This window comes from Enterobacteriaceae bacterium Kacie_13 (assembly GCA_013457415.1).
Classification (GTDB): Bacteria; Pseudomonadota; Gammaproteobacteria; order Enterobacterales; family Enterobacteriaceae; genus Rahnella.
Genome location: CP045665.1, coordinates 634,387 through 1,095,759, shown reverse-complemented (window position 1 = coordinate 1,095,759; position 461,373 = coordinate 634,387). Strand labels below are relative to the sequence as shown.

The window sequence follows — 461,373 nt, the reverse complement described above, 5'->3', positions numbered from 1 at the left end:
GTATACCAATTAGGGAAGATCCTTGCATGGCGCGGACTACACGCCCCCTCACCCACACCGAAATACAAAAAGCCAAAGCCACCGATAAAGACCTCACCTTGCATGACGGTGACGGCCTCTTTCTCCTGGTCAAAACCACCGGCAAGAAAATTTGGCGTTTCCGCTATCAGATTCCTAACACATCAAAACGCACCATGATCAGCCTTGGCGCTTACCCTGCACTTTCACTGGCTGATGCCAGAGAAGTCCGAGCTGAGAAGCTGGCGATGTTGGCGCGAAAGGTTGATCCACAAGCGAGAGCTGATGAAGAAGCTGAGAAGCTCCAGATCGCTCAGGAAAGCATTTTCATCAATGTTGCACGCAAATGGTTCGAGCTGAAAAAAAGTCACGTTAGCGCTGACCATGCTAAAGATATTTGGCGTTCTATTGAGAAAGACATCTTACCGAGTATTGAAAATGTTCCTGTTCAGGAGCTGAAAGCACGCGCCTTGATCCAGGTGTTAGAACCAATCAAAGCGCGCGGAGCATTAGAAACGGTCAGGCGGTTAGTCCAGCGAATCAATGAAATTATGATTTATGCGGTGAATGTGGGATTGATTGAGGCAAATCCAGCATCAGGTATAGGTAATGCTTTCGAACGCCCGAAGAAGCAGCACATGCCCACAATACGCCCTGAAGAACTGCCCAAGCTAATGCGCACCATTTCGATGAGCAATTTATCGATACCAACGCGCTGCCTGCTTGAATGGCAATTACTGACGCTAATACGCCCTGCAGAAGCATCAGCAACAGCCTGGTCAGAGATCGACATCGAGAATAAGCAGTGGTGTATTCCGGCAGAAAGAATGAAAGCCAAGCGTGATCATATAGTCCCATTGTCAAAACAAGCCTTAGAGTTGCTGGAAATTATGCGGCCGATTAGTGGTAATCGTCAGTACGTTTTTCCTAGCCGCAACAACCCGAATAAGCCCATGAACAGCCAAACGGCAAATGCAGCTCTGAAACGCATTGGATATGGGGGTAAACTTGTTGCCCATGGTTTACGTTCAATTGCCAGTACAGCTATGAATGAAGCAGGCTTCAACGCCGACGTTATCGAAGCGGCATTAGCGCATAGTGACAAAAATGAGGTTAGGCGGGCTTATAACCGTTCTGTATATTTAGAAAAAAGAGTTGATTTAATGCAGTGGTGGGGTAATAACGTAAAATAATAAATATACTTTAACTATGGAGTAATTGTTGAAATGCTCAAATACTTTAACGATGAAATCGACTTATTATTACAACCTGGAGTTTTGGGATTTTATGATAGAATAGAAGTCATAGAGATATTTTCTATAGATGAGGCTGGTGCAGCTGGCAATATCCTTACATTAATGATAGCTGAAGAATCTGGCTCATCAACCTTCCCTGAGGAAACTTATCTAACAGACAAATTAATTAAAGTTAATTCTTTAAAAAAATGGTGTTTCGGGATAAAGAAGTACTACTTAAGCTTAGAACAACTGAGTATGAAAGTTGTTAGTTTGACTCAAAAAAACCCATTGGGAAATAAGCAAAAAGAAATACGTAACCTGATCCGTTTAGATAAGAAATTTTCCCCTCCAAATTCTTACGAAATAGTACCTTTAAATAATATACTAAAGAACAACTTTCATAACGGCTCATATTTAATTGAATGGTTAGATAAAGGCAAAGAGAATCACCTTGACTTATTGTTGGATCCAATTAGTTTAAATACACTATCAGAAGAAATAAGTAAAATACTACCTATATTCATTTCTCCTCTTTCAGATAGAATTGGGAACTTCATTCTTCAAATCCCAGTAGATATTTTGATATCAAGGTTTGGATTAAGTTCTGATTCTGATAATTATTTGCTCAACTGCAAAATAGCTTGGCATATGAAATCCACCCCTCGAGATCTCATCATAAATTGTCGATTAACAGAAGAAGATAAGCTATGTGATGGATATCACACGGTGATATTGAGCAGCGAGGATACCGAAACTATTTTCCCAATAACTAATGCGAGAGGACATATAGGTACTGTGTGGGATCCAGAAAACAACCTTATATTATCTCAAACTAGGCCATCGGCTTTCATAACCCCTAGAGGTAAAATAACCACATCAGTCTCTGTAATGAAAGAGCGGATTTTGCCAAGTAAAAATGGTGAAATAAAGGTGGGAATTTCAGTTCCGGATAACCGAATAAAAAATATGAATAAAATTCAACTTCCGGTTGATTGGACTGAGCAAAGAATTTATGAAAATGATAGCGATTCATTGAAAAAAAGTCGTAAGTTTGTTCAATACAACCCTAAAGGTAAAGACAAAACAGTATCCAAAAAAGATGCTCTGGCAGATTTACTATATTTGATAAGTGAGCATGGCGCTAATTCAGTCTGGTTGTGGGATCCATATTTGAACGATCAAGATATTTTCTCAACTTTATTGTTTAACCGTCATTCACAGTCCTCAATGCGTGCAATCACTTCATTAGAACTTCCTCCAAATCAAGAAGAAGATAACGGCAAGAAAAATGCAAATTCAAAAAACGATATAATTGAATGTTATAAAAATAAATTTAATGAGATTTCTAGCGAATCTAAGAAAACATTCAATTTTGAGTTTAGATGTAAGGTTGGTAACAATGGTTGGTCTTTTCATGATAGATTTATAATTTTCCCTGGTATAGGATATCAACAGAAAACAAAAGCATGGTCTTTAGGAACATCAGTAAATTCATTCGGTACCAGTCATCATATATTGCAGCAGGTAACTGATGCACAACTTATAGCTAATGCGTTTATGGAGTTATGGGATTCATTATCTAAAGATGAATGTTTAATATGGAGAAATATCAATGAATAAAAAACATTCAACCCCTAAAGATATAAATTACATTGATGGTGAAATGAATCATCTTTTTCATAGTTTAAATACAAGAACAATAGATAAAAACTTTTTCAACATAATTGAAGAGTCAGGCATTGGCTCTACCCTAATAAATATCAAATCAGAAATAGCCCAAGGAAATAAAGAAAAGGTAAAGCATCCTGTAATTTTCTGGTTGTCTAATAAGTTGCAAAACGACTCTATAAACAATTCGGAATTACAACCCCTATTGATAGTTATATATTATTTATGCAATGACACATCCCTACTTTTAAAAAATTTTAGCTGTGGAAAAAAAATTTCAAGCACTATAATTTCTTACTGTCAAAAAACCTTAAATTCCTATATCCTTCCAGATGATTTTTTATCTTCATATGCTCGTCGTTTCTATGACAACAGAGAAAGTTTACAAAAACACTTGTGGGATAAAAGAATAGATGACTTTTATAGAGAAATATCAAAATACTATGACATTATAACAATACCCACCTCACTATTGATTAAATCTTCTTTGGTTATACTTTCCATTTACGACATAATGCTGGTTGATGAAGCTATCACTAACTTCGATACCCCCTTAAGTATATATGCAATAATTTCGTCATTAGAAAAATCTTACGCACTGGAACTTAGTATAAAAACTAATTCTTACGTTACAAGAAACATTTCATTATGTTATTTTTTCAATTCATTGGATCGAGTTACGCCGCTATCACAAGATGAAAGCGTACTTTTAACCACTGCTTTTACTAATATTTTTATCAAAAGTGACTTTGATATTTGGATGAAGATACTTAATGAATACCCTTGTCGATATGAGCATATACAATTAGCATTGGGAACAGCTCTTGCTAAAATAAATAGTGATGCAGCCATTGAATTATATATACAATCCATCAGTCTCTATCCTCATGATGTAGATTCAGGAAACGTAAACTCGAGAGAGACAGTAATGAAATGTCTTACTGAATTTTCTTTACATGCACCCACTGCATTGAGTAAAAAAACTTGGCTTGTCGCATTTAATAAATGGGAAAGCTGGAACTTTAGCAATGCTAATAATAATTATATCTTTCAAATATCCAAATCAGAGTTAGATTATCCAGTCATAAAACATTTTATAGAATCAATGAGCGAAAAACAAAGAGAGGAATATAAAAGCAATATTTTAAAAATGATAGAGAAAATAGATTGCGTTTGGTACAAATCACGTTCTGATCTAACCTCTAACTATTATCGCGCAATTTCAAAATTACAAATTTATCATCATGCTACTAATGCAGTGGATAACTCAGGAAATATAAACCTAAATGTTTATTATAAATATACTCTCTCTGACTACGACAAAATGCGCATATTATAAAAAGCTCTAAGATTAATTTATTTTCTTACGATTTGCATCATGCCTGAATTGTTGGTTTTGCAGACAGTGATTTATACAAACATGTCTTCAAAATGTACACCTGTGGCATAAGGCAGAATATGACGTATGAGCCCCGCGCGCGCAATTCTCCCCGCCTGCCCGCTGCTGACTTAGCTCACTGGTTTTAATGCATGAAGTAAAGCCTCTGAAAGCCAGTGTAGCAAGGGTTTTGAGCCATTTTGAGCACTCCCAATCGCATGCAAAACCATGCACCCTATGCATGCAGAGCTTACAAGGACAGGCTAGCCAGAGAAAAGGCTGTCAGGAGGGAGGGTTTTGCACCGTATTAATGAAAAATGCCGCCTTATTCGAAAGCGGCACTTGAGATCATTTTTTGGGGAATTGAAACGAGCTGAAATTTATATTTTACGTTTCAGATTTTCTCTTTTAACGATTTTACTGACACTTTCATTCGTTTTAAATGCGCATGAGCATTCCAGCCTGGTGCACTGATAATAAGATTCCTTAGTCTTTTCGGTGATATAACGGCTTGTGCGAATGTTAGAAACAGAGCTGCAAAGCGGGCAGCGCATCATTTGTTGTTACTCCTTACTTGGAGCAGCACGCTCTGCCAGCTTACGTGCAAGTAATTGCCTTTTTATCGGGCTTCGCAATAGCGCCATATCGACGCCAGGCAACGCAGGAGAATGTGTGCCAATTTTCTCCAGCACGGGTTCAGCATCCATATTTAACTGACCGATACGAGCCGCCACGATAAGCGCCTTGCCAATTTCAGCGCTGATAATTTTGGTGGGCTCAACATAATGACCGGATTGTGTTTCCTGGTAGCTGACGTTTGATAACGCCTGAAGTTTAAGTTTCACAGCGCGTACCAGCGCCGGACTGAGATTGTTGATGGCCAGTCGCCACTGATGGTCAGCATAGGCATTCAGTGCGCTGCGGTGGGCGCTAATCAACGCATCCCCGGCATTAGCACAATGCAACATCGCTGATTCTTTCTCGACAATCAATTCTTCAATGAGATCATCGAACTCTTTGACCAATCCCTGCTGAACAGCTCGCTGACTGTGCGCGTTTTTTAGCTCGTCCGTCATAACACCGCGTGACTTGCGAAAACGTGAACGCCAGCTTTCTTCATTCTCTTTGATTTCGCTGTTCGCCGTTTCTTTTTCCTGGACGCATCGGGCAATCGAACTTTCAATTTCATCCAGTGCCTGCTTTTCCTGAGCAAAAGCCGCTTTGGCCTGCTCAAAGTGTTGGATAGCGCCTTCCGCGTTTCCTGATGATGGCTTTTCGTTGTGACCGGCTTTGACCTTAAGAAAGTCCTGGATAACGGCTTCGACGGTTTTGGTTGAATCGGGTTTCATGGCATACCTCAGCAATGTGTTGTCAATGTGAGGATATTGTGGGGAGGCTGGCACAACTTTTCTATCTGATGGCGTTTGCTCAGTGCTGGTACAACGGACTTGGACGTAAGCCATGAAAGTGGAGAGAGTTTATATTTCTATAAATACTATTCACTACTGTTCACTCTAAAATAAAATAGTATTAAATCATTAAGTTAAGCAGTGAACACCTCATCTAAAGGTATTCACTTACTGTTCACTACTCTTCACTGTCTGTAAATCTTTCTCTGGCTAGCCAAAAATAAATAAATGTTTATTCCTATTAATATATTAATTTCAATCGTTAAAACAGCTTAACCAACTGAGCATTTGGTAACCTACTGAGTAGCATTGAGCATTATTGATTAACATTGGCAATCATTGGCAAATTGGCTCAAATCCCATTAAAAAAAATACAAAGCATTTCAGGCGTTTTGTCGTTCGGAGGCTTGTTGCTAAACGCAAAAATATTCTCACAATAGGGGGCTCCTTAACGAAACAGCCGGTACTGGACGTGTCCAGCCGGATACAAATATGAGGTAGCACCATGCTCTCCGCCGCTCAAAATACGCCCCCTTCTTCTGCCCCTGTGATGCCACCAGTTTACCCACGCGATCGCTTTATGCGACTGCCTGAAGTGATCCACACCACTGGCCTCTCCCGCTCCACCCTCTACGACTTGATCAGCCGTCAGCAATTTCCCGCGCAGATTTCTCTCGGTGGTAAGAACGTGGCCTGGCTGGCCTCCGAGATTGAGAGCTGGATGAATGACCGCATCGCCGCCCGCACTCAGGAGACCATGCAATGATTTCTCTGTCTGTCGGTCATCATAATATCCAGCTCAATACACAAGAGGCGGCCTATCTGGCTGAAGGCCTGATGGCTGCCGCCTGCGGCAGAAAGAACCCTTTGCCTGCGTTTACCAGCAATACCCTGGGCGTGTTATCCGTAACAGCCGAAAGCGTGAGTTCAGAGGATGATTCACACTTCCGATCAAATCCGCAGCAGTCCGATCAAGTCCTGACCGATTGCTAAGGAGAAACGTCCAATGCTTCAAAAAAGGCTTTTCTCTGGCGAGCCCCTGCTCTATAGTTTTTGTGCTGCCGCAAAATCGGCAGCCGGGCGTGAGAACCCGAGCAACTCAATGGCGACACAACACGCGCCTGGCGTGTTTTTTTATGTCGTAGCCTTAGCGCACCTGTTATCTGCTCAGTGGTTTCTTAACCGCTGTGCTTATCAAGCAATGGTAGCTCAGGCGGGGCAGCCTTCGGGCTGGCCGGTATTCGTTGAGGCCGGTATTCTCACCCCCGTCTGGGCTACCACCCAAGAGCGTGAGAACTCTAGTGGTAGCAATAACCATTACTCAATGGAGGCTGCCACCATGGCTACAACCCTCACCACGCCACATCCTAAATTTACGTTCCTGTTCGCCGCCGTGCGCCGTGCTGAACCCAAAGCGCCGGTCTGCATGCTGCGCTCCGCCGCCGACAATGAAGATTCTGCCCGTCGCCTGTTTGCCCGTGACTATGTGCTGTGCTTTGCCGGTCGCCTGCCCGCTCAGGAGGCCGCATGAACAAACTCGCTTCCTTCTATTTCCCCAACACCCATTATCCTATCCCGCATGCTGATTTCCTGCGCCTGCAACACGCGCACAACGTCGGCGTGATGTTCCTCGACATGCTTGATACCCAGGACTCGTTAGGGCATGTGCCCAGCGGCGATCAGTTGAACTCAATGGCATCCATGGTTGCACTGCTCACTGACCAGCTCGGCAAAGTGGTAGACACCTGCGAAACCGCCATAAAAACGCAAATGGAGGATGTCTACGAATGAATATGACTCAACAGTCATGCCTGCCGGTTGAAGTGCTCACTGCCCTTTACCGCCGCGCCCTAGCACAGGCCTATCTCGACGCCTGCAACGCCTACGGCGTTGAAACCGGCTACTCGCTTGATGAACTGCAAATGACCATCGCGAAGGAAGTCGAAAGCTACTACATCCGTCAGCACGGCGCAAAGCTGGGTATGGACATCGCCTGCGCCATGCTCAGGGATATGGTGCAGCCCGATATTTTGGTGGCAAAACCCCGCCTGACACCGCTCGGAGAATCCATGATGGACGAGCTGTTCCGGCCTTGTCTTCACACCACTCCTGAAACCACGCTGCACTGACAGAGGCGCATATGACACAAATGATTGTTCAAAACACCGTGAGCGCCGCGACAGGGCGCTGGCCTCAGCTTCTGCCCGCGCTGGGTATAAACGTTGCCCCTCACGGGCATCATTCCGCCTGCCCTGTTTGCGGGGGCAAAGACCGCTTTCGCTTCGATAATCAGGCAGGAAGAGGCACCTGGATATGTAACCATTGCGGTGCCGGTGACGGGCTAAATCTGGTTGCGAAAACGCTGGATATCACCACGAAAGAGGCCGCCGTGAAGGTGGCTGAGATTCTGGGAGAGGTTCAGCCACTTGTGGTTCATCACGACGAGGCCGCTGTTCAACGGCAAAAAGACGATGCCCGCCAGAAGGCCGCCGTGCAGGCGAAAATGTTGGTAAATGCAGCCCGCAAAGCTTCAGGCAATGCCTATCTGGAGAAAAAAGGCTGGGTGGATAAGGAGGCACTGACCTTACAGGGTAACGGCCTGCGCGTGGGCGGCGTAGATTTCGCGGCGGGTGACCTGGTCATTGCGCTTTATGATTTGTCAGGCAACCTGGTCAACGCCCAGCTCATTAACGAGTCGGGCGAAAAACGCATGCTTGCGGGTGGACAGGTTACCGGCGCCGCTCATCATTTTGAAGGGAACGACAACGCTGTTATCTGGATGGCAGAAGGCTATTCAACCGGCCTGACAATACATGCGCTGACGGGTGAAACCGTGTATGTGGCACTGAGTGCCAATAACTTCCCTCATCTGGCTGAGTGCCTTCGGGAGAAATACCCTGACGCCGTTCTGTTTATGGCGGCAGATAATGATGAGAACGGCACAGGACAGAAGAGAGCGAAAGAAGCCGCAAATCTGGTCAGCGGGAAGGTTGCGATCCCCTTAATCGCCGGTGACTGGAACGATGTATTCATGCAGGAAGGGCGTGACTACACGCTAGAACAGCTCCGCGCTTTTACTCTGCAATCTCCTAAGAGCCCCTTTGAAACGGTCAGTGATGCCGATCTCAAGGCCATGAGCCAGAGTGAGAAGTGTGAACTGCTGATAGTCCATTATGCACACCGTCTGGCTATGCCTCCGGTGGGGGAAGATCTTTGCCGCTATGAGAACGGGGCTTGGCAGGTATTGCCGCACAGGATCCTCAGCCGTGAAATTGCCGCTCTATTTCAGAAAGCACAAGCGCCTTTTTCAGCGCCCCTCATTAGCGGCATGATCGAAACCCTAAAGCTCATGGTGCCTGAAATGAGCAAGCCCGCACGTCACTTAATTGGTTTTCGCAATGGCGTTTTTGACACCCGTACCGGAAGTTTTAGCTCTCACCGCAAAGATAATTGGTTGCGTACCGTCAACAGCGTGGATTACTCGCAGGCCAAGCCAGGGGAAAATCTTGCCGAGCATGCCCCTCACTTCTGGCAATGGCTGACGCGGGCGGCAAACCAGCAAAGCGAAAAGCAAGAGCGTATTCTCGCGGCGCTTTTCATGGTTCTGGCAAACCGGTATGACTGGCAATTGTTCCTTGAAGTGACAGGGCCAGGCGGCAGTGGTAAAAGCGTCATGGCAGCCATAGCGCGCATGCTTGCAGGGAATGACAATACCACCTCAGCCAGCATCGAAACGCTGGAGTCTTCCCGCGAACGGGCTTCCCTGGTGGGATACTCACTGATCATCTTACCCGACCAGGAGAAATGGAGCGGCGACGGTGCAGGGATTAAAGCCATCACCGGCGGCGATGCGGTAGCCATTGACCCGAAATACCGTGACGCTTATTCAGCACACATTCCGGCGGTAATCCTGGCAGTGAACAACAACCCAATGCAGTTCAGTGACCGCAGCGGCGGCGTATCGCGCCGGCGAGTGATCATCACTTTCCCTGAGGTGATACCTGCCAATGAACGAGATCCGCAGCTAATAGAGAAAATAGGTCAGGAACTGGCGATCATTGTTCGCCACTTGATGCAACGTTTTGCCGTTCCCAGTGATGCACGCGAGCTGTTACAGGCACAGCAGAATTCCGATGAAGCACTGGAGATAAAACGCAGTGCAGATCCGTTGGTAGATTTCTGTGGTTACCTGTTGGCAGTCAGCACACCAAACGGCCTTTATATTGGCAACGCCAACATTATTCCGGCTAACCCGCGCAAGTATCTCTATCACGCATACCTGTCGTTTATGGAGGCGCGAGGGCATCAGCGCCCTATGAGCCTGACGGCTTTTGGTCGGGCAGTACCGCAAACGTTAAGAGAGTATGAGATTGAATTCTTGAAGCGAAAAACTAATCAGGGAATGCAGACCAACCTCACCTTAAACGATGACAGTGAGGCGGATTGGTTGCCGAAGTGCGAGACATTATAACTACTCATTTGAACCGGCTTAGGCCGGTTTTTTATGCGTAAAATGGCAACTGGTCACTTTCAAGTGATTAGTTATGGACAGTTAAGAATAAACCAGAAAACACCTAACACCATGAAATTAAACACAAAAAATTCAAAAGTGAACAGTATGACCAGTTTTGTCTTTAAATCTTTTCTACGCTAAATTTTATGACTGTTCATTGCACGTCTGCTTAAGTAATTTCCGCATAATGTGACAGGGAGGGCTATTGCTTCTCAAGAAAACACTATTAGAGATAATATGAATGAAATCCAATTCGAAAGAAGGGTATATGCTAAAAGTGGATATTGCTCATATCACGTAGTGTTAATCCATGAGGAAATAGCCATTTGTGGAAGATCATTGACTTTTTGTTAGTAAGTGGAGATGATAGACACCTTCGATAGAGGTCGACTGGTGTCTATATGTGAGCTTGCTCACTGAGCAGGGTTCGATTCCCTAACCTCGGGCCTACCTTTTGCGAATTTAAAATATGCGTTTTTATCCTTTATTGCATTCGTAATCTCATCCGAACACTTAATATAATCTAAATTTGCAGCTTCTATTATTCTCTCTATGTTTATGTTTTTTGCACCTAAAATATTAGCGCTTAATAAAATCGCATTTTCATATGTGACATCTTTAAAATCGCAGTTTTTCATAATGCAGCTTTTCAAGTTACTTTGATTTAAAAAACCGCCAGAAAAGTTACAATCTTCGAACTCAACATTTTGAAAATTTGCATTGTGCGCTTTAATGTTTTTAAGATTACATCTTATAAATTTTACGTTTTTTACTCTATTCCTATCAATATTTAAGGCTTGAATTTCACAGTCCACGAATGAACAGTCGCGAATGTAAGAGTCGGACATGTTCAAGCTCTTTAAATCAGCATTTTTGAAATTTAGATATTTTATGACGGATAGTTTAGTTAATTCTATTCGTTGAACATTGATATTAAAAACACCTTTACTGTTTAATTGCCTTATAATTTTAATTTTCATTATATTCAATTCTGCAGACGAATGTTTTGCAAGATTCTCGAGGTCTTCGAGGAGTTCTTTGACAGCTTCTTTGTTCTGCCGTTTGTGTTCGAAATAATAAAGAATAACACCCAAAATAAGGAAGTCGAGAATTGAAGAGTTAGCATTAACAAGGAAGTTTTCTAAAAATGTCTTAGAATAGTTATTAGTTGCCAGTGTAATGGCGATGATTGCTATTGCATACGCTAAAAAAATAAAAACTATATTCCTCATATTCATCATAGTTCTATTAAAAGACTCAACCTCCTCGAATAATTTCTTCTTACATTCTTTTTTTAGATGAATTAGAGCATTAAGTGCATATACGATATCTGATTTTAAAACCTCAAAATAATTTCCAATTGAAAGTAATTTTTTTCTGATTAGCGATTTTATTTTTTCTATTTGAATGGATGAAAAAGATGAAGTGTTCATTTGCGTCCTGTTAAATTTTAGGCTACTTCATTGAAAGTTAGATCATACATGATTTAATGTACCGTTGTGTAGTATGCCAGACAAAAGAACACTTTAATTCGGGGTCTTGGAACATTGGCCTGCGCGGCATTTATTAACATATAGAGCTGTTAGTAATGCTCTCGTTGTGTACTGATTGACTTTATATGTCCGCTTCTAGCTCACCTAGACGCTGAGATGCCACTTACGAAATAAACCCACCGCAGCCATTTTGAGCTGCCTACAGATCGGTAAACTTGCATTAGCATAACTGCCGTTGGATCGGGTAGGAGCCACTGCAAGATGGTGAGCTAGGTTCACCTAACTATTGCTGGCCACAAAGCTAAAAAGCCGGTAAATAGAAATTTTTAAAGCTCCCAATATGTGTGCTTAAAATTGTCGAATAAACACTCGATAAATGATCCATTTACGATAAGGTTACTGCTACGACATTAGCTTGTTTAATAAGAGTGAACCCCTATCAAAATCGTGATTGGTATACGCTTAGGTATACACCACAAATTTGAATTAATAATTAAATAGTTAAAACAACAAGTTAGCCGATCACCTCAACTTCCCCCAGCTCGGTTATTACCAGATAAGGCCGTTACCGCAAAGAAAGCCGCAGCCCGCAAGGGTTTGCGGCTTTTTTATTGCTTGTTATTTTGATTTCCAGAATACTTTCCTGTTCTTTTCAAAGCTATACACCACATTTAACGAAAAGTTATATCATGGATTCGCTTTCCCAGTCTGCGTGATAATAGATTTTCGCGATGTTCATCCTATTTGTATTTTTCTTTCAGGTTCGCCGCTTGCCCCTGAGCAACGCCAATCTTCTGGTTGACGTTGCTAAGAGCAATTACCTGGAGGTCTACGCGCAGGGCAAGTGGCAGAAATCCATAAAAATGGCGCATGTATCACTTTGGAAATGAAATACTTCACTTTTGAGGTCTACCTTAAGAAGTCTTGATACCCCCTTTACTGCCACAGGGGCCATCCCCTGCGGCCTCTGCTTTGAATTCATCTCCCAAAATACGCTGTCTGCTACTGCAACGCCTTCACATTGTTTTCGTGATGCCACTCACGCCTTAAAACTGCTTGTTTCCCTTATTTTCCCGACAGCATACAGTCAGCATGCGTTCAAAATACCTTGTTCGATAGGGAGTTACACAAGAATGAGATCGGTCGATGTCTGTTTCAGTGCCTGCTGTGCCTCTTCGCTGATGTCCGTATCGGTGATGATGGCGTCGATTTTATCCATTGGCAGCACAAGATTGTATCCGCGACGCCCAAACTTGGTGGAGTCGGTGACGACAACAACCCGTTGAGCTGCATCCGCCATAATGCTGCTGATACTGTAACCCTCATTAAACGTCGTGATGCCGGATGCCGCATCCAGGCCATCAGCGCCGACGAACATTAGGTTGGCGACAATCCCCTGCAAGGCATATTCGGTAATGTTGCCATGCAATGAACGCGTTTTATGTCTCAGCGTTCCGCCGCACACTACAAGCGTGATATCGGGATTTTCGGAAAGGACAAAGGCAGCAGGTAAATTATTGGTAATGACAGTGATATCGCCGGATTTCACCAGTTCTTCGGCAAGTAACATCGTAGTACTGCCGCTGTCGAGGATCACGGTATTGCCTGGCTTAACCATGCCAGCAGCCGCCAAAGCAATACGTTTTTTAGGATCACTGGCATGAAGATAACGTTCCTCCAGCACCATTTCATGCTGCTGCTTATCCTGCCCGCTGTTCTCATTCTCCTTTCGCCTGGCCGCTCCGCCATGAAAACGGGTCAGTTCACCTTTTTGGTCCAGCAAACTCAGATCAGAGCGAATGGTCACTTCGGAAACACCGAAAGCACTCGAAAGGTCCGCAACCTGAACATTCCCCTTCAGATTGACTAACTCAATAATTCTATTGCGACGATCGTAAGTATTCATTCTGTTTAGCCCAAAACGCCATATAGGCCTTAGTGTAAACAAAAGACTTCGTAATGAGGAGAAAAAAATAGTCTGAATGTGAAACACGTAACCTTGATTTATTGAACTATCCATTTGTGTACAGAATGAAATTACACGGTACAGCACGCCAAATGAAAGAAAACGAATGAAATAACTTACGAAATATTACGATCATCATCACGAAAAACAAAGAACGCTATTGTCTGGATTTCGGAAAGATACGAACATCTTCGAAAACAAACGGAGGCAAAAATGAAAGAATTAATATCCAAACATAAGAAAGGCGAAAGTATCGGTATTTGCTCAGTCTGTTCGGCTCACCCTTTGGTGATCGAGGCGGCACTTCGGGAAGACCTACAAACCAACCGTAAAGTCCTTATCGAGGCCACGTCCAATCAGGTCAATCAGTTCGGTGGCTATACCGGTATGCAGCCCATTGATTTTCGCGATTTCGTTCTCGCGATAGCCGATAAAATCGGCTTCCCTGTTCAGCGCCTGATATTAGGGGGCGATCATCTGGGGCCAAATTGCTGGCAGAGCGAAAATGCTGAAAGCGCAATGAGTAAGGCGGAAGTCTTAATCGCGCGCTACGTGGAAGCAGGTTTCAGTAAAATTCATCTGGATGCCTCAATGTCCTGTGCTGATGATCCTATTACGCTGGATCCTTTTATTGTCGCTCAGCGTGCAGCACGTTTATGTCAAGTCGCTGAAAAAGTAGCAACACTGCAGCAAAAAGCGTCTCTGACATATGTCATTGGTACAGAAGTGCCTGTGCCCGGCGGCGAAGCATCGGCCATTCAGCACGTGCACGTTACCGCAGCCAGAGACGCAAAAGCGACGCTGGATATGCATCATCAGGCATTTCGTGAAGCCGGCCTGGAAGAAGCTATTAATCGGATCATCGCCGTCGTAGTTCAACCTGGTGTAGAGTTCGATCACAGCACAGTGATCCATTATCAGCCCGATCTCGCACAAGATTTATCAGCCTATATAAAAACCACTCCACTGGTTTACGAGGCACATTCCACCGATTACCAGACCCGGGACTCCTACCGCAATCTGGTTAAAGATCATTACGCCATTCTCAAAGTCGGCCCAGCGCTAACTTTTGCGTTACGTGAGGCTGTTTTCGCACTCGCCAGTATCGAACAAGTCCTCGTTGCGCCCGAATCCCGCAGCCAGCTCCTGACGGTAATCGACGGTGTCATGCTTGATGAACCAGGTTACTGGAAAAAGTATTACAGCCCGACATTCAGCCTGTCACTTATCGATCTTCATTTCAGCCTTTCTGATCGTATTCGCTACTACTGGCCACACACCCGTATCAACCGAGCGATGGAAGTACTGATCAGTAATTTACAATCCATCGATATCCCACTGGGACTGCTAAGCCAGTATCTGCCAGCCCAGTTTGAACGTGTGATGGCAGGCGATCTGGCCAGCGATCCTCATGAACTGATTATCGACAAAATTCAAGACGTTTTACGCGCCTATCACTTTGGCTGTACTCCACTGAGAACAACCTGCGGAGAGTGCAGCCATGCATAACTGCGAAGTCTTCGTGAAAACAGGCATCACCTTTGAGGATCACCACTCAGCACTGACCCACATCGGTGAGTACATGGTGCAGGCGGGCGTCGTTGAAACCAGCTATCCACAGGCCTTATTGGTTCGTGAAGCGGAATACCCGACCGGTATCCAGCTCGAGCAACATGCGGTTGCCATTCCGCATTGTGATGCTACTCACGCCCGCACGCCGGCCATTTACCTCATCCGCCCTGATGCACCCGTCGAATTCTTTCAGGCTGATGACGAAGGCACGGTCCCGGCTTCTCTGATTGTGGCGCTAATCGTCACGCATCCGTCTGAGCAACTGACCTTATTGCGCCAGTTATTCAGCCAGTTGCAGGATCCTTCCTTTTTTGAAAGCTTGCTGACGGTCCCCGAAGACCAGCTGGCAACCCTGTTTAAGCAACACGTATTTATCACTACACCCGAGAAAATGGCCGCGGTTCCTGCCTGACGTGGTGTTGAACAAAGAGATTTTTCCGACCCAATCTGTACCCGAAGTCCTACAAAAAATAACATCAAAAACAGACTATTAAGGAGTCTTACCGTGAAACGAAAAGTCATTGTCGCCTGTGGCGGCGCTGTAGCTACCTCAACGCTGGCGGCAGAGGAAATTAAAGAGCTGTGTGAAGCGCACGGTATCCAGGTGGAACTTGTGCAGTGCCGTATCAATGAAATTGAAACCTTCATGGATGGCGTCCACCTGATTTGTACCACAGCCAAAGTCGACCGCACGTTCGGCGATATTCCGCTGGTTCACGGTATGCCGTTTATCTCCGGCATGGGCATGGAAAAGTTGCGCGAAGAAATACTGACCCTGTTACAGGAGTAAGCTATGTTTACCGAAATTATGCGCTACATCCTCGATCTCGGGCCGACAGTCATGCTGCCGGGCGTGATCATCATTTTCTCCCTGATATTAGGGATGAAGCTGGGGGATTCTTTTAAATCTGCCATTCACATTGGGATTGGTTTTGTGGGTATCGGGCTGGTCATCGGCCTGATGCTTGATTCCATCGGGCCTGCCGCGAAAGCGATGGCGGAACATTTTCAAATCAATCTGCAAGTTGTCGATATCGGCTGGCCGGGCTCGTCGCCTATGACCTGGGCATCGCAAATTGCACTGGTCGCTATTCCCATTGCTATCGGTGTAAACATCGTCATGTTACTGACCCGCATGACACGCGTCGTCAATGTGGATATCTGGAATATCTGGCACATGACCTTTACCGGCGCCATGTTGCATCTCGCAACCGGTTCCTATTGGTTGGGGATTATGGGCGTAGTGGTGCATGCGGCGTTTATCTACAAACTGGGTGACTGGTTTGCCAGGGATACGCGAGATTTCTTTAATCTCGAAGGTATCGCTATTCCTCACGGTTCATCGGCTTACCTTGGGCCTATTGCCGTGCTGGTCGATACCCTTATTGAAAAAATCCCTGGCCTGAACAAAATTCACTTCAGCGCAGATGACGTACAAAAACGTTTCGGCCCATTTGGCGAACCGGTCACCGTCGGTTTTGCGATGGGGCTGATCATCGGCTACCTCGCGGGTTATGACATCAAAGGCATATTGCAACTGGCGGTCAAAACGGCTGCGGTTATGCTGCTGATGCCGCGAGTGATCAAACCGATTATGGATGGCTTAACGCCAATTGCACGCCATGCTCGTACCCGTCTGCAAGCCCGCTTCGGAGGGCAGGAATTCCTGATTGGTCTGGATCCGGCGCTGTTACTCGGTCACACCGCCGTTGTCTCCGCCAGCCTGATCTTTATTCCGCTGACGATCCTGATAGCGGTACTGGTTCCGGGAAATCAGGTCTTGCCGTTCGGCGATCTCGCTACCATCGGCTTCTTTGTTGCCATTGCAGTCGCGGTGCATCAGGGCAACCTGTTCCGCACGTTAATCTCCGGATGCATCATCATGAGTATCACCCTGTGGATTGCCACGCAGACCATCGATTTGCATACCCAGCTGGCAGCAAATGCTGGAGCTTTAAGCGCGGGTGGCAGGGTCGCTTCAATGGATCAGGGCGGTTCACCGATCACTTATCTGCTGATTCAACTCTGTACGCTTAAAAATATCGCAGGGTTAAGCATCATTGGTGTGATTTACGCTATTGGTGTCTTCCTCACATGGCGTCGCGCCCGCAATTTCATCAAAACCGAAAAGCTAGCCGCTGAACTGGCCAACGCTTAAATCTTCATTCCGGCGGGGGCCCCCCCGCCAAAAGGAAACTGACTATGAAATCTGTCGTTGTACATACCGGCGGGGAGATGACCGTTGAGGAGAGCCCGATGCCTGCACTTAACGCTCCTGATGACGTGCTGGTGCGTGTTGCCTATTCCGGCCTGTGCGGTTCTGATATTCCGCGCATTTTTTCTAACGGTGCGCATTTTTATCCGATAACGCTCGGCCACGAATTCAGCGGCCACGTGATCAGCACTGGCACAGATTGCGGTGATTTGCAGGAAGGTGATGCTGTGGTTTGCGTACCGTTATTACCTTGTTTTCAATGCGAGGCGTGCAGCAAGGCAGCGTACTCACAGTGTAAGCACTATCAGTTTATTGGCTCACGCCGCGACGGTGGGCACGCCGAATTTGTCGTGGTTTCACGTAAAAACCTCTTCAGGCTGCCGGAAGGCTCTTCGCTGATGCAGGGCGCATTTTTTGAACCCATAACCGTCGGATTACATGCCTTAAAACTGGCGGGTGGATGCGAGGGTAAAGAAGTGATCGTAATTGGTGCGGGCACTATCGGCCAGCTCATCATTCAGGCTGCTGGTGCGTTGGGTGCAAAATCCGTCACCGCGATTGATATCAATCCTCAAAGACTGGATCTGGCCTTAAGCACCGGCGCCACCCATGCCTGTGACAGTGCAATCATGAGTGAGGAGGAAATACGTCAGCATACTCATGAACGCCGCTTTAATCAGCTAATCCTTGAGACTGCAGGTACGCCACAAACCGTGGCGCTGGCTCTGGATATCGCAGGTCCGAAAGCGCAAGTCGCGCTGGTTGGCACCTTACACAAAGATCTGACGCTAAACGTGGCCACCTTCAGCCATATTTTACGCAAAGAGCTGACGATATTGGGCAGTTGGATGAATTACTCCGCGCCGTGGCCGGGCAGCGAGTGGCAACAGGCAACGCAGTTGTTTGCCGAAAATAAGATGAACCTGGAGCCGCTTATTGCAAGCCTCAGCACCCCGGAGGAGTTCGTCACAGATGTGATTTCGCTGGCGGGCAAGCCGATGACCGGCAAAATTTTGCTGGATATGACAGGGAGATGAAACAATGTATCTAATTTCAAACAGGGAAATGCTGTTGGCGGCGCAGCGCGAAGGATATGCCGTGCCGGCCTTTAATGTCCACAATCTGGAAACCGTTCAGGTAGTCGCCGAAACCGCGGCAGCCATGAGTTCTCCGGTGATTCTGGCGGGCACGCCCGGCACGTTCAGTTATGCGGGAACGGATTACCTGATATCCATCTGTCAGGAAGCGGCGCGGAAACACCGTATTCCACTGGCACTGCATCTGGATCATCATGAAGAACAAAGTGATATCGAAACCAAAGTCCACGCGGGGATCCGTTCCGTGATGATCGACGCTTCACATTTTCCGTTGCCGCAGAACATCGAAAAGGTCAGGGAAACCGTGCGTTTATGCCACGCATTCGACGCCAGCGTTGAAGCTGAACTCGGCCGCCTTGGTGGGCAAGAGGACGATCTGGTGGTGGACGACGGAGACAGCTTCTTTACCGATCCAGTCGTAGCGAGACATTTTGTTGATGCCACCAACATCGATTCACTGGCCGTGGCGATCGGTTCCGCTCATGGCTTGTATCAGGGTGAACCTAAACTAGATTTCACCCGACTGGGGCAGATCCGCCAACTGGTCGATATCCCACTGGTGCTGCATGGCGCATCGGGGATCCCGGAGAAAATGATTCATCAGGCGATCGAACTGGGGATCTGCAAAGTTAACGTAGCTACTGAACTTAAGATCGCCTTTGCGGAGGGCGTAAAGCAGTATTTCTCCGAGCATCCGCAAGCAAACGATCCGCGAAAATATATCGTGCCAGGAAAAATCGCCATGCAAAAAATAGTCGAGGAGAAGATCAGGATTTGTGGAAGCGCCGGGCGGTTGTAACCATTTTACCCATTGCTAAATATCAGTGAAACCAGGCGGGGATTTCCCCCGCTTTACTGGCTTTTATAGCTGGTCCGGTTGCAGCCATCCATCTGTTCTGATTTTATGGATGCTCTTTGACAGTGAATGGAAATTGCTATGACAACCCTTAACCACTTTGGTCAACCCGTCGGTGATGCCCTGCCCGACTGGCAACCGCGTGAACGCCCGACGCATGTTCAGCTGGACGGTATCTGGTGTCGTCTCGAGCCACTAAACCGCGAGCGCCACAGTCAGGATTTATTCAACGCCTGGCACAGTATTGATGACAATCGTGACTGGACATATCTCTCGGTCGATCGCCCTGCCACGCAGGCAGAGTGCGATGCATTTATCAGTCAGCAGGAAAAAAGTGAAGATCCGGTGTTTTTCGCCGTGGTGGATCTGGCGACTCAGCGCGCCGTGGGCAGCGTATCTCTGATGCGTATTGATGCCGTCAACGGCGTTGCGGAAATTGGCTGGGTAAACTGGTCGCCGCTGATGAAGCGCACCCGCTTTGGCACCGAAGCCATTTATCTGCTGCAACGCTATCTTTTCGACACCCTGAAATATCGCCGCTGCGAATGGAAATGCCACAGCCTGAACGAACCGTCAAAACTGGCGGCTGAGCGCTTCGGTTTTCAGTATGAAGGAACGTTCCGTCAGGCTATTGTTAATAAAGGTCGGAATCGCGATACGCTCTGGTTCTCAGTGCTGGACCACGAATGGCCAGCGTCAAAAAGCACCTTTAATCGCTGGTTAAGTCCGGAGAATTTCACGGCTGAAGGCCAACAGAAACAACGGTTGGAAGATCTGAGGAAGAACTGAGAACGAAGGAAGAAGATGAACAGTTCCCGCATTTCTCTGGCGCGGGAACTGTAAAAAGTGCAACGCCATTACATTGCTGTCAGCAGCGTAATGTCTGGCCATGCATAAATAATATTGCGAGAACGCCATAGCGGCCCGGCATCGGTATAACGTCCGGCTTCCTTACCGCCCAGCGCGCGATAAAAACGGATGGCCGGTTCATTGCCTTCCACCACACCCAGCCCGGCACTGCAATAACCCTCTCCAGCAAGATGTCGTGCAGCGTCGGTGATTAAACGCTTGCCGATCCCCTGTCGTTTAAAATCGCCAGACACGTACAGGAATTTGATTTCAGCCATTTCCCCATATTCCGGGTTTGTCGAAGACGATGCCAGAGTGAAACCCGCCAGTTGTCCGCCAATCTCAGCCAGTAAAATGCACTGCCCGGCGGCAGGATTTTCAAATTTTTCCTGCCAGAAGACTTTCCGGCGCGGTACGTCCAGAGCAGAAAAAGCCTCTGGGGGCGCAAGATCCCGATAGGTATCGCGCCAGATAGCGACGTGCAAGGCAGCCAGTGCATCAATATCCGCAGGCTTAGCAAAACGCAGTGACAATTCAGGCACAAGATCCCTCGCTCAAAATCATAATTATCGAAAAAACAATCAGTCAGGCCAGTATAGTCAGCTTTTTTCTTCGCGCGCCAGCAAACTGCGTTTGCGCTCGACACCCCAGCGATAGCCGGAAATATTACCGTCGGTTTTCACCACTCGATGGCAGGGGATCGCGACAGCAAGTACGTTTGCAGCGCAGGCTCCGGCCACGGCGCGTACGGATTTCGGTGAGCCGATTTTACGGGCGATATCCGCATAACTGGCGGTAGCGCCCGCGGGAATAGCGCGCAGTGCCTGCCAGACGCGCTGCTGGAAAGCCGTTCCGCGAATATCCAGTGGTAAGTCGAGGCCAATGTGCGGCGCTTCGACAAAGCCGACGATCGACGCAATGCGTTGTTCAAAGTCCGGATCCCCCCCCAGCAGCTCTGCCTGCGGGAAACTATTTTGCAACTCGATGATCAGCGCCTGCGGATCATCACCAAGTAATATCGCGCAAATTCCCCGCTGACTCTCAGCAACTAAAATTGCGCCCAGCTCAGAGTCGGCGATCGCAAACCAGACACGCACATCACGCCCGCCGGAGCGGAAACCCTGCGGTGTCATACCTAATGTTGCGCCTGACGTTTCGTAAAACCGGCTATCAGATGGGTAGCCCGCCGCGTAGATCGCTTCGGTCACTGAGGCGCTTTCGGTCAGTTTTTCGCGAACCCGCCGCGTGCGCTGCGCCTGCTGATAGTCTTTTGGCGTGACCCCGGTTTGCGCTTTGAACAGGCGATGAAAATGATAGGGACTGATACCGACCGCCTCCGCCAGCTTATTCAGCGTCACGCCTTCGGCAGACTCTTCCAGCAACCGGCAGGCTTTTTCCACCCGCTGGGCATGAAATTGTGCCAGTGAGATAAGCCCCTGACGGCAACGCTTACACGGCCGGAAACCGGCCTGCTCAGCCGCTTCGGCGTTTGCGAAAAAAATAACATTTTCCGGGTTCGGCTGACGCGACGGGCAGGAAGGCGCGCAATAAATACCGGTCGTTTTTACGGCGTAAACAAATTGGCCATCGGCACTGGCGTCGCAGTTAACCACCGCAAGCCAGCGCGGATCTTGTGCAGATTTATTTTCGTTCGTTGCTTCCTGATGGAGAGTTTTTGTTTTGCCTGACATAGTGCGCCTCACGTTTCCCGACTGATTGAATCTCAGCTTAAGCGGCTGGCCTTCGGCGCGCCCTCCGGCTCTTGCTATCTTATTCAGTCCGCCATTATCAGCCCCACCGGCTCAGATGGCGTATTAAGGACCCACTGATAAAAGGCCAAATCCAGCCAGCGGTCAAATTTATACGCGGCGTGTTTTATCGTACCGGTATGACTGAAGCCGTTAATGGCGTCGATGGCACCAATCAGCGTATGTACATCCCGCTCACGGGCGGCGTCAATCAATGCCATCAGCAGCATTTTTCCCAGCCCTTTACGGCGCACAGAACTATGCGTTGTCCGCCGGATATGCGCTGACGTTTGGCGTCGATCTGCCGATTACGTTCAACAATCCTGGCGTAAAACCTTGCCGCTATTTGCTGGTAATGAGCGACAAATAGCGGCTGAAACCCGGTAATTGCTGAGTTTACAGGTCTAACGTGCCGTCGATCAGCGTACAAGTATCGCCGCCGATCCAGGGGTCGCCATCGATGAAGGTGACGGTGACGCGGCCATCGCGCTGTAGCCTGGTGCCCTGACGCACAAGGTATTTTTGGTCAGTGTTATTGCCGTCCGGGAAACCGGCTTCTTTCAGTACCCGCGCCAGACAGGCATTAGCACTGCCGGTGACCGGATCCTCTTTCAGCACGCCGTCTTCATCGATCAGCGCCCGCACTTCGTAATTCGCCGGGCCATTTTCATCATGCAAACCATAGACCGCCACGCCGTTGATGCCGAGCTGTGTCTGCAACTGGCTGATGGCTGCTGCATCGGCTTTAATATTCAGGCAGTCCTGCGCGCTCTCCATCCGCACCACCAGCCAAATAATGCCCATGTCTGCCTGAACTGGCATGACGTCAGCCTGTATTTTTCCGCCGCGTAACGCGCTGGCCAGCAATTCATAATACTCAGCCGCCAGGGGTTTCAGCACCGCAGGAGGCGCGGAAAACGCCTGCCCGCCTTCTGCCAGCTGGTTCACCTGAACCAGCCCGACGCCGCATTCCTGCACGAGATAACCCGGATTTTTTGGCGTCAGCCCGTTTTCTAACAGCGCGTACGCTGTACCCAGAGTCGGATGCCCGGCGAAAGGCAGTTCTTTATCGGTGGTGAAAATACGCACGCGGTAATCGGCCTCCGGCGATGTCGGTTTGAGTACAAACGCGGTTTCCGCCAGATTGGTCCAGCGCGCCATGGCGTACATTTCGTCATCGGTCAGCCCTTCGGCATCAAGGATCACGGCCAGCGCGTTACCTTTCAGCGGCACAGCGGTAAATACATCAACTTGTTTGAAACGACGCAGGCGGGTCATAGCAAATCCTTTTTAATCAGGGAGAAAGGGCGAAGTGACTGAGTTTAGGAATAATTCGATAAGTTATCGAGAAAAATGTCAGTCGCCAATGGCTGACCTACGCTTAAGGCACTTTCCATATCATTTCAATGAAAACACAAGGAACAGAAAGATGCCCACGAAGGATTTGATAGGTATTGGCATAGGGCCCTTCAACTTGAGCCTGGCCGCGATGGCAAAGGATACGGGGAAACTCGACGCCGCCTTCTTCGATGCAAACCCGGAATTCAGCTGGCACCCCGGCATGTTATTACCGACCGCCACCATGCAGACCTATGTCTTGCAGGATCTGGTAACGACCGTTGCGCCACGCAGTGAATTCTCTTTTATTAATTATCTGGTCGAACAGAAGAAAATTTACCGTTTTCTGGCCACTGAGCAGCTGATTATCAGCCGTGATGAGTTTTCCGATTATCTGCGCTGGGCTTGTGACCGCATCCCGGATCTGAATTTTTCCGCGCCGGTGGAGAGTATTGATTTCGATGATAAGCGTCAGGAATTCGTAGTCCGGAGCGAAAAAGGGGAACACCGCGCCCGCAATATCTGTCTCGGCACCGGCCACGCGCCGTGGATACCGAAACCGGCAAGGGCGGCACTGGGTGAAAACTGTTTCCATGCTGCCGAAATTGAACTGCGCGAGCCGGATTTCACGGGTAAACGTGTGGCCGTTGTGGGTGGCGGCCAGAGCGGCGCTGACATTATTCTTAATGCACTGAGCGGCCATTGGGGGGAATTCGCTGAACTGAGCTGGCTGTCACGCAGGCCGAACTTCCAGCCGCTGGACGAGTCGATTTTCACCAACGAATATTTCACACCGGAATATGTGAATTACTTCTACACCCTGCCGGAAGATGTGCGCGAACGAGAGATAGCCACCCAGAAATTGCCGTCAGACGGCATCAGTTACCACACGCTGGAAGATATCTATAAGCAGCTTTATCACCGTTTTGACGTGCTGCATCAGCCACGCAATGTACGTTTGCTACCGCACCGTGCACTCGATCATATCTCGCGCAACGACGCCGGAGATTTCAGTTTGCAGGCCAAACACGGGCTGGAAAACTGCGAAGAACATTTCAGAGCCGATATCGTGATTCTGGCGACCGGCTATCGGCCCGGCCTGCCGGAGTATCTCGCGCCGATGCTTGAGCGGATCCCCTATGACCGCGAGCAACATTTACCGCTGCAGCCGAATTTCAATCTGCGCTGGGATGGTCCGGCTCAGAACCGGATTTATGCGGTGAACGCCGGGATCCACAGCCACGGCAGCGCCGAAGGGCAACTGACCCTGACGGCGTGGCGTTCGGCGAAAATCCTCAATCATCTGTTGGGGAAATCGCATTACGATCTGAGCCCGGTGCCTTCGCTGGTGCAGTGGTGGGCCGGGACATAGCAGGCACAAAAAAGCGGAGCATCCGGCTCCGCTTCCGCTTTATACATCACTCAGTAAAGGCTAGACGTAGAAATAAATTGCCAGAAAGTGACAGGCGCTGCCGCCGAGCACAAATCCGTGCCAGATGGCATGACCGAATCGAAAGCGCTTCGAGGCGTAGAATATAACCCCGAGCGTGTACACCACGCCACCGATCGCCAGCAGCCACACGCCGCCGGGCAGCAGTTTCATCGCCAGCTGATAAATCACCACCAGCGACAGCCAGCCCATCGTAAGATAAGTGATAAGCGAAAGCACTTCGAAACGGTGTGCGAACGCCAGTTTAAAAATGACGCCGAACAGCGCCAGTCCCCAGATAACCGCCATCAGCCCTTTTGCCAGCGGGGAATTGAGCCCGACCAGCAGGAACGGTGTGTAAGTGCCCGCAATCAATATGTAGATAGCGCAGTGATCGAGCTTCTTTAACCAGTATTTCGCTTTCTCATGCGCAATGGCGTGATAGAGCGTCGAGGCCAGAAACAACAAAATCATGCTGCCGCCGTAAATACTATAACTGGTGATTGCCATCGCGCTGGCGTTTTCGCCCAACGCCTGGACCAGCAACAACACCAGCCCGACAATCCCAAATATCAGACCAACGCCGTGACTCAGGCTGTTGGCAATTTCTTCAGCCCACGGATATCCCTGTGGGGATGGAGATAACTTACCCATACGATGAGAACCCTCGAGGCAGAAAAATAAAATGACAGGTTATAAACTATCCTGACCAGCAGAGTAGCTGAGAACGATTCCAGTGTACACATGTACGCTTAAATTGAGTATTTCCTCCTGTAACAGTCTCTTAGCTGGATCATCATTTCCTGAGTATCAGACAGCAAAGCCGTTCAATTCATTCACTATGTTTATAATTTAGTCATATGACATTTTTACTGTGCGGGGAGTTTCCGCACCCAAAAACATGATTTTTTGTCACCAAGCGATTATCGTATAGCGGAAATCTCTGTAACGGTGTTCATCATGTCGTCAATTTGACTAAGGTTTGATTATGTCAGTAGCAACTCCCCCGCTGAATTTCGGCGCAATGACCGAAGTTTTTCAATTCCTGATGGAAATCGACAAACTGAAAAGCGTGCAACGCCGCACCAAGGTGTTAGGCACAGATCGTCAGGAGAATTCGGCAGAACATAGCTGGCATTTCGCCGTGGCGGCGATGTCGCTGGCCCCTTTCGCGCCAGAGGGTGTTGATATCAATAAAGTCATCCGTATGGCGTTGATTCACGACATCGTCGAAATCGATGCCGGTGATGTGCTGGTTTACGATCTGGCGGCCCGCGCGGCGGTTCACGATCAGGAAATCATTGCTGCTAAACGCCTGTTCGGCCTTTTACCCGCGCCGCTCAGCGTCCAGTTCCTCGACTTATGGAATGAATACGAAGCTGGTGAAACGCAGGAAGCGAAATTCGCGCTGGTGATCGACCGCATCATGCCGATGATCATGAACCTGAATAATCAGGGGCAGAGCTGGGTGGAAAACAATATCCGTCTGGAACAGGTTCTGGCCCGCAACGCCTTCATCGCCGATATCCACCCCGAACTGTGGCAACACATCCGCGGCCATCTGGATAACGCTCACCAGCAGGGCTGGCTGAAGTAATGTAGTTTCGTGGTGTGTGAAAAACCCCGTGGCAATGAGCCCGGGGCTTTTTTGTTTTTACGCCAGAAGTTTCTCCGTCGCCAGCGCAATCCCCGCCTTTTCTGACAGTTCAAACAACGCAGGCAGCAGATGCGCAGAGGCTTTCAGATACGCGCTTACCTGCGTCACGCCTTCCGGCGGCAATATTTCGCTATTCTCTAGCCCTTCGCTCAGGCACAGCAAACCGTGGCAAAGTCCTTCCGCAGATTCAGATGCGATAGCACCGAGATCGTAAAGCTGGGGATGAGTGAAATGGCTGAGATCCAGATCGGCAATCAGGGTGCGGAAAACGGTGAGGGAGTTTTCTGAGGTGGTTTCAATAATTGAATCAGTCATTTTAAAGCCTCGAGTACAGTATGTTATGCCCCACACGAGACGCTAACCTCGGGTGGTGGCTCAGACAGAGTTAGCGTTACCGGACTCGAAAACCGGCGCTTCCTGCGAAGCCCCTGCCTGAGCCACCATAATTTACAGGTGACTCAAAACCTGCGGCATTATGCCACAGTGCAATCGAGTAAATCTGATTCAGAACGCTAATTCTGACTGCGGTTCTTCCGCAGCGAGAGCACTATATTCCTGCCATTTTGCGAATGAAACGGGCTGGATGGATTTACAGGAAGTTGCTTTGAAATTTGGAAGATGTCTCGCAGGAATGACTCTGGTCGGCTCCTCCCCCTTTTCAGAGAGAGGAGCAAACACGTATCAAACCACCGCCACCTTCATTCTCTCTCTCGCCTCTTCATAGGTTGGCATCGACGCGGCCGCACCGGCTCTTTCGACACAAACTGAGGCATAGGCGGAAGCAAACAGAGCGGCATCCTGTAGCGTGGATCCGGCTGCGAGCTGTGAGGCGAGTGCGCCGTTAAAGGCATCGCCCGCGCCGGTAGTATCGACCGGAGTGGCAGGGCAGGCGGCGATAAGCCGGGTTTCTCCGTTGACCGACAGCAGTGCGCCCTGCGTGCCTAGTGTGATGATTAGCGCCTGTATACCTTTGGCGTGCAGCACGTGGGCGGCGCGTTGTGCCGACGGAATATCGCGCACCTCAATGCCGGTCAGCAGCGTGCATTCCGTGGCGTTCGGCGTGAGCAGATCCACCTGCGCCAGCAGAGGGTCGGAGACCGGCTGGAACGGCGCAGGATTGAGGATAATGTAGGTGCCATTTTCTCTGGCGATGCCGATCAGTTTTTCAATAGCCGGTAAATTATTTTCCAGCTGCGTCAGCAGGATATCCGCCGCCGCGACGGCGGGACGACACTGTTCAACCTCTTCATCAGTGACCGTAAGGTTTGCTCCCGGATCGACCGCGATCATATTTTCAGCGTCGGCACCGGCCACGTAAATCAGCGCGTTGCCGGTCGGGCAATCGCTGGTGGAAAACAGCGTGACGGCGTCGAAACCGGCACTGTCGAGATGGCGACGGGCGAACATGCCGAAGTCATCGCGCCCCACTTTGCCAATGTAATGCACCCGCGCCCCGGCACGCAGCGCGGCGACCGCCTGATTCGCGCCTTTGCCGCCTGCGCCCATCATGCTGTTGCGGGCAATCAGGGATTCCCCCGGCTGCGGAAAGCGCGCCATGCCTGCGACGATGTCGAGGTTGAAAGAACCAAATACGCATACCTTGCCTTTGTTCATGCCTCTCTCCTGAAGGAAAACGGTCGCGCTGCAACAGCAGGCTGCGACTGAAAAACGCGTTGTGCGGCTAAACATGCCCCCCGGCATCCGGTCTCGTCGGTGATGGCGCTAAAGTGAATACTCAGTCCTTTCGCCGGATAAGGGCTACGAAGATGACTGCGTAGTTGCTGCTCCAGCTGCGCGAGCGGGAAGTTCTCCATCGCCAGCACGCCGCCGCCCAGCACCAGGAATTCCGGATCCAGAATGTTCATTTCGCTGGCGACGGTACGTGCCAGGCGGGCAACAAATTCGATTAAATCGCCATGCCCGGCGTGCCGCGTAAAGAGCTCGGCGAAAGGCGTTTGAGGCGTATGTTGCCGCGCCCAGCCGGTCAGCCAGTTGCCGGAAGTCAGCGTCTCGACGCAGCCGGTTTTACCGCATGGGCACAGCAGCGGATTCCCCGCCAGCGGAATGTGCCCGAGCTCGCCAGCGCCGCCGTGTGCGCCGTGATAAAAATCGCCGTTGATCCACAAACTGTTGCCAAGGCCGGTGCCGAGATACAGTCCGACCGCGACGTCCGGCAGCACGCCATGCTGTTGTAAATCCCACCACATCAGATGGTTAACGTCTTTATCCATTGTCACCGGTAGATGCAGGCGTTCTGATAGCAACGCCGCCACCGGCTGGTTATCCAGCGCAGAGATGAACGGCAGCGACAGAACGATGTTGCGATCACGGGAGAGAATGCCCGGCAGACCGAGCATCACCTGCGCCACCTGACATTGCGGATCCTGCGAGTGCAGATACTCCGCGATCACCTCTTCCAGACCGCATAACGGGCTACTCTGTCCCGCCCAGCTCTGGGTCGGGATCTTATGGTAGCCACGAAACTGTCGCTGGCTGTCCATCAGCATTAAACGGGTGTTGGTGCCCCCGACGTCGACTCCGAGAAAGTGCGGCATACGGCTCTCCTGCCCTCAGGCTGCGTGACGCGCCTGACGCATCTGATCGAGCATTTTGTCCCAGGCGATATTCAGATCATCGTCCAGCGTGAACAGGCCGGAGCTGCCGACGATCAGCACTTCCGCACCCGCTGCCAGCAGATCCTGATAGGTGCGCAGGTTGCAGGAACCGTCGATCTCGATCAGATAGCGGTAACCTTTTTGCTGTTTGAGATCGCGCAGCTGAGCAATTTTACCCAGCATCTCAGGGATGAACGGCTGTCCGGCGTAGCCCGGATCGACAGTCATCACGGTGATTTTATCCAACAGATGAATGTAGTGCTGGATGTACTCCACAGGCGTCGCGGGATTGAGCACCACCCCGACCTTTTTCCCTAGTGAACGGATCTGGTTGATGATGCGGAACGCGTCACGGTTGATCGTTTCAGCATGCGGGCAGATGAAATCGGCACCGGCAAGGGCAATCGGCTCGATAAAGTCCGACGGGTTTTCCACCATCATGTGCACATCAAGAACCAGCGGCGTATGCGGGCGGATCTGCTCGATAAAGAATGGCGACAGCGTGATGTTTTTAACGTAATGACCGTCCATGATGTCGATGTGCAGCATGTCGGCGCGGCGATTCAGAACCTCAAGTTGTTGTTTGATGTCGATCAGGCTCATGCACATCAGCGACGGTGAAATTTTGTATTCCATGATGTTGTCCTTGGGTCAGAGGCAAAAGTAATCAGATAACTGAAAGCGTTAAGGTTGAGCAGCGCGCGCTTTGGCGGCACTCATGCGTCCTGCACGTTTTTGCAAATAGCGCGCACGGAGGAATTTCAGCGCCAGTACCACAATCAGTACTGCGCCCCACATCGCCAGGCTGAAATGCGGACTGACGTTCATCAGGTTCAGGCCAGTGGAAATCACTTGTAAGACGATTAGCGAAAGCACCACGCCCGCCACTTTGCCGAATCCACCGTTGGGGTCAGTGCCGCCGAGAATGATCGCCAGCACGGTCAGCAGCAGGTACGAATCGCCGTAGCCCATGCGCGCTGAGTTAAAGCGCGCCATCATGATCAGGCCAGCAATGACGCATAACATGCTGGAAATCACGTAGATGGCGATCAGCACGCGATGCGTATTCACGCCGCTGAAGTGGGTGGCGTTGATGTTGCTGCCGCTCATGTAGATGTATTTACCGAGACGCGTCCGTTCGAGGAACACAGCCACCAGCACCGCCGTGAGCAGGAAGATAATCAGCGGCACCGGCACGCCGAGCAGGGTTTCCGCGCCGATAAAGCGCACGATATCTGGCATTCCGCTGATGGCCGCACCGCGTGAAAGGTAGATGCCGACGCCGTTCACCATGGTCATGGTGGCGAGAGTGACCAGAATCGGATGCGCACCCACGTAGGCCACCAGCGCGCCGGTCAACATGCCGATCACCAGCGCCAGAATCATCGCGCCGATGAGCGCCAGCGTCAGCCAGACCGCCTGCATCGCCATGCTGGCGTCCGGCGGCAGCCAGGTCAGAAACACCCACGCCATCAGCAAGCTGGTCAGATTAGCGGTGGCGATAATGCACAGGTTCAGGCCGCCGCTGAGGATCGGTATAAACATCGCCAGCGTCAGTAAACCGAGTTCAGGTAGCTGGAAGGCGACACTCATAAAGGTGGCGTCACTGAAGAAACGCCCCGGCATCGCCAGGCTGAAACCGATAATGACCACCAGCAACAACAGCGATAATCCCAGGGTGGTGTTGTCTATTTTCAGGGAAGCCATTTTCAGCCGGGGCCGGGCTTTAAGATTCACATTTCTGCTTTTCGCGAACATAGCGGTTTTCCTCACGCAAAGCCGACTTCGGTTTCTTTGCGTTTCTTGTAATGGGTGACAGTGATGGCAGCGACAATTACCACGCCGATAACGATGTTCATGAAATAGCTGGAAACACCGATCAGATTGAGGCCGTTTTTCAGCACACCAATCAGGAACACACCCATCAGTGTGCCGACCACGCTACCTTTACCGCCGTTAAGGCTGGCACCACCGAGGACTGCGGCGGCAAGAACATCCAGTTCGCCGCCGACCAGAGCATTCGGCACCACTTCTCCGACGCGATACACCTGCACCAGCCCGCCAATCGCCGCCATCGCGCCGAGATAGCCGTAGGCAAACAGATGCAATAATCCGACACGGATCCCGATACGACGCGCGGATTCCTGATCGCCGCCGACCGCAAACAACTGCCGCCCGAGATGTGTTTTGTTGAGCAGGATCCAGCTCAGCCCGGCGACGCCCAGCATCACCACCACCGGCAATCCAATCTGATAATGATGCTCGCCAACGCTGAACGGCAGCACGCGAATGGGTGTGGTCAGCCAGTCCGGCAGGTCATACAAACTGGTGCCGTTGGTCAGCCACATCAGCATGCCGAACAACAGCGACTGCATACTGATGGTGACAATGATCGACACAATGCGCAGACAGTAGATCAGGATGGCGTTGATCATCCCGAGCACAGTGCCGATGGCGACAGCCAATAAAATGCTGCCGGTCGGGCTGCTCAGGCCATAGTGGATCGCCAGCGTGGCGATGATGTACTGCACCACCGAGGCCACCGCGGCGAAGGAGATATCGATGCCGCCGGTGACCAGCACCACAAACAGACCAAGTGCGAAAATGCCGCTGACAGCGTAGCTTTCGGTGAGATCCAGCAGGTTCTGTAAGGTCAGAAACTGATTAGTGAGCAGTGAAAAGGTGATGATAACCACCAGCAAGACCCAGGCTAAATAGCCTTCGTTGCTGGACGGGCGTAACCGGCTAAGCTTAAGCATTGACCGCCTCCGCAAGCTGTTGCTGCGTGATACCGCGCGGCAGGTATTCGCCCACCACCGTCCCTTCGCTGAAGTGCAGTACGCGGTCACAGTTGAAATAGACTTCCGGCACTTCGTCAGAAATCAGCAGGATTGAAATCCCCTCTTCCGCCAGCTGGTGAATAAGCTGATAAATGCTGGCTTTGGCGCCGACGTCTACGCCGACGGTCGGAGAATCGAGGATCAGGATTTTCGGCTGAGTCAGCACCCACTTCGCCAGTACGATTTTTTGCTGATTGCCGCCGGAAAGCGTGGAGATCGCCTGATCCGGATTGGCGACTTTGACACCGAGTTTTTCGATCCACTGCTGGATGATCTTGTTTCTGCGATATTCATCGATCAGATGAAAACGGCTACGCAGCTGATCCATAATCGCTAGCACCGTGTTGTCGCCGACCGACTGCTGCTGGATCAAGCCGAGGGTCAGCCGGTCTTCCGAGACATAGCCGATACCGGATTTGATGGCGTCTTCGTGGCTGCGAAAGCGTACCGGTTTGCTGTCGAGGTAAAGTTTGCCGCTGTCCGGTTTGGTCATGCCAAACAGGCTGAGCGCCAGTTCGGTGCGTCCGGATCCCAGCAGACCGCACAGCCCGAGAACTTCTCCGGCGTGCAGTTTGAAACTGACATCGTGGTACTGGCCCTCGCGGGTGAGTTTGTCGGCTTCCAACATGATGCGTTCGTCATTCATGTTGGCGGCTTTCAGGCGGTAATCGAGTTTAAGGCCGGTCATCAGCTCGGTCAGACGTTCGCTGCTAACCTCAGAAGCCGGGAAAGTGCCGACTTTTTTGCCGTCACGGATAACCGTCACGCTGTCAGAAATCTCCAGCACTTCGTCAAGGCGATGGCTGACGAACACCACACTGATGCCTTTGTTTTTCAGGTAATGTACGGTGCGCAGCAGTTGGTTGACTTCGGTACGGGTGAGCGAGGCGGTCGGTTCATCCATGATAACCAGCCGCGCATCGGCCACCAGCGCCCGGCAAATCGCCACCTGCTGACGCTGGGCAATCGGCAGCGCCGAGACTTTACTGTCGAGATTTAAGCTGTAATTAAGTTCGGTGAGAATACGTTGTGCGGTCTCGCGCAAGCGTGACGGGCGATACCAGCCCATCAGCCCGTGCAGGTTGTGGTCGAATGCGATGTTTTCTGCGACGCTCAGGTTGGGGAATAACGACAGATCCTGATAAATCACCTGAACACCAAACTGCCGCGCCTGATCCGGATTGAGTTTACTGAACGTTTGCACGCCATATTTCTGTGAACACAGTGTGATTTGGCAACCGTTATCCGGCTGATAAACCCCCGAGATCACTTTGATCAACGTACTTTTTCCGCAGCCGTTAGTGCCTGCCAGGCAGTGAACTTCCCCCGGCATCAGCCGCAGGGAGATATCGTTGAGCGCACGCTGTCCGCCAAAGGTCACCGACAGATTTTGTACGTCAATCAGCGGTTCGTTGTCTGTTTGAATGATCTCGGAGATTGCCATGATTACAGCCCCATTTTAACCAGTTTCGGCAGGTTGGCTTTGTCCAGACTTTCGGTTTCATTGCCCAGAATGGTGTGCGTGGCATCATCCACTTTCACTTTGCCCATGCCTTCGATGGTCATGCCGTCAGTGATTTTTTCGCCTTTTTCCAGTTTCTCAGCGATGCGCACGAAGACTTCACCAGCGACCATCGGATTCCAGATAAAGCCGCCTTTGATGGCACCGGCTTTCACCAGACTGGCGCCCTGACCCGGACTGAACGGCCCGAAAACGCAGATGTCATCGGTTTTCCCCCGGTTAAGCACCGCGCGGCCTGCGCCGATCGGGCCTTGTGAACCGATCGCCAAAATGCCTTTCAGGTTGGCATCTTTGGACATCAGATCATTGGTGGTACGAATACTGTCATCGAGAGATTCACCCACGCCAAATTTGTCGCCGACCAGATGCATAGCCGGGTAGTGCTCTTTCTGATAATTGATGGCGGCATCGGCCCATTTCTGATGCAACGGCACGGTTAAACTACCGACGTACACCGCGTAATCGCCTTTCTCTTTCATGCACTGCGCGAGGGCAACCATGTGTGTAATACCGTGCTGAGTGGCATCAACCATTTCAAAATCCCAGTCGGCGTATTTCTGGTCCGGCGATTCATGAACGATGACTTTGATCCCGGCATCGTGCGCACGTTTCAGCACCGGTTCGAGCACGCGGGCGTCGTTGGGCACCACACCTATCACATCCACTTTTTGCGCGATAAGATCTTCAATTGCGCGCACTTGCAACGCAGGATCCGCGCTGGTCGGCCCGACCTGCCACGCGTCGATCCCACGTTTGGCCGCTTCACTTTTGATCCCGGCTTCCATCGCGTTAAACCAGGCGTTACCGCCAACTTTCACCACCACTCCCATACGGATTTTGTCGGCGGCGTGGGCAGACAGGGACAACATGGCTGTGGCGAACAGGCAGGCAAGAACGGATTTCTTGATCATGTTTTCTCTCCAAAGAGGTTCAGTTATTTGCCGCAGCGAGAGGGCCGTTGCGGCTGTTTTTAGTTTTTTTCTGTAGGGGTGAAGGAGAAACCTCAATCACGTTGACGTTGCTCCAGGCCAGTTCCTGTCGGAATTCTTCATCCTCGAGATGGTCTGTTATCAGTGTGTCTATTTCCCGGTAGTGGCAGATCCGCGCAAAAGAGCGCCGGCCGAATTTGCTGGCATCGGCCAGCAAAATTTTGTGCTCGGAGGAAAGCAGCATTTGCTGTTTCAGCCGTGCGTGATGCTCATTACTTTCACGGATACCGCCTTCGTGGCTGATGCCGTGACAGGAGAAGAACAGTTTGTTGATCACAAACTCTTTGAGCATTTGTTCGGCCAGAACGCCGACAAAATCCTCATATTTCGCTGAATACTCACCGCCCAGCCCGATGACCCGTACATTGGCTTTTACCGCCAGCGTCTGAATGATGTGCACGGAGTTGGTCAGCACCACCAGCTGGATGTCCGGCAACTGCCGGGCCAAAAACCAGCTGCTTGAACTGCTGTCGAGCAGCAGGCAATCGCCGGGATTAATCAGCTGCAACGCACGCTTGGCGATGCGGGTTTTGCTGTCAGGGGACTGGTTACTGCGATCGCGAAACGATTCTCCCTGCTCAATCTGCGACGGCACCGCCGCTTTTTCAGATGCCGCATGTTGGGCAAATACCGCGCCGCCGTGGCTGCGTTGTAAAATCCCGCGCCTTTCCAGCAACGCCAGATCGCGCCGCGCGGTCTCCAGCGAAATGCGGCATAACTGCGCCACTTCCTGCACCAGAATGCGTCCGCGCTGGCTAAGGATTTCAGTGATAAAACGATGGCGTTCTACAGGCAGCATGTGGTGATTCCTCTTTCCCGATGTCAATTAGGATACGCAGCCGGATGCTCGCGGAATGCGCAGTGCCTCAAAAGCGACCGCGTGCATTTTTCGCCGCCGTCGTCATGTGATAGTTGTCACGAAAAGATGAGAAGAGATGAAATGTTAAAGTTTGGATCTGTGGCGGGAACGGCATTAAATCGTCATTCAGGCTGCAACAAGACAGCAACAGATTTGCAAACGGTCACAATTCCTCGCGGATTGCTATGACCGTAAATGACCGTTTATGTGGATTTGACCGTTTGACAAAAAAAAAGCGCCCTGAGGCGCTTCTGATACTGCTAAAGAGGGTTTTACTTGCCGCCCGCCAGTTCGATAAAACTGCCGGTGACATAGGACGCGGAATCAGACAACAGCCAGCAAATTGCCTGTGCAACCTCTTCCGGCTGACCGCCGCGCTGCATGGGCAGACTGGCTTTCACGCGATCCACTCGCCCCGGCTCACCGCCGCTGGTGTGGATGTCGGTGTAGATCAAACCGGGGCGCACACAGTTGACACGGATACCGCAGGCGGCCACTTCCAGTGCCAGACCGGTAGTCAGGGTATCAACTGCGCCTTTCGATGCCGCGTAATCCACATATTCACCCGGCGCACCGAGACGGGATGCCGCCGAGGAAACATTCACAATCGCCCCGCCCTTTCCACCATGGCGATGCGACATGATTTTCACTGCCTCGCGACAGCACAGGAAATACCCGGTCACATTGGTAGACAGCACACGGTTGATCCGCTCTGCGGTAAGATTTTCGATGGTCGATTGCTGGAACAAAATCCCGGCGTTATTAACCAGCGCTGTGACCGGGCCGATTTCCGCGCTAAGGCGCTGGAACATGGCGACGACCTGCGTTTCGTCGGCGATATCGGCCTGCAATGCGATTGCCCATCCCCCATGGGAAGTGATCTCATCGACGACGGCCTGCGCGGCAGCTTCATTAGTGAGGTAATTGACGCCGACGGCGTAACCTTGTTCTGCGAGTAATATCGCTGTGGCACGGCCAATACCGCGGCTGGCACCGGTCACTAACGCTACGCTTTTCATGGGTAACTCCATAGGGGAAGGTAAGCAAATCATAGAGGGGATGGTTTCAATTACAACTTTGGCTTTGGCTTTAAATTCGAGGTCAAGACCTTGGGTTGCCACCCAAACTGGCCTTAAGAGGCGCCTATCGCCGCGCCTCTTAAGAATCTCCGGCTCTTTAAAACACGCGCTGTCGCCAGGCCGATGGACGTGTTCTGGTACTTCCGCGTGTGGCGCAAAACCCTGCCGCTGCGCGGTACCTTCTCTCGGTCTTCGAGCCTATGGTCTCGAAGCCGCTCCGTTCAGCAGGATTTTTGATAGCGCCATCTCGCCATTTCTAAAAGAAATCTGGATTGAGCAAGTATCTGTTTTTTGAAATGATCAGAGTAGGTGAAGTTGTGACCTAAAAAGCTTTGGCCGCATTCAAAAATCACGCCGGAGGAAGAGGTGTAAAACCGCGCGTGTTTTATGCGCGGGTTGTAACCCGACCGTAGGGAACCGCGTAGCGGCGGGATTTTGCGGCAATAACGAAAGCCGCTGAAACATAGCCGGTTTGCATGGCACATGTTTTAAAGAGCCCGGGATTCTTAAGGGGGGCGGCGATAAGCCCCCCTTAAGGCCGGTTTGGGTGGCAACCCAAGGTCTTGACCTTAAGGCCAGTTTGGGTGGCAACCCAAGGCCTTGACCTTGAAAACAGCTTAGGTGCCAACCCAAGGTCTTGACCTTGAAAACAGCTTAGGTGCCAACCCAAGGTGTGTAATTACTCGTATTCACTCATCGGCACACATGAACAGAACAAGTTTCTGTCTCCGTAGACATCATCCAGACGCTTCACCGCCGGCCAGTATTTATTCTCGCTGCCTGCCGGGAAGACCGCCAGTTCGCGGGTGTACGGATGTGTCCACTCACTGACCAACTCGTCCTGCACGTGCGGGGCATTCACCAGCGGGTTATCAGCCAGCGGCCATTCGCCTTGGGCGACGCTGTCGATTTCACCACGGATAGCCAACAGCGCATCGATAAAGCGATCCAGCTCGACTTTGCTTTCTGATTCGGTCGGTTCCACCATCAGCGTACCCGCTACCGGGAAGGACATGGTCGGAGCATGGAAGCCGTAGTCGATCAGACGCTTGGCGATATCCATTTCACTGATGCCGGTAGCTTCTTTCAAAGGCCGGATGTCCAGAATACATTCGTGCGCCACGCGACCATCGCGTCCGGTGTAGAGCACCGGATAAGCCTCTTTAAGACGGGTAGCAATGTAGTTAGCATTCAGGATCGCCACCTGGCTGGCCTGTTTCAACCCTTCCGCACCCATCATGCGGATGTACATCCAGCTGATTGGCAAAATGGAAGCGCTGCCAAACGGTGCAGCGGAAACCGCGCCATTTTGAGTCAGCACACCGTCAATCTGTACCACGCTGTGACCCGGCACAAACGGCGCCAGATGTGCTTTCACGCCGATAGGGCCCATGCCGGGACCGCCACCGCCGTGTGGAATACAGAAAGTTTTATGCAGGTTGAGGTGCGAAACGTCCGCACCGATGTAGCCCGGCGTAGTGATGCCGACCTGTGCGTTCATGTTCGCGCCGTCAAGGTAAACCTGACCACCATACTGGTGAACAATCTGGCAGACTTCGCGGATGGTTTCTTCGTAAACGCCGTGCGTTGAAGGGTAAGTCACCATGATACAAGACAACGCATCGCCCGCCTGTGCAGCTTTCTCACGCAGATCGCTCAGATCGATGTTGCCCTGTTTGTCACAGGCGACAACCACCACGGTCATGCTCGCCATCTGCGCAGACGCCGGGTTAGTGCCGTGCGCAGAACTTGGGATCAGACAAATATGACGGCTGCTTTCGTTACGGCTTTCATGATAACGGCGGATCGCCAGCAGACCGGCGTATTCGCCCTGCGCGCCGGAGTTCGGCTGCATACAGACGGCGTCGTAACCGGTCAGTTGCACCAGCCACTGTGACAACTGACTAATCATTTGCTGATAACCGGCGGCCTGTTCGGTCGGGCAGAAGGGGTGCAGTTCAGCGAATTCCGGCCATGTGATTGGGATCATCTCGGCGGCTGCGTTGAGTTTCATGGTGCAGGAGCCCAGCGGGATCATCGCCTGATTCAGCGCCAGATCCTTTTTCTCCAGACGGTGCATGTATCGCATCATCTCGGTTTCGCTATGGTACTGATTGAATACCGGATGCGTCAGGATCGGATCCACACGCAACATCGCGTCAGGAATCGAGTTGCTGTCGGTCGATACGGCTTTATCCAGCTTATCGATGTCCAGACCGTTATCGTCTCCCAGCAGAGCGGCAAACAGGATCTGCACGTCTTCGCGGGAGGTGGCTTCATCAAGCGTCACACCGACCGCACCGTGAATATCGGTACGCAGGTTGAGACCGAAGCTCAGCGCGCGTTCCAGCACAGCGGCTTTATCTTTTACTTCCACCGTCAGCGTATCGAACCAGGTATTGTGACGCAGGGTCAGACCGCCCTGTTTCAGGCCAGCGGCCAGAATATCAGTCATGCGGTGGATACGTGAGGCAATACGTTTCAGGCCTTCAGGGCCATGGAATACCGCATACAGGCTGGCGATATTGGCCAGTAAAACCTGCGAGGTACAGATGTTGGAGTTGGCTTTTTCGCGGCGGATATGTTGCTCGCGGGTCTGCATCGCCATGCGCAGGGCGGTTTTGCCCGCCGCATCGCGGGAAACGCCGATGATGCGGCCCGGCATTGAGCGTTTGAAATCATCAATACAGGCGAAGAAGGCTGCGTGCGGCCCGCCGTAGCCCATTGGCACACCGAAACGCTGTGCCGAACCAAAGACCACATCCGCACCCTGCTTGCCCGGCGCAGTCAGCGTAACCAGCGCCATAATGTCGGCGGCAACGCTGGTGATAATTTTGCGGGATTTCAGTTCAGCCAGCAGCACGCTGTAGTCGTGAACTTCACCCGTAGTGCCAACCTGCTGTAACAGCACGCCGAACACGCCTTCCAGATCGAGTACTTTCTCGGCCTTATCTACAATGATGTCGAAGCCGAAGGTTTCAGCACGGGTACGAACCACGTCCAGGGTTTGCGGATGCACATCATCAGCCACAAAGAAACGGTTCGCATTTTTCAGCTTACTGGCACGTTTTGCCAGCGCCATCGCTTCGGCAGCGGCGGTCGCTTCATCAAGCAACGAAGCAGAAGCCAGATCAAGACCAGTCAGATCCAGCGTCAGCTGCTGGAAGTTCAGCAGTGATTCCAGACGCCCTTGCGACACCTCAGGTTGGTACGGCGTGTACGCGGTGTACCAGCCCGGGTTTTCCAGCATGTTACGCAGAATAACCGGTGGCGTCAGCACCGCGCTGTAACCCATACCAATGTAGGATTTGTAGCGCTGATTCTGGCTGGCAATGGCTTTAAGCTCAGCCAGCGCCTGATGTTCGGTTACGGCATCGCCGACGGCCGGTGGCCCTGGCAACTGAATATCGACCGGAACGATCTGCTGGATCAGGGCATTTAACGAACCGGCACCGACCGTATCCAGCATATCTTGCTGCTGCCGGGATGACGGGCCAATGTGACGGCCGATAAACGCTTCGCTGTGTTCGAGTTGGCTGAGAGTCTGAGTCATTTGCTACGCATTCCTGAAATCTGCTGGAGGTGTCTTGGGATACTGACAAAAGCTACGGGTGTTGAATGCACCCCGCAAACGGGTGCGGGGCGGTCGTGCAGTTTTACTTATTCGTCGATCGAAGAACCATAAGCTTCTGCATCAAGCAGGTTAGCGAGTTCAGCTTCGTCAGACGCTTTAATCTGGAACAGGAAACCGGCACCGTATGGTTCGCTGTTAACCAGCTCCGGGGAACCTTCCAGTTCGCCGTTCACTGCGATGATTTCGCCACTTAACGGGGAGTAAATGTCGGAAGCGGCTTTCACGGATTCAGCCACGGCGCAGTCTTCGCCTGCGGCCACTTCACGGCCAACTTCTGGCAGATCGACAAACACCATGTCGCCCAATAATTCCTGCGCGTGTTCGGTGATGCCTACGGTATAAACGCCGTTGCCTTCTGAACGGACCCATTCGTGGGAAGAAGCATATTTCAACTCTGCGGGAACATTGCTCATCAATAATCTCCTGAAAATGTTTTTAAATTTTTGTGTTCAACTCAATCGGGTTCATTACTGCGCCAGCGGTTTACCGTTACGGACAAAGCCCGGTTTGGTGACTTTTACCGGCATTTCACGGTTACGAATTTGCACAATCGCCTGTTCGCCAATGCCTTGCGGAACGCGCGCCAGCGCGATGCTGTAGCCCAGCGTCGGGGAGAATGAACCGCTGGTGATCACGCCTTGTTGGGTATTGCCTGCCGCGTCGGTGAAATGCACCGGCAGCTCGTTTCGTAATACGCCTTTTTCAGTCATTACCAGACCGACCAACTGTTCGGTGCCCTGCTCGCGCTGTCTTTCCAGTGCGTCACGGCCAATAAAACTCCGGTCTTCCGGTGCCCACGCAATGGTCCAGCCCATGTTGGCCGCCAGCGGTGAAACGCCTTCATCCATTTCCTGACCGTAAAGGTTCATACCCGCTTCCAGACGCAGCGTATCACGCGCGCCGAGCCCGGCAGGCTTCACGCCTGCTGCCAGCAATTTCTGCCAGAAATCTGCCACCTGCTCTTGCGGCAGCGCAATTTCATAGCCTGCTTCGCCGGTATAGCCAGTGGTTGCAATAAAGAGATCGCCCGCCTGCACGCCGAAAAACGGCTTCATGCCAGCAACAGCGTTTTTTTGTTCAGCAGTAAATAAGGTTTCGGCTTTTTCTTTCGCCTGCGGCCCCTGAACGGCCACCAGCGCTAAATCATCACGCACGGTCAGTTCGACGCCGTACGGTTCTGCATGCTGCGAAATCCATGCCAGATCTTTCTCGCGCGTTGCGGAGTTCACCACCAGTCGGAAATAATCTTCGGTAAGGAAATAAACAATCAGGTCATCAATGACGCCGCCGGAGGCATTGAGCATGCCGGTGTACAGTGCTTTGCCGGGGACGGTGAGTTTGGCGACATCGTTCGCCAGCAGGTAACGGAGGAATTCACGGGTACGGGCACCGTGGAGATCAACGATGGTCATGTGCGAGACATCAAACATACCGGCATCCTGACGCACAATGTGGTGTTCATCCAGCTGAGAGCCGTAATGCAATGGCATCATCCAGCCGTGGAAATCGACCATACGCGCACCGCACGCGACGTGTTGTTCAAAAAGCTGAGTCTGCTTAACCATCTTATTCCTCATTTGAATACAAATGCATAAACGGCACACCACGTAATAGCCCAAAATCATTCGTGTTAGATCAAGGCGGCAACTGAGTGAATCCCCGGGAGCATACATAAGTATGTGACCGGGGTTCGCGAAGGAAGCCAACGCGGAGATAGCTCGAATGATGACGGGATTTTGCGTGGCGGCGCAAACGATACCCTTTACCCGAAGTTACCACCGAATAAGCTCACTAACCATAAGATAAAATATGCAGTGCAAAGGGAATGTCAGTTAATTAGCAGGGGCATTGTGCAGAGTTTTTGACTGGGAAAATGGGGTTTGTGGCGCAAAATCTACAAATAAACAGCAAAAATATCGACGTTATATAACGACAAGGCCGGATTTCTCACCATTTGCAGAATGAGAAATCCGGCCCCGGATTAGAAAATGTAATGGAAAAACCGAGCTGAAATTAGATTATTTCAATCGAACCGGATCGTCATGCAACCATTCGGGTAAATCGTTCAGCCCCATTGCCTGACGCACTAATTTAGGTTTAACGCCCGGCAGCGTATCTGCCAGCGTCAGGCCGATATCGCGCAGGAGTTTCTTCGCCGGATTATCACCGGCAAACAGTTCGCGGAAACCCTGCATACCGGCCAGCATGAGCGCAGCGCTGTGTTTGCGGCGGCGCTCATAACGACGCAGATACATGTGCTGACCGAAGTCTTTGCCTTCTTTTTGCAGGCGTCTGATCTCAGATGCCAGCTCGGCCGCGTCCATAAAGCCTAAGTTGACGCCCTGCCCGGCCAGCGGATGCACGGTGTGCGCCGCATCCCCTACCAGTGCCAGTCGCTGCCCGGCAAAACTGCGGGCATAACGGCCGGTCAGCGGGAAGGTCTGACGTTCGCTTTCAACGGTACAGATGCCCAGACGCAGATCGAAAGTGCTGGCGAGGATTTTGTTGAATTCTTCCGGTATCAGCGCGCTCAGGCGCTGTGCTTCATCTGGCGAAACGGACCAGACGATCGAAGATAAATGCGCATCTGCCAGCGGCAGAAAGGCCAGAATGCCATCGCCGTGGAAAACCTGGCGTGCAACAGACTGGTGCGGCTCTTCAGTGCGAATGGTCGCGACCAGTGCATGATGACGGTAATCCCAGAACGTCAGCGGGATATCCGCGTGCTGACGCAGCCATGACTGCGCGCCGTCTGCGCCCGCCACTAAACGCGCGCTCAGCTGGCGATCGTCATTGAGGGTAATGAAGGCGTCATTTTCGCCCCACGCGACGTTTTTCAGCGTAGCCGGTGCCAGCAGGGTGATATCAGAAGATTTCTGCGCCTGTTGCCACAGCGCGCGGTGGATCACCTGATTCTCAATGATGTGGCCCAGATGACTAAAACCGTATTCTTCGCCACGAAACGCTATTTTGCCGAAGCTGTCACGATCCCAGACTTCCATCCCCTGATAAGCATTGGCTCGTTGCGCAGTGATGTTGTCCCAGACGCCGATGTATTTCAGTAAACGCTCACTGGCGGCATTGATGGCTGAAACACGCAGACCCGGCTGTTCCGGCAAAGGAGAGTCAAGGTCCGGCTGCTGGCTTTCCAGCACCGCCACGCGCAATCCGCTGCCCTGTAATCCACATGCCAGCGCCAGACCGACCATCCCGCCACCGGCGATAACCACATCAAAAGATTGCATAATTTTTCCTGTAAGGCTTAACGTTCAACCCAACCTAAAGTCCTGCGTGTAAAAGCATCACGCAGCGGCGTAATGCCTTCCATCGCCAGTAAACCCAGATTGCGTCCGACCATTAATGGCAGCCAGCGATTGGCGAATAAGTGGATCAGGCCATCGGTTACCCCGACGGTAGCCTGCTGATCGGGCTGACGGCGCTGCTGGTATTCACTCAGCACCCGATAGCTTCCGACGTCAGTCCCCTTCTTGGCGGCGTTTGCCAGCGTTTCCGCCAGCGTCATCACATCACGCAAACCGAGATTAAAGCCCTGACCGGCGATCGGATGCAGCGTTTGCGCGGCATTGCCGACCAGCGCCATACGGTGGCTGATGTGACTGTTGGCTTTCTGTAATTGCAGAGGATAACTAAAACGCGTGCCGGCCTGTTTCATGGTGCCCAGACGCCAGCCGAAGGCTTTTTGCAGTTCACTGAGAAATTGCGCTTCGCTCCAGCCATCGATTTCAGCTTTGGCCTCACGCGGATGGCACCACACCAGCGAGCTACGCCCGTCGGACATCGGCAATAAGGCCAGCGGGCCGTGTTGTGTGAAGCGTTCAAACGCGCGGCCATGATGCGGCTCAGACGTTGCGACATTGGTGATAACCGCGATCTGACCGTAATCTTCGCGCTGCCAGCCAATATTGCAAGCCTTGGCCAGAGATGAGTGGGAACCGTCGGCGGCGACCAGCAGTTGCGCAGTCAGTGTTTCGCTGGTATCCAACGTGACGCTGGCAGAATCGACAGTCCTTGCGACATCCACAACTTTCGCCGGGCAATGCAGTGTGACACCCGGAGCCGCCTTCAGGAGTGCGAACAGACGTTTGCCGACTTCATGCAGCTCAACCACCTGCCCCAGTGCTTCAACGCCGTAATGCATGGCATTGAGATGAACAAAAGCCGCATGGCCGCGATCGCTGACGTGGATATCACGGATCGGCGTGGCGATTTTTGCCAGTGCCGGCCAGATGCCGACGCGTGCCAGCTGCTGACAAGTACCCTGCGCCAGCGCGATGGAACGGGCATCAAAACCCGGATGCCCGTGATTTTCCGGCGAAGTGGCTTCCACCAGATGCACGGCCAGACGCCCCTGGCTCAGCGAGGAAATCGCCAACGCCAGTGTGGCACCGGTCATTCCGCCGCCAACAATCACTATGCTCATAGACAAACGATGCTCATATTATTTACGTGCCGCCGCCATCAATGCTTCAATGTCGTCAGCTTCTTTCACTACGTCGCCGGTCAGAATTTCAATGCCGGTGGTGGTGATCAGGATGTCGTCTTCGATACGAATACCGATACCGCGATAGGCTTCCGGCACGTCCGCATCCGGCGCAATGTACAAACCCGGTTCAACGGTCAGCACCATCCCCGGTTCCAGCGTACGGCTACGGTCAACCGAACCATAATGGCCGACATCATGCACATCCAGCCCCAACCAGTGGGACAGGCCGTGCATGAAGAACTGGCGATGCGCCTGCTCAGCATAGAGTGTCTCAACGTCGCCTTTCATCACGCCCAATTTGAGCAGACCTTCAATCATCACGCGCACGGCCGCTTCAGTCGCGGCTTGAATGCTGCTGCCCGGCTTAAGCACTTCCAGTGCTTTGTATTCTGACGCCAGCACAATGTCATAAATTTCGCGCTGCGCTTTGCTGAATTTGCCGTTCACGGGGAAGGTTCGGGTAATATCGCCCGCGTAACCTTTGTATTCACAACCGGCATCAATCAACACTAAATCGCCATCGCGCAGCTCACACTCGTTTTCGGTGTAATGCAAAATGCAGGCATTTTCACCACCGCCGACAATCGTGTTATAGGAAGGATAACGCGCGCCGTGACGGGTAAATTCGTGATGAATTTCGCCTTCAAGGTGATATTCGAACATGCCCGGACGGCATTTCTCCATTGCACGGGTATGGGCCAGCGCGGTGATTTGTCCGGCGCGGCGCATGATGCTGATTTCCTCGGCGGATTTGAACAGGCGCATATCGTGCACCCACGGACGCCAGTCAGTGACCGTGGCCGGAGCAGAAAAGTTCTGGCGAAAACCTTTGCGCAGTTTATCCATCGCACAATTAACGATTTCATCGGCATAGGCATATTCGCCCTGCGCGTGGTACACCACATCCAGACCGTTGAGCAGCAGATGCAGTTGCTGGTTGATGTCGCTGAAAGGCAGCGCTTTGGTGACGCCAAGCTTCGCCGGTGCGGCATCCTGGCCGAGACGACGGCCGAACCAAATTTCAGCAGTGAGATCGCGCACGCGGTTGAACAGCACGCTGTGGTTATGGTTCTCATCACTTTTCACCAGAATCAGCACCGCTTGCGGTTCGTTGAAGCCGGTGAAATACCAGAAGTCGCTGTTCTGACGATATGGGTATTCGCTGTCTGCGCTGCGCGGCGCTTCGGGCGCGGCAAAAATAACGGCAGCACTGCCCGGTGCCATCTTGGCTAAAAGTGCCTGACGACGATTCTCAAATTCTTGCTGAGTCATCTCACCTGCTCTCCTGAAATCGTTTTAATTTATCGAGTTAAGAACAATTCATGAAAAACTTAATGCAAAGTTCGCGGATTTTCCGGGGCGGTCGGCAGGCTGTGACCAAATTCGCCAAAGCACAGGATGGCTGCCACACGAACATATTCCACCACTTCTTCTAAAGACTGCGCCAATTGCTCCTGATCTTCATCTTCGTCGTAGCCTAATTGCGCGATACTACGCAAATCGTCAATCGCTTCACCGACTTCACCTTTCACTTTGGCGAGTTTTGGCTGCATCATGCCAAGACCGAGCAGGAAATGGTTGACCCAGCCCGCCAGCGCATCGGCGCGCTCGAAGATACTTTTATCATCATCAGGCATCATTATCTTGAATTCGAAGCTGTCGTCTTCCAGGGTATCTGATGTGACTTTACGCAATTGCTGCAGCAAATCGGCCAGCGTGTGCGGGAAGGCCATGCCTTCATTCGTCAGATCATGCACCAGCGTTAACCAGCTACCGTCGCGGTTGCCACCGCACAGTAAACCACTGATCAACCCGTGCATTTCTGCCGCGGTTAAAGCAACCGATTGTTGTTTCAGGTTTTGATCCAACAAATCGTAAGTTGGGTAAGTATTCTCAATAGACATGCGCATTCGCCATCGTTGGCAGGATAAGTTCGTGTTATGCTACCACCAAGGTCTGTCGTAGTACCAGATTAGCAGCCTGTCTCAGGCACACTGATGGTAGAATGACTCGCTCTGAACAATCGGGCAGCACTCAGTCAGCCACGGGGTTGTAACCTGGTATTGAGATAGTTATAGTGGCGCCCGCTTCCAACATCCTGCGCCAGGTCGTAGTGGTCATGTTGGGGCGGACGAATAAATTAGCAGGAAGGTGGCATGTCTGCACAACCGGTAGATATTCAAATTTTTGGTCGCTCTTTACGGGTGAATTGTCCGCCAGAACAACAGGAAGCACTGAATCTGGCAGCTGAAGATCTTAATCAGCGGTTGCAAGATCTGAAAGTTCGCACTAGAGTCACCAATACAGAGCAACTGGTTTTCATCGCGGCATTGAACGTATGTCACGAACTTGCTCAGGAAAGGTTGAAAACTCGCGATTACGCATCCAATATGGAACAACGTATCCGGATGCTGCAACAAACCATCGAGCAGGCATTGCTCGAACAAGGCCGTATCTCTGAACGTGAAGGGGCGCCTTTCGAATAACACACGTTGCTGATTTGCTGGTCACAGGCAGTCAGAAACGGTAAAAAATTTCTCTGAGATGTTCGCCAGCGGGCCCGTCCCCTGAGCCGATAATTAGTACCAACAGAATGTGATGATCCGTAATCGGTGCGCATGCTCGGTCCGTCCGAGAAGCCTAAAGATTGCGACAGCACGTTCACCTTGAACCATGGGTTCAAGGGTTACAGCCTGCGACGGCATCTCGGAGATTCCCCTTTCTTTTCGGTACATTCCTTTCTGGTTCATGTATCTATGCCGTATACACCTCATTTCGCTTCAGTCCGACAAAAAATTCGCACCGAAATACGCCAACGCAGAAAAAACCTGACACCTGAACAACAAGCCCATTTCGCCCTGCAGGCAGCCGAACGTGTTGCATCTCACCCTAAAATCCACTCTGCAACGACGGTTTCCGTGTTTCTGTCTTTTGACGGAGAACTCGATACTGCGCCGCTCATTCAGCGTTTATGGCAGGAAGGCAAACAGCTTTGCCTGCCGGTGCTGCATCCGTTTTCCTCTCATCATCTGCTGTTTCTGCGATACACGCCGCAAACACCGCTGGTGCGTAATCGCCTTAAAATTCTTGAGCCGCAGCTGGATGTGACACAGGTGATCCCCCTCTCGCAGCTGGATATTATCCTGACGCCGCTGGTGGCGTTCGATAACCAAGGGCAGCGTCTTGGCATGGGCGGCGGTTTTTATGACCGTACGCTGGAGCACTGGCAAAATGGCGGGCCGTATCCGATCGGTTTAGCCCATGACTGTCAACGGGTCGATGAATTGCCGGTGGAACACTGGGATGTACCGTTGCCAGAAGTGATTACGCCGGGCAAAGTGTGGACGTGGTAGACCCCGGAGCTACAGTCTATGTATACCCAACAAAAGTATGTTGTAACTAATCCCTCATTAAAAGTATCCCCGCCCCCTCAAAAAACTCAATGTATTGAAAAACAATACTTTTACCGTTTATACATACCGTTACACGCCGATACCAATCACTCACGGACAGCAGAGTTCGACGCGCCTATTATCCTCTCATCGGCCCCGCAGTGGGGTAGACACACAAACCCAAATTCTTGAGGAATTAACGATGAAAAAAGTATTAGCTCTGGTTGTAGCCGCTGCAATGGGCCTGTCTTCTGTCGCTTTCGCTGCTGAAACAACAGCAACTCCGGCACCTGCTGCTACCGCAACAACGGCCGCACCTGCTGCCAAGCACGTAACTAAACACAAGACTCACAAAAAAGTTGCTCAGAAAGCCCAGGCTGCTAAAAAACACGTGAAACACGCTAAGAAAGCAGCACCAGTAGCTCAGAAAGCCCAGGCTGCTAAAAAACACGTGAAACACGCTAAGAAAGCAGCACCAGTAGCTCAGAAAGCCCAGGCTGCTAAAAAACCTGTGAAACACGTTAAGAAAGCAGCACCAGTAGCTCAGAAAGCTCAGGCTGCTAAAAAACACGTGAAACACGCTAAAAAAGCGGCTCCTGCTGCCAAAGCAACTCCAGCTGCATAAGTCTGACTAAGATATTCTGATAAGTGCCTGCACTTATCAGCTATCAAGACTGATAATCTGACACCCGGTTCGCCGGGTGTTTTTTTATCCATTTTCTGCCCTGAGGTACCGCAATATGCTGCGACGCTACCAGTTCGAAATCACCTTTTCCTCACTGATCCTCTGTGGTCTGATCGCCCTGCTTCTTTTGATGAGGTTTTGAGTTGTCCCGAGAGAACCTGCGAAATCCCAAAACTCTCTGATACCAGACACAAAAAAACCGCCTTTCATTTCGGCGGCTTTGTTGTTTCAACTGATTCGATCAGTAAAGCAGACGGGCGCGAATCGTTCCCGGAATGGCCTTCATCAGTTGCAGCGCCTTAGTCAGCGTCGCGATATCAGTTTCTGCATCAATTACCACATAACCAATTTCAGGGCTGGTTTGCAGATACTGCGCCGCGATGTTGATCCCCTGCTCCGCGAAAATCTGGTTGATGCTGGTCAGCACGCCCGGACGGTTTTCGTGGATATGCAGCAGGCGGCTGGCTTTCTCGGTATGTGCCGGCAAAGACGCTTCTGGGAAGTTAACTGCTGACAGCGTCGAGCCGTTATCAGAGTATTTCGCCAGTTTGCCCGCCACTTCCAGTCCGATACCTTCCTGCGCTTCCATGGTGGAGCCGCCGATATGCGGCGTCAGCAGCACGTTATCGAACTCACACAGCGGTGAATTGAACGGATCGCTGTTGGTCGCGGGCTCTTCCGGAAAGACGTCGATCGCCGCGCCGGACAGATGCTTGCTGCGCAGTGCATTGCACAAAGCAGGAATGTCGATCACGGTGCCGCGAGAAGCGTTGATCAGCAGTGCACCCGGCTTCATCTGCGCCAGCTGCACTTCAGAAATCATGTCTTTGGTACCCGCGGTTTCCGGCACATGTAACGTCACGACATCGCTGGTATTGAGCAACTCTTCCAGAGAGGCAATCGGCTGCGCATTACCCAATGGTAATTTGCTTTCAATGTCGTAGTAGAAGACACGCATCCCAAGGCTTTCCGCCAGAATGCCTAGCTGCGTACCGATATGGCCGTAACCGATGATACCCAGACGTTTACCACGAGCTTCGAACGAGCCAACTGCAAGTTTGTTCCAGATACCGCGGTGTGCTTTGGCGTTCGCTTCAGGAATACCGCGCATCATCAGCAACATTTCGCCCAGCACCATTTCGGCAACGGAACGGGTGTTAGAGAACGGTGCGTTGAAGACCGGAACACCACGGCGGGTGGCGGCTTTCAAATCAACCTGATTGGTGCCGATACAGAAACACCCCACAGCCACCAGTTTTTCTGCTGCCTGGAAAACTTCTTCGGTCAGCTGAGTACGCGATCGGAGCCCAACAAAGTGCGCATCACGGATCGACTCTTTCAGCGATTCCGTATCCAAAGCACCTTTGTGAAATTCAATATTGGTGTAGCCCGCTGCGCGGAGGGTATCAACCGCACTTTGGTGGACGCCTTCCACTAACAAAAATTTAATCTTGTCTTTCTCAAGTGATACTTTTGCCATTTCCCGACCCTATAATTTTCTGGCTGAATTCGAACTGCGAGGTGATTGCTCACAGCCAACATAACAAAAAATCCGCCATCATCAATACAAACGATTGCCTGCCCGGTAGCAGAAGGCTCACCGTGTCAGAGGGTTTCCAGCATTTCATGCTAGTTAGATTTTACTGCGCCAGACGTTTAGGAGGAGATTGCCGAAAATGTGACATAAGTCACCGAATTAAGGCTTTTGAAGAAAAGATGATTCAGTCTGAAAATTATCATCTTCATAACATTGCGTTATGACAGAGGTCTGTCTGGCTGCTTTTGATGCAGCAGCCAGATCTTCTGCTTATCGCTGCATTATTTCAGCGTGACAGTTTTAACGCCTTCCGAAGTGCCAACCAACGCAACGTCTGCGCCACGGTTAGCAAACAGACCGACAGTCACGACACCGGCAATATTGTTGATCTTATTTTCCATCGCGACGGCATCAAGAATGCTCAGGTTGTGCACGTCGAGTATCACGTTGCCGTTATCAGTCAGCACATTCTGACGGTATTCCGGCAGACCGCCAAGTTTCACCAGCTCACGCGCCACGTAAGAACGCGCCATCGGTATGACTTCTACCGGCAGCGGGAATTTACCTAAAACATCGACCTGCTTGGACGCATCGACGATACAGATGAATTTTTTCGCAATCGCGGCAATGATTTTTTCGCGTGTCAGTGCCGCGCCGCCACCTTTAATCATCTGCATGGAGCCGTTGATTTCATCAGCGCCATCAACGTAGATATCCAGCGAATCCACTTCGTTGCAGTCGAAAACGTGAATGCCTAAGCTTTTCAGTTTCTCGGTAGATGCGTCTGAGCTGGATACCGCCCCTTCGATTTGCCCTTTGATAGAGCCGAGTGCATCAATGAAATGTGCTGCGGTGGATCCGGTACCCACACCAACGATGGTGCCCGGCGTCACGTAGTCCAGTGCGGCCCAGCCAACTGCTTTCTTCAATTCTTCCTGCGTCATAATGGCTTCTCTGTCTGATAACCCGAAAGTGCTGGTGATTATAAAGCAAGTCAGAGTGATTGGGATAAACAACGCCGTGGCGAGATCACACTTATTAAGTGCAATCGTACTGCAAACGTCAGGATTTTCCTCACCACAAAACCTGACAATCTGTGGCATAGTGGTTGGATAAAATGAAATCCAAGGGACAGAACTCCGATGAAACGCCCAGATTATAGAACGTTGCAGGCACTGGACGCGGTGATCCGTGAGCGCGGTTTTGAGCGCGCAGCACAGAAGCTATGCATCACTCAATCGGCGGTCTCACAGCGCATTAAACAACTGGAAAACCTGTTCGGCCAGCCTTTGCTGGTGCGCACCGTGCCACCCCGCCCGACCGAACAGGGGCAGAAATTACTGGCGCTGCTGCATCAGGTCGAGCTGCTGGAAGAAGAGTGGCTGGGCAGTGACAGTAATAGCGACAGCAATGATACACCGCTGCTGCTCTCGCTGGCGGTCAACGCCGACAGTCTCGCCACCTGGCTGTTACCAGCGCTGAAATCAGTGCTGGTTGATTCCCCTATCCGCTTGAATTTACAGGTGGAAGATGAAACCCGGACGCAGGAACGCCTGCGCCGTGGTGAAGTGGTCGGCGCGGTGAGTATTCAGCCGCAACCGTTGCCGAGCTGTCTGGTTGATCAACTGGGCGCGCTTGATTACCTGTTCGTCGGATCAAAACCTTTCGCCGACCGCTATTTCCCGAATGGTGTTACCCGCTCCGCGCTGCTGAAAGCACCGGCGGTGGCGTTTGACCATCTGGACGATATGCATCAGGCCTTTTTGCAGCAGAACTTTGATTTGTCGCCGGGCAGCGTGCCGTGCCATATCGTGAACTCGTCAGAAGCTTTCGTGCAACTGGCGCGTCAGGGCACCACCTGCTGCATGATCCCGCATCTGCAAATCGAGAAAGAGCTGGAAAGTGGTGAGCTGATTGACCTGACGCCGGGCCTGTTCCAGCGCCGGATGCTTTACTGGCACCGCTTCGCCCCGGAAAGCCGCATGATGCGCAAAGTCACCGACGCACTGCTGGCACACGGTCATCAGGTGTTGCGTCAGGACTGATTGACGGTCCAGCCACAAACAAAAAAACCGCCATAGGCGGTTTTTTTCATTTTTACAGCTTCATATTTACTGAGCAGGCGCAGGTGCTTGCGGCTGCAATTCAAACACGACATCAACCTGATCGTCAAAATGGATGCTTTGCTGTTCATAAGTCTGTGCTACATCGCTCTGACCTGCTGCTTCGGCGGTTTTGTACATCCGCGCGACAGGCATCGGCTGGTAGTTAGCGACGTGATAGCGAATGCTGTAAACCGGCCCCAGTTGGGTGTGGAAGCCTTCGGCCAGCGATTTCGCCTGCTGGGTGGCGTTATCAATCGCTTTCTGACGCGCCTCATCACGGAAACGATCCGGATTCGCAACGCCCAGCTCAACGGCGCGGACTTCATTCAGACCCGATTTCAGCGCGCCATCCAGCAGCTCGTTCAGTTTATCCAGCTGACGTAATGTCACCTGTACCTGACGCACCGCACGGTAGCCTTTCAGCTGAGATGTCCCGTCTTTCAGATAGTCGTATTCCGGCTGAGTACGTAAATTCGCTGCATTGATATCTTTCTTCTCAATGCCATTTTTCTGCAGGAAAGCAAAGTATTCCGCCACACGCGCATCGGCCTGTTGCTTGGCACTTGCGGCATCTTTCGCAGAGACGTTCACTTCGATCGCCAGCGTGGCAATATCTGGCGTGGCGTCAACGCTCGCCGTTCCTGAGGTTACAACGTGCGGTCCGGCAGGTAATTCTGCCGCCTGCAACGCCAGCGGTAATGTCCCTAATCCCAACATCGCTGCTACAGTCAATGCTTTCAGTTTCACAGTGCCTCCATTAATCATCAAAGATATGGCAATAAACGTATTAACTGCGAAACCGTAGCATAATCCGTTACAACAGAAACTAAGATTAGTGACAAAAAACTGTTTATCCGACTCACTTAAAGCACGCCCGTCTGCCGAGCCAGCTGGATGGCAATGCCCCACATGATAGTGCCGACGATAAAATTGATCACCCGTTGAACTTTGCCGGTGTTCAGCCACGGCGCCAGCATGGCGGCCAGAATTGCCAGCCCGAAGAACCAGATAACCGACGCACTCACCGCACCGAGCGCGAACCACGAGCGTTCGTCGGCATTCAGGCTCCCCCCCAGGCTGCCGAGCACCACGAAGGTATCGAGATACACGTGTGGGTTAAGCCAGGTCACCGCCAGCATGCTGACTACAATCTTCCAGCGGCTTTGTTTTGCCACTTCCGCCTGCGCCAGTTCAGGGTTTTTGCTGAACGCCGTCCGGAACGCGCCCCAGCCATACCACAGTAAAAATGCCACGCCGCCCCAGCTCACCAGCAAAAGTAACAGTGGTGATTTACTCAGCAGTGCGCTACCGCCAAAAATACCGCCGCAGATGAGCGCGATGTCACTCAGGGCACATAATCCGGCGATCATTAAATGATACTGGCGGCGAATGCCCTGATTCATCACAAACGCATTTTGCGGGCCAATCGGTAAAATCATCGCGGCGCTCATCGCCAGTCCTTGCAGGAAAATAGCCAGCACGTTGTCATCCTTTAAACAGTCAGTCAGAGAGAATGCGCGCAGTGTAAAGGCATTGATGGCATTAGAGGAAATGGATAATTCTAATCCCCCATTAGGCTGGCTTATCATCGATATTCATGAATTTCAGAAACAAAAAAGGCGCCCGCAGGCGCCTGAATATTCCAACGTCGTCGCGCGTTATTCCGCGATACCCTTGCTTTCGATGGAACGTTGTTCTTCCTGCTGGCTGGCAGCGGCATCCGCCACGCGATGCAAATGCACATCCATCTGCGGGTAAGCGATGTTGATTTTGTTCTCGTCGAGCGCACGTTTGAAGGCTTCCAGAAGATCCCAGTAAACTTCCTGAGCGTCGCCATTAGAGCTCCAGACACGTACCACAAAGTTCAGCGTGGAAGCGCCCATTTCATTCAGACGAACGGTAACGCCTTTATCGTGCTGGATACGGTTGTCCGCTGCGATGATATCGCCCAACACTTTCTTCACCTGATCAATATCAGATTCATAACCCACGCCAACAACAATTTCAGTGCGACGGTTCGGCTCACGTGAAGTGTTGATGATGTTACCGGCGATGATTTTACCGTTCGGTACCACAATCATTTTGTCATCAGGGGTACGCAACGTAGTGGAGAAAATCTGCACCTGCGTCACGGTACCGGCCACACCGCCGAGATCGACGTATTCACCGGCACGGAACGGACGGAAGATTACCAGCAACACGCCGGCGGCAAAGTTTGCAAGCGAACCTTGCAAGGCCAAGGCGACGGCCAAACCTGCGGCACCGAGAACGGCGATGACCGATGCGGTCTGCACACCAACGCGCCCCAGAACGGCAATCAGCGTAACGGCGATAACGGCATAACGCACGAGAGCGGCGAGGAAGTCAGACACCGTCAGATCAATACCGCGCAGTTTCATCACACGGCTGACAGTACCGGATAAAATGCGAGCGACGATCAGGCCGATGATAAGAATAAAAATAGCCGCGACGATGTTGACGGCGTAATGGATCAGTAAAGCCTGATTTCTTACCAACCAGTTGCCCGCATTGTTAATGCTACCCACAACGTTCAAATCATCCATTTAAGTACCCCAAAAAATTACCCTGACGGGTTATAAGAAACCAAAGCTGCCCGATATACGGGCAGCAACTGTAGGTTAAGGTTAACTAACAATACGATGAAGTGCCAATTTCAGGGGCAAGATCCCAGTGAAATTAGGAATTTGCAGGGTGATTCTTTAGCGGCTCTGGCGTTTTGAAAGCCTGCAACGGACCGCGACCGGTCAGCGTAAAGGCCGAGATCACGGTGAAGGCCAACGCGATCAGACCAAGGATCAGATACGTACCGTGGAAACCGATACGGTCATACATGTTCCCGGCAAACACCGACATAAACATGATCGCCACCTGTTTGAAGAAGCAGAATGTCACCAGATAAATCGTCGCAGAGAACCGCACTTCAAATACCGAGGTGATGTATTTGAAGCAGCCGACAATCAGGAAGGGAACTTCAAACATGTGCAGCGTTTTCAGCACCACCACTTCGACAGGCGATGAGGCAAACGACGAACCGATGATGCGCACGGACATGATCGTCCCTGCCAGCAGCAGCGCATTTTTGCCACCGATACGGTTCACGATGAGCGGCGCGAAAAACATGATGCATGCGTTCAGTAATTCGCCCATGGTCGTGACGTAACCGAAGACGCGCGTGCCTTCAGAAGAAGAAGTAAAGAACGAGGTGAAGAAGTTTGCAAACTGCTGATCGAAAACGTCATAGGTACAGGAAACGCCGATCACATACAGCGCCAGGAACCACAGCTTGCGGTCTTTGAGCAACTCGAGCGCAATTTTCAGGCTGAAGGGTTTGGTATTGGCGCCCAAATCGTTTGCTACCCGTGCACTGGAGATCACTTCCGGCTTGGCGATCAGCAACAGAATGGCGAGGATCACCGCACAGCCGGAGCCGAGCCAGAACACGAACTCGTTGTTGATGGTAAACATGATGCCAACCACGGATGCACACAGCGCCCAGCCTACACAGCCGAACATCCGCGCACGGCCAAATTCAAAGCTGCTGCGACGGCTGACTTTCTCAATGTAGGCTTCAATCGCGGGCGCACCAGCGTTGTAAATCAGCCCAAGATAAATCCCGCCGACCACCGATCCCAGATAAATATTCACTTTCAGCAACGGGCCGAACACATAGATAAAGAACGGCGCAAACAGTACCAGCATCCCGGTGATGATCCACAGCAGATGCTTTTTCAGCCCCAGTTTATCTGAGAGCAAACCAAACACCGGCTGGAAAAGTAATGAGAACAGCGAAATGCTGGCGAAAATAATCCCGGTATCACTTTTGCTGATCTGATTGATGTCGTGCAACCAGATCGGGAAGAACGGGAAATAGGCCCCCATGATGAAAAAATAGAAAAAGAAGAACAGCCCGAACATCCAGAAATTGGTATTTTTCATGTAATTCATTTGCAGTTTCCTTGCGACTGAATGCTGCGCCGCAGCGGATTAACGCCGCGGCGCGGGATATCAGGCCCGTTTCCAGGTGAAAGCGTAATGGTAATGACCAGCGGTCAGCAGGAATTCCGGGCTGACGCTTGGACTCCACGAATCATCGCCACCGACGCCCATATGGAAGCCGTCGATATTCAGCCAGGTCCCCTGCTCTTCGCGCAACAAGTGACGATGGCTGGTGTCCATCAGCTGTTGCAGACTGTACCGGCTAAGACCGAAGTGGAAATTGCCTCGCAGCTGCCATCCGGCATAACCCAGTGCACGGGTGTCACCGCGCAGGCCGTTTTCCGTCGGGAAGACGTAAGGCGTATAAAGCTCTGCCAGCGGTAATGTCCAGCGGCCATGTTGTGCCGACAGACGGCGGTCCGGATAGTTCTCATGCGGTCCCAGCCCCAGCCAGCTGACGTTTTCTGCGGTGTCCGCCAGCTGACAGGTCATACCGATGCGCCCGGGTGACGGCACGTTCGAGGCAACGCGCACATCCACGTCGATATGTAATTCACCCTGATTATCAATGCGGTAAACCTTGTTGCTCAGCACGCGGGTTTCATCACCTGCGAGAAAAGCGTGTCGGGCGACAATAATCACGCGATCTTCTAACTGATCGGCGATCACGCTCAGCGTGCGCGATTCCAGCTGATACATACCGGCGGCTTTCCAGCGTTCCACCCACGCATTCGGATCGATGCGGGTCACTTCGCTGACGCCGATATCGTTATCCACCGGCGCACGCACAAACTGATCGCGAAGCGCAGAAAGCAGGCGCGGCGTTTTGCCATCGAACCACTGTTCCAGCAAACCGGTCCGCCGACTGAACTCCCAGCGCTGTGTGCCGTACATGACAAAAATCTGATCGCCCTGCACATCGAGAACCGGCGCCGCGGCGGTGGTTTTTTGCGGCACTGGCAGGCTTAGCGCCTGCGGCAGTTGCCACTGATCCCACGCGCTGCGATGTCCGGCTTCTGACCACGCCGTCGACTGCGGCTGATGCACGGCAACATTCAGCCATAAATCCCCTTTTACCTGCGGGATCTGCCCCAGCTCCAGCGTTTGCGTACCGTTCGGCGCGATGTTTAATACGGCTTCACCCTGTGAAATCACTTCACCGTCTTGCTCAATGCGCCAGACCAGTTGCTCGTTATCGCTGTGGCGGAACAGGTATTCGCTTTGAATTTGCAGCGTCAGGGGCGCGGTGCTAATCAGTGAGAACTGGAAGAACTGCTGCGCGCGCTGGGCTTCAAACAGCGACGGATGCGGCGTGCGGTCGGCGAACACCAAACCGTTCATGCAGAACTGACGGTCGTTCGGCGTATCGCCAAAATCACCGCCGTAAGCCATATAACGCTCACCGTCTTCGCCGGTACGCAGCAAGCTCTGATCCACCCAGTCCCAGACAAATCCGCCCTGCAAACGCGGGAACTGGCGGAAGGCTTTCCAATATTTATCGAAACCACCAAAGCTGTTGCCCATCGCGTGGGCGTATTCGCAGAGGATCAGCGGACGCGTTTCGTCCGGCATGCTGATCCACTTTTTGATAGACCATTTCGGCACCGCCGGGAACGGCTGATCCTGCTCCACACGGGAATACATCGGGCAGATTATGTCGGTCGCCGCGCTGTTTGCGCCGCCACCTTCATACTGCACCGGACGCGTCGGATCGACGGATTTGATCCAGCGGTACATGGCATCATGATTCGCGCCGTGGCCAGATTCGTTACCCAGCGACCAGATGATGATGCACGGATGGTTGCGGTCGCGCTGAACCATGCGGGTAACGCGCTCGCTGAATGCATTGAACCACACAGGATCGTCTGACAGACGGTTCATCGGCTGCATACCGTGGGTTTCGATATTGGCTTCATCAACCACGTACAGACCGTACTCATCGCACAGGCGATACCACAACGGATGGTTCGGGTAATGCGAACAACGCACCGCGTTGAAGTTGTGTTGTTTCATCAGCACAATGTCACGACGCATGGTCGCTTCATCCATCACCTGACCGTTTTCCGGGTGATGTTCATGACGGTTGGTGCCGCGGATCAGCACCGGCTGGCCGTTCACTTTAAGCAGGCCGTTGCTGATTTCCACCTGACGGAAACCGACGTTGCAGGCTTCTGCTTCGATGACCTCACCGTCTGGCGAAATCAGGGAAATCACCGCGCGGTAAAGTGCAGGCTGTTCGGCGCTCCATAACGCAGGCTGTCTGACCGGCAGACGCACGGTGGTTTTGTCGAACGCAGCGCCCCGTTCATCGATAATGTCACTGCCGAGCGGCTGCGTATGTTCTGCGATGGCGTGGTCGCCCTGCCAGAGCTGGACGCGAACCTGATAATCCGCCGCCGTTTCCTGCGGTACGGCAGCGCTGACCTGAACTTCCAGTTCGGCCAGTGTGAAGCCGTGGAAAAGATGCGTGCGAACCTGATAATCGGTGATCTGCTCCGCCGGTTTATGCATCAGGATGACGTCGCGGAAAATCCCGCTCATACGCCACATATCCTGATCTTCCAGATAACTGCCGTCGCTCCAGCGCAGCACCATCACTGCCAGACGGTTTTCGCCCGCGCGCAGTACGCCGCTAAGATCGAACTCCGCCGGCAGACGGCTGTCCTGCGAATAACCGATCCACTGGCCGTTACACCACAGATAAAACGCCGAATTGACGCCGTTGAACACAATGCGCGTCTGGCCGCTGTTCAGCCATGCGTTATCCACACTCACTGTGAGCGAGTAACAACCAGTAGGATTTTCTTCCGGTACGAAAGGTGGATTTACCGGGATAGGATACTGAACGTTGGTATAAATCGGCGCGTCGTAGCCTGCCAGTTGCCAGTTAGAGGGCACCTGAACCCGTTCAGCATCGGACAGATCCTGTTTTAGCCACTGTTCCGGCACGGCCTCAGGACGGTTAAAATAGCTGAATCCCCACTCACCGTTCAGCGAGAGAAGAGCCGACGATGCCTTATCTTCTCTGGCTTCCTGAACATTACGCCAGCTGTTAAAAGGCGGATGCGCCGCAAGGCGGTTGACCTGCGTCGATGACGGCTTTTCCCAGTCACGCCGGGCCAGAACTACAGCCAGCGATGACAGTTTTTCGTCCCCAGATGTACTCATCGTTTATCCTCAGCAAAATTGTTATGCGCTCACAATATAAATAAAGATGCGTAACACGAGGCAGTAAGTAAAGCGAAGGGGAGCAGGAAAGGGACGCGGATCACAGATTCCGCGTCCGTACGTTCTGATTTTGAGAATTACAGCGCGCTGAGCTGCCGCGCGATACGGATCAGCTCCTGGGACAATGCTTCCTGTGAAACAGGCTTTTCACCGGGCGTCGCGGTGGTATGACGTTCTACCAGAGAAGTCGGCAGTAACAACGATGATCGGCGACGGTCGCCGTGAGTGTGCAGGTGATCGACCAGACGGTTGACGCTTTCATGCCCGAGCAAACGGAAATCCTGTTTAATGGTGGTTAGCGGCGGGAAGAAAAATGCGCTGTCCTCCGTATCATCATACCCGATGACCGAGATTTGCTCCGGCACGCGCAGGCCATATTCATGTACTGCACGCAGAACCCCCAGCGCCATCTGATCGTTGGCCACCAGAATCGCGCCAGGCCGCGCAGGCTGGTTCAGTAATAACAATGCCTGCTGGTAGCCGGATGCCGCGCTCCAGTCGCCGTGCTGCACCGCACAGGGCGTCACGTGATACTTCGCCATCGTTTCCAGCCAGCCTTCATACCGAAGGCGTGCAGAAATGGATTCAAGCGGGCCGGTCAGTACAGCAATCTGCCGATGTCCGAGCGCCAGCAGATGTTCCACGCCCTGTTCTGCCCCGCAATGCGGATCGAACAAAATTTTGAAAACCCCGGCCTGCGGATCAACATCCAGAAACAGCGCCGGCAAGTTGCCACACATTTGCGCGATTGCATCTGCACTGTCGTTGGACAGCGGCACGTTGATAAGCACGCCATCGACGCGTTGTGACATCAGCTCACTCACCGCCGTGCGGCAAGCCGACAGGCTCAGGTTATCCGTCATTGAAATCACGACGTTAAACCCTAACTGATTGGCGCGTGTTTTGACCGCTGAGGCAATTTGCGATGGCGCATGAAGCGCCAGCTCAGTCGTCGCCAGCCCCAGCGTGTAGCTTTGCTTACCTGCCAGCTGCTGTGCGACGCGGTTCGGCACATAGTTCAGCGCCGCCATCGCCTTCTCGACTTTATCGCGCGTCTTAGTCGAGACGTGCGCCGCCTGATTAAGCACGCGGGAAACAGTCTGATAAGACACACCGGCGTGGCGTGCCACATCATCGAGGGTGACAGATTTTGGCTTCATGGCTCTCTCTTCGGGAATTCATGCGGGAACGCGCAGGACGGGATATTGTGGCCGGAAAGCAGACAATAAAAAAGGGGCCGAAGCCCCTTTGGTTACGATCCTCACATTCCGGTGGTCAAGCACCAGAAGGATAAGAATTACAGTACGTCGATCGCGTTCAGTTCTTTGAATGCCAGTTCCAGGCGAGTCACCATGGAAGTCTGAGCAGAACGCAGCCATACGCGTGGGTCATAGAATTTCTTGTTAGGTTTATCCGCGCCTTCCGGGTTACCTAACTGACCTTGCAGGTAAGCTTCGTTTTTCTTGTAGAACTGCAGGATACCGTCCCAGTTTGCCCATTGGGTATCGGTATCGATGTTCATTTTGATAACACCGTAGCCTACAGATTCTTTGATTTCTGCTGCAGTAGAACCAGAACCGCCGTGGAACACGAAGTTCAGGCTGTTGTGTGGCAGGTTGTGTTTCTTGCAAACGTATTCCTGAGAATCGCGCAGAATCGTTGGGGTCAGTTTAACGTTACCTGGTTTGTACACGCCGTGTACGTTACCGAATGACGCAGCGATAGTGAAACGTGGGCTGATAGCGTTCAGTTTTTCGTATGCGTAATCAACGTCTTGTGGCTGAGTGTACAACGCAGAAGCGTCCATATGGCTGTTGTCTACGCCATCTTCTTCACCACCAGTACAACCCAGTTCGATTTCCAGAGTCATATCGAGTTTTGCCATGCGAGCTAAGTACTTGCTGCAAATTTCGATGTTTTCTTCCAGAGATTCTTCAGACAGGTCGATCATGTGAGAAGAGAACAGTGGTTTACCGGTTTTGGCAAAGTGAGCTTCACCCGCGTCCAGCAGACCGTCGATCCATGGCAGCAGTTTTTTCGCGCAATGGTCGGTGTGCAGGATGACTGGCACGCCGTAATGTTCTGCCATCTGATGCACATGGTGTGCGCCAGAGATTGCACCCAGGATTGCAGCACCTTGCGGCACGTCAGTTTTCAGGCCTTTGCCTGCGATGAACGCAGCGCCGCCATTAGAGAACTGAACGATAACCGGTGAACGGACTTTCGCAGCAGCTTCGAGAACGGCATTGATAGAGTCGGTGCCTACGCAGTTAACCGCTGGCAGAGCAAATTTGTTTTCTTTAGCAACAGCGAAAACTTTCTGTACATCATCACCAGTGATAACGCCTGGTTTTACGAAATCAAAAATTTTAGACATAGTTCTTTGTCCTGTATTCGTCGGCCGTAGATGGATTGAATCGGTTTGCTATGTCGCGCGAGTTCCACTGTGCAGCCCCTCGCGCGGCAAAGAAGAACAGGAAACCCTATGCTTCCTGTTCAGGGTTCATTACTTCTTAGCACGCTCTTCCAGCATCACAACCGCTGGCAGTGCTTTCCCTTCAACGAACTCGAGGAATGCGCCACCGCCAGTGGAGATATAGGAAATTTTGTCAGCGATACCGAACAGGTCGATAGCCGCTAAAGTGTCGCCGCCGCCTGCGATAGAGAAACCTTCGCTGTCAGCAATGGCTTGCGCCACAATTTCGGTTCCTCTGCGGAAGTTAGGGAACTCGAACACGCCTACCGGGCCATTCCACAGAATGGTTTTCGCGTTTTTGATGATCTCAGCCAGGCGGTAAGCAGACTCGTCGCCCATGTCGAGAATTTGTTCATCATCTTTGATGTCTTTAACAGACTTCACGGTAGCCGTAGCAGTTTCAGAGAACTCAGTGGCCACACGAACGTCTGTAGGAACAGGAATGTCGCAGGTTTCCAGCAGTTTGCTTGCTGTATCAACCAGATCCGCTTCGTACAGGGATTTACCAACGTTGTTGCCTTGAGCAGCCACGAAGGTGTTGGCGATACCACCACCCACGATCAGCTGGTCAGCAATTTTGGACAGGGAATCCAGAACGGTCAGTTTGGTAGACACTTTAGAACCACCAACGATCGCCACCATTGGGCGCGCCGGGTTACCCAGTGCTTTGCCCAGTGCTTCCAGCTCAGCTGACAGCAGAGGACCCGCACAGGCGATCGGAGCAAATTTGCCGACGCCGTGGGTAGAAGCTTGTGCGCGGTGCGCGGTACCGAATGCGTCCATCACATAGATGTCACACAGGGCAGCATATTTTTTGGACAGCGCTTCGTCGTCTTTCTTTTCGCCTTTGTTAAAGCGAACGTTTTCCAGAACAACCAGCTCGCCTTCTGCAACTTCAACGCCGTCAAGGTAATCTTTCGCCAGACGAACTGGAGATTTCAGATGCTCTTTCAGGTAGTTAACAACCGGCAGCAGAGAAAACTCTTCGTTATATTCGCCTTCAGTCGGACGACCCAGATGCGAGGTAACCATCACACGTGCACCTTGTTTCAGGGCAATTTCGATGGTAGGTAAAGAAGCGCGGATACGTGCATCTGACGTAACTTTGCCATCTTTAACCGGCACGTTGAGATCCGCACGGATCAATACGCGCTTACCTGCTAAATCCAGATCGCTCATCTTAATAACAGACATGGTGAATCCTCTCGTTGATTCTCTTTAAAGTTGCTTGAAGGCGGTTTCGGCCAGAGAGGCCGCAACAACCGTACTAGAAACCGCTAGCGGACATTGCCAATGTTGTATCCAACATTCGGTTAGCAAACCCCCACTCGTTATCGCACCAGACCAGTGTTTTTATCAGGTGCTTTCCACTTACCCGCGTCTGCGTTCCATCTACAATGGCGCTGTGGGGATCGTGGTTAAAATCTGTCGAGACTAATGGTAGTTCGGTATAGTCAACTATACCACGAAAAGCGCCCATTGCGGCCTTTTGCAGCAGTTGGTTCACCTCGTCTACCGTTACCGAACCCTCGACAAATACGCTTAGATCAATGGCTGTAACATTGATGGTCGGCACCCGCACGGAGATTGCTTCAAAACGATCGCAGAACTTCGGCATGATGCGCGTGATCCCCGCGGCAAGCTTGGTATCGACCGGGATAATAGACTGACTTGCGGCGCGTGTGCGGCGTAAATCCGCATGGTATGCGTCAATTACCGGCTGGTCATTCATCGAAGAGTGGATGGTCGTTACGGTACCAGACTCAATGCCGTAGGCATCGTCGAGAAGCTTGATCACAGGGATAATACAATTGGTGGTGCATGACGCATTGGACACAATGCGGTGCTGGCGTTCGAGCAACTGGTGGTTCACACCGTAGACCACGGTGGCGTCGAGATCGTGACCACCCGGATGCGCGAACAGAATTTTTTTAGCCCCAGCCTCAAGCTGAGTTTCACCGTCTTCGCGGCTACCGTAAACGCCGGTGCAATCGAGCACGACGTCTATACTCAGCTCGCCCCACGGCAGCTGGCTGGCATCAGGTTGATGGAATAATCGGATGGAGTCATCGCCAACATAAAGGTTCTCACCTTCCTGGCGGACATCCCAGGCGAAGCGGCCGTGGCTGGAGTCGTATTTAAGCAGATGGGCCATGCCTTCAGGGCTGGCAAGTTCGTTGATGGCGATAACGGAGATTTCCGCCCGACGCCCGGATTCGTATAACGCGCGCAATACGCTACGGCCAATGCGACCAAAGCCATTAATTGCAATACGTATTGGCATACTTCTCCCTGTTACACGGTTGTTACTCAAAATCAGTAACATCTATAGTAATGCAGCGTGCGTTTACGGTGAATAACCATCATCATCGGTGCGCACAATACGTGCCGCAGAAAAATTTCCTTTTCCTACACGTTAACAACGTGAGGACGATGATAAGCTCAAATAGCCAGACTGAAACGGTTCAGCTGAGAATAAACGAAACAATGTCCAAAAGGAATAATTCCAGGAATTTCACCGTGCGAATCGCTTCAATCGCTTAAAAAAACGCCATGAAAATCCAGACGTTCACAGTGATTTTACTTTTTCATCACGTTTAAGACAGTGATTCTTTTCAAAAACCGACAGATTAAAACACTTTCAGAATGAAGCGAGTGTACCGAGATTTGTCCGGGAAGGGTTTGACCTGTGTCATTTAGCAAGGAAACTGCAAGCCTGCTCATGGTATCAGGATGTAAAAAAAGCACCCGAAGGTGCTTTATAAATTCACTGGAGAAGGGAATTACTTCAACAACGACTGTGCTTGCGCAACCACGTTATCAACAGTGAAACCGAACTCTTTGAACAACAGGTCTGCCGGAGCTGACTCGCCGAAGCTGTGCATACCGACGATTGCGCCGTTCAGGCCAACGTATTTGAACCAGTAGTCAGCGATACCCGCTTCTACCGCAACGCGTGCAGAAACAGCTTTCGGCAAGACGGATTCACGGTAAGCCGCGTCCTGTTTGTCGAAGGCATCGGTAGACGGCATGGAAACAACGCGCACTTTGGTGCCCGCTGCGGCCAGTTTGTCTGCGGCTTCTACGGTGATGCCGACTTCTGAACCGGTCGCGATCAGGATAACCTCAGGCGTACCATCACAATCTTTCAGGATGTAGCCACCGCGCGCCACGTTCGCCAGTTGCTCAGCGGTACGTGGCTGCTGGGTCAGGTTCTGACGGGAGAAGATCAGGGTAACCGGGCCGTCGTTACGTTCGATTGCGTATTTCCACGCTACCGCAGATTCGACCTGGTCAGCAGGGCGCCATGTGCTCATGTTTGGCGTGACGCGCAGGCTGGCGATTTGTTCAACCGGCTGGTGCGTCGGGCCATCTTCGCCCAGACCGATGGAGTCATGGGTGTAGACGAACACATTGCGGATCTTCATCAGAGCCGCCATACGCACGGCGTTACGCGCATATTCGACGAACATCAGGAAAGTCGCCGAGTACGGCAGGAAACCGCCGTGCAGCGCGATACCGTTGGTGATCGCAGTCATACCGAATTCACGCACGCCGTAATGGATATAGTTACCCGCCTGATCGTCGCCGATAGACTTGGAACCAGACCACATAGTCAGGTTGCTTGGTGCCAGGTCAGCAGACCCGCCCAGGAATTCGGGTAAGACTTTACCGAATGCTTCCAGCGCATTCTGAGATGCTTTACGGCTGGCAATGTTGGCAGGATTTGCCTGCAGCTCTTCGATAAATTTCTGTGCGTCCGCTTCCCAGTTAGCGGGCAGCTCGCCGTTCACACGACGTTTGAACTCTTTTGCCAGTTCAGGATGTGCTTTCGCATAGGCAGCGAATTTCTCATCCCAGGCTGCTTCTTTCGCTTTGCCGACTTCTTTCGCATCCCACTGCGCGTAGATATCTTGTGGAATTTCAAAGGCAGCGTATTTCCAGCCCAACGCTTCACGGGTAGCGGCTACTTCAGCTGCGCCCAGTGCGGCACCGTGCACATCGTGCGTACCGGCTTTGTTCGGCGAACCGAAACCGATCACGGTTTTGCACATCAGCAGGGAAGGTTTGTCGGTAACTTTGTGTGCTTCTTCGATAGCGGCTTTGATCGCATCAGGATTGTGACCGTCAACGCCACGGACTACATGCCAGCCGTAAGCTTCAAAACGCTTAGCAGTATCATCGGTGAACCAGCCTTCAACGTGGCCATCGATGGAAATACCGTTGTCATCATAAAACGCGGTCAGTTTGCCGAGTTTCATGGTACCGGCCAGTGAACACACTTCGTGAGAAATGCCTTCCATCATGCAACCATCACCCAGGAATGCATAGGTCTGGTGGTTAACGATGTCGTGGCCTGGTTTGTTGAACTGCGCAGCCAGCGTGCGCTCTGCAATAGCAAAACCGACAGCATTCGCGATACCCTGACCCAACGGGCCGGTCGTCGTTTCAACGCCAGCGGTATAACCGTATTCCGGGTGGCCTGGGGTTTTGGAGTGCAGCTGACGGAAGTTCGCCAGTTCGCTGATTGGCAGATCATAGCCTGTGAGGTGCAGCAGGCTATAAATCAGCATGGAACCATGACCATTGGACAGCACGAAGCGGTCGCGGTCAGCCCAGTTTGGGTTTGTCGGGTTATGGTTCAGGTAGTCACGCCACAAGACTTCGGCAATGTCAGCCATGCCCATAGGGGCGCCAGGGTGGCCGGAATTCGCTTTCTGCACGGCATCCATACTAAGTGCGCGGATTGCGTTCGCAAGCTCTTTACGAGAGGACATGTTCTACTCCAGGTCGGATTAATAAAGCAGTCAAGAAAGTCATTTTCTCAGACTCGGCATTAAATCGGCAATCTCTAATCACTCACGTGATGAAGTTCACAGAATACGCTTTTAAATCAGTGCGTTTTTTCGGACTTACACTATAGATCGGGCACTGCGAAAATCCTACCTTAACGCTATTCTTACGATGAGCGCCTTTTTCGGGGTGCATTGACTGATTTTTACACTCTTTCTGGGAACCTGAATTGATGAAATTTCATCCTGTAATGTTGAGCCTGTTGGCCACTACTCTGTTGAGCGGTTGTGCAACAGTGAATACCGATACTTTAATGCAATCCGGCGCGCAGGCTTATCAGGCATATACCCTGAGCGACGCCGATGTGAAAACCCTCAGCGTTCAGTCTTGCGAAGAGATGGATAAAAAAGCGCAGATCGCGCCGGACAGCAGCGAATATGCTCAACGTCTGAAAAAAATCTCCGCCGCGCTGGGCGATAACATCAACGGCACACCGGCCAACTACAAGGTATACGTGACCAAAGACGTCAACGCCTGGGCGATGGCCAACGGTTGTATCCGTGTCTATAGCGGCCTGATGGATATGATGAACGACAATGAAGTCGAAGGCGTACTTGGCCACGAAATGGGACACGTAGCCCTCGGTCACACCCGCAAAGCCATGCAGGTGGCGTACAGTGCAACGGCGGCGCGCTCAGCGATTTCCTCCCTCGGCGGCGTCAGCGCCACGTTGTCACAGTCACAATTGGCCGATCTGGGCGAGAAATACGTTAACGCGCAGTTCTCGCAGAAACAGGAATCCGAAGCCGACGACTACTCTTTCGATCTGCTGAAAAAACGCGGCATCGATCCGACCGGTCTGGCGACCAGTTTCGAGAAACTGGCGAAACTGGATCAGGGCAGCAGCATCGGCTGGTTTGACGATCACCCATCGTCAGAAGCCCGTGCTAAACATATCCGCGAGCGTATTGCCGCTGGCAAATAATCCATAAAAAAGAGATGCGTCATGAGGCGCATCTCTTTTCATTTACTCATTAATACTTCTATTTAATAGAAATGAGTTCGCACAAAACCTGATAATAAAAAACCTTCAGAAAACAAACTATTTAACGCTCAGCGATATATATAAATTAAATATTTTAGTCAGCCCTGATGAACCGCTGAAGCATTCATTGAACGATAACCACCACCCAAAGCGCGGATTAGACGAATATCGGCGCTGAGCCATTCCCCCTGCAACTGAATCTTTTTCGCCTGCTCCTGAAGAAGTGGCAATTTAGCTTTCGCCACCTGCGCGCCGCTGAGAATTCCTACGTTGAAGCGCTGCTGTGCCAGTGAGTAAATATGCTGGCTCCCGTCCAGCACGGTTTGCTGATGCGCATTTTCATCCGACAGCGTCTGTACCTGACTGGCGCTTTTCACCACATCACTCACCGCCTCGACCACCGCTTTGTTATATGACGCGATGCTCAGATTGCTGTTGGCGCGCACAATGCCCAGACTGGCATTCAGCCTGCCGCTGTCAAAGACCGGCAACGTCAGCCCGGCAATCGCGCCCATCTGCTGCGCCGAACTGCGAAACAGATCACTCATGTGCAGCGCATCATATTGCAGAAAGCCCATCATATTAATGCTCGGATAAAACGCAGCATGTGCCGCATCCACGGCGCTCAGTGACGCATCGATATACCAGTGCGCGGCCTGCAAATCCGGGCGTCGTGCCAGTAATTCGTAGCCCAATACCGGCGGCAGGCTGTCTTTCATCTCAGGCAGAGCGACCGGCGTTAACGGCACCGCTGGCGCATTCATACCCAGCATCGCCTGCAATGAGACTTGTAAGAGACGAAGCCGCCCTTTCGAAGCGTCAATCTTCTCGTCAATTTTCGCCAGCCGTATTGCCGTGCTGGTATCGTCAATCGACGAGGTCACGCCCTCGTCATACAGTTGCCGGTCAGTTTTAGCGATCAGTGTTTCCTGTTCCCGGAGATCCACCAGCGTTTGCTTGAGCGCCATGTAAGTCTGGATATCCCAATAAAGCTCCACCACCGCGGAGGAGACTAGCAGACGCGCCTCAGCCAGTTCAGCCTGCTTTGCCTGATAAACACCGATCGCAGACTGGATCTGCGCACGGTTTTTGCCCCACAGATCCAACTCATAGCTGCCCTGCAGGCCAAATGTAGCGTTCGTATACCAAGGGCCAGTGGTGCCTGCTGCAGGATCATCGAGCGCAAACGGGCCCATTATCCCTTCTGCCGACATTTTCTGTCGTTCGATGTCACCGCCAAAATCAAGTCGTGGCCCATCATTCGCCTCACCCATTTTGATGTGGGCTTTTGCCACTTCCACGCGTTGTTGCACCACGGCAATCGACGGTGAATCCTTCAGTGCCTGCGCCACCAGCGCATTGAGTTGCGGATTGTGGTAGTCCGTCCACCAGTCAGAACCCGGCCATTTTTGCATTGCGGCCTGCGGAATTTGCGGCGTGCGCAGCTGTGCAATATCGGTCTGAGTGATAAACGGTTTTTCGTCATGCACCCACGCGCAGCCGCTGAGGAAAATTAAGAAAGGCAGTAATATAACCGGCGAGATTATTTTACTTTTATAAAACTCATGAATTGATTTCAATTTAATTATTCACTCAACAAATATATCGCAAGCCGGTGCGAATTTAAACGGCGTGCAGAATAAATGATGAGCAGATAATTTAATTATGAAAGTGTGCGAATGATGGTTATTTGCAGAGATATTATTTTCACGCTTAGGATTTCTTAAATACTAATTTAAATTTAATATAATTAATATAAACACATTCACCATACAAATAATTAAGGCACCACACGGGTGCCTTAAGCGAGTGATGGAACGGACTGATTATCAGCCTTTTTTAGACGCCTGCACGTGCAGCATTTCCAGCGCCAGTGTCGCAGCAGCCAGCGCGGTGATTTCAGACTGGTCGTAAGCCGGAGCCACTTCCACGATATCCATGCCCACAATATCCAGATCCAAGTCTTTCAGGCCGCGAACCAGTTTCAACGCGCGATCAGACGTCAGGCCGCCGATGACCGGTGTGCCGGTACCCGGTGCATGTGCCGGATCCAGACAATCGATATCGAAGCTCAGGTAAACCGGCAGATCACCGACGATTTGCTTCACCTGTGCCAGAATATCATCCACGGTGCGGTCATTGACCTGCGCCGCATCCAGAACGGTGAAGCCGAGATTTTTATCGAATTCGGTGCGAATACCAATCTGTACCGAGTGATTCGGATCGATCAGGCCTTCGTTCGGCGCGTGGAAGAACATAGTGCCGTGGTCAAATTTGCTGCCGTTGGAATAAGTGTCGGTGTGCGCATCGAAATGCACCAGCGCCATTTTACCGAAGTGTTTGGCGTGCGCGCGCAGCAGTGGCAGGGTCACGAAGTGGTCGCCACCGAAAGAGAGCATACGCTTGCCGGAAGACAGTACTTTATCAGCGTGCTGTTGCAGTTTGTCTGTCAGATCTTGTGCATCACCGAAGTTGAACACCAGATCGCCACAGTCGATGACGTTCAGACGATCGCGCAGATCGAAATCCCACGGCCAGCGCTGACCTTCCCACGCCAGATTCACGGATACCTGACGAATGGCGGCAGGGCCGAGGCGTGCGCCTGAGCGGCCAGAGGTCGCCATGTCGAAAGGAATACCGGTAATGACCCAGTCAGCTTCCGCCGTGTACGGCTGGAAGTTCAGCGGAAAACGCAAAAAACCAAATGCGTTGGAAACCAGGGAGTTATCAGGCTCATTGCCCAAAGTGCTCACTAATTTGCTCATAAAAAAATCCTCTTTATGCATCGCCGTGCAGCCTGCTGCTGACACAGAGTGGTGAAGTATAGATGAAAAAAAATCCCCACCACGTCGTTTGCCCGACCTGAAAGGGATTTCTACAAATTCATATTGTATTGCTGTTGGCGCGAATTTTACCCTAATCCGGCTCAGCTTCAAGCCGGATTATTGTGCGCTTTACTCGTCTTCTTCCAGATAAGTGTAACCGTACAAACCGGATTCAAACTCTTCGACGAACTGCGCCTGAAGTTCGGCATCCAGATCGGTTTCTTTCACCTGATCGCGGAAACGGGCCAGCAGAACATTAGGATCCAGCTGCACATATTCCAGCATATCAGCGACGGTATCGCCTTCATCCGACTGCTGCACTTCAATGCTGCCGTCAGGGAATACGAATACATCAACCGCGGCAGTATCACCGAACAGGTTGTGCATGTTGCCGAGAATTTCCTGATACGCGCCCACCATAAAGAAGCCCAGTACCGGCGGATTTTCCGGGTCGTACGGAGGCATCGGCATCGTGGTCGCCACGCCGTCACCGTCGATGTAGTGATCGATAGTGCCGTCGGAGTCACAGGTGATGTCCAGCAGGACAGCGCGACCTACAGGCGGTTTATCCAGGCCTTCCAGCGGCAGAACCGGGAACAGCTGGTCGATACCCCATGCATCCGGCATTGACTGGAACAGCGAGAAGTTGACGTACAGTTTGTCCGCCATACGTTCCTGCAATTCGTCGATGATCGGACGGTGCGCGCGGTTGCTCGGATCGAGCTGACCCTGAATCATATTGCAAATATTCAGGTAGATGTCTTCCGCCCAGGCGCGCTGGGTCAGATCCAAAATACCGTGCGCGTACTGAGAATGTACGTCGTGCAAATCCATCTGAGTATCGTGCAGCCATTCACGCAGTGAGCGGCGGTTTTCCGGATCGTGCATTTCGTTCCAGGTATCCCACATGCTGCCGAGCGCACGCGGAGCGTCATCAGCAGGCTGAACCGGATCGCGGAATTCGTTGCGCTCAACGCCGATAATGTTAGACACCAGCACGGTGTGGTGCGCGGTCACGGCGCGGCCAGACTCGGTGATGACCGTCGGGTGCGGCAGGCCGTGTTCATTACAGGCGTCGCCGATCCCCCAGATCACGTTGTTCGCGTATTCGTTGAGACCGTAGTTCACCGAGCAGTCAGACTGCGAACGAGTTCCTTCGTAATCCACGCCCAAACCGCCGCCGACGTCGAAGCATTGAATGTTCACGCCAAGCTTGTGCAGCTCCACGTAAAAACGCGCGGATTCACGCACACCGGTGGAAATGTCACGGATATTCGCCAGCTGTGAGCCAAGGTGGAAGTGCAGCAATTGCAGACTTTCCAGACGCCCGGCATCACGCAGCATCTCAACCAGCTGCAAAACCTGTGAGGCTGCCAGACCAAATTTGGATTTCTCGCCACCGCTGGACTGCCACTTGCCGGAGCCCTGGGAAGACAGACGCGCACGCACGCCCAGACGCGGGATAACATTCAGACGTTCAGCTTCTTCCAGCACCAGCTTAATCTCGGTCATCTTCTCGATAACCAGATACACCTTGTGACCGAGCTTTTCGCCGATCAGTGCCAGACGAATGTATTCACGGTCTTTATAGCCGTTACAGACAATCACCGAACGGGTCATGCCCGCATGGGCAAGAACCGCCATCAGCTCGGCTTTCGAACCGGCTTCCAGACCCAGAGGTTCGCCGGATTCGACCAGCGATTCGATCACGCGGCGATGCTGGTTGACCTTAATCGGATACACCAGGAAGTAGTCACCCTCGTAGCCGAACGACTCACGCGCACGTTTGAACGCGGCGTTAATCGAACGCAGACGGTGCTGCAAAATTTGTGGGAAGCAGAACAGCGCCGGCAGACGCTGACCGTCCTGCTCTCGCATGTCTTTCACCAGTTGCGCCAGATCCACGCGTGCTGAAGGGACGTCGGGATCCGGGCACACACTAATGTGGCCCAGTTCATTGACGTCATAATAATTGTTACCCCAATAGGCAACGTTGTAAGTGCGCAGCATTTTGCTGGCATCACGATCGTTCACGGCAACCTCCTGCATGGAGCGCAAAGAAACGGTATCGCCCGCATGTGACGGACGGTGGGACTGGATGTCATCAGACATAGGTAAATCCTCTTTCTACACTGACAACATGGCCAGCCACTATCGCAGTAACAACAGGTGAGAACAACCCGAACGGATGGCTTTCAGACAGGATAAAAACCTGTGCGCCAGGGTTCGCAAACTGTTTTTCACTCATGTGATTATAGAATTCATCATTAGACTCCGTGGAACGGGTCAGGAGAAACCAATAGGAATCGTGCCCCTAAGGTTGCAGGCTACATCAGTTTTAACGGGGGAAGTGGCTGTTAACCGGCCCGATGTGGCTGAGTAGCGCTCAGATGTCGCAGACTGAGCTGTCTATAGTCAGGCTGCATAAACGCGGCCGTCCGGCGGACAGGCTGTTTATAACATCGGATTGATGACAGAAATTTTTCAGAAAGGCGTGCAGCAGCAATTAACAATGTCTGCCGGGGATGCTGTTGAAATGTAACAAGCGGTAAAAAGTGGGTCATTAACCTAACCACCTCCACACGTGCCACGCATCACCCGCGGGCATTCGAGCTGAGAAAACAGTAATTACTGGGATACGCGGGCGTCGAGAAAGTGCCGGGCGCGCGGCGTTTATACCGGCAACCCGCTGTAAATGCAAAATGAAAATGAAGTCAGGATCGTTTCAGTGCGTGAATATCACTGCAAAGGCGCACAAAAACGCCATGTTCATCACAAAAATGACTGGCTTTCGTCACACCTGCTATCCTAAAATAGCCGTCCAGATGTTAATCCGTCCGTAGCAAGCTTACGGATTAATGCTCAAACTGCTTCAAGGCTTTGCCTTATGGGGACATGCAGGACGCATTGCGACAATGGCGAGCACCGCTCCTCATCTGCCAGTCTCCCCAGTGCTATGCAGTGATATCTAACCCGTCGTATGAAGGTAAAGAACATAATGGCTAAACACCTCTTCACGTCCGAATCAGTTTCTGAAGGACATCCAGATAAAATCGCTGACCAGATTTCCGATGCCGTACTGGACGCGATTTTAGAACAAGACCCGAAAGCACGTGTTGCATGTGAAACTTATGTCAAAACCGGCATGGTCCTCGTGGGCGGTGAAATTACCACCACTGCCTGGGTCGACGTAGAAGAAATCACCCGTCAGACCATCCGTGAGATTGGCTATGTCAATTCCCAGATGGGCTTCGATGCCAACTCTTGTGCCGTACTGAGCGCCATCGGTAAGCAGTCTCCGGACATCAACCAGGGCGTTGACCGCCAGGATCCGCTGGAGCAAGGCGCCGGCGATCAGGGTCTGATGTTTGGTTACGCGACCAACGAAACCGACGTGCTGATGCCAGCGCCGATCACTTACGCACACCGTCTGGTGCAGCGTCAGGCTGAAGTTCGCAAAGCGGGCACTCTGCCCTGGCTGCGTCCTGATGCAAAAAGCCAGGTCACTTTCCAGTACGATGAAGGCAAAATTGTCGGTATTGATGCGGTCGTGCTTTCCACCCAGCATTCTGAAGAAATCGGCCTGAAAGATTTGCAGGAAGCGGTGATGGAAGAAATCATCAAACCTGTATTGCCAGCAGAATGGCTGAACGCCGGTACCAAATACCACATCAATCCGACCGGACGCTTCGTTATCGGCGGACCAATGGGTGACTGCGGTCTGACCGGGCGCAAAATCATCGTCGACACCTACGGCGGCATGGCTCGTCACGGCGGCGGTGCGTTCTCTGGTAAAGATCCGTCTAAGGTTGACCGTTCAGCAGCCTACGCTGCCCGTTACGTGGCGAAAAACATCGTGGCTGCCGGTCTGGCTGACCGTTGTGAAATTCAGGTGTCTTACGCGATCGGCGTGGCAGAACCGACGTCCATCATGGTGGAAACCTTCGGTACCGGTAAAATTTCCAACGAGCAACTGACCCTGCTGGTACGCGAGTTCTTCGACCTGCGTCCATACGGTCTGATCCAGATGATGGATCTGCTGCATCCAATCTACAAAGAAACCGCTGCGTACGGTCACTTTGGTCGTGAACATTTCCCTTGGGAAAAAACCGACCGTGCCGCACAACTGCGCGACGCTGCTGGCCTGTAAGTCACTTTTCAGACAGTTCTGCACATCAACCCTGTCCTTGCGGCAGGGTTTTTTATTGCCTGTTATTTGCGGAAAACTCTTAAAGTGCGTTAACTCTTGCCAGAAATGAAAACGGTTACAGCTAATAACTCATTATTAAATAATGCATTATTTCTATAGGTAAAAGTTTGAAACAGAAATTTGATTGATATAAATCAATTTATACACTATTACTTTATCTGCCTTACCCCTTCCTGCTTTGCATCTCCTTGAATCCCTTCCATAACAATGATTCCAGTCACTCCCATTAGTGTAAACGATTACAACACTGTGACAGGGTTCACGTTAAGCTGGAGGCAGGGTTAATAACATAACAGCCTAAGCATTATTACAAACACTTTACGATTGCACTATTTTGGAGACCGGATGAACAACTCAACGTCGACCAAAGGAAAACGCTCGAATAAAAGCGTCACTTTCTTTGTCTGTTTTCTCGCTGCACTGGCCGGACTTTTGTTCGGTCTGGACATCGGTGTCATCGCTGGCGCACTGCCGTTTATCAGCCATGATTTTCAGATAACCAACCATCAACAGGAGTGGGTGGTCAGCTCAATGATGTTCGGCGCCGCCGTCGGTGCCATCGGCAGTGGCTGGCTGAACTTCCGTCTTGGCCGTAAATACAGCCTGATGATCGGCGCGGTTCTGTTCGTGGTCGGTTCTCTGTGTTCCGCCTTCGCGCCAAACACCGAAGTCCTTATCGTCGCCCGTGTTCTGCTCGGTCTGGCGGTCGGTGTGGCGTCTTACACTGCGCCGATTTACTTGTCAGAAATCGCACCGGAGAAAATCCGTGGCAGCATGATCTCCATGTATCAGCTGATGATCACCATCGGTATTCTGGCGGCGTATCTGTCTGATACCGCCTTCAGCTACAGCGGCGCATGGCGCTGGATGCTGGGCGTGATCACCATCCCTGCCCTGCTGCTGCTGATCGGCGTGTTCTTTCTGCCAGACAGCCCGCGCTGGCTCGCCGCACGGGGTAATGACGACAAAGCCCGCCGAGTGCTGGAAAAACTGCGCGATTCCACAGCGCAGGCGAAAAGCGAACTGGATGAAATCCGTGAAAGCCTGAAAGTGAAGCAGAGCGGCTGGGGTTTATTCATTAATAACAAAAACTTCCGTCGCGCAGTTTATCTTGGGATTTTGTTGCAGGTGATGCAACAGTTCACCGGGATGAACGTCATCATGTACTACGCACCGAAAATCTTCGGCATCGCCGGTTTCGCCAGTACCTCTCAGCAAATGTGGGGCACGGTGATTGTGGGCCTGGTCAACGTGCTGGCCACCTTTATCGCGATCGGTCTGGTTGACCGCTGGGGTCGTAAACCTACGCTCAAACTGGGCTTCCTGGTGATGGCGGTGGGTATGGGTATTCTCGGTACGATGCTTCACATCGGTGTGGAATCTGACTTTGCGAAATACTTCTCCATCGCCATGTTGCTGATGTTTATCGTAGGTTTTGCGATGAGTGCGGGTCCGTTGATCTGGGTACTGTGTTCCGAAATTCAGCCGCTGAAAGGCCGTGATTTTGGTATCACCGTTTCCACGGCAACCAACTGGATTGCTAACATGATAGTCGGTGCGACCTTCCTCACCATGCTGGAAACTCTCGGCAACGCCAACACCTTCTGGGTGTACGCCGCGCTGAACGTGGTCTTCATCTTCATCACCATTGCGCTGATCCCTGAGACCAAGAACGTCTCTCTGGAACACATTGAACGCAATCTGATGAAAGGCGAAGCATTGCGCGACATCGGTAAGTAAACCTCACTTTCCTCCCCTGCAAAGGGGAGGAATTCCATATTGCATCTCCCCTCCTGCGCATTTATCCTTCGCCTGATGAAAACCTCACGACTCCCCATCGCCCTGCAGCAGGCCGTTATGCGTTGCCTGCGGGAAAAACTCCAGATGGCAAATCAATTTTTTGGCACCGACTATCCGGAGCCGGAAATCACCTATCAGCAACGCGGCACCAGCGCGGGCAGTGCGTATCTGCAACACTGGCAAATCCGTCTGAATCCAGTGTTACTGCAGGAAAATCAGCAGCCGTTTATTGATGAAGTCGTCCCGCACGAACTGGCGCATTTACTGGTATTTCGCCGTTTTGGCCGCGCGCCTGCGCCCCATGGCAAAGAGTGGCGCTGGATGATGGAGCATGTCCTCGGTGTTTCTGCCAGCCGCACTCACAAATTCGAAGTCGCATCCGTACAAAGCAAAACGTATCCCTATTTGTGCGCCTGTCGCGATCATCAGCTGACCGTCCGACGTCATAACAAGGTGATGCGTAAAGAGTCGGAATACCGCTGCCGTCATTGCGGCGAACTGTTACGGTTTAACGCTAAAGGCTCGACTAATTGCTGATTTTTCAATCACTAAATAGCAGTAATGTCCCATTGTCACACTGCGCCACATCCGTTACCCTTCCGACCTTTTCATATCAGGTCATTTGGAAACATGTTTCGTAAAACGCTTTCAGCCTTTCTGTTTATCGCCGCGCTCGCACCACTCAGCGCATTCAGCCAGTCCGGTAATGACATCAACAATTTCAGTCAGGCTAAAGCCGCCGCCGTCAAAATTAATCAGGGTGCGCCCTCTTTCTATTGCGGCTGTGACATCAGCTGGCAGGGCAAAAAAGGCACGCCTGATCTGAAATCCTGCGGTTACGCGGTGCGCAAAAGCGAACAGCGCGCCAGCCGGATCGAATGGGAACACGTGGTGCCTGCGTGGCAGTTCGGCCACCAGATGCAGTGCTGGCAGGATGGCGGACGCAAAAACTGTGCTAAAAATGCCGATTACCGTCAGGTAGAAATCGATCTGCATAACCTTCAGCCGGCGATTGGTGAAGTGAACGGTGACCGTAACAACTTCATGTACAGCCAGTGGAACGGCGGCGAGGGCCAGTACGGACGCTGCGAGATGAAAGTCGACTTTAAAGCCAGGTCCGCCGAGCCGCCAGCCCGAGCCCGCGGCGCTATCGCCCGCACCTATTTCTATATGCGTGACCAGTACAAACTGACCCTTTCCCGCCAGCAAACGCAGCTGTTTACCGCCTGGGATCGTCAGTACCCTGTCACCGCATGGGAATGCGAACGTGATAACCGTATCTCTAAAGTGCAGGGTAATCACAACCCTTACGTTCTGCAGGCTTGCGCTCAGAGAAAAAGCTAACTTAGTATTAAACACACCATCAGAGCACATTAGCTCGCGACAATGCGGGCTAATCACGCCAAAATAGCCCGCTTAAACATTTAAGGACAGCAGCCACACATGCGCATACCCCGCATTTATCACCCGGAAACACTGACCGCCCACAGTGAAATTGCCCTGTGCGAAGATGCCGCTAACCACGTCGGACGCGTTCTGCGTATGCAACCCGGTCAGGCGATCCAGCTTTTTGACGGCAGCAATCAGGTCTTCGAGGCCAGCATTACTCAGGTAGATAAGAAAAGTGTGCGCGTCAGCCTCAGCGAAGGCGTGTTGTCTGACAACGAATCTCCGCTAAATCTGCATCTCGGGCAGGTAATTTCGCGCGGCGATAAAATGGAATTTACCATTCAGAAATCTATCGAACTGGGTGCGAATATTATTACCCCACTGTTCTCCGAACGCTGTGGCGTCAAACTGGACGGTGAGCGTCTGGAGAAAAAATTGCAGCAGTGGCAGAAAATCGCCATTGCCGCATGCGAACAGTGTGGCCGCAACCGTATCCCGGAAATTCGTCCGGCGATGCAGCTGGAAGCCTGGTGTGCCGAGCAGGATGACAGCCTGAAGCTTAATCTGCATCCGCGCGCCAGCCACAGCATCAATACACTGCCGTTGCCGGTGAAGCATGTCCGTCTGCTGATCGGCCCGGAAGGCGGGTTATCCGCCGAAGAAATTGCAATGACCTCCGGCTACGGATTTACTGATATCCTGCTGGGACCCCGTGTTCTGCGTACAGAAACCACAGCACTCACCGCGATAACGGCCTTACAGGTCCGTTTCGGCGATCTGGGATAAGAGGAAACGACATGATCAAGCTTGGCATCGTGATGGACCCGATTTCATCCATCAACATCAAAAAAGACACCAGTTTCGCTATGTTGCTGGAAGCGCAGAGTCGTGGTTACGAGCTGCACTATATGGAAATGAATTCCCTGTATCTGCGCGGCGGCGAAGGCCGTGCGACGACCAAAAAACTCAGCGTGAAACAAGATTACGACGGCTGGTATGAATTCGGCACCGGGCAGGACATCGCCCTGCAGGAACTCGACGTGATCCTGATGCGTAAAGATCCGCCGTTTGATACCGAATTCATTTATGCCACCTATATCCTCGAACGTGCCGAAGAGAAAGGCACGCTTATCGTTAACAAACCGCAGAGCCTGCGCGACTGTAACGAAAAGCTGTTCACCGCCTGGTTCCCGGAACTGACGCCGGATACGCTGGTGACACGCAATTCCGCTCAGCTGAAAGCCTTCCATAAAGAGCACACCGATGTGATCCTCAAGCCGCTGGACGGCATGGGCGGCGCGTCTATCTTCCGTCTGAAACCGGAAGACGCTAACGTTTCGGTAGTTATCGAAACCCTGACCGAACACGGCACCCGTTTCTGCATGGCGCAAAACTATCTGCCTGCTATCAAAGACGGTGATAAACGCGTTCTGGTCGTCGATGGCGAACCGGTACCTTACTGCCTGGCGCGTATCCCTGCACAGGGCGAAACCCGTGGTAATCTGGCCGCCGGTGGCCGTGGCGAAGCGCGTCCTCTGAGCGAAAGCGACTGGCAGATTGCGCGTACTGTGGCGCCAATCCTCAAGCAGAAAGGCCTGATCTTTGTTGGTCTGGATATCATCGGCGACCGCCTGACCGAAATTAACGTCACCAGCCCAACTTGTGCGCGAGAGATCGAAGCAGCCTTCCCGATTTCCGTCACCGGCATGTTGATGGACGCTATCGAAAAGCGCCTCGCTGCGCGCTAAAAGAAACGGCTGCACAATGGCGCAGTTGACTGCGCCATCATTACTTTCTGAGGTTAAACATCCTGCATACCATGAATCTACAACATCACTTTCTAATTGCGATGCCCGGGCTGGATGAACCCCAGTTCAAACGTTCTGTTGTGTATATTTGCGAACACAATGAAGATGGCGCAATGGGTCTGGTGATAAACAAACTGGTCGACGATTTCACTATTGAAAATGTTCTCGACAAGCTTGATATCAGCCCTGAACCGCGCGACCCCAATATTCGCCTCGATCGCCCTGTCTTCTCCGGCGGCCCGCTGGCCGACGACCGTGGTTTTATCCTGCATACCCCGCGCGAAGGTTTTGGTTCCAGTATTCTTATTTCTGACAGCACCATGATCACTACCTCTAAAGACGTGCTGGAAACTCTGGGGACACCCGACCAGCCGAAAGATGTGCTGGTGGCGCTCGGTTACGCCGCCTGGGAACAGGGCCAGCTGGAAAAAGAACTGCTGGAAAATGCATGGCTGACTATTGAAGCCAGCAGCGATATTTTGTTCCGTACGCCAATTGCCGACCGCTGGCGCGAAGCTGCGAAAATGATCGGCATTGATGTCAGCCAGCTCGCCACCCACGCGGGGCACGCATAATGGCGAACCGCACGGTGTTTGCTTTCGACTTCGGCACCAAAAGCATCGGCCTGGCCATCGGTCAGGAAGTCACGGGAACTGCGCGGCCGCTGACCTCGTTTAAAGCGCAGGACGGCACACCAGACTGGCAGAAGATCGAGAAACTCCTCAAAGAGTGGCTGCCGGACGTTGTCGTCGTTGGCCTGCCACTGAACATGGACGGTACCGAACAGCCGCTGACTGCCCGTGCCCGCAAATTCGCCAATCGTCTGCATGGCCGTTTTGGCGTTCAGGTTGAACTGCACGATGAACGCCTGAGTACCGTCGAAGCCCGCGCTGACTTGTTCGATCGTGGCGGTTTCCGCGCGCTCGATAAAGGCAGCGTCGATGCCGCCTCTGCCGTGATCATTCTGGAAAGCTGGTTCGAGAAACAGTGGAGTCAGCCTGCTCCTTAACCAGTAATCCGGCGCTCTGCCGCTGCTGGCGGCTTTGAGCAAACGTCTGCATTCCGGCCTGCGCGCCGGTTTGCAGAATGTCCGCCAGCTGATGCGTTTTCCCTTCACGGATGAGATTGCATACCGCGGGGGTCGACGTAAGTACTTCGAACAACGCCACCCTGCCCGGTTTTGTACTGTCTCCTGCCTTCGTCACCGCCAGTTTTTGCGCCACTACTGCACGTAAACTTCCTGCCAGTTGCGCCCGCACGAAAGCCTTTTCTTCTGCCGGAAAGACGTCAACCAGCCGGTCGATGGCCTGCGTCGCATTGCGCGTATGCAGCGTCGCCAGCACCAGATGACCGGTTTCCGCCGCAGTCAGTGCCAGCCGGATACTTTCGGTATCGCGCAGCTCGCCGAGCAACAATACATCCGGATCTTCCCGCAGCGCACCGCGCACCGCTTCACCAAAAGATCGCGTATGCAAACCCAGCTCGCGTTGCTGGATAAGACATCGGTCGCTGACGTGGATCAGCTCGATCGGATCCTCCAGCGTAATAATATGCCGAGCCGAATGGCGGTTGAGATGGTCAATCAGCGCAGCCAGCGTGGTAGATTTTCCGCTGCCGGTCGCTCCGGTGACCAGAATCAGGCCATCTTCCTGCATAATAATTTGCTGCAAAACCTCCGGTGCCAGTAAGCTTGCCAGCCCGGGGCAGCGGGCGGGGATTGGCCGCAGCGCTGCAGACAGGCCGTGCCATTGCCGGAAGACATTGAGTCGCATCCGCACGCCTTCGCCGAGCGTCAGTGCTTTATCCACCTGTCCGGCCTTCTGTAAGACCGTCCGCTGCGCATCATCCAGCCACTGACTGCAGAGCACCTGCATCTGTGCCGCGCTGAGTACCGGCAGATCCTCACAGCGGGATAATTCGCCATCTATGCGCAACATCGGCGAATAGCCGGTACAAAGGTGCAGATCGGAAGCATTTTGCTTTACACTACGCACCACAAATCCATCAATATCCATGTTGAAATCCTCCTGAGTCCCTATGAGCCTTAGTCAGCAAAACGCTATTGAGCAGAACTTACAGAATGTTCGCGAAAAAATCGCAGCCGCTGCACAGCTTTGCGGCAGGTCTTCAGAAGAAATTACATTGCTTGCAGTCAGCAAAACAAAACCTGCGAGCGCTGTCGAAGAAGCAATTGCCGCCGGTCAGCTGGCGTTCGGTGAAAACTACGTGCAGGAAGGGGTGGATAAGATTGCCCACTTTGCCGGGCATCAGCCAGCGCTCACCTGGCACTTCATCGGGCCGTTGCAGTCGAACAAAAGCCGTTTAGTCGCGGAGAATTTTGACTGGTGCCACACCATCGACCGGTTGAAAATCGCCCAGCGCCTGAACGAACAGCGCCCGGCGGGCTTACTGCCGTTACAGGTGCTGATTCAGGTGAATATCAGCGATGAAGCCAGTAAGTCCGGCATTGCCGTCGGTGATGTCGCAGCGCTGGCGACGCAGGTAATGGCGATGCCGAATCTGCAACTGCGCGGCCTGATGGCGATCCCCGCCGCAGAAACCGATTTTACGCGCCAGCTGGAGGTCTTCGGCCAGATGCGCGAGGCACTGAAAATTTTGCAGGCAATTTGCCCGCAGGCGGATACGCTCTCGATGGGCATGACTGACGATATGCCCGCCGCGATCGCCGCAGGCAGCACCATGGTACGTATCGGCACCGCCATTTTTGGTGCCCGTGATTACAGTGCAAAACAGTAAGCAGCTTTGAGCAGTTTACTGTTTTACTATTGATCGGCTCAATTCGGCCCCCATTAAGAACAAGGAGCATGAATGCAACATCGCAAATTATGTTTTATCGGCGCAGGTAACATGGCAGGCGCAATCATTTCGGGTCTGGTCGAAAGCGGTTATCCGGCGGCGCTTATCAGCGTGTGTGCCCCTTCAGCCACGCATCGTGATGTGCTGGCTGAGAAATACGGCGTGAAAAGCAGCAGTGATAACAACGGCTGTGCCAGTGAAGCGGACGTGGTGGTGCTTTCCGTAAAACCGCAAATGATGGCGGATGTGTGTAAAGCACTGCAAAAAGACGTGGATTTTAGCGGCAAACTGGTACTGTCGATTGCCGCAGGCATCAGCGTCGCGCGTTTCTGCCAGCTGCTCGGTGATAATCTGAACATCGTGCGCATCATGCCGAACACGCCGTCCCTTGTGGGAAAAGGCATGAGTGGACTGTATGCGCCGAAACAGGTATCTCAGGCGGACCGCGATTACAGCGGCGAACTGATGACGGCGGTCGGCAAAATTTGCTGGGTCGATACCGAAGAAGGCATCAACCATATTATTGCCGCCGCGGGCAGCGCACCGGCGTATTTCTTCTTGTTTATGGAAGCGATGCAGGCCGAAGCACAGCGTCTGGGATTCAGTGCAGAAACCGCGCGGATGCTGGTTGAACAAGCCGCCAGCGGTGCCACCGCATTAGTGGCCGCCAGTCCGGACACGCCATTGTCACAACTTCGTGAGAATGTGACGTCCAAAGGCGGAACCACTTTTGAAGCACTGAAAGTCTTCACCGATCGCAAATTACCGGAGATCGTCTCCGAGGCTATGCAGGCCGCCATTACCCGCGCGCAGGAAATGGAAAAACTGTTTTAATTATAAATATTAAAGGTAACGAATGTTAACGCTGACTTTTCTGGTTAAGACCCTCATAGATCTCTACGTGATGGTTTTGCTGCTGCGCATCTGGATGCAGTGGGCACGTACTGACTTTTACAACCCGTTCTCACAATTTGTGGTGAAGATTACGCAACCCATTATCGGACCGTTGCGCCGTATCATTCCGCCACTGGGCCCAATCGACAGCGCGAGTCTTCTGCTGGCTTTTCTGCTCTGCACACTGAAGTTCCCGCTGTTGTTGCTGATCCAAAGCGGCGGCATATATATCGGGCTAAGCAATTTACTGATCGGCCTGATCGGTCTGGTGAAAGCCGCCGGTTATCTGGTGTTCTGGCTGGTGATCATCCGTTCCCTGATGAGCTGGGTGAGCCAGGGTCGCGGACCGATGGATTTCCTGCTGTTGCAGCTGACCGAGCCGCTGATGTCACCAATTCGCCGTATTCTTCCGGCAATGGGCGGCATTGATTTCTCGGCGATGGTGGTGATTCTGATCCTCTACATGCTGAATTATCTCGGTATGGATCTGCTGGGTGCCCTGTGGTTCCAGCTTTAACTCCGGTTTTCTGGCAAGATGACACTCTGGTTTTGCGGCTGGTGATCCAGCCCAAGGCCAGCCGTGACAGTCTGGTCGGGTTGCATGGCGACGAACTGAAAGTCGCCATCACCGCCCCGCCGGTTGACGGGCAGGCCAACACGCATCTGGTGAAATTTCTCGCTAAACAGTTTAAAGTCGCCAAAAGTCAGGTCAGCATAGAAAAGGGCGAGCTGGGCCGCCATAAACAAGTCCGCATTACCCATCCGCAAAATATCCCGGCCGAGGTCGCGGTACTGCTCGCTGAATAATTCGTTAAATCAGGACCTTCCCATGCAGAAAGTTGTATTAGCTACCGGCAACGCCGGTAAAGTTCGTGAACTCGCACATCTGCTGGCAGATTTCGGACTGGACGTGGTTGCGCAGACTGAACTCGGCGTAGAATCTGCCGAAGAAACCGGTCTGACGTTCATTGAGAACGCCATCCTTAAAGCCCGTCACGCCGCGGCTGAAACCGGTTTGCCAGCCATAGCAGATGACTCCGGTCTGGCGGTCGATTTTCTCGGCGGTGCGCCGGGCATTTACTCCGCACGTTACGCAGGGGTTGATGCCAGCGATCAGCAAAATCTCGACAAGCTGCTGGTCGCACTGAAAGACGTGCCGCAGGGGCAGCGCGCTGCGCAGTTCCATTGCGTGCTTGTGTATATGCGCCATGCGAACGATCCGACGCCGCTGGTTTGCCATGGCAGCTGGCCGGGCGAGATTGCTTTCACACAAGCCGGTGCAGGCGGTTTTGGCTATGACCCTATTTTCTTCGTACCAGAGCTAAACCAAACAGCCGCAGAGCTGACGCGTGAAGAAAAGAGTGTGGTGTCTCACCGTGGTCAGGCATTGAAACTGTTGCTGGCCGCGATGCAAGAGGCAGTACAAAAGAATGCGTAAGTTGCCGCCGCTGAGTCTCTACATTCATATTCCATGGTGCGTGCAAAAATGCCCATACTGCGATTTCAACTCGCACGCGTTAAAGGGCGAAGTGCCGCATGACGATTATGTCGCGCATCTGCTGGCGGATCTGGATGCCGATCTGCATCTGGTGGGCGATCGCAGCGTAGGGACAATTTTCATCGGCGGCGGGACACCAAGCCTGCTGAGCAGCAAAGCGATGCAAGACCTGCTCGACGGCGTGCGGGCGCGTTTGACGCTCGAGGCAGGTGTTGAAATCACGATGGAAGCTAACCCCGGCACCGTCGAAGCCGACCGTTTCAGTGCCTATCAGCGCGCCGGTGTAAACCGTATTTCGATTGGCGTACAAAGTTTCGATGCGCAAAAACTGGAGCGTCTGGGGCGCATCCACGGCCCGGAAGAAGCTAAACGCGCCGCGCATCTGGCCACTGGCCTTAATCTGCGCAGCTTCAATCTGGATCTGATGCACGGCTTGCCGGATCAGACACTGGAAGAAGCTCTGGACGATTTGCGTCAGGCCATCGCGCTCAATCCACCGCATTTATCCTGGTATCAGCTGACCATTGAACCGAATACAATGTACGCCTCACGTCCGCCAAAACTACCGGATGACGACGCGCTTTGGGATATCTTTGAGCAAGGCGATGTCTTGCTGACAGCTGCCGGATACCAGCAGTATGAAACCTCCGCGTATGCCAAACCGGGCTATCAGTGCCAGCATAATCTCAACTATTGGCGCTTCGGGGATTATCTCGGCATCGGCTGTGGCGCGCACGGCAAGCTGACTCAGGCTGACGGACAAATCTTGCGGACCGTGAAGACTAAACACCCTCGCGGTTACATGCAGGGTCGTTACATGGATAAACAGCATGCGGTCGAAACTGAAGATTTAGCCTTTGAGTTCTTCATGAACCGCTTCCGCCTGCTGGAAGCTGCTCCACGCGAAGAGTTTGGCCTGTATACCGGGCTTGAAGAGTCCGCAATCCGCACGCAGCTGGACGAGGCTATCGGTAAAGACTATCTGATAGAGACTCCTACGCACTGGCAGATTACCGGCAAAGGGAAGCTCTTCCTGAATTCGCTGCTTGAGCTGTTTTTAGCCGGGTAATTGATTCCGAATATTTATGATTAACATTAAAAAAGGTGAAGTCACTGATCTGACTTCACCTTTTTTTATGTTCAGGTACAAACAAAAATAAGCCTCTGTCCGCTGATAAGGGGCACATTTCATTAATACCTCCATGCATTCAGAATCATTTTGTCACCCTCCTCTCTTTATATTGAAATTTTCCTTTCCCTGACATTTTCACTCTTATATTTAAAAGAACTGCCACCTGACGGGCAATCAGTTAAACAGTGTAAAAATAAAAACATCATAAAATACCTGTCTGATCAGCGGGATCTGTTTAAATTCATTCATGACCGTACGCTCAATCTGGTGAATAAAGGTCTGACGATGAATGAAATTGCTCAGACGCTGACCCTGCCACCCGGCTTGTCACAGGAACGGTATATGGGTCACTGCGCCCACCGGGGATTACGATAAAACGAAAGCGCTCAATATCGGGGGAAACCGTTGGGTGATAAAACAGGAATTAGCTTTTGGTTACCCTGTCGGCCCTTTCTGGATTGAAGTTAACCCGATGGTGACATTCTATCAGGACAATGATGACTATCTCGGTAGCCATCATCTGGCACAAAGACCGCTTTATGCTGCCGAAGGACATTTCAGCTTTACGTTCAATCCGGCGCTGTGGGTATCGCTGGACAGCACCTTCAGTCAAGGCGGCGAGACGCGTATTGATGGCAGTCTGCAAGATAATAAGCAACAGAACGTTGTTCTGGGGGCTTCGCTGGGATTTATGTTAACGCCACAATTTGGCGGGGCTGTCGCTTATACCGATACCACCCACAAGGAGTCCGGCTCACCTGATATTTCAACCTGGATGTTCAGAATGCAATATGCCTGGTAATACAGAGCAATTGCTGTTTACTCACAAAGGGAGCTTAATGACCTTTCTTATTATATGATGCGCCACGATGATTCTTTATATCTGGCATGTAGGGAAAATATTGTTCATTGAGTTCAGGATTGCATCAATTAATAAGGATAAGTAATGCATTTAAATAAAACCATAAAAATGGCAAATGCATGCAACTGCATCAGCTATTCTCTTTTTCAGCAAAGAGTGTATTTAGAATGTTTCAATGCCAAGGATCCAGATCCTTCTTTGCGCAAAGGGTATTGGCAAAAAGACAGTCTTCGGCAGGAACACTCCGCCTCTGTTGTGAGTCACGGCCCCAGAGGGGTATGCCTGGCATTGACACTGGTTTATATAAAAATGAAAGCCAACTATCAGGCCTGGAAGAATTTTATCTATGAACCAGAGGGGGCTGCTGAAGTTAGAGGTATCACTAACTTTTCATTGTTATTTACAGAAATGAAAAATTACGATGATCATCGTCTGAAAGAAATTTGCCGGCCATTGGGTTTGAATTTATATGATGCTGTAAAAATGAATAAAAGCGAATTTAAAACGCAAACCGGGCAACATGATCCGGATGCCATGATAAGAGAAATTGTTTATTTATGTGTACATGGCCGCACAGAATTTCTGAGTATCAGAATGTCGCGAAGGGCACATGCTGTCGCTATCCGAACAAATGAAAACAGCTATAAAATATTCGATCCTAATCTTGGTGAGTTTGTTTTCAAAACAGAAAGAGATCTAATCGAATTTTTAAAACAGATAATTGCTGAGTTTTATACAGATATCAGGAAATGGGGACTTTATCATATGCACCCGATGTATCAATGATTGCACTCTCAATCGCCTCTCCGGGGATCCGAAAAGGCGATGATTGTCAGAGCTTACTTCAAATCCGCCAGCAATGTTTTGTGCTGCGTATCGAGCGCGGTAACGCGCTTACAAACGTCATCCCCAAAGGCTTTGAACTCTTTTTCCTGTTTGCTCCACTCATCCTGAACCGCCTGTTGCAGACCGCCCAGATTGCCCATCATTGCCTGCAACGGATTCCCGCCGCTGGCAGCCTGTTTCAGGCCCATTTCATTGATGCTGTCCTGCATCACGCCGCCCATGGTTTGTTCCATCAGCTTCTGACCATTCTGCTTCACCTGATCAACCGCTTTGTGATGGAACGTCAGACCATCGGTGCGGTGTTCGATAATCAGATTCATCTGCTGCTTCAGTTGCTTGTCGAGGGTGACCAGACGGTTGCGCACGTTGCTGCTGCTGCCCAGTTTATCGACGATCACGCGGTCAACGGCCACACGGCCTTTTTCCAGATGCGCGGTGGCACCCTGATCGATCCAGGGCAGATCGCGACGCAGCGAGGCCTGATAATCAATGGCTTCCTGACGCTGTTTTGCGCTCAGGGTGATCTCTTTGCCGTTGAGTGTCACATTGCCGTTAGGTGTGATCAGCAAATCGCCGCTGTTACCCACAACCTGCACGGTTTGCGGCTTGATGATCACGTCATCTTTTGGCTGGACGGCGCACTGATAATCCGCCTGCGCGCTCCACGCACTCAGCGCCAGCAAGGCAGCAAGTCCGGTTTTTACCACTCCACTTTTTACAAACATGTACTCTCCCTAAAACAGCAAATTCAAAAAATTGAACGGCCAATACGTTGCGCCAGTAATTCTAAGGCAGCAATACCGGCCAAAGAGTTCCCTGCTTTATCAAGTTCAGGTGACCATACCGCAATGCACATCTCTCCCGGTACCACAGCCAGAATGCCACCGCCGACGCCGGACTTACCCGGCATTCCTACGCGATAAGCGAATTCACCTGCACCGTCGTACATACCACTGGTGACCATCATCGCGTTAATCTGTCGCGCCTGACGGGCGTCAATGAGCGGCTGTTCACTGCCGAGCGGATGCCCTTTATTGGCCAGATACACAAAGGTGCGTGCCAGTTCTTCACAGCTCATACGCAGTGCGCAGTAGTGAAAATAAGTATGTAGAACGGTGATGACGTCATTCTCGAAATTCCCGAAAGACTTCATCAGGTAAGCAATGGCCGCGTTGCGGTCGGAGTGTTCGAACTCAGAACGCGCAACGTGCCGATCGTAGTTGAGATCTGACGATCCGGCCAGTTGACGCACCACTTCCAGCATTCTTTGCTTCGGCGCAGTCAGACGAGTTTGCAGCATATCGCACACCACCAGCGCGCCCGGATTGATGAACGGATTGCGCGGTTTTCCCTGCTCCAGCTCCAGCTGCACCAGTGAGTTAAACGGCTGGCCGGAGGGTTCTTTGCCGACGCGCTGCCAGATTTCACTTTCCTGATAACGTGTCAGCGCCAGCGTCAGGCTGAGCACTTTGGAAATTGACTGGATCGAGAAACGAATATCGGCATCACCGGCGCGAAAGATCTCCCCTTTCGTGGTACACACGGCGATCCCTAAATGATCGGGGCTGACTTCCGCCAGCGCAGGAATATAGTCGGCGACTTTGCCACGGCCAATCAGCGGCCTGACCTGCTGGAGGATCTCTTCCAGCAAACTGTTATCAAGTTCGGTGCCCAACGTCCTGCCTCCAGATGTAACAAAGGTGCCAGAAAGGCACCTTTAATTTCAGCGTTCTTAATCAATCTGTGGAAATCAATCCCACCAGATATCGAAGAGCTCTGATACTTCAACCGCTTCCATTTTATGGTCTTCCAACCATTTTTTGATTTGCTCGCGGTGCTCATCGGTGCAGTGACCGATTTCCTGACGGCAAACCAGACCTTCCCATTGCAGATAGCCACTGCCGTCGAAGGCCAGTTTGTTTGGCTCGATCACACCTTCAATGAACAGATCCAGGGATTCGTCGATGGTTTCAACCGGGGTGCCTTCCGGGAAACGCCATTTTACAGAGAAGCCCAGTTCCTGGAACTCGGCAATGTGTAACTTCTTACGTAAACGACGACTGCGATTCTTAGCCATTATTGCTTCCTCTCAAACATCAGATCCCATACGCCGTGGCCTAAACGCTGGCCACGCATTTCGAACTTGGTCACCGGGCGCGATTCCGGGCGCGGTACATAGTTGTTTTCCTGCGAGAGGTTTTTCCAGTTTTCAAGGCTGGTCATCACCTCAAGCATGTGTTCGGCATACGGCTCCCAGTCGGTTGCCATATGGAATACGCCGCCCACTTTCAGTTTACTGCGCAGCAGTTCCACGAACGCTGGCTGAACAATCCGGCGCTTATTATGACGTGCTTTGTGCCACGGGTCAGGAAAGAATAGCTGCACCATGTCGAGCGAGCCATTAGGAATCATTTTTTCCAGCACTTCCACAGCATCGTGACACATCACGCGCAGGTTGCTGACCCCTTCTTCGTGGGCGGTCGCCAGACACGCGCCGACGCCGGGGGAATGCACTTCAATGCCAATGAAGTTCTGCTGCGGATTGTTCTGCGCCATGGTCACCAGCGAAGTCCCCATGCCAAAACCGATTTCCAGCACCACCGGTGCTTCGCGACCAAACAAGGCATCAATTGCCAGCGGTTCTGCCTGATATTCTACGCCCATCACCGGCCAGAAGTTGTCCAGCGCGTGTTGCTGACCTTTGGTCAGTCGGCCCTGACGGCGGACAAAACTACGGATACGGCGCATAGCGCGACCGTTCTCGTCGAACTCCGGTGAAATGACGTCGTTTTTCATGGTGTTTCCACTCCGTTTGGCAAGACGCGGTATTCGGTCACTGCGGTGTTTTGGTCATTAACTATGAAGAATGGCGCATTATCCAAACTTACTCCCGATAAGCAAGGATTGCGGGTACGAAATCCGTCAATACAGTCCGGAAAGTTCCGGTTTACAGCCCGATAACAACTGTGATGTGATCACACCCGTCTTTTAACCCTGCCGGACTGTAATTCACCCATGATGGAAGCCCCTGGTTTCATGGAAGCAAAAAGTTTCTCGCCACTGGTGCTCGACTGGTATCAGCGATATGGCCGCAAAACGCTGCCATGGCAAATCGAAAAAACACCTTATAAAGTCTGGCTTTCAGAAGTGATGTTGCAGCAAACCCAGGTTGCGACTGTTATTCCTTATTTTGAACGCTTCATGCAACGTTTCCCGACGGTATCCGATCTCGCTGGGGCGCCGCTCGACGAAGTACTGCACCTGTGGACTGGCCTCGGATATTACGCCCGTGCGCGTAATCTGCATAAAGCAGCGCAGACTATCGCCAGCCAGCACGGCGGCGTTTTCCCGACAACGTTCGACGAGATCTTTGCCCTGCCCGGTATTGGCCGTTCCACGGCGGGCGCAGTCTTATCGCTGGCGCTGAATCAGCACTATCCCATTTTAGACGGGAATGTGAAGCGCGTGCTGGCGCGGTGTTACGCCGTAGACGGCTGGCCGGGCGAAAAGAAAACGGAGAACCGGTTGTGGGCGATAAGCGAAGACGTCACGCCAGCAAAAGGTGTTGCGCAGTTTAATCAGGCGATGATGGATCTCGGTGCGATGGTCTGCACGCGCAGCAAACCGAAATGTGAACTCTGCCCGGTGAAAAACGGTTGCGAAGCTTACGCACATCACAGCTGGGAAAAATATCCCGGCAAAAAACCCAAGAAAACCCTGCCGGAGCGCACCGCGTTTATGCTGATGATTCAGCAGGATAACAAAGTGTGGCTGGAGCAGCGTCCGCCGGTTGGCCTGTGGGGCGGTTTGTTCTGCTTCCCCCAATACGCCACCGAAGAAGAGCTGGCGCAGGGGCTGCACAAATTCGGCGCGACCCCAAATCAGCTCGAGCAGCAGACCGCTTTTCGTCACACGTTCAGCCATTTCCATCTGGATATTGTCCCGATGTGGTTAAATCTGCGAACATCTGCGGGTTGCATGGATGAAGGTGCGGGTCTCTGGTATAACTTAGCGCAACCACAATTCGTCGGGCTGGCCGCGCCGGTGGAGCGTTTACTGACGCAACTGGCAAAAGAGCCGTCCAAGAAAACGATCGATAAGGAATCAGTATGAGCAGAACGATTTTTTGCACTTTCCTGAAACACGATGCCGAAGGGCAGGATTTCCAGCTGTATCCTGGCGAGATTGGCAAACGTATTTATAACGAAATTTCGAAAGAAGCCTGGTCACGCTGGATGAGCAAGCAGACGATGCTGATCAACGAAAAAAAGCTCAGCATGATGAACCCCGAAGACCGCAAACTGCTGGAACAGGAAATGGTGAATTTTCTGTTCGAAGGTCAGGATGTGCATATTGAAGGCTACACCCCGCCTTCAAGCTGATCGTTTAAAGATAATCATCAATAACAACAAAGCAGCCGCTTTCGGGTGTCTGCTTCTTTCACCAGAAATGGTTTTAAGATGAAGAAAATTTTAGCTTTGCTGGTTATCGCCCCGATGCTGATCTCCTGCTCAGGCAGTAAGAAAGACCAGTTCAACGAAGCTTATGTCAAAGACACCAATGGGTTCGATATTCTGATGGGTCAGTTTGCCCACAATATCGAGAACATCTGGGGGATGAATGAAGTGCTGATCGCGGGTCCAAAAGACTACGTAAAATATAGCGATCAGTATTACACCCGCAGCCACATCAACTTTGATGCGGGTACCATCACCCTCGAAACCATTTCAGGCACCGATCCGGCCGCCAGCCTGCGTCAGGCGATCATCAGCACCTTACTGGTGGGTGAAGATCCGGGTAACGTCGACCTGTATTCCGACGCCAACGACATTCAGATCAGCCGCGAACCGATGCTGTACGGGCAGGTTCTCGATAACACCGGTAAGCCGATTCGCTGGGAAGGCCGCGCAGCGAGCTTTGCTGATTATCTGATTCAGAACAAGCTGATGCGCCGCCAGTCCGGCCTGCACGTCATCTATTCCATCACTATCCAGATGGTGCCAAACCACCTGAATCAGCGTGCGCATAAATATCTGCCGATGATCCGCGAAGCATCTGTCAAATACGGTGTCGATCAGTCATTAATCCTGGCAATCATGCAAACCGAATCCGCGTTTAACCCGTATGCGGTGAGTAATGCTGATGCGCTGGGGCTGATGCAGGTCGTGCAGCACACTGCAGGCGTTGATGTGTTTAAATCTGAAGGTAAATGGGGCAAGCCTAGCCGCAGCTATCTGTTTGATCCACAGAATAATATCAACACCGGTACGGCGTATCTTGCCATGTTGCAGAAGGTGTATCTGGGCAACATCAACGATCCAACGGCGCGTCGTTATGCGGTGATCACCGCCTACAATGGCGGTGCGGGCAGCGTGTTACGCGTATTCTCCCGTGATAAAACGCAGGCATTTAACATCATCAACAGCATGTCTGCCGGTGACGTCTACGCCACGCTGACGACCAAACATCCGTCAGCCGAATCACGCCGTTATCTGTACAAAGTGAACAACACGCAGCGTAGTTACCGCCGCGTGGATTAACATTCTCTGTTCTGAGTACATAAAAACGGAGGCTACATAGCCTCCGTTTTTCATTTCTGCCTATTGGTCATTTGGCAATCACATACCCCATCACGCGTTTCCAGCCGACCGGTTTCTTCTCGATGTACACACCTTGTAGTTCCGGTGAGAAGCCCGGCAGAAGATTGATGCCCTCTTCCAGCGCCATGAAATAGCGTTGCACCGCGCCGCCCCACACTTCGCCCGGCACTACGCAGAGTACGCCGGGAGGATAAGGGAGAGCGCCTTCCGCGGCGATACGGCCTTCGGCTTCGCCAATAGGTACCAGCTCAATGTTATCGCGAATAAACTCGTTGTGCGCATCCTGCGCGTTCATCACCACCTGCGGGAAGCTCTTCTCGCGGAACATCTCTTTTTGCAGTTCCTTGACGTCGAAACTGACGTACAGGTTATGCATCTCCTGACACAGCTGGCGGATGGTGTAATTGCGGTAACGGTCTTCATTTTTACGGTACACCGTCGGCAGCACTTCGCTGAGTGGCGCATCTTCTTCAATGTACTGTTCAAAGCGTGCAATTTCTTCCACCAGCAGCTGCATCTTGGCCGGTGTTTCGGCGGGCGTCAGCAGGAACAGGATCGAGTTCAGGTCGCATTTCTCCGGCACTATGCCGTTTTCGCGCAGATAGTTTGCCAGTATGGTCGCCGGTATGCCGAATTCCGTGTATTTACCGGTCGTCGCATCAATACCCGGCGTAGTCAGCAGCAGTTTGCACGGGTCGACAAAATACTGTTTCTCGGCATAGCCGGAAAAAGCGTGCCAGCGTTCACCGGGCACGAAATCGAAGAAGCGCACATCGTTCGCCATTTTCTCCGTTTCATGGTTTTGCCAGGCGATACCGTCAACAACCGGCGGCACGAACGGCAAAATCATCGAGCACTGCTCGAGCAGCATTTTGCGCGTTTCAATGCCAAGCTTAACGCACTCCATCCACATGTGTTTACCACTGCCACCGGCGTGAATACGCGCGTTAACGTCAAGCGCAGCAAACAGCGGATAAAACGGACTGGTGGACGCGTGCATCATGAAAGCATTGTTGAGCTTTTTATGGCTGCAATGACGCTTCTGGCCTTTGATGTGGTTATCTTTTTTGTGGATTTGCGACGTCTGCGAGAACCCGGCTTGTTGTTTGTGAACTGACTGCGTAACGATGATCCCCGGATCGTTTTCATTCAGTTCCAGCAACAGCGGCGAGCACTCTTTCATCATCGGGATGAATTGTTCGTAACCAACCCATGCGGAATCAAACAAGATGTAATCGCACAGATGCCCGATTTTATCGACTACCTGACGCGCGTTATACACAGTGCCGTCGTAGGTGCCGAGCTGAATGATCGCCAGACGGAACGGACGTTGTTCACCGGCTCGATCCGGCGCAACCTGTTTGATTTGATTGCGTAAATACGCTTCGTCGAAACACGCCGCGTCGATACCACCGATAAAGCCGAACGGGTTGCGCGCCGTCTCAAGATACACCGGCGTTGCGCCCGCCTGAAGCAGTGCGCCGTGGTGATTAGATTTGTGGTTGTTGCGATCGAACAGCACCAGATCGTCACGGGTCAGCAACGCATTGGTGACGACTTTATTGGCCGCCGAGGTGCCGTTGAGCACAAAATAGGTTTTATCGGCATTAAACACTTTAGCGGCATATTTTTGCGCATCTTTCGCCGAGCCTTCGTGGATCAGCAAATCACCCAGTTTGACGTCAGCATTGCACATGTCGGAACGGAAAATGTTCGGGCCGTAGAAATCATAAAACTGACGCCCTGCCGGATGGCGACGGAAAAACTCACCGCCCTGATGCCCCGGACAGGCGAAAGTGGCGTTCTCCATTTCAACATACTTTTTCAGCGTGTCGAAAAAGGGCGGGAACAACGCTTCTTCATAAGCCTGCGCCGCCGATTCAATCTGCGCGGCATAAAATGCCTGATTGGCGTCCGATAAGGTGATCACGCCTTTCAGCGCAGGTAAAAACTCAGGTGAAACCTGCTCAGCGCCCTGCACAGCCACAAACGCAGGAATACCAAACCCCAGCTTTTCAATTTCCGCCAGCCTGCCGTGGTTCAAATCCCCGACGGATATAATGATGGCGGCGACGTCGGCAAAATCAGCGCGACGAAGGTCAGCCACCAGACGCGCAGTCTGGAGGTACGGGGAAACGGAGGTGCTTGCTGCAAGTTTTAAAAGTTTCATTCAGACTCTCAAACGGTTAAGTAAGAGGGTGTGCCACAGGGCACGGCAATGAGCTGGTACTTACGTCATAAGAAGACAATACGCAGAGTCCAGCCCGGCAATTGACGTTGGCCTGAGTGAGACGTCGAGTGTGACGAGACGATGCCGGTGCGGCAAGGTAGTGACAGTTGGCGTTTCAGGCTCAGCCACGTCTGATAGACAACAGTAAAATCAGAGGGGTGCGTGAATTCTCTGTTTTTAATAATGCCTACAGCGGGCAAACGGTAGCCTTACCGCATGAATGGATCTGCAAAAGAAGGAAAACTGAAATCGTGGTGTTTACAGCACCCGTAGATCATCATCAGATGTTTTTTGCGCCGGGAGAAAAGACCTAAAGCGCGATGTGATAAACCAGCCATGCCGCAACCCTCTTGAGCTGTCGCGTGAAAACGGGAACGGGAGTTGTTTAATAAATCGGCGCAATAATGTCACCTTTTTACCCCCTGTTCAACCCTGCACATTGCGCCAAATTCTTTCAGAATAAGACACCACCAACGCGCTCATTTTCTCACGCAGCAGGGGCTTTAGTCTCGGTGGGAATACGTTGAAGGGAAAACCGGCAAATCGTTGTAAAAAACATCACTCGAGTGACCAGCACGGCGTTTACCATAAAAACCCGTTGACGATACCTGTCCAATACGGTTTAATGCGCCGCGTTGCCCGGATAGCTCAGTCGGTAGAGCAAGGGATTGAAAATCCCTGTGTCCTTGGTTCGATTCCGAGTCCGGGCACCATATTCATATCAACGGACCTCCACGGAGGTCCGTTTTTGTTTGGTTTCCCCTCTAGAATCAATGAATCTCCTCTAACTCAATTCCACCGAACTCAATCAATATCTACCCACATCAAGCCGCTTGTGCGGGTACAACTGAGGGTATAGTCTGATTCGATAATATTTATACCCCTTTATACTATCAGGAGACCTCTCCGTGGCACTCACTGACGCTAAAATCCGTGCAGCTAAACCGGATGAAAAACCATATAAACTTGCCGACTCCGGCAACATGTTTTTGCTCGTTCACCCGAATGGCTCCCGTTACTGGCGACTCCGCTATCGATTTCTGGGTAAGGAGAAAACTTTCGCTCTGGGTGTCTACCCCGAGGTTTCATTATCTGAAGCACGTGAAAAGCGTGATGAAGCCAGAAAGCTGATTGCAACATGCGTTGATCCCTGCGAACAAAAACGGGTTAAGAAATCCGTATCAGATGTCGCTCATACTTTTGAAGCGATAGCTCGACAATGGCACGGCAGCAATAAAAAAGTGGTCTGAGTCACATAGCGAGAAAACCCTCAAAAGTCTTGAAACCCACGTATTTCCGTTTATTGGCTCACGAGATATCACCACGCTGAAAACACCCGATCTTTTGGTTCCTGTTAAAGCGGCCGAAGCAAAAGAGATTTACGAAATTGCCTCCCGCCTGCAACAACGTATCACGGCAATCATGCGATATGCAGCCCAGTCAGGTATCATCAGCTTCAACCCGGCGATTGATATGGTTGGTGCATTAACAACCGTTAAAAGACAACACCGCCCTGCCCTTGCCCTTAACCGCACCACTGAGCTTATCACCCGCATTGACTCCTACAAAGGTCAGCTCATGACCAGACTAGCCACAAAACTTACGCTGCTGATTTTTATTCGCTCCAGTGAACTACGTTTTGCAAGGTGGTCTGAAATTGATTTTGAAAAATTAATGTGGACCATCCCTCCTGAACGCGAACCTCTCACTGGTGTTAAACACTCACACAGGGGATCTAAAATGCGTACCCCTCATCTTGTCCCTCTGTCCAGGCAGGCGCTGGATATTTTGCAGCAAATACGCAGTATCAGTGGCGAGCATACGTTGATCTTTACGGGTGACCATAATCCCTGGAAACCGATGAGTGAAAATACTGTCAATAACGCCCTACGTCTCATGGGGTACGATACGAAAGTGGACGTTTGCGGTCACGGCTTCAGGGCAATGGCCTGCAGCTCATTGATTGAGTCAGGCCTATGGTCGAGGGATGCGGTTGAACGTCAGATGAGTCATCAGGAGCGGAACGGTGTAAGGGCAGCTTATATCCATAAAGCGGAATATCTGGATGAGCGCAGGCTGATGCTGCAATGGTGGGCTGATTTTCTGGATGCAAATGGGAAGAAGTCAGTGAGCCCGTTTGATTTTGCAAAACTCCGGTCCGGGTAGCAGTTCGCACCAAAACCAATCAGGATAGTTAACGTTAAGCACCTCCATTTCGGAGGTGCTTAACAGAGGGAGTTTTTATTTTTTGCCCTAAGATTGGATTCATAATTTGTTCAGTCATGTAGCCTCTTCTACAACGGATTAGAAAGGTCCGCTTAGTGCTGTGAGTTCAACGGGCCGATGCAATGCTATTGCTCGTTAGGTCAAAAATCTAAAAACATGTGGTCCGCTCGGGTGAGATACTTACAACATATTACACCCAAACCAAACTGTATAATAATGCAGTAGAATCAATGAGTTATTCATATTTTTTTGACATGCAGGCGAGATATTACAAAATCACCGGAGGATTCAACTTTTGTAGTTTCATTTCGAATATATTCAGAGTACAGGCAGGTAACATTAGGATAATTAAAACTACATAATATCGCGGCTAAAATATGTGGTTTTGGCCCAAATGGAATGATGGAAACGTTATACTCAGCTCTAAGAGGAGAGAGCATTTGTGACATGTTATCATAACATGTAGCAATACTATTAATTGGCAATTTTATGAGCTTATCTTCACCACCAAGGTAGTGTGAAATAAAGTCTTTGTTTTTTTCTAAACAAGTATTTTCATAATCATAGGTTGCTGCTGGTGCAGCCATGATACCAAAGCATTTGTTTGGGTTTAATAAGTTATACAAACGTTGAGGACCATATCTATCAAAGCCCAACATAAATATTGCTGCATTATGTCTTTTGGTTAATGAAATACCTTCACACCCCGGAATTATGCGTAACTCACCTAGTTCAACATTGAGATCTAAATTTTTATACACTGCAGTTGCATATATCAAATCAACTGTTACTCTTAATTCACAAAAATTGACTAGGTAGTTTAAAATCGCTGCATACCAAGCTCGTGACATCGAAGTGTAGTCAATTAATATTTTTAATTCCGGAATATTAGCCTTGCTAATTATTTCACTTAGTGCTTTTTGTATTTCAGAAATTTCTCTTTGTGAAATTTCTAGCAATTTTAAGCCAGTCCAATTTTCTGAAAAATAATTCAAACTATCGATACGAACTGGATCTTCTTTATGTTGGTCAAAAGCTAAAACAATTACATTGTCGATTTTGTCCTTATGCAATCGTGTAGCCACGTCAATACAGCGTTCTTCATATCCACAAGAAAATAATGCAATATCATATTTTGACTGACGTAACTCACCTATTGATAAGTCATCTACATGTAATTTATTCATCATCCCCCTCCCAGTTTAGACTATATTGCCCATCATCATTGTTTTTATTTATAGTTTTAAATCGGCTATAAGAAGAATTGTTCATTATCACAGATAATTTTATGGAGTTTCCTTTTCTTGGCATTAAGTAAAAATGAGGTGATAAACAAAAGGCCAAGGAAAATCTACCTTTTCTGTTTGGCATTTTGTTATCGTTGTCCAACCCTCTAAAATCTGGGTAAATTAAACCTAGATCTACAGCTGTTTCTATATACTTCCATACATTATCATCTTCAACATCGAATGAAAATGAGTTGTATGTATCTGTATTTATTTTGTCTGTATGAAGTTTGTCTTTTAAAAACCTACCAATTGTCGTAAACAAATCGAAAGCTTTCTTTCCATCCACCTCTAGGTTTAAACCATCTAGCTCTGAGTATGAAAATTCTTTTAGTTTCGCACCTTGTTCCTTGTCTGATAGAGGCTTAAGCTCAGTACAAGATTCAATATTCTTTGAAAAAAGATAATTGAATAACCGTAATAAACGACGTGGGTTTCCATCTGAACATCTTACTATTAGTGAATACCCAGAAAATATAAATGGTGAAGCATTACCTTTATAACGTTGAAAGGAATCTTTTAATATCAGTGTCCCTCTCAATTTTCTTGATACTGAGCTTTCGAAAAGAGAATAATCTTGATCCAGTAACCTCTCCGCTCTTTTGATCGTACTGGAATCACAATACTCTCTCACCTTCTCCATCAATTTATCATCAGGGAGTGCATCTTTAGGGGAGTCAACTAAAATTGAATTACCCAAAAGAAACTCTAGTGTGATATCTTTATTTATAATAGATGAATTTTTTACTCTTTTTCTAAAAAGATTATCTGCGAAATTTTCAAATAAAATATGAGAATTATTATTTGAACTACCATGGAGGCCTTGCTTATCAATATTTAAATAATCAAAGTCGTGCCCCATGTTTAATGGAAAACCCGTAACAGTTTCTAGAGTGTAGTGCCGATATGGCATTGTTGTTATTTTGAATACGATTTCATTATATGACCTCATATGCGTATTCAATATTCTATGATGCTCTTTAGTTAAGAATTCAGCCTCATCAATACAAACACAGAATGTAGAGGAATTAGAAAACCCGATTTCTTTTCTTACCGTAGATAGTGCCATTATTAAATGGCTTAAATAGATCAGTATTAAAGTTAAGCCCAACCATAAGATCATCATCACTTAATTTAAGACCTAGCTTCATCTTATTAAACACAATATTTTTTATATTCGGTAATCTCTAGTTCGTCAAAAATATCAGTAATTGTATTTAATTTCTTAGACAACCATAATTCTGATATTTTATTGCAAATGGATTTTTCTTTGATAACCCTATCTATCTCATCCTCAATATACGAATGAAGGCAGCTTCGTATGGTATCTAGAAACCTTGCGCATGAAGATAAGTTCAAACTCCACTTAAAAAGCTGGTTATTATCATCAATGTCACCAATTGAGTTTACCCATTCAACTTTCAAGGGAATGTACGTCGCAATAAATGAGCGTTGATCTATGATTTTTTTTTGCTTTTTCATCATTCAACTTAGTAAGACATTCATGAGAAAGCATTTTAATCAATGCAGTCTTACCCGAGCCTCGAGAACCTAGTATTATATGATTTTTGTTAGATATTAGAGATTCAAATGCTGGAGTCCAAACAAACTCTTCAGCTAGTTGGTTAGAAGTGAAATATCTAGCATTAGAGTGTTCAAATATATTATCAAACCCAAATAAGTTATGCATGTTATTTTCCCTTCAACAAAATGAATAACTCATCTTGCCCTGGAGTTTTAAATATGGCAAAGCCAACTTCATCCGATAAATCCATAATAGTCTTTTCAAGTAGCTTTCTCGAAGTATATATTATATCAGCATAATGGTTAGATAGTTCACTCCACTTTACATGTGTCTGCGTCTCGAAAAAAACTCTCAATGGATTTTTTTAGCTGCTTTTTTAGTTCAATAGGTAACATGCGATTACCAAAAAACTCTTTATGAGGTATTCCGTTAATGGACTCATCTTTTGTCCACCCATGTCCAGTATTGTGTGACCAAGTCACTACCTTCCCTAAAGGAGTTTTGTTTACATCACAAATTTTATCAATTTCAATTTGATGAATAGTATTCGGTACCCCTTGGAACCATCTATCATCTAAACGCGCAGAGAAACTGCCAGCACAAAGTATATTAATAGGATGCTGATAGTCGTCAGAATACTGTGCAAGCCTGGGTATATGTTTATGTCCATGTACGATAAAATTAATGTTATGTTTAGACGAAATTTCCATCAGGATAGCTGCGTTTTGTAAGATGCTATGGTCAGCGGCATCAAAAGGTAAATCAGGCTGCTGGATTGGATGGTGATGTACGACTAGCAGATTAATTTTCTCACTATATGCAATTTGCAGTTCTTGAAGCTTTCTATCCAGTTCTGTTAAATCCTGTTTGCGAATAACACCGTGATGAGGTTTTCTATCATAGTGGTCATAAACCGAACTGTTCACACCAATGATATTTAGGTTCTCATCACTCCAAATAGCAAAATATGGTTCCTTGTAATAACAGCCAAAATGAGCTCGGTCTAAACATTGTTTAAAAAAGTCATTGAAGCGCAAGTTGCTATATTTGCGTTCAATTGTCATGTTAATGTTTTCTTTTGAGGTCATTGAGAGTTCTTCTTCAACCCAGTTACCATCGTGGTTCCCTGGAACAAAAAAGACTTTTTCTTGCTCAACTCCCACAATCATCGCTATTTCTTTCAAGCGTGTGGATGCAAGTTCAAATTCTTCTCTAGTTGCTCTGTTGGTGATATCACCCGCGACAACAAGATAGTCAGCTCGTATATCCTCTTGTTTAGCAAGATGTCTTAATTCATTTAGAAACTGATTTTTTACAGCGTTGTTAGAGCTTCCTACTGCAAACTCATTTGAAACAGCCGCGTCACCAACATGTAAATCACTAATGATTATTATTTTCATATGCCAGATACCTATAGGTATACTAATACTGTTGCATGATATCACAGTTGTGTAAGTATCCCGTTTAAGGGACTAACCATTTTTAGAGGCCTTCCACTTCCTGATCTCCTCCCTGAAAACAATGCCAGTCTAAACTGAAGTATCCGGTCTTTCTTTCATCTCACATGAATTCCTTTCCGCTGCTGACAAAGAACCATAGTTTTGTTCCAAAACCGTATTTCACCTACAGTCCATGCGAAGCGATTATTTCGGTTACCAGGATTCGTCATAACCCCACTCATCTGGTAGTTTTCTGCTGCAATAGCGGTACTCGCACGTCGGCCTCGGTCAGCAAGGCGTATCTAGCGATAAGCTGTTTCAGGTGCATCTCCATCTCGGCCTTTGCAGCAACAGGTAATGATTGCCCTGCCGGAGTGTTTGCCAGTATCCGCAGTTGTTCTTCTGCCGGTATAGCGCCATTAAACGACTGCAGAGTGGTGAATACGAAAGATTTTAGTTCGCTGACTGTCATGTATTTTCCCTTCTTTTCATCCAGCCCGTTTAGTCGGTCACTCAGTTGCTGCAATGTCGTCATACCTTGATGCCAGCCATTCAGGTTTTCTATCGGCAAGGCTGAAGCATTAAGCTGCTGTTGCCACTGCTGTGCCAACGGTTTGGCCTTCTCCGGCCACAGAGCCTGAGCCTGTTCTACCAGCTGTCGACTGTAGTTGAGAGTCCAATACGGCGGTAACTGATTTAGGCGGGTGAGCTGCTGCTGTGTATCCGTAATGAGGGCCTCAGATAAGGGAGCTTGCTGACGAAGGATCTCAAGTTGACTGGCTGAGAGTACCGAAGGTAAGGGAGCCAGCGATGCAGCAAGCTGAGTCTGTAACGGGTCAGGTCGGTGCAGATACTGCCAGCCCCACACCGTTGCCACGCTTATCAGCAGCATGGTGACCATGCCCGCAGTAAAGGATCTCCACTTTTTTGCCGAAGCAGGGATCACCGACAGTACTTCCACGTTCGGCCGTTGTTCCGGCTGTGCCACATACACCCACTTCACCGCGTTGTTCGGCACCTTTTTCTCTGCATCTGGAATGCCAGACAGCGCCCCAACGGATGTTGCTGGGCTATTTATACCCGTTGTGGGCAGTACAACACCGGGCTGAACAACTGCACCAGTACCGGATGCGCCGTCACTGTTGTTTTCCAGTCGGGATGCACTGTGATGCATCAAAGTACGTAAGGTATCGAGCTGGCTCAGATGTTTGAGCTCCAGATGCTGTAGCACAGCTCCGAGACTCGTAAGAAGTTGTTCGGCACTATAAAGCTGGCTGAGGTCGCTGTAGTTCAGAGGGAGTTTGCGCATCAGCTGTTGTATACGGTGACTCAGACCACTGAGGATTTCCACCCGGGCATGTACCGGCTGCGGCCAGAGCGTACTCCACTGATGGCTTATCAGGGCTTCCAGGATCGACAGCCCTTCGTTCAGACCGAATAGCCCAGCAAGATGAGTACGGGCCAGCGTATACCAGGCCACCGTCTGCAGCTCAACACCATTTTGCTCAAACAACGATAGACAGAGTTTTTCGGCATAACGCCAGTTCACATCCGGGCGTGCCGGATGTGTCAGTTTGCTCAGTTCATCACGAAGGGCAGCATAATCCGGTAGCGTACGCGGGTCGCCCCCGGAGTTTAACATTTTATGACGGGTCATCCTGTAGCTCCTGAAGGTCCATGCCGGCAAATTTCGTCAGGTGACGACTGATACTGTTTTCTGTGTAGCAGGTCACCAGTAACGAACGCGTCGCGCGAGTAAAGGCCACATACAGAGGCGGGATGGCTTCCGTCTCATCCTCAGCCGCCTTGTGTACAAAAGATGCGTTGATGACCGCAACGAAAGGAAACTCAAGCCCTTTGCTGCTCTGACAGGTCAGCAGATGTACGACATTATCCCTGTGTGAGTAGCTCTTCTTATCCACATGGGTAAAGCTGACGGCTGCAGGTATCTCCTGCTGTGCCAGTAGGTCCGTGAGTTGGGTTGCCGAGAACTGGGTTGGGCACAGCACCGCCATATCCCCCCAGCGACCAGAAAGGGTGTAGTTTTCTTTCAACCAGCCAATGACATGACGGGCTTCATCGACTGCTGAGCGGCACTGCACAATATCAGGAATATTTCCGTCCTCACCGCACGCTTCAGGCAGCACCAGAGGAACCTCATGATTGTGATGCTTATCAAAATAATCGCGTGAAAAGGCATACGCAAAATTGAGAATACGTCGGGGATTACGATAGTTGATCCTCAGGACTGAAGTCCGTCCCTGCGCCTGAATACCCACGCTTGCCAGCGAGAAGTTCAGCGCCCTTTCCCGGCGATAGAGTGACTGGGCATCATCATACATCAGCAGCAGTGAGCGGCTGGCGTTATCAAACAGACGGGCTATCAGCGACAACCACCGACGGTCAAAATCATGTCCTTCATCCACCAGCACCGCATCGTACCCTGCATCTGTGATCAGTCCCTTCTCTACTGCGCTTTCAAGCGCCGCAAAACGCATATCAAATAACGCGCCTTCACCACTGACGGGCAGGCGGAACTTACGCACAGTGACACCACACCAGTCATGGAAGTGCCAGACGTGTACTTTTTGGGATAACCCTTTCTCAGCAATGCACTCGCGGATATAGTTTGCCAGGGTAATATTAAAGCAGAGAACTAAAACGGGGCGCGCCGTCGTTTCTGCAAGATACAGACAGCGGTAAAGCAAAATTAACGTCTTACCTGACCCGGCCACACCGTGGATAACGCGGTGCCCCTCTCCCAGATTGCGGGCCAGCACCTCCTGCTGAATATCCATGACCCGCTGTACGTGGCTGTTCTTTTTTTTAGCAGGTATCGCTATTTCCGGGAAAAGATGCCTCCGCATGGCATCCCTCATAACGGGAGTGATCGAAGGTCTGAAACGGGTGGTAAACAGCGCGGAGATCTTTTGCCGAAACGCAGAAGGCGTAACCGACTCCGTCATTTCACCCTGACAAATTGTCAGCGCATGCGGGAATATAGCCTCAACCGAACCATCAGCAGACAAGGACGTCAGTTGCTGACGAGTGATGTTGGTAAATACGATGCCATAAGCCCAGGCGACATTGAGCTTACCTTTGTAAAGCCCACTCTTCTGCTGTAATCCCGGATCCTGAGATAACATCTCGGCGGTGGCACAGGCATACTCCCTGACCTGTACCAGCGGGTTTCGCTCCTGCTTTTGCCCCTGCTCTGTCTCAAGAATGACCCTCTGCGGATCGGCATGGCGAAGCGTATTTAGCCGCCAATCCTTAACTTCCAGAAAGATAAGTCCAAGAGAGGGATCGATAATAACAAAGTCCGGGTGTCGGTATTGTCGTCCAACCGGAATGTCATACCAGACCAAACAATCATCACCAAGGTGTGACTCCAGGCGCTGGGCAACGCGTCTTTCCCCGTGTGTCATTCGTTCCCCACACAGCGAAAGAGAGGTCATTAGCTTTGCCATAATTCTATTCCAGACGGTTATACGTTAGAGCAATGACTGATGTGGCTGGCTCTGGAAGACTCATGCTGCTTCACTTTCAGCATATTCGAGGCTTTGCAGATACTGTAATGCTGCCGGGTCAGCAATATAGTCAACCCGCCCATGGTGACGTTCCACCTCGTTAATGATTTTGCTGAGGTCTACGCGGAAAAACTCCTTACGCAGGTTAATCCTGTTAATGCGGTAACGTTCAAGATGGTCGTGCAACGTTTTTTCAAGCGCCGGCGCATCATCACAGGAAATCATGGCGTGGACGTCAAAATCAAAAGGCACAGCTGCCCCACTCAGTTCTTTCACCCGCTCCATGGGCTCAAGCCGTCGGGTCATACCAATTTTGAAGACATCTTCACCAAAGGAGCCGATATTCGAAATCACATACACATGCCCCTGTTTCGTGAGCTGGGCCATGGATTTTGCACGCTCATACTGCTGATGCACGTCCTGAATTTTTTGCTCCAGTTCCAGGCGCTGTCTTTCCAGCTCTTCTTTATATGTACCTTCGGCAGCCAGTAGCGCCTCTTCCAGCACTCGCTGCTGCTCAGCAAGGCGCTGCTCCTCTTCCTCAGCTTCCTGCTGTTGCCTGTCCAGCTCATCTTGCCGCTGCTTTTCTTCCCGCATCTGGCGTTTGAGCTCGGCCTGATACTCCTTTTCTTCCTGAGCCTTTTCCAGAAACGCTACCTTATCCAGGAACTGCTGTTTTACATCGCCCCAGTCCGCATTGTCTTCCAGCTCCAGAAAGGTAATTTTCTCACTGATGGCAGCGTAGGCATCTCTTTCCTTGCGGAGCTGGTCATATTTACTTTGCCAGTTATTGACGGTGGTTCCGGCAAGCAATGTCTTCACTTTGAACTTATATGCTGAGTCCACAATACGCTGTAGCGCTTTGCTGGCCTTATTTCGGGCCTCATGATATTCATCCCAGAGACCGGCAAGCCGTTTCTTTTCTTGGTGAATACCTCGTGCCACTTCGGTACTGACAGTCTCTTCAAAGGCTTTTTCTTTCTGAGCAAGGTCTGATACAGCTTGTTCAAGTTCCGCGGTTTTCTTCCTGAAGCTGCGGTAATGGAAAACCCGTAGCACCAGCGCAGCGGCAATCAATAAACCAAAGAACAGAGCAATAATGCCTGCCGGATTCGATACGGATCCAATAAAACGCTCATTAATATTAATTAATGCTCTTACCGCGACATAAACACCCCAGGCAATTACACCAATAATAACCAGGATAATACCCGCAGCATTGTCATCTTTTTTTCTTCGTGCCATGTTTTATTTCTTTCCTTTCTTATTTTAATCCTGATTATTTAATCTTAATAACAGGCAAGGGGCCGTTGCCACGCCGGATTAATATTGGCTCGCTGAGCAAATCGGTAAATGGGTATATCCGGGCTTGCTGGCCATATGGAGGGGAGCGCATGCTGGCTGCCGGGGTTGCGTACTGACCGGTTCGTCGGTTTCTGTAACGCGTTGCGGGTTCTGCTTTTTCGCAGTTGTCACCTTTTTTGCCTGCGTTTTGCGGGTGGAAGTGGAAGGTTTTACCTGATTGCTGGCTTCTGAGGAACCATACCCGGAACAGAATCGCTTCGACTGACTCAGGCTCCCGTCATTACAAACAAAGCTTCCATCCGATGTGCAATGCGCTATACCGCCTTTTGAACCTGAACAGGGCTGCCTTCCACGCGCAGCATCGGCTTGTGCCGTAAATAGTATTCCTGAAAACATAAGGAAGATTATTTTTCTCATTTTCATATCCGTGATTTATTTCGTTATTTTTGGGATTTATTTTCCATCAGCCATTGAAGCGTATCACCAGGTAAATATGTAACGACTCAAAGAAAAAAATAACTATTCATTTTTCAGTGTCCGTTATGGCAGAAGCGCTAACATCAGACCAAAAAACGTACTTTCATCGAAACTCTGACCTGACCGGGGCAACGTACCTGGCGGAGTAAAGGTCCAGTCGCTGATGTGACCTGCCCGCATGAAAAGGCGCCCCAGGGAAGTCACGCGCCCTCGTGTATGGAAGGCTGCCTCGACACACCCCGTCACGCCCTGGCCGTATAAAAATACCGGCATAAATTTTATTGCCCGGTTTTCGTAACACAGAGCGATGCCGGGTATATCAAAAGCCCCGCCATCCACCAGCAGATCGGTAACAGAAACGGTTAAAATTTCCGCCTGAAGGCCGGTATCCACCAGCCACGCGTCCATCTGCTCCTGAAGCTGCACCATTCGTAGACGAAATTCTGCAATATCAGCCTGGCACTTACCGACAGGCGAGGCCGGAGCGAGCTGTCTGACCTGAAGTTTTTTGAAGAACTGTGATTTTACTGACATCGGTGTTAACTGGCCTTACATGCGGGTTGTCGTGTCGAGATACTGCTGTTGCTTCAAATGGCGTAATAGCACCCGACCTTCCGGCATAAACTCCGTGCCGTAACGCACCAGCCCAATGTCTTTCAGTTCTGCATCGATGGCGTAACGAAGCTCGCCGGGCCGGGTCTGCTCCAGGACCACTACATCAACCCTTTTCAGGCGCGGCTCATATTTCAGCAGCACGTCAGAGAGCGTACCCATCAGTTGATGTGCGGTCCCCGGCATTCCCTGCAGGATTTTGGTCATATCCGGCAGGCCATAATCGGGGAGGTGGGCCTGCGTGCCTGCACGGCAGTTGAGAATACGTTGCATATTGTCGAGTACCGACAGGATGACCTGGTTCTCTTCACTGACCTGATGCAAGTCAAGACCGCCGGTGAAGTTGCCAAACAGCATTTCGTACAAAGAGGGACGCGGCATGTCAGTCACCCTTCACCGGTTTGAGCGTCAGGCTGTTGTTACCGGCTTCAATAATTCTGGCCTTATCCGGGGAGAGGTCATCACGGGAGAGGATCACACGCCAGGTGTCGTTCACCTGATCCGGTGACATAAACATCCCGGCGACTGCCACATACTGCGCATTATCCTCCATTGGCATATCCACTATCATCGCCCCGCCGGGTTGCAGACGAATATCCTTCTCAACCACAAGGTCAGCCTTCAGTGCCTGGCTGTCAGCGGCAAACAGTGACGGGTAATCGGTGGAGTCGAAAGCCTTCCGGTCTTTCAACTGATAAATACGCACTACGGTGGACAGTGCCATGCCACCGGCATTGCTGTTCACCGCTTCACGGGCGCGAATATCCAGATGTAACGTTTTGACCTGCTTATAAAAAATGGATTTGGTCACAGCCACGGTGCCATCACTCACCTTTTGCGTCAGGCCGCAGCCCGCTAGCAGCATCACGATGCCTGATGTCAGTATAAATAGGGGGGTTTTACCAAGAGTAATCGCCATCTTCATCAGTCTCCCTGCGGTGAAGGTTTTCCTGAACCCGCTCATAGCGGCCCAGATTAATGGTTATTGTTTTTGATTGTGGTGTTGCGCCCAGATTGAGGGGGCGTAGTATCGCGGTGCGGCCCAACTGGGCGGCACCGGGGCGTGACTGGCTGCTCATCGTTGCATCTGGCAGCAGACTGCGAGCGACACAAAGCTGCAGACGGACATCCAGACGGGCGCCGAGATAAACGTGCAGTAGTGCCATTAAATCGCTGTGGAGTTCGCCTCCGGGAAGCCAGCCCTGAACTTCCTCCGGACAGGTAGTCGTCAGTTGCATCAGCACCTGACAATTCACATCGGTGGCGTAGTGACCCATCACCGGACGATGTTTCAGCGTAACCGGCTGGTTGACACTCATGGTCAGCGGCTTTTTCAGCGGCACGCGACGTTTATCGTGGTGCCAGATTTTTGCCTGGGTATTCGGTGCCAGCAGGCGTACCAGTGAGGTCATACCTTCCGCGGTGCGGCCCGGTAACAACATCACCGGCAGCAGCGCCAGAAAACGGGATGCCGGCGTGGCGATATTTTTCGCACACCCGTCAACACCGAGTCCCGCCAACCCCAGCAGATACTGTGACGTTCTGTCTTTCCCTCCCTCCTCAAAGGTCGCCGGGTAAGAGTATTTACGCCAGATACGGTAGTACTGAGCAATCAGGCGGTGGTTGAAAATATCGAGGAAATCCGCCGTGGCTTCATGGCCTTCCCGCCGCTGGGTGATATCGTCGATGTAGTGCGTCGGCAGCGGCGACTCCACGCCATAGAGCCCCATAAAGGTGACCCTGACGGTCGGTGGCAGATGCGGCTGCTCTGCGGCCTCAAGGCCTTTGATTTCCGAGGCCGGAAAACCCATCCCCGAATGAGGCCGAAAGCGCACCGGCTCGTGACGGACCTGCCAGGTGCTACCAATGACAGGTTTATCAGGCTGGCTCTGCTCCAGCAATTGGCAGAAGCGGTAAAAATTGATATAGGGTAGCCGGTCGCCCAGCGTTTCCATCAGCCGGGCAGGCGCGGACTGTGATTCTCTTTCCACCGGATGCATTTTCCTTCTGGCTGAACAATCAGGGTGAGCTGGTTAAACTGGTTCATGTCGGCGTAAAGCGCAAAGAAGCGGTTGAGCAGTTCACCGAACAAATGAACGTCACCTTCCCCGGTAAAACCGTTGCTGTCGAGGGTGACTTCAATATCCAGCCCGCGCAGCAGATATCCCTCCTCGAAACGCTGGATACGGTGATGCTCGACACGTTGTATCGCCTCCAGGCGGCGGTTATTCAGTTCATCTTCCTGCCAGTTGTACAGTGCCAGCGTCCCGCGCAGCACTTCAGCGCTGCTCATCATATTGAGAAAACTTGAACCCAGATGGCTCAGCACCCGCCAGTGAAAGCGGTCCTCTGCGGGTGGATAGACCGGCAGTGTCGGTTTACAGAGGTTTTTGACGGACATTGTCGTCTGCATCACCTGCTCACACCGGTCGAGCAATGTGCTCTGCAGGGCGCGACGTGGCAGTTGGCCGTTGGTGCCGGTGATTTGCAGCGATACGGTTTCCCGCTCAACCCCCTTATCCTCTTCCCATTGCATCCCGCCCAAAATCAGCCAGGTGTCATGCAACCCGGTAACACCGCGCTTCACGCGGGTGTGGTAATAACGCGGTGGTGCATGACGGCGCAACATGCCGCCTTTGTGGCGGAAACTGCTGAACGGCACATACTCGGCATCATCCGTGCGCTTTGACCCAGTCACCGAATCCACCGCGTAAATTTCGGTATGCCCGTCCTGCAGGCGTTTTGGCCGTAACAGGTATTCACTTTCGAGTCCGGAAATCGTCAGGGGATCGGCTTCCAGGGTGAACAGGTTGATGACCGGAACGCAGTGCAGACGAATGGCCTCATGGGTGACCGGTAAATCGGATGGCCACAGCTGGCTCAGCACCACCTCAATATCGAAGTACTCCGTTCCCGCAGGCAGCGTTATCCCCTCCAGACCATTGAGATGAACAAACATAAACTTGTCGCGGAAGGTAAAATATTCCAGCAGCAGTTGGTAACCGCTAAAGCCCGCGTCGCCTTTCGGCCACAGCCCCTCCTCCTCACCGAATCCGCCCGGTGAAAACCAACCCTCCAGCCGGATGCGATCCGCTTGTCCGGGAAGGCGCATGTACAGTGCGGCCTGACGACGGGTCAGCATCATATGCAGCTGGCTGCTGACCGGCGCATCTGCGGCCAGATACAGGCTCAGGCGGCCGAGGTCCGCCTGCGACCAGTCAGCCTGTCCGCTGCAGGCAAAACGTATCGCGAGCCGCGACCGCCCATCCGGCTCGGTGGTCATGGTGACGCCGGATATGCTGAGCGGATTGAGCATCATGTCGCGGGTGGTGCGATACCGGCAGACGGTATTCTTCGGGCCTATTGGTCGGGAGGTGACCTCTAACCCGGCCGGTACCGGCTCGGCCATTTTCATGGCCTTCAGGTCGGGGGTAAATGCGACCACGGACAAAGAGGGGATGGTGCGCAGGTAGTGTGGCCAGAGCATACTGACCAGCCCTTCGGTCAGCTCCGGCAGGTCGTCATCAATTTTTTCCCGCAGACGCCCCATTGAGAAGGCAAACCCTTCAAATAAGCGTTCGACATAAGGGTCCGGGGTTCCGGCTTTATCCAGGTCGAGCATGGCTGCCCGATCAGGATGGGTCTGGGCAAACTCTTTCGCCGCTTCACGCAGGTAGCGCATTTCGGCATCGTAATAACGCAGGGTTAAGTCGTCCATAAAAGTCCAGGCTTTAATGTACAGGAGGGTTACTGATGAGCCCTAATAAACGGAGAGATATCGGGAAAAAAATAATATCAGCAACGGCAGTGAATGGTGTTAAAACTACGTTTGTCGCCAAATTCAAGGGATGGAAGTTTGTTAAGTTATCTTCTGAATAAAATTGAACTTTGTGTTTCTTATCCAAAAAATCCCCTTTACTGAATATATTGTTATTTTTCCCTCTGGGAATAATAACGCCTTCTATATGTACTTGTTTAACATACCTCCCGCCATTGTTCCAAAAACCAGCCTGCTTAATAGTATTAAGATCGTACTCAGAAATACTGCCGTAACTTTTATCAACCCAAACCGCAAGGGTGTCAGAAAAATGCATTAGAGCATCATCTTTTCCGGAACTGGTGAGCTTTAGCCTTACACCATCATATTTTTCAAAACCTGAAACTAGAGGTACCAAGGTCGAGATCTTGTCTAAGGACATTAGTTCTGTTGCTCCTCGGGTCAGAATGTAAATGTTTTTTTCTCCCAAAAAAGCGATCCCCTCCGAGGGTATATCCAGTGTGACTTTGGATTCGCCCTGTAAAACTGATGCTGCAAGGTTTTTATACTGAAATACCCCATCGACATTATCCTGAACCTGAACATGTTTTTCCGTACGTTTGTCAGCAACTTTGTTCCCGCCCCACAATACTACAGTGCAACCCGAAAGCAGTAGCAGAGCACCTAAACAGGCAACCATTTTTACGATTTTCATTTATTTTAACTTCCATAAAACATCTGCATATTCAAAGAAATTGGTAACCGTTAGCCACACAACACAGCCGCCCGCGGGGGATCGAGTGCTATCAGTCCGGCAAGCAGTTGTTCCATTTTCGGCTGCAGGCGGGTTTTGTCGCTTTCACTGTGCCCGGCTTTCATACGCAGCAGTTTCAAATGACGCGCGCGCACTTCAAACAGCAGCCCGGGTTCCCACTGCGCAAGTGTCACCCCCTCCGCCTGTGAATCCAGCTCAGAGAACAGATGTGTTGCCAGCTCGTTTTTACCGTACTGTTCCGCAACACGCGCCATCAGCAGGCGCACTAGCCATTTCTGGCGGGCGGTGGTGATACCGGGCCGGTTCTGCAGCCAGTTCAGCGCCGCCTCGGGACCCTCACTGTCAGCAAGCGCGACGGCTTCCGGCTCAAGTGCAAGGATGTCTTCATCAGCACTACGGGTTTGTGAGGTATGTACGTCATCGCTCCAGCCTCCGACGGAGTCCATCACGCTCTGCTGGATCCAGTTCAGCGTTACCTCATCGGCAAAGGGGGTGCCGTCATTAAACGCCAGCGTCTCCAGCCCGGTCAGGCGAGAGAGTAACCCCTTCAGGTCGGCAGCAATGATGTCCGCCAGCGTATCTTTTCCTTGTTTTTGCAGCGCCTGGTGGATATACCACTGCAAATCAAGCCACAGGTGGTTTGCACCGCGCGAGAAGACGCTGTCAGCCTGCTCCGTTATTTCGCTCCAGCTCTGTTGCAGATAAAGACGTTTGAGCAGGGCGCGCTGGTCCGCTCTGGGCGGTTCGATGCGGGTTCTGCCTGCTGCATCCGGTGCAGGGATAGCATGCAGCGTATCGTGACGCAGGCTTTTCATCAGATGGTGTGCCGGGAGCCAGCCGTCCGGCTGGTCACGCAGGTAGTCGGTCAGGGTGCGGGCCTGTGCCAGCAAATCCTGTCCGGAGGTGATCCGACTCAGCTGTGGTGCATCATTGTGTACGAGGGAGGCTGCAGGCGTATTGTCACTGGCATTCTGCGGGACCACCGCATCCACGCCGCCTGCTTTTTGCAGGCGGGCCTCAAGAGCACGGTACAGACCATCGAGTTGCGGACGGGTTTCATCGGGCTCAGCGTCCGTCAGTTGCGCTATCAGCAGCAACGCCCCGGCGGTACGCAACGCATCCTCGCTCACCACTTCCGGGTACAGAGAGAGGCTGTCTGTCATACGCGAACCGGCCAGCCATTCGAGAGCAGCTTTACGGCTACGGTCACGCTGTGGATGCAGTTGCCCGCCAAAGCGTTCAAGCAGGCCCGCCAGTAATTCCAGTCCGTCAGCCAGGCCGCGTTCGCCTTCCCGGTGCAGTTTCGCCCAGCAGTAATAAGTGGCCACGCGAATATCTTTGGCGGTGTGGGTCAACAGCCCTTCGGCCAGTTGGCAGATCCGTTCAGTGTCCGCGCCAGAGAGCTTATTCACCTCTTCACGCATCTGCTGGAAATCGTCATGGTAACCGGGGTCTTCTCCTACCCCGGAAACACCGGGAACGGGCAGCAGCCAGTTATCCCACAGCGCAACGCGCTCACGGGTCTGTGCTAACAGCGTGTCCTGCCGTGCCTGGCAGACATCCAGCAAGGAATTCAGCGATGACATCAGTAATGACCTTCAGTATCAGCGGTACGATTGGCGGAGGCCGGTGCCGGTGCGTCACTGACGCTGAAGATATTCTCCGGCAGGCGGAAATTACGCAGTTTAAGCAGGACCAGCGGACCTTCTCCGGCTTCGGTGCGCAGCGTGTAATTGAGGTTGCGCCCGTCCGGTGCTTTCCAGCGCAGACGGTAGCTGCTGTCCACGCCCGAATTGTCGCTGACAGAGGCTTTATCCAGCAGGCGTATCAGCCCCCAGGTTCCCGGCATATCCGCAAACTGACGGGTGCCTGCCTGAACACTTATCCAGCTCAGATTTGCACCCGGCGCTTCGGTGTCCGCCGGCCAGGTGATGCGTTTCCACTGCGGCATCTGGTTTACGTAGGTCAGCTTCTGACCGTCAATGATCATGTCCGTCTGCATTACACCATCCGCCGTCCCCGGACGCAGTTCAAAGCTCATCCTGGCATTGCCTTCGGTGAACGCCACATCTGAGATGTGACTCAGGGTATTCATGGCGTTAAGGAAGGCGGGGTTAAAGGACAACCCCTGTGAATTGATGCTGTCCGGTACCCAGTGGCTGCCTTCACGGTGCAGCACGCCTTTTAGACGCGTTTGCAGGAACTGTGTGATACGCCCGGAGTCCGCATTGAGGTATTTCGCAAGCAGCGGCAGCGAGACGTCACTGCCTGAATTACTGAACGGGTAACGGTCGCCAAAGGCGCTGTTCCACTCACTGACCACCGCCTGTTGCCACTGGGCATTCAGGCTGTCTGCCGCCGGGGTCAATACCTGCTGCCAGGCCTGTTCCATCGGGTTCACAAACACCGAACGGCCAAAGCCGCTCCACTCCTGGCCGAGTCCGGCGGCAATCAGGCTACCGTAGTCACGGGTGTCGGTCAGGTCCACCGCTTTGCCCTGAAACACGGTCTGGGCCAGCGTCTGAGTCATCGCCTGCGGGTCGGCCGCGTTGGTCACCTGCTGCAGGCGCAGACGCACCTGAGTAACACGGGTCAGATAAGACTGCAGACTCTGGGCCTGTGTGCCGCTGCGGTTTTTGTCCATCAGTGCCAGTACCGGACCAAAGGTGGCATTAAGTGGACCATGAACGCCGGCGCTCTGGTCGATGGCATCCTTACTGTCTCCGCCCAGCAGGTTTTTCGCTGATTTCACCAGCGAGTCAGAAATGGCTTCACCCGTCTGCCCGGTTCGTCCCTGCTCATTCAGGGTATTCATCAGCGCCACCAGGGGTGACTGACGCAGGTCGGCCATCAGCGTCAGCTGGTCAATGGAATCAGACAGCGTGGCGGCATTGTTCCAGCGCAGGCTGTTGAGAAATGCCAGCCAGGCCCCACCAAAATCGGCAAAGTAGCGCTCCGTCAGGCGTTTTTCCAGCGTTTCCGGTGACCCTTCCTGCTGCGGTTTCTGTTTACTGTCGGTCAGCACCCAGTCCAGTTCATCCCGGCGCTCTTTCACGACCTTTTCAATGGCAGGCTGTACGGCCTGCTCCCAGGCCTGACGGGTGAACATTCCTGGCACCACCTCGCCGGTGGTGAACAGGCGGCCGGCATCGGTATCGCCGGTCATGTCTTCCAGACGCATATCGGCATACTGATTTACCACCTCAGCGAGCATTTTCTGATACTGGCTGGATTCGCTGTTGCGCATCCCCATCAGACGGACCAGCAGGGAGCGTGCCTGGCTGACCATGCTCTCATCGGCGGACAGGTGCCACTGTGGATGCGTTATCAGACTTGCTGCATAAAAAGAGAGCAGAGACGGAGCCTGGCCCTGCCACTCGCTGTCTTTCACATCCTGACGCGTCGGCCAGTCCTGCAATAATCCGCTGCTGAACCAGGCCGCATCCATGTGCGCCGGCCGCGCCAGCATCAGATAGAGTTTGAGCTGGTTATAGGTAGTTTTAGCCATCTGTTCGCGCAGGGGACTGCCCGGTGGCAGTGCGTTGAACGCATTAAGTTGCGTCTGCAGGTGACCGGCCGCGGCATCCCGCAACAAGGGTTGCGCGCTGTCCCTGTAACGAGGCCAGAGTGCCTTTAAAAGTGCGTCATTCTGACTGAGCCCGGCACGTTCATACCAGGGGATGCCGTGTGCTGCACGGTACTGGAGACGACCGAGGGTTTTCTGCAGTTCAGACAGCGCATGCAGGCGCTCTCCCAGCGGCATTCGCTGTTCAGCTGCCAGTGCCGCCTGCTCCTGCGCGTTGCGTATCTGACTGCGGTTGCTGATAAAGGAGACCAGCATCCAGGTTCCCCAGGTCACCATCAGCAGTGCGGCAACGGATGCCATCACCTTTTGCCACGGGATACCCGGTTTACGTGGGCGCAGTGTTGTTGGCAGCGAACGGACAGTGGCCGGGATGATATTCCAACGCTTGTCCATCCCCCAATGGTGCTGAACGCTACGCTCTGCTCCCACGGAGGGCTGGCTGAAGACAACCCCCGCCAGCGGCAGCGGGCGGTACGGATTGAGTATCACAGAGAGCGGTTCAGCCACGCTCTGTGGTTCACGAACCAGTTGGTCGGCCAGTGTCAGCAGGAAGTTGTGCTGCACCGCATCACAGGCCTGTTGCAGCCCCTGCGCAATCAGTTCCGGTGCCAGGGTAGCAAGCTGTTCTGCCAGCCCTTCCGGGCGACACCCGGCAGGGAGAAGACAACCGATCGCCTGAACCGTACGCCCTTCTGGTTTACCGGCCCGCAGATGCAGCGACCAGACATAAAGCGGCAACTGCCAGCCCAGCGTCTGATTGCGGGCGCTGATGGCATGGGAAAAGGTATCCATCATGCTGTCGGAAGGTACCGGCTGCGGCTGGGTCAGGTCCGGTGAGGACAGGCGATCAAATAGCGAGGTTACCCACACCATGCCATCAGCCGGGCGGTGACGCAGTTTACTCAGCGCGGTCAGCCATTGACTGTCAACAGGGCTATTCAGGTCCCCGCCCCAGAGAAGCAACGTACCCTGATCTTCCTGCCAGTATTGCGAGGTCAAACCGGGAGTTAACTGCTCCACCTCACCAGGCGTGCCGGTGATAATTAGGATGCGGACTTTGCGTGGCCAGCCGCGACCATACAGATTGCGCATAGCTTCACGGATTTCAGCGATGGAGGGAAAATGACTGGCGGCGGGAGCAGTCTGCAAATTTTGTTTTTTGCTATGGCGGAGAACATTTTCCGGGCGGTATGGAGCCTGATCCTTTTTATAGTGGTGACGTTGCAGGAAATAAAAGGCAATAGCCAGAATCAGTAAAAAAGAAAAAAAGCATCCCCAAATGGTCCATGCTGTATATTTTGTTATTTTCCAGGAAGCAAGTTCACCCTGCCAGATAAATAGCAGGAAAGCACTTATCCCTGCCAGACCCATGATGAGAATGATATACCCGGTTATACCATAACGGGCTTTTGGCAATGACACTTCCGTTGTCATGAAAATAACTCCCGGGTTATCAGACAAAGTGAATACATATTTTCTTCATTTCGAGAAATAAATAACTGCATTTCGCCGGTTTGTTTTGCGGCATCAGTCAAAAAAGAAACCGCCACTGGAAACATCAGTGGGCCGGGTAAACCAAATGAGTGGTCAAGTGAAATCAGAGGGCGTCTTTCGGGTAGGGACCATTGTTTTGATGTGACATGTTGGACTAACCGGGTCCGCTCATCGGCGTCCATACCCGATAACCAGACATAACGTAACGATGCTTTTTCCAATCGGTTATATTCAGATAACATATCCAACGCCTTAGTTAAAGAGTCAGAAGAGAGACTTCTCCCTACTCCGGCAATGACGGGAAGCGCATTCTGGCTGGCGAAATGGCCGGAGGTGATTAATTGTGCGGTGATGAATTCGCTGTACTTTTCAGCCTGACTACCTGTCCAGTCCTGCAGACAAAGTAAAAGACCCAAACCACTAAGTTCATTTTCATCACCAGCACAAAATGATTCTGGTGCATCCGCATATTCCGGGTACAGATCCCACTGTTGATAAACAGCCTGATCTATTGTTATTTCCTGATATTTTTTTTGATACTGAATCACTATTTTACTGAGGTGATGGCGGTAGCCCGGAGATTGTTTTTCAATTTCTTGATCGATAAATTTTAGATGTTCATTCAGATCAGATAAATCAGCAAAAAGGGGGCGTGCCTTTTCAGGGTATGCCGGTATATCGGCAGGATTTCCCAGCAATGCATCAACGCCTTTTTTCTCTGGGGTGAGTACGACATTACCCACCACAATCTGTTGTTTTCTGCTCCAGTACTGCCAGTATTGCTTGGTCCTCTCTGTTTCTTCATTCCATAGCAGGGCAGCATTAACAGACTGTTCATAGCGATGAAATACCAGACCAAAAAAACACAACCAGAGTAATATTGCAGGCAACATGCCATACAGTAGAGCCTGACCGTAACTTGTCGCTTTCCCCGGGAAAAGCGCAAGCAATGCTCCTACCAGTGCCATAACCAACAAAATAATGCCCCAACGTTTATAGTCCGGTTGGTGTATTACCGCCTTTGTGGGAATTTTCGGAATAGGCCATGACATAATCAAGACTCAATAGCACTGTCGTTCTGTGAGCTGATCACTCGGCAACCGCATTCACAGAGACAATTATCTACCACAACGGACACACCATTTTCAAAGGCGGTGGGATCCCCTTCAGATATTCGATTAGTGCCATGCTCAGGGCAGGATATCTGATCGCCAACCAGTACCACTTGGATGCCGTTAACAAACAGGGTAGAGGAGGCAGAAATAATCTTACCACCATGGGTAGTGGCATCGCCCAGACAAGCCAGTGCTGGCATAATATATTCCTTATTCATTAAGTATATTACGTGATAATTAAAAACCCAAATGGTTATAACTCACAGAACAACTAGATGCCATATTAAAACACGAAGAGTTAAATGCACTAAAAATAACGCCGTGAAAAGTTAACACTGATTATATTTTATATAGCCAGATGAGTTCAAACACTTCATTGAAACATTCAATGCGACCTTTAATTATAAAATCTTAGCGCGCCGCCACCTAATAACACCAAAAAAAGCCATACTGAGAGAAGGAGGAAAATACATCCCAACGCTCGGACCTGAGCGGGATTGTTTCGATCTCTAAGGGCTGAAACAGAGAAACCAAGCCCTAATATTGATATCCATGTAAGAAATACTTCCAGCTCATTAAACATCCCTTACCATTACTCCTAAATATTTATTGAAACCACCATTTATCATCTCAACTGAAAGGTCGCTTTAAATGCCTATACTATCAATTCCATAAGAGTTTTCATGATCTGTATCCTTAACAGGGATAGAAAGAATTACAAATAGTTATACTTCCCCCTCAACGAGAATTGTATAATTTTTCAGAATGCATTTGGTCTGTATCTGAATGTCCGGGTTATTCTGTCCCATATATCAACCAGCTGTGAATCCGTATAGTTCTTCACCTCGAGACCAGAATTATGCAATTCTACTGAAAATACGGGGTGATTATAATCAGCAACCTTTTCATTCCCATAAAGTGTAAATGTAAAATAGGGAACATTTTTATCCTCTGGCCGATAGATGTCCTGATGAGCTTTAATTAGCCACTCTTCTGCATTTATGCTAGAAAGCTTAACCGGCCCTTTTCTAAGCGTGTGGGCTCCAATCCTGACCATTACTGGATTTATTTCACTACCCCGCTCCAGTAGCGTTTCGCCTTTTCCAAGGGTGCTGTTACTGTTTACCACCAGTTCAAAATCACCCTGACGGTACAACATGCTAATCTCTTCATCCGATTTAATATTAGCGTCGCTAATAAAACCATCTGGAGTACAGACTCCTGGCTGTGAGGGAACTTCATTGTCTGCTCTTCCCTTCAGTCTCGAAAGCAGGCTCTGGATTTCGGCCAGCTTCTGAGGTTTATTATTCAGGGAGTTTTCCTTCATTCCACTATTTAAATAATCTTCTTTATCCTTTTGATATTTTGGGTCGGATACATCCCTGATCACCGATGTCACTATAAATGCCACTCCATTATCATAAAGATGCCCTTCCAGAATTCGGCCAAAACCAGCAACACTACCGTTTTCATTGCGATCGAAAATAACTGTATTTTCGTTTATACGATATACCTGTTTCAGAAAAGGTTGATCTTTCTGCCTGACGGTAGGGCTATTCCTTAGCTCCTGCTCACGCAAGCGTATACGCTGTTCAAATGCTGGACGATATAACCGCTTGCTGGCGATACGTATATCATTAATTTTCACCTGATCCGCCAGAGCATTAGTAAATGAAACGGGGACATCAAAAAGATAGCGACCAAGGCACTGAGGTTTCGTCTGCTCAAAAAGCTTATCTGTCATCTGTTTTTCCTCTACTGTCGGTGGCGATACCGGCCACGGGCGGGTTAATAGCCAGTACGCTGCGAATAACACAAGCACAACGGCAAACAATCCAAGCCATAAATGTCTTACCCGCATGGCGTCACTTCCCCGACCATTTTTATAATCGACCGTAATGTGAACTTCATCGCAACCGAAAGACCGTTTTCAATGCCGAGATCACCGACGGCATAGGCTCCTTCGTGGTCCACTTCCGTGGCCAGCAGTGAACGAATACCTGAAAATGAGATACGTCCTGCACGGACCGGTACGGTGCCATCCCCCGGACCGCCGGAGGAAGTCAGTTCAAATATTTGTCCCTGCACATGACGGTAAACGGGTAATTCCACCGGCACGCCAAAAACCGGTCTCGGCGCCGGGATCTGCTGCCATATCAGATGATCGTCTGAGGGATGCTTTTTACTGGCACCGTAAAATGCATAAGTATTAGGATGATATTTACCCTTTAATTCTTCAATAAATAACTGGACCTTATTTATTATTCTGTCCTGATATTTTTCCCACTCTTTAGCCGTATCATCCAACAGCAACTCTTTCTCGCACAGTCGCCACCAGTCACTTTTATTAAGATAAATTTCCGTATAAGGATCGGACTCCGGCTTATTCATCACCCCTTTGCTGGCGTGAATGTTCAGCCACCCCGTCCCGTAGGCCCTCCCTGGCAGCAGCTGTAACGGGCCGGGCGACTGGGCCAGCACCGGCATCAGATTTGCTGCGTCAGCACCAATAACCGCCCCGACAACGCCCCGTTCTCCGGTTTTCATACGCCGATACGCCGCTGGAGAACCCAGGTCAGGCATTACACCATGCACAATGCCGAGGATATTTTCCCTGCCACTCATATTTTCTGAATAATGTCGTGCAACCAGGCCGCCCATTGAGTGCGTGATCAGGATAACTTTACTGACGGCAAGCCTGCCGTGATAGATACTCAACACCTGTCTGATATAGCGGTCTAGATGTTGGGCAGAGTCCGCGTTTGACTGCAGCCAGTTATAACCAAAGACATGCAAGGGAAATAAAATATCGTAACTCTGTCTGACCTCAGCTTCTGTCAGCGCTTCTTCGCCTTTTTCCGCGCTTAAGTCTTCACCAATTAGCAACTGCCGGGGAGTTTGTCTGCGGGTACCATTAATAAGGTTATCAAGCAAAATATGACCATCATTCAACATGCACTGCAGGGTATGGAGTGGCTCGCCATAACTCTTGTAAAGTGCACTACCCCAACCTCGTTCCTCTCTGGTGGGGAACATCTTACCTTCGAGGTCGCTGTAAAGTACCTTCCCGGTCAAATCCACTTCGGTGGTGACTGGATCCAATAGTTCTTTTCTTTCTTTTTTTGCTTTAATTGTCCAGGCCAGCGCATCAACACCCTCATGCATATCAGCATGCCAGACTTTTTTATCTGAGCCGACCTTTTTCAGGTTCGATCCCATTACGCCTGGCAGGAAAATTATCGGGATCACTTTCTCCGCAACTTTAGGGCAGGCAACAACCAGATTATCCTCAGCTCTGGCATTCGGGAGGGTGTAATACGCTCGTCCATTTTCGTCATATTCAGGCAGGATCACTACTTCGTTTTCCGCTGCTCCCGTCATTTTATTTTCCGTCCTTAAACCGCATTCTGTCAGTCACTACGTCAACTTGCTTCAGTAAAACACTCTTACCATTTTCAGCTGTTGATACAATTTTGCTGGCGGCATCGTCAGCTTGCATGATCAGTGTTTGACCGGACAGTGCTGAACTATCATAGAGATGGATTGCTTTAGGGGTATAAGCAAAATCGGCCTTATCCCACTTCTGCCCCATTTCGCTGGCACTTTGCCCGTTAAATTTCTGCCATACTGCCGCCCGCTGGATTATTTTATCAGGGGCACCACTTTCCACCTCACCGTTACCTATCCTCAGATAAGCACCACCGCTGCCCACCAGCAAAATATCCTGCTCAGCACGAATAATCACTTTGCCTTCACTGCTACTGATACGCACATCTTTCAGCGCATGTAGAGCCATCTCATCGCCCTGTGCCTGGATTTCCACCTTCCCTTTCGCCGCAAATAGTTTCACTCCCATCTTCTGTGCAAACAGGCTGATAACCTCACCCGCCGCCACTGTGAAGGCTTTCAATGTACTAAAGTCAGTGTTTTTACCACTGGTTCCCGTGAGATTTTCCCCCGCCGACAGCTGCAAGCTTTTAGCCGTAGTCTGCGCAATGCCGGCAGGGGCCGAGAACAACAGTGCAGACTGTTTAAGTTCGGTGAGTGCATCACTGAGGAGCGTCTTTTGCATCTGTAAATCCGCCAGTTCTGCTTTTGCCGTCTCAGCAGCGCTACGTAAGGATTCAGTTAAACGCTGTGCCTGCTGAAGCTCGCTGATAGCGGCCTGCATAGCTAGCATCTGCCCACCAGCCAAAGGCTGCACATCAGCACTGATAAACACCCCTTTCCCACCGCGAATGGCCACCCAATCATCCGTACGCAACTCAGCCCCTTCACCACGCAGCACTCTGTCAGCATTGACATTGTGCCCTAAATTAAGCTGCGTTTTGCCGCCGTACTCAGTGCTGAGCTTTATATGCTCTTCACCGCGCTTGTCCTCCATCCGCAGCTTGTTCAGGCCAGCTGTACGGATGACGTTGCGCGTGCTGTTGGCTTCAGTGACGTGGTCTACATGGCGAGAGTCGTGCAGGGCGTGGGCGATATACGGCCGGTCCGGGTCACCTTCGTGGAACGCAATCGCCACCTCGGTGCCCTGTATCAGTGGGAAGTGGAAGCCGTATTTGTCACCGCCGTAAGGTTTGGCAAAGCGCACCGGCATACTTTCCATACCCTGACGCTTGTCGTCGCGGTCGGCATTGAATTTCACCCGATACATGCCTGCTACATCCTGCCAGGCGTAGATATCGTTCTCTTTAGCGCTGGTGATGCGGGCCGTCAGCGTACCGCTCACCACAGGGCGCTTTTTGGCTGGCGGTCTCCAGCAACAGGTTTCGCTGTAGGGCATTGCCGCCCACCCCACCTGCAGGGCATTTTTACGGCTGGCCGTGTAGTCTGCACGCACGATAACCAATCCAATTTCCGTGACGGCCGGCAAGGTATGAGGGAGCGCTGTTTCCGTGATAGTGAGTATCTGCGCCACCCCCAGAGTGGAGTCGGTACTGTTGCCGGTCACCGTGGTCTGGGTCGAGAGGAAGCGTTCATGCTCCATTCTTGCCCAGAAATTGCCGGTTTCGGCAGCCGGGTTAATCTTCTCCCCGCTTTCCAGATGGCGTGGACGATAGTGGTAAACATCCCCGTAAGTCACGCCGTCGCCGTCGCCACGGGTCATATCGGCCTGCGCGGATGTCAGGACTTTTTGTGCCTGCCGGTGGTTGTAGTCGCCGGCGGTTACCGAACTTTCCACCACGTTGTGCCAGACATGAACATCCCACACGGCGTCGACGCCGTTGTCATTCGCCCCTGACGGGCTGTTAAGCGGCAAGGTTTTCCCGAACGTCCAGGCACTCTGGGTGTCCGCAAAATTCACCACTTCGGTCTGGGTGTCTTTTTGTAAGGTGAAGAAGTAATAAATCCCCACCTCTGACAGCAGGCGTTCAATAAACGCAAGGTCATTTTCCTGGTACTGGTTTATCTGCTCACGCTTCGGATAGTCAGCTTTCAGGGAAAATTCGTATTCCCAGTCTTTCAGACCATGCTCCTGAAGTACCTGCTTCACCACATCCGGTACTGATTTGTCGACAAAGAAACGGTGCGTGCGGAACTGCTTATTCAGCAAAGAGAGGAAAGGTTCGAGAATAATCTGGTAGGTAACCTGATCTGCGGAACCATTGATGCGTTTGAAATGAGTGACGACACCGTGGATCACCTTTTGGCCGCTCAGCCCCATCAGGGCCCCCGTTCCCATGGTCAGGGATGCGGGCTTGCTCAGCAACTGCGCTGCTGTAATGTCTTTGTCAGAACTGGTGAACAGGATGGTGTAATGATACAGGTCACTCATAAACTCTTTGCCGCTGAACTCTTCCACATCCAGTGGTGAGGTGCAGGAAGAAATATCCAGTTGGTAACGATTCAGGGTGGTTTTAATTATGCTGGTCAGCGTATCTGTCAGACTCATGATTTTTACTCCATGTAATTTTCAGTGCTTGTAATATTTACAGCTGACAGGCACCAACTGAGTTATCCATCGCATAGCGACAATACGGCAGGTTTATTTCTCTCTCTGTCGGTGTCACGTTATAAATATGGCCCTTGTTAATTTCCAGGGTGATGACGAAACTCCGTGGCTCATCATCATATTTTTTTGAAGTTAATACATACTCGATGATGAATTGCCCCTTATCCGGGAAGTGGTAAAAAGAAGGTGGAATGCAGAGTTTCCCGTCTGAAACAGTAAGGTTCGGTGTAAAATTAAAGTTCTTTTCTTTTGAAGGTATCCCCCGGGGATTGATCCCGATATCTGCGGGTTGATAATCCTGAGCATCAGTAACGTTAAAACACACACTGTCACCTTGCTGACTGACTTGTGCTGTTTCATCAAAGCGCCCTCTGTCGCCAGATCCAGGACATCCCGTTAGCATTAACAGACACATGCCGAACAAAAAAGCAGACCATAACTCGCGAAAAACTGTCATCTTCACCATGGAAAACCCCGCAAAGCATTTTTGTATTGTTTGCGTATCACCGATTCAGAAATATCGCCATCAAGGGTGACGTCGGGGTATTTTTTTATTTCGAGATGATTCCATACCTGATATCCGAAGGCCTGCAGAACAAAATTATCCGCAATAATCTGCGCCTGCTGCTCCATCGGATATTCACATAACAAACGACCATCCAGCGTATAGCGATAGCTGACCAGCCAGCTTATCAATCCCCGACCCATCACATTCATGCCTCTGGCCCGTTGCCAGACGTGGCTCATTTCATGGATAAACAAATGCTGCATATCATCGGTCGACTGCGAAAAATCATCATGGTACTGGTTACGAAAATACAGCTCACCGTTCGGTGTCATTGCAGTATCTGCATTCTGCAGATTAAAAGGCAGATAGCTGTCTTTATGGATCCAGACTTTGGGATATTCAATGCTGGACGCAAACACCGACTGTGCCAGTTGTATTTCGCCTGTCGTCAGTAACCTGATACCACCTTCTTTTATTTTGTCCTTATCTTGGTTTTTCTCAGTCATGACCAAATTCCAGCACTATACCTTCATCCTCACTCCACCCCAGGGTCAGTGAAGCCGGTTTTTGCTTGGCCGCCATATGGGTAAGCAGCTGCTGACTCAGCACCGGCAGGATTTGCTGATTCAGCAGGCTGTCGACGTTACGCGCACCGGTATCCGGCAGCAGGCAGGCGGCGGTCAGCGCATCAAACAGGCTCTCGTCAATATGCGTGGTCAGGCCGTAGTGGCGGTGCAGGCGTTGGCTCACCTGGCCAAGCTTGATTTCAACAATGGTGCGCATGGCGGGCTCACTCAGCGGGCGATAAATCACGGTCTGAAAACGGGCCAGCAGCGCGGGCTGGAAATGGTCTCGCAAAATCGGGCGCAGCAGTTCCTGCAGATCGGCTTCGGTCGCTTCCGGCTGTTCGTCCAACAGCTGCATGAGGGGGTCGCTACCGAGGTTGGCGGTCATCAGAATGACGGTGTTGCGAAAATCAATTTCTCGGCCTTCACCGTCGCGCATGAAGCCACGGTCGAATACCTGATAGAACAGGTTCATCACGTCACGGTGCGCTTTTTCCACTTCATCGAGCAGCACCACGCTGTACGGGCGTTTACGCACCGCCTCGGTCAGAATGCCTCCCTGGCCGTAACCGACGTAGCCCGGCGGTGAACCTTTTAGCTGCGAGACGGTGTGCGGCTCCTGGTACTCGGAGAGGTTGATGGTGATCAGTGATTTTTCACCGCCGTACAGCACGTCGCTTAACGCCAGCGCGGTTTCGGTTTTCCCGACGCCGCTCGGCCCAACCAGCAGAAATACGCCCTGCGGACCGTTCTCAGAGGTGAGGCCGGTTTTCGCGGCGCGCAAACGCCGGGCGATGGCGTTCAGCGAGGCATCCTGCCCGACCACGCGTTTTCCCAGCGAGTTTTCAAGCGTCAGCAGGTCGGTCTGCTCGTCTTTCATTAATGATGACAGCGGCACGCCGGTCCAGTCGGCAATCACGTTGGCGACGGTGCGGGTATCGACATCAATCTGAATTAATGCAGTGTCCTGTTGCAGCTGGCTCAGTTGCTGTTGCAGGCTGTGAATTTCTTCCTGCCGGCTGATGTCCTGACGGCAGGTCATCAGCTGTTCCGCCAGCGATTTTTCTTGCGCGAAACGCTGTTGCTGCGTCTTGATATCCGCATCGAGCACGAGGCGCAGTTTTTCAATGGAAGCCAGTCGCTCACCGTGGGAATGGCCGCCGACGGCGATATCTTCCAGCAGCGCCTGCTGCTCCAGCGCCAGTGCAGTCTGCTGCGCCCTAAGGTGCGTAATGCTTTCCGGCACGGTATCGAGGCTCATGCGAACCCGGGCGCTCGCGGTGTCGAGCAGATCCACCGCTTTATCGGGTAACTGACGGCCGGTGAGATAACGGCGGGAAAGTGTCACGGCGGCGCGCACGGCATCGTCGGTGATATGTACGCCGTGGTGCCCGGCATAGCGGGATTTCAGGCCCCTGAGCATCAGGCAGGCGGTGTCGTCTTCCGGCTCGTCTACCTTCACCATTTGAAAACGACGCTCCAGTGCGGCATCACGTTCAAAATATTGTTTGTACTCAGACCATGTGGTGGCCGCAATGGTGCGCAGTTCGCCACGGGCCAGCGCCGGTTTCAGCAGGTTGGCCGCATCCGCGCCGCCGGCCTGATTGCCGGCCCCGATAATGGTGTGGGCTTCATCGATAAACAGCAGAACGGGGGTAGGTGACTGCTGTACCGCCTCAATCACGTTTTTGAGACGCTGTTCAAATTCCCCCTTCACACCTGCACCCGCCTGCAGCAGGCCGAGGTCGAGAGTGCGCAGGCTGACGGCTTTCAGGCTTTCCGGCACGTTGCCCTCGCTGATCCGTAGCGCCAGCCCTTCCACCAGGGCCGTTTTTCCGACACCTGGCTCACCGACCAGTATCGGGTTGTTTTTACGACGGCGGGAAAGGATATCCACCATCTGACGGATTTCGATATCACGCCCGAATACCGGGTCGATACTGCCCGCTTTCGCTTTGGCAGTGACATCAAGAGTGAATTTATCCAAGGCGTTCTGCAGCGCCGGGTTAAGTTCACCTTCCGCCGTTGCCCCTACCGGGCGCCCGACGAATTCAACGTCTCCGCCACGCTTCTGTGCCAGCTCTTCCTCCCGCTGCATCTCCTCTCGTTCATCCGATTGCGCATCAAGCAGCGGGCGCAGTCGCTCAAGCTGGCTCTGCCCCAGAGTCAGTAGCGGCCACACCCCGTCACAGCGCAGCATTTTTGGCATGTCAATCATTGCTGCCAGCAGGTGTGCGCTGCGGATGTGTTCACAGCCTTCGAGCGAGGCAACCATCCACGCTTGCTTCAGTAACGCATGAAGCGTGTCTGACAGTTGTGGCCGCCCACGCACGGTGCGCGGCAGGTTGTCCAGCCAGCCGAGTAAGTCTTGCCACAGCGCATCCATGTCCCACTCATAACGGCGTGCTAACACCGTCAGGTCGCCTTCGCCCTGTTCCAGCAGTTTCAGCAACCAGTGCTCGGGTAAAATTTCCGCGTGGGCGCGGGTCTGGCACAGGCTGGCGGCACCGTCTAACGCACGGGCACAGTAAGGATTAAGACGACGTAACAAGGCGGCTGAATTTTCCATAACTCTCTCTTTTGTCTTTCCAGGCACGCTACCGCCCTTCGCTATTCCCTGACTATCAGGGACCTAAAGCGCATAAGGTCAGGGGCATGGGGTGATGTATTTTTTGCTAAACGCCCGCACAGCAGACGTTCAGCAAAAAAAATTGCGGACAGAAAAACCTGCCCGCATCAGGCTTACGCTGTGGCGCGTTCGTTCCAGGAATCGGAATGAATGATGTTGCCGTCTTTGTAGGTCCAGGTGATTTTTTCGTAGCGCAGCTCAAGCTGCTCAAGATGGTTGTGTTTTTCGTAAGCCGGGTCTTTCACGTCATGCATTACCGGATTGACCTTCACCACCTTCACGTTTTCGAGTTTGGTGTTGAAATACTCCACTTCCTGACCTGCATCGTTAATTTTGTACCACTTGAATTCTGCAGACTTCAGGGTCTGACCGGTGGTCACCGCCTTGTACAGGTACGGGCTGGAGGAGTCGATTTCCTTGGTGAACAGGAACGGCGTGTGGATACGGGTGCCGGTCAGCTTGCCGGTATTGTTGTCGGTCGGAATATAGACGTTGTGCTCCTGAGCCACCACTTCGATGCTGCCTTCGCGGTCTTTAACGTCAACAGACCCTTTAATGTCCGCGCCGCCGTCGTCTTTCAGCCAAAGATAAACAGGAATTGCCATGATTTATTTCTCCATTTTTTGCGTTGAAACGTCACGTTCATCCGGTGACGCTGGTTTTGTATCGGGTATCCGACAGGCATCGGCCTGCGGTACCAGACTGATTTCGACACGCCGGTTAAGCGCTCGCCCCTCCGGGGTGTCATTGGTTGCGACCGGGCGGCTTTCGCCATAGCCCTGCACTGCAAAACAGCTGTCCGGCACATCCCCGGTGTCGCGCATCCAGTCACGTACCGCTTCGGCACGCTCACGGGAAAGTCGCTGGTTAAGTCCGGGGTTGCCGGTGTTATCGGTGTGGCCAGCGACCACAATCAGCCAGCCCGGCTTTGCTTTAATGCCGACCAGCGAATTGATGAGCATTTTGGTCGAGCCGGCTTTCAGTGCCGATTTACCGGAATCAAACAACGACATGCTGTCGAGGCGGAGGGTCTTTGGTCCCTGGATGATGTTATTGATCACCGGTGGCGGGGGGGGAGGCGGTGCCCAGTCATTGATGGCGGCCTCAACAGGCGGAACCAGACGCTGCCCCTGATACAACCCAAGCCTGTAGCGCAACGGTTCGCCGCGGCGCTGCCAGCCATCCAGCAGTGCTGCGTCGGCGCGCAGACGCTGCTGTGCACGCAGTTTTGGCGCAACCGGCTGACCGGAAAGGGGGGGATACTGGGCCAGATGATCGCCGACATTGCGGATAAGACGCTGGTTATTCACCCAGGAAGCCAGCATGGCCAGAGCAAGGAAAATTCCCCCCAGCAAGCCGGCATAACGCCAGAACACCATCCGGCGACTCAGGCCCCGACGGCGCGGCAGCGCAGGTAATAGCAGTTCAGGCAGCGGCAAAAGCGCTTCTGAGTCCGTGCGATCGGGAGGCAGAGCCGTCACGGCGGCGATATTTTGTTGCCAGAGATTGTTGCTCACCCCCTTCACTGGCACCATGCACACCCCTTGAGCACAGAGCTTCATGGCGGGCAGTTCACCCTGGCGAGCAGACAACTGACCGTCGACAGCACAAGCCTGCCAGCAGAGCAGGCTGTCCAGCCACAGTCCCTGGCTCAGGCGGGAAAGATGCCCTGCGGTATCGTTTTCACGGGCCCATTCGTCCAGCGTCAGATTGCCCTGCCCGGGCTGATGGACCCGGATACCTTCCTGCCGACAGGTGGTGGTAAACCAAACCGCATCGGCACAGGCCGCCGCCGGAGGCGATACCCAGGTAACGGTCCACAGCGGGGGAATACTGCCAAGGGCAGAGCGACACTGCACCACGGCACGTTGCCAGCCTCGCAGGGCCTGAGTAAAATCATCAATAGAGGTGTGATGCTCAGGCAGTACTGCCAGCAATACGGAGACCTGTGAAACCAGCGCCGGGCGTACCTGGCTCAGGTGCTGTACCAGCAAAGGGAGCTGCGACGCATCCTGGACCCACAGGTACCAGCCCTGCCGCGTTTCACGGTGACAGGTCCCGGGGGCAAAGAGCGCGGCACTGTCGCCACAGGCCAGAATGACGGCCCCCTGAAAATCTTCCGGAGGCAGGTTTTCATCTCTCATTTCCCTGACGGCTTCAGCGCGTGCCTGAGATACCTGCCACTGACGCCAGAGCACGACGGCGCACACCAGGATCACCAGCAGACCCAGTGCAACACGGCTTCCTACGGACAGCGGCCAGAACCCCAGGATTAGCCACAACGACAGAACGGCACCCAGCGTTGTTAACAGACTCCGGTAAACATCGCGCATCGCTTACCCCGGCCTGACGGTCTGGCTCACCAGTTCGGTGAGAGAAGACGAGAGGAAAAACCAGAGTGCAGCCAGTACCACTGCCCCGACGGCCCAGAACAACCAGTATCCGCGGCGGCCGCTGCGCAGCCGGGAGGCCCGGACCACAATCGGTGCATCCTGTGTCAGCGTAAAGGGTGGTACCCGTTCGCCGAGCGCTCTGACCACATCTTCACGGCGTTCATCGTCCTGAGCACGGTACTGCCCGACAAAGCCCAACTGAAGCGTGCGGTACAGGCAGGTCAGCACCGCCGTGTCCGGCGCGGTTTCCTTGAGGAGGTGGCGGATACGTTCCCAGAGTTCTTCCCCGGCATTGAGCGTGCTAAAGAAATGCGCCTGCAGAGGGTCACGACGCCAGGCCAGATAGCCGTCATCCGGGGTCCCGCGGTTAAGCACGCTCTCATCGAGCAGCGCACACAGGGCATACACCATGTGATCACGGCTGATATCACTGAATCCGGCCTCTGTCAGTGCAGTGCGTGCGTCCTGCACCAGACGGCAGGCACGGCGATACAGCTTCTCACCTTCGCGGACTTCCTGCCCACCGCGCAACTGACTGGCCAGCAACCAGCCGGGATAGAAAATACGTTCAATTTGGCTCAGACTGGATGTATTCATGACCGCAGCACCGCAAAGAGTTCGAGGTTCACATCCCCCAGAGAGCCCGGGGTGTAGAAGGTACAGCTCCCGGCTTCCAGCATCGCCCGCGCGGCTTGTGTATTCAGGTCCAGCGAGAAGTACTGATTTTCCAGACGTAACGGAATGGCGGCGGGAACGTGGGTAAGCGGGGTGATGACCATGCCACTCAGGGCCGCATTCACCACATCCGAGACATCGTCAAGACTGCCGGCTTTACACAGCATCGGGAATTTGACCTGCAGCTCGTGATTTGGCATGGACGAACGCACGGAGAGATAGAAATCCGCGCCTTCGCGCAGGCGCGCATCATGCAGGGAGCCTTTCCAGATTTGGTCGTGATGTTCAAGCCCAATGCTGACCACCCGCGACGGCAGGCTGGCTTCCAGCAGTTTGTCCAGCAGGGTAAGCAGGGGCGGGAACACCTGTTCGGGCGCCTCATGCTGGTACGCCGGAACATCTCCGGCATCGTGTTCCAGCGAAAACGTCAGCAGGCTGCCGGCAAGACGCGTCAGTTCCCGGTATAACAGTTCCGGGTGACGCGACGGCGTCTGCAGCAGCTCCGCCAGTACCGGTTCAGCGCTGTTCAGGGCGTTAAGCAGCCAGAACAGCGACACGTCGGCCACCGCAAAATCGGCCATCCGCTCATTGCTCTCACGGCGCATGGCCATCAGACGGCGGCGGCGGGCCTGCAGGCGCACCAGCAAATCGCCCAGTTCAGCGACCAGCCGCGGGCTGGCAGATAAAGAAAGGAGCGGTGGAATGAATGCCGGGTCGCGGCTCCACAGCCCCTGAGCATTACGCACCAGGCGGGCAACCGGGCAGGTTAAATACGCTGTATTTTCCTGACTCGATAGCCTCAACGTGATGGCGTTACGCAGGATCGCCAGTTCGCCACTTTCATGACCTGCCAGCTCCTGTACAACGACACGTTCTGCTTTCCAACGGCGCGGACGGTCGCTGTCCAGACCATTGTCCAGATTGCCCCCATTCGCGTTCATCAGCGGCAGCGCCACCACCACGTCAACGGCATCGCTGCCAGCGGCTGATGAGAGGTTACAGACCGGCGGAAGATTATCCGCAAGGCTCGAATCCACCACGGTACCGTCCTGAAAACGCACGATCATCCGGATAGCATTCAGACGCGACAGCGCCAGTGCTGCATCATCAAACTCTGCCGCCACCACGCCCCAGGGATGTGCAATCCCCATTCGTGCGACGGTGTCGGCAATATGCGCGTTCCAGCTGGCCTGTTGCTGAAACTGTTGCGGGGCCAGTGCGGCCCCGTCTTCCCAAAGCGGGCGATAAATTTTCATCCCTGATAACCCCTGCCTTATGATTTGGCTTTTGGCATTTGGGAAACCAGTGACAGATTCACGTCCATGCCTTCTACCTGAAAATGTGGCACGGCGTAGAGTTTCACGCGGAAGAAGCCCGGGTTGTCTTCAATGTCTTCAACGGTCACTTTCGCATCGCGCAGCGGGTGAGACGCCTGCAGGTCGTCGCCCGGATCGGTCATTTCAGTGACCAGACCACGCACCCATGTGTTGAGCTCCAGCTCCAACAGGCGACGATCTTTGGTGGTACCGATGTTTTCACGCTGAATGAGCTTCAGATAATGCGCGATGCGCGACAGTAGGAAGATGTACGGCAGGCGCGAATTGATGCGGCTGTTAGCCGTGGCATCGGCAGTGTCATACAACGCCGGTTTCTGGGTGGAGTTAGCGCTGAAGAAACAGGAGTAATCCCTGTTTTTATAGTAACTTAGAGGAATAAAGCCCAGATTCGCAAATTCAAATTCTCGGGTTTCCGGGATCATCACCTCAGACGGAATTTTCACCTGGTTGCCGGTGCCCAGGTCGTAAAGGTGGATTGGCAGATCCTTCACTGCACCACCGGCCTGCGGGCCACGGATTTGTACGCACCAGCCGTTGTTGATAAAGCTGCGCACCATGTTGGCTGCAAAAGCAAAAGACGCGTTGGTCCACAGGTATTTGTCGTGGTCCGGGCCCTTGACTTCCTCAACGTAGTTGAAGCTGCGCACCGGTACAGTGTCAGGACCGTACGGCAGGCGGCCCAGCACGCGCGGCATCACCAGACCGATATAGCGGGAATCATCCGTTTCGCGGAAGCTCTTCCACTTGATGTATTCTGCACGGTCAAAGTAGTTGCCAATGTCCTTAATAGCCGCGACCTCTTCCATTTTATCCTTAAGGAAAAATTTCGGACCCGCGGAACCGATGAACGGCATATGGGCGGCGGCGGACACTTTGGATATATTACGCAGCAGCGCCACGTCCTGCGCAGAGGCATCAAACTCGTAGGCTGAAATCAGCGCCGCAATCGGCTCTCCGCCCGGAGTATCGTATTCTGCCGTATAGGTGTGCTGGTATAATCCGCTTTGAATAATCTCCGGCGCGTCTTCGAAATCCTGACGCAAATCGCCTTTCGACAGGTCAAGCAGCTCGATTTTAACGTTCTGACGGAAGTCGGTTTTATCTACCAGGGACTTCACCCCGCGCCACAGGGATTCTACCGACTGGAAGGCCTCGTGGTGCATGACTGCATCCAACTGACGGCTTATCTGAAAATCTAGCTGAGCGATGTGGTGGTCAATCAGGTTTTTGTCCAGCTTTTCAATTTTTGAGCCCGCTTTACTCAGGCACTCTAAAAATACCTGCATACCGGCGGTCAGACGCTCATCGGCAGTGGCATCCGACATCGCCTGATTATCCTGCCAGATATCCAGCGCGCTCAGTGTTGATACCGGGTTCAGGTTGATTTTTTCAAACAGGGACGCGTACACGCCGCCCGCTACCGGGCGCTCCAGCACGATACTTTCACCGCCGGCAGTATTTTCATTTTTCACAGACATCAGCATTTTCTCTTCGTTAATCCGTTAAACATCAAAACCATCAGGCTTATTTGGGTGCCAGGGCAGACAGCTCACTGCGCAGTTCCGCGCTGAGCGCGGGGTCGAGCAGGATTTTTTCCAGTTCTTTACGGAAGGTCGCGTTGTCCAGGAGGTTGGCTTTCAGGTCGCGCAGCAGGTTGCGCATAGCAAGCATGGCTTTCAACTGAGGGATTTGACGGGCGACCTGTTCCGGCTCGAAGTCTTTCATCTGAGCGAAGGAAAGGCTGACGTTTTCTTCGCTGCCGTCACCGGCCAGGGTATTTTCAACGCAAAGATTTACAGAAGGAGAGAAGTCAGCTAACACACTGTCGAAATTATTTTTATTAATGTTGACCTTTTCACGCTCAGAAACAGCGCGCTGTTCAGCGCCATTACTGTAATCACCCACAACGACCAGCTTGAGGGGTAATTCAACTTTCTTTTGACTTCCTCCCGTGTGTAAATCCAATTTTATGTTGACGCGCGCTTTGGGGATCTCAGACTGATAGGAGTTAGACATGGCTGTCCCTGTTCTATGGAGTAATAGAAATGGTCAATGCCAGCGAGAAATGACTAAGAAAGGCTTACCCTGCCAAAAAATCTTCCCTTTTACGCCCTCCGACGTAAAGAAAACCGGGGTCAAAAGCGAGCACATTCCATTTACTGGCGAGCATGACACGGTATTTATAAGCCTCAATCTGAAATGAAAAATTTCGGATAAGTGCCAATTGAAAGGAGTGTAAAAATATTGGCGGCGTGATGGGAAATTAAATTATGTAACATGATGCTACAAGTGGTTTATTTAACAAAATCAGATCATCAATTTGATTTATAAGACTTTTCTTACAACAGCCCCTACAACCCATATGGAATAAGAGTGCGAGGAAAATGATCAATTTGACGTAGGGTTTAAAATTACGCAGAAAACCCACAAAACTCATGAGGGATTTTATTTTTAGTTTTTTATTAAAAATGAGATCTCATCCGTAACTGGACAAACGGATAGATAGCGATCGGCCTCAGGAGCAATATTTTTTGCTTAGATGAGACTTATTGATGTTCGCCGGGGGTAGGGACAATGTTGATGGTGTGGCTCACTCATATCTCTTCCCGCAGTGAGAGATATGAATCCCATAGACACGGCGCAGAAAGCCTGAAGTGCACCGACAGCCATTACCTGACCTCATGTGAGAAATGTGCCAACAGTTGTGGAATGAAGCGTGCTGAAAATGATCGGGCTTGCTATCTGGTTGGGAACCTTTGTTCTATTCCTCAGGCTGTAAGGTGATCCGGTTCGGATCCAGAATGACTGCCGGAAGGGTATGGGTCTGAAAAGCCTCCATACATGCTGACATATCCCCGAGCACCCTAAACTCAACCAGCTCAACAAGTTTGCCATCATCTGAAAACCCACGCGTCAGCGCCGACTTTTTTACCAGCAATGCTGCACTGTCGTCGTATTCTTCGGCCAGAGCGTCCTGGTCCCAGTCATCATCACTGACCGCTGCATTGGCCCAGCCCTGAGATTTTAGTTGCTCAATGGCGAATGTCAGCCGGTAGAGATCCGACTGTATGGGAACCGGCGCGATACAGGATCCCCACAGATATTCCAGGCGGTTAAGTAAGCTGGCGGCGATGCCTTTGTTGCGCCCCAATGCTAGTAACCCCGCAATATCGGGTGCAACGGTACGCGGGAAGCGCTTTTGCTTTTGTGCCATGGCGAGCCAGCGCAGTAAAAACGTATGGACATCCAGCGGGGATATGGCCCGACCACCTGCGCCCGAACTTCTGGCCGCAGCACTTTGGCACCGTTCCCCGATGGATACTGCTCGAACCCAAAACCTTCACCTGGCTGGACCGCCTGTGTGCGGACTATCACGGCGACTTTTGGGATTTTTATACCTTACCCAACGGCGGCGCGTTTAGGGTCCCAGGCACGGAGCAGGACTATGCACTGTTTAACGAGCTTAACGGCAACGGGGCCACGGTCAGTCGTGAAGCCGCAGGCATTATCGCCTGCCTGATGACATACAGCCACCACGCCTGCCTCACAGAGCACGACGACATGACCACGCATTTCTACCGGCTGCGGGAGTACGCCCTGCACCATCCCGAAAGCCGGGCCATCTTTACCCTGATTGACTGAGGTAAACGAAAGGGATCGGCTTGAATAACCACGACTTGAAGGCTCATCGCACAGGCTGCCATACCGAAAGCCTGACCCACAATTGTCAATCACAGGAATAAGACATGCAATATCAAACCCAACAGCGCGTTATCCAGATGGCGCTGACCCTGCTCGAAAAGCAAATGAAACAGAAATCAGTGGGGTTCAGTTCTACCATTGAAACAATGCATTACCTGCGGCTTCAGTTGGAACAGCTCGAACGTGAGGTGTTTATGGTGCTGTATCTGGACAGTCAGCACCGCCTTATCACCAGCGAGACCACCTCAATGGGCACCATCAACGCCACCGCCGTTTACCCAAGGGAGATTATCAAAACAGCGCTCGGGCATAACGCGGCCGCCGTCGTGGTGGCACATAACCACCCCTCGGGCGTGGCAGAGCCCAGCGACGATGACAGGAAGGTCACGAAGCGGCTCACTGAGGCGCTGTCGCTGGTTGATATCCGGGTGCTGGACCACATAGTGGTCGGCCACGGTCAGGCGGTGTCATTTGCAGAACGCGGCTGGCTGTAAGGTCGAATGATGGCGGATACCCTGTCCGACAGTGAGAAAGCCTATGGCCGCCTTCTTGCTGACGACGACCTTTGCACCGAATGTTATTACCTCATCCATTACCCGGGACGGTTATCGCTGTGCAGCCGGTTAACCGGCACAGAACGCTGGCCCTGTGCCATAAGCGCCGACAAAGACACGCTTTACTGTGAACGCTTTACCGACTATCGGGGATAGCGATATTAGCCTGATGGTGTGATCCCTTCCCCATAACCTCAAGGAATCCTGAAATGACTCTACCACTTCCCGCTGTCACCCAGCCGACTGTCGTCCCTGTGAGTCCGCATTGGGGGCTGAGGAACAATATAACTCCGTGCTTCGGTGCCCGCCTGGTGCAGGAAAGCAGCCGTCTGCATTACCTGGCTGGCCGGGCAGGCTTCTGCGGTGAATTCAGCGCAGACGACGCCCTGCGGCTCGACCAGGCATTTCCACTGATACTCAAACAGCTGGAGCGGATGCTGGTCTCCGGTGAGCTTAATCCCCGCCATCAGCAACGCGCTACGTTGTATCATAATGGCCTGACCTGCGACGCTGACACCCTCGGATCGCACGGGTATGTGTACCTGTCCGTTTATACGATACCGTCTGCGGCAACATGAAATTCCTCCACTTATCTTGCAGTTACCTCAACACATTCCCTGCCTTTATTTCTCACGCATAGCGAGATCACCACCATGAAAATTTCAACCTCAGCGGCACCGTCAGCGGTGCCCGTATCGTCATGCCCGTCGCCCGTGGCCATTTGGCAGCAGCTGCTGACGTACCTGTTCGACCGCCATTACGGCCTGACACTCAACGACACGCCGTTCCACTATGAATCCGTGATAGAGGAATATATCGATGCCGGTATTGCTTTGAAAGATGCGGTGAACTTTGTGGCTGAACGATATGGCCTGCTGCGCATTGACCGCAGCAGCTTTTCTTTCACAGAGCAGCCGCCGTTCATTTCCTACGTCAACATTCTTCAGGCGCGTCGGGCCACCGGCCTGATGACGCAAGAAGGATATAAAGAGGTAAGCATCCTCAACCAGGGCAAAAGGACCACCGAAGGCAGGACAAATGAAAATCCCCGTTAATGCCACTGCGAATGCCGTCAACGATCACCACGGGACGCTTCGTATCGCTGATGAACCCGGAAAATCATCGTTGAAAGTACGCTACCACCGGCGGTCCGCATTACCGGTATCCAATGCAGCACCGCTCATATCACCCTTGCCGACAATACCCTGCTATTTCATGCTTCGCATCAGCGGGAAGAGTACGGCGCCGCAGAGTGGATCCACTTTTCCGGCACAGGGTATCTGCTCAGGCTCAGCGCCTGGGAATATCCCGTACTGCAGCTGAAACGCATGGGGCTGTCAAAACCCTGTCGCCGACTTATTGTCATGCTCATGCAATTACACGGGATCGACTTGCTTCACCTGGATGCGGCGGGCGACGTGCTGCCGACATTCGCGACCTTTGACTGGTAGCCCTTGGTTGCAACACCGCGCCATTTTATCCTTCAAACCTTATCAACAGCACAACAACACCCGTCCTTGCCCGACGGGTATTTTCGTTTATGGAGAAAACAAATATGCAGGCAGAACCCGAAGTGTTAACCGAGCACACCGACGTGATTTGCTCCACCAGCATTGAACGCATTGTCACCGGACGTAATACCGCGCTGACGCAAATTGAAACGCTGATCCACCAGCTTGACGATATCTCGACGCTGACCCGGAGTATCGGTGGAAAAACCGCCCTGGACTGGGCTATGAAGCAGGATTTTCGCTGTGGTTGCTGGCTGATGGAGAAAACAGAAACGGCGATGAAAGTTATCGCCCGCAATATGGATCGCGGTATATGGCGAGACCTGATGAAGAAATCGGAAATGCTGTCGCTCATGGACGCGCAGGCCCGTGACCAGTGGGACAGAAATCTTGAAGGGGATGAAATCCCTGCCATCAGTGAAGCCAACATACTCAGTACCTTTGAGCAGTTGCATCAGAGCAAAGATGAGGTATTTGAGCGAGGGATTATCAATATTTTTAAAGGGCTGAGCTGGGATTTTAAAACCAATAGTCCCTGTAGCTTCACAAAGAAGATTATTATCAACAGCCTGGTGGTTTACAACCGTTGGGGCTACAGCATGTGCGGGGGATGCCGGCGGGATCAACTAGCTGACCTGGAAAGAATGCTGCATTTACTGGATGGAAAACCCATCCCGGACAACCGGGGCGATGTCACTACCCGGTTGATGGATCATGTCAGTTTACAGAAAGCATCACATATCTACGAGGACGACTACTTTAGTATTCGTTACTTTCAGAAAGGTACTGGGCATATCACCTTTAAAAGACCGGACCTGGTTGATAAGATGAACGACATCGTGGCGAAACATTATCCTTCCATGCTGCCTTCTCGTTCCTGAGTTTACGTCCCTTATTTCAACAGCAAATCGGATCGAGGGTACAAATGAGGGCACAAAAAAAATCAAATTAAATATGGCCATTAATAATCAATGGGTTAGGTTGACAAATCGATTCCGAGTCCGGCACCAAATTTAAAGAAACCCGCCTATGGCGGGTTTTTTGCTTTCTAAGATACGGACTCTCCATCGAACTCCGTTCGATTATTCGTCTCATCCTGAGACTCCCCTCTTCGGGGCCAGCGCAAGCGCTGTTCATTGGTGAAGCACGGGCAAATTCAACCTCGCTAATGTTGGTCAAAGCAGCCTACGCCCAGTTGATGATAGCGGCCAAGTGCAACGATATACTTTCTATTATTCAACCGGGCTTTTGGCCCGCTCCAGGTCTCCCCTGGTAACATAAAAAACTGTGTTGAGCTTTCATCGTCGCCGTTACAGCCATTTTGTAGGATAACCCTAAAGAAAGTATTACCCGTATTACGGATTACCCCCTTCATTTCATCTATATTGTACTTAAGATGGGTTTCCCGAGGGCGAACAACCAGAACCGTGCTCATAGCTACCACCGGGATGATATCCAGGTCTTTTTGCTGCGAACGCCACGGGAAAAGCGCCACCGGTGTTTCTTTAAAAATCACTCGATAGTAGCGCTCTACGTTATCTTTAGGCCCACGGTAGTAGAGTTTGAAATACTCTCGCCCGTCTGGCTGGAGAGTAAATTTTAGCGGCGACCAGACTAAGTCTCTGTCTCCGCCTATTATCGGTGTTTCATTACCATTTCCCGGCCGGGAAATTTTCCATGCTGAAAGGGTATAAAGATTATTATTTAGAGTGTCATTGATGATGGGGCGTGAAATGAAATCCTTCCTGGCATCCATTTCGTAGATCATTGAACTGAAATATCCCCCCCACGCAGAGAGGGTGAATAGTCCGGTCGAGATAGTAAGACCCCACGCCATGATCGTCGATACCATTTTCATCATGTCTCCTTAGCGGTCTACGCCTATCCAGGTCGCCGTCACCTTGACTTCTCCGCTGGCGTTGACGCTCCCCATCCAGTCATGGCCATCGACAGTTAATTTAGAGCGAGCATCGTCCATTGGGAACAGGAGTTTCAACGTCGTGGCAAAGAATGATCCGCTATCAACGTTGGCGTTCCAGGCGGTTTCTACCCAATTCGCCTGAGTCATATCAACAGGTGCTTCGCTACAGCTGTTACGCACTTTTTGTTCCGCCCCGGAAACGGCTATCCACGAAAGATAGGCAGGGATCGGGACATTAAGCGTCCCATCTGATGAACTGAACAAACAATACGGCACACCGTTTATGGTCGTTGAATCTCCCACCACCTGAGCGGTAATGCTGTCGGCCATGCGTGCAGCAGAAACCGTAACCCTATACTCGAACTCGATAGGTGTGCTGCTGTCAATTTTGCCGGAAGCCGTTGGTTTTGAACTCCCGTCGCTGGCGATAATACTAATGCCGTACTCTTTTGGCGTAATATTAATCAGCGTTGAAGGTGTAAATTGATAATAGCCCGATTGCGGCGTGACTGAATTATCAAAGTAAAAGGTAAACAGAGCATCTTTATTCGTTAGATCGCTACCGGCCTTCAGCACTTTTTGAAAGAAAGTATTGGATAGGAAAACATATACATATTCACCGGTTGTGGTGAAGACTTTGTTATATGTTGTGGAGCTCGTATAGTTATACCAGGTGGCGCCATCACCGCTAAATCGCACATCAGCAGCGGAAGGCGAGAAGCCTAACAGAGCCGTATCGACAACCATCTGGAAATCAAGTGACGCAGTGAGCCTTTCCGTTTCTTGCAAAGAATAGGCAACCATTTTGCACACCAGACCAGTATCTCTGCCAGCAATGCTTACCTGGCACAAATCGGAACCAATACTAACGCTTGGCGTTCCGTCGCTGGCGATCCATATTTCGGCCATCGAGCCGGTATTTCTCAGCGTTAGATGTCCAACTTTATTTAGCGTCATCGTGTAGTTACGCCAGGTACCACCTGTGGTGAGATCCTTACAGCGTTCACCGGATGCAAAATCATAATCGACATTTGAATTCATATAGCAGAGGTTGAAATCAAATACATCGCTGGAACCTACCGGCTGGCTGCGGAAATACTCATAGGCTGCAGGGCTCAGCGTTCCGGCACCATAGCTGCCGTTTTCTACGGAACTACCGGCCATCGCATGATAATAACCATCGTTATCTATAACGTCTGGCGTGATGTAGCCAGATGCGGGGCAGGTCGCCCCCGTTGTCATACAGCGAATTCCCAGGAAAGGACGGGAAATGGGCGAATTGGTGAGCCACAGGTCGTGATAGCGGTTGCCATAGCTCCAGCCCGAGTTCCCCATATATCCCAGGCTACGCTGTCTCGTTTTGTATTTTGTCCAGATATTTGAGCCGCTGAAACGAGGGGACAGAGAACCCGAAGTAATAAAGTATTCTTTATCGACATCGTTATCGATAAACAAATAGGTGTTATTACCGCTGCCGCCGTTAGACGGGGTTAACGCCAGAGCGGGTGATACCCATATTCCACCCAACACCAACAGTAATAATGCATGCGGCTTAATAAACATTGTCGACGACTCCTGTCCGTGATGCTGTTCGTTGTTGAGTTTCGCAAAGCACTTCGCCAATCCACTCGGCCCCTCTGGCATGTGCCAGATCAAGGTCGGCCTCGCAAACCCCGCCATTGGCATCCTGCAGCGTAATAACCGGATAACGCTTATCGACGTCCATAGCAAACTCACCGTTATTATCGGTACGCGTCTTACCTATGTGGTTATGAATATCTGTGTTGGCGTAGTAGCGGCCCTGGCTATTCTTCACGCGCCCAAAAACGGTAACAAGTTGCTTTATCTCAGGGTTTATAACGCCAATATTTCCGGGGTAAAGCACAACCTTGCTGCGCCTGCCGCTCACAATATTAACGCTATCTTCAGAGTTCTTATCATTCATTAACTCGACGTTATATTCAGCATAAGGCGGCAGGTTAATGAAGTTACTCTTTCCGCTGAGCACATAATTCTGTCCGTTGATCTGCGCAAGCATCTTGCCTTTTTCGCTGAAGTTGGTATTTACCACCAGGCCTGATGATTGCGCCCCTTTACCGAGGTAAAGATCCTTTTGCGACCAGGCAATGCTGCCTTGAGAACTCAGACTGACGTTGGAACTATGGTCGGAAGAGCGGCTTACCGATACCGTGCCAGTATTATATTTGGTGTCATAGCTGGCAAAGCCGTTGGCCGCATAGTTGTCAGAGGTGTAGCTATTATCATCATTATTATTTTGCTTAATACGTTTCGAGACGGAAGCTCCCGTCTGAGTGATGGCCCTATCCTCGAAGCGTTTACGCAAGGTAGCGTTAGCCAGCATGTTGCCATTCTGGCTTGATATTCCGGTACTTAGCCAGGTGGAGAACGGAATAGAAATATCGATATTGATATATTTGTCTCGTACATTACTGTTGCTATCGTACTGATAGCTCTGGATACCAGCCCGCAGAGAGACAGACGCATAGCGGTTAGAGAACAGCGATTGATCGTAATCCACGTTGGTGTACGTGTTGTTGATATATTTATCATTCGTTCTGCTGACCGTAAGCGTACCAAGGAAGGGGGCAATTTTACGTAAGTTAGCGGTTGCACCAATGGTGAAATAATCAGCTTGTTGTACCGGAAGACGATCTCCGATGTGACCATACTGACGTGACCCCCAAATATTGCCGTAGCCGCCGGGAATGTTGAGGTTCAGGGTAGAAATCCCCTGCCAGCTGCTGTCTGTTGCCAGCAGTACCTGCTGGTTAAAACTAAAGGAATTACTAAAAATAAAGTTGGCTTCAGTTTCATTAACACCGTTGTTATCGAAGCCGTACAGAGTTGTTTTCAGATTGGTGCCTGACAACCACGGCTGGCTAGTCGCCGCCGCAACGCCCGTTATCCACGTGTCTTTTTTGCCGTAGTTAATGTTGTTGTGTTGGCGATAATCCATCTTGTTATAGTCAAGCGCTCCGCCGAAGAGTTGCCATGACAAATTACCCGTCACGCTGGAGCTTCGGGCATAGGTTTTATTAATGTTTGCGGTTCTATTGCTTACCACCCGGCCATTAACTATCACCCGCACGCTAACGTCATAGATCCCAAACGGTAATTTTGAAGTATCGATTTCATAGCTCCCCATCGAAAAGTTCTGGATGCTAAGCAGTTTCTCATTACGGTAAACGTGTACTTCACCAGCAGCGGGCAGAAAGACCGTAATTGGCGTCAGTGAGAGCGTATTATCTTCAATTTGTGAACTGCTTTTGTTGCCGAAGCTCATACCGTAAATTCGGCTGGAGTTCAGCGCGCTCATACTAGCGATTGATTGCAGGTTCCAGGTATCAACCATTCCCATAGCAAAGCGATGCCCCTGATAATCGCGCTCGTACATGGTGCGATAAAGCTCACCCTTCTGGTCGGCAGTACCAATACCGTACACGGAACCATTAAGATTCAGGTGATGTTCACGCAGTGACCAGGTGTTATCAAGCGTCAGAAAGCTGCTGGCATTATCGGTATTCGCATACTTGTTGTAGTAGCTACCTATAGAGTAATTGAGCACACTGGAAAGCTGCTCAGAGGTTGACTCCCCCAGCATATTTGAGCGTGGAATGATCGCTGCCTGCATCGCTTCACGATTGACAGTTAGCTCAATATAAAAGGAGCGAGTATCAAGAGACAGCGATGCATCTTTATTTAAATAAATGTTATTGCCGTCACCAATACTTTTATTTTGTAGCGTCGCTAACAGCGTTTTTACTTGTGAGGACAGCTCTGTTTTTTCTTGAAGCTCGATTAATGTGACTTGATTTAATTGGAATTCATTGTTTTTGATTGTCAGAATCGCATCAGCAATTTTTTGTTGGCTACGTTCTGTATTACTGACGCCTGCATAGCGGATGAAAACGGGCACGGTCATTCCCTGATATAACGCATTGGCAAAGATAGCGGGAATAACATAATTATTAACTCTTACCGGCGTGGTTGGGGACGCTGTCCAGGCTTGGTTTACCGTTAATAATAACCCAGCAAAAAGAGTCCCTTTTACATACCCCAGATTATCCATAATATTTCTCAGTTTACATTTATATATTGCTCACCCTGCCAGATGCCAATGCGAGTTTTGTTATTGGCCAGGTCGGTATGTTTTACTTTTACGCTGATGCCCGGCATTATGTAATATCGCTCACGACATCCTTGACCAGTATCTCTGCTTTTATCCCGACATGGGCCGTAAGAAATCATGCGGAAAGAGGCATTACCCGTATTGGTTACGGTATCGCCATTGCGGATGTAATCAAATTTCTCATTACGCGGTGTAACAACCAGAATTGTGCTAATAATTGCCGATGTTGTCGCTTCCCCTCGTTTTTTCTTCTCACCAGCACTAAATTCGGTCACGGGCTCATCAGTCCATGAAAGTCGATAATAACGCTCTTTATTATCTTTTGGGCCTTTGTAAAAGAAACGGAAGTTTTCTTTTGCGTTACCGGGAAGAATTAAACTCGCAGGTGTCGACAGGAGTTCCGATTTTGACTCCATCGGAATAATCTCTCCACCGGCCATTGGTGAAGAAAGTCGTTCAACCTTCACGCTAACATAGCGGGCGGTGTCCGTGGTATTAGTAATTTCTTTTACCAAGGTAGTGGCGTCTGATGCCATCATAGATGTCACTTCGCCAACGTTTACTGCATAAACAGAAAGTGATGAAGCCAGCAGGGGGAGCGAAATTAACAGGGATTTAAATATCATGGAAAATCCTTAAAAGGAGGCTATGCCTCCTTTTTCATACTGAATATAGGGTGTATGCGGAGATTAGACAGTCCAGACAGCGGTAAATTGAACGCGCACGTCGCCGCTCCAGTAACCGTCAGTCAAATCGCTGAAATCTGAAATAGTCGTCCCGTCAGAAGTAGCAGAAGCAATGTTGAAATCGAAGTTACCTTGGGTGCTTACGCGGTTAGCGCCAGAATAAGCAGTCGCCACTGCCAGCGCGTCGAGGCCCGCAGAGACATTGTTCGTCGTATCGATCATAGTGACCGGCGTTGTTTTGGTCAGCGCCACGCCATTCCAGTTAACACCAACTTCTAAGGTTGAAGCATCAGTAGTACGGCTCAGAGTATTGTTAATGACCTGAGAGGTCAGCATGAAGTCGGTTGCACCAGACTGTCCTTCAATGGTGATATCGAATGCGCCAGTCTGGGTGTTAAACGACTTGATACCTTCAGCGTATTGAAAGTTTAACGATTTAAGCGGAGTTACAACCAGTGCGCTGGTTGTATCTTTAGTCGCGCTAGCATCCCATTTTGCCGTTGCGGAAGCAGTAACGTCAGCCATTACGTTAGAGGAAGCCAGAGCTGCAGCCACAATACCTGCTAATACGATCTTGTTCATTTTCATTTTCCTAAAAAGTTAATATCCATGTGTACTTCAAATTTAATAAAAACCATTACTATCTGGCTATTATGGTGTTTAGACTCCCCTTCCCTCCCATTTTCAGTTGTAAACGACGTTTGATTTCATAAGTTTTTTTTGAACTAATAACTAAAATTTCTGAGATTTGTTTTATCGATTTGTCTGAAAACATGAGATCCAGCATTTTGACCTCTATCTCATTAAGACTATTGCGATAAAAGCATTGATCGCTATACCTGCTGAAGGGGATAGAAATCTTTTTTTCGATCTCAAACCCAGTATCTTCTGGGTTTATAACGGAAACTATCTTCGTACTATTTTTTTTCCAGTAAAATGCTAACGGGATCATTGTCATATCAGGAATAAGAACGAGTCGTAATCCTGTTCTTGTTAGATGTGCAAGCCATTCATTATTAGAATATAATTTTGCGTTATGGCTTGAAAAATCAACAAATACTAGATCATTATACGTAATATTATAGCGGGAATTTATTATAAAAAACTCTAACCCCAGCTTCAAAAAGGAGTTAGTTTCAGGCCATATACAATATCTATTTGACACGCAATTAATCATTTTAATTGTTGGCTGAGCGTTAAGATCGCATTTAAAATGACAGCTAAAACAACATATCTTCCCGTATCTTCGCCACGCCATAGACTTTTTAATTCCCTTAAATAAATCCTGTGATTGCGTTGTGGGTATATTATGGATTAAAAAGTAAATGTGGCAACATAATATTAAACAAATGTAAATTTCACCTGGATATAAAATTCCTACCGTGCGTTATTAATTACATCAGATAACTGGTAAATTTTACAAACACTTACGTTAAAAACGCCCCCCCTTTATTAAAGAGCTTAAGAATTTCTATCATCGCACTAGGAATTTTCTATATATTTTGCATTTATTTGGTTAAAAAAAAACAGCACTAAATGTTAAAATAATAAACAGCCAAAACAAATTTGTTTATTTGTTGTTATTGCATTTGTTTGACTGTCGTTGCTGTGATGTGGTTTGAATGTTGCTTTCGAAGGTTATTTGCCTTAAAACGTAAATAAAGTAGGCACTCCGATCACTATTGCAGTGGCTTGTAAAATGCTTAAAATTGATCTGGTTTAAGTATGGTAGATTTTTGCCACCTCCGCTCAGGGCTGCCACCATAGAGTTGTAATGCGTTATTATTCCTAATTAGACGGAAAAATAGGCGCGATGTATATGTGCGTTTTTTGTACTTTATTCAACACCCTTTACATTTCTGTATATATGAATATGGGTTTTGTCTAAAGTAATTTGTACATCTCCCAGCTCGCTAATTTGATTACATGTAACGAAACCCTCAGTTGTTGCAAAGTTAAAGACACCGTGCCGAATGGCTGGCAAAGTTGAAATCAGCCTGATGTCAATCGTGATTATCCATAATGATGTACTCATGATGTCAGGATCGCTGGAGAAGCTGTGAACGGTAAAAAGTGGGGGACTGGGGCATGTTCATTGAGAACTCCGTTCTGAGCTGATAGTTCTGCACAATCGAAACTGTACCGTTTTTCAGTAGAATTTGAGTTCTAGCGTTCGGCTGCGGATTTTACCGCAGCGACGCGAGCATGGCGTAAAGCATGTGGCTTTACCAAGTGAATAAGAACGAAACCGGGCTAATGACTCCAGATAAATAAATGTTTATAAAGAGTTGGATAAGTCACCAATATACTCTTTCGCAATTATCTTCTGATAGTCCTTGAGATCGTGCCATTACCGGGGGATGTAAGACCAGGATAACCCACGCGAATGAGCTTGCTTAGTGCAGCTCACCTGACCTTCTTTCGCCAGAGCTAACAGAATGCTGCGCGCACTGTAAATGCTTTCATCGCATTGCAGTGCTATTTCACGGGTGTTGGCTTTCCCTGCTTTTTCAGATGTGGTCGAAGGCTCGCAGAAGAGCTGGCGCAATGCGTTAAGCACCGCATCTTTTCGTTGAGGATAGGTAGAACGGCTCATGGAAATACCCTTACAGTTAATCCGGAATGAATGCGGAAATTATATTCATCGGACTAATTTTTAAGAATCGGGGAATACCGACCTCCCCCTCAGGATATACCGATACCGCCTAAGAAAATTCCTATCTGTATTTTTCGGCCATTTGCATCATCTGTTGATTAAGCCGGGTAAGTTGCTGCATCAGATGCTGATAATCCATGCGTTGTGCATCGAACCGACGGGTGGCCAGTGAATCGGTCAGCTTTTCGCAAGCCTTTGCCAGCGCTGGTTCCCCCAGCATGGACGCACTGCCCTGCAATTTATGCAGTAAGGCCAGAATTGCCTGATGATCATTCCGTGATGCGGCCTGCTCAAATTCTTCTGCAAGCAGTTGTTGGCTGCGCAGTGCGATAGTCAGGAATTGTGCAATTTTAACGCTATCCCCCTGACACAATATAGCAAGCCGTTCAGCAAAAAGGAGATTGCGGCTTTCATCTGGGTGAGCCTGTTGAATATGGCCGGTGAGGCCTGCCAGTATGGGTTGCAAGTCATTAACCAACACCGGTTTAATCAGGCACGCCTGCATCCCCGCACGTTCTGCCTGGGTCGCCACTTCCGTGCGTGCATCGGCGGTACAACCAATAATCACAATGTGCTGCCATAACGGCTGCTGGCGAATATGTTCGGCCAACTGATAACCGTCCATACCCGGCATGTTGCAGTCAGTTATCAAAACATTCACCGGATGCGCTTCCAGCCAGCGCAGTGCATCCTCCGCACTTTTCACATAGCTGACGTTGGGGAATTGCAGATAATTGAGCTGCCGGGTCAGTAACACTGCGTTGGGTTCAAAATCATCCACCACAAGGATATTCAGCGAGCGATTAACCTCCGGTTCGGAGCCTGTGCAATCATTGTTGCAGGTCAGACGTTCATCATCTTTTCCGGGCACCGCCATGGCTAATTTGACAATAAAAGTCGAGCCCTGTCCCGGCGCGCTATCCAGATGGAGTGTCCCGTCCATCTTTTCAACCAGTTGTTTGCAAATCCACAAACCCAGTCCCGAGCTGTTCATACCGCTGGCGTCAGGGTGCTGCCCCTGAGTGAAAGCATCAAAAATCGTCTTTTGATCTTCTCTGGCGATACCGCTGCCACTGTCTTTGACAGTTAATGTCACCACGCCAAAGGTATTGCTGACCGGCGACCAGTCCACACTGAGCGCTACCAAGCCTGAGGTCGTAAACTTAAAGGCGTTACTCAGCAAGTTGGTTATGATCTGACGTATGCGCACAGAATCAAACATCAGCGATTCAGGCAGCGCAGCATCAAAATGGGTCTGAAAATTCAGCCGTTTTTCCCGTGCTATGTACTGATAAATGTTATTAAGCCTGAGCAGCTCATTTTTCAAATTGCCCGCAGACGGACTCACCGTCAGCTCGCCGCTTTCCGTTTTCGCATTATCAATCAGGTCGTTAAGCAGGCCCAGCAGTGAATGAGCGTTGTAATGGATATTCTCCAGCGTGCTCTTTTGGGTGGCTACATCACTGCGCAATTCCAGCTCCAGCATCCCGAGGAGCACGTTCATCGGCGTGCGGATTTCATGACTGATGGTGGCGAGGAAGGTACTTTTCGCCCGGTTGGCTTGTTCGGCAATCAGTTTGGCTTCCTGCAGCTGTTTTTCAGCCAGTTTGCGATCGGTAATATCCAGCCACCCGCCAATCATCCCCGGTTCAGTGTCGCCATCAATGGCGAAAGGCATCGCCCAGATATAAAAAGCCTGCGCCCCCTGCTGCATCTGCACGGTAACATCGGCCGACACCATTTTTTGCTGTTCCTGCACGCGACGAAAGAAATTGCCCAGCATTTTCAGCCATGAACCATGCGTATAGTCATCGGCACTCGCTTTCTGGAAATAAGAATATCGGACTTTTTCGTCATGCAGAGTTTCATAGAAATGATTGTTGGAGTTGATAATTTGTTTTTTGCTGTTGCGAATAAATACTGCAAAAGGGAGTGATTCTAGTAATTTTTTTTGCAGACTCAGTTGCGCATTCAGATGCTTACGGCGGAGTTGTAAACGCCAGAATGCCGCCCCAAGTGTTAATCCGATCAGGCTGATAAGAGCCATCGAGATAATAACCGCTGCGCGAAACTGGCTTTCAGAAAGGAGTAAGGACACATTCCGCGGCCGGTAGTTGTTCCACTTGAGCTGCATCTTTAGCAGGTCTTCCGGTGCCAGACTGCTGATCACCTTATCCACAATGGATTTCAGTTCCGGCATGGTCGGGGTAATGGCAAAAGACAGTGGGATCGCATGATCGCCGATAATTCCGGCAATCTTAAAATGGTCGGGAAAATACTGAGAGGATAATGCACGCATGCTCAGAGAGTCTTCAATTACCGCATCGACTTTGCCCTGATCCAGCCACTGTAATAACTCGAGGGAATTCCCGGCTGGCAGGGTCTTAATCCGCGGGTCCTGCAACAAGTTATGGTTGACATCCAGTTCCGCAGCCCCCGCCAGCACGCCGACTTTCATTCCCCGCAACTGATAAAGACGGGTTATCTCAGGGGCATCTTTTCTGAGCGCGACGACCCAGATGGCTTCGGTAAATGGCGTGGAAAAAAGAATGTGTTTAGCCCTGATGGCACTGGGAGCGGCGCCGGGGAACAGATGCACAGTGCCCCGCTGCAGATTGTGAAACAAGGTCAGCGGCTGATCCTGCCGCTCGGCCACAAACTGAATGCCGGTTTTTTGGGTAATCAGATTTAACAGATCAACCCCCAGTCCGACCATTTTGGGCGGATCCGCACGGCAGTCTTGCCGTGTGTCGCAAAAGATAAAGGGAGGAAAATACAGCGTCGCGCCGTATTTCAGCGTCGGATGTTGTTCAATCCATTGCCTCTCCTGCGGCGTAAAAGAGATTGTTCCGGCCAGTTTATAATGGTGGTTACTGTTCCATCGGTTATTAATATCACTCGCGGTTCTCTCGGATATCTGCGCGATGGCGTTATTCACTTTCTCTAAGAGCAGCGGATTTTGTTTACGCAATAACATCGTTGCGGGCGGGCGAGGATAAGAAGACGGGCGTTCAATTTGCAATTCATTCAGCTGTAGCTTGTCGATGAGATAATCCACACCCAACATACCACCGACAAAAATATCAATTCTGGCGTATGCCACGCCTTCCAGAGCCTGCAACTGGTTCTTGAATTCCACCAGATAATCATTGGGATAGGCCTGAGTAAGTTTCACCCAGTTCAGCTCGCCGCCGATATAGCCGATTTGCCGTTTTGCTGCCGGGACCGTGGCACCCTTACGCGTCACTTCGACCTGTTGATCATAAAAGTAAGGTTTTGATTTCACGACATCCGGCGGCATTTCGCCATTATTATTCGGCAGGATATCGATCCGCCCTTCACGCAACGCCTTTAACGCCGATGGACGATCGTTAAAATTATAAACCTCAACCTGAGCATTCAGTAATTCCCCCAATACCTTAATGTAATCCGCATCCATCCCTTCATAGGCCTGCACTGAGGAATTGATCTGATAAGGCGCTTCCTGGCCGGTAAATGTACCGACCCGTAATACGGCTGTTTTGGATGTGATGGGAGAAGGCGTGCGGTACGAAGAGGCATAACTGCGTAATTGCAGTTTTTCAGGCACAGACGACCCCGTACCGGTACTCAGCACAGGGAGATTTGCGTTAACCTGCAAACAGGTCAACGCCAGAAATACCATCAGGTTAAATAAGATTATTTTGTTTAGCATATTCAATAAGGTCAACGATAGAGACCAGATTCAGTTTTTGCTTGATATTGGTCTTGTGCGTACTAACCGTCTTCTCACTAATATTCAGGTAATTAGCGATCATCTTATTGGTTTCACCTAAAACGATATGTTGCAAAATCATCATCTCTCGTCCGGTTAAAGGACCTTTTCCTCCCTTATTTAATGCGCTTCTTCTCAAATGATTTAAGAGATCTGCAGGGAAAAAAGAGTAACCGGATAGGATCATTTTAGCGGCAGTATAAATTTCTTCGAGGTCTTTATGTTTGCTGATAAATCCATTGGCACCCATTTGAATCGCTTTGGTAGCATAAATCCGTTCATCTTTGGCCGACAAAAATAACACTTTGGTTTCTGGCCGGGTGGCATGGACATGGCGAAAAACGTCGATGCCGTCCATATCCGGCAGTTCGATGTCGAGAATCAGCAGATCAGCAGGTTGCCGATGGAGAAAGCCTATCGCATCCTTCCCTTCACCGCTTGCCAACACTACGTTGATGGTGCCGTCTTTTTGCAGTAAGAGGCTAATTGACGCTCTAACCAGGGGATGATCATCGATAACAATGGCCGAAAACGGGGTCATAATTCTCCTTAATCTGGCGTCGACACACGGTGATTTGTGTAAAGTAATTCTGGGAAGATTATAGCGATATGTGAGTTATCAGGAAAAGTTCAATTAGAAAGATTCTGGCGTTGCAAGGCAAATATAATTTAGTCAGATTTAAATGCATGTGGATGCGCTTTCACAAACTTGACCAGTTCGCAATCCCCCCGGAGTGAAAATCTCCTTAACACCCTATTTTTATGCGCGGAAACTGTTTTGAAATTCATATTCATAATATTTCCGATGCGTACAAGACTAAAACCTTGAAGAGAATATTTAATCACCTGCATTTCATGTGGTTTAATTTTCAGAAACTGGCAATGAAAACAGGATTTTTGTGAAATGAATAATCTGTATGCACATTGTTTCAACCAGACATCGAGGATAATTGCCAGCAGATCATCCACAGACATTTGCAAAGGAATAAAAGGCGTTTTCATTAAACATTGCAGGGAACTGTTCATGGCCCCCCTGACCGGATTATTGTTGTAAAATCCAACAATTACTGTCTGTGGGCTAAGACTTCTTAACTCTGCATCGCACACAGATTCCGAACCCGCGCCAAAGAATTTGATCAGAAGATCGATTTTATCCGCATAAGGTGCTGAATTGTGATCAAAACAAAATATACTTTCTCCCACCTGCGGTTCAAATCGCTCCTTCAGCAAAACGCCTATCCCTTTGTTAAAATAGACGTTTTCAGACTGAATCATTATATTGATCACATCGAATCCTTTGTAGGGTCACGGGAATATCTTGAAGAATTTTTTCCGGCCACAGGTAACCCTGCATGTAGGTCACACCGCAGGATTCTGCTATCGCGCGATGCCTTTCAGTTTCAATTCCTTCAATCAGCAATGTGGAAGAATACTGCCTGAATGTGGTTAATAAATTTCTCAGCCTGCTCATATTCTCCGACAATGACCAGAACAGTAACTTGTCGACTTTTATTCCATCAACTTCGAACGTCAGACTGTCCACGACAGAAATGAGATCATCTTCCATATCGTCGATCCATACCTGATAGCCCGCCTGTTGAAGTGCCAGCACATTTTTCTTCAGCGCGGACATCTCCTGAGGAGACAAGGCTAATAGTGACCGGGGATCCTGAATTTCAATGATTATTTTTGAATCCCCAGCCTCTTCAGTTATCAGGAAGGGAGAGGTTAACTCACGAACCGGAATGTTGATAAAGTAATAAAAGTCATGCTCTGTATGGCGGGCGAAAGACAGTTGCCTTTGCAAAATATTCCGTGTCACCTGACGGGGAGCGTGCTCGAAATAAGCCTCCATATCCAGCGAGCCCAGGCGATGACTCAGCATTTCGTAGCCAAATAACTCACCGTTATGAGTCGAGATAATCGGCTGCAGTCGAGCGCCGGGAATAAGCATGTCCGTAGAGAATAACATTTCATTTTTGACTAGCATGGGTATTACTCGTCAGGAGAAACTGAGGATCACCGAAGAAAATATAATGCGCTTCCGTTTTCAACCTTTTGGCTTCTTCGCGTTTTCCTGTGAAATTAAGAATGGCAATGCGTGTGGCATAGACATTTTTATCAATGTGAGTCTGCAAATAGAGCGATGACCATTTTAGATAATTGATTAATACGCGGGGATCACGCGTCTGGTTAAAACTCAGCAAACTATTTACCTGCCGATCAAATTCAACGCGTTCAGCGAACACCCACGGGTTCCATAATTCCTTCGCCGGGTTGAGGGTTATCTCCCCCGCTCCACCGCGCAGATTACGGGACTCAATTTTGGACAGCTGTATACCACTTTGCAGAGTGGTGATAAGAAAAGGGATGGCGATCAGCGCACCACACACCATGATCATCTGCGCACCGCGGGTGGTTTTTTCTGGCACTGCCAGCGTGACCTGCTCATTTTCCTGATAGACCTGAGAATCGGTGATAGCCAACAGCAACAGAAAAACAAACCAGTGCGTCACCGACCCGTAAAACGGAAACTCAACCTGGGTATGCAGCACCAGCGGCAGCATCAGCAAAAACAGCCCCCGCAGGCTACATTGTCCGTGCAGCTGATCCCGTGCTCTGGCTTTTTTCCATAAACGGATCGCAGCGAAAATCATCAGGGCATAAGCGAACACATAACAGATACCGCCTTCTACCCATCCGAAAAGGATTTCGTTATGCGGATGATTGGCGACTTCCCCGTTAGGTACCGGCGGATCCTGGTCCACCAGAAAATGCTGATATTGATGTTCAAAGCTTCCCAGTCCCCAGCCTTGCAGTGGGTGCTGTATGATCATGGCTATCGTTTCGCGCAGCATCAGCAGACGATGAAAATTCGAGCCCGCATGTTCAAAATCGACGTCCTGCAGCATTACCTGGATCATCAGCCACCCACACAGCAGACCTAAGGCGATCAGCATCAGCCCCAGACACGCTTTGACAGGCGACTTACGCCAGAAAAGCAACGTCAGTGCCAGCGTGCTCATCGCGGCTGACAGTACACCAATGCGCGATTCTCCGAGCGTCAGATACAGAGGTAGCAGAAATAGCGTCGCCACCTGCAACGTGCGGCAAATACCTTGGGGTAAAGGGGAATGTCCGGCATCGTTCAGCCAGAGAAAAAGCGCAATGCCTAGCGCAGTGGCGATAAAAGAACCGGCAAGATTACGCTGCGCAAACACGCTGCGCACCACCTCTTGCAGTAACGTATGTTCTTCAGTCAGCAATCGCATCACGGCAGGTAAAACAATCACTAAAGCCGATGCTAATATGCCGTACAACACCAGCGTAATATGGGAAAGGCTAAAACGGCATTGTAATAAAGTGAAATACAACAAAAAACCGCACAGCAGCCCAGCGAGCGATGTCACACCAGATAATAAATATTCATGTGGGGTGAACAATACCGGGATAAACATGCATACAATGGCCACCATCAGGTATCTTGCCATTGGGGTGATGATGATATTTTTAATATCGCGAGTTTTCTTCGACCAAAATAACATGATGATTAAGGCCATCATGATCCACGCAAGGATATTCCCCGGCAATAAGAGTCCTGTGCCTCCTGATGAAATTATAGAGAGATGCATCAGGAATAGCAGATGTATCAGCACCAGGCCGATGATGGCATTATTAGTTTTCATGATTTCGATTGATTAAGAGTATTTCCGGTAATGTGCAATTTATTTCCCCGTAGATTTCACATCCACGATCCTGATTTCATAAACAATGGTTGCTGCGGGTGGAATTTTTGGCGGGTAACCTTCGTTACCATAAGCCAGTTCCGGCGGTGCGATCACTTTCACAGAACCATGGTTTTTCAGTAATTTAATGGCATCTTTAAATAACTGCGGGTAATTAGTCAGCGTCTGTGAAACAACATCCCCGCTGCGTTGCATATCGTGGATCACCGTACCGTCAGTCAGTTTTTCAATCACGGAGATATCTACAGTGTCGGTATCCTCAATATCACTGTCACCGGCGTAATCAATCTGATAAATAAAACCGGCGTCAGATTTTTTGTAGCCTTTGTTTTTCAACATGCTGGCGCGGTAGTTTTCTCCCAGCTTTTTCTGTGTCGAAATAATTTTCTGTGTGTTCGCCGCGAGATCTATTTCCGTCTGCTTCAGAACAGCCTTCACGCGGTTCTCGTCGATGATCGGGCTGGCGTTAAACGCATCAATAATGCCTGCCAGTACCAGTTTAGGGTCGGTATCAATACCCTGAATTTTACGCTGCGCCTGCAAATCCAGTGCTTCACGTCCCATATTCATGCCGGCCGCATACGACGCTTCCGGTTTGCCTCTTGCCACGGTAGTCGGACGGGTCAGCAAGGCAGACTGCTCTTTCAGAGTCTTAATCTGCTGTTCCTGAGCAGTCACAATCTCTTCGATCTCTTTATTTTTCGACTCACTCAAAAACAGTTTGTCTTGCTGCGCCTTTAACTCCCCTTGAGAGCCGGTTTGCGACGCTTTCAGTTCATTCAGCTCTTTGGTTAATGCAACCATCTGTTCACGGGCTTCATTGATCTCTTGTTCTTTCAGCGAGGTTGAAGTGTTACTTTTTAACTGCTCATTTTGTGCAGAGAGCGCAGACACCTGCTGCTGCAACTGCGCAATTTTCGCCTGACTTTGTTTATCCCGCGCCGCCTGTTTAATTTGCGCCTGACGCAGCTGCAAATTGGCATTACCCCGGGTGATAGCCGGAGCCTTTTCCGTTTCTACAGACTTTGGCTGTGAGACATTATCGCCACTGTATTCATTGGCAAATTTCAACAGACCAGGAACATCTGTTGCCGCATAACCCTGGTGAAAACAGAAAATCATCGGTAAGCAAAAAAGGGTCTTTCTGAGTTTACTCATTTCAGAGCCTCACCTTTTTTCAATAAAGCCGATAACATGCTGTTGGAAATTTCAGAGCATAGTTTATCTGATTTATATTTATACATAGAATCGACCGTTGACTGGTCGGCATTATTTACATTCTCCCGGATGATGAGATAGTTTTTCACTTCACTCATCAGGGCATTAAAACGCACTGAATATGAATCATAAGCCTTTTTATCCAGGACTTTGATATTATCAAGATTGTTCTTGCACTGTAATAACTCAGCCTGACTGGCCCTGTTTTTTTCCTGAGTGATTTTTTTATTCAGCTCTGCGTCTATACCTTTATTGGCTGGCGAAATAACAGTCTCAGACTTATTGGGTATATTGCTGCAAGACACGGCCAGAATAACAAAAGACAGACTCAGAACTCTTCCCAGAAGAGTTTTCACGAAAAATATCCTTCTGAATTATTTTAAGGGTAAGAAACCATTAATACTTCACTTCCAGAAAATGCACCATCGACCGGAGTTCCGTTTAATGTTCCTTCAATAACCACACTGTTATCCCCTTTTGTCCCCTTCAAAGTCGTACTTATCAGAGGGCTATTATTGGCAGTAAGAGTCACATTCATCCCGTTAGTCAGAGGAATTTCATTCTTTCCGCGTAAGCGCAGTGTATAATCAATAGCATCAGTACATTCAACGATAACATTTGCACTCTTTTTGGTACCGACTGCCTTGTCAGACGTCAAAGTTCCATAATTAAGTGTTATTTCAGGCGTTTTTAATGCACACCAATTATTTACAGGTGGAGTACCTATACACTTAGCTGCAGGAATAGGCGGGATTATCGCACTATTCCATAAATAATTACTTTGATTAATCCCTAAAAACCCGGCACATTCACTACCATTAACACCAGTATGTTTAAGAGTAACTGTTCCGCTTTTACCAAACTGGTCAGTCCAAGCATTTCCTACATCCAGCCATGTATAACCTGAAGTCCCCAGCAAATTAACCTTTTGACCGGAAGCGATCATTAATTCACTAGTTTTCTCATCTTTATGCCTGTGAAATATCCCGAAATATGACATCTCAGTTGGAATTTTATTTTTCAATGCGCTTAAGTTGTCGAGAGATGGATCTGAAACAAATGAAACTGTATATGTCGCCGTACTTGAACTAGTAAGATTCACGTCGACATTAGTTACCACAGGAAATGCTGCTGAAGGAAGGGAATATGTAACCCCCCCTGCCCCAATACAAATAAACATACTTTTTAAAAAAAGCATTTTTGCTTTAATAGTAACCTCTGTAAAAAATATCAATTTCAATCCCCACATTTTTTTTGCTCTTTGAGTAAGTTATTAATCTCTTTCATTTTTCCATAATCGGTTATATAAAAGAGATTGCTAACTCCCTTTGTTCCGCGCAACGCTAATTTCATATCTGAATTTGGTGCTATCATCACTGGTGAAATCTGATCAGCTGTAAGAGTGAAGTAATAGGGTGTAGGATTATGAGCTATCAACTCACCGGATGAGCAACTGATTTTTATATTCTCCGCCCCTGGTATATCATCACTCATACGATCTAACTTCAAAAAATCAGGTCGATAAAAAACTTTAATTCGACTTTGCACGGCCAGTTGCACTTGATTAGGTTTATCTGATTTGGGTGGTATTTCTCGAATATTTAGATAAAACACACTTTCCCGAACTTGTGGTAGTTTTTTAAGCTGGGGTAATCCTTGTATTTTTATCTGACTTACTGTATTCCCTTCGATCCGCTGAACCGGTGGCAATACTATAAAAGGTTCAGTAATTTTTTTTTCCTGTTCGTCTTCCAGCCAGGCTTGCACCAGATAAGGCTTGTCAGAGTTATTTTTTATTTCAAAACTTTGCGATTGTTTTTCAGCGTTAAAGATAACACGGGTACGCCCTAACGCAATTGATGCACTGGCTGGCGGTAAACCGGTCAAAATCAACAACAGGGTGCATAACGCTCCGGTAAGCGTGTTCATTAGGGGTACTCCAGTCCAAATGTGACCGTCGATTTGATATTACCGGCTTCGAGCTTCTTGCTGGTCACTAAATCGGATTGCGCCTGCACATAAGCCTTAAAATCCAGATGATTAGTATGTGTTGTATTATCTTCCAGGGTAAAATTGGCTTTTCCGCTATTCACTGGCACCAGCTTGTTATCCAGGGTGGTGATCGCAACGGCGAATCCCACCGCGCTACCGGCATTTTTCACCAGGCCGCTTTGAACCGAGTCTTCACTGCCGGTAAAGCTGACGATAACCTCTTTCCCCAGGCTGAGGTCGCATTGTTCCAGAGATATGGAAAAAGGTTTGGCTAATGATTTCGCATCTGTATAAAAATTTTTCACCGGTATTTCACGAAAATCAACGGTCTGATCTTCGGTGGAAGGAACCACCATACACGGCTCCTCCACCAGTTCTGCTTTAAATAAGGCATCAACTGCATAGGCAGGGTAAGCCATTATGGCCATCAATACGGTGAACCCATTGAATGCTGTCACCATCAATTTTCTTAGGTTATTCATAGCTGGCAATCACCGTCGTTGAGGTATTTAAAATCCCTGCTGCAACAGGTTTATTATTATCATCTTTAGTCAAAATCGCTTTTATCGGGAAAAGTTGATTTTTTGTAATAATAATAGGCTTATTTAATTCTATTTTACTGTCATCATCACCGTTAACGATGGCAATACCTAAGTTAGCAACCGGAGTATTAAGTATATTAGATTTCCCTGGGGATACCGGCGTACCTGTGACCTGCAACGTTAAATTTGCAGTGGGAATATCCTGATCGCAGGTAATACCAATTTTTTGTGTCACCCATTGGCTCGCACCATCAATTTTATTGATACCCACTCGCCCGAAATCAAATTCAATTTTCTGATCGCCATTAACCTTACAAGGCACTTCGGTCAACTTTCCGTGAAATTTGGCACTTCCGTCTGCCAGACACAATGGTGACAGCAGAAGTAAATTCAGGGCCACCATAATAGTATGAGTAACTTTCATAGTTTGCTCCTCAATTATAACTTGTGGTTAATGTCGCGGTGGCGGAGAAATCACTATTATTGGTTAGCTTAGTATTATTAGGATTTACAACAATAGCTTTTAGATTAAAGGTTGCTTCGCCTCCCGAACCAAGCATCAGAGGAATAGTCTTACCTATTTTAATTTCAGCGTCATCATCTCCGTTCAATAATGCGACCCCTAGCCCTGAAACATTAGTTTGCAGAATATTATCCTTACCTGCCATTGTGGTGCCATTCAGTGTCAGATTAATATTATTACTAGAGACAGAACTGCACTTTACCTCTACAGACTGTGTTTTCTGGTAAAAATCACCTTTTATCTGCTGGATAATGACGTCTTTAAAATCATAATCCAAGAGAGTATCTCCGTTAATCTTGCAGGGTGGTGCATCTATCAATACCCCTTTGAACTCGGCTTTGATATCTGCTTTACTCACTGTTGAAAATAGAGCTGCACTTAATAGCAGGAAAGCACACTGTGCAATTTTCATCTCTAATCCCTTAATTATAACTGGTGGTTAAGGTAGCAAAAGTTCTGAATGTCCCTGATTTCAATTTTGAATTATCATAATTGACAACAACCGCTTTTAGAGAGAAATCAACCCGTCCAGCTGTGAGCGAGAGTTTTATATTATCCCCCAGCTTAATCGCGTTATTACTGTCACCATTGAACAAGGCGATCCCCAACCCTTTCTGATCAGTGGTGAGAATATTATCTTTACCACTGACACCCGTACCTCCGCTTATGGTGAGATTAATAGAGGGATTAGGGGCCGATGTACAACTGATCGGCACAGTCTTTGTTATCTGATCTTTCCCTGCTGGGATCGTATCAATCACTACGGTATTAAAATTGTAAGTCAGATCAACATCACCGTTAATTTTACAAGGCGGAGTACTCAGTATTGTCCCCGTAACTTTTACAGTAGTGGTGTCCCCTTCCGCTGTACGTAATGTCGGTATCGCGCGTGCTGTACCAGGCCCAATTTGCGCCACCGCAACATGCTGGATAAACAGACTGCCGGACATCAGTAGAGCCAAATTGAGTAACTTCATTTTACCTTTCATTTTTATTCCTTACTCAGTGATAGCTCAGACTGAAATTCAGTACAGCTGCGTACGGGCCTTCTTTTAATGCCAACGGAGTACGTTCGAGCATGGCGTAAAATACGACATCGCTGTCGCCCTGATTCATTAACAGCGTCCGGCTATGTTCACCCGGAAATACCTGGTGGTGCTGCGGGTCTTCCAGACGCAATGCCACACCACGTGCCTCACCCGTCGTTTTAAACAGATGGTCGCCAGAATCGTCTTCCACCCCATTGAAGGTCACAAATGACGTTAACTGATCCGGGTAGTAGGAAACCCCTTCCTCGTGCAAATCATCACGCAGCATATTGCCGGCCGCGCCGCAGTCGGTTAAACGAATATGCACCGGCACTGCCTGAGACATGCTGCCGACCCGTTTCAGACGGTAGCTGGGAACGGGATCGAGGGTGATCGACTGCTCGACAGAGTCCATCCGCAGCTTGCATGGCGATTCGCTCAGTGAGCCGGTGACCGCAATCTGCCCGTGCATCCCTTCAACGTCCCAGCCATCAATGATATCAGCGTGAGCAAGACGGTAATCCAGCGTGCCCATTACCAGGACGCCGAGCATCAGACACGTGGTCGCTGCACTGAGTATTTTGACCTGTTTTGGCATCCTGGTTTCTCCTCAGGCCTTAGTTGGCACGAAATGACATGCTGCGCCGCTGCAGGCGAACTTCAGTTCGGGACGGCCGCCGTAATCATTCACAAAGGTCACGTAAGGGGTGTCATACACCGCCGACGTCACCTGCTGACTGGATTTCGGCGCAATCATGGAGGCCTGGAAATTTTTGGAGGATTCGCCATGTGGCTTACCGCTGATATTGAGCACCGTGACGAAATACGGTGTCGGGTTATCAATCACATAGCCCTGTGCCGTTTTGGTCAGTGTGACCTGTTCCTGCCAGACATCTCCCATTGCCGGAACAATAGCCTTCGGGCGGTAAAACAGTTTGATTTTGGTCTGCAGAGCAATTTGCATCACGTTGGCTTTATCGCTGCGCGGCGGAATTTCACGCACATTGAAGTAAAATACGGATTCACGGTCTTGCGGCAAACTCGCCAGTGCTGGCGTACCCGAGACACTGATCTGACTTTTCGTTCCTGGCTCGAGACGTTGTACCGGTGGAACCACCGTCAGCGGTGAGGTGATTTTTTTATGGTCTTTGTCTTCCAGCCAGGCTTGCGCCAGATAAGGAAGTTGCTTGTTCTCATTGTTGATGTTCAGGCTGATCGACTTTTGGTCACCATTAAAAATGGCTCGGGTACGATCGAGCGCGATAGCAGCCTGTGAAGCCTGAACGCTCATCAATAACGCGCTGCCCAGCAGCAAATGGGGTAACAGTTTCATTTTCTTTACTCGTTTCTCAATTCAACATCTCAGGCTCTATATTGAGCCTGAGGCCGGGTTAAGGTTTGCCTGTGGCCTGGAAACTGGCGGTACAAGGCAGGAGCAGCTGAGCCTGCGGGTCAATTTTTTGCGGAACGGTAGCCTGACACTGTGTTGCGCCATTCCAGTTAACATCCAGCTTTTCATTTGGTTGCAGACCGGTCAGCCACGCCACACCGTCATCACCGACAATCGCCAGCTCGCGACCTTCTTTATTGGTGACCGTCGCGCCAAACGGCGGACGACTGCCATCGGCCAGCGAAAGAATGGCCAGTGCTTTCGCACCTTTGATAACACCGAACTTACGGTAACCAATGGCGCCTTCGGTCAGCGTCGATTCCACCACCGATTTGCTGGCTTCGATGTTGTCGTCCATTTCATCAAGGGTGATGCTGGTGTTGTTTCGGTAGTAACTGTTGACACTGCTGACTACCCCGATGCCAAAGGCATTGGTATGCACATGGCCTGAATCAACCGGCACATTAGCGACCCCGTCGGTATCGACCATCAGACGCGTTGCGCCGTTATAACCACCGGAATGCAGAGCGGCACCTTTAGTGGTAACCGTCGCGCCGCCCTGTGCGGAAAGCCCCATTGAGGTATAATTTCCTTCGCTGTAACTGGCGTTTGCCGTGATATCGGCGATATCTCCGCGATGGCTGTAGTAGCCGCTGAACTGGCTGTTACTGGACTCATTCCCACCGGATTCAAGACCAGCAGAAACCCGGTAATTATTATTTTCATCCAGACGGTCGTAATAGCTGGTGTTGTTGGTCATGCGGTCGCCAGCGTACTGGCTGTTGAAACCGAGTGAGGCATCGCCAAGAGGAACCGACAGGCTGAGATACACCGCATCATCATTGCGGCCGTTATATTTACTGCGTTGTGCGGACAAATTCAGGGAAATATCCTTCACCCGGCCAACATCAAAGTAAGTACTTGCTGATAAGCTGAAACGGTCGTCCGCAGGCTGATCCCAGTAGGTCTGGTGACTGTAAGAGAAATAGGCACTGAGGCCTAAATCAGCGAAGTTTTTCGAGGCCGTAATGGTGTACAGCTCTTTATCCTGACCAATGGCGCCGTCTCTATAACGGGTATCGAGATACTCACTCATTGACAGGTAATCACGTTCGGAGAAGCGGTAACCGGCGAAAGTCACTTCACTGTCCAGTTCATCGAAACGTTTGGAATAGCTCAGCCGCCATGATTTACCCTGACGGTTTTCACCCGGCAGACGTGCATAAGACTGCGTGACGTCGGCAGAAACGGCACCGAACATATAAAGGTCACGGCCCAAACCGATCGACAGGGCGTTATAATCTCCGGCAACAATGCTGCCGCCATACAACGACCAACTGTTGGCAATACCCCAGGAGAATTCACCGGTGGTAAACAGTGGCCCTTCAACATGGTGTTGGTAATCTGACGGACGACCGGCAGCAATTTTGTACTGCACCATGCCCGGACGGGTCAGGTACGGAATAGTCGCGGTATCGACCTGGAAGCGCTGTACGCTGCCATCTTGTTCCTGAACTTCCACATCCAGCTTACCGTTTACGGCACTGTTGAGTTCCTGAATACGGAACGGACCGGCCGCCACCGTGGATTCATAAATCACCCGCCCCTGCTGTTTGATGGTGACTTTTGCATTGGTTTTGGCAATACCGGTAACTTCCGGCGCATACCCACGAAGCGCAGGCGGCAGCATCCGGTCATCCGTGGCCAGGCTGATCCCGTTATAACGCCATGAATCAAAGATCCCTGACGTCAGATAGTTTTCACCGAGTGTAACGGTGGAATGAATTTGCGGGATTGCCCGATAGGCATAAATACGGCTCCAGTCGAAATTTCGGGTGGATGACTGGGTACTTCCCGTCGTATGGGTATAATTTCCCTGATAGTCACCCCGCAGACGCCATGCGCCCGCATTCATCCCCACAGTGCCGCTGACGCTGGTGTTCTGAGTCTGTTGCTGTTTGCTCGGTTTGGTCACCGTACTGTTGACGTTGTAATCGAGCAAAAGCCCCGGAATACCATTATCCCACTGAGAATAAGGCACCCAGTTTTCATCACTGTATTCCAGCCAGGCCTGCGGGATGGTGATTGCAATTGATGAGTTTGTGAGGTCACCGCGGACCGTCGTGCCTTCAAGTTGGCTGAAATCGGCACACTGGCCACCCGCAGTGTAGCGAACTTTGGCTAATGCTTCTGGCTTCAGACCGAGGGTCTCTACAATTTGTGGCGTAATACAAGCCTGCGTAGCCTGCTCTTTCTCGCCAGACGCGATATATTTAATTGGATGTTCGGTAATATTATGACCATTAACTCGCACCATCATATTATAGGTGCCAGGCATAATGTAGTTTGCTTCAGAGAAGTTAGAGAAGTTAATATTTTCTTTATCACTGACATCTAAAACGTCGGTATTGAATTCAATCGCGAGTGCTGAATGCGTCATTCCCAAAAACGCAACCATCATTGCCATTCTTATTTTATTTATCTTAAATGAACACGTCATGATTAAACCCTTTAGACTTTTTTGACGAGACGGATCCGCGTCTCATAGACATCAATAAAACAAAGTGGGGAAAAATCCGCGACTAGTTATATTCAACTTTGAAGCGAACAATAGCGGTGTAATTACCTGGAATCAGAGGTTTGTTATTTTTCTCGATAGCTAATTTATAATCCAGATCCTGATTACCGTTTAATATCGCCTGTTCAGGCAGTGCTTCCCCCGGTATTACGGTATGACCTAAACTGTCTTTAATGGTCAAACCAACACCCTTTGCATCTCCTTCTACTTTGAGGAGATGTACAACATCGTCATGCACACCGTCAAAAGTCATGCGCAGACTGTTAAAGTTCCATGCGCCAGCGCGGACGGGTTCACAATCTTGTAAATGAATTGAAAAAGCTTTTTCCGGACCATGCCCATCGCGGGCAATATCATTAACGGGTAAATTCCCGAGATCTATTTGCTGGTTAACGGATTCTGTCGCGATATTACAGGCTGAGGCGACAATACTCCCCGTCATACTGACTTTGCCATGCCCTCCCATTTTCCCAGCAGCCGGAAGTACGGCAAGCAGCATGGCAATGAATAAAATCGACTGACGCATAATGCTCCATTAATAAACCAGGCAATCCATTAAGAATGAAACGAGAAGGCCGAAACCTTCTCGTTAGTGGCTAACTTACTCGTAAGACAGAGTAAAGTTTGCAGTGGTATCGAAGCTACCTGCAGTTACAGATGCATCAATACCTTGAACATACGCCTGGAAGTTCAGAACGTTGTCGCCTTCCAGAAGTGTGTCTTTAACAACAGTTGCGGTACCCAGAACCAAATCTGCACCATTATGGTCAGTCAGACCAATACCAGCACCAGCTGCAGTACCGTTAGCCAGTTTCAGGTATTTTTTGCTTGAATCAGCAGCAACGCCATCGAAAGCAATTTTTACTTTCTGAGTAGTTGCTTCACAACCTTGCAGTTTAATATCGAAAGGAACGGCAGTGGCTTTACCTTTGTTTGCTAAAGTTTTCACAGTAGCAGTACCCATTGGAATAATCTGAGCGCTGCTTTCTGAAGCGATTGAACAAGGAGCATCAACGATATCGCCTTTGAATTCAACAGTACCTGAACCGCCATTAGTTGCAGCCTGTGCGCCAGAAACAATACCCATCGCCATTACCAAAGAAAGTGCTAACTTATTCATGTTCATTTAATATTCCATTATAAATTTAATTAGGATTAATCGAGAGTTCCCCTCTAATAACCTGCGAAAACCTTCTAAAAAATAATTTACCAGGTCATTTCGGGACAACGGAATAATAGGCGCACCCTTGACAGTTTTAAACAAAAAATGACGTTCACTATCAAGATCGACATTTAATATCGCAACGGAGTCACACCAACCCTCAATAATGAAACAAAGTATCGCTTAATCACTTCATGCGACAAACCATAGACCACAAAAACATACAAAAGCAGGTGATTATGCTGGAAAACATCGACAAACTGGGTTTTATGACAAAACACTGCACTCACCTTGCCTGATTTCTTTAGCCAATTCTTCACAAATGAAACATAGCTATTACAAATAAAAATTTTGTTAATGGATCACCATAAGGAAGATATTTCAAGAAGGTCATGAAGCGTTGCTTATGATTCTTAAGTGTTTGGTGAGGTTATTAATCACCGGATGACTAAAAATTTCGATTGAAGCCGAATGTGAGCGAGGGTAAAGAAGAGGGTGCAAAGTAAACAATATTAAAAATAATTAAAACAAATCAACATTTTATTCAGTTAAATAGATTCCGAGTTCAGCACTATATAAAGAAACCCGCCTCTGGCGGGTTTCTTGCTTTCTGAGATACGGACTCCCCACAATTACATCATCACACCTTCCGCCATCCTCTGGTCAGTATCTTCTCTATCTCGACAATCACGAACAGCGCGACGCCGATCAGCAATCCGATGATCCAGTAAATGAACGGCAACGGGCGGGTGCCAAACAGTGTATTCATCAGCGGGACGTAAATGATGATGGCTTGCAGGGCGAAAAGCACGACGGTCACAATCCAGATGCCTTTATTTTGCAGCAGGCCACGGCTGAGAGAGAATTTATCCGAATCGCGGCAGTTAATCATGTACACCCATTGCGCGGTCACCAGCGTTTGTAACAGCACGGTGCGGATGAATTCCGGTTCATACCCACGCGGTTGCAGCCAGGCTTCCAGCATAAAGGCGCTGATGGAAATCAGTAAGCCAACAAACGCCACGCGCCAGATGGCATATTTATCCATGACGTGCGCACTGACGTTGCGCGGCGGACGGCGCATAACGCGGCTTTCGGCTTTCTCAAACGCCAGTCCGAAGGAGAGCGTGGCGGAGGTCGCCATGTTCATCCATAAGATTTGCACCGGCGTGAGCGGCAGAAGGTTACCCATCAGGATAGCGATAATAATCAGCAGCCCCTGTGCAAGGTTGGTCGGCATAATAAACAGGATGGTTTTCTTCAGGTTATCGTAAACCCGGCGTCCTTCCCTGACCGCATTGGCGATGGTCGCAAAGTTATCATCCACCAGGATCATATCGGCGGATTCTTTCGTCACCTCCGTGCCCTTGATCCCCATTGCGATCCCGACGTTGGCCTGTTTCAGCGCCGGCGCATCGTTCACGCCGTCACCGGTCATGCCGACAATTTCACCGGTCTCCTGTAACGCTTTGACCAGCCGGAGTTTGTGTTCAGGGCTGGTGCGCGCAAAGATGTCGAACTGCACGGCAGCGGTTCTGAGCTGGGCATCATCCATGTGCTCAAGCTCGTAGCCGGTGATGGAGTTTTCGCTGTTGCCAATCCCCAGCATTTTGCCGATCGCCATGGCGGTTTCCTGATGATCGCCGGTGATCATCTTGACGCGGATCCCCGCCTGCTGGCATTCACCAATCGCGACAATCGCCTCAGGTCGCGGCGGATCCATCATGCCTGCAATACCGATCAGCACCATGCCATGATGAAGTTCGGGGTGATCAAGCGAGGTCACCGGCTGATCGACCGGCTTCCACGCCGCCGCGACCATACGCAGCCCTTCGCTGGCGTATTGCGTAATCGCCGATTCCCAGTAAGCCAGATCCAGCGGCTGCGCGCCTTCCGGCGTTTGCTGGAACTGACACAGTTTAAGCAACACGTCCGGCGCGCCGGTCAGCAGAACCTGAGACTGGCCGTTTTTCTCGCAGGCGATCGCCATGTATTTATAGAGCGAATCGAACGGGATTTTACTGCTTATCTGATGCGAAACGTCGGGCAGCTGCGCCTTGGCGGCCAGCACTTTCAGCGCCCCCTCAGTCGGCCCGCCGGTGATTTTCCAGTGCCCCTGTGCATCCTGCGACAGCGTGCTGTCATTACAAATATCCACCGTGCGCAAAAACTGCGTCAGCAACGCAGAGGAATCCGGCGGTTGCGGGCTCACCTGCCCGGCGACGGTAAAACTCCCCGTCGGTTCATAGCTGCTGCCCTCCACCGTCCAGACATTATCCGCCAGAATGACCGCCTTGACGGTCATCTCGTTCATGGTCAGCGTGCCGGTTTTATCCGAGCAAATGACCGACATCGCGCCCAGCGTTTCAACGGTTGGCAGTTTACGGATGATGGCTTTGGATCGCGCCATCGCCTGAACACCCAGCGACAAGATGATCGAGATAATCGCCGGTAATCCTTCCGGCACCGCGGCTACCGCCAGGCTGATGACCGACAGCAGCAGTTCGCCAAATGGAATATCCCGCAGCAAATAACCGAAGATCAGTAACGCCGCCATCATGAACAGAATGATGACAAAAATGGATTTCCCCAGTTTGTCGATCTGAACCAGCAGCGGCGTTTTATTGTCTTCAATCGAAGAGAGCATTTCGTTGATATGGCCGAGTTCGGTATGCCCGCCGGTGGCGAATACCACGCCGCTGGCCGTCCCGGAACTCACGGTGGTGCCGGAGTAGGCTAAGTTCTTACGGTCGCCGATGGATTTTTCACCCTCGAGCGGGTCGGTTTTTTTCGACACGACGGTGGATTCACCGGTCAGAATGGCTTCTTCGACACGAAGATTATGGACATCGATCAGACGTAAATCGGCAGGGATCTTATCCCCCGGTCGTAGCAGAATAATATCCCCCGGCACGATTTCATCCGTTCCCACGGTAACTTGTTGTCCGTTGCGTAATACCAGCGCCTCGCTGGACAGCATATTCTGAATGCTCTTCAATGATTTCTCAGCATTATTTTCCTGAATAAACCCTATCAGCGCATTAATAACCGCCACGGCTAAAATCACCAGCGTATCCACCCAATGCCCCATGATCCCGGTGACCACGGCGGCAGCCAGTAATATATAAATGAGAATATCTTTAAAGTGAGAGATAAACTTAATAAATAAAGACTTATCTTCTTTTTGCGGTAAAACATTCGGGCCGTGCTGCCTGAGTTTATTCTGTGCTTCCTCTGCGGTGAGCCCGGAGAGGCCTGACTGCAGCCCTGCGAGGCTTTCTTCCACGCTTAGCTGATACCAAAGTTTATCTTGTGACGTCGGTTCCACCGAATGTGGCGTTGTATTATCCATAATTCTTTGACCCCTGAAATGGTTCACGAATAAAGAGAACAACGAACGAATTATCGTGCAGGTTTCTGGCAAGATGCGTAAAGCTGTATAAACTATAATATACCGTGTTAAATAGTGTTAATAACCAGACTGAAAAATAGAATAACCAAATAAAAACAATAACTCACTCACGCCTTTATGAAATGCAGACATAATAAAATAAGTCAGTCGGGTGACAGAAAAACCCCTGCAAATTCTGTTTGTATTTATTATTTTCGCGGGTTGTTAATGAGGGGAAGTATATTGAAAATTCGTTTTTCTCTCACGCTGGTCATCGCGCTGCTGTTAAGCGCCTGCGACCAGAAAACCCCTGATGCGCCGGTATTACCGCGTCAGGTTAAAGTTGCCACGGCTGACGCGGTGAACCTGGCCAGCTCGCGGGTTTTCCCGGCGCGGATCCTGGCAGGTGACAACACGGAAATTGCCTTTAAACGTGCAGGTCAGCTCGATACCTTAGATGTGCGCGAAGGGCAGGCGGTCAAACAGGGGCAAGTCCTCGCCCGTCTTTCCAACAATGACGCCCGCCAGCGGCTCAACGATCGCCGCAGTGCTTCAACGCTGGCGCAGCGCCAGTTCGAGCGTTACCAGACCCTTGCCCGGCGGCACGTCGTCTCACAGACTGAACTCGACGTGCACAAAGCCAGCCGCGATTCTGCCCTTGCCGCACTGAAAATTGCCCAGGAAGAACTCAATGATTTGAATCTGATCGCGCCGTTCAGCGGCGTTGTCGCCAGACTGAACGTGCGTAATCATCAGGTTATCGCCGCCGGACAGCCGGTCGCCACGCTCAGCCGTTCCGATGTGCTGGACGTTATTTTCAGCGTGCCGGAAAATCTGTTCACCAGCCTGGATATCCGCAACGCGCAGTATCGCCCTCTGGTACGCATCAATACCCTGCCCGGCCATGAATTTACCGCCAGCTATAAAGAACACACCGCCAGCAGCGAAGCCAATACCTTAACGTGGCAGGTTACGCTGACCATGCCGCGTCCGGAGAATTTCCCGGCAGTGGCGGGACTCAGCGGCACGGTGACGGTCAATCCGGCTAACCTCGCGACCGCAACGCCCGTTAATACGCTGGTAGTCCCGGTGGAAGCGGTGTTTAACCCGGACAGCCAGCAGCGCAATGAAGCGCATGTCTGGGTGGTCGCCGGGGACGGCGACAAACTGCACGTGGAAGACAGAAAGGTGACAGTGGGAGAACTGACTTCGCGTGGGATTGAAATCACCGCCGGACTGGAGAAAGGAGAACGTGTGGTGGCGGCAGGTGTGGGTGAATTACACGCGCAGCAGCTGGTGCGTATCTGGACGCGGGAACGGGGTTTGTAATGGGGATTAACGACAGCTTTATCAATAACCCGACGCGGGTGTGGCTGGTGATCCTCCTGCTCGGCGTGGGCGGCCTGATTGCGTTATTCAACATCGGGCGGCTGGAAGATCCGGCGTTTACCATCAAAACAGCCGTTGTGTCGGTGCAGTATCCCGGCGCGTCGTCGCAGCAGGTGGAAGAAGAGGTCACGCTGCCGCTGGAGAATGCCCTGCAGCGTCTGCCTTACGTCGATAACATCACCTCTATTTCTGCCGTCGGTTTATCGCAGATCACGGTTAATATCGATTCCCGCTATCACTCCTCTGAGCTGCCGCAGATTTGGGATGAATTGCGCCGCCGGGTCAACGATGCCACGTTGCAGTTTCCGCCGGGCGTCAGTCCGCCGTTTGTTAACGATGATTTCGGCGATGTGTACGGCTATTTTTTCTCGATTTATGGCGACAGTTTTACCAACCCTGAGTTGCGCAAATACGCTGAGCAACTGCGCCGCGAGCTGGTGCTGGTGCCCGGCGTCGGCAAAGTCGCGATTGGCGGCGTCCTTCCTGAGCAGGTAACGATTGAGATTTCCCGCGCACAAATGGCGGCGTACGGCGTCACGCTCGCGCGGCTGGCGGATGTACTTAACCGGCAGAATATCGTTTCTGATGCGGGCAGCATGACCGTCGGCAGTGAGTCGATCCGGCTGCATCCTACCGGTGGATTTCAAAACATTGATGAACTGAATAACGTCCTGATAAGCCCGGCGGGTTCGACGCACAGTATTTATCTGCGAGATATTGCCGTCGTTTCTCAGGGCGTCAGCGATCATCCGGGCAATATTTATCACGCCAATGGCCGTAACGCGCTGACTCTCGGCGTCTCTTACATTCCTGGTGTCAATGTGATGAATATCGGCCACGCCATCGAGTCTACAATGAAGGAGCTGCAGGCCGAAAAACCCGCAGGGATCCAGCTGAAAGTGTTCTACGATCAGGCCGCAGAAGTTAAAAAGTCCGTCGACGGGTTTATTATTAACTTCCTGATGGCACTGGCGATTGTGGTCGGCACCCTGCTCATTTTCATGGGCTTGCGCAGCGGTATTATTATTGCCGTCTCACTGGCGCTGAACGTACTGGGTACGTTGCTTATCATGTATTTGTTCGGCATCGAGCTTCAGCGAATTTCGCTGGGCGCACTCATCATTGCGCTCAGTATGCTGGTGGATAATGCAATTGTCGTGGTGGAAGGCGTATTGATATCCCGTCAGCAGGGCAATCCGCTGATGAACGCCATTTCGCACATTATTAAACGCTCTGCCCTTCCGCTGCTTGGCGCGACGGTCATCGCCATTCTGGCGTTTGCGCCCATCGGGTTGTCGCAGGATTCGACCGGCGAATACTGCAAATCGTTGTTCCAGGTGCTGCTGATTTCACTGATGCTCAGCTGGGTGACGGCGCTGACGCTGACGCCGGTGCTGGTGAAATGGGCCTTTGCCAATATGAAAGTGGCGGAGAAAAAAGCGGATGAGCAGGCCGACCCTTACGGCGGCTGGATATTTCGCCTCTACCGCCGCATGCTCAATGCCCTGTTAATTCGCCAGACGCTCACACTGACGGTGCTGGCGGCGCTGCTGGTGGCTTCGGTCTGGGGATTTAGCTTTGTACGGCAGAACTTCTTCCCCTCCTCGAATACGCCAATTTTCTTCGTCGATCTCTGGCTGCCTTACGGTACCGACATTAACTACACGGCAAAAGTCGCCGGAGAAATCGAAAAAAACATCAACCGACAGGAAGGCGTCGAAAATACCGTGACCACCATCGGTCAGGGGGGTATGCGGTTTATTCTGACCTATAACGGCCAGCGCCAGTATTCCAACTATGCCCAAATCATGGTGCGGATGGACGATCAACGGAAAATTGCCGGAATGGTCCAGCGCACAGAGCAGGATATTCACCAGAACTTCCCCGAGGTGAATGCGCGGCTCAAACGCATTATGTTTGGCCCTTCCGGCGACAGCGCGATCGAGGTGCGGATCAAAGGCCCGGATCCGGATACCTTGCGCCATATCGCCAGTCAGGTGGATCAGATCATTCTCGATGACGGTGCTGCTGACGGCGTACGTAACGACTGGCAGGATCGCAGCAAAAGGGTTCGCCCGACGTTCTCACCTTATCTTGGCCGTGAGCTGGGTGTCGACAGAGGGGAAGTCGACAGTGCATTGCAGATGAATTTTAGCGGCAGCACGGTGGGGATTTACCGTGATGGCTCCACGCTGATGCCCGTGGTGCTGCGTCCACCGGCTGATGAACGGCTGGATGTGGATCATATGGCGAATATCATGGTATGGAGCCAGACACGTCAGCAATTTATTCCACTGAGTAATGTAGTGAGTAAGTTCCGCGTGGAATGGGAGGACCCGCTCATCATGCGGCGCGACCGTATGCGTATGCTCACCGTTCAGACCGACCCGGACGCGGCTACCGGTGAAACTTCGGGCGACATGCTGGCGCGCATCAAACCGAAAGTGGAAGCACTGCAACTGCCACACGGCTACAGCATCGAATGGGGGGGTGACGCGGAGAATTCCGCCGAGGCGCAACAGGGATTGTTCACCACGCTGCCGGTCGGCTTCCTGATGATGTTCATCATTACCGTATTGATGTTCAGCTCGGTAAAAAATGCTATCGCCATCTGGCTGACCGTTCCTCTGGCTTTGATCGGTGTCACCTTTGGCTTCCTGCTGACGGGCATACCGTTTGGATTTATGGCGCTGATAGGTTTACTCAGCCTGAGCGGGATGCTGATCCGCAATGGGATCGTGCTGGTCGAAGAAATCAATCAGCAGAAAAAGGTGAAAAGTCAGGCCGAAGCCATTGTGTATGCAGCGACGTCACGCCTGCGCCCTATCCTGCTGACCGCCTTTACCACCGTGCTGGGTCTCGCGCCGTTGTTACTTGATGTATTTTTCCAAAGCATGGCCGTTGTTATCATGTTCGGACTGGGATTTGCCACAGTGCTGACGCTTCTGGTTCTGCCTGTGATTTACAACTGTTTTCATCGTGAAGGACAACGCAGCAAACAATGAACACCACGGGACTCAATATTATTAAAACCCTCGGCTGCCTGACTGCCGTGACTTTTTTCACCGTGTACAACACTTACGACGATTACAACTATAACTACGACAGCGTTCTGGCTTTTCTGACGTTTATCTCGACCATTGCCACGCCGCTGTTTTTTGTCGTCAACGGTTATATGGACGCCGGTTCCTGTTTAGAGGAAAACATCTGCGAATGGCAGATGAGGAAAATCCGGGCGATTTTAACCATTTTTATTTTCTGGTTCTCCGTCTATTACCTGTGGGAACCCTATCAGAAAGGTTATCTGATCCAGCCGTGGTTTATTTTCTCGCTGGTGATCATCTACACCTTTCATCCGGTGGTGGAATGGCTGGCCGGACGCACCGTCATACTGGCCAGCGTGACTGGCGCATTACTGATTTTCTCCTTTGCCTACGATCTGCTGGCGCTGTATTACCCGGAGAATCAGGTGTTATCTGTCCCCGCGCAGTTCCGTATCTGGACGTGGATCCTTTACTATCTCACCGGCCAGCTGCTCTTCGACCACAAGGTTTCACAGCTATATGGCCGCCCGCGCGTCGCGGGTGCTGCCGCGATTGCCATTCCCTTTGTGTATATTTTTACCTGGATGTACGAGAAGCATTTTTTCTTTTCACTCTTTAAGGTCGAGCAAAACAGCTTCATTCTGACCGGCTCGCAAGTGTACCTGCTGGTAGTGCTGATCATCCTCGCAGCCAACGGCGTCAAAGCCGACGCGGTGAAAAGACCGGTCGGAGAAATGGTGGGTGCGCTCGGCAAAACCATGACCGGCGTTTATATCCTCCACTACAGCTTTTTCAATCTGCTGATCGAGTGGATCCCAATCCACTCCCTGACCGCCAAACTCTTTGTTATTCTTCTCACGTTCCTGCTTTCCGTGGTATCTGCTACCTTGCTGCTGAAAAATAAAGTGACGAAGAGGCTGATTGCGTTTTGATGTTGCGGGCTTTTAACCGGCTGAATTGGGCAAAAAAAAGCCGAAGAACAGGTGCATTCTTCGGCTTTAAAGGTGGTGGGGTGTGGGTCAACGAGATTCATCCATACAGTTTGAGCCGCGCCATTTCTTTTGCAGAGGCCAGGTCGGCTTGTACCATCTCAATCACCAGATCCTGTAACGACGTTTCGGGCCCCCAGCCCAGCTTACGGCGAGCCTTAGCAGGATTTGCCGAGACTTTGCACTTCTCCGCAGGACGGATATAACGGGGATCTACGGCAACCACTACATCGCCGACTTTTAACGCCGCCGCAATCGGGCTGATAATCGCCGCAATCACCCCTTTCTCCTCAATCCCCTTGCCGATGAAGCGCAGTTTGATCCCCAGTTCCAGTGCTGCAAAAGTGACAAACTGACGCACCGTATATTGCACGCCGGTAGCAATCACAAAGTCCTCGGGTTCCTCCTGTTGTAACATCGACCATTGCATTTTGACATAATCCTTCGCATGCCCCCAGTCACGTAACGCGTTGAGATTACCGAGATAAAGGCATTGCTCCAGCCCCTGAGTGATGTTCGCCAACCCCATGGAGATTTTACGGGTCACAAAATGCTCGCTCCGGCGTGGCGATTCATGATTGAAAAGAATGCCGTTGCAGGCATACATTCCGAAAGTTTTACGATAATTCACCACCGTCCAAAAATCGGAGATCAGCGCAACGGTTTCCGGCGGACAAAGACTGGAGGTCACCATTTCATTGATTGTCATCCCGTTCACCAGACCGCAAAGCTCCGCAGGCGAGGCGTGATAATAACGAGTTTTGTGTTCCAGTCCCTGAGAGCGGACAGCTTCAAGAAACCTTAGCGCACTGATGCTGTTCTCTGTGAAAACAGAATGAGGTTGCAGACGTTCTGCCACATGGCTCAGTCCACCCAGATTATAAATTTCATCGGGCGCAAGCGTAGCCAGCAAATCGTTTAGTGATGAGGTATCCGCCAGTTCCTCCTCGTGAAGATAAAAACCGGGAGAATGAATACTGAATCTTTCATCGATAAATTCAGTATGCTGTCTGGCTGATAAAGGAATATGTCGATTAATACCGTGGACTGTATAGCCTTTTTTTAATAAAAGCTCAGCCAGATAAGAACCATCCTGTCCAGTTATACTGGTAATGAGTGCAACTTTAGACATACACGATCCTTGGATTACAATTAAAAAGAACGCATCTTTAGGGATGCACGATTAGAATTGTAAGGTCTTCAAATCAGAAAAATAAAACAGAAGTAAGATGTGAAATCAGAAAATTTCATTTCGTGACATAAAACTAATATCTTATTTTTTTGTGATCGCTAAATTCGTTCCACTTCGTTTTAATATAATCATCGAGTTCCTGATGAAAACGTTCTGCAGAAAATCTCAGGGCATTCTCCCGGCAATCTTGCGGGAGAATAGACTGTTGGACGAGCTCAAACTGTCGGACGGCCTGTATCACCGAGGTCACATTTTGTTCCGCGAAAAAGAGCCCCGTAGAATGTGCTTCCCCGTAAGGTCGTATCGTTTCAAGAACACCGCCTTTACCGTAGGCTATCACCGGTGTGCCACAGGCCTGTGCTTCAACCGGCGTAATACCAAAATCCTCTTCGGCAGCAAATACAAAGGCTTTAGCGCGACGCATATGATCCTGCATAACAGCATCAGGCTGATAGCCAAGGATTACAATATTACTGCCGGCCCTGGCTTTAATTTTCGCCATTTCCGATCCGTCACCGATAACGACCAGTTTTTTGTCGGGCATCTGTGTGAAGGCTTCGACAATCAGATCGATACGTTTATAGGGCACCATGCGTGACGCGGTGAAATAAAAATCCTCCTTTTTTTCCTGCAATGTAAAACGTTCAACATCCACCGGCGGGTAGATCACATCGGCATCACGCCCGTACACCTTTTTAATCCGTCGGGCGATGAACTGAGAGTTCGCCACGAAGTGATCGACGCCGTTTGCCGTGCGGTAATCCCAGATCCTGATCTTATGTAAAAACCAGCGTGCCAGCTTCCCCTTAAATTTTTTATCTAAACCTGACTCCCGCAAATATTGGTGCTGAAAATCCCAGGCATAGCGAATCGGAGAGTGCACGTAACTAATATGAAGTTGATCAGGCCCCGTGAGTACGCCTTTTGCCACCGCATGACTGCTGGACAAAATAATGTCATGTTTCGTCACATCGAGTTGTTCAATGGCCAACGGCATTAGTGGAAGATAAGTTTGGTATTTACTTTTTGCAAAGGGTAAGCGTTGAATAAATGATGTTGTGGATTCTTTGCCATAAAATAACTTCCGACTCTCATCAGAAAGAAAATCGACAACAGAGTACATTTCAGATTCAGGAAATATTTTAATAAATTCGGCGATAACTTTCTCAGCCCCTGCAAATGTCACCAGCCAGTCAGCGACAATTCCAACACTCACATCATGTGACATAATGGAAACCTCTTAACTTTTATTATTCCTGGCACAGAATTGACAGGATTTTTTGGGTTTGCTCCTGCATTAGGGCAATATCAGCACGAGACTCTACATTCAGTCGCACTACCGGTTCTGTATTTGAACTGCGCAGGTTAAAACGCCATTCTTCAAATTCCAGGCTTATGCCGTCGGTATAATCAACCTGTAATGCATCGCCTTCGTAAACTGATAATACGCGGCCAATGGCTTCCTTAGGCTGAAGAAGAATACTGTTTATTTCACCGGATGCCGGATAGGCAGTGATACGATCATTAATCATTGTTCGCAGTGACTGGCCCTTGACCAACATTAATTCAGCCACCAGTAACCACGGTACCATACCGCTGTCGCAATAATAAAAATCACGGAAATAGTGATGAGCACTCATCTCACCGCCGTACACCGCATTTTCCAGGCGCATACGTTCTTTGATAAAGGCATGTCCGGTTTTAGACATCACGGGTACGCCCCCTGCCTGCGTCACGATATCAATCGTATTCCAACTTAAACGCGGGTCATGGATGATTCGCGAGCCGGGATGTTTTTCCAAAAACGCATCGGCCAGTAATCCGACAATGTAATAACCTTCAATAAATTCACCGGTGTGGTCAAAAAGGAAACACCGGTCGAAATCACCATCGAACGCAATGCCCATATCAGCCTGGTGTTTGATGATGGCATCGGTCGTATCCTGGCGACATTCGGGTAATAACGGATTAGGAATACCGTTGGGGAAATTACCGTCCGGCTGATGGTGAACTTTAATAAATTCCACGGGCGCACGGGCTTTTTTGAACCGCGCTTCTAAGGCGTCAATAACATGGCCCGCTGCACCATTGCCGGCGTTAAGCACCAGCTTAAGTGGGCGATTGAAACGGTCAAAATTGATATAGCTGATCAATTTATCAATGTAGGCATCGAGTACAGAAGCTTTCTCGTAACTGCCACGTTTAGCGGGATCAATCGTTTTAAAATCATTAGCTTCGGCCAGACGTTGTATTTCGTGTAACCCGGTATCGCCACTGACAGGTTTTGATTCCTCACGAACCAGTTTCATGCCGTTATAGTTCATCGGATTATGGCTGGCCGTGACTTCGATTCCACCATCCAGGCTGAGATACGAGGTCGCAAAATAAATCTCCTCCGTTCCGGTAACGCCAATGTCCACCACGTCGGTCCCGGAATCCTGTAACCCTCTGGCCAGAGCCAGTTTTAAAGCTTCACTGGTTAAACGGACATCGCCACCGACGACCATTTTTGTGGGTTTTAAATATTCCCCGTAAGCACGCCCTATTCTGTAGGCAATATCTTCGTTTAATTCAGTACCCAGTTCGCCCCTGATGTCATACGCTTTAAAGCACGTTAATTTCCCAGACATATTTCACCCTCAAATTAGCAACGGCCATAATGGTCTTTAATACGAATAATATCGTCGTCCTCCAGATAAGAACCTGACTGTATTTCCAGAATCTCAAGCGGAATTTTTCCCGGATTTTCCAACATATGTTGAGAACCGATGGGAATAAATGTGGACTGGTTTTCAGTCAGTAAATACGTTTTACCCTCAAGCGAGACTTTCGCTGTCCCGGAAAGAATGACCCAATGTTCAGCGCGATGATGATGCATTTGTAAAGAGGACTGACCGCCGGGCTTTACTGTTAAACGATTGACATGATAACGAAGCGTATTCACCACATTATCGTTTCGTCCCCAGGGACGATAAGACTCGCGATGTAAACGATATTCCCGGCGATCGTTTCTTTTTAAAAACTCAACGACTTTTTTTACATCCTGAACCTGAGACTTATCAATAATAAGAACGGCATCTTTGGTATTTACAATCACTAAATTCTCGACGCCAATAGCCGCCACTAATTTCTCATCCGTATTGATATAGCAATTAGTGGCATTGTGAGTATATACATCCCCGGTCACTGCGTTACCTTCCGGATTTTTATTATTCACTTCCCACAACGCTGCCCAGGACCCCACATCATTCCATCCGGCATCTAACGGCACGACAATCGCATCGGTGGTTTTTTCCATCACGGCGTAATCGACAGACTCATCCGGGCACGCAATGAAGGCAGCTTTATCCACGCGGATAAACGCTTCCTGCGCATCAGGTTGCGAGGTTTTGATGGCTTTAAGGCAGGCGTCGAGAATGTCTGGCCGGTAAGTGGCCATCTCTTCCAGAAAGCGTTTAGCGCGAAACAAAAACATACCGCTGTTCCAGTAGTACTCACCGGTTTCGAGATATTGCAAAGCGGTCGGCATGTCTGGTTTTTCGACAAAGCGTTGCACCCGAAAAACGGGGCCTGAATGGCTGCTGAACTCACCGCCACGCTGAATATAGCCGTACCCGGTTTCCGGCCCGGTGGGCACAATGCCAAAGGTGACGAGTTTCCCCTGCCTGGCAAAAGGAATGGCGTTCTGAACGGCCTGATGAAAAGCGGCCGTATCCTCAATAACGTGATCGGCAGCCAGTACCAGCAATAAGGGATCACAATCCTCATCGATAGCACTGAGCGCTGCCAGCGTGATCGCAGGTGCTGTATTGCGGCCAACAGGCTCAAGAATAATATTATTCGACAACTGGTTAATCTGCCTTAATTGCTCCGCAACCAAAAAACGATGTTCTTCATTGCAAATAACTAAGGGTTCAGAGGCCTCCAACCCTTTTAACCGGGTGACGGTCTCCTGCAACATGGATTGTTCACCATAAAGACGCAAAAATTGTTTTGGATAAAGTTCGCGGGACATTGGCCATAAACGGCTGCCGGTACCACCGGCCATAATGACGGGAAGGATCATGATTACCCTCTGAAGTGCATTTATTTCCCTGATTAATCCGCTCTGAAAAGAGATGAGAAGAAAGAGAATATAATCTGAAATGAATCGATGATTAAAAAATAAAAAACAGTTTCTTTCTGAAATAAAACAGGACACCGGAAATAAGTAAAGAGATGACTAGAGTCAGCACATAATTGAGTGTCACACTGAAATGATAATATTCGACAAACGCTATAACATAGGGATGAATGAAATACACAGCAGATGCAATTAACGCAAGATGTTTAGAATTGAACTGCGTAAAATACACCCTGTCACTTTTCATCAGCAGTATAAAGAGCGCCGGGCAAAAAAGCAGCAATGACAAAATAAAATCGATGTGGTAAGACATCCTGTCAAATAAATAACGCATTGTCAGCCAGAGTTCCAGCGACAGGCAAAGCAGAGAAAACACCAAAATATAAGCACATGCAGATGCAGATATTTTTTCAACCAGACTATGCTTAGCAATATAAGCGCCGATATACATCATCGGCAAACCAAAAAAAAGGCCGTTACGAAATATCCAGTATTGAGAAAATATTTTAAACAGCACCCCGTCCGTGTGGATAAAGATGCGTACATACTGCAAAAACCACCCGATAATAAAAAGAAGAACGCAAAGAAGCAGCATGGACTTAACGTTTTTTAAATAATATAAGAACAGACCACCCGTGGCCATCGCTGCAACATACCAAAGGTGGTGATAACCAAATATCAGCTCAGAGACAAAAACAGCGGTATGTTGCGCAGTAAATCCCTCTAAAGGCAGATACATCGGCAAGTAAATAACCTGCCAGACAACAAACAATAATATTGCCCTGTAAAACCATTTTTTGAACTGATTTATATCCGTTACATATTGCTGGAAATAATACCCATTGATGATGAAAAAGATAGGAACGGCCATTCTGAAATAACCATCGACCGTGAAAAAGTTGAGAGTACTGAAACTGGAAAAAACGTCTATATGAATAGCAACGACCATGGAGATCAACATTAATCTGAAGATATCGGTAGTTTGATTTCTGTTGTTTATGACAGGAGGCATTTCTTCTCACTCAGAAAAGAATAATAAATCTGGGAAAATAACAGAATAATCACTGAGCTCACTTTAACTGAGAATTAATAAAATCCTTATCAGCGCGTAATTTATGCAGTATATTCTCAGGAGCAGTGACATTCCCCGGCGCAGCGAAAATTTCGTTGTTGGTCGCGTTATTGTTTTTTAAAACAATAATCGACGCGCAATTTTCGCCAGTAATGTTTTTAATGATATTAAATTTTGAATAGACCGTCAGCACTGAATCACAGTTTAATCCTTTAATATTGCTCAGGTTATTCGGTTTTTGAGGATTCAACGTCTCTTTCATACTGTAAAAAACCGATACTGCTGTTTTGGCGTTGCCGATAACAATATCTTCGATAATACACCCCGAGGAGTTGTTGACAAGAATGCCTTCGGAGGTCTGCGTTCTGCCTAAATCGGGGATCCTGATGTTTCTGATCGTGCAGTCTTCACAGAGATTCGTCGCTACGCCGCTGCCGTTCATCGTATCAGCAGTCATAGGCACCTCCTGCGTCGCATTCTCTATTATGCAGTTTGTCGAGTTAGCCATAAATCCGATGGAGTAATAGGTCCTTCTTAAATCAGGCTGGACGACGACGAGGTTTTTCGCCGAACAGTTATGATTAGAGGGCGTCTCAGGAGGCACATCGGAGCCCATACCTATCAGCTGAGTCCAGCCTCTGCCCCAGATATTGTAGGCATGACAATCCCTGGCGTTGACAAAGTTAATCCCGTAGCCGCCCCAGCTAAGTTTGTTGTCGGCGGTGAACATGGCTTCAATAAAAATGTCATGAATGGCTGAATTTTCTGCCTGCATGAACTCAGGGTGATCTCTGAGATATTGCCGCTGGGCCGGGTTTTTAAATTCAGGATTGATGGTCATCGGGGTATTTTTATTGAGATACCAAAGATGTGCAAAATGGCTGTTAGCCTCAAGGCTTGAGCCAATCACAAATCCCCCACGCCCTTTATTAAATACGGGATCCTCAAAGACCACTCTGGTTTTTGAACCCTGTCCATAGAGTTCGGTATGACTGGAAAGATAAACAGGGAATGTTAACCGATAATATTTCACCGGGTCTGGCAAGAAAATCCGCGCTCCCCCCCGCTCTTTTGCGCGATCGCAGGCCTTCTGAAAAGCCGGTGAGTCGTCCTGGATCCCGTCCCCTTTGGCTCCAAAATCGGTAATATTCAACAACGGCATCTGACCGAAGTCGGCTAACTGTGAAATTGCGGTATTCCGGGCAAAGCAGATACCCAGCGCTGAAGCGGTGGCCAGCTTCAACACTGCACGGCGATTCAACCCTTTCCCAGGCTGCGGGACAACGCGTTTATAGGCCACGTATCAACTCCGTCATGAAGGTTCTGGTTCTCTTTTATATATTGCCATCGTAAACAAAAAGAAAGGTACGCTGACCCAGAAGGTCGATATATCAATAAACAGCCCTGAGATGACATAAGCAACGATTAAGGCAAATTTATCTCTGTTGTTTTTATATACCAACACACAGAGTGACGTAAGAAACGATAAATAGAGAAGTAAACCAATAACACCCGTCTCAACAGAAAGTGACAGAAACATGTTATCCGGGATCAGGCCATATTTCTCAGTAGATAAGCGATAACCCACGCCCAGTAAGGGATTGTCACCTACCAACCCCAGCAACAGTGCCCAGGTCGTAAACCGTCCTGAACTGATGTCTTCCTGATTGGCACCCGAGAGTCGCCCCCAGAACGACGTCAGATACTCGTTATTCATGCCGACGATTAACAGCGTCACAATAGCTGCAAGGATGATAAATAACGTGGCAGGTTTAATTTTTCGCTCTAACGCCAGATTGGCAATAAAATAGACCAGCATGGCAACGATAAGACTTCGCGACATAGAAAGATAAATATTAATGAGCAGGCAGATTACCAGCGCCGTAAAAATAACGGTGCTTTTTCCAATGCGCTTAAGTTCTATGAAAGCGGTGATCGTCAGCAGCAAGATTAAATTACTGTATGCGCTGGAATCTTTGGCTACCCCACCGGCGCGAAAAACGTACCCCATTCCCGGATATTTATACATTTGCGTTGCGGTCAGCGCCGTGCTTTGTAAAAAGAAGCCCACCGTGGATTCTAAAGTCACCAGAAAAAACAGGATGATGACAAATGCCGCGATACGTTTATGCTGACTTTCACTCATACCACGGCTGAATACTAATATAAGCACGCCGGGGAGATACATCTCCAGCATTCTGAAGAACCTGAGATAGGCGGAAACATGGTCGGCGGTGCCGGGGTAATATAAATAACTGTAGGTAATGCCTGCCAGCACCCAGATAACCCAGAGCGAAAAAAACGTAAAAATCAAAACGGACTGTTTGTTTTTCTTCCTTTTGGTTAAAAGAAAACACAGAACAGAAATGAGCATAAAGGGAAAGGCGATTTCTAAACCCGATATATTTCCACGACCAAAAGGAATTAAGGTAATTATCGCCATCGCGATACAAGAAAACTGAATAGCGACACTGTCTTTATTAACTCGTTGCATTGAAAACCTTTATCATCAACGTTGAATTTCAGTGTACAAATTCAGTTCTGCCAGATAGGTTTGTTCCGGTGAAAATCTCGTCATGATGAACTTTTTAGCTGCCTGGATAACATGGGAATTATCATTTTTAACCAACGTTAATTTCTCAGAAAGTTGATTAATATTTCCCAGTTCATAAAGGTAACCGGTGATATTGTCCTGGATAAGCTCAGCATTCCCGCCCGAGGCCGATGCCAAAACCGGAATTTCATACAGCTGAGTTTCAAAAATAACCCTTCCCAGGGGTTCGCGATCTGAAGGGACGCACACCAGATTGACATCGCTAAGCGCATCGCGGACATCGGAAATAAAACCGGTAAACTCCACGCGTTTCTTCAGCTGATGCTTTTCGACAAACGCCAGTATATCTCTGTGGTACTCGCGATCCTTTTCCGTGCTTCTGGGCTCTCCGACAAATCTAAGTTTCACCGAAGGGTCATTCATTAGTGAAAAAGCCTTCAGCACTTCCATCTGATTCTTCACTTCAGTGATAGCACCGATCACGGCAATGATATACCCTTCTTGCGTGCGGTGAGTTTCAACGTCTGCTTTCTCGAGAAATTTAAGATCCAGTGGGTTATAAATGACTTTTATTTTCGATAATGAACCAGAGACTCTGCTGAATGTGCTTTTTACATATTCCGAGTTGGCTAATATTACGGTAGAGAGTTGGTATATGACATTATCCACAACGCCATGATTCGAAAGCTCAATACCGCATCTGGCTCTGAAGATAGTTTTCTTGTTACGCAACCGAAACGATGGCATGGAAAATAAACCGTCATAAAAAGTATTGCAATGAACAATGGAGTAATCTTTACTTTTTGAGAGAGTTTTTAACAGAAGGCTTAAACCGCCCACTAGTCGTGAATTAAAAGGTTTACTGTTGATATAATCAATATTCCTTTCATCGATGCCGGATTTGAGCAACTCTTGTTTATATTTGTGATTACTCTGGTCGATAAGAATACGAAAGTCTATCTGATGGCTGACTTTTTCCAGCAACGCAATCAGGCTCCGCTGGCCTCCGGCAACATCATGGCAGGTGTCAACGTACAGAACTTTTTCTTTTTTCATTTTGAGGTTCTCTTGTAAAATCGTTCAATGTTAACTCTGCCATTTTTGACCATGTAAACTGCTTAACCGCATTGATACAGTTATCGCTAAATTGAGCTAATACTTCCCGCTCGCGATAAAGTCTTAATATTGCCGCAGAGAGTTCAGCCACATCTTCTTTCACCACCAGCCCCGTCTTGTTGTTCTGAACCACTTCACTGATTGCCCCGACGTCTGTAGCAATGGAAGGGACGCCATATTTAGCGGCTTCAAGGAATACTAATCCAAAGCCTTCAATCTTTTTATTGCTGTGTTTCGCGGCGAGTATAAAGACCTTGTTATTTTTATAAATATGCGTCAACTCGTCGTCTTCTACACCGGAAAGAATACGGACATTGGCTTTATTGTTTTTCGCTAACGTTTCAAGGTTAATTTTAAACTCATCACTGCCATTACCGACGATGGTATAAACTAGGTGACGCCTAACATCCTCAGGTAATAATCCCAGCGCCCGAATCACATAGTCATATCCTTTACGGTCATCAAGCCTGCCAACGGTAAGAACAGGAAAGTCTTTTGAATGAACATCCATAATATAGCTTTGATTACTGATACTGCTGTCCTGAGAAACCCCGAGGTAGGTTACAATAACGGGTACAGAGGGAGGGACGTTGTGATTTTCAAGAAGAATACGTTTCGTGTAACGACTGTTGGTAAAAATAGTCTGTACGCCGGTAAATAAATTTAGGCATTTGGCAAATACCGAGGCTTTTCCATACTTCAGATTGAGTACTTCGCTCCCGTGCAGCATCAGATTAAACTTTATTTTATGGCGAAATCTCAGTGTATTCACACATTGTATCGCCACCCAGAACGGCCAGTCCGCAGCCAGAATATAATCGTATTGGTTAAAATCAATTGAGCGAACTTTCCTGATGAGCTTTGGCAAATGCCAGTACTTAAACTGACCGCCTTGCACCAGGTTTAAGCTGATCCCATTGCTCAATGCACTCCTGGCCAGCGATCCATCATATTCAGGCGCCACCAGCGTAACGGTATTTTCACTTTTTATAGTGTTAATTAGCTCTTCGCAATATCTGCCAATACCGCCTTTAAAAGGGTAAAACTCATTCGTTAATATTAAAATCCGTCTCACGATACTCCCCCCGCTCTTTTTTTATTTATTTTACCCCGGCCAAAAATGAACACTTCGCGCAAAGCATTCACTTTCAGACACGCACAACAGACGAGATAGACAATTCCCCCAACAATTATTTTAACTATCATGTCTATTATTCCGCTATCGATACATAAATAATTAACAGAAAAGAACATGACTACCGTTGAAATAATAACGGGTAACATATCTTTCAGTTGTTTAAGCGCACCATAACCAAACAACTTCCCTGGGTAATATGCATTAATGAAGAAGTAAAAAATTGAAACCACAAAATTGCTCATGACCATGTACTTCAAACCGAAAGGTGCGGAAACAAACAATCCTAATATTGTGAGGGGGAATTTAATCAGATCAATTTTTAAATACAGATCTGAGCGACCGATCGCATTCAGCAGATTGGCATTAATCGCCCCCAGAGGGATGATCATGCGGGAAAGTGCTAACCATTGAATAATGAATACCGAGGGCAACCATTTGTCTGTCAGGAAAACCTTAACGAAAGGCTCTGCGATGATAACCAGCCCCATCATGCACGGAAGAACGACAAAGGCGGTCATATCCAGACTTTTTTTATAAATATTCATCAGGCGCTCTCTGTCATCCTGTGCGGCAGCCATGACGGGAAACAAAACGCCCTGCAGCACGTTGAACAGATTAACGGAGAGCAGATCAGGTAAGTTACGTCCCTGCGCGTAAAAACCGACTTCTTTGCTGGTGAAAATTCTGCCGATTAAAATGGAATATGAGTTGTCAGACAACACGCCCAGCAAACCCGCCAGAAAAACCTTCGAGCCGAAGTTGAAAAGCTCTTTTGTTCTTGAGAAAGAGAATGCCAGTTTAGGCCGCCACTTCGAGACTATAAACATCAGCAAAGTGACAATGGCGGAGTAACTGATCGCCTGATACACCAGCGCCAGAACGCCATAATTCATGTAGGCCAGACAGATGGCAAATATGCCACTTATCAGCACTGCCCAGAAATTCACGAGGGTCTTTAATCTGAAGTTCAGCTCAATACTGAGTTTGGCGATTTGCACCACACTCAACGATTTAATGACGATGCTCAGCGAGATTAATCGGATAACGTCAATCAGCCGTTCATCTTTGTAGAAATGCGAAATCTCCGGTGCGAAGCCGTATAGCAGGCCATAAATACATAAACCCAGCGCAAAATTAATGTAGAACACCGTTGAATAATCCAGGTCGGTACGGTTTTTCTTCTGAATCAGTGCCTGAGAAAATCCCCCGTTGATAATGACATCAGAAAGAACGAGGAACACCGCCACCATACCTACCAGCCCATATTCGGCTGGTGTGATCATTCTGGCAATCATGATCCTGATGACAAACTGCCCGCCCTGCACCATGAATCTTTCGATAGCATTCCAGATAAGCCCGGAAATCGTGCGTTCCTTGAGGGATCTACTTGTCATTTTTAGTATCTGAGTAGGCATATCCGTAATGGCTGTACCCGTAGCCGTAATAGCTGCTGGCTTTCTTAACTACGCTGTTAAGAATGCAGCCCTTGACCTTAACGCCGCTTTGTTCGAAACGCCGGATACTGACTTCCACTTCTTTAACAGTGTTCATTTCAAAGCGGGCGACCAGTAACGTTGTTCCCACATAGCGGCCAATAATCGCGGCATCCGTGACGGCCAGTATTGGCGGCGTATCCACAATCACAAGATCATAATGCCCGGACGCCCAGTTTATCAGCGCACCAAATCGCACATGCATGAGCAACTCTGCCGGGTTAGGCGGAATGTCGCCCCGCGATATGAAATCTATTTCAATGGAGGGAATACGTTTAACAGCGTGTTCCGGTCGGATTTTCCCCGAAAGAATGTCCGACAACCCACCGTCTGTTCCGGTCTTGAAGAGTTTGTGCGAGTAGCCTTTGCGCATATCCGCATCGATAAACAGCACCTTTTTATTGGTCTGCGAAATAACGGCGGCCAGGTTACTGCTGATGAACGTTTTACCCGCACTTTGGCTCGGGCCGGAAATCATCAGCACATTATTTTTGGCTTCCATCATGGCAAAGTGAAGACTGGTTCGCAGGCTTCTGATGGCCTCGATAGCCAAATCAGCTGAGTTCTCAACCGCAAGGAAGCTCTGGTCAACACTTTTTTTCTTAGTCTTAGTGGACGATCTTTTACCTGACTTCCCTTTTTTACTGAGCCACTCCGACAACGGGATGCTGGCATACACATTGATGCCCTGCTCTTCGAGCTGCTCGGGGGAATCAATGCCTCTGCGTAAGAACACACGCAGAAATACCAGTCCGATGGAGATAATCCCGCCCAGAATCAGCCCCACCAGCACGATCAGCACTTTTTTCGGTTTAACGGCTTTAGGCTCGGTGACCGCCGTGTCGATGATCCGCACATTGCCGATTGCGCTGGATTTAGCGATGCTCAGTTCCTGCTGGCGATTGAGCAGTTGCATGTAGATTGCACGGTTAGATTCCGCATCCCGGCTCAGTCTGGCCACTTCCTGCTGCGTCGCGGGCATCGCGGAGACATTTTTATTCAACCGTTCTCTTTCTTTCAGTAACGTCTGACGCTTTTCCAGCAACGCTTTGTAGGTCGGATGGTCTTTGGTGTAGAGCTGCGAAATTTCTGCTTCACGGAAGGTCAGTTCATTCAGCTGGCTTTCAACATTGACTATCTGATCGAGAACAGATTTGGCCTCCAGAGACAAATCCACGGAATCTTTCTGCCGTCGATAAGCATTCAGCGCATCTTCTGCGGTATTGAGATCGCTGCGAACCTGCGGCAACTGCTTATCAAGGAATTCGAGACTTTTGGCATCCTGCGCGGCCTGACGGGCAATATTTTGGTCGAGATAATTTCTGCTGATGCTGTCGAGCACCGCGGCAATATGTTCAGGATCATCGCCATTTAATGACAAGTTCAGAATACCGGTATCTTTACCCTGATCGTTGACACTAAAAGCATCCAGCAAATCGTTAATTGCTCGCAGTTTGCTTAAATAGTAAATGTTGAACTTCGTACCCGCCGGTGCATCGATATTATTGACCAGCAAGGAAATGCCTTTTCCGCTGAGCAACTCTCCGGCCACGCCTTTTATCTCGAAATCATCCCCTTCGACCACATAATGATTTTTATCAACCACCTTAAGGATGATTTTCGGCACATCGTTATCATCACGCGGAAGGTATAACCGGCTGACGGAAAGCTTACCCGGCGTGGCACCAGTGAGCCTTGCCCAGCCCCTGCCGAAAACAGGGAAATACTTCTGCCTGACGACGGCCTGAAGGTTCAGGTCTTCAACGGTCTTTCCGAGGATCATACGGGATTGCAAAAGCGCGATCTCGGGTGCCGACTGCGGCTGAGCATCGGGCAGAACCTGGCTCAGGCTTTCTAAAATGGCATTACCCTGTTTCTGTTCAACCTGAATCAGGGCATCAGCCTGATAGACCGGCGTGGCGAACAGGGCATAAATAATCGCCAGCACGGTGAATAACACCGTAATGCCGATAATCAGTTTACGGTGATCAATAAGCTCACCCATTAAACGACCTAAATCTAATTCATCAGAATCGGGTGTGGACGGAGTTTTTGATATGACTGGAGACATGCGATGTTTTCCCTGATGGATTTATCCGTTCAGCTTCTGTGACCAGGACTGACAGGCCTGTTCAATTAACCGGTAAACAGATTCAAAGGCTTCCTGACTTTTGCGGTAAGGGTCGGGGATTTCCCGCCCCTCCAGCCAGTGCCCCAGCAGCATAGTCTTACCGCGCGCCTCGGGAGAGATGCGGCTGATCTGTTCCTGATGCGATTTTTCCATCACCAGAATCAGGTCATACTGACGGCCTAAGGCAGACGTAAACTGGACGGCGCGATGATGCTCAATCAGCAGACTGTGCTTTAAGGCCACCGCGACGGCGGAAGGGTCGGCGGAGTGACCGACTAAAGCCCCCATGCCGGCGGAGTCAATGTTTTTGCCCGGTAATGCCTGCCTCAAAATCCTCTCAGCGATGGGAGAACGACAGATATTCCCGGTGCAGACGACCAGAATGGAATCAAACATTATGGATTCCACTGCCGCACGAAACGACCGGCTTCAATCATGTCATGCACGCCTGTAATGGTCGGGACAATTTGGGAAATCACGCGGTTCCAGCGCACAACAGGCGCGGTGGTGACATACACAATATCGTAGGGTTGCAGCTGGAATTCGGTGCTCATTACCATCGACGCCGCATCTTTGGCGTTCAGCTGGTAGATGTTGGCGATCTTGCCCTGATTGCTGCCTTTCAGCGGCCTGATAACAAAGATCCCCGAGGCATCGGCCATGCTCTGCGAAATACCGTCTGAACTGCCCAGCGCTTCCGCCAGCGTCATGCCGCTGCGATCCATTTTGAGCGTGCTTTGTTTGACAACTTCGCCCATCACGAACACTTTCAGGTCATCATTGCGTGGTACAAATAAAATATCGCCGGGATAAAGGAGGCGGTTCTGGGTCAGGTCACCCTTTTGCATCAGCGCATGTAGCGAAATCTGTGTGTCTTTACCGTTGTGGTTTAGCACTACATTGCGCCAGTCAGCGTCCGGCGCTAATCCGCCTGCCGCATTAATCGCATCAATCACAGTAAGAGGAATATTAGTGATGGGCTGCTGACCGGATTTAATGACTTCACCGGTGGTGTATATTTTCTGCGAGCGGAAAGCGGCGATACTGACGTCCACCTGAGGGCTTTCAATATAGGTCGCAAGACGGCTGCTAATATCCTCGCGGATCTGGCTGACCGTTTTTCCGGTGACTTTCAGTTTGCCGATATAAGGATAGAAAATCGTGCCATCGGCATTGACCCAGTTCCCGGTGTCGCTGGCGCTGCGGTATTGCCCGGCCGGTGTCGTCAGCTCCGGGTGATCCCAGACCGTCACCATCAGTACATCACCCACGCCTACGTGATACTGATAACTTTTAAGCAGTTGATCTAATTGCGGGTTAGGACGCGCCATTACCGCATCCGGGCGTAATCCGTCGACCAGTCGTGGTGTTAACGGGTAAACATTCACCAGCTTATCAATATCAAAATGACTGTCCGGCTGTTCGATAACCTGCTTGTTCTGAGTTTGTAAACCTTGTCCGGGTATCACGGTGCAACCGCTTAATACAACGGACGTAAATGTCACTAACGAAATATTAAAAAAGCTATTTTTCATTATCTCACATCATCTGCTGTTCAGTTTTAATATCTGCCTTCCAGAGTAATTCCGTATTCCCTTCCGGCAGTCGCAATTTTCCATTCCTGTGTGAAGATATTAAAAAACATCAACTATTCTCATGCGAAATTCAGAGTCTTTTCGGGCATGGAAATATAAAATTCAGCTATAAATTATGATTTTCTCATTATGGCAAAACGTTAATACGCACCCTCTTTTTTCAGTACTACACCGACCGTTTTAAATAATATGGCGATATCATTCCACATGGACCAGTTTTTGACATACCAGGCATCAAGATAAACTCGGGTAGAATAATCCACTTCACTGCGTCCGCTCACCTGCCACAATCCGGTCATGCCAGGTTTACTCAACAGGTAATATTCGACCTCATCGTCGTAGCGCCCGAGTTCCGCGGTAATGATCGGTCGCGGCCCTACCAGGCTCATCTCACCTTTCAGCACATTAAATAATTGCGGCAATTCATCCAGGCTGGTTTTTCGCAGAAAATGACCAATCGGTGTAATACGCGGATCATTTTTCAGTTTGAAAGTAATATCCCATTCAGATCTGGCTTCGGGATCATTGGCTAACAACTCTTCGAGCACTTCCTTAGAATTAGTCACCATCGAGCGGAACTTCAGACACTTAAACGGCTTTCCCGACTGACCAATTCTTTCGTGTCCATAGATAGCCGGGCCACCGTCTTTACGTACTTTACGGGTAATATAAATCAGCAGCGGGGATAATAGGATGATGATAGAAAGAGAGGTAACGATATCGAACAGGCGTTTCGTCACACGCGAAGATAATTTCGCCAGATTTTGATGCACACGAAATATCATGACTTCCTTACTGAAAATAAATGACATATCGGTGTTATCCAGCGGCATACCGCGCAGCGTAGGAATAACAGAAACCGAGCTGTACCCGTGGATCATAAATACCCGTAGCCACGCGTTGCGGATCGCGCTCTGATGAGATTCAACCGCCACAATGAATTGCGTCTTTTTACCAACGTGAGTCCGCACCCAGTTTTCATCAGACGGCATGATGCTGACGCCTTCAATCGTATCGCCCGGTTTGTCTCCCGCTTCACTGGAAATAAACTGAGTGACGCGTAACCCCAGATTTCTGTCGCTTTTGATTGCACTGTAGGCTTCGCGGGCATTGTTACCGCTGCCGATGATGATGGCTTCACGCTGCCAGAATCCGAAAAGATGCAGTGCCTGCTTGGTCAGCATTCTGGCCAGAGGCAGCAGGATCAAGACCAGCATCCAGGTTAGTACCCAGAAGTAGCGGGAGAAATACCATTTTGCAAAAGCAATGACGGCAATTTCGATCAGTGCAAAAATCAGCAGTGTACGTAGTATTTCCTTGAGTTCGAACCAGAAGGTTTTGCGGTAGTAATAATGACGCAACCGCAAGTGGAACCACGCCACACAGCAAAAGGCCAGGAGACCGTGCAGTACGATCCAACCCGACGTCTGTGAATCCGGGATGCGTTGTTCGAAGTGCGTCATCACACTGCTGAGTATTCCCTTTGCCAGATAAAGCGAAAGGGTAAAACTGAGAAAATCGGACAGGGCGAGAAATAAGCTGGCGTAAATATTCCTGGTGAGAAATCTCATATACACCCCACAATGAGTAATAATTATCGCCTCTTCAGAAAATAGAAAAAACGATTATATGATGATGAATAAGATGCTAAGAAACAGAGCATCAGCAGGGCTTATTCTGACTTTTGTAATTTTTGTGTTTTCAAATCCCGCTAATTTTGGCTACGCTACCGCCCCTGGTTTACGGCCACCAATTTGCCAAAAAATGAATACAATAATCCGAACAACAGAATCCCCTCACCGAATAGTTCTGGTGATAATTCTCTTATGACTTAAAACGCGTTAAATTAAGGATGGCCAAATTAATCAGAAAAAAGAGCGTATAAGTTCTTCCTGATTATAAGACGTCCATAACTTTCCTTGCATCGCCTGAATATTACTGCCCTTTAAATACTCTATATGACGGGCATTTTCGATACCGCCGATAATGACGCCATGAGTGTACGGTGAAAGATGCTCAATTACTTTACGAAACGAGATGGTTCCCTGGTGTTGCCAAAAAAACTGCTTACTTATTTTTATTTGTTCAAACTTTTCATTCATGACAAGAGCAAGACTGGTATTCCCTTCGCCAAAACTGTCTAGCCATAGAGGGCAGTCCCTGGACAGAGCATGAAGAACCGGGCGTGCTTCTCCTGCGCTGAACTCTGGAAAAAACTCGCTGATAGCGAGTCTGATATAACTGTGCTGCTGCAAGACGTTACGCATAGCAGTATTATTCACAATATGACACGCTATCTCGTAGTCGATACGTATTGAAAGCAGGAAACCGTTATTAATAAAAACATCTGCATTAAGGCTGGCCATGGTGACCTGATCGAAAAATTTTTTTATTTTCTCTCCGGGCAGTTCATCGTTTCTGCGCAAAGTCTGTTCTAAGGAGTATTCATTATTTTTTGATTTTTTCACCAGTTCAAAACCCAGTATCCCGCCCGATACTGTCACTATGGGTTCAAAGAGATATCTGGAATCACTTCTTTTAACCGTACGCATCCCTTACCCCATAGCTAAAATAATCAAAAAGAGTTGATCAACAAAGGTTGTCAAAAACCAGCAATGCTTGCCTGGTATGTTGAATTTCAATTAAACAATTCTGTTTCCCACAGCATGTTTGTGTAAAAAGAACAAAGCAGAGCTGCTACTGGCATCAACACCAATTTTTCTTAAAGAATTACACTTATGCACACTGATGGTCTTCACACTCAGCTTTAAAATATTAGAGATGCTGGTGACTGAAAGACCGGACATCATCATCACTAAAACCTTTTCCTCCATCTTGGTAATTTTATAATCAACTGACTCCTTGTTATTGGTCATGTTCTGAAGCTGTATGAATTGCTGTACTGCACTCACTATTTCTGATAATCCTTTTTTCTTTTTAAGAAACTTAAACTGTTTCTTGAGCAGAAGTCCCAGCATCAACATATCAACTTCGGAAGAAACTATCAGTATTCGCTCGGGATCAACTATGTTGATATTTTCGTTTAGAAACTCGTAACACTGATGAAAACCGCCTCCGGAAGGGTCAATAATCAGATAATCCTTGGTAAACAAACTCACCCTATCGTCATGGTCATAGAAAATGACACCGTTAACGTAAGGTAGCTTCTTGGAGATTATTTCTTTCAACGCCAGTTTAGTGAACTGGCACTCACTCCAGATTATTACCCGAGGCATTGGGCCGCCTAATAGTGTAGTTTTTAAAAACGCTCAGACCCTTCTCTAAAAAAGCGGGAAGAATAGAGCACTTTCAGAACGAGATAAAAAATATAACTATTAATACCGCTTACTTCATATTTATTCCTTACCAGTTACTGTACGTAGAGTAATCCGCAGCCAAAACTCTTCAAATCGTTTATCTCGCTCACTATTACGCCAAACAATAGGTTTTACCGATCGATTTACACTTTCTTATCGTTACATACCCACTCAACACTAGGCGTTGTCCTACTAATAATTCGCATTCTCAGTCAATGTGTGAGCTGTGTAACGCTTTTAGCATTAATATTTGTTGAAATCTAAGACCTTTCTTAACGGCAATTCTGTTCGTTTATAAAATTTTATTAACGCGTGTATTGATCTGTATTTTTTGATTAAGGCAGGATATTCCGCTTTTTTAGGAGGAATTTTAGATTTAGTTTTTACGCAAAATAAATACTAAAAGTTCAGGTTTGGGTAACATTCTTAAAACCTCTTTAAATCATAAAATTAATTAGCCTTTTCATAAAACTTATGCACATTAAAGGCCAGATTTAATGAAGCGGGGCATTTATAAGACCATTCTTAATAATCAGCGCTACGGTGTATTTCGCTATAACTTCAGTTATAAAAAATAAAAACATCAACTCATGATGGGTTTATTTTCTAAGAGCATTCTCAAATTAATTGCTTTGCGTAGCGTGAGGAAAAGGATTTTAAGAGGATTAAGTCATTGTGATATTTTTTGAATGAACACGACCGGTGTCTTAGAGGATGTTAACAACTGACATGTTTTGAAAGGAAAAGGAGGGAAGCGGAGAGTTTTTAAAAGCGCAGGAGATCAGAGTTAACAAAAAAACCGCCATGACCCGGCGCCCGGTTAACTCTCCCACGCTGTGATTGAAAAAATTGCGCGACCAAATTTGATCAGCTCTGCTCCGACACCAGCACGGCCATCGTATCCGGTTCCAGCGCGCGGAAGATGTGCTCCACGTCTGCCGGATAAGAAATATAGTCCCCGGCGTTCAGCTCAACCGGCGATTCCACCAGCCCGACCAGCGCACGGCCCTGCGTGATAATGATGTGTTCGACCGAACCCTGCGGATGCGGGCTGGAGACGCGGTCAGCACCCGGCTGTGAAGTCAGCAGATAAATATCCCGACGTGCGCCCGGCGGGCAGGTGGCGAGCAGCACCGCTTTGTAATCCGCCAATTCTGCGACCACCGTCGGGCCTTCGCCACGGCGGATCACCTGCATTTTATTTTGCTCAGGCTCCATCAGCCGCGCAAAGGGAATATCCAGGGCGACGCACAGCGCCCATAGCGTTTCCAGACTCGGATTGCCGTTGCCTGCCTCCAGCTGCGAGAGCGTGGATTTTGCCACCCCCGCGCGACGGGCAACTTCGGCCAGTGACAGTCCGGTACGCTGACGTTCGCGCAACAGCCCTTTAGAAATAACGCTGATAGGTTGTGACATTGCAATACCCTATTTCATATAACGAACGATCGTTCGACTTGAAGAACGATTCAGATCCGTTCATTATAATGGATACTCGTTCGTTATGGGATTGAATTATGCGTCAGCGTCTCTTTTCTCCGCTCGGAAAGGATGTGGTGAAAGCCATCTTTCTGGTGTGTCTGGCCGACGGTCTGGTCGGCATCTCTTATGGCTCTCTGGCCGTCGCCGGGGGTTTTCCACTTTGGGTGCCCCTTGCACTCTCTTTGCTGGTGCTCGCCGGTGCGTCGGAGTTTTTGTTTATTGCTATCGTCGGCGGAGGCGGCAGTCCCTTCGCGGCGGCGGCAGCCGGATTGCTGGTAAATGCACGGCACTTACCCTTCGGGATCGCGGTGAAAGACCTGGTTGGCCAAAAACACCTCAGCTGGCTCGGCTGCCACATCATGAATGATGAAAGTGTGGTGTTCGGGATCTCCCAGCCGACCCATGAAAAGCGCAAAGCGGCTTACTGGCTGTGTGGGGCAGGTATCGCGCTGTTCTGGCCGGTCAGCGTCATCGCAGGCGCATTTATCGGGCAATTTATTCCTGACATTAAAGCCATCGGGCTGGATGCGGTTTTCCCCGCCATCCTGCTGGCACTGATATTCCCGGCGCTGAAAAATCGACGGACGCTGATCCCGGCCTCGACTGGCGCGCTAATTTCAGTCGCAGCGGTGCCGTTCGTGCCCGCCGGTATGCCGGTGCTGTTTTCACTGTTGGGATTGCTGACCTGGAGAAATAAGAAATGACACAGCCGCTGCTTCTGATCGCCGGTATCACCGTGCTGGCCGCCGGGACCTTCCTGATGCGTGTGTCTGGCTATCGTCTCGGTTCGCGCCTGAATTTATCGCCGGCGACCCAGACAATGTTATCGGATTGCGCGACAACATTATTACTGGCGGTCGCGGCAACAACCGCTCTGTATGAAGGCGCGCATTTTGCCGGGTTCGCGCGGGTGACCGGCGTCGGCGTGGCGCTGTTCTTAGCGTGGAGAAAGGCACCGCTGATCGTGATTATCATCGCGGCCGCTGTGGTGACGGCCATCATGCGACTGGCGGGTATTGCGTAACTTGTGACAAAAAAATGGCTCCCTGCGGAGCCATTTTTACGTTACTGAAGTTAAGCCTTACGCCACATCTTCATATTGTGGCACCGGATTGCGGAAACTTTTGGTCACGCAGGCCAGATAGACAAAACCGACAGCGCCCCAGATAAGCCCCAGGATCATCGAGCTTTCTTCCAGATTCACCCACAGTGCGCCCACTGTCAGCGCGCCGCACATCGGCAGGAACAGATACTGGAAGTGATCCATAAAGGTCTTGTTGCGCTTCTCACGGATCCAGAACTGCGAAATCACCGACAGGTTAACGAAGGTAAACGCCACCAGCGCGCCGAAGTTAATCAGCGCCGTTGCCGTCACCAGATCGAAGTTAATCGCCATCAGCGCAACCGCGCCCACCAGAATTACGTTGAAGGACGGCGTGCGCCATTTCGGATGAATATAGCCGAAGAAGCGTTTCGGGAAGACGCCGTCACGGCCCATGACGTACATCAGACGGGAAACGCCCGCGTGTGCCGCCATGCCGGAGGCCAGAACAGTGATGCTGGAAAAAATCAGCGCGCCGAACTGGAACGCCCTGCCCGCCACCTGCAACATAATTTCCGGCTGCGATGCGTCCGGGTTTCTAAAACTGGAGATGTCCGGGAAATAAAGTTGCAGGAAATAGGTCGCCGTGATGAAAATCGCGCCGCCAATTAATGCCGTCAGAAAAATCGCCCGTGGAATAACGCGCCCGGCGTCTTTGGTTTCTTCTGAAAGATTGCTGATACCGTCAAAACCGGTAAAGGAGAAACACAAAATCGTCGCGCCGGTAATCAACGGTACGGTATGGGTATTCTCGCCCCAGAACGGTTGGGTACTGGTCAGTGTGCCATAACCGGTGCCGTGATTAACGCCGTAAATTACCATGCCGGTGATCACCGTAATCAATATGATCTGCAACACCACTACCAGCGTATTAATGTTGGCGACGGTTTTAATACTGCGTAAATTCGACAGAGTCATAAAACCCACCAGCACGAAGACAAATATCCACGACGGCACCGAAGGCACCAGTGCTTCAAAATAGATTTTTGCCAGCAGGATGTTGATCATCGGCGCGAATAAATAGTCGAGCAGGGACGACCAGCCGACCATAAATCCGACCACCGGATGAATAGATTTTTGTGCGTAGGTATAGGCCGATCCCGCCGACGGATAGCGACGCACCAGCTTGCCATAGCTCAGTGCGGTAAACAGCACGGCGATCAGGGCGAAGGCGTAAGCCGTCGGCACATGGCCGTCGGTCAAACCAGAGACAATACCGAACGTATCGAACAGGGTCATAGGTTGCATATAGGCCAGACCTATCATCACAACCGGAACCAGCGTAAGTGTTTTACGCAGTTCCACGCGGGAAGTGCTGCCTGAAACGACGTTATCTGACATGATTTTTAATTCCCATGACGGAGAACGCCACATAAAGAGAGTGATGCACCATTTATGTTTCCTTGCGACATGACTGTCGGTATCTGAAAGTAAATATCTATCCGGTACGAAGCCCGGCCTCTGGTTTTTGAATGTTTTCTTGTAAGAAGAATGTGTTCTTGAATGACGTCTAAACGGGTTATCCCCGTTTTGCGGGGCGCATATTTTGCCTTATTAATGGCCGAAATGACAAGCCGAAGAAGGGCAAACGCAGGCAATAAATAAAATAAGCAGCCAAATCTGGCACGGATTGCCACACTGCTGACTCTGCGGGTTTATAAATTGTTTTTGGGATGTAAAACAAAAGGCACTGGCGGGTTATTAGTTTTATAAAGCGGCGATAACGGCTATTAAAAAATAACGATTAGACCTTTTGATTAACCTGCACGCTCCAAAAAATCCCACCTGAGCATCACCGGTCAAAGCATGGACAAAATCCTAAAACGCCGGTTAAGACACTCTTTTGTCGGTTGGGAGTTTACAAAAATCGGACATGTAGCAAGAATGAAAGAGATTTGATCTAAAAATGAGAAATGTCTGCTTTCCCGCAGTAATGATTTACGGGGTGTTATGTGTCTCTTTCAATTTCTGAATGGACGATGGCTAACGATATTGAGTGCTCGCATCTGACCGCGAGCAATTCCTCATTCCCGCGACATACCCACGATGAATACGTCATCAGCGCCAATCTGTCGGGTACGGAAGAGATCTGGCTGCAGGGCAAAACCGAGCTGGTTCGCGCCGGGGAAATCACGATTTATAACCCTTCCACGGTGCAATCCTCACTGTTTGGCGATGAAAAAGTCGAATTCCTCAGCGTACATATTCCCCAGTCTTTGCTGCGGAAGGTCTCGGTTGATCACAATCTGCGATCTGATCACTGCGCGCCCGTACTGACCGAAGGCGTGCTCAGCAATCCGGCGCTTTTTTCCGCGCTGCGCCATTACAAACGCACCCTGAACGACGACGATCAGGAGCAAAACTTATTGTGGTTGCTCGGTGCATTGCTGGAAGAACCGGCGAAAAAACAGGAGCAGTCGCTACTACCAGTCACGCTGGCGCTGGATTTTATGCGCGATCATCTGACCCGCAAAATCCATCTCGACACGCTGGCCCAGGTCAGCGGGCTGAGTAAATTCCATTTTGTACGGCTGTTCCGCCAGCACATCGGCATGCCGCCGTTGCAGTACCATATGCAGTTACGGCTGCTGGAAGCCCGCAATCAGTTGCGTAAAAACAACAATGCGCTGGACGTGGCCATCAGCCTCGGTTTTTACGATCAAAGCCACTTCATTAATACCTTCCGCAAAATGATGGGGATCACTCCCCATCTGTATTCCCAGTCGCTGCATGCCTGCGCTATACGCGGCTAAGCAAACCACTGACGTCTAGACCAAAATAAATTCGCGATAGCCGGAAATAACCACGTAAATGGCGAAATAGGAGAATATCGCCGCTGAGGCGACGTAGGAATATTTCAGCATTTTAGTGCCCAGCATTTTCCCGCCCCAGCTGCCGACGCAGCACAACACCACCGTCCAGAATACGCCCGCAATAAAGAAGCCGGTCAGGAACCACGAGGCGTTTGCCGTGCCGCCCTGCCCCATACGGGAAATTAGCGCGCCGCCGACCGCCGCAAACCACAGGATCGCCGTCGGTGACGACATCGCCAGCACCACGCCGCGCCCGAAATTACGCATCACCGAACGCGGCTGGCCGTTATCACTGGCGGACATATTCTCCGCCGGTGCCAGCGCCGCCCGGATCATCTTGTAGGTAAACCACATCAGCATCAGAGAACCGCCGACCCACAACACCCAGCGCACGCTCTGGTATTGCAGCAAAATCGTCATGCCTGCCAGCGCCAGCACCGCGTAGATAAGGTCACCAATACAGGTGCCAATCCCCAGCCAGAAACCGTGAAAATAACCACGCTGCATCGCCAGCGTGATCATCGCAATATTGGCAATCCCGATGTCCAGACACAAGGACAGGCTAAGCAAAAATCCATTTGAAAACGGCATCATAGTGGAACTCTCTTGATCAGCTGATTGTACTCGATCATGTCGTTGGTGGTGCCCAGACGCGCCATCAGGATCTCAACGTCTTCAGGATTGTTGTGCGGACAATGTTGCTGCATAAAGGTTTTAGCCCGTTCTGCATCGCCGCCCAGCAGTTCTTCGCTCATCAGCCGGGTCAGGCTGGCCATTTGCGTAAAGAACAGTTCAGGATGGAAACCGATGGTCTCTGCCGACAGCTCAATGCAGCCGTGTTCACGCAGATAATTGAACTGGATCCAGGCCGCTCCGGCGTCGGGATAACTCGACGGCCCCCGGCGCAGATAGCGCAGGATCTCCAGGAAGTAGATCCGCGCCAGCACGTTTCGGTCGAGCTGCAATCCGTCTGCAACCTGTGGCGTCAGGCACATCAGCAATCCAAACTGATCGGCCAGTGCTTCCTGCACAATCATTGATCCCCAGCGATCAATCTTGCTGAGCTTCGGAAATACGTTTTCGTTACGCACCAGCGAATGCCCGAGATCGTGCCCGCGGAACCAGGCGATCAGATAACGCTGACAAACGCGGCTTTCCGGCAATTCATCTTCCGCCCAGCCAAGGTGTGCGGCTTCGGTACGCGAAAACAACTCGAAGAGTTGCAGGTAGGTATTAGCAAATACCACTGTGCGTTTGACCGGGGAATACTTAAGCCCCTCATCTTCCGGGAAGAAATAAGCAAAATGTTTCGGATAGGTGTTGGCTTCTCCGGCAATGCCGAACAGGTTGATTATCTTGTACGCACAGCCCGGCAGCGCCAGCAGATCGGCGGCAATTTCTTTTTGCAGAAACAGCAGGCTTTCCGGAAACAGGCTGTCCATCACATCGGAGATTTCCTGCAACATCGGCGCGGGTTCACCGAACCATGACGAGTAATAGCTTTGTTTAGATTTTCCCACCCACGTCGAGGTCTTGCCGATGCCCAGCACCAGCTGCTGCTCATCAAGACCGGCAATTTGCGGCAGCACGGTTTTGCCACAGGCATCATCCGCCAGAATTTCGGCACGCAGGAACAGCCCGCGACGGGTATCCGGATCGTCAAACAGCGGCGCTAAGCGGAAACACTGGATCGCCATTTCTTCGCGCAGTGCATCGAGCAAACGACTTTCACAAGCGGCTTCCAGCTGATTGATGGCCTCAGTCAAACGCAGGCAATAATGAATGGTTTGCACCGCTTTAGGATTGATATTTTCCGGAACATCCAGATCCATCATAGAAACCTGGTATGCCGTCGCAGACGGCCAGAATGACGTAGTAAACATAATTTCAAATCCTGAGTGCGGGGTAGAGAGGTGGACTCACTACATCACTCCCGCCACATCGGGTATTGGAAGAAATTGCGCACCGACGAAGAAGTGCAAAGGTAGTCATTACAAGCCTGCGATCAGCGACTACAGTTGATTCATACGTTTCCTCTTTGCTAAGCGCTTAACACCATGAGCTTTTCTCTCAAACATTACCTGCAAGTGCGCTCCCGGTTGCTGATATCTATTCTGGCCGGGGTGGCCTGCTTTTTTCTTCTGCCCGCCCATCTCGGGCTGTTGCAGCGCCTGCTGATCGGCTGGAACGTGCTGGCGTGGCTGTATCTGTTTTTCCTGTGGTTTCGCATGCTGCGCACTGAGGCGAAAAATATTCCGCACATCGCCAAAACGCAGGATGAAAGCGCTACATTGGTGCTGAGCATGGTGACGATCACCTGTCTGGTGAGCATTCTGGCGATCCTGATGGAGCTCGGTTCGCTCAAAGACCTCACCGGTACGCCGCGTGCCCTGCATATTTTGCTGACCGCCACGACGCTGGTCGCTTCCTGGGCACTGCTGCCGACCTCTTTTGCTATGCATTACGCCCATCACCATTATCTGCGCCGCAGCAAAGACGTGACGCCGATGATTTTTCCAGAGAAACCAGAACAACCCGGCTACTGGGATTTCCTGTATTTTTCTTTCACCATCGCCGTGGCCTCACAAACCGCCGATGTGGAAACCGGCACCACCGATATACGCCAGATTGCGCTGTTGCAGTCGGTGATTTCGTTCGTTTTTAATCTGGCGATTTTAGGGCTGTCGATTAACGTCGGCGCGGGATTGTTAAACTAGGCGAGCAAAGTAATTCACTGTTATCCGTGAAATTTTCCGCACAGAATACTATAAGCTATAAAACAACGACTTTAGACTTCTATACGTCTAAAACTTAGTGTAGGTTTTTACAATATTCCTCCATTTTGGTTACGTTTAAGGAAAGATTTGCTTATGCGCACTTCGTTTGTTGCCCTGACACTCCTTACCACCACGCTGTTTTCTGCCACCACCTTTGCAGGCACCACGCTGGATCGCGTGACCAAAACCGGCGTCCTGCGCAATGCTATCGTCAACGATTATCCGCCGTTTGGTTTTATCGATGACAACAACCAGCTGGCTGGTTTTGACGTCGACGTGGCGAAAGCCGTGGCACAGCGCATGGGCGTGAAACTCGAACTGATCGCGCCGGGCTGGGAAACCATCGTTGGCGGTAAATGGCAGGGGCGCTGGGATACTTGTATCTGCTCGATGACGCCAAACACCGAACGTGCCAAAGTCCTCGATTTCCCGACGCCGTACTACAACTCCCCTGCGGTGCTGGTAGTGAATAAGAAAGATGACCGCATCAAATCTGCCGCTGACCTGAGCAACAAAAAGATTGGCGTCGGTATCGGTTCGACTTACGAAACTTATCTGCAAAAAACGCTGGTGATCCCCGCCAGCAAACCGATTGTCTTCCCGTTTGATAATGTGCAGGTCATTCCAAGCGATGAGGAAGTCGCGTTCCAGAACCTGGCGCTCGGGCCGGGCGTGCGTCTTGACGGCGTGGTGTCGGATTTAGCCACCGCCAATGCACGTATTAAACGCGCGCCGGTATTCAAAATCGTCACTGAGCTGTACGCCGAACCGAACTGGGTCGCCACCGACAAGGGCGACGCCGAATGGGACAAGAAAGTCGCTGACACCATAAAATCGCTGCGCGATGACGGGACGCTGGCCAAAATTTCCCAGCACTGGCTGGGCGAAGACATTACCCACGAGGTGCCGTAATGCCACAAATGCCGGACAGCCAGCCGAAGGCCGAAACGCCGGAGCGCTGGCATCACGCACACGCGTTTAGCTTCAAAACCGGGCTGACGTGGCTGATTTTGCTTAGCCTGCTGATCGGCACCTTCAGCAAGATGGGGCTGGACTGGAGCCTCATCAGCCAGAAATTGCCGTTCCTGCTGGGCCTGCGCCTGTCGCCGGACGGATTTATTCAGGGCGCGGCGCTGACCATCATGATTACCGCCTGCTCGATGTTTTTCTGCCTGCTGATCGGCCTGATTACCGCCCTCGGGCGGATGTCGAATAACGCGCTGGCATTCGGCTGCGCGACGTTTTACGCCTCGTTGTTTCGCGGCACGCCGCTGCTGGTGCAGGTGTTAATTATTTATCTGGCGCTGCCGCAGTTCGGAATTGTGCTCGGCGCACTCAGCTCAGGCATTATTGCGCTGTCGATGAACTACGGCGCATATTTGGCAGAAACCATCCGCAGCGGCGTACTCTCGGTGCCGCGCGGCCAGCAGGAAGCGGCACTGGCGCTCGGTGTCTCGCGCTGGACGGTGGCCATCCACGTCACCGCCCCGCAGGCGCTGCGCATCATCATCCCTCCCGCCGGTTCGATGTTTATTTCAATGCTGAAAGACTCTTCGCTGGTCTCCCTGATGGGCTTGTGGGAACTCAACTTCCTGGCGCAATCTTATGGCCGCAGCACCTACCGTTACATGGAAATGCTGGCCACCGCCGCCGCGATTTACTGGATTATGTCGATTGTGTTAGAGCTGTTGCAAAGCCGGCTTGAGCGCCGTTTTGCGCAGGGCCATCGCCGCTAATTTCGCTATTTTTTATCACGGGTACGCCATGTCTTTTCCTGAAGATTTTCGTTTAATCAGTTATCTCTCGCAGCTGGAACACGACGTCCGTTTTCCGCTTTCCTCTTCCTACCCGGAGTCGATGAGCATCGATACGCTGTTTGAACTGGCGGGAAAAGAGCATCGCGCGCCGTTTATGCAAACGATGCTGGATTACCCACCGCTGCGCGGTACGCCGGAATTACTCGAGGCGATTGCTGCCACCTACCGGCAGATCACGCCGCAGCAGGTGATAAGCTTTGCCGGAGCCGACGAAGCCATTTACGCCAGTTTTCAGATGCTGCTTGAACCGGGCGATCATGCGGTCGTCATCACGCCAAATTATCAGTCGCTGGAGAGCGTGCCAATGTCGCGCTGTGACGTGACCGGCGTGGCGCTGGATGAAAATGACAGCTGGGCGCTGGATACGGCAAAAGTCCGTGCGGCTCTGCGGGCGAATACCAAAGTGCTGGTGATTAACTTCCCGCACAACCCGACCGGCGCGCTGATTTCGCGGATGCAGTTGAACGAACTGATTGAAATGTGCCGCGCGCGCGGGATCTGGATATTCTCCGACGAAGTATATCGCCTGACCGAATTCGACCCGGCGGATCGCCTGCCGCAGCTGGCGGACGTTTACGAGCGCGGCATTTCGCTCAACGTCACCTCGAAAGCCTACGGATTGCCCGGTCTGCGCATCGGCTGGGTGGCCTGTCAGGACGACGCGTGGATGCAAAAACTCGAACGCATGAAACAGTATCTGTCGATCTGTAATTCCATGCCCGGCGAGTTCCTGACCGCCCTTGCGCTCAACGCCCGCGCGCCGATCCTCGAAAGGGTGATGGAGCGCTCGCGCAGCCAGCTCGCGGCGCTCACCGCGTTTCTGGCGCGCTATCCGGACAGGTTCACTCTCGCCGTGCCAAAGGCCGGTGTGCTGGCGTTCCCGCGTTATACCGGGCCGGAAGGCGCAGAAATCTTTGCCACGAGGCTGGTGGAGGAAGCGGGCGTGATGGTCATTCCGTCCGTCACCTACGCCTCAGAACTCAACCCGGTCTCAGAAGATTTCCTGCGCATCGGTTTTGGCCGCGCCAATCTCAGTCAGGCGCTGGCGGAAATGGGCAAATGGCTGGATAAACAGTGATCAGCATAGAACCTGTTTTTCCGTCAGAAAATCAATAAATACCCGCACCTTCGGCAACATGTGGCGGCTGCTCGGCCAGACGACCGAGAACTTGCCGCCCTCTTTCAGGTGCGGCTCCAGCACAGAGATCAGTTCGCCGGAGGCCACATAGTTACGCACGATAAACTCCGGTACATACGCCAGACCCAGCCCCTGCAACGCTGCCTGTAAAATGGATTCCAGATTATTGCTGCTTAGCGCCAGCGGCAGTTCCGGCGGGATCGGGCTGTTGGTCGCCCATTCCTGCCACTGACCGTTGCCCGGAAACCGGTAGCGCAGGCAGGCGTGATGTTGCAGGTGTTCCGGCGTCAGCGGCACGGCATGTTGCGCGAAATAGTGCGGACTGCCGACAATCGCAAAGCGAAACGGCCCCAGGCGGCGGGACATCATCTGCGAACTGCTCAGCTCACCGCTGCGGATAGCGATATCAAACCCTTCATCAATCACGTCCACCATCCGGTCGCTGAAATCTAAATCCAGCTCGACCTCCGGATAACGCTGGCGGAATTCCGGCAGATGCGGCAGCAGAATCCGGTAGCCGATGGCAGGCGCGGTGATGCGCAATTTGCCGCGCGGCACAGCGGAGATGCGCACCAGCTCCTGCTCGGCCTCTTCCAGTTGCGCCACAATGTTCTGGCAGCGCTCGAAAAATAACTGGCCTTCATCGGTCAGGCTGATGCGCCGCGTGCTGCGGTTAAACAGCCGCACGCTGAGTTTTTCCTCCAGTCGCGCCACGCTTTTTCCCACGGCTGACGCCGAAATTCCCATCCGCTCCGCCGCCGCGGCGAAGCTCTCGTTTTGCGCCGCACGCACAAATGCCAGTAACCCGTTGAGATTATCCATTTATCCCTTTCTCTTATTCGAGCGTTTTAGTCCTGAATCATCGGACTTTTAGCCTGTTTCCGCCAGATTACCGACAATTTATCATCACCGATATATACCACTACGGGACAAATTTATGAATACATCCTCAACGCATCCGGCGGGCAGTCTCAGGGTTCTGGTGACAGTTTGCATTGCGGCGGTGATCCTGCCGCTGAACTTTGTCAGCGGTGCGGTGGCGACGCCTGCCATCGCCCGCGAACTCGGCGGAAGCGCACAGGCGCTGAGCTGGGTCACAAATTCCTTCATGCTGACGTTTGGCTGTTTCCTGATGGCCGCCGGTGCGCTGGCCGACGAAATTGGCCGCAAAAAAGTCTTTATTAGCGGGGTTTCGCTGTTTGCACTGCTTTCCCTGTTACAGGCGTTCAGCAGCAGTCTGCTGTGGATTGATCTGCTGCGCGCCGCGCAGGGTGTCGCCGCCGCCGCCGCGCTGGCCGGAGGCGCTGCCGCACTGGCGCAGGAATTTGACGGCGCTGCCCGCACCCGCGCGTTCAGCCTGATGGGCAGCAGTTTTGGCGTCGGGCTGGCGTTCGGGCCGTTTCTCGCCGGAGCGCTGATTGCCCATTTCGGCTGGCGCTCGGTGTTTTTTTCCGCGACGGTGATTGCCGTGCTGGCGCTTATCACCGGCGCGTCAAAAATGCGCGAGACGCGTAATCCGCAGGCGTCCGGTATCGACTGGCCGGGGACGGTGTCGTTTACCGCCATGCTGGCGTTGCTGACCTGGGCGCTGATGGCCATTCCGCAATACGGCATTCCAAGCCCGCAGGTGCTGGCGCTGCTGGCCGGTGCTGCACTGCTGCTGGGCATTTTTGTGTGGGTCGAGTTGCGCGTGAAGCAGCCGATGCTGGATTTATCGCTGTTCCGCTACGTGCGCTTTATTGGCGTGCAGGCGCTGCCGCTGGCGACCGGGTTCTGTTTTGTCGTGCTGCTGGTGATTTTGCCGATGCTGTTTATTGGCGTGAAAGGGCTGAGTGAGGAACGCGCCGGGCTGATGATGATGGCGCTTTCCGTACCGATGCTGGTGGTTCCGCTGCTGGCGGCGTGGCTGACGCGCTGGATTTCCGCTGGCGTGCTCTGTACATCGGGGCTGGTCATTGCCGCCGCCGGGCTGGGCTGGCTGAGTCAGGCGATTCTGGCGCAAAACATAACGGCGATGGTTGCGCCGATGCTGATAATTGGCATCGGCACCGGTCTTCCGTGGGGGCTGATGGACGGCTTATCGGTCAGCGTGGTTCCGAAAGAACGCGCGGGGATGGCGACCGGAATTTTCAGCACCACCCGCGTCGCTGGCGAAGGGATTTCGCTGGCGATCGTCGGTGCAATCCTCGCCTCAATGAGCCACAGCGCGCTGACGGCGCATTTCACCTCCGGCGACCTCAGTCAGGCGGCGCAGCGGCTGGCGACAGGGAATCTGACGGTGGCGCAGCAACTGCTTCCGCAGGCCAGCACGGCGCAGCTTCAGCAGTTATACACCGCAGCGCTGCATCCGCTGCTGCTCTGCCTGATGGCGATCACGCTGTTTTCCGCGCTGGTGGTACTGCTGGCGCTGAAAGGCAATCAGCAGGAAAGTGAAGCCGCGCCCGCCGGTCAGAACGATCTGTCGCCGTAATCTGCTTCCAGTACAGGACGCAGCCGGGCATAGGTTTCTTCAATCTCCGCCGGTATGTCCACCTTCGCAATAAAGCCCGCTCCGCGCGGGCCATATCCGCCGGGTGCATCACGCAGACGCGGGATCTCGCCCAACAGCAGGGAGATAAAACGCGGCAGTGACCACAGGCTTTGATTATCACAACCGGCAAACCGCAGGCCGTGGTCGTCCCGCTCAAGCTGCGGGGTAAGCACCGGCCAGCGGGTAAAAATGACATCGGGCCGGTCGCGCCAGACGTGACGGAAACTGGCGTCGGTGCGCAGCTGCATCAGCGGATCCTGCGTGAGCAGGATGTGCGTATGTGCATCACCCGCCTGCTCCAGCACGCGCCGCGCCTGCACGGCATTATCGCCGCAATTAGTAGAACCGGTTTCCAGCAGCATTTGCTCAGGCTGCAGGCCAAAACACTGTACGGCGATATCTCCTAACACGTCGGCTTCGCTGCGGCCAGCCGTCGCAATGTGCTGATAGCGCGGATGCTGCTGCACGGTATGGTACAAAAGTTCAGTCGAATGACCGATGCCTCCGGCGATCAGTAAACGTGAAACCCTGCCCTGTGCCCGCGCCTGAAATGCTGCTTCGGCGGTGGGTAAAATGGCATTCCCCAGCAGGATCAGCAGCGTTGGTTCGCCCGCAGGGCCATTTCCCAAGGTCTGGTCCGCAGAGAGAAATCGCGCCAGCCGGTTCATATCGTCAATCACAGCGTCAGAAAACATCACAGCCTCCGTCTGATAAAGATGACTATCATAAACCTATAACACCACTCAAAAAATGGTTAAAAAACCTCACCGATCACATGAGGAACACCAATCATTAAATATAAAAAATGTCATTTTGTCGGGATAAAAATTCACTAATTTTGTTTTTATGGTGTTTTTATCCTTATTCGACAAAAACGCGTAAAGATCCCCTTAAGGTAAATTTATTAACTTATATTTAACCTTAACGGCCGACTTCATCATGTTGTTAGGGTCAGGGATCTTTTCAAGGCTTGTGAGAAACACGAATCCCGCCCGCTTTGTCGCCGGTAATTGTTTTTTTTAGCTGTTTTGATTACTTCATGACCACCAGAGGATTTCCACATGCCGTTGCGCAGCGATGGCATGCATGCACACCAGTGTAAGCAGGTATTGGGAGTCATTATGGGCGAAAAAAATTCTTTATTACTGGCTATTCTGGCCGCGGCAACGTTAACCCTGACCGCAGGCGCACAGGCAGCCGGGACATTAACAGGGCAAGTAGGCGTTCAGCTGACCATCAGCACCGGGTGTACCGTCGGTAACGGCACCGCCACCGGCGGGACTAACCAGTGGGGTACGTTGAACTTTGGTAATTACGCCGATTTAACCAGCGTAATCAACGGGACAGTGCTCGGCGCTAACGGCACCAGCGCGGTGACCGTCACGTGCAGTACCGGTCTGAGCCCGACCCTCTCCCTCAACGGCGGCCTCGCCGCAGCCGGCGGTTTGCGTACCATGACCTCCAGCGGTAACAGCATCCCTTATCGTCTTTATTCCGACACGGCACGTACTACCGAAATCGCGATCAATACGCCGATCACTCTCGGTACAGGCACCACTGCGCAAAATATTCCGATTTATGGTCGCGTACTGCCTGCTGACCAGACCAGTACGACACCGGCTGCGGGAACTTACAACGATACGGTCGTCGCCACCCTTGCCTGGTAATTCGCTGACACGTCAGGGTTGAGAGGCCCTGAACGATTGGAAAGAGGGTCAGTCAAGGAAGGAATGGTCATGGACATCAAAGTACTGTTGTTGCCAGCCCTGATTGCGCTGCTATGTCAGGCGGCTATCCCGTCTGCCTATTCTGCGACGCTTGGGATCACCGCGACGCTGCTGCCTGCCTGTACGGCAGGCACGACGGTGGGCAGCAGCACGACGTTCGGCACGCTCAACTTTGGTAACTATGCCACCCTGACCAACGCAATTAACGTCACCAGCGCCCAGCTGGCGGGATCGATTCGGGTGAATTGCGTCAACGGACTGAGCTACAAAATCCTGATGGATGGCGGTACAGCGGGCAGCGTAACCGCCCGCAAGATGGCTAACACCACCAACAGCGCGTTAACGGTAGCCTATAACCTCTATACCAGCGCGCCACGCACTACGATCTGGGACAACATCACCGGCCTGAGCGGCACGGGTTCCGGCGCCGATCAGTGGTACCCGGTGTATGGCCGCGTGCCGATGCAAACGACCCCCGCTGCCGGTGTGTATACGGACACGGTCAATGTTACCGTCAGCTGGTAGCGGGGGCCGCAAAATGTCTGAATGCGCCCTCTTCCTGCTGGCTTCGTTGTCATTCCTCTTTTCCCCTGCCTTGCTGGCAGCTACCGCCACGAGCAGCTTTACCGTCAACGCCACCATCACCAACGGCTGCGCGTTTGGCACTTCCCTCAGCAGCCCGGTGACCAGCCTCGGCACCATCAACTTTGGCTCTTTTGCCTCCGTCCCCACCAATGTCGATGTGGTCAGCACCTCCGGCGCCGGTTCCGTCGTCGTGACCTGCACGCCCGGCGCGACGGTGGCGATTGCCATGGATTACGGCACCCACGGCGGTTCGGCGACACAACGTTACATGGCCAACAGCGGTGCTACCGCCACGCTGGCTTATCAGCTTTATCAGGACTCAGCCCATACCAAGGTGTGGGGAACGGCTGCGCTGGCGATGACCGTCAGCAGCTTTCCGGCCACGACACAAACTTACCCGGTCTATGCCCGGTTGTTTTCATTCACGACATCACCCACTGCGGGCACTTACACCGACACGGTGACCGTGACATTAACTTATTGAATCATCAGGATGTGAACTATGACTGTGACTTTTTTACGCGTTATTGCCCGTCTGATTTTGGTGTGTGCGCTGTGCGCGAGCGGACAGGTTATTGCCGCCAGTTCGGTGCTGGTCTGGCCGGTGTATCAGATTATTGAAGCCGACCAGAACGGTTCCGCCCTGTGGCTGGAAAATCGCGGGGCAGATCCGGTGTCATTGCAGGTACGGGTGATGGCGTGGAAGCAGGAGAATTTTAACGAACGCTATGCCGATCAAACCCAGGTGGTTGCCAGCCCGCCGTTTGCCACCGTGGCTCCCGGCCAGCGCCAGCTGATCCGCCTGATCCGCAATACGCCTGTCCCTGCGAAAACCGAAAAATCATTTCGCATTATCATTGATGAAATCCCATCGTCACTGAATGCTTCCCCGGAAGGTCAGTCCAAAGCGGTGGTCGGCCTGCAATTGCAGATGCGTTATCTGCTGCCGTTATTCCTCGATGGCGAAGGCATATGGACCAACGACCGTACCGATGTGAAACGCGATCCAGCTTCGGCCACGAAACCGGTACTGAAATGGAGCGTAGACACAGAAGGCGGCAAAATGCTGCTGAAAGTCCGAAATACCGGCTCCGTTCACGCGCGCCTGAGCAACGTATTCTGGTCAGCGAATGGCAATAACAAACAGGGCGTCAAAACCATGGTCAGCGGATTTATGGGATATGTGTTGCCGGGACAGGAAATGCGCTGGCCGGTGCCGGCGGGGGTTTTCCCTGGCGGACAGCTCAACGCACAAATTGCGGATAACACCCAGCCTGTCGTGATCCCGCGCAGCGAATAAGGCCGGGACCTCAAAGATGTCATCACGACACCGGAAGCTGACTTGCAGACGATCCTTCTGCCTGCGCCTGATCTATGCAGGCAGCGTCAGCATGTCGGTATTTTCGCTGCTGGCTCAGGCCGATGAGTACGGCGCGCTGCCGGATGCGCCGCGTGCCGCGCCGGTAGTCATGGATGCCACCTATTATCTGACGCTGGTGGTAAACGGCCAGACCGATAATCAGGTGGTGCCGGTCATCTGGCGCAGCAATGCCTATTTTGTGGAGTCCGGCGTACTGGCGAAAAACCATGTGCACACTAACGGCCAGCAACAGGGGCTGGTGAACATCTCCGCGCTGCCCGGCGTGAAAGCCACCTATAACGCCGCCCTTCAGCAGATGATCATTCAGGTACCGGATGACTGGTTGCCAAAGCAGGATGTCAGCGGCGATAACCTGATCGGCTACACGCCCGCACAAAGCAGCACCGGTTTGCTGTTTAACTACGACGCCTATTACACCGATCCGCACGACGGGCCGCGCTCGGTCGCTACTTATCTGGAACAGCGGTTATTCAGCAGCGTCGGCATTCTGACCAATACCGGCACCTGGCGTTATAACATGGATAACGGCGGGAATGACGGCGGCACCGCGCAGGACGGTTATCTGCGCTACGACACCTACTGGCGGTACAACGACGAACAGCGGCTGATCAGCTATCAGGTGGGGGATTTCGTCAGTAACTCGCTGACCTGGAGTAATTCGGCGCGTATGGCCGGTTTACGTATCAGCCGTAACTTCAGCGTGCGGCCTGATTTGGTGACCTATCCGTTGCTGCAATACAGCGGCACTGCGGCGGTACCGACCACGGTGGATCTGTTCCTCAACGGATACAAAGCCAGCAGCAACAACCTGAATTCTGGCCCCTTTACGCTGACCAACGTGCCCTACATCAACGGTGCCGGAGAAGCGACCGTCGTCACCACCGACGCCCTTGGCCGTCAGGTGTCCACCAGTGTACCGTTTTATGTGTCGAACACCCTGCTGAGCAAGGGGCTGAGTGATTTCGATTTGTCACTGGGGGCAGTACGGCAAAATTACGGTATTACCAGCGGGGATTATTCCGACGCCGCGTTCAGTGGCATTTATCGTTACGGTATCAATAATTACCTGACGCTCTCCTCGCACGGGGAAGCCACGCAGGGGCTGGCGCTCGGCGGCATCGGTGCCGACATGGCGGTCGGACACTGGGGAACACTCAGCGTTTCCGGCAGCCAGAGCCGCGCCAGTCGTGCGCCGACGGACAGCGGCGAACTCAATACCGACAACAACAGCACTAACCTCAACATCAACGGGGTGCCGAACAATAACGGGATGATCAGCGCGTCGCCCAATGCTAACGGTGACACTGACCAAAAAAGCGGCAATCAGTATACGATTGGGTATTCCTACTATTCCACCCGCTTCAGCCTTTCGGCGCTGCGCTCCACCCGCAGTCCGGGCTTTCAGGATCTGACATCTTACACCAGCGATACCCGCCTCAGTCGTCAGGCCGATCAGGTGACATTCAGTACCTCACCGTTCGGCCCGTCTAACGGCACGGTGGGCATCGGATATTACGACGTCGAAGCCTACGACCGCAGCCATACACGATTGCTTAATCTTTCCTACAGCCGCTCGCTGTGGGGGCAAAGCAGCATGTTCCTGTCGGTGAACAAAACGCTGAGCGACAGCGGTTACAGCGCGCAGTTGCAGTTCATCGTACCGCTGGATTCGGGGGCCAGCGTCACCGCCGGGATGCAACGCGACAGCGCGGGTAATTATCAGGAGCAGCTCAGCGCCAGCAAAACCGCGCCAACTGACGGCGGACTGGGGTGGAATCTGGCCTATACGGGCGGTCGGGATCCGTATCAGCAGGCCGATGCGACGTGGAAAACACGCTACGCCACGCTGGAAGGCGGAATGTACGGCGAAACCAGCAAATACACTAACTGGGCAGATCTCAGCGGATCGGTGGTGTTTATGGCCAATGATTTCTTCCTTTCAGACAAAATCAACGACGCCTTTATTGTGGTGGATACCGGAAATTATGCGGGGGTGCCTGTGATGTATGAGAATCAAAAACAGGGCAATACTGATAAAAACGGCCACTTACTGATCCCGACGGTCAGTTCTTATTATCCGGCGAAGGTGGATATCGATACTTTGCCGTTACCGGCTGACGTGGTGGCAACCCGCGTCACGGACAAAATTTCCGTGCGCCAGAGCAGCGGCGTGGTGGTGGAGTTCCGGGTGAAAAAAGTCCTGTCCGCCAATATCACGCTGCACAACGGCCAGGGACAGCCGTTGAAAATCGGCACACTGGTGACCGAACAAAACAGCCAGCAAACCACCGTCGTGGGCTATGGCGGGCTGGCCTATTTCAGCAATCTTGCTCCTCACAATATGTTGAGCATACGTCAGGAAGATGGCTCAGTTTGCCGGATTGGCTTTGACCTCAATATTAACAGTCACAGCATCGAGCAGGTCGGCCCGCTGGTCTGTCGCAACGGCCCGGTATCAGGAGAGAATAATGAACAGAATCCGTAGATGGACGGTCAGAATGCTGATGTCCGGCGTGCTGCTTTTCAGCATTCAGTTCGCACAGGCGGCGTGTACCAGCTCTTCCGGTAGCGGAACGTTTGCTTCCAATAACTCATTTACCGTTGGTACCACCGCCGAACAGGTCACAGCCACCAGCGGCTTTGTGTGCACCGGCAGTGTCCTTTCCTTGCTCAGCAACAACACGGTGACCGCGACCATTGCTTCGACGGCCAATGCCACCGGCACCTCCGCACGGCTCTATAACGCCACCAGCAAACAGTATTTGCCTTACATTATTTGTCAGGACAGTGCCTGTGCCACGCAGGTTAATGTCGGTTCATCGACGACCTGGAGCAGCACCACTCTGCTCGGGCTTTTGGGACTGTTTAACGCCAGTGACGGCAGTCTGCCGCTGTACCTGAAAACCTCGACTGGCTCTAACCTGCAGGCCGGAACCTACACAGATACCATAAACATCAGCTGGGCCTATCACATCTGTTTTATCGGCGTAGCCGGGCTTTGCGTTTACAGCGACGGCACGGCCAATACCACCATCGCCGTCACGCTGGTGGTGACCAACTATTGTTATATCGACAGTGCGCCCAACGTCAATTTCGGCTCAGCGGCATTCCCGGCAGGCTTTGCTTCCGTGACCTCCAACGCGCTGAGTGTCCGCTGTACTTTGGGTGCGACGTACAGCGTAAACCTCAACAGCAGCAATAACAGCAACGGCTCATACCGGCAGATGTCATCAACGGTCAACTCGGTGACCAGCTATCTGCAATACCAGTTACTGAAATCTGATGCGACCGTGTGGACCACTGCCAACAATACCGGGGCGACGGGCACCGGTTTATCACAAAGCATTCCCTATACCGCGACGGTAAATGCCACGCAGGCAAACGTGCCCGCCGGAAATTACAGCGATACGGTATTGGTGACGGTAACGTATTAAAGAAGGGAGAACAGAACCGGTGCGCGGGGAACGCACCGGCTGAAAGGCTTACAGCCCTTTGAGGATTTTCATGGTGGCATCGACGTCAATTTCATCTTCAGAAAACACGTGGGTGGTGTTCTGGAAGGTGGTGATCGCCAGTTTTTTCAGCGTGCGCGTGGCCGCTTTTTTCTCTTCTTCCTGCGGGCGGATGCGATTCATCAGCAGGCCCACGGACAGCACGGCGTTCTCTTTGTCTATCTGAGAATCCGCCGGCACTTCTTCGCTAAATGCGAGGAAGGATTTGATGCTGGTGATTTTAATACGCTCACCGGCAATAAAGATATATTTGCTCTCTGGCTCGACTTTCACCGCAAAGGCAGACAGGCCTTTGTTATTAGTAGTCGGCTCAAAGGTCACTACTGCGTCTTTCTTAATCAGATCCGGGTTTGCGACTTTAATCACGTGGAAATAACGGTTATCGCCGTTTTCATCTTTGATAAAACCGAAACCTTTATCTTCAAACCAGGTTGTGATTATGCCGTTCATCGCTTACCGCCTAATTATTCGTTCAAGATGTCTATTTTGCAGGGCGGCAGTGTAATGCAGAATGACGACAAAGTCCTGCGAATTACTGCCTTTTCCCTGCGTTAATGAGCCTTTCTGAAGGTCAGATTAAAGCGGTAAGACCCGGTCAGGGGATGCTCTCCCGCTTTCAGCGGTAAAACGCCGTGATAGCGCAACCGCGACGGCCCGCCCCACACCACGATATCGCCGTGCGTAAGCTGTACCCGCTGGGTTTTGTCGCTGCGCTCCATGCCGCCGAACTGAAATACCGCCGGTAATCCGAGCGAGACGGAGACGATCGGCTGCCCAAAGTCATGCTCGTCTTTGTCCTGATGCAGGCTCATTTTGGCCCCCGGCTGATACCGGTTGATGAGACACGCATCGGGATCAAAACCGGAAAAACCCGCCTCTTGTGCCGCTTTTACCGCAATAGCGCGAAACAGCGCAGGCATCGCTGGCCACTGCTGCTGATTTTCCGGGGATGTTGCCTGATAGCGGTAACCCGCTTTGTCGGTCACCCAGCCAAAATCCCCGCAGTTGGTCATCGCCACCGACATCGCATAACCGCCCGGCGTCGCACGGTACTGAAACGGTACCAGTCCGGCGATCCGGTCGATCTCCGCCAGCAGCTTCACGTCATCTTCCAGCGCCGCACCGCGTAATACCACCGCGCCGGGGCCAAGATCCTCACGCCAGTTGGGATGAAAATCAGGATGATCAAAAAGATCTAAATTCATATCAGCCTCCAGAGCGTTACACCGTTAATTATAACAGCAGGTTTGAGACAGACTCAGAATCCAGATTATTGTAGGGTTGTAACGTTTCAGCTAAGGTTCAATGAAATCAAAAATACCCTATTAGGAGAACATCATGAGTCGGGAAATCAACAAAGACACGCAGTTATGCATGTCCCTTTCTGGTCGTCCGGGAAATTTCGGTACCCGTTTTCATAACTACCTGTATCAGGCGTTAGACCTGAACTTCGTCTACAAGGCATTCAGCACCAAAGATATCGAATCCGCGGTCAAAGGCGTCCGGGCGCTGGGGATCCGCGGCTGTGCGGTGTCCATGCCGTTCAAAGAAGCCTGCATTCCGTTCCTCGATGAACTGGATCCGTCCGCCACTGCCATTGCGTCGGTGAATACTATCGTCAACGACGACGGATTCCTGCGCGCCTATAACACTGACTACATCGCCGTCGCCAAACTGCTCGACAGCCATAAAGTCCCGCGTGATGCGGTTTTCGCCCTGCGTGGCAGTGGTGGCATGGGCAAAGCGGTGGTTGCAGCCATCCGTGACGCCGGGTTCAAAAGCGGTTATATCATCGCCCGCAACGAAGCCAATGGCCGTGCGCTGGCCGAAGAATACGGTTACGAATGGAAAGCTGAAGTCGGCGATTTGCCGGTGGATATGCTTGTCAACGTCACGCCAATCGGTATGGCCGGTGGCCCGGAAGTCGATTCACTGGCGTTTGAGCCGCAAGTGATTGACCGCGCCAGCATCGTCTTTGACGTCGTCGCCCTGCCGGTTGAAACGCCGCTTATCCGCTATGGCCGTGAACACGGCAAGAAAGTCATCACCGGCGCAGAAGTTGCTGCATTACAGGCTGTGGAACAGTTCGTGTTGTACACCGGCAAACGGCCATCGGATGAACTGGTAGAAGAAGCTGCAGCCTTTGCCCGCAGCTGATTTCCGGTTCTGCCAATATAAATCCCTGACGAACCGGTCAGGGATTTACAATCATTCTGCTCACCCTCACAAATTCCGAGAATTATTCTTAATTTTTAGCGAGTGCATAAGTATGCAAATAATTATGCATTAACATGCGAAATGCAAAATAGCCTCATCTTCCAGTTAGTAACATCACTACTACAACTTAGCGGGAATTACGCCCGTGTAATCACAAACTGATCTTTAGCCGGAACATTACCTGGCCATTTACGATTATTCCGTAGCGATCTTTTTAACATTTATATCACCAGATTATGCTGTAAATATTCATTTATGTTTATGAAAAACGCATAATTTATGAATACCGGTTTAGTTTATGCACAACTTTCGTGACAGAGATCACAACATGGGTTACTGCTGGCGATAGAATGGCCGCGCTATTTAACTCAACAAGGTCGATTGCAATGGAAAATAATAATCGCAAAATGGCACATATACGACGAACCACACATCTTATGATGATGGCTCACCGCAGTTGCTTTAGCTTCGCTTTCTTCAATTTCCGATAACCCTCCCCGTTACGTTCTTATTACGTATTGCAGAACGTCTTATGCCCTATTATTTAAAATTGCCTTTTGGCGATGGCACACTATTGTCTTTCATTTCATTTTGACTGACTGACAATTAAGACCCGAACGCAATACCTGATAATTAACATGTTACATTTCGCAAAATAAATGCATATCTGTATTAACCTCTGGTTATTACAGCGATTCCGCACACCTTTATTTTGGCGAAAAATAATTTCCGGCAAAAACATTATTTTGTCGCGGGATGACTTCGCCTGAAGAATGAGAAAAATGAAAAAATTAAAAATTGCCGCTAATGACGCCACACTGGCATGTTTCGAAACAGCACGAGAAGTGATTGATGTTCACCACACCGATTTCACCGATATCGCCGCCGTAGTTCTTTCTGTTGACGATGTTCAAAACGGCATGGTATTGCACATTAAAGACATCGGGCTGGATATTCCGTTGTTTGTGGCAGTGTGCTGTGAAGAAGAACTTAATACCGATGTACTGCCAGAACTGCATGGCGTATTTGAACTCTGTGGCAAAAACACCCAGTTCTACGGCAAGCAGCTGGAAGCAGCAGCGGTAAAATATGAAAGCGAACTGCTGCCACCATTCTTCAATACTCTGACGAAATATGTCGAAATGGGTAACGCGACGTTTGCCTGCCCCGGCCATCAGGGCGGCGAGTTCTTCCGTAAACATCCGGCAGGCCGTCAGTTCTTCGATTTTTTTGGGGAAAATCTGTTCCGCTCAGACATGTGTAATGCCGACGTTAAACTCGGTGACTTACTGATTCACGAAGGCGCGCCGTGTTCCGCACAAAAACATGCGGCGAAAGTGTTCAATGCGGATAAAACCTACTTTGTGCTCAACGGCACGTCAGCCTCGAACAAAGTCGCCACTAACGCCCTGCTGACCCGTGGCGACCTGGTGCTATTTGATCGTAATAATCATAAATCCAATCATCATGGTGCTCTGATCCAGGCGGGTGCGACACCGGTTTATCTGGAAACCGCGCGAAATCCGTTTGGCCTGATCGGCGGAATTGATGCGCATTGTTTTGAAGAGCGTGAATTGCGTCAGCAAATCCGCGATGTTTCGCCAGAACATGCCGCGAAAGCCCGGCCTTTCCGTCTGGCAATCATTCAGCTAGGCACCTACGACGGCACAATTTATAACGCGCGTCAGGTGGTAGATAAAATCGGCCATCTGTGTGATTACATCCTGTTTGATTCGGCGTGGGTTGGATACGAACAATTTATCCCGATGATGAAAGACTGTTCGCCGCTTCTGCTGGAACTGACTGAAAATGACCCTGGTATCATCGTCACCCAGTCAGTACATAAGCAACAGGCTGGCTTTTCCCAGACTTCACAAATTCATAAAAAAGATAAACATATCAAAGGGCAGGATCGTTATTGTAATCACAAGCGGTTCAACAATGCCTTTATGCTGCACGCCTCCACCAGCCCGTTTTATCCCCTCTTTGCCGCACTGGACGTTAACGCCAAAATGCACGAAGGCAAAAGCGGCCAGCGCATGTGGAAAGAGTGCGTTCGCGTGGGCATCGAAGCCCGAAAAATGCTGCTTGCCTCCTGCCATCTGATCCTGCCGTTCGTCCCGCCCGTTGTGGATGGCAAACCGTGGCAATCTTATGACACCGCCGTGATGGCGGAAGATTTGCGCTTCTTTAATTTCGCACCAGATCAGAAATGGCACGGGTTTGATGGATATGGTGAGGCGCAATATTTTGTCGATCCTTGCAAGCTGCTGCTGACGACTCAGGGGATTAATACCGAAAGCGGTGAATATACCGAATTCGGTATTCCGGCCACGATTCTGGCGCATTATTTACGTGAAAACGGTATCGTCCCGGAAAAATGTGACTTGAATTCAATTCTGTTCCTGCTGACGCCTGCAGAAGATATGGCGAAAATGCAGCATCTGGTAGCGCTGATAGCCCGCTTTGAAAAACATATCGAACAGGATTCGCTGTTAAGCGAAGTATTGCCGAGCGTATATAAAAATCATCAGCAACGCTATGAGAATTATACGCTGCGACAACTCTGCCAGGAGATGCATGATTTGTACGTCAGTTATGACGTCAAAACATTGCAAAAAGAAATGTTCCGAAAAGTTAATTTCCCGCGCGTAGTGATGAACCCACAGGATGCCAATATTGAGTTTGTCCGTGGGAATGCAGAATTAGTCCCACTGGTTAAAGCAGAAGGCAGAATAGCGGCAGAAGGTGCGCTGCCATATCCTCCTGGCGTACTGTGTGTGGTTCCGGGAGAAGTATGGGGTGGTGCGGCACAACGTTATTTCCTTGCGCTTGAGGAAGGTATCAATTTATTACCCGGCTTCGCGCCAGAATTACAGGGTGTTTATATCCAGCAAGATGAAGATGGCTGGAACAGGGCTTACGGTTACATGATTAAGAATAAAGATCAAAAAAATACCACCGTTGATTATTCATCACTTCTGACAGCCAGATAATAGAGAAAAAACTCATGAGTAAATCAAATAATAAAATGGGGGTTGTACAGTTAACGATCCTCACCGCGGTGAATATGATGGGCTCCGGCATTATTATGCTACCGACCAAACTGGCCGAAGTCGGAACAATTTCCATCGTTTCGTGGCTGGTCACCGCACTCGGCTCGATGGCTCTGGCCTTCGCGTTCGCCAAATGCGGCATGTTTAGTCGAAAATCAGGAGGAATGGGCGGTTATGCGGAATATGCCTTCGGTAAGTCTGGTAACTTCATGGCTAACTATACCTACGGCGTTTCTCTGCTGATCGCCAATATTGCCATCGCTATTTCCGCCGTGGGTTACGGCACCGAATTATTCGGCGTTGCTTTACCTCCGTTAGGGATCTGCATCGCAACCATCGCCGTACTGTGGCTGGCCACCGTGGCTAACTTCGGTGGTGCACGTATTACCGGACAAATCAGTTCAGTCACCGTCTGGGGGGTCATTATCCCGGTGGTCGGCATCTCGATTATTGGCTGGTACTGGTTTAGCGGTGAAGCCTATATGGCCGCATGGAACCCACACGCTGTACCGACATTTAAAGCCATCGGTGCATCTATCTCCATGACATTATGGGCATTTCTGGGGCTGGAATCTGCCTGCGCCAACACGGACGTGGTAGAAAACCCTGAACGCAATGTCCCGATTGCGGTTCTCGGCGGTACTCTGGGTGCCGCAGTGATTTATGTGGTTTCAACCAATGTGATTGCCGGTATTGTCCCCAATATGGATCTGGCAAATTCCACCGCCCCGTTCGGGCTGGCGTTCTCACATATGTTTAATCCTACAGTCGGGAAAATCATCATGGCTCTGATGATTATGTCCTGCGTCGGTTCACTGCTTGGCTGGCAATTTACCATCGCTCAGGTATTTAAATCTTCAGCGGACAGTGGTTTCTTCCCGAAAATATTTTCAAAACTCAATAAAGCCGATGCACCAGTGAAAGGGATGCTGACCATCGTGATTTTCCAGAGTGCTTTGTCATTAATGACCATCAGCCCTTCTCTGAGTAAACAGTTTGATACGCTGGTCAATCTGGCAGTAGTGACCAATATCATCCCGTATATTCTGTCGATGGCCGCGCTGGTCATTATCCAGAAAGTGGCGAAAGTACCGGAAGGTAAAGCCAAAATTGCCAATGTCATTGCCGGAGTGGGTGCGCTTTACAGTTTCTATGCACTCTACAGTTCAGGTGAAGAAGCCATGATGTGGGGCGCGATTGCTACTTTCCTTGGCTGGACGCTATACGGACTGGTTTCACCTCGTTTTGAAATAGCAGAGAAGAAAATTTAACCGCAACAAAAGGCCCCGCCAGAAATGTCGGGGCCTTTGGATTTATCCTCTTTTCAGAGAGTTATCTCCCTCAACGCACCAGACAAGGCCGCTTCGGATCAAACGTCCAGTCAGGTATCAGGAACTGCATACCTTGTGCGTCATCGCGCGCGCCGAGGCCCATGCCTTTGTAGAGCTCGTGAGCTTTCATCACCTGATCCATATCCAGCTCAACGCCCAGACCGGGTTGCTCAGGCACGCGCACTTTGCCGCCTTTGATTTGTAATGGCTCTTTGGTCAGGCGCTGATTGCCTTCCTGCCAGATCCAGTGCGTATCGATGGCAGTGATTTTCCCCGGTGCCGCAGCGGCGACCTGAGTGAACATCGCCAGCGAAATATCGAAGTGATTGTTGGAGTGTGAACCCCAGGTCAGGCCCCACTCGTGGCACATCTGCGCCACGCGCACCGAGCCCTGCATGGTCCAGAAATGCGGATCCGCCAGCGGGATATCTACCGATTTTAGCTGGATGGTGTGCCCCATCTGCCGCCAGTCGGTGGCAATCATATTGGTCGCGGTCGGCAGGCCGGTGGCACGACGGAACTCGGCCATCACTTCGCGCCCGGAGAAGCCCTGCTCTGCGCCGCACGGATCTTCCGCATAGGCCAGCACACCGCGCAACTGTTTGCCGAGTGCGATGGCCTCAGCAAGCGACCAGGCACCGTTCGGATCAAGGGTGATCCGCGCCTGAGGGAATCGCTGCGCCAGCGCGGTGACGGCTTCCGCTTCTTCGCTGCCCGCCAGTACGCCACCTTTGAGCTTGAAATCGTTAAAACCGTATTTTTCATATGCGGCTTCGGCCAGACGCACCACCGATGCCGGTGTCAGCGCTTCTTCATGGCGCAGGCGGTACCAGTCGCAGGCGTCGTCCGGCTGGCTTTGATAGCCGAGCGAGGTTTTGTTGCGGTCGCCGATGTAGAACAGGTAGCCGAGCATCTCGACTTCGTCGCGCTGCTGACCGTCACCAAGCAATGATGCCACCGTGACGCCCAGATGCTGGCCGAGCAGATCGAGCATCGCCGCTTCAATCGCGGTGACGACGTGAATAGTGGTTCGCAGATCAAAGGTTTGCAGCCCGCGACCGAAAGCATCGCGATCGGCGAATTTCTCACGTACGGCGGTCATGACGTTTTTGTATTCACCAAGCGTTTTGCCAATAACCAGCAGCGAGGAATCCTCCAGCGTCTGGCGGATTTTCTCGCCGCCAGGCACTTCGCCGACACCGGTATTGCCGCTGTTGTCCTTGAGGATCAGAATGTTACGGGTGAAAAACGGGGCGTGTGCGCCGCTAAGATTCAGCAACATGCTGTCGTGTCCGGCTACCGGGATCACCTGCATGGAAACAATTTTTGGTGCAGAGTAAGAGGTCATAGAAGCTCCTTAATGAGCGAAATCCGTTAATGACGGCCCATCGCCGGACGCTTGCGATCAAAGCGCCAGCCGGGGATCAGGTACTGCATAGCGGCGGCGTCGTTACGCGCACCGGTCGGCAACTTCTTGTGCAGTTCATGGGCGCGATGGATCTGATCCATATCGATCTCAACGCCGAGCCCCGGTTTTTCAGGGACTTTTATCTTGCCGTTGACGATTTGCAGCGGCTCTTTGGTCAGGCGCTGATTGCCTTCCTGCCAGATCCAGTGCGTATCGATGGCCGTCGGTTTGCCCGGTGCAGCAGCGCCCACATGGGTAAACATCGCCAGTGAGATATCGAAATGGTTATTGGAATGGCAGCCCCACGTCAGGCCCCAGTCGTCGCACAGCTGGGCAACCCGCACCGCACCCTGCATGGTCCAGAAATGCGGATCCGCCAGCGGAATATCTACCGACTGCAACATCACTGCGTGCTGCATCTCGCGCCAGTTGGTAGCAATCATGTTGGTCGCCACCGGCAAGCCGGTCGCACGGCGGAATTCGGCCATCACCTCACGGCCTGAGAATCCCTGCTCTGCGCCACAGGGATCTTCTGCATAGCTGAGGATCCCCTGCATGTTTTTGCACAGGCCAATGGCTTCGTCCAGCCACCACGCCCCGTTAGGATCGACGGTGATGCGCGCATCCGGGAAACGTTTTGCCAGCGCCTTTACTGCCCCAATCTCCTGCTCGCCCGGCAGCACGCCGCCTTTGAGTTTGAAATCTTTAAAACCGTAGCGATCCTGCGCCGCTTCTGCCAGCTGAACGATGGCATCGCTGTTCATCGCCTCCTGGTGACGCAGGTGATACCACGGATGCCTGCCCTGCTCACCTGCCCTCTCTTTACCTGTCAAATAAGGAAGATCGGTTTTCTGCCGATCGCCGACGTAAAACAGATAACCCAGCACCGTGACTTCATCGCGCTGTTTGCCCGGCCCGAGCAGTTCACAAACCGGCACGCCAAGGAATTTTCCCATCAGATCGAGCAGTGCGGCTTCCAGCGCCGCGACGGCGTTAACGCGCAGCTCAAAAGTCCACGCGCCTTTGCCGAATGAATCAAAATCCGATGACTGATTACCGGTGTGGATCTTATGCACCAGCCGGTTCATCCGCGCCACTTCCTGACCTTTCACCTGCGGGATGGCCTCCACCAGCGTTTGATAAATCACTTCACCGCCCGGCGCTTCGCCCACGCCGGTATTGCCTGCGCTGTCGGTCAGAATCACGATATTGCGGGTGAAATACGCCCCGTGCGCACCGCCGATGTTCATCAGCATACTGTCGTGCCCTGCCACAGGAATGACCTGCATGTCAGTGATGATCGGGGAAGATTGCGTATTCATCATGTTTCTCCTTTTCTGTATTTCAGAACGGACGTAACTGGATGCGTTCAATTTTGCCGACGATAAACACATAGCTGACGACCGCCAGCAGCGCGTGGATCCCGACGTAAATCAGCGCGCCGTTAAAGGAACCGGTGGTACCAATGATATAGCCGATAGCGATAGGGGTGACGATGCCGGAGACATTGCCGAACATGTTGAAAAGTCCGCCACTCAGCCCGCTGATTTCTTTCGGTGCTGTATCTGCCATCACCGCCCAGCCCAGCGCGCCGAGGCCCTTGCCAAAGAAAGCGAATGCCATGATGCCAACCACCATCCATTCGGTGTCGACGTAGTTACAGGCAATCATCGACATCGACAGTAACATCCCGATGACGATCGGTGCTTTGCGTGAAAGCGTGAGGTTATGGGTTCTGCGCATCAGCCAGTCGGAAATGATCCCGCCCAGCACGCCGCCGAGGAATCCGCAGATTGCCGGCACCGACGCCACCATCCCCGCTTTGAGGATCGACATGCCGCGCGCCTGCACCAGATAAACCGGAAACCAGGTGATGAAAAAATACGTCAGCGCATTGATGCAGTACTGGCCGATATAGATGCCAATCATCATGCGGGATTTCATTAATTGTTTAATCTGGAAGAGTTTTTCACCTTTGACGCCCGCTTTTTTGGTCGTCTTCTGATCCATATTGATCAGCGCACCGCCCGCTTCCATATAATCAAGCTCTGCCTGATTCACGCCGGGATGATCTTTGGGATCGTGGATCACTTTCAGCCAGATGAAACTCAAAATGATCCCCAGACCGCCCATGAAGAAGAAGACGTGTGACCAGCCCACTTCGTGGGTCAGCCAGCCCATGATCGGTGCGAAGATCACCGTGGCGAAGTACTGCGCGGAGTTAAAAATCGAAACGGCGGTGCCACGTTCCTGCGCCGGGAACCACGCGGCGACGATACGGCTATTGCCCGGAAAAGAAGGTGCTTCAGCCAGCCCGACCAGAAAGCGTAACGCGAACAGCGAGACCACAATGCCAAAGCCGCTGAACACATCGACAAAGCCTTGCAGCAAGGTGAATAAAGACCAGATGAAAATACTGTAGAAATAAACTTTTTTAGACCCGAATTTATCCAGCAACCAGCCGCCGGGTATTTGTCCTATTACATAGGCCCACGAAAATGCCGAGAAAATATATCCCATCCCGACCGAATCCAGACCAATATCTTTCGCCATTGCCGAACCGGCAATCGATAATGTCGCACGGTCGCCGTAATTAAAGGAGGTGACGATAAATAACATCACCACTATCCAGTAGCGCGCGTTAGTTCTTTTTTTCACGGCACTGGCTGATGAAACGAGAGTTTCCATGGTGTTCTCCGGAATTAATGACAATGTCTGAACCCGAAGGTGCAAGTCATTCCATCCGCGCAAAGAACTGTAGGGTTCGCAGAGGAGGGAATGCAGCCAGTATAAGAACAACCCTTGAGCAACTCATTAGGCAAAGCGCCAGTCATCAGCGCGGCTTTGCATTTATCTTAAGGCGAATGCCCAGCGTCATGCGAGACAGTTCACGAAAAATGAAACAGCTGTGACGGGTGTCACACTGATAAAAATAGGAGATAAGATTTTTAAGTAACGCCTCAAAAATGAAGTCATTCATTGAATAAATAATTCATGCTCAACTGCCTCTAACTTCATATTATTTTTTTCAATTTACCCGGCGTAGAGTGGTATCCGAAATTTTATTTTTTCAAAAATAAAGTTAAAGGACATCATTATATGGCAAAGGGATATTTTCTTCGAATCGGTGATAAGACTACCTGTGGCGGCGAGATACTCAGCGGTAGTGCAACATTACGTTTTCACGGCACACCCGGAGCGCGGGCTGGCGATAAGGTGAGCTGTGGTAAATATCCCGGTATATTTAACATTGTTGGTGGTTTGCCCAAACGACGTAACGAGGGCTTATTACTGGCCGGTACGCTGCATAGCGTCAGTTCTTGTCCCTGCCGGTCAACCTTTATACATACCATTGAAAATGGCTATGAAAAAAGAGCCGTGATTAATCCGTATACAACGGGTTTAGAGAGTCAGATACCGGACAGCCCGGATGATGAAGGGGAGCCGAAGCAACATGCTCAGTCCGCGAGGCGGCATAAACACTCACCCAACGAGACACCTCTCTTTACTGATAAGAGTATTCCCGCTCAATCTGACGAACAACCTGATGAACCTAAATGCGAAATTACGCTGACTCTGGGCGTATTTTTTGACGGCACCGGGAACAATGCCGTTAATACCGAGAATATGCTGAAAGCCTGTAGCAGTGAGCATTTCAACTTAAGCGATAAAGACGCCAAAACAATTCTGATTCAGTGCGGGCGAAACAAGATGGGCATATCAGGCTTTGGCGCAGGCAGCTATACCGGGTATTACACCAATGTGCATTGGTTGAATACGTTATATAAGGTCGATCTCCCCGCGGAATCTGGCGCAGCTCAGCAGGCGATTTATGTTGAAGGTATTGGTACCAAAGCCGGTAGCCCGGACAATTCGATCGGCCTTGGTCTGGGGGTTTCTGATACCGGTGTTATCGCTAAAACAGATGAGGCGACTGTTGATCTTATTCCAGGAATACAGCAAGGACTTTTCACCATAAATGATATGCTTGGAGGTAAATCATTTTTAATTAAAAACATACAGTTTGATATTTTTGGCTTTAGTCGCGGCGCCGCTGCCGCCAGGCACTTTGCCAACCGGATATTCTCCAAGGATAGCGCAGTAGTCGCTGCGATAAGTAAAGGACTTGGTAATGTGGAATATCACGGCACACCGGAAGGGAAAACCCGCTTTTTAGGTATTTTTGACACCGTCGCCGCTATTGGTACCCCCGCAAACGGGCTTAACCCCCATACGGCGGACACCGGCGATGTAAACATTGTTTTGCGCCCCGGCGTGGCAGACAAAGTTTTCCATATTACTGCGCAGAACGAATGCCGCTATAACTTCGCACTTAACAGCGTTAAACCTGCCTGGCCCGAACTGGCACTGCCCGGTGTGCACTCTGATATCGGTGGCGGCTATCTTCCACTGGAGTGTGAGAATCTCTTTATGACTCGCCCGCGGGTTGAAACTGTTCCCTTCACAAGGCCCGGCGAGCAAACCCAGGTATTCCAACAAACGGTGCATGAACAGGCAGTGCTGAATCTGGCACCGACGATTGCCCCCGTAATGCGTACCAATAAATTTTCAATCGAAACATGGTACGACGAACGGATGCCGCAGGATCGATACGGTAACTTTCAGAAGCGCAGTTTTGCGGCACTGGTGATGCGGGACAGAGTCGTTAAAAATGACTGGTCGAAGGTAGTGCTACGGGTAATGCTGGATGCGGCACAAGAGGCGGGTGCTATTTTTGAACCAATCCGCGAAACAAATACTGAATTACAGATCCCTCTTGAACTTACCTCATTTTGCACTCAGGCCATCGCCCTTGGTAAAGCAACCCGTTCCGGGCCAACGCCCCAAGGTTTCACCACTGATGAAATTGACCAGATAGCCAAAAACTATATTCATTGTTCATCGAACTGGGACGCAGTAGTCACAGATGCCAGCGGGGGCATTGAAGGAGGAACATCTGCCGCAGAAATCATTTTCACCGGACGCCCGGATGAAAACTGGCGACGCTCTGAATACAACATGTATGGGAAAAAACTATGGTAGTAAAACAAACTATTGGACTGATTTTATTTTTTAGTCTGACCGCGTGTCATAAGACACCTCCGCAACATGGCCGCTCAGCCCCGGCTGTTGAGGGGGACTGGACGCTTCCTTACGGAAAATGGGAATTTGCTTTCTTTACTCCCAAATTACTTCCGGCAATAGTCACGCATGTACGGATTGTCGATACCGCCGGATACCTGAACAGTTTTCATACTCTGGACAGCACACAAGACAACCCGTATAGCGTTGAAACATGGAGCGATAAGGTCAGAAGATCTTCAATCCACTTCAATAAAGTCAGTCACCCTCCGCAATATATGATTTTCTGCTGGGACTCGATTATTGATATGAAGACTTACGAAACTAGTCTCTTTTTCCCGCCGGAGGTCTGGCAGAAAATGCGTGTCCCGACTGGCAAGGATATGTTCGGCAATACGGCATGGTATGACACGATGTTGTTTGGTCTAGCCCCCGAAGGCAAAGTCAGAGTCTGGTTACAGAACAGCGCAGGTGGTTCCAATTACCCTGTGCCAGTAACAGATCTTAAAACCGTGTCAGGGGAAGAGTTGACTGTTTGCAGAGGGATTACCAAAAGTGATTTTTCCTATGGATACGATCAGGACATTAAAGATTTCATCAAAGGAAAAACCTATCCATACGGATCATGGTGATTTGCAAACTGGAGAAACACCCGGAACATGGAAGAAAAAGCTATGGTAGTAAAACAAATTATCGGACTGATTTTATTATTGAGTCTGACCGCGTGTCAGGTAAAAGAACAGCAAAATATTACTTCTTCACAAGAAGAAAGTATGAAATGGACTATGCCTTATGGCGACTGGAATTTTGAATTTTTCAATCCCAATGCGCTTCCAACCTTGGTGACTTACGTACGGATAGTAGATTATGCTGGCAATATCCTCACATACAACAACGTTGATATTACCGAGTATGATCCTGAAAGCCAGGGCCATTGGAGCAATTTATTTAGAAGTTCACAACTAGCTTATTTTAACAAGGTCAGACTTAGCTCGCAGTATATGATTTTCTGCTGGGACTCGATTATTGACATGAAGACTTACGAAACCAGTCTGTTTTTCCCGCAGGAGGTCTGGAGGAAAATGAAAACTCCCGCCAGTTACAAGGCTCGTTCAGGAAATACTGTCTGGTACAAAACAATGCTATTTGGCCTGGCACCTGAAGGAAAAGTCAGAGTCTGGCTGCAAGATGTCGGTAATCACCCCAATTATCCTGTACCAGTAACAGACCTGAAAACCGTCTCAGGGAATGAACTGACCATCTGCAAAGGAATTACACGACACACTAAAGGATATGGGTATACAAAAACAACTCAAGAATTTATCAAAGATAAAACCTACCCATACGGATCATGGTGATTTGCAAACTGGATAAACACCCGGAACATGGACGAAAAAGCTATGGTAGTAAAACAAACTATCGGACTGATTATATTATTGAGTCTGACCGCGTGTAATAAGACACCTCTGCAACATGGCCGCTCAGCAACGGCTGTTGAGGGAGATTGGACGCTTCCTTACGGAAAATGGGAATTTGCTTTTCTGACACCTGAAGCATTGCCAGCCACGGTAACCCATGTACGGATTGTCGATACCGCCGGATACCTGAACAGTTTTAATACTTTGGATGGTACACATAGCGACCCTAATATTGTTGGAACCTGGAGTAATAAGAGTCGAACTGGCTCGGTGTATTTCAATAAAGTCAGTCACCCTCCGCAGTATATGATTTTCTGCTGGGACTCGATTATTGATATGAAGACTTACGAAACCAGTCTGTTTTTCCCTCAGGAGGTCTGGAGGAAAATGAAAACTCCCGCCAATTACAAGGCTCGTTCAGGAAGTACTGTCTGGTACAAAACAATGCTATTTGGCCTGGCACCTGAAGGAAAAGTCAGAGTCTGGCTGCAAGATGTCGGTAATCACCCCAATTATCCTGTACCAGTAACAGACCTCAAAACAGTTTCTGGTGATAAGTTAAGTATTTGCAAGGGAATTACGAAACATCCTGATGGCTATATTTATTACGGTGATACCCCTGACTTTATAAAAGGCAAAGTCTATCCCTATGGTTCCTGGTGAGTAATAAATGAAAATGGAAAATAAAGCATGGACGGGAAATAGCGTGGCAATACGAAGTGCCGCGCTGATTTTATTGTTTAGTCTGACCGCGTGTCATAAGACACCTCCGCAACATGGCCGCTCAGCCCCGGCTGTCGAGGGAGATTGGACGCTTCCTTACGGAAAATGGGGATTTGCCTTTTTCACTCCTTTGGCACTGCCAGCGACGGTAACCCATGTTCGAATAGTTGATACCGCCGGTTATCTCAATACTTTTAATATGTTGGATAGCGTACAGGATAATCCTTACAGCGTGGGGAAATGGTTCGATAAAGTTCAGCGTGGTGCAAATTTCAATAAAGTTAGTCACCATCCGCAGTATATGATTTTCTGCTGGGACTCGATTATTGACATGAAGACTTACGAAACCAGTCTGTTTTTCCCGCAGGAGGTCTGGCAGAAAATGCGCATCCCCACTGGCAAGGATATGTTCGGGAATATAGCGTGGTATGACACGATGTTATTTGGGCTGGCACCCGAGGGAAAAGTCAGAGTCTGGTTACAGAACAGCGCAGGCGGTTCTAATTATCCTGTACCAGTAACAGACCTGAAAACAGTTTCTGGTGATAAGTTAAGTATTTGCAAGGGGATTACGAAACATCCTGATGGCTATGTTTATTACGGTGATACCCCTGACTTTATAAAAGGCAAAGTCTATCCCTATGGTTCCTGGTGAGTAATAAATAAAAATGGAAAATAAAGCATGGACGGAAAATTAGGGTGGTAATACGAAGTGCCGCGCTGATTTTATTGTTTAGTCTGACCGCGTGTCATAAGATACCTCCGCAACATGGCCGCTCAGCCCCGGCTGCTGAGGGGGATTGGACGCTTCCTTACGGAAAATGGGAATTTGCTTTTCTGACACCTGAAGCATTGCCAGCCACGGTAACCCATGTACGGATTGTCGATACCGCCGGGTACCTGAACAGTTTTAATACCTTGGATGGTACACATAGCGACCCTAATATTGTTGGAACCTGGAGTAATAAGAGTCGAACTGGCTCGGTGTATTTCAATAAAGTCAGTCACCCTCCGCAGTATATGATTTTCTGCTGGGACTCGATTATTGATATGAAGACTTACGAAACCAGCCTGTTTTTCCCGCAGGAGGTCTGGCAGAAAATGCGTGTCCCGACTGGCAAGGATATGTTCGGCAATACGGCATGGTATGACACGATGTTGTTTGGTCTAGCCCCCGAAGGCAAAGTCAGAGTCTGGTTACAGAACAGCGCAGGTGGTTCTAATTATCCTGTACCAGTAACAGACTTGAAAACCGTCTCAGGGAATGAACTGACCATCTGCAAAGGAATTACACGACACACTAAAGGATATGGGTATACAAAAACAACGCAAGAATTTATCAAAGATAAAACCTACCCATACGGATCGTGGTAATTTTTATCCATGGTCATTATCCAATTGCAGCGCCACATATAACAGCAGGCGATCGTCGAAATTGCCAAGATCTAATCCGGTTAATTCTGAAATTCTGTTGAGGCGGTATTCCAGAGTATTACGGTGAATATATAAGGCTTTTGAGGTCGCCGTCGGCTGAACATTATTCTGGAACCATGAAGCCAATGTGCGGCGAAGTAATCCGTTGCTGTCGGTGGCTTTTAAACGCGCCAGCGGCCGCACCAGTTCGTCGGCCTGCCAACCGCCGCGCAGGCTGTCGAGCAGTACAGGCAGGATCAGATCCTGATAGAAGTAGCAGCGCTGTTCGGGCATCCGCTGTTTACCAACGGTCATGGTGGTACGCGCGGTACGGTATGAACGGGCGATACTGCCGGGGCCGGTGAAGAAGTTGCCGAGGGAAATACGCACCCGCAGACGGCCAGTTTCGGTCATCCGCGAAAGCAGGTGATCAATACGCTGACGATGGCCGTCGGGATCCCAGCGATCGTAGCTGTTAAGCGCCGGTTTCAGCACCACCATTTCGGTCAGGGAAACAATGGCGATGAGGTTATCGCGCTCAGGCGTAGTAAGCAGCGTTTGCAGTTGTTGCAGCTCCGCCATCGCGGAATCTACGCCCAACTGACCGCTGTCCACTTCCACCACCGCTGCCACGCGCGGGCGATTCAGATCAATTCCCAGACGCTGCGCCCACTCTTTCAGCGCCGGAGAGAGTTCGTCGACGCGTATAAGATTAAGCACCAGCTCTTCACGCAGACGACTGTCCTGCGCCAGCATGTGCAGCAACCGCGCCTGTTCAAGCATCATTTCAGCAGTCATGCACACCAGTTCGCCGTACTGGCGTAGCTGTAACGGATTGCCGGTCAGGCCGATGACACCGACGATCTGGCCGTCAATGCGCAGCGGTAAGTTGATGCCCGGACGCACCCCGTGCAAATGCCGTGCGACACCTTCGTCGATATCGACGATGCGTTCCTGTGAAATCGCCAGCAATGCACCTTCATGCAACTCGCCAAGACGCTGATCGTCCCCGCTGCCAATAATTTTCCCCCGGCCATCCATGACATTCACATTACTATCAATAATTTGCATGGTGCGGGCAACAATTTGCTGCGCCAGCTTTGCATCGAGATGGTACGCCGACATGGGTTCCCTGCCTTGGCTGTTTTTCTTCTTCAGGCCAGCATACTCAGTCGGCATCAGTCAGACATTATGCAAATGCCCAAAGAGCAGAAGAACCCTTTGAAGTTGCGGGTAAAGTCACAGTTTTAAGCAAATGCACAGATGCGTGCAGGGAGGTAAATTGTACATATGAAAAAGGCACGCCGGAGCGTGCCTTAGGGAAGTGCTGACGAATTACTGTGCCAGCAGGTAGATCGAAGAGTCACCGCGCAGGATATCCAGCGCCAGCACCGACGGTTTGGTGTCGAGGATTTTACGCAGTTCGCCCAGGTTAGCGACTTTCTGCTGGTTCACGCCGAGGATCACGTCGCCTTTTTTCAGGCCGATACGGGCTGCGGTAGAACCAGGCTTCACTTCATCGACTTTCACGCCTTTCTTATCGGCAGCGGCATTGTTGCTCAGTTCAGCGCCTTCAATACCGGTATAAATATTGCCGGAATCGACTTTTGCGGTCTGAGTGCTCTGCTCAATGGTCACGTCAACGTTCATCGGTTTGCCGTCACGCAGCAGGCCGAGTGTCACTTTGGTGCCGATTGGCATGGTGCCGATATCCGCACGGAAGGACGCAAAGCTGCTGATCGGTTTACCGTTCATGCTCAGGATCACGTCACCGGCCTTGATACCCGCTTTCTCTGCGGCAGATTTCGGCATAACCTGGCTGATGAAGGCGCCGCGCTGTGCGTCCACTTTCATCGCTTTCGCCAGCTCAGAGTTCAGCTCAGTACCCATGATACCGAGTTCACCACGTTTCACCTGACCATATTCGATCATCTGTTTGGACAGGTTCTGCACCATATTGCTTGGGATCGCAAAACCAATACCGATGTTACCGCCGTCCGGTGCCAGAATCGCCGTGTTCAGGCCGATCAGTTCACCGTTGAGGTTTACCAGCGCGCCGCCGGAGTTCCCGCGGTTGATTGCCGCATCCGTCTGGATGAAGTTCTCGTAGTTTTCGATGTTCAGGCCGGAACGACCCAGCGCCGACACGATACCGGAGGTGACGGTTTCACCCAGACCGTACGGGTTACCGATAGCGACTGTGTAATCACCAACGCGCAGCTGACCGGAATCGGCCATCTTAATCGCCGTCAGGTTTTTCGCGTCCTGCAACTGGATAACCGCGATATCAGAACGCGGATCTTTGCCGATCACTTTGGCGTCAAATTTACGGCCATCGTTCAGCTGTACGCTGATTTTGGTGGCATTATCCACCACGTGGTTGTTAGTAACCACATAGCCTTTGGCAGCATCAATGATGACGCCGGAACCCAGCGCGCGGAAATCTTCTTTCTGCTCAGGAGCTTGTGGCTGACCATCCTGACCGCCACCCTGACATACCGGTGAGCCCTGGAACGGCGAACCGTCCTGGCACAGCGGCGAATTCTGACCAAAGAACTGCTGGAACTGCTGTCCCATGCGCGGTGTTTTAGCCGGGGCGCTGCCTTCAACGTTCACACTCACCACGGATGGCATGACTTTTTCCAGCATTGGCGCCAGACTTGGAAGCTGTGTTGTACTGGAAGACGCTGTTTCAGCAGCCAGTGCAGAAGAAACCGGGGCCATTGCCATACCGATACTTAGCGCTAAGGCGCTCAGGAATAAACTCGATTTTTTCATTTTCAGGATCTCTTAAAATTATTGTGGCAACCAAAATAGTCGCATTGCTTGGTAGTTGTGATACTGAGATGTAATTAATAGCGTGAAGTTCATCAGGGTCGATCGGTTAATAGTAAAAAATTATTGTCGATATTTACAAAAGACGCTTTTTCAGACAGATTCGTAAAGAAAATAAAAGACGTCTACATTTGTTCTGAAAACGATAACTATTCAGCCGCCATTAAACGTCGATATTCGTCATAAGCGTATAAATCCGTCATACCGCTGATATAATCTTGCAACATTCTTGCGCGATAATAAAACTCCTGCACCGCAAAAGCTTTCTCAGGTATCCCTTCCAAACCCACTACCGCATTGGTGTAGGCTAAACGATGTTTGGCCGAAATTTTATGCAAAAGCCGGGTTTCAATCGGATAGGCACGGTGCGTATCTTCCTGATCGAGCTGGGTAAAATCTTTCAGCGACATATCGAGCAGCGGGCTGTAAATATCCAGTAAACCGCTGATTACGCGATAACCCTGTAATTCCAACTCTTCGACTTCCGGATGATTGAAAACCTGTTTGAAGGCCACGCGTTTATAAATTTCCAGCAAGCGATTAGCCTGACTGTCATCTTCCAGCAAAGCATGATTGAAGGTGCCGTCATAAATTTCCTGCACATTATCAATGAATCTGCGCGCCGCGTGCGGCACCAGTTGCTTAACCGTTTGTACCCGCAATTCCATAAAAAAATAATCCACCGGATTACGAAACGTTTTAGCTTTATCCATTTTTTCATACGCGGTGCGAACTACTTTATCGAAGAAATCGCCCTTTTCAATCTCGCCCCATTCGCGCCAGAGATAGCTATACAGTTGCCCGACGCTGAATATGTTTTTCTCGACCGCATCTTCTAAATCGGCGATGCAGTAAGAAATGTCGTCTGCCGCTTCCATAATGTAGGTTAGCGGAAAACGGTTGAACTCGCCCAGCCCGAGTTCACTACGCAGGCGCTGAATAAACGGCTCCTCGGCCAGATAAAAACCGGGCTTTTTCATCAGGTAATCATGCGAAGGCAATTTTTCAGTGGAATACGCAGGACGCGTGTATTTCAGAATACAGGCGGTCTGGCTGTAGGTCAGATTGAGTTTCAGCAGCGTAAACACCAGACGGATCGCCTGCGCATTGCCTTCAAAATTTGACAGATCATGGCGGATTTTACTGCGCAGCTCATTGAGCGGTTCGGCGCTTTTCTCCAGCCGCAGACAGGCGATGGTACAGGCATCCGTCACCTGATATTCCCGGCCACAGCTGGCGGTATCCATGCGCTTACCAAACCAGTTGTTGATTGCCGATTCACCGAAATGTCCGAAAGGCGGGTTGCCGATATCGTGCATCAGGCAAGCCATTTCCACTACGCTTTCAAAGGGATCGGTGACATCGGTCAGACCGTAGCTGTCGAACTTCCCCTGACGGCGCAGGCGATGCAGCACCTCTTTGGCGATGTGACGACCTACCTGCTGCACTTCCATTGAGTGTGTCAGGCGGCTGCGGACGGCGGCGTTTTTTTCCAGCGGAAAAACCTGCGTTTTTTGTTGCAGGCGGCGGATGGCGGCGGAGTTGATGATACGGCCGCGATCGCTTTCAAACTGCCGCACCACATCGTACTCATCACGCGCCTCAATGGGCGAACTGAAAGGACGCTGAAAATTGAATTTCGTTTTAAAATCGATCCCGGACATGAATTCCCCCCCTTTCAGCCACTCAGACGCCCGGCAGACACGAATCCCGCATCCCAAACGCATTATCTCTTACCTTTAGCCATGATAGACTATCGCGCATGGTTTTCGACATTAATGCAGATATTAATGCCGACATTAAAGCGTCAATTCCGCCTATGCTGCGGCCCATTTACCCCACATCTGCGAGTATTCATATGAAAGTAGGCATCATCGGCGCTATGGAGCAGGAAGTGACTCTGCTGCGCGACAAAATCATCAACCGTCAGACCATTGAACGCGCGGGCTGCGAAATTTATACCGGCCAGCTGCACGGCGTTGACGTGGCATTGCTGAAATCCGGCATTGGTAAAGTCTCCGCGGCGATGGGTACCACGCTGCTGCTGGAACACTGCCAGCCTGACGTGGTGATCAACACCGGTTCCGCGGGCGGTCTGGCGAAAACGCTGAAAGTCGGCGATATCGTGGTTTCCGATGAAGTGCGTTATCACGACGCCGACGTGACCGCATTTGGTTACGAACCCGGCCAGATGGCCGGTTGTCCGGCGGCGTTTACCGCTGATCCGATGCTTATCGAACTGGCTGAAACCTGTATCCGTCAGCTGGATCTGAACGCTGTACGCGGCCTGGTGTGCAGCGGCGACGCCTTTATCAACGGTGCAGCGCCTCTGGCACGCATCCGAGCCACTTTCCCGAACGTGGCGGCAGTCGAAATGGAAGCGGCGGCTATCGGCCATGTTTGCCACCTGTTCGAGACGCCGTTTGTCGTTGTTCGCGCGATTTCTGACGTGGCCGACGGTGAATCTCACCTGAGCTTCGAAGAGTTCCTGGCCGTTGCAGCACAGCAATCCACCCTGATGGTGGACGCCATGCTCAAAGCGCTGGCTGAATCCGAAGAGTGATAATGCGCCGGTTCTGTCTCATGCTGAGTGTGCTGTGGCTGCCCCTAGCGGCAAAAGCGGCACCGGCGCAGCGGGTGGTCAGTCTGGCACCTAATCTGACAGAACTGGCGTTTGCCGCCGGGTTGGGCGATAAGCTGGTCGGGGTGAGTGCTTACTCCGATTATCCGCCGCAGGCGGCTAAGATTGAGCAGGTGGCGAACTGGCAGGGGATTAACACCGAACGTATCGTGACGCTGAAACCCGATCTGGTGCTCGCCTGGCGCGGTGGCAATCCGCAGCGTCCGCTCGAGCAGCTGACGTCGCTCGGCATTCACGTGGTGTATCTCGATCCGCAAAATGCCGGACAAATCGCACTGGCGCTGGAGGAACTGGCACAATACAGCCCGGAACCCTCCACCGCTATGCGCGCCGCAGCAGATTTCCGCCAGCAATGGCAGGCGCTGAAGCTGAAATATCACCGCGATAATCCGGTTCCCGCCTTTATTCAGTTCGGCACACAGCCACTTTTTACCGCCTCTTCGGCGACCATGCAAAGTGAAGTGCTGGAACTTTGCGGTGCAAAAAACATTTTCGCCGACAGCCGTGTCCCGTGGCCTCAGGTAAGCCGCGAGCAGGTTTTAAGCCGTCATCCGCAAGTTATTGTTATTGCAGGCGGAAAATCGCAGAAACAGGTGATTGAGGATTACTGGCGGTCGCTGCTCAGCGTGCCGGTTATTACACTGGAGTCTGACTGGTTCAGCCGCGCGGGTCCGCGGATTCTGCTGGCGGCCCGACAGCTTTGCCCGGAGATTGCTGACCTGCCTGAGAGGTAAATACTCACTAACATTTTGTAAGCCCTTCCTGCCACCCCGTGGTACTTTTCTGAATCGGTGCTTTATTAATCAAAATCAATAAATCGACGCTGGCATCTGTTAATATGTCCGGCGTAAAATCCTTCGTGTTTGATTGTCACTGCTTTGAAATTATCTCTTTGTATAACAAAAGAAATAATATAATCACCGTCATCTGATACGACAAAACTGCGGCGAATAGCGACAACGCATTAAAGACCGCAAAAAACAGACCGATAACCTTTTTCAGCCACGCTGAATTATTGCTCTAAAAATATTTTTCTACACCAGCAGGAAAAAAAGAAATGAAAGCTTTATTACTCAGCGCGTTGCTCGCCCTGAGCCCGCTGGTTGCGGTCGCGGGCATGACCAGTGGCAATATTAACATCAGCCTGACTATCTTACCGACCTGTCAGGTGAATGCCGCACACACCGGTACGTCGGTAACCTGCGCCAGTCGCACAATGAGTCCACCGCACATCAGCGAAGAACTGCTGACTTCCGTGCCCGGCATCAGCGTAGGCTCAAAGCTGGTCACCGTCGAATGGTGATCTTCTGGTAAGCACTTACTTACCTGCAAGCCCTTCCGCCTGAAAAAATCGCATTAAAAAAGCCCGTTTGCATCAGCAAACGGGCTTTTTGATTTATACGTTCAGAACACTCAAATACTGAATGACGAACCGCAACCACAGGTTGTTTTAGCGTTCGGATTGGTCACGATAAAACGCGAACCTTCCAGACCTTCCGTGTAATCAACGGAGCCACCGACCAGATATTGCAGGCTCATCGGGTCAACCACCAGCGCCACACCGGCTTTCTCGATGGTCATGTCGCCGTCATTGATTTTATCATCGAAGGTAAAACCGTACTGGAACCCGCTGCAACCGCCGCCGGTGATGTAAACACGCAGTTTCAGGTTCGGATTTTCTTCATCAGAAATCAGGTTCTGCACCTTACGCGCCGCGGCCTCAGTAAACTGTAACGGCAACGCGGTTGTTTCATTCATTAACGCTTCACTCATAATTTCCCACTCCCAATCCGCATCTTTTCAGGCCGCCAGATTGACTGTCTGAATAATGAACTCATTATCTTATACCTGAGTTAATGCTTCAAGTATGGGCATTTTTCACGGTGCTGTCCTGCTTATTGGTGCTCTCCGCGGCAGTTTCTGCCTGCGCTTTTTCAGCATTCTCACGTTCCTGCTTCTGTAACGTGCGGGTCAGAATCGCTGAATACAAGGGCTTACCGCCCAAAAACTGCGCCAGCAGTGTCGCGCCGAGGCAGGTGACGATCATTGGCAAAATCAGCTGATAGTTGTCAGTCATCTCCAGCACCAGCACGATACCGGTCAGCGGAGCACGCACGCTGGCGGCAAATAACGCGCCCATTCCGGCAATCGCGAAGGTCGCGGGTTCAATCGGGTATTGCGGAAACCACGACAATGCAGCGGTGCCGAACGCAGTACCCAGCAAGGTACCCAGCGCTAACATCGGTGCAAATATCCCGCCCGGCGCACCGGAGGCAAAACACAGCAGCGTGGTCGCGACGCGCACAACAAAGATGAACAGCAGCATCAGCAGACTATATTTCCCCGCTGCGGCCAGCGGGATCAGCGCAAAACCGCCACCCGCCGCTTCCGGCTGAACCAGCCCGAGCAGGCCACAGAAACCGCCCAGCACGCCACCGATAATCAAAATCTTACGCATATTGCCGCCGTGCAGCCGGGCGAACATATCCTGTGTGCGGAAAATCAGCGCGTTGAAACTGACGCCGACTACGCCAAACACCATTCCCAGTACCAGATACAACCAGAGCGTATTCAGCGGCGCGTTCGCCAGCTTACCGACTTCAATCACCGCCACATCACCGTTGAAAATACGGAAAACGATGCTCGACATAATCACGCCGATAAACACCGCTTTTATCGAAATCAGGCTGTAGCGAAATTGCAGCCTCATCTCTTCGAGGATAAACAGGATCCCGGCCAGTGGCGCGTTGAATGCGGCTGAAAGCCCCGCCGCCGCGCCGGTCGCCAGCAGCGAATGTCGCGCCTCGGCGCTGCGCAGCCGGAAGATATCCACCATCATTTTGCCGACGTTCGCGCCCATCTGTACCGTTGGTCCTTCCCTGCCCAGCACCATGCCCGCGCCGAGCGTGCCCATGCCACCAAAGAATTTCACCGGGATCACCCGCCACCAGCGCACCGGCCGCAGCTCCTCCAGCGCGCCTTCAATTTCAGGAATGCCCGAGCCTCCCGCCTCCGGCGCGAAACGCCGGACGAGGTAATAGCCGCACATCGCCAGCACTGCCGAGAATATAAAGGTCAGCGGCCAGAGAAAAATCCAGTAATCACTGAAAAATCCCAGACCCGAAAGCCGGGCAGCCATTATCCAGTTCACCGCTTTTTCAAACGCGACCCCAAGTAATCCGGCGACGGTCCCCACTACGGCAGCGACAATCAGAATAGCGACAGGCGTTTTATCGCGACGCAGGAACATGCGCAGCACTTCACTGCGTTTACGCGGGCCGTGGGCGAGTGCCGCCTCAGGCGTTTGGGGATGTGATTCATTCATCAGCGAGGGGAAAATACAGAAAAAGTAATGGAAGATGGATGGATTTAATCACACAAAATGTCTTCCCGACAGGACTCAGGACAAAATGCCGCACGGTTTACGATTTGATAACGTCGCTCAGTTCACTAGAATGGGCGCATTATTATCCCTTATGTCTTAAAGCATCAAAATCAGGAGCCGAATAATGAGTAAGTCAGAAAGTCTGTTCACGCAGGCGCAAGCGCTAATCCCGGGCGGTGTGAATTCGCCGGTACGTGCCTTCTCCGGCGTCGGCGGCGTCCCGTTATTCATCGAGCGTGCTGACGGAGCCTTCTTGTTTGATGCCGATGGCAAAGCCTATATCGATTACGTCGGTTCCTGGGGGCCGATGGTACTCGGCCACAACAATGCGGAAATTCGTAATGCGGTGATCGAAGCGGCGCAGCGCGGTTTAAGCTTTGGCGCGCCGACCGAAATGGAAGTGAAAATGGCCGAACTGGTCACCGGACTGGTGCCAAGCATGGACATGGTGCGCATGGTTAACTCCGGCACCGAAGCCACCATGAGTGCCATCCGTCTGGCGCGCGGCTTTACTCATCGCGATAAAATCGTCAAATTCGAAGGCTGCTACCACGGCCACGCAGACTGCCTGCTGGTAAAAGCCGGTTCCGGCGCGCTGACCCTTGGCCAGCCAAATTCTCCGGGCGTTCCGGCAGATTTCGCCAAACATACCCTGACCTGTACCTATAACGATCTGGATTCCGTGCGCGCCGCTTTCGGGCAATTCCCGCACGACATCGCCTGTATCATCGTTGAGCCGGTGGCGGGCAACATGAACTGCGTGCCACCGTTGCCGGAATTCCTGCCGGGTCTGCGTGCGATTTGTGATGAGTTTGGCGCGCTGCTGATCATCGACGAAGTGATGACCGGTTTCCGCGTCGCGCTGGGCGGTGCTCAGGAGTATTACGATGTAGTACCGGATCTGACCTGTCTGGGCAAAATCATCGGCGGCGGTATGCCGGTGGGCGCATTCGGTGGCCGTCGTGAAGTCATGGATGCGCTGGCACCGACCGGTCCGGTTTATCAGGCGGGTACGCTTTCCGGTAACCCGATTGCCATGGCCGCCGGTATTGCCTGCCTGACGCAGGTTGCACAGCCGGGTGTCCATCAGACCCTGACCGACCGCACCACTCAGCTGGCAGAAGGTCTGCTGCACGCGGCGAAAGCGGAGAATATCCCGTTCGTGGTCAACCACGTCGGCGGTATGTTTGGCCTATTCTTCACCGATTCAGATACCGTGACCTGTTATCAGGACGTGATGAAGTGCAACGTTGAGCGCTTCAGAAAGTTCTTCCACCTGATGCTGGAAGAAGGCGTGTATCTGGCCCCTTCCGCGTTTGAAGCCGGATTTATGTCTCTGGCGCACAGCGAAGAAGATATCCAGCGCACCATCGACGCCGCGCGTCGTTGTTTCGCGAAGCTGTAATAACTTTTCGATCTCGGCCTCCTCCTTCGCAGGGAGGAGATAAAGCCAAAAGGGGCCATCTGGCCCCTTTTTTATTGCATCACGCCTGGTCTTATTTCGCCTGCTTTCTCAGCAGATAGATAAAGTATGGCGCGCCGATGAAGGTGGCGAGCAGACCGGCGGGGATCTGATTTGGGAACAGGAACATCCGCCCGCACCAGTCAGCGAACACCATCAGCAGGCCACCCAGTATGCTGGCGACCATCCACTGCGGCATCGCGCGGCGAAAGCCCATCATACGCGCCATATGGGGTGCCATCAGACCAATAAAGCTCAGCGGCCCGACCGTCAGCGTCGCGGCGGCGGTCATGATTGCGGCCAGCATCAAAATCGCCATACGGCTTGGCGTCAGCGCCATTCCGACTGATTTCGCGGTCACGCTGCCGAGCGGCAGTATGTTGATCCAGCGTCGCAAGAACGGCACCAGCAACATCAGGATCGCAGCCAGCCCCAGCGTGCGCCATGCGGCATCAGCGGTGACGGAATAGGTCGACCCCGAAATCCAGTTCAGCAGGCCACCCATGCGCGGATCGCCGCTGGCCAGCAGCAACGTCAGCAAAGTACTAAATGCGGTACTGAGCGCGATGCCGGTCAGCAACATCCGCTCGGCGGAGAAGCTGCGTATCCCCGAGGCCAGCATGATCACCAGCAAGGTGACCGCCGCACCGGCACTGCCCGCGGGCAACAGCCAGACAAAGGCATCGCCCGGCACGATAAACATCATCAGCACCACACCGAATGCCGCACCGGAACTTATTCCCAGCACTTCGGGGCTGGCCATCGCGTTGCCGGTCAGTTTCTGGATTAGCACGCCCGATGATGCCAGCATAATGCCCGCCGCCAGCGCCGCCATCACGCGCGGCATTCGCCACGGCAGCAGCGTCTGCAAATCAGCGCCGGTCGACCAGTTCCAGCCGGTGGCGTTGCGACCGGCCATCAGCGCGACGGCCAGTCCGGCCAGCAGCACCAGCAATGCCAGAGATACCCAGCGCACCAGATGCTGACGCTCATCCGGCACTTTATCCCCCTGATCCATCGGTGGTGGCGTCATGCTGTTACGCAGACGCGGCAGCAGCCAGAGCAACAGCGGCGCGCCGACCAGCGCGGTTGCGGCACCGGTGGGAATTTCCATCCAGTATTGGGTCAGGAACTGCATCACCTGATCGGTGAACCACAGCAGCAATGCGCCGATAAACGGAGCCATTACCAGCCGTGCAAAGAGGCGGCGTGCGCCGAGCATCTTCGCCAGCAACGGGGCGAACAGACCGATAAAGCCAATCATGCCCACCGCGTTAACCAGCTGGGCGCTCATTAGAATGGCCAGCGCCAGCACAGCGAGACGCGCAGCCGATAATCCCAGACCGAGGTTTTTCGCCACGCCGTCGTCCAGCCCCAGCAGGATCATCGGACGCTGTAAAAGAAACGCCAGCAGCCAGACGATGATCACGCGCGGCAGCAGGAACGAGGCAATATTCCAGTCCTGCTGATTCAGCGCCCCGCTGCTCCACATGTATAAACTTTGCAGGCGCTGATAGTTAAACAACCCGAGCAGTCCATTGACCGCACCGCAGTACAGGCCGAGTACCAGACCGGCGAGGATCAGCGTCACCGGCGAAAGCCGTTTCCCCCAGGCGATACCGAAAACTAAAACACCAATCACCACCGCGCCAAGCATAGCGGCGAACTGTTGGGTGATAAGCCCGCCCGGCAGCGCCCACAGCGTGGCGACAGTCAGGCCAAGTTGTGCACCGGCAGACACGCCGAGCGTCGCCGGTTCTGCCAGCGGATTGCGCAGCACTTGCTGAAACAATAAGCCCACCAGCCCGAGACCAGCACCGGCCAGCAGCGCGACGGCGATACGCGGCAGCGAGCTGTAGTGGAACAGCATCTGCTGAACATCGTCGATATCTGGCTGCCACAGTGCGCTGCGCCACAGGGAATAAGGCAGCTGCTGATGCAGGTTGTAAACGCTGAGCGCCCCGGCCGCCAGCGTCATCAGGATCAGTAAAATCAGCGAAACGCTGAGTGCGCGGCGGTTCATACCGGTTTCCTCAGAGTACTGTTAAGAATGCGGCAGAAATGCATCGCGCTGTAGGTTGCGCCGTAGAACCAGACCGCAGGCACCACCGTGAACTGATTATTGCGAACGAAGGGCATAGATTTCCACAACGGCGTGGGTGCAACGGCATCCATGATGTCGGCGCTGCCGTGATCGAAACACAGCACGCGGGCATTTTTGATACTGGCCAGACGCTCGACACCGACCGACACACTGCCCCAGAAACTGCCTTCGCCCTGCCAGGCGTTGGTCAGCCCGACGTCGCCCATGACTTCCTGGAACAGGCTGCCCTCGCCGAACACCAGCACGTGGCGGGTATCGATAAAGGTGATCAGCAAAACGGGTTGCTGCGCGACAGGCTTCATCAGCTCGCGGGTTTTTGCCAGTTGCTGGTGATAAAGCTGCAAATGTTGTTCTGCCCTATCCTGCAAACCAAGATAATCCGCCAGTTTGTGCAAAGAGTTGATCGCCAGTTGCAGGGGTTTCGCGCTGCCATCGTTGGCTTTCACGTCAATCACCGGCGCAATGGATTCCAGCTGGCTGGTCTTCGGGCCGTAGCCCTGCGTCACCAGCAGCAGTGAAGGTTTAAGCTGCTGGATAAGCTCCATATTCGGTTCGGTGCGCTGACCGACATCAATCACCGACGGGGCGAGTTTCGGCTCTTCCACCCAGAGTTCATAATTGGGTATATCGGCGATCGCCATCGGCATCACGCCGAGGGCAATCAGCAGCTCGGCAGGTAGCCATTCGAGGGCGATAATACGGCTGAGATCCGGTCTGGATCCGGCGAATGTCGGCATGGAAGCCAGCAGCGGGGATAACGCTATCGCCTGTAACAGACGGCGACGCGTTAGCCCTGAAAAATCAGGAAAATCAGACATATCAGTATACAAAGCTCACCGGAGCCCCACCCGCCGGATGCGGAAGGATGCCCATCGGAATACCATAAATTTGTTCGAGAACGTCGCCGCGCATCATCTCTTCCGGTGCGCCCTGGGCTATCATTTCGCCACCGCGTAACGCCATCAGCTGGTCGCAATAGCGCGCCGCCATGTTCAGGTCATGCAGGACGGCAATCACCGTTAAGCCTTTCTCCCGGCTCAGGCGCTGGATCAGGGCCAGCACGTCTTTCTGATGCGCGATATCTAGCGCAGACGTCGGCTCATCGAGCAGCAGACAGCGGCTGTCCTGCGCCACCATCATCGCCAGCCACGCGCGCTGCCGCTCGCCGCCGGAGAGGCTGTCCACCAGACGATGGGCAAAGGGTTTCAGGCCGACCAGCGAGACAGCTTCTTCAACTTTTTCTTTATCCTGATGCTTAAAACGTCCGAGTGCGCCGTGCCACGGATAGCGGCCAATCGCCACCAGCTCCTGCACCGTCATACCTTCTGCGGGCGGAAGTTGCTGGGGCAGATACGCCACCTGACGCGCAAAGGCTTTGCTGTCCCACTGGGAAAGCGGGGAGTCGTTGAGGAAAATCGTGCCCGCCGTGGCGGACTGATGCCGTCCGAGCATTTTTAACAACGTCGACTTACCGGAGCCATTGTGACCAATCAGGCCACAGACTTTTCCCTGCGGGAACGTCAGCGTCAGCGGCGCCAGTAGCGTGCGTCCGGGCACTGAAAAACTGACGTCTTGCAGGCGGAATACGCTTTCTGGCAGCGATGTGGACGGGTGTACGTTGTTATCAGCCATAAGATTTTCTTCGTTTACATCCGGATTTGACGATGAGTTGAATAGGAAACGGGCACGACCAGCGTGCCCGATTTTGCATCACGAATTGCCGACGATTAGAAGCGGAAGGTTGCGGTTGCAACCACCTGACGCTCCGCGCCCCAATAACAGGCGTAATCGCGATAGCAGCTGGCGACGTATTCACGATCCAGCAGGTTATTGACGTTCACACCCACAGAAGAACCCGGCAGGCCAAAGCGCGCGAGATCATATTTGATCGTGGCATCCACCACTGTGTAGGAAGACACATTAAATGCTTCATTTGCTTTGTCTGCATTCACACCGTTTGTGGTGTAGAAGCTGGAGCTGGCACCGACGTAACGCACACCCGAGCCAACTGTCAGGCCGCTGAGCGCGGTTTCGTGGAAGGTGTAATCCGCCCACAGAGACGCCATATTTGCCGGCACTTCAACAGGACGCTTGCCTTCGAAACTGGTGTCATGCGTGTATTTTGCATCGGTATAGGTATAAGACGCCGTGAGGTTAATGTTGGCGTTAACCGCTGCTTTGGCTTCCAGTTCCAAACCGCGAGAACGGATTTCACCAGACTGAACGCTGAAGTTAGCGTCAGACGGGTTGGCAGTCAGGTTTTTATCTTTGGTCAGCTGATACACCGCTGCCGTCAGGCTGATCGGACGATCGTTCGGGATGTACTTAACACCCGCTTCATACTGTTTACCTATTGAAGGATCGAACGGCTGGCCTTGTTTGGTGGCACCTGCGTTCGGTTCAAAGGATTCGCTGTAGCTGAAGTACGGAGAAATACCGTTGTCGAACAGATAGTTCAGACCACCACGCCAGGTAAACTGCTGATCGTTGATCTGCGAAGCGCTGTTGGTGGTGCGCGTAAAGGTTGAGCTTTTGGCGAAATCGTAACGGCCGCCAACAGTCAGGATCCACTTATTCCATTGCGCCTGATCCTGCATGTACAGACCAGTTTGCTCCTGACGATTGAGGATCTCATACGGGAAGTACAATGAGACATTGCCGTTGCCGTATTGCGGATCTGCCAGATTCAGATTACTTGCGCTGCCGTAATCCGCATCAATATCGTTACGCATACGCATGTAATCGACACCCATCAGCAGGGTGTGATCGACAGCGGCGGTGCCGAATTTAGCCTGGGCCTGCGTATCGACATCAAAGTTAGCCAGCTTCTCTTTGGACTGTACGTAGCTGCGCGTGATGTTGCCGTTACCGAGGTAGCCGAAGCCGTAAACTGATTTATATTCGGTATCGAGTTTGGTGTAGCGCAGGTTCTGGCGAACCGTCCAGGTATCATCAAACTGATGTGCGAAGCTGTAACCGACCATTTTCTGGTTGCGGGACATGCGGTTGCCCGCTTCACCTTCGTTGAAATCTGTCGGCAGTTTATGTGCTTTTCCGTTGGCATCGTAGTACGGAACCACGGTACCTTCACGTGGCAACCAGCCGTAATAACCGGCATCCGGATCGTTCTGGAAATTGCTCAGGAAGGTAAAGTCGGTTTTATCATCAGGACGCCATGAGAAAGACGGCGCAATCGAATAGCGTTTTTCTTTCGCCATTTGCTGCTGCGTATCCTGACTGCGCGCCACGCCGGTCAGACGGTAGGAATACACGCCCGCATCGTCGATGGCATCGCTGAAATCAAAACCGGTCTGGTACAGGTTATCCGTACCCATTTTGAACTGTACTTCTTTCAGCGGTTCAGTGGTCGGACGCTTGCTGACCATGCTGACCACGCCGCCCGGATTGCTTTTACCGTAAAGAACGGATGACGGCCCGCGCAGCAGTTCAACGCGCTCAAGCATGTACGGATCCATCGACACTTCAGAATAGTTGTCCCCCTGAAGTTTGATGCCGTCGAGATACTGATTAGTGTTCACCGAGGTGAAACCACGGATGGACATGGCGTCGATGGTGTTAGAACTGCCACGGCTGGCGAAAACGCCCGGCGTATAGCCCAGCGCTTCTTTAACTGAAGCAGGCTGTTTCATGTCCATTTCTTCACGGGTCACAACGGAAATAGACTGCGGGGTTTTCACCAGTGGCGTATCGGTTTTCGTTCCGGTCGCACTGTGTTTCGCGGCGATAGTCGCGGCGGGCCCCCACGCAGATTCCGGTGCTGCTTCAGCAGCGGCTGAACTGGTGACATTGATGGTATCTTCTTTTGCCGGAGCGGTTGCCGCGCCTGCGTAAAAGGACGTGGAGCTCAATGCCGCCGTAATAGTTAAAGCCAGTGTTCGACGCGTAAAGACGTCTTTGGGTGAAGAAAGGGAGCGCTGGAAAGCCATTGCGTTATCTCTGGGATGTTTATTAATGGGAATGTAAACGATAATTATTATTATGAACATCGCATATTATGCGCAATGCTTGCGCATCTGCAAGCGTATTTAACGCATAGATTGGCTGAATGAATAAAAAGTATCCCCATGTTAAATATGGGTAAAAGTGCCTATAAATTAAACGGGAATGGATGTAGCCAGATTGAAGAGAATGTAAAACAGCGTGGGTAAATTTTGGTTAAGAATAACAAAAGAAAAGGGCACGATTCTCATCGCGCCCTTTTTAGCTTACTGAATCAAACGGTTGTTAATTCGATCCGAACATATCCTTGATCCAACCAGCCACACCGTTGCTGTCTTTTTTCTCATCCTGAGACTGCGGTTGTTGCTGCTGTCCCTGAGATGGCTGCTGTTGTTGCTGTTGCTGCTGTATCTGTTGCTGCTGCTGAACCGCGCTGACGGAAGCCTGACACATCGCATCCGGTGAATCGGTCCAGACCGGAATTGAACGCGTTGCCCCGCCGCCGCTCAGCATACCTGAACCCCCGCCGCCGCAGACGAAGTTGCCGCTGCCGTCAATGTTCATTGTGCTGATACCTTCCGGCATTTGCAGATTCAGCGGCTGTGGTGTGCCATTTTCCAGATAGCGTCCGTAAAGCACCAGCGCACCGGTCGAGCCCCAGAGTTTAGACGGGCCGTTGTTATCGCGGCCAACCCAGGTGATCGCCACCTGATTGCCGTCGATACCGGCGAACCAGCTGTCACGCAGTTCGTTCGATGTCCCGGTTTTCGCCGCCAGATGCAGTTTAGGGAACTTGTTCGCCAGCGCGCGCGAGGTACCTTCCTGCACAACCTGTTGCATCGCATATAGCGTCAGATAGGCCGCCTGCGCCGGGATCACGCGGATCGCCTGCGGGAAGCTCTGATAAAGTACAGTGCCGTCTTCCGCAATCACCGAACGAACCGCTGACAGTGGGGCTTTGTTACCGCCGCTGGCAATCGTCTGGTATTCCTGCGCCACTTCCATCGGCGTCAGCGCAATCGCACCGAGCAGCATCGACGGCGTCTGGTTCAGGGATTCTTTTGGAATACCTAAATCAATCAGCGTTTTAGTGATGTTATCGAGGCCTACCGCCATCCCGAGGTTTACCGTCGGTACGTTCATGGAACGCGCCAGCGCATCCACCAGCAGAACCTGACCACGGAACTGATGGTCATCATTTTTCGGTGACCAGATCTGGCCGTTCGCCAGCTTCAGGTTCAGCGGCTGATCGGCAAGAATGGTGTTCAGACGGTATTTATCCGGCTGCGACAGCGCGGTCAGATAGGTTGCCGGTTTAGCCAGAGAACCAACCTGACGACGTGCCTGCATCGCGCGGTTGAAACCGGCAAACTGCGTTTCTGCGCCGCCGACCATACCGCGTACTTCGCCGGTGTAACGGTCAACGATCACCATCGCCGTTTCGATGTCATTCAGGCCGCTTTTCTTACGCAGTAATGGAATACCCTCTTCGACTGCTTTTTCCGCCGCATCCTGTGAAATCGGATCCAGCGTGGTGAAGATTTTCACCCCGGACATGTCCTGCACTTTGTCGCCGAGCTTGGCCTGCAGCTCCTGACGAACCATCTGCATAAACGCTGGCTGAGGTGAAATCACCCCGCCTTTCGGCTGGACGCCGAGCGGACGCGCGCTGAGCATGTCATACAGTTCCTGGTCGATCACTTTCTGATCGACCAGCAAACGCAGCACCAGATTACGACGCTGTAGCGCCATATTCGGGTTACGCCACGGGTTATACAGCGACGCCCCTTTCACCATGCCGACCAGCAATGCCTGCTGATCCAGACTCAGTTCATTCACCGGACGACCAAAGTAATACAGGCTCGCCAGCGGGAAACCACGGATCTGATCGGAACCACTCTGGCCGAGATACACTTCGTTCAGGTACAGCTCAAGAATGCGATCCTTACTGTAATCGGCATCCAACAGCACGGCCATGACGGCTTCGCGCGCCTTACGGCTCAGGGAACGTTCGTTGGTCAGGAACAGGTTTTTCACCAGCTGCTGCGTCAGCGTCGAACCGCCCTGCACCGCATGACCGGCGGTCAGGTTTGCCAGCACCGCACGGCCAATGGAGTAGAAGTTGATCCCGTCGTGTTCATAGAAATGACGGTCTTCGGTCGCCAGCAGCGTATCAACCAGTAAGTCAGGGAATCCGGCGCGCGGCACGAACAGACGCTGTTCGCCGTTGGCGTTGGACGCCTGCAGCATGGTGATCAGACGCGGATCGAGGCGGAATAGCCCGAAATCATGCTGATTATCCAGATTTTTGATTTCTGAAAGACTGTTGCCGTCAAACATCAGACGCGCGTTCACCTGCCCTTCTTTGCCTTCCGGGAAATCAAATGGACGGCGCAGCATATCGATGTAGTTGGCGTGAACTGTAAATTCGCCGGGACGGGTGATGCGCGTCACTTCGCGATACTGCGTGCCTTCCAGCAGGCCGACCATTTCGGCTTTGCTGATCGCCATATCCGGCTCAAGGTTTACCTGACGGCCATACACCGCCGCCGGCAGTTGCCAGACTTTGCCACCGTCAATGCGGCTGTGAATTTCACGGTTGAGATACACCGCGTAAATACCCAGCAGGATCAGGAAAACGACGAACAGTTTGACCAGCAGCCAGAACAGACGACGCTTGAAGCTTTTCTTACCGCCCTTACCGCCTGTTTTCGCTTTACGCGGCGTGGCTTTGCGGCTCATGCGCGACTCCCGCTCTTCTTCGTAATCATCGTCATCCTCAAGGTCATCATCCATTTCTTCTTCATAATCATCGTAATCGTCATCCCGACGGTTACGGCGGACAGGGCGCTCCCGCGAAGGCTTACGCCCGGCAGGTTTACCTTTACGGCCAATCGGCTCGCGATCATCGCCAGACATCAGTGAATCTCCCAACGTGCTGCTGTGTTCGTCATAATGATTCTGCTTTGCTGAGTCATTTTCATGTTTGTATAAAATATTTTAAAAGGATTTCAAAAAGATACGGGAAATGGCCTGAAATCGTGGCCGCAAGGCGCTTACTCTGTGCCCCGCCCTGAGTTTCGCCCAGAAGAAATGTCTGAAAAATTGTTTCTTTTCTACACATTTCATCAGGGTGCTGAATACTTTTTGGTGCGCCGCGTCGGCAACGCGTCGGCCGGATTATCCGGCCACGGATGTTTCGGGTAGCGGCCTTTCATCTCTTTCTGTACTTCCCGGTACGAACCCTGCCAGAAGGCCGCCAGATCGGCTGTGATCTGCAACGGGCGCTGCGCGGGTGACAGAAGTTCCAGCACCACATTCACCCGTCCTTCAGCAATCGACGGACTGCGCTGTTCGCCGAACATCTCCTGCATACGCACCGAAAGCGCCGGTGGCTGGTCAGCATGATAGCGGATCGGCAGACGACTGCCAGTCGGGACGGTGTAATGGGTCGGTAATGCGCTGTCCAGACGCTGCCGCTGCTGCCAGTCCGTCAGGCGCAACAAGGCTTCGTGCAGATCGACCTGTTGCAGAGATTTTAACGAGCGCACGCCTTTAAGCGAGGGCAGCAACCAGTTTTCTAACCCGTCGAGCAGAGACTGATCGTCCATTGCAGGCCACCGGACATCCGGCATCCATTTCACGGCACAGGTCAGCCGCAACCGCAACTGCTCCGCCGCCACCGACCAGTTGAGCGCCTGCAACCCCTGCGTGCGGATCCAGTCGATCAGCGCCTGTTGCAGTTCTTCATCATCGGGCTTCGCCAGCGGACTGGCCTTCAGTACCAGCCTTCCTATTTGCCAGCGCCGCCATGCGCGCAGCGTGCCCTTTTCTTCGTCCCACTCGACGGCAGTCTGCTCTTTGACGACGTCCGGCAGCCGGGCGGGCAGTTGGGTGATATCCAGAGAAATCGCCAGCAGAATACGGGCATCCGGACTGTTGTTGCCCTGTAATAATTGCGGTGCGACCAGCCACGGTGCGCGGATCAGCCCGTCGTCCTGCGGCAAAGACGCGCCCAATCCGTTCGCCAGCAGATAACGTCCTTCTTCGCCGCGACGCTGGGCGATGCGGTCGCTGAACGCCCGCGCCAGCAGCCAGGGTGCCAGCGAGGCATCTGCATTCCCGTTTTTCGCGCCGGTACGCTGCGCCAGCTGTTTTGCGCGACGCAGCCAGTTCCCCTGCGGGCGGCTAAACCAGTAATCGATATCCGGCATACCGCCACGGGGCGGCACTTCGAGCATCGCGGCCAGCAAGGCGGCGGTAGCGAGTGCATCCGGGCTTTGCATGGCGGCAGAAATCAGCATGGCAGCCAGACGCGGATCGCAACCGAGCAGCGCCATGCGCTGGCCTGCGGACGTCAGCCTGCCCTGCGTATCGGTGGCCCCAAGCTGATGTAAAAGGTGTTTGGCGGCCGACAGTGCAGCCGCGGGCGGCGTGTCCAGCCATTGCAACTGGGTAACGTCCTGACAGCCCCACAGCAACAGCTCCAGCCAGAAACCACTGAGATCGCTTTGCAGAATTTCAGCTTCGGCCTGTGCGCTGGCGCGCTCCGCCTGCTCTTTGCTGAACAGATGCCAGCACAGCCCAGGCTCAAGGCGTCCTGCGCGTCCGGCACGCTGGGTCATCGACGCCTGACTGATGCGCTGCGTCACCAGCCGCGTCAGGCCGCTGCGCGGATCAAACTGCGCGCTGCGTTCCAGCCCGCTGTCCACCACCAGACGGATGCCTTCGATGGTCAGACTGGTTTCGGCAATGTTGGTCGCCAGCACGATTTTACGGCGTCCGGCCGGTGATGGCTGAATGGCTTTCTGCTGCTGATCGAGCGACAGCGCGCCGTAAAGCGGGCAGAGATCAACGTCATCCGCCAGCCTGCCGTTAAGTAAATTTTGTACGCGGGTGATTTCGGCGACGCCCGGCAAAAACAGCAGCATCGAGCCGTGATTTTCGCTCATCAGGCGGCTGACCGCGCGCGCCACGCCGTCGTCGAGGCGTTCGTGAGTGGCGAGCGAAAGATACTGACGATCTACCGGAAAGCTGCGCCCTTCGGAGGTGACCACCGGCGCATCGGGCAGCAACGACGAGAGCCGCAGATTATCGAGCGTTGCGGACATAATCAGCAGTTTTAAATCATCACGCAGCGCGTTCTGAACATCGAGCAACAGCGCCAGCGCCAGATCGGCCTGCAAGCTTCGCTCATGAAATTCATCGAGGATCACCAGAGATACGCCGGTCAGTTCAGGGTCAGCCTGCACCATGCGGGTGAGAATGCCTTCGGTCACGACTTCAAGACGCGTCGCCGCACTGGTTTTGCTCTCGGCGCGCATACGATAGCCGACGGTTTGCCCAGGCGCTTCTCCCAGCTGCTGCGCCAGACGGTAAGCAACGTTCTTCGCCGCCAGACGACGCGGCTCCAGCAACAAAATCTTGCCCGGCAAATTCGCCTGTTTCAGCAACTGCAACGGCAGCCAGGTGGATTTCCCCGCTCCGGTTGGCGCAAGTAAAAGCACCTGCGGCGCCTGTTGCAGGGCGGCTAAAAGCGGTTCGAGTACGGCGCTGACCGGCAAAGAAGACAATGAATGCTCCATGAGAGTTAACTTTAAACGGCGGGCATTGTAGCATTTAGCCCCACATCCGGCATGCTGCCGTGAATGACCAAAAATGACCGCCACAGGAATGCCTATGTCTGCCGAACGCCGCTTGTTTTTCGCTTTATCACTGCCCGCAAAGCTGCAAAAGCAGGTGATAAAGTGGCGCGCAGAGTCGTTCCCGGCGGATACCGGCCGCCCCGTCGCGGCGGCAAATCTGCATATTACGCTGGCGTTTTTGGGCGAAATCAGCGAGCTGAAGGCCGACGCGCTGACTCGCGTCGCCGGACGCATTCAGGCGCAAAAGTTTAGCCTGCGCCTCGATGACATCGGCCACTGGCCGGGCTCCGGGGTGGTGTGGGTAGGTACAAAGCGGGCACCTAATGCACTTTTGCAGCTGGCGTCAGTGCTGCGTTCCCACGCGGCGCGCAATGGATGTCATCAAAGCATGTTGCCGTTTCATCCGCACGTTTCACTGTATCGCAGCGCCACGCGCCCGGTTGCCATTCCTCCTGCGACGCCGGAATGGCTGCTGGAGGCCGACGCCTTCAGCCTGTATGAATCCACCTATGATCGAGGGCGCACGCGCTATCGCTGCCTGCACACCTGGCCATTAGCTGATGTAACGCTGGCCGATAATTCAGCCCTTTAATTCACTTTCACCGGAAACTGTCATGCACTTCGAGCCTGCGCTTCAACCTGCAACGCTTATCAAACGTTACAAACGTTTTCTCGCTGACGTCATCACACCCGATGGCCGAGAACTCACGCTGCACTGCGCCAATACCGGTGCGATGACCGGCTGCGCCACGCCGGGGGATACCGTCTGGTATTCCACCTCCGATAACCTGAAACGCAAATACGCGCACAGCTGGGAACTGACAGAAACGCAGCAGCATCATTGGATCTGTGTCAATACACTGCGCGCCAACCAACTGGTGCGCGAAGCTATCACACTCGGGCAGATCCCAGAATTATCCGGTTACAGTAAACTGACTTCAGAAGTAAAATACGGCGCGGAAAATAGCCGTATAGACTTGATGTTACAGGCAGAAAATCAACCTGACTGCTATATTGAAGTGAAATCTGTCACGTTGCTGCACAAGGGGCAGGGATTTTTCCCGGATGCAGTCACACTGCGCGGCCAGAAGCATCTGCGCGAGTTACAGTCGATGGCAGAACAGGGGCAGCGAGCGGTACTTTTCTTCGCTGTTTTACATTCAGGCATTGAAAGCGTGTCCGCTGCACACCATATTGATCCGCGTTACTCAGAATTACTGAAACACGTCGAGAGTAATGGTGTAGAAGTGATGTGCTACGGTGCTGCACTTTCTGCTGAGGGTATCCGCCTCACAGAACGATTACCGCTGGTCACGAAATAATTAAACGGATAAACCCTGTTATTTACCGTCGGCGGCATAAAAAACAGGTCGCGAATACGCTTTTCCTCACAGCCTTGTCAAGCACCTGTCAGGAATAATTGCTAACCTCGTTGCCTTCTGTTATTTATAGCGGCCTGATTTTTTCCCCCTTTGGGGATCGAAATGTTCGAAGCCTTTTCTTTGCAGCAAATCTGCAATCCAACAGGTGGATGAACATAGTGCGTGTTATGTAGGAGAAGCATCATGCAAGAAGGCCAAACCCGTAAGACGTCGTCCTTGAGCATTCTCGCTATCGCTGGGGTGCAGCCGTATCAAGAGAAGCCGGGCGAAGAGTACATGAACGACGCTCAGCTGGCTCACTTCAAAAAGATTCTTGAAGCATGGCGCAATCAGCTCAGGGATGAAGTAGACCGTACCGTATCGCACATGCAAGATGAAGCTGCGAACTTCCCTGATCCGGTTGACCGTGCCGCTCAGGAAGAAGAATTCAGCCTTGAACTGCGCAACCGCGATCGCGAACGTAAGCTCATCAAAAAGATTGAAAAAACACTGAAAAAAGTGGAAGACGAGGATTTCGGTTACTGCGATTCCTGTGGCGTTGAGATAGGCATCCGCCGTCTTGAAGCACGTCCAACCGCTGATTTGTGTATTGACTGTAAAACTCTGGCAGAAATCCGTGAAAAGCAGATGGCTGGTTAAGTCCCGGGTTCCACGCGGTGCGCCATGCACCGCGTTCCCTTTATAAAGCTGTTCCCCATTCTTATGTCTCAGACACCCTACATTGGGCGCTTCGCTCCTTCACCTTCCGGTGACCTCCACTTTGGTTCGCTGATTGCCGCACTTGGTAGTTATCTGCATGCCCGCTCGCAACAAGGTCAATGGCGGGTGCGCATCGACGATATCGATCCGCCGCGCGAGATCCCAGGCTCTGCGGGACGAATACTGGCAACGCTGGAACGCTACGGGCTGGAGTGGGATGGTGACGTACTCTGGCAATCCCGGCGTCACGACGCATACCGCGCGGCGCTGGAGGATTTGTATCAGCGACACAAAAGTTATTACTGCACCTGTACCCGTCAGCGTATCGCGCAAACGGGTGGCGTCTATGACGGCCATTGCCGCACGCTGGGCCTCGGTGCTGAAAATGCCGCCATCCGCCTGCATCAGACCTTACCGGTATACGGTTTTGACGATGATTTTCAGGGGCACTTGCAGGCCAATACCGCGCTTGCGGAAGAAGATTTTATTATCCGCCGCCGGGACGGGCTGTTTGCCTATAATCTGGCAGTGGTGGTCGATGACCATTTTCAGGGTGTGAATCACATCGTGCGCGGCGCGGATTTGATCGAGCCAACGGTGCGCCAGATCTCGTTATATCAGCATCTGGGCTACCCGCAGCCGGGCTATCTGCATTTGCCGCTGGCGGTAAATGAAAACGGCGATAAGCTTTCTAAACAGAATCACGCGCCCGCGCTGCCGGAAGGCGATCCGCGGCCGGTAATCATTAACGCACTGAATTTTTTAGGGCAAACGCTGCCGGAAAACTGGCAGGATTACACTTTGCCTTTATTATTACGCTGGGCGGTAACGCATTGGACGCCCGCAGATATCCCGCGTGAGAACGCTTAAAAGCACATCGGCATTCTCAAATAGCCTGTCGTGAGCTATGATTAGCCGCTGTTTTTGCGTCACGCCATTTTTCAGTCACTATCGAGGTGTACCATTTTTACCCGAGTAGCCAATTTTTGCCGTAAGGTGCTAGTTCGTGAAGATAAAGTCATTCGTGAAGAAAAGGCTGTTCATGACGACGCCGCCCTTCATGGAGAAGTGAATCGCGAAGAGACTCCACGTCGTGATCCTTCACCCGTGGCTGAAGGCAATGTGAAGGCAAAAAATCCTGAACGTCGTGATAACGAGCAACGCCGCGAAAACCGCGGCCGTCGGGAAGACAACGCGAACCGGGGCGAGCGCCGTAACAATAACAATCGCCGCTCCACGCCCTATCAGTCTCGCGGTGAGCGCAACGATCAACGCGGTGAACAACGCGCACCTGTCGAACACGTACAGAAACCCCGCCCGTCATTTGACTATGCCGGTGAAACCCGTGCTATCACCATTGTTCCGCGTGACGAGCACAACATTTCCCGTCGTGATATCAGCGAAAATGCGCTGAAAGTTTTATATCGCCTGAATAAGTCTGGCTTTGAAGCCTTCCTGGTCGGCGGCGGTGTCCGCGATTTACTGCTGGACAAAAAGCCGAAAGATTTCGATATCACCACCAACGCAACGCCGGATCAGGTACGTAAACTGTTCCGCAACTGCCGTCTGGTCGGTCGCCGCTTCCGTCTGGCGCACGTCATGTTTGGCCCGGAAATCATCGAAGTCGCTACGTTCCGTGGACATCACGAACAGTACGAAGAAACCGATGATAAGAACGTTTCCCAGCAGGCCCAAAACGGTATGCTGCTGCGAGACAACATTTTCGGCACCATCGAAGACGACGCTCAGCGCCGCGATTTCACCATCAATAGCCTGTATTACGGTGTCGCCGACTTTACCGTGCGTGATTACACCGGCGGTCTGCGTGATCTGCAAAACGGTATTATCCGTCTGATCGGTGATCCGGAAACCCGCTACCGTGAAGATCCGGTGCGCATGCTGCGCGCCGTACGTTTCGCTGCGAAACTGGACATGAAAATCAGTCCGGAAACCGCCGAGCCGATCCCACGTCTGGCGACCCTGTTGCAGGAAATTCCGCCCGCGCGTCTGTTCGAAGAATCCCTGAAACTGTTGCAGGCCGGTTACGGTTACGCGACTTATCAGAAGTTGTGTGAATACCAGCTGTTCCAGCCGTTGTTCCCGCTGATTGCCCGCCAGTTTACTGAGGCCGGTGACAGCCCGATGGAACACATCCTGCTGCAGGTGCTGAAAAACACCGATCATCGTTTGCAAAACGATCAGCGCGTCAATCCGGCGTTCCTGTTCGCAGCGATGCTGTGGTACCCGGTAATTGAGCATGCGCAGAAGCTGGCGCAGGAAGGCGGTCTGACGTATTACGACGCCTTCTCTCTGGCGATGAACGACGTGCTCGACGAGCAGTGCCGCACGCTGGCGATACCTAAACGTATCACCACACTGGTGCGTGATATCTGGGCATTGCAGCTGCGTCTGTCACGCCGTCAGGGTAAACGTGCGCACAAGTTGATGGAACACCCTAAGTTCCGTGCCGCTTTTGATTTACTGGCACTGCGTGCCGACGTTGAACAGCATCGCGAACTGCAAAGCCTCACCGAATGGTGGAGCGAGTTCCAGGAAGCGACGCCCGCTTCTCAGAAGACTATGCTCGGCACCTTAGGTGAAGATGCCGTGCCTGCGCGCCGTGCCCGCACCCGTCGCCCGCGCAAACGGGCTCCGCGTAAGGAAAGCGGTCAATGATCCGCGTTTACCTCGCTCTGGGCAGTAATCTTGCCCGTCCGCTTGAGCAGGTAAATCTCGCACTGGAGGCGCTGGCCCACGTGCCGCGCACCCGTTTTGTGGCCGCTTCCCCGTTTTATCGAAGTAAACCGCTGGGGCCACAGGATCAGCCTGACTATCTGAACGCCGTCGTGGCGTTAGATACGCTGCTTCCCCCTGAACAACTGCTCGACGCCACTCAGGCGATTGAGCAGAATCAGGGGCGCGTTCGCAAAGCCGAGCGCTGGGGTCCAAGAACGTTAGATCTCGATATGCTGATTTATGGCGATCAGGTGATCAACACAGAACGTCTGATCGTTCCGCATTACGATATGAAAAATCGGGAATTCATGCTCTATCCGCTTGCCGATCTGGCCCCGGACCTGGTGTTTCCGGATGGCGAAACTCTGCAAAGCCTGCTTGCCCGCGTTCCCCTGAATGGCCTGACCAAATGGTAAGTCGCTCAGCGACTTACCCGCACATCCAGTCCGCCTTCTGCCCTGTTCCTGTAAACGACGTTGAGCTGATGTAACTGCGCGATCCTTTGTACGATCGAAATCCCCAGCCCGCTACCCATTTGCTCCTGCCCCGGCGGACGATAAAAACGTTCGCCCAGCCGCGCCAGATGTTCATCTGTGATCCCCGGTCCCTGATCGGCGACGGTTAATCCCTGCTCGTCCAGCGTCACCGTAATATGCGATCCGGAAGCGGAATAGCGGATCGCGTTATCCAGTAAATTGCGCACCATCAGCGATAACAACAGCGACTGCCCGCGAAGCGCAGGCGGCGTCCCATTATGTTCAAAGCGCAGTTCGATGCCTTTGCTGTGCGCGCGATAATCCTGTTCTGCCAGACTTTGCGCCACCAGTGCCGGCCAGTCGATGATTTCCAGCGCTTCCGGTTCGGCAAAGCTTTCCAGCCGTGACAGCGTCAGCAACTGATCCACCAGACGCGTGGCACGATCGATACTGGTGGTCAGGTTTTCCAGCGCATGTTCGCGCATGTGGGCGTCGTCACCGGAAAGTTGTACCACTTCAGTCTGCACCCGCAGCGCCGCCAGCGGGCTGCGCAGTTCATGCGCGGCATCGGAGGTAAAACGGCGTTCGCGGACCAACATGTCGCCGGTTCGCGAAAACAGGGAATTCAGCGCATCCGCCAGCGGCAGTACTTCACCGGGCAGTTTGTGGGTATCAATCGGCGTGGCGTCTTCCGGCGAACGTTGCCGCAAGCTTTCGGCCACGCGGCGCAGCGGGCGCAGTTCCAGCGTCACCATCACAATCAGCGCCAGTAACAGTACCGGCAACGAAGCCAGCCAAGGCGTCAGCTGGCCGCTGACCAGCCCCCATGCCATGTCATTGCGGTAATCGTATTCCTGACCCACTGCCACGCGATATTGGTCGTCCGGCGACGTCAGCCAGACCATGCGCCAGAGGTCGTCATCGCCTTTCAGTTCCACATCTTTAAAGCCCTGCGTATCGTGATCAAAGCGGATATGCCTGCCTTTCTCGCCATCGTTGAGCAACATATCCCCCTGCCGGTTAAAGATGGCAAAGGTCAGTGCATCGTCATCGGTATGGCCACGGGAACCTTTATGCACCCACTTTTTGGTATCCGGCAGTTCGGTATTTTTCTGCTCATTCAGACGCTCGCCCAGACCGGTAGCGGCAAGCCGTTTGGCGAACAGCATCTGTTGCGTGTCAAACACCTCGTTAATGTGTTTACGGGTCTGATGCCACGCCACGCCGCTGGCAATCAGCCAGGTCAGCAGCGCCAGCAGGGAAAAAATCAGGATCAGCCGCACGCGCAGGCTGAGGTTTTTCAGCTCCTTCACACTGATTCTCCTGACTGCGCGTCGCCCAGCGTATAACCGACGCCATGCACGGTGCGGATAAAACCTTTACCGAGCTTGCTGCGCAAATGATGGATGTGCACTTCTACCGCATTGCTGCTGACGTCTTCGTCCCAGCTGTAAAGTTTTTCCTGGATCAGCGTGCGGGCCAGTACGCGGCCTTTGTTGTTGAGAAACAGCTCGAGCACCGCGACTTCGCGCGGCGTCAGCGTGACGGATTCACCATTGAGCGTCACACTGCGGGCGGCAGGATCGAATTCAATTCCGCCGTGGGTGACTTTCGGCGTGACCACGCCGTGACGGCGACGATTAAGCGCCTGTAAACGCGCAGCGACTTCGACCAGTGCGAACGGCTTGCAAAGATAATCATCGGCCCCCGCCTGCAATCCGCCGACGCGCTGCTCCAGCGCATCGCGCGCGGTGAGGATCAGCACCGGCGTATCGCGTCCGGCCTGTCGCCACTCACGCAGCAGCTGCATACCATCCATACCCGGCAGGCTTAAATCGAGGATCACGGCATCATACGGCGCGCTGTCGAGTGCCACTTTGCCCGTCAGCCCGTCGGTAAACCAGTCAATCGTAAAGCCCAGTTTGGTCAGCCCGGCCTTAATACCATCACCAATCATTTTGTCGTCTTCAACTAACAGAATTCGCATGGTTCCCTCCGTTTTTAGCCATTATAGGCGAAGCATCTTAGCGACTTCTTAAGATGTCGGTTGTTGATCTTTGCTGTTTGCCTGCGAGCGCTTACAGTAGAATATGGCCATCATATTCATCCGATGAATTATTCAAAGGAAAGTGTTCATGAAACCAACCACGCTGAGCCAGCTTCGCCAATGGAAGCAGGAAAAACATAAATTTGCGACCATTACCGCCTATGACGCCAGTTTCGCGCAGCTGTTTGCCGAACAGGGTATTAACGTCATGCTGATTGGTGATTCTCTGGGCATGGTCGTACAGGGTCAGGATTCTACGCTGCCGGTGACGGTTGAAGAGATCGCTTACCACACGCGCTGCGTACGCCGCGGCGCCCCTCATGCGCTGTTGCTCGCTGACCTGCCGTTTATGAGTTACGCCACGCCACAACAGGCCTTCGAGAGTGCCGCGGTTCTGATGCGCGCGGGTGGCAATATGGTCAAACTGGAAGGTGGCGGCTGGTTGTGTGATACGGTCAGGATGCTGACCGAGCGTGCCGTTCCGGTATGCGGCCATCTGGGGCTGACACCGCAGTCGGTGAACATTTTCGGCGGGTATAAAGTTCAGGGGCGCGATGAAGTGGCAGCCAATCAGCTGATCAAAGATGCTCTGATGCTGGAAGAAGCCGGTGCACAGCTGCTGGTGCTGGAATGTGTGCCGGTAGAACTGGCGCGCCGCGTAACCGAAGAGCTGACTATCCCGGTTATCGGCATCGGTGCCGGTAACGTTACCGACGGCCAGATCCTGGTGATGCACGACGCGTTTGGCATCACCGGCGGTCACACGCCGAAATTTGCTAAAGACTTCCTTAGCGAAGCGGGAGATATTCGCGGCGCGGTGCGTCTTTATGTCGATCAGGTCGCGCAGGGCGTGTATCCGGGCGAAGAACACTCTTTCAAATAATCGGGGACAATATCCGTGTTGATAATCGACAGCGTGGCGCTGCTGCGTCGCGAAATTCGTGATTTTCGCCAGAACAACAAACGTATCGCGCTGGTGCCAACCATGGGCAATCTGCACGAAGGGCATATGACGCTGGTGGATGAAGCCAAAGCGCGCGGCGACGTCGTCGTGGTCAGTATTTTCGTCAACCCGATGCAGTTCGAACGCCCTGACGATCTTGAGCGTTATCCGCGCACTTTGCAGGAAGACTGCGAGAAGCTTAATAAGCGCGGCGTGGATCTGGTATTCGCGCCGTCGCCAGCAGAAGTGTATCCGAAAGGTCTGAGCACCCAGACGCAGGTCGATGTGCCCGTAATTTCCACTATTCTGGAAGGCGCGAGCCGTCCGGGTCATTTTCGCGGCGTTTCAACCATCGTCAGCAAGCTGTTCAATCTGGTTCAGCCGCAAGTGGCCTGTTTCGGCCAAAAAGACTTCCAGCAACTGGCGCTGCTGCGCACGATGGTGGAAGACATGGGTTACGATATCGAGATTGTCGGCGTGCCAACTGTACGCGCGAAAGACGGTCTTGCGCTGAGTTCACGCAACGGTTACCTGACCAGCGAAGAGCGTAAAAAGGCGCCTCAGCTGTATAAAATCATGAATGCGCTGGCGGAACGTCTCAGCCAGGGCGAGCGTCACATCGACGACATGTTGCAGGAAACTGCGCAGCAACTACGCGAGGTGGGCTTTACGCCGGACGAACTGTTTATCCGCGACGCAAAAACCTTGCAGGACTTGTCGGTGGACAGCACGTCGGCGGTGATCCTGATGGCAGCATGGCTCGGCAAAGCGCGCCTGATTGATAACCAACGGGTTGATCTGACGCAGTAGACAGCGTGGGTCAAATGGGCAAAGATGTTGGCCGGCCAGATTTCAGATTTTTAGTATCCGGCCCGGCAGGTTCTCAGACTTTTTACGTCAGTAAGGGTAGAAGCAATGATTCGCACTATGCTGCAAGGCAAACTACACCGGGTTCACGTTACTCAGGCAGATTTGCACTATGAAGGTTCCTGCGCCATCGATCAGGATTTTCTCGATGCGTCAGGCATTCTGGAATACGAAGCGATTGATATTTATAACGTTGATAACGGTCAGCGTTTCTCAACTTACGCCATCGCCGCTGAACGCGGTTCGCGCATTATTTCTGTCAATGGTGCAGCAGCGCGCTGTGCCTGCGTCGGCGATTTGCTGATCATCTGCTCTTACGTGCAGATGTCCGATGCAGACGCCCGTCAGCACCAGCCGAAAGTGGCTTATTTTGAAGGCGAAAACCACCTGAAACGCACCGCGAAAGCTGTGCCAGTTCAGGTGGCTTGATTAACCCCCTCCCCTGCAAAGGGGAGGAAGCAAAGCAAAAATCAACTTCTCAGGCCGCGCCCGCGCTCGATCAAATACCACGCCAGCAGATAAAACACAGCGATAAACGCCACCAGCACGCTCATAGTAAACACCAGCGGCACATCAGAAATCCCCAGAAAACCGTAGCGGAAGCCGCTGATCATATACACGATCGGATTCAGCTTGGAGATGGCCTGCCAGATCGGCGGCAATAGCGACAGTGAATAGAATACGCCGCCCAGATAGGTCAGCGGAGTCAGCACGAAGGTTGGGATCAGGCTGATATCATCAAACGTGGTTGCGAAGACCGCATTCAGCAGGCCGCCCAGCGAGAACAGGATCGCGGTCAGCAGCAGCGTCAGCGCGATCACCCACCAGGAGTGGATCACCAGCGGCACGAAGAACAGTGAAATCGCGGTGACCAGAATCCCTACACAGATCCCACGCGCCACGCCACCACCGACGTAACCGGCGATCACAACGTGCGTTGGCACGGGGGCGACCAGCAGCTCTTCAATGTTGCGCTGGAACTTGGCGCTGAAAAACGACGACGCCACGTTAGCGTAGGAGTTGGTGATGACCGCCATCATGATCAGACCAGGCACGATGAACTGCATGTAGGTAAAACCATGCATGCTGCCGATCTGCGAGCCGATCAGATTCCCAAAGATAATAAAATACAGCGTCATGGTGATCACCGGCGGAACCAGCGTTTGGATCCAGATGCGCCCAAAGCGGTTAATTTCTTTCAGCCAGATACTTTTCAGAGCCACCCAATACAGTTGCGACATTATTTCTTTTCCTCGCTGCCGTTCACCAGCGTGACAAACAGCTCTTCCAGACGGTTCGCTTTGTTACGCATACTCAATACCTGCACGCCCTGCTTACTGAGCTGGCTGAACAGGGAATTCAGCCCCTGCTCACGCATCACTTCCACTTCCAGCGTCGAGGTGTCTGTCAGCTGGCTGCGGTAACCTTCCAGCGCCGGCAGCGGACTTTTTGCCCCAAGATCCAGAATGAATGTTTCGGATTTCAGCTTCGACAGCAGCTCTTTCATGCTGGTGTTTTCCACCAGTTGGCCCCCCTGAATAATGCCGATGTTACGACACAGCATTTCGGCTTCTTCCAGATAGTGCGTAGTCAGAATGATGGTGGTGCCCTGCGCGTTCAGCTCTTTGAGGAAGCCCCACATGGAGCGGCGCAGTTCGATATCCACACCGGCCGTCGGTTCGTCGAGGATCAGCAGTTTTGGCTCATGCATCAGCGCACGGGCGATCATCAGACGACGCTTCATCCCGCCGGAGAGCATACGGGAGCGCTCGTTACGCTTGCCCCACAGATCCAGCTGCGTCAGGTATTTCTCAGCGCGTTGCAGCGCCAGCGGACGCGGCACGCCGTAATACCCTGCCTGATTGACGACAACCTGCATCACGGTTTCAAACGGGTTGAAGTTAAATTCCTGCGGCACCAGACCGAGCTGACGTTTGGCGTTGACGATATCCTTATCAATGTCATACCCAAACACCCGCACCTTACCCGCCGTTTTATTGACCAGCGAGCTGATGATGCCAATGGTCGTGGATTTCCCCGCGCCGTTTGGCCCGAGCAGTGCATAGAAATCACCGGCTTCGACGCGCAGGTCGATACCACGTAAAGCCTGCACACCACCGGCGTAAGTTTTGGTTAACTTTTCCAGTTCCAATGCATAATTCATAAAGGGGCATACCTTGTTGTAAAAATCTTGTAGTAGGAGTGAGTCAAAATGAGATATCGAATCAGTTTTAAAATCCGGAGCATTGCCCTATATTACTCCATCGCTGTTGGCTCGTTACAGGCTATTAACCTCAATGAATGATATAGAAAAGCTCATCAGTAATAACGCCAACTGGTCCAAGACCATGATCGACGAAGATCCTGGTTTCTTCGAACGACTTTCCCAATCTCAAAAACCGCGCTTCCTGTGGATCGGCTGCTCAGACAGTCGCGTTCCGGCAGAACAGCTGACAGGTCTTGAGCCCGGAGAACTCTTCGTTCACCGTAACGTCGCTAATCTGGTGATTCACACCGACCTGAACTGCCTGTCTGTCGTGCAATATGCTATCGACGTGCTGGAAGTGGAACACGTGATTATTTGCGGTCACTACGGTTGTGGCGGTGTTCAGGCAGCGGTTGAGAACCCGGAGCTGGGGCTGATTAATAACTGGCTGTTGCATATCCGTGACATCTGGTACAAACACAGTTCCCTGCTGGGCGAACTTTCCCCGAATCAGCGACTCGATAAACTGTGTGAACTGAATGTCGTTGAGCAGGTTTATAACCTTGGCCATTCCACTGTCATGCAATCAGCCTGGAAACGCGGCCAGAAAGTCACGCTGCACGGTTGGGTTTACGGCATTCAGGACGGACGCCTGCGCAACCTTCAGGTTGACGCCACCAGCCGGGAAACTCTGGAACAGCGTTACCGTCAGGGTGTCTCCGCCCTGCTCAACGGTAATCCCCAGTAACAAGCCGCTCCACTCTACAGAAATTCAAAAAAGAAAAGGCACAAAAATGTGCCTTTTTTATCATTTATTTTTCCTGCACTTACAACGCGATCACGATAAATCAATGAGTTATGCGTAAGCGCAGTACGCTTTTTACCAGCGTTATTTAGCCAGAAGTTCTTTGCGGACGATTTCAGCACCTGCACTCAACGCATCCAGTTTGCCTCTTGCGACGCCACGCGGTAAAGGGATCATCCCGCAGTTGGTGCAAGGATAGAGCTTGTCGGCGTCGACAAACTGCAGTGCTTTTCGAAGCGTCGCGGCAACTTCCTCGGGTGTCTCGATGGTATTAGTTGCCACATCAATGGCACCAACCATCACCTTTTTACCCCGAATGAGTTCCAGAAGCTCAATCGGAACATGGGAGTTCTGACATTCCAGTGAAATTATATCAATATTAGATTTTTGCAGTTTTGGAAAAATCTCTTCATATTGTCTCCACTCTGTCCCCAGCGTTTTTTTCCAGTCTGTATTCGCTTTGATGCCATAACCGTAGCAAATGTGTACGGCGGTTTCACACTTAAGCCCTTCAATGGCCCTCTCTAATGTGGCAATTCCCCAATCATTCACCTCATCAAAGAAAACATTAAATGCTGGCTCATCAAACTGGATAATATCGACACCCACAGCCTCTAATTCTTTCGCTTCTTCGTTAAGAATTTTGGCGAATTCCCAGGCGAGTTTTTCCCGACTTTTATAATGGTTATCGTAGAGCGTATCTATCATGGTCATCGGCCCTGGCAGAGCCCATTTAATAGGTTGTTTGGTTTGCTGGCGTAAAAATTTAGCATCTTCAACAAAAACGGACTTTTGGCGACTCACAGGGCCAATGACTGTCGGCACACTCGCTTCGTAACGATTACGAATTTTAACAGTCTCACGTTTTTCGAAATCAACACCATTGAGGTTCTCAATAAACGTAGTGACAAAATGCTGACGCGTTTGCTCACCATCACTGACAATATCAATACCTGCTTGTTGCTGATCTTCCAGACACAGGCGCAGAGCATCTTTTTTACCGTCAATTAATTCCTGATCTTGTAATTTCCAGGGTGACCAAAGTGTCTCAGGTTGCGCAAGCCAGGAAGGCTTAGGCAGGCTGCCAGCCGTTGAAGTAGGTAATAACTTTTTCATATTAGATGACCTTGTATTTGGTTAATCAAAGAACGGAATGAGCAGACCACTGCTCAAAAACATTTTGGTAAGGTTTGATGAAATGTTTTTCCGTAAACCTCCCCTGCTCAACGGCCAGCTGGCTACGTTCTTCTCGATCATAAACAATACGTGTTAAAGAATAGTCCTGGTAATTCAGGCTGGGCTGATAGTGTTTTCCTGCCGGAGAATTCGCATTGTAGATCTCAGGCCGGTATATTTTCTGGAAAGTCTCCATCGTGCTGATGGTACTGATAAGCTCAAGGTCAGTGTAATCACGGAGCAAATCCCCCGTAAAATAAAAGGCCAAAGGCGCAACACTGTTTTGCGGCATAAAATATCGGGCCCGCAATCCCATTTTTGCGAAATATTGATCAGTCAGCGAAAGTTCATCCTGCTGATATTCCACGCCTAATACCGGATGTTGATTTCCAGTACGCGTATAGATGTTTTTACTTGAAACACTCAGGCAAATAACGGGAGTTTTATTAAAAGATGCTTGATACACATCTGAGTTAACAAAGCATTTAAATATATCACCGTGTAATTTTCCAAAATCTTCCGGAAGGCTAAATTTTTGCTTATCTTGATTGTGCTCTGGCAGTAAAACGCTGAAATCATAATCCCGCACATAAGAGGAGAAATTATTGCCTACAATGCCTGCAAACCGTTCGTTGGTTTTTTTATCAACGATCGTCGTTTTCAATATTTCAATCACCGGGAAGGTATCGGTTTTATCTTGAATATGAATATTCAGCTGAGCGGTAATAATATCAAGTTCCACTGAATAGCGATCACCCTTGGGGTTGTCCCAATGCGCCAGCGAGTTAAAACGGTTGTCAATCATTACCAGTGTGTTGCGCAGGTTCTCCTGTCGCTTCTCACCCCTTGCCAGATTTGCAAAGTTAGTTGTAATACGCGTATTTTCCGAGGGGTTATAATTTTCGTCGAAACGAAGACTTTTAATAGCAAAGGTGAAGTTTTTATTCATTTTAATTTGACGTCCTGACTTCTGATATAAAACCTGGTTTTGTTGCTGGCTTTTCAGGGCTGACCAGTTTTATTTTCTGGTTTTCTTTCAGCAGTCTTCATGTTTTATTAGGTTAACAGCGATGTACAATTTATGCCTGAGTGATTGATGGAGGAAAAGTGATTTAATTTCATTAAACATGAGGGAAATTCATGATCAGGGGGACGGTCTGGAAGAGGGTGAGGAAGATTGAAGAGACGGGGTTACAAACAAAAACGGCCTCCAACAGGAAGCCGTTACACTATGCTTATCTTCGCGCTTACTCGTCCAGCATCACTACTTTGCCAACATACGGCAGATGGCGGTAACGCTGGGCGTAGTCGATGCCGTAACCGACAACGAATTCGTCGGGGATGGCGAAACCGACGTATTCCACTTTCACTTCTACTTCGCGGCGCTCGGGTTTATCCAGCAGCGTACAGATCGCCAATGATTTAGGGCCGCGCAGCTGCAGGAGTTCGCGCACTTTACTCAGCGTGTTGCCGGAGTCGATGATGTCTTCGACGATCAGTACGTCTTTGCCGCGAATGTCTTCATCGAGATCTTTCAGAATTTTGACGTCGCGGGTGGTGGACATACCGTTGCCGTAGCTGGAGGCAGTCATGAAGTCGACTTCATGCGGCACATCAACAGCGCGACAAAGGTCAGCCATAAACATGAAGGAACCGCGCAGCAGCCCAACCAGCACCATTTCGCTGCCGCTATCGCGGTAATGCTCGGTGATTTCACGGCCTAACTCGGCAATTCGGGTTTTGACTTCCTGCTCGGAAATCATGACGTCTACGCGATGTTTCATATAAAGACTAACCACCTGATTTAAGAATATTTATCGCCGTTTTTAAGCAAAACGGCGACCTTGAAGCGCAGAGGATTATATCAAAGAACCCGCCGATGGGTAACGCGGCGGGTCGCGGCAATTCAGATTTTATGCAGAAACCGTAAACCCGAGCATCATGCCGGTGTCTTCGTGCTCAAGTAAATGACAGTGCGCCATGTATGCGTGCTGCTTGTCGGCCAGATGGTTAAAGCGCACCAGTACTTCGCTACGGGCACCTTCAACACGCACGATGTCTTTCCAGCCCTGACGATGCGGCGCGACTGGCTGACCATTTTCAGAAAGAATACGGAACTGCGTTCCGTGGATATGGAACGGGTGCAGCATCATGTCGCCCTCGCCCGAAATCGTCCATTTCTCGTATTGGCCTTGTTTCACATCGAACGCTGGTACGTTCATGTCGTAGGCTTTGCCGTTGATTTTGTTGCCCTGCATGAAATCGTATTTGCCCGAGGATTTGCTCATGTCCATACCGGCCATACTGTCGTGAGCGTCGTGACCGGACTCGGCCATCCCCGGCATCGCGGCCATCTCGCCGCCGCCGTGATCCATACTCATTCCGGCCATCGCGCTGTGGCCATATTTCGCCATCAGTGCGGCCATGCCCTGCTGATCAAGCTGCGGATCCATCATCAGTTGCAGCCAGCGGGTCGGCAGAGCGTCGGTGGACACCAGCTCAGGTAATTTAATCAGTGAATCCGGCAACGCGCCGCCACTTTGCGTCAGCGTCGGCTGAATGCGCAGTACCGGCAGCGGTTTGTCGAACGGCGCCAGCGTCATACCCATCTGTTTTACCGGCAGAGTCACCAGATCAAAGGCTTTGCCGTCGGTGCATTCGATCAGCACTTCAAACCGTTCGCCCATCAGCATCGGCAGCCCGGTCACTTTCACCGGCTCCGCGAGAAAACCGCCGTCGCTGGCAATAACGTACATCGGGCGGCCATCGCTGGTAGCGAGATGCAGGGAGCGCGCATTGCAGCCGTTGAGCAGTCGCAGGCGCAGCCAGCCGCGTGAGATGCCGTGCTGTGGATAGACCGCGCCGTTAGTCAGCATATGTTGACCGAACCAGCCGACGGCGGCGGTCATCACATCCATCTGGTAATCAATCTGCCCGGCGTCGTTGAGGCGTTTATCCTGCAAAATAACCGGAATGTCATCCACCCCCCAGCGTTTGGGAATCTGAAGCATATCGCTGGCTTCATCTTCGATCAGCACCATACCTGCCAGCCCCATCGCGACCTGATAACCGCTGGTCTGATGCGGATGCGGGTGGAACCAGCAAGTCGATGCAGGCTGATCCAGCTGAAAACTCAGATTGCGGCTCTGGCCGGGGGCAATCACACCTTGCGGGCCGCCGTCGATGTCGCCGGGGATTTCAAGCCCGTGCCAGTGAACGGTGCTCGGTACGCTCAGGCGGTTGTTGATCGTCACATTGACGGCTTTACCACGGCGGATACGCAGCGCCGGGCCGAGAAGATTGCCATTCACGCCCCATGTCTCGGTAGTAACGCCCGGTAAGAACTGACTCTGCCCGCGCTGTAGCGTCAGCGTGATGGTACTGCGGGCATCCGGTTCCAGTAAGGCGGGGATCGGCAGTGCGGGGCGGCTGTCGGCCAGCGCGAAACGGCTCCAGCCGGGAAGCGTGCTGGCGGCGCCCACCAGGGTCGTCCACTTTACGAAATCGCGACGGTTCATGTTCAGTCCTTATGATCGGAAAATTGCCATAATCGTGCCCCACCCTAAACCCTGCCCTTAGGGGAAGGTCAAGTGACTGGCACGACAGAAAAAATTTGGTGCCCCTCTGTGCTAATATGTTAACGTCATTTTAATTACGTTTGAGCCGAGTCTTTCTCATTTTCTTTCTATCTAAAAGAACAAGAACACGCCCATGAAAAGAACAACATTGTGTTTGCTGTTGCTGTCACTGCTTGGCTTCTCCTCCGCCAGCCAGGCGCTGAGCGAGTCAGAAGCGGAAGATCTGGCGGATCTGACCGCCGTTTTTGTCTTTCTGAAAAATAACTGCGGCTACGAACAGTTGCCGAATACTCAGATCAAACGCGCGATCGTTTTTTTCGCTCAGCAAAATCGCTGGGATCTGAGTAATTACAACAGTTTTAATATGCAGGCGATGGGCGAAGACAGCTATCGCGATCTGAGCGGTATCGCTGTACCGAAGCCAACCAAATGTAAATCACTGGCGCGGGATTCTCTGAGCCTGCTGGCCTACACCAACTGATCCCTGCCGTAATGCTCCGTCATTCTGATGCCGGAGCCTGTTCATTTCTCCTCTTTTCTCCCTGCTTTCCCTGACTGAACTACACTGGACTCACATTGCCCTGCCTGAAATCCCACCGTGCAAGCACCGGCAGAGTTAGCTATTATGTGCGCCCATTTTTATGGCTGCGAAGGCTCAGGAGAAGTAACCGATGTCCCAGAACTCGTCACCCAAAGAAATATGGTATGAGACGCTGCACGCCAATTTTGGTCAGTATTTCAGCGTCGAAAAAGAGATCTACCGCGAGAAAACCGATCATCAGGATCTGGTGATTTTCGAGAACGCCGCGCTCGGTCGCGTGATGGCGCTCGATGGTGTGGTGCAAACCACCGAACGTGATGAATTTATTTATCACGAAATGCTGACCCACGTGCCGTTACTTTCGCACGGCAACGCCAAAAAGGTGTTGATCATCGGCGGCGGCGACGGCGGAATGCTGCGCGAAGTGTCCCGTCACAAAGATGTGGAAGCGATTACGATGGTGGAAATCGATGCGGGCGTGGTGGAATTTTGCCGCCAGTATCTGCCGAACCACAGCGCCGGTGCCTATGACGATCCCCGATTCAATCTGGTGATCGACGACGGCGTGAACTTCGTCAATCAAACCACCGATACATTCGATGTGATCATCTCCGACTGTACTGATCCGATAGGTCCCGGAGAAAGTCTGTTCACATCGGCGTTCTACGAAGGCTGTGCCCGCTGCCTGAAGCCAGGCGGCATTTTTGTGGCGCAGAACGGCGTCTGCTTCCTCCAGCAAGATGAAGCGGTCAACAGCCATACCAAACTGAGCCACTATTTCAGTGATGTCAGTTTCTATCAGGCCGCGATCCCAACCTATTACGGCGGCATCATGACCTTTGCCTGGGCGACCAACAGCCCGGAATATCGTCAGATCGACAGCCAGACCTTACAGGCGCGTTTCGACGCCGCAGGCATCATCTGCCGCTACTACAATCCGGCTATTCATCACGGCAGCTTTGCCCTGCCACAGTATCTGCTGAATGCCCTGTCAGCTGCGCGCTGATACTGCATCCATGAGGGGGTGAACTAAATTGCAAAAACTGAAACTGCATGGCTTCAACAACCTGACCAAAAGCCTGAGTTTTTGTATCTACGATATCTGCTACGCCAAAACCGCAGACGATCGTGACGGCTACATTGCCTACATTGACAAAGAATATAACGCCAACCGCTTAACCGAGATCCTCACCGAGACCTGTTCGATCATCGGTGCGAATGTCCTTAACGTTGCGCGTCAGGATTACGAACCACAGGGCGCCAGCGTCACAATTTTAGTGAGCGAAGAGCCGGTCGATCCGCGCGACGTGGACACCACCGAACATCCTGGTCCGCTGCCAAACTCAGTGGTCGCTCATCTGGATAAAAGCCACATCTGCGTGCACACCTATCCGGAAAGCCATCCTGAAGGCGGCCTGTGCACCTTCCGCGCCGACATTGAAGTCTCAACCTGCGGCGTGATTTCTCCACTGAAAGCGTTGAACTATCTGATTCATCAGCTTGAATCTGACATTGTCACCATTGATTACCGCGTACGCGGTTTCACCCGTGACGTGAATGGCGTGAAGCATTACATCGACCATTCCATCAACTCGATCCAGAACTTCATGTCTCAGGATATGAAAGCGCTGTACGACATGATGGACGTGAACGTGTATCAGGAAAATATCTTCCATACCAAGATGTTGCTGAAGGAATTCGATCTCAAGCACTATCTGTTCAATGCCAAACCGGAAGAGCTGAGCGCGCAGGAACGCAAAGAGATCACTGATTTGCTGTACAGAGAAATGCAGGAAATCTATTACGGTCGCAATTTCTCTGCGGTGTGATCGTTAACTGCCGCAACTGCTAAAAACGATTAAGGCCGAACATCCGTAAAAGAGTTCGGCCTTTTTATATTTATCGCATTAATCTTAGAAATCGTGATCAGGCATTAAAACTCGATTAGCATTACTTAAGTAAAATAACCACACAGGTATAAATAACGGCTACACTCCTTAAGACAAATTAATATAAACTCTTCAATTAAATTCCATTTTAAGTCAAATTATCCGACTAACGATCTAACCTTTAAAGCAAATTATCAACACAAACCAAAGTACATAAATAAAATTATCCTTATATTCATTCGTCAATTTGAGTTAACATCGATCAAAAGATCGCTATTTTCTGAAAAACAGACAAATCCCTTTATCTCTGCCCCTCCAGCCTTTAGCATCGCCACATTGCTTACTAAGCAACCAGCTCCATCCACCTGCAAGTAGAAATAAAAAATGACAATGAGTAAATTAAAGACCGTCTCCAGCCTGCTGGTCGCGAGTTCTTTATTGGTTTCCGGGGTTTCCCGGGCCGGGGAAAGTTTGTTAGGCAGCAATACTGAAGGGATGCGGCACTATGTGAGTTATGGTGCTGAATATTATAAGTGGGACGAATCCGTCGATAATATGGACGGTAAATATGTTGCTGAACACGGCCCGCGCCTGCGCGTTAATTTCGGATCTAATAATTACCTCGATCTGCAGAGTGGCTTATTAAAAGCCTGGGACATGAGCGTGATGTTTGGGATCGTCAATTATAAAGGCAGCACGCTTGACGATCAGGCCAATGTGGCCAACGGAACGCTGAAAGGAAAAACGTATTACACCGGTTACAGCGCAGATTTAACGCGCGGCTACCGTTATCGCGCGTCGGACAGTATTTCTTTCGACATGAAAGGCGCGCTGGGCGGGCAGGTGTGGTTGCGTAACATTCGATCCGACGATGTCTATATCGCCTCGGAAAACCGCACGCGGGATTACACGGCGCTGGAAGTGTCGTTGCAACCGTATGCTAAAGCTTCACTGGGCGCGAACTGGCAGATGACCGCCGATTCAAGGCTGAGTGTCGAGGGCGGTGCACTGTATCCGATCAAAACCTGGACGCACAGCAATCAGGGTGATGTCTGGCTGGAACCGAAATCGAAGCTTTCGCCATTCACCAGCCTCACATGGAACATCAACAAAGATGTGTTTGTGAAAGCCAGCTACGTGCATCAGAAATACGGTAAGTCAGACGAGAAACAGGGTGATCTGAACGGGAGCACCGTCGGCTATTATCAGCCAGCGACCACCACCTCCACACTGGGATTAGAAGTCGGTTTCTACTTCTGATGATGTCAGGAATATGCGCCCTCAAGCGGATTGTTCCGGTGTAAATCGCCGGGACAATCGCTTATCTTAAAAGCCTCCTTTTCCAGAGGCTTACCTTTCATATGGATCGTTTCGCAACGCTGTCCGGCGTTCTCGCCATTTTATTGTGGAGCATGAGCGTGGCGCTCACCCGCAGTCTGTCTGAATCGCTGGGGCCTTTTGGCGCCGCCGCATCAATTTATACCGTCAGCGGGATTATGGTCTGGATGGCGGGCGCAAAGCCGACGCTGCGCGGGGAATCGGCGGCTTATCTCATCGTCTGCGGTCTGCTGTTTATCTTTTATATGGTGGCGTTTTCGCTGGCGATTGGTCTGGCGCACAGCCGTCAGCAAACGCTGGAGCTGGGACTGATCAACTATTTGTGGCCGAGCCTGACACTGTTATTTGCCGTGCCGCTGCTGAAACTTCGCGTGCGCTGGTGGATCTGGCCGGGCGTGGTGCTGGCGTTTGCCGGCGTGCTGTGGGCTATCAGCGGCGGCCACGGGCTGGACATTCATCAGCTGATGCGCAATGTAAGGGGTAATCCCATAGCCTATGGTCTGGCGCTGGGTGCCGCCGTTTCCTGGGCGCTGTATTCCAATCTTGTCCGCGTGTTATGCAAAGGCAAAGGCGTGCTGCCGCTGTTTTTACTCGCTACCGGTGCGGTGCTGTGGGTGCTGTATTTTACCTATTCATCGAATCGTATCAGCCTGACGTTACCGGCGATTCTTGAATTGCTGGCGATGGGCGCGGTGACTGCCATTTCCTATCAGTGCTGGGATATCGCGATGAAAAAAGGCAATGCGACGCTGGTCGCCGCGCTGTCGTACTTCACACCGCTCTCTTCGATTCTGATTGCCGGATTGTGGCTGCACACGTTGCCGGGCGCGAGTTTCTGGCCGGGCGTGCTGATGGTGGTCGGAGGTTCGCTGCTTTGCTGGACCGCCTCACGGGGAAAATAAGTTTTATCGATAAGTCGTGACGAAAGCACGGTATTTGGCGAGGACTTGCAGAAAGTCCTCGACGCCGCAAAACGCCAGGCTTTCTTCGTCGTAGTAACTCATGCCTTCTTCAATCTCATCGCCGTCGAAATCCAGCTGGTTGGCGCGGATCATCACTTCGTCATCGGCCAGCAGCAACGTATATTCGTGGCCGACCCGCTGGGTCTGCCGTTCGCTGCCTTTGAGCGCGGCCAGCTCAGCTTCGACAGCATCCAGCACCGTCAGATCGCCCTTCACTTCTTCATTCAGCCAGTGACCAAGCACTTCGTGGCCCATAGAAAAGCGCACTTTGACCTCACCGGTAATATCGCGCAGAAAATCGTAATCCATCATGCCGTCCTCAAATATCATCAAAAGCCACTCATACCTGCTGCATGATACCAATAAAAAAGGCGGAATTTCTTCCGCCTTTCCAGTTTCTGAACGCCGGAGAAGATTAATCCACGGTCAGGCTGACGCTGACTTCATAGGAGAAGGATGGCTTCGTACTTAACCAGTTTATCCCCGCAAAACGGATAACACCCCGATAAACACCGGCAGGCAGACCCGGATTGTCCGCTGATGAATAGTTCAATATAGCGTGAGTACCTGGCCCGGCCTCACAAGAGATAGCTGTGTTGAACGTACGAGTCGAACAATAAGACTGCCGCATGCCACCAAAGGTGACGACCACCTCGTTTCCGTGTTGGTCCGTCATCGGCGTTGTCAGCGGCGAATTTGTATTTTCCGCGCCAGACCACACCAGAGACGATGGCCCGGTAGTCGGCGATACCGCGATAAAACCTAACTCATTGTAAGCCGTAAATAACGGGGTCGTATATTTACCGGAGGCACCGCTGACTGCCCAGTCCACATTAAATGAACCGATGAATGTCGTTATCGCAGATTTAGAACTTGTGCCGTACGTGGCTGTTACCGTCGCATCCCCTTCTTCGGTACCCGAAATCGTCATGGTGGCTACGCCAGACGCGTTGGCCACGCTGGTACTTTGTCCCAGTGTATTGCGCGTGGTCTCCCAGTTAACCGTTACATTGGGGATTGGATTACCCGTCGCATCCTTCACCGTGGCAGTAAATGTCGTCACATCGTTGCCGTTATTGGAAACAACCGGCCGGTCCAGCGTCAGTGTGGCAATTTCCGCCGTGCTGAGGTCGGCAATATAGCTCACCTCACCTGCGCTTGCGGTTTGCGGCTGCTGGCTGAGCGTCGCTGTCACAATCTCCGTACCGGCTTTGAGCGAAGTGCCTGTCACTGTCGTCGTGCCCGCCTGCGTAGTTTGCGTATTACTGCCCGCCAGAATCACGTCCGGATTATTGCCACTCCAGTCTACGCTGACCGCATTCACCGGGTTGCTGTTGGCATCTTTAACCGTTGCCGTCCAGGAGACAGCATCCTTGCCATTTGCCAGCGCCTGAGTTTTATCAGAGACAAGGGTCAGTTGCGCGGTATCGGCATCAGCCACTATATCTACCGGCAATGTTTTCTGACTGCTGCCGGTACTGGCGGTCACCACCGTATTTTGCGCCAGCGTGGAGCTCAATGTTGCCGTCGCTACGCCGTTGACATCCGTCACTCCTGATACCGGCGTTAAAACACCTGCCGCATTGTCACTTCTCCAGGTGACAGAAGCCCCCTGAACCGGATGATTATTAGCATCCAGCACCGTTGCGGTCAGACTGACCGTATCTTTACCCGCCACTACAGACGCAGTTTTGTCCGCGACCAGCGAACTTATCGTTGCGCTGGCTACATCTGCCGTAAATGACAAGGTTGAGGACGTTATACTGGCGGCGTTAAACGACGCTTTCACGGTGTAATCCGTGACCTCTGAAGAGGTCAACCGGATAGTGCTCACACCTTGCGCATTGGTTTTAGTACTGCTGGCTGACGCCGTACCGCCGGTCGGGCTCGCCAGCCAGTCGATATCAGCATCCGCCAGCGGATTGCCGTTAGCGTCCGTTAACGTCGTGCTCAGGGTGATAACATCGGTGCCATTCGCCGCTGCCTGAGTTTTATCAGCGGACATCGCGCTAAACTGCGCCGTGCTCACATCCGCATTAAACGACGCTGCGGGCGCGATGGTGGCGGTGCCGCCTGGCAGTTGCGCCGAAATAACCACGTCGCCGGCCTGAACAGTCGAGACACTCACCTGCGCCTGCCCCTGTGCATCGGTGTTGACGGTGCTGGCGGAAAGCTTTGCAGCGGACTGATCGCTGCTCCAGTTCACCGGCGTATTTGGCACGTTGTTGCCGTTTGCATCGGTGACTGTCACGGTATAGGTGACGGCGTCGGTGCCGTTAGCCAGCGCCTGCGTTTTGTCCTGCTTGAGGGCCGTAATAGTCATGCTGGCATTGTCGGCAGCAAATGAGATGAGGTCAGTCATTTTGGCTTCTGTGGTTCCGGCACGAGCGGAGACTTTCACGTCACCCGCCACCTGTGAAGCCAGCGTGATTTGCGCGTTCCCCAGTTCGTCTGTCGACACTTGCGGCGCACTCAGCGTGGCGATGCCCTGCTCGACTTTCCAGTCAACCGCCGCGCCTTTTAGCGGCTGATTTTGGGCATTCACCACATTTGCGATCAGTGTGACTTTATCGGCATTATTGGCCGTTGCCTGCATTTTGTCCGCGTTCAGTTGCATCACCTGGGCAGTGGTCGCATCGGGGCCAAAGCTGAGCGGTTCACTTTGCAGTAAACTGCCCCCTTCGACCGTGGCGGTGACCCGTGAATCCACAACGTTCAGACTGCTGACCGTCACTGTGGCTATACCCTTTTCATCGGTCGTACTTTGTGGCGCTGACAGCCTGATGGCGGCATTATCCGCCTTCCAGGAGACAGTGACGCCCGGATCTGGCAAGCCTTCTGCCGTCAGCACTTCAGCCGTCAGGGTGACCGTATCGGTGCCATTAGCCAGCGCCAGGGTTTTTGATGCGTTCAGCGAACTTAACGAAGGCCAGACCTGCGCATTTTGCAGCACTATGTGCGCGGTTTGCAGGGCATTTTTACCGCTGGCCATCGGGGTTATATCAGCAGTCCCCGCGACATTGCCGCTGGTAAAGGTCGCGAGATAAACGCCGGGCGCTGATTCGCTGAAGTTAGAAATAAGGGGGTTTATTACTGAAGTCTGGGACGCTGTGCCGGCACTGGTGGCCGGTGTTAACTTCACAGCAGCCGCCAGTTGCGAAGCAATGGCGGTCACCGGTAACTGATCGGCGCCGGTAATACGCAGTGTCACGGTGGATGTGCTGATGCCATCGGCCAGTAATGTATCGGGGCTGACCGTCGTGGAAGACAGCCAGGTTGCCGCGTCATAGCCTGTCACGTAGACTTCCATTTCGCTATAGTTTGAGCCGTTGCCTTTGGCGTCAAAGGCTTTGCCTCTGACGATATAGCGGTTATTCACCCCGCCGTACTGATAATTCGGCAACGTGATGCTGTACTGGCCAGAGTGTTTATCTTCGGTAATTTTACCGCCGTGTTGCAGGAGTTCATCCGCCTGCCAGTCAATGCGATCCAGTCCGTATTTGCTGTTAACGACAACAGAAATCGGGAAGCTGGCGCTTTCTGTCCCTTCGATTCTGGCCGGTAAACCCAGCGAAATCAGATCCTGTTTGCGATAATCCAGCACAATCGTGTTGTTACGGCTGACCAGATCCATGCGGCTACCGAGCAGCGAGCGTTTCACCGCCACCTGCGAGGCATCCAGCTGTTTGTCGAGACTTACGCCCGGTGCATAACTGAAACTCAGGTTAAACTGAGTATCCTGCGTATCGCCTTTGCCCATTTTCTGGCTGACGCCTGCGGTCATGAGCGTAAACGGCGTGTAATTCAGACCGACAGTGACCGCATAAGGGTCTTTCTGACGGTTATCTTCATCGTTAAACAAATCAACGTTATCGCCGAAGTATTTCTCAAATAACACGCTTGCGCCAAGCTGTGGCCACGCAGGTAAAAAGCCTTCGGTACGGATATCAAATCCATTGGCCGCGCGCTCGTCATAATTCTGAAAGCGCTCTGATGCCATCCAGTCAGTAAGACGCAGATAACCATTAGCGGAGATTTTTAAATAATCCCAGCCTAATTCGCCGCCAACGCCCAAACGCTGATGATGATTTTGCGATAACTGACGGTCATAGAATGTATTTGCGCCCCACATCCAGCGCTCATTAAAATGACGATATCCCATCCCCGTATTGATAATATCTCGGTCGTCCGCGCGGCGGCCACCCAGCTGAGTAAATAACAGGTTAATTTTATCGTCGTATATCGGTAACAGAATGTCTAATTCCACATCTTCCAGAGAGAAATTATTATCTGCGGAAACTTTTACGCGTGCTGTGCCAAACTGATTCAGCCAGGACTCAACGCTTTGCGCCGCTTTGCCAGCAGCCCCCGAAGCCACCATCCCTTTCAAAGCATCGCCTGATGACTGACCGGAAAATAATGCGCCAGACTGCGCCGCAAGCCCTGCCAGTGAGGTATCTTGCTCGCTGTCCGGAGTCATACCAGAGGCAGAAGGCGTGGCGGTGTTATGGCCAGAGGGTAACTTTTCACTTGGCATTTGTCCGGCGACGACAGCGGGATTGGTTTCAGCCACGGCGTCAAAAGAAAAAGCATAAACGCAGAGAGAAGAATAAGAAAACTGAATACCTATTTGTAATAAGCAAATTATTTTAGAGGTGCGCATTATTTAATTCACATTGTATTTTCGATGAGAGCGAATTAAATTGCAGAATGCAGCTATAGTTCGCGGGGAACTAAATTTAAACGATAAAACATTTTGTGACTACTTAATGAATACTTTAGGGAAATAAAACCATTATTAAAATCAATGGGTAAGTGGGATTATTAATATAATAATCTATTTAATATAACAAAATGGATTCATAAAAAAAGGGAGGCCTAAGCCTCCCTTAAATTAGTGCGGTGAATGTTTACTAATCAGACTGCGGTCTGGAAAATCACACCGTCAGCTTTATCGGTATATTCACTCAGTTTGTCGAAGTTCAGATAGCGGTAAGTATCCACCGCAGTCTTATCGACTTCAGCCATATAGCCGAGATATTCTTCCGGGGTTGGCAAACGGCCAAGCAGGGAAGCAATCGCCGCCAGCTCCGCAGAGGCCAGATAGACGTTAGCGCCATTACCCAAACGGTTCGGGAAGTTACGGGTTGAAGTCGATACCACGGTAGAGCCGTCAGCCACACGCGCCTGGTTACCCATGCACAGTGAACAGCCCGGGATCTCAACGCGCGCACCGCTCTTACCGAAGACGCTGTAGTAGCCCTCTTCCGTAAGCTGCGCCGCATCCATTTTGGTCGGTGGCGCAACCCACAGACGGGTTGGCAACGCGCCTTTGTGGCTATCGAGCAGTTTGCCCGCCGCGCGGAAGTGACCGATGTTGGTCATGCACGAACCGATAAATACTTCATCGATTTTGCTGTTCTGAACGGAAGACAGCAGACGCGCATCGTCCGGATCGTTCGGCGCACAAAGGATCGGCTCTTTGATCTCAGCCAGATCGATTTCGATCACTGCTGCATACTCGGCGTCCGCATCAGCTTCCAGTAACGTTGGATTCGCCAGCCACTCTTCCATGCCTTTGATGCGGCGCTCGATGGTGCGACGATCGCCGTAACCTTCAGAGATCATCCACTTCAGCAGCACGATGTTAGAGCTCAGGTATTCTTTGATTGGCGCCTGATCCAGTTTGATTGTACAACCGGCCGCTGAACGTTCTGCGGATGCATCCGCCAGTTCAAATGCCTGTTCCACTTTCAGCTCGGGTAAGCCTTCGATTTCCAGAATACGGCCGGAGAAGAGGTTTTTCTTACCTTTCTTCTCAACGGTCAGATGACCTTCTTTGATAGCGTAATAAGGAATCGCATGCACCAGATCACGCAGGGTGATCCCCGGCTGCATTTTGCCTTTGAAACGCACCAGAACGGATTCTGGCATATCGAGAGGCATCACGCCGGTTGCTGCAGCAAACGCCACCAGACCAGAACCCGCTGGGAAGGAAATCCCGATTGGGAAACGGGTATGGGAGTCACCGCCGGTACCGACGGTATCAGGCAGCAGCATACGGTTCAGCCATGAATGGATGATACCGTCGCCAGGACGCAGCGAAACACCACCGCGGTTCATGATGAAATCTGGCAGCGTGTGGTGAGTGGTCACGTCAACCGGCTTTGGATACGCCGCTGTATGACAGAATGACTGCATCACCAGATCCGCAGAGAAACCCAGGCACGCCAGGTCTTTCAGCTCGTCACGGGTCATCGGACCGGTGGTGTCCTGAGAACCTACGGAGGTCATTTTTGGTTCGCAATATTCGTTCGGACGAATACCGGCAACGCCACAGGCGCGGCCAACCATTTTCTGTGCCAGCGAGAAGCCTTTATTGCTGGCAGCGACCGGTTTGGCAATGCGGAACACGTCGCTCTGAGGCAGCTTCAGTGATTCACGGGCTTTGGTGGTTAAACCACGGCCGATGATCAGCGGAATACGGCCACCGGCGCGGACTTCGTCCAGCAGCACGTCGGTTTTCAGTTCAAAGGTCGCAATCACAGCGCCGGTATCGTGGTTACGCACTTCGCCGAGGTACGGGAAGATGTCGATCACATCGCCCATATTCAGGTCAGACACGTCCACTTCGATCGGCAGCGCACCGGCATCTTCCATGGTGTTGAAGAAGATTGGCGCAATTTTTCCGCCCAGGACCACGCCGCCGCCGCGTTTGTTTGGCACGTGCGGAATATCGTCGCCCATGTACCACAATACGGAGTTGGTGGCTGATTTACGCGAAGATCCGGTACCGACTACGTCACCGACATAGGCCAGCGGGAAGCCTTTTTTGTTCAGTTCTTCGATCTGTTTAATCGGCCCGATAGTGCCCGGTGCGTCAGGTACAATGCCTTCGCGTTCGTTTTTCAGCATCGCCAGTGCGTGCAATGGAATATCTGGACGGGACCAGGCATCCGGTGCAGGTGACAGATCGTCAGTGTTGGTTTCGCCGGTGACTTTGAAAACGGTCACGGTGATTTTTTCTGCCAGTTTCGGACGTGACAGATACCATTCGGCATCAGCCCACGACTGAAGGATTTTTTTCGCGTGCTCGTTGCCTGCGTGCGCTTTCTCTTCGACATCATAGAAGTTATCGAACATCAGCAGCGTATGAGACAGCGCTTTCGCGGCGATTGGCGCCAGCGTTTCACTATCCAGCGCATCGATCAGCGGATGAATGTTGTAGCCGCCCTGCATGGTGCCCAGCAGTTCGACAGCTTTTTCAGGGGTGACCAACGGAGAGGTAGTTTCGCCTTTGGCGACGGCAGCCAGGAATCCGGCTTTAACATAGGCGGCTTCGTCGACGCCCGGTGGAACACGGTTAATCAGCAGGTCTAACAGAGTATCTTCTTCGCCTTGTGGCGGATTCTTCAGGGACTCAACCAACGCTGCCATCTGTGAAGCATCAAGTGGCTTAGGGACGATGCCCTCTGCAGCACGCTCGGCTACGTGCTTACGGTATTCTTCTAGCACGACTTTCTCCTCGCTCTCATTGTCATTTATTATGCCTGGCTTCCATCATCAGCATTGCGTCATGCCTGTAGGGACAGGGGAATTCAGGCTGGCTGATGAATCGGGGGACACTGCGGGTAAGCGTGTTTCTGCTCTGAAATATCACGTCCTGAACCTGAGCACAGTGCCCTTTAGCGCCGGGGCAGCATAGCAGGATTTTCAGGGGGTGTTAATCTGTTTACAAAAAAGCAACATTAAATTCTTGCTGAATCGTTAAGGACAAAATAATCCTTTCCGATATGACGTTCAGGCATCGGCTATCCGCCTGACAAGAAGGACAGATGCCAGCATGCCGGAAACAATTTTACTGTTTATAATTCATCAGCAAGCTTCTGCCCTTTCTGAGCGTATGAAGCCATGATCTGCCCCTCTAATGAGAAACGTACCCGACATGAAAACAAACAATAATCTCTCAGGCAACGGCAAGAAATCGCCACCGGGACAGAAACCTCTGGAGGCTATCACCCGCCTGGTTGACGTCTTATTACCCCACGCGACGCCGGTGTTCACAGACGACACGAATATCCCGATAACGATGAATGCCCAGGACGGAAAGCAGCAGATTATTTTGCTGCTTGAAGGGGATATTAAAGGCTATCGCTCTTCTGATAATCTGTTATATGGCATTGCTGCTGCGCCCGCCATGCTGGGACTAATGGCGTCGGAATACAGCCGTTCTTCATTTATTTTTAAAGCGAATAAGGACAGCAAAGTCTGCGTGCTGCGGCGCGAGACTGCAATAGACCTGATTGCCGAACACGCACTGGTGAGAGAACTTATCGCCTACATCACCAGCTTTACAGACTACCGCTGCTACCATTCCGACCTGATGATCAACCGCACCGCCTATGACATTATCTGCGGCCTGTTACTCGAAATGCAGCGCTTACCCGAAGACGTTCGCCGCAAAAACAGCGTGGCCAATTTCATTCTGGAGCGTTCGAATTTAGCGCGCAGTGGGGTAATGAAGATTCTGGCGGATTTGCGGGCTGGCGGTTACATCGATATTCAGAACGGAAAGTTGATTGCTATCTGTAAGCGCCTGCCAGACGAATACTGATTTTTGACATTTGCTCCGGGTTTTTGCGCATGGAATTCAGGCAAAAAAAAACGGCCCCGCAGGGCCGTCAACTTATCATCTGAAAGTTACTTCTTTTTCGCTTTCGGATTTGGCAGGTCGGTAATGCTGCCTTCGTAGATTTCTGCTGCCAGACCCACGGACTCATGCAGAGTCGGGTGAGCATGGATGGTCAGCGCGATATCTTCGGCATCACATCCCATTTCGATTGCCAGACCGATCTCGCCCAGCAGCTCGCCGCCGTTGGTACCGACAATCGCACCACCGATAACACGGTGAGTTTCTTTGTCGAAGATCAGTTTGGTCATGCCGTCAGCACAATCGGAAGCGATAGCACGGCCTGAAGCTGCCCACGGGAAGGTGGCCGTTTCATAGCTGATGCCTTTTTCTTTCGCTTCTTTCTCGGTCAGACCAACCCAGGCAACTTCTGGCTCAGTGTAGGCGATCGATGGAATGACTTTCGGATCGAAGTAATGTTTCTTGCCGGAGATAACTTCGGCAGCCACGTGACCTTCGTGAACACCTTTGTGTGCCAGCATTGGCTGGCCGACGATATCGCCGATAGCAAAGATGTGCGGCACGTTAGTACGCATTTGTTTGTCGACGTGGATGAAGCCACGATCGTCAACTTCTATGCCCGCTGCGCCCGCTTCCAGCAGTTTGCCATTTGGCACACGGCCAATCGCGACCAGCACGGCGTCATAACGCTGTGGTTCTGCAGGGGCTTTTTTACCTTCCATCGTGACATAGATGCCGTCTTCTTTGGCTTCTACCGCGGTCACTTTGGTTTCCAGCATCAGGTTGAACTGCTTGCTGATTTTCTTAGTGAAGACTTTCACTACGTCTTTATCAGCGGCCGGGATCACCTGATCAAACATTTCTACCACGTCTATCTGTGAACCCAGCGCGTGGTAAACGGTGCCCATTTCCAGACCGATGATGCCACCGCCCATAACGAGCAGACGCTCAGGGACGGTTTTCAGTTCCAGTGCATCGGTGGAATCCCACACACGTGGATCATCATGAGGAATGAATGGCAGTTTGATTGGGCGGGAACCCGCCGCAATGATCGCATTGTCGAAAGTGATGGTGGTTGGACCATTTTCGCCTTCAACAACCAAAGTATTCGCGCCAGTAAATTTGCCCAAGCCGTTCACGACTTTGACTTTACGGCCTTTTGCCATGCCTGCCAGACCACCGGTCAGCTGGTTGATGACTTTTTCTTTCCAGACGCGCACTTTGTCGATATCCGTTTTCGGCTCACCGAAAACGATGCCGTGCTCGGCCAGTGCTTTTGCTTCAGAGATCACTTTCGCGACGTGCAGCAGAGCTTTAGAAGGGATACAGCCTACGTTCAGGCACACGCCGCCGAGAGTGGCATAACGCTCAACCAGAACAGTTTCAAGACCTAAATCAGCGCAACGGAAAGCAGCAGAGTAACCTGCAGGGCCCGCCCCAAGTACGACGACCTGAGTTTTAATTTCAGTACTCATCATGACCTCTTAATTTATGTCCGGCGGGTCTGACGTCATTTTTATGTCGCAACGCCCATCATCCACCGGGTCGTTCTATCCGCCCGCAGTTTACAAAATTGTTAACAAATTTGAAACAACAAACGGCATACGATTCGTGTTTAGCGCAGGATAATCCCAAACAACATGATGAGATTATCAGAAAAAAGCCGGCCGTTTGGCCGGCTTTTCACTTACATCACCAGACGGCGAATGTCTGACAGTACGTTGTTGATGATGGTGATAAAGCGCGCACCATCGGCACCGTCAATCACACGGTGGTCGAAGGAGAGCGACATTGGCATCATCAGACGCGGTACGAACTCTTTACCGTTCCAGACAGGTTCCATCGCGGACTTGGAAACACCGAGGATCGCCACTTCCGGCGCATTGACGATTGGCGCGAAGTGGGTCGTCCCGATACCGCCCAGGCTGGAGATAGTGAAGCAACCGCCCTGCATTTCGCCGGCCGTCAGCTTACCGTCACGGGCTTTCTTAGAGATAGCCATCAGCTCACGAGACAGCTCAGCGATGCCTTTCTTGTTCACGTCTTTGAAGACCGGAACAACCAGACCGTTTGGCGTGTCTACCGCAACACCGACGTTGATGTATTTTTTCAGCGTCAGTTTCTGACCATCTTCAGACAGTGAACTGTTGAAGCGAGGCATCTGCTCAAGTGCTGCGGCAACGGCTTTCATGATGAAGACCACTGGCGTGAATTTCACGTCCAGTTTACGTTTCGCGGCTTCATCGTTCTGCTGTTTACGGAACGCTTCCAGCTCAGTGATATCCGTTTTGTCGAAGTGCGTAACGTGCGGGATCATCACCCAGTTACGGCTCAGGTTCGCACCGGAGATTTTCTGGATACGGCCCAGTTCGACTTCTTCGATTTCACCAAACTTGCTGAAGTCGACTTTCGGCCACGGCAGCATGCCTGGCAGACCGCCACCCGTCGCTGCTGCCGGCGCGGCTTCAGCACGTTTGACCGCGTCTTTCACGTAAGTCTGCACATCTTCACGCAGGATGCGACCTTTGCGGCCTGTCCCTTTGACTTTCGCCAGGTTAACGCCGAATTCACGAGCCAGACGACGGATAACCGGCGTGGCGTGAACGTAAGCGTCGTTCTCAGCGAAGTCGCCTTTGCTGGCTGCCGGAGCAGCAGCCGGTGCGGCGGCTTTCTGTTCTTGTTTCGCAGGGGCAGCAGCTTCTTCTTTCTTCGCCACCGGAGCAGCAGGCGCAGCGCCTTCAACTTCGAAGACCATGATTAGAGAGCCAGTGCTGACTTTGTCGCCCGCAGCGATTTTGATTTCTTTCACGATACCGGCGAACGGCGCAGGGACTTCCATGGAGGCTTTGTCGCCTTCTACGGTGATAATCGACTGTTCAGCCGTTACTTTGTCGCCTACTTTAACCATGATTTCAGTGACTTCGACTTCGTCGCCACCGATATCAGGCACGTTCACTTCTTTGCTGCCGGAGGCCGCCGGAGCAGCCGGAGCCGCTTCTGATTTGGCTTCTTCTTTAGCAGGTGCAGCTGAGCCGGAACCCGCTACTTCGAAGACCATGATAAGAGATCCGGTGCTGACTTTGTCGCCCGCAGCGATTTTGATTTCTTTTACGGTACCCGCGAACGGTGCAGGGACTTCCATAGAGGCTTTGTCGCCTTCTACGGTGATCAGCGATTGCTCAGCTTCAACTTTGTCGCCCACTTTGACCATGATCTCGGTGACTTCAACTTCGTCGCCGCCGATATCCGGCACGTTCACTTCTTTGCTTTCGTTGGAAGCGGGCGCGGCAGCGGCAGCAGGTTTCTCTTCTGCTTTCGCTTCCTGTTTTGCAGGTGAAGCATCAGCAGCACCGTTAGCAGCTTCAAAGATCATAATCAGTTTGCCAGTTTCGACGGTATCGCCGACCGCAACTTTGATCTCTTTTACAACGCCAGCCTGTGGAGAAGGCACTTCCATAGACGCTTTGTCGCCTTCAACGGTGATAAGCGATTGTTCAACTTCAACCTTATCGCCCACCTTCACCATAATTTCGGTGACTTCCACTGCATCTGCACCGATGTCCGGTACGTTAATTTCAATAGCCATCTGTCTTTACCTCTTATGCCAGACGCGGGTTAACTTTGTCAGCATCGATGCCGAACTTGGTAATGGCGTCAGCCACTACTTTCACATCGATCTCGCCACGTTTGGCCAGTTCGCCCAGCGCAGCAACCACAACGTAAGACGCATCAATTTCGAAGTGGTGACGCAGGTTTTCGCGGCTGTCAGAACGACCGAAGCCGTCGGTGCCCAGTACGCGGAAATCGCTGGCAGGAACGAAGTTACGGATCTGCTCTGCGAACAGCTTCATGTAGTCGGTTGAAGCAACAACCGGTGCATCGTTCATTACCTGAGCCACATAAGGTACGCGTGGGGTTTCAGTCGGGTGCAGCATGTTCCAGCGCTCGCAGTCCTGACCGTCACGGGCCAGTTCGGTGAACGAGGTCACGCTGTACACGTCAGAACCGACGCCGTAGTCTTTCGCCAGGATCTGAGCCGCTTCACGTACGTGACGCAGGATAGAACCGGAGCTCATCAGCTGCACTTTACCTTTGCTACCTTCCACGGTTTCTAACTTGTAGATACCTTTACGGATGCCTTCTTCCGCGCCTTCTGGCATGGCTGGCATGTGGTAGTTTTCGTTCAGTGTAGTGATGTAGTAATAGATGTTTTCTTGTGCTTCACCGTACATACGTACCAGACCGTCATGCATGATGACTGCCACTTCGTAGGCATACGCCGGATCGTAAGAAATACAGTTCGGGATAGTCAGAGACTGAATGTGGCTGTGACCATCTTCGTGCTGCAAACCTTCGCCGTTCAATGTTGTACGACCTGAAGTACCACCGACCAGGAAGCCACGCGCCTGTTGGTCACCCGCTGCCCAGCACAGGTCACCGATACGCTGGAAACCGAACATGGAGTAGTAGATGTAGAACGGGATCATTGGCAGATCGTTGGTGCTGTAAGACGTCGCTGCGGCAAGCCATGAAGAGGCGGCGCCCAGTTCGTTGATGCCTTCCTGCAGGATCTGACCTTTCTCGTCTTCTTTATAGTAAGCAACCTGCTCACGGTCCTGCGGGGTGTACTGCTGGCCGTTCGGGCTGTAAATACCAATCTGACGGAACAGGCCTTCCATACCGAAAGTACGCGCTTCATCGGCGATGATCGGCACCAGACGGTCTTTGATGGAATCGTTCTTCAGCATCACGTTCAGGGCACGGACGAAGGCGATTGTGGTAGAAATCTCTTTCTTCTGCTCTTCCAGCAGCTGTGAGAAGTCTTCCAGTTTCGGCATTTCCAGCTTCTGAGTGAAGTTTGGCAGACGAGTCGGCAGGTAGCCTTTCAGCGCAGCACGACGCTCATGCAGGTATTTGTATTCTGCAGAGTCTTTTTCCAATGTGATGTACGGCAGTTTTTCCAGATTTTCATCGGTTACTGGCACGCTGAAACGATCACGGATATAGCGCACGCCATCCATGTTCATTTTCTTCACCTGGTGAGCAATGTTCTTACCTTCGGCCGCTTCGCCCATGCCATAACCTTTGATGGTATGCGCAAGGATAACGGTCGGCTGACCTTTGGTGTTCTGTGCTTTGTTCAGTGCAGCGAAGACTTTCTTCGGATCGTGGCCACCACGGTTCAGTGCCCAGATTTCGTCGTCGGTCATATCTTTAACCAGTGCAGCGGTTTCCGGATAACGGCCGAAGAAGTGCTCACGAACGTATTTACCGTCGCGGGACTTGAAGGTCTGGTAGTCGCCGTCAACGGTTTCGTTCATCAGCTGGATCAGTTTGCCGCTGGTATCTTTACGCAGCAGTTCGTCCCAACGGTTGCCCCAAATCACTTTGATCACGTTCCAGCCGGCGCCTGCAAAGATGCCTTCCAGTTCGTTGATGATTTTACCGTTACCGGTTACCGGGCCATCAAGACGCTGTAAGTTACAGTTGATGATGAAGCACAGGTTGTCCAGTTTCTCACGGGTGGCGATAGTGATCGCACCTTTGGATTCTGGTTCGTCCATTTCACCGTCGCCCAGGAACGCATAAACGCGCTGCTCTGAGGTGTCTTTCAGACCACGGTGATCAAGGTATTTCAGGAACTTAGCCTGATAGATAGCACCGATTGGACCCAGACCCATTGAGACGGTTGGGAACTGCCAGAATTCAGGCATCAGTTTAGGGTGCGGATAAGATGACAGACCTTTACCGTGAACTTCCTGACGGAAATTGTTCATCTGGTCTTCGGTCAGGCGGCCTTCAAGGAAAGCACGCGCGTACACGCCCGGAGAGATGTGGCCCTGGAAGTACACCAGATCGCCGCCGTCTTTCTCGTTGCGAGCACGGAAGAAGTGGTTGAAGCACACTTCGTAAACCGCTGCGGAAGACTGGAAGGATGACATATGGCCGCCCAGATCCAGATCTTTCTTCGACGCACGCAGAACGGTCATGATCGCATTCCAGCGGATTGCGGTACGAATGTTGCGTTCCAGCTCCAGGTTACCCGGATACTCAGGTTCGTCTTCAACAGCGATGGTGTTGACATAATTACGGCTGGCTGCGCCAGCTGCGACGCTCACGCCGCCTTTACGTGCTTCACTCAGAACCTGATCAATCAGGAACTGCGCACGCTCAACACCCTCTTCACGGATGACCGATTCGATCGCTTGTAGCCAGTCGCGAGTTTCGATCGGATCCACGTCATTATTTACACGTTCTGACATGGTGCTTTTCCTTATCTGTATCTAATACGTTGGTTTATCTGGAGCCTGTCTTCCTGCGCTCTTTTACAAAGCTCTTCGTAATCAATAAAACGCACGAAGACAGGCCCGTCATGTAGTTGCCGTGAGCCCTCAAGTGAAGGCTCTAAAAATTAATCCCGAAGGTTAACTTTCATCTTTCCGTTGCTGGAGCCGTCGTAGTGACCGATCCCGCCGGGTGTGTTCCCTGCTGAGATCCAGCAAAACTTCCTCAATGAACGCCAGGTGACGGTGAGATGCAGCACGCGCCATTTCTGGTTCACGTGCAACAATCGCCTCGAAAATACTGGCGCGGTGGTTGCTTACCGTCGCCAGCATTTCCCGGCGTGAGTAGAGCAATTCAAAGTTCTGTCGTACGTTCTTCTCAAGCATCGGTCCCATACAGCGAACCAGATGCAGCAGCACCACATTATGGGCTGCTTCTGTTACAGCGACCTGATACTGCATAACCGCATCGGCTTCTGCGTCCAGATCCCCGCTGTCTTGTGCGGTCTGAATGCCCACGTGACAATCGCGAATGCGCGCTAAATCTTCCTCTGTGCCTCTGAGCGCAGCGTAATAGGCAGCAATCCCTTCAAGGGCATGGCGTGTTTCAAGGAGGTCGAATTGTGATTCAGGATGGTCAGCCAGTAACTCGGCCAGCGGATCGCTCACGCTTTGCCACAAATTACTTTGCACGAAAGTGCCACCACCCTGACGGCGCAGGAGCAGTCCCTTCCCTTCCAGGCTTTGGATCGCCTCTCTGAGAGAAGGTCGTGAAACATCAAACTGTTTGGCCAGTTCACGTTCTGGCGGAAGCTTTTCCCCGGGTCTCAAAGTGCCTTCGAGGATCAGGAACTCAAGTTGCTGCTCGATCACATCGGATAACTTAGGCTGGCGGATTTTGCTGTAAGCCATATCTGTGCTGTTCTCTGCGAGTAGCGACTCTGTAAGTTGCCGGAGTCAATTGGTAATACCAATTTAAAAAACGTGGCCGTAAAGTAACAAAGTATTCACCTTGTGTCCATATGGCTACCCAGTAAATGCGTCGACCTCGCACAATTTAACAACTTTTTATCATTCTTCATTTTTTCCACGCTTTAGATCACATTTTTACGATCCTGAGCAAATTTACCGTTAATTCGGTTATTTGTTATGCAGATGATGCATAAATCAGGTGCAAACTTTTTCGCATAACACTATTCTTGCCCGAACGGTAGATGATGCTGCTTTTTAGGCACAATCCAGCCGTAAATAATTAAATACAAAAAGTGTAATTATCGCCTTACATTCTTTCTAACACGCAGAATGCTATGGGTTTTGCCCCAATGACAGAGGACAGGTAAATGGTTGATCAACAACATGGCGATGAGCTGAAGCGCGGCCTAAAAAACCGCCACATTCAGTTGATCGCGTTAGGTGGGGCAGTCGGAACGGGCCTGTTTCTGGGCAGCGCCTCCGTTATTCAGTCTGCGGGGCCGGGGATTATTCTTGGCTACGCTATTGCCGGGTTTATCGCATTCCTGATTATGCGCCAGCTCGGTGAAATGGTTGTTGCAGAGCCGGTCGCCGGTTCTTTCAGTCATTTCGCCTATAAATACTGGGGTGGTTTTGCTGGTTTTGCTTCTGGCTGGAACTACTGGGTGCTGTACGTGCTGGTAGCGATGGCAGAACTGACCGCCGTCGGTAAATATATTCAATTCTGGTATCCGGAGATCCCAACCTGGGCTTCTGCGGCGGTTTTCTTCGTGCTCATCAACGCCATCAATCTGACCAACGTTAAAGTCTTTGGTGAGATGGAGTTCTGGTTTGCAATCATCAAAGTCGTCGCGGTAGTGGCCATGATCCTGTTCGGCGGCTGGTTGCTGTTCAGTGATACTGCCGGTCCGCAGGCGACAGTACGTAACCTCTGGGAGCAAGGTGGATTCCTGCCACACGGCATGACCGGGCTGGTGATGATGATGGCTATCATCATGTTCTCATTCGGTGGTCTTGAGCTGGTGGGTATCACCGCTGCAGAAGCTGATAATCCGGAGATCAGTATTCCTAAAGCCACCAATCAGGTTATCTACCGTATCCTGATTTTCTATGTGGGCTCACTGGCTGTCTTGCTTTCCCTGATGCCGTGGACACGCGTAGGGCCAGACACCAGCCCGTTCGTTCTCATCTTCCATGATCTGGGTGATGCGCTGGTCGCAAATGCTCTTAACGTGGTGATCCTGACTGCCGCACTGTCGGTCTATAACAGTTGTGTGTACTGTAACAGCCGTATGCTGTTTGGTCTGGCTCAGCAAGGCAATGCACCAAAAGCTCTGCTGAACGTCGACAAACGTGGCGTGCCGGTCGCCTCTATCATGGTCTCTGCGGCGACTACTGCGCTCTGTGTACTGATTAACTATCTGATGCCGGGCGAAGCCTTTGGTCTGCTGATGGCGCTGGTGGTTTCTGCACTGGTCATCAACTGGGCAATGATAAGCCTCGCGCACATTAAGTTCCGCCAGGCGATGCGCCGCGAAGGTATCGAAACCAAGTTCAAGGCGCTGCTGTACCCGGTGGGTAACTATATCTGCCTGCTGTTCATGGCAGCGATCTTGGTGATTATGGCAATCACGCCTGGCATGGCCATTTCCGTTTGGCTGATCCCGGTCTGGCTGGTGATTCTGGGCCTGGGTTACTGGGTCAAAAATCAGCAAAGCGGAAAGTCCGTTAAAGCCTAAATTAAGTCAGAGTTGTTAAAGGCTTAAAATCTTAAGCGCCCCGGTCGGTTTTCCTCGCCGGGGCGCTTTGTTATCTGGGTCACACTTTGCCCAGCATGACTAAAATGTCCATCTTCACGACTCTTACCTCCTGACTCCTCTGCCCCTCCCGCGCCAATACTCTTGGCTAACAAACAGTTTCGTAACATCACTCTTTTTAACCAATAGCCGGAGAGAACATCCATGAAGGAAGGCGCGCTGTCATTCAGAGAGAAAGTGGCGTACGGCATGGGGGACGCGGGATGCAACATGATTGGCGGCGCCATCATGCTGTTTCTCAATTACTTTTATACCGACGTTTTCGGCCTCGCCCCGGCGCTGGTCGGTGTACTACTGTTATCGGTACGTGTGATCGATGCCGTCACTGACCCTATCATGGGCGCGATTGCCGACCGCACCACGACCCGCTGGGGACGCTTCCGTCCTTATTTGTTATGGATATCGGTGCCCTACGTCCTGTTCAGCGTACTGATGTTCACAACACCGGAATGGACCTATAACAGCAAGGTTATCTATGCCTTTGTGACTTACTTCCTGATGTCGCTGACCTATACCGCGATCAATATTCCTTACTGCTCGCTGGGGGGCGTCATCACCGCCGATCCGCACGAACGCGTTGCCTGCCAGTCTTATCGCTTCTTTATGGTGGGGATCGCGACGCTGATCTTGTCTTCTACATTACTGCCGATGGCAGACTGGTTTGGCGGTGCAGATAAAGCCAAGGGTTATCAGATGTCGATGGGCGTAATGGCGATCATTGCGTTGTTTATGTTCCTGTTCTGCTTCAGCTTTGTGAAAGAACGTATCCAGCCTGCTGTGCCGTCTAAACATGCGCTGAAATCTGACCTGAAAGACATCTGGAAAAACGACCAGTGGGTGCGCATCCTGCTGCTGACCTTCTGCAACGTGTGTCCGGGGTTCATCCGCATGGCGGCAACGATGTATTACGTTACCTGGGTGATGGAGAAATCGACTTCGTTCGCTAGCATGTTTATCAGTCTCGGCGTAGTTGGCATGATGATCGGCAGCGCACTGGCAAAACCGCTGACCGACAGGTTCTGCAAACTGAAAGTCTTTTTCTGGGCCAACATCATCCTGACCATTTTCTCCTGTGGCTTCTATTTCCTCGATCCGCACGCCACGACGCTGATTCTGGTCGCGTACTTTATCCTGAATATCATGCACCAGTTGCCTTCTCCGCTGCACTGGTCGCTGATGGCCGATGTAGATGACTACGGCGAATGGAAAACCGGCAAACGCATCACCGGCATCAGCTTCTCCGGTAACCTGTTCTTCCTGAAATGCGGTCTGGCCGTGGCCGGGGCAATGGTAGGCTTCCTGCTTTCAGGCTATGGCTATGACGCCGGTGCCGCGCGCCAGAGCGATCACGCCATCAACGGGATTGTACTGCTATTCACGGTGATCCCCGGCATTGGCTATCTGATTACTGCAGGTGTTGTACGTTTACTGAAAGTCGATCGCGAAATGATGCGTACTATTCAGTCAGACCTGGAAATTCGCCGCCGCAATTACCGGGAACTGAATAAATATCACGAAACGAAAAATGCGCCGGACGCAGGTTCCGCTGCACTTCACAGCAAGGAGCTGAAACATGAGTAATTACCCAAACCCGCTCATCGAACAACGTGCCGATCCGCATATCTGGCTGCATAGCGACGGGCATTATTACTTTATCGCCTCAGTGCCGGAATATGACCGGCTGGAAATCCGCCGCTCAAAAACGCTAATCGGCCTTGCTGATGCACCGGCAAAAATTGTCTGGCACAAACCCGACAGCGGCCCGATGAGCGCACTTATCTGGGCACCGGAGTTGCATTTCATCGACGGAAAATGGGTGATTTACTACGCCGCTGCCCCCTCGCAGGAGATAAAGGACGGCCTGTTTCAGCACCGCATGTATGCGCTGGTGTGTGAAGATGCCGATCCGCTGAAGGGGGAATGGATAGAAAAGGGACGGATTCAGACGCCAGTCGACAGCTTTTCGCTCGATGCCACACATTTTGAACATCAGGGAAAAAGCTATTATCTGTGGGCACAGAAAGACCCGGCGATCCGCGGTAACTCCAACCTGTACATAGCCGAAATGGAAAATCCCTGGACACTGAAATCCCCGCCGGTGATGCTCAGCAAACCCGAATTGGACTGGGAAATCATCGGCTTTTGGGTGAACGAAGGACCCGCGGTGATAACTCACGGCGATAAGATTTTCATCACCTATTCCGCCAGCGCCACCGATGAGAATTACTGTATCGGGTTGCTCACAGCTGCTGTTCACAGCAACCTGCTGGATATCTCGTCGTGGCATAAATCGCCGCATCCGGTATTTACCACTCACGCAACAAACAAACAGTTCGGCCCCGGCCACAACAGCTTTACCCGTAACGAACAGGGTGAAGATATACTGGTTTACCATGCACGCAACTATACCGAAATAGAAGGCGATCCGTTGTACGACCCGAACCGTCATACCCGGATTAAAAACATTCGCTGGGATGAAAACGGGCAGCCGGACTTCGGCGAACCGGCAGCCGACAACCGTCCGCTGACCTTGCAGAAACAGGTATAACGCTTCAGTAAGGCAGTCAAGAAAAACCAATAAAAAGCCAGGCCATGTGAATGAGCCGGGCTTTTTATTGGTTCAGGGATGACGCTGAGGCAGCAAAACTGCGGCGTTAAATCAGCGCGCCATAAATCGTCAGAAGCGCCACAACGACCAGAATAATCATGGTAACTTTTCGTGCCAGCCCGACGGCGGCGCGCGGCGTCTGCACCGGATCCATATGCGGATCGCGCGCCAGTGAAAACTGCGCCAGACGGGTCAGTACGTGATATTGCGAAGAATGAATGTCTCCGAGTGAGGCAAACCACGCCGGTAATGCTTTTTCACCGTGCCCGAGCAGCGCGTACGCCACACCAGCCAGACGCACGGGGATCCAGTCAAGAATGTGCAGCAGACTGTCCACGCCGGACTGCGCGCGTTTCAGCGGCGTCGTATGACGCGCGAGCCAGGTCTGATAGCCACGCAGTGCAGCGTATCCACCCAGCGCAACCGGTCCGTAGGGACCAAGCACCACGAACCAGAACAGAGGCCCAAGGTAATAACGGAAGTTAATCCACAACAGCGCATTTTGCAGTTCGCGCAAACGGGCTTCTTCGGTGCAATCCGTTGGCAGGCCGTGGATTAACGCCAGCTCTTCTGCCATTTCTTTCGTTGCGTCGGCATCGCCCTGACGCGCTGATTTCAGATAGGCACGATAATGTTTACGTTTAATGCCTGCACCGATACAGAACAGGCAGATAATCACCCACAAAATCAGCGAAGGTACGCCGAAAAACAAACCCTGAACTGCATGCAGGATCACCCAAATCATCGCCATCCAGACCACGGCGATCGCCAGCGTTTTAGCCAGAGAAGTCTGTCGTCCGCGGCTGAAAATCACCTCGAACCGATGATCCAACTGCCAGTGTTCACCCAGTTTGAATAATCGCTCCCAAGCCAGCACCAGCAATAAAGTAAATAACGTCATCGATTGTCACTCTCTCTCAACACATCACCCGCTAAAAATAGAAACCTGAACCCGTGTTCATTCACGAGTCAGCAGAAGCATTGTGCCCTGCGGAAGGTGTTAGCAGCTTGCGATAAAATGCCCAGTCAAACTCAGGGCCTGGATCCGTTTTACGCCCCGGCGCGATGTCACTGTGGCCGGTAATGGCATCAAGACTAATCGGATAGTGCTTAATTAACAACTCAGTAACGGCTGCGAGGCTGCGATATTGCGCGTCAGTGAAAGGCTCAAAGTCAGTGCCTTCCATCTCAATACCGATGGAAAAATCATTACAGCGCTCGCGTCCCTGCCAGCTGGAAACGCCCGCATGCCAGGCACGTTTATCGAAAGGCACGTATTGCACGATCTCGCCGTCGCGCCGGATCAGGCAGTGCGCTGCTACGCGAAGCTGGTAAATCCCTTCAAAATAAGGATCGTCCTGAGGATTAAGCGTGCCGGTAAATAACTGATCAATATAGGGGCCACCGAATTTTCCGGGCGGCAAACTGATGTTATGGATCACCAGCAGTGAGGGGGTTTCGTCGTCAGGACGGAGATCGGAATGGGGAGAAACAACCTGCCGGGCCTCGGCAATCCAGCCATGTTCTAAGTGCATCAATGACCTCAATGATGTGCCTGGGTGGTACTTATCACAGCAACAGGGTAGCATGTTTTTTTGTCCTTCTTATCCGCCATTTCGGAGTATTTGTATGTCTACCCGCAGCTACAGCCCTGAAAGTCGCCGCGCACAGTTACTCGAACGTATCGAGAGCGATATTCCCTTACTTGTGACTCAGGCGCTGGGTGAAGACCTCGGCGGCGAAGCCAATGCCGACAACGACTTAACCGCCCAACTCTTACCGCAGGATAAAATTGCCAGCGCGACGATTATTACTCGTGAAGCCGGAATTTTCTGCGGTCAGCGCTGGCTGGATGAAGTATTTACCCAACTGGCGGGGGACAAAATCACCGTCAAATGGCATGTCAAGGATGGCGATACCGTTTCTGAAAACCAGACATTATGCGAGCTCTCAGGCTCTGCGCGCATGCTGCTGACCGGCGAACGTACAGCGCTGAATTTTGTCCAGACTCTCTCTGGCGTCGCCACCAAAGTGAATCACTATGTGAAACGCCTTGCTGGCACTAAAACACAGCTGCTGGATACCCGAAAAACCCTGCCCGGCCTGCGCACAGCGCTGAAATATGCGGTGCTATGCGGTGGCGGCAGTAATCATCGTCTCGGACTTGCTGATGCTTTCCTCATCAAAGAAAACCACATTATCGCCTGCGGCTCGATTAAAGCGGCCGTTGAACGTGCGTTGTGGATCCACGCGGACGTCCCGGTTGAAGTCGAAGTTGAATCGCTAGACGAACTTCAGCAGGCACTGGATGCAGGTGCGGACATCATCATGCTGGATAACTTCACCGTGCCGATGATGCGTGAAGGCGTAGCCCTGACCGCTGGACGCGCATTGCTGGAGGTCTCCGGCAATGTCACTGAAAAAACGCTGCGCGAATTTGCTGAAACCGGCGTGGACTATATTTCCGTCGGCGCGCTGACTAAGCATGTCCGGGCGATGGATCTCTCTATGCGTTTCAACTAATTAGCCGTTTCGCTATTGCCCCCTGAAACCCCTCCGGGGGCAATACAACTTCTTCAGGCTTTTTCGAACTTGCCGCATCACCCTCTCATTCTCATCGAATACTGCCAACCCCCCTTTTTGACCTCCTGAGCATAATTGCGAGGCATCACGCAAAAGCTTTGCCTGCCTTCTGAGTTTGCACATTTATCCTGGAAGACGTCGCGGAGAAGCCGCCGATGACGCTGGAGTCGATTTTTTTCTTCGTTTAGTTTGCTTCCTGAACAACATCCATGCAGTTCAATAAACGGAGAACGTCATGCAACGGCAACAAGGATTTACTCTCATAGAGCTGATGGTGGTGATCGCAATTATTGCGATCCTCAGCGCCATCGGCATTCCCGCCTATCAAAGTTACATTCAAAAAGCGGCCCTGACTGACATGCTGCAAACCATGGTGCCGTATAAAACTGGCGTGGAACTGTGCGTGATTGATGCAGGCGCACTGACCAGCTGCAATGCTGGCAGTCAGGGGATCCCTGCGACTGCGACAAGCCGTTACGTCAGCCAGGCACAAGTCAGCGCAGGGATCATCACGCTCACAGGTCAGCAGGCACTTAGCGGTCTCAGCGTGGTGATGACCCCCACCCTCGACAATCAGGCCGGCGGCATTATCTGGAACCGCACCTGCACCAATTCAGGTAACACTTCGATGGTTGAAGCTTGCGAAAGCGTCTTTCGTTTTGACACCACGGGAGCGCCGAAATGAGTGACATCCCGTTAAATCCAGTTTCACCAGCAGATAACCCAACACAGCAAAGCGAAGCTTCACTGGAAGCACTTTGCCAGCGTTATAAAGCGGTGATCTTACATCGCGACGATCAGACTCTGCGTGTGGCCTGCCATGAGGCTGAACCAGATACCGACACACTGAGCAACGTTCTGCGCTTTGCTAGCGGGCTGAAAGTTCAGCTTGAACGCTGGCCGCAGGCAAGACTCGAACAGGTAATGGAAAAAAGCAGTGCTAATCCCAAAGAAGAACCTGCAAAAGGTGAGTCGCGTCCGGCTACGGGCAGTTCTGAGGAAAATGAGCTTAACGACCAGAGTGATGCGCCGGTCATTAATGCCCTCAATCAGATCCTCAGACAAGCCATCACCCGCCGGGCCTCGGATGTTCACTTCGAGCCTTACGAGCGCAGCTTTCGTGTCCGCGTGCGTATTGACGGCGTATTGCAGGAAATCCCCGGCCCTGAGTTTTCATTAGCGGCTGGTGTGTGTGCACGACTGAAAATCATGGGGCAACTGAACGTTGCAGAACGCCGCTTACCACAGGATGGACAGCTGTCAGTGATGCTACAAAACCAGCGCTACTCAATGCGCGTCTCCTCCCTGCCAACGTTACACGGTGAAAAAATCGTGCTGCGGATCCTGCATATGACCCAGCAGGATCTGGCGATGTCGCAACTGGGGCTGACACTGCGCGATCTCGGGTATTTCAAAGCCGCACTAAAACACCCGCAGGGGCTGATTCTGGTCACCGGCCCGACCGGCAGCGGTAAAACCGTTACACTTTACAGTGGATTACGGCATCTCAATGCCATCTCCCGCAATATTTGCAGCGTGGAGGATCCGATCGAAATTCCGGTCAGCGGTATCAACCAGACGCAGATCAACAGCAAAACAGATCTCAGCTTTGCCAGTGTGCTACGCGCATTGCTGCGCCAGGATCCGGATGTGATTATGGTCGGTGAGATACGTGATAAGGAAACGGCAGAAATCGCCGTAAAAGCCGCACAAACCGGGCATCTGGTGCTTTCAACATTACACACCAATTCCACCTGTGAAACGCTGACCCGGCTGCGTCAGATGGGCATTGAAGGCTTTCACATTGCCGCCAGCCTGCGGCTGGTCATTGCTCAGCGACTGGTGCGAAAACTCTGCCCGCACTGCCGTAAGGCGCACATGGAGTTTGTCGGCAAAGGTGAAAAGGGGCGAGGCGCCCAGATCCCACTCTGGCGGGCAACCGGATGTCATCAGTGCTTTTCCGGCTATTACGGACGGACAGGTATTTATGAAACGCTGAACATCACACCACGATTACAGCAGGCACTGGTTGCTGAAGCCACGGTGAGTGAACTGAGCAAAATTGCCCGCGAGCAGGGGCAAATCACGCTACAGGAAGCCGGAATGTTGTTGGTTGAACAAGGGATCACTTCGCTAGAAGAACTTTATCGCGTCACCGGCGAAGGAACCGATGAATGAGTGAAATGCCTGCTCTTTCCCAAACATGGCGCCTGTATCACTGGCAGGCCATCGACATTCAGGGAAACATTCAGCAAGGCAACAGTATCGAGGCCAGTAAAGACGGCATCTATCAGCAGCTCTTTGCTGCCAGTCTGCAACCGCTGAAGATTCAGATGAAACAACGTCTGAACCGGGGCTACTGGAAAAATCCAGAACGCGTTGCGATGGTCAGACAACTTGCCACGCTGCTACAGGCTGGACTGCCGCTGGTCAATAGCCTGATGTTGCTGGCAAATGAGCATCCGAAAATGGCGTGGCAATGTGTTTTGCAAAATATCGCGAAGGGAGTTCGCGAAGGGAAGCCTTTATCCGCCATGCTGAATGCGTATCCCGATGTTTTCCCGGATATCTACCGGCAGATTATTGCCATCGGTGAGCTCACCGGCCAGATGGATCGCTGCTGTTTACAGCTGGCCACTCAGCAGGAACAGCAGGCCAAACTGAGAGAAAAAGTGAAAAAAGCCCTGCGCTATCCGCTGATCGTCAGCGTAATTGCCACGGTGGTGACCTTACTGATGCTGACCCTGGTTCTGCCGGAGTTTGCCAAAATCTACGCCTCCTTTGATGCCGAGCTACCGTGGTTCACAAGGATGCTGGTCAGTGCATCGGATGTCTTGATCAGTACGGGGCCCTGGCTGACGGGGATTACATCCGTTTGCAGCTTTGTCTATATACGCAAATTACATCCGCAAAAGCGCTGGAAGCAGGGGGAGCAAATGCTGCTGCTAAGGTTGCCGTTAATCTCACGGCTGGTTACCGACAGTTGCCTCAGCCAGATATTTCAAACGCTGGCGATGACTCAACAGGCTGGAATGACGCTGGTATCTGGGCTGGAGGCGGCGGCCTCCTCCCTGTCTAATGTGCATTTTCAGAGCGCACTCAGCCAGATCCGTGAGCAAATAATGCAAGGTACGCCTTTGCATAAGGCCTTTGTGCAGTCGCCGTTGTTTCCTTCGCTGTGTCAACAACTGATAAAAATCGGGGAGGAATCAGGGTCACTGGATGAGTTGCTGCTGAAACTGGCGCATCTGCATAATGAGAAGGCAAATTCGCTGGCGGACACGTTGTCTCAAACGATTGAACCGGTTCTGATGGCTGTAATGGGCGTGATTGTTGGCGGGTTGGTGATCGCCATGTACTTGCCTATCTTCCAGTTGGGGTCGGTGATGGGATGATGTGCCGTATCGATGGGACTGTCGGTGGAAATGAAAACGGCGAAAACCTGTTTCGCCGTTATAGACGCCTTTAAGGCGTGAGTGGCCGTCTTGTCTTTAAGTAATTATTTACCACCGAACAGACGGTTTTCCTGCTCTGCAACACGGATAAAGGTGGTGCGCTTGGTCAGCTCTTTAAGACGATCGGCACCCACATAGGTGCAGGCAGAACGCAGACCGCCAAGGATATCTCGAACAGTATTTTCAACAGGGCCTCGCAAAGGCAATTTCACGGTTTTGCCTTCCGCTGCACGATATTCAGCCACACCGCCCACGTGACGTTTCATCGCAGATTCGGAACTCATGCCGTAAAACAGCATGAACTTTTCCCCCTTCTCTTCGACTACAGTACCTTCACACTCTTCATGTGCAGCCAGCATTCCACCAAGCATGACGAAGTCCGCGCCGCCACCGAAAGCCTTGGCCACATCGCCTGGCACGGCACAACCGCCGTCGCTGACAATCTGTCCGCCCAGACCATGTGCGGCATCAGCACATTCGATCACTGCGGAAAGCTGCGGATAACCGACACCAGTTTTTACGCGTGTCGTGCAGACAGAACCCGGTCCAATACCGACTTTGACAATATCTGCACCGGAAAGGATCAGCTCCTCGACCATTTCGCCGGTGACCACGTTACCGGCACAGATGACTTTATCCGGGCAGGCTTCGCGTACGCGTTGCAGGAAATCGACAAAGTGTTCGGAATAGCCATTGGCAACATCGAGACACACAAATTTCAGCAGTGGAGACATTGCGAGTATTTGCAACGTTTTGACGAAATCTGCTTCAGATGTCCCGGTGGAAACCATCACATTACGCAGTACGGATTCATCCGTAGAAGCGATGAAAGCTTGCCATTGTTCAACGGTATAATGTTTATGAACCGCTGTGAGCATTCCGAATGATGCCAGCACGGTCGCCATGCGGAATGTCCCCACGGTATCCATATTGGCGGCAATAATTGGCGTACCAGACCAGCTGATCGCGGAGTGTTTGAATGTGAAGGTGCGCTCCAGTTCTACTTCGGAACGGCTTTTGAGGGTGGAACGTTTAGGGCGGATAAGTACGTCTTTAAAACCTAACTTCAAATCTTCTTCAATGCGCATGACGGGTTTGTCCTGGTTTGGCGACGGGTCGCTAGGGCGTAAAGCGAAAATTAGACACCCTTTCCAGTGGTTTTATCATACACAGGAAAATGACAACGGCAAGATGGCTTTTCTTGCTGACATCACAGACTTTTGATTGCAGAGATGAATAATTTTCGAAGTCCTAAACCTGCACGAGAGCGGCTTGCACTTACTCATAATCTCTTTATCATTTACCCAACTAAATTTATCAGAGCATCAGCATGACCTATATCGTTGCATTGACCGGAGGCATAGGAAGCGGAAAGAGCACCGTTGCCGAGAGCTTTGCACGCCACGACGTGGCTATTGTCGATGCCGATATTATTGCCCGACAGGTTGTTGCTCCCGGTGAGCCAGCGCTGGATGAACTGAGCAGACATTTTGGTAATCGTATTCTTCTTGCTGACGGCTCGCTTAACCGCGCCGTTTTGAGAGAGTGTATATTTAGCAACCCCGTTGAAAAAGAATGGGTTAACAAATTGCTGCATCCGGTTATTCATACACGAACCCAGCGCCTGATTGTGCATGCGAAGACGCCATACGTGCTCTGGGTGGTGCCGTTATTAATAGAAAATGGATTACAGACGCAGGCCAATCGCATACTGGTGGTCGACGTTGATCCGAAAACTCAGCTTTTGCGCACGATACAGCGCGACGGCGTCAGCCGCGAGCAGGCTGAAAGTATTATTGCCTCGCAGGTAAGCCGTGAAAAACGACTGGCCTGCGCGGATGACATCATTGATAACAGCGGCAATCCCGAAACGATTGAACCGCGTGTTGCCCAATTACATAGCCGCTATTTAACATTGGCGGCATCAGTATCCCCGTGAATAATTCATCGAAATATCAAGGGGAAAACAGACAGGATATTGCCCAGCATGAGTGAAGCAGCAACCACGGTTCTTTTTGAACATCCGTTAAATGAAAAAATGCGCACCTGGTTGCGTATTGAATTTCTGTTACAGCAACTGCATGCCAATGCAACGGTCACAGCTATTTCTTCAGCCCTGCTGTTCTTTCGCACGGCATCCGATTTACTGGATGTGTTAGAACGTGGCGAAGTCCGCACCGATTTGCTAAAAGAGCTGGAACGCCAGCAACAGAAATTGTCCCAGTGGCAGGATGTCCCCGGCGTCGATTTAGCGCGAATTGAAGGCTTACGCACCGAGCTTAAGCAGTGTGCAGGCGTGTTGATGAAAGCACCGCGCATTGGGCAGGCGCTTAAAGAAGATCGCATGATCGCGCTGGTGCGTCAGCGTCTCAGCATTCCGGGTGGCTGCTGTAGCTTTGATTTACCGACGCTGCACATCTGGCTGCATCTGGCACAGTCACAGCGGGATGGCGAAGTACAAAATTGGCTGGAAACGCTGGCTCCGCTGAATAATTCGTTGACGATGGTGCTGGAACTTATCCGGCAGTCCGGCGTTTTCCGCAATCAGATTAGTTTAAACGGTTTTTTCCAGGACAATGCTGAAGGCGCAGATCTGTTACGATTGCGCCTGTCGATGGAAAATCTGCTTTACCCGCAAGTATCCGGTCACAAAACCCGCTATGCCATTCGCTTTTTACCTCTCGACAGCGAACATGGCGTGGTTCCCGCGCGACTGAATTTTGATCTTGCCTGCTGCTAGGAGTTGCAAATGGATCCCGAAATTATTGAAGTGAATTGCCCTACCTGTGGCAAAACGGTGGTATGGGGCGAGCAAAGTCCTTATCGACCATTTTGCTGTAAACGCTGCCAGCTGATCGACCTCGGCGAATGGGCTGATGAAGAGAAACGTATTCCCAGCAAAGGGGATATCAACGATCTGGATGACTGGAGCGAAGAAGAGATTTAATGCACAAAGCAGGCAGTAGAATGGAATAAAACTGAAAGGGGCTTCGGCCCCTTTTGTATGCGTACAGTTGAACGCATGTCAGAACTGATTCCTTCTCAGCGCCCTGACTATCGCTTCATTAGCTGGCGGGAACTCGGCCTCATTGAGCTGCGACTGCTCTACCCAGCGTTTCGGCTGGCCTTCTTTACCATAGGGTTCGCCCTTCCAGTTTTCCACCATAAAGAAGTGTAGCGTAATGATGCGGTCAGGAAAGCGGTGCTCAAGGGAATCGAGCAAAACGGGCGATATGGGCTCAATTCCGACTTCTTCCTGTAACTCGCGGATCACTGCCTGTTCAGGCGTCTCACCCGATTCGATTTTACCGCCGGGAAACTCCCAAAAACCTGCCATGTGTGATGAAGCATCACGCTGAGTAATAAAAATTTCTTTCTGCTCATTACGGATGATGCCGACTGAGATATTCAGTTGCTTAATCGTCACAGTATTCACCTTTCTCCTGACTGAAATTCCTGTACTTAACCGTACTTTAAGACAAAAAATAAAGGCGGTGATTAGCCGCCTTTAAGATTAACACGATGACTTAGCCTGAGATCTTACTTTTGCAGGCGGCCATGGCATTGTTTGTATTTTTTGCCTGAACCGCATGGGCAGAGATCGTTACGCCCAACTTTACGGTCACCCGAAGAAGCAAGACGTGCCGCTTCTTCCACTTCAACTTCCAGCTGATCCTGATGGCTCAGTTGTTGCTGACGTGCCAGACGCTCGGCTTCTTCACGACGCTGAAGCTCCATCGCTTCCACTTCCTCAGGCATACGCACCTGAACTTTGCTCAGCACACTGACCACTTCGTATTTCAGTGATTCCAGCATTGCAGCAAACATAGCGAAGGACTCACGTTTGTATTCCTGCTTAGGATCTTTCTGCGCGTAGCCACGTAAGTGGATGCCCTGACGCAGGTAATCCATCGCCGCCAGATGCTCTTTCCACAGGGAATCAAGGGTTTGCAGCATCACGCCTTTCTCGAAGTTACGCATCATTTCAGCGCCAACCACTTCTTCTTTACGGGCGTAAGATTCTTTCGCGAGTTCCATAATACGTTCGCGCAGGGTTTCTTCATGCAGCTCTGGCTCTTTATCCAGCCACTCTGCAATCGGCATTTCCAGCTCGAAATCGGCCTTCAGACGCTGTTCCAGCCCCTCGACATCCCACATTTCTTCCAGAGACTGAGGTGGAATGTAGCTATCGATAGTGGTTTTAAACACGTCTTCACGAATGCTGGCGATGGTTTCGCTCACGTCAGACACGTCCAGCAGTTCGTTACGCTGGCTGTAGATCGCACGACGCTGATCGCTTGCCACATCATCGTATTCAAGCAACTGCTTACGGATATCAAAGTTACGACTTTCAACTTTACGTTGTGCATTAGCAATCGCTTTGGTTACCCAAGGGTGCTCAATTGCTTCGCCTGGTTTCATACCCAATTTACGCATCATCCCGGAAACGCGATCGGACGCGAAGATGCGCATCAGGGCATCTTCCATTGACAGGTAGAAGCGTGAAGACCCCGCATCCCCCTGACGACCGGCGCGGCCGCGCAGCTGGTTATCGATACGGCGTGATTCATGACGCTCAGTACCAATAATGTGCAAACCACCTGAGGCCAGAACTGCGTCGTGACGAATCTGCCATGCGGCTTTAATTTCTGCGATTTTTTCGGCAGTGGCTTCTTCGCCCAGATTCTCAACTTCAACCTGCCAGCTGCCGCCCAACACGATATCGGTACCACGACCGGCCATGTTAGTTGCGATGGTCACTGCGCTCGGTTGACCCGCTTGAGAAACGATTTCGGCTTCTTTGGCGTGGAATTTGGCGTTCAGTACGCTATGCGCGATGCCCGCTTTGGTCAGTTCATTGGAGACAACTTCAGATTTCTCAATCGAGATCGTACCCACCAGAACCGGCTGGCCGTTAGCAGTACAATTACGAATGTCTTCGATGATTGCGCCAATTTTTTCCATTTCAGTCATGTAAACCAGGTCAGCCATATCTTTACGCACCATAGGGCGGTTAGTTGGCACAACGATGGTATCAAGCTTGTAAATGGAGCTGAATTCGAACGCTTCGGTATCTGCAGTACCAGTCATACCGGCCAGTTTTTCGTACAGGCGGAAATAGTTCTGGAAGGTGATGGAAGCAAGCGTCTGGTTTTCATTTTGAATATCAACGCCTTCCTTCGCTTCAACTGCCTGATGTAAACCATCAGACCAGCGGCGGCCCTGCATCGTACGGCCAGTATGCTCATCGACGATAATGACTTCACCGTCTTTAACGATGTAGTCCACGTCACGGGTGAACAGCACGTGTGCACGCAGCGCAGCGGTCACGTGGTGCATCAGCATGATGTTAGTCGGGGAATACAGAGATTCGCCTTCTTCCATGATGCCCGCTTCTACCAGCATTTCTTCGATCAAAACCAGACCGCGTTCGGTCAGGTGAACCTGACGCGCTTTCTCATCCACGGAGAAGTGGCCTTCGCCCTGGAAGGAATCTGAATCCTCTTTTTCCTGACGGATCAGTTTAGGGATCAGCTTGTCTACGCGGGTGTACATTTCTGAACTGTCTTCGGCCGGACCGGAGATGATCAGCGGAGTACGGGCTTCATCGATAAGGATGGAGTCGACCTCATCCACCAGCGCGTAGTGAAGTTTACGCTGTACGCGTTCTTCTGGGCTGAACGCCATGTTGTCACGCAGGTAGTCAAAGCCGTATTCGTTGTTCGTACCGTAGGTGATGTCCGCTGCGTAAGCTGCGCGCTTCGCCGGAGAAGGCATACCCGGTAAGTTAATACCGATGCTCAGACCCAGGAATTCAAACAGCGGACGGTTATTTTCAGCGTCACGCTGAGCTAAGTAGTCATTGACAGTCACGACGTGAACGCCTTTACCGCTAAGTGCGTTCAGGTAAGCCGGCAGCGTTGCCGTCAGAGTTTTACCTTCACCAGTACGCATTTCTGCGATACAACGCTCATTGAGCACCATACCACCGAGCAGCTGCACGTCGAAGTGACGCATACCGAACACACGTTTACTGGATTCACGTACCACAGCAAAGGCTTCAGGGATCAGCGTTTCCAGCACTTCGCCTTTCGCCAGGCGCGCACGGAATTCGTCGGTTTTGGCCCTCAGCTGATCATCTGTCAGCTTCTGAACTTCTGGTTCCATGCGGTTGATGAGCTCAACCACTTTACGCATACGGCGCAATGTTCGATCGTTACGGCTACCAAAAACTTTGGTCAATAATTTGATTAACATGATGCTTGATATCTCTTTGAGGCCTTCAAAGTTGGCCCTAATTTATTGATTTATAGATTGAGTGCTTAAATAACAGTCTGTTAAATCAGAGAGAGCGGGCCGGCACGAATGCCTTGCACCTGTGCCAGCCACAGGCCAGTTTGATGCGAAGATGAGATGGTCAGGAAAGGTTGCTGCGTCTGACGAATGATCACCGGTGGTTTGGATTCATGCGTCAGTAATGCATTGAGCGTTACCAGCAAAGCAAGTTGCTGAATGTGCAGCGGCTCAGCTTCTTTCGCGACCACTTCCGGCGTCGCGGTATAAACCACCTGCGGTGCGAGAGCAAAAGAAAGGTGACGAATTACCGTGCGTAGCGCATGCTGCTGCCAGTAATCCACACCGAAAGAAGGACGGCGATGCGCCTGAAGTAAGGCGAGATTACTCAGCCCGGTTGTGCCGATGTTTAGACGGTTGAGACTTGAAGACGTATTGGGAACCGCCGCCAGTTCCGTTTGTGAGAGATTCGTCGACACGCCAAGGCTCGCCGCGACCATCCCCAACAGGAGATGCGGCCAAAAATACTTTCTGCCAAATTGTCGCCAACGATTTAGAATACCAATCACACGTTTACAATCCGCCGGAGCCCATCATGCGCGATAGTCGCCCACAATTATTAGATATCCTGTTCGATGACGCCTCTTCAACGGAACAAAGCCCGCTGCGGAATGTTCAGCAACGCGCTGCGGCGTTATTAAAACTCAACCGCGCAGTGAAGGGTCTGTTACCGTCGCCCATGCAACCATGGTGCCGCGTCGGTAATTATCGACAGGGAGTTTTAGTGCTGGAAATCGCTAATGCCAGCTGGATGATGCGATTACGCTATGAACAACCGGCATTACTCTCTGCACTTCGAGCGCAAATTCTACCATCATTGTCATCAATCGACATCAGGATTAATCCTTCGCTGATGGCTAAAATGGAAAATGCTTCGCAGATTGCTGAGAAAAATAAAGCGATTGCAGCAGAGTCAATGCCTGTCAGGCATTTAAGTTCACAGAGTGCGGATGAATTAAGAGGACTGGCGAGCCGTAGCCCGGAAAAATTAAGGAAGGCATTAGAACGACTGGCTGACCTGGCCGGAGAGAGTGCCAGAACAACCAGTCGTAATAAGTAAAACAGTAATATCTGTACCGATTATGCCAATACTGTAGAAGGGGCTTTAAAAGCCAATGGCACTTCAGCTTCATCCTGGAAGGTAACGAGTTCCCAGGCTTCCTGCTGCGCCAATACCGCTTGCAGTAACTTATTGTTCAGTGCATGACCAGACTTGTATGCGGTAAACGCACCAATGATGTTATGTCCACACATGAACAGATCGCCAATAGCATCCAACATTTTGTGACGAACGAATTCATCTTCAAAACGCAGGCCATCTTCGTTAAGTACGCGGTAATCATCCACAACAATCGCACAATCAAAGCTGCCACCCAGGCACAAACCACGTGACTGCAGGTACTCGATATCACGCATAAAACCAAATGTGCGTGCGCGGCTGATTTGGCGAACAAATGCTTCAGCAGAGAAATTCATTTTGTAACGCTGTGAGCTTGAATCAATCGCCGGGTGTTTAAAGTCGATAGTGAAGTCAAGAGAGAAACCATTGAATGGTTTAAACTCGGCCCATTTATCACCGTCTTCAACACGCACGGTCTGCTTAATGCGCAGGAACTTCTTCGCGCAGTTCAGCTCTTCAATCCCTGCATCCATCAACAGATAGACGAAAGGTGCAGCACTACCATCCATAATTGGCACTTCAGGCGCGTCGACTTCGATAACGATGTTATCGATGCCTAACCCTGCAAGAGCCGCATTAAGGTGCTCTACCGTAGAAATACGTACGTCATGCTCATTGACCAGGCAAGTACAGAGCATGGTATCACGCACGGATTTGGCATCTGCCGGGAAATCGACCGGTGGATTCAAGTCAGTGCGACGATAGATGACCCCGGTATTGGCCGGTGCAGGACGCAGAGTCAGGGTGACTTTCTTGCCGGTATGTAAACCGACGCCCGTCGCCTGAACGATACGTTTTAATGTACGTTGTTTGATCATCGTTTTTATCTCGCAATGTTATCCATCTATCCTACCAACCTTTGCATACTACATTAAGGTTGGCGGGACAGTTTAGCACAAAGAGCGGAGATCCTACAATTCGGACTAGTCTGCCTGCTTACGCAGGAAGGCTGGGATGTCCAGATAGTCGGGCTCTTTATTGGATTGCGCGCTTTGATCGTTAACCACTTTGGCAGCTGGCTTCGTTTCCTGCGGCAACGGCGACATCCCGTGCTGCTGGTAACGATGATCCATAACAGGCTGGCTGGCTGGCTTATTGGTCACTAAAGTGATCTCAGGACGTTTGTCCATACCAATACCGGTTGCCACGACTGTTACGCGCAATTCGTCGTTCATTTCAGGGTCAAGGGAAGTCCCGATTACCACGGTTGCGTTGTCAGACGCGAAAGCACGGATAGTGTTACCCACGGTTTCGAATTCATCCAGACGCAGGTCGAAGCCTGCAGTAATGTTGACCAGCACGCCACGCGCGCCTGACAAGTCGATATCTTCCAACAACGGGCTGGAGATCGCCATTTCAGCCGCTTCTTCAGCACGGTCTTCACCACAAGCCACACCGGAGCCCATCATGGCATAACCCATTTCGGACATCACGGTGCGCACGTCAGCAAAGTCGACGTTCATCAAACCCGGACGGGTGATCAGCTCTGCGATACCCTGCACCGCGCCTTTCAACACGTCGTTGGCCGCACCGAAGGCGTCCAGCAGAGAAATACCGCGACCCAGAACTTTCAACAGCTTGTCGTTCGGGATGGTGATCAGGGAGTCCACGTGTTTGGACAGTTCAGCGATACCCTGCTCCGCGAATGCCATGCGTTTTTTGCCTTCAAAGTTGAATGGCTTTGTCACGACAGCAACGGTCAGAATACCTAAATCTTTAGCGACTTCAGCAACCACTGGTGCTGCACCGGTACCGGTACCGCCACCCATGCCTGCTGCGATAAAGACCATGTCAGCACCTTCGAGCGCAGCGCGCAGGGCTTCACGATCTTCTTCTGCAGAATTGCGACCCACTTCCGGGTTCGCACCAGCACCCAGACCTTTGGTAATACCGCTACCGATCTGAATAGTCTGGCCTACTGCCGTTTTACGCAACGCCTGAGCGTCGGTGTTAACGGCAAAGAATTCAACACCTTCGATGCGCTCGCGCACCATGTGTTCGACAGCGTTACCGCCGCCACCGCCGACGCCGATGACTTTAATCACCGCATCGTTGGTCAGTTCCATAGGTTCAAACATAGTTTCTCTCCGTTTTGTGCCTGTCGCGTCGGGATCGAAATACTTAAAAGCATGATCCCGTTGTTAAAACATTAAAACTCTTTTCTCAGCCAGCTATTGATTCGTTTGAACCAGTTGCCCACTGAGGCGCGTTTTTCCACTTCGGCCTCACCGCTGAGGTGAGACTCTTTACCATAGTGCAGCAGCCCTACAGCAGTTGAGTAGTAAGGTTCCTGCGCATAATCTGTCAGCCCGGTGATGTTCAGAGGTTGCCCGATACGCACCTGAGTATGAAATACCCGTTGCGCACAAGCTGCCAGACCATCAATTTGTGCTGCGCCGCCTGTCAATACGATACCTGCGGCCAGATGATGTTTTACGCCCTGCTGACGTAACTGCTCCTGCAATTGCAAAATTTCGTCATTCACAAGATTTAGCAATTCTGTATAACGAGGCTCAATAACTTCAGCCAGTGTCTGGCGTTGCAGACTGCGTGGCGGACGTCCACCTACGCTCGGCACTTCGACGTTTTCATCTTTGCCGACAATCGATCCTAATGCACAACCGTGACGCACCTTGATGGCCTCGGCATCAGTCGGTGGTGTACCAAACGCATATGCGATATCGCTGGTGACCACATTCCCTGCATAAGGGATAACCTTAGTATGACGCAGTGCGCCACCGGTATAAACAGCGATGTCCATGGTTCCGCCACCAATATCGACGACACAGACACCTAATTCACGTTCATCTTCGGTAAGAACGGCATAACTGGCCGCCAAACCGGCAAAAATCAGTTGGTCAACTTTCAGACCGCATCGTTCAACCGCTTTAACAATGTTCTTTGCCATATCGTTATGGCAGGTGATCAGGTGAACTTTAGCCTGCATACGCACGCCGGATAAACCCACCGGATTTTTAATGCCTTCCTGATAATCGATGGCATATTCCTGAGGAATAACGTGAAGTACCCGATGCTCATCACGCACGCGCACCGACTTGGCGGTATGCACAACGTTCTCTACATCTTCCTGCGTCACTTCCTCTTCTGAAATAGGAACCATCCCTATTTCATTCTGACAACTGATATGTTTACCAGATAAAGCGAGGTAAACAGAGGAAATCTGACAATCAGCCATCAGTTCGGCCTGATCGATGGCGCGCTGAACGCATTTCACCACCGATTCCAGATCGTTAACGCCACCCTTGTCCATGCCACGGGACGGGCAACTGCCCACACCGATAATGTTGACCATGCCATCGGGCAGAACTTCACCCACCAATGCGGCGACTTTTGCAGTACCGATTTCCAGCCCAACTACCAGTTTTCTGTCCGTCGACTTGATCATTGTTGTTTAGCCTGTGCCTGATTCTGTTGCTGATTACTGTTTTGCTGGTCAATAAACTCTGGTGCCCAACCGACTGACGCACCGCTGTCATAACGTAAATCGACATAAGTGATGCGTTTCTTATCGGCATCAGCCTGTTGCTGGAATCTCGGATAAAGTTCGATAAAACGTTGTAAACGCCCCATCCGGTCATCTCTCCCCAACTCCAGGCGAACATCATTATCCAGAGTTAACTGCCACGAGTGACGAGCACTCATTGCCACGGCTTTCAACGTGAACTTTCCGGCGGCCAGCGCCTGACTCATCGTTTGATAGCCTTGCAAAACATCCTGTTCGCTGCCTTCCGGACCGTAGAGCAACGGCATTTTTTGATTCACAACACGCTCTGCGGGTATGCTGAATGACTTGCCGTCGGCATCGACCATGTGCAAATCATTCCAGTGCGCAACCGGCACATACTCCACCAGATGTATCTTCAGTTCATTCGGCCATTGCTTGCGTACGCTGACCTGTTTTATCCACGGCAAACGTTCAATCTGTTGCTGGATGATATTCACATCCTGCGTCATGAACGTTCCCGGCGCCCCTAAGGACAGGATCGCCTGACGAATATCGTCGTTAGTGGTGTAATGGCGCTCGCCAGTAACCACAAGCTGCGATAAAGGCAGCCGGTTTGCATCCTGCATCCAGACAACTACGGCCCATGCACTCCATAAAATGGTGCCTGCGACCAACAGCAGAAACACGATCCCTGCCAGCTGGCCACCGTTACTACGACGGCCGCCGTTATTGCTCTCGGCCGTCTCTCGCTCTCGGGTATTCAGGGCAGCTTGAGACATATCAGTCAGCCAGTTCCAGAATACGGAAAACCAATTGCGGGAAGCTCAGCCCTGCATGTTTCGCCGCCATCGGCACCAGGCTGTGGCTGGTCATGCCCGGCGACGTATTGGCTTCCAGCAAATTAAAGCTGCCGTCGCCATCCTGCATGACATCAACGCGTCCCCAGCCGCTGCAATCAAGCGCCTGATAAGCCTGTAACGCCAGAGCGGACAACTCTTCTTCCTGCGCCTGACTTAAACCACTTGGACAGAAATACTGTGTTTCATCGGACAGATATTTTGCCTGATAGTCATAAAACGTCCCCGCAGGCTGAATGCGGATCGAAGGCATGACTTGCTCGCCTACGATAGCGACCGTGTATTCCGGGCCGCTCAGCCATTTTTCCACCAGAACGTTATCGTCATGGCGGAAGCCTTCCTGGAGAGCCGGTAACAACTCTTGTTCGGTTGTCACTTTGCTCATGCCGACGCTGGAGCCTTCGCGACTTGGCTTGACGATCACTGGTAAACCCAATGCCGCGATTTTTGCTGCCAGAGCGCCCTGCCCTGCTTCTTCAATTTGTGAACGATGCAATGCCACGAACGGGGCAACCGGTAAACCCAGCGCCTGCCACACCAGTTTGGTGCGGAATTTGTCCATGGTCAGGGCAGAGGCCATCACGCCGCTGCCGGTATAAGGCAAGCCGATTTGCTCGAGCATGCCCTGCATCGTGCCGTCTTCTCCGCCACGACCGTGCAGTGCGATAAAGACTTTGCTGAAACCCTGCTCTTTAAGCAGTGCAACGTTAACCATTTTGGTATCAATGCCGTGAGCATCTACGCCAGACTCACGTAGGCCCGCCAGTACGGCAGCGCCGGACTGTAATGACACATCGCGCTCTGCGGAAGTACCACCAAATAAAACTGCTACTTTCTCAGACATGATGTTCTTCACCTTTCTTCACTGGCTGCAACTTTTGATCAGCCAATTTGCGGGCCACTTTGCCGATGGTACCGGCGCCCTGAACCAGGACTAAATCGCCCCCTTCGAGGATCTGCGCCAGACTTTCTGGCACAGCGTCAATGTCAGAAACAAGTATTGGATCCAGCTTGCCACGCGCACGGATGGTGCGGCACAGCGAGCGGCTGTCTGCGCCCGGAATCGGCGCTTCGCCTGCCGGGTACACATCGAGCATGATCAGCACATCGACCTGTGACAACACGTTGGCAAAATCATCGTACAAATCGCGGGTACGTGTATAACGGTGCGGCTGGAAAATCATCACCAGACGTTTATTCGCCCAGCCCGCGCGTGCGGCTTTTACAGTGGCGTCCACTTCTGTCGGATGGTGACCGTAGTCATCAACCAGCATGGCGCTGCCGGATTTGCCGTTCACATTCTCCAGCGCGAATTCGCCGAGGAAATCAAAACGTCGCCCTGTGCCCTGGAAGCCTTCCAGCGCGCGCAAAATCGCGTCGTCACAGATGCCTTCGTCGGTAGCGACCGCCACTGCAGCGGCTGCGTTCAGGGCGTTATGACGACCTGGTGCGTTCAACGTCACGGCGATCTGCGGCAGATCGTGACGACGCAGCGTAAAGTGGCCTTGCGCACCGTCCTGACGATAGCTCTCAATCATTACGTCTGCGTCTTCGCTGAAGCCGTAGGTCGTGATATGACGACCAACACGTGGGATCAGCTCACGAATCACAGGATCATCGATGCACATCACTGCGCGTCCGTAGAACGGCAGGTTATGCAGGAAATTCACAAACGTTTGTTTCAGGTTTTCAAAATCGCCCTGATACGTATCCATATGGTCTGCTTCGATATTGGTGACAATGGCCACCATCGGTTGCAGATGCAGGAAGGACGCGTCGCTTTCGTCTGCTTCAGCAATCAGGAAGCGGCTTGAGCCCAGACGTGCGTGCGTGCCTGCGGCTTTCACTAATCCACCGTTCACAAAGGTCGGATCCAGTCCGGCCTCGGCATAGATACTGGTGACCATCGCGGTGGTCGTGGTTTTACCGTGTGTACCTGCCACGGCGATACCGTGACGAAAACGCATCAGCTCGGCGAGCATTTCCGCGCGACGGATAACAGGTATTCGCGCTTCGCGTGCGGCTACGATTTCCGGGTTATCAGATGAGATCGCCGTAGAAACGACCACGACGCTGGCATCCAGCACATTCTCAGGACGGTGATTGAAATAAATCTTCGCGCCCAGCGCCGTCAGCTGCTGCGTCACCGCATTAGGTGCCAGGTCAGAACCGCTGATCTGATAACCTTCATTTGCCAACACTTCGGCGATACCACCCATGCCGGCACCACCGATGCCAACAAAGTGAATGTGCCGGACACGATGCATCTCGGGCACGAAGGTACGCAGTTTCGCCAATTGTTGTGTATTCACGTTTTTATTCACTATTTCAGGTTACTGATTAATCCGTTTCTTACGGCTGGGACCCTGCATTGCACGGCCCGTTCAATTTCATTTTTTACTGGCGGCAACCACTTCTGCGGCCACACGTTCTGTCGCATCAGGAATGGCAGCTGCGCGGGCAGCACGGGCCATTTCCATAAGATGGGTTCTGTCCCATCCGGCCATCAAATCGGCCACTGCGGCAGCGCTAAAATCTTTTTGCTCAATAATCTTTGCAGCACCGGCTTTTTCCAGCGGCAACGCATTCCAGTACTGCTGGCGATCTTTATGCTGGAAAGGTACGAATATCGCCGGTAAACCTGCGGCAGCAATCTCGCTGACGGTTAGCGCCCCGGAACGACATACCACCACATCCGCCCAGGCATACGCCTGCGCCATATCATCAATAAACTCGGTCACTTTGTGCTGCGTCTGACCGACTTTTTCATAAGCCTGATTGACAGACTCCAGCGCACCTTTACCTACCTGATGCCACAGCGTTATTTTATCGCCCATCAGCGCCGCTACGTCCGGCATGCTCTGGTTCAGCACCCGCGCGCCCTGACTTCCGCCAATGACCAGTACGCGAATGGGTCCTTCACGCCCTGCCAGACGGGTTTCAGGCAACTCTAGCGCCAGCACATCGGTACGCACAGGGTTACCCACCACGTCGGCATTCGGAAATGCCCCCGGAAACGCCTGCAATACTTTTTTGGCAATATGCGACAACGCGCGGTTGGTCATGCCGGCAATACCATTTTGTTCATGCAACACCACCGGAATGCCCAGTGACCATGCTGCTAAGCCGCCAGGGCCGGACACGTACCCGCCCATGCCCAGCACAACATCAGGCTGGAAACGCTTCATGATGGCTTTTGCCTGGCGCCACGCATGATATATGTGAATCGGTGCCGTGAGTTGCGCTTTCAGACCTTTCCCACGTAATCCAGAGATTTTAATGAAATCAATCTCGATGCCATTTTTAGGCACCAGGTCGGCTTCCATACGATCTGCGGTACCCAGCCAGCGTACTTCCCAGCCTTGTTCCATCAGATGATGTGCCACGGCCAGTCCCGGAAAAACGTGTCCACCGGTACCGCCTGCCATCACCATTAAACGCCGGGTATTGCCACTCATCGGGCACTCCTTACAAACGCCTGGGCTTTTGCCAGCCGCGTTTCAAAATCCACTCGCAGCAATAAGACGATTGCTGTCGACATTATGATCAGGCTCGAACCACCGTAACTGATGAGCGGTAAGGTCAAACCTTTGGTCGGCAACATTCCCGCTGCGGCCCCAACGTTAACCAGCGCCTGGAAGCTAAACCACACGCCAATTGAGCAGGCCAAAAAGCCGGAAAATCGCTGATCGAGCTCTAATGCACGACGTCCGATGGACATCGCGCGAAAAGCGACGAAGAATACCATCAACAGGGCTAAAACCACACCGAAATACCCCAGTTCCTCGCCTAAAATCGAGAAGATAAAGTCGGTATGCGCCTCAGGTAAATACTCCAGTTTTTGCACGGAATTACCTAAACCCTGCCCCCAGAATTCACCACGGCCAAACGCCATCAGTGACTGGGTTAACTGGTAGCCGCTGCCGAACGGATCGGCCCACGGATTCCAAAAGGAAGTAACACGGCGCATACGGTACGGTTCGGCGATAATCAGTAGCACAACCGCAAACGCACCGGAGCCGATGATGGCCAGGAACTGCCACATTTTCGCCCCCGCCAGAAACAACATCGCCAGCGTGGTGATAAACAGGACAACCACCGTACCGAGGTCAGGCTGCGCCAGCAGTAATACTGCCAGCACGACCATCACGCCCATCGGCTTACAGAATCCCCAGAAGTTACTGCGGACTTCATCCACCTTGCGCACCAGATAGCTGGCGAGATAGCAGAACAGGGAAAGTTTAGAAAACTCGGCGGGCTGAATACGCAGCGGGCCGAACGAAATCCAGCGCGATGCCCCGTTGACCGAGCTACCGACCACCAGCACTACCAGCAGCATCACCACTGAGAGCAGAAGAAGTACGTTACTGTATTTCTGCCACACCGCCATCGGCACGCGCAGTGTCACCAGCGACATCCCAAAGGCCAGCGCGAGATAAATTGCATCACGCTTGGCAAACAGGAACGGGTCATCTGCCAGACGCTGACCGATCGGCATCGAGGCCGACGTCACCATCACAAAACCAACAATCGCCAGACCAAAGGTCAGCCACAGCAGCGTGCGGTCATACAGCACCAGCGTGACGGTGTCGTTTTCTCTGGCGCCCATCACCCAGTCGTTAAATTTTCTGACGATACCCAGCCCCGGCATACGGATCCGCATCAGCCAAGCTCCTTCGCCAGCGCAGTGAAGACATCACCACGGTGTTCAAAACTGCGGAACTGATCGAGACTCGCACACGCAGGAGACAGCAACACCATGTCGCCGGAAGCCAGATGTGAACTGATTTCACGCATCGCCTGTTCCATGGTTTCAAACAGAGAAGACACTTCCGGGCGCAGCTGCGCCAGCTCAGCGCCGTCGCGGCCAAAGCAGTAAACGCGGAGTTTCTCGCCCTGCAAATAAGGCGTCAGCGAGGAGAAATCAGCAGATTTTCCGTCGCCGCCTAATAGCAGGTGCAGCGTCCCCTCGACGTGCAGGCCGTTCAGTGCCGCCTCGGTGCTGCCGACGTTGGTTGCCTTGGAATCGTTAATCCAGCGTACGCCGTTGTGCTGCCAGGCTATCTGGAAACGATGCGCCAGGCCGGTAAAGGTGGTCAGCGCTTTCAGGCTGGAAGCATGAGGAACACCGACAGCATCCGCCAGCGCCAAAGCGGCCAGCGCATTGGTATAATTGTGACGGCCGGTCAGTGGCATCTCATTGGTATTGAGGACTTTCTCACCGCGCACGCGCAGCCAGATATCATCCTGCTGGCGGGTCAGGTGATAATCACCGACATCCACCCCAAAGCTGACGCAGCGTTTATCAGCGCCGCGCACCGGCATGGTCAGCGCATCGTCCGCATTCACCACGCACAGCGCGGCGTTTTCATACACTTTCAGCTTGGCTGCACGATACTGCTGGAGGCCAAACGGATAGCGATCCATATGGTCTTCAGTCACGTTCAGAATGGTAGCCGCAGCGGCTCGCAGACTTTCCGTGGTTTCCAGCTGGAAGCTGGAGAGTTCGAGCACGAATAAATCGTATTCGAGATCCAGCATTGTCAGCACCGGCAGGCCGATATTGCCGCCCACGCCGACGCGCCATCCGGCAGCTTTTGCCATTTCACCGACCAGCGTAGTGACGGTACTTTTACCATTTGAACCGGTAATCGCCACAATCGGCGTCTGGGTTTCACGGCAGAACAGTTCGATATCACCGACGATTTCCACACCCGCTTCGGCAGCTGCACTCAGAGCAGGCGTTGCCAGTGCGATGCCCGGACTGGCAACGATCAGATCCGCATCCAGAAGCCACTCTTCATTGAGTGAACCAAGATGACGGTCAATATTATCCGCAAGCTTGTCCAGTCCAGACGGGCTGACGCGGGTATCAATAACACGCGGCGTCACGCCCCGTGCCACAAAGAAATCAACACAGGAGAGGCCGGTCAGCCCCAGCCCGATGATGACAACTTTTTTACCCTGATAGTCAGCCATAGTTACCGTACCTTCAGCGTCGCGAGGCCGATCAGCACCAGCATCAGCGAAATAATCCAGAAGCGCACAATGACACGCGGTTCCGGCCAGCCTTTAAGTTCGTAATGATGATGGATAGGCGCCATACGGAAGATGCGCTGCCCGCGTAACTTAAAGGACCCGACTTGCAGGATCACCGACAGTGTTTCGACCACGAACACACCGCCCATAATGACCAGTAAGAACTCCTGACGCAGCAATACAGCGATGGTACCCAGCGCGCCGCCCAAGGCCAGCGAACCGACATCACCCATGAAGACCTGAGCCGGATAGGTGTTGAACCACAGGAACCCGAGCCCGGCACCGACAATCGCGGTACACACGATCACCAGCTCCCCCGCGTGACGCAGATAAGGAATATGCAGGTAGCTGGCGAAATTCATGTTACCGGTCGCCCATGCCACCAGCGCAAAGCCACCGGCAACGAACACAGTGGGCATAATCGCCAGCCCGTCCAGACCATCGGTCAGGTTGACGGCGTTGCTGGTCCCCACAATCACGAAGTAGCTCAGCAGGATGTATAAAAGGCCCAGCTGCGGCATAACGTCTTTAAAGAACGGCACCACCAGCTCTGTCGCCGGCGTGTCTTTACCGATGGCATACATGGTGAAAGCGGCGGCCAGAGCGATCACCGACTGCCAGAAGTACTTCCAGCGGGCGATCAGCCCTTTGGTATCCTTGCGCACGACTTTGCGGTAATCATCGATGAAACCGACAATGCCATAGCCAATCAGCACGAACAGCACGCACCAGACATACGGATTAGACGGATACGCCCACATCAGCACCGAAATGGTAATAGAGGCCAGAATCATCAGGCCGCCCATGGTTGGCGTGCCGCGTTTGCTGAAATGGGATTCCGGGCCGTCGTTACGCACGACCTGGCCAAATGACATTTTTTGCAGACGGGCAATCATCCGCGGACCAATCCACAATGACAGGAACAATGCAGTCAGCAGGCTGACGATGGCGCGAAACGTCAGATAGGAAAAGACGTTGAAGCCGGAATAATATTTGACCAAGTGTTCGGCCAGCCAAACTAACATGTTGCATTCTCCTGTAACGCGCGTACTACCTGCTCCATTGCGGCACTACGTGAACCTTTAATTAAAACGGTAATAACCGCATGTTCGGACAGTAAGCTCGACAAACGGGCCGTCAGGGCTGCCTTATCTTCTAAATGCTCACCACACCCGCTGACATCACTGATGATGCGGCTGTCGTGGCCAATACTGAAAACTTTGTCGATCCCGGCTGCACGAATCGCTTCGCCGACCTGACGGTGGCACGCTTCGCTTTGTGCACCCAGTTCCGCCATGTCGCCAACGGCCATCACGCGGTAGCCCGGCATTTCTGCCAGAACCTGTGCGGCGGCAGTCATCGAACCGACGTTAGCGTTGTAACTGTCATCGAGCAGCGTTTTGCCTTCGCAAAGCGCGATCGGGAACAAACGACCTTTGACTGATTGCAGCGTCGCCAGGCCAGCACGCACATTTTCGAGCGAAGCACCGACCGACAGCGCCAGCGCGGCCGCAGCCATTGCGTTAGCAATGTTGTGACGCCCCGGCACAGGCAACGAAACGTCAATGCTGCCCCGAGGAGAATGCAACGTAAATGCGGTGTTCAGCGGGCTGATTTTGACGTCTGTTGCAAAGAAATCGATGCCGTCACTCTGTTGCGCAGAATTTTTTGTCGAAGAGAAACGCCAGACGGTTTTGCCGTCGAGCTTGCGCTGCCAGTTCGGCCAGTCATTATTGTCAGCGTTGATAATCGCCGTGCCGTTTTCCGGCAGGCCTTCAAAAATCTCCCCCTTGGCCTGTGCAACTCCAGCCAGTGAACCAAAACCTTCAAGGTGAGCGGCAGACAGGTTATTTACCAGCGCCGTTTCCGGCCTCGCCAGTGCGGTGGTATAAGCGATTTCGCCAGAATGGTTAGCGCCCATTTCGATGACGGCAAAATCATGTTCTGCGGTCAGGCGTAGCAACGTCAGCGGTACGCCGATGTCGTTATTGAAGTTGCCTGCGGTATACAGCACATTGCCGCATTCGCGCAAAATTGCAGCGGTCATCTCTTTCACGGAAGTTTTACCGGAGGAGCCGGTCAGGCCAACCACGCGGGCAGGAACCTGCTGACGCACCCAGCCGCCGAGCTGGCCGAGCGCAATTCGTGTATCAGCCACCACTAACTGCGGCACGTCCACCGGTAAGCGCTTACTTACCAGTAAAGCCGCTGAACCCGCTTTAACAGCGTCATCCGCGAAGTCGTGAGCATCAAATTTTTCGCCTTTCAGGGCAATGAATAAACAGCCCGGCGTAATCTGACGGGTATCTGTGGTGACACTGTCGATTTGGGTATCGTTACCGATAAGTTCGGCATTGAGTGCCGCACTCAACGTTTGCAGTGAAACACGGATCATGCGATCACCCCCAGCAAACGGGCAACCGTTACCCGGTCGGAATAATCGAGACGCTGATTGCCCACCAGTTGGTAATCCTCATGGCCTTTACCAGCGATTAGCACCACGTCATCTTCGCCAGCCTGCATAATCGCGCTGGTCACTGCTTCTGCGCGGCCATGAATTTCCTGGGCACGCCCAGCATCCAGCAGCCCGGCAAGGATATCCGCCACGATAGCGCGCGGCTCTTCGCTGCGCGGATTATCGTCAGTCACGATCACACGATCGGCGTACTGTTCCGCAATGCCGCCCATAAGAGGACGTTTACCTTTGTCGCGATCGCCGCCGCAGCCAAACACGCACCATAGCGTGCCACGGCAATGCAGTCGCGCTGCCGCCAATGCTTTTTCCAGCGCGTCCGGCGTATGAGCGTAATCTACAACGGCGGTAGGTTTGCCCGGCGCATTGAATACTTCCATGCGGCCACACACCGGTTGCAGCTGTGAACTCACCGCCAGCAACTGCGACAGTGGATAATCCTGAGAAAGCAAGGTCGCCAGCGCCACCAGCAAATTACTGACGTTGAACGCGCCCATCAGACGGCTTTCCAGCAGCCCTTCGCCCCAGCTTGAATCGATATTGACGGTCGCGCCGTTGTCGTGATAATTCACGCTACGCGCCGCCAGCCAGCGGCCTTTCCAGTCAGCCGGGATGTTGTTTTCCATGGTGACGGCGATAGCGTCCGGCGTTTTCGCCAACCAACGCAATCCGACTTCATCGTCAGCATTGATAATTTTTTGGCCAACCTGATGCGAAGAAAAGAGTTGCCATTTGGCGTCTTCATAACTCTGCATGTCGCCGTGATAATCCAGATGGTCGCGGCTCAGGTTGGTGAAGGCAGCGGCGGCAAACGGCAACGCGGCAACGCGGTGCTGGACCAGACCGTGGGAAGAGACTTCCATCGCGGCGAAGGTGGCGCCTTGCTGTACCAAATCCGCCAGAATATGCTGAACCTGGACCGCAGAACCGGTGGTGTTTTCCGCCGGTACCACTTTATCGAGTAAGCCATTGCCGACGGTGCCCATTACGGCGCTCGTTTCACCGAGCAACTGGCTCCACTGAGCCAACAGCTGCGTAGTGGTGGTTTTGCCGTTGGTGCCAGTCACGCCGATCAGACGTAACGCCTGACCCGGCTGATGGTAAAAACGCCCCGCCAGTTCTGACAGCAAGACGTTCAGATTCTCGAGGTAAATTACCGGTACACCATGCATCTGGCAGACCGTTCCATGCTCTTGTTCACCCTTTGCTTCGGCCACAACGGCAGCGACACCCTGAGCAATTGCCTGAGGAATAAAACGACGCCCATCACTGGTATGGCCTGAAATCGCGACAAACAGATCTCCGGCAGCCGCGACGCGGCTGTCTAAAATCATGTCTTTTAGCGCTACTGCCGGGGCATCACTCACCCAGGGCGCTAATAGGTCGCGCAAATTACGATCTGCCACCTGAAGCCTCTTTTTGATTATTCACTATGTCTGCATTTTCATCGGCAGTCAGCGCATCCGGTTCGATGTTCATGGTGCGCAATACACCGCCCATGATCGCGCCAAACACAGGTGCGGAAACAGCCCCACCGTAATACTTCCCTGCCTGCGGATCGTTGATAACCACCACCAGCGCAAATCTTGGATTGCTTGCCGGTGCAACGCCTGCGGTGTAGGCAATGTATTTGTTCACATACTTACCATCGGGACCGACTTTCTTCGCGGTACCGGTTTTAATCGCTATACGGTATCCCTTGATCGCTGCTTTAACACCACCGCCGCCGGGTAGCGCGACGCTTTCCATCATATGCACGACGGTGCGGACAATCGGTTCAGGGAAGATACGTTCGCCGGAAACGGGCGGATCAACTTTGGTGATCGACAGCGGACGATAAATGCCCATGCTGCCAATCGTTGCATAGACTCGCGCTAACTGGAGAGGTGTCACCATTAGCCCGTAGCCGAAAGAGAAGGTGGCCCTCTCTATGTCAGACCACCGTTGTTTTTTAGGGTATAAGCCACTGCTTTCTCCAACCAGTCCCAAATTGGTCGGTTTTCCCAATCCGAATCGCGAGTAGGTATCTACCAGCTCTGCGGATGGCATCGATAACGCCAGTCGTGAAACACCGACGTTACTCGACTTCTGCAAGATACCCGTCACGGAGAGCTCCGCGTAACGGGCCACATCTTTAATCTCATGACCGTTAATTCGATACGGCACGGTGTTCAGCACGCTGTTCTCGCGCACAACACCATTTTTCAGCGCCGTCATCACCACCATAGGTTTGACGGTAGAACCCGGCTCGAAGATGTCTGTGATCGCGCGGTTACGCATCACGTCTTTCGGCGTGTTCGGCATGTTATTTGGGTTATAAGACGGGCTGTTGGCCATCGCCAGCACTTCGCCGGTTTGCACATCGACCAGCACCGCAGTGCCTGATTCGGCTTTGTTAAATGCCACGGCGTTGTTCAGCTCGCGGTACACCAGCGCCTGCAAACGCTCGTCAATGCTCAGCGCCAGATTGTGCGCAGCCTGGCTGTCAACGGAGGAAATGTCTTCAATGACGCGCCCGAAGCGGTCTTTACGAATGGTGCGCTCGCCCGGCTTCCCGGTCAGCCAGCGGTCAAAACTTTTCTCAACACCTTCAATACCTTCGCCATCGATGTTAGTGACGCCAATGACGTGCGATGTCACCTGCCCGGCCGGATAGTAACGACGGGACTCCTGACGCAAGGAAATCCCCGGCAGTTTGAGTTTGTGAATATATTCGCCAACGGAAGGGTTGATCTGACGCGCGAGATAAACGAAGCGGCCTTTTGGATTCGCGTTGATGCGGGCAGACAGCTGATCGAGTGGCATGTTGAGCGCATCGGCGAGCGCTTTCCACTTGGTATCGACCGTAATGCCGCCGCGATCGTTAATTTCTTTCGGATCGGCCCAAATTGCATTTACAGGCACGCTGACGGCCAGAGGGCGTCCGGAGCGGTCGGTAATCATCCCACGGGAGGTCGGAATGGTTTGAACGCGCAGGGAACGCAGGTCCCCTTCTTTTACCAGCTTATCGGGGTTTATCACCTGAAGATAAGCCACCCGCAACATTAGACCCAGTAAGGCCAGTAAAATACAGGCGCACAACAACGCAAAACGCCAGCTGATAAAGCTGGCTTGATCTTCGGGACGCTTTAACTTCGCGGTGCGTGTTGCTTTCATTAGCTGCCTGTATTCTCCGTGCGCATTTTAAGGCTGAACCACAATAGTTTCTTGAGATGGATCAACGTGCTGCATCTGCAATTTCTCCGTTGCGATGCGTTCTACCCGACTGTGATCGCCGAGAGCATTCTCTTCAAGGATCAGGTTGCGCCACTCAATGTCCAGCGCATCCCTCTCCAGTACTAACTGTTCGCGCTGTGCCGTCAGTAAACGCGTCCGGTGTGCAGTGGTGACCACAAAGATGGCGCTGACCAAAACGGCAATCAGCAAAATCATCGGGATCTTGCCATTGCGCAAAATGTCGCTGGCAATGACCCCCACTAACCCGTGGCGTTCATTGCCAATCACGATGCCGTTCTCTCAGCAAAACGCAGGACTGAACTGCGTGCCCGCGGGTTTTCTGACACTTCCGCATCGGAAGGCATCATTTTCCCCACTGATTTTAATGAGCGTCCGCCAAGTTCAGCGATCTGGGCTTCTGTCATTGGAATACCGGCTGGCACCTGCGCACCACGGCTATGCTGACGAATAAAGCGTTTCACGATGCGGTCTTCCAGCGAGTGGAAGCTGATCACGGATAAACGCCCTGCCGGTGCCAGAATTTCCAGTGCGCCATCCAGCGCACGTTCGATTTCTTCCAATTCACTGTTGATGTAGATACGAATCGCCTGGAAGCTGCGTGTCGCCGGATGCTTATGCTTTTCACGAAACGGCGAGGCATTCGCAATCAAATCAGCCAGTTCTTTGGTACGTGTCATTGGCAATTCGCGGTTACGCTCAACAATCGCGCGCGCAATGCGTTTGGCAAAGCGCTCTTCACCGAACGTTTTTAATACCCAGATGATGTCTTCCTCTTCCGCTTTCATCAGCCATTCTGCCGCTGAGTAACCGCGTGTCGGATCCATGCGCATATCCAGAGGTCCGTCACGCATAAAGGAGAAGCCGCGTTCCGCATCATCAAGCTGCGGAGAGGAAACGCCTAAATCAAGCAGCACGCCGTCGATCTTACCTTCCAGACCACGTTCGCGAACATAGTCAGCGAGATCGGAGAAAGGTCCGTGAACGATAGAAAAACGTGCGTCATCAATAGATTCTGCAGCTTTAATTGCCTGCGGATCGCGGTCGATCGCCAGCAGGCGACCTTGCGGGCCAAGCTGTGACAAAATCAGACGTGAGTGGCCACCGCGGCCAAAGGTGCCGTCTATGTAAATGCCGTCCTGGCGGATGTTCAGGCCGTTGACGGCTTCATCCAGCAAGACGGAAGTGTGTTTGTAGTTTTCAACCATGCTTATAATGACAAGTCCTGTAATCGGTCAGAGAGTGGTTCCTGAGACGATTGTTCAGCGTCTATGTCTTCCTTAACTTGTTGATACCAGGTCTGTTCATCCCACAGTTCAAACTTGTTGAACTGCCCAACCAGCATCACTTCTTTTGCGAGCCCGGCGTGCTGACGCAGAGTATTGGCAATCAACAGACGCCCGGCGTTATCCATCTGACATTCACTTGCATGTCCCAGTAACAGGCGCTGAATACGGCGCTCGACGGGGTTCATACTCGACAGACGGGACAATTTACGTTCGATAATTTCCCACTCGGGAAGGGTGTAAAGGAGGAGGCATGGGTGATGGAGGTCTATGGTGCACACCATTTGACCTTGCGATTCTTCGCTCAGCAAATCCCGGTAACGGGTGGGTACGGCAAGTCGCCCTTTGCTGTCGAGGTTAACCATCGTCGCGCCACGAAACATGACCGATCTACCCCTCTATGACCCTAATCACCACTTTCCTCCACAAATTCCCACTTAAAAGAGTTTACGGATGGTTTCAAAACCTTGTCAAGCCAGAGCGGAGGCGGTTTGGCAATATTTACGCGGGGACTCGAAAGCCCGACGTAACGCTGTGAGGTATTTTAGAGGTGAAATAGAAAATAACGTCATGATTAGTTGAAGAAATTTCGGAGGGTTAATAATTTCGTTTAAAAAAAAACCAAACTGAATATTATTTAACTATTTATATTCTTCTGTTATCTGACTCTCGTTTCTTGTTCTCTTGCCATAAGAAAAATCATTTCTGATTTTTTTTTCGGCTATCACTGCTAAATCATCATCATTTTGTGAGCCAGCCCGCATGGCATAAGCCTTTCAGGGCGTTTAAAAACCACGAGTCGCGAGACAGCCGCAAGTCCGGATAAATTAAGCGGGGAATTCTACAGCACTTTTGCAGACAGCATTAACGTATTTTAGATATCAATAAACAGATTTATATCGGCATCAGAAAGACGAAAACATTTGTTAATAATTCAGCGATCTGAGAATGCTCCTAAAATAACCACTTTCCCTGCGTGGGATTTTTTATCTCGTTTGTGAGCATAATGATCAATTGGGTAAGAGAGGATAGAAAAGCGTGTTTGTGCGAGGGAATCACGGGCACTCAGTAGAATACCCGTCAGGATCACTTGCGGCTCAACCGGCCACGACGGAAGAGGTTGCGACGAATACGGGTCAGGCCTGCTTTGGGCTTTTTCGGTTCATCCAGACACGCAAGTACCAGTTCCAGCACACGTTCGGCAACGTCACGATGACGCTGTGCGACCGCCAGCACCGGACACTCGAGGAAGTCGAGAAGCTCGTTATCCCCAAAGGTGGCAATCACCAGATCGACAGGCAAACGCCCTTCCGTTTTCAGCGTGACGTCCATGACGCCCTGCAACAACTGGAACGAGGTGGTGAAAAGCGCCTGCGGCATCGGATTGTGTTTCAGCCACTGGGCAAACACCACCGCCGCTGATTCACGGTCATATGCATTGGCGTAAAGATACTGCGGCTGACGTGAATCTTCAGCCCAGGCCTGGCGGAAGCCCTGCTCGCGCAGGAAGCTGACCGACAATTCAGGCAATGCACCGAGATACAATACCGATTCAGCAGGGAATGTACGCAATTCCTGCGCCAGCATCAGGGCATCTTCCTGATCGGCACCGACAACGCTGATGAAATGCTCAGGGTCGAGCGCGCGATCCAGCGCAATAATGGGGAAATCGTCATTGGCCCAGCGCTGATAAAACGGATGCTCCGGCGGTAAAGACGTGGAAATGATAATCGCATCAACCTGACGCTGCAGCAGATGCTCAATGCAGCGCATCTCGTTGTCGGGCTGATCTTCTGAACAGGCTATCAGCAACTGATACCCGCGCTGGCGTGCCTGACGTTCGAGAAAATTGGCAATTTTGGTATAACTGGTATTTTCCAGATCGGGGATCACCAGACCAATAGATCGGGTTCGGCCAGCGCGTAAGCCCGCTGCCACCGCATTCGGGTGATAGTTATGTTCCTTCACGACAGCCATGACTTTTTCGACTGTTTTATCGCTGACACGATACTGCTTCGCTTTGCCGTTAATTACATAACTGGCCGTCGTACGCGAAACGCCCGCTAACCTCGCGATCTCATCCAGCTTCACTGAGATAACCCCTTAAGAAAGATAATGCTTTATCTAACCCCAGAAGCCCCTGCCGGGCAAGGTGTTTTACCGAATCGCTTCACCTGAGCCACAAAAAAGAAAGCCCAACCAAAAAGTTGAGCTTTCATAGAGCAGATAAATTTTACATCCTGCTGATTTTTTAGGCTTTAGCGCATGATCTTATCGCCGCGCGAAACACCGACCACGCCGGAGCGTGCCACTTCGACGATTTCAGCCACATCACGAATGCTGGCTAAAAACGCGTCTAACTTGTCGCTGGTGCCCGCAAGCTGAACGGTGTAAAGCGTCGCCGTAACATCAACAATCTGGCCACGGAAGATTTCAGTGGAACGCTTCACCTCTTCGCGGCCATAGCCGGAAGCCTGGACCTTCACCAGCATGATTTCGCGCTCAACGTGAGCGCCCTGCACGAGTTCGGTGACGCGCAGCACGTCGACCAGCTTATGCAGCTGCTTTTCTATCTGCTCGAGCACCTTGGCATCGCCTACGGTCTGGATCGTCATTCGCGACAATGTCGGATCATCGGTCGGCGCAACAGTGAGGCTTTCGATGTTGTAGCCACGCTGAGAGAAAAGGCCGACTACGCGCGACAACGCGCCCGATTCGTTTTCCAGTAATACTGATAAAATCCGGCGCATGATCAGGTCCTCTCCGTTTTGCTTAACCACATTTCGTCCATCGCACCGCCACGGATGTGCATCGGGTAAACGTGTTCTGTTTCATCAATGCTGATATCCACGAATACCAGACGATTTTTCTGTTCCAGTGCCTGAATAAGTTTGCTTTCCAGCTCATCCGGCGTGCGGATAGCAATGCCGACGTGACCATAGGCTTCCGCCAGTTTGACGAAGTCAGGCAGCGATTCCATGTAGGATTGCGAATGGCGACCAGAATAAATCATGTCCTGCCACTGTTTCACCATACCGAGATAACCGTTATTCAGGTTGACCACAATTACTGGCAAACCGTATTGCAGCGCCGTCGACAGCTCCTGAATATTCATCTGGATACTGCCGTCGCCGGTCACACAAATCACCGTTTCGTCCGGCAGACCGAGTTTCACACCCAGCGCAGCCGGCAGGCCAAAGCCCATCGTGCCGAGGCCACCGGAATTTATCCAGCGACGTGGCTTATCAAACTGATAATAGAGTGCGGCAAACATCTGATGCTGACCGACGTCCGACGTCACATAGGCATCGCCTTTGGTCAGGCGATGCAGCGTTTCGATAACGGCCTGCGGTTTGATTTTTCCACTGTTTTTGTCGTAGCTCAGGCACTGACGCGCACGCCAGTTTTCAATACTTGTCCACCAGTCGCGCAGCGCATCGAATTCCTGTTTGTCGTCGCTCTGCGCCAGCAGTTCCAGCATCTGAACCAGCGTCTGCTTCGCATCACCGACGATCGGAATGTCGGCACTGACGGTTTTTGAGATCGATGTTGGATCGATATCGATATGCATTACGGTGGCATTCGGGCAGTACTTCGCCAGATTGTTAGTGGTTCGGTCGTCGAAACGCACACCCACGCCAAAGATCAGATCCGCATTGTGCATCACCATATTGGCTTCGTAGGTGCCGTGCATACCGAGCATACCGAGGCTCTGACGATGGGTGCCAGGAAATGCGCCCAAGCCCATCAGAGAGGTGGTTACCGGCAGATTCAGTTTCTCCGCCAGCTCCAGAATTTCCGCATGACACTCAGAGTTGATCGCGCCACCGCCGACGTACAGCACCGGTTTTTTCGCGGCCAGTAACGTCTGCAATCCGCGTTTAATTTGCCCGCGATGGCCTTGCACCGTCGGATTATAGGACCGCATCGTTACCTGCTCAGGGTAAGCGTATGGCAATTTGATTTGCGGATTCACCACGTCTTTTGGCAAATCGACCACCACCGGCCCCGGACGGCCCGTGGACGCCAGATAGAACGCTTTTTTCAGCACGGTAGGAATATCCTCCGCGCGTTTTACCAGAAAACTGTGTTTCACCACTGGACGGGAGATCCCCACCATGTCGCATTCCTGGAACGCGTCATAACCGATAAGTGAACTGTGTACCTGGCCGGATAGCACCACCAGCGGAATGGAATCCATATAAGCTGTCGCAATACCGGTGATAGCATTGGTTGCGCCGGGACCGGAGGTCACCAGCACCACGCCCACTTCGCCCGTGGCGCGCGCATAACCGTCAGCCATATGAACAGCGGCCTGTTCATGTCTCACCAGCACATGATCAATCCCGCCGACCGTGTGCAGGGCATCATAGATATCCAACACCGCCCCGCCGGGATAACCGAATAACTGCTTCACGCCCTGATCGATTAACGATCGAACGACCATCTCGGCTCCTGACAACATCTCCATGGTTTTGCCTCCAGGCTTTTTATTTCTTCTATAGGATGACTTTTTATTTCAGCAAGCTGTTCTATCAAGCAGCAATCTAAAGTTAAATTACTGAATTTTAGGCCTTTACGCAGAGCGGATGAAAACCCTGCTGTTCTTATTGGCGTTGCTAACTCAACTCAGTACCTTAGCGTGAGAATTTGGGTCAGGCAAACGCCAAAATAGGGATGACAGATTTCGTTTATTGCGACACGCTGCCATCAATCGCCCGTTCGGGACAAAACACTGCCTGCGTACGGCAACCAGTCAGAAATATCAGGAAGGCGGGAAAAATTACAGGATTAAATTATGTCTGATGCTGACATAGGAATGATCAGGGAACCGGCGAACAGGCCTTCGCCGGTATTGAGAAAATGGGAGAGTCGCGGTGTTATTCGCCGTACAGTTCGTCGATTTCCTTTTTGTAGCGACTGAAAATAATCTTACGACGCAGCTTGAGCGTCGGCGTCAGTTCGCCGGATTCCATAGTGAAAGGTTTGATCAGCAGCACAAATTTTTTCACCTGCTCAAAGCCTGCCAAATCCTGTTGAATTTCACGCAACTGATGAGCAAACAGCGACAGAATCTGTTCGTTTTTGACCAGACCGCTGCGGTTGAAATAATCGATATGATGCGCCTGCGCGTACATATTGAGCACATCGAAATCTGGCACGATCAGCGCAGAAACAAAGTGACGCTCATCGGCGATCACTGCCGCCTGTTCAATGTAACGATCCTGCACCAGCGTGCCTTCGATCCGCTGCGGCGCAATGTATTTACCGCCCGAGGTTTTCATCAGATCTTTCAGTCGTTCGGTGATAAACACGTTGCCTTCTGCGTCCATCTTCCCTGCATCACCGGTTTTGAACCAGCCATCCGCAGTGAAACTGGCCGCTGTTTCTTCCGGCTTATTGAAGTAACCACGCAGCAGAGTAGGTCCGCGTACCTGAATTTCATTTTCGTCACCGATACGTACATCGATTTCCGGTAACGCTGTGCCGACAGAGCCAAAGCGGAAATCCCTCTCTTCCCAGCAGGTGACGGTGGCGCACGTTTCCGTCAAACCATAACCGTACTTGATGTGCAAACCGAGGGATTCGAAAAACAGAATCACATTGTCATCAAGGCTCGCGCCCGCCGCTGGCAGAAAACGTAAGTTACCGCCGAGCAAACCACGCAGCTTTTTAAGCACCAGCTTGTCCGCCAGAAAATATGCCGGTGCAAGCCAAAAGGGATAACGTACGCCACGGCGCTCGGTCAGAAACTTCTCTTTACCCTGTGCCACTGCCCAGTGGAACAGCCGCTTTTTCACCGTTCCCGCGCGGGCCACTTTGTCGTGAATTGCACTGAACACTTTTTCATAAAAACGCGGCACGGCGCACATGACGCTGGGTTTCACGGCCTGTAACGCATCCCGTACCAAATCGGTATCACGCAGAAAGACGTTCTGCGCCCCGCAGTGCATAACAAAGAAGCTCCACGCCCGCTCGAACACGTGAGCCAGCGGCAGAAAACACAGAGAGATATCCTGGTCGGAAATCGTCAGGCGTTTTTCGTGCTGTTTCAGTTGCGTCGCCATGCTGCGATAGTCGAGCATCACGCCTTTGGCTTCCCCGGTCGTACCTGAGGTATAGATCAGTGTGAATAAATCGTTGAGATCGCGGGTGCTGATGCGAGCCTCGCGCTCGGCGTCTGACGCTGGGTCCAGTACGGCGGTATCTGGCACATGTCGGGCTATGTTCACACCCTGTAAATCGACGTTATTATCGAGTACCAGAATGTGTTTTAGCTGCGGGCAGAGCTCGCGCAACGCAATCGCCGCGTCGTATTGCTTTTGGCCGACCACGAATAATATACGGATATCCGCATCGTTAAGTACGTACGCGGATTGCGCGGGCGTGTTCGTGGCATAGACCGGCACGGTGACCGCGCGCAGTTGCAAAATTGCCAGATCCGCCGTTGCCCAGGCGATGGAATTGTTCCCGCAGATTGCAATCCGCTCCTGAACCTCCACCTGCTCCCGTAAAAGGAGAGACGATAAAACATCGACTTTCGCCCCTAACTGGCGCCAGGTCAGTGATGTTTCAACAGCAGGTGACCATTCACGAAAGGCGGTTTGGTCAGCACGAAGAGTGACCTGTTGGCGAAAACGGGCGATCAAATGGTACTCATTTAAGGTTGAATTCATTGAGCGTCTATACCGGCGTTCAGCGCAGCTCGCCAGGAGGCGGCTAACTGAATTGCTCTGTTACAAAGATTTAACGCAGTCTACCGACAAATATTGCGCGGCGAAATGAAATTATAGAGCGTCAGAGGATGCGAAACAGCGGCTCAAAATGAGTAAATGGTGGGAGAAAAAAACCCGCGTAGTTTTAACCAGGCGAAAAAGCACGCAGGATAAAAAACTTCAAAATAAATCATAACCAGGCATATTTACTCCAGCACACGCCAAAGTAAATATGATGTTCGTTTAGGGATCAGAGGGTCAATACACACTGGCTTAGTAAAGATTTCATCCACATATTGCCGCGGTCTTTACTGGAAGACTCATGCCATGACAGATAACAGGTCAGCTGATTTTTCATCCACGGTAATGGAATGACAGATAAATTCAGGATGCCGGTATTGGCCTGCGCTAACCAGCGGGGAACCAATGCCACCATGTCGGTTTTCGACACGATTTCCATGACGCTGTAGAGATCGGTTCCCTGATAGGCGATTAAAGATTGCAGCTCAGGATCATCATAATAAGGCGCACTGAAAGAATAGAAGCGATCAATCATCATGACAGCATGTTTTTCGCGCAGGTATTTCTCGTCGGACATGTAAGGGCTAATCCGGGGATGACTTTGTGCCGCAACCAATACCAGTTCGTCATTAAATAATGGTTCGTTACAGAAATCAGGTCGTTCAAATTTACGGTAGCTGATCATAAATTCGATATTTTGGTAGCGCAGCTGATGTTCAATATTATCAGTAACGATTGTCTGTAATTTGATACTGACGCTGCTGGCCAGGGTATCGACGGCGTGCAGAACCTGAGATGTCAGGCGTTTATCCAGCGGGCTGCAAATTGCGACGTTAAACTGTCGCATACTGACACTGGGGTCGAAGCCCGCACCGGGCAATTCATTCATGATCAACTGAAGTGCCTGACGAACAGGTCCGAACAGCTGACGGGCACGCATTGTCGGTTGGATGCCCCGACCGTAGCGAACAAATAAATCATCATTGAACATGATTTTCAAACGGGCCACAGCATTACTGACAGCGGGCTGAGACATGCCCAGCATATTGGCTGCACGTGTAATATTTTGTAATTGCATGACGGCATCGAAGACAGTCAATAAATTAAGATCGACATTACGCAGATGCGTTTCAAACTCAGCAGCTTTTGCAGAGTTTTCGGTAATGATGTCAGACATGTTTATCCCCATTAAAGATCATCACGCTCGAATAACAATGATTATCTTTAATTGATTTATTTAAACAAAATACGGCACAGTCATATCAGACTAATAAATAATAGCCCACAAAAATACGTGCCATTTCATAGTGTTATTATTTTAAAAGGACCTAAGCGTTGTTTCTAATAATCAGAAAGCAAAATATTAATCTCATATCTCTTCTAAAAACTGATGATATAAGACAATAAAATAATTACCGAAACAACATGCAAAAAATGAATAATAAGTTAAGCAGCAGTAAATCATATCTAATCAACTGAATCAGAAAGACTATTTTTCAATTAGATTAATTTATAGTTCATTTTTGTACTGTTTTTATCCAAGAAAATCGTCGTAATGGCTGAGAAATCCTTTCCTCCAAACACATGCTTACAGGTAGTGTTTTATGCTAAATGAGATTGCTTTTCATTTGTAAAAATTACCACTATTTCCACACCCTGAAGGTTGACATAGCACACACATTCCCGTATCACTTTAAGCACTGTTTGAACGATATCCGTTTTAACTACCCTATTAAGAGAAGCTGAAAATACATGTTCATGATTACCCGTCTCCTTGGCCTACTACTCAACGCAAAAAATTTGCGCGGTATGCCAGTGGGCGAAAATCAGAACTGATTCAACTTCCACAGACAATAAACCCGCGCCGATGCGCGGGTTTTTTTTTATCTCCCGCAGGGCGCGAAAAATAGAGCAGACAAGGAAAAACCCATGAGCGAGCAAGTCATTATTTTCGATACCACGCTGCGTGACGGTGAGCAGGCGTTACAAGCCAGCCTGAGTGTTAAAGAGAAGATTCAAATTGCAATGGCGCTGGAAAGGATGGGCGTTGACGTGATGGAAGTCGGCTTCCCGGTATCCTCCCCCGGCGATTTCGAGTCTGTGCAAACGATCGCGCGCCAGATTAAAAACAGCCGCGTTTGTGGTCTGGCACGTTGCGTAGACGGTGACATCGACGCTGCAGCCGAAGCATTACGCGTTGCTGAAGCCTTCCGCATCCATGTTTTCCTGGCCACCTCGACATTGCACATTGAGTCCAAACTGAAGCGTTCGTTTGATCAGGTTCTGGAGATGGCAGTTCACTCGGTGAAACGAGCCCGTAACTATACCGATGACGTCGAATTCTCATGCGAAGATGCGGGCCGTACACCGCTGGATAATCTGTGCCGCGTCGTCGAGGCCGCGATCAAAGCCGGAGCGACCACCATCAACATTCCTGATACGGTCGGTTACACCACCCCGGTTCAGTTTGGCGGCATCATTACTAATTTGTATGAGCGCGTGCCAAACATTGATAAAGCGATTATCTCCGTACACTGCCACGACGATCTGGGCATGGCGGTAGGTAACTCTATCGCGGCGATTCAGGCCGGTGCGCGTCAGGTAGAAGGCACACTGAACGGTATTGGCGAACGCGCCGGGAACACCGCACTGGAAGAAGTCATCATGGCGATCCGCACCCGCTCTGATTACATGAACGTCCACACCAATATCAATCACAAAGAAATCTATCGTACCAGCCAGATTGTCAGCCAGATAACCAACATGCCGATCCCTGGCAACAAAGCGATTGTCGGCTCCAACGCCTTCGCACACTCCTCCGGTATTCATCAGGATGGCGTGCTGAAAAATCGCGAAAACTACGAAATCATGACTCCGGAATCCATTGGTCTGAACCAGATTCAGTTAAACCTGACATCCCGTTCTGGTCGCGCCGCTGTGAAGCACCGTATGGAAGAAATGGGCTACAAAGAATCCGATTACAACATGGATCATCTGTATGCCGCGTTCCTGAAGCTGGCTGACAAAAAAGGTCAGGTTTTCGACTACGATTTAGAAGCGCTGGTGTTCATTAATAAGCAGCAAGAAGAGCCAGAGTTTTACCGACTGGACAACTTCAGCGTGCAGTCCGGCTCAAAGATCACTGCTACCGCATCAGTGAATCTGGCATGCGGCGATGAAATTATTACCGAAGCCGCCACCGGCAATGGCCCCGTTGATGCCGTCTATCAGGCGATTAACCGCATCACCGGTTATCAAATCGAGCTGGTGAAATATCAGCTGAGTGCCAAAGGTCAGGGCCGTGATGCACTGGGTCAGGTCGACGTGGTCGTTTCCTTTAATGGCCGCCGCTTCCACGGCGTGGGTCTGGCGACGGACATCGTTGAATCCTCCGCCAAAGCGATGGTTCACGTACTGAATAATATCTGGCGCAGCAAACAAGTTGAGATCGAAAAACAACGTTTGCAGCACGAAGTTAAGCAACAAAATAACATTCAAAATAATCAGGAAACGGTGTGAACATGAGCAAGACCCATCATATTGCCGTCTTACCCGGAGACGGAATTGGCCCGGAAGTTATGGCCCAGGCATACAAAGTTCTGGACGCAGTACGTGCGCGTTTTGGCCTGAAAATCAGCACCAGCGAATACGACGTCGGTGGCGCAGCTATCGATAAACACGGCAGTCCGTTGCCGGAAGCGACCGTTGCCGGTTGCGAACAAGCCGATGCTATTCTGTTCGGCTCGGTCGGTGGCCCGAAATGGGAACACCTGCCGCCAAATGATCAGCCGGAGCGCGGCGCATTGCTGCCCCTGCGTAAGCATTTCAAATTGTTCAGCAACCTGCGCCCTGCCCGGCTGTATCAGGGTCTGGAAGAATTCTGCCCGCTGCGTGCCGACATCGCCGCTAAAGGCTTCGACATTCTGTGCGTCCGTGAACTGACCGGCGGCATTTACTTCGGCCAGCCGAAAGGCCGAGAAGGCCAGGGTCAGCATGAGAAAGCCTTCGACACCGAAGTGTATTACCGCTTTGAGATCGAACGTATTGCCCGCATCGCCTTTGAATCTGCGCGCAAACGCCGCAGTATTGTGACTTCCATCGATAAAGCCAACGTATTGCAAACGTCCATTATGTGGCGTGAAGTGGTAAACGAAATTGCGAAGGATTACCCGGACGTCAGCCTGAGCCACATGTACATCGATAACGCGACTATGCAGCTGATAAAAGATCCGTCGCAGTTTGACGTACTGCTGTGCTCCAACCTGTTCGGCGACATCCTGTCTGACGAATGCGCAATGATTACCGGTTCCATGGGTATGTTGCCTTCCGCCAGCATGAACGAACAGGCGTTTGGTCTGTTCGAACCGGCGGGCGGTTCCGCGCCGGATATCGCCGGTAAAAACATCGCTAACCCGATTGCCCAGATCCTCTCTGCCGCGCTGTTGCTGCGTTACAGTCTGGGAGAGGATAAAGCGGCCAACGCTATCGAGCAGGCCGTCAATAAAGCGCTGGAAGCAGGACACCGCACCGGTGATTTGGCGAACGGCCAGCAGGCGCTGGGCACCAGTGAAATGGGCGATATCATTGCCCGCTTTGTTAAAGAAGGGGCATAACATGGCGAAGACGCTGTATCAGAAACTGTATGACGCGCACGTCGTTTACGAAGCGCAAAATGAAACGCCGCTGTTGTACATCGATCGCCACCTGGTGCACGAAGTGACTTCTCCGCAGGCGTTCGACGGCCTGCGCGCGATGGGACGTCCGGTGCGTCAGCCGGGTAAAACCTTCGCCACGATGGACCACAACGTATCCACTCAAACCAAAGACATCAATGCAAGCGGCGAGATGGCGCGCATTCAGATGCAGGAATTGATCAAGAACTGCGCAGAATTTGGCGTGCAGCTGTATGACCTGAACCACCCCTTCCAGGGCATCGTTCACGTGATCGGCCCTGAGCAGGGCATGACCTTGCCGGGCATGACCATCGTCTGCGGCGACTCTCATACAGCGACGCACGGTGCGTTTGGCTCACTGGCTTTCGGTATCGGCACATCAGAAGTGGAACACGTGCTGGCGACGCAAACCCTGAAACAGGGTCGCGCTAAAACGATGAAAATCGAAGTGACCGGCGACGCACCTGCCGGTATCACCGCCAAAGACATCGTACTGGCGATCATCGGTAAAACCGGCAGCGCCGGCGGTACCGGTCACGTTGTCGAGTTCTGCGGTAAAGCCATTGAAGCGCTGAGCATGGAAGGTCGTATGACCCTGTGCAACATGGCGATTGAAATGGGCGCTAAAGCCGGTCTGGTCGCGCCAGACGACACCACATTTGCTTATCTGAAAGGCCGTCAGTTCGCGCCGAAAGATCAGAGCTGGGACGCTGCCGTCGAGTACTGGAAAACCCTGAAAACGGATGCGGATGCCAAATTCGACAGTGTGGTGACGCTGGACGCGGCAGATATCGCACCGCAGGTCACCTGGGGTACGAACCCCGGTCAGGTCATGGGCGTTAATCAGACGATCCCAAATCCTTCCTCTTTTGCCGATCCGGTAGAACGCGCATCCGCTGAAAAAGCGCTGGCATATATGGATTTGCAACCGGGCATTAAACTGACCGACGTGGCGATCGATAAAGTGTTCATCGGTTCCTGCACCAACTCACGTATCGAAGATTTACGCGCTGCCGCCGCCGTCGCCAAAGGTCGTAAAGTTGCGACCGGCGTGCAGGCGATTGTGGTACCCGGCTCCGGCCCGGTAAAAGCACAGGCCGAAGAAGAAGGTCTGGATAAGATCTTCATCGAAGCTGGTTTCGAATGGCGTCTGCCGGGCTGCTCTATGTGTCTGGCGATGAATAACGACCGTCTGGAACCGGGCGAACGTTGCGCGTCTACCAGCAACCGTAACTTCGAAGGCCGTCAGGGCCGTGGCGGACGCACGCATCTGGTCAGCCCGGCAATGGCGGCCGCTGCGGCAGTTACTGGCCGTTTCGCTGATATTCGTGAACTGAACTGAGGAAAACACCATGGCTAAATTTACCCAACACATCGGTCTGGTGGTTCCTTTGGATGCTGCTAACGTCGATACCGATGCCATCATTCCGAAACAGTTTTTGCAGAAAGTGACCCGCACTGGTTTCGGTCAGCATCTGTTCAACGACTGGCGTTTTCTGGACGACGCGGGTCAGGTGCCTAACCCGGACTTCGTTCTGAACAAGCCGCGTTATAAAGGCGCGAGTATTTTACTGGCGCGTGAAAACTTTGGCTGCGGTTCATCCCGTGAACATGCGCCGTGGGCGCTGACCGACTACGGTTTCCACGCGGTGATCGCCCCGAGTTTTGCCGATATCTTTTACGGTAACTCGTTCAACAACCAGTTGCTGCCAATCACCCTGAGCGATGCAGAAATTGATGAACTGTTCGCGCTGGTGAAAGATAATGAAGGCATCACTTTCGAAGTGGATCTGGAAGCGCAGACCGTCAAAGCCGGTGATAAAAGCTATCCATTTGTGATCGACAGCTTCCGCCGTCACTGCATGATCAACGGTCTGGACAGCATCGGTCTGACGCTGCAACACGAAGAAAACATCTCTGCTTACGAGAAGAATCAGCCTGTCTTTATGAACTGATTGCTACCCCGTCGGCATAAAAAAACCCGCGACTGTCGCGGGTTTTTCTTTTCATTTCATTCAGACGTCTTTGACTTTATACATGAGTCCTAATGCGATAATAGCCAACGCCGTCGCCACCCAGTACACCGGATAATGCCCGAAGCTTTCGACGATAAAGCCCTGCAATAACCCCGCGCAGATAACGCCAGTGGAAATGCTGTTGGTGAATAACGTAGTCGCTGAACCTGCACGGCCCGGCATCAAATCCTGAAAATAGAGCATCCCGATACCCGCCACGATGCCGATGAAAATCGCGTTAAACAGTTGCAGGAACATCAGCGCAGCTTTGAACTGGAACAGCACCAATCCGGCGTAGAAAACCACACCGCTCGCCACCGCATACAGCATCAGCTTGCGCTTACCTGTGCGTTTGACCAGATAACCCGCAAGCAACATCGCCGGAATTTCGAGCCCTGCAGCCGTCCCCATCAGCAAGCCCGCCAGCCCTTCCGGTAAGCCCAGATCGCTGGTGATATAAAGCGGCATATCAATCACGTACATGATGTTGCAGGTCCACATCAGTAAGGATGCAAAGAAGAGCAGGCGCACATCTTTATTGCGCCACGCGCTGACCGGCACCACTTTTTCGTCCACAGGTTGCTCAACGCGCGGCACTGACGGCAGGAAGAAGACAATCATGAGTATGCTGCCGACAAACACTGCCGCTGCGCTCAGGTACATCGGTGTAAAGCCGTAATTCAGCGCCAGCATAAAAGAAAGTGGCGGGCCGAGCACCCACGCCAGCGAGAGCATTGCACGCATCATCGAGCTGAACATCACCACTTCGCTTGATGAGCGATCGGCATGTTCTCGCGCCAGTGCAAACAGCTGCGGCATCGAGGCATTACCGATCGCCGCCAGCAATACGCCGACGGTAATCAGCACCAGATAGTCGCGGCTGAACGCAAAGACCAGACTGTTACCGATGGCCATCAGGCAACAAAAGATCAGCAGCTTGCGGCGGTCACCTTTATTGTCGGAACGGTTCGCCAGCAGAAAACTGATCGCAATCCCGGCGATGGCATTGACGGTATAAAAGAAGCCAACCCACAGCGGGCGGACTTTCACTTCATTGGTCAGAAACAGACTCAGCGTCGGCGCCTGTAACGCGCCAGCGATACCACACAGCAAGGACACCACCAGAAAGGTGACATAAATGGCATTAATACGAGGTTTTGGCATGACGTCGTCCCTGAGAAATGAAAGTCTTACAAACAAGACCCCCAGTGTAGCTAAGTTTTAAAGGGTTTCGAGGGGTTCTGAAAAATGGATATAAAAAAACCAGTGAGTCTCCCCACTGGCTGGTGAAATTACACCATTACTCAGAAAATCGAATTTGGTCGTACCTGCGGACGTGGGGTCAGATTCGCTGACGGTATTGCTCCTCGTCCAGCGTCTCCATATCCCACTGGGTCAGCCGGGAGAGAATATCCATCCGGTAATCCACCGGCACCCAGGACAACCAGTCAGCATGATTTTTTGCCGCGTTGCGTTTAATGGCAGCGCTGCTAATAGCGGAGAAATAACGCTGATAAAAACGGGCATTCAAAGTGCGTTTCATGAAGACCTCCGGGTATTTACAACAGGCTTTCGTTGAGAAACAGTATCGGAGTAATATGGGGAAAGATAAATTGATGAAAATCGTCCATGGAGTTCCCCTTTTATGACCTCACCGCGTTTGCAGCAACAATTCATCCGGTTGTGGCAATCCTGTCACGGCGAAGAAACCGAAACGACATTGCAGGCGCTGTCCGAGATCCTGAACTGTTCGCGGCGGCACATGCGTTCACTGCTCAACGCTATGCAGGAACTGGGCTGGCTGAAGTGGGATGCCGAGGCCGGGCGCGGCAAACGTTCCCGGCTGACATTTCTCTATACCGGGCTGGCCCTCCAGCAGCAGCGCGCCGAAGAGCTTCTCGATCAAGATAAAGTCGAACAACTGGTGCAACTGGTGGGTGATAAAACTCAGGTGCGCCAGATGTTGCTGTCGCAACTGGGCCGCAGCTTCCGTCAGGGTAAACATATCCTGCGCGTGCTGTATTATCGTCCGTTGTTTAACCTGCTGCCTGGTACCATGTTGCGCCGTTCTGAAACGCATATCGCCCGTCAAATCTTCAGCGGTCTGACGCGCATAAATGAGGAAAAAGGGGAAGTAAAAGCTGATTTGGCCCATCACTGGCAGGAGATCACACCGCTGCACTGGCGGTTTTATCTGCGTCCTGCGATCCATTTCCATCATGGCCGCGAACTGGAGATGGCGGATATCATCGCCACGTTTACCCGACTGCAAAAGGCTCACCGGTTATTTAGCAATCTCGCGTCAGTTTCCTCGCCCACACCCAATGTGATCGATATCCATCTGTTGACTCCCGACCGCTGGCTGCCGTGGCTGTTTGGTAATGTTCACGCCATGATCCTGCCGCAGGAGTGGCAGTCACTGCCCGACTTTGCCCGACATCCGGTCGGCACCGGCCCTTACGCCGTGGTGCGTAATCAGAAAACGCAGCTGCGTATCCGTGCGTTTGACGAGTATTTCGGTTTTCGCGCACTGATTGATGAAGTGAATATCTGGGTACTCCCGGAGCTGACCGAAGATCTGGTTCATTCCGGCGTGCAGTTACAGGCGGATGAATCCGGCAAAAGCGAGCTGGAAAGCCGCCTTGAAGAAGGTTGTTATTTCCTGCTGTTCGATAAGCGATCGTCCGTCGGACAACAGAATGAAATCCGCGAATGGCTCTGTGAATTACTCAGCCCGATTGCATTACTCAACGCCGCAGAACCCATTTATCAACGCTACTGGTCGCCGGCCTATGGCCTGCTGCCTCGCTGGCATCATAAAGACTCGCAGGCGCGACCGATAAAACCGCAGGGTCTGACACAGATAACACTGACGTTTTACAGCGAACATTCGGAGCATCACGCAATCTGCAATGCACTGAGTCCGCTGCTGGCGGCAGAAGGTATCGAACTGATCATTCAGATTGTGGATTACGCCATCTGGCACCGCGGTGAGGCAAAAAGCGATTTGTGGCTCGGCAGCGCTAACTTTACCCTGCCGTTAGAGTTCTCCCTGTTTGCGACATTCTTCGAGCTGCCGTTAGCCGCGCACTGTTTCAGCAATGACATGAGCGAGGACGCCGCGTTATGGCACGCGGGTAAATTCTCCATGGCCGAATGGAGCCAGAAACAGGTTGCCAGTCATCACATTCATCCGCTGTTCCATCACTGGTTAGTTTTGCAAGGGCAACGCAGTATGCGCGGCGTGCGCATGAACACCCTTGGCTGGTTTGACTTTAAATCCGCCTGGTTTGCACCCCCTGACAGCTAATCGGACTTTCGCATCGCCACGTTAATCTCTAGAATGACATCCGTTCTCAACGGGGTGCCTGAAGTTTATTCTTTTCAAAGAAGAATGAGCTCGATCTTTAAACGCCGCGAGCACGTGTTCAGCGGGTGAAGTCCAGCGCACAGCCAGCGCAGCGTACATCAGTACGTGAGCATGGCGAGCACTGTACGACGCCCGATCAACATCTGCGCAGCAAGTTTAAAAAGGCTGAGAGTAAACCCGTCGAACCTGGTCCGGTTAATCCCGGCGGAGGGATTTGAGACTGTGCCTCGCTCACTCAAAAACCTTTGCCCCTTTATTTTTTTGGAGCGCAAAGTTGAAAAAATTACTTCCCTGCCTGCTGTTACTTTCTGCCCCGGCCTTTGCGGCCACGGACAGTGCGACTAAACCCGTCCTGACGGTTTACACCTACGACTCGTTTTCTGCCGACTGGGGGCCGGGTCCTGCCATCAAAAAAGCCTTTGAAGCGCAATGCGGCTGCGAGCTGAAATACGTCGCGCTGGAGGATGGTGTGTCTTTGCTTAACCGTCTGCGCATGGAAGGCAAAAACAGTAAAGCTGACGTGGTACTCGGGCTTGATAACAATCTGCTGCAAGCCGCGGAGCAAACCGGGCTTTTCGCTAAAGCCCCGAAAACCGAGGCCAAACTGACTGTCCCCGGCGGCTGGGATAACAGCACCTTCGTGCCTTACGATTACGGCTATTTCGCGTTCGTCTACGATAAAAACAAACTGAAAAATCCGCCGAAAAGTCTTGATGAGCTGATTAACAGCGATCAGAAATGGAAAGTGATCTACGAAGATCCGCGCACCAGCACGCCGGGTCTGGGTCTGATGCTGTGGATGCAAAAAGTCTATGGCGATAAAGCACCGCAAGAATGGCAGAAACTGGCGAAGAAAACCGTTACTGTCACCAAAGGCTGGAGCGAGGCCTACGGTTTGTTCCTCAAAGGCGAAAGCGATCTGGTACTGAGTTACACCACCTCTCCGGCGTATCACATCATCGAAGAGAAAAAGGATAACTACGCGGCCGCCAGTTTCACCGAAGGTCACTACATGCAGGTGGAAGTGGCGGGCCAGCTGGCAAACAGCAAACAGCCGAAGCTGGCAGAACAGTTTATGAAATTCGTCACCACCGATGGTTTCCAGAAAGTGATACCGACCGGTAACTGGATGTATCCGGTGATCGCCACGCCGCTGCCCGATGCTTTTAATCAGCTGACGGTACCGGCAAAATCGCTGCAATACAGCGCGCAGGACGTCGCGACTCACCGCACAGAATGGATCCAGGCGTGGCAGAACGCGGTCAGCCGTTGATCCCACGCTGGCTGTGGCCGGGCGCGGTGGCATCGCTGGCGATGCTGCTGGTGGCTGCGCTGGCTCTTGGCTCTCTGTGGCGTCATGCGCCGCAGATGAGCGGCGCCTCGCTGTGGCAGGATCCCTATCTCTGGCATGTGATCCGTTTCACCTTCTGGCAGGCGCTGCTTTCAGCGCTCTGCTCGGTACTGCCCGCGATTTTACTGGCGCGGGCGCTGTTTCGCCGTCGTTTTCCCGGCCGTCAGTTGCTGCTGCGTTTATGCGCAATGACGCTGGTGCTGCCGGTGCTGGTAGCCGTGTTTGGCATTCTCAGCGTCTACGGCAGACAAGGCTGGCTGGCGCAGGTGTGCGGCTGGCTCGGCGTGGATTATCATTTTTCACCCTACGGCTTACAGGGCATTTTGCTGGCGCACATCTTCTTCAATCTGCCGCTCGCCACCCGCCTGTTGTTGCAGGCGCTGGAGAATATCGCCGTCGAACAGCGCCAGCTTGCCGCACAGCTTGGCATGAATGCGTGGCAGCAGTTCCGCTTTGTCGAATGGCCTGCCCTGCGCCGCCAGATTTTCCCCGCCGCGGCCCTGATTTTCATGCTGTGTTTTGCCAGCTTCGCCACCGTACTGTCTCTCGGCGGAGGGCCACAGGCGACCACTATCGAACTGGCAATCTATCAGGCTCTCAGTTATGACTACGATTTAGGCCGTGCCGCCACGCTGGCGCTGATCCAGCTGTTCTGCTGTCTGGCGCTGGTGTTGCTGAGCCAGAAACTCAGCCAGGCGCTGCCGGTGGGACAGACGCACTCCCAGCGCTGGCGTAATCCCGATGACTCTCTGCCGCGCCGCCTCGCTGACGGGGTGCTGATCGGCTTCGCACTGCTGCTGATCCTGCCACCGCTGCTGGCGGTGATTTTTGATGGCGTGAATCGCGCTGCGGTCAGCGTTCTGCAACAGGCCGCGTTGTGGCAGGCGTTGTGGACGTCAGTGCGCATAGCACTGGGCAGCGGATTGCTTTGCTTACTGTTGACCATGATGTTGCTGTGGAGCAGCCGCGAACTGCGTTTACGCAAGCAGTACGGCTGGGCGCAGGCGCTGGATCTCAGCGGGATGCTGATCCTTGCGATGCCGGGCATCGTGCTGGCGACCGGATTTTTCCTGCTGCTCGGCGACACCACCGGTTTGCCGCAATCGCCGTGGCCACTGGTGATCCTCACTAATGCGCTGATGGCCGTGCCATATGCGTTAAAAGTGCTGGATAACCCGATGCGCGACGTCGCAGAACGCTACAATCCGCTGTGTCTTTCGCTGGATATGCACGGCTGGCAGCGGCTGCGCCGGGTAGAGCTGAGTGCGCTGAAACGCCCGTTAGCCCAGGCACTGGCGTTTGCCTGCGTGCTGTCGCTGGGGGATTTCGGCGTGATCGCCCTGTTCGGCAATGAAGATTTCCGCACGTTGCCGTTTTATTTGTATCAGCAGATCGGTTCCTACCGCAGTCAGGACGGCGCGGTGACTGCGCTGTTATTGCTGCTGCTGTGCTTCCTGTTATTCACCCTGATCGAGAAACTGCCGGGCCGCCATGCTGACGCTGAATAAACTGACTTATCTGTACGAGCATCTGCCGATGCGTTTTGATTTACACATCAACGCGGGCGAACGCGTGGCGATCCTCGGCCCGAGCGGCGCGGGCAAAAGTACGCTGCTGAGCCTGGTCGCTGGTTTTCTCGCGCCGGTGAGCGGGCAGATCCTGCTCAATGGCGACGATCACAGCACCACGCCACCGGCGAAACGTCCGGTGGCGATGCTGTTTCAGGAGAACAATTTGTTCTCACATCTGAACGTGCGTCAGAACATGGGGCTGGGGTTACATCCGGGGCTGAAACTCAGCACGAAGCAAAAGCAGGATTTGGAAGAGATCGCCCGACAGGTCGGGCTGAGTGATTGTCTGGATCGCCTGCCGTCACAGCTTTCCGGTGGCCAGCGGCAGCGGGTGGCGCTGGCGCGCTGTCTGTTACGCAGCCAGCCGATTTTGCTGCTCGACGAGCCTTTCTCAGCGCTCGATCCGGCGCTGCGCAGTGAAATGCTGAGCTTGCTGGATAAAGTCTGCGGGCAGCGCAATCTGACGCTGCTGATGGTGTCACATAATCTCGATGATGCGGCGCGGATTGCCCCGCGCACCCTGCTGGTAGTCGACGGCCGGATTTTCTACGATGGCCCGACGCAGGCGCTGGTGGACGGCACCGCGCCGGAAGCTAAAGTGCTAGGCATCAGTCCCGTCAGCGGGTGATCACCTTCCACAAAAGATGGCCGTAAACCGGCATCATCGGCTGCTTACTGAGCATCACCATGCTCACCACCGTCGCCACCACGCTCAGCACGCACACCACCCGTAATCGCGACAGCGGCAGCCATTTGGTCATCATGTCCGGCGAGCCTTTTCCGGCGCGGAACCAGCGCCACGCCAGCCAGGCACTGAGCCAGATCAGCATTACGCTGATAAACAGCATCCATTTGAATACGCCGCTGTTGTGACTGGCCGGAATGTCGATGGCGACACCTGCCAGGATCCCCGGCAGGAAATAGACCGGCGGCCAGGTGATACAACCGACAATATTCGGCGGCGCAAATTTATACGGTGGCAGATTAAGCATACCGGCAACCAGCGGCACCAGAGGACGCGTCGGGCCGATAAAACGTCCCAGAATCACCGTGGCAAAACTGTGGCGGTCGAGGGCATATCCTGTTTTATCGAGCAAAGACTGATAGCGCTGAAGGAAGCGCCAGCGGTGCAGCGGTTCTTTGAACCCACGCCCGATAAAGTAGGACGCCCAGTCGCCGAGGAAGCAACCCAGTCCGGCTGCCAGCCAGGCTTCGTACAGGCCGACCTGACCACTGCCGATCAGCGTCCCCAGCGTGGCCATCATCACCGTGCCCGGCAGGATTAGCCCGACCAGCGCCAATGATTCGAAAAATGCGACGACAGCGACAATAATTAAAGCAAAGCCCACCGACTGAGCGACCAGATGTTGTAGATAGGCTTCCATAAATTCCCAGTATTCAGTTACGCGAATTGCGCAGATAAATGAGACAAATGTGAGTTTTCTGCATTCTCATTGTAGTCAAAACATTAAGCGGCTGAATTGTCAGCGCACGAACTTTCACAGTCAACCGTGTAATTGTATGCGTATTTGGCTGAGACCTTAGTAATAGACAAAGACTGTATAAATAACCATACTCTGTCTTTGACGATCTCTTATCCATCTCTGTCGTTCCGAGGCGCTTATCAACTCCCCAAACGTACGTCCCTCTTCTGCCATCGCTGACGCCACACCACGTCAGGGTTTTGTACTAACCCGCCACTGGCGCGACACACAGCGGGGTACCGAGGTGGAATTGTGGCTGGCGACGGACGAGGGCGCGCAAAAAATCCGTCTGCCGTTACAGGAGTCCGTGGCGTTTATCCCTGCCGTTCATAAGGCTCAGGCGGAACGTATTCTGGCCGATGAAAAAAATGTCAGTTTACGCGCATTGCCGATGCAGGATTTCCATTCGCGGCCGGTTCTCGGCCTGTATTGCCCACAGCATCGCCAGTTGATGCGCATCGAAAAGCTGCTAAAAGAAGGCGGCGTTCAGGTGTATGAGGCGGATATTCGCCCGCCGGAACGTTTTCTGATGGAGCGTTATATCACCGCGCCGGTCTGGTTTAGCGGTAAACCGGGGCCGGGCAATCTGCTGCTCGACACCAAAATGAAGCCTGCCGAAGGCTACCGGCCACCGATGAAACTCTGTTCACTGGATATCGAAACCAGCGGTAACGGCGAGCTGTATTGCATCGGGCTGGAAGGCTGCGGGCAACGCCACGTCTATATGCTCGGGCCGCCAAACGGTGACCCTGAAAGTAAGTTTGATTTCCATCTGGAATACGTCGACAGCCGCCCGCAGCTGCTGCAAAAGCTAAATGAATGGCTGGAACGGTACGACCCGGACGCCATCATCGGGTGGAACGTGGTGCAGTTTGATCTGCGCGTGCTGCAAAAACACGCAGAACGTTACAAGACTCCGCTGCGTTTTGGTCGCGACGGCGGTGAACTGGAATGGCGCGAGCACGGTTTCAAGCAGGGCCATTTTTTTGCCGCCGCTGCCGGACGCCTGATCATTGATGGCATCGAAGCCCTGAAATCCGCATTCTGGAATTTCAATTCATTTAGCCTCGAATTCGTTTCGCAAAGTTTGCTGGGCGAAGGGAAATCCAGCGACAGCCCTTATCAGCGGCTGGCGGAAATCGAACAGCGTTTTCGTGAAGACAAACCAGCGCTGGCTCGCTACAACCTCAAAGACTGCGAACTGGTTACGCGTATTTTCGCCAAAACGGAGCTGATGCCATTCCTGCTCGAGCGCGCGTCGGTCACCGGTCTGGCGGTCGATCGCAGCGGCGGTTCGGTGGCGGCATTTACCCATCTTTATCTTCCCCGTATGCACCGCGCCGGTTATGTCGCGCCCAATCTGGGCGAGCTGGAAGGCGAAATGAGCCCCGGCGGATTTGTGATGGATTCGCGCCCCGGTTTGTACGACTCCGTGTTGGTGCTCGATTACAAAAGTCTGTACCCGTCGATTATCCGCACCTTTCTGATTGATCCGGTCGGGCTGGTTGCCGGACTTCAACAGCCAGACGACGAACACTCGGTGCCCGGCTATCGCAATGCGCGTTTCTCGCGGGAAAAACATTGCCTGCCGGAGATCGTCCGTCAAATCTGGATGGGCCGGGAAGAAGCCAAAAAGCAGAAAAACAAACCGCTGTCTCAGGCGCTGAAAATCATCATGAACGCCTTTTACGGCGTGCTGGGGTCAAGCGGCTGCCGGTTCTTTGATCCGCGTCTCGCCTCGTCGATTACCCTGCGCGGACACGACATCATGCGTCAGACCCGTGAACTGATTGAGGCCGAAGGCTATCAGGTGATTTATGGCGATACCGATTCCACCTTCGTCTGGCTGAACAAAGCGCACAGTCAGGAAGACGCAGACGTGATTGGGCGCCATCTGGTGGAACAGGTGAATACGTGGTGGAAGGCGCATTTACAGCAGGAGTACGGGCTGGAAAGCGCGCTGGAGCTGGAGTTTGAAACGCATTATCAGCGCTTTTTGATGCCGACCATTCGCGGGTCGGAAACCGGCAGTAAAAAACGCTATGCCGGGCTGGTAAAAGACGCCGACGGTGAACATATCGTCTATAAAGGTCTGGAAACCGTGCGCACGGACTGGACACCGCTCGCGCAGGTCTTTCAGCAGGAACTGTATCAGCGAATTTTCCACCGTCAGCCTTATCAGGATTATGTCCGTGACTACGTAGCCAGCACGCTCAATGGTGAGTTTGATGATAAACTGGTCTATCGAAAACGCCTGCGCCGTAAGCTCAGCGACTATGAGAAAAACGTGCCGCCGCATGTTCGCGCAGCGCGGTTAGCCGATGAGTATAACGCGCTGCACGGACGGGCGAAGCAGTACCAGAACGGCGGCTGGATTAGCTACGTGATGACCACGTCCGGGCCGGAACCGTTGGAGAACCGCCTGTCCCCTATCGACTACGATCATTACATTGAACGCCAGCTGGAACCGGTGGCCGACGGCATTTTGCCTTTCCTGCATGACGATTTTGCTACACTTATTACAGGTCAGATGGGGCTGTTTTAAACAAAAGTTGGCGCGGGTCCGGTGATTCGCAGGTGACGAATCGTTTACCTTCCATTACCATAGCGCCCTTTCCCATTTCTGAATCATCCTCACACAGTGAAACACTCCGCGCCTTCGGGCGGGGAAAGAAGACTATTGCCCGCGCGTCATCCGAGGCATAGCACGCATTGCGCAGTTGACGTCGCAGTTGCCACATCTGGAACACACAACACAGAGAGAGATTATGCCGTTTACATTGGGTCAACGCTGGATAAGCGATACGGAAAGCGAATTAGGATTAGGCACCGTGGTTGCAATAGATGTGCGCATGGTGACTTTGCTTTTCCCCGCCACCGGTGAAAACCGTTTGTATGCCCGAAATGATTCCCCGATCACCCGCGTGATGTTCAATACCGGTGATACCATCAGTTGCCACGAAGGGTGGCAGCTGCAAGTCGAAGAAGTCATTGAAGATAAAGGTCTGTTGACCTACATCGGCACCCGTCTTGATACCGAAGAAACCGGCGTCGCCATGCGCGAAGTGCTGCTCGACAGCAAGCTGACCTTCAGCAAGCCGCAGGATCGCCTCTTCGCTGGCCAGATCGACCGCATGGATCGTTTCGCCCTGCGCTTTCGTGCCCGCAAATATCAGCGTGAACAGTTCCGTCTGGAATTTGGCGGCCTGCGCGGCATGCGCGCCAGCCTGATTCCGCATCAGTTACACATTGCTTATGAAGTCGGTCAGCGTCATGCGCCGCGCGTTTTACTGGCCGATGAAGTGGGTCTGGGTAAAACCATCGAAGCGGGGATGATAATCCATCAGCAACTGCTGTCAGGCCGCGCCGAACGCGTGCTGATCGTGGTACCGGAAACGCTGCAACACCAGTGGCTGGTCGAAATGCTGCGCCGCTTCAACCTGCGCTTCTCCCTGTTTGATGACGATCGCTACGCGGAATCCGTGCACGAAGCGACGAACCCGTTTGAAACCGAGCAACTGGTGATCTGTTCACTGGACTTCGTACGCCGCAATAAATCCCGTCTTGAGCAGCTGTCCGATGCATCCTGGGACATGCTGGTGGTCGATGAAGCGCACCATCTGGTGTGGAGCGAAGACGCGCCGAGCCGCGAATATCAGGTGATTGAACAGCTTTCACAACAAATCCCAAGCGTGCTGTTGCTGACCGCAACACCGGAACAGCTCGGGCAGGAAAGCCACTTTGCACGCCTGCGTTTACTTGATCCGGATCGTTTCCACGATTACGAAGAATTTATCGAAGAACAGCAGCAGTATCAGCCGGTCGCCGATGCGGTCACGCTGCTTCTCAATAAAGAACCGCTGACGCCGCAAGCGCTGGCATTGCTGGGTGAAAGCGTCGGCAATGCCGATACCGATGCCCTGCTGACCGCCGCCAATCAGGGCGACGAGGCAGCGGCTAAACAGCTGGTCTCCATGCTGATGGACCGCCACGGTACCAGCCGCGTGTTGTTCCGTAATACCCGTAACGGTGTGAAAGGCTTCCCGGATCGTCATCTGCATGCCGTGAAACTGCCGCTGCCGACCCAGTATCAGACCGCGATTAAAGTCTCGGGCATCATGGGCGCGAAAAAATCCGCCGAAGCGCGTGCGCACGACATGCTGTATCCGGAGCAGATTTATCAGGAATTCGAAGGCGAGAACGCGACGTGGTGGAACTTCGACCCGCGCGTGGAATGGCTGCTCGGCTATCTGACCGCCAACCGCGACGAGAAAGTGCTGGTTATCTGTGCGAAAGCCGCCACCGCGCTGCAACTGGAGCAGGTTCTGCGTGAGCGTGAAGCCATCCGCGCCGCAGTGTTCCATGAAGGTTTGTCGATCATTGAGCGTGATCGCGCCGCTGCCTACTTTGCGTCACAGGAAGAGGGTGCACAGGTTCTGCTGTGTTCTGAAATCGGATCTGAAGGCCGTAACTTCCAGTTCGCCAGTAAAATGGTGATGTTCGATCTGCCGTTCAACCCGGACCTGCTCGAGCAGCGTATTGGCCGTCTGGATCGTATCGGTCAGCAAAACAACATCGACATTATGGTGCCGTACCTCGAGCAAACCGCGCAGTCGGTGCTGGTTCGCTGGTTCCACGAAGGTCTGGACGCGTTCGAGCATACCTGTCCGACCGGCCGCACCATTTATGACAGCGCTTATGAACAGCTGATTGCTTTCCTCGCCACGCCTGCCGAGCAGGAAGGTCTGGATACATTTATCCTGAAATGCCGTGCTGAGCACGATGCGCTGAAAGAGAAGCTGGAAAATGGCCGTGACCGTCTGCTGGAGATGCATTCCAACGGCGGCGAACGTGCGCAGCAGCTGGCGAAGGAAATCGGTGAGCAGGATAACGACGTCAATCTGGTGAACTTTGCGCTGAACCTGTTCGATATCGTCGGGATCAATCAGGAAGATCGCAGCGATAATCTGATCGTGCTGACACCTTCTGATCACATGCTGGTGCCGGATTTCCCTGGTCTGCCGGAAGATGGTTGCACCGTGACGTTCGATCGCGAGCAGGCATTGTCGCGCGAAGATGCGCAGTTCATCAGCTGGGAACACCCGATCGTGCGTAACGGTCTGGATCTGATCCTCTCCGGTGATACGGGCAGTTGTGCGGTCTCGATCCTGAAAAACAAAGCGCTGCCTGTGGGCACTATGCTGGCGGAACTGATTTACGTGGTGGAATGTCAGGCACCGAAACATCTGCAGCTAACCCGCTTCCTGCCGCCAACGCCGGTGCGTATGCTGATAGACAGTAAAGGCACCAATCTGGCCGCTCAGGTCGAGTTTGAAAGCTTTAACCGCCAGTTGAACGCCATCAACCGTCACAACTCCAGCAAGCTGGTGAACGCTGTACAGCAGGATGTGCATACCATGCTGCAACAGGCTGAACCGCAAATTGCCGAGCAGGCGCGGGGGCTGATTGAAGCGGCTAAAGTTGAAGCCGACGAGCAACTGACACAGGAGCTTGCCCGACTGAAAGCGCTCAAAGAAGTGAACCCGAACATTCGTGATGACGAGCTGGACGCGGTAGACTCTAACCGTAAGCAAGTCCTGGCGAACCTGAACGATGCCAGCTGGCGTCTGGATGCGATCCGCCTGGTGGTGGTCAGCCACCAGTAAGCCTGACGGGATGCAGCCGGTCTGCATCCCTTTTCCTCTTTTTAACGCTGACACAGACTGAAAACGCTATGAGCGAACATCAACCGAACATCCCTGTCCCTTCGAACACCCGGCCGCTGGAGAATTACAATCCACCGACCGATCCCTGGTTGCAGGTGATTTTTCAGGATGAGCACATCATGGTGGTTAATAAGCCAAGCGGTCTGCTGTCGGTACCGGGGAAATTAGCGGAGCATCAGGACAGCCTGATGACCCGCATTCAGCAGGAATTTCCGGTCGCGGAATCGGTACATCGGCTGGATATGTCGACCAGCGGCGTGATTGTCGTTGCATTGACCAAAGACGCCGAGCGTGAGCTCAAGCGCCAGTTCCGCGAACGCGAAACCAAGAAAGTGTATATCGCGCGGGTCTGGGGACGCATGGAAGAGGATTACGGCATCATTGATTTGCCGCTGATTTGTGATTATCCGAATCGGCCGAAGCAGAAAGTGTGTCACGAGACCGGTAAGAAGGCGCTAACACAGTACGAAGTGATGTCGTGGGATGATGATGGTACAACGCGCGTCAAACTGCGGCCTATCACCGGACGTTCGCATCAGTTGCGCGTTCATCTGCTGGCACTCGGGCATCCTATCCTCGGTGATAAATTCTATGCACATCCCGACGCACTGGCCGCCTCCTCCCGTCTGCAACTACACGCACAGGAGCTGTCTTTTTATCATCCGATTACCGATGCACCACTGGTGTTTAACTGCGAACCGGATTTTTAAGTGAAGTATTCAGTCCGTAAATGTAAAAAAGGCTGAATGTAAAAAAGGCGCTTAATTCAGCGCCTTTTGCTTTACGTTCCGGTCAGAAAGTCTTACTTAAACCCTTTCTCACGCTTGATAAGGTCATACGCCGCCTGAATCGACTGCGCTTTTTCCTTCGCCATTTCCATCATTTCTGGCGGTAAACCCTTCGCCACCAGTTTATCCGGATGGTGTTCGCTCATCAGCTTACGGTACGCACGCTTGATGGTGGTCGCATCGTCTGTGGCCTTCACGCCCAGCACTTTGCAGGCATCGGCCAGCGTCGGGCCCTGTTGCGCCTGATGATAGCCGCCACCATAAGACCGGCCGCCCTGCTGACTGCCGCCGAACTGCTGACCGCCTTCCATCATGCGCAGGAACTGATCGAACTGCATGCGCGAAATGCCGAGCTCTTCGGAGATCACATACAGCACTTCCCGTTCATTGGGATGCAACGAACCATCGGCATATGCGGCCTGGATTTGAATTTCCAGAAAAGTCCGTATCAGGTCGAAACGACCAAAACACGCACTGCGCAATTCCCGCATTTTTTCCCGCAACGGATAATTCAGTTCTTTACCGTCGCGAAAGGCGCGCTGCGCGGCATTGCGCTGCTCGCCGTGTAACTGCATACGTTCCATATAGAGGCTGGCTATCTGGATATCGGCCTCGGTAACCCTGCCTTTCGATTTAGTCAGATTCCCCATCACCTCAAACGTGGTGCGGAAGAAGATGGTTTGACGTGTCTGTTGATCGGTGAAATAACTGCGGCGTTTTGCTGCACGCGCTGTGTCAAACATATGCCCAATCAACAACCCTGATACAATCCCCCAGAAGCCTGTCCCTGACATATAGCCAAGGATAAGTCCGAGCAGTTTTCCCCAATACTGCATATACTCCTCAATTCGCCATGCCGTCGCTTAAAAATTGCTTTATCATAACCGGCATTTATCGTTGTGCCTAACGGCGGCAACGTAACAGGTGGGATTTAACACTAGCGCAACCATGATGAGTGAGATAGTCTCTGACCGTTTGCCGGCATGATGCCTCTGATGACGGAACACCATTTTACGTATGAAAAACAGACGTCTGAAAACACGCTTACCCACAATGCTGGCCGCCACAATCTGGTCGGCATTGTACAGTCACGGCGCAATGGCCGACCTTGCTGCACAATGTATGCTCGGCGTTCCGACCTATGACAAACCTCTGGTGCAGGGTGATCCTAACTCACTGCCTGTGACCATCAATGCCGATAAGGCCACCGGCAACTACCCTGATAACGCACTGTTTAGCGGAAACGTTAACGTCGTACAGGGCAACAGTACGCTGGATGCCGATCAGGTTCAGCTCAATCAAATCGCTAATCCTAATCAGCCCACACCGACCCGGACCGCCACGGCGACCGGCAACGTGCGTTATAACGATAACCAAATCAAGCTGAACGGACCAAAGGGTTTTGCGAACCTGACCACGAAAGATACCGATGTTCAGGACGGCAATTATCAGATGGTTGGCCGCCAGGGCCGGGGTGACGCCGACAAGATGAAGCAGCGTGATAACAACCGCTACACCATCATGGACAACGGCACATTCACCACTTGTTTGCCCGGCGACAATAGCTGGAGCGTTGTAGGGTCTGAAGTGATTCAGGATCGCCAGGAAGAAGTGGCAGAAATCTGGAATGCGCGCTTCCACATCGGCCCGGTGCCGGTGTTCTACAGCCCGTATATGCAGTTGCCTATCGGTGACCGCCGCCGTTCCGGTTTCCTTATCCCGAACGCGAAATACAGCAGCAACAACGGCTTCGGTGCAACCGTTCCTTTCTACTGGAACATCGCGCCTAACTACGATGCCACCATTACGCCAAACTATATGAGTAACCGTGGTCTGCAATTGCAGAACGAATTCCGTTACCTGACCGTAGCCGGTACAGGCTTGATGGAGTTTGACTACCTCGGTAACGATAAAGATACCTCTCGTACGAATGTTGCCGATGATGCAACCAAACGATGGATGTACTACTGGATACACTCAGGCGTGTATGACAAGGTATGGCGTTTTAACGTCGATTACACCAAAGTCAGCGATCCATATTACTTCAACGATTTTGATTCGAAATACGGTTCTAGTACCGACGGCTATGCGACGCAAAAATTCAGCGTCGGCTATGCCAATGAGAACTGGGATGCCACACTGGCCAGTAAACAGTTTCAGGTATTCACGAACTCTGGTAATCAAAACGCTTATCGTGCCCAACCACAGCTAGACGTTAACTACTATAAAAATGATGTTGGGCCTTTCGATCTGCACGTGTGGGGGCAAGCGGCCAAATTCACCAGCGTAAATCCGGATAACCCGGAAGCTGTACGTATGCATATTGAACCAACCATCAGCCTGCCGCTCAGTAATGGTTGGGGAAGTTTGGATAACGAAGTTAAGCTGATGGCCACTCATTATCAGCAAGATATTCCTGATGATAGTACCAATACCGAACTACGTTCATCGGTTAACCGTGTTATGCCTGAGTTTAAAAGCGACGGTAAAATGGTCTTTGACCGTAACATGGACTGGAACAGTGATTACACGCAAACGCTGGAGCCGCGTGTACAGTACCTGTACATCCCTTATCGTAATCAAAGCTCAATTAACGTCTATGACTCCACGCTGTTACAGTCCGACTATACCGGCCTGTTCCGTGATAAGAGCTACAGTGGACTCGACCGTATTGCCTCTGCTAATCAGGTGGCAAGTGGTTTAACAACACGTATTTATGATGAAGGCCTGGTAGAACGCTTCAATGCGTCTGCGGGTCAGATTTACTACTTCCAGCCACCGCGCACCGGCGATCAGAACAGCGCACTGGATAAAAATGATGATACCGGCAGCCTGGTCTGGGCCGGTGATACCTACTACAAAATCAACAATTTCTGGGGTGTTCGTGGCGGTGTGCAGTATGACACCCGTCTGGATTCGCTGGCCGTTGGTGATGCGGTCCTTGAGTACAAAGCTGACTCAGAAAGAATGATTCAGTTGAGCTACCGTTATGCCAGCCCGGAATATATTCAGGCAACATTGCCTAATGTGAAAAATGCAGGCTATCAGGACGGCATTTCTCAGGTTGGTGGTATCGCCAGCTGGCCAATCGCCGATCGCTGGGCGATTGTCGGTGCTTACTATTACGACACCAAAGCACAGCAGCCTGCGGACCAGTTAATCGGCCTGCAATACAACACCTGTTGCTGGGCTGTCAACGTCGGTTACGAACGTAAGATCACCAGCTATGAAAATTCCGAAAGTAAGTATGATAATAAGATTGGTTTCAACATTGAACTTAGAGGCCTTGGAAGTAATCAAACCCTCGGAACGAAAGAAATGTTGGCCACCGGCATACTGCCTTATCAACGCGCTTTCTAAGCCAGACGACACGTTTAACTCAGTGAACTTGAAACCCGCTTTGCGGATTAGACAAATGGAAAAAGTATGAAGAACTGGAGAACACTTCTCCTCGGCGTGACGCTTTGTGCCAGCACTGCGTTTGCAGCCCCTCAGGAAGTTGATAAAGTCGCCGCGGTTGTGAACAACGGCGTCGTGTTACAAAGTGATGTCGATGGCTTAATGCAGTCGGTTAAACAGCAAGCAGGCCAGGCTAAACAACAGCTGCCTGATGATGCGACCTTACGCCACCAGATCCTTGATCGTTTGATCATGGACCAGATTCAGCTTCAGATGGCATCGAAGATGGGTATCACACTGACCGATCAGGACGTGGATAAAGCCATTGCCGGGATTGCTCAGCAAAATAACATCACCGTAGATCAGCTGCGCAGCCGTCTGGCTTACGACGGTCTGAACTTCAGCACCTACCGCGCCCAGATCCGTAAAGAAATGCTGATCAGCGAAGTGCGTAACGGCGAAGTCCGTCGTCGCGTCACTATCTTGCCTCAGGAAGTGGAACAGTTGTCCAAACAGGTGGCAGCACAAAACGGCGGCAGCGCTGAGTTCAATCTCAGCCACATCCTGTTGCCACTGCCGGAAAATCCGTCGCAGGATCAGGTTGATGCTGCTGAAGAACAGGCGAAGAAAATTGTCGCTGATCTGAATAACGGTGCCGACTTCGGCAAACTGGCAATCACTTATTCAGCTGACTCGCAGGCACTGAAAGGCGGTAATATGGGCTGGGGCAAATTGCAGGAACTTCCTTCCCTGTTTGCACAGGCGCTGAGCACCGCACAGAAAGGCCAGATCATCGGCCCAATCCGTTCAGGTGTCGGTTTCCATATTCTGAAAGTGAACGATATCCGTGGCGATAACAAAACGGTGTCCGTCACCGAAGTCCATGCACGTCACATCCTTTTGAAACCTTCTGTGGTAATGACAGACGCGCAGGCGAAGGCCAAACTGGAACAGGTTGCTGCTGATATCAAGAGCGGTAAAGCGACGTTTGCTGACGAAGCCAAACAAATTTCTCAGGATCCGGGTTCTGCCCTTCAGGGTGGTGACTTAGGCTGGGCGTCTCCTGACATGTACGATCCGGCGTTCCGCGATGCGCTGATGAACCTGAAAAAAGGCCAGATGAGCGCACCGGTGCACTCTTCCTTCGGCTGGCATCTGATCGAACTGCTCGATACCCGTCAGGTCGATAAAACCGATGCAGCACAGAAAGAGCGCGCTTACCGCATGCTGTTCAACCGTAAGTTTGCGGAAGAAGCGCAGACGTGGATGCAGGAACAACGTGCTGAAGCGTATGTGAAAATTATGGATGGTAATGGTAAATAATACTTCCGTGACAAAATCTGTGGTCATCACCCCCGGCGAGCCTGCCGGGGTTGGGCCGGATTTGGTACTGGCGCTGGCTCAGCAGGCATGGCCTGTTGAGTTGGTGGTATGTGCCGATCCGGCCCTGCTGCTTGAACGAGCAGAGAAACTGGGTCTGAGTATTCAGTTACGCGACTATCAACAAGGCCGTCCTGCACAACCCCAGGCCGCAGGGACGCTGACGGTACTGCCGGTGAAAACTGCAGCGCCAGTCACAGCGGGCAGGCTTGACGTAGCGAACAGCCCGTACGTGGTAGAAACCCTCGCCAGAGCCTGTGACGGCGCAATCAGCGGTGAATTTGCTGCACTGATTACCGGTCCGGTGCAAAAGAGCATCATTAATGATGCTGGCATTCCGTTTATCGGCCATACCGAATTCTTTGCTGACCGCAGCCACTGCGATCGCGTGGTTATGATGCTGGCGACGGAAGAACTGCGCGTCGCGCTGGCGACCACGCATTTACCCTTGCTGGCCGTGCCAGGTGCCATTACCCGTCAAAGTCTGCATGAAGTGATCACCATTCTTCATCATGATCTGAAAACCAAATTCGGCATTGCAGAACCGCAGATTTACGTGTGCGGCTTGAATCCGCATGCCGGAGAAGGCGGTCATATGGGACACGAAGAGATCGACACGATCATTCCTGCATTAGAGGAACTGCGCCAGCAGGGAATGAATCTGATCGGCCCGCTGCCCGCGGATACTCTTTTCCAGCCGAAATATCTGCAACACGCCGATGCTGTTTTATCGATGTATCACGATCAGGGCCTTCCGGTGCTAAAATATCAGGGATTCGGTCGCGCAGTGAATATCACGCTTGGCCTGCCCTTTATCCGGACTTCCGTTGATCACGGTACCGCACTTGAACTTGCCGCCACCGGCACCGCCGATGCGGGCAGTTTCAGGACAGCAATAAATCTCGCCATTCGTATGGCAATCAATACTTTTGATCCACAACAAACTGATAAATAAAAACAATGAATAGTAGAGTCCACCAGGGGCACTTTGCCCGTAAACGTTTCGGCCAGAACTTTTTAACCGATCAATTTGTGATTGATAGCATCGTGTCGGCCATTCACCCTATGCCAGGGCAAGCGGTGGTCGAAATCGGACCCGGTCTGGCAGCGTTGACGGCACCGGTCGCTTCACGTCTGGACAGCATGACGGTTATCGAAATTGACCGTGATTTGGCTGCACGTTTGGAGAGCAATCCTAAGTTTCAGGGCAAATTACGCGTCATTCAGTCTGATGCGATGAAAATCAATTTCGCGGAACTGTCAGAAGAGCTCGGCCAGCCGCTGCGCGTCTTCGGTAACCTGCCGTATAACATCTCTACCCCACTGATGTTCCATCTGTTCACCTACACCAACGCCATCAAAGACATGCACTTCATGTTGCAGAAGGAAGTGGTTAACCGTCTGGTTGCAGGGCCGAACAGCAAAGCGTATGGTCGTTTAACCGTCATGGCGCAGTATTACTGTAACGTGATCCCGGTTCTGGAGGTTCCACCAGAATCCTTCACGCCGGCGCCAAAAGTGGATTCCGCCGTGGTGCGTTTGATTCCACACGACGTGATCCCTTATCCGGTTTCCGATATCCGAATTCTGAGCCGTCTGACGACCGATGCGTTTAACCAGCGTCGCAAGACAATCCGAAACAGCCTCGGTCACTTGTTCACACCAGAACAGATGAGCGATTTGGGTCTGGATCTGTCGATGCGTGCTGAAAATATTTCTGTTGAGCAATTCTGTAAACTGGCTAACTGGTTATCTACCCGACCGAAAACGACAGAACCCCAGGAGTAGCGATATGCTTAATTCGCCCCGCGTTTGTGTTCAGGTGCAAAGTGTCTACATTGAGTCTCAGTCGATACCTGAAGAAGAGCGTTTCGTCTTCGCCTACACCATTACCATTCGCAATCTGGGGCGTTTTAACGTGCAACTCCTGCGCCGTTACTGGCTCATCACCAACAGTAACGGTCAGCAAACGGAAGTACAGGGTGAAGGTGTCATCGGCGAACAGCCATTGATCCTACCCGGCAGTGAGTTTCACTACACCAGTGGTGCTGTTCTCGAAACGCCGCTCGGTACCATGGAAGGCCATTATGAAATGGTCGCACAAGACGGTGAAATCTTCCGTGTGCCGGTTCCGGTCTTCCGCCTCGCCATCCCTACACTGATAAATTAATCCTCTATGTCGACATACCTTATTGGTGATGTTCACGGCTGCATCGATGAACTCAAGGCGCTATTGGCGCAGGTGGATTTTAATCCGCAAAATGATTGTCTCTGGCTGACAGGCGATTTAGTCGCCCGTGGCCCGTCATCCCTCGAGGTTCTGCGTTTTGTCAGCGGTCTGGGCGATTCTGTACGCATGGTGCTTGGTAACCACGATCTGCATCTGCTGGCAGTGTTCGCAGGGATCAGCTTTAACAAACCGAAAGATCGTATTACACCGCTGCTTGAAGCAGAAGATGCGGATGAGCTGATCAACTGGCTGCGGCGCCAGCCCGTTCTGCAGGTGGATGAAGAGCTGAAGCTGGTGATGGCCCACGCAGGGATCACACCGCAATGGGATCTGGAGACCGCGCAGATGTGCGCGCGTGAAGTGGAAGCCGTGCTGCGAAGCGATACCTATCCACTTTTCCTCGACGCGATGTACGGCGATATGCCAAACAACTGGCATCCGGAACTCACGGGTCTGGCACGCCTGCGTTTTAGCACCAATGCATTTACCCGTATGCGTTACTGCTTCCCGAACGGGCAGCTGGATATGATCTGCAAAGACACGCCTGAAAATGCGCCGAAGCCGCTTAAACCGTGGTTTGATATTCCCGGGCCGTTGCAGGAAGCAGGATACAGTATTGCGTTCGGTCACTGGGCCTCACTTGAAGGCAAAGGCGCACCGGAAGGCATTTATGCGCTGGATACAGGCTGTTGCTGGGGTGGTGACATGACGATGCTGCGCTGGGAAGATAAAACCTATTTCACCGAACCTTCCCACCGCCGGCCTGAAAAAGAGAAGGCGGTCATACCGAAAGCTATCTGAACAGGCTTTTACCGCACGCTGAAAAACAAAAGGCACCTTCAAAGAGGTGCCTTTTTGCTGAATGCTATTATGACATCAGGCGCGGCGGTCAAGGATCTCGAAGCAGTAGCCGTGAGAGTTCTGCTCGTCAGCGTCGTGGAATTCACTGAAGGTGCTTTCCCAGTCATCCGGCTCGTAGTCAGGGAAATGCGTATCCCCTTCGACTTCGGCATCGATGTGGGTCAGATATAAACGGTTCGCTTTCGGCAGGAACTGCTCATAGACCCGGCCTCCTCCCATCACCATGACTTCTTCCACACCACCGGCCGCGGCAAGTGCTGCATCAACAGAGGTCACCCAGGTCACGCCTTCGTGCTCACCGGGTTTAGAGCTGATGACAATATTCAGTCGGCCAGGTAAAGGGCGCCCTATCGACTCAAACGTTTTGCGACCCATGATGACGGGTTTATTGAGCGTATTACGCTTAAACCAGGCCAGATCACCGGGTAAATGCCAAGGCATAGCGTTTTCCATGCCAATAACGCGATCGGTCGCCAGTGCGGCGATCAGGCTAATAATCATTATGAAACCCTGTGTAGATAAGGAATAAAACCGTGACCCGAAAAAAGAGCTGCCACTATACGGAAACCCCTATCAGCCGTCGATAGGGAGACTCACGCTTTACAAAGATATAAGCGTACTCTTAACAGACTTACACACCGGGACGTTTGCGATACAGCCAGAGCCCCGGTAAAGATAATCCAATCGATAATGCCCCGACGATAAAGCTGGCCTTCAGGAAATTGGTGACCATGGTAGACATCAGCACTTCGCTATAGCCGAGGTGCGAAATCTCCACCATTGAGATCATCGCCGTGTATGCAGAAATGCCGGGGAACATGGGGATAACGGCCGCCACCGTGAAAACTTTAGGGTGCGCCAGCAGCCATCGCGACCAGCGGATCCCTATGATGCCAATCAGTATAGCCGCCAGCAGAGAAGCCCACTCAATGTTTATCCCACCGTGCATCATCAGCATACGGGAGCCGTGTCCCAGCGCACCGAGCAGCGCACAATAGCGCAACGCCCGTGGCGGGACATTGAACACCATCGCAAAACCCAGCGCCGGTACTGCGGCCAGCAACATATCCTGAATCAGTGCCCATAAGAGACTCATGACCATCCCCGCAATCCCCACACCGCCATAGCTATTACCACACCGATGCAAGTCGCCAGCGTCAGCAGACTGGCCATCGCCCAGCGTGCCAGCCCGGTATTTACGTGGCCTTTGAACATATCGGCTACCGCATTAATCAGCGGAAAACCGGGCACTAGTAACAACACGCTGGCGGCCATCGCCACGTTCGAAGTCTGTTGGAAAAAATCGAGACGCATGAGTAAACCGGAAATCGACGTCGCGACAAAAGCAGTGCAGCAAAAGTTGATCAGCGGATTCATGTGGCGAATAGTCATCGTCTGGCGTACCGCCATCGCCACGCCGCTGGCTAAAAATGTCACGCTGAACGCATCCCAGCCGCCGCCGTTAAGTTTACTGAAACAACCGCAGGACAGCGCCACCATCAGGATCATCATCCAGCGGGGATAGCGTAGCGGCTTAATGTGGCTCAGACGCTTCGCCACCAGCGAAGCGTCGAGCAGTTTATGCTCAGCCAGGATCACCGTATGCTGCACTTCGGTCACCACCTGCATGTTGATCCCGCGATCAACATTTTTGCGCGTCGATGTGAGGCAATAGCCGCCGCACAGCGTGCTGAGCACCACGGCGTTGGCTGAAATCGAGCTTTCCACCCGATCCATGCCCAGCGCAATACCCAGTCGCGCTGGCAGTTGTTCAACCAGCATACTTTCGGCACCGTGCTGTAACAGCAGCAGCGCACACTCGATACACAGCCGGGTAATCTCACGCTGATAATGTGCCTGCGGACTTTCACGTTCCTGATATTCAACGACAGAGTCTTGCATACCGTTACCGCCCGTAAAAAAAGCCAATAAGTGTGATACGCCGAAGTGAAGATTGACGTATCATGCGGCCTTATTTTGTTCTGAACATTGACGACGGTTACTTTCATGCTTGAAACCTCCCTTTTTGTTGCCAGTATCGCCTTCCTCGGCATGCTCTCTCCCGGTCCTGATTTCTTTCTGGTGATCAAAAATGCGGCCCGTTATCCTCGCGTTGCGGCACTGATGACATCGTTTGGGGTGATTTGTGGCGTGATCACGCATATGTCTTACTGCGTCGCGGGTCTGGCTGTCGTTATTACCACCACGCCGTGGCTGTTTGATTTATTAAAATACGTCGGGGCGGCTTATCTGATTTGGGTGGGTATTCAGGCACTGTTTTCACGCAGCAACAGCAAAATGAATCTGGATGGGCTGGAGCCGCAACAGGTGAAACTGCGCACGGCGTTTGTGCAGGGTTATCTGTGCAACTTGCTAAATCCAAAGGCGACGCTGTTTTTCCTGGCGATGTTTACCCAGGTCTTGCAGATCGACTCCAGCATCGGCGAAAAACTCTGGTACGCCTCGATTATCGTCGGTCTTTCTACTGTCTGGTGGCCTTCACTGGCTCTGCTCATTCAAAGCGCGCCGGTGCGTCGTGGTCTGGCGAAAGCGCAGAAGATTATCGATAAACTGTTGGGCGGTGTGTTGATTGGTTTAGGCATCAAAGTGGCACTGAGCTGATAAAAAACTCCCCAAAAAGCCGGTGCATTTCGGGCACCGGCTTCTGGTTTCATCCTTCGTTAACTCTTCGCTTCAATCACTTCATTCTCCGGCGCTTTGCCGTCGATACTGCCCCGCCAGCCCTGTTGTTGCTCTGAGGCCAGACGTTCCTGATCCTGCTCGATCGCCGCACTCAGCATATCCTTCGCACGCTGCATACTGGCGATACGGAACTCGGTATCTTCGTAATTTGCAACCGTCGCCTCCAGCATCTTCAGGTTATAACGACGGAACAGATCGGCTTTTTCACGGGCTTCATAGGCATCCAGCCCCAGCGTTTCCAACACTTCGCGGCCAACACGCAAAGAACCTTCGAACAATTCACGCTCCGGCGCTTCCACGCCTAACTGACGCAACTGATACCAGTGATCGACATCTCGCGCACGGGCGATAATCTTCAGATTCGGGAAATGCTCTTTCGCCAGCGCGGTCAGTTGCAGGTTAGCTTCAACATCATCGATGGCGTTGATAAGCACCCTGGCTTGCGCAGCACCTGCGGATTCCAGCAAATCCACACGCGTCGCGTCACCGTAAAACACCTTGGTACCAAACTTACGCAGCGTTTCGATGTGATCAGGGTCGTGATCCAACACGACGGTATGCACGTTATTCGCCAGCAGCAAACGACCGGCAATCTGCCCGAAGCGGCCAAAACCGGCGATAATCACCTGCGCGTTTTCATCATCGATAGTGTCCTGCGGGCGATCGTCTTGCGGCGCATTACGTTCCATACGTGCGGCGAGAACCAGCAGCAGTGGGGTAACCGCCATCGATAGCGCGACGGCCAGCGTCAGCGCTTTCGCCCATTCGACCGGCAATACACCGGCCATTTGCGCAGTGCTGAAAATCACGAAGGCAAACTCACTCCCCTGCCCGATGAGAATGGCAAACAGTCCACGCTGTTTTTTCGGTACGCCCAGCCACGGTGCGACCAGCCACAGCAGGGCAGCTTTTAGCGCCATAAAGCCGACCAGCAATGTGGCAATCAACAACGGCTGATGGACCAGCGTGCCAAAGTCGATAGACATACCCACACCGATAAAGAACAGTCCGAGCAACAAACCTTTAAACGGCTGAATATCGCTTTCCAGCGCGTGACGGTATTCAGAGCTCGCCAGTAGCACCCCCGCCAGAAACGCGCCCATTGCCATCGACATGCCCGCCATTTCCAGCAGAATGCCGAAGCCGAACACCAGAAAAAGTGCCACGGCGCTGAACACTTCGCGCATCCCGGAGCGCGCTACAAAATGCAGCAGCGGACGCGTGACATAGCGCCCGAGCAGAACCACCAGCACCAGCGCACCGGCGACTTTCGCGGCGGACAACCCGAAGCTCATCAGCGTGGTGGCTTCGCCGGTACTCGCCAGCAGCGGGATCATGGCGACCAAAGGGATCGCCGCAATGTCCTGGAACAGCAGAACGGCAAAGGCGCTGCGCCCGATTGGCGCGGCAGTCAGGCTTCGTTCACTCATCGCCTGCATGGCAATGGCGGTGGAAGACAGCGCCAGCGTCAGGCCGATCAGCATCGCGATTTTCCAGTCCAGGCCAAGGAAGTAGCAAAAGGCACTGAGCACTATGCCGCAGCCGACCATCTGAATACTGCCACCGCCAAAGACCGAGGCGCGCATGGTCCATAAACGTTTAGGATCCAGTTCGAGGCCGATGACAAATAACATCAGCACTACGCCGATTTCCGCAAAGGTCAGAATTGATTCGGCGTCCGAGACCAGCTTAAGTCCCCACGGGCCAATGATACAACCGGCGATGAGATACCCCAGAACGGAACCTAATCCAAGGCGTACCGCGATCGGTACAAATAACGCCGCCGAACCGAGATAAATCAGCCCTTCAATCATCAGATTATGGTTGTCCATTTTCGACCTCCGGCGCACAGCCTTCTTTCAGGCTCAGACAGGCGGTTAAACGCCTGCGGTATTCTTCGCCCGCCGCTTTCAGCGCGACTTCATCGCAGATAAACGTATTGTGCACCGCAAAGTACGGCTGCCAGTGCATGCCGCAGTAGACCGCCGTCGCCTGTAAAGGCTGCGCCAGCACGTCGAAGTTCGGGTGATCGCCGAGCTCAAAATGATGCTCATTGCCGCCGGTGGTTACGGCCCACAAACAATGTTTGCCGTTCAATGCGTTGCCTTCGTGGCCATAAGCCCAGCCGTGCTCCAGCACTTTATCGATCCACAGTTTTAGCAGCGGGGGGAGGCTGTACCATTGAATCGGATGTTGAAACACCACCATATCGGCGCGTTCAACGGCTTTCTGTTCGGCATTCACATCGATGTTGAAGTCGGGGTAAAGATCGTACAGCGAACGGATTTCTACGTTCGGCAGGTCTTTTACCGCCGCGAGTAATCCCTGATTGGCCCGCGAATGGCGCGGATAAGGGTGGGCGTAAATGATTAAAATCATGCAAGTCTCTTGTCTTATTTTATTTACTTCAGCATACGCAACTTTCGGCATTCTGGTAAAAGTCGGATGCATAAAATGAAAAAGGCGCAGCTTTCGCCGCGCCTTTTGCTAACCAATTATGCCATTAGCCTTTGATTTTCGCGTGCATTTCCTGCACTGAAATCACCTGCTCGGTCGGGTCAGAAGACAGCGCCATCGCCGTGGCGAAACCGCCGTTCAGCGTGGTGTCGTAATGCACTTTGTATTGCAGTGCGCTGCGACGGATCAGCTTGGAGTCTTCAATCGCCTGACGGCCAGCCGTGGTATTGACGATATACACATACTCACCGTTTTTAATACGGTCCTGAATGTGTGGACGGCCTTCATGCACCTTGTTGACCAGACGAGGGTTTATCCCGGCTTCGCCCAGCACCACTGCAGTACCGTGCGTCGCGTCCAGTTCGAAGCCACGTTTCAGCAGTTTCGCCGCCAAATCGACTACGCGACCTTTATCGCCTTCACGCACAGACAACAGTGCGCGCCCCGCTTTCTTCATACCTGAGTTGCTGCCGAGTTGCGCTTTGGCAAAGGCTTCAGCGAAGGTGCGTCCGACGCCCATAACTTCACCGGTAGAACGCATTTCCGGCCCCAGTATCGGGTCAACGCCAGGGAATTTGTTGAACGGCAGCACCACTTCTTTCACGGAGTAGTAAGGCGGGATAACTTCTTCTGTGATGCCCTGCTGTGCCAGCGTCTGGCCTGCCATCACGCGGGCAGCAACTTTCGCCAGCGGTACGCCGGTCGCTTTGGAGACGAACGGCACGGTACGTGCGGCACGCGGGTTGACTTCAATCAGATAAACTTCGTTATTCTTCACCGCGAACTGGACGTTCATCAGACCACGAACGCTCAGCTCGAAGGCCAGTTTCTCTACCTGATGACGCATCACGTCCTGAATTTCTTTGCTCAGCGTGTAGCACGGCAGAGAACATGCAGAGTCACCGGAGTGCACACCAGCCTGCTCGATGTGTTCCATGATGCCGCCAATCAGTACGCGTTCACCGTCGCAGATAGCATCAACGTCTACTTCTACCGCATCATCCAGGAAGCGATCCAGCAGAACCGGCGCGTCGTTGGAGACGCTGACAGCATTCTGGAAGTAACGGCGCAGGTCGATTTCGTCATACACGATTTCCATCGCGCGACCACCCAGAACATAAGACGGGCGCACCACCAGCGGATAACCGATACCGCTGGCTTTCTCAACCGCTTGTTCGATGGTTGCCACGGTGGCGTTCGCCGGCTGTTTCAGGCCCAGGCGATGAACCGCCTGCTGGAAACGTTCGCGGTCTTCGGCACGGTCAATAGCGTCCGGGCTGGTGCCAATAATCGGCACGCCAGCAGCCTCCAGTTCACGCGCCAGCTTCAGCGGAGTCTGGCCGCCGTACTGCACGATGACGCCTTTTGGCTTCTCAATGCGCACGATTTCCAGCACGTCTTCCAGCGTGACGGATTCGAAGTACAAACGGTCTGAGGTGTCGTAATCGGTGGATACGGTTTCCGGGTTACAGTTCACCATGATGGTTTCGTAACCGTCTTCACGCAGCGCCAGTGAGGCATGTACGCAGCAGTAATCGAACTCGATGCCCTGACCGATACGGTTCGGACCACCGCCCAACACCATGATTTTTGGCTTGTCGTTGGTCGGGTTGGATTCGCACTCTTCTTCATACGTGGAGTACATGTAAGCGGTATCGGTAGAAAATTCCGCCGCACAGGTATCAACACGTTTGTAGACTGGGTGCAGATTGTATTTATGGCGCAGTTTGCGCACTTCGCTTTCTGAAACGCCGACCAGAGTGGCCAGACGCAGGTCAGCAAAGCCTTTGCGTTTAAGCATGCGCAGGTAGTCGTGGGTCAGGATGTTGAAGCCGCCTTCGGCCACTTCATTTTCCAGTTTCACCAGCTCTTCAATCTGCACCAGGAACCAGCGGTCAACGTTGGTCAGGTTGAAGATACCGTCCACGGACATCCCGGCACGGAAGGCGTCGGCGATGTACCAGATACGTTCGGCACCGGCTTCTTTCAGTTCGCGACGGATTTTGGTCAGCGCTTCCGGGTCATCCAGATTCACTTTCGGGTCAAAGCCGCTCGCACCCACTTCCAGACCGCGCAACGCTTTTTGCAGGGATTCCTGCTGCGTGCGGCCGATCGCCATCACTTCGCCGACAGATTTCATCTGCGTGGTCAGACGGTCGTTAGCACCGGCAAATTTTTCGAAGTTGAAGCGAGGAATCTTCGTCACAACGTAGTCGATGGAGGGTTCGAACGATGCAGGCGTTTTGCCGCCGGTGATGTCGTTCATCAGTTCATCGAGGGTATAACCTACCGCCAGTTTGGCCGCCACTTTCGCAATCGGGAAACCGGTCGCTTTTGATGCCAGTGCGGACGAACGGGAAACGCGTGGGTTCATTTCGATAACAATCAGACGGCCATTTTTCGGGTTCACCGAGAACTGGACGTTGGAGCCACCGGTTTCCACGCCGATTTCACGCAGTACCGCCATCGAGGCGTTACGCATGATTTGGTATTCTTTGTCGGTCAGGGTCTGCGCCGGTGCCACAGTGATGGAGTCACCCGTATGGATACCCATCGCATCGAAGTTTTCGATAGAGCAGACGATGATGCAGTTATCGTTTTTATCACGCACCACTTCCATCTCGTACTCTTTCCAGCCAATCAGCGACTCATCAATCAGCAGCTCTTTGGTAGGAGACAGATCCAGACCGCGCTCGCAAATCTCTTCAAACTCTTCGCGGTTATACGCGATACCGCCACCGGTACCACCCATGGTAAATGATGGGCGAATGATGCAAGGGAAACCGACGTCAGCAGCAACTGCCAGCGCTTCTTCCATGGTGTGGGCGATGCCCGAACGCGCAGTATCCAGTCCGATTTTCTTCATCGCCACGTCGAAACGGCGGCGGTCTTCGGCTTTATCAATGGCATCTGCGGTTGCGCCAATCATGGTCACGCCGAATTCTTCCAGCACGCCCTGACGTTCCAGTTCCAGCGCGCAGTTCAGTGCGGTCTGGCCACCCATGGTTGGCAGCACAGCGTCCGGACGCTCTTTTTCGATGATTTTACGTACCACTTCCCAGGTGATTGGCTCGATGTAAGTCGCATCGGCCATATCCGGGTCAGTCATGATGGTCGCCGGGTTCGAGTTCACCAGAATGACGCGGTAACCTTCTTCACGCAGCGCTTTACACGCCTGCGCACCCGAGTAGTCAAATTCACAAGCCTGGCCGATGACAATCGGGCCTGCGCCGAGGATCAGGATGCTTTTTATGTCTGTACGTTTTGGCATTTTTTATTGCTCCTGATTTATTTGCCTGTAAGAACGGCGTTGTTGCGAGAAGCGCGGAAAGCGTTAATCAGTTCAATGAAGTGATCGAACAGCGGCGCGGCATCGTGCGGGCCCGGGCTGGCTTCAGGGTGACCCTGGAAACTGAATGCCGGTTTGTCCGTGCGGTGGATGCCCTGGACCGTGTGGTCGAACAACGATTTGTGGGTCACGCGCAGGTTCGCGGGGAGATTGTTTTCATCTACGGCGAAACCGTGGTTTTGCGCGGTAATCATCACCACATTGTTGTCGATATCTTTAACCGGATGGTTACCGCCGTGGTGGCCCAGTTTCATTTTCAGCGTTTTTGCGCCGCTGGCTAATGCCAGTAACTGATGACCGAGGCAGATCCCGAAGACCGGGATATCCGTTTCGAGGAACGTTTTGATGGCGGCGATGGCGTAGTCGCAAGGCTCCGGATCGCCCGGGCCGTTAGACAGGAAGATGCCATCCGGATTGAGTTTCAGCACGTCAGCGGCAGGCGTTTGCGCCGGAACCACCGTCAGGCGACAGCCGCGATCCACCAGCATGCGCAGGATGTTGCGTTTTGCACCGTAGTCGTAAGCCACCACATGCAAGGGCAGATCCTCTTCTTTCTTCGCTTCCGGCAGTTCACCTTCGAGCGTCCAGCTTCCTTGCTGCCAGCTGTAAGATTCTGCGGTGGTCACTTCTTTCGCCAAATCCATCCCTTTCAGGCCGGGGAACGCTTTGGCTTTTTGCATCGCCAGTTCCGCATCCGGAGAATCGCCCGCGATGATGCAGCCATTCTGTGCGCCTTTTTCACGTAACAGACGGGTCAGCTTGCGAGTATCAATGTCGGCGATGGCTACGATGTTGTTGCGCTTGAGGTAATCAGAAAGGTTTTCTTCACTGCGGTAGTTGCTGGCAATAAGAGGTAAGTCGCGAATGACCAGGCCCTGAGCGTGTACTGCGGAAGATTCTGCGTCTGCGGTATTGGTGCCGACATTACCGATATGGGGATAAGTGAGAGTGACAATCTGGCGGGAATAGGAAGGATCAGTGAGGATTTCTTGATAACCGGTCATCGACGTATTGAAGACCACTTCCCCCACTGCCGAACCTTCTGCCCCGATGGCCCGACCGTGGAATTGGGTTCCGTCTTCCAGAACCAATAGCGCTGACTTTATCAAAGCATCCTCCAAGAATAATAAATCACAATATTTGCATATTAATTCAGATAACCCGATCTAAATCAATGCAAAAATCGCTCCGGAAGCCAATTTTCGGCAAATTGGGCGCATTCTAATGAGGGCAGTTCGGTTTGTCTACCAAAAGCACCACTATTTCTCTATTTTTCGCACAACTCAGTGAAAAGGCTTCATCACAGCCATAAAAGCATAGCCTAAGTAAGTATAGTAACCGTTTGCGGAAGACGATGTATGAAAATCAGTGATGAAAGTAGATGTGGACCAGTAAGGGAGAACGGGTGAGTTTAAAAAACGTACAACGCGCAGGTTAAAAATGGAGTTAACAATAACAAATGCAAGCTATGTGCGCTATTTATGGTTAAGTTCGTATTTTCAAACAAAAAAGAGAAGGGCAATCAAGGAACTGCCCTTTTATCAAAACATTATGACCAAAACAACCACATCACATCAAAATTAGCCACTACAAATCATCTAACCCAAGCACGTCACGCATGTCATAAAGACCTGACTTATGCGAAGAAATCCACTTTCCTGCACGAACAGCACCATTTGCGAAGGTCATACGGCTGGAAGCCTTGTGAGTAATCTCAACCCGTTCTCCGATATCTGCAAACATCGCGGTGTGTTCACCGACAATATCGCCAGCACGGATGGTGGCAAAACCAATACTTTTTGGACAGCGCTCGCCGGTATGACCTTCACGGGCGTACACCGCGCACTCCTTGAGGTCACGCCCCAGTGCACCGGCAATTGCTTCGCCCATCGCCAGCGCAGTACCTGATGGCGCATCCACTTTATAGCGATGGTGTGCTTCAACAATTTCAATGTCGGTATAATCGCCCATCACTTTGGCGGCTTTCTCTAAAAGTTTGAGGACGACGTTTACGCCCACGCTGAAGTTGGCGGCGAAAACGACAGGAATAACCTCTGAAGCCTGCTTAATCGCGGCCTTACCGGCATCATCGAAGCCTGTAGTGCCGATAATCATGCCTTTATGGTGTTTCTGACAGAATTCCAGATGCACCAGCGTGCCTTCAGGCCGGGTGAAATCGATCAGCACATCGAAGTCATTTACTACGGCATTCAGATCTTCATTCACTTTGACGCCTGCACTTGCGATCCCCGCCAGTTCACCGGCGTCAGTACCGACAAGCGTTGAACCTGGACGTTCCAGCGCAGCGCCCAGCACCACACCTTCGGCTTCAGAAACGGCCTGGATCAGCTGTCGGCCCATACGACCACCTGCGCCAACGATGGCCATGCGAATATCAGCGTTACTCATAAATACTCTCTTTATATAGGGGTTCTGCCGTAAAACAGAATCAGGTTATCCACCCTGTAATCGGGTAGCCAGCAAAATTGCCTCATAATTAGAAAATTATGATACAGGCTGGTTAATATCAGTAAAAAGCATCTGATTTAAGGTTACCAACTTGAATGATTTGTGTTAATCAAACAGCCATCCTGGAACTGAGAGCGAAAAAGGCTGTAATAATCCGCAAAAAGTCACTTCGCATAACGATTCACTTTTGTGAATAAATATCATCATGTACTAGCGTTCTTTAAAACTCTCATCCACTTTTGTCTGCAGCGGACTAAGAAGATAGTCGATGACTTTGCGTTTACCCGTTTTGATTTCAGCGCTGACATTCATGCCCGCGACCAGATTAATTCGCTTGCCTTCAACCAGCAGGTAATTTTTATCGAGCGAGACGATTGCGCTGAAAACCAATCCCAGCTTCTCATTTTCGATCGCATCAAAACTGACGCTGGTGACTTTACCCGTGATGTAACCGTAACGGGTATAAGGGAAAGATTCAATTTTGACGACGACATCCTGCCCCACATTCACAAAACCAATATCTTTATTGGCGATCATCGTTTCAACTTCAATTTTATCGTCGAGAGGGACAATCGTCATGATTGCCTGCCCTTCCATAACGACGCCACCTAGCGTATGAAAAGCCATTTGCTGCACGGTTCCGTCTACCGGCGCCCTCAGGTTCATCAGCGATTGCCGCTGTTCGGTCCTTTCCAGTTGCCCGCGCAACTGTGGGATTTGTTCGTTCGCCTCACGAAGTGCGTCCAGCGTATCACGTTGGAACGTTTGAATATTCAGGCGTTTTTCCTGTTCGGCCTGATGGATGCTTTCTTCGATTTGCTGCGCCTGATTACGCAGGCTCTTGAGATCATGTTCATTCTGGATGGTCTTACTGTCTTGTTCATAATATTCATGTTGAGAAAGATATTTTTTTTCGAGAAGCGCCTGATAATCTTTGGAGCGTTGTAGTTCTATTTTTCGTATTTGCTCAAGTTTGTGTATTTGATCCCGATTAGAGCGAAGTTCAGCTAAATGCTGGCTGAGAATTGCCTGTAACTTGTCATTCTCTGCCGACCATGCCCCGAATTGATTTCTCGCTAATTCCTCTGCGTCTACCACCTCGGGTTGCTTTAATCCGTCCTGTATCGCCTCAGATTTATTAATTTCTATCAATCCGCCTTTCTCTATAACGTTCATCAGGGCGTCGTTACGCAGTTTTGTCAGCTGTGCCGCTTCCAAAGCCCGCCGGGATTGCTCAGAGTCACTGTCAGAGCCAATTCCACTCAGCTCAATAATTTTTTGTCCTGCGTGGACATAATCCCCGTTCTTGACATAAATATTTTTAACCACTGAGGTTTCCAGCGATTGAATTTGTTTACTATGCCCTGTAACAATGGTTTTTCCCTGAGTCACCGCAACAATATCTATCTTCCCAATCAGTGCCCATAGGAAAGCAATAAGCGTAAAGAATATAATTGTTCGTGCGACATATTTAGGCGCGACAGATATAGGCGTCTCTGTGATTTCCAGATTCGCCGGGAGAAATACCCGTTCATCTCCATCACGCTTCGGCGGGTCTAACCGGCTTCGCAATTTCCAGATTTCCCGCCACACCAGATAATATTTACCGCACAGTTCTTTTGATGCATGAATAAAAAGTTTCATATTTTATGATAAATAGAGTGTGTTTTTTAAAATAAATTACGCCGATTGAAGATCATGCAGAAAACGATAATAACCATTTTCTATTTTCAAAAGATCCTCGTGAGTTCCCTGTTCGACAATTTCACCTTTATCCATGGCGATAATTCTTTGTGCGAAACGGACGGTCGAAAGACGGTGGGCAATAATAAGGACTGTACGCTGCCGACAAATCGCCTGCATATTCTGCATAATCGCCCGTTCAGATTCATAGTCTAAAGCACTGGTCGCTTCGTCCAGTATTAAGATTTTTGGCTCTCCGACCAGCGCTCTGGCAATCGCCACCCTCTGCCGCTGTCCACCGGAAAGCCCCGCGCCTTGCTCTCCAACCACGGTGTCATACCCTTGCGCAAGTTCCATAATAAATTCATGGGCACCCGCCAGCTTTGCTGCATTGATTATTCTCTCCAGAGGCATACCGGGTTCGGATAACGCAATATTTTCCCGCACCGTACGGTTTAACAGAACATTTTCCTGCAAAACCACACCGATCTGCCGTCGTAACCACGTCGGATCAGCCAGGGCTAAATCGTTCCCATCAACCAGCACCCTTCCGCGCCCGGGGACATATAAGCGTTGCACGAGTTTTGTCAGCGTACTTTTCCCGGAACCTGAACGGCCTACGATGCCGATGACTTCATTCGCATTAATGGTCAGCGTCAGATCCTTTAATACTTCATAACCTTCCGGCCGATAGCGGAAATTTACCTGCTCAAAATCTATCTTTCCTGTGATTTCGGGTAAGGCTAAGCGGCTGGCCGTTTGTTCCGTAGGCGTATTCAAAATATCCCCAAGCCGTGCCACTGAAATACCGACTTGCTGGAAATCCTGCCACAGTTGAGCAAGACGAATAACCGGCGCAGCCACCTGCCCGGCGAGCATATTAAAGGCGATCAGTTGCCCGACCGTTAAATCGCCATCAATCACCAACCGAGCGCCCAGCCACAGCGTTGATACCATGACCAGTTTTTGAATAAGCTGAACACCCTGCTGTCCGATGGTCGCCAGCCGGGTCACCCTCAGACCCGCATGAACATATGACGCCAACAGCAGGTCCCAGTTACGCGTCATCTGAGGCTCAACCGCCATCGCTTTAATTGTGCCAACAGACGTCACCGACTCCACCAAAAATGACTGGCTGTCCGCATTGCGCGCAAACTTTTCGTTTAAACGAGCCCGCAACACCGGGCTGATGGTGGCGGACCAGATGGCATAACAAGGCAGTGAGATGAGTACAACCAGCGTCAGCCAGCCACTGTAGAACCACATCACGATAAGAAAAATGAATGAAAAACAGAGATCCATTACTGAAGTCAGCGCCTGACCGGTGAGGAAATTACGTATTTGTTCCAGCTCCCGCACGCGGGCAACGGTATCGCCCACACGACGCTTTTCGAACCAGGCCAGCGGCAGGGAAAAGAGATGACGAAATAGCCGGGCTCCCAGCTCGACGTCTATCCGGCTGGTAGTATGGGCAAAAATATACGTTCGCAGGCCACCCAGCGTGACCTCAAATATTATGATGACTAAAAGCGCTACGGCGACTACATCCAGCGTACTGAAACAACGGTGCACCAGGACTTTATCCATCACTACCTGAAAAAAAAGCGGAGTTATCAGGGCAAAGAATTGAATAACAGCGGAGGCAGCCAGAACTTCTAACAAAATCTTTCGGTATTTAATTACTGCGGGAATAAACCATAAAATAAACGGTTCTACCGACCCACAGATTAATGCGGCCAGAGAAGTTAATAAAGAATATCAAAAATTCCATGATTACGTTTCATCCATGCTGGTGATCCAAACGGTTTACCGTGAGGCTTTCTCTCTTATCACTCCTGATATAAAAGACGATTTTAGTGGATTCACATTGAATTTTTCTGCGTTTAACACTTATCTGGAAAATCTGAAAGAAAAGGATACCTATCGATTCCTTGATATGGTCAAAACTGCCTCGTCTTTACTCGTCAACTCACCTGACTTCGCGGGAGAAATGGCAGTTTTAAACCAATACACTGAAACCTATATTGTGAGCAGTGCGGCAAATGAAGCACTCACAGCACATTACTATAATCCTAATACCTACCTCTTCTCTGCCGGACATGGGCAGGACACGCTCGCTGATGGTGCAAATAATGTGAGCGAGAATGACACTCTGCGCTTTACAGGAGCCCGTTTTGCCGATGCCCGCTTCGAAAATAAAGACGGGGACCTGATCATTCGAGCCTATGGGAATGACGATAGCGTCAGACTTAAAGGATATTTTGGTCCGGCATATTGCCGGGGTTTTAGTTTCGCCTTTGACGATAAAACCCTTACTCTCGCCGATCTAGAAACGATAAGTATCCCAATAAAGGGTAGCTTCCTAAATGACTACCTTGTGGGCTGGTATGCTTCCAATGCAATAAGCGGCGGCGAAGGTAATGACACCCTCCTTGGCAACGATAGCAACGATACGCTGGATGGCGGTGCGGGCAACGACGCAATCTTTGGTCTTGACGACAATGATATTCTCAACGGAGGTGCCGGTAACGACACACTTTCCGGCGGTGCTGGCTCGGATACCTATCTTTTTGCCAAAGGCCATAATCAGGATGTTGTGACTGACATAATGCAAAATGCAGATGATATTGATTCGATCCAATTTACTGATGCCAACGTTCAGGATCTTTGGTTTTCGCGTGAAAATAGCCATTTACTGATCAGCGAAATAGGAACCAATGATTCTGTGACACTGAATGACTGGTTCTCTGGATCCGCCTATCAAAATAAAGTCATCAGCGTCGCTGACGGGCAATCTCTGGAAGCAACCCAGTTAGAACAGCTGGTGGACGCGATGGCGATATTTGCGGCCGGGCAAAGCGTAACGGCAATGCAACCCGACCAGATGAGAGAAAGTATGCAGATGATCAACAGTTCCGATTACTGGTCACGCTCATAGCACTTGAAGCTCTCCTGAGAGCCTTGCTCAGGGGAGATTCCCCCATTCCCTCGCACAGCTCCCATCGCAGACAAATCCAGCAATCGCGCAGATTTTCGGATCTAAATCATTAATTTTTTATTATATGGCATCAAATCGTATTGATTAAATCAATAAATATGATAATAAATAGCCAGCTAATTTTAACTGGCGAAATTTGATTTCTGACCGGTCAAAAATTAAGTAGCCTGAACGTATGAGGCGCGTCTTCACCCTTACCAGATTGTTATGAGTGAGGGGAAAATACAAAAACACACACGGCCAATTTCTCTGTGAGTTATTTAGAAACAGATAGTCATTTCAAAACAGAGTATTGGCGCAGGGACTTATATGAACTTCAAATTAAACAAAGTCACGCAAGTGGCAACGGCTGGCCTGTTATTCGGTCTGGCGTCTTTCGCTTCACACGCAGAAATCACGCTGATCAAGCAAGATCCACAACCTAACGATCCGCTGAGCCGCCTGCAATTCCAGGTAGGCGGGAGCATTCGTCCCCAGTTCCAGTTCCAGAATGGCGTGAAAAACTATAAAACCAACGGTTTTGATGGCGGTACACGTTTTCGTTTCTCTACTGATTATTATCTGTTTGATGATATCAGCTGGATTAACTACTACGAGCTGGGTGTCAATATCCCTGCCCTGACTGGCTGGGATAACCACTATGCAGCAGGCGCGCATAACACCTCCCGCCGTATGCTGTATACCGGTCTTAAAAGTAAAACCTACGGTCAGCTGACGTTTGGTCAGCAAAACAGCGTTTACTACGACGTGGTTGGTGCGAAAACCGATATCTGGGACTACGACATGCTCGCCCAGGCACCGGGCAATGGTGTGAACGGCGACTACGACGGTTCTTACCGTTCACGTAAAATGCTGAAATATAAAAACACCTTCGGCGATGCAGATGTGTATGCCTCTTACCTTTTTGAAGACAGCGAATTGCTGACCGGCAAAAATGGCCTGCGTTACAAACGTAACGGCGGCGGTTCTGTCGGCGTTGATTATCACATCACTAAAGATCTGACCTGGGGTACTGCGTACAACTACACCGACGCAGAGATGAGAAACCCGGGCGACAATACGTCCAAAGACTACAACCAAAGCATTGTGGGTACTGCGCTAAGCTGGAAACCAGGCAACTGGACAGCCTCCTTCGGCGGCGGTTACTACCATGACTTCCTGCAGACTGGCCTGAAAAATGAAGATCACTTCTTCGCGGGCGACGCGTACGGTCTGGAATACTTCCTGGGCTACGCTTTCCCAGTCAATCAGCTGGCGGTCAAAACCATTCAGCCATACTTCATGGGTGACCGTCTGACCTATGTGACTGGCCGCAATTACCAGCGTATTGATAACGGCCTCGGTGTGTCTTTCCAGCTCGATTACGGTTTCCGTGTTGATTACGAGCACGTGTTCACGTCTTCCACCGATAACCTCGGTGATATGAACCTGATCCGTCTGCGTTACGACTTCTAAGCCTTAACAACTGAATATCAGAGGGCCAGCTTTACGTCTTATTGACGGGCTGGCCCTTTCTTTTTACACCTTTTCTCCTATCCCACGCGGGCAAAGCCGGACTAGACTGAATACATCCACATCTCATCCTTCAAGGAGAGCTTTACGATGTCCGCATTATTCCGGTCCGACGTGACCGCCATTGGCGATTATCGAGCCGAATTGGGTGAAACACCCGTCTGGTGCCAGCGCACTCAATCATTATTGTGGGTCGATATTCTTGCCCAGCGCGTTTTGCGTTACTGGCCCGAGACAAAGAAAACTGAAATCCACGATTTACCCAGCGTAACCAGCGCCGTTCTGATGACGGAAAAACGAAATCAGTTTTTACTCGTCTCTCAGGATGGGATCCATCTGTACGATTACGAAAGTAAAAGCCGTCAGACGCTGTGCGGCTATCCCGGTGCAGAAGGCACACGTCCGAACGAAGCCGCTATCGCGCCGGATGGTTCACTGTGGTTTGGCACGCTTGATATCAAAGAGGAAAAAAATAACGGCGCGTGGTTTCGCTATGAATCCGGAACCGAGGCACCAGAAATGATGCTCGATAACGTCGGGATCACCAACACTCTCGTCTGGTTTGAAGGAAAAGTCTGGTTTGCGGACACCAAGAAAAACCGCTTCTACTCCGCTAATGCACGCCGTATAAATCCCCAGAAAATCTCCTGTTTCTCTTCCGGGGATAAATCTCCGGATGGTTCGGCGCTGGCGCAAAATGGGTGGCTGCTCACCGCCTGCTGGGGATCGAAATGTCTGTTACGCCAGCAAATCAATCAGGGTGAATTGCTTACTCTCGATACCGTGCCGGTACCGGTGACGCAGCCTAGCTGTTGTACCTTTGGAGGCCCGGACATGACCGATTTGTACATCACGTCAGCACGCAAAAATCTCGATACACCGCATGCGCTTGAAGGCGCATTGCTGCATGTACAAACGTCAACGGTGGGTGTACCGCAGAACCTATTCAAACTGCAAAAGGCATAATGCGGTCAGAACGCGCATAAAAAAAACCGGCCACAATTGAGCCGGTTTTTCATTTTTTGCATGTTGCCTGAGACAAATCAGTCGATCTGTTTCACGTCCACACGCAGTTCTTTTGGCACTTCGAACACGATATTCTCTTCGCGCCCTTCGATGTTAATCACATCCATTCCGCCAAAGGTTTTCAGCTTGCTTATCACATCCTGCACCAGGATATCCGGTGCGGAAGCACCCGCCGTGACACCGATGCTTTTGGCATCTTTCAGCCAGCTTTCCTGAATATCCGCCGCAGAATCGATCAGATAAGAAGGCACGCCGACGCGCTGAGCCAGCTCCGCCAGACGGTTGGAGTTAGAGGAGTTTTTTGACCCAACAACCAGCACCACATCCGCGCCATCGGCCAGCGTTCGGACGGCTTCCTGACGGTTAGTGGTGGCGTAGCAAATGTCATCTTTACGCGGCCCGATGATTTTCGGGAAGCGATCGCGCAACGCATCAATGATGGCCGAAGTGTCATCCACCGAGAGCGTAGTTTGCGTCATAAAACACAGGTTGTTTTCGTCTTTCACCTGCAATTTATAGACGTCTTCCGGCGCCTCGACCAGATACATGCCGCCTTTCGGATTGCTGTACTGCCCCATGGTGCCTTCCACTTCCGGATGACCGGCGTGACCAATCAGAATCGCTTCTGTGCCTTTTCGGCTGGCGCGCGCCACTTCCATATGCACTTTGGTCACCAGAGGACAGGTGGCGTCAAACAGCATCGTCAGGTCGCGTTCTTTCGCTTGGGCACGTACCGCCTGAGAAACACCGTGCGCAGAGAAAATCAGGATCGAACCGTCCGGCACTTCGCTGATTTGCTCGATGAAAATCGCACCGCGCTGACGCAGGCTATCGACCACATAACGGTTATGCACCACTTCGTGACGCACATAAATCGGTGCGCCATAAAGCTCAAGCGCACGTTCAACAATGCTGATGGCGCGATCAACACCCGCACAAAAACCGCGTGGGTTAGCCAGCAATATCTGCATGTTTCTCCTCCAGTTGCGGGTCAATTTCCAGCACTTCGATATCGAAATCGATGTGCTGTCCCGCCAGCGGATGATTGAAATCGACAGTGATAGAATCCTCTGTCACTTCACGCACTACGCCCGGCATTTCATTGCCGTCACGACCACTGAACAGCATGATGGTGCCGACATCCGGCACCCCGGTTTCCTGGAAATCACGACGCGAAAAGAACTGCACCAGATCCGGGCTTTTGGTACCGAAAGCCGATTCAGGGGACAGCGTGAAGGCATGTTTATCCCCGACGCTCAACCCGGTCAGCTGATTTTCCAGCGCGTCAGACAGGCTGCCGTCGCCGAGGCGAAACAGCGCAGGTTTTCCATTGGCGCGGGTAGATTCTGCCGTCGAACCATCTTCCAGCTTCAACGTAAAATGCACCAGCACAGCGCTGTCATGTTTCACCTGTTGAGACATATTTCTTATCCTTTGCTCTTCGCTGCTTCGTTCGGTTTCGCAAGGAAACCTTCCAGCACGACCAGCACTGCGCCGACGCAGATAAAGCTGTCGGCCAGATTAAAGATCGGGTAGTGCCAGTCGTTCACGTAGAAATCGATAAAGTCGATCACGAAGCCGTGCACCATGCGGTCAAACATGTTGCCCAGCGCGCCACCAATAATCATCGCAAATGCGATGTTATTCAGACGCTGCTTTGCACTGCTGCGGTACATCAGCACCAGCAGAACCACCACGATTACCAGCGCAATCGCGGTGAAGAACCAGCGCTGCCAGCCACCTTTATCCGCCAGGAAACTGAACGCCGCGCCTGGGTTGTGAGCGTAGGTCAGATTAAAGAACGGGATCAGCGGCATGGATTCACCGAGCTGAAAATGCCCCATGACCAGAAACTTACTGCCGAGATCGACGATAACGACGAGAACCGCCAGCCATAGCCAGCGGAGTCCGGTAGAACAGAAAGGTTTAGTCATTATGCAAACTTACGCTCTTCGCCGTCACCGGCAATGTTAGTCACACAACGGCCACAGATGTCGCTGTGTTCCGCGTTCTGGCCAATATCGGTGGTGAAATGCCAGCAGCGCGGGCACTTCTCACCTTCCGCTTTCGCCAGTCCGATTTTCAAGCCTTTCAGCAATTCGCTGGCCTGCGCTGAATCATCAGCTTCAGACAACGCGGCGACTTTCGCGCCGGAAGTCAGGAGCACAAAGCGCAGTTCGTTACCCAAAGAACGCAGGTCGGTTGCCAGCGCGTCATCGGCATACAAGGTCACAGCCGCTTCCAGAGAACCGCCCAGACGTTTATCAGCACGCGCCTGTTCAATCACTTTGTTCACTTCGCCACGCACTTTCAGCAATTCATCCCAGAACGCATCGTTCATGGATTCGTTACCGATCAGGCCAAACAGACCGTCGTACCATTCTTCGGTAAAGACGAACTTCTCGCGGCTACCCGGCAGTTCAGCCCAGATTTCATCAGCAGTGAAGGACATGATTGGCGCCATCCAGCGTACCAGTGCTTCGCAGATGTGATACAGCGCGGTCTGGCAGCTGCGGCGCGCAACGCTGTCGCTCTTCGCGGTGTACTGGCGATCTTTAATAATATCCAGATAGAAAGAGCCCATTTCGATCGAGCAGAACTGCATCAGACGCTGAACAACGCCATGGAAATCATAGGCTTCGTACGCGGCAATGATCTCGTCCTGTGCGGCTTTCGCGCGGCCAACGGCCCAGCGATCCAACACAACCATCTCTTCCGGTGCCACGCTGTGCAACGCCGGATCGAAACCGTTAAGGTTCGCCAGCAGGAAGCGCGCGGTGTTACGGATACGGCGATAAGAATCAGCAGCACGTTTCAGGATTTCGTCGGACACGGCGATTTCGCCGGTGTAATCCGTTGACGCCACCCACAGACGCAGAATGTCGCCACCCAACTTGTTCATTACGTCTTGCGGCGCAATGGTGTTACCGATGGATTTAGACATTTTACGGCCCTGACCATCCACGGTGAAGCCGTGGGTCAGCACTTGTTTGTAAGGCGCTTTGCCTTTCATCGCCGTCGAAATCATCAGAGAAGACATGAACCAGCCGCGATGCTGGTCTGAGCCTTCCAGATACAGATCCGGAGAATGACCGTTGAACTCAGGGCGCACATCCACAACGGAGGAGTGTGTAGAACCGGAGTCAAACCAGACGTCCAGCGTATCTGGCACTTTGACATAATCGGCAGCGTCTGCGCCCAGAATGTCTTCTGGGTTGAGATCCCACCACGCCTGGATGCCATCAGCTTCAACGCGTTTTGCGACTTCTTCCATCAGCTCAAGGCTGCGCGGATGAAGCTGCTCGGTATCTTTATGAACGAACAGAGACATCGGCACGCCCCACGTACGCTGACGGGAGATACACCAGTCAGGACGGTTAGCAACCATGTTTTCGATACGTGCCTGACCCCAGTCAGGGATCCATTGCACGCCCTTGATCTCTTCCAAAGACTTCTGACGTAAGCCTTTCTGATCCATGCTGATGAACCACTGTGGCGTAGCGCGGAAGATGATTGGCGTTTTGTGACGCCAGCAGCACGGGTAGCTGTGGTTGAGTTTCTCAACGTGCAGCAGTGCGCCTTTCTCACGCAGCAGTTCTACGATCAGATCATTAGCTTTAAAGACAAATTTGCCGTCCAGCGTCGGGTAAGTGCCTGGCAGGTAGCAGCCGTTCGGCCCCACCGGGTTAGCCACTTCCAGACCGTATTTCTGGCCGATAACAAAGTCGTCCGGGCCATGACCGGGTGCGGTATGCACAGCACCAGTACCGGCATCGAGGGTGACGTGATCACCAAGGATCGCTGGCACATCAAAACCGAGGAACGGATGCTGGAAGCGCAGAAGTTCAAGATCCGCACCTTTGCATTCGCCCAGCACAGTCCACTCAGAAACACCGGCGCGCTTCATCACGCTTTCAACCAGATCGGTGGCGAGGATCAGGCACTGGCCTTCAATCTGTACCAGCTGATAAGAGAACTCAGCGTTGAGTGAAATCGCGCGGTTAGCTGGCATGGTCCACGGGGTGGTGGTCCAGATGACCAAAGAAATCGGGCCATTGAAAGCAGTGGCACCAAATTTCGCCGCAACAGCGGCGGCATCAGTCGCATTAAACGTCACGTCGATAGACGGAGACACTTTGTCGTAATATTCGACTTCGGCTTCAGCCAGTGAAGAGCCGCAATCAGTACACCAGTGAACAGGTTTCGCACCTTTATGCAGGTGACCGTTCCCGATGATTTTACCCAGCGCACGAATGATGTTGGCTTCAGTTTTGAAGTCCATGGTCAGGTACGGGTGGTCCCAGTCACCGAGCACGCCCAGACGGATAAAGTCTTTCTTCTGACCTTCAACCTGTTCAGCGGCGTACTTGCGGCAGGCTTCACGGAATTCTGCGGCCGTGACTTTCTCACCCGGCTTACCGATCAACTGCTCAACTTTAAGTTCGATCGGCAGACCATGACAATCCCAGCCCGGAACATACGGCGCGTCGAAGCCCGCAAGCCCTTTGGACTTGATAATCATGTCTTTAAGAATTTTGTTTACTGAGTGACCAATATGAATGCTGCCGTTCGCATACGGAGGGCCGTCATGCAAAATAAAGGTTTTTTTGCCTTTCTTGGCAGCACGAATAATCCCGTACAGATCCTGGTCATACCAATTCTTCAGCATGTCAGGTTCACGCTTGGCCAGATCGCCACGCATCGGGAACCCTGTTTCCGGCAAATTCAGGGTGTTCTTGTAGTCACTCATAGATTCTCGGTTCCGTTTTTCGGCTGGATTCCAGGCGTTATGACACGCCTGTCAGTACAAGTTTAGCGTGGTGTCTTTAACCCGAAGAATTCCCGGGCCGTCACCTCATCGTTCGCAATTTGTTGCTTTAAAGCATCAAGCGAGGAAAAACGCTGTTCGTTGCGCAATTTTGCGCGAAGCACCACGTCAATGTGGCGCCCGTATAAATCTAATGTGGTGTCGAGCAGATGAACTTCCAACTGCTTGCGCACGCCACCGACCGTCGGACGAATACCAATATTGGCAACGCCCGGTAAAGGTTCGGGGCCAAGGCCGAGAACTTCTACGGCATACACGCCGCGAACCGGTGAAACCACGCGCTTTAACGGCACATTGGCCGTCGGGAAACCAATAGTACGTCCCAGCTTATCACCGTGGACGACGCGCCCTGAGATACTGAACGGATGGCCCAGTAAATTTTCAGCCAGCGCTAAATCATCGTCACGCAGTGCATCACGGATCGCAGTGCTGCTGATGCGATTTCCGCCTTCACGGAAGGTCTGAGTACTGATGACTTCAAAGCCATACTCTTTCCCGGCTTTCTGCAGCAGCTCAAAATCACCCAGACGACCGGCCCCAAAGCGGAAATCATCTCCTACGGTCAGGAATTTGACGCCCAGTTTTTCGACCAGCAACTGTGAAACAAATGCCTGCGCCATGTGTGCCGCGAAGCGCGGGTCAAAATGCACGCATAAAAGATAATCTACACCGCACTCGGCCAGATACTTGGCTTTGTCGCGCAGGCTGGTTAACCGCGCAGGGGCTTTATCGCCCGCAAACAGTTCCAGCGGCTGTGGTTCAAAAATCATCACCATTACCGGCAGCCCCAAACGTTGACCTTCCAGCTTCAGCTGTTCGATCAGCCCCTGATGGCCCCGATGTACACCATCAAAATTGCCAATAGTCAGCACACATCCATGATGGCGTGCTCGAATATTGTGTATTCCGCGAATTAGCTCCATAGCTGGCTCAAATCCAATGCTGACTCATAAAGATGGAAATCGGCGGATTATACCTTGTACAGCCCGCAAGGTTAACCAGCGATTCGCAGGATCACACCATTCTCTCTTGCATACGGCAGATATTGCGGTTCAAATGGCGGCGTGGCGATGAAAATCTTTCCTTTCGAGCAGGGAATGCGTGACTTTTCGCATAAACAAAGCGTTAATGGCCGCCGTGGGCAGTTTGTACACTCTCCTGTCGATTTTTCTCGCGAAAGACTGTATTCCGATGCCGGAAGCTGTTAAAATCCTGCGCCATCACAACGTAACAAGCGACGTATAAAGTTCACGCTTTAAAACGCCGCTTATTTGCACAAATCCGTTGACAACAGAAGACCGAAAAGGCATATTCCTCGGCCTTTGAATTGTTCATCAATAGAAAAATATTTGGGAGTTGGCCTTGGCTAATATCAAATCAGCTAAGAAACGCGCCGTACAGTCAGAAAAACGTCGTAAGCATAACGCGAGCCGCCGTTCAATGATGCGTACCTTTATCAAGAAGGTATACACGGCTATTGCAGCAGGCGACAAAGCTGCTGCACAAAATGCATTTAACGAAATGCAACCAATTGTGGATCGTCAGTCTTGTAAAGGCCTGATCCACAAGAACAAAGCAGCGCGTCATAAGTCAAACCTGACTGCGCAAATCAACGCAATGCAATAATTGCATTACGCTGATATGCTTGATAAAAAAACCGGCTCACGCCGGTTTTTTTATACCTAAAATTTAAGCCTCTGCTTTCGCTACAACTCAAACAGCGCCGAAAAATCAGTGTGACAAATCCGCTGAACCGAAGGATGCTGAATCATACGTTCGGCAAAAATCACGTAGTACTCTTCCAGAATTCCCTCCACTCGCCCCACTTCAACAATTTTTTCATCCTGAAACTCTGTAGAAGAGTAAATCGCTGGCGCGACAAATATCGCATCGTTGTTCATCCCGAACGCTTTCATCAGTGCCGCATCATCGAACTCACCGAGAATGTTCACCTTCAATCCTTGCGTATTAAACCAGTTCAGCAATTTACGCCCCAGCATCGAACGCCGTCCGGGGATCAGTAGCGGACGCTGCTCCAGACAGGCAGGAAAATCGACACCCGCTGGCGGGTTACAGCAATAGAAACTGATCGGACTCTCACCGAGTTTGACCGAGAACAACCCCTCCTGCTGCGTAGAATCCACCGGACAGTCCGACAGAATCATATCAAGCTTATGCAAGCTCAGCTGTTCCAGCAGCATTTCATGAGTCGATTCAAAACATCGCAAATGAATTTGTGCATTGTCCGGCACGGCGGCTTTCAGCACACGGCTGACCAATCGTTTCGACAGAGCATCAGCCACGCCGACGTCAAACAGGAGACTCGACTCTTTGCGATAGTTGACGATATCCAGCATTTCCTGGCTAAGGGTGAACATTTTATCGGCATAACGATAAACCAACTGCCCAAGCTCAGAAGGCACCAGACCGCGCCCCTGACGTTTGAAAAGCTTGCCACCTAACCGTTGCTCGAGGGATTTAATTTGCCCGGTGATGGTCTGTGGCGTCAGATAGAGCGCTTCGGCGGCGCCTACGACAGAACCTGATTTACAGACGTGCCAAAAATAATACAAATGGTTGTAGTTAATATGAGGCATGTTTTCATCCGCTCCTAAATATGAAGTCTGCAACAGGCTGCATACCTCCTGGCTGCAGCCTGTTCATCACTATTTGAGGGCTTTTTTAGGCAAAGCACGACTAAGCATGATGTAACCCAATACGGCAGAAGCCACAGAGCCCATCAGGATGCCCATTTTTGCGTAAGTCAGCAGCGCAGGATCATGCGTAGCAAAGGCCAGTGAGCCGATAAAAATCGACATCGTAAATCCGATACCGCACAACACTGACACGGCGGCTATCTGGCTAAAAGTAATGCCCGATGGCATACGGGTTACTCCCAATTTCAGCGCTACGCCGCTGAACAGAATAATGCCCAGCGGTTTACCTAACAGCAATCCGGCAGCGATGCCCATCGGTAGCAGAGAGAAAGCCCCGGCAGTAGAAACGCCATCTAAAGAGATCCCGGCGTTAGCAAACGCAAACACCGGCAAAATAAACCATGCGACGTAAGGATGAATACCGTGTTCCAGACGACGCGCCGGTGATGGTTTTTTTTCTTTGGTATTCAGCGGGATCAGGAATCCGAGGATCACTCCGGCGAGCGTGGCATGAACGCCAGACTTCAGCACGCAGACCCAGAACACCGCGCCAACAACCAGATATGGCGTCAGTTTTGTCACTCCCCGCCAGTTCATGAAAGCCAGCGCCGCGATGCAAACCGCAGACAGCCCTAACGCCATCATGGAAACATCGTGGCTATAGAACAGCGCAATAATCACAATCGCACCGAGATCATCAATGATCGCCAGTGCCAGCAGGAAAACTTTCAGGCCGGTTGGCACGCGGGAACCCAGCAGCGCCATCACGCCCAGTGCAAATGCAATGTCGGTGGCCGCCGGAATAGCCCAGCCCTGACGGGCAATCTCATCGCTGCCGTTAAACAGTAAGTAAATCAGGGCTGGAACAATCATGCCGCCCACCGCAGCAATGGCTGGGAATAATGCCTGATCGCGGTTCGCCAGCGCGCCTTCGCACAGTTCACGCTTCACTTCGAGACCGATCATCAGGAAAAATACCGCCATCAGACCGTCGTTAATCCAGAGTAAAAGTGGTTTATCGATCAGTAACTCTGAAAAACGCAGCGTGACCGGAATATCCAGAAATGCCTGATAAGCGCCCTGCAACGGACTGTTGGCCATGATTAATGCCACGATGGCAGCCAGGATCAATACAATCCCCCCTGCGGCTTCCAAGCGTAAAAACTGACGAATTAAATTCGACATTCTGACTCTCCTGTAGAAAAACAGTGGCGATAAAAGGATTGCCACAATGGAATGCGCGAATTGTACACAACCCATTAACTCGTAAAAAGTCGATTATATCTGGAGTATAACTCGGTTTTTACGAGTCGTTTTTCAACTCGCTACAGCTTTGCCTGTAACAGCCATAAAAAAATCCCCGGAGCGAACCGCTGCCGGGGATTTTACTGGACTGCCAGTGCCTGTAGTCAGGAACTGATTAGCGCGTCAAATCATCAAAGAACTTTTTAACGCCGTCCAGGAAGCTTTTGGAGCGCGGGCTGTTTTTCTCACCAGATACGCCACCAAAGCTTTCTTCCAGGTCACGCAGCAACTGCTTCTGTTTCTCGCTCAGACTGACCGGTGTTTCGACGACAACGCGGCACATTAAATCGCCCTGAGCACCGCCACGAACGGATTTAACACCGCGCCCGCGCATACGGAACATTTTGCCGGTCTGCGTTTCCGCAGGAATTTTCAGGCTCACGCGACCATCGAGCGTTGGAACTTCGATTTCACCACCCAATGCAGCCATAGCGAAGTTGATTGGCACTTCGCAGTACAGGTTATTGCCTTCACGCTCAAAGATTTTATGCGCTTTAACTTGAACCTGAACGTACAGATCACCTGACGGTGCGCCATGCTCACCCGCTTCGCCTTCACCTTCAAGACGGATACGGTCACCGGTATCTACACCCGCCGGGATTTTCACGGACAGGGTTTTGGAACGCTCTACGCGGCCATGACCGTGACATTTGCTGCAAGGATCTTTGATGACCTTACCGCGCCCCTGACAAGTCGGACACGCTTGTTGAACGGTGAAGAAGCCCTGACGCATCTGAACCTGACCCGCACCGTGGCAGGTAGGACAGGTGGTCGGAGAGCTGCCTGCTTTCGCACCGCTGCCGTGGCAGACGTCACATTCATCCAGCGTAGGGATGCGGATTTCTTTGGTGACACCACGAACGGCCTCTTCCAGCGTCAGATCCATGTTATAACGCAGATCTGACCCCCGGCTCGCACGCTGACGGCGACCGCCGCCAAAGATGTCGCCAAAGACGTCACCAAAGATGTCGCTGAAGTCTGCACCGCCGCCACCGCCGTATCCACCGCCACCGCCCATGCCACCTTGTTCAAAGGCTGCATGACCGTACTGGTCGTAGGCCGCACGCTTTTGCGCATCGGTCAGGATTTCATACGCTTCTTTAATTTCTTTGAATTTGCTTTCGGAAGCTTTGTCGCCCTGATTACGGTCAGGGTGATGCTTCATAGCCAGGCGCTTATAGGCCTTTTTGATTTCACGCTCATCCGCTGTTTTGGATACGCCTAAAATCTCATAAAAATCTTGCTTCGCCATGCTTTAACCTACCCTCAACATGCGTGCACGGGCGCAGAGTTTCCTCGACGCCCGTGCTGGTTTTCAGTAATAAACTCTTACTGTGCCCGCTTAAGGGCGATTATTTCTTGTCTTTGACTTCTTCGAATTCAGCGTCAACAACGTCATCATCTTTCTGAGCGCTGTTATCGCCGCCTTCAGCCTGACCCTGCTGCTGGGCCATTTCCATCAGCTTACCGGAAACCTGCACCAGCGCCTGGATTTTCGCTTCGATATCAGCCTTGTCTTCACCTTTAGCAGAAACTTCCAGTGCTTGCAGGGCTTCTTCAACGGCGGTTTTGTCTTCCGCTGGCAGTTTGTCGCCGGCTTCCTCCAGTTGCTTACGGGTACCGTGGATCAGGTGGTCTGCCTGATTGCGGGTCTGGACCAGTTCTTCGAACTTGCGGTCAGACTCAGCATTCGCTTCGGCATCGTTAACCATTTTCTGGATTTCTTCTTCCGTCAGACCAGAAGATGCCTTAATGGTGATCTTCTGCTCACGGCCGGTAGTCTTGTCTTTCGCAGACACGTGCAGGATACCGTCGGCGTCAAGGTCGAAGGTAACTTCGATCTGTGCCTGACCGCGCGGTGCTGCCTGAATACCGTCCAGGTTGAACTGACCCAGAGATTTGTTATCGCTCGAACGTTTACGCTCACCCTGCAACACATGGATGGTAACCGCAGACTGATTGTCTTCTGCAGTTGAGAACACCTGGCTGTGTTTGGTCGGGATAGTGGTGTTTTTGGTGATCAGCGGAGTCATTACGCTGCCCATGGTTTCGATACCCAGTGACAACGGGGTAACGTCCAGCAGCAGAACGTCTTTCACGTCACCTGCCAACACACCGCCCTGAACCGCTGCGCCGATAGCCACAGCTTCGTCCGGGTTCACGTCTTTACGTGGTTCTTTACCAAAGAATTCAGCCACTTTCTTCTGAACCATTGGCATACGCGTCTGACCACCGACCAGGATCACGTCCTGAATATCGGACACTGACAGACCTGCGTCTTTCAGCGCGACTTTCAGCGGATCAATACAACGGTTAACCAGGTCTTCAACCAAAGATTCCAGTTTTGCACGGGTCACTTTGATGTTCATGTGCTTAGGACCGGTCGCATCCGCAGTGATGTACGGCAGATTCACGTCAGTTTGCTGAGCAGAAGACAGTTCGATCTTCGCTTTTTCAGCAGCTTCTTTCAGACGTTGCATCGCCAGCGGATCGTTACGCAGATCCATACCTTGTTCTTTCTTGAACTCTTCAACCAGGTAGTTGATCAGACGGCTGTCGAAGTCTTCACCACCGAGGTGAGTATCACCGTTGGTTGCCAGAACTTCGAAGGTTTTTTCGCCATCAACTTCATCAATTTCGATGATAGAGATATCGAAAGTACCACCACCCAGGTCGTATACCGCGATAGTGCGGTTACCGACTTCGCGATCCAGGCCATAAGCCAGTGCCGCTGCGGTAGGTTCGTTAATAATACGTTTTACTTCCAGACCTGCGATGCGGCCAGCATCTTTCGTTGCCTGACGCTGAGCATCGTTGAAGTATGCAGGTACGGTGATAACAGCTTCAGTTACCGGTTCGCCCAGGTAATCTTCTGCGGTTTTCTTCATTTTCTTCAACACTTCAGCAGAGATCTGCGGAGGTGCGATTTTCTGACCTTTAATGTCGATCCAGGCGTCGCCGTTGTCGGAGCCTACGATCTGGTAAGGCATGATGCCTTTGTCACGCTGTACTTCTTCATCCTGGAAGCGACGGCCAATCAGGCGCTTAATCGCAAACAGGGTGTTCTGTGGGTTAGTCACAGCCTGACGTTTAGCCGGAGAACCTACCAGAGTCTCGCCATCTGCCGCATAAGCGATGATGGAAGGAGTGGTGCGGTCGCCTTCAGCATTCTCCAGCACACGTGCAGTAGTGCCATCCATAATAGCTACACAAGAGTTGGTAGTACCCAGGTCGATCCCAATAATTTTACCCATTTAAACGTCTCCACTTAAAATTCATATTCGATCATGTTGTCACTGTATATGCGGGCAATGTTTTCGATTTCAATAGTTCGATTTCAACTGCCCGATATCGCGGCTTTACCGACGGTAACAACTGCGGTTGGGAATAAGATGGGGCCATGCAACGCAGCATCAAGGGGCCAGATGAAAAAAAATCTTCAATTGCTGTTACGCCAGATCAATGTTTACCCGACGCCACCTCATTATGATGCCGCGCGCTTCTGAAGATATGTGGGATTTTTACCCATTTCGCAAGCGGATATCCCCCAGTTATCTATTCGTCACATTTTAATTCAGAGGATTTATGCAGAGTAAAACGTTGGCAAATCCAGGCCCGCTCGGGTTAATGGGCTTCGGTATGACCACTATCTTGTTGAATTTACACAACGCCGGTTTCTTCCCGTTGACCGCTGTTATCGTCAGCATGGGTATTTTCTATGGCGGCCTGATCCAGATTCTGGCTGGCATGATGGAATTCAAAAAAGGGAATACCTTCGGCACCACAGCCTTTACCTCTTACGGCGCCTTCTGGCTGAGCCTGGTTGGCATCCTGATGTTACCGCGCATGGGTGTGGCAGATGCCAGTAGCGAAAGTTTCCTCGGTGCATACCTCGGTCTGTGGGGCGTTTTCACCTTATTCATGTTTTTCGGCACTCTGAAAGCCAACCGCGGCTTGCAGGTTGTTTTCGGCAGCCTGACCATTTTGTTCGCCCTGCTCTGCTTTGGTAACATGACCGGTAATACCGCAGTGCTACATTTTGCCGGCTTCGAAGGCATCTTCTGTGGCGCCAGCGCTATTTATCTGGCAATGGCAGAAGTGTTGAACGAACAGTATGGCCGGACCGTATTGCCGATCGGCGAACCGAAAAATCACGCAGTCAACGCAGCGGTTGCTGCTGCGTAATTAAAATCTGCCCGATCAAAAAAGGCCTCGTGAATGCGGGGCCTTTTGTTTTTTGTGCAAGCTGCAATGACATCAGCTTTCTGACGTTACCCGCTCGTCAAACTTTGCCGGCTTAGTGATTTCGCTGTTGAGATCGCGGGTTAAATAGAGGCCGGTCAGCAAACCAATCGCAGATAGCGCCAGAACGTAATACGCTGGCGCCATCGGCGTCACACGCATGATCAACGTCACGAAGATCGGCGTCAGCCCACCGAAGATGGCGTAGGCGACGTTGTAAGAGAATGAAATTCCAGTAAAACGCACTTCAGCCGGGAAGGCGCGAACCAGCACGTAAGGCACCGCACCGACGATCCCAACGCTGAAGCCGACCAGCGCGTACATGCCCATCAGCATGGAAGGATCAGCAGCCACAGAATGATAGAACGACCAGCTGCAGATACCGAGGAACAGACTGCCGATGATGAAAGTCTTGCTTGCACCCAGACGGTCAACAATCCAGCCCGCCGCGATACACCCAAAGGTCAGCGCAATGGTCGCAAGACTGTTGGCCTGTAACGCCTGCGCGGCAGGAATGCCAAATTGCTTTTGCAGATAAGTCGGCGTCATCAGAATGACGACTACGATGCCCGCCGACAAAAGCCAGGTCATCAGCATCGACACCACAATTTCTTTCTTATGATTGACCACCACTGATTTAAGCGGGAGTTCTTCGGCCAGCGTTTTATGTGCTTTCATCTCAAGGAAGATTGGCGTCTCCTGCAACCAGCGGCGTAAATACATCGCGAACAGACCAAAAATACCGCCAAGAAAGAACGGAATACGCCAGCCAAAATCGCTGATTGCCGCAGGCGTCATCACGCTGTTCAGCACGGTTGCCACCAGAGAACCGAGCAGAATGCCAGCCGTCAGTCCGGCGGTTAGCGTGCCACAGGCAAAACCAATGCGGTTGCGCGGCACATGTTCGGCCACGAATACCCATGCACCCGGAACTTCCCCACCAATCGCCGCCCCCTGTAATACGCGCATCAGCAATAAGAGCAACGGAGCAGCAATGCCGATCGACGCATAAGTTGGCAACAGGCCCATCGCCAGCGTCGGTAACGCCATCAGTAAGATGCTCAGGCTGAACATGCGCTTACGGCCAACTAAATCGCCAAAGTGCGCCATAATAATGCCGCCGAGCGGACGCGCCAGATAACCCGCCGCGAAGATCCCAAACGTCTGAACCTGACGTAACCAGTCAGGCATATCCGTGGGGAAAAAGAGATCGCCGATAACCGCAGCGAAGAAGACGAAAATAATGAAGTCGTAGAATTCGAGGGCACCGCCCAGCGCAGCCAGAGACAGCGTTTTGAAATCCTGCCGGTTCAGCCGGCGCGATTGTGCGTGTTGCATAAGAGTCCGTGTAACACCAAGTGTGAATGGAAAAAAGGTTTTGCCGCCCCATGTAAAGTAATCATTACTATAGCGGCAAATAATTTTCACACCAGCCAGTCTGAATCTTATGTCAGCATATTTTCAAAAACCGTCGCTATTCAGTTTTTTGTATCGCGACGGGCACTCTTCGGGCGAAATGCTGCTACGACGTCGTCATGCGTTTCTATATACGGCCCGTCCAGCAGTTGAATACAGTACGGCACACTGGCAAAAATACCGGACACAATCACTTTACCGTCGGCATCTTTCAGGCCTTCGAGTGTTTCTTGAATAGATTTCGGCTGGCCCGGCAGATTCAGAATCAATGCCTGTTTGCGGATCACGCCCACCTGACGGGACAAAATCGCCGTCGGCACAAAGTGCAGGCTGATCTGACGCATCTGCTCGCCAAAACCCGGCATCTCGCGGTCAGCGATGGCCAGCGTGGCGTCCGGCGTGACATCACGCCGTGCGGGGCCGGTTCCGCCGGTGGTCAGCACCAGATGACAACCGCTTTCGTCCACCAGCTCGCTGATGGCCTGTTCGATCAAAGGCTGCTCATCGGGAATTAATTTCTTTTCCAGCGTAAACGACGTGATCAGCGCTTTTTCCAGCCACGCTTCCAGCGCCGGGATCCCCTTATCCTGATAAATACCGTTCGACGCGCGATCCGACACTGATACCAGACCAATTCGCAATTTATCCATGCCCTGTTTCCCCTGAATTATTCCCGGCAAAAGCTACCGCCATCAGCCCTCAGTATATCGGTAACGGCACGCGGGTTTTATCACTCAGACAAATTTTTACCGCTGCCCCGGATTTCAGGCACAAAAAAAGCGGCTCAGAGGCCGCTTTCACTGAAAACTGAATGCTAATTACAGCAGGTCAGAAATCATTTTTTCCAGTTTGCCCTGGTCTACAGCAAATTTACGGATGCCGTCAGCCAGCTTGTCGACAGCCATTGGATCCTGATTGTGATCCCAGTAGAACTGAGATTCAGTCAGTGGCGCAGGACGCGCTTTGGTTTCGCCGGAGAAGGACAGTTTACGCTCCAGCGGGCCTTCGCTTTCTGCCAGTTCTTTCAGCAGTGCAGGGGCGATGGTCAGACGGTCACAGCCAGCCAGTTCGATGATTTCGCCGATGTTACGGAAGCTTGCGCCCATCACGACAGTTTCATAGCCGTGTTGTTTGTAGTATTCGTAGATTTCGGTCACAGACACAACGCCTGGATCTTCATTTGGCGCGAACTCTTTTTTATCGCCATTGGCTTTGTACCAGTCAAGAATACGGCCAACGAATGGAGAGATCAGGAAGACACCCGCTTCAGCACATGCACGAGCCTGTGCGAAGGAGAACAGCAGTGTCAGGTTACAGTTGATGCCTTCTTTTTCCAGTTTCTCCGCCGCGCGGATACCCTGCCAGGTGGAAGCCAGTTTGATCAGGATACGGTCGTTGCTGATGCCCGCTTCGTTGTAGAGTTTGATCAGGCGTTTAGCTTTAGCAATGCTGGCATCGGTGTCGTAAGACAGGCGCGCATCGACTTCAGTCGAAATGCGGCCAGGGATCAGTTTCAGAATTTCCAGACCGATGTTCACTGCCAGCTTGTCGGCGGCATCAGTGATCTGCTGAGCGTGATCGCTGCTCTGGTCACGTGCCCAGGCGATTGCTTCGTCGATCAGTTTACGGTATTCAGGAATTTGTGCAGCGCTCAGGATCAGTGACGGGTTGGTGGTCGCATCCTGCGGCTGGTACAACTTCATTGCCGCGATATCTCCGGTGTCAGCAACAACCTGAGTCATTTGGCGTAGGGAAGTCAGTTTATCGGTCATTTTGGCATATCTCATCGTTTGGACGTTTTCGTAGAGGCATTTTCATGCCTTGCCTTTGGCTGATGATAACATGCAAAAAGCCACGTGCAAGGCGCATATCACGGCATGCTCGGCTACGAACATCATGGATTTTTCCACCTTCTAAAACACACAAATTTAGCCAAAATGAATATGTTCCCTGTCAGTTAAAAAAGGTATGTTAGCCCTCCGGCGCGAGGTGTATGCCCGGGCCCGACATAAAACGACGAACAGTAAATCAAACAAGGATAAGTCATGAACGAGTTACTGGAATTTTTCGATACCGTTCTCTGGAGCTCTATCCTGATTTATCTGTTGCTGGGCACCGGCATTTATCTCAGTATTCGCCTCGGCTTCATTCAGTTTCGCCGCTTCCGCCATATGTTTTCCCGCACGCTTTTCAAACGTCATCCCGATCACAGAGGTTCCACCGTCTGGAGCGCGCTCTGCCTGAGCCTTTCTTCACGTATTGGTACGGGGAATCTGACCGGTGTTGCGATTGCCGTGACACTGGGTGGCCCCGGCGCAATATTCTGGATGTGGGTGATCGCGATGTTCAGCATGGCGACGGCGATGATCGAAAATACGCTGGCGCAGATTTATAAGAGTACCGGCCTCAACGGTAAATTCCGCGGCGGACCGGCTGACTACATGGAAAAAGGGCTGGGAATGCGCTGGATGGGCATTCTGTTTTCTTTCCTGATCGTGATTTCCTGCGGATTTATTTTCATTGCCCTACAGGCCAACGCCATCGCGCAAGCCTCTTTCCATCTGTTACACACCCCGACGCTGACCACCGCCTTTGTACTCGCCGCGCTGACCGCCTGGCTGATTTTTGGCGGCGTCCGTTCTGTTACGCGGGTGGCGCGCGGCTTAATCCCGCTTATTGCGGTGGGATATTTGCTGCTGGCTGTCTGGGTGATTGGTCACAACGTGGAAAAACTGCCGCAGGTGCTGGCGCTGGTATTCAAAAGCGCGTTCGGCTTGCAGGAAGCGGCCTCCGGGGTGCTGGCGTTTGGGGTTACGCAAGCCATTACGCAAGGCATGCAGCGCGGCGTATTTGCCAGCGAAGCGGGTGTCGGCTCCTCGCCTAATGCCGCTGCAATGGCCTCAGTCAGCCATCCGGCGGTACTCGGTTTTAATCAGATGCTGGCGGTATTCATCGACACCGTGGTGATTTGCACGGCGACGGCGCTGATCATTCTGACCTCCGGCGTGCTCGATAATCCCGGCTCGCGTTCCGGCATTGCGCTGTTACATCAGGCCATTTCCCCGGCGATGCCGGGGTGGAGCAACATCGTGCTCGCGCTGCTGGTGTTTAGTTTTGCTTTTACCTCTATCTTCGGTAATTACGCCTATGCGGAAAATAATCTGGGCTTTGTGCACAGTAACTCTGTGGGCAAGCTGCTGATTTTCCGCCTGTTAGTCATCGCGATGGTCTTCATCGGTTGCCTGATGGAATTGCAGGTTCTGTGGAAACTGGCAGATATCGTTATGGCGCTGATGGCACTGCTTAATCTGACCGCCCTGCTGTTGCTGTCCGGCGTCGCGGTTAAAGTCGTGAAAGACTACGAACGTCAGCAGCGTATGGGGAAAATCCCTGTTTTCAACCCGAACCATTTTCCTGAGTTACGCGACCAGCTTGAGCCGGGGATCTGGGGCAAACATCCGCATCAAAAATGATTATGCCTATCGCTGATATTTTCGCCCGAGCGCCATTTCAGTGACTTTTTTGCTACAGTAGAGCAACGAAAATTTCCCGAATCTGAACCGTCACTGACCAAACGGACGCACTATGCTGACCATTATTTCTCCTGCCAAAACGCTCGATTACGAAAGCCCGCTTGCGACAACGCGCTATACCCAGCCTGAACTGCTGGATAAATCCAGTGAACTGATCACTGTGGCGCGCAAAATGTCGCCTGCGCAGATCTCTTCTCTGATGGGGATCAGCGATAAACTCGCACATCTTAACGCTGAGCGCTTCAACGACTGGCAGCCGGATTTCACGCCAGATAATGCTCGTCAGGCGTTGCTGGCCTTCAAAGGTGATGTTTATACCGGTTTGCAGGCGGAAGATTTCAGCGAGAAAGATTTCGATTTTGCCCAGAAACATCTGCGCATGTTGTCCGGATTATACGGCCTACTGCGCCCGCTGGATTTGATGATGCCGTACCGTCTGGAGATGGGTATCCGCCTGGAAAATCCAGAAGGCGCGAATCTTTACGCGTTCTGGGGCGAATTGTTGACGGAGAAACTGAACCTGCTGCTGAGCGAGCAGAAGAGCAAAGTACTGGTGAATCTGGCCTCCGATGAATACTTCAAAGCGGTAAAACCCAAACTGCTGGAGGGTGAAATCATTAAGCCGGTATTCCTCGACGAGAAAAATGGCAAATACAAAGTCATCAGCTTCTACGCTAAAAAAGCGCGTGGCCTGATGAGTCGCTTCATCATCAAAGAGCGGCTGGATAAACCAAAGCAATTGCAGGATTTCAATCTGGAAGGTTATTCGTTTGATGAATCGCGTTCGCAGAAAAACGAGCTGGTATTTACGCGCCCGGAGCGTTAATGCTAAAGATGTAAAAGACATAAAAAAACCCTCGTGAAGAGGGTTTTTGCATTTCAGAGGCCCGCGTTCTTATTCAGGCAGCGCCATCAGGAATGCACGCATTTCGCTAAAATCGGCTGGCAGGTTATGCGACAGCAGCGGCAGGTCAGCACGCTCAGCCAGCTCTTTCGGCAGGCCAATATCCTGACCCAGAATCGATTCGACGCTTTCTTTGAATTTCGCCGGATGCGCGGTGCCGATGAACAGACCAAATTCGCCAGGTTGCAGCTGGTCGCGCAGCACGCGGTAAGCGATTGCTGCGTGCGGTTCAGAGATATAACCGATGTCTGCCAGTTCGCGCATCGCGTCTTCGGTGGTGTCATCGCTGACCGCACCAAACCCGAGATCTTTCAGTTGCCAGATTTTACGACGATACAGTTCTTCTACCCGCGGCCAGTTGTTTGGCTGGCTGACGTCCATCGCGTTCGATAGCGTTGCGACGGTTTTCTTTGGTTCCCATTCACCGTTAGACAGGAAACGCGGCACGGTGTCGTTGGCGTTAGTGGCAGCGATAAAACGTTTAATCGGCAGACCGAGGGATTTCGCCAGCAGACCGGCTGTCAGGTCACCAAAGTTACCGCTTGGCACCGACACCACCAGCTGATTGCGCGCTTCCTGAGGCAGTTGAGCAACCGCTTCAAAGTAGTAGCAAATCTGCGCCAGCAAACGGCTGATGTTGATCGAGTTTGCCGAATTCAGCTTCAGCGCGTGTTTCAGTTCTTCATCATCAAACGCCTGTTTCACCAGCGCCTGACAGGCATCGAAATCGCCGTCGATCGCCACGGTATGAATGTTGCCACCGAGGGTACAGAACAGTTTCTCCTGTAACGGGCTGATTTTGCCGCGCGGATACAATATCACCACCCGCACATTTTTCATGCCGTGGAACGCATGTGCGACAGCCGCGCCGGTATCGCCAGAAGTCGCGGTCAGAATGGTCACCGGCTGGTCGCCTGATACCTGCGTCAGGATCTGCGCCATGAAGCGGCCACCGAAATCTTTAAACGCCAGCGTCGGACCATGGAACAGCTCCAGACAGGCGATGTCTTCTTCCACTTTGGCGACCGGTGCCGGGAAAGCAAACGCGTTTTTGACGCGCTGATGTAACTCGTCTTCAGGAATTTCATCGCCGATGAACGCAGAAAGGATGCGGCTGCTGCGGGTCACGAAATCCAGCGCCAGCAGACGGTCGATTTCGGTCAGTTCAAACTCCGGCAAGTCCAGCGGGAAGAATAAGCCCTGCTGTTTACCCAAACCTTGTTTAACGGCCTGAGCAAAGCTGACCTGCTCGTTGTGATCCTTCAGGTTGTACAGTTTCATTTGTTATCCCAGTAAATTTTCGAGTTATCCCAATACCCGCGCACCGGCGGTATCAAGACGACAAATATGAACAAAGCCTTCATCATTTTGCAGATAGTGCGTCTGCAACCAGTCAGCCATGCGTGTCGCTGTTGCGCTGTCATTACAGACCGCAAACAGCGTAGGGCCGGAACCGGAAATCCCGCACGCCAGCGCGCCAATTTCTTCGGCGGCGCTGCGCGCTTGTGCAAAGCCCGGCAGCAGACGGGTACGGTACGGTTCGGCAATCACGTCCTTCATCAGCTTCGCGGCAAGTAAGGGTTGCTGCGTGTGGCAGGCATGAATAAAGCCAGCCAGATAACGCCCGTGGCTGATGCAATCCTGACGGCGATACTGCGCCGGTAAAATCGCGCGCGCTTCCGCCGTCGAGACTTTAATTCCCGGATACGCCATCACCCACAGCCAGTCGTCAAAACTGGGGACGTTCTGGCTGATAATATCCAGCTCCTCGAGCATCAGCTGGATGCCGCCGAGATAGCACGGCGCGACGTTATCAAAATGCACACTGCCGGAAATACGCCCTTCCAGCTCGCCCATCAGAGCCAGCATCTGATTTTCACTCAGCGGCTTACCGCAGAATTCGTTCATCGCCATCAGACCGGCCACCACCGAACAAGCGCTGGAACCCAGACCTGAACCAATCGGCATGTTTTTTTCCAGCGTCATCGCAACCGGCACGTCTTTGCCAATCTCCTGACAGAATCGCTGCCAGCACTGATAAACGATATTGTCTTCCATACGATCCGGCAGTTTAGAGACAAACCGGCCTTCGCTTTTCAGGCTGAATTCTGTCGCTGCTTCGACCGACACACAGTCGCCAAGCAACGTTCCGTCCACCGGAGAAACCGCTGCGCCCAGAACGTCGAAACCTACGCTGACGTTCCCAATTGAAGCCGGGGCATATACCTTAACCATATTAAACTCCTAACTTCCATGACAGCGTTCGCAAAAGATCGGCAAACACACCTGCCGCCGTCACATCATTACCGGCACCGTAACCACGCAGAACCAGCGGCAACGGCTGATAATAGCGACTATAAAACGCCAGCGCATTCTCACCATTTTTTACTTTATAAAGCGGGTCATTACCATCGACGGCGTCGATTTTTACTTTGCAGCGCCCTTCTTCGATGGCACCGACGTAACGTAACACTTTGCCTTCAGCGGTGGCCTGCGCAACGCGTTTCGCGAATTCCGCATCCAGTTCCGGCAGACGCGCGATGAAGGTATTCACATCCCCTTCGGCATTGAAGGAAGGCGGTAACACGGATTCTACGTCGATGTCGCTCAGTTCAAGTTTATACCCGGCCTCACGCGCCAAAATTAGCAGCTTACGCGCCACGTCCATACCTGAAAGATCATCGCGCGGATCAGGTTCGGTGTAGCCCATATCGCGTGCCTGCAGGGTAGCGGCGGACAGTGACATCCCTTCGTCCAGCTTACCGAAGATGAACGACAACGAGCCGGAAAGGATACCGGAGAAACGCAGCAACTCGTCACCGGCGTTAAGCAGATTTTGCAAGTTCTCGATCACCGGCAAACCGGCACCGACGTTGGTGTCGTACAGGAACTTACGGCGCGATCCGTCCGCCGCCTTACGCAGCTGATAGTAGTAATTCATCGACGAGGTATTGGCTTTTTTGTTCGGCGTGACAACGTGGAAACCGTCGGTCAGGAAATCCGCATACTGATCGGCCACTTCCTGGCTAGAAGTACAGTCAACGATCACCGGATTCAGCAGATGATATTCCTTCACCAGACGGATCAGGCGGCCCAGGTTCAGCGGCTCTTTCGCCGCCGACAGCTCATCCTGCCAGCTGTCGAGCGCGATACCATGCACATTGGTCAGCAATGCGCGGGAATTAGCAATGCCGCACACGCGCAGATCGATATGTTTGGTTTTCAGCCATGCCTGCTGGCGGCGGATCTGTTCGATCAACGCACCGCCGACGCCGCCGACACCAATCAGGAAGACTTCGATGACCTGATCGGTGTTGAACAACATCTGATGGCTGACGCGTACGCCCGTAGTCGCGTCTTCATTATTAACGACGACGGAAATCGAACGCTCGGAAGAGCCCTGGGCAATTGCCACGATGTTGATATTGGCGCGAGCCAGTGCGGAGAAGAATTTGGCCGAGATGCCACGCAGGGTGCGCATGCCGTCACCGACGACAGAAATCACCGCCAGTTTCTCCATGACGTCCAGCGGCTCCAGCAGGCCGTCTTTCAGCTCAAGATAGAATTCGTCTTCCAGCGCCTTACGTGCGCGTTCCAGTTCGTTTTGCGGTACGCAGAAGCTGATACTGTACTCAGAAGAAGACTGCGTGATCAGGACCACTGAAATCCCTGAGCGGGACATCACGGCGAAAACGCGTGCCGCCATGCCGATCATCCCTTTCATCCCCGGCCCTGAGACGTTAATCATCGCCATATTGTTCAGGTTAGTGATGCCTTTGACCGGGGTATTATCGCCCAGACTTTCGCTGCCGATCAGGGTGCCAGGAGCCTGTGGATTAGTGGTGTTTTTGATAAGACAGGGGATCTGGAACTGAGCAATCGGCAGGATAGTCCGTGGGTGAAGCACTTTCGCACCAAAGTACGACAGCTCCATCGCCTCCTGATATGACATCGATTTCAGCAGACGCGCATCAGGAACGATGCGCGGGTCGCAGGTATACACGCCATCAACGTCGGTCCAGATTTCGCAACAATCTGCGCGTAAACAGGCGGCCAGCACGGCGGCGGAATAGTCGGAACCGTTACGCCCGAGAACCACCAGTTCACCTTTCTCATTACCCGCAGTGAAACCGGCCATCAGCACGATGTGGTCAGCCGGAATGGCACTTGCCGCAATGCGGCGGGTAGACTCATTGATGTCGACAGTGGATTCAAGGTAATGACCTTGTGCCAGCAGCTTCTCTACAGGATTGATGACGGTAACGCCAAAACCTTTAGCAATAAATACCGCTTCCATGATGGCGATGGAAAGCTTTTCGCCGCGACAGATGATAGACGCGTTAACGCTGTCGGGGCACTGCCCAAGCAGGGCGATACCGTGTAACAGCTGCTTGAGTTGCGCGAATTCGTGATCGACAAAGGCTTTCACTTTTGGCAGATCAAAACCCGGCTGCGCATCCGCCAGGCCGGTGATCAACTGTCCAAAAATGCTTTCTGCATCACTCATGATGGTATGAATTTCCTGTCCGGCGACAGTTCGCTCAATCATGGCGACCAGAGAGTTGGTAATTTTGGCAGGTGCAGATAATACCGTTGCGACCTGTCCCTGACGCGCATTGCTTTCCATAATGTCCGCAACCCGCAAAAAGCGTTCTGCGTTTGCTACCGAGGTCCCGCCAAATTTCAACACTCGCATTTCTGATTCTCTCCTGAAGCTCGTCGTTTAAAGTGTTAAAAAAAAAGCCCGCACTGGTTAGGTGCGGGCTTTTTTTCTTTTTTCCTGTACGCGTCAGCCCGCCCCGTTACCTGTGGTATCGGTGGTGGTAATAATTGTTGTGTTCAGGCTGATGATTCGCATTTTTATTTTCTGTCTGTCTTAGAGTTTTTACGCTGTCTGCCTCTATTAGCTAAAGCATAAGGCACAACAAGTCAAATTTTTTCTGATTTTGCACCGTCAGTCACGCACGGAACAAAATGAACAATTCGCTGCGTTTAAAAATAATTCCAGCGCAATTCACAGGGAGAATCGTCTCATGCAGAAGATTACGCTACCTGAGAGAAGAAACCCCTCACATCATGAGTTCAGCTTTTTTTCGATGTCATGCAGCAAAGTGTGCAGCATTGCGGCATCGCGTTGCTGTAAAAGTCCGAGGCGCTGCTGCAGCCAGTCGGCCAGTTTTTGGTCATCCTCTGCGCCAACATTTTGCAATAATTTGCCCACTCTGGCACGCAACGCAGCTAACTGCCCTGCCTCGGCATTTTCAGGACGCGCGGAGGTAACCTGATTCAGTGAAGACAGCTGATAGCAGAATACCATCACCGCCTGCCCCAGATTCAGTGAAGGGTAATCCGCCACCATCGGCACGCCGGTCAGAATATCGGCAAGCTCCAGCTCTTCGTTGGTCAGCCCGGAATCCTCACGCCCGAACACCAGCGCCGCATGATTCACCCAGTGGCTTTTCTCCTCAAGTTGCGTCAGCAATTCAGGTGGCGTGCAGTAGTAATGGAAACGTGCGCGGCTGCGGGCGGTGGTCGCGACGGTGAAGTCGATATCGGCCAGAGCATCGGCCAACGTCGCGAAATGCAGGGCATTTTGCAGGATTTCCTGCGAACCGTGCGCGACCCAGCCAGCTTCCGGTTTAAGATGTGCTTCACTGTCGACAATACGCAAAGATGCGAAGCCCATGGTTTTCATGGCACGCGCCGCCGCCCCAACATTTTCAGGGCGCGCAGGGGAAACCAAAATAATATGAAGTTGCATGTCGTACCTTCGCAAAGAGTGAGAAAGAAATTGTCGTGTATTGTTCAGCGATGAATTTTACCCTGCGCCAGAACCTATTCAACGCTTATATTATTCACAAGAACTTAACAGCCAACGTAATATATTCATCCATTTTATCGGAAAACCTTAGCTGACAGGTAAAAAAGCGGCTGGGGCGGTTAAGCAAAGTTCATGTAAATTTAAATCAATATTTTTCATAGGGATATATAATATCACCTCAGGCCATTTTCTCATTTATCTGCGCTTACTTCAGGATTTGCTGAATCGTGTACAATAAAGGCCGAAATGTGACTCAAGCGTGCATTCTTATAAGTGTTTTTCACGTTTCTGTTACCGTGCTACAATTGAACTTGATATATGTCAACAAATCGTAGTTTTGTTGGGTGGTAATTTCGGCACTCGCTGTTATATTGCTGTTAATAAGGTTAGGATGTGCGCCGCTTTAGGACCACGTGGAACTGCAGAAAGTGGAATCCCTGACCAAGCTTGCGATGTTGTTGCCGTTAATGGAAATTGCATCGAGAACGCGTTTACGTACTTTAGTCATGTAACGAGTGAGATAGCTTGTACGCTGTCGAAATTCATCGGGATAACAAGGACTTCTGTACTCCTATTTTCTATTTGTTGGCAATCTTAGGTAGCAATCATGCAGACCCCACATATTCTGATCGTCGAAGACGAGTTAGTGACACGTAATACGTTAAAGAGCATTTTCGAAGCCGAAGGCTACATGGTACATGAAGCCAATGACGGCGCAGAAATGCACCACATCCTGTCCGAGAATGACATCAATCTGGTGATCATGGACATCAACCTGCCAGGCAAAAACGGCCTGCTGCTGGCGCGCGAATTGCGTGAACAAGCCAGCGTTGCACTGATGTTCCTGACTGGCCGCGACAACGAAGTCGATAAAATTTTGGGTCTTGAAATCGGTGCTGATGATTACATCACCAAGCCATTCAACCCACGTGAGCTGACTATCCGCGCTCGCAATCTGCTTTCCCGCACGATGAACCTGGGTACTACCGGTGAAGAACGTCGTCTGGTTGAAAGCTACAAATTCAATGGCTGGGAATTAGACATCAACAGCCGTTCACTGGTCAGCCCGCAGGGCGAGCAGTACAAGTTACCACGCAGTGAATTCCGTGCCATGCTGCACTTTTGCGAAAACCCGGGCAAGATCCAAACCCGTGGCGATCTGCTGAAGAAAATGACCGGCCGCGAACTGAAACCACATGACCGTACCGTGGATGTCACTATCCGCCGCATTCGTAAACACTTCGAAGCGACGCCGGATACACCGGAAATCATCGCCACCATTCACGGCGAAGGCTACCGTTTCTGCGGCGATCTGGAAGACTGATCCCGCCGACGCACACAGAGGGTTGCCAACCGTTCTGTTGCAGAGTGAGTCAACGCGGAAGGCCAGCTAAAGCTGGCCTTTTCTTTTATGCGTTATCGTGCAGGAAAATACACTGACTTACGGTGTCGGATGACCCCACGGAATGATCGGCACGGCGCTCAGCGCGTTTTTCGGTGAGCCATCCACGACTTTGTCGGAATAGCTCAGGTAAATAAGCGCGTTACGTTTCTCATCATAAAAACGCACCACCTGGAGCTTTTTAAACACCAGAGACGTACGTTTCTGAAACACGACCGTCCCTTTATCCTTGCCTTGCTTGATCTTGTCGCTTAACTCGATAGGCCCAACCTGCTGGCAGGAAATCGCCGCATCTGATGTATCTTCCGCCAGACCCAGTCCCCCCTTAATACCGCCGGTTTTAGCGCGACTGATATAACAGGTTACATTTTTAATATCAGGATCATCAAAGGCCTCAACCACGATTTTGTGATCTGGACCGAAGAGTTTGAAGACCGTATCTACCGATCCCACTTGCTCAGCATGGGCTGCTCCAGAACAAAAAACAAACATCCCAAAAACAAAAATACAACACTTATTCATTAAGTTACTCCACGTCATGAACATGACGTTGTTTTTTAAAGAAACCCCACTCAGAAAGTGTGTATTCACACTTTTGGAATGAAATACTCTGTAACACCTGTAAATAGCACAGATAGCCAAAAAATTCTTAAGAAGTCTTATCAGTAAAAAGTTGCTATTATGCTGGCCATCATTCTGTGCATTTATCTTAGCTCAACGAGGACGATCTATGGATCAAGCAGGAATCATTCGTGACCTTCTTAGCTGGTTAGAAACCCATTTAGACCAGCCTTTGTCACTCGACAATGTCGCCGCCAAGGCCGGCTATTCCAAGTGGCACCTGCAGCGAATGTTTAAAGATGTCACTAATAATGCCATCGGGGCGTATATCCGTGCCCGTCGTCTCTCTAAAGCGGCCGTTGCACTGCGTCTTACCAGCCGCCCGATTTTAGATATTGCCCTTCAGTACCGATTTGACTCGCAACAAACGTTTACCCGGGCTTTCAAAAAGCAGTTTGCACAGACTCCCGCATTGTATCGTCGTGCTGAAGACTGGCATTCGTTCGGCATTTGTCCGCCGATCCGCCTCGGTGCGTTTATTCTGCCGCAGCCTGAGTATATCTCACTGCCGGAACAACATCTGATTGGGATGACGCAGAGTTATGCCTGTACGCTGGAGCAAATTACCACGTACCGTAACGAGATGCGCCGTCACTTCTGGCGTCAATACATTGGTGAAGCGAAAACACTGCCGCCGATCCTTTACGGCCTGCACCATTCGCGTCCAAGCCAGGAAAAGGATGATGAGCAAGAGGTGATGTATACCACGGCGCTGGAACCGAATCATTTGCCGGAAAACGTCGAAGGCCAGCCGATTGTGTTGCAGGAAGGTGAATATGCCATGTTCCACTACCATGGCACGCCTGAGCATTTGCAGGAATTCATTCTGACCTTGTACAGCACCTGTTTACCGACGCTGAAACTGACACGCAGAAAGGGACAGGACATCGAACGCTTCTACACAAACGGCCGCGCACCGGGCACGACGCCGACCGAAGTCGAGTGTGATTACCTGATCCCAATCCGCCGCTAATACCTTCGGGTGTTAGCGCTGTAACTCGTCCAGTGCGGGCTGATCCAGATGTGAGATATCGCCCGCTGTTTCAACTATCCAGCCACTGGCCAGCCAGGCGCTTTCCTGATGATCGACCCGCGACAGTGAGCAGTTGCGCAGGCGCAAACGACGCTCAGCATACGCAGGTAACCCCAAAATCGTACTGATAAGACTGCCCAGCGCAATCCCGTGGCTCACCAGCAGAGGTTTGCTTCCCGCAGGCAGATCCAGACAACTGTCAAGCGCGGCGCGCATGCGCGTGGCCAGCTCAGTCATGGTTTCACCTTCAGGAATGCGTCCTTTTGGCGAACCGTCTACCATCTGCTTACGCCAGCTCTCCTCCTGCTCCGTCAGTCCATCCAGAATACGCTCTTCGAGTACGCCCATATGCAGTTCCCGCAGACGCGGTTCCTCGATCACTTCACAGCCGCAGGCATCAGCAATAATCTGCGCAGTGTGACGGGTACGCCCCAAATCACTGGTGATGACATGCGTGATCCCTTCTTTGCGCACACGCTCCGCGACCTGACGAGCCTGAAAAAGACCTTTTGCCGTCAAAGGGCTGTCTGACTGCCCCTGAATACGGCGCGCTGCGTTCCATTCTGTTTCGCCATGACGGACGAGATATACCTGTAACATGTGTGTTTTCCGTTATACTGCGTGAAATTTGCTAAAGGATGCTAAAACTCTATGTACCATGTTGTCGCTGCAACCACTAACCCGGCAAAGATCAAAGCTATCGCCATGGCTTTTGAAGATATTTTCGGCGCTGAGGCATTCCGCATCGAAGGCGTTGACGTCGACAGTGGTGTCCCCAATCAGCCTATCGGCAGCAACGAGACCCGCACCGGAGCACGTCATCGCGTGATCGGCGCTCGTCAGGTCCGCCCGGAAGCGGACTTCTGGGTCGGCGTGGAAGCCGGTATCGAAGACAATATGACGTTCGCGTGGATGGTGATTGAAAATATGCACCAGCGCGGAGAATCCCGTTCAGCCAGCCTGATGTTACCTGAAATCATTTTACAGGGAATTAACCAGGGCAGTGAACTGGGTGATGAGATGGAAAAGCTGACGGGTATCGCAGAAGTGAAACGCAAAGGCGGAGCCATTGGCGTGTTTACAGCAGGAAAACTTACCCGCACCAGTGTTTATCATCAGGCACTGGTACTGGCGTTAGCGCCCTTCCATAATTCGGTGTATCAGATCCGGGCGCAAACTCACTAAATTTAAGCCTAAAACGGACGCATCAGTCGTCCGTTTTGTCTGCCGATGACGTGTCTGTCAACAGTTGCTCACCCAGCCAGGCTTTCAGCAGTGCCGGTGCGTTCTTCAGACCGTTGGAACCACGTGTGATCGTAGCGATCCCCGCACCTAACTGGCTTTTCAGCTCCCGTTGACTCATCTCTCCGCGCATCAGCTCCTGAATAATCCGCACCCGTGTGCCCAGCGCCGCACGTTCGTCGGGCGTCAGAAGCAGTTGCAGCAGATCCTGATGCAAATTTTCAGCAAAAGATTGCTGTAGCAGTGCCAGAAAGCACTGCCAGTCCTCATTGCCTTGTTGGGAAAGAGCAGGGTCATTGAGCGGTCGTTGAGTCATGTTGGGCTGCCATACTATTGAACTAGTACAGCAGCTTAACATAGACAACCGGAGATCAGTAACGCCTCTGCCATTCGGCATCCGTCAAAATCTTGGCGGGTTGATGTAAAAAGTAACGATAAAATGCATCATATGCCAACACATTTTTAACATATCGACGCGTTTCAGAGAAAGGGATACTTTCGATGAAGGCCACGCAATCCACTCTGCCCGCGCTGTTACCCAGCCAGGTGTTCACGCGTGACGGACCAGCATTATAGGCAGCACTGGCCAAAATACGGTTGCGGCCAAACATCTGATAGACATATTCCAGATAACTGGTGCCGATGGTGATGTTCATCTGCGGATCCAGCAGCTGCGCCGGATTGCTATAGCCCTGCAGGCTGAACATATCCACCGTATGCTGCGCGGTAGCAGGCATAACCTGCATCAGACCGGCTGCGCCCACCGGCGATCGGGCTTTCGGATTCCACGCACTTTCCTGACGGGCAATCGCCATCGCATAGCTTTGGGTGATGCCTTTGTCATTGGTTGCACGACGGAATTCATCCGGCCACGCCAGCGGGAAACGCTCTTCCAGATAATCCCACAGTTTGCCGGTGATGGTCGCCTGCACGCTCAGATCCGGCCATTTCTGCTCGAAAGCATAACGCGCCAGCGCCGACTGCTGCGTTTCATTGCGGCTGCTCACCAGATAGCTCCACTCAGTGCGTGCCAGATTATCCATCTGCCAGTACATCAGCTCGCGAACACGCGCCACTTCCGGCAGTTTGCCAATACTGGCATCCGGTTTAGCCGCCACAGAAATCTGCATCGGATAGGCGATATTTAGCTTTTGTGCGGCGGCCATTGGATAGAAACCCCGGCCTTTCATTAACGTGCGCAGCATCGCTTCACCCTGCGATTTCTGACCTTTGTCGATCATCACCGACGCACGCCAGTACTGCCATTCGTCTTCCTGCAAGGCGTCCGATGGCAAACGATCCAGCCATTGGCTTAATCCCTGACGATCGCCTGCGGCCAGCGCCATGCGGATGCGACGTTCGACCAGCGGAGTGGAACGGCTGCGCAGAATAACGTTATCGCGCCAGGCTGCCTGTTCCGCTGTCACATCGCTGCCCATGTAGCGCCAGGCCACAGCTTCTTCCAGTTCCAGACGGTCGCTGTCGCTCATCTTCTGCAAGCGCGCCAGCACCGGGATCATCGAGCGTGCATTTTCCGAATCATCGCGGGCAATGCGGGCGAAAGTGATGCTGGTGGCATTGCGGGTAAAATCGGTCGGCCCGACGCTGCGCGCAAAGCTTTCAATAGTGTTCGGGTTGTTTTGCAGATCCAACAGCGCATCGCGCATGGTTTGGTAATCCGGCGGCAGCTGTTTGGCGAGGAAATTCACCAGGTTGGTATTCCCGGCTTTCATCGCCAGACCGATGCGCTGCAACGTGGTCAGTGCAGTTTGGTTACCGGCCCCCTGCCAGACGCTGAACAACTTATCACAGGCGTTCGGCAGCGATGTACCGGTGAGCCAGATGTCTTTTGCGCCCTCGAAGGCGGTTTTCTGATCGCCGGTCGCCCATTTTGCGTAATAGAAGTTACAGCGTGCAGCAACCGGTTTCGGTGGCTGCGGGCTGAAGGAGAGTAAACTGTTCCAGTCCTGACGATTCGCCAGCTCATTGACGAAACGTGCAGGTAAAGAGCGCGCAGGCGGTAATGTTGGGTTAGCTTTCACGAAAGCGTTGACCTGAGCCGGCGTCGCTTCGCTAAGATCCTGCGTCAGCTGCCGGTATTCCAAATACGGATAAAGAGGATAGTCTTCCAGCGTCGGCATCAGCTGACTGACGACGTCCATCTGGTTGCTGTCCCACGCCTGTTTAATCTGCATATAGTGCTGACGCTGCGCATCGAGGGAATCTGCTCTCGCCGCACCCGACGCCGTGACCAGCAACACACTCATTGCCAGCGAGTACCACTTGTCCACCTTGACCATACTTACCTTTATCCTCGCGGGTTGTCTTTCTTACTGCGCAGACTGCACAGAGATGGCGCTACAGACACTCTGATTTTCATGTCGAAACTATTCTGCATGCTGTAGACCCCGTCTACGCTAATCGATTCATTTTTAAAATTGAAGTAATGCCGCCGTGACATCACAAACTTTACACAGTGTGGTGCATGCGGTGAGTGCTTACCAGACGTCCCGGGACGTTTTTACATTGGCTGCATAATGACCTTATTATTAACAGGTGAATTAAATTATTCTTAGGATTATTCGCGATAAAAGATAGCAACCTTACTATCACAATTATAATAGATGCACTGACAAACCTGATTTTTGTTTACGCTAATTTACTTAATTAATTGCTTCCTAAACAAAGGTTAAATGAAAAGTTAAAAATACAGATAATCCTAATTTCTATAATTTATTGTTTTTAAAAAACAAAAATATTAAAAACCCACGCAACAAAGTATTTCTTAACTCAGATCAAAACCGCTTTCCCGTATTAAATTATCATCTCCCCCATATTGTAAAAGCGGCTTGATATTTCCCGTAATTACTCTAATGAATTAATAAATCTGCGACACTCTTTTAATCGCTTATGGAAAACGTTATGAATCCTTCATCACCTGTTGTGAAAACCAATGCCAGTCCTTCCTCTTCAGCTTCGCCAGAAAACAAAACCTGGTATCAACTGAGCAGTCAGGAAGCCATGCTGCGTCTGGACACAGACGAAAATGGTCTGAGCCCTCAGGACGCCACTCAGCGTCTGAATGAATATGGCCCAAATGCCCTGCCAGAAAAACAAACCAAAAGTGCGCTGATGCGTTTTCTGGCGCATTTTAATGATGTCCTGATTTATATCCTGCTGGCCGCGGCGGTAGTGACCGGCGCGATGGGCCACTGGGTTGATACCTTTGTGATCCTCGGCGTGGCGGTCATTAACGCGCTAATCGGCTTTTTGCAAGAAAACAGCGCAGAAAAATCGCTGAAAAGTATCCAGAATATGCTCTCCAGCCAGGCCGTCGTCCTGCGCGACGGACAAGTACAAACCATCAATGCCGACCAGCTGGTTCCCGGTGATATTGTACAACTGCGCCCCGGTGATAAAATCCCGGCTGACCTGCGCATCATCAGCGCCCATAACCTGCAGGTCGAAGAAGCGATCCTGACCGGTGAATCCACCGTCGTCACCAAAAACGCCTACGTCATTGACAGCGAAGTAATGATTGGCGACCGCCACAATCTTCTGTTCTCCGGCACGATGATCAGCGGCGGTACCGCGTCCGGTGTGGTTTACGCCACCGGTAAAAAAACTGAACTCGGCCACATCAACCAGATGATGTCCGAAATTAAGCCGCAGCGGACCCCGCTGTTACAGCAAATAGACAAACTGGGCAAAGGCATTTTCGCCCTGATTCTACTGATGATGGCGTTCCTTTTTGTCTTCGCCTTCATCCTGCGTGATATGCCACTCGGCGAACTGCTGCTCTCACTGATAAGCCTCGCGGTCGCTTCCGTACCGGAAGGCTTACCGGCGATTATTTCGATTATTTTGTCCCTAGGCGTCCAGTCGATGGCTCGTAATCACGCCATCATCCGCAAGCTGCCAACCGTCGAAACCCTCGGTTCCATGACCGTCATCTGCTCGGATAAAACCGGCACCCTGACGATGAATGAAATGACCGTCAAGGCTGTGATTCTGGCCGACCGGGTATACAACGTGGAAGGCGAAAGCTACCAGCCAAAAGGGCGCATTATTGATGCGCAGACGCAGCAGCAGATTGATGTCATCAATACGCCGGTGCTCAACACCTTTATCACCGCCGTCGATATTTGTAACGACAGCCAGCTGATGCAGGACAACAAAGGCCACTGGGGCATCACCGGCGGGCCAACCTCCGGCGCGCTGAAAGTGCTGGCGGCGAAATCAAATCTGAATACCGGTAAAATTGAGCCGCTGGACAAAATCCCGTTCGACTCCAAACACAAATACATGTCCACGCTGCAGCGTATTAACGGCAAAACGCAGCTGTTCCTGACCGGCGCACCGGACGTATTGTTCTCGCTGGCGAAATTTGAGCTAACCGAAGACGGCATCAAACCTTTCCGCCACGAGTACTGGGAAGAAGAAATGGCGCGCTATGCCCGTCAGGGTCTGCGCATGGTCGCCGCCGCGTTCAAAGATGAGCCCGTCATCAGTGGCGATTTAAACCACGATGATTTGCAGGACGGTCTGATTTTCGCCGGTATCGCCGGGATGATGGATCCCCCGCGTCCGGAAGCGATTGATGCGATTGCCCAGTGCCAGCAGGCAGGGATCCGCGTCAAAATGATCACCGGCGACCATCAGGAAACCGCGATGGCTATCGGCAAAATGTTAGGCATCGGCAACAGCGGCGATTCCATCACCGGCTACCAGCTGGAACACATGGACGACGCCGAGCTGGTGGTCGCTGCCAGCCAGTACGACATCTTCGCCCGCACCAGCCCTGAACATAAACTGCGTCTGGTGAAAGCCTTACAGGACACCGGCGAAGTCGTCGGCATGACCGGCGATGGCGTGAACGATGCGCCTGCGCTGAAACAGGCCGACGTCGGTATCGCGATGGGCATTAAAGGTACCGAAGTCACCAAAGAAGCGGCTGACATGGTACTGACCGATGATAACTTCGCGACCATCGCCAGCGCGGTGAAAGAAGGGCGCCGCGTTTATGACAACCTGAAGAAAACTATTCTGTTTATTCTGCCGACCAACCTCACGCAGGGTTTGCTGATTATTCTGGCGATTCTGGCCGGTGCGGTGATCCCACTGACGCCGGTGCAGATCCTCTGGATGAACATGGCCACCTCAACCACGCTTTCCTTCGGTCTGGCCTTCGAGCCGGCAGAAAAAGGTATGATGCGTCGCCGTCCGCGCGCACCAGGTCAGCACGTTCTCGACCTGTACTCGGTCTGGCGTATCGCGTTCGTCGGTATTCTGATTGCCTGCAGCGCCTTTGTCCTTGAAGCCTGGATGCAGCCGCGCGGCTACAGCAGCGACCTTATCCGCACCGTGCTGTTGCAAACACTGGTCACCGCGCAGTGGGTGTACATGTTTAACTGCCGTGTAATGGATCGCTTCCCGCTGACTCGCGAAGTGTTCGTCAACAAAGGCCTGTGGGTGGTCTCCGCCGTGCTGTTGGTGTTGCAGCTGGCGATTATCTACCTGCCGGTGATGAACAGCCTGTTCGGCACCGTGCCGATGCCACTGAAATTCTGGGGCATTACGCTGGTGGTCGGGGCGATGATTTTCGTTATCGTCGAAATCGAAAAATGGCTGGTGAACCGCTTTATCCGCAAGAAAATCTGACTTTTATGCAAACTGCCGGGCTATATTTTTAGCCCGGTTTTATCATCAAAAATATGACAAATCCTGAAACTTTAGAGTCACACAGGCTCATTTTGTCTCAAATTTCTCACAAAACATCCCAAAGTCAGTACAACTGATTTACATCAACTCGCCCCCGACTTATTACTCTGCCCAAGGGTATTCCCGCACACAGCTATTTCAGCATTGCCGCCTATCGGCAATTTTCAGGGTACGCCCCACAGATTCACAGCCGGTCACATAACAACGAGCTCTTTCTGCGAAAGCAGCCCCACAGGGAGCCAAAAAATAGGTAACGCATGATGTCATCGCTCATTGTAGATAAGTGCTATTACACGCAGCTGGCATTGCAGTCGCTCCTGCAACTGAACGGACAACACCAGAAAGATATTCTTTCGCTTAAGGACATTACCGAGCTGCAAACCGCGTGCAAGTCACTGAAGCCTGAAATCATCTTTGTAAATGAAGACTGTTTTATGTCTGATGTGCTATCGGGACAGGCGCTGAAAGCCGTCATCAACACCCATCCCGATACGCTGTTTTTTGTGTTCATTTCCAAAGATAACCTCAACTATCAGAACTATGTGCCGATCCGACGCAACGTGATCATTGTGTCGAAATCGATCCGTACCACCACGATTTACCAGCTGATCGCCCATAATCTGCAACTTTCGCGTGCCATAGAAATCGGCGTACCGTTGGATCTCACACCGGTCAGCCTAAGCCGCACCGAGTTCAGCATTCTGAAAATGTGGATGTCGGGTCTGGATACGCAGAACATTTCGCAGCATCTGAATATTAAGCAAAAAACCGTGGCCTCGCACAAAGGCAATATCAAACGCAAAGTCAAAACCCAGAATAAACAGGCGATTTATCATGTTGTTAAACTCACCGACATTCTGACTTCCGGCATGTTTGTCGGCCGCCCTCGCCCGCTGCGCCCTGCCAGCGGATCCGGGGAAATCGCGGTTCCTGTCGGTTAAAGACGTGAAGTCTGCCACTTCTCCGGTAACATTCTCGCCTTACTGTGAAGCTGATGGTTGGGAACACGACTGAAACACGCTAAACTTGCCGGTCGGAACCCTTATCAGTCATGCCGCAGTCAGGCGGGGCTGGCTTATTTCGCCGCAGCGCCCGTTGGATCAGAAACTCTGGTCCGGCACACGCGCGCGGTCCGCAGAGAAAGAGGCTCAAAACAACGTGGCTCAATACGTATATTCCATGCACCGCCTCGGCAAAGTTGTTCCGCCGAAGCGTCATATTCTCAAGAACATCTCCCTGAGTTTCTTCCCCGGCGCCAAAATCGGTGTTCTGGGTCTGAACGGTTCAGGTAAATCCACGCTGCTGCGCATCATGGCGGGTATTGATACCGATATCGAAGGTGAAGCGCGTCCACAACCCGATCTGAAAATCGGCTATCTGCCCCAGGAACCGCAACTGAACATGGAACACACCGTGCGTGAGTCCGTGGAAGAAGCCGTTTCCGAAGTCGTTGGCGCATTAAAACGTCTCGATGAGGTTTATACGCTGTACGCCGATCCTGACGCTGATTTCGACAAACTGGCCGCCGAACAGGGCCGTCTGGAAGAGATTATTCAGGCGCATGATGGCCACAACCTGAACAACCAACTGGAACGCGCCGCCGATGCGCTGCGTCTGGCTGACTGGGACGCGAAAGTCGCGACCCTCTCCGGTGGTGAACGCCGCCGTGTGGCACTGTGCCGCCTGCTGCTGGAAAAACCAGACATGCTGCTGCTCGACGAACCCACCAACCACCTGGATGCTGAATCCGTGGCATGGCTGGAACGTTTCCTGCACGATTTCGTAGGCACCGTTGTGGCGATCACCCATGACCGTTACTTCCTCGATAACGTGGCTGGATGGATCCTTGAGCTTGACCGCGGTGAAGGTATTCCGTGGGAAGGAAACTATTCCAGCTGGCTGGAACAGAAAGATGAACGTCTGGCGCAGGAAGCGTCTTCTGAAGCGGCTCGTCGTAAATCTATCGAGAAAGAGCTGGAATGGGTACGTCAGGGCGCGAAAGGCCGTCAGTCTAAAGGCAAGGCCCGTCTGGCCCGCTTTGAAGAGCTGAACAGTACCGAATACCAGAAACGTAACGAAACCAACGAACTGTTCATTCCACCGGGTCCACGCCTTGGCGACAAAGTCGTTGAAGTAAAAAACCTGAGCAAGTCTTACGGCGACCGTGTGCTGATCGACGATTTGTCCTTCAGCGTGCCAAAAGGCGCGATTGTCGGGATCATCGGTCCGAACGGCGCGGGTAAATCCACGTTATTCCGCATGATGTCAGGTCAGGAAGCACCTAACGCCGGCACCATCGAACTCGGCGACACGGTGAAACTGGCGTCCGTCGATCAGTTCCGTGATTCCATGGACAACAGCAAAACCGTGTGGGAAGAAGTGTCCGGGGGTCAGGACATCATGCGCATCGGCACCACTGAAATGCCAAGCCGCGCCTACGTTGGCCGCTTTAACTTCAAAGGTGTTGATCAAGGCAAGCGCGTCGGCGAGCTGTCCGGTGGTGAGCGTGGTCGTCTGCATCTGGCTAAACTGCTGCAGGTTGGCGGTAACATGTTACTGCTCGATGAACCGACCAACGACCTCGACATCGAAACCCTGCGCGCACTGGAAAACGCCTTGCTGGAATTCCCAGGCTGCGCCATGGTCATTTCCCATGACCGCTGGTTCCTTGACCGCATCGCGACGCACATCCTTGATTATCAGGATGAAGGCAAAGTAGAATTCTTCGAAGGTAACTTTACCGAATATGAAGAATACAAAAAACGTACTTTGGGTGCCGAAGCGTTAGAGCCGAAGCGCATCAAGTATAAGAAAATCATCAAGTAATCATCTTACTCATGCTTTTTTGAAAAGGCCCGGAAACGGGCCTTTTTTATGCCCGCCGTTTACCTCGCCAGCGCCTCGCTGTAGCTCTTCGCAAAACCATATTCCTCCAGCATAAAATCGATAAAACAGGCCAGCGCCGGAGAATTCAGCTTCCGCCCCGGATAGACCAGATAGAGATCGTTGCCCTCCGCTTCCCACTCCGGCAGTACCCGCACCAGCGTGCCTTTTGCTACTTCGTCATGACACAAAAACGCCGGTAACAGCGTGATACCGGCACCCGCCAGCGCACATTCCCGCGCATACAGCAGATTGTCAGTGGTATGCGTCGAAGGCAGCAGCCAGCGGTGATAGGTCTCGCCGCGATGCAGCACCCATTCCGACCAGGCGCGGTGCGCAATACAGTGATGTGACGCCAGTTGCGGCGGCGACTCCAGCACCGGATGCTGCGCCAGATACGCCGGAGATGCCAGCAGATAACGCGGGCTGTGGCCGAGCTCCCGGCCAATCAGTGAGGAGTCCTGCGGTTTGCCGGTGCGCAGCGCGATATCAAACCCTTCCTGCACCAGATCGACCATCGCATCGGAGACTGACACCTCCAGCGAAACGTCGGGATATCGCTTTTGAAACTCGACGTTCACCCGTGCGAGCAGCGTCGCGCCCAGTCCCGCCGGGCTGGTGATACGTAAACGCCCGCTCGGGTTGTCGCGCAGACGGCGGATCGCCAGCTCCGCCCGTTCACTGGCCTGCATCATTTCCTGACAATGAATCAGATAGCGCTCACCGGCGAAGGTCAGATTCAGCTGGCGCGTGGTTCGGTTTAGCAGCCGCAGGCCGAGGGATTTTTCCAGCTGGCTGATGCGCTGACTGACGCTGGATTTCGGCAATCCGGCACGTTTCGCCGCCTGCGTGAAACTGCCGCATTCTGCCACCAGCGCGAACAGCGCCATATCCTGCAATTGTTTAAACACGATTGTTCACCTCAGCCGAACACTTTGTTAGATATTGTCCATCTTATCAGCTTGCCGCAGGAGGGCTAGACTGTCTGTATACCCTAAGAAGCAAACGGAGAGATTCTGATGTCTGTTAAAGCAATCGCAGTAAACCCGAAAGACCCGGCGCATTTCATCGCGGTCGAATTACCCCAACCTGCCGCTGGTGAACACGATCTGCTGGTGGAAGTGAAAGCCGTATCGGTTAATCCGGTCGATACCAAAGTGCATAAAGGCGTGCAGAAAAGCGGCCTCGACGCACCGAAAGTGCTCGGCTGGGATGCAAGCGGTATCGTCAAAGCCGTCGGCAGCGCAGTGAAAAATTTCAAAGCGGGTGATGAAGTCTGGTACGCCGGTGATATTACCCGTTCAGGCAGCAACGCCACCGAACAACTGATTGACTCGCGCATTGTTTCGGTCAAACCGAAAAGCCTGAACTGGGCAGAAGCCGCCGCGATGCCGCTGACAGCGCTCACCGCGTGGGAAGCACTGTTCGAGCATCTGAATATCCAGAACGCCTCCGAAGATAAAACCCTGCTGATTATCGGCGGTGCCGGCGGCGTCGGATCGCTTGCGATCCCGTTCGCATCATTGCGCAGCAAAGTGAAAGTCATTGCGACGGCATCCCGCCCCGAATCCGCGCAGTGGTGCCTGGATCGTGGTGCGGATCTGACCGTGAACTACAAAGATTTGAAAGGCGAACTGGCGAAGCACGACATCAAACAGGTCGATTTCATTCTGTGCCTGAACGATACCGACGGACACTGGGCGGCGATTTCCGATCTGATCGCGCCGATGGGACACATCTGTACTATCGTTGAGAACGAACGTCCGCTGGATATGAACACACTGAAGCTGAAAAGCGCCGCGCTGCACTGGGAGCTGATGTACACCCGCAGCATGTTCAACACCCCGGACATCGCGCAGCAGGGCGAGATCCTTAAACAGGTCGCCGCGCTGGTGGATGAAGGCAAAGTGCAGACCACACTGAGCGATACCCTTCAGGGTCTGAGCGTCGAAAGCATTGAAGTCGCGCACGCCAAAGTGCTCGACGGTCATATGCAGGGCAAAGTGGTCGTCGCGTTCTAAGCTGACACCGCTGTGAGTAAAAAAGCCGTCACTTGCGTGGCGGCTTTCTTTTTTCTGCGCATCAGACGGCTATTCTCCGTCGTCGACCTTCTGCCATTTCGCATCCGGCTCAAACATGTTGATCGCCCGCGCCGTGGCATCGGTGTCCGCCCCTAAATCCTGCTGATACACCTCGCCCTGCTGATTAATCATAAAGCTGGTGATGCCCGTATGACCGTAATTCACTGGCCAGGCGATCAGCGCAAAACCCTTAGTCATCTTACCGTTGTCGATATAGCTGTAAGCCCCGCCACTGGCGTTCGCGCCCTGCGCGGTCAGAATGCGGAAGTAATAGCCGTGATAAGCAGAATCCGGCTGATCATTACCAAAAGCCGGACCAAGTGGGCTGGGTACTTCCCCCTCTTTCACCGGCCAGTACAACCCGTCGTGCTGCCCGTCAGTACTGATGAACTTTTGCGCGTACTGCCCCGCGCCCTGCTGATATTGGTGTTGCGCATCCGCATACGCTGCAACTGCCTGAATGGTAGAAAGCTCGTTGCGCCCGATGGTTCGCGTGGCTATCTCCGCCGCCCCCGCAGCCATATCGAATGACCACCCCTGAGCAGTTTGCTTCATCGGGATCGGCAACTGCCAGTTTTCCGCACCGACATTCAGATGCGCTACATCGCCCTGTTTCACGATACTGTGACTGACGTTCCAGTCACGCAGGAAGCGGGCGACCTCTTCAGGATCGACATCTTTTTGCGGCAGATATACCTGCCAGTCGTCGCCCAGTAATTGTTTCAGTGCGGCATCGTCATGCCCGCTCACCGCGTTTACCAGCGCCTGAGCGGCCAGCTCCGGTTGCGGGAACGACTGCTGAGCAAAAGCGCACAATGGGAGTACCAGCGCACCGGCAGAAATCAGAAGACGGCTAAACGTATTCATTACCTTTCCTCACAAAATTAGCGCCGCTGAAAATGATGACCTTCCGCACCGGCGTTTCGCGCAGGCTGGAAGTCACGCATCTGACGACGGCTCTGATCCCCCCGCGCCTGCTGCTGTTGCCACGACGGTGAACGGCTGGAATTTCCGCTGAACGCCGTGCTGCGTGTCATGTTTCCACCCTGACGGAAATTCTCCATCTGCGGATGATTCCCACTGCGCTGAGGCATCATATTGCCGTTATTCTGCTGAGAAAACGGTTGATGCGGCGACAGCTGACCCTGATGTGATAGCGCATCGTGCTGCGGCAACTGACGGCCGGAGACATGATGGCTGTCCGACGACGATACAGGCCGACTGGCTGGTACCGACCGTGGTGATGAATGAGATTGCCCCGGCGTGAAACCCGGATGGCTGTTCATCACCGACGCCGCCTGCTGACGGCGCTGATCGAGGTTCTGATTCTGCACCCCTCCGCTGTTACGCCCGACGGCGCTGCCGTCAAAACCGCGATAATTATTACGCTGCGCGGCATTGTTCAGCGCACGGTTTTGCGTGGCGCCGCCGACGTTTGCGGTACGCGTTGGCGTACCGGCGTTGAACGCGGCATTGTGCTGCCAGCCCGCGGTATTCGCGGAACCTGCATGATTCACTGCATTGTTATTGCCGGAGATACGGTTGTAATTATTGACGTTAACGTTGACGTAATTATTTTGTCCCCCGCCATGATGGCCATCGTCGTGATGATCGTCATGATGATCATAGTCGTCGTGATGATGGTCGTCATCCCAGTCGATGCTGCCGAAAATGGCATAGGTTGCGGCGACGCCCACACCAAAACCGATACCCGAGACCACGCCATTCACAAACTGCTGCCCCGGAGGCGGCGGCAAATAGACCGGCGGATAAGCCGGAGTCGGCCAGGCGCCATACACCACATTCGGGTTATAGCTCGGGACGTAAACCACCTGCGGATCGGCGGATTCGATAATGATGGTTTGCTGCGCGGGTGCGCTCTTCACCACGGTGGTACTGCTGCCTTGCGCCGCAGGTTTAACCGTCACTTTCTGCTGCGGCGTGGTTTTCAGCGCTCCGCTCTTTTGTGCCACCTGACGGAATTTTTGCACGGTATCCATCACGTCGGCAGGCTGCGCCAGAAAGGCGTCACCGAGGTTTTGTACCCAGGCCGGATCTTCACCCATCAGCGCCAGCAGTTGCGGGAACGCCACCAGCGATTTCACGCTCGGATCCCACGGCTCATTCGCCACGGCGCTCACCGCTGCATCGCCCTGGCTTTGCGGATGGTCACGCGACCACTGGACCGCCTGAATCACGTTGGTCGGATAGGTCGAGGCCATTAGCACTTGCGAAAGCAGGCTGTCAGGATAGAGCGCAACGGGCGCAACCCATTGATCGAGCTGTGCCTGCGTAAAAGCGGAAGGCGTGTTGGTCGTTGCGGGCACTGAAACAGGTGCGGCAGCAGGCGCTGGGGGCGGAGTCTGAGTCGTGGTTTCTGCCTGTGAACTGACCGGAAGCCAGCCCTGCATAAACATCACACTCGCCAGCGCAAAAGCGCCCACGCCGCACAGCACTGCAATACCCCAGGGCTTGAATGATAAATTCATTCGGATCACCTTAGAAAGCCTCCGCCGGAATGCGAGGCACAATGAATGAGTATAATCTGACAAAGTAAACTCAACGGCGGTCACTGTATTTTTATTTCACAAATGGGATTTACGCATAAAATGCTTAATTAATGAGGGCTAACATGAAAATTAATCAACTACATGAAATAGCAGGTTTTTTATTTACCCGCGTTACAAACTGAATTACTAAAATTTCACCCCGGCATAATCAGATGAATTCATTAATAATGATAAAAAATACATTACCACCAAATCATTCATGATATGAATGATTATCAAAACATAAATGAGACGGATAAAAAAGGCGCGTACTCCGCAGAATACGCGCCTGTGTCTGTCTCGCAGAGATGAATCAGGACAGTGGCGGTGAATTCAGCCGGCTGGTATCGGCGGCCAGCATATTCTGCACCAGCTCGATACATTCCAGAAAACGCTGGTCGTAATCCGATGATTCAACGTGAACGTAATCGACATTGTTTTGTTTCAGCATATCGATTAACAGGTTCTGGAAAGACATGCGGTCCGTGGTACTGCCCAGACTGCGCAGACCATCCGCAACCCACGGCGTATTGTTTTCCAGCAGGATCACCAGATCGAATTTGTATTCATCAATCAACGCCTGCACGAACGGATGCTCGCGACCTTCGTACTTTTTACAGAACGCCTGTGTGGTCAGGAAATCAGTATCAATGAACGCGACCTTGTTGGCGTATTTCACCGCGAAATCAATGTACTGAGCCTGACCGAGCGCGATTTTATCGTAGTCGGAATATTGCAGCGCCATCTCATCCCCTCCGAGGTGCGAGAACACATAATCGCGGCCGTATTCCCAGGCGCTGGTGGTATTGAAGATGTTGGCTAACTTATTGACCAGCGTCGATTTTCCGCTTGATTCGCCACCCAGCACCGCCACGGTACGCACGAAAAAGGGCTTCACTTCGGTCGGAATGTAATCCCAGTAACGGAACGGATCGTGACGTATCTGGCGGCCACTGATATTCATGAAAGAGCGTTTCGGGTCGATCAGCACGGTTTCAATACCCAGATGCTCACGGTACTGCGGCGCATCGGCCTCTTCGCTGGAGTAAATGGTATTCGGCTCGATACCTTTCTGGCCCATAAACTCTTTGATACCGCGCCCCCAGACGTCCCAGCCATGCGGATACGGCTCCATGCCCTCTTCGTTAAAGGCATGGATGCGAATGTTTTTCTGGTATTTGAAGGTTTGCAGCAACCACCGCAGCCGATCGCTGACGGTTGGCTGCTGGGACATCGAACTGTTCTCGAATAATTCGCGGTCGCGCGGCTCGTCATAGCCCATGATGATGTGCAGCTCATCGACCTGGCTACAGGCGCGCTGGATCAGATAGATATGGCCGGTGTGCAGCGGATAAAACTTGCCGAACACCACGCCGATATTTTTTTCGCGGCGGGGAAACTCAAGGTCGAGGAAGCGATGCAGCGCCTCCAGCTTTTGCGCGCTGGGGCTTTTTATCTTTGCATTCAACAGCTGGCTCAGATAACCCTTGGTCATCCCGCTGGCCTCTGCCACCTGCTGTAATGTTCTTCCCTGCTGCTTAATCGCGGTTTTAAGATAATCGAACTGTGACATGCCTTGTCCCCAAGTTTGCTTTACTAAACAAAAAATAGCATAAACTCGGGGCGAAAGAACACGGATAACCGTTACAAATCGTCGAGTATCGCCAGCGCATCGGCCAGTTTCTTGACGCCAAACACCTGCATACCGGCAGGCACTTTCTTTGGTACGTTGGCGTGAGGCACGATGGCGCGTTTGAAACCATGCTTCGCCGCTTCGGTAATTCGCTCCTGACCGCTTGGCACCGGACGAATTTCCCCGGACAGCCCGACTTCGCCAAAGACCACCAGATCATGCGGCAACGGACGATCGCGCAGGCTCGACACCAGCGAGAGCAGCAGCGCCAGATCGGCACTGGTTTCCGTCACTTTCACACCACCCACCACGTTGACAAAGACATCCTGATCCGCCATCTGCAAACCGCCGTGACGGTGCAGAACGGCCAGCAGGATCGCCAGACGGTTTTGCTCCAGACCCACAGCGACACGGCGCGGATTCCCCATCATCGACTGATCAACCAGCGCCTGCACTTCCACCAGCAAAGGCCGCGTGCCTTCCCACAACACCATCACCGAACTGCCCGAGGTGATTTCATCGCCACGGCTGAGGAAAATGGCTGAAGGATTACTCACTTCACGCAGACCCTGTTCGGTCATGGCAAAGACGCCCAGCTCATTCACTGCGCCAAAACGGTTTTTATGGCTGCGCAGCGTACGAAAGCGGGAATCGGCATCGCCGTCGAGCAACACCGAACAGTCGATACAGTGTTCGAGCACTTTCGGGCCGGCCAGTGAACCGTCCTTGGTGACGTGACCAACCATCACGATCGCCACGCCGCGCGTTTTGGCGAAGCGGGTGAGGTAGGCAGCAGTTTCACGCACCTGCGCCACAGTGCCAGGTGACGACTGGATATCCGCCATATGCATCACCTGAATGGAGTCGATCACCATCAGCTTCGGCTTTTCAACATCGGCAATTTCACAAATCTGCTCGATGCTGGTTTCCGAAAGCATGTTCATGTTGGCCGTCGGCAACCCGAGGCGGTGGGCGCGCATCGCGACCTGCTGCAGTGATTCTTCCCCGGTGACGTACAGGGTTTTCATATTTTCGCTGAGATGACACAGAATTTGCAGCAGCAAGGTACTTTTACCGGCACCCGGATTCCCACCGATGAGAATCGCACTGCCGGGCACCACGCCGCCGCCGAGCACACGGTCAAACTCTTTGAAACCGGTGCTGAAACGTGGAAGTTCATCGAGGCTGATGTCCGAGAGCTTCTGCACGCGGCTGACGCCTGCATCGCCCGCATAACCGGTCAGGCGCTCATTACGCGCCACGGTCGGAGAAGCCGCCAAACGGATTTCAGTAATGCTGTTCCAGCCCTGACAGGCACTACACTGCCCTTGCCAGCGCGGGTAGTCTGCGCCACATTCATTACACACAAATGCACGTTTTGGTGCTTTAGCCACAACTTACCTCTTTGTTTATTAACGTTCTTTATTTGCCGACTAGGACTGACTGCCGCTGAGAATACACAAAACTCCCAACAAATCTGCATGACGGATACACACTTCAGCCTGTTCATAGACTTTCGGTTTGGCGTGATACGCAATCCCCATGCCCGCCACGGCCATCATTTTCAGATCGTTGGCACCATCGCCAATTGCTACGGTTTGTTCATGCGGAATTTCCAGTTTTTCGGCCAGTTTCAGCAGCGTGTCGGCTTTGTATTGCGCATCGACAATCGGACCGATCACGCGGCCAGTCAGTTTGCCTTCACGGATTTCCAGCTCGTTGGCCGCCACATCCACCAGGTTCAGCCGATCGCGCAGATATTCGGCGTAATAGGTAAAGCCGCCTGAGGCTATCGCCACATGCCAGCCCGCTTCCTGTAACCGCTGCACCATGACCGTCAGGCCCGGCATCAGCGGTAAAGTTTCACGCACCTGTTGCAGAATGCTGGCATCGGCATCTTTGAGCGTGGCGACACGCTGACGCAGGCTGGCAGAGAAATCCAGCTCGCCGCGCATGGCGCGTTCAGTCACTTCCGACACCTGTTCACCGACGCCCGCCAGTTTGGCGATTTCATCGATGCATTCAATCTCAATCGCGGTAGAATCCATGTCCATAACCAGAAGGCCCGGTGCGCGAAGGTAAGGCACTTTACCGAGCTGCGTGACGTCAAACTCAAAGGATTCCGCCAGTTTCTGCGCATCCGCCGTCAGTGAACCGGCCAGACGCACCACCTGATAACCTTCCACCGCCCATGCGCTGACAATCACCAGAGCGCGCCCTAACTGGCGCTGGAACTGCGTGATGCTGAGTTTATCGAGTTTTCTACCGTAGAGAAGCCACCCGGTATGTCCTGCCCGGTAATCCAGCGGCATGACTTCATCACCGCTCAATGAAAGGGGAAGTCCCGGCCATTGGTGGATCTCCGCGGGAAGATCGCAATAGGTCAGACTGTTTGGCATGATTACTCCGGTAGATTGGTTTGTTAAAACGACAATTAAAGACGGTAGAAAAGGCAGGGCGTCGCCGATAAAAGAAGGCATCAAGCTACCTTATCGCTGCCGCTTCTGGCAACATTAAAGTCATCGAAAAACGCAAGGAAACGGAATGGCAAAGGCCAAACTCAAATTTCGCCTGCACCGCGCTGCTATCGTATTGATTAGCCTGGCGTTATTAGTCATTCTTATGCAAGGCGCCTCCTACTTCAGCCTGGGGCATCAGCTCGCCCGATCCACGCAGGTCGAGCAACTCGCCCAAACGCTCGCCAAACAGGTGGCCTTTTCACTCGCGCCATTAATGGACAGCGACAATGATGGCGCCGATATTGCACAGATTTCCACTATTTTGAGTCAGCTTACCGACGGCAGTCGCATTCTCGACGCCAGCGTTTATCAGTCGGACGGCTCGCTGGTCGCTCATGCAGGTGAACAGGTGCCAGTGCGCGATCGTCTTTCTCTCGACGGCAAACGCGCGGGCAGCTATTTCAACCATCAGATTGTGGTGCCGATTGAAGATAAGAGCGGACCGAGTGGTTTCTTGCGCATCACGCTGGATACGCACGTGCTGGCGACCGAATCCAAACAGGTGGATAACACCACCAATCTGCTGCGCCTGATGATGCTAGCCGCGCTGGGTGTCGGCATTATACTCGCCCGCACGCTGTTGCAGGGCCGCCGTTCACGCTGGCAGCAGTCGCCGTTCCTGCTGACGGCCAGCAAACCGGTGAAAGAGGATGATGAGCCCGAGGAAGAAGAAGCGCCTGATGATTTTGGTCCGCCGCCGACGCTGAACCTGACCGAACCCGACGCCGAAGTCGCCCCGGCCAAACCCGCCACTGAAGCACAGACGAAAGAAGCGGCTCAGGCCGCCTACCGCAGCCTGAAACGCAGCAAGCCGAAGTGATTCAGCTAATCGGAAACCGCGTTACTTCATAGAATGCATATCTCATTGCATAGCAAAACGGGCGCCTTTCGGCACCCGTTTTTAACTCTGCTATACGGCGGCAGAACTTATTCTTTATCGCCCAGCAGAACGGATTCCAGCGCGATTTCAACCATGTCGTTGAAGGTCGTCTGACGTTCAGCCGCGGTGGTTTGCTCATGGGTACGGATATGGTCGGAAACGGTACAGATGGTCAGCGCTTTTGCGCCGAATTCTGCTGCCACGCCGTAGATACCGGCGGCTTCCATTTCCACACCCAGAATGCCGTACTTTTCCATCACGTCGAACATTTGCGGGTCTGGTGTATAGAACAGATCTGCGGAGAAGATGTTACCCACGCGGGCGTGAATGCCTTTCGCTTTCGCAGCATCAGCGGCGTTACGCACCATGTCGTAATCAGCAATAGCGGCATAGTCGTGATCTTTGAAACGCATACGGTTCACTTTGGAATCGGTGCAGGCACCCATGCCGATCACGATGTCGCGCAGTTTGATGTCTTCACGCACAGCGCCACAAGAACCCACGCGGATGATTTTTTTCACGCCGAATTCGGTGATCAGCTCTTTAGCATAAATTGAGCAGGAAGGAATGCCCATGCCGTGGCCCATGACAGAAATTTTGCGGCCTTTGTATGTGCCGGTGAATCCTAACATGCCACGCACGTCGTTCACCTGCTTAACGTCTTGCAGGAAAGTTTCCGCGATGTGCTTGGCGCGCAGCGGATCTCCTGGCATCAGCACTACGTCAGCAAAGTCGCCCATTTCAGCATTAATGTGTGGAGTTGCCATCTTTTTATTCCTTAATCAGCGAGGTATCACATTCATCATAAAAACGCGGCCAGTATTCAATGTACTGGCCGCGTATGCAAAGTCTTACAGCATGGATTTACCGTAATCCATTGGTGTCAGATCGAAGTATTTTGCGACCGTCTGACCAATATCTGCGAAGGTTTCGCGGTGGCCCAGCGAGCCCGGTTTCACTTTCGGGCCGTAGATTAACACCGGAATGTGCTCACGGGTATGATCTGTGCCACGCCATGTCGGGTCGCAACCGTGGTCGGCGGTGAAGATGATGATGTCATCTTCTTTCACCAGTTCCAGCAGTTCAGGCATGCGGCGGTCGAATAGCTCCAGCGCAGCAGCGTAGCCTGGAACATCACGACGGTGGCCGTAAGAGGAATCAAAATCAACGAAGTTGGTGAAGACGATCGTCTTATCACCCGCTTCTTTCATTTCTTTGATGGTCGCGTCAAACAGCGCGTCCAGACCGGTAGCTTTCACTTTTTTGGTGATGCCCACCTGTGCATAGATATCGGCGATTTTACCAACGGACACCACGTGACCATTTTTCTCATCGACCAGCTTTTTCAGGATGGTCGGTGCCGGTGGTTCCACCGCTAAGTCGTGGCGGTTACCGGTACGCTCGAAGTTACCTGCTTTGTCGCCGATGAATGGACGGGCGATCACGCGGCCAATGTTGTAGCCACCTTCTGTCAGCTCTTCACGGGCGATTTCACACAGTTCATACAGACGATCCAGCCCGAAGGTTTCTTCGTGGCAGGCAATCTGGAAAACGGAATCCGCCGAGGTATAGAAAATCGGCTTGCCGGTTTTCATATGTTCTTCGCCTAAATCATCCAGCACCACGGTACCTGAGGAATGGCAGTTGCCAAGGTAGCCAGGCAGATTGGCGCGCTCAACCAGTTTATCCAGCAGCTCCTGCGGGAAGCTGTTGGTGGTATCGCTGAAATAACCCCACTCAAACAGCACAGGCACACCGGCAATTTCCCAGTGGCCTGACGGGGTGTCTTTACCGGAAGACAATTCGCTGGCGTAGGCATACGCACCGGTGATTTCAGAATCACCGTCCATGCCGTCAGGAATTTTACCGGTAGATTCTTCCGCGGCTTTCGCCAGGCCCAGACGGGTCAGGTTCGGCAGATTCAGCGGCCCTTTGCGACCTTTGTCGGCTTCGCCACGCGCACAGGCAGCCGCGATATGACCCAGCGTGTCGGAGCCTGTATCGCCAAAGCGTTCGGCATCTTCACTGGCACCGATACCGAATGAGTCTAACACCATGATAAATGTACGTTTCATTTTGCTCTCCTGCGAATGGTTACGCATTGGGTCACGCGGAACTGCCGCGTACCTGATCAGTCTTAAATGGGGGCGGGACCGCCTGAAATCAAGCGTTGCCGCCGATCCGGCGATACACCACCGGTGTGCTTTCAGGGGCTTTATCGCTCAGGACAATGGCAGCGCGCACTTCTGCAGCGGCCTGCTGCCACGCGTTTTCACTGTTGGCGTGGATCATCGCCAGCGGCTGACGCGTATCGACCTGCTGGCCGAGCTGCGCCATGTGAGTCAGACCGACGCTGTAATCGATAGGATCGCTGGCACGACGACGGCCACCGCCCAGTGACACGACCGCCATGCCCAGCGCACGGGTATCCATCGCACTGACGATGCCGTTGGCTTCGGCGTACACCGGTTTGCTTAGCGTCGCCTGCGGCAGATAGCGATCGTAATTCTCGATAAAGTCCACCGGACCTTTCTGTGCCGCAATCATGCGACCAAAGATTTCAGCCGCTTTGCCGTTATCCAGCACCGTCTGCAATTTGCTGCGGGCGTCGGCGTCGTCTGTTGCCAGACCGCCGGAGAGCAGCATTTCCACGCAAAGCGCCATGGTCACTTCGAACAGGCGTGGATTGCGATATTCGCCGGTCAGGAAGCGTACGGCTTCGCGTACTTCAACCGCGTTACCGGCACTCGACGCCAGTACCTGATTCATGTCAGTGAGCAGTGCGGTGGTTTTGCAACCTGCGCCATTGGCCACATCGGCAATCGACTGGGCCAGATCTTCGGACAGCTGGTAGGTTGGCATAAATGCGCCGGAACCCACTTTGACATCCATGACCAGCGCATCCAGACCCTCAGCCAGCTTTTTGGCGAGGATTGATGCGGTGATCAGCGGAATGGAATCGACGGTCGCGGTAATATCGCGGGTCGCGTAGAAGCGTTTATCCGCCGGTGCCAGCGAACTGGTCTGGCCGATAATCGCCACGCCGACATCCTGAATAATGCTGCGGAAACGGCTGTCGTCCGGGAAGATATCAAAGCCCGGAATGGCTTCGAGTTTATCCAGCGTACCACCGGTATGACCGAGGCCACGGCCAGAGATCATCGGCACGTAACCGCCACAGGCGGCAACCATCGGGCCTAACATCAGAGACGTCACGTCACCCACGCCGCCGGTGGAATGTTTATCCACAATCGGGCCGTTCAGGTTCAGACTTTTCCAGTTCAGAACAGTACCGGAATCGCGCATGGCCATGGTCAGCGAAACGCGCTCATTCATGGTCATATCGTTGAAATAAATAGTCATTGCCAGTGCGGCGATCTGACCTTCTGAAACCTGGCTGTCGCGAATACCATTAACAAAGAAACGAATCTCTTCGTCACTTAAAGGGTGGCCATCACGTTTTTTACGAATAATTTCTTGTGCGAGAAACAAGGTATCCCCCTGCCTGAGCTGAACGCCAAAATCTGGACGCTGAATGTGCGGGCGCTGCATAGCAACGCCCTGACAGATGCGCACCGCAGACGCGGTGCCGTGGTGATCAATAGCTGCTGGTAGCTTTCTGGCCAGCATGACCCAGCGTGGTCAGCAGGCTTGCCAGCAGGCTGGAAGCACCGAAACGGAAATGACGAGAGTCAGCCCATTCGCGGCCCAGCAGTCGGTCAGCCAGCGCCAGATATTGCGCAGCATCTTCAGCGGTTTTCACGCCACCGGCAGGTTTGAAACCGACGTCTTTGCCCACGCCCATTTCAGCGATCACGCTCATCATCAGCTCAGCGCTGTGCAATGTCGCGTTTTCCGGCACTTTACCGGTGGAGGTTTTGATGAAGTCAGCGCCTGCTTTGATAGCGATTTCAGACGCTTTACGGATCAGCGCGTCTTGCTTGAGTTCACCGGTTTCGATGATCACTTTCAGCAGGACATTGGCAGCGGCACAGGCTTCTTTGCACTGTTTCACCATTTCAAAACCAACCTGCTCATTACCGGCCATCAGCGCGCGGTACGGGAAGACCACGTCAACTTCATCTGCGCCGTAAGCGATAGCGGCACGGGTTTCAGCCAGCGCAATCTCAAGATCGTCGTTCCCGTGCGGGAAGTTGGTCACGGTAGCAATGCGGATGTCCGGCGTACCTTGCTCGCGCAGGGTTTTACGGGCAATCGGGATAAAACGAGGATAAATGCACACAGCAGCGGTGTTACCTGCCGGGCTTTTTGCCTGATGACAAAGCGCGATCACTTTTGCATCGGTGTCGTCTTCGTTCAGGGTGGTTAAATCCATCAGGTTCAGCGCACGTTGTGCTGCGGCGGTTAAATCGGTCATATAACTCTCCAACAATTTTCAATTCCAGCGACCAGCCAGAACTGAGCATACAGTCATGAATTCCTTTCGGCGGTTAACGTCGAAGAAGAATTCTGCACGGTTGGCGAGCGGACTTGGTTCCTTGAAGATAGCATGCGTAAGCGCTTTGGATGGCTTACGCGGCAACTGAGATCCTTCTCACCGCGCTTTCATTGGCTGACGCCAATTCGTTGTGACTATTTGAACACGTCACGTCAGGTTCCTGTGTGCAGTATTTCACACAAAATGAAAACCGTTTGCAACGTTGCTTGATGAAATGAGATCTAAATCACATTTACCCGGCATTATGCTCAGTATTCGGCCCATATAAGAGTGTATACCCGATTCGTGACAAAAGGAGTTCGGGCGGACTCGCGGGGATCACCGACCGGTAATCTTGCGGTCAATGTTATAATAATAACATTTCAAAGAGAACCTAATTCTCAACTTACGGTTTAACTCGCGTTATAAAGGAATGATGGATATGGATAAATGTTATTTAAATCACAAAACCAAGAGGAAGTTTACAGCGCAGGAGGAAGATTGAACACCCGACGAGTATTGGCGAGCAGCGCATCGGCAATCTCTTGCGGCGTTTCACTGCGTAACTGACACAACACCTCAAACACCGTGGCGGCTCGTTCCGGGCGATTGGGCTGCCCCTGAAAACCCTGAAGCGGCATATCCGGCGCATCCGTTTCCAGCAGCAAAGAAGAAAGCGGCAATTGCGCCATCACCTGACGGGTTTTCTGTGCGCGTTCGTAGCTGATGGTCCCGCCGACGCCAATGGCAAAACCCATTTTGATAAATGCCTGCGCCTGAGAAAGGCTGCCTGCAAACCCGTGAACCACGCCGGTAGCCGGAAGTTTCGCCTGACGCAGCATAGCTGCCAGATGATCGTGGCTGCGGCGCGAATGCAGGATCACCGGAAGCATCTCTCGTTTTGCCAGCGCGAACTGCGCTTTGAGCAGCGCTTGTTGTTGCTCAAACATCGGTGTTTCCATAAACAAATCCAGCCCGATTTCACCGACCGCCACCACGTGCGGACAGTGCCGGCTGAGCAGTGCATCCAGCTGCTCCAGATCGTTATCTTTATGCTGCGCGATATACAAAGGATGCAGGCCCAGCGCGGCGTACAGCGGCGGGAAGTTTTTTGCCAGTGCGAGAATACCGTCAAAACGATCGGCGGTCACCGCGGGGACGATGATTTCCTGCACTCCGGCCTGTTCGGCCAGACGCAGGCTTTCGGCTTCCGCGCCGGTAAACGGCGGGAAATCGAAATGGCAGTGGGTATCCACAAAGTGAAAACTCACAGCTTATCGCCTTCGCTGGCGGAGTAATGTTCCACAGGATCCACGTCGGAAGAGAGGTTTTGCGAACGATGTTCTCCCATCGTGTTGTCCTGAAATGCGGCCGGACGTACAACGCCGCCGTCAGCCACCATATCCGTGAGCACGGCCGGATCGAGCACAATCTGTTCGACGGTGCTGACCGCGGCGGCCAGCGGCGTTTCATGTTCCGGTTCGTTCGCGGGCACGACCACGCGCTGAGGACGCGCCGGGCGCGGCGTCACCTGCGGATAAGGGCGCTCGTTTTCACGCGGCAATAACCAGTGCGCGGCGGCAGATAAGAAATACCGGCCACAGCGGCGTCCCAGATGATAATCCTGATTGAGCGCTGGCAAACGGCTGCCAAGCGCGTGGCTGGCCAGGGGCTTCGGCGGGAATATTTCAAAAATCCGCACGTCGCCCGGTGGATTCTCAATAAACTGCTGAATGCGGTGATAGCTGTTTTCGTGATGCTGCATCATGCGCACCAGTTGCTGAAGACTGCTTTCGCTCAGCCACTGCTCCATGCGTTTCATCCACTGCGGCGTATAGAACATCGCCGACGGGACGGTGCGGATCACCACGATAGTATCTGCGCCGCGACGGTAGGCTTCTTCCACCGGAATCGCATCACTGATGCCGCCGTCCTGATAACTGATGCCGTCAAGATCCACGCCCATGCGGTAAAAGCCTGGAATGGCACTCGAGGCTTTAATCACCGGCAGCCAGTTCTCGCGCGTTGGCGCAAAATAATTGGCTGTGTAGTCATCACTACGGCAGGCACACATCAGAAACTCGCGGCCATCGATCAACAGCTTCTCCGCACTTTCCATCGCCAGTGGCATGTTTTTAGCAGTTTCATCCACCAGCCAGTCGAGATCGATAAGATGACCTCCACGCACAAAGCGCAGAGGATTGAAAAAATCAGGGCTGGTAGTGTAGCGGGTAATCACTCTGCGGGCGTAGCCGGGTTGTCCGCACACAAAGGCCGAAAGGTTTTGTGCACCGGCGGAGGTCCCCAGATATAAATCGAAGGGATTAAAATGGGCACGCTGAAATTCATCCAGCACACCCGCGGTAAAAATGCCTCTCTGCCCTCCCCCCTCGCACACCAGAGCAATCTTGCCCGGCCGGTAAGGTTTATACGCCAGCGGTTCTATATTCCCCAGCGTGACAGGTATTCTGTATCCCAACGCATCGTCCTCACACATTTAGCCTCAGCAGGCAGGCCTCTTTTCTGAGCATACCTTGTCTGCCGGGTTTGAGTGAGTTTCTTGCCAAAATGTGAGGATAAAATCGTTACTTCTTGTTAACGGAACTCATCAATCAAACACATCATTCCACAAAAAAGCAACGCCCCCTTCTCAGAACACACGGCGGTTAAGCCATATCTTCAGACAAGAGGGCGATGCGATTTTTACTGCGGTATATCTGCTAACGTTATGACTTCATAACGTTATTGTCAGAGCCGTTTACGACCGGTAAACAGGCTGACCAGGAACAGAATGATACCCACTACGAATACGATTTTTGCAGCCCAGGCAGCTGTACCAGCCAAACCACCAAAACCCAGTGCCGCCGCGATCAACGCGATGATTAGAAAAATAATGCCCCAACGAAACATAAGCTTCTCCTTTACCCTATATATTCACTTTGCCAGTTTAAAAAGGTGACACTCCTACTTCCGGTCTGAAGTCTCGGTGTACATTCTCTTGGTGACACTTTATTAGCCGGCAAATACCGGAGATAAAAATCATCACTTACCTAATAAAGATAGTCGGAAAAATGAAAGTGTTAGTGAAAACCAACGCTTATTTTCCAAATAAATGTTCACTCAGGTATTACGTAAGTCTTCAGTACCGAACAATGTGCAGGAGGTACGGTATATCGTTATATGTTGTTCAAAATATGTCGTTCACTTCCGGCGCCCTGCCCGTAGGGGGCGCCGTTTACTGCTGTCGTTCTGCGAAATTACGGTGCAACTTTCAGGTCGTTTTTAACGCTTTTCACGCCATCAACGGTCTTCGCAACGCTTTCAGCACGGTCGGACTGTGCCTTATCTTTCACATCACCGGAAAGCTGTACAACGCCTGCCGTGGTTTCTACTTTCACGTTACGTGAAGGCACGATGTCGTCAGCCAGCAGTTTGGCTTTTACAGAAGCCGTTGTGGCGGAATCACCGGCGTAGCCTTTCACGCTTTGTTCGCTTTTGTCTTTGGTATGCAATTTGTCACTGACAGATTTCACGCCTTCAACTTTAGTCGCTGCGGCAACTGCCTGCTCAGCTTCAGCCTGTGAGGATACAAAGCCGCTCAGGGTGACAACACCTGAAGTCGTGGTCACAGAGATGTCGGTGCTTTTAATGGCTTTATCATCTACCAGTGCACTTTTCACTTTTGCTGTGATGGCGCTGTCGCCCATGTAGTTATCAACTTTCTTCATGGAACTATCGATTTTTGCACCTGCGCTATCAGTTGTGGTTGCGGCCAGAGCGCTACCACTCATCAGTGCAGTACCCAGAACGACGGCCATCATTGAATAGGCAAATTTAGAATTTTTCATCGATTTCTTCCTTTCAGTTTATGAGCCCTAATCTTGGACCCGGTACGCCACATTTGTGGTGACGCCTTCTAACAAATTGTATTGCTGCTGTATTTACTTCCTTTGTAGCAGAGTACGTCGTTTTATTCGGGCTTTTCATCGCCTTTCGATATAACACTCTGCGTCGTCACATCTAAGCAGTGCTTTACGCCACTGTTTCGTGAACACACATTTAATATAGTCAAGAATGTCCAAAAGAGTAGAGCGATCGCCGAATACAGACCCGAATGCAGACAAGTCTTAAGATTTCGCGGGAAATATGGCCGAATTCCGGTCGAAAAGATGAAAAAACGCACAGCAGGAAATGTGAGGGAGGTAACAGAATATAAGATAAAGTGCATAAAAAAGACGGCGCAGTGGCCGTCTTCAGGAAAAAAAACCGACGCTTACAAAAATTAATGCTCGCGGGTTTTACGGAATTTCACTTCAGGATAACGCTCAGAAGCCAGATTCAGATTCACCATCGTAGGGGCGATATACGCTAAGTTATCGCCGCCATCCAGCGCGAGGTTGGTTTCGTTCTTACGTTTGAATTCTTCGAATTTCTTCACGTCCTCACATTCAACCCAACGGGCGGTGGTCACGTTGACGGATTCGTAAATCGCTTCCACGTTGTATTCGCTTTTCAGGCGTGCCACGACCACTTCGAACTGCAGAACACCCACCGCGCCGACAATCAGATCGTTGTTAGCAATAGGGCGGAAGACCTGAACCGCGCCTTCTTCTGACAGCTGAACCAGCCCTTTCAGCAGCTGTTTCTGTTTCAGCGGATCACGCAGACGGATACGGCGGAACATTTCAGGGGCAAAGTTAGGGATGCCGGTGAACTTCATGTTCTCACCCTGAGTAAAGGTGTCGCCTATCTGAATCGTACCGTGGTTATGCAGACCAATGATGTCGCCGGGGAATGCTTCTTCCACGTGTGAACGGTCACCGGCCATAAAGGTCAGCGCATCGGAAATCACCACGTCTTTGCCTGTACGCACCTGACGTAGCTTCATGCCTTTTTCGTATTTACCGGACACCACGCGCATAAACGCCACGCGGTCACGGTGCTTCGGATCCATGTTGGCCTGGATCTTAAACACGAAGCCGGTGAATTTCTCGTCGTCGGCTTTTACTTCGCGCACGTCGGTTTTACGCGGCATCGGCGCAGGCGCCCAGTCCACCAGACCGTCAAGCATGTGATCAACGCCAAAGTTACCCAGCGCGGTACCGAAGAAGACCGGCGTCAGTTCGCCCGCGAGGAACGCTTCATGTTCAAATTCATGCGACGCGCCCTGCACCAGCTCCAGCTCTTCACGCAGCTGTTTGGCCAGATCTTCACCCACGGCGGCGTCCAGCTCAGGATTGTTCAACCCTTTCACCGTGCGCACTTCCTGAATGGTGTGACCTTTACCGGTCTGGTACAGATACACTTCGTCTTTATAGAGGTGATAAACCCCTTTGAATAACTTACCGCAGCCGATCGGCCAGGTAATTGGCGAACAGGCGATTTTCAGTTCGCGTTCGACTTCATCCATGACTTCCATCGGATCGCGAATATCACGGTCGAGTTTGTTCATGAAGGTCAGGATCGGCGTATCGCGCAGACGGGTCACTTCCATCAGCTTACGGGTACGATCTTCGACCCCTTTCGCGGCATCGATTACCATCAGACAGCAGTCGACAGCGGTCAGCGTGCGGTAGGTATCTTCGGAGAAGTCTTCGTGCCCTGGGGTATCGAGCAGGTTAACCAGACACTCTTTGTACGGGAATTGCATCACAGACGTGGTGATGGAGATACCACGTTGTTTTTCCATTTCCATCCAGTCGGATTTGGCGTGATGGCTGGAGCCACGGCCTTTTACCGTCCCCGCGGTCTGGATTGCGTGTCCGAATAACAGGACTTTTTCAGTAATAGTGGTTTTACCGGCATCGGGGTGAGAGATGATGGCAAATGTGCGGCGCTTAGCCACTTCAAGGGCGTATTCACTTGGAGACATGTTTTTCACGTTTCTGCGGTTGGTCCGCCCTGCATAGGATTTCACATCACGTCAGAAGGACGTCAGGCAAAGCGGTAATAAAAGTTATAGCCAGCTATTTTCACTGATTTAGACGGGATGGGCAATCAATGGTTTTTTTGTGCCTACCCCAGCGGCAGCGCCATCATAATGGCGTCTTCGCGACCTTGAGCGGCGGGATAGTAGTTGCGGCGTATAGAAAGTTCGTTAAAGCCGAGACTTTCATACAGCGCGATGGCTTTGGTGTTCGAGGCGCGAACTTCAAGCCAGAGAGTGAAAACGTCTTTCTGCTCAAGCTGTTGGATAACTTCTTCCAGCAACGTACGGCCCAACCCCTGCCGCTGGAACGCCGGATCAATGGCGATATTAAACAGCGTGGCTTCGTCGAGGACAATTTGCGTGATCGCAAAACCGGCCATCTCATCGCCCTGCATGATTTTGAGATTCAGATAGCGCTCGCCCTGATTGCTGGCAAGCGTGTTTTCCGTCCACGGGAACGCGTGGCTGGCCTGTTCAATCTGGAATGCGCGGGGAAGATCAGCGGGCGTCAGGATAGAAATCGGGTTCATTTTCACAAATCTGCTGCCAGAGCGCACGTTTGGCGCCGGCATCTTGATAAAGCTCGGCCAGAGCCGGGCTGGATAACTGCGTTCCGGCGAGTGTCAGCGGTTCGCTTAACCCCAGTCGCCAGACATTGCAGCGGGTATCTTCAGGCAACATCGTCACCTGTTCCGGCGTCAGGCGGTAAACCTGCTCGCCGCTAAGCGCCAGACTCAGCAACACGTCGCGCACCAGCGGATCATCTTCAGCGGGAGGCACGTCTGCAACGATCAGTAACTTAGTGTCCGCAGGCAGGCTGACGGCGACTTCGCCTTGCAAAACCGCAGGCCGGCGCAGCGTCCACTGGGTAATGCCCAGCTGTTGTAACAGCGTATCTCTTCTGGATGCCATGCCCGATCCCTGCCCGTTGAATAGCTAAAAAGCCCGGCTATGCTAGCAAACACATCGAACATGCGCCAATAAACCTCTATAATCGCCAGCCAAACCCTGAGGAGCCTTATCCTGATGTCTGCATTAACTCCGGCCAGTGAAGTCATACTGCGCCATAGCGAAGAATTCGAAGGCCGCCGCGTCCTGTTCGCCGGCGACCTGCAAGACAGCCTGCCTGCTGAAATTGACGCCGAAGAAGTCCGCGTCCACACCAACATGTATCACCACTGGCAAATGCTCAGCAAAACCCTGGGCGACAACGTGCAGTTCGGTTTACTTGCCGACGCTGAGCTTATCGCTCCTTGCGATGTACTGATTTATTACTGGCCGAAGAGCAAGCTTGAAGCCAAATTCCAGCTGTTCAATCTGCTCTCGCAGATGCCGGTTGGGATCGACGTTTTTGTTATCGGCGAAAACCGCAGCGGCGTCCGCAGTGCGGAAACCACGCTGGAAGGCATTTGTGAAGTCAGCAAAATCGACAGCGCACGTCGCTGCGGTTTGTATCATGGCCGTCTGGAAAAGCAGCCTGAGTTTAATGCTGATGGCTGGTGGGATGAATACATGGTCGAGGAAGTGACCATCAAAACCCTGCCTGGCGTATTCAGCCGTGAAGGTCTGGACAGCGGCAGCCTGTTGCTGATCAATACGTTTGAAGAGCCAGTCAAAGGCAAAGTGCTAGATATCGCCTGCGGTTCCGGCGTTCTGGCATCGGTGCTGGCGACGTACTCACCGAAGATGAAAATTACGCTCAGTGATGTGAGCGCAGCCGCTATCGAAGCCAGCCGCGCCACGCTTGCCGCCAATGAGCTGGTCGGCGAAGTGATTGCCAGTAACGTCTATTCCGACATTGATGGCCGTTTCGATATGATCATCTCTAATCCGCCGTTCCATGAAGGCCTGCAAACCAGCCTGCATGCGTCCGAACAGCTGATCCGTGGCGCAATCAGCCATCTGAACATCGGCGGCGAACTGCGCATTGTGGCTAACGCCTTCCTGCCATACGCTGCACTACTCGATGACGCGTTTGGCAGCCACGAAGTGCTGGCACAGAATGGCCGCTTTAAAGTGTACAAAGCCGTTCGTGGTCGCGCGCCGCGTGATACGAAAAAGAAAAGACGTTAATCAGCCGTTCACGTGCCTGTAGTGATGAAACGGGCACGTTGATCAGACACTGAGGATGCGCATCATTTCTGTGTTGTAGCGATCCCCTGCTGCCACGCGGAAAGGAAAGACTGCTTCGATCGCCGCGATTTCGGCTTCACTCAGGGAGACATCAAGCGCGGCGATGTTTTCCTCAAGATAATGACGACGTTTGGTGCCAGGGATCGGCACCATGTTCTCACTGCGCGACAACACCCACGCCAGCGCCAGCTGCGACGGTTTCACCCCTTTTTCCTGCGCCAGCTCTCCGATTTTCTCTGCCAGTTGCAAATTTTTCGCAAAGTTATCCCCCTGAAAACGCGGGCTCGCGAGTCGGTAATCATCCGCATCAAGATCATCAATCGAACGGATTTGTCCGGTCAGGAAACCGCGGCCAAGCGGGCTGTAAGGCACAAAACCAATGCCGAGACGTTCGCATGCAGGAAGGATCTCAGCTTCCACATCGCGCGACCACAGTGAATATTCGGTTTGCAGCGCCGTGATCGGATGAACTTTATTCGCCCGCTCCAGCGTGCTCACTGACACTTCACTCAGCCCGATGTAACGGATCTTGCCTTCTCGCACCAGATCCGCCAGCGCGCCGACCGTGTCTTCCACCGGCACAGTCGGATCCGGCCGATGCTGATAATAAAGATCGATAACGTCAGTGCCCAGACGCTTCAGGCTGCCTTCGACGGACTGGCGGACATAATCCGGGTGGCCGTTTGTGCCGCGAGCGTGAGGATTTGCCGGATCGCGCACAATACCGAATTTGGTGGCTAAGAAGACTTTATCGCGACGCCCTTTGAGAAAACGTCCAAGCAACTCCTCGTTGGTGTGCGGGCCATACACGTCGGCGGTATCGAGCATCGTTACACCCAGCTCCAGCGCGCGTTCCAGCGTCGCCAGCGACTCATTCTCATCCAGACCGGTGGTGTAAAAATCGCTCATGCCCATGCAGCCTAAACCGAGTGCAGAAACCATCGGACCATTCTTTCCAAGCTGACGTTGTTTCATCTGACTTTCCTTCTGACATGAATAGGGGAAGTAACGCAATGAAGTGTGGTTGTTGTGCCGGGAAAGATAAATAAGCGAAAACGTGCAAGACTATTCATTATTAGCGAACAATCCCGGAGACGACATGGATCAGGTTCTGGCAATGAAAATCTTTGTGCGCATCGCCGAGCTGGAAAGTTTTAGCCGCGCGGCTGAAGATCTGGTTCTGCCTCGCGCCACGGTCAGTACCACACTGAAGCGGCTGGAGCAGAGACTGGGGGTACGCCTGTTTTTGCGCACCACCCGTCAGGTGAAAATTACCGACGAAGGAAAAATTTATTATCAGCGCTGCCTGCAATTACTGGCGGCGCTGGAAGAAACCGATACGCTGTTCGCCCACCATAAAAATCAGCCCGCAGGCACCGTGCGCATTGATATGCCGCACTCGGTGGCGCGCGAACGAGTGATCCCGGCTCTGAAAGGGTTTTATCACCGCTACCCGCAGATAAACCTTATCCTCAGTGCCAACGACAACGCCATCAATCTGCTGGATCAGGGTGTAGACTGCGTAGTGCGCGCCTGGCCATCGGAAGACGATAATTTGCAGTCCCGCCATCTGACCGACTTAGTGCAGATTACCTGCGCGTCTCCGGCGTATCTGACGCAGTTCGGCATACCGCTTACGCTTGCCGATCTCGACTCGCATCATGCTGTCGGCTACTTTTTCGCCCACCAGCGCCCAGAAACGCATCTGGAATTTGTCACGGACAGCGGAACAGAAAAAATTCATCTCCACAGCCCCCTGACCGTCAGCGGTGCCGATGCCTACGTTGCGGCCGCGAAAGCAGGCTTTGGGCTGATTCAGGTGTCAAAGATGGCGATTGCGCAGGAACTGGTACAGGGCACGCTGATTGAAGTGCTGCCGGAGATCCTGCAGCCGCCGATGCCGCTGTACGTCATGTATCCGCCGGGTCGCTTTCTGGCACCCCGAATCCGCGTGCTGCTGGACTGGCTGATCGCACTATTCTCGGCGCAGGATTGTGCAGGGGAGCAAAAGAAGCTTAATGGAAAAATTGTTGAATAAATCATCAATTAACCTGGCGATAATATCACCCGCAGACCCATTGACCATGGATATGATGTTTTTTACGTCAAACGTCCGGAATGGGGGAAATAACTGTTGACGCCTGTAGGAAAATCTCTAGAATTCGCCCCCGTGGTTGTGTTACTTGCTGATGACATTCCGATGAATGGATCAACACAGTAATCAATTGGAACGCGATGGTGGCGGAATTGGTAGACGCGCTAGCTTCAGGTGTTAGTGTCCTTTGGATGTGAGGGTTCGAGTCCCTCCCTTCGCACCAATACAATCACGAGATTTATATTGCACGGCACGGTAAGCGATGGTGGCGGAATTGGTAGACGCGCTAGCTTCAGGTGTTAGTGTCCTTTGGATGTGAGGGTTCGAGTCCCTCCCTTCGCACCAAACCGGTGATATAAATCAGCAGTAAGCAGAATTCATCTGTGCGAAGGTGGCGGAATTGGTAGACGCGCTAGCTTCAGGTGTTAGTGTTCTTACGGACGTGAGGGTTCAAGTCCCTCTCTTCGCACCACATGAATCTGTTCTTCCGCTTTCCCTTCCTGCATCAACTCTCTCGTTTTCAAAAAGTAAAAAATCCCTGCTGCTTTACTGTGTTTTCTGTTTTTCATTGCGCTCGTTCCTTTTCAATAACAATCACTTATTGTTTTTCTCACTTCACTATAGACTAAAATTCAAAGTCACAGCGGCCAGACCGCCTGCCAGCGCCATAAAAGAAGGCAAAAGCATGTAGTGGCGCAACGTACGGTGGAAAAGCATACCCAGCGTGACCAGCATCGCTATCACCACCAGCACGCGCAGCTGATCGAGCGTCATGTGCGCCATCGCCAGTAACGGCATCAGTGCACAAGGCAACAGCACGCCCCAGCCGCTGGTCAGACGCTTACCCAGCACCCACACAACCGCCCAGATCCCACACGCCATGACAATCGCCGGTATCATAACCCTGCTCCAAACAATGATAATGAGAACCAATATCATATAGGATTTTTTCTCATTTACCACCTATTTGCGGCCTGCTACCTCGTTGAGGTGACACTTACAGATAAAAGTGCTAATTTTAAGACCGTCATAAAAATATTTGTTGCATACAATATTTATACAAATCTAATAATTACGCATAAAAACCATTAGCCTGCCAGCAGGAAATTAATAGCGGCATAGGACGATTAGATTTTTTATCTTTTCAGACCAATGACACACGAAAAATAGAGTAAATTTGATGATATCTCATTCCTATGATGAGTTGCTAAAAAGCAAACATCGACTGGCTATGTTGTTATTCTTTTTTTTAAATAGTGCCACAGCGCTATTTTCTATGGTTTATCCTCCGGAGAAAGCGACGTCTATTCCTGCTCCGCTGGTGATTATTTTTGTTCTTTGTTGTGCCGGATTAGTATTCTCTTTTTTCTCAAAGAAAAATTACTCGGCTCATCTGAATGTGTGCTCGATAATTGTCGGATTATTTTGGGCATGGCTCATCGCATTACGGTTTCAGGAAATTGGCGAAGTCGATAAAAACTATCTCCTGGTCAGTTTGCTCAGTATTTTCTTTATCAGCGCGATTGCCCTGTCAGATAATTTCCTCGCTTTTTGCCTCCATGCAATACCAGCGACACTGTGCGTTGTATTTTTGGATGATTTTCAGCACGTTGGCCGCATTTTATTCACTGTATCGCTGCCGCTGATTGGCCTGTGGTTGCACCACCTGATGCTGCGCCGCAGTGATGAATTTACCCGCAGGATGCTGGCGAATCTCTACAGTGAACGGGAAAAATTTAGCGATCTTAGCATGCTGGATCCGCTCACCGGACTGTACAACCGGCGCGGTCTGCAAAACAAGCTGGAGACGCTGTTCAGTCAGGCCTCAGGTCATTACGTGATGCTGCTCGATATCGACCACTTCAAAGCCTATAACGACAACTACGGCCACAGTATGGGCGATCAGGCGCTGGTGCGGGTGTCAACGGCTATCCGCGACGCCGTTCGGTCACGGGATGTCGTCGTGCGCTACGGCGGTGAGGAGTTTCTGGTGCTGATGTCCAACGTAAAACAGGAACACGCCGTGCGAATGGCCGAACGTATTCAGAATAAAGTGCTGGGGCTGAATATCCCGCATCTTTTTAATGCCGAAGTTTCCACGCATGTCACGGTAAGTGCCGGGCTGGCCGCGCTTGAGGACGGTAACTTTATTCATGCATTAGGTCAGGCCGATGTCTCGCTGTATAACGCCAAAAACAGTGGCCGTAATAAAATATTCTATGCGTGGGAAACAACGGAAAAACCACAAACATTGAGCGAAGAAAAATTGGCCTAAACATTAACATTGATAACAATGCATTCGTTGTTATTAATGTTATTTCTTTGAAATTTTTCTAATTCATATTTATGATCGCCGGGAAGATATTCACATTTCATGCATAACCATTCAAACCACAGTGGAAATGGGAAGCTTTGAGATAAGCATCCCGTTTAATGTCACTGGCAGAAGTCACTTTTTTCATCCCCCATAACCCGCCACAAATAACGTCTTATAAAGATATTCCTATTACATTAAAAATGCTGCTGACGACTAAAACGCTGTCGGTAATCGCGCGGCGACACGCCACAGGCGCGGTTAAATACCACCGAGAAGTAATTACTGTCATCGAAGCCACACTGCGCCGCAACATCACTGATCGTCATATTGCCGTATCGAAGTAAACTCATCGCCCGGCAAATCCGCAACTGCCGCAGGTAGTGCGTCACGCTCATGCCGGTATGCTGCTTGAACAACGCCCTTAAAGCACGAGGGTTAAGCTGATGCTGGCGACAGAACGTCTCCAGATGAAAAGGCTCGGCGATCCCCGCCCGCAGTGCCATCAGCAATAAATCCAGCTGATGGGCATCAGGCAGTACGCCGCTGTCAGGCTGATGGCGAAAGCGCAGTAGCAAAAGTGAAAGCTGCATCAGCAGGGCTTCGCTCAGCAGCACCGACAGCGGCTCCGATTTCATGCACTCTTTCGCCAGCTCATCAACTTTATCCCGCAACACCGACATCCCGAGCGTACTCAGTCGCCAGTAGCGCTGACCCTGCGGAGTATTTTCGCCGGGCAGCAGTTGCGCCCAATCCGCTGCCAGCCGGAAGCGTTCGCGGCAATACAGTACGTTATCCAGCGCCAGCATATTGACGGATTCATAGCTGTGACGGTCTTTGGCGTTGATATAAAACAGGTCGCCGCAGGTAATGGGATAAGGGATGTCATTCCAGATATGTACACCGTTACCGCGCCAGACGATCACCAGTTCGTCGAAATCATGGTCGTGACGGGGGAAATCCGCCTGCGGATGGCGTTCTGCCACCACCACAGAGTTCATCTCAGTCAGAAAGAAGTCATTTTTATTCAATTTCAGCGGCATAGCAGCAATCTCAAACCCGTTTGACAACAAAATAAACGAGACGGCTCAGGCACGCATTAACGTGAGCCGCGAGAGGTGCCGCTTAACGTAACTGGTCACGCATGAGTTTTGGCGACACCGAGAACTCCCGACGGAACTGCGTCGAAAAGTGGTTACTGTCACTGAATCCGCAGGCATAGGCGATATCGGTAATACTTTGATCGCTGTGGTGTAAACGGCGGCGCGCTTCAAGCAGGCGAAGACGGTTCAGGTACCGCTGCGGTGTCAGGCCGGTATAATGCTTCATCTGCCGGTGCAGGGTGCGCAGCGCCAGAGAAAAACGGTCGGCGGCCTCAGTCCAGTTAACTTCTTCACTGTAATGTGACTGGAGCCATTGCAACAGTTGATTGACCTTGTTTTCAGAGGTGTCTCGCAATTGTGGCTGGAAACAGTCCTGATACAGCAGGATCAGCAGCTGTAAAAACAGACTTTCGCGCGTGGCGATATGCTCCACCTCAATGCTGTCTGGTAGTGCTTCCAGTTGCGCGATGCACTCAAGCACCTGCGCCATAACATGCGGGCTGAGCTGCCAGTGAATTTGCGACTGATAATGGTGCTCCTGTGGCAGAAAATGGCCGATATCCTGGATAAACCGGAAAGCTTTAGGTGAGCGGAACAACACGTTGGTAAGGCGCAGATTCTCCACGTTTTCAAACAAGTGGTGATCGCTGGCACGCACAAAGCAGACGGTGCCGGCGGTCAGGGTATAGGGATTGTCATTAAAGATGTGCACGCCTGAGCCACTTTCCACCAGCATAATCTCGTGGAAATCATGGTAGTGCTCCGGGAATACGCTTTGCGGGAGACGTCGCTCGACCGTGACGGTCAGCTCAGGTGCCGCAAAATAATCATCACCCTTCAGTAATGTCATTTATAGCCTCCGGTTAGGGAAATTCATCATACGTTAGGAAATAACCCTACCCTGCGCCCGGCGTTCTTACCTTCAAACCACGGCGTTAAAAACGTCATAAACGGTCATTTTTTCAAGATTCCCTCTACTGTGATGCGGATCTGCGGCAACGATCACAAAGGCCGCCTGCGCGTTACCCGACGTTTTCATCGCCTTGTCCGGCAAGGCTTTGAGCTGAAGTGTGATCTGCCTCGCATCTACCTTTTTAATGCTGCCATCCCGCCAAAACCCGTGGCAATCACCGGAAGGTGAGCCCGAAACGCCTCCCCTAGACTGAGCAGCATATTCAATAAGGAATGGCTGCTATGAGAACCCACCATCTTGCCGCTATTGATCTCGGCGCTTCCAGTGGCCGCGTCATGCTGGCCACGTTTACCCGCCAGGCCCCTGACTCAGCGGCAACGCTGACGCTGAAAGAAATTCACCGTTTCCCGAATAACCTGACGCGCACTGACGGTAAGGATACGTGGGATCTGGATGATCTCGAGAAGCATATTCTGGAGGGATTAAACCGTCTCGACGCTTCCGGCATTCAGCTCGACGGCATCGGCATCGATACCTGGGGCGTGGATTTCGTGTTGATCGATAAACAGGGTCAGCGGGTAGGTCCGGCCGTAGCGTATCGCGACAACCGCACTGAAGGCGTAATGGCGCGGATGGAAAAGCAAATTGGCCGCCACGCGATTTACCAGAAAACCGGCATCCAGTTTATGCCGTTTAATACACTGTATCAGCTGCGGGCGCTGACCGAACAACAGCCTGAAATCACGAGCAAAGCCGCACATCTGCTGATGATCCCGGACTATTTTCTCTTCCGTCTCACCGGCCAGCTCAACTGGGAATACACCAACGCCAGCACCACGCAAATGCTCAATATTACCACCGGCGACTGGGATGAAGACCTGTTGAAACTGGCGGGCGTACCACGCCGCTGGCTGCAAAAACCTACTCAGCCTGGCAATTCTCCCGGCCTCTGGCACAGCCCGCGCGGGCGCAGCGTGCCAGTTTTCAGTGTCGCCACACATGACACTGCCAGCGCCGTTGTCGCGGCACCGCTCACCAGTTCGCACAGCGCCTATCTCAGCTCCGGCACCTGGTCACTGATGGGTATCGAAAGCCCGAAAGCGTTCAATCACGAAGATGCGCTACATGACAACATCACCAATGAAGGCGGCATCAACGACAGTTTTCGCGTGCTGCGTAACATCATGGGACTGTGGCTTTTTCAGCGCATCTGCCGCGAACTGAATATTCAGGATTTACCTTCGCTCATCACGCTGGCAAAAAACGTCCCGCCCTTTACCTATCTCATTAATCCAAACGAAAACCGCTTTATTAATCCGCCGTCGATGGTCAGCGCCATTCGCGAAGCCTGTCAGCAGGCGGGTGAAGCGGTACCAGAATCACCCGCCGAACTGGCGCGCTGTATTTTCGACAGCCTCGCCATGCTGTATCGCAAAATTGCGCTGCAGCTGGCGGATTTGCAGGGCGCGCCGCTGGAAGACATCCACATTGTCGGCGGCGGCAGCCAGAACCAGTTTCTTAATCAGCTGTGCGCCGATGTCTGTCAGGTCAATGTCAGCGCCGGGCCGGTGGAAGCCTCCACACTCGGCAATATCGGCTGCCAGCTGATGGCGCTTAGCGCGGTCAAAGACACTGCTGAATTTCGCCGCATCGTCGCCACAAACTTCGAGCAACACCATTATCTTCCCCGTATTCACGCGGATTTCGCTATTCACTGGCGCCGTTTTGAGGCGCTTTGTCACGTCAATGAGGAGCTCGCCGTATGACTTCATCAATCGATAACGCATGGACGCTTGCTAAAGAACGCTTTGCGCAGCTGGGCATTGATGCCGAAGCCGCAATCAAACAACTCGATACTCTGCCGGTTTCCATTCATTGCTGGCAGGGGGATGACGTCGCGGGATTTGAGAACCCTGAAGGTGGTCTGACCGGTGGGATCCAGGCTACCGGCAATTATCCCGGCAAAGCGCGAAACGCGCAGCAGCTGCGCGCCGATTTAGAACTGGCGATCTCCATGATCCCTGGTCCTAACCGACTGAACCTCCACGCTATTTATCTCGAATCAGACAAACCCATTGCGCGCAATGAAATCGAACCAAAGCATTTTACCGGTTGGGTCGACTGGGCGAAGAAGAACAAACTTGGACTGGACTTCAATCCTTCCTGCTTCTCTCACCCGATGAGCGCAGACGGCTTTACGCTGTCGAGCGCCAATCCGCAAGTCCGTCAGTTCTGGATTGAACATTGTCAGGCCAGCCGCCGCGTCTCCGCCTCGTTTGGCCGCGCGCTGGGCACGCCCTCGGTGATGAACATCTGGGTGCCGGACGGTATGAAAGACGTCACCGTCGACCGTCTGGCTCCACGCCAGCGCCTGATGAGTGCGCTGGATGAAGTGATTGCCGAGAAGTTTGATCTCAGCGAACACATCGACGCCGTCGAAAGTAAGCTGTTCGGCATCGGTTCGGAAAGCTACACCGTTGGCTCCAACGAATTCTATCTTGGCTATGCTGCCAGCCGTGGCACCGCGCTGTGCCTCGATGCAGGCCATTTCCATCCGACCGAAGTCATCTCCGACAAAATTTCTGCCGCGATGCTGTATGTGCCGCGTCTGCTGCTGCACGTCAGCCGTCCGGTGCGCTGGGACAGCGATCATGTGGTGCTGCTCGACGACGAAACGCAAGCCATCGCCAGCGAAATCGTGCGTCATAACCTGTTCGACCGTGTTCACATCGGGCTGGATTTCTTCGATGCCTCGATCAACCGCATCGCCGCCTGGGTGATCGGCACGCGCAACATGAAAAAAGCACTGCTCAAAGCTCTGCTGGAACCGACCGATTTACTGAAAAAACTGGAAGTGGAAGGCGATTACACCGCGCGTCTGGCACTTCTGGAAGAACAAAAATCGCTGCCGTGGCAGGCGGTCTGGGACATGTACTGCCAGCGCCACGACGTGCCGGTCGGCAGTCAATGGCTGGATGCCGTCCGCCATTATGAAACCAGCGTGCTGTCAAAACGCTGATCCATGCCTTATCGCACCGCCGAAAGCATTCACCTTATTTGCAGGAAAGTTCAGATGAAAACATTATTTAGCTCGTGGTTTGTACAAGGCATGGTCAAAGCGACCACCGATATGTGGCTCAAAGGCTGGGATGAACGCAACGGCGGAAACGTCAGCATGCGTCTGTTGCCGGAAGACGTGGCGCCTTACAAAAATGATTTTTCTGCCCAGCCGCGCCGCGTTGAACTGACGCAGCACGCGCCGGATCTGGCAAACGAATATTTTATCGTCACCGGCTCCGGTAAGTTCTTCCGCAACGTGCAGCTCGCCCCTTCCGAAGCCCTGACCGTGATCCAGCTCGATGATAAAGGCGCCAGCTACAACATCCTGTGGGGGCTGACCGCAGGCGGTTTACCGACGTCGGAACTGGCGTCGCACCTGCAATCTCACGCGGTGCGTAAACGTGTCACTCAGGGCCAGGATCGCGTCATCATGCACTGCCACGCTACCAACCTGATCGCGCTAACCTACGTGCTGGAACTCGACAGCGCCAAAATCACCCGCAAGCTGTGGGAATGCAGCACCGAATGTCTGGTGGTGTTCCCGGACGGCGTCGGTATCGTACCGTGGATGGTGCCGGGCACCGACGGCATCGGCGCGGCGACCTCTGATCAGATGCAGCATCACAGTCTGGTGCTGTGGGCGTTCCACGGCATCTTCGGCTGCGGCCCGACGCTTGACGATGCCTTTGGCCTGATCGATACCGCCGAAAAATCTGCGGAGATTCTGGTGAAGGTGATTTCTATGGGCGGCATGAAACAAACCATCCAGACCGACGAACTGATTGCCCTCGGCAAACGTTTTGAGGTCACGCCTTTCGAGGCGGCATTAAAAGCCTGATCCGGCGGATGCTGCTTCGGAAAATATAAATCCTGCACGGGGAACAGAGGATGTTCCCCGTCGCAAGAACGGGCAAAGACCCGCGAGCAGCGCCACACAGAACATCCGTTCTATTTACTCACAGAGGGATTTTTATGAGTTTTATGTTGGCACTTCCTAAAATCAGCCTTCACGGCCAGGGCGCAATCGACGATACGGTGGCGATGCTGGCGACCCAAGATCACGGCAAAGCGCTGATCGTCACTGACGGTCAGTTAGTCGAACTCGGTTTGCTCGATGGCTTATTCTCTGCACTCAAAAATGCCGGATTACCTTACGCGCTCTACGGCGGCGTCGTTCCCAACCCAACCTCAGAAATTGTCGATGAAGGCTTCCGCCTGTTTCGCGAAAATCACTGTGATTACCTGATCGCCTTTGGCGGCGGCAGCCCAATTGATACCGCGAAAGGCATCAAAATTCTTACCGCTAATCCTGGGCCGGTCACGCGCTATTCCGGCGTCGGCAAAGTCAGCAAACCGGGCGTCTTTCTGGTGGCGATCAATACCACCGCTGGGACAGCCGCCGAGCTCACCAGCAATGCGGTGATTATCGACACCCAGCGTCAGGTGAAAGAAGTCATCATCGACGCCAGTCTGATCCCGGATATCGCGGTGGACGATCCGTCGATTATGCTCAAGATCCCGGCTGACGTGACAGCCGCAACAGGTATGGATGCGTTAACGCATGCCATCGAAGCGTATGTCTCTGTCGGCGCCCATCCGCTGACCGATCCGACGGCGCTGGCGGCGATTTCGACCATTACGCAATGGCTACCGAAAGCGGTTGATCACGGTGATGACATCGAAGCACGCGAAAAAATGGCGCAGGGTCAATATCTGGCGGGCATGGCATTCAACAGCGCCGGTCTGGGATTAGTTCACGCGATGGCGCATCAGCCAGGCGCGACGCACAATTTACCGCACGGCGTCTGTAATGCCATTTTGCTGCCGGTTGTGGAAGAGTTTAACCGCGCCTCTGCACCGCATCGTTTTGCCGATATTGCCCGCGTAATGGGCGTGCATACGCAAAGTATCAGCGAAACGCAGGCCAGCATCGCGGCGCTCGAGGCTATCCGTGCATTATCGAAACGCGTGGGGATCCCTTGTGGTTTCAGGGAGCTGGGCATTGTGGAAGCGGATATCGAAAACTGGCTCGATAAAGCGCTGGCCGACCCGTGTCTGCCGTGCAATCCGAGAACACCAACGCGGGAAGAAGTACGTGAGCTATATTTGAAAGCGATGTGATTTATTTAGCTCCTCCCCCTGCCAGGGGGAGGAGTTGTCCAACCAGGAGCAAATATGATCCGTAAATCCTTTGTTATGCAGATCAACCCGAATGCGCATGCTGAATACCAGCGTCGGCATTCGCCTATCTGGCCTGAACTGGCGGAAACCCTGAAAGCCCACGGCGCGCATCATTACAGTATTTTTCTCGATGAAAAACGTAATCTGCTGTTTGGTTATGTCGAAATAGAATCAGAAGAAAGATGGGATGCAGTGGCGAAAACGGATATCTGCCAGCAGTGGTGGAAGCATATGGCAGACGTGATGCCTGCCAATGCCGATAACAGCCCAATAAGCAGCGATCTTAAACCGGTCTTTTACCTCGATTAACGCTGCGATTGGCCCCTTTTCCCTGCGCGGCCGGTTTTTTTCCCGTGCGTGACTCCCCAGCTTTACCTTTTCCCGTTCCCGGATTCTGCGCTTTGGACGCCGTAAAGCGCGTGGCCGCAGGCCGTGCGATCCCCGAACGCGGCGGGGCAAAGCGCGGATCAAAACCGTCCGGCGGCACCAGACAATCCGGGCGAACGCCGATCAGACGGCGCATTCCCATCGCCGTCAGCGCTTCGCGGATCACCGGCCAGTTCACCGGATCGTGATAACGCAGCAGCGCCTTGTGCAACCGGCGCTGACGATCGCCCTTCGGCACCACCACATCTTCGCTTTTGTAATCCACTTTATTGAGCGGATTTTTGCCGCTGTAATACATGGTGGTCGCGCTGGCGAGCGGAGACGGATAGAAGTTCTGTACCTGATCCAGACGGAAGCGGTTCTGTTTCAGCCACAGCGCCAGATTGATCATATCTTCGGTGCGCGTGCCCGGATGCGCCGAAATAAAATACGGGATCAGGTACTGCTCTTTACCCGCCTGTTTCGAATAGCTGTCGAACAGCTCTTTGAAGCGGTAGTAGCTGCCCATGCCCGGTTTCATCATCTTCGACAGCGGCCCGGTTTCAGTATGCTCCGGCGCGATCTTCAGATATCCGCCTACGTGATGTTCAGCCAGCTCTTTGATATATCGCGGATCCTCCACCGCCAGATCGTAACGTACGCCCGATGCGATCAGGATTTTCTTGATGCCTTTCAGGCTGCGGGTACGGCGATAAAGATTGATGGTCGGCTCATGGTTGGTGTCCATGTGCGTACAAATTTCAGGATACACACAGGAGGCGCGGCGGCAGCTTTGCTCGGCTTTCGGCGACTGGCAGCGCAGCATATACATGTTGGCGGTCGGCCCGCCGAGATCGGAAATCACACCGGTAAATCCCGGCACATTGTCGCGGATCTCTTCAATTTCACGGACGATCGACTCTTCGGACCGGCTCTGAATGATCCGCCCTTCGTGCTCGGTGATCGAGCAGAACGAACAACCGCCGTAGCAGCCGCGCATGATATTGATCGAAAAACGGATCATGTCATAAGCCGGAATGGTCGCCTTGCCGTAAGACGGATGTGGCACGCGCTGAAACGGCAGCGCAAACACATCGTCCATCTCTTCGGTGGATAAAGGGATCGCCGGCGGGTTGATCCACACATAACGATCGCCGTGTTTTTGCATCAATGCCCGTGCACAGCCCGGATTAGTTTCGTGATGCAGAATGCGCGAGGTGTGCGCGTAGAGCACTTTGTCGGCCTTCACTTTTTCAAATGACGGCAGCAGTACGTAAGTTTTCTCCCATGGCTTCGGTTTCGGCGCACGCACGGTCACCGGCTGAGGCGCGTCCGGTGCGGGCAATTCACCCTCCGAACACGGCAAATCTTCACCGTAAGGATTCATGATAGGTTCGATGCGGCCCGGTTTATCCAGCCGCGTGGAATCCACCCCGCTCCAGCCAACCAGCGCCGTTTTACGCATCACGGCGGTATTACGCACGTCGTGAATATCGGTAATGGCTTCGCCTGCCGCCAGACGGTGCGCGACTTCCACCAGCGGGCGCTCGCCGTTGCCGTAAATCAGCATGTCGGCTTTGGAATCCACTAACACCGAGCGGCGGACGGTATCTGACCAGTAATCGTAATGTGCTATGCGGCGCAGACTGGCTTCGATACCGCCAAGCAGCACCGGCACATCGCTGAACGCCTCTTTGCAGCGCTGCGTATAAACCAGCGTGGCGCGATCCGGCCGCTTACCGCCGACGTTGTCTGGCGTATAGGCATCGTCGTGGCGCAATTTGCGGTCAGCAGTGTAGCGGTTGATCATCGAATCCATGTTTCCTGCGGTCACGCCGTAGAACAAATTCGGTTTCCCCAGACGCATGAAATCGTCTTTGCTGCTCCAGTCCGGCTGCGCGATGATCCCCACGCGAAAACCCTGTGCTTCCAGCATGCGGCCAACGATCGCCATCCCGAAACTCGGATGATCGACGTACGCATCGCCGGTCACCACGATCACGTCACAACTGTCCCAGCCGAGCTGATCCATCTCCTCCCGACTCATCGGGAAAAACGGCGCAGTACCGAAGCATTCGGCCCAGTAACGCGGGTAAGAAAACAGGGTGCGATCGGGTTGGATCAGGCTGATTGGCATAAAAGGTCTTCGTTCGGCGGCAAATAATTGGCCGCAAATTATACGGGTATGGCCTCAGTGGTGGGCGAGCAAATGACCTAAAACTGTTTTAGATCAATTCTGCGACATGTACAAAAAAGGCCTGCCGGTTTCCCCGCAGGCCTTTTGTTTTATTACCAAAGCACTGTCACGCGGACACTATTTTTTCGCCAGTGCCTCGAAGACTTTTTCGACCGCCACGGCGCCCGGATCTTTCACGCCTTTCAGACTGTCACTGCTGAGGTATGACGAACGTCCGGCATTGGCTTTCTTCATGCTGGCCGTGTCTTTCGCGCCTTTGGCCGCTGCTTTGGCCGCACTTTTCAGGGCATCTTTTTTGCCCAGCGCTTCCAGAGCCGGTTGCAGCGCGTCGATCATCGTGCGATCGCCGAGAACTGCACCACCGTAATGTTTCATGCGCTCAAGGCCAAACAGCAACGCTTTCGGCAGTTTTTCACCTTCTTCGAATTTCTTACCGGCGGCGGTAAAGAAGATCGACATCAGCACGCCGCTCGATCCTCCCATCACTACCGCAAGACGATCGCCGACCACGCCCAGAAGATCCGCAACGTTGTTCAGCGGCAGTTTTTTGGCTTTGTTCTGTTTCTGAATATCGCGCGCGCCGGTGGCAAAGGTCGAACCGGTGTCGCCGTCGCCGACTTTAGCATCGAGTTTGTTCAGCTCATCTTCCAGATCGGAAAGTGTCTGGGTAATGGTCTCGACAATTTTACTCACTTGCGCATTAGAAGAGGCTTTGGCAGTTTTCTTCTCGCTGATTTTCTTGCCTTTCTTCGTCGCCAGTTTTTCCAGTTTGACCAGCGGCTGCCAGCCGGACACTTCGACCTCTGCCAGCAACGCTTCTTCAATACCGCCTTTGAGCGCAATCACCGACAGCGAGAAACCTTTCATATCCAGCGCACTGACCAGCGATGCGGGACCTATCAGATAACGAATCGAACCGCCCAGCGCCGAATGCACCACTTCTTTGGTCAGTTGGCTCATCTCCAGCGGAGATACGCCCCCGAGGTTGTTGATCAGCACCGCCAGTTTATCGGATTTCTTCACATGTGCCTGAAGCTTTTCAACCAGCGTATCCACCACTTTTTTGCTGTTCTGGGTTTTCATCTTCGAGACGCCCGGCTCGCCGTGAATACCCAGACCCAGCTCGACGTGGCCTGATTCGATACGCTGTTCTTCTTCATCTTCACCGCCGCCCGGCAGGCTGCAACCGGCCATCGCTACGCCCATGCTGGCCGTGGCATCAATCGCCTGCTGCGCGATTTTGGTGACATCTTTCAGGGATTTCCCCTGCTCGGCGGCATAGCCGGCAATTTTGTGCACCAGCACCGTACCAGCGATACCGCGCGGCTGTTTGTTGTCCGGCAGGGAGATGTCGTCGGAAACCATCACCAGTTCGACGTCGTACCCCATACCTTTGGCTTTCTCCGCCGCCAGCCCGAAGTTCAGACGGTCACCGGTGTAGTTTTTGACGATTAGCAGACAGCCAGCTTTGCCAGTCACCGCCACAATCGCGTTCAGCACCGCATCGACGCTCGGCGAGGCAAACACTTCGCCGCAGACCGCGGCGGTGAGCATTCCTTTGCCGACGAATCCAACGTGCGCTGGTTCATGGCCCGAACCGCCGCCGGAGATCAACGCGACCTTTTTCTTATCCCAGTCGCGGCGCACCACAACACGGATAGCAGGATCGACGTCCAGCTTCGCCAGATTTTTGTAAGGAGAGGTCAGGATCACCCCTTCGATAACATCGTTAATCAGAGTCTTGCGGTCATTCATGAAAAATTTAGACATGCCGGACGTTTCCTTTTAACTGTTTTCCAGGTGTTTTGAGGGACTACATAAATTTTTTGATAACCAAAACATAGCACAGGAGAAAAATCGGGAAGGAGACGAGAAAGGCGGTTTCCCGCCTTTTCGGAAATGAAGAGGAAAGAATCAGTTACAGGCGAGGACTTTAATTGCCAGGCCACCTGTAGAGGTTTCGCGATACTTGGAGTTCATATCCTTGCCGGTTTCATACATGGTTTCGATGACTTTATCGAGGCACACGCGCGGTTCGCTGGTGCGGCGCAGTGCCATGCGCGAGGCGTTCACCGCTTTCACGGCAGAGATAGCATTGCGTTCGATGCACGGCACCTGAACCTGTCCGGCCAGCGGATCACAGGTCAGCCCGAGGTGATGTTCCATGGCGATTTCTGCTGCCATAAACACCTGCGCGGTGCTGCCGCCCAGCAGTTCGGTCAGGCCCGCCGCCGCCATCGAACAGGCGACGCCGACTTCGCCCTGACAACCGACTTCTGCGCCGGAAATCGAGGCGTTCATTTTAAACAAAATGCCGACCGCGCCGGAGGCGAGGAAGAAGCGGCTGTATGAATCAGGGCTTATCGGGCGGATAAACTGATCGTAGTAGGTCAGCACCGCAGGAATAATCCCGCATGCGCCGTTGGTGGGTGCGGTAACCACGCGGCCACCCGCGGCATTTTCTTCGTTCACTGCCATCGCGTACATGTTGATCCAGTCCACGACGCCCATCGGATCGACGTTGTTTTTATCCTGCGTCACCAGAATGCGGCGCAGCGCGGCGGCGCGGCGGTTGATTTTCATCGGTCCGGGCAGCAACCCTTCGGTGTGAATGCCGCGCGTAATGCCTTCGCTCATCACGTTCCAGATTGCCGCAAAGTGATCGCTGATTTCTGCACGGGAATGGCTCGCCAGTTCGTTTTGCAGCATCAGCGCCGAGAGCGAGAGGCCGGTATCAATGCAATGTTTTTGCAAATCACTGGCAGACTGGAACGGGTACGGGCGAACTACCGGATTTTCATCCTGAAGGCCGAATTTACTGGCTTCGACGATAAAGCCGCCGCCAATGGAATAATAGGTTTGCGTGTACAGCAGTTCTTCGCCGTTAAAAGCGCTGATAGACATGCCGTTTTCGTGCAGCGGCAGATTGCTGCTATGGAAATTCATGCCTGAACCGGCCGGGAAATCCACCTCTTTTGCGCCCTTGCCAAGCATCAGACGCCCGGTAGTTTCTACCTGACGGATAAACGCCGGGATCGCATCGATATCAACGTCATCCGGCATATTGCCGGCCAGCCCCATGATGATGGCCAGATCGGTATGGTGACCTTTACCGGTCAACGATAAAGACCCGTAAACGTCTACCACCACGCGGGTGGTCTGAGCGAGATGACCTAAAGAAATAAGTTCATCAGTAAATATTTTCCCGGCTTTCATCGGGCCAACAGTATGCGAACTGGAAGGACCAATACCAATTTTGAAAATATCGAAGACGCTGATCACGGTGGACTCCATGTCTGAATAGGATGACGGGAAAGAATAAGAAACAGGTAGCAGAAAGCAGTGAGCGAATTATTTTCGCTCACTGTATTAATATACTTTATTAATTAACCGATCAGGCTGAATACAATCGCTGACATAGCAATCAGACCCATAATTACCACGAAGACATTACTGATGTGGCCGCTGTATTTTTTCATCGCCGGTACTTTGCGAATGGCATACATAGGCATCAGGAATAATAACATCGCAATAATCGGACCACCGAGGGTTTCAATCATACCCAGAATACTTGGATTCAGAGTAGCAACCGCCCAGGCCGTTACTAACATGAAGATACCGGTATAACGGTTCAGCTTAGGTAATGGAATAGTTTTCCCTTTGCTGCGCAGTGATTTAATCACCATGCCGTTGAAACCTTCACGCGCGCCAAGATAATGACCGAGGAAAGATTTCGTAATCGCAATGAAAGCAATAAACGGTGCGATATATTCAATTACCGGGTTAGAGAAATGGTTAGCTAAATAAGACAGAATAGAAACGTTCTGCGCTTTGGCTTCCATCAGGTCCGCCGGAGACAGGCTCAGGACGCAGCTGAAGACGAAGAACATCACCGTCAGCACCATCATGATGTGGCTAAATGCCAGAATGCGTGAGCATTTTTTCTCAGCGTCTTCGCCGTACTCTTTGCGTTTCGCGACCGCGAAAGAAGAGATAATTGGCGAGTGGTTGAAGGAGAAAACCATCACCGGAATAACCAGCCACAGGGTCATCAGCATGCCGTGCCCGACGCCGTTACCGGACAGGGAGACATTTTCGAAGACCGTTGTGTTCCAGTTTGGGATCAGGTACAGCGCCAGCGCCATTAATACGGCAACGAACGGGAAGACCAAAATACTCATCGCTTTGACGATCAGATCCTGACCGAAATGCACCAGCGTCATTAAGCCTAACAACAGCACCAGAGAAAGAATGGCGCGAGGTGGCGCAGTCATATGCATCTGGTGAGTAATAAAGCTCTCAACGGTGTTAGTAATTGCGACGCTATACACCAGAAGAATCGGATAAATGGCGAAAAAATAAAGCAGCGTAATTAACTTACCGGCGGAAATACCAAAATGCTCTTCTACGACTTCAGTAATATCTTCACCGGCATTTTTACCTGATAAAACAAATCGGGTTAATCCACGGTGAGCAAAAAACGTCATTGGGAATGCGAGGATTGACATAATAATTAACGGAATCAACCCGCCAATACCGGCATTAATAGGTAAGAAAAGAACACCAGCACCAATTGCTGTTCCGTACAGGCCTAACATCCACATGGTATCAGTTTTACGCCAGGAACTTACTGACTGTTTAGACAGCGTTCCGATTGTTGTGTTATCCATAATCCCTCATTACTTAATTATAAAATATTTCGTTTCCCCAGAATGGTTGATGTTTTTTTCACTGCACCCGTCATCATAAAAACCATCCTGACGGATAAAACATACCATTAATGCGGGCATGATACCTATCCGCAGCATAAAAATCTGGGTAACCGCCTGAGATTGAGATCATGGTCACGAATATCCTAAAATAGCCGCTTAATATTCCTTTAAATTCCAATCCATTAACATTTTCACTAATTTAATTTCATGAAAAAGAGAGACCGGTAACATTATTCTTTCGTAATAAATTGTTATCCCCGTGATTATTATTTAATTAACGGTTGAAATACAAACAGGTTGGTTTTTTTATCCACTTCCGCACCCACATTTATTGCTCAATAAACCAACAGCATGGGCTCTTATTACATTAATACTTCTTCAGTGTCCCGCACACAGCCTGAATCCGTGTCAACAAAACGCCACAATCCTGTACTGCGGCAAGGGGAAAAATTTTTTACTGACGCTTTCAGAACTATTGCCGATAAAGTTATTCTTACACCGGTGAAACAATTTCAAACGGATGAAACGCAGAGCGTGCCAATGGGAAAAGCCCGACATTCTTTTTGCCTGTCAGTGAAGACGCACACCCGCTCATTATTCCGGGCTGCGTACGGCTTTGCCATGCTTGCGCTTTTGCTGGTAGCACCTCTGACCCAAAGTGCCGCGCAAACTAACGATGATGCGTCGCTGAGTGCAAGCGTTGCTCAGACCGTCAACGGCATCCTCAGCTATTCCCGCTGGCCGACCGGTGAAGCCACTTCCACCGCGCTACGGCTGTGTATCATCCCGCCAGTGAAATATGCTGCGCAGCTCACGCCCGATGGTAGTGCTTTCTCGGGCAGACCGCTCAACGTGATGACTTACCCTTTCGACAGCCCGATGCTGGCGACGCAGTGTGATGCCATTTATTCCGGTTACACCACGCCGGAGCAGCAGGCCGATTTACATCAGCGGCTGGACGGCCATGCGGTGCTGACTATTGGAGAACAGGATGACGCCTGCGCATTGCTCAATGCATTTTGTCTGGTGATCACCGCCCAACACACCGGATTCAAATTAAATCTGGATACGCTGTCACGCAGCGGCGTGCGGGTAAATCCTGCCGTATTACAACTTGCCAGGGAAAAGGAGTGACCATGGAAAATAATATTCCTGTTCCTGACGTTGAACAGCCACGCCAGCGTAAGACGTTAGGCGCAGCGCTGAACCGCATTCATCTGATTGTCATTTTGACGGCAATCGGGCTGGCGGGATTTTTGCTGACGATGCTGGCACTGCTGGCGCTGCGCTCACACGCAGAGAGTAATTTACAGCTTACTGCGCGGGCGATCAGCTATACCACCGAAGCCGCATTGGTGTTCAATGACGCCCCTGCCGCGCACGACTCTCTGGTCTTTATCGCCGACCGTGGCGATTTCGCTCAGGCTAAGATTCTGAGCCCGGCGGGTAACACCTTCGCCGAATGGCAGCGTCCGGTAGCAGGCAACTGGGACAAACTCGGGCAATTCGTCGGCCATCTCGCCTTCCCCGATCCGGTCACGCTGCCGGTGATCCACTCCGGTTCGGTGATAGGCACCGTCTGGCTTACAGGTAACGGCACCAGCCTGCTCGGCTTCCTGCTGGAAACGGTGCTCAGCCTGCTTGGCTGTCTTGTGCTGACGGCGCTGGTCGCGCTCTATTTCTCCCGGCGGATGCAGAAAGGCATCGTCGACGCGCTAGGCCATATCACACGCGTGACCCACGAAGTGAGCGCTAACCGTTCGTTCAGCCTGCGCGTGCCTTCCGCGCCGATTGCCGAGCTGCACACGCTCAGTCAGGACTTCAACAGCCTGCTGACCGAGCTGGAAGCCTGGGAAAATCACTTAAAAAACGAGAATGTGTCGCTGACCAAAAAGGCGTTGCACGACGGCCTGACGGGTCTGCATAATCGCGCGTTCTTTATTGATACCCTGAATCAGTGCTTCAATCCGAT

Annotated in this window: 390 protein-coding genes, 4 tRNA genes, 1 other RNA gene, 8 pseudogenes and 1 other annotated feature (1 of these 404 only partly in view); of the genes and pseudogenes, 160 read left to right on the top strand and 243 right to left on the bottom strand. The window is 51.9% G+C overall.

The annotated features are described in order from the left end of the window. Positions 1–26: 26 nt before the first annotated feature. From GE278_04930 to GE278_04920, 3 genes are read left to right on the top strand one after another with little or no spacing between them, the layout of a single operon-like run. Positions 27–1,211: a tyrosine-type recombinase/integrase gene (locus GE278_04930; GenBank protein QLK60160.1), complete on the top strand. Its 1,185-nt coding sequence runs from the start codon at positions 27–29 to the stop codon at positions 1,209–1,211. A 33-nt stretch (positions 1,212–1,244) separates the two neighbouring features. Continuing rightward, complete coding sequence (locus GE278_04925; GenBank protein ID QLK60159.1) at positions 1,245–2,876, top strand: hypothetical protein; 1,632 nt, start codon at positions 1,245–1,247, stop codon at positions 2,874–2,876. Beyond that, positions 2,869–4,263: a hypothetical protein gene (locus GE278_04920; protein ID QLK60158.1), complete on the top strand. Its 1,395-nt coding sequence runs from the start codon at positions 2,869–2,871 to the stop codon at positions 4,261–4,263. The genes GE278_04925 and GE278_04920 overlap by 8 nt, the downstream gene beginning before the upstream one ends. Positions 4,264–4,682: 419 nt before the next feature. Here the strand turns inward: GE278_04920 and GE278_04915 are convergent, their stop codons facing one another. Both GE278_04915 and GE278_04910 read right to left on the bottom strand, forming a co-directional pair. Continuing rightward, complete coding sequence (locus GE278_04915; GenBank protein QLK60157.1) at positions 4,683–4,859, bottom strand: transcriptional regulator; 177 nt, start codon at positions 4,857–4,859, stop codon at positions 4,683–4,685. Between the two features lie 6 nt (positions 4,860–4,865). Beyond that, positions 4,866–5,651, bottom strand: coding sequence for a capsid protein (locus GE278_04910; GenBank protein QLK60156.1), 786 nt, complete (start codon positions 5,649–5,651; stop codon positions 4,866–4,868). A 565-nt stretch (positions 5,652–6,216) separates the two neighbouring features. On the opposite strand from GE278_04910, the gene GE278_04905 reads away from it, so the two are divergent. From GE278_04905 to GE278_04880, 6 genes and pseudogenes are all read left to right on the top strand, one after another. Further along, a complete protein-coding gene (locus tag GE278_04905) occupies positions 6,217–6,477 on the top strand; it encodes an AlpA family phage regulatory protein (GenBank protein QLK60155.1) in 261 nt (86 codons plus the stop codon). Beyond that, a complete protein-coding gene (locus GE278_04900; protein QLK60154.1) occupies positions 6,474–6,704 on the top strand; it encodes a hypothetical protein in 231 nt (76 codons plus the stop codon). Before GE278_04905 ends, GE278_04900 begins: the two co-directional genes overlap by 4 nt. 13 nt (positions 6,705–6,717) lie before the next feature. Next, positions 6,718–7,242 (top strand): annotated as a pseudogene (locus GE278_04895) (host cell division inhibitor Icd-like protein). Further along, positions 7,239–7,502, top strand: a complete 264-nt coding sequence (locus tag GE278_04890; GenBank protein QLK60153.1) for a hypothetical protein — start codon at positions 7,239–7,241, stop codon at positions 7,500–7,502. The pseudogene GE278_04895 and the gene GE278_04890 overlap by 4 nt, the downstream one beginning before the upstream one ends. Continuing rightward, complete coding sequence (locus GE278_04885) at positions 7,499–7,840, top strand: hypothetical protein (protein ID QLK60152.1); 342 nt, start codon at positions 7,499–7,501, stop codon at positions 7,838–7,840. The genes GE278_04890 and GE278_04885 overlap by 4 nt, the downstream gene beginning before the upstream one ends. A gap of 11 nt (positions 7,841–7,851) precedes the next feature. Continuing rightward, entirely contained in the window at positions 7,852–10,182 is a 2,331-nt protein-coding gene (locus tag GE278_04880) for a DNA primase (GenBank protein ID QLK60151.1), read from the top strand. Between the two features lie 455 nt (positions 10,183–10,637). Here GE278_04880 and GE278_04875 read toward each other — a convergent pair whose 3' ends face one another. Then, positions 10,638–11,456: a hypothetical protein gene (locus GE278_04875; GenBank protein QLK63196.1), complete on the bottom strand. Its 819-nt coding sequence runs from the start codon at positions 11,454–11,456 to the stop codon at positions 10,638–10,640. 1,105 nt (positions 11,457–12,561) lie between these two features. Between GE278_04875 and GE278_04870 the strand changes: the two are divergent. Next, positions 12,562–12,645 (top strand): annotated as a pseudogene (locus GE278_04870) (ABC transporter substrate-binding protein). A gap of 195 nt (positions 12,646–12,840) precedes the next feature. Here the strand turns inward: GE278_04870 and GE278_04865 are convergent. Next, positions 12,841–13,623, bottom strand: coding sequence for a DeoR family transcriptional regulator (locus GE278_04865; GenBank protein QLK60150.1), 783 nt, complete (start codon positions 13,621–13,623; stop codon positions 12,841–12,843). A gap of 273 nt (positions 13,624–13,896) precedes the next feature. On the opposite strand from GE278_04865, the gene gatZ reads away from it, so the two are divergent. The 7 genes from gatZ (at position 13,897) to GE278_04830 (ending at position 20,212) form a co-directional block, all read left to right on the top strand. Beyond that, positions 13,897–15,192: a tagatose-bisphosphate aldolase subunit GatZ gene (gene gatZ, locus GE278_04860; GenBank protein QLK60149.1), complete on the top strand. Its 1,296-nt coding sequence runs from the start codon at positions 13,897–13,899 to the stop codon at positions 15,190–15,192. Then, the gene (gene gatA / locus GE278_04855; protein QLK60148.1) at positions 15,185–15,667 is read left to right on the top strand and encodes a PTS galactitol transporter subunit IIA; all 483 of its coding nucleotides are present in this window, start codon (positions 15,185–15,187) and stop codon (positions 15,665–15,667) included. Before gatZ ends, gatA begins: the two co-directional genes overlap by 8 nt. Before the next feature lie 93 nt (positions 15,668–15,760). After that, positions 15,761–16,045, top strand: coding sequence for a PTS galactitol transporter subunit IIB (gatB, locus tag GE278_04850; GenBank protein ID QLK60147.1), 285 nt, complete (start codon positions 15,761–15,763; stop codon positions 16,043–16,045). A 3-nt stretch (positions 16,046–16,048) separates the two neighbouring features. Further along, positions 16,049–17,413, top strand: a complete 1,365-nt coding sequence (locus tag GE278_04845; protein QLK60146.1) for a PTS galactitol transporter subunit IIC — start codon at positions 16,049–16,051, stop codon at positions 17,411–17,413. A gap of 44 nt (positions 17,414–17,457) precedes the next feature. Continuing rightward, a complete protein-coding gene (gene gatD, locus GE278_04840; GenBank protein ID QLK60145.1) occupies positions 17,458–18,507 on the top strand; it encodes a galactitol-1-phosphate 5-dehydrogenase in 1,050 nt (349 codons plus the stop codon). Positions 18,508–18,511: 4 nt separating this feature from the next. Next, positions 18,512–19,366 (top strand): tagatose bisphosphate family class II aldolase, encoded by an 855-nt coding sequence (locus GE278_04835; protein ID QLK60144.1) that lies wholly within the window; start codon positions 18,512–18,514, stop codon positions 19,364–19,366. 138 nt (positions 19,367–19,504) lie between these two features. Continuing rightward, positions 19,505–20,212: a GNAT family N-acetyltransferase gene (locus tag GE278_04830; GenBank protein ID QLK60143.1), complete on the top strand. Its 708-nt coding sequence runs from the start codon at positions 19,505–19,507 to the stop codon at positions 20,210–20,212. 68 nt (positions 20,213–20,280) lie between these two features. On the opposite strand, the gene GE278_04825 is transcribed toward GE278_04830, so the two are convergent. From GE278_04825 to GE278_04815, 3 genes and pseudogenes are all read right to left on the bottom strand, one after another. After that, the gene (locus GE278_04825; GenBank protein QLK60142.1) at positions 20,281–20,814 is read right to left on the bottom strand and encodes a GNAT family N-acetyltransferase; all 534 of its coding nucleotides are present in this window, start codon (positions 20,812–20,814) and stop codon (positions 20,281–20,283) included. Between the two features lie 57 nt (positions 20,815–20,871). Next, the gene (gene ada, locus GE278_04820) at positions 20,872–21,963 is read right to left on the bottom strand and encodes a bifunctional DNA-binding transcriptional regulator/O6-methylguanine-DNA methyltransferase Ada (protein QLK60141.1); all 1,092 of its coding nucleotides are present in this window, start codon (positions 21,961–21,963) and stop codon (positions 20,872–20,874) included. An 83-nt stretch (positions 21,964–22,046) separates the two neighbouring features. Further along, positions 22,047–22,271, bottom strand: a pseudogene (locus GE278_04815) (GNAT family N-acetyltransferase). On the opposite strand from GE278_04815, the pseudogene GE278_04810 reads away from it, so the two are divergent. Then, a pseudogene (locus GE278_04810) lies at positions 22,265–22,390 on the top strand (transcriptional regulator). The pseudogenes GE278_04815 and GE278_04810 overlap by 7 nt on opposite strands. Before the next feature lie 26 nt (positions 22,391–22,416). Here GE278_04810 and GE278_04805 read toward each other — a convergent pair. Next, the gene (locus GE278_04805) at positions 22,417–23,298 is read right to left on the bottom strand and encodes a PhzF family phenazine biosynthesis isomerase (GenBank protein ID QLK60140.1); all 882 of its coding nucleotides are present in this window, start codon (positions 23,296–23,298) and stop codon (positions 22,417–22,419) included. A gap of 151 nt (positions 23,299–23,449) precedes the next feature. Here GE278_04805 and GE278_04800 point away from each other — a divergent pair, with 151 nt between their 5' ends. Further along, positions 23,450–24,730, top strand: a complete 1,281-nt coding sequence (locus tag GE278_04800; protein ID QLK60139.1) for a SidA/IucD/PvdA family monooxygenase — start codon at positions 23,450–23,452, stop codon at positions 24,728–24,730. 60 nt (positions 24,731–24,790) lie between these two features. Here the strand turns inward: GE278_04800 and GE278_04795 are convergent, their stop codons facing one another. After that, the gene (locus tag GE278_04795; GenBank protein QLK60138.1) at positions 24,791–25,441 is read right to left on the bottom strand and encodes a hemolysin III family protein; all 651 of its coding nucleotides are present in this window, start codon (positions 25,439–25,441) and stop codon (positions 24,791–24,793) included. A gap of 334 nt (positions 25,442–25,775) precedes the next feature. On the opposite strand from GE278_04795, the gene GE278_04790 reads away from it, so the two are divergent. Next, entirely contained in the window at positions 25,776–26,384 is a 609-nt protein-coding gene (locus GE278_04790; GenBank protein ID QLK60137.1) for an HD domain-containing protein, read from the top strand. Positions 26,385–26,441: 57 nt separating this feature from the next. On the opposite strand, the gene GE278_04785 is transcribed toward GE278_04790, so the two are convergent. From GE278_04785 to GE278_04705, 17 genes are all read right to left on the bottom strand, one after another. Beyond that, positions 26,442–26,759 (bottom strand): hypothetical protein, encoded by a 318-nt coding sequence (locus tag GE278_04785; protein ID QLK60136.1) that lies wholly within the window; start codon positions 26,757–26,759, stop codon positions 26,442–26,444. A gap of 366 nt (positions 26,760–27,125) precedes the next feature. After that, complete coding sequence (gene rbsK, locus GE278_04780; protein QLK60135.1) at positions 27,126–28,058, bottom strand: ribokinase; 933 nt, start codon at positions 28,056–28,058, stop codon at positions 27,126–27,128. Continuing rightward, complete coding sequence (gene alsK / locus GE278_04775) at positions 28,055–28,999, bottom strand: allose kinase (GenBank protein ID QLK60134.1); 945 nt, start codon at positions 28,997–28,999, stop codon at positions 28,055–28,057. Before alsK ends, rbsK begins: the two co-directional genes overlap by 4 nt. Positions 29,000–29,014: 15 nt before the next feature. Further along, positions 29,015–29,695, bottom strand: a complete 681-nt coding sequence (locus tag GE278_04770) for a ribulose-phosphate 3-epimerase (GenBank protein ID QLK60133.1) — start codon at positions 29,693–29,695, stop codon at positions 29,015–29,017. Positions 29,696–29,743: 48 nt separating this feature from the next. After that, complete coding sequence (locus GE278_04765; protein QLK60132.1) at positions 29,744–30,817, bottom strand: ABC transporter permease; 1,074 nt, start codon at positions 30,815–30,817, stop codon at positions 29,744–29,746. An 11-nt stretch (positions 30,818–30,828) separates the two neighbouring features. Then, positions 30,829–31,818: an ABC transporter permease gene (locus GE278_04760; GenBank protein ID QLK60131.1), complete on the bottom strand. Its 990-nt coding sequence runs from the start codon at positions 31,816–31,818 to the stop codon at positions 30,829–30,831. Beyond that, positions 31,811–33,343 (bottom strand): ATP-binding cassette domain-containing protein, encoded by a 1,533-nt coding sequence (locus tag GE278_04755; GenBank protein ID QLK60130.1) that lies wholly within the window; start codon positions 33,341–33,343, stop codon positions 31,811–31,813. Before GE278_04755 ends, GE278_04760 begins: the two co-directional genes overlap by 8 nt. A gap of 2 nt (positions 33,344–33,345) precedes the next feature. Next, complete coding sequence (locus GE278_04750) at positions 33,346–34,329, bottom strand: substrate-binding domain-containing protein (GenBank protein ID QLK63195.1); 984 nt, start codon at positions 34,327–34,329, stop codon at positions 33,346–33,348. A 22-nt stretch (positions 34,330–34,351) separates the two neighbouring features. Then, entirely contained in the window at positions 34,352–35,209 is an 858-nt protein-coding gene (locus GE278_04745) for a DeoR family transcriptional regulator (protein ID QLK60129.1), read from the bottom strand. Positions 35,210–35,541: 332 nt separating this feature from the next. Then, on the bottom strand, positions 35,542–36,288 hold the full coding sequence (locus GE278_04740; GenBank protein QLK60128.1) for an SDR family oxidoreductase: 747 nt from the start codon (positions 36,286–36,288) through the stop codon (positions 35,542–35,544). Positions 36,289–37,027: 739 nt separating this feature from the next. Then, positions 37,028–39,901 (bottom strand): aminomethyl-transferring glycine dehydrogenase, encoded by a 2,874-nt coding sequence (gene gcvP, locus GE278_04735; GenBank protein QLK60127.1) that lies wholly within the window; start codon positions 39,899–39,901, stop codon positions 37,028–37,030. Positions 39,902–40,008: 107 nt separating this feature from the next. Continuing rightward, positions 40,009–40,395, bottom strand: coding sequence for a glycine cleavage system protein GcvH (gene gcvH, locus GE278_04730; GenBank protein QLK60126.1), 387 nt, complete (start codon positions 40,393–40,395; stop codon positions 40,009–40,011). Positions 40,396–40,449: 54 nt separating this feature from the next. Beyond that, positions 40,450–41,547, bottom strand: coding sequence for a glycine cleavage system aminomethyltransferase GcvT (gene gcvT / locus GE278_04725; protein QLK60125.1), 1,098 nt, complete (start codon positions 41,545–41,547; stop codon positions 40,450–40,452). A 453-nt stretch (positions 41,548–42,000) separates the two neighbouring features. Then, a complete protein-coding gene (ubiI, locus tag GE278_04720; protein QLK60124.1) occupies positions 42,001–43,227 on the bottom strand; it encodes an FAD-dependent 2-octaprenylphenol hydroxylase in 1,227 nt (408 codons plus the stop codon). 17 nt (positions 43,228–43,244) lie between these two features. Then, positions 43,245–44,423, bottom strand: a complete 1,179-nt coding sequence (ubiH, locus tag GE278_04715; protein QLK60123.1) for a 2-octaprenyl-6-methoxyphenyl hydroxylase — start codon at positions 44,421–44,423, stop codon at positions 43,245–43,247. A gap of 18 nt (positions 44,424–44,441) precedes the next feature. Further along, positions 44,442–45,758, bottom strand: coding sequence for a Xaa-Pro aminopeptidase (gene pepP, locus GE278_04710; protein QLK60122.1), 1,317 nt, complete (start codon positions 45,756–45,758; stop codon positions 44,442–44,444). Between the two features lie 59 nt (positions 45,759–45,817). Continuing rightward, positions 45,818–46,390: a UPF0149 family protein gene (locus tag GE278_04705; protein QLK60121.1), complete on the bottom strand. Its 573-nt coding sequence runs from the start codon at positions 46,388–46,390 to the stop codon at positions 45,818–45,820. A 252-nt stretch (positions 46,391–46,642) separates the two neighbouring features. Between GE278_04705 and zapA the strand changes: the two genes are divergently transcribed. From zapA to asr, 4 genes are all read left to right on the top strand, one after another. Beyond that, entirely contained in the window at positions 46,643–46,972 is a 330-nt protein-coding gene (gene zapA / locus GE278_04700) for a cell division protein ZapA (GenBank protein QLK60120.1), read from the top strand. A 47-nt stretch (positions 46,973–47,019) separates the two neighbouring features. After that, a non-coding RNA gene (ssrS, locus tag GE278_04695) (6S RNA) lies at positions 47,020–47,203 on the top strand. Positions 47,204–47,242: 39 nt separating this feature from the next. Continuing rightward, a complete protein-coding gene (locus GE278_04690) occupies positions 47,243–47,839 on the top strand; it encodes a 5-formyltetrahydrofolate cyclo-ligase (protein QLK60119.1) in 597 nt (198 codons plus the stop codon). Positions 47,840–48,080: 241 nt separating this feature from the next. Then, complete coding sequence (asr, locus tag GE278_04685) at positions 48,081–48,503, top strand: acid resistance repetitive basic protein Asr (GenBank protein ID QLK60118.1); 423 nt, start codon at positions 48,081–48,083, stop codon at positions 48,501–48,503. A gap of 301 nt (positions 48,504–48,804) precedes the next feature. Here asr and serA read toward each other — a convergent pair whose 3' ends face one another. Both serA and rpiA read right to left on the bottom strand, forming a co-directional pair. Then, a complete protein-coding gene (gene serA / locus GE278_04680; GenBank protein ID QLK60117.1) occupies positions 48,805–50,043 on the bottom strand; it encodes a phosphoglycerate dehydrogenase in 1,239 nt (412 codons plus the stop codon). A gap of 338 nt (positions 50,044–50,381) precedes the next feature. Further along, positions 50,382–51,044, bottom strand: coding sequence for a ribose-5-phosphate isomerase RpiA (rpiA, locus tag GE278_04675; protein QLK60116.1), 663 nt, complete (start codon positions 51,042–51,044; stop codon positions 50,382–50,384). A gap of 198 nt (positions 51,045–51,242) precedes the next feature. Here rpiA and GE278_04670 point away from each other — a divergent pair, with 198 nt between their 5' ends. After that, the gene (locus GE278_04670; GenBank protein QLK60115.1) at positions 51,243–52,145 is read left to right on the top strand and encodes an ArgP/LysG family DNA-binding transcriptional regulator; all 903 of its coding nucleotides are present in this window, start codon (positions 51,243–51,245) and stop codon (positions 52,143–52,145) included. A gap of 66 nt (positions 52,146–52,211) precedes the next feature. Here the strand turns inward: GE278_04670 and GE278_04665 are convergent, their stop codons facing one another. The 10 genes from GE278_04665 to tkt all read right to left on the bottom strand — a co-directional run bounded on the left by GE278_04665 (position 52,212) and on the right by tkt (position 66,644). Further along, on the bottom strand, positions 52,212–52,952 hold the full coding sequence (locus tag GE278_04665) for an oxidative stress defense protein (protein ID QLK60114.1): 741 nt from the start codon (positions 52,950–52,952) through the stop codon (positions 52,212–52,214). A gap of 116 nt (positions 52,953–53,068) precedes the next feature. Continuing rightward, on the bottom strand, positions 53,069–53,686 hold the full coding sequence (gene argO / locus GE278_04660; protein ID QLK63194.1) for an arginine exporter ArgO: 618 nt from the start codon (positions 53,684–53,686) through the stop codon (positions 53,069–53,071). Positions 53,687–53,863: 177 nt separating this feature from the next. Further along, entirely contained in the window at positions 53,864–54,769 is a 906-nt protein-coding gene (gene mscS, locus GE278_04655) for a small-conductance mechanosensitive channel MscS (protein ID QLK60113.1), read from the bottom strand. A gap of 133 nt (positions 54,770–54,902) precedes the next feature. Continuing rightward, positions 54,903–56,171: an MFS transporter gene (locus GE278_04650; protein ID QLK60112.1), complete on the bottom strand. Its 1,269-nt coding sequence runs from the start codon at positions 56,169–56,171 to the stop codon at positions 54,903–54,905. Positions 56,172–56,231: 60 nt separating this feature from the next. Beyond that, entirely contained in the window at positions 56,232–59,330 is a 3,099-nt protein-coding gene (locus GE278_04645) for a beta-galactosidase (GenBank protein QLK60111.1), read from the bottom strand. A gap of 137 nt (positions 59,331–59,467) precedes the next feature. Continuing rightward, entirely contained in the window at positions 59,468–60,550 is a 1,083-nt protein-coding gene (locus GE278_04640; GenBank protein ID QLK60110.1) for a LacI family DNA-binding transcriptional regulator, read from the bottom strand. 137 nt (positions 60,551–60,687) lie between these two features. Then, a complete protein-coding gene (gene fbaA, locus GE278_04635; GenBank protein ID QLK60109.1) occupies positions 60,688–61,767 on the bottom strand; it encodes a class II fructose-bisphosphate aldolase in 1,080 nt (359 codons plus the stop codon). Between the two features lie 129 nt (positions 61,768–61,896). Beyond that, positions 61,897–63,060: a phosphoglycerate kinase gene (locus tag GE278_04630; GenBank protein QLK60108.1), complete on the bottom strand. Its 1,164-nt coding sequence runs from the start codon at positions 63,058–63,060 to the stop codon at positions 61,897–61,899. Between the two features lie 73 nt (positions 63,061–63,133). Continuing rightward, the gene (locus GE278_04625; protein QLK60107.1) at positions 63,134–64,150 is read right to left on the bottom strand and encodes an erythrose-4-phosphate dehydrogenase; all 1,017 of its coding nucleotides are present in this window, start codon (positions 64,148–64,150) and stop codon (positions 63,134–63,136) included. A gap of 499 nt (positions 64,151–64,649) precedes the next feature. Next, positions 64,650–66,644 carry a transketolase gene (gene tkt, locus GE278_04620; GenBank protein ID QLK60106.1) on the bottom strand — a complete coding sequence of 665 codons (1,995 nt, stop codon included), beginning with the start codon at positions 66,642–66,644 and terminating at the stop codon, positions 64,650–64,652. 248 nt (positions 66,645–66,892) lie between these two features. Between tkt and GE278_04615 the strand changes: the two genes are divergently transcribed. Next, entirely contained in the window at positions 66,893–67,645 is a 753-nt protein-coding gene (locus tag GE278_04615) for a M48 family metalloprotease (protein ID QLK60105.1), read from the top strand. A 158-nt stretch (positions 67,646–67,803) separates the two neighbouring features. Here the strand turns inward: GE278_04615 and mdtQ are convergent, their stop codons facing one another. From mdtQ to speA, 3 genes are all read right to left on the bottom strand, one after another. Then, positions 67,804–69,276 (bottom strand): multidrug resistance outer membrane protein MdtQ, encoded by a 1,473-nt coding sequence (mdtQ, locus tag GE278_04610; protein ID QLK63193.1) that lies wholly within the window; start codon positions 69,274–69,276, stop codon positions 67,804–67,806. A 258-nt stretch (positions 69,277–69,534) separates the two neighbouring features. Further along, complete coding sequence (speB, locus tag GE278_04605; protein ID QLK63192.1) at positions 69,535–70,458, bottom strand: agmatinase; 924 nt, start codon at positions 70,456–70,458, stop codon at positions 69,535–69,537. 201 nt (positions 70,459–70,659) lie between these two features. Continuing rightward, positions 70,660–72,642 (bottom strand): biosynthetic arginine decarboxylase, encoded by a 1,983-nt coding sequence (gene speA / locus GE278_04600; GenBank protein QLK60104.1) that lies wholly within the window; start codon positions 72,640–72,642, stop codon positions 70,660–70,662. Between the two features lie 886 nt (positions 72,643–73,528). Here speA and metK point away from each other — a divergent pair. From metK to ruvX, 8 genes are all read left to right on the top strand, one after another. Then, positions 73,529–74,680, top strand: coding sequence for a methionine adenosyltransferase (gene metK / locus GE278_04595; protein ID QLK60103.1), 1,152 nt, complete (start codon positions 73,529–73,531; stop codon positions 74,678–74,680). Positions 74,681–75,085: 405 nt separating this feature from the next. Next, entirely contained in the window at positions 75,086–76,480 is a 1,395-nt protein-coding gene (locus tag GE278_04590) for a sugar porter family MFS transporter (protein ID QLK60102.1), read from the top strand. Between the two features lie 75 nt (positions 76,481–76,555). Then, entirely contained in the window at positions 76,556–77,077 is a 522-nt protein-coding gene (locus GE278_04585) for a SprT family zinc-dependent metalloprotease (protein ID QLK63191.1), read from the top strand. Positions 77,078–77,197: 120 nt separating this feature from the next. Further along, entirely contained in the window at positions 77,198–77,884 is a 687-nt protein-coding gene (gene endA / locus GE278_04580) for a deoxyribonuclease I (GenBank protein QLK63190.1), read from the top strand. 99 nt (positions 77,885–77,983) lie between these two features. After that, positions 77,984–78,715, top strand: a complete 732-nt coding sequence (gene rsmE / locus GE278_04575) for a 16S rRNA (uracil(1498)-N(3))-methyltransferase (GenBank protein QLK60101.1) — start codon at positions 77,984–77,986, stop codon at positions 78,713–78,715. A gap of 11 nt (positions 78,716–78,726) precedes the next feature. Further along, a complete protein-coding gene (gene gshB / locus GE278_04570; GenBank protein ID QLK60100.1) occupies positions 78,727–79,677 on the top strand; it encodes a glutathione synthase in 951 nt (316 codons plus the stop codon). A gap of 71 nt (positions 79,678–79,748) precedes the next feature. Further along, the gene (locus GE278_04565) at positions 79,749–80,312 is read left to right on the top strand and encodes a YqgE/AlgH family protein (GenBank protein QLK60099.1); all 564 of its coding nucleotides are present in this window, start codon (positions 79,749–79,751) and stop codon (positions 80,310–80,312) included. Further along, complete coding sequence (ruvX, locus tag GE278_04560) at positions 80,312–80,746, top strand: Holliday junction resolvase RuvX (protein ID QLK60098.1); 435 nt, start codon at positions 80,312–80,314, stop codon at positions 80,744–80,746. Before GE278_04565 ends, ruvX begins: the two co-directional genes overlap by 1 nt. On the opposite strand, the gene GE278_04555 is transcribed toward ruvX, so the two are convergent. After that, complete coding sequence (locus GE278_04555) at positions 80,697–81,752, bottom strand: PilT/PilU family type 4a pilus ATPase (GenBank protein ID QLK60097.1); 1,056 nt, start codon at positions 81,750–81,752, stop codon at positions 80,697–80,699. The two genes, ruvX and GE278_04555, sit on opposite strands and share 50 nt — an antisense overlap. A 22-nt stretch (positions 81,753–81,774) precedes the next feature. Between GE278_04555 and GE278_04550 the strand changes: the two genes are divergently transcribed. The 8 genes from GE278_04550 to GE278_04515 all read left to right on the top strand — a co-directional run bounded on the left by GE278_04550 (position 81,775) and on the right by GE278_04515 (position 87,726). Next, on the top strand, positions 81,775–82,494 hold the full coding sequence (locus tag GE278_04550) for a YggS family pyridoxal phosphate-dependent enzyme (GenBank protein ID QLK60096.1): 720 nt from the start codon (positions 81,775–81,777) through the stop codon (positions 82,492–82,494). A 72-nt stretch (positions 82,495–82,566) separates the two neighbouring features. Further along, positions 82,567–83,388, top strand: coding sequence for a pyrroline-5-carboxylate reductase (locus GE278_04545; GenBank protein QLK60095.1), 822 nt, complete (start codon positions 82,567–82,569; stop codon positions 83,386–83,388). 22 nt (positions 83,389–83,410) lie between these two features. Further along, on the top strand, positions 83,411–83,965 hold the full coding sequence (locus GE278_04540) for a YggT family protein (GenBank protein ID QLK60094.1): 555 nt from the start codon (positions 83,411–83,413) through the stop codon (positions 83,963–83,965). After that, entirely contained in the window at positions 83,950–84,255 is a 306-nt protein-coding gene (locus tag GE278_04535) for a YggU family protein (protein QLK60093.1), read from the top strand. Before GE278_04540 ends, GE278_04535 begins: the two co-directional genes overlap by 16 nt. Positions 84,256–84,277: 22 nt before the next feature. Next, a complete protein-coding gene (locus tag GE278_04530; protein ID QLK60092.1) occupies positions 84,278–84,886 on the top strand; it encodes an XTP/dITP diphosphatase in 609 nt (202 codons plus the stop codon). After that, a complete protein-coding gene (gene hemW, locus GE278_04525; GenBank protein ID QLK60091.1) occupies positions 84,879–86,015 on the top strand; it encodes a radical SAM family heme chaperone HemW in 1,137 nt (378 codons plus the stop codon). Before GE278_04530 ends, hemW begins: the two co-directional genes overlap by 8 nt. A gap of 403 nt (positions 86,016–86,418) precedes the next feature. Next, entirely contained in the window at positions 86,419–86,880 is a 462-nt protein-coding gene (locus GE278_04520) for a hypothetical protein (protein QLK60090.1), read from the top strand. Between the two features lie 144 nt (positions 86,881–87,024). After that, entirely contained in the window at positions 87,025–87,726 is a 702-nt protein-coding gene (locus GE278_04515) for a hypothetical protein (protein ID QLK60089.1), read from the top strand. Positions 87,727–87,779: 53 nt separating this feature from the next. Here the strand turns inward: GE278_04515 and GE278_04510 are convergent, their stop codons facing one another. The 4 genes from GE278_04510 to trmB form a co-directional block, all read right to left on the bottom strand. After that, a complete protein-coding gene (locus GE278_04510) occupies positions 87,780–88,511 on the bottom strand; it encodes a DUF2884 family protein (protein QLK60088.1) in 732 nt (243 codons plus the stop codon). A gap of 23 nt (positions 88,512–88,534) precedes the next feature. Beyond that, positions 88,535–89,461, bottom strand: coding sequence for a glutaminase B (glsB, locus tag GE278_04505; GenBank protein QLK60087.1), 927 nt, complete (start codon positions 89,459–89,461; stop codon positions 88,535–88,537). Between the two features lie 75 nt (positions 89,462–89,536). Next, entirely contained in the window at positions 89,537–89,863 is a 327-nt protein-coding gene (locus GE278_04500) for a DUF469 family protein (protein ID QLK60086.1), read from the bottom strand. Then, positions 89,863–90,582 carry a tRNA (guanosine(46)-N7)-methyltransferase TrmB gene (trmB, locus tag GE278_04495; protein QLK60085.1) on the bottom strand — a complete coding sequence of 240 codons (720 nt, stop codon included), beginning with the start codon at positions 90,580–90,582 and terminating at the stop codon, positions 89,863–89,865. Before trmB ends, GE278_04500 begins: the two co-directional genes overlap by 1 nt. Positions 90,583–90,801: 219 nt before the next feature. Between trmB and mutY the strand changes: the two genes are divergently transcribed. The 3 genes from mutY to mltC all read left to right on the top strand — a co-directional run bounded on the left by mutY (position 90,802) and on the right by mltC (position 93,326). Then, positions 90,802–91,899, top strand: coding sequence for an A/G-specific adenine glycosylase (gene mutY / locus GE278_04490; protein QLK60084.1), 1,098 nt, complete (start codon positions 90,802–90,804; stop codon positions 91,897–91,899). After that, positions 91,896–92,168, top strand: a complete 273-nt coding sequence (locus tag GE278_04485; protein QLK60083.1) for an oxidative damage protection protein — start codon at positions 91,896–91,898, stop codon at positions 92,166–92,168. Before mutY ends, GE278_04485 begins: the two co-directional genes overlap by 4 nt. Before the next feature lie 78 nt (positions 92,169–92,246). Continuing rightward, a complete protein-coding gene (gene mltC / locus GE278_04480; GenBank protein ID QLK60082.1) occupies positions 92,247–93,326 on the top strand; it encodes a membrane-bound lytic murein transglycosylase MltC in 1,080 nt (359 codons plus the stop codon). A 67-nt stretch (positions 93,327–93,393) separates the two neighbouring features. On the opposite strand, the gene speF (GE278_04475) is transcribed toward mltC, so the two are convergent. Then, positions 93,394–95,556, bottom strand: a complete 2,163-nt coding sequence (gene speF / locus GE278_04475; protein ID QLK60081.1) for an ornithine decarboxylase SpeF — start codon at positions 95,554–95,556, stop codon at positions 93,394–93,396. Between the two features lie 697 nt (positions 95,557–96,253). Between speF (GE278_04475) and GE278_04470 the strand changes: the two genes are divergently transcribed. Further along, positions 96,254–96,329 (top strand) — tRNA-Phe (locus tag GE278_04470). 195 nt (positions 96,330–96,524) lie between these two features. After that, positions 96,525–97,782, top strand: a pseudogene (locus tag GE278_04465) (DUF4102 domain-containing protein). 299 nt (positions 97,783–98,081) lie between these two features. Here GE278_04465 and GE278_04460 read toward each other — a convergent pair. The 30 genes and pseudogenes from GE278_04460 to GE278_04315 form a co-directional block, all read right to left on the bottom strand. Beyond that, a complete protein-coding gene (locus tag GE278_04460; GenBank protein QLK63189.1) occupies positions 98,082–99,029 on the bottom strand; it encodes a hypothetical protein in 948 nt (315 codons plus the stop codon). Beyond that, positions 99,022–100,818 (bottom strand): annotated as a pseudogene (locus tag GE278_04455) (hypothetical protein). Before GE278_04455 ends, GE278_04460 begins: the two are co-directional and overlap by 8 nt. 146 nt (positions 100,819–100,964) lie before the next feature. Next, complete coding sequence (locus GE278_04450; GenBank protein ID QLK63188.1) at positions 100,965–102,062, bottom strand: metallophosphoesterase; 1,098 nt, start codon at positions 102,060–102,062, stop codon at positions 100,965–100,967. Positions 102,063–102,330: 268 nt separating this feature from the next. Beyond that, the gene (locus tag GE278_04445) at positions 102,331–103,749 is read right to left on the bottom strand and encodes a hypothetical protein (protein ID QLK60080.1); all 1,419 of its coding nucleotides are present in this window, start codon (positions 103,747–103,749) and stop codon (positions 102,331–102,333) included. Next, positions 103,736–105,562: an AAA family ATPase gene (locus GE278_04440; GenBank protein QLK60079.1), complete on the bottom strand. Its 1,827-nt coding sequence runs from the start codon at positions 105,560–105,562 to the stop codon at positions 103,736–103,738. Before GE278_04440 ends, GE278_04445 begins: the two co-directional genes overlap by 14 nt. 60 nt (positions 105,563–105,622) lie before the next feature. After that, the gene (locus GE278_04435) at positions 105,623–106,867 is read right to left on the bottom strand and encodes a GIY-YIG nuclease family protein (GenBank protein QLK60078.1); all 1,245 of its coding nucleotides are present in this window, start codon (positions 106,865–106,867) and stop codon (positions 105,623–105,625) included. A 78-nt stretch (positions 106,868–106,945) separates the two neighbouring features. Further along, positions 106,946–107,344, bottom strand: a complete 399-nt coding sequence (locus tag GE278_04430) for a hypothetical protein (protein ID QLK60077.1) — start codon at positions 107,342–107,344, stop codon at positions 106,946–106,948. Positions 107,345–107,467: 123 nt separating this feature from the next. Then, on the bottom strand, positions 107,468–107,938 hold the full coding sequence (locus GE278_04425; GenBank protein ID QLK60076.1) for a hypothetical protein: 471 nt from the start codon (positions 107,936–107,938) through the stop codon (positions 107,468–107,470). Positions 107,939–107,953: 15 nt separating this feature from the next. Then, entirely contained in the window at positions 107,954–108,397 is a 444-nt protein-coding gene (tssE, locus tag GE278_04420; GenBank protein QLK60075.1) for a type VI secretion system baseplate subunit TssE, read from the bottom strand. A 1-nt stretch (position 108,398) separates the two neighbouring features. Next, on the bottom strand, positions 108,399–108,935 hold the full coding sequence (gene tssJ, locus GE278_04415; protein ID QLK60074.1) for a type VI secretion system lipoprotein TssJ: 537 nt from the start codon (positions 108,933–108,935) through the stop codon (positions 108,399–108,401). After that, positions 108,916–110,016 carry a type VI secretion system baseplate subunit TssG gene (gene tssG, locus GE278_04410; protein QLK60073.1) on the bottom strand — a complete coding sequence of 367 codons (1,101 nt, stop codon included), beginning with the start codon at positions 110,014–110,016 and terminating at the stop codon, positions 108,916–108,918. The genes tssJ and tssG overlap by 20 nt, the downstream gene beginning before the upstream one ends. After that, the gene (gene tssF, locus GE278_04405; GenBank protein QLK60072.1) at positions 109,971–111,734 is read right to left on the bottom strand and encodes a type VI secretion system baseplate subunit TssF; all 1,764 of its coding nucleotides are present in this window, start codon (positions 111,732–111,734) and stop codon (positions 109,971–109,973) included. Before tssF ends, tssG begins: the two co-directional genes overlap by 46 nt. Positions 111,735–111,747: 13 nt before the next feature. After that, complete coding sequence (locus tag GE278_04400) at positions 111,748–112,488, bottom strand: hypothetical protein (protein QLK60071.1); 741 nt, start codon at positions 112,486–112,488, stop codon at positions 111,748–111,750. Between the two features lie 50 nt (positions 112,489–112,538). After that, the gene (tssA, locus tag GE278_04395) at positions 112,539–114,134 is read right to left on the bottom strand and encodes a type VI secretion system protein TssA (GenBank protein QLK60070.1); all 1,596 of its coding nucleotides are present in this window, start codon (positions 114,132–114,134) and stop codon (positions 112,539–112,541) included. Beyond that, on the bottom strand, positions 114,134–117,568 hold the full coding sequence (locus GE278_04390) for a type VI secretion protein VasK (GenBank protein ID QLK60069.1): 3,435 nt from the start codon (positions 117,566–117,568) through the stop codon (positions 114,134–114,136). The genes tssA and GE278_04390 overlap by 1 nt, the downstream gene beginning before the upstream one ends. Continuing rightward, positions 117,565–118,680, bottom strand: coding sequence for a hypothetical protein (locus GE278_04385; protein QLK60068.1), 1,116 nt, complete (start codon positions 118,678–118,680; stop codon positions 117,565–117,567). Before GE278_04385 ends, GE278_04390 begins: the two co-directional genes overlap by 4 nt. Positions 118,681–118,682: 2 nt before the next feature. Continuing rightward, positions 118,683–118,961, bottom strand: a complete 279-nt coding sequence (locus GE278_04380; GenBank protein ID QLK60067.1) for a PAAR domain-containing protein — start codon at positions 118,959–118,961, stop codon at positions 118,683–118,685. A gap of 542 nt (positions 118,962–119,503) precedes the next feature. Continuing rightward, on the bottom strand, positions 119,504–120,487 hold the full coding sequence (locus tag GE278_04375; GenBank protein QLK60066.1) for a hypothetical protein: 984 nt from the start codon (positions 120,485–120,487) through the stop codon (positions 119,504–119,506). A gap of 107 nt (positions 120,488–120,594) precedes the next feature. Beyond that, positions 120,595–122,124 (bottom strand): hypothetical protein, encoded by a 1,530-nt coding sequence (locus tag GE278_04370; GenBank protein QLK60065.1) that lies wholly within the window; start codon positions 122,122–122,124, stop codon positions 120,595–120,597. Position 122,125: 1 nt separating this feature from the next. Then, the gene (gene vgrG, locus GE278_04365; GenBank protein ID QLK60064.1) at positions 122,126–124,639 is read right to left on the bottom strand and encodes a type VI secretion system tip protein VgrG; all 2,514 of its coding nucleotides are present in this window, start codon (positions 124,637–124,639) and stop codon (positions 122,126–122,128) included. 37 nt (positions 124,640–124,676) lie between these two features. Then, entirely contained in the window at positions 124,677–125,102 is a 426-nt protein-coding gene (locus GE278_04360; GenBank protein ID QLK63187.1) for a hypothetical protein, read from the bottom strand. Positions 125,103–125,158: 56 nt separating this feature from the next. Further along, entirely contained in the window at positions 125,159–125,713 is a 555-nt protein-coding gene (locus GE278_04355; protein ID QLK60063.1) for a type IV secretion protein Rhs, read from the bottom strand. Continuing rightward, positions 125,706–128,342, bottom strand: a complete 2,637-nt coding sequence (gene tssH / locus GE278_04350; GenBank protein ID QLK60062.1) for a type VI secretion system ATPase TssH — start codon at positions 128,340–128,342, stop codon at positions 125,706–125,708. Before tssH ends, GE278_04355 begins: the two co-directional genes overlap by 8 nt. 173 nt (positions 128,343–128,515) lie before the next feature. Beyond that, positions 128,516–129,007: a type VI secretion system tube protein Hcp gene (hcp, locus tag GE278_04345; GenBank protein ID QLK60061.1), complete on the bottom strand. Its 492-nt coding sequence runs from the start codon at positions 129,005–129,007 to the stop codon at positions 128,516–128,518. 3 nt (positions 129,008–129,010) lie between these two features. Then, positions 129,011–130,735, bottom strand: a complete 1,725-nt coding sequence (locus GE278_04340; GenBank protein ID QLK60060.1) for an OmpA family protein — start codon at positions 130,733–130,735, stop codon at positions 129,011–129,013. 3 nt (positions 130,736–130,738) lie between these two features. Next, complete coding sequence (locus GE278_04335; GenBank protein ID QLK60059.1) at positions 130,739–131,392, bottom strand: DotU family type IV/VI secretion system protein; 654 nt, start codon at positions 131,390–131,392, stop codon at positions 130,739–130,741. Then, a complete protein-coding gene (gene tssK / locus GE278_04330; GenBank protein ID QLK60058.1) occupies positions 131,389–132,726 on the bottom strand; it encodes a type VI secretion system baseplate subunit TssK in 1,338 nt (445 codons plus the stop codon). Before tssK ends, GE278_04335 begins: the two co-directional genes overlap by 4 nt. 17 nt (positions 132,727–132,743) lie before the next feature. After that, positions 132,744–134,291: a type VI secretion system contractile sheath large subunit gene (gene tssC, locus GE278_04325; GenBank protein ID QLK60057.1), complete on the bottom strand. Its 1,548-nt coding sequence runs from the start codon at positions 134,289–134,291 to the stop codon at positions 132,744–132,746. A gap of 40 nt (positions 134,292–134,331) precedes the next feature. Continuing rightward, the gene (gene tssB, locus GE278_04320; protein ID QLK60056.1) at positions 134,332–134,823 is read right to left on the bottom strand and encodes a type VI secretion system contractile sheath small subunit; all 492 of its coding nucleotides are present in this window, start codon (positions 134,821–134,823) and stop codon (positions 134,332–134,334) included. 745 nt (positions 134,824–135,568) lie between these two features. After that, positions 135,569–136,021 carry a DUF2913 family protein gene (locus GE278_04315; GenBank protein QLK60055.1) on the bottom strand — a complete coding sequence of 151 codons (453 nt, stop codon included), beginning with the start codon at positions 136,019–136,021 and terminating at the stop codon, positions 135,569–135,571. Here GE278_04315 and GE278_04310 point away from each other — a divergent pair. The 7 genes from GE278_04310 to GE278_04280 all read left to right on the top strand — a co-directional run bounded on the left by GE278_04310 (position 135,958) and on the right by GE278_04280 (position 139,455). Continuing rightward, entirely contained in the window at positions 135,958–136,449 is a 492-nt protein-coding gene (locus tag GE278_04310; protein QLK60054.1) for an antirestriction protein, read from the top strand. The two genes, GE278_04315 and GE278_04310, sit on opposite strands and share 64 nt — an antisense overlap. Before the next feature lie 104 nt (positions 136,450–136,553). Then, on the top strand, positions 136,554–137,003 hold the full coding sequence (gene radC / locus GE278_04305) for a DNA repair protein RadC (GenBank protein ID QLK60053.1): 450 nt from the start codon (positions 136,554–136,556) through the stop codon (positions 137,001–137,003). Positions 137,004–137,009: 6 nt separating this feature from the next. Next, positions 137,010–137,219, top strand: coding sequence for a hypothetical protein (locus GE278_04300; GenBank protein QLK60052.1), 210 nt, complete (start codon positions 137,010–137,012; stop codon positions 137,217–137,219). A gap of 53 nt (positions 137,220–137,272) precedes the next feature. Then, positions 137,273–137,641 carry a type IV toxin-antitoxin system YeeU family antitoxin gene (locus GE278_04295; GenBank protein ID QLK60051.1) on the top strand — a complete coding sequence of 123 codons (369 nt, stop codon included), beginning with the start codon at positions 137,273–137,275 and terminating at the stop codon, positions 137,639–137,641. A 75-nt stretch (positions 137,642–137,716) separates the two neighbouring features. Further along, the gene (locus GE278_04290) at positions 137,717–138,118 is read left to right on the top strand and encodes a hypothetical protein (protein QLK60050.1); all 402 of its coding nucleotides are present in this window, start codon (positions 137,717–137,719) and stop codon (positions 138,116–138,118) included. A gap of 66 nt (positions 138,119–138,184) precedes the next feature. Then, positions 138,185–138,514 carry a hypothetical protein gene (locus GE278_04285; GenBank protein QLK63186.1) on the top strand — a complete coding sequence of 110 codons (330 nt, stop codon included), beginning with the start codon at positions 138,185–138,187 and terminating at the stop codon, positions 138,512–138,514. 104 nt (positions 138,515–138,618) lie between these two features. Beyond that, entirely contained in the window at positions 138,619–139,455 is an 837-nt protein-coding gene (locus GE278_04280; GenBank protein ID QLK63185.1) for a DUF4942 domain-containing protein, read from the top strand. Positions 139,456–139,739: 284 nt separating this feature from the next. On the opposite strand, the gene GE278_04275 is transcribed toward GE278_04280, so the two are convergent. The 26 genes from GE278_04275 to GE278_04150 all read right to left on the bottom strand — a co-directional run bounded on the left by GE278_04275 (position 139,740) and on the right by GE278_04150 (position 169,272). Continuing rightward, the gene (locus GE278_04275; GenBank protein ID QLK63184.1) at positions 139,740–140,411 is read right to left on the bottom strand and encodes a molecular chaperone; all 672 of its coding nucleotides are present in this window, start codon (positions 140,409–140,411) and stop codon (positions 139,740–139,742) included. 30 nt (positions 140,412–140,441) lie between these two features. Further along, a complete protein-coding gene (locus GE278_04270) occupies positions 140,442–142,058 on the bottom strand; it encodes a fimbrial protein (protein QLK60049.1) in 1,617 nt (538 codons plus the stop codon). Then, positions 142,048–144,585, bottom strand: coding sequence for a fimbrial biogenesis outer membrane usher protein (locus GE278_04265; protein QLK60048.1), 2,538 nt, complete (start codon positions 144,583–144,585; stop codon positions 142,048–142,050). The genes GE278_04270 and GE278_04265 overlap by 11 nt, the downstream gene beginning before the upstream one ends. Before the next feature lie 8 nt (positions 144,586–144,593). Continuing rightward, the gene (locus tag GE278_04260; protein ID QLK60047.1) at positions 144,594–145,271 is read right to left on the bottom strand and encodes a hypothetical protein; all 678 of its coding nucleotides are present in this window, start codon (positions 145,269–145,271) and stop codon (positions 144,594–144,596) included. 63 nt (positions 145,272–145,334) lie between these two features. Beyond that, positions 145,335–145,913: a fimbrial protein gene (locus GE278_04255; protein ID QLK60046.1), complete on the bottom strand. Its 579-nt coding sequence runs from the start codon at positions 145,911–145,913 to the stop codon at positions 145,335–145,337. 58 nt (positions 145,914–145,971) lie between these two features. Next, on the bottom strand, positions 145,972–146,496 hold the full coding sequence (locus tag GE278_04250; protein ID QLK60045.1) for a response regulator receiver protein: 525 nt from the start codon (positions 146,494–146,496) through the stop codon (positions 145,972–145,974). Positions 146,497–147,681: 1,185 nt separating this feature from the next. Continuing rightward, positions 147,682–147,927 (bottom strand): hypothetical protein, encoded by a 246-nt coding sequence (locus GE278_04245; GenBank protein QLK60044.1) that lies wholly within the window; start codon positions 147,925–147,927, stop codon positions 147,682–147,684. A gap of 121 nt (positions 147,928–148,048) precedes the next feature. After that, positions 148,049–151,681 (bottom strand): transporter substrate-binding domain-containing protein, encoded by a 3,633-nt coding sequence (locus tag GE278_04240; GenBank protein QLK60043.1) that lies wholly within the window; start codon positions 151,679–151,681, stop codon positions 148,049–148,051. Further along, complete coding sequence (locus GE278_04235; GenBank protein QLK60042.1) at positions 151,656–152,282, bottom strand: response regulator; 627 nt, start codon at positions 152,280–152,282, stop codon at positions 151,656–151,658. Before GE278_04235 ends, GE278_04240 begins: the two co-directional genes overlap by 26 nt. A gap of 128 nt (positions 152,283–152,410) precedes the next feature. Further along, a complete protein-coding gene (locus tag GE278_04230; protein QLK60041.1) occupies positions 152,411–153,028 on the bottom strand; it encodes a hypothetical protein in 618 nt (205 codons plus the stop codon). After that, on the bottom strand, positions 153,003–153,731 hold the full coding sequence (locus GE278_04225; protein QLK60040.1) for an EAL domain-containing protein: 729 nt from the start codon (positions 153,729–153,731) through the stop codon (positions 153,003–153,005). The genes GE278_04230 and GE278_04225 overlap by 26 nt, the downstream gene beginning before the upstream one ends. Continuing rightward, positions 153,715–155,427 carry a hypothetical protein gene (locus GE278_04220; GenBank protein ID QLK60039.1) on the bottom strand — a complete coding sequence of 571 codons (1,713 nt, stop codon included), beginning with the start codon at positions 155,425–155,427 and terminating at the stop codon, positions 153,715–153,717. The genes GE278_04225 and GE278_04220 overlap by 17 nt, the downstream gene beginning before the upstream one ends. A gap of 39 nt (positions 155,428–155,466) precedes the next feature. Continuing rightward, positions 155,467–156,645, bottom strand: coding sequence for a hypothetical protein (locus tag GE278_04215; GenBank protein QLK60038.1), 1,179 nt, complete (start codon positions 156,643–156,645; stop codon positions 155,467–155,469). After that, the gene (locus tag GE278_04210) at positions 156,642–157,061 is read right to left on the bottom strand and encodes a hypothetical protein (protein ID QLK60037.1); all 420 of its coding nucleotides are present in this window, start codon (positions 157,059–157,061) and stop codon (positions 156,642–156,644) included. Before GE278_04210 ends, GE278_04215 begins: the two co-directional genes overlap by 4 nt. 23 nt (positions 157,062–157,084) lie before the next feature. Next, a complete protein-coding gene (locus GE278_04205; GenBank protein ID QLK60036.1) occupies positions 157,085–157,954 on the bottom strand; it encodes a hypothetical protein in 870 nt (289 codons plus the stop codon). Beyond that, a complete protein-coding gene (locus tag GE278_04200) occupies positions 157,942–158,634 on the bottom strand; it encodes a fimbria/pilus periplasmic chaperone (protein ID QLK60035.1) in 693 nt (230 codons plus the stop codon). Before GE278_04200 ends, GE278_04205 begins: the two co-directional genes overlap by 13 nt. Then, positions 158,634–159,179: a fimbrial protein gene (locus GE278_04195; protein QLK60034.1), complete on the bottom strand. Its 546-nt coding sequence runs from the start codon at positions 159,177–159,179 to the stop codon at positions 158,634–158,636. Before GE278_04195 ends, GE278_04200 begins: the two co-directional genes overlap by 1 nt. Further along, entirely contained in the window at positions 159,172–159,663 is a 492-nt protein-coding gene (locus tag GE278_04190) for a fimbrial protein (protein QLK60033.1), read from the bottom strand. The genes GE278_04195 and GE278_04190 overlap by 8 nt, the downstream gene beginning before the upstream one ends. A gap of 10 nt (positions 159,664–159,673) precedes the next feature. Continuing rightward, positions 159,674–160,174, bottom strand: coding sequence for a fimbrial protein (locus tag GE278_04185; protein QLK60032.1), 501 nt, complete (start codon positions 160,172–160,174; stop codon positions 159,674–159,676). 10 nt (positions 160,175–160,184) lie between these two features. Further along, positions 160,185–160,751 carry a fimbrial protein gene (locus tag GE278_04180; GenBank protein QLK60031.1) on the bottom strand — a complete coding sequence of 189 codons (567 nt, stop codon included), beginning with the start codon at positions 160,749–160,751 and terminating at the stop codon, positions 160,185–160,187. Between the two features lie 13 nt (positions 160,752–160,764). Further along, positions 160,765–161,388 (bottom strand): type 1 fimbrial protein, encoded by a 624-nt coding sequence (locus GE278_04175; protein ID QLK60030.1) that lies wholly within the window; start codon positions 161,386–161,388, stop codon positions 160,765–160,767. 12 nt (positions 161,389–161,400) lie between these two features. Continuing rightward, positions 161,401–162,123: a fimbria/pilus periplasmic chaperone gene (locus GE278_04170; GenBank protein ID QLK60029.1), complete on the bottom strand. Its 723-nt coding sequence runs from the start codon at positions 162,121–162,123 to the stop codon at positions 161,401–161,403. A gap of 58 nt (positions 162,124–162,181) precedes the next feature. Next, positions 162,182–164,680, bottom strand: coding sequence for a fimbria/pilus outer membrane usher protein (locus GE278_04165; protein ID QLK60028.1), 2,499 nt, complete (start codon positions 164,678–164,680; stop codon positions 162,182–162,184). A gap of 82 nt (positions 164,681–164,762) precedes the next feature. Next, positions 164,763–165,284: a fimbrial protein gene (locus GE278_04160; protein ID QLK60027.1), complete on the bottom strand. Its 522-nt coding sequence runs from the start codon at positions 165,282–165,284 to the stop codon at positions 164,763–164,765. Between the two features lie 75 nt (positions 165,285–165,359). Further along, the gene (locus GE278_04155; protein ID QLK60026.1) at positions 165,360–165,884 is read right to left on the bottom strand and encodes a fimbrial protein; all 525 of its coding nucleotides are present in this window, start codon (positions 165,882–165,884) and stop codon (positions 165,360–165,362) included. 676 nt (positions 165,885–166,560) lie between these two features. After that, positions 166,561–169,272 carry an HAD-IC family P-type ATPase gene (locus tag GE278_04150; GenBank protein QLK60025.1) on the bottom strand — a complete coding sequence of 904 codons (2,712 nt, stop codon included), beginning with the start codon at positions 169,270–169,272 and terminating at the stop codon, positions 166,561–166,563. A 282-nt stretch (positions 169,273–169,554) separates the two neighbouring features. Here GE278_04150 and GE278_04145 point away from each other — a divergent pair, with 282 nt between their 5' ends. The 3 genes from GE278_04145 to GE278_04135 are packed head-to-tail and all read left to right on the top strand — an operon-like array spanning position 169,555 to position 174,676. Continuing rightward, positions 169,555–170,640, top strand: coding sequence for an efflux RND transporter periplasmic adaptor subunit (locus tag GE278_04145; GenBank protein QLK60024.1), 1,086 nt, complete (start codon positions 169,555–169,557; stop codon positions 170,638–170,640). Further along, positions 170,640–173,705, top strand: coding sequence for an AcrB/AcrD/AcrF family protein (locus GE278_04140; GenBank protein QLK60023.1), 3,066 nt, complete (start codon positions 170,640–170,642; stop codon positions 173,703–173,705). The genes GE278_04145 and GE278_04140 overlap by 1 nt, the downstream gene beginning before the upstream one ends. Beyond that, positions 173,702–174,676 carry an acyltransferase gene (locus tag GE278_04135; GenBank protein ID QLK60022.1) on the top strand — a complete coding sequence of 325 codons (975 nt, stop codon included), beginning with the start codon at positions 173,702–173,704 and terminating at the stop codon, positions 174,674–174,676. The genes GE278_04140 and GE278_04135 overlap by 4 nt, the downstream gene beginning before the upstream one ends. Positions 174,677–174,773: 97 nt before the next feature. On the opposite strand, the gene GE278_04130 is transcribed toward GE278_04135, so the two are convergent. The 17 genes from GE278_04130 to GE278_04050 form a co-directional block, all read right to left on the bottom strand. Beyond that, positions 174,774–175,865 (bottom strand): NAD-dependent epimerase/dehydratase family protein, encoded by a 1,092-nt coding sequence (locus tag GE278_04130; protein QLK60021.1) that lies wholly within the window; start codon positions 175,863–175,865, stop codon positions 174,774–174,776. Positions 175,866–175,998: 133 nt separating this feature from the next. Beyond that, a complete protein-coding gene (locus GE278_04125; protein ID QLK60020.1) occupies positions 175,999–177,153 on the bottom strand; it encodes a glycosyltransferase in 1,155 nt (384 codons plus the stop codon). Positions 177,154–177,175: 22 nt separating this feature from the next. After that, a complete protein-coding gene (cpsG, locus tag GE278_04120) occupies positions 177,176–178,555 on the bottom strand; it encodes a phosphomannomutase CpsG (protein ID QLK60019.1) in 1,380 nt (459 codons plus the stop codon). 14 nt (positions 178,556–178,569) lie between these two features. Then, on the bottom strand, positions 178,570–179,991 hold the full coding sequence (locus GE278_04115; GenBank protein ID QLK63183.1) for a mannose-1-phosphate guanylyltransferase/mannose-6-phosphate isomerase: 1,422 nt from the start codon (positions 179,989–179,991) through the stop codon (positions 178,570–178,572). A 91-nt stretch (positions 179,992–180,082) separates the two neighbouring features. Continuing rightward, positions 180,083–181,060, bottom strand: a complete 978-nt coding sequence (locus tag GE278_04110; GenBank protein QLK60018.1) for an acyltransferase family protein — start codon at positions 181,058–181,060, stop codon at positions 180,083–180,085. 58 nt (positions 181,061–181,118) lie between these two features. Next, complete coding sequence (locus GE278_04105; protein QLK63182.1) at positions 181,119–182,282, bottom strand: phage tail protein; 1,164 nt, start codon at positions 182,280–182,282, stop codon at positions 181,119–181,121. Positions 182,283–182,432: 150 nt separating this feature from the next. Beyond that, on the bottom strand, positions 182,433–183,614 hold the full coding sequence (locus tag GE278_04100) for a polymerase (protein QLK60017.1): 1,182 nt from the start codon (positions 183,612–183,614) through the stop codon (positions 182,433–182,435). A gap of 15 nt (positions 183,615–183,629) precedes the next feature. Next, the gene (locus GE278_04095) at positions 183,630–184,730 is read right to left on the bottom strand and encodes a glycosyltransferase (GenBank protein QLK60016.1); all 1,101 of its coding nucleotides are present in this window, start codon (positions 184,728–184,730) and stop codon (positions 183,630–183,632) included. After that, positions 184,702–185,865: a glycosyltransferase gene (locus GE278_04090; GenBank protein QLK60015.1), complete on the bottom strand. Its 1,164-nt coding sequence runs from the start codon at positions 185,863–185,865 to the stop codon at positions 184,702–184,704. Before GE278_04090 ends, GE278_04095 begins: the two co-directional genes overlap by 29 nt. Beyond that, on the bottom strand, positions 185,862–187,322 hold the full coding sequence (locus GE278_04085; GenBank protein QLK63181.1) for an oligosaccharide flippase family protein: 1,461 nt from the start codon (positions 187,320–187,322) through the stop codon (positions 185,862–185,864). Before GE278_04085 ends, GE278_04090 begins: the two co-directional genes overlap by 4 nt. Further along, a complete protein-coding gene (locus tag GE278_04080; protein ID QLK60014.1) occupies positions 187,312–189,492 on the bottom strand; it encodes a polysaccharide biosynthesis tyrosine autokinase in 2,181 nt (726 codons plus the stop codon). Before GE278_04080 ends, GE278_04085 begins: the two co-directional genes overlap by 11 nt. Positions 189,493–189,513: 21 nt before the next feature. Continuing rightward, the gene (locus GE278_04075; protein ID QLK60013.1) at positions 189,514–189,948 is read right to left on the bottom strand and encodes a protein tyrosine phosphatase; all 435 of its coding nucleotides are present in this window, start codon (positions 189,946–189,948) and stop codon (positions 189,514–189,516) included. Further along, entirely contained in the window at positions 189,948–191,087 is a 1,140-nt protein-coding gene (locus tag GE278_04070; GenBank protein QLK60012.1) for a polysaccharide export protein Wza, read from the bottom strand. Before GE278_04070 ends, GE278_04075 begins: the two co-directional genes overlap by 1 nt. A 200-nt stretch (positions 191,088–191,287) precedes the next feature. Continuing rightward, positions 191,288–192,718 (bottom strand): undecaprenyl-phosphate galactose phosphotransferase WbaP, encoded by a 1,431-nt coding sequence (gene wbaP, locus GE278_04065; protein ID QLK60011.1) that lies wholly within the window; start codon positions 192,716–192,718, stop codon positions 191,288–191,290. A 294-nt stretch (positions 192,719–193,012) separates the two neighbouring features. Continuing rightward, complete coding sequence (locus GE278_04060; GenBank protein QLK60010.1) at positions 193,013–193,699, bottom strand: EAL domain-containing protein; 687 nt, start codon at positions 193,697–193,699, stop codon at positions 193,013–193,015. Positions 193,700–193,789: 90 nt separating this feature from the next. Continuing rightward, the gene (locus tag GE278_04055; GenBank protein QLK60009.1) at positions 193,790–194,383 is read right to left on the bottom strand and encodes a LuxR family transcriptional regulator; all 594 of its coding nucleotides are present in this window, start codon (positions 194,381–194,383) and stop codon (positions 193,790–193,792) included. Positions 194,384–195,331: 948 nt separating this feature from the next. Beyond that, positions 195,332–195,880 (bottom strand): helix-turn-helix domain-containing protein, encoded by a 549-nt coding sequence (locus GE278_04050; GenBank protein QLK60008.1) that lies wholly within the window; start codon positions 195,878–195,880, stop codon positions 195,332–195,334. 98 nt (positions 195,881–195,978) lie between these two features. Here GE278_04050 and GE278_04045 point away from each other — a divergent pair, with 98 nt between their 5' ends. Continuing rightward, on the top strand, positions 195,979–196,647 hold the full coding sequence (locus GE278_04045; protein QLK60007.1) for a branched-chain amino acid ABC transporter permease: 669 nt from the start codon (positions 195,979–195,981) through the stop codon (positions 196,645–196,647). Continuing rightward, positions 196,644–196,967: an AzlD domain-containing protein gene (locus GE278_04040; GenBank protein QLK60006.1), complete on the top strand. Its 324-nt coding sequence runs from the start codon at positions 196,644–196,646 to the stop codon at positions 196,965–196,967. Before GE278_04045 ends, GE278_04040 begins: the two co-directional genes overlap by 4 nt. Positions 196,968–197,024: 57 nt before the next feature. Here GE278_04040 and GE278_04035 read toward each other — a convergent pair whose 3' ends face one another. Continuing rightward, complete coding sequence (locus tag GE278_04035) at positions 197,025–198,386, bottom strand: amino acid permease (GenBank protein QLK60005.1); 1,362 nt, start codon at positions 198,384–198,386, stop codon at positions 197,025–197,027. A gap of 611 nt (positions 198,387–198,997) precedes the next feature. Here GE278_04035 and GE278_04030 point away from each other — a divergent pair. Next, positions 198,998–199,798, top strand: a complete 801-nt coding sequence (locus GE278_04030) for a helix-turn-helix domain-containing protein (protein QLK60004.1) — start codon at positions 198,998–199,000, stop codon at positions 199,796–199,798. A gap of 15 nt (positions 199,799–199,813) precedes the next feature. Here GE278_04030 and GE278_04025 read toward each other — a convergent pair whose 3' ends face one another. Next, complete coding sequence (locus GE278_04025; GenBank protein ID QLK60003.1) at positions 199,814–200,452, bottom strand: LysE family translocator; 639 nt, start codon at positions 200,450–200,452, stop codon at positions 199,814–199,816. Beyond that, entirely contained in the window at positions 200,449–201,741 is a 1,293-nt protein-coding gene (locus tag GE278_04020) for a hypothetical protein (GenBank protein QLK60002.1), read from the bottom strand. The genes GE278_04025 and GE278_04020 overlap by 4 nt, the downstream gene beginning before the upstream one ends. Positions 201,742–201,915: 174 nt before the next feature. Here GE278_04020 and GE278_04015 point away from each other — a divergent pair, with 174 nt between their 5' ends. From GE278_04015 to GE278_04000, 4 genes are all read left to right on the top strand, one after another. Next, a complete protein-coding gene (locus tag GE278_04015; GenBank protein ID QLK60001.1) occupies positions 201,916–202,575 on the top strand; it encodes a DUF1345 domain-containing protein in 660 nt (219 codons plus the stop codon). A 153-nt stretch (positions 202,576–202,728) separates the two neighbouring features. Next, positions 202,729–203,547 carry a transporter substrate-binding domain-containing protein gene (locus tag GE278_04010; GenBank protein ID QLK60000.1) on the top strand — a complete coding sequence of 273 codons (819 nt, stop codon included), beginning with the start codon at positions 202,729–202,731 and terminating at the stop codon, positions 203,545–203,547. After that, the gene (locus tag GE278_04005; protein ID QLK59999.1) at positions 203,547–204,371 is read left to right on the top strand and encodes an ABC transporter permease subunit; all 825 of its coding nucleotides are present in this window, start codon (positions 203,547–203,549) and stop codon (positions 204,369–204,371) included. Before GE278_04010 ends, GE278_04005 begins: the two co-directional genes overlap by 1 nt. A gap of 28 nt (positions 204,372–204,399) precedes the next feature. Next, complete coding sequence (locus GE278_04000) at positions 204,400–205,530, top strand: aminotransferase class I/II-fold pyridoxal phosphate-dependent enzyme (protein QLK59998.1); 1,131 nt, start codon at positions 204,400–204,402, stop codon at positions 205,528–205,530. Here GE278_04000 and GE278_03995 read toward each other — a convergent pair whose 3' ends face one another. Next, entirely contained in the window at positions 205,531–206,412 is an 882-nt protein-coding gene (locus GE278_03995; protein ID QLK59997.1) for a LysR family transcriptional regulator, read from the bottom strand. A 115-nt stretch (positions 206,413–206,527) separates the two neighbouring features. On the opposite strand from GE278_03995, the gene GE278_03990 reads away from it, so the two are divergent. Continuing rightward, positions 206,528–208,060, top strand: coding sequence for an MFS transporter (locus tag GE278_03990; GenBank protein QLK59996.1), 1,533 nt, complete (start codon positions 206,528–206,530; stop codon positions 208,058–208,060). Here the strand turns inward: GE278_03990 and GE278_03985 are convergent. Next, complete coding sequence (locus GE278_03985) at positions 208,039–208,815, bottom strand: YdcF family protein (GenBank protein QLK59995.1); 777 nt, start codon at positions 208,813–208,815, stop codon at positions 208,039–208,041. The genes GE278_03990 and GE278_03985 overlap by 22 nt on opposite strands. A 426-nt stretch (positions 208,816–209,241) precedes the next feature. Between GE278_03985 and GE278_03980 the strand changes: the two genes are divergently transcribed. The 6 genes from GE278_03980 (at position 209,242) to GE278_03955 (ending at position 215,247) form a co-directional block, all read left to right on the top strand. Then, positions 209,242–209,787 carry a spore coat protein U gene (locus GE278_03980; protein QLK63180.1) on the top strand — a complete coding sequence of 182 codons (546 nt, stop codon included), beginning with the start codon at positions 209,242–209,244 and terminating at the stop codon, positions 209,785–209,787. A 69-nt stretch (positions 209,788–209,856) separates the two neighbouring features. Further along, complete coding sequence (locus GE278_03975) at positions 209,857–210,372, top strand: spore coat protein U (protein QLK59994.1); 516 nt, start codon at positions 209,857–209,859, stop codon at positions 210,370–210,372. A 13-nt stretch (positions 210,373–210,385) separates the two neighbouring features. After that, positions 210,386–210,916, top strand: a complete 531-nt coding sequence (locus tag GE278_03970; GenBank protein ID QLK59993.1) for a spore coat protein U — start codon at positions 210,386–210,388, stop codon at positions 210,914–210,916. An 18-nt stretch (positions 210,917–210,934) separates the two neighbouring features. After that, on the top strand, positions 210,935–211,732 hold the full coding sequence (locus tag GE278_03965; GenBank protein ID QLK59992.1) for a fimbria/pilus periplasmic chaperone: 798 nt from the start codon (positions 210,935–210,937) through the stop codon (positions 211,730–211,732). A 16-nt stretch (positions 211,733–211,748) separates the two neighbouring features. Continuing rightward, positions 211,749–214,298: a fimbria/pilus outer membrane usher protein gene (locus tag GE278_03960; GenBank protein ID QLK59991.1), complete on the top strand. Its 2,550-nt coding sequence runs from the start codon at positions 211,749–211,751 to the stop codon at positions 214,296–214,298. Next, positions 214,282–215,247, top strand: a complete 966-nt coding sequence (locus GE278_03955; GenBank protein QLK59990.1) for a spore coat protein U — start codon at positions 214,282–214,284, stop codon at positions 215,245–215,247. Before GE278_03960 ends, GE278_03955 begins: the two co-directional genes overlap by 17 nt. Before the next feature lie 48 nt (positions 215,248–215,295). Here GE278_03955 and GE278_03950 read toward each other — a convergent pair whose 3' ends face one another. Beyond that, positions 215,296–215,775 (bottom strand): cold shock domain-containing protein, encoded by a 480-nt coding sequence (locus GE278_03950; protein ID QLK59989.1) that lies wholly within the window; start codon positions 215,773–215,775, stop codon positions 215,296–215,298. A gap of 101 nt (positions 215,776–215,876) precedes the next feature. Beyond that, positions 215,877–216,530 carry a DNA oxidative demethylase AlkB gene (gene alkB / locus GE278_03945; protein QLK59988.1) on the bottom strand — a complete coding sequence of 218 codons (654 nt, stop codon included), beginning with the start codon at positions 216,528–216,530 and terminating at the stop codon, positions 215,877–215,879. A gap of 133 nt (positions 216,531–216,663) precedes the next feature. Between alkB and GE278_03940 the strand changes: the two genes are divergently transcribed. The 4 genes from GE278_03940 (at position 216,664) to potE (ending at position 221,869) form a co-directional block, all read left to right on the top strand. Further along, positions 216,664–217,482 (top strand): shikimate 5-dehydrogenase, encoded by an 819-nt coding sequence (locus GE278_03940; protein QLK59987.1) that lies wholly within the window; start codon positions 216,664–216,666, stop codon positions 217,480–217,482. Positions 217,483–217,928: 446 nt separating this feature from the next. Further along, the gene (locus GE278_03935) at positions 217,929–218,033 is read left to right on the top strand and encodes a DUF2618 domain-containing protein (protein QLK59986.1); all 105 of its coding nucleotides are present in this window, start codon (positions 217,929–217,931) and stop codon (positions 218,031–218,033) included. Between the two features lie 291 nt (positions 218,034–218,324). Next, on the top strand, positions 218,325–220,538 hold the full coding sequence (gene speF / locus GE278_03930) for an ornithine decarboxylase SpeF (protein QLK59985.1): 2,214 nt from the start codon (positions 218,325–218,327) through the stop codon (positions 220,536–220,538). 14 nt (positions 220,539–220,552) lie between these two features. Then, entirely contained in the window at positions 220,553–221,869 is a 1,317-nt protein-coding gene (gene potE, locus GE278_03925) for a putrescine-ornithine antiporter (GenBank protein ID QLK59984.1), read from the top strand. Positions 221,870–221,939: 70 nt separating this feature from the next. On the opposite strand, the gene gudD is transcribed toward potE, so the two are convergent. The 3 genes from gudD to GE278_03910 are packed head-to-tail and all read right to left on the bottom strand — an operon-like array spanning position 221,940 to position 226,025. Continuing rightward, the gene (gene gudD / locus GE278_03920) at positions 221,940–223,277 is read right to left on the bottom strand and encodes a glucarate dehydratase (protein QLK59983.1); all 1,338 of its coding nucleotides are present in this window, start codon (positions 223,275–223,277) and stop codon (positions 221,940–221,942) included. A gap of 26 nt (positions 223,278–223,303) precedes the next feature. Further along, entirely contained in the window at positions 223,304–224,659 is a 1,356-nt protein-coding gene (locus tag GE278_03915) for a glucarate dehydratase (protein ID QLK63179.1), read from the bottom strand. Positions 224,660–224,681: 22 nt separating this feature from the next. After that, a complete protein-coding gene (locus tag GE278_03910) occupies positions 224,682–226,025 on the bottom strand; it encodes an MFS transporter (GenBank protein QLK59982.1) in 1,344 nt (447 codons plus the stop codon). A gap of 411 nt (positions 226,026–226,436) precedes the next feature. On the opposite strand from GE278_03910, the gene GE278_03905 reads away from it, so the two are divergent. The 6 genes from GE278_03905 to GE278_03880 are packed head-to-tail and all read left to right on the top strand — an operon-like array spanning position 226,437 to position 231,934. Next, complete coding sequence (locus tag GE278_03905) at positions 226,437–228,380, top strand: type VI secretion protein (GenBank protein QLK59981.1); 1,944 nt, start codon at positions 226,437–226,439, stop codon at positions 228,378–228,380. Continuing rightward, positions 228,374–229,051, top strand: a complete 678-nt coding sequence (locus GE278_03900) for a DUF2931 family protein (GenBank protein QLK59980.1) — start codon at positions 228,374–228,376, stop codon at positions 229,049–229,051. Before GE278_03905 ends, GE278_03900 begins: the two co-directional genes overlap by 7 nt. 27 nt (positions 229,052–229,078) lie before the next feature. Then, the gene (locus GE278_03895) at positions 229,079–229,777 is read left to right on the top strand and encodes a DUF2931 family protein (protein ID QLK59979.1); all 699 of its coding nucleotides are present in this window, start codon (positions 229,079–229,081) and stop codon (positions 229,775–229,777) included. 42 nt (positions 229,778–229,819) lie between these two features. Further along, positions 229,820–230,500, top strand: a complete 681-nt coding sequence (locus GE278_03890) for a DUF2931 family protein (protein QLK63178.1) — start codon at positions 229,820–229,822, stop codon at positions 230,498–230,500. A 13-nt stretch (positions 230,501–230,513) separates the two neighbouring features. Next, the gene (locus tag GE278_03885; GenBank protein QLK63177.1) at positions 230,514–231,215 is read left to right on the top strand and encodes a DUF2931 family protein; all 702 of its coding nucleotides are present in this window, start codon (positions 230,514–230,516) and stop codon (positions 231,213–231,215) included. Between the two features lie 44 nt (positions 231,216–231,259). Further along, on the top strand, positions 231,260–231,934 hold the full coding sequence (locus GE278_03880) for a DUF2931 family protein (protein ID QLK59978.1): 675 nt from the start codon (positions 231,260–231,262) through the stop codon (positions 231,932–231,934). Positions 231,935–231,937: 3 nt separating this feature from the next. Here the strand turns inward: GE278_03880 and GE278_03875 are convergent, their stop codons facing one another. From GE278_03875 to GE278_03865, 3 genes are all read right to left on the bottom strand, one after another. Further along, complete coding sequence (locus GE278_03875) at positions 231,938–233,098, bottom strand: CdaR family transcriptional regulator (protein QLK59977.1); 1,161 nt, start codon at positions 233,096–233,098, stop codon at positions 231,938–231,940. 210 nt (positions 233,099–233,308) lie between these two features. Continuing rightward, positions 233,309–234,751 carry a serine endoprotease DegP gene (gene degP / locus GE278_03870; protein ID QLK59976.1) on the bottom strand — a complete coding sequence of 481 codons (1,443 nt, stop codon included), beginning with the start codon at positions 234,749–234,751 and terminating at the stop codon, positions 233,309–233,311. 206 nt (positions 234,752–234,957) lie between these two features. Beyond that, positions 234,958–236,472 carry a dGTPase gene (locus GE278_03865; protein QLK59975.1) on the bottom strand — a complete coding sequence of 505 codons (1,515 nt, stop codon included), beginning with the start codon at positions 236,470–236,472 and terminating at the stop codon, positions 234,958–234,960. Positions 236,473–236,666: 194 nt separating this feature from the next. Here GE278_03865 and mtnN point away from each other — a divergent pair, with 194 nt between their 5' ends. The 3 genes from mtnN to GE278_03850 all read left to right on the top strand — a co-directional run bounded on the left by mtnN (position 236,667) and on the right by GE278_03850 (position 238,752). Continuing rightward, positions 236,667–237,371: a 5'-methylthioadenosine/S-adenosylhomocysteine nucleosidase gene (gene mtnN, locus GE278_03860; protein QLK59974.1), complete on the top strand. Its 705-nt coding sequence runs from the start codon at positions 236,667–236,669 to the stop codon at positions 237,369–237,371. Continuing rightward, on the top strand, positions 237,371–238,183 hold the full coding sequence (gene btuF / locus GE278_03855) for a vitamin B12 ABC transporter substrate-binding protein BtuF (protein ID QLK63176.1): 813 nt from the start codon (positions 237,371–237,373) through the stop codon (positions 238,181–238,183). Before mtnN ends, btuF begins: the two co-directional genes overlap by 1 nt. 323 nt (positions 238,184–238,506) lie before the next feature. Continuing rightward, positions 238,507–238,752: a hypothetical protein gene (locus tag GE278_03850; GenBank protein QLK59973.1), complete on the top strand. Its 246-nt coding sequence runs from the start codon at positions 238,507–238,509 to the stop codon at positions 238,750–238,752. A 110-nt stretch (positions 238,753–238,862) separates the two neighbouring features. Here the strand turns inward: GE278_03850 and erpA are convergent, their stop codons facing one another. Both erpA and clcA read right to left on the bottom strand, forming a co-directional pair. Then, complete coding sequence (erpA, locus tag GE278_03845) at positions 238,863–239,207, bottom strand: iron-sulfur cluster insertion protein ErpA (GenBank protein ID QLK63175.1); 345 nt, start codon at positions 239,205–239,207, stop codon at positions 238,863–238,865. Positions 239,208–239,310: 103 nt separating this feature from the next. Next, positions 239,311–240,774 (bottom strand): H(+)/Cl(-) exchange transporter ClcA, encoded by a 1,464-nt coding sequence (gene clcA / locus GE278_03840; protein QLK59972.1) that lies wholly within the window; start codon positions 240,772–240,774, stop codon positions 239,311–239,313. Positions 240,775–240,958: 184 nt separating this feature from the next. Here clcA and hemL point away from each other — a divergent pair, with 184 nt between their 5' ends. Continuing rightward, positions 240,959–242,239 carry a glutamate-1-semialdehyde 2,1-aminomutase gene (gene hemL / locus GE278_03835; GenBank protein ID QLK59971.1) on the top strand — a complete coding sequence of 427 codons (1,281 nt, stop codon included), beginning with the start codon at positions 240,959–240,961 and terminating at the stop codon, positions 242,237–242,239. Positions 242,240–242,330: 91 nt separating this feature from the next. On the opposite strand, the gene fhuB is transcribed toward hemL, so the two are convergent. The 6 genes from fhuB to hrpB all read right to left on the bottom strand — a co-directional run bounded on the left by fhuB (position 242,331) and on the right by hrpB (position 253,933). Further along, positions 242,331–244,319 carry a Fe(3+)-hydroxamate ABC transporter permease FhuB gene (gene fhuB, locus GE278_03830; GenBank protein ID QLK59970.1) on the bottom strand — a complete coding sequence of 663 codons (1,989 nt, stop codon included), beginning with the start codon at positions 244,317–244,319 and terminating at the stop codon, positions 242,331–242,333. Next, on the bottom strand, positions 244,316–245,218 hold the full coding sequence (gene fhuD / locus GE278_03825; protein QLK59969.1) for a Fe(3+)-hydroxamate ABC transporter substrate-binding protein FhuD: 903 nt from the start codon (positions 245,216–245,218) through the stop codon (positions 244,316–244,318). The genes fhuB and fhuD overlap by 4 nt, the downstream gene beginning before the upstream one ends. Position 245,219: 1 nt before the next feature. Then, positions 245,220–246,032, bottom strand: coding sequence for a Fe3+-hydroxamate ABC transporter ATP-binding protein FhuC (gene fhuC, locus GE278_03820; protein QLK59968.1), 813 nt, complete (start codon positions 246,030–246,032; stop codon positions 245,220–245,222). A gap of 95 nt (positions 246,033–246,127) precedes the next feature. Continuing rightward, complete coding sequence (gene fhuA / locus GE278_03815) at positions 246,128–248,347, bottom strand: ferrichrome porin FhuA (GenBank protein QLK59967.1); 2,220 nt, start codon at positions 248,345–248,347, stop codon at positions 246,128–246,130. A gap of 298 nt (positions 248,348–248,645) precedes the next feature. Continuing rightward, positions 248,646–251,279, bottom strand: coding sequence for a bifunctional glycosyl transferase/transpeptidase (mrcB, locus tag GE278_03810; GenBank protein ID QLK59966.1), 2,634 nt, complete (start codon positions 251,277–251,279; stop codon positions 248,646–248,648). 209 nt (positions 251,280–251,488) lie between these two features. Beyond that, the gene (gene hrpB, locus GE278_03805; protein ID QLK63174.1) at positions 251,489–253,933 is read right to left on the bottom strand and encodes an ATP-dependent helicase HrpB; all 2,445 of its coding nucleotides are present in this window, start codon (positions 253,931–253,933) and stop codon (positions 251,489–251,491) included. Between the two features lie 106 nt (positions 253,934–254,039). On the opposite strand from hrpB, the gene thpR reads away from it, so the two are divergent. The 6 genes from thpR to folK all read left to right on the top strand — a co-directional run bounded on the left by thpR (position 254,040) and on the right by folK (position 259,238). Further along, a complete protein-coding gene (gene thpR / locus GE278_03800; protein QLK59965.1) occupies positions 254,040–254,597 on the top strand; it encodes an RNA 2',3'-cyclic phosphodiesterase in 558 nt (185 codons plus the stop codon). 22 nt (positions 254,598–254,619) lie between these two features. Further along, positions 254,620–255,327, top strand: coding sequence for a DNA/RNA nuclease SfsA (sfsA, locus tag GE278_03795; GenBank protein QLK59964.1), 708 nt, complete (start codon positions 254,620–254,622; stop codon positions 255,325–255,327). A gap of 243 nt (positions 255,328–255,570) precedes the next feature. Continuing rightward, positions 255,571–256,026: an RNA polymerase-binding protein DksA gene (dksA, locus tag GE278_03790; GenBank protein ID QLK59963.1), complete on the top strand. Its 456-nt coding sequence runs from the start codon at positions 255,571–255,573 to the stop codon at positions 256,024–256,026. 63 nt (positions 256,027–256,089) lie between these two features. Next, entirely contained in the window at positions 256,090–256,956 is an 867-nt protein-coding gene (gluQRS, locus tag GE278_03785; GenBank protein ID QLK59962.1) for a tRNA glutamyl-Q(34) synthetase GluQRS, read from the top strand. A gap of 66 nt (positions 256,957–257,022) precedes the next feature. Beyond that, the gene (pcnB, locus tag GE278_03780; GenBank protein QLK63173.1) at positions 257,023–258,762 is read left to right on the top strand and encodes a polynucleotide adenylyltransferase PcnB; all 1,740 of its coding nucleotides are present in this window, start codon (positions 257,023–257,025) and stop codon (positions 258,760–258,762) included. Then, entirely contained in the window at positions 258,759–259,238 is a 480-nt protein-coding gene (gene folK / locus GE278_03775; GenBank protein QLK59961.1) for a 2-amino-4-hydroxy-6-hydroxymethyldihydropteridine diphosphokinase, read from the top strand. The genes pcnB and folK overlap by 4 nt, the downstream gene beginning before the upstream one ends. A gap of 5 nt (positions 259,239–259,243) precedes the next feature. Here folK and qseC read toward each other — a convergent pair whose 3' ends face one another. Continuing rightward, complete coding sequence (gene qseC, locus GE278_03770; GenBank protein QLK63172.1) at positions 259,244–260,602, bottom strand: two-component system sensor histidine kinase QseC; 1,359 nt, start codon at positions 260,600–260,602, stop codon at positions 259,244–259,246. A 5-nt stretch (positions 260,603–260,607) separates the two neighbouring features. After that, on the bottom strand, positions 260,608–261,285 hold the full coding sequence (locus GE278_03765; GenBank protein ID QLK59960.1) for a response regulator: 678 nt from the start codon (positions 261,283–261,285) through the stop codon (positions 260,608–260,610). 148 nt (positions 261,286–261,433) lie between these two features. On the opposite strand from GE278_03765, the gene panB reads away from it, so the two are divergent. The 3 genes from panB to panD all read left to right on the top strand — a co-directional run bounded on the left by panB (position 261,434) and on the right by panD (position 263,584). Next, entirely contained in the window at positions 261,434–262,228 is a 795-nt protein-coding gene (gene panB / locus GE278_03760) for a 3-methyl-2-oxobutanoate hydroxymethyltransferase (protein QLK59959.1), read from the top strand. Between the two features lie 15 nt (positions 262,229–262,243). Next, positions 262,244–263,098, top strand: a complete 855-nt coding sequence (gene panC / locus GE278_03755) for a pantoate--beta-alanine ligase (GenBank protein ID QLK59958.1) — start codon at positions 262,244–262,246, stop codon at positions 263,096–263,098. A 105-nt stretch (positions 263,099–263,203) separates the two neighbouring features. After that, positions 263,204–263,584, top strand: a complete 381-nt coding sequence (gene panD / locus GE278_03750; protein ID QLK59957.1) for an aspartate 1-decarboxylase — start codon at positions 263,204–263,206, stop codon at positions 263,582–263,584. Between the two features lie 41 nt (positions 263,585–263,625). On the opposite strand, the gene GE278_03745 is transcribed toward panD, so the two are convergent. Together GE278_03745 and GE278_03740 are read right to left on the bottom strand one after the other, a co-directional pair. After that, a complete protein-coding gene (locus GE278_03745) occupies positions 263,626–264,396 on the bottom strand; it encodes an ABC transporter permease (protein ID QLK59956.1) in 771 nt (256 codons plus the stop codon). After that, the gene (locus GE278_03740) at positions 264,396–265,319 is read right to left on the bottom strand and encodes an ATP-binding cassette domain-containing protein (protein QLK59955.1); all 924 of its coding nucleotides are present in this window, start codon (positions 265,317–265,319) and stop codon (positions 264,396–264,398) included. The genes GE278_03745 and GE278_03740 overlap by 1 nt, the downstream gene beginning before the upstream one ends. Positions 265,320–265,452: 133 nt before the next feature. On the opposite strand from GE278_03740, the gene GE278_03735 reads away from it, so the two are divergent. Beyond that, entirely contained in the window at positions 265,453–266,109 is a 657-nt protein-coding gene (locus tag GE278_03735; GenBank protein ID QLK59954.1) for a carbonate dehydratase, read from the top strand. A 141-nt stretch (positions 266,110–266,250) separates the two neighbouring features. Here the strand turns inward: GE278_03735 and GE278_03730 are convergent, their stop codons facing one another. The 4 genes from GE278_03730 to cueO all read right to left on the bottom strand — a co-directional run bounded on the left by GE278_03730 (position 266,251) and on the right by cueO (position 270,860). Then, positions 266,251–267,282 (bottom strand): methionine synthase, encoded by a 1,032-nt coding sequence (locus GE278_03730; protein ID QLK59953.1) that lies wholly within the window; start codon positions 267,280–267,282, stop codon positions 266,251–266,253. Between the two features lie 25 nt (positions 267,283–267,307). Next, positions 267,308–268,291: a DUF1852 family protein gene (locus GE278_03725; protein QLK59952.1), complete on the bottom strand. Its 984-nt coding sequence runs from the start codon at positions 268,289–268,291 to the stop codon at positions 267,308–267,310. A gap of 298 nt (positions 268,292–268,589) precedes the next feature. Further along, on the bottom strand, positions 268,590–269,126 hold the full coding sequence (locus GE278_03720; GenBank protein QLK59951.1) for a hypoxanthine phosphoribosyltransferase: 537 nt from the start codon (positions 269,124–269,126) through the stop codon (positions 268,590–268,592). 129 nt (positions 269,127–269,255) lie between these two features. Beyond that, the gene (gene cueO / locus GE278_03715) at positions 269,256–270,860 is read right to left on the bottom strand and encodes a multicopper oxidase CueO (protein ID QLK59950.1); all 1,605 of its coding nucleotides are present in this window, start codon (positions 270,858–270,860) and stop codon (positions 269,256–269,258) included. A 193-nt stretch (positions 270,861–271,053) separates the two neighbouring features. Between cueO and GE278_03710 the strand changes: the two genes are divergently transcribed. From GE278_03710 to yddG, 5 genes are all read left to right on the top strand, one after another. After that, positions 271,054–271,401 (top strand): hypothetical protein, encoded by a 348-nt coding sequence (locus GE278_03710; GenBank protein QLK59949.1) that lies wholly within the window; start codon positions 271,054–271,056, stop codon positions 271,399–271,401. Positions 271,402–271,591: 190 nt separating this feature from the next. Further along, the gene (speE, locus tag GE278_03705; GenBank protein QLK59948.1) at positions 271,592–272,467 is read left to right on the top strand and encodes a polyamine aminopropyltransferase; all 876 of its coding nucleotides are present in this window, start codon (positions 271,592–271,594) and stop codon (positions 272,465–272,467) included. A gap of 28 nt (positions 272,468–272,495) precedes the next feature. Further along, positions 272,496–273,290 (top strand): adenosylmethionine decarboxylase, encoded by a 795-nt coding sequence (gene speD, locus GE278_03700; GenBank protein QLK59947.1) that lies wholly within the window; start codon positions 272,496–272,498, stop codon positions 273,288–273,290. Positions 273,291–273,734: 444 nt separating this feature from the next. Next, positions 273,735–274,610, top strand: coding sequence for a hypothetical protein (locus tag GE278_03695; GenBank protein QLK59946.1), 876 nt, complete (start codon positions 273,735–273,737; stop codon positions 274,608–274,610). 101 nt (positions 274,611–274,711) lie between these two features. Next, positions 274,712–275,590: an aromatic amino acid DMT transporter YddG gene (gene yddG, locus GE278_03690; protein ID QLK59945.1), complete on the top strand. Its 879-nt coding sequence runs from the start codon at positions 274,712–274,714 to the stop codon at positions 275,588–275,590. 3 nt (positions 275,591–275,593) lie between these two features. On the opposite strand, the gene GE278_03685 is transcribed toward yddG, so the two are convergent. The 3 genes from GE278_03685 to acnB form a co-directional block, all read right to left on the bottom strand. Further along, the gene (locus GE278_03685) at positions 275,594–275,959 is read right to left on the bottom strand and encodes a UPF0231 family protein (protein QLK63171.1); all 366 of its coding nucleotides are present in this window, start codon (positions 275,957–275,959) and stop codon (positions 275,594–275,596) included. A 106-nt stretch (positions 275,960–276,065) separates the two neighbouring features. Beyond that, positions 276,066–280,313: an intimin-like protein gene (locus tag GE278_03680; GenBank protein ID QLK59944.1), complete on the bottom strand. Its 4,248-nt coding sequence runs from the start codon at positions 280,311–280,313 to the stop codon at positions 276,066–276,068. A 254-nt stretch (positions 280,314–280,567) separates the two neighbouring features. Continuing rightward, entirely contained in the window at positions 280,568–283,165 is a 2,598-nt protein-coding gene (acnB, locus tag GE278_03675; protein ID QLK59943.1) for a bifunctional aconitate hydratase 2/2-methylisocitrate dehydratase, read from the bottom strand. 412 nt (positions 283,166–283,577) lie between these two features. Between acnB and GE278_03670 the strand changes: the two genes are divergently transcribed. Then, positions 283,578–284,264: a hypothetical protein gene (locus GE278_03670; protein ID QLK59942.1), complete on the top strand. Its 687-nt coding sequence runs from the start codon at positions 283,578–283,580 to the stop codon at positions 284,262–284,264. Between the two features lie 86 nt (positions 284,265–284,350). Here GE278_03670 and lpdA read toward each other — a convergent pair whose 3' ends face one another. The 4 genes from lpdA to pdhR all read right to left on the bottom strand — a co-directional run bounded on the left by lpdA (position 284,351) and on the right by pdhR (position 291,496). After that, positions 284,351–285,778: a dihydrolipoyl dehydrogenase gene (gene lpdA, locus GE278_03665; GenBank protein QLK59941.1), complete on the bottom strand. Its 1,428-nt coding sequence runs from the start codon at positions 285,776–285,778 to the stop codon at positions 284,351–284,353. Between the two features lie 209 nt (positions 285,779–285,987). Further along, positions 285,988–287,886, bottom strand: coding sequence for a pyruvate dehydrogenase complex dihydrolipoyllysine-residue acetyltransferase (gene aceF, locus GE278_03660; protein QLK59940.1), 1,899 nt, complete (start codon positions 287,884–287,886; stop codon positions 285,988–285,990). 13 nt (positions 287,887–287,899) lie between these two features. Continuing rightward, positions 287,900–290,563 (bottom strand): pyruvate dehydrogenase (acetyl-transferring), homodimeric type, encoded by a 2,664-nt coding sequence (gene aceE / locus GE278_03655; protein QLK59939.1) that lies wholly within the window; start codon positions 290,561–290,563, stop codon positions 287,900–287,902. A gap of 162 nt (positions 290,564–290,725) precedes the next feature. Beyond that, the gene (pdhR, locus tag GE278_03650) at positions 290,726–291,496 is read right to left on the bottom strand and encodes a pyruvate dehydrogenase complex transcriptional repressor PdhR (GenBank protein QLK59938.1); all 771 of its coding nucleotides are present in this window, start codon (positions 291,494–291,496) and stop codon (positions 290,726–290,728) included. 428 nt (positions 291,497–291,924) lie between these two features. Between pdhR and aroP the strand changes: the two genes are divergently transcribed. The 3 genes from aroP to GE278_03635 all read left to right on the top strand — a co-directional run bounded on the left by aroP (position 291,925) and on the right by GE278_03635 (position 295,921). After that, entirely contained in the window at positions 291,925–293,295 is a 1,371-nt protein-coding gene (gene aroP, locus GE278_03645; protein QLK59937.1) for an aromatic amino acid transporter AroP, read from the top strand. Positions 293,296–293,517: 222 nt separating this feature from the next. Further along, positions 293,518–294,954: an MFS transporter gene (locus tag GE278_03640; protein ID QLK59936.1), complete on the top strand. Its 1,437-nt coding sequence runs from the start codon at positions 293,518–293,520 to the stop codon at positions 294,952–294,954. Beyond that, positions 294,947–295,921: a family 43 glycosylhydrolase gene (locus tag GE278_03635; protein QLK59935.1), complete on the top strand. Its 975-nt coding sequence runs from the start codon at positions 294,947–294,949 to the stop codon at positions 295,919–295,921. Before GE278_03640 ends, GE278_03635 begins: the two co-directional genes overlap by 8 nt. Positions 295,922–296,027: 106 nt before the next feature. Here the strand turns inward: GE278_03635 and ampE are convergent, their stop codons facing one another. Beyond that, positions 296,028–296,882 carry a beta-lactamase regulator AmpE gene (gene ampE, locus GE278_03630; protein ID QLK59934.1) on the bottom strand — a complete coding sequence of 285 codons (855 nt, stop codon included), beginning with the start codon at positions 296,880–296,882 and terminating at the stop codon, positions 296,028–296,030. Between the two features lie 61 nt (positions 296,883–296,943). Continuing rightward, positions 296,944–297,516, bottom strand: coding sequence for a 1,6-anhydro-N-acetylmuramyl-L-alanine amidase AmpD (gene ampD / locus GE278_03625; GenBank protein ID QLK59933.1), 573 nt, complete (start codon positions 297,514–297,516; stop codon positions 296,944–296,946). 94 nt (positions 297,517–297,610) lie between these two features. Here ampD and nadC point away from each other — a divergent pair, with 94 nt between their 5' ends. The 4 genes from nadC to hofC all read left to right on the top strand — a co-directional run bounded on the left by nadC (position 297,611) and on the right by hofC (position 301,959). Beyond that, a complete protein-coding gene (gene nadC / locus GE278_03620) occupies positions 297,611–298,504 on the top strand; it encodes a carboxylating nicotinate-nucleotide diphosphorylase (protein QLK59932.1) in 894 nt (297 codons plus the stop codon). Between the two features lie 295 nt (positions 298,505–298,799). Then, positions 298,800–299,249 carry a prepilin peptidase-dependent pilin gene (ppdD, locus tag GE278_03615; protein QLK59931.1) on the top strand — a complete coding sequence of 150 codons (450 nt, stop codon included), beginning with the start codon at positions 298,800–298,802 and terminating at the stop codon, positions 299,247–299,249. Next, positions 299,246–300,742: a type II secretion system protein GspE gene (gene gspE, locus GE278_03610; protein QLK59930.1), complete on the top strand. Its 1,497-nt coding sequence runs from the start codon at positions 299,246–299,248 to the stop codon at positions 300,740–300,742. Before ppdD ends, gspE begins: the two co-directional genes overlap by 4 nt. After that, entirely contained in the window at positions 300,739–301,959 is a 1,221-nt protein-coding gene (gene hofC, locus GE278_03605) for a protein transport protein HofC (GenBank protein QLK59929.1), read from the top strand. Before gspE ends, hofC begins: the two co-directional genes overlap by 4 nt. A gap of 104 nt (positions 301,960–302,063) precedes the next feature. On the opposite strand, the gene GE278_03600 is transcribed toward hofC, so the two are convergent. After that, the gene (locus GE278_03600; GenBank protein ID QLK59928.1) at positions 302,064–303,107 is read right to left on the bottom strand and encodes a GMP reductase; all 1,044 of its coding nucleotides are present in this window, start codon (positions 303,105–303,107) and stop codon (positions 302,064–302,066) included. Between the two features lie 242 nt (positions 303,108–303,349). Between GE278_03600 and coaE the strand changes: the two genes are divergently transcribed. The 3 genes from coaE to yacG are packed head-to-tail and all read left to right on the top strand — an operon-like array spanning position 303,350 to position 304,966. After that, the gene (coaE, locus tag GE278_03595; protein QLK59927.1) at positions 303,350–303,958 is read left to right on the top strand and encodes a dephospho-CoA kinase; all 609 of its coding nucleotides are present in this window, start codon (positions 303,350–303,352) and stop codon (positions 303,956–303,958) included. A 48-nt stretch (positions 303,959–304,006) separates the two neighbouring features. Next, a complete protein-coding gene (gene zapD / locus GE278_03590; GenBank protein QLK59926.1) occupies positions 304,007–304,759 on the top strand; it encodes a cell division protein ZapD in 753 nt (250 codons plus the stop codon). 9 nt (positions 304,760–304,768) lie between these two features. Further along, positions 304,769–304,966, top strand: a complete 198-nt coding sequence (yacG, locus tag GE278_03585) for a DNA gyrase inhibitor YacG (GenBank protein QLK59925.1) — start codon at positions 304,769–304,771, stop codon at positions 304,964–304,966. A gap of 78 nt (positions 304,967–305,044) precedes the next feature. Here the strand turns inward: yacG and mutT are convergent, their stop codons facing one another. From mutT to secM, 3 genes are all read right to left on the bottom strand, one after another. Further along, entirely contained in the window at positions 305,045–305,440 is a 396-nt protein-coding gene (gene mutT / locus GE278_03580) for an 8-oxo-dGTP diphosphatase MutT (GenBank protein QLK63170.1), read from the bottom strand. A 119-nt stretch (positions 305,441–305,559) separates the two neighbouring features. Further along, complete coding sequence (gene secA, locus GE278_03575) at positions 305,560–308,277, bottom strand: preprotein translocase subunit SecA (GenBank protein QLK59924.1); 2,718 nt, start codon at positions 308,275–308,277, stop codon at positions 305,560–305,562. An 80-nt stretch (positions 308,278–308,357) separates the two neighbouring features. Continuing rightward, complete coding sequence (secM, locus tag GE278_03570; protein QLK59923.1) at positions 308,358–308,882, bottom strand: secA regulator SecM; 525 nt, start codon at positions 308,880–308,882, stop codon at positions 308,358–308,360. A gap of 26 nt (positions 308,883–308,908) precedes the next feature. Between secM and GE278_03565 the strand changes: the two genes are divergently transcribed. After that, positions 308,909–309,433, top strand: coding sequence for a DUF721 domain-containing protein (locus GE278_03565; protein ID QLK59922.1), 525 nt, complete (start codon positions 308,909–308,911; stop codon positions 309,431–309,433). Positions 309,434–309,453: 20 nt separating this feature from the next. Here GE278_03565 and lpxC read toward each other — a convergent pair whose 3' ends face one another. The 21 genes from lpxC to leuO all read right to left on the bottom strand — a co-directional run bounded on the left by lpxC (position 309,454) and on the right by leuO (position 334,822). Further along, on the bottom strand, positions 309,454–310,371 hold the full coding sequence (gene lpxC, locus GE278_03560) for a UDP-3-O-acyl-N-acetylglucosamine deacetylase (GenBank protein QLK59921.1): 918 nt from the start codon (positions 310,369–310,371) through the stop codon (positions 309,454–309,456). Positions 310,372–310,476: 105 nt separating this feature from the next. Then, positions 310,477–311,631 (bottom strand): cell division protein FtsZ, encoded by a 1,155-nt coding sequence (gene ftsZ / locus GE278_03555; protein ID QLK59920.1) that lies wholly within the window; start codon positions 311,629–311,631, stop codon positions 310,477–310,479. A gap of 71 nt (positions 311,632–311,702) precedes the next feature. Continuing rightward, positions 311,703–312,959 (bottom strand): cell division protein FtsA, encoded by a 1,257-nt coding sequence (gene ftsA / locus GE278_03550; protein ID QLK59919.1) that lies wholly within the window; start codon positions 312,957–312,959, stop codon positions 311,703–311,705. Then, complete coding sequence (gene ftsQ / locus GE278_03545; protein QLK59918.1) at positions 312,956–313,798, bottom strand: cell division protein FtsQ; 843 nt, start codon at positions 313,796–313,798, stop codon at positions 312,956–312,958. The genes ftsA and ftsQ overlap by 4 nt, the downstream gene beginning before the upstream one ends. A 1-nt stretch (position 313,799) precedes the next feature. Continuing rightward, positions 313,800–314,720: a D-alanine--D-alanine ligase gene (locus GE278_03540; GenBank protein ID QLK59917.1), complete on the bottom strand. Its 921-nt coding sequence runs from the start codon at positions 314,718–314,720 to the stop codon at positions 313,800–313,802. After that, entirely contained in the window at positions 314,713–316,188 is a 1,476-nt protein-coding gene (gene murC, locus GE278_03535; protein QLK59916.1) for a UDP-N-acetylmuramate--L-alanine ligase, read from the bottom strand. Before murC ends, GE278_03540 begins: the two co-directional genes overlap by 8 nt. A gap of 78 nt (positions 316,189–316,266) precedes the next feature. Further along, positions 316,267–317,334: an undecaprenyldiphospho-muramoylpentapeptide beta-N-acetylglucosaminyltransferase gene (gene murG, locus GE278_03530; protein QLK59915.1), complete on the bottom strand. Its 1,068-nt coding sequence runs from the start codon at positions 317,332–317,334 to the stop codon at positions 316,267–316,269. Continuing rightward, a complete protein-coding gene (gene ftsW / locus GE278_03525) occupies positions 317,331–318,539 on the bottom strand; it encodes a cell division protein FtsW (GenBank protein ID QLK59914.1) in 1,209 nt (402 codons plus the stop codon). The genes murG and ftsW overlap by 4 nt, the downstream gene beginning before the upstream one ends. Further along, positions 318,539–319,855, bottom strand: coding sequence for a UDP-N-acetylmuramoyl-L-alanine--D-glutamate ligase (murD, locus tag GE278_03520; GenBank protein QLK59913.1), 1,317 nt, complete (start codon positions 319,853–319,855; stop codon positions 318,539–318,541). The genes ftsW and murD overlap by 1 nt, the downstream gene beginning before the upstream one ends. A 2-nt stretch (positions 319,856–319,857) precedes the next feature. Beyond that, entirely contained in the window at positions 319,858–320,940 is a 1,083-nt protein-coding gene (gene mraY / locus GE278_03515) for a phospho-N-acetylmuramoyl-pentapeptide-transferase (GenBank protein ID QLK59912.1), read from the bottom strand. Beyond that, positions 320,934–322,310, bottom strand: a complete 1,377-nt coding sequence (murF, locus tag GE278_03510; GenBank protein QLK59911.1) for a UDP-N-acetylmuramoyl-tripeptide--D-alanyl-D-alanine ligase — start codon at positions 322,308–322,310, stop codon at positions 320,934–320,936. Before murF ends, mraY begins: the two co-directional genes overlap by 7 nt. Beyond that, the gene (gene murE, locus GE278_03505; protein ID QLK59910.1) at positions 322,307–323,794 is read right to left on the bottom strand and encodes a UDP-N-acetylmuramoyl-L-alanyl-D-glutamate--2,6-diaminopimelate ligase; all 1,488 of its coding nucleotides are present in this window, start codon (positions 323,792–323,794) and stop codon (positions 322,307–322,309) included. Before murE ends, murF begins: the two co-directional genes overlap by 4 nt. After that, the gene (gene ftsI / locus GE278_03500; GenBank protein ID QLK59909.1) at positions 323,781–325,544 is read right to left on the bottom strand and encodes a peptidoglycan glycosyltransferase FtsI; all 1,764 of its coding nucleotides are present in this window, start codon (positions 325,542–325,544) and stop codon (positions 323,781–323,783) included. The genes murE and ftsI overlap by 14 nt, the downstream gene beginning before the upstream one ends. A 27-nt stretch (positions 325,545–325,571) precedes the next feature. Beyond that, complete coding sequence (gene ftsL, locus GE278_03495) at positions 325,572–325,892, bottom strand: cell division protein FtsL (GenBank protein QLK59908.1); 321 nt, start codon at positions 325,890–325,892, stop codon at positions 325,572–325,574. Beyond that, positions 325,889–326,830 carry a 16S rRNA (cytosine(1402)-N(4))-methyltransferase RsmH gene (gene rsmH / locus GE278_03490; protein QLK59907.1) on the bottom strand — a complete coding sequence of 314 codons (942 nt, stop codon included), beginning with the start codon at positions 326,828–326,830 and terminating at the stop codon, positions 325,889–325,891. Before rsmH ends, ftsL begins: the two co-directional genes overlap by 4 nt. A gap of 2 nt (positions 326,831–326,832) precedes the next feature. Beyond that, on the bottom strand, positions 326,833–327,291 hold the full coding sequence (mraZ, locus tag GE278_03485) for a division/cell wall cluster transcriptional repressor MraZ (GenBank protein QLK59906.1): 459 nt from the start codon (positions 327,289–327,291) through the stop codon (positions 326,833–326,835). Positions 327,292–327,994: 703 nt separating this feature from the next. Beyond that, a complete protein-coding gene (gene cra / locus GE278_03480) occupies positions 327,995–328,999 on the bottom strand; it encodes a catabolite repressor/activator (protein QLK59905.1) in 1,005 nt (334 codons plus the stop codon). Between the two features lie 167 nt (positions 329,000–329,166). Then, positions 329,167–329,658 carry an acetolactate synthase small subunit gene (gene ilvN / locus GE278_03475; protein QLK59904.1) on the bottom strand — a complete coding sequence of 164 codons (492 nt, stop codon included), beginning with the start codon at positions 329,656–329,658 and terminating at the stop codon, positions 329,167–329,169. 2 nt (positions 329,659–329,660) lie between these two features. Next, positions 329,661–331,379, bottom strand: coding sequence for an acetolactate synthase 3 large subunit (gene ilvI / locus GE278_03470; GenBank protein ID QLK59903.1), 1,719 nt, complete (start codon positions 331,377–331,379; stop codon positions 329,661–329,663). Positions 331,380–331,788: 409 nt separating this feature from the next. Next, the gene (locus GE278_03465) at positions 331,789–333,585 is read right to left on the bottom strand and encodes an AMP-binding protein (GenBank protein ID QLK59902.1); all 1,797 of its coding nucleotides are present in this window, start codon (positions 333,583–333,585) and stop codon (positions 331,789–331,791) included. 289 nt (positions 333,586–333,874) lie between these two features. Then, the gene (gene leuO / locus GE278_03460; protein ID QLK59901.1) at positions 333,875–334,822 is read right to left on the bottom strand and encodes a transcriptional regulator LeuO; all 948 of its coding nucleotides are present in this window, start codon (positions 334,820–334,822) and stop codon (positions 333,875–333,877) included. Positions 334,823–335,397: 575 nt separating this feature from the next. On the opposite strand from leuO, the gene leuL reads away from it, so the two are divergent. From leuL to leuD, 5 genes are all read left to right on the top strand, one after another. Beyond that, positions 335,398–335,481 carry a leu operon leader peptide gene (gene leuL, locus GE278_03455; protein ID QLK63169.1) on the top strand — a complete coding sequence of 28 codons (84 nt, stop codon included), beginning with the start codon at positions 335,398–335,400 and terminating at the stop codon, positions 335,479–335,481. A 93-nt stretch (positions 335,482–335,574) separates the two neighbouring features. After that, positions 335,575–337,164, top strand: coding sequence for a 2-isopropylmalate synthase (gene leuA / locus GE278_03450; GenBank protein QLK59900.1), 1,590 nt, complete (start codon positions 335,575–335,577; stop codon positions 337,162–337,164). 2 nt (positions 337,165–337,166) lie between these two features. Continuing rightward, positions 337,167–338,258 carry a 3-isopropylmalate dehydrogenase gene (gene leuB, locus GE278_03445; GenBank protein QLK59899.1) on the top strand — a complete coding sequence of 364 codons (1,092 nt, stop codon included), beginning with the start codon at positions 337,167–337,169 and terminating at the stop codon, positions 338,256–338,258. Position 338,259: 1 nt separating this feature from the next. Continuing rightward, on the top strand, positions 338,260–339,660 hold the full coding sequence (gene leuC, locus GE278_03440; protein ID QLK59898.1) for a 3-isopropylmalate dehydratase large subunit: 1,401 nt from the start codon (positions 338,260–338,262) through the stop codon (positions 339,658–339,660). A 10-nt stretch (positions 339,661–339,670) separates the two neighbouring features. Continuing rightward, positions 339,671–340,273 carry a 3-isopropylmalate dehydratase small subunit gene (leuD, locus tag GE278_03435; GenBank protein QLK59897.1) on the top strand — a complete coding sequence of 201 codons (603 nt, stop codon included), beginning with the start codon at positions 339,671–339,673 and terminating at the stop codon, positions 340,271–340,273. Between the two features lie 60 nt (positions 340,274–340,333). Here the strand turns inward: leuD and GE278_03430 are convergent, their stop codons facing one another. Together GE278_03430 and sgrT are read right to left on the bottom strand one after the other, a co-directional pair. After that, positions 340,334–341,497, bottom strand: coding sequence for an MFS transporter (locus GE278_03430; GenBank protein QLK59896.1), 1,164 nt, complete (start codon positions 341,495–341,497; stop codon positions 340,334–340,336). A 178-nt stretch (positions 341,498–341,675) separates the two neighbouring features. After that, positions 341,676–341,876: a glucose uptake inhibitor SgrT gene (gene sgrT, locus GE278_03425; protein QLK59895.1), complete on the bottom strand. Its 201-nt coding sequence runs from the start codon at positions 341,874–341,876 to the stop codon at positions 341,676–341,678. A gap of 102 nt (positions 341,877–341,978) precedes the next feature. Here sgrT and sgrR point away from each other — a divergent pair, with 102 nt between their 5' ends. The 4 genes from sgrR (at position 341,979) to thiQ (ending at position 347,253) form a co-directional block, all read left to right on the top strand. Beyond that, a complete protein-coding gene (sgrR, locus tag GE278_03420; protein ID QLK59894.1) occupies positions 341,979–343,643 on the top strand; it encodes an HTH-type transcriptional regulator SgrR in 1,665 nt (554 codons plus the stop codon). 334 nt (positions 343,644–343,977) lie between these two features. Next, entirely contained in the window at positions 343,978–344,976 is a 999-nt protein-coding gene (locus GE278_03415) for a thiamine ABC transporter substrate binding subunit (protein ID QLK59893.1), read from the top strand. Then, positions 344,952–346,562 carry a thiamine/thiamine pyrophosphate ABC transporter permease ThiP gene (gene thiP, locus GE278_03410; GenBank protein ID QLK59892.1) on the top strand — a complete coding sequence of 537 codons (1,611 nt, stop codon included), beginning with the start codon at positions 344,952–344,954 and terminating at the stop codon, positions 346,560–346,562. Before GE278_03415 ends, thiP begins: the two co-directional genes overlap by 25 nt. Next, positions 346,546–347,253, top strand: coding sequence for a thiamine ABC transporter ATP-binding protein ThiQ (gene thiQ / locus GE278_03405; GenBank protein QLK59891.1), 708 nt, complete (start codon positions 346,546–346,548; stop codon positions 347,251–347,253). Before thiP ends, thiQ begins: the two co-directional genes overlap by 17 nt. On the opposite strand, the gene GE278_03400 is transcribed toward thiQ, so the two are convergent. Beyond that, positions 347,243–348,010 (bottom strand): DedA family protein, encoded by a 768-nt coding sequence (locus GE278_03400; GenBank protein ID QLK59890.1) that lies wholly within the window; start codon positions 348,008–348,010, stop codon positions 347,243–347,245. The genes thiQ and GE278_03400 overlap by 11 nt on opposite strands. A 271-nt stretch (positions 348,011–348,281) precedes the next feature. On the opposite strand from GE278_03400, the gene GE278_03395 reads away from it, so the two are divergent. The 3 genes from GE278_03395 (at position 348,282) to rluA (ending at position 354,545) form a co-directional block, all read left to right on the top strand. Then, complete coding sequence (locus tag GE278_03395) at positions 348,282–350,654, top strand: DNA polymerase II (GenBank protein QLK59889.1); 2,373 nt, start codon at positions 348,282–348,284, stop codon at positions 350,652–350,654. Positions 350,655–350,877: 223 nt separating this feature from the next. After that, positions 350,878–353,775: an RNA polymerase-associated protein RapA gene (gene rapA, locus GE278_03390; GenBank protein ID QLK59888.1), complete on the top strand. Its 2,898-nt coding sequence runs from the start codon at positions 350,878–350,880 to the stop codon at positions 353,773–353,775. A gap of 68 nt (positions 353,776–353,843) precedes the next feature. Continuing rightward, complete coding sequence (gene rluA, locus GE278_03385) at positions 353,844–354,545, top strand: bifunctional tRNA pseudouridine(32) synthase/23S rRNA pseudouridine(746) synthase RluA (GenBank protein QLK59887.1); 702 nt, start codon at positions 353,844–353,846, stop codon at positions 354,543–354,545. A 92-nt stretch (positions 354,546–354,637) separates the two neighbouring features. Here rluA and djlA read toward each other — a convergent pair whose 3' ends face one another. Next, on the bottom strand, positions 354,638–355,459 hold the full coding sequence (gene djlA, locus GE278_03380) for a co-chaperone DjlA (protein QLK59886.1): 822 nt from the start codon (positions 355,457–355,459) through the stop codon (positions 354,638–354,640). Between the two features lie 181 nt (positions 355,460–355,640). Here djlA and lptD point away from each other — a divergent pair, with 181 nt between their 5' ends. The 6 genes from lptD to apaH all read left to right on the top strand — a co-directional run bounded on the left by lptD (position 355,641) and on the right by apaH (position 362,433). Next, positions 355,641–357,983, top strand: a complete 2,343-nt coding sequence (gene lptD, locus GE278_03375) for an LPS assembly protein LptD (GenBank protein QLK59885.1) — start codon at positions 355,641–355,643, stop codon at positions 357,981–357,983. A 66-nt stretch (positions 357,984–358,049) separates the two neighbouring features. After that, the gene (gene surA, locus GE278_03370) at positions 358,050–359,345 is read left to right on the top strand and encodes a peptidylprolyl isomerase SurA (GenBank protein QLK59884.1); all 1,296 of its coding nucleotides are present in this window, start codon (positions 358,050–358,052) and stop codon (positions 359,343–359,345) included. Then, positions 359,335–360,357 carry a 4-hydroxythreonine-4-phosphate dehydrogenase PdxA gene (gene pdxA, locus GE278_03365; GenBank protein QLK59883.1) on the top strand — a complete coding sequence of 341 codons (1,023 nt, stop codon included), beginning with the start codon at positions 359,335–359,337 and terminating at the stop codon, positions 360,355–360,357. Before surA ends, pdxA begins: the two co-directional genes overlap by 11 nt. A gap of 5 nt (positions 360,358–360,362) precedes the next feature. After that, the gene (gene rsmA, locus GE278_03360) at positions 360,363–361,190 is read left to right on the top strand and encodes a 16S rRNA (adenine(1518)-N(6)/adenine(1519)-N(6))-dimethyltransferase RsmA (protein QLK59882.1); all 828 of its coding nucleotides are present in this window, start codon (positions 360,363–360,365) and stop codon (positions 361,188–361,190) included. Between the two features lie 4 nt (positions 361,191–361,194). After that, positions 361,195–361,572, top strand: coding sequence for a Co2+/Mg2+ efflux protein ApaG (gene apaG, locus GE278_03355; protein QLK59881.1), 378 nt, complete (start codon positions 361,195–361,197; stop codon positions 361,570–361,572). A gap of 6 nt (positions 361,573–361,578) precedes the next feature. Continuing rightward, on the top strand, positions 361,579–362,433 hold the full coding sequence (gene apaH, locus GE278_03350; GenBank protein ID QLK59880.1) for a bis(5'-nucleosyl)-tetraphosphatase (symmetrical): 855 nt from the start codon (positions 361,579–361,581) through the stop codon (positions 362,431–362,433). Positions 362,434–362,508: 75 nt separating this feature from the next. Here apaH and folA read toward each other — a convergent pair whose 3' ends face one another. From folA to GE278_03335, 3 genes are all read right to left on the bottom strand, one after another. Beyond that, positions 362,509–362,994 carry a type 3 dihydrofolate reductase gene (folA, locus tag GE278_03345; protein ID QLK59879.1) on the bottom strand — a complete coding sequence of 162 codons (486 nt, stop codon included), beginning with the start codon at positions 362,992–362,994 and terminating at the stop codon, positions 362,509–362,511. Between the two features lie 130 nt (positions 362,995–363,124). Continuing rightward, positions 363,125–363,595 carry a threonine/serine exporter gene (locus tag GE278_03340; protein QLK59878.1) on the bottom strand — a complete coding sequence of 157 codons (471 nt, stop codon included), beginning with the start codon at positions 363,593–363,595 and terminating at the stop codon, positions 363,125–363,127. Continuing rightward, entirely contained in the window at positions 363,586–364,395 is an 810-nt protein-coding gene (locus GE278_03335) for a threonine/serine exporter (GenBank protein ID QLK59877.1), read from the bottom strand. The genes GE278_03340 and GE278_03335 overlap by 10 nt, the downstream gene beginning before the upstream one ends. A gap of 105 nt (positions 364,396–364,500) precedes the next feature. Between GE278_03335 and GE278_03330 the strand changes: the two genes are divergently transcribed. Next, entirely contained in the window at positions 364,501–365,115 is a 615-nt protein-coding gene (locus tag GE278_03330; protein ID QLK59876.1) for a LysE family translocator, read from the top strand. 59 nt (positions 365,116–365,174) lie between these two features. On the opposite strand, the gene kefC is transcribed toward GE278_03330, so the two are convergent. The 7 genes and pseudogenes from kefC to GE278_03295 all read right to left on the bottom strand — a co-directional run bounded on the left by kefC (position 365,175) and on the right by GE278_03295 (position 376,852). Continuing rightward, complete coding sequence (kefC, locus tag GE278_03325) at positions 365,175–367,028, bottom strand: glutathione-regulated potassium-efflux system protein KefC (protein ID QLK59875.1); 1,854 nt, start codon at positions 367,026–367,028, stop codon at positions 365,175–365,177. Then, entirely contained in the window at positions 367,015–367,575 is a 561-nt protein-coding gene (gene kefF / locus GE278_03320; GenBank protein ID QLK59874.1) for a glutathione-regulated potassium-efflux system oxidoreductase KefF, read from the bottom strand. Before kefF ends, kefC begins: the two co-directional genes overlap by 14 nt. Before the next feature lie 124 nt (positions 367,576–367,699). Further along, positions 367,700–370,924, bottom strand: a complete 3,225-nt coding sequence (gene carB / locus GE278_03315; GenBank protein ID QLK59873.1) for a carbamoyl-phosphate synthase large subunit — start codon at positions 370,922–370,924, stop codon at positions 367,700–367,702. Between the two features lie 17 nt (positions 370,925–370,941). Continuing rightward, positions 370,942–372,111: a glutamine-hydrolyzing carbamoyl-phosphate synthase small subunit gene (carA, locus tag GE278_03310; protein QLK59872.1), complete on the bottom strand. Its 1,170-nt coding sequence runs from the start codon at positions 372,109–372,111 to the stop codon at positions 370,942–370,944. Between the two features lie 478 nt (positions 372,112–372,589). Continuing rightward, the gene (dapB, locus tag GE278_03305; protein QLK59871.1) at positions 372,590–373,411 is read right to left on the bottom strand and encodes a 4-hydroxy-tetrahydrodipicolinate reductase; all 822 of its coding nucleotides are present in this window, start codon (positions 373,409–373,411) and stop codon (positions 372,590–372,592) included. Positions 373,412–373,681: 270 nt separating this feature from the next. Next, positions 373,682–375,115, bottom strand: a complete 1,434-nt coding sequence (locus tag GE278_03300) for an HlyD family type I secretion periplasmic adaptor subunit (protein ID QLK59870.1) — start codon at positions 375,113–375,115, stop codon at positions 373,682–373,684. A gap of 36 nt (positions 375,116–375,151) precedes the next feature. Beyond that, positions 375,152–376,852: pseudogene (locus GE278_03295) on the bottom strand (type I secretion system permease/ATPase). An 88-nt stretch (positions 376,853–376,940) separates the two neighbouring features. Here GE278_03295 and GE278_03290 point away from each other — a divergent pair. The 3 genes from GE278_03290 (at position 376,941) to GE278_03280 (ending at position 380,630) form a co-directional block, all read left to right on the top strand. Further along, positions 376,941–378,092, top strand: coding sequence for a hypothetical protein (locus GE278_03290; protein QLK59869.1), 1,152 nt, complete (start codon positions 376,941–376,943; stop codon positions 378,090–378,092). Between the two features lie 369 nt (positions 378,093–378,461). Then, positions 378,462–379,607 carry a porin gene (locus GE278_03285; GenBank protein QLK59868.1) on the top strand — a complete coding sequence of 382 codons (1,146 nt, stop codon included), beginning with the start codon at positions 378,462–378,464 and terminating at the stop codon, positions 379,605–379,607. 147 nt (positions 379,608–379,754) lie between these two features. Then, entirely contained in the window at positions 379,755–380,630 is an 876-nt protein-coding gene (locus GE278_03280; protein QLK59867.1) for an SMP-30/gluconolactonase/LRE family protein, read from the top strand. A gap of 77 nt (positions 380,631–380,707) precedes the next feature. Here GE278_03280 and ispH read toward each other — a convergent pair whose 3' ends face one another. The 5 genes from ispH to ribF form a co-directional block, all read right to left on the bottom strand. Then, on the bottom strand, positions 380,708–381,661 hold the full coding sequence (gene ispH, locus GE278_03275) for a 4-hydroxy-3-methylbut-2-enyl diphosphate reductase (GenBank protein QLK59866.1): 954 nt from the start codon (positions 381,659–381,661) through the stop codon (positions 380,708–380,710). After that, complete coding sequence (gene fkpB, locus GE278_03270; GenBank protein ID QLK59865.1) at positions 381,642–382,112, bottom strand: FKBP-type peptidyl-prolyl cis-trans isomerase; 471 nt, start codon at positions 382,110–382,112, stop codon at positions 381,642–381,644. The genes ispH and fkpB overlap by 20 nt, the downstream gene beginning before the upstream one ends. A gap of 5 nt (positions 382,113–382,117) precedes the next feature. After that, positions 382,118–382,624 (bottom strand): lipoprotein signal peptidase, encoded by a 507-nt coding sequence (locus tag GE278_03265; GenBank protein QLK59864.1) that lies wholly within the window; start codon positions 382,622–382,624, stop codon positions 382,118–382,120. Next, positions 382,624–385,440, bottom strand: a complete 2,817-nt coding sequence (ileS, locus tag GE278_03260) for an isoleucine--tRNA ligase (GenBank protein QLK59863.1) — start codon at positions 385,438–385,440, stop codon at positions 382,624–382,626. Before ileS ends, GE278_03265 begins: the two co-directional genes overlap by 1 nt. Positions 385,441–385,502: 62 nt before the next feature. Continuing rightward, positions 385,503–386,441 (bottom strand): bifunctional riboflavin kinase/FAD synthetase, encoded by a 939-nt coding sequence (gene ribF / locus GE278_03255; GenBank protein QLK59862.1) that lies wholly within the window; start codon positions 386,439–386,441, stop codon positions 385,503–385,505. A 205-nt stretch (positions 386,442–386,646) separates the two neighbouring features. Between ribF and GE278_03250 the strand changes: the two are divergent. Next, positions 386,647–386,888 (top strand): annotated as a pseudogene (locus GE278_03250) (hypothetical protein). Beyond that, positions 386,881–387,144 (top strand): 30S ribosomal protein S20, encoded by a 264-nt coding sequence (gene rpsT / locus GE278_03245; protein QLK59861.1) that lies wholly within the window; start codon positions 386,881–386,883, stop codon positions 387,142–387,144. Before GE278_03250 ends, rpsT begins: the two are co-directional and overlap by 8 nt. A gap of 80 nt (positions 387,145–387,224) precedes the next feature. Here the strand turns inward: rpsT and nhaR are convergent, their stop codons facing one another. The 4 genes from nhaR to dnaK all read right to left on the bottom strand — a co-directional run bounded on the left by nhaR (position 387,225) and on the right by dnaK (position 392,734). Continuing rightward, on the bottom strand, positions 387,225–388,115 hold the full coding sequence (gene nhaR / locus GE278_03240; GenBank protein ID QLK59860.1) for a transcriptional activator NhaR: 891 nt from the start codon (positions 388,113–388,115) through the stop codon (positions 387,225–387,227). A gap of 69 nt (positions 388,116–388,184) precedes the next feature. Then, the gene (nhaA, locus tag GE278_03235; GenBank protein QLK59859.1) at positions 388,185–389,360 is read right to left on the bottom strand and encodes a Na+/H+ antiporter NhaA; all 1,176 of its coding nucleotides are present in this window, start codon (positions 389,358–389,360) and stop codon (positions 388,185–388,187) included. Between the two features lie 235 nt (positions 389,361–389,595). After that, positions 389,596–390,732: a molecular chaperone DnaJ gene (gene dnaJ / locus GE278_03230; protein QLK59858.1), complete on the bottom strand. Its 1,137-nt coding sequence runs from the start codon at positions 390,730–390,732 to the stop codon at positions 389,596–389,598. A 100-nt stretch (positions 390,733–390,832) separates the two neighbouring features. Beyond that, a complete protein-coding gene (dnaK, locus tag GE278_03225) occupies positions 390,833–392,734 on the bottom strand; it encodes a molecular chaperone DnaK (protein ID QLK59857.1) in 1,902 nt (633 codons plus the stop codon). Positions 392,735–393,065: 331 nt separating this feature from the next. On the opposite strand from dnaK, the gene satP reads away from it, so the two are divergent. Then, a complete protein-coding gene (gene satP / locus GE278_03220; protein QLK59856.1) occupies positions 393,066–393,665 on the top strand; it encodes an acetate uptake transporter in 600 nt (199 codons plus the stop codon). Positions 393,666–393,737: 72 nt separating this feature from the next. Here satP and GE278_03215 read toward each other — a convergent pair whose 3' ends face one another. The 3 genes from GE278_03215 to tal all read right to left on the bottom strand — a co-directional run bounded on the left by GE278_03215 (position 393,738) and on the right by tal (position 396,910). Next, positions 393,738–395,060, bottom strand: coding sequence for an MFS transporter (locus tag GE278_03215; protein QLK59855.1), 1,323 nt, complete (start codon positions 395,058–395,060; stop codon positions 393,738–393,740). Between the two features lie 140 nt (positions 395,061–395,200). Beyond that, positions 395,201–395,788, bottom strand: a complete 588-nt coding sequence (locus tag GE278_03210; GenBank protein QLK59854.1) for a molybdopterin adenylyltransferase — start codon at positions 395,786–395,788, stop codon at positions 395,201–395,203. 168 nt (positions 395,789–395,956) lie between these two features. Beyond that, positions 395,957–396,910: a transaldolase gene (tal, locus tag GE278_03205; GenBank protein QLK59853.1), complete on the bottom strand. Its 954-nt coding sequence runs from the start codon at positions 396,908–396,910 to the stop codon at positions 395,957–395,959. Between the two features lie 273 nt (positions 396,911–397,183). Here tal and GE278_03200 point away from each other — a divergent pair, with 273 nt between their 5' ends. Both GE278_03200 and yaaA read left to right on the top strand, forming a co-directional pair. Further along, positions 397,184–398,611, top strand: coding sequence for an amino acid carrier protein (locus tag GE278_03200; protein QLK59852.1), 1,428 nt, complete (start codon positions 397,184–397,186; stop codon positions 398,609–398,611). Between the two features lie 112 nt (positions 398,612–398,723). Next, positions 398,724–399,497, top strand: a complete 774-nt coding sequence (gene yaaA / locus GE278_03195; GenBank protein QLK59851.1) for a peroxide stress protein YaaA — start codon at positions 398,724–398,726, stop codon at positions 399,495–399,497. 69 nt (positions 399,498–399,566) lie between these two features. Here yaaA and thrC read toward each other — a convergent pair whose 3' ends face one another. From thrC to GE278_03170, 5 genes are all read right to left on the bottom strand, one after another. Continuing rightward, the gene (gene thrC / locus GE278_03190; GenBank protein QLK59850.1) at positions 399,567–400,856 is read right to left on the bottom strand and encodes a threonine synthase; all 1,290 of its coding nucleotides are present in this window, start codon (positions 400,854–400,856) and stop codon (positions 399,567–399,569) included. Positions 400,857–400,880: 24 nt separating this feature from the next. Further along, entirely contained in the window at positions 400,881–401,810 is a 930-nt protein-coding gene (gene thrB, locus GE278_03185; GenBank protein QLK59849.1) for a homoserine kinase, read from the bottom strand. Position 401,811: 1 nt separating this feature from the next. After that, positions 401,812–404,271, bottom strand: a complete 2,460-nt coding sequence (gene thrA, locus GE278_03180) for a bifunctional aspartate kinase/homoserine dehydrogenase I (protein ID QLK59848.1) — start codon at positions 404,269–404,271, stop codon at positions 401,812–401,814. A 37-nt stretch (positions 404,272–404,308) separates the two neighbouring features. Then, positions 404,309–404,426 (bottom strand) — a sequence feature (Thr leader region). Then, positions 404,365–404,433 carry a thr operon leader peptide gene (thrL, locus tag GE278_03175; protein QLK63168.1) on the bottom strand — a complete coding sequence of 23 codons (69 nt, stop codon included), beginning with the start codon at positions 404,431–404,433 and terminating at the stop codon, positions 404,365–404,367. Its footprint overlaps the feature before it by 62 nt. Positions 404,434–404,649: 216 nt before the next feature. Then, positions 404,650–405,336: a tRNA/rRNA methyltransferase gene (locus GE278_03170; protein ID QLK59847.1), complete on the bottom strand. Its 687-nt coding sequence runs from the start codon at positions 405,334–405,336 to the stop codon at positions 404,650–404,652. A 667-nt stretch (positions 405,337–406,003) separates the two neighbouring features. Here GE278_03170 and arcA point away from each other — a divergent pair. Continuing rightward, entirely contained in the window at positions 406,004–406,720 is a 717-nt protein-coding gene (gene arcA / locus GE278_03165; GenBank protein QLK59846.1) for a two-component system response regulator ArcA, read from the top strand. A 117-nt stretch (positions 406,721–406,837) separates the two neighbouring features. Here the strand turns inward: arcA and creA are convergent, their stop codons facing one another. Further along, entirely contained in the window at positions 406,838–407,320 is a 483-nt protein-coding gene (creA, locus tag GE278_03160) for a protein CreA (GenBank protein ID QLK59845.1), read from the bottom strand. Between the two features lie 208 nt (positions 407,321–407,528). On the opposite strand from creA, the gene robA reads away from it, so the two are divergent. Continuing rightward, positions 407,529–408,392 carry an MDR efflux pump AcrAB transcriptional activator RobA gene (robA, locus tag GE278_03155; GenBank protein ID QLK59844.1) on the top strand — a complete coding sequence of 288 codons (864 nt, stop codon included), beginning with the start codon at positions 407,529–407,531 and terminating at the stop codon, positions 408,390–408,392. 12 nt (positions 408,393–408,404) lie between these two features. Here robA and gpmB read toward each other — a convergent pair whose 3' ends face one another. Continuing rightward, positions 408,405–409,052 (bottom strand): phosphoglycerate mutase GpmB, encoded by a 648-nt coding sequence (gpmB, locus tag GE278_03150; GenBank protein QLK59843.1) that lies wholly within the window; start codon positions 409,050–409,052, stop codon positions 408,405–408,407. A 51-nt stretch (positions 409,053–409,103) separates the two neighbouring features. Between gpmB and yjjX the strand changes: the two genes are divergently transcribed. Continuing rightward, positions 409,104–409,637 (top strand): non-canonical purine NTP phosphatase, encoded by a 534-nt coding sequence (yjjX, locus tag GE278_03145; protein QLK59842.1) that lies wholly within the window; start codon positions 409,104–409,106, stop codon positions 409,635–409,637. A 22-nt stretch (positions 409,638–409,659) separates the two neighbouring features. Here yjjX and trpR read toward each other — a convergent pair whose 3' ends face one another. Further along, complete coding sequence (trpR, locus tag GE278_03140) at positions 409,660–410,010, bottom strand: trp operon repressor (protein ID QLK59841.1); 351 nt, start codon at positions 410,008–410,010, stop codon at positions 409,660–409,662. 55 nt (positions 410,011–410,065) lie between these two features. Next, a complete protein-coding gene (gene sltY / locus GE278_03135; protein QLK59840.1) occupies positions 410,066–411,994 on the bottom strand; it encodes a murein transglycosylase in 1,929 nt (642 codons plus the stop codon). A gap of 622 nt (positions 411,995–412,616) precedes the next feature. Here sltY and GE278_03130 point away from each other — a divergent pair. The 3 genes from GE278_03130 (at position 412,617) to ettA (ending at position 418,241) form a co-directional block, all read left to right on the top strand. Then, positions 412,617–415,355, top strand: coding sequence for an HAD-IC family P-type ATPase (locus tag GE278_03130; GenBank protein QLK59839.1), 2,739 nt, complete (start codon positions 412,617–412,619; stop codon positions 415,353–415,355). 320 nt (positions 415,356–415,675) lie between these two features. After that, on the top strand, positions 415,676–416,356 hold the full coding sequence (gene rcsA, locus GE278_03125) for a transcriptional regulator RcsA (GenBank protein QLK63167.1): 681 nt from the start codon (positions 415,676–415,678) through the stop codon (positions 416,354–416,356). Positions 416,357–416,573: 217 nt separating this feature from the next. Next, entirely contained in the window at positions 416,574–418,241 is a 1,668-nt protein-coding gene (gene ettA / locus GE278_03120; protein QLK59838.1) for an energy-dependent translational throttle protein EttA, read from the top strand. A 59-nt stretch (positions 418,242–418,300) separates the two neighbouring features. Here ettA and GE278_03115 read toward each other — a convergent pair whose 3' ends face one another. Further along, positions 418,301–419,209: a LysR family transcriptional regulator gene (locus GE278_03115; protein ID QLK59837.1), complete on the bottom strand. Its 909-nt coding sequence runs from the start codon at positions 419,207–419,209 to the stop codon at positions 418,301–418,303. 108 nt (positions 419,210–419,317) lie between these two features. On the opposite strand from GE278_03115, the gene GE278_03110 reads away from it, so the two are divergent. Continuing rightward, positions 419,318–420,319: a zinc-binding alcohol dehydrogenase family protein gene (locus GE278_03110; protein ID QLK59836.1), complete on the top strand. Its 1,002-nt coding sequence runs from the start codon at positions 419,318–419,320 to the stop codon at positions 420,317–420,319. A 69-nt stretch (positions 420,320–420,388) separates the two neighbouring features. Here GE278_03110 and GE278_03105 read toward each other — a convergent pair whose 3' ends face one another. The 5 genes from GE278_03105 to GE278_03085 all read right to left on the bottom strand — a co-directional run bounded on the left by GE278_03105 (position 420,389) and on the right by GE278_03085 (position 426,960). Further along, on the bottom strand, positions 420,389–421,246 hold the full coding sequence (locus tag GE278_03105; protein ID QLK59835.1) for a DUF2950 family protein: 858 nt from the start codon (positions 421,244–421,246) through the stop codon (positions 420,389–420,391). 17 nt (positions 421,247–421,263) lie between these two features. After that, on the bottom strand, positions 421,264–422,868 hold the full coding sequence (locus GE278_03100; GenBank protein ID QLK59834.1) for a DUF3300 domain-containing protein: 1,605 nt from the start codon (positions 422,866–422,868) through the stop codon (positions 421,264–421,266). A 373-nt stretch (positions 422,869–423,241) separates the two neighbouring features. Beyond that, the gene (gene nadR / locus GE278_03095; GenBank protein QLK59833.1) at positions 423,242–424,501 is read right to left on the bottom strand and encodes a multifunctional transcriptional regulator/nicotinamide-nucleotide adenylyltransferase/ribosylnicotinamide kinase NadR; all 1,260 of its coding nucleotides are present in this window, start codon (positions 424,499–424,501) and stop codon (positions 423,242–423,244) included. A 71-nt stretch (positions 424,502–424,572) separates the two neighbouring features. Continuing rightward, positions 424,573–425,955: a DNA repair protein RadA gene (radA, locus tag GE278_03090; GenBank protein QLK59832.1), complete on the bottom strand. Its 1,383-nt coding sequence runs from the start codon at positions 425,953–425,955 to the stop codon at positions 424,573–424,575. 39 nt (positions 425,956–425,994) lie between these two features. After that, the gene (locus GE278_03085) at positions 425,995–426,960 is read right to left on the bottom strand and encodes a phosphoserine phosphatase (GenBank protein QLK59831.1); all 966 of its coding nucleotides are present in this window, start codon (positions 426,958–426,960) and stop codon (positions 425,995–425,997) included. 145 nt (positions 426,961–427,105) lie between these two features. Between GE278_03085 and GE278_03080 the strand changes: the two genes are divergently transcribed. After that, positions 427,106–427,900: a YtjB family periplasmic protein gene (locus tag GE278_03080; protein ID QLK59830.1), complete on the top strand. Its 795-nt coding sequence runs from the start codon at positions 427,106–427,108 to the stop codon at positions 427,898–427,900. A gap of 107 nt (positions 427,901–428,007) precedes the next feature. On the opposite strand, the gene deoD is transcribed toward GE278_03080, so the two are convergent. The 11 genes from deoD to GE278_03025 all read right to left on the bottom strand — a co-directional run bounded on the left by deoD (position 428,008) and on the right by GE278_03025 (position 439,239). After that, positions 428,008–428,727, bottom strand: coding sequence for a purine-nucleoside phosphorylase (deoD, locus tag GE278_03075; protein QLK59829.1), 720 nt, complete (start codon positions 428,725–428,727; stop codon positions 428,008–428,010). 84 nt (positions 428,728–428,811) lie between these two features. After that, positions 428,812–430,035 (bottom strand): phosphopentomutase, encoded by a 1,224-nt coding sequence (gene deoB, locus GE278_03070; protein QLK59828.1) that lies wholly within the window; start codon positions 430,033–430,035, stop codon positions 428,812–428,814. 88 nt (positions 430,036–430,123) lie between these two features. Then, positions 430,124–431,452, bottom strand: coding sequence for a thymidine phosphorylase (gene deoA / locus GE278_03065; protein ID QLK63166.1), 1,329 nt, complete (start codon positions 431,450–431,452; stop codon positions 430,124–430,126). Between the two features lie 106 nt (positions 431,453–431,558). After that, positions 431,559–432,338 carry a deoxyribose-phosphate aldolase gene (deoC, locus tag GE278_03060; GenBank protein QLK59827.1) on the bottom strand — a complete coding sequence of 260 codons (780 nt, stop codon included), beginning with the start codon at positions 432,336–432,338 and terminating at the stop codon, positions 431,559–431,561. 542 nt (positions 432,339–432,880) lie between these two features. Then, positions 432,881–433,669, bottom strand: a complete 789-nt coding sequence (locus GE278_03055; protein ID QLK59826.1) for a metal-dependent hydrolase — start codon at positions 433,667–433,669, stop codon at positions 432,881–432,883. Further along, complete coding sequence (locus tag GE278_03050) at positions 433,666–434,895, bottom strand: patatin family protein (protein QLK59825.1); 1,230 nt, start codon at positions 434,893–434,895, stop codon at positions 433,666–433,668. The genes GE278_03055 and GE278_03050 overlap by 4 nt, the downstream gene beginning before the upstream one ends. A 251-nt stretch (positions 434,896–435,146) precedes the next feature. After that, complete coding sequence (locus GE278_03045; protein ID QLK59824.1) at positions 435,147–435,308, bottom strand: DUF1328 domain-containing protein; 162 nt, start codon at positions 435,306–435,308, stop codon at positions 435,147–435,149. Between the two features lie 347 nt (positions 435,309–435,655). Then, positions 435,656–436,246, bottom strand: a complete 591-nt coding sequence (osmY, locus tag GE278_03040) for a molecular chaperone OsmY (GenBank protein QLK59823.1) — start codon at positions 436,244–436,246, stop codon at positions 435,656–435,658. Positions 436,247–436,680: 434 nt separating this feature from the next. Continuing rightward, the gene (gene prfC, locus GE278_03035) at positions 436,681–438,270 is read right to left on the bottom strand and encodes a peptide chain release factor 3 (protein QLK59822.1); all 1,590 of its coding nucleotides are present in this window, start codon (positions 438,268–438,270) and stop codon (positions 436,681–436,683) included. Between the two features lie 143 nt (positions 438,271–438,413). After that, the gene (gene rimI, locus GE278_03030; protein QLK59821.1) at positions 438,414–438,857 is read right to left on the bottom strand and encodes a ribosomal-protein-alanine N-acetyltransferase; all 444 of its coding nucleotides are present in this window, start codon (positions 438,855–438,857) and stop codon (positions 438,414–438,416) included. After that, on the bottom strand, positions 438,826–439,239 hold the full coding sequence (locus GE278_03025; GenBank protein ID QLK59820.1) for a DNA polymerase III subunit psi: 414 nt from the start codon (positions 439,237–439,239) through the stop codon (positions 438,826–438,828). The genes rimI and GE278_03025 overlap by 32 nt, the downstream gene beginning before the upstream one ends. Before the next feature lie 114 nt (positions 439,240–439,353). On the opposite strand from GE278_03025, the gene rsmC reads away from it, so the two are divergent. Further along, entirely contained in the window at positions 439,354–440,400 is a 1,047-nt protein-coding gene (rsmC, locus tag GE278_03020; GenBank protein ID QLK59819.1) for a 16S rRNA (guanine(1207)-N(2))-methyltransferase RsmC, read from the top strand. A 42-nt stretch (positions 440,401–440,442) separates the two neighbouring features. On the opposite strand, the gene GE278_03015 is transcribed toward rsmC, so the two are convergent. After that, a complete protein-coding gene (locus GE278_03015; protein ID QLK59818.1) occupies positions 440,443–441,435 on the bottom strand; it encodes an aldo/keto reductase in 993 nt (330 codons plus the stop codon). A 124-nt stretch (positions 441,436–441,559) separates the two neighbouring features. Between GE278_03015 and GE278_03010 the strand changes: the two genes are divergently transcribed. The 4 genes from GE278_03010 to GE278_02995 all read left to right on the top strand — a co-directional run bounded on the left by GE278_03010 (position 441,560) and on the right by GE278_02995 (position 443,027). Continuing rightward, positions 441,560–442,498 (top strand): LysR family transcriptional regulator, encoded by a 939-nt coding sequence (locus GE278_03010; GenBank protein QLK59817.1) that lies wholly within the window; start codon positions 441,560–441,562, stop codon positions 442,496–442,498. Positions 442,499–442,692: 194 nt separating this feature from the next. Beyond that, positions 442,693–442,778 (top strand) — tRNA-Leu (locus GE278_03005). 36 nt (positions 442,779–442,814) lie between these two features. Then, a tRNA-Leu gene (locus GE278_03000) sits at positions 442,815–442,900 on the top strand. 40 nt (positions 442,901–442,940) lie between these two features. Further along, a tRNA-Leu gene (locus GE278_02995) sits at positions 442,941–443,027 on the top strand. A 146-nt stretch (positions 443,028–443,173) separates the two neighbouring features. Here GE278_02995 and GE278_02990 read toward each other — a convergent pair. Further along, the gene (locus GE278_02990) at positions 443,174–443,455 is read right to left on the bottom strand and encodes a DUF1435 family protein (protein QLK59816.1); all 282 of its coding nucleotides are present in this window, start codon (positions 443,453–443,455) and stop codon (positions 443,174–443,176) included. Positions 443,456–443,735: 280 nt separating this feature from the next. Between GE278_02990 and GE278_02985 the strand changes: the two genes are divergently transcribed. Beyond that, positions 443,736–444,830 (top strand): diguanylate cyclase, encoded by a 1,095-nt coding sequence (locus tag GE278_02985; protein ID QLK59815.1) that lies wholly within the window; start codon positions 443,736–443,738, stop codon positions 444,828–444,830. A gap of 236 nt (positions 444,831–445,066) precedes the next feature. Here the strand turns inward: GE278_02985 and rhaR are convergent, their stop codons facing one another. Next, on the bottom strand, positions 445,067–445,912 hold the full coding sequence (gene rhaR / locus GE278_02980; GenBank protein ID QLK59814.1) for an HTH-type transcriptional activator RhaR: 846 nt from the start codon (positions 445,910–445,912) through the stop codon (positions 445,067–445,069). A gap of 82 nt (positions 445,913–445,994) precedes the next feature. After that, positions 445,995–446,822: an HTH-type transcriptional activator RhaS gene (locus GE278_02975; GenBank protein ID QLK59813.1), complete on the bottom strand. Its 828-nt coding sequence runs from the start codon at positions 446,820–446,822 to the stop codon at positions 445,995–445,997. A gap of 344 nt (positions 446,823–447,166) precedes the next feature. Between GE278_02975 and rhaB the strand changes: the two genes are divergently transcribed. The 5 genes from rhaB (at position 447,167) to rhaM (ending at position 452,435) form a co-directional block, all read left to right on the top strand. Then, the gene (rhaB, locus tag GE278_02970; GenBank protein QLK59812.1) at positions 447,167–448,651 is read left to right on the top strand and encodes a rhamnulokinase; all 1,485 of its coding nucleotides are present in this window, start codon (positions 447,167–447,169) and stop codon (positions 448,649–448,651) included. After that, positions 448,648–449,904: an L-rhamnose isomerase gene (locus GE278_02965; protein QLK59811.1), complete on the top strand. Its 1,257-nt coding sequence runs from the start codon at positions 448,648–448,650 to the stop codon at positions 449,902–449,904. Before rhaB ends, GE278_02965 begins: the two co-directional genes overlap by 4 nt. A gap of 54 nt (positions 449,905–449,958) precedes the next feature. Then, positions 449,959–450,783, top strand: coding sequence for a rhamnulose-1-phosphate aldolase (gene rhaD / locus GE278_02960; protein ID QLK59810.1), 825 nt, complete (start codon positions 449,959–449,961; stop codon positions 450,781–450,783). A gap of 134 nt (positions 450,784–450,917) precedes the next feature. Further along, positions 450,918–452,066, top strand: a complete 1,149-nt coding sequence (gene fucO, locus GE278_02955) for a lactaldehyde reductase (GenBank protein ID QLK59809.1) — start codon at positions 450,918–450,920, stop codon at positions 452,064–452,066. Between the two features lie 54 nt (positions 452,067–452,120). Beyond that, positions 452,121–452,435: an L-rhamnose mutarotase gene (gene rhaM / locus GE278_02950; protein QLK59808.1), complete on the top strand. Its 315-nt coding sequence runs from the start codon at positions 452,121–452,123 to the stop codon at positions 452,433–452,435. Here rhaM and GE278_02945 read toward each other — a convergent pair. From GE278_02945 to GE278_02930, 4 genes are all read right to left on the bottom strand, one after another. Beyond that, positions 452,410–454,629, bottom strand: coding sequence for a YgiQ family radical SAM protein (locus GE278_02945; GenBank protein QLK59807.1), 2,220 nt, complete (start codon positions 454,627–454,629; stop codon positions 452,410–452,412). The genes rhaM and GE278_02945 overlap by 26 nt on opposite strands. A 177-nt stretch (positions 454,630–454,806) precedes the next feature. Beyond that, positions 454,807–456,459, bottom strand: a complete 1,653-nt coding sequence (locus GE278_02940) for a DAK2 domain-containing protein (protein QLK59806.1) — start codon at positions 456,457–456,459, stop codon at positions 454,807–454,809. 144 nt (positions 456,460–456,603) lie between these two features. After that, complete coding sequence (locus GE278_02935) at positions 456,604–457,971, bottom strand: L-serine ammonia-lyase (GenBank protein QLK59805.1); 1,368 nt, start codon at positions 457,969–457,971, stop codon at positions 456,604–456,606. A 104-nt stretch (positions 457,972–458,075) separates the two neighbouring features. Further along, the gene (locus GE278_02930; GenBank protein QLK59804.1) at positions 458,076–459,359 is read right to left on the bottom strand and encodes an HAAAP family serine/threonine permease; all 1,284 of its coding nucleotides are present in this window, start codon (positions 459,357–459,359) and stop codon (positions 458,076–458,078) included. 393 nt (positions 459,360–459,752) lie between these two features. On the opposite strand from GE278_02930, the gene GE278_02925 reads away from it, so the two are divergent. Together GE278_02925 and GE278_02920 are read left to right on the top strand one after the other, a co-directional pair. Next, positions 459,753–460,535 carry a DUF4154 domain-containing protein gene (locus tag GE278_02925; GenBank protein ID QLK59803.1) on the top strand — a complete coding sequence of 261 codons (783 nt, stop codon included), beginning with the start codon at positions 459,753–459,755 and terminating at the stop codon, positions 460,533–460,535. 2 nt (positions 460,536–460,537) lie between these two features. Continuing rightward, positions 460,538–461,373 carry the 5' portion of a diguanylate cyclase gene (locus GE278_02920; GenBank protein QLK59802.1) on the top strand. 445 nt of this gene lie beyond the right edge of the window, so the window shows 836 of its 1,281 coding nt (coding positions 1–836); it begins with the start codon at positions 460,538–460,540; its stop codon lies beyond the right edge, outside the window.

Bases quoted from the DNA above. Each gene is read 5' to 3' on its own strand.
- GE278_04930 (QLK60160.1), top strand. From the start codon at position 27: ATGGCGCGGACTACACGCCCCCTCACCCACACCGAAATACAAAAAGCC.
- GE278_04925 (QLK60159.1), top strand. From the start codon at position 1,245: ATGCTCAAATACTTTAACGATGAAATCGACTTATTATTACAACCTGGA.
- GE278_04920 (QLK60158.1), top strand. From the start codon at position 2,869: ATGAATAAAAAACATTCAACCCCTAAAGATATAAATTACATTGATGGT.
- GE278_04915 (QLK60157.1), bottom strand. From the start codon at position 4,859: ATGATGCGCTGCCCGCTTTGCAGCTCTGTTTCTAACATTCGCACAAGC.
- GE278_04910 (QLK60156.1), bottom strand. From the start codon at position 5,651: ATGAAACCCGATTCAACCAAAACCGTCGAAGCCGTTATCCAGGACTTT.
- GE278_04905 (QLK60155.1), top strand. From the start codon at position 6,217: ATGCTCTCCGCCGCTCAAAATACGCCCCCTTCTTCTGCCCCTGTGATG.
- GE278_04900 (QLK60154.1), top strand. From the start codon at position 6,474: ATGATTTCTCTGTCTGTCGGTCATCATAATATCCAGCTCAATACACAA.
- GE278_04890 (QLK60153.1), top strand. From the start codon at position 7,239: ATGAACAAACTCGCTTCCTTCTATTTCCCCAACACCCATTATCCTATC.
- GE278_04885 (QLK60152.1), top strand. From the start codon at position 7,499: ATGAATATGACTCAACAGTCATGCCTGCCGGTTGAAGTGCTCACTGCC.
- GE278_04880 (QLK60151.1), top strand. From the start codon at position 7,852: ATGACACAAATGATTGTTCAAAACACCGTGAGCGCCGCGACAGGGCGC.
- GE278_04875 (QLK63196.1), bottom strand. From the start codon at position 11,456: ATGAGGAATATAGTTTTTATTTTTTTAGCGTATGCAATAGCAATCATC.
- GE278_04865 (QLK60150.1), bottom strand. From the start codon at position 13,623: ATGAATACTTACGATCGTCGCAATAGAATTATTGAGTTAGTCAATCTG.
- gatZ (QLK60149.1), top strand. From the start codon at position 13,897: ATGAAAGAATTAATATCCAAACATAAGAAAGGCGAAAGTATCGGTATT.
- gatA (QLK60148.1), top strand. From the start codon at position 15,185: ATGCATAACTGCGAAGTCTTCGTGAAAACAGGCATCACCTTTGAGGAT.
- GE278_04845 (QLK60146.1), top strand. From the start codon at position 16,049: ATGTTTACCGAAATTATGCGCTACATCCTCGATCTCGGGCCGACAGTC.
- gatD (QLK60145.1), top strand. From the start codon at position 17,458: ATGAAATCTGTCGTTGTACATACCGGCGGGGAGATGACCGTTGAGGAG.
- GE278_04835 (QLK60144.1), top strand. From the start codon at position 18,512: ATGTATCTAATTTCAAACAGGGAAATGCTGTTGGCGGCGCAGCGCGAA.
- GE278_04830 (QLK60143.1), top strand. From the start codon at position 19,505: ATGACAACCCTTAACCACTTTGGTCAACCCGTCGGTGATGCCCTGCCC.
- ada (QLK60141.1), bottom strand. From the start codon at position 21,963: ATGTCAGGCAAAACAAAAACTCTCCATCAGGAAGCAACGAACGAAAAT.
- GE278_04805 (QLK60140.1), bottom strand. From the start codon at position 23,298: ATGACCCGCCTGCGTCGTTTCAAACAAGTTGATGTATTTACCGCTGTG.
- GE278_04800 (QLK60139.1), top strand. From the start codon at position 23,450: ATGCCCACGAAGGATTTGATAGGTATTGGCATAGGGCCCTTCAACTTG.
- GE278_04795 (QLK60138.1), bottom strand. From the start codon at position 25,441: ATGGGTAAGTTATCTCCATCCCCACAGGGATATCCGTGGGCTGAAGAA.
- GE278_04790 (QLK60137.1), top strand. From the start codon at position 25,776: ATGTCAGTAGCAACTCCCCCGCTGAATTTCGGCGCAATGACCGAAGTT.
- GE278_04785 (QLK60136.1), bottom strand. From the start codon at position 26,759: ATGACTGATTCAATTATTGAAACCACCTCAGAAAACTCCCTCACCGTT.
- rbsK (QLK60135.1), bottom strand. From the start codon at position 28,058: ATGAACAAAGGCAAGGTATGCGTATTTGGTTCTTTCAACCTCGACATC.
- alsK (QLK60134.1), bottom strand. From the start codon at position 28,999: ATGCCGCACTTTCTCGGAGTCGACGTCGGGGGCACCAACACCCGTTTA.
- GE278_04770 (QLK60133.1), bottom strand. From the start codon at position 29,695: ATGGAATACAAAATTTCACCGTCGCTGATGTGCATGAGCCTGATCGAC.
- GE278_04765 (QLK60132.1), bottom strand. From the start codon at position 30,817: ATGTTCGCGAAAAGCAGAAATGTGAATCTTAAAGCCCGGCCCCGGCTG.
- GE278_04760 (QLK60131.1), bottom strand. From the start codon at position 31,818: ATGCTTAAGCTTAGCCGGTTACGCCCGTCCAGCAACGAAGGCTATTTA.
- GE278_04755 (QLK60130.1), bottom strand. From the start codon at position 33,343: ATGGCAATCTCCGAGATCATTCAAACAGACAACGAACCGCTGATTGAC.
- GE278_04745 (QLK60129.1), bottom strand. From the start codon at position 35,209: ATGCTGCCTGTAGAACGCCATCGTTTTATCACTGAAATCCTTAGCCAG.
- GE278_04740 (QLK60128.1), bottom strand. From the start codon at position 36,288: ATGAAAAGCGTAGCGTTAGTGACCGGTGCCAGCCGCGGTATTGGCCGT.
- gcvP (QLK60127.1), bottom strand. From the start codon at position 39,901: ATGACTCAGACTCTCAGCCAACTCGAACACAGCGAAGCGTTTATCGGC.
- gcvH (QLK60126.1), bottom strand. From the start codon at position 40,395: ATGAGCAATGTTCCCGCAGAGTTGAAATATGCTTCTTCCCACGAATGG.
- gcvT (QLK60125.1), bottom strand. From the start codon at position 41,547: ATGGTTAAGCAGACTCAGCTTTTTGAACAACACGTCGCGTGCGGTGCG.
- ubiI (QLK60124.1), bottom strand. From the start codon at position 43,227: ATGCAATCTTTTGATGTGGTTATCGCCGGTGGCGGGATGGTCGGTCTG.
- ubiH (QLK60123.1), bottom strand. From the start codon at position 44,423: ATGAGCATAGTGATTGTTGGCGGCGGAATGACCGGTGCCACACTGGCG.
- pepP (QLK60122.1), bottom strand. From the start codon at position 45,758: ATGACTCAGCAAGAATTTGAGAATCGTCGTCAGGCACTTTTAGCCAAG.
- GE278_04705 (QLK60121.1), bottom strand. From the start codon at position 46,390: ATGTCTATTGAGAATACTTACCCAACTTACGATTTGTTGGATCAAAAC.
- zapA (QLK60120.1), top strand. From the start codon at position 46,643: ATGTCTGCACAACCGGTAGATATTCAAATTTTTGGTCGCTCTTTACGG.
- GE278_04690 (QLK60119.1), top strand. From the start codon at position 47,243: ATGCCGTATACACCTCATTTCGCTTCAGTCCGACAAAAAATTCGCACC.
- asr (QLK60118.1), top strand. From the start codon at position 48,081: ATGAAAAAAGTATTAGCTCTGGTTGTAGCCGCTGCAATGGGCCTGTCT.
- serA (QLK60117.1), bottom strand. From the start codon at position 50,043: ATGGCAAAAGTATCACTTGAGAAAGACAAGATTAAATTTTTGTTAGTG.
- rpiA (QLK60116.1), bottom strand. From the start codon at position 51,044: ATGACGCAGGAAGAATTGAAGAAAGCAGTTGGCTGGGCCGCACTGGAC.
- GE278_04670 (QLK60115.1), top strand. From the start codon at position 51,243: ATGAAACGCCCAGATTATAGAACGTTGCAGGCACTGGACGCGGTGATC.
- mscS (QLK60113.1), bottom strand. From the start codon at position 54,769: ATGGATGATTTGAACGTTGTGGGTAGCATTAACAATGCGGGCAACTGG.
- GE278_04650 (QLK60112.1), bottom strand. From the start codon at position 56,171: ATGAATTACATGAAAAATACCAATTTCTGGATGTTCGGGCTGTTCTTC.
- GE278_04645 (QLK60111.1), bottom strand. From the start codon at position 59,330: ATGAGTACATCTGGGGACGAAAAACTGTCATCGCTGGCTGTAGTTCTG.
- GE278_04640 (QLK60110.1), bottom strand. From the start codon at position 60,550: ATGAAGCCAAAATCTGTCACCCTCGATGATGTGGCACGCCACGCCGGT.
- fbaA (QLK60109.1), bottom strand. From the start codon at position 61,767: ATGTCTAAAATTTTTGATTTCGTAAAACCAGGCGTTATCACTGGTGAT.
- GE278_04630 (QLK60108.1), bottom strand. From the start codon at position 63,060: ATGTCTGTTATTAAGATGAGCGATCTGGATTTAGCAGGTAAGCGCGTA.
- GE278_04625 (QLK60107.1), bottom strand. From the start codon at position 64,150: ATGCCAATACGTATTGCAATTAATGGCTTTGGTCGCATTGGCCGTAGC.
- tkt (QLK60106.1), bottom strand. From the start codon at position 66,644: ATGTCCTCTCGTAAAGAGCTTGCGAACGCAATCCGCGCACTTAGTATG.
- GE278_04615 (QLK60105.1), top strand. From the start codon at position 66,893: ATGAAATTTCATCCTGTAATGTTGAGCCTGTTGGCCACTACTCTGTTG.
- speA (QLK60104.1), bottom strand. From the start codon at position 72,642: ATGTCTGATGACATCCAGTCCCACCGTCCGTCACATGCGGGCGATACC.
- metK (QLK60103.1), top strand. From the start codon at position 73,529: ATGGCTAAACACCTCTTCACGTCCGAATCAGTTTCTGAAGGACATCCA.
- GE278_04590 (QLK60102.1), top strand. From the start codon at position 75,086: ATGAACAACTCAACGTCGACCAAAGGAAAACGCTCGAATAAAAGCGTC.
- GE278_04585 (QLK63191.1), top strand. From the start codon at position 76,556: ATGAAAACCTCACGACTCCCCATCGCCCTGCAGCAGGCCGTTATGCGT.
- rsmE (QLK60101.1), top strand. From the start codon at position 77,984: ATGCGCATACCCCGCATTTATCACCCGGAAACACTGACCGCCCACAGT.
- gshB (QLK60100.1), top strand. From the start codon at position 78,727: ATGATCAAGCTTGGCATCGTGATGGACCCGATTTCATCCATCAACATC.
- GE278_04565 (QLK60099.1), top strand. From the start codon at position 79,749: ATGAATCTACAACATCACTTTCTAATTGCGATGCCCGGGCTGGATGAA.
- ruvX (QLK60098.1), top strand. From the start codon at position 80,312: ATGGCGAACCGCACGGTGTTTGCTTTCGACTTCGGCACCAAAAGCATC.
- GE278_04555 (QLK60097.1), bottom strand. From the start codon at position 81,752: ATGGATATTGATGGATTTGTGGTGCGTAGTGTAAAGCAAAATGCTTCC.
- GE278_04550 (QLK60096.1), top strand. From the start codon at position 81,775: ATGAGCCTTAGTCAGCAAAACGCTATTGAGCAGAACTTACAGAATGTT.
- GE278_04545 (QLK60095.1), top strand. From the start codon at position 82,567: ATGCAACATCGCAAATTATGTTTTATCGGCGCAGGTAACATGGCAGGC.
- GE278_04540 (QLK60094.1), top strand. From the start codon at position 83,411: ATGTTAACGCTGACTTTTCTGGTTAAGACCCTCATAGATCTCTACGTG.
- GE278_04530 (QLK60092.1), top strand. From the start codon at position 84,278: ATGCAGAAAGTTGTATTAGCTACCGGCAACGCCGGTAAAGTTCGTGAA.
- hemW (QLK60091.1), top strand. From the start codon at position 84,879: ATGCGTAAGTTGCCGCCGCTGAGTCTCTACATTCATATTCCATGGTGC.
- GE278_04515 (QLK60089.1), top strand. From the start codon at position 87,025: ATGCATTTAAATAAAACCATAAAAATGGCAAATGCATGCAACTGCATC.
- GE278_04510 (QLK60088.1), bottom strand. From the start codon at position 88,511: ATGTTTGTAAAAAGTGGAGTGGTAAAAACCGGACTTGCTGCCTTGCTG.
- GE278_04500 (QLK60086.1), bottom strand. From the start codon at position 89,863: ATGGCTAAGAATCGCAGTCGTCGTTTACGTAAGAAGTTACACATTGCC.
- trmB (QLK60085.1), bottom strand. From the start codon at position 90,582: ATGAAAAACGACGTCATTTCACCGGAGTTCGACGAGAACGGTCGCGCT.
- mutY (QLK60084.1), top strand. From the start codon at position 90,802: ATGATGGAAGCCCCTGGTTTCATGGAAGCAAAAAGTTTCTCGCCACTG.
- GE278_04485 (QLK60083.1), top strand. From the start codon at position 91,896: ATGAGCAGAACGATTTTTTGCACTTTCCTGAAACACGATGCCGAAGGG.
- mltC (QLK60082.1), top strand. From the start codon at position 92,247: ATGAAGAAAATTTTAGCTTTGCTGGTTATCGCCCCGATGCTGATCTCC.
- speF (QLK60081.1), bottom strand. From the start codon at position 95,556: ATGAAACTTTTAAAACTTGCAGCAAGCACCTCCGTTTCCCCGTACCTC.
- GE278_04460 (QLK63189.1), bottom strand. From the start codon at position 99,029: ATGAATAAATTACATGTAGATGACTTATCAATAGGTGAGTTACGTCAG.
- GE278_04445 (QLK60080.1), bottom strand. From the start codon at position 103,749: ATGACCCGTCATAAAATGTTAAACTCCGGGGGCGACCCGCGTACGCTA.
- GE278_04440 (QLK60079.1), bottom strand. From the start codon at position 105,562: ATGGCAAAGCTAATGACCTCTCTTTCGCTGTGTGGGGAACGAATGACA.
- GE278_04435 (QLK60078.1), bottom strand. From the start codon at position 106,867: ATGGCACGAAGAAAAAAAGATGACAATGCTGCGGGTATTATCCTGGTT.
- GE278_04430 (QLK60077.1), bottom strand. From the start codon at position 107,344: ATGAGAAAAATAATCTTCCTTATGTTTTCAGGAATACTATTTACGGCA.
- GE278_04425 (QLK60076.1), bottom strand. From the start codon at position 107,938: ATGTCAGTAAAATCACAGTTCTTCAAAAAACTTCAGGTCAGACAGCTC.
- tssE (QLK60075.1), bottom strand. From the start codon at position 108,397: ATGCCGCGTCCCTCTTTGTACGAAATGCTGTTTGGCAACTTCACCGGC.
- tssJ (QLK60074.1), bottom strand. From the start codon at position 108,935: ATGGCGATTACTCTTGGTAAAACCCCCCTATTTATACTGACATCAGGC.
- tssG (QLK60073.1), bottom strand. From the start codon at position 110,016: ATGCATCCGGTGGAAAGAGAATCACAGTCCGCGCCTGCCCGGCTGATG.
- tssF (QLK60072.1), bottom strand. From the start codon at position 111,734: ATGGACGACTTAACCCTGCGTTATTACGATGCCGAAATGCGCTACCTG.
- GE278_04400 (QLK60071.1), bottom strand. From the start codon at position 112,488: ATGAAAATCGTAAAAATGGTTGCCTGTTTAGGTGCTCTGCTACTGCTT.
- tssA (QLK60070.1), bottom strand. From the start codon at position 114,134: ATGTCATCGCTGAATTCCTTGCTGGATGTCTGCCAGGCACGGCAGGAC.
- GE278_04390 (QLK60069.1), bottom strand. From the start codon at position 117,568: ATGACAACGGAAGTGTCATTGCCAAAAGCCCGTTATGGTATAACCGGG.
- GE278_04385 (QLK60068.1), bottom strand. From the start codon at position 118,680: ATGTCATGGCCTATTCCGAAAATTCCCACAAAGGCGGTAATACACCAA.
- GE278_04380 (QLK60067.1), bottom strand. From the start codon at position 118,961: ATGAATAAGGAATATATTATGCCAGCACTGGCTTGTCTGGGCGATGCC.
- GE278_04375 (QLK60066.1), bottom strand. From the start codon at position 120,487: ATGACAGATAAGCTTTTTGAGCAGACGAAACCTCAGTGCCTTGGTCGC.
- GE278_04370 (QLK60065.1), bottom strand. From the start codon at position 122,124: ATGACGGGAGCAGCGGAAAACGAAGTAGTGATCCTGCCTGAATATGAC.
- vgrG (QLK60064.1), bottom strand. From the start codon at position 124,639: ATGAGTCTGACAGATACGCTGACCAGCATAATTAAAACCACCCTGAAT.
- GE278_04360 (QLK63187.1), bottom strand. From the start codon at position 125,102: ATGCTAACGGGATGTCCTGGATCTGGCGACAGAGGGCGCTTTGATGAA.
- GE278_04355 (QLK60063.1), bottom strand. From the start codon at position 125,713: ATGACTGAGAAAAACCAAGATAAGGACAAAATAAAAGAAGGTGGTATC.
- tssH (QLK60062.1), bottom strand. From the start codon at position 128,342: ATGGAAAATTCAGCCGCCTTGTTACGTCGTCTTAATCCTTACTGTGCC.
- hcp (QLK60061.1), bottom strand. From the start codon at position 129,007: ATGGCAATTCCTGTTTATCTTTGGCTGAAAGACGACGGCGGCGCGGAC.
- GE278_04340 (QLK60060.1), bottom strand. From the start codon at position 130,735: ATGCGCGATGTTTACCGGAGTCTGTTAACAACGCTGGGTGCCGTTCTG.
- GE278_04335 (QLK60059.1), bottom strand. From the start codon at position 131,392: ATGAATACATCCAGTCTGAGCCAAATTGAACGTATTTTCTATCCCGGC.
- tssK (QLK60058.1), bottom strand. From the start codon at position 132,726: ATGAAAATTTATCGCCCGCTTTGGGAAGACGGGGCCGCACTGGCCCCG.
- tssC (QLK60057.1), bottom strand. From the start codon at position 134,291: ATGCTGATGTCTGTGAAAAATGAAAATACTGCCGGCGGTGAAAGTATC.
- tssB (QLK60056.1), bottom strand. From the start codon at position 134,823: ATGTCTAACTCCTATCAGTCTGAGATCCCCAAAGCGCGCGTCAACATA.
- GE278_04310 (QLK60054.1), top strand. From the start codon at position 135,958: ATGCTAGTAACCCCGCAATATCGGGTGCAACGGTACGCGGGAAGCGCT.
- GE278_04315 (QLK60055.1), bottom strand. From the start codon at position 136,021: ATGGCACAAAAGCAAAAGCGCTTCCCGCGTACCGTTGCACCCGATATT.
- radC (QLK60053.1), top strand. From the start codon at position 136,554: ATGCAATATCAAACCCAACAGCGCGTTATCCAGATGGCGCTGACCCTG.
- GE278_04300 (QLK60052.1), top strand. From the start codon at position 137,010: ATGATGGCGGATACCCTGTCCGACAGTGAGAAAGCCTATGGCCGCCTT.
- GE278_04295 (QLK60051.1), top strand. From the start codon at position 137,273: ATGACTCTACCACTTCCCGCTGTCACCCAGCCGACTGTCGTCCCTGTG.
- GE278_04290 (QLK60050.1), top strand. From the start codon at position 137,717: ATGAAAATTTCAACCTCAGCGGCACCGTCAGCGGTGCCCGTATCGTCA.
- GE278_04280 (QLK63185.1), top strand. From the start codon at position 138,619: ATGCAGGCAGAACCCGAAGTGTTAACCGAGCACACCGACGTGATTTGC.
- GE278_04275 (QLK63184.1), bottom strand. From the start codon at position 140,411: ATGGCGTGGGGTCTTACTATCTCGACCGGACTATTCACCCTCTCTGCG.
- GE278_04270 (QLK60049.1), bottom strand. From the start codon at position 142,058: ATGTTTATTAAGCCGCATGCATTATTACTGTTGGTGTTGGGTGGAATA.
- GE278_04265 (QLK60048.1), bottom strand. From the start codon at position 144,585: ATGGATAATCTGGGGTATGTAAAAGGGACTCTTTTTGCTGGGTTATTA.
- GE278_04260 (QLK60047.1), bottom strand. From the start codon at position 145,271: ATGATATTTAAATCCCTGTTAATTTCGCTCCCCCTGCTGGCTTCATCA.
- GE278_04255 (QLK60046.1), bottom strand. From the start codon at position 145,913: ATGAACAAGATCGTATTAGCAGGTATTGTGGCTGCAGCTCTGGCTTCC.
- GE278_04245 (QLK60044.1), bottom strand. From the start codon at position 147,927: ATGAGCCGTTCTACCTATCCTCAACGAAAAGATGCGGTGCTTAACGCA.
- GE278_04240 (QLK60043.1), bottom strand. From the start codon at position 151,681: ATGCTAAACAAAATAATCTTATTTAACCTGATGGTATTTCTGGCGTTG.
- GE278_04235 (QLK60042.1), bottom strand. From the start codon at position 152,282: ATGACCCCGTTTTCGGCCATTGTTATCGATGATCATCCCCTGGTTAGA.
- GE278_04225 (QLK60040.1), bottom strand. From the start codon at position 153,731: ATGCTAGTCAAAAATGAAATGTTATTCTCTACGGACATGCTTATTCCC.
- GE278_04220 (QLK60039.1), bottom strand. From the start codon at position 155,427: ATGAAAACTAATAATGCCATCATCGGCCTGGTGCTGATACATCTGCTA.
- GE278_04215 (QLK60038.1), bottom strand. From the start codon at position 156,645: ATGAGTAAACTCAGAAAGACCCTTTTTTGCTTACCGATGATTTTCTGT.
- GE278_04205 (QLK60036.1), bottom strand. From the start codon at position 157,954: ATGTGGGGATTGAAATTGATATTTTTTACAGAGGTTACTATTAAAGCA.
- GE278_04200 (QLK60035.1), bottom strand. From the start codon at position 158,634: ATGAACACGCTTACCGGAGCGTTATGCACCCTGTTGTTGATTTTGACC.
- GE278_04195 (QLK60034.1), bottom strand. From the start codon at position 159,179: ATGAATAACCTAAGAAAATTGATGGTGACAGCATTCAATGGGTTCACC.
- GE278_04190 (QLK60033.1), bottom strand. From the start codon at position 159,663: ATGAAAGTTACTCATACTATTATGGTGGCCCTGAATTTACTTCTGCTG.
- GE278_04185 (QLK60032.1), bottom strand. From the start codon at position 160,174: ATGAAAATTGCACAGTGTGCTTTCCTGCTATTAAGTGCAGCTCTATTT.
- GE278_04180 (QLK60031.1), bottom strand. From the start codon at position 160,751: ATGAAAGGTAAAATGAAGTTACTCAATTTGGCTCTACTGATGTCCGGC.
- GE278_04175 (QLK60030.1), bottom strand. From the start codon at position 161,388: ATGCCAAAACAGGTCAAAATACTCAGTGCAGCGACCACGTGTCTGATG.
- GE278_04170 (QLK60029.1), bottom strand. From the start codon at position 162,123: ATGAAACTGTTACCCCATTTGCTGCTGGGCAGCGCGTTATTGATGAGC.
- GE278_04165 (QLK60028.1), bottom strand. From the start codon at position 164,680: ATGACGTGTTCATTTAAGATAAATAAAATAAGAATGGCAATGATGGTT.
- GE278_04160 (QLK60027.1), bottom strand. From the start codon at position 165,284: ATGCGTCAGTCGATTTTATTCATTGCCATGCTGCTTGCCGTACTTCCG.
- GE278_04155 (QLK60026.1), bottom strand. From the start codon at position 165,884: ATGAACATGAATAAGTTAGCACTTTCTTTGGTAATGGCGATGGGTATT.
- GE278_04150 (QLK60025.1), bottom strand. From the start codon at position 169,272: ATGGATAATACAACGCCACATTCGGTGGAACCGACGTCACAAGATAAA.
- GE278_04140 (QLK60023.1), top strand. From the start codon at position 170,640: ATGGGGATTAACGACAGCTTTATCAATAACCCGACGCGGGTGTGGCTG.
- GE278_04135 (QLK60022.1), top strand. From the start codon at position 173,702: ATGAACACCACGGGACTCAATATTATTAAAACCCTCGGCTGCCTGACT.
- GE278_04130 (QLK60021.1), bottom strand. From the start codon at position 175,865: ATGTCTAAAGTTGCACTCATTACCAGTATAACTGGACAGGATGGTTCT.
- GE278_04125 (QLK60020.1), bottom strand. From the start codon at position 177,153: ATGTCACATGATGTGAGTGTTGGAATTGTCGCTGACTGGCTGGTGACA.
- cpsG (QLK60019.1), bottom strand. From the start codon at position 178,555: ATGTCTGGGAAATTAACGTGCTTTAAAGCGTATGACATCAGGGGCGAA.
- GE278_04115 (QLK63183.1), bottom strand. From the start codon at position 179,991: ATGATCCTTCCCGTCATTATGGCCGGTGGTACCGGCAGCCGTTTATGG.
- GE278_04110 (QLK60018.1), bottom strand. From the start codon at position 181,060: ATGCCTCCTGTCATAAACAACAGAAATCAAACTACCGATATCTTCAGA.
- GE278_04105 (QLK63182.1), bottom strand. From the start codon at position 182,282: ATGCCGTTGTTGAATATTACCGATTTTGGAGCCAAAGGGGACGGGATC.
- GE278_04100 (QLK60017.1), bottom strand. From the start codon at position 183,614: ATGCAACGAGTTAATAAAGACAGTGTCGCTATTCAGTTTTCTTGTATC.
- GE278_04095 (QLK60016.1), bottom strand. From the start codon at position 184,730: ATGAAAAAAGAAAAAGTTCTGTACGTTGACACCTGCCATGATGTTGCC.
- GE278_04085 (QLK63181.1), bottom strand. From the start codon at position 187,322: ATGACAAGTAGATCCCTCAAGGAACGCACGATTTCCGGGCTTATCTGG.
- GE278_04080 (QLK60014.1), bottom strand. From the start codon at position 189,492: ATGTCTCCAGTCATATCAAAAACTCCGTCCACACCCGATTCTGATGAA.
- GE278_04075 (QLK60013.1), bottom strand. From the start codon at position 189,948: ATGTTTGATTCCATTCTGGTCGTCTGCACCGGGAATATCTGTCGTTCT.
- GE278_04070 (QLK60012.1), bottom strand. From the start codon at position 191,087: ATGAAAAATAGCTTTTTTAATATTTCGTTAGTGACATTTACGTCCGTT.
- wbaP (QLK60011.1), bottom strand. From the start codon at position 192,718: ATGAGATTTCTCACCAGGAATATTTACGCCAGCTTATTTCTCGCCCTG.
- GE278_04060 (QLK60010.1), bottom strand. From the start codon at position 193,699: ATGCGTACGGTTAAAAGAAGTGATTCCAGATATCTCTTTGAACCCATA.
- GE278_04055 (QLK60009.1), bottom strand. From the start codon at position 194,383: ATGCCTCGGGTAATAATCTGGAGTGAGTGCCAGTTCACTAAACTGGCG.
- GE278_04050 (QLK60008.1), bottom strand. From the start codon at position 195,880: ATGTCACAACCTATCAGCGTTATTTCTAAAGGGCTGTTGCGCGAACGT.
- GE278_04045 (QLK60007.1), top strand. From the start codon at position 195,979: ATGCGTCAGCGTCTCTTTTCTCCGCTCGGAAAGGATGTGGTGAAAGCC.
- GE278_04040 (QLK60006.1), top strand. From the start codon at position 196,644: ATGACACAGCCGCTGCTTCTGATCGCCGGTATCACCGTGCTGGCCGCC.
- GE278_04035 (QLK60005.1), bottom strand. From the start codon at position 198,386: ATGTCAGATAACGTCGTTTCAGGCAGCACTTCCCGCGTGGAACTGCGT.
- GE278_04025 (QLK60003.1), bottom strand. From the start codon at position 200,452: ATGATGCCGTTTTCAAATGGATTTTTGCTTAGCCTGTCCTTGTGTCTG.
- GE278_04020 (QLK60002.1), bottom strand. From the start codon at position 201,741: ATGTTTACTACGTCATTCTGGCCGTCTGCGACGGCATACCAGGTTTCT.
- GE278_04015 (QLK60001.1), top strand. From the start codon at position 201,916: ATGAGCTTTTCTCTCAAACATTACCTGCAAGTGCGCTCCCGGTTGCTG.
- GE278_04010 (QLK60000.1), top strand. From the start codon at position 202,729: ATGCGCACTTCGTTTGTTGCCCTGACACTCCTTACCACCACGCTGTTT.
- GE278_04005 (QLK59999.1), top strand. From the start codon at position 203,547: ATGCCACAAATGCCGGACAGCCAGCCGAAGGCCGAAACGCCGGAGCGC.
- GE278_04000 (QLK59998.1), top strand. From the start codon at position 204,400: ATGTCTTTTCCTGAAGATTTTCGTTTAATCAGTTATCTCTCGCAGCTG.
- GE278_03995 (QLK59997.1), bottom strand. From the start codon at position 206,412: ATGGATAATCTCAACGGGTTACTGGCATTTGTGCGTGCGGCGCAAAAC.
- GE278_03990 (QLK59996.1), top strand. From the start codon at position 206,528: ATGAATACATCCTCAACGCATCCGGCGGGCAGTCTCAGGGTTCTGGTG.
- GE278_03985 (QLK59995.1), bottom strand. From the start codon at position 208,815: ATGTTTTCTGACGCTGTGATTGACGATATGAACCGGCTGGCGCGATTT.
- GE278_03980 (QLK63180.1), top strand. From the start codon at position 209,242: ATGGGCGAAAAAAATTCTTTATTACTGGCTATTCTGGCCGCGGCAACG.
- GE278_03975 (QLK59994.1), top strand. From the start codon at position 209,857: ATGGACATCAAAGTACTGTTGTTGCCAGCCCTGATTGCGCTGCTATGT.
- GE278_03970 (QLK59993.1), top strand. From the start codon at position 210,386: ATGTCTGAATGCGCCCTCTTCCTGCTGGCTTCGTTGTCATTCCTCTTT.
- GE278_03965 (QLK59992.1), top strand. From the start codon at position 210,935: ATGACTGTGACTTTTTTACGCGTTATTGCCCGTCTGATTTTGGTGTGT.
- GE278_03960 (QLK59991.1), top strand. From the start codon at position 211,749: ATGTCATCACGACACCGGAAGCTGACTTGCAGACGATCCTTCTGCCTG.
- GE278_03955 (QLK59990.1), top strand. From the start codon at position 214,282: ATGAACAGAATCCGTAGATGGACGGTCAGAATGCTGATGTCCGGCGTG.
- GE278_03950 (QLK59989.1), bottom strand. From the start codon at position 215,775: ATGAACGGCATAATCACAACCTGGTTTGAAGATAAAGGTTTCGGTTTT.
- alkB (QLK59988.1), bottom strand. From the start codon at position 216,530: ATGAATTTAGATCTTTTTGATCATCCTGATTTTCATCCCAACTGGCGT.
- GE278_03940 (QLK59987.1), top strand. From the start codon at position 216,664: ATGAGTCGGGAAATCAACAAAGACACGCAGTTATGCATGTCCCTTTCT.
- GE278_03935 (QLK59986.1), top strand. From the start codon at position 217,929: ATGGAAAATAATAATCGCAAAATGGCACATATACGACGAACCACACAT.
- speF (QLK59985.1), top strand. From the start codon at position 218,325: ATGAAAAAATTAAAAATTGCCGCTAATGACGCCACACTGGCATGTTTC.
- potE (QLK59984.1), top strand. From the start codon at position 220,553: ATGAGTAAATCAAATAATAAAATGGGGGTTGTACAGTTAACGATCCTC.
- gudD (QLK59983.1), bottom strand. From the start codon at position 223,277: ATGACCTCTTACTCTGCACCAAAAATTGTTTCCATGCAGGTGATCCCG.
- GE278_03915 (QLK63179.1), bottom strand. From the start codon at position 224,659: ATGAATACGCAATCTTCCCCGATCATCACTGACATGCAGGTCATTCCT.
- GE278_03910 (QLK59982.1), bottom strand. From the start codon at position 226,025: ATGGAAACTCTCGTTTCATCAGCCAGTGCCGTGAAAAAAAGAACTAAC.
- GE278_03905 (QLK59981.1), top strand. From the start codon at position 226,437: ATGGCAAAGGGATATTTTCTTCGAATCGGTGATAAGACTACCTGTGGC.
- GE278_03900 (QLK59980.1), top strand. From the start codon at position 228,374: ATGGTAGTAAAACAAACTATTGGACTGATTTTATTTTTTAGTCTGACC.
- GE278_03895 (QLK59979.1), top strand. From the start codon at position 229,079: ATGGAAGAAAAAGCTATGGTAGTAAAACAAATTATCGGACTGATTTTA.
- GE278_03890 (QLK63178.1), top strand. From the start codon at position 229,820: ATGGTAGTAAAACAAACTATCGGACTGATTATATTATTGAGTCTGACC.
- GE278_03885 (QLK63177.1), top strand. From the start codon at position 230,514: ATGGAAAATAAAGCATGGACGGGAAATAGCGTGGCAATACGAAGTGCC.
- GE278_03875 (QLK59977.1), bottom strand. From the start codon at position 233,098: ATGTCGGCGTACCATCTCGATGCAAAGCTGGCGCAGCAAATTGTTGCC.
- degP (QLK59976.1), bottom strand. From the start codon at position 234,751: ATGAAAAAATCGAGTTTATTCCTGAGCGCCTTAGCGCTAAGTATCGGT.
- GE278_03865 (QLK59975.1), bottom strand. From the start codon at position 236,472: ATGTCCGGGATCGATTTTAAAACGAAATTCAATTTTCAGCGTCCTTTC.
- mtnN (QLK59974.1), top strand. From the start codon at position 236,667: ATGAAAGTAGGCATCATCGGCGCTATGGAGCAGGAAGTGACTCTGCTG.
- GE278_03850 (QLK59973.1), top strand. From the start codon at position 238,507: ATGAAAGCTTTATTACTCAGCGCGTTGCTCGCCCTGAGCCCGCTGGTT.
- erpA (QLK63175.1), bottom strand. From the start codon at position 239,207: ATGAATGAAACAACCGCGTTGCCGTTACAGTTTACTGAGGCCGCGGCG.
- clcA (QLK59972.1), bottom strand. From the start codon at position 240,774: ATGAATGAATCACATCCCCAAACGCCTGAGGCGGCACTCGCCCACGGC.
- hemL (QLK59971.1), top strand. From the start codon at position 240,959: ATGAGTAAGTCAGAAAGTCTGTTCACGCAGGCGCAAGCGCTAATCCCG.
- fhuB (QLK59970.1), bottom strand. From the start codon at position 244,319: ATGAACCGCCGCGCACTCAGCGTTTCGCTGATTTTACTGATCCTGATG.
- fhuD (QLK59969.1), bottom strand. From the start codon at position 245,218: ATGTCTGATTTTCCTGATTTTTCAGGGCTAACGCGTCGCCGTCTGTTA.
- fhuC (QLK59968.1), bottom strand. From the start codon at position 246,032: ATGGCTGATAACAACGTACACCCGTCCACATCGCTGCCAGAAAGCGTA.
- fhuA (QLK59967.1), bottom strand. From the start codon at position 248,347: ATGGCTTTCCAGCGCTCCCTTTCTTCACCCAAAGACGTCTTTACGCGT.
- mrcB (QLK59966.1), bottom strand. From the start codon at position 251,279: ATGTCTGGCGATGATCGCGAGCCGATTGGCCGTAAAGGTAAACCTGCC.
- thpR (QLK59965.1), top strand. From the start codon at position 254,040: ATGTCTGCCGAACGCCGCTTGTTTTTCGCTTTATCACTGCCCGCAAAG.
- sfsA (QLK59964.1), top strand. From the start codon at position 254,620: ATGCACTTCGAGCCTGCGCTTCAACCTGCAACGCTTATCAAACGTTAC.
- dksA (QLK59963.1), top strand. From the start codon at position 255,571: ATGCAAGAAGGCCAAACCCGTAAGACGTCGTCCTTGAGCATTCTCGCT.
- gluQRS (QLK59962.1), top strand. From the start codon at position 256,090: ATGTCTCAGACACCCTACATTGGGCGCTTCGCTCCTTCACCTTCCGGT.
- folK (QLK59961.1), top strand. From the start codon at position 258,759: ATGATCCGCGTTTACCTCGCTCTGGGCAGTAATCTTGCCCGTCCGCTT.
- GE278_03765 (QLK59960.1), bottom strand. From the start codon at position 261,285: ATGCGAATTCTGTTAGTTGAAGACGACAAAATGATTGGTGATGGTATT.
- panB (QLK59959.1), top strand. From the start codon at position 261,434: ATGAAACCAACCACGCTGAGCCAGCTTCGCCAATGGAAGCAGGAAAAA.
- panD (QLK59957.1), top strand. From the start codon at position 263,204: ATGATTCGCACTATGCTGCAAGGCAAACTACACCGGGTTCACGTTACT.
- GE278_03745 (QLK59956.1), bottom strand. From the start codon at position 264,396: ATGTCGCAACTGTATTGGGTGGCTCTGAAAAGTATCTGGCTGAAAGAA.
- GE278_03740 (QLK59955.1), bottom strand. From the start codon at position 265,319: ATGAATTATGCATTGGAACTGGAAAAGTTAACCAAAACTTACGCCGGT.
- GE278_03735 (QLK59954.1), top strand. From the start codon at position 265,453: ATGAATGATATAGAAAAGCTCATCAGTAATAACGCCAACTGGTCCAAG.
- GE278_03730 (QLK59953.1), bottom strand. From the start codon at position 267,282: ATGAAAAAGTTATTACCTACTTCAACGGCTGGCAGCCTGCCTAAGCCT.
- GE278_03725 (QLK59952.1), bottom strand. From the start codon at position 268,291: ATGAATAAAAACTTCACCTTTGCTATTAAAAGTCTTCGTTTCGACGAA.
- GE278_03720 (QLK59951.1), bottom strand. From the start codon at position 269,126: ATGAAACATCGCGTAGACGTCATGATTTCCGAGCAGGAAGTCAAAACC.
- cueO (QLK59950.1), bottom strand. From the start codon at position 270,860: ATGAACCGTCGCGATTTCGTAAAGTGGACGACCCTGGTGGGCGCCGCC.
- GE278_03710 (QLK59949.1), top strand. From the start codon at position 271,054: ATGAAAAGAACAACATTGTGTTTGCTGTTGCTGTCACTGCTTGGCTTC.
- speE (QLK59948.1), top strand. From the start codon at position 271,592: ATGTCCCAGAACTCGTCACCCAAAGAAATATGGTATGAGACGCTGCAC.
- GE278_03695 (QLK59946.1), top strand. From the start codon at position 273,735: ATGACAATGAGTAAATTAAAGACCGTCTCCAGCCTGCTGGTCGCGAGT.
- yddG (QLK59945.1), top strand. From the start codon at position 274,712: ATGGATCGTTTCGCAACGCTGTCCGGCGTTCTCGCCATTTTATTGTGG.
- GE278_03685 (QLK63171.1), bottom strand. From the start codon at position 275,959: ATGGATTACGATTTTCTGCGCGATATTACCGGTGAGGTCAAAGTGCGC.
- GE278_03680 (QLK59944.1), bottom strand. From the start codon at position 280,313: ATGCGCACCTCTAAAATAATTTGCTTATTACAAATAGGTATTCAGTTT.
- GE278_03670 (QLK59942.1), top strand. From the start codon at position 283,578: ATGAGAAACGTACCCGACATGAAAACAAACAATAATCTCTCAGGCAAC.
- lpdA (QLK59941.1), bottom strand. From the start codon at position 285,778: ATGATGAGTACTGAAATTAAAACTCAGGTCGTCGTACTTGGGGCGGGC.
- aceF (QLK59940.1), bottom strand. From the start codon at position 287,886: ATGGCTATTGAAATTAACGTACCGGACATCGGTGCAGATGCAGTGGAA.
- aceE (QLK59939.1), bottom strand. From the start codon at position 290,563: ATGTCAGAACGTGTAAATAATGACGTGGATCCGATCGAAACTCGCGAC.
- pdhR (QLK59938.1), bottom strand. From the start codon at position 291,496: ATGGCTTACAGCAAAATCCGCCAGCCTAAGTTATCCGATGTGATCGAG.
- aroP (QLK59937.1), top strand. From the start codon at position 291,925: ATGGTTGATCAACAACATGGCGATGAGCTGAAGCGCGGCCTAAAAAAC.
- GE278_03640 (QLK59936.1), top strand. From the start codon at position 293,518: ATGAAGGAAGGCGCGCTGTCATTCAGAGAGAAAGTGGCGTACGGCATG.
- GE278_03635 (QLK59935.1), top strand. From the start codon at position 294,947: ATGAGTAATTACCCAAACCCGCTCATCGAACAACGTGCCGATCCGCAT.
- ampE (QLK59934.1), bottom strand. From the start codon at position 296,882: ATGACGTTATTTACTTTATTGCTGGTGCTGGCTTGGGAGCGATTATTC.
- ampD (QLK59933.1), bottom strand. From the start codon at position 297,516: ATGCACTTAGAACATGGCTGGATTGCCGAGGCCCGGCAGGTTGTTTCT.
- nadC (QLK59932.1), top strand. From the start codon at position 297,611: ATGTCTACCCGCAGCTACAGCCCTGAAAGTCGCCGCGCACAGTTACTC.
- ppdD (QLK59931.1), top strand. From the start codon at position 298,800: ATGCAACGGCAACAAGGATTTACTCTCATAGAGCTGATGGTGGTGATC.
- gspE (QLK59930.1), top strand. From the start codon at position 299,246: ATGAGTGACATCCCGTTAAATCCAGTTTCACCAGCAGATAACCCAACA.
- hofC (QLK59929.1), top strand. From the start codon at position 300,739: ATGAGTGAAATGCCTGCTCTTTCCCAAACATGGCGCCTGTATCACTGG.
- GE278_03600 (QLK59928.1), bottom strand. From the start codon at position 303,107: ATGCGCATTGAAGAAGATTTGAAGTTAGGTTTTAAAGACGTACTTATC.
- coaE (QLK59927.1), top strand. From the start codon at position 303,350: ATGACCTATATCGTTGCATTGACCGGAGGCATAGGAAGCGGAAAGAGC.
- zapD (QLK59926.1), top strand. From the start codon at position 304,007: ATGAGTGAAGCAGCAACCACGGTTCTTTTTGAACATCCGTTAAATGAA.
- yacG (QLK59925.1), top strand. From the start codon at position 304,769: ATGGATCCCGAAATTATTGAAGTGAATTGCCCTACCTGTGGCAAAACG.
- secA (QLK59924.1), bottom strand. From the start codon at position 308,277: ATGTTAATCAAATTATTGACCAAAGTTTTTGGTAGCCGTAACGATCGA.
- GE278_03565 (QLK59922.1), top strand. From the start codon at position 308,909: ATGCGCGATAGTCGCCCACAATTATTAGATATCCTGTTCGATGACGCC.
- lpxC (QLK59921.1), bottom strand. From the start codon at position 310,371: ATGATCAAACAACGTACATTAAAACGTATCGTTCAGGCGACGGGCGTC.
- ftsZ (QLK59920.1), bottom strand. From the start codon at position 311,631: ATGTTTGAACCTATGGAACTGACCAACGATGCGGTGATTAAAGTCATC.
- ftsA (QLK59919.1), bottom strand. From the start codon at position 312,959: ATGATCAAGTCGACGGACAGAAAACTGGTAGTTGGGCTGGAAATCGGT.
- ftsQ (QLK59918.1), bottom strand. From the start codon at position 313,798: ATGTCTCAAGCTGCCCTGAATACCCGAGAGCGAGAGACGGCCGAGAGC.
- GE278_03540 (QLK59917.1), bottom strand. From the start codon at position 314,720: ATGTCTGAGAAAGTAGCAGTTTTATTTGGTGGTACTTCCGCAGAGCGC.
- murG (QLK59915.1), bottom strand. From the start codon at position 317,334: ATGAGTGGCAATACCCGGCGTTTAATGGTGATGGCAGGCGGTACCGGT.
- ftsW (QLK59914.1), bottom strand. From the start codon at position 318,539: ATGCGGATCCGTATGCCGGGGCTGGGTATCGTCAGAAAATTTAACGAC.
- murD (QLK59913.1), bottom strand. From the start codon at position 319,855: ATGGCTGACTATCAGGGTAAAAAAGTTGTCATCATCGGGCTGGGGCTG.
- mraY (QLK59912.1), bottom strand. From the start codon at position 320,940: ATGTTAGTTTGGCTGGCCGAACACTTGGTCAAATATTATTCCGGCTTC.
- murF (QLK59911.1), bottom strand. From the start codon at position 322,310: ATGATCCGTGTTTCACTGCAAACGTTGAGTGCGGCACTCAATGCCGAA.
- ftsI (QLK59909.1), bottom strand. From the start codon at position 325,544: ATGAAAGCAACACGCACCGCGAAGTTAAAGCGTCCCGAAGATCAAGCC.
- rsmH (QLK59907.1), bottom strand. From the start codon at position 326,830: ATGGTTGAAAACTACAAACACACTTCCGTCTTGCTGGATGAAGCCGTC.
- mraZ (QLK59906.1), bottom strand. From the start codon at position 327,291: ATGTTTCGTGGCGCGACGATGGTTAACCTCGACAGCAAAGGGCGACTT.
- ilvN (QLK59904.1), bottom strand. From the start codon at position 329,658: ATGCGCCGGATTTTATCAGTATTACTGGAAAACGAATCGGGCGCGTTG.
- ilvI (QLK59903.1), bottom strand. From the start codon at position 331,379: ATGGAGATGTTGTCAGGAGCCGAGATGGTCGTTCGATCGTTAATCGAT.
- GE278_03465 (QLK59902.1), bottom strand. From the start codon at position 333,585: ATGAATTCAACCTTAAATGAGTACCATTTGATCGCCCGTTTTCGCCAA.
- leuO (QLK59901.1), bottom strand. From the start codon at position 334,822: ATGTCTGACATCATTACCGAAAACTCTGCAAAAGCTGCTGAGTTTGAA.
- leuL (QLK63169.1), top strand. From the start codon at position 335,398: ATGTTCATGATTACCCGTCTCCTTGGCCTACTACTCAACGCAAAAAAT.
- leuA (QLK59900.1), top strand. From the start codon at position 335,575: ATGAGCGAGCAAGTCATTATTTTCGATACCACGCTGCGTGACGGTGAG.
- leuB (QLK59899.1), top strand. From the start codon at position 337,167: ATGAGCAAGACCCATCATATTGCCGTCTTACCCGGAGACGGAATTGGC.
- leuC (QLK59898.1), top strand. From the start codon at position 338,260: ATGGCGAAGACGCTGTATCAGAAACTGTATGACGCGCACGTCGTTTAC.
- leuD (QLK59897.1), top strand. From the start codon at position 339,671: ATGGCTAAATTTACCCAACACATCGGTCTGGTGGTTCCTTTGGATGCT.
- GE278_03430 (QLK59896.1), bottom strand. From the start codon at position 341,497: ATGCCAAAACCTCGTATTAATGCCATTTATGTCACCTTTCTGGTGGTG.
- sgrT (QLK59895.1), bottom strand. From the start codon at position 341,876: ATGAAACGCACTTTGAATGCCCGTTTTTATCAGCGTTATTTCTCCGCT.
- sgrR (QLK59894.1), top strand. From the start codon at position 341,979: ATGACCTCACCGCGTTTGCAGCAACAATTCATCCGGTTGTGGCAATCC.
- thiQ (QLK59891.1), top strand. From the start codon at position 346,546: ATGCTGACGCTGAATAAACTGACTTATCTGTACGAGCATCTGCCGATG.
- GE278_03400 (QLK59890.1), bottom strand. From the start codon at position 348,010: ATGGAAGCCTATCTACAACATCTGGTCGCTCAGTCGGTGGGCTTTGCT.
- rapA (QLK59888.1), top strand. From the start codon at position 350,878: ATGCCGTTTACATTGGGTCAACGCTGGATAAGCGATACGGAAAGCGAA.
- rluA (QLK59887.1), top strand. From the start codon at position 353,844: ATGAGCGAACATCAACCGAACATCCCTGTCCCTTCGAACACCCGGCCG.
- djlA (QLK59886.1), bottom strand. From the start codon at position 355,459: ATGCAGTATTGGGGAAAACTGCTCGGACTTATCCTTGGCTATATGTCA.
- lptD (QLK59885.1), top strand. From the start codon at position 355,641: ATGAAAAACAGACGTCTGAAAACACGCTTACCCACAATGCTGGCCGCC.
- surA (QLK59884.1), top strand. From the start codon at position 358,050: ATGAAGAACTGGAGAACACTTCTCCTCGGCGTGACGCTTTGTGCCAGC.
- pdxA (QLK59883.1), top strand. From the start codon at position 359,335: ATGGTAAATAATACTTCCGTGACAAAATCTGTGGTCATCACCCCCGGC.
- rsmA (QLK59882.1), top strand. From the start codon at position 360,363: ATGAATAGTAGAGTCCACCAGGGGCACTTTGCCCGTAAACGTTTCGGC.
- apaG (QLK59881.1), top strand. From the start codon at position 361,195: ATGCTTAATTCGCCCCGCGTTTGTGTTCAGGTGCAAAGTGTCTACATT.
- apaH (QLK59880.1), top strand. From the start codon at position 361,579: ATGTCGACATACCTTATTGGTGATGTTCACGGCTGCATCGATGAACTC.
- folA (QLK59879.1), bottom strand. From the start codon at position 362,994: ATGATTATTAGCCTGATCGCCGCACTGGCGACCGATCGCGTTATTGGC.
- GE278_03340 (QLK59878.1), bottom strand. From the start codon at position 363,595: ATGGTCATGAGTCTCTTATGGGCACTGATTCAGGATATGTTGCTGGCC.
- GE278_03335 (QLK59877.1), bottom strand. From the start codon at position 364,395: ATGCAAGACTCTGTCGTTGAATATCAGGAACGTGAAAGTCCGCAGGCA.
- GE278_03330 (QLK59876.1), top strand. From the start codon at position 364,501: ATGCTTGAAACCTCCCTTTTTGTTGCCAGTATCGCCTTCCTCGGCATG.
- kefC (QLK59875.1), bottom strand. From the start codon at position 367,028: ATGGACAACCATAATCTGATGATTGAAGGGCTGATTTATCTCGGTTCG.
- kefF (QLK59874.1), bottom strand. From the start codon at position 367,575: ATGATTTTAATCATTTACGCCCACCCTTATCCGCGCCATTCGCGGGCC.
- carB (QLK59873.1), bottom strand. From the start codon at position 370,924: ATGCCAAAACGTACAGACATAAAAAGCATCCTGATCCTCGGCGCAGGC.
- dapB (QLK59871.1), bottom strand. From the start codon at position 373,411: ATGAGTAACGCTGATATTCGCATGGCCATCGTTGGCGCAGGTGGTCGT.
- GE278_03300 (QLK59870.1), bottom strand. From the start codon at position 375,115: ATGAAACTTTTTATTCATGCATCAAAAGAACTGTGCGGTAAATATTAT.
- GE278_03290 (QLK59869.1), top strand. From the start codon at position 376,941: ATGCTGGTGATCCAAACGGTTTACCGTGAGGCTTTCTCTCTTATCACT.
- GE278_03285 (QLK59868.1), top strand. From the start codon at position 378,462: ATGAACTTCAAATTAAACAAAGTCACGCAAGTGGCAACGGCTGGCCTG.
- GE278_03280 (QLK59867.1), top strand. From the start codon at position 379,755: ATGTCCGCATTATTCCGGTCCGACGTGACCGCCATTGGCGATTATCGA.
- ispH (QLK59866.1), bottom strand. From the start codon at position 381,661: ATGCAGATATTGCTGGCTAACCCACGCGGTTTTTGTGCGGGTGTTGAT.
- fkpB (QLK59865.1), bottom strand. From the start codon at position 382,112: ATGTCTCAACAGGTGAAACATGACAGCGCTGTGCTGGTGCATTTTACG.
- GE278_03265 (QLK59864.1), bottom strand. From the start codon at position 382,624: ATGACTAAACCTTTCTGTTCTACCGGACTCCGCTGGCTATGGCTGGCG.
- ileS (QLK59863.1), bottom strand. From the start codon at position 385,440: ATGAGTGACTACAAGAACACCCTGAATTTGCCGGAAACAGGGTTCCCG.
- ribF (QLK59862.1), bottom strand. From the start codon at position 386,441: ATGGAGCTAATTCGCGGAATACACAATATTCGAGCACGCCATCATGGA.
- nhaR (QLK59860.1), bottom strand. From the start codon at position 388,115: ATGCCTCATATTAACTACAACCATTTGTATTATTTTTGGCACGTCTGT.
- nhaA (QLK59859.1), bottom strand. From the start codon at position 389,360: ATGTCGAATTTAATTCGTCAGTTTTTACGCTTGGAAGCCGCAGGGGGG.
- dnaJ (QLK59858.1), bottom strand. From the start codon at position 390,732: ATGGCGAAGCAAGATTTTTATGAGATTTTAGGCGTATCCAAAACAGCG.
- dnaK (QLK59857.1), bottom strand. From the start codon at position 392,734: ATGGGTAAAATTATTGGGATCGACCTGGGTACTACCAACTCTTGTGTA.
- satP (QLK59856.1), top strand. From the start codon at position 393,066: ATGCAGAGTAAAACGTTGGCAAATCCAGGCCCGCTCGGGTTAATGGGC.
- GE278_03215 (QLK59855.1), bottom strand. From the start codon at position 395,060: ATGCAACACGCACAATCGCGCCGGCTGAACCGGCAGGATTTCAAAACG.
- GE278_03210 (QLK59854.1), bottom strand. From the start codon at position 395,788: ATGGATAAATTGCGAATTGGTCTGGTATCAGTGTCGGATCGCGCGTCG.
- tal (QLK59853.1), bottom strand. From the start codon at position 396,910: ATGACCGATAAACTGACTTCCCTACGCCAAATGACTCAGGTTGTTGCT.
- GE278_03200 (QLK59852.1), top strand. From the start codon at position 397,184: ATGAACGAGTTACTGGAATTTTTCGATACCGTTCTCTGGAGCTCTATC.
- yaaA (QLK59851.1), top strand. From the start codon at position 398,724: ATGCTGACCATTATTTCTCCTGCCAAAACGCTCGATTACGAAAGCCCG.
- thrC (QLK59850.1), bottom strand. From the start codon at position 400,856: ATGAAACTGTACAACCTGAAGGATCACAACGAGCAGGTCAGCTTTGCT.
- thrB (QLK59849.1), bottom strand. From the start codon at position 401,810: ATGGTTAAGGTATATGCCCCGGCTTCAATTGGGAACGTCAGCGTAGGT.
- thrA (QLK59848.1), bottom strand. From the start codon at position 404,271: ATGCGAGTGTTGAAATTTGGCGGGACCTCGGTAGCAAACGCAGAACGC.
- GE278_03170 (QLK59847.1), bottom strand. From the start codon at position 405,336: ATGCAACTTCATATTATTTTGGTTTCCCCTGCGCGCCCTGAAAATGTT.
- arcA (QLK59846.1), top strand. From the start codon at position 406,004: ATGCAGACCCCACATATTCTGATCGTCGAAGACGAGTTAGTGACACGT.
- creA (QLK59845.1), bottom strand. From the start codon at position 407,320: ATGAATAAGTGTTGTATTTTTGTTTTTGGGATGTTTGTTTTTTGTTCT.
- robA (QLK59844.1), top strand. From the start codon at position 407,529: ATGGATCAAGCAGGAATCATTCGTGACCTTCTTAGCTGGTTAGAAACC.
- gpmB (QLK59843.1), bottom strand. From the start codon at position 409,052: ATGTTACAGGTATATCTCGTCCGTCATGGCGAAACAGAATGGAACGCA.
- yjjX (QLK59842.1), top strand. From the start codon at position 409,104: ATGTACCATGTTGTCGCTGCAACCACTAACCCGGCAAAGATCAAAGCT.
- trpR (QLK59841.1), bottom strand. From the start codon at position 410,010: ATGACTCAACGACCGCTCAATGACCCTGCTCTTTCCCAACAAGGCAAT.
- sltY (QLK59840.1), bottom strand. From the start codon at position 411,994: ATGGTCAAGGTGGACAAGTGGTACTCGCTGGCAATGAGTGTGTTGCTG.
- GE278_03130 (QLK59839.1), top strand. From the start codon at position 412,617: ATGAATCCTTCATCACCTGTTGTGAAAACCAATGCCAGTCCTTCCTCT.
- rcsA (QLK63167.1), top strand. From the start codon at position 415,676: ATGTCATCGCTCATTGTAGATAAGTGCTATTACACGCAGCTGGCATTG.
- GE278_03110 (QLK59836.1), top strand. From the start codon at position 419,318: ATGTCTGTTAAAGCAATCGCAGTAAACCCGAAAGACCCGGCGCATTTC.
- GE278_03105 (QLK59835.1), bottom strand. From the start codon at position 421,246: ATGAATACGTTTAGCCGTCTTCTGATTTCTGCCGGTGCGCTGGTACTC.
- GE278_03100 (QLK59834.1), bottom strand. From the start codon at position 422,868: ATGAATTTATCATTCAAGCCCTGGGGTATTGCAGTGCTGTGCGGCGTG.
- nadR (QLK59833.1), bottom strand. From the start codon at position 424,501: ATGTCACAGTTCGATTATCTTAAAACCGCGATTAAGCAGCAGGGAAGA.
- GE278_03085 (QLK59831.1), bottom strand. From the start codon at position 426,960: ATGCCAAACAGTCTGACCTATTGCGATCTTCCCGCGGAGATCCACCAA.
- GE278_03080 (QLK59830.1), top strand. From the start codon at position 427,106: ATGGCAAAGGCCAAACTCAAATTTCGCCTGCACCGCGCTGCTATCGTA.
- deoD (QLK59829.1), bottom strand. From the start codon at position 428,727: ATGGCAACTCCACACATTAATGCTGAAATGGGCGACTTTGCTGACGTA.
- deoB (QLK59828.1), bottom strand. From the start codon at position 430,035: ATGAAACGTACATTTATCATGGTGTTAGACTCATTCGGTATCGGTGCC.
- deoC (QLK59827.1), bottom strand. From the start codon at position 432,338: ATGACCGATTTAACCGCCGCAGCACAACGTGCGCTGAACCTGATGGAT.
- GE278_03050 (QLK59825.1), bottom strand. From the start codon at position 434,895: ATGTGTGAGGACGATGCGTTGGGATACAGAATACCTGTCACGCTGGGG.
- GE278_03045 (QLK59824.1), bottom strand. From the start codon at position 435,308: ATGTTTCGTTGGGGCATTATTTTTCTAATCATCGCGTTGATCGCGGCG.
- osmY (QLK59823.1), bottom strand. From the start codon at position 436,246: ATGAAAAATTCTAAATTTGCCTATTCAATGATGGCCGTCGTTCTGGGT.
- prfC (QLK59822.1), bottom strand. From the start codon at position 438,270: ATGTCTCCAAGTGAATACGCCCTTGAAGTGGCTAAGCGCCGCACATTT.
- rimI (QLK59821.1), bottom strand. From the start codon at position 438,857: ATGAACCCGATTTCTATCCTGACGCCCGCTGATCTTCCCCGCGCATTC.
- GE278_03025 (QLK59820.1), bottom strand. From the start codon at position 439,239: ATGGCATCCAGAAGAGATACGCTGTTACAACAGCTGGGCATTACCCAG.
- rsmC (QLK59819.1), top strand. From the start codon at position 439,354: ATGTCTGCATTAACTCCGGCCAGTGAAGTCATACTGCGCCATAGCGAA.
- GE278_03015 (QLK59818.1), bottom strand. From the start codon at position 441,435: ATGAAACAACGTCAGCTTGGAAAGAATGGTCCGATGGTTTCTGCACTC.
- GE278_03010 (QLK59817.1), top strand. From the start codon at position 441,560: ATGGATCAGGTTCTGGCAATGAAAATCTTTGTGCGCATCGCCGAGCTG.
- GE278_02990 (QLK59816.1), bottom strand. From the start codon at position 443,455: ATGATACCGGCGATTGTCATGGCGTGTGGGATCTGGGCGGTTGTGTGG.
- GE278_02985 (QLK59815.1), top strand. From the start codon at position 443,736: ATGATATCTCATTCCTATGATGAGTTGCTAAAAAGCAAACATCGACTG.
- rhaR (QLK59814.1), bottom strand. From the start codon at position 445,912: ATGCCGCTGAAATTGAATAAAAATGACTTCTTTCTGACTGAGATGAAC.
- GE278_02975 (QLK59813.1), bottom strand. From the start codon at position 446,822: ATGACATTACTGAAGGGTGATGATTATTTTGCGGCACCTGAGCTGACC.
- rhaB (QLK59812.1), top strand. From the start codon at position 447,167: ATGAGAACCCACCATCTTGCCGCTATTGATCTCGGCGCTTCCAGTGGC.
- GE278_02965 (QLK59811.1), top strand. From the start codon at position 448,648: ATGACTTCATCAATCGATAACGCATGGACGCTTGCTAAAGAACGCTTT.
- rhaD (QLK59810.1), top strand. From the start codon at position 449,959: ATGAAAACATTATTTAGCTCGTGGTTTGTACAAGGCATGGTCAAAGCG.
- fucO (QLK59809.1), top strand. From the start codon at position 450,918: ATGAGTTTTATGTTGGCACTTCCTAAAATCAGCCTTCACGGCCAGGGC.
- rhaM (QLK59808.1), top strand. From the start codon at position 452,121: ATGATCCGTAAATCCTTTGTTATGCAGATCAACCCGAATGCGCATGCT.
- GE278_02945 (QLK59807.1), bottom strand. From the start codon at position 454,629: ATGCCAATCAGCCTGATCCAACCCGATCGCACCCTGTTTTCTTACCCG.
- GE278_02940 (QLK59806.1), bottom strand. From the start codon at position 456,459: ATGTCTAAATTTTTCATGAATGACCGCAAGACTCTGATTAACGATGTT.
- GE278_02930 (QLK59804.1), bottom strand. From the start codon at position 459,359: ATGGATAACACAACAATCGGAACGCTGTCTAAACAGTCAGTAAGTTCC.
- GE278_02925 (QLK59803.1), top strand. From the start codon at position 459,753: ATGGGCTCTTATTACATTAATACTTCTTCAGTGTCCCGCACACAGCCT.